Source organism: Streptomyces seoulensis, assembly GCF_004328625.1.
In the GTDB taxonomy this organism is placed as follows: domain Bacteria; phylum Actinomycetota; class Actinomycetes; order Streptomycetales; family Streptomycetaceae; genus Streptomyces; species Streptomyces seoulensis.
The window spans coordinates 3,787,524-4,241,400 of record NZ_CP032229.1; the positions used below are offsets into that span (position 1 = coordinate 3,787,524).

At 71.6% G+C, this 453,877-nt stretch carries 411 protein-coding genes, 2 tRNA genes, 3 pseudogenes and 2 riboswitches (2 of these 418 only partly in view); of the genes and pseudogenes, 243 read left to right on the plus strand and 173 right to left on the minus strand.

The features are described from left to right. A protein-coding gene (purH, locus tag D0Z67_RS17740) for a bifunctional phosphoribosylaminoimidazolecarboxamide formyltransferase/IMP cyclohydrolase (RefSeq protein WP_031180788.1) crosses the window boundary here: on the plus strand, positions 1–1,552 show its 3' portion. It extends 20 nt beyond the left edge of the window; the window shows 1,552 of its 1,572 coding nt (coding positions 21–1,572); its start codon lies beyond the left edge, outside the window; it ends in the stop codon at positions 1,550–1,552. Between the two features lie 79 nt (positions 1,553–1,631). On the opposite strand, the gene D0Z67_RS17745 is transcribed toward purH, so the two are convergent. Beyond that, entirely contained in the window at positions 1,632–2,240 is a 609-nt protein-coding gene (locus D0Z67_RS17745; RefSeq protein ID WP_031180787.1) for an RDD family protein, read from the minus strand. A 262-nt stretch (positions 2,241–2,502) separates the two neighbouring features. On the opposite strand from D0Z67_RS17745, the gene D0Z67_RS17750 reads away from it, so the two are divergent. The 4 genes from D0Z67_RS17750 to D0Z67_RS17765 all read left to right on the plus strand — a co-directional run bounded on the left by D0Z67_RS17750 (position 2,503) and on the right by D0Z67_RS17765 (position 6,301). Beyond that, positions 2,503–3,357, plus strand: coding sequence for a bifunctional methylenetetrahydrofolate dehydrogenase/methenyltetrahydrofolate cyclohydrolase (locus D0Z67_RS17750; protein ID WP_031180786.1), 855 nt, complete (start codon positions 2,503–2,505; stop codon positions 3,355–3,357). After that, the gene (locus D0Z67_RS17755; protein WP_031180785.1) at positions 3,347–3,811 is read left to right on the plus strand and encodes a DUF3017 domain-containing protein; all 465 of its coding nucleotides are present in this window, start codon (positions 3,347–3,349) and stop codon (positions 3,809–3,811) included. Before D0Z67_RS17750 ends, D0Z67_RS17755 begins: the two co-directional genes overlap by 11 nt. A 303-nt stretch (positions 3,812–4,114) precedes the next feature. Continuing rightward, on the plus strand, positions 4,115–5,002 hold the full coding sequence (locus D0Z67_RS17760; RefSeq protein WP_031180784.1) for an XRE family transcriptional regulator: 888 nt from the start codon (positions 4,115–4,117) through the stop codon (positions 5,000–5,002). A gap of 309 nt (positions 5,003–5,311) precedes the next feature. Then, a complete protein-coding gene (locus tag D0Z67_RS17765) occupies positions 5,312–6,301 on the plus strand; it encodes a malate dehydrogenase (protein WP_031180783.1) in 990 nt (329 codons plus the stop codon). Between the two features lie 66 nt (positions 6,302–6,367). Here the strand turns inward: D0Z67_RS17765 and D0Z67_RS17770 are convergent, their stop codons facing one another. Then, the gene (locus D0Z67_RS17770) at positions 6,368–7,054 is read right to left on the minus strand and encodes a siderophore-interacting protein (protein WP_031180782.1); all 687 of its coding nucleotides are present in this window, start codon (positions 7,052–7,054) and stop codon (positions 6,368–6,370) included. A gap of 48 nt (positions 7,055–7,102) precedes the next feature. Further along, positions 7,103–8,512, minus strand: coding sequence for an MFS transporter (locus D0Z67_RS17775; RefSeq protein WP_031180781.1), 1,410 nt, complete (start codon positions 8,510–8,512; stop codon positions 7,103–7,105). A gap of 96 nt (positions 8,513–8,608) precedes the next feature. On the opposite strand from D0Z67_RS17775, the gene D0Z67_RS17780 reads away from it, so the two are divergent. The 9 genes from D0Z67_RS17780 to D0Z67_RS17825 all read left to right on the plus strand — a co-directional run bounded on the left by D0Z67_RS17780 (position 8,609) and on the right by D0Z67_RS17825 (position 21,157). Beyond that, positions 8,609–9,550 (plus strand): LysR family transcriptional regulator, encoded by a 942-nt coding sequence (locus D0Z67_RS17780; RefSeq protein WP_037774801.1) that lies wholly within the window; start codon positions 8,609–8,611, stop codon positions 9,548–9,550. A gap of 80 nt (positions 9,551–9,630) precedes the next feature. Beyond that, entirely contained in the window at positions 9,631–11,370 is a 1,740-nt protein-coding gene (locus D0Z67_RS17785) for a hypothetical protein (protein ID WP_031180779.1), read from the plus strand. Continuing rightward, positions 11,367–11,714 (plus strand): hypothetical protein, encoded by a 348-nt coding sequence (locus D0Z67_RS17790; protein WP_031180778.1) that lies wholly within the window; start codon positions 11,367–11,369, stop codon positions 11,712–11,714. The genes D0Z67_RS17785 and D0Z67_RS17790 overlap by 4 nt, the downstream gene beginning before the upstream one ends. 1,420 nt (positions 11,715–13,134) lie before the next feature. Then, positions 13,135–13,779, plus strand: a complete 645-nt coding sequence (locus D0Z67_RS17800) for a hypothetical protein (RefSeq protein ID WP_037774798.1) — start codon at positions 13,135–13,137, stop codon at positions 13,777–13,779. Positions 13,780–14,001: 222 nt separating this feature from the next. Next, complete coding sequence (locus tag D0Z67_RS17805) at positions 14,002–15,522, plus strand: aldehyde dehydrogenase family protein (protein ID WP_031180776.1); 1,521 nt, start codon at positions 14,002–14,004, stop codon at positions 15,520–15,522. A 53-nt stretch (positions 15,523–15,575) separates the two neighbouring features. Beyond that, positions 15,576–17,108: a GMC family oxidoreductase gene (locus D0Z67_RS17810; protein WP_031180775.1), complete on the plus strand. Its 1,533-nt coding sequence runs from the start codon at positions 15,576–15,578 to the stop codon at positions 17,106–17,108. Next, on the plus strand, positions 17,105–18,247 hold the full coding sequence (locus tag D0Z67_RS17815) for a quaternary amine ABC transporter ATP-binding protein (RefSeq protein WP_031180774.1): 1,143 nt from the start codon (positions 17,105–17,107) through the stop codon (positions 18,245–18,247). The genes D0Z67_RS17810 and D0Z67_RS17815 overlap by 4 nt, the downstream gene beginning before the upstream one ends. Next, complete coding sequence (locus D0Z67_RS17820; RefSeq protein ID WP_031180773.1) at positions 18,247–20,193, plus strand: ABC transporter permease; 1,947 nt, start codon at positions 18,247–18,249, stop codon at positions 20,191–20,193. The genes D0Z67_RS17815 and D0Z67_RS17820 overlap by 1 nt, the downstream gene beginning before the upstream one ends. A 1-nt stretch (position 20,194) precedes the next feature. Beyond that, positions 20,195–21,157 carry an ABC transporter substrate-binding protein gene (locus tag D0Z67_RS17825; RefSeq protein WP_031180772.1) on the plus strand — a complete coding sequence of 321 codons (963 nt, stop codon included), beginning with the start codon at positions 20,195–20,197 and terminating at the stop codon, positions 21,155–21,157. A 60-nt stretch (positions 21,158–21,217) separates the two neighbouring features. Here D0Z67_RS17825 and D0Z67_RS17830 read toward each other — a convergent pair whose 3' ends face one another. Next, complete coding sequence (locus tag D0Z67_RS17830) at positions 21,218–21,718, minus strand: carboxymuconolactone decarboxylase family protein (RefSeq protein ID WP_031180771.1); 501 nt, start codon at positions 21,716–21,718, stop codon at positions 21,218–21,220. Between the two features lie 46 nt (positions 21,719–21,764). Here D0Z67_RS17830 and pdxR point away from each other — a divergent pair, with 46 nt between their 5' ends. Then, positions 21,765–23,159, plus strand: a complete 1,395-nt coding sequence (gene pdxR, locus D0Z67_RS17835) for a MocR-like pyridoxine biosynthesis transcription factor PdxR (RefSeq protein ID WP_031180770.1) — start codon at positions 21,765–21,767, stop codon at positions 23,157–23,159. Positions 23,160–23,181: 22 nt separating this feature from the next. Here the strand turns inward: pdxR and D0Z67_RS17840 are convergent, their stop codons facing one another. Beyond that, entirely contained in the window at positions 23,182–24,042 is an 861-nt protein-coding gene (locus D0Z67_RS17840) for a DMT family transporter (protein WP_037774795.1), read from the minus strand. 117 nt (positions 24,043–24,159) lie between these two features. On the opposite strand from D0Z67_RS17840, the gene D0Z67_RS17845 reads away from it, so the two are divergent. The 5 genes from D0Z67_RS17845 to D0Z67_RS17865 all read left to right on the plus strand — a co-directional run bounded on the left by D0Z67_RS17845 (position 24,160) and on the right by D0Z67_RS17865 (position 29,263). After that, positions 24,160–24,516: a hypothetical protein gene (locus D0Z67_RS17845; protein ID WP_031180768.1), complete on the plus strand. Its 357-nt coding sequence runs from the start codon at positions 24,160–24,162 to the stop codon at positions 24,514–24,516. Positions 24,517–24,534: 18 nt separating this feature from the next. Further along, on the plus strand, positions 24,535–25,722 hold the full coding sequence (locus D0Z67_RS17850) for a glutathionylspermidine synthase family protein (protein WP_031180767.1): 1,188 nt from the start codon (positions 24,535–24,537) through the stop codon (positions 25,720–25,722). Positions 25,723–25,758: 36 nt separating this feature from the next. Then, positions 25,759–25,844, plus strand: a riboswitch (ZMP/ZTP riboswitch). A gap of 38 nt (positions 25,845–25,882) precedes the next feature. Further along, on the plus strand, positions 25,883–27,340 hold the full coding sequence (locus tag D0Z67_RS17855) for a glycine hydroxymethyltransferase (protein WP_031180766.1): 1,458 nt from the start codon (positions 25,883–25,885) through the stop codon (positions 27,338–27,340). Positions 27,341–27,451: 111 nt separating this feature from the next. Continuing rightward, complete coding sequence (gene trpS, locus D0Z67_RS17860) at positions 27,452–28,480, plus strand: tryptophan--tRNA ligase (protein WP_382848434.1); 1,029 nt, start codon at positions 27,452–27,454, stop codon at positions 28,478–28,480. A gap of 204 nt (positions 28,481–28,684) precedes the next feature. Next, positions 28,685–29,263, plus strand: a complete 579-nt coding sequence (locus D0Z67_RS17865) for a 2'-5' RNA ligase family protein (RefSeq protein ID WP_031180764.1) — start codon at positions 28,685–28,687, stop codon at positions 29,261–29,263. Positions 29,264–29,269: 6 nt separating this feature from the next. Here D0Z67_RS17865 and D0Z67_RS17870 read toward each other — a convergent pair whose 3' ends face one another. Beyond that, on the minus strand, positions 29,270–30,025 hold the full coding sequence (locus tag D0Z67_RS17870; protein ID WP_031180763.1) for a decaprenylphospho-beta-D-erythro-pentofuranosid-2-ulose 2-reductase: 756 nt from the start codon (positions 30,023–30,025) through the stop codon (positions 29,270–29,272). A 148-nt stretch (positions 30,026–30,173) separates the two neighbouring features. On the opposite strand from D0Z67_RS17870, the gene D0Z67_RS17875 reads away from it, so the two are divergent. Further along, on the plus strand, positions 30,174–31,082 hold the full coding sequence (locus D0Z67_RS17875) for a YihY/virulence factor BrkB family protein (protein WP_031180762.1): 909 nt from the start codon (positions 30,174–30,176) through the stop codon (positions 31,080–31,082). Here the strand turns inward: D0Z67_RS17875 and D0Z67_RS17880 are convergent. Beyond that, a complete protein-coding gene (locus tag D0Z67_RS17880) occupies positions 31,030–32,316 on the minus strand; it encodes a D-alanyl-D-alanine carboxypeptidase family protein (RefSeq protein ID WP_244942369.1) in 1,287 nt (428 codons plus the stop codon). The two genes, D0Z67_RS17875 and D0Z67_RS17880, sit on opposite strands and share 53 nt — an antisense overlap. Before the next feature lie 91 nt (positions 32,317–32,407). Between D0Z67_RS17880 and D0Z67_RS17885 the strand changes: the two genes are divergently transcribed. Both D0Z67_RS17885 and D0Z67_RS17890 read left to right on the plus strand, forming a co-directional pair. Beyond that, the gene (locus tag D0Z67_RS17885; RefSeq protein ID WP_031180760.1) at positions 32,408–32,647 is read left to right on the plus strand and encodes an SCO4848 family membrane protein; all 240 of its coding nucleotides are present in this window, start codon (positions 32,408–32,410) and stop codon (positions 32,645–32,647) included. 12 nt (positions 32,648–32,659) lie between these two features. Then, the gene (locus D0Z67_RS17890; RefSeq protein WP_031180759.1) at positions 32,660–34,045 is read left to right on the plus strand and encodes a metallophosphoesterase; all 1,386 of its coding nucleotides are present in this window, start codon (positions 32,660–32,662) and stop codon (positions 34,043–34,045) included. Here the strand turns inward: D0Z67_RS17890 and D0Z67_RS17895 are convergent, their stop codons facing one another. The 6 genes from D0Z67_RS17895 to D0Z67_RS17920 form a co-directional block, all read right to left on the minus strand. Next, positions 34,046–34,879 carry a PIG-L family deacetylase gene (locus tag D0Z67_RS17895; RefSeq protein ID WP_031180758.1) on the minus strand — a complete coding sequence of 278 codons (834 nt, stop codon included), beginning with the start codon at positions 34,877–34,879 and terminating at the stop codon, positions 34,046–34,048. 115 nt (positions 34,880–34,994) lie between these two features. Beyond that, entirely contained in the window at positions 34,995–35,567 is a 573-nt protein-coding gene (locus D0Z67_RS17900) for an SMI1/KNR4 family protein (protein WP_031180757.1), read from the minus strand. A gap of 31 nt (positions 35,568–35,598) precedes the next feature. Next, complete coding sequence (locus D0Z67_RS17905; protein ID WP_031180756.1) at positions 35,599–36,378, minus strand: VOC family protein; 780 nt, start codon at positions 36,376–36,378, stop codon at positions 35,599–35,601. A 76-nt stretch (positions 36,379–36,454) separates the two neighbouring features. Beyond that, positions 36,455–37,180 carry a dienelactone hydrolase family protein gene (locus D0Z67_RS17910; protein ID WP_031180755.1) on the minus strand — a complete coding sequence of 242 codons (726 nt, stop codon included), beginning with the start codon at positions 37,178–37,180 and terminating at the stop codon, positions 36,455–36,457. 127 nt (positions 37,181–37,307) lie between these two features. Beyond that, on the minus strand, positions 37,308–37,514 hold the full coding sequence (locus D0Z67_RS17915) for a DUF397 domain-containing protein (protein ID WP_031180754.1): 207 nt from the start codon (positions 37,512–37,514) through the stop codon (positions 37,308–37,310). After that, complete coding sequence (locus D0Z67_RS17920; protein ID WP_031180753.1) at positions 37,511–38,338, minus strand: helix-turn-helix domain-containing protein; 828 nt, start codon at positions 38,336–38,338, stop codon at positions 37,511–37,513. The genes D0Z67_RS17915 and D0Z67_RS17920 overlap by 4 nt, the downstream gene beginning before the upstream one ends. A gap of 399 nt (positions 38,339–38,737) precedes the next feature. Here D0Z67_RS17920 and D0Z67_RS17930 point away from each other — a divergent pair, with 399 nt between their 5' ends. Next, positions 38,738–39,223, plus strand: a complete 486-nt coding sequence (locus tag D0Z67_RS17930; protein WP_051887623.1) for an NUDIX domain-containing protein — start codon at positions 38,738–38,740, stop codon at positions 39,221–39,223. Between the two features lie 74 nt (positions 39,224–39,297). Beyond that, positions 39,298–39,507 carry a hypothetical protein gene (locus D0Z67_RS17935; RefSeq protein ID WP_051887620.1) on the plus strand — a complete coding sequence of 70 codons (210 nt, stop codon included), beginning with the start codon at positions 39,298–39,300 and terminating at the stop codon, positions 39,505–39,507. A gap of 1 nt (position 39,508) precedes the next feature. Here D0Z67_RS17935 and D0Z67_RS17940 read toward each other — a convergent pair whose 3' ends face one another. The 11 genes from D0Z67_RS17940 to D0Z67_RS17990 form a co-directional block, all read right to left on the minus strand. Next, positions 39,509–40,006: a hemerythrin domain-containing protein gene (locus D0Z67_RS17940; protein ID WP_031180750.1), complete on the minus strand. Its 498-nt coding sequence runs from the start codon at positions 40,004–40,006 to the stop codon at positions 39,509–39,511. A gap of 94 nt (positions 40,007–40,100) precedes the next feature. Then, complete coding sequence (locus tag D0Z67_RS17945; protein ID WP_031180749.1) at positions 40,101–40,829, minus strand: TetR/AcrR family transcriptional regulator; 729 nt, start codon at positions 40,827–40,829, stop codon at positions 40,101–40,103. Between the two features lie 9 nt (positions 40,830–40,838). Beyond that, complete coding sequence (locus D0Z67_RS17950) at positions 40,839–41,351, minus strand: thiol-disulfide oxidoreductase DCC family protein (RefSeq protein ID WP_051887618.1); 513 nt, start codon at positions 41,349–41,351, stop codon at positions 40,839–40,841. Further along, the gene (locus D0Z67_RS17955; RefSeq protein WP_031180747.1) at positions 41,348–41,755 is read right to left on the minus strand and encodes a hypothetical protein; all 408 of its coding nucleotides are present in this window, start codon (positions 41,753–41,755) and stop codon (positions 41,348–41,350) included. The genes D0Z67_RS17950 and D0Z67_RS17955 overlap by 4 nt, the downstream gene beginning before the upstream one ends. A gap of 95 nt (positions 41,756–41,850) precedes the next feature. Continuing rightward, a complete protein-coding gene (locus D0Z67_RS17960) occupies positions 41,851–42,261 on the minus strand; it encodes a VOC family protein (RefSeq protein WP_031180746.1) in 411 nt (136 codons plus the stop codon). Positions 42,262–42,270: 9 nt separating this feature from the next. Then, positions 42,271–42,882 (minus strand): Uma2 family endonuclease, encoded by a 612-nt coding sequence (locus tag D0Z67_RS17965; protein ID WP_031180745.1) that lies wholly within the window; start codon positions 42,880–42,882, stop codon positions 42,271–42,273. A 147-nt stretch (positions 42,883–43,029) separates the two neighbouring features. Next, positions 43,030–43,791, minus strand: a complete 762-nt coding sequence (locus tag D0Z67_RS17970; RefSeq protein WP_031180744.1) for a succinate dehydrogenase iron-sulfur subunit — start codon at positions 43,789–43,791, stop codon at positions 43,030–43,032. Next, positions 43,791–45,545: a succinate dehydrogenase flavoprotein subunit gene (gene sdhA, locus D0Z67_RS17975; RefSeq protein WP_031180743.1), complete on the minus strand. Its 1,755-nt coding sequence runs from the start codon at positions 45,543–45,545 to the stop codon at positions 43,791–43,793. Before sdhA ends, D0Z67_RS17970 begins: the two co-directional genes overlap by 1 nt. Before the next feature lie 19 nt (positions 45,546–45,564). Next, a complete protein-coding gene (locus D0Z67_RS17980; RefSeq protein WP_030806556.1) occupies positions 45,565–46,038 on the minus strand; it encodes a succinate dehydrogenase hydrophobic membrane anchor subunit in 474 nt (157 codons plus the stop codon). Positions 46,039–46,043: 5 nt separating this feature from the next. Beyond that, positions 46,044–46,424: a succinate dehydrogenase, cytochrome b556 subunit gene (gene sdhC, locus D0Z67_RS17985; protein ID WP_037774792.1), complete on the minus strand. Its 381-nt coding sequence runs from the start codon at positions 46,422–46,424 to the stop codon at positions 46,044–46,046. 209 nt (positions 46,425–46,633) lie between these two features. After that, entirely contained in the window at positions 46,634–47,164 is a 531-nt protein-coding gene (locus tag D0Z67_RS17990) for a 2-oxo-4-hydroxy-4-carboxy-5-ureidoimidazoline decarboxylase (protein ID WP_031180741.1), read from the minus strand. Positions 47,165–47,408: 244 nt separating this feature from the next. On the opposite strand from D0Z67_RS17990, the gene D0Z67_RS17995 reads away from it, so the two are divergent. The 5 genes from D0Z67_RS17995 to D0Z67_RS18015 all read left to right on the plus strand — a co-directional run bounded on the left by D0Z67_RS17995 (position 47,409) and on the right by D0Z67_RS18015 (position 51,368). After that, a complete protein-coding gene (locus D0Z67_RS17995) occupies positions 47,409–48,983 on the plus strand; it encodes a beta-N-acetylhexosaminidase (RefSeq protein WP_031180740.1) in 1,575 nt (524 codons plus the stop codon). 107 nt (positions 48,984–49,090) lie between these two features. Next, positions 49,091–49,750, plus strand: a complete 660-nt coding sequence (locus D0Z67_RS18000; protein WP_051887616.1) for a DUF4328 domain-containing protein — start codon at positions 49,091–49,093, stop codon at positions 49,748–49,750. Between the two features lie 91 nt (positions 49,751–49,841). Then, complete coding sequence (locus D0Z67_RS18005; protein ID WP_031180738.1) at positions 49,842–50,354, plus strand: hypothetical protein; 513 nt, start codon at positions 49,842–49,844, stop codon at positions 50,352–50,354. 121 nt (positions 50,355–50,475) lie between these two features. Continuing rightward, positions 50,476–50,877: a DUF6278 family protein gene (locus D0Z67_RS18010; RefSeq protein WP_078873233.1), complete on the plus strand. Its 402-nt coding sequence runs from the start codon at positions 50,476–50,478 to the stop codon at positions 50,875–50,877. Between the two features lie 47 nt (positions 50,878–50,924). Then, the gene (locus D0Z67_RS18015) at positions 50,925–51,368 is read left to right on the plus strand and encodes an Rrf2 family transcriptional regulator (protein WP_031180736.1); all 444 of its coding nucleotides are present in this window, start codon (positions 50,925–50,927) and stop codon (positions 51,366–51,368) included. A gap of 6 nt (positions 51,369–51,374) precedes the next feature. Here D0Z67_RS18015 and D0Z67_RS18020 read toward each other — a convergent pair whose 3' ends face one another. Both D0Z67_RS18020 and D0Z67_RS18025 read right to left on the minus strand, forming a co-directional pair. Continuing rightward, entirely contained in the window at positions 51,375–52,118 is a 744-nt protein-coding gene (locus tag D0Z67_RS18020) for a glucose 1-dehydrogenase (protein ID WP_031180735.1), read from the minus strand. 107 nt (positions 52,119–52,225) lie between these two features. Next, complete coding sequence (locus tag D0Z67_RS18025; protein ID WP_031180734.1) at positions 52,226–53,056, minus strand: alpha/beta fold hydrolase; 831 nt, start codon at positions 53,054–53,056, stop codon at positions 52,226–52,228. A 452-nt stretch (positions 53,057–53,508) separates the two neighbouring features. Here D0Z67_RS18025 and D0Z67_RS18030 point away from each other — a divergent pair, with 452 nt between their 5' ends. Both D0Z67_RS18030 and D0Z67_RS18035 read left to right on the plus strand, forming a co-directional pair. After that, positions 53,509–54,171 (plus strand): RNA polymerase sigma factor, encoded by a 663-nt coding sequence (locus D0Z67_RS18030; protein ID WP_031180733.1) that lies wholly within the window; start codon positions 53,509–53,511, stop codon positions 54,169–54,171. Beyond that, a complete protein-coding gene (locus D0Z67_RS18035) occupies positions 54,171–55,208 on the plus strand; it encodes a hypothetical protein (RefSeq protein WP_051887614.1) in 1,038 nt (345 codons plus the stop codon). Before D0Z67_RS18030 ends, D0Z67_RS18035 begins: the two co-directional genes overlap by 1 nt. A gap of 100 nt (positions 55,209–55,308) precedes the next feature. Here D0Z67_RS18035 and D0Z67_RS18040 read toward each other — a convergent pair whose 3' ends face one another. After that, positions 55,309–56,097, minus strand: coding sequence for a L,D-transpeptidase family protein (locus tag D0Z67_RS18040; protein ID WP_031180731.1), 789 nt, complete (start codon positions 56,095–56,097; stop codon positions 55,309–55,311). Positions 56,098–56,246: 149 nt separating this feature from the next. On the opposite strand from D0Z67_RS18040, the gene leuE reads away from it, so the two are divergent. After that, on the plus strand, positions 56,247–56,900 hold the full coding sequence (gene leuE, locus D0Z67_RS18045) for a leucine efflux protein LeuE (protein ID WP_031180730.1): 654 nt from the start codon (positions 56,247–56,249) through the stop codon (positions 56,898–56,900). Here leuE and D0Z67_RS18050 read toward each other — a convergent pair. Then, positions 56,897–58,279 (minus strand): FAD-dependent monooxygenase, encoded by a 1,383-nt coding sequence (locus D0Z67_RS18050; protein WP_031180729.1) that lies wholly within the window; start codon positions 58,277–58,279, stop codon positions 56,897–56,899. The two genes, leuE and D0Z67_RS18050, sit on opposite strands and share 4 nt — an antisense overlap. 71 nt (positions 58,280–58,350) lie before the next feature. Between D0Z67_RS18050 and D0Z67_RS18055 the strand changes: the two genes are divergently transcribed. Beyond that, positions 58,351–59,001, plus strand: a complete 651-nt coding sequence (locus D0Z67_RS18055) for a TetR/AcrR family transcriptional regulator C-terminal domain-containing protein (protein ID WP_031180728.1) — start codon at positions 58,351–58,353, stop codon at positions 58,999–59,001. 2 nt (positions 59,002–59,003) lie between these two features. Here D0Z67_RS18055 and D0Z67_RS18060 read toward each other — a convergent pair whose 3' ends face one another. Genes D0Z67_RS18060 through D0Z67_RS18070 form a run of 3 tightly spaced genes read right to left on the minus strand, consistent with a single transcriptional unit; the run spans position 59,004 to position 62,464 of the window. Further along, positions 59,004–60,110, minus strand: a complete 1,107-nt coding sequence (locus D0Z67_RS18060; RefSeq protein WP_199812165.1) for an acyltransferase family protein — start codon at positions 60,108–60,110, stop codon at positions 59,004–59,006. A gap of 45 nt (positions 60,111–60,155) precedes the next feature. Beyond that, on the minus strand, positions 60,156–61,490 hold the full coding sequence (locus D0Z67_RS18065; RefSeq protein ID WP_031180726.1) for an alpha-2,8-polysialyltransferase family protein: 1,335 nt from the start codon (positions 61,488–61,490) through the stop codon (positions 60,156–60,158). Continuing rightward, a complete protein-coding gene (locus tag D0Z67_RS18070) occupies positions 61,487–62,464 on the minus strand; it encodes a glycosyltransferase family 2 protein (protein ID WP_031180725.1) in 978 nt (325 codons plus the stop codon). The genes D0Z67_RS18065 and D0Z67_RS18070 overlap by 4 nt, the downstream gene beginning before the upstream one ends. Positions 62,465–62,662: 198 nt before the next feature. Between D0Z67_RS18070 and D0Z67_RS18075 the strand changes: the two genes are divergently transcribed. From D0Z67_RS18075 to D0Z67_RS18090, 4 genes are read left to right on the plus strand one after another with little or no spacing between them, the layout of a single operon-like run. After that, a complete protein-coding gene (locus tag D0Z67_RS18075; protein ID WP_031180724.1) occupies positions 62,663–63,973 on the plus strand; it encodes a DUF6716 putative glycosyltransferase in 1,311 nt (436 codons plus the stop codon). 35 nt (positions 63,974–64,008) lie between these two features. Further along, positions 64,009–65,250, plus strand: a complete 1,242-nt coding sequence (locus tag D0Z67_RS18080) for an N-acylneuraminate cytidylyltransferase (RefSeq protein ID WP_031180723.1) — start codon at positions 64,009–64,011, stop codon at positions 65,248–65,250. Positions 65,251–65,262: 12 nt separating this feature from the next. Continuing rightward, positions 65,263–66,201 (plus strand): N-acetylneuraminate synthase family protein, encoded by a 939-nt coding sequence (locus D0Z67_RS18085; protein WP_031180722.1) that lies wholly within the window; start codon positions 65,263–65,265, stop codon positions 66,199–66,201. 47 nt (positions 66,202–66,248) lie between these two features. Further along, on the plus strand, positions 66,249–67,340 hold the full coding sequence (locus D0Z67_RS18090) for a hypothetical protein (protein WP_031180721.1): 1,092 nt from the start codon (positions 66,249–66,251) through the stop codon (positions 67,338–67,340). A 4-nt stretch (positions 67,341–67,344) separates the two neighbouring features. On the opposite strand, the gene D0Z67_RS18095 is transcribed toward D0Z67_RS18090, so the two are convergent. After that, positions 67,345–67,995: a class I SAM-dependent DNA methyltransferase gene (locus tag D0Z67_RS18095; RefSeq protein WP_031180720.1), complete on the minus strand. Its 651-nt coding sequence runs from the start codon at positions 67,993–67,995 to the stop codon at positions 67,345–67,347. A 233-nt stretch (positions 67,996–68,228) separates the two neighbouring features. Here D0Z67_RS18095 and D0Z67_RS18100 point away from each other — a divergent pair, with 233 nt between their 5' ends. From D0Z67_RS18100 to D0Z67_RS30205, 8 genes are all read left to right on the plus strand, one after another. Beyond that, positions 68,229–69,455 carry a M20 family metallopeptidase gene (locus tag D0Z67_RS18100; protein WP_031180719.1) on the plus strand — a complete coding sequence of 409 codons (1,227 nt, stop codon included), beginning with the start codon at positions 68,229–68,231 and terminating at the stop codon, positions 69,453–69,455. 295 nt (positions 69,456–69,750) lie between these two features. Continuing rightward, positions 69,751–70,806, plus strand: a complete 1,056-nt coding sequence (locus D0Z67_RS18105; protein WP_031180718.1) for a BMP family lipoprotein — start codon at positions 69,751–69,753, stop codon at positions 70,804–70,806. Between the two features lie 205 nt (positions 70,807–71,011). Beyond that, a complete protein-coding gene (locus D0Z67_RS18110) occupies positions 71,012–72,538 on the plus strand; it encodes an ABC transporter ATP-binding protein (protein WP_420824447.1) in 1,527 nt (508 codons plus the stop codon). Continuing rightward, complete coding sequence (locus D0Z67_RS18115; protein ID WP_031180716.1) at positions 72,535–73,662, plus strand: ABC transporter permease; 1,128 nt, start codon at positions 72,535–72,537, stop codon at positions 73,660–73,662. The genes D0Z67_RS18110 and D0Z67_RS18115 overlap by 4 nt, the downstream gene beginning before the upstream one ends. Continuing rightward, positions 73,662–74,951: an ABC transporter permease gene (locus tag D0Z67_RS18120; protein ID WP_031180715.1), complete on the plus strand. Its 1,290-nt coding sequence runs from the start codon at positions 73,662–73,664 to the stop codon at positions 74,949–74,951. The genes D0Z67_RS18115 and D0Z67_RS18120 overlap by 1 nt, the downstream gene beginning before the upstream one ends. Next, positions 74,948–75,361 (plus strand): cytidine deaminase, encoded by a 414-nt coding sequence (locus D0Z67_RS18125; RefSeq protein WP_031180714.1) that lies wholly within the window; start codon positions 74,948–74,950, stop codon positions 75,359–75,361. Before D0Z67_RS18120 ends, D0Z67_RS18125 begins: the two co-directional genes overlap by 4 nt. 72 nt (positions 75,362–75,433) lie before the next feature. Beyond that, positions 75,434–76,717, plus strand: coding sequence for a thymidine phosphorylase (locus D0Z67_RS18130; RefSeq protein WP_031180713.1), 1,284 nt, complete (start codon positions 75,434–75,436; stop codon positions 76,715–76,717). 135 nt (positions 76,718–76,852) lie between these two features. Beyond that, on the plus strand, positions 76,853–77,572 hold the full coding sequence (locus tag D0Z67_RS30205; RefSeq protein WP_031180712.1) for a hypothetical protein: 720 nt from the start codon (positions 76,853–76,855) through the stop codon (positions 77,570–77,572). 49 nt (positions 77,573–77,621) lie between these two features. Here D0Z67_RS30205 and D0Z67_RS18140 read toward each other — a convergent pair whose 3' ends face one another. Together D0Z67_RS18140 and D0Z67_RS18145 are read right to left on the minus strand one after the other, a co-directional pair. Next, a complete protein-coding gene (locus D0Z67_RS18140; protein ID WP_037774789.1) occupies positions 77,622–78,224 on the minus strand; it encodes a TetR/AcrR family transcriptional regulator in 603 nt (200 codons plus the stop codon). Positions 78,225–78,304: 80 nt separating this feature from the next. After that, positions 78,305–79,174, minus strand: coding sequence for a 3-hydroxyacyl-CoA dehydrogenase family protein (locus D0Z67_RS18145; protein WP_031180710.1), 870 nt, complete (start codon positions 79,172–79,174; stop codon positions 78,305–78,307). A gap of 232 nt (positions 79,175–79,406) precedes the next feature. On the opposite strand from D0Z67_RS18145, the gene D0Z67_RS18150 reads away from it, so the two are divergent. Further along, the gene (locus D0Z67_RS18150; protein ID WP_031180709.1) at positions 79,407–79,991 is read left to right on the plus strand and encodes a Uma2 family endonuclease; all 585 of its coding nucleotides are present in this window, start codon (positions 79,407–79,409) and stop codon (positions 79,989–79,991) included. 10 nt (positions 79,992–80,001) lie between these two features. Continuing rightward, on the plus strand, positions 80,002–80,382 hold the full coding sequence (locus D0Z67_RS18155; RefSeq protein ID WP_131589667.1) for an STAS domain-containing protein: 381 nt from the start codon (positions 80,002–80,004) through the stop codon (positions 80,380–80,382). Here D0Z67_RS18155 and D0Z67_RS18160 read toward each other — a convergent pair. Together D0Z67_RS18160 and D0Z67_RS18165 are read right to left on the minus strand one after the other, a co-directional pair. Continuing rightward, positions 80,266–81,279 (minus strand): sigma-70 family RNA polymerase sigma factor, encoded by a 1,014-nt coding sequence (locus D0Z67_RS18160; RefSeq protein WP_031180708.1) that lies wholly within the window; start codon positions 81,277–81,279, stop codon positions 80,266–80,268. The genes D0Z67_RS18155 and D0Z67_RS18160 overlap by 117 nt on opposite strands. 130 nt (positions 81,280–81,409) lie before the next feature. Continuing rightward, a complete protein-coding gene (locus tag D0Z67_RS18165; RefSeq protein WP_031180707.1) occupies positions 81,410–82,705 on the minus strand; it encodes an MFS transporter in 1,296 nt (431 codons plus the stop codon). A gap of 63 nt (positions 82,706–82,768) precedes the next feature. On the opposite strand from D0Z67_RS18165, the gene D0Z67_RS18170 reads away from it, so the two are divergent. After that, entirely contained in the window at positions 82,769–83,722 is a 954-nt protein-coding gene (locus tag D0Z67_RS18170; RefSeq protein ID WP_037774787.1) for a LysR family transcriptional regulator, read from the plus strand. 46 nt (positions 83,723–83,768) lie between these two features. Here the strand turns inward: D0Z67_RS18170 and D0Z67_RS18175 are convergent, their stop codons facing one another. After that, complete coding sequence (locus tag D0Z67_RS18175; RefSeq protein ID WP_107059556.1) at positions 83,769–84,530, minus strand: alpha/beta hydrolase; 762 nt, start codon at positions 84,528–84,530, stop codon at positions 83,769–83,771. A 465-nt stretch (positions 84,531–84,995) separates the two neighbouring features. Here D0Z67_RS18175 and D0Z67_RS18180 point away from each other — a divergent pair, with 465 nt between their 5' ends. Continuing rightward, positions 84,996–85,349: a hypothetical protein gene (locus D0Z67_RS18180; RefSeq protein ID WP_031180704.1), complete on the plus strand. Its 354-nt coding sequence runs from the start codon at positions 84,996–84,998 to the stop codon at positions 85,347–85,349. A gap of 127 nt (positions 85,350–85,476) precedes the next feature. Here D0Z67_RS18180 and D0Z67_RS18185 read toward each other — a convergent pair whose 3' ends face one another. The 5 genes and pseudogenes from D0Z67_RS18185 to afsQ1 all read right to left on the minus strand — a co-directional run bounded on the left by D0Z67_RS18185 (position 85,477) and on the right by afsQ1 (position 89,466). After that, positions 85,477–85,680 carry a PspC domain-containing protein gene (locus tag D0Z67_RS18185; RefSeq protein ID WP_031180703.1) on the minus strand — a complete coding sequence of 68 codons (204 nt, stop codon included), beginning with the start codon at positions 85,678–85,680 and terminating at the stop codon, positions 85,477–85,479. A gap of 374 nt (positions 85,681–86,054) precedes the next feature. Beyond that, positions 86,055–86,516, minus strand: a pseudogene (locus D0Z67_RS30210) (VanZ family protein); the annotation flags it as partial. Between the two features lie 96 nt (positions 86,517–86,612). Further along, positions 86,613–87,224, minus strand: coding sequence for a hypothetical protein (locus D0Z67_RS18195; protein ID WP_031180701.1), 612 nt, complete (start codon positions 87,222–87,224; stop codon positions 86,613–86,615). Then, complete coding sequence (locus D0Z67_RS18200) at positions 87,221–88,792, minus strand: sensor histidine kinase (RefSeq protein WP_031180700.1); 1,572 nt, start codon at positions 88,790–88,792, stop codon at positions 87,221–87,223. The genes D0Z67_RS18195 and D0Z67_RS18200 overlap by 4 nt, the downstream gene beginning before the upstream one ends. Continuing rightward, complete coding sequence (gene afsQ1, locus D0Z67_RS18205; protein ID WP_158707462.1) at positions 88,789–89,466, minus strand: two-component system response regulator AfsQ1; 678 nt, start codon at positions 89,464–89,466, stop codon at positions 88,789–88,791. Before afsQ1 ends, D0Z67_RS18200 begins: the two co-directional genes overlap by 4 nt. A 270-nt stretch (positions 89,467–89,736) precedes the next feature. Between afsQ1 and D0Z67_RS18210 the strand changes: the two genes are divergently transcribed. After that, positions 89,737–90,465, plus strand: coding sequence for a SigE family RNA polymerase sigma factor (locus D0Z67_RS18210; RefSeq protein ID WP_031180699.1), 729 nt, complete (start codon positions 89,737–89,739; stop codon positions 90,463–90,465). Positions 90,466–90,685: 220 nt separating this feature from the next. Here D0Z67_RS18210 and D0Z67_RS18215 read toward each other — a convergent pair whose 3' ends face one another. After that, positions 90,686–91,321 (minus strand): uridine kinase family protein, encoded by a 636-nt coding sequence (locus tag D0Z67_RS18215; protein WP_234312715.1) that lies wholly within the window; start codon positions 91,319–91,321, stop codon positions 90,686–90,688. A 127-nt stretch (positions 91,322–91,448) separates the two neighbouring features. Here D0Z67_RS18215 and D0Z67_RS18220 point away from each other — a divergent pair, with 127 nt between their 5' ends. Beyond that, entirely contained in the window at positions 91,449–91,871 is a 423-nt protein-coding gene (locus D0Z67_RS18220) for a hypothetical protein (RefSeq protein ID WP_031180697.1), read from the plus strand. 65 nt (positions 91,872–91,936) lie between these two features. On the opposite strand, the gene D0Z67_RS18225 is transcribed toward D0Z67_RS18220, so the two are convergent. From D0Z67_RS18225 to deoC, 3 genes are read right to left on the minus strand one after another with little or no spacing between them, the layout of a single operon-like run. Further along, entirely contained in the window at positions 91,937–92,827 is an 891-nt protein-coding gene (locus D0Z67_RS18225) for an aldehyde dehydrogenase family protein (protein WP_031180696.1), read from the minus strand. Then, positions 92,820–94,256, minus strand: coding sequence for an aldehyde dehydrogenase family protein (locus D0Z67_RS18230; protein ID WP_031180695.1), 1,437 nt, complete (start codon positions 94,254–94,256; stop codon positions 92,820–92,822). Before D0Z67_RS18230 ends, D0Z67_RS18225 begins: the two co-directional genes overlap by 8 nt. A 5-nt stretch (positions 94,257–94,261) precedes the next feature. Further along, on the minus strand, positions 94,262–95,260 hold the full coding sequence (gene deoC, locus D0Z67_RS18235; protein WP_031180694.1) for a deoxyribose-phosphate aldolase: 999 nt from the start codon (positions 95,258–95,260) through the stop codon (positions 94,262–94,264). Between the two features lie 148 nt (positions 95,261–95,408). Here deoC and D0Z67_RS18240 point away from each other — a divergent pair, with 148 nt between their 5' ends. From D0Z67_RS18240 to D0Z67_RS18255, 4 genes are all read left to right on the plus strand, one after another. Next, the gene (locus D0Z67_RS18240) at positions 95,409–96,101 is read left to right on the plus strand and encodes a PH domain-containing protein (RefSeq protein ID WP_031180693.1); all 693 of its coding nucleotides are present in this window, start codon (positions 95,409–95,411) and stop codon (positions 96,099–96,101) included. A gap of 119 nt (positions 96,102–96,220) precedes the next feature. After that, the gene (locus D0Z67_RS18245) at positions 96,221–96,841 is read left to right on the plus strand and encodes a type 1 periplasmic-binding domain-containing protein (protein ID WP_037774783.1); all 621 of its coding nucleotides are present in this window, start codon (positions 96,221–96,223) and stop codon (positions 96,839–96,841) included. Between the two features lie 220 nt (positions 96,842–97,061). Next, positions 97,062–107,672 carry a LamG-like jellyroll fold domain-containing protein gene (locus D0Z67_RS18250; protein ID WP_234312713.1) on the plus strand — a complete coding sequence of 3,537 codons (10,611 nt, stop codon included), beginning with the start codon at positions 97,062–97,064 and terminating at the stop codon, positions 107,670–107,672. 2 nt (positions 107,673–107,674) lie between these two features. Next, entirely contained in the window at positions 107,675–108,259 is a 585-nt protein-coding gene (locus tag D0Z67_RS18255) for a suppressor of fused domain protein (protein WP_031180690.1), read from the plus strand. A 142-nt stretch (positions 108,260–108,401) separates the two neighbouring features. On the opposite strand, the gene D0Z67_RS18260 is transcribed toward D0Z67_RS18255, so the two are convergent. The 3 genes from D0Z67_RS18260 to D0Z67_RS18270 all read right to left on the minus strand — a co-directional run bounded on the left by D0Z67_RS18260 (position 108,402) and on the right by D0Z67_RS18270 (position 112,119). Next, positions 108,402–109,541: a hypothetical protein gene (locus tag D0Z67_RS18260; protein WP_031180689.1), complete on the minus strand. Its 1,140-nt coding sequence runs from the start codon at positions 109,539–109,541 to the stop codon at positions 108,402–108,404. A gap of 78 nt (positions 109,542–109,619) precedes the next feature. After that, positions 109,620–111,251, minus strand: a complete 1,632-nt coding sequence (locus D0Z67_RS18265; RefSeq protein ID WP_031180688.1) for a phospho-sugar mutase — start codon at positions 111,249–111,251, stop codon at positions 109,620–109,622. A 43-nt stretch (positions 111,252–111,294) separates the two neighbouring features. After that, positions 111,295–112,119 carry a purine-nucleoside phosphorylase gene (locus D0Z67_RS18270; RefSeq protein ID WP_030806759.1) on the minus strand — a complete coding sequence of 275 codons (825 nt, stop codon included), beginning with the start codon at positions 112,117–112,119 and terminating at the stop codon, positions 111,295–111,297. A gap of 178 nt (positions 112,120–112,297) precedes the next feature. Here D0Z67_RS18270 and D0Z67_RS18275 point away from each other — a divergent pair, with 178 nt between their 5' ends. After that, positions 112,298–113,746, plus strand: coding sequence for an NAD(P)H-quinone dehydrogenase (locus tag D0Z67_RS18275; protein WP_031180687.1), 1,449 nt, complete (start codon positions 112,298–112,300; stop codon positions 113,744–113,746). 179 nt (positions 113,747–113,925) lie between these two features. Beyond that, a complete protein-coding gene (locus D0Z67_RS18280) occupies positions 113,926–114,831 on the plus strand; it encodes a DeoR/GlpR family DNA-binding transcription regulator (protein ID WP_031180686.1) in 906 nt (301 codons plus the stop codon). A gap of 177 nt (positions 114,832–115,008) precedes the next feature. On the opposite strand, the gene D0Z67_RS18285 is transcribed toward D0Z67_RS18280, so the two are convergent. Then, positions 115,009–116,781, minus strand: coding sequence for an acetyl/propionyl/methylcrotonyl-CoA carboxylase subunit alpha (locus D0Z67_RS18285; RefSeq protein WP_031180685.1), 1,773 nt, complete (start codon positions 116,779–116,781; stop codon positions 115,009–115,011). Positions 116,782–117,171: 390 nt separating this feature from the next. Here D0Z67_RS18285 and D0Z67_RS18290 point away from each other — a divergent pair, with 390 nt between their 5' ends. Then, entirely contained in the window at positions 117,172–117,702 is a 531-nt protein-coding gene (locus tag D0Z67_RS18290; RefSeq protein WP_234312710.1) for a hypothetical protein, read from the plus strand. Here D0Z67_RS18290 and D0Z67_RS18295 read toward each other — a convergent pair. Together D0Z67_RS18295 and mmpB are read right to left on the minus strand one after the other, a co-directional pair. Then, positions 117,674–118,288, minus strand: a complete 615-nt coding sequence (locus D0Z67_RS18295; protein ID WP_031180683.1) for a Maf family protein — start codon at positions 118,286–118,288, stop codon at positions 117,674–117,676. The two genes, D0Z67_RS18290 and D0Z67_RS18295, sit on opposite strands and share 29 nt — an antisense overlap. Positions 118,289–118,327: 39 nt before the next feature. Further along, positions 118,328–118,456 carry a morphogenic membrane protein MmpB gene (mmpB, locus tag D0Z67_RS30420; RefSeq protein ID WP_267974112.1) on the minus strand — a complete coding sequence of 43 codons (129 nt, stop codon included), beginning with the start codon at positions 118,454–118,456 and terminating at the stop codon, positions 118,328–118,330. 173 nt (positions 118,457–118,629) lie between these two features. Between mmpB and D0Z67_RS18300 the strand changes: the two genes are divergently transcribed. Then, positions 118,630–119,583: an IS481 family transposase gene (locus D0Z67_RS18300; protein ID WP_131589668.1), complete on the plus strand. Its 954-nt coding sequence runs from the start codon at positions 118,630–118,632 to the stop codon at positions 119,581–119,583. Here the strand turns inward: D0Z67_RS18300 and D0Z67_RS18305 are convergent. Both D0Z67_RS18305 and D0Z67_RS18310 read right to left on the minus strand, forming a co-directional pair. Further along, the gene (locus D0Z67_RS18305) at positions 119,580–119,786 is read right to left on the minus strand and encodes an acyl-CoA carboxylase subunit epsilon (RefSeq protein WP_031180904.1); all 207 of its coding nucleotides are present in this window, start codon (positions 119,784–119,786) and stop codon (positions 119,580–119,582) included. The genes D0Z67_RS18300 and D0Z67_RS18305 overlap by 4 nt on opposite strands. Positions 119,787–119,808: 22 nt before the next feature. Beyond that, positions 119,809–121,410, minus strand: coding sequence for an acyl-CoA carboxylase subunit beta (locus tag D0Z67_RS18310; protein WP_031180905.1), 1,602 nt, complete (start codon positions 121,408–121,410; stop codon positions 119,809–119,811). A 110-nt stretch (positions 121,411–121,520) separates the two neighbouring features. Here D0Z67_RS18310 and D0Z67_RS18315 point away from each other — a divergent pair, with 110 nt between their 5' ends. Together D0Z67_RS18315 and D0Z67_RS18320 are read left to right on the plus strand one after the other, a co-directional pair. Then, positions 121,521–122,381, plus strand: coding sequence for a biotin--[acetyl-CoA-carboxylase] ligase (locus D0Z67_RS18315; RefSeq protein WP_031180906.1), 861 nt, complete (start codon positions 121,521–121,523; stop codon positions 122,379–122,381). Between the two features lie 227 nt (positions 122,382–122,608). Continuing rightward, a complete protein-coding gene (locus D0Z67_RS18320; RefSeq protein WP_031180907.1) occupies positions 122,609–123,733 on the plus strand; it encodes an adenylate/guanylate cyclase domain-containing protein in 1,125 nt (374 codons plus the stop codon). 7 nt (positions 123,734–123,740) lie between these two features. On the opposite strand, the gene D0Z67_RS18325 is transcribed toward D0Z67_RS18320, so the two are convergent. Further along, entirely contained in the window at positions 123,741–124,307 is a 567-nt protein-coding gene (locus D0Z67_RS18325) for a hypothetical protein (protein ID WP_131589669.1), read from the minus strand. Positions 124,308–124,709: 402 nt separating this feature from the next. Between D0Z67_RS18325 and D0Z67_RS18330 the strand changes: the two genes are divergently transcribed. From D0Z67_RS18330 to hutH, 3 genes are all read left to right on the plus strand, one after another. Beyond that, the gene (locus tag D0Z67_RS18330; RefSeq protein WP_031180909.1) at positions 124,710–125,504 is read left to right on the plus strand and encodes an enoyl-CoA hydratase/isomerase family protein; all 795 of its coding nucleotides are present in this window, start codon (positions 124,710–124,712) and stop codon (positions 125,502–125,504) included. A 69-nt stretch (positions 125,505–125,573) separates the two neighbouring features. Then, complete coding sequence (locus D0Z67_RS18335; protein ID WP_031180910.1) at positions 125,574–126,728, plus strand: GGDEF domain-containing protein; 1,155 nt, start codon at positions 125,574–125,576, stop codon at positions 126,726–126,728. Positions 126,729–126,792: 64 nt separating this feature from the next. Further along, the gene (gene hutH / locus D0Z67_RS18340; RefSeq protein WP_031180911.1) at positions 126,793–128,331 is read left to right on the plus strand and encodes a histidine ammonia-lyase; all 1,539 of its coding nucleotides are present in this window, start codon (positions 126,793–126,795) and stop codon (positions 128,329–128,331) included. A 61-nt stretch (positions 128,332–128,392) separates the two neighbouring features. Here hutH and D0Z67_RS18345 read toward each other — a convergent pair whose 3' ends face one another. Further along, positions 128,393–128,743 (minus strand): hypothetical protein, encoded by a 351-nt coding sequence (locus tag D0Z67_RS18345; protein ID WP_031180912.1) that lies wholly within the window; start codon positions 128,741–128,743, stop codon positions 128,393–128,395. A gap of 109 nt (positions 128,744–128,852) precedes the next feature. Between D0Z67_RS18345 and D0Z67_RS18350 the strand changes: the two genes are divergently transcribed. Both D0Z67_RS18350 and D0Z67_RS18355 read left to right on the plus strand, forming a co-directional pair. Beyond that, positions 128,853–129,212 carry a hypothetical protein gene (locus D0Z67_RS18350; RefSeq protein ID WP_031180913.1) on the plus strand — a complete coding sequence of 120 codons (360 nt, stop codon included), beginning with the start codon at positions 128,853–128,855 and terminating at the stop codon, positions 129,210–129,212. Between the two features lie 224 nt (positions 129,213–129,436). Next, on the plus strand, positions 129,437–130,699 hold the full coding sequence (locus tag D0Z67_RS18355; protein ID WP_031180914.1) for a L,D-transpeptidase: 1,263 nt from the start codon (positions 129,437–129,439) through the stop codon (positions 130,697–130,699). 64 nt (positions 130,700–130,763) lie between these two features. Here D0Z67_RS18355 and D0Z67_RS18360 read toward each other — a convergent pair whose 3' ends face one another. Then, positions 130,764–131,651: a helix-turn-helix domain-containing protein gene (locus tag D0Z67_RS18360; protein ID WP_031180915.1), complete on the minus strand. Its 888-nt coding sequence runs from the start codon at positions 131,649–131,651 to the stop codon at positions 130,764–130,766. A gap of 180 nt (positions 131,652–131,831) precedes the next feature. On the opposite strand from D0Z67_RS18360, the gene D0Z67_RS18365 reads away from it, so the two are divergent. Further along, complete coding sequence (locus tag D0Z67_RS18365; protein ID WP_031180916.1) at positions 131,832–132,875, plus strand: NAD(P)-dependent alcohol dehydrogenase; 1,044 nt, start codon at positions 131,832–131,834, stop codon at positions 132,873–132,875. Positions 132,876–132,933: 58 nt separating this feature from the next. Here D0Z67_RS18365 and msrA read toward each other — a convergent pair whose 3' ends face one another. After that, positions 132,934–133,599 (minus strand): peptide-methionine (S)-S-oxide reductase MsrA, encoded by a 666-nt coding sequence (msrA, locus tag D0Z67_RS18370; protein ID WP_031180917.1) that lies wholly within the window; start codon positions 133,597–133,599, stop codon positions 132,934–132,936. A 107-nt stretch (positions 133,600–133,706) separates the two neighbouring features. Next, positions 133,707–134,825: a hypothetical protein gene (locus D0Z67_RS18375; RefSeq protein ID WP_031180918.1), complete on the minus strand. Its 1,119-nt coding sequence runs from the start codon at positions 134,823–134,825 to the stop codon at positions 133,707–133,709. A 129-nt stretch (positions 134,826–134,954) separates the two neighbouring features. On the opposite strand from D0Z67_RS18375, the gene D0Z67_RS18380 reads away from it, so the two are divergent. Beyond that, on the plus strand, positions 134,955–136,112 hold the full coding sequence (locus tag D0Z67_RS18380) for a cystathionine gamma-synthase (protein ID WP_031180919.1): 1,158 nt from the start codon (positions 134,955–134,957) through the stop codon (positions 136,110–136,112). Positions 136,113–136,126: 14 nt separating this feature from the next. Here D0Z67_RS18380 and D0Z67_RS29935 read toward each other — a convergent pair whose 3' ends face one another. The 3 genes from D0Z67_RS29935 to D0Z67_RS18395 all read right to left on the minus strand — a co-directional run bounded on the left by D0Z67_RS29935 (position 136,127) and on the right by D0Z67_RS18395 (position 137,449). Continuing rightward, positions 136,127–136,375 carry a hypothetical protein gene (locus tag D0Z67_RS29935; RefSeq protein ID WP_031180920.1) on the minus strand — a complete coding sequence of 83 codons (249 nt, stop codon included), beginning with the start codon at positions 136,373–136,375 and terminating at the stop codon, positions 136,127–136,129. After that, entirely contained in the window at positions 136,372–136,857 is a 486-nt protein-coding gene (locus D0Z67_RS29940) for a sigma factor-like helix-turn-helix DNA-binding protein (RefSeq protein WP_031180921.1), read from the minus strand. The genes D0Z67_RS29935 and D0Z67_RS29940 overlap by 4 nt, the downstream gene beginning before the upstream one ends. A 97-nt stretch (positions 136,858–136,954) precedes the next feature. Beyond that, on the minus strand, positions 136,955–137,449 hold the full coding sequence (locus tag D0Z67_RS18395; RefSeq protein ID WP_031180922.1) for a MarR family winged helix-turn-helix transcriptional regulator: 495 nt from the start codon (positions 137,447–137,449) through the stop codon (positions 136,955–136,957). 165 nt (positions 137,450–137,614) lie between these two features. On the opposite strand from D0Z67_RS18395, the gene ilvA reads away from it, so the two are divergent. The 3 genes from ilvA (at position 137,615) to D0Z67_RS18410 (ending at position 140,846) form a co-directional block, all read left to right on the plus strand. Beyond that, positions 137,615–138,844, plus strand: a complete 1,230-nt coding sequence (gene ilvA / locus D0Z67_RS18400; RefSeq protein WP_031180923.1) for a threonine ammonia-lyase — start codon at positions 137,615–137,617, stop codon at positions 138,842–138,844. A gap of 128 nt (positions 138,845–138,972) precedes the next feature. Next, a complete protein-coding gene (locus D0Z67_RS18405) occupies positions 138,973–139,992 on the plus strand; it encodes an ATP-binding cassette domain-containing protein (RefSeq protein WP_051887633.1) in 1,020 nt (339 codons plus the stop codon). Beyond that, positions 139,989–140,846 carry an ABC transporter permease gene (locus tag D0Z67_RS18410; protein ID WP_031180925.1) on the plus strand — a complete coding sequence of 286 codons (858 nt, stop codon included), beginning with the start codon at positions 139,989–139,991 and terminating at the stop codon, positions 140,844–140,846. The genes D0Z67_RS18405 and D0Z67_RS18410 overlap by 4 nt, the downstream gene beginning before the upstream one ends. 61 nt (positions 140,847–140,907) lie before the next feature. Here D0Z67_RS18410 and greA read toward each other — a convergent pair whose 3' ends face one another. Then, positions 140,908–141,408, minus strand: a complete 501-nt coding sequence (gene greA, locus D0Z67_RS18415; protein ID WP_031180926.1) for a transcription elongation factor GreA — start codon at positions 141,406–141,408, stop codon at positions 140,908–140,910. Positions 141,409–141,579: 171 nt separating this feature from the next. Continuing rightward, positions 141,580–141,978: a DUF4307 domain-containing protein gene (locus D0Z67_RS18420; RefSeq protein WP_031180927.1), complete on the minus strand. Its 399-nt coding sequence runs from the start codon at positions 141,976–141,978 to the stop codon at positions 141,580–141,582. Positions 141,979–142,135: 157 nt separating this feature from the next. Between D0Z67_RS18420 and mca the strand changes: the two genes are divergently transcribed. Together mca and D0Z67_RS18430 are read left to right on the plus strand one after the other, a co-directional pair. After that, entirely contained in the window at positions 142,136–143,017 is an 882-nt protein-coding gene (gene mca / locus D0Z67_RS18425) for a mycothiol conjugate amidase Mca (protein ID WP_078873245.1), read from the plus strand. Beyond that, positions 143,010–143,249, plus strand: coding sequence for a hypothetical protein (locus tag D0Z67_RS18430; protein WP_078873247.1), 240 nt, complete (start codon positions 143,010–143,012; stop codon positions 143,247–143,249). Before mca ends, D0Z67_RS18430 begins: the two co-directional genes overlap by 8 nt. A 76-nt stretch (positions 143,250–143,325) precedes the next feature. On the opposite strand, the gene D0Z67_RS18435 is transcribed toward D0Z67_RS18430, so the two are convergent. From D0Z67_RS18435 to D0Z67_RS29715, 4 genes are all read right to left on the minus strand, one after another. Beyond that, complete coding sequence (locus tag D0Z67_RS18435) at positions 143,326–146,529, minus strand: tetratricopeptide repeat protein (RefSeq protein ID WP_031180930.1); 3,204 nt, start codon at positions 146,527–146,529, stop codon at positions 143,326–143,328. A 73-nt stretch (positions 146,530–146,602) separates the two neighbouring features. Further along, positions 146,603–147,565: an NAD(P)/FAD-dependent oxidoreductase gene (locus D0Z67_RS18440; protein WP_031180931.1), complete on the minus strand. Its 963-nt coding sequence runs from the start codon at positions 147,563–147,565 to the stop codon at positions 146,603–146,605. A 200-nt stretch (positions 147,566–147,765) separates the two neighbouring features. Beyond that, positions 147,766–148,416 (minus strand): peroxiredoxin-like family protein, encoded by a 651-nt coding sequence (locus D0Z67_RS18445; RefSeq protein ID WP_031180932.1) that lies wholly within the window; start codon positions 148,414–148,416, stop codon positions 147,766–147,768. 145 nt (positions 148,417–148,561) lie between these two features. Continuing rightward, a complete protein-coding gene (locus tag D0Z67_RS29715; RefSeq protein WP_165507353.1) occupies positions 148,562–148,708 on the minus strand; it encodes a hypothetical protein in 147 nt (48 codons plus the stop codon). Positions 148,709–148,873: 165 nt separating this feature from the next. On the opposite strand from D0Z67_RS29715, the gene D0Z67_RS18450 reads away from it, so the two are divergent. Next, positions 148,874–149,461, plus strand: coding sequence for a TetR/AcrR family transcriptional regulator (locus tag D0Z67_RS18450; RefSeq protein ID WP_031180933.1), 588 nt, complete (start codon positions 148,874–148,876; stop codon positions 149,459–149,461). A 5-nt stretch (positions 149,462–149,466) separates the two neighbouring features. Here the strand turns inward: D0Z67_RS18450 and mctP (D0Z67_RS18455) are convergent, their stop codons facing one another. The 4 genes from mctP (D0Z67_RS18455) to D0Z67_RS18470 form a co-directional block, all read right to left on the minus strand. Next, positions 149,467–151,089: a monocarboxylate uptake permease MctP gene (gene mctP, locus D0Z67_RS18455; protein ID WP_244942370.1), complete on the minus strand. Its 1,623-nt coding sequence runs from the start codon at positions 151,087–151,089 to the stop codon at positions 149,467–149,469. Positions 151,090–151,176: 87 nt separating this feature from the next. Next, positions 151,177–152,529, minus strand: coding sequence for a cation:proton antiporter (locus D0Z67_RS18460; protein WP_051887635.1), 1,353 nt, complete (start codon positions 152,527–152,529; stop codon positions 151,177–151,179). Between the two features lie 13 nt (positions 152,530–152,542). After that, complete coding sequence (locus D0Z67_RS18465) at positions 152,543–154,195, minus strand: histidine phosphatase family protein (RefSeq protein WP_031180935.1); 1,653 nt, start codon at positions 154,193–154,195, stop codon at positions 152,543–152,545. Then, positions 154,195–156,189, minus strand: a complete 1,995-nt coding sequence (locus D0Z67_RS18470) for an FAD/NAD(P)-binding protein (RefSeq protein ID WP_131589670.1) — start codon at positions 156,187–156,189, stop codon at positions 154,195–154,197. The genes D0Z67_RS18465 and D0Z67_RS18470 overlap by 1 nt, the downstream gene beginning before the upstream one ends. 256 nt (positions 156,190–156,445) lie before the next feature. Here D0Z67_RS18470 and D0Z67_RS18475 point away from each other — a divergent pair, with 256 nt between their 5' ends. From D0Z67_RS18475 to D0Z67_RS18485, 3 genes are all read left to right on the plus strand, one after another. Further along, complete coding sequence (locus tag D0Z67_RS18475) at positions 156,446–157,867, plus strand: NB-ARC domain-containing protein (RefSeq protein ID WP_051887638.1); 1,422 nt, start codon at positions 156,446–156,448, stop codon at positions 157,865–157,867. Positions 157,868–157,923: 56 nt separating this feature from the next. After that, entirely contained in the window at positions 157,924–159,957 is a 2,034-nt protein-coding gene (locus D0Z67_RS18480) for a thioredoxin domain-containing protein (RefSeq protein WP_031180938.1), read from the plus strand. Between the two features lie 108 nt (positions 159,958–160,065). After that, positions 160,066–160,947 (plus strand): prohibitin family protein, encoded by an 882-nt coding sequence (locus tag D0Z67_RS18485; protein ID WP_234312726.1) that lies wholly within the window; start codon positions 160,066–160,068, stop codon positions 160,945–160,947. A gap of 7 nt (positions 160,948–160,954) precedes the next feature. Here the strand turns inward: D0Z67_RS18485 and D0Z67_RS18490 are convergent, their stop codons facing one another. Together D0Z67_RS18490 and trhA are read right to left on the minus strand one after the other, a co-directional pair. Then, positions 160,955–161,686 carry a Mut7-C RNAse domain-containing protein gene (locus D0Z67_RS18490; protein ID WP_031180940.1) on the minus strand — a complete coding sequence of 244 codons (732 nt, stop codon included), beginning with the start codon at positions 161,684–161,686 and terminating at the stop codon, positions 160,955–160,957. Between the two features lie 41 nt (positions 161,687–161,727). Next, positions 161,728–162,405: a PAQR family membrane homeostasis protein TrhA gene (trhA, locus tag D0Z67_RS18495; protein WP_031180941.1), complete on the minus strand. Its 678-nt coding sequence runs from the start codon at positions 162,403–162,405 to the stop codon at positions 161,728–161,730. 373 nt (positions 162,406–162,778) lie between these two features. Here trhA and D0Z67_RS18500 point away from each other — a divergent pair, with 373 nt between their 5' ends. Continuing rightward, positions 162,779–164,611: a phosphoenolpyruvate carboxykinase (GTP) gene (locus D0Z67_RS18500; protein WP_031180942.1), complete on the plus strand. Its 1,833-nt coding sequence runs from the start codon at positions 162,779–162,781 to the stop codon at positions 164,609–164,611. A 6-nt stretch (positions 164,612–164,617) separates the two neighbouring features. On the opposite strand, the gene D0Z67_RS18505 is transcribed toward D0Z67_RS18500, so the two are convergent. Beyond that, the gene (locus tag D0Z67_RS18505; RefSeq protein ID WP_031180943.1) at positions 164,618–165,031 is read right to left on the minus strand and encodes an SCO4983 family protein; all 414 of its coding nucleotides are present in this window, start codon (positions 165,029–165,031) and stop codon (positions 164,618–164,620) included. An 81-nt stretch (positions 165,032–165,112) separates the two neighbouring features. After that, positions 165,113–166,324, minus strand: coding sequence for a pyridoxal phosphate-dependent aminotransferase (locus D0Z67_RS18510; RefSeq protein WP_031180944.1), 1,212 nt, complete (start codon positions 166,322–166,324; stop codon positions 165,113–165,115). A 228-nt stretch (positions 166,325–166,552) separates the two neighbouring features. On the opposite strand from D0Z67_RS18510, the gene D0Z67_RS18515 reads away from it, so the two are divergent. Continuing rightward, on the plus strand, positions 166,553–167,377 hold the full coding sequence (locus tag D0Z67_RS18515) for a trypsin-like serine peptidase (RefSeq protein WP_031180945.1): 825 nt from the start codon (positions 166,553–166,555) through the stop codon (positions 167,375–167,377). Positions 167,378–167,389: 12 nt separating this feature from the next. Here the strand turns inward: D0Z67_RS18515 and D0Z67_RS18520 are convergent, their stop codons facing one another. Together D0Z67_RS18520 and D0Z67_RS18525 are read right to left on the minus strand one after the other, a co-directional pair. Continuing rightward, positions 167,390–169,000, minus strand: coding sequence for an N-acyl-D-amino-acid deacylase family protein (locus D0Z67_RS18520; RefSeq protein WP_031180946.1), 1,611 nt, complete (start codon positions 168,998–169,000; stop codon positions 167,390–167,392). A 12-nt stretch (positions 169,001–169,012) separates the two neighbouring features. Next, positions 169,013–170,290, minus strand: coding sequence for an alanine racemase (locus D0Z67_RS18525; protein WP_031180947.1), 1,278 nt, complete (start codon positions 170,288–170,290; stop codon positions 169,013–169,015). Positions 170,291–170,439: 149 nt separating this feature from the next. Here D0Z67_RS18525 and D0Z67_RS18530 point away from each other — a divergent pair, with 149 nt between their 5' ends. The 5 genes from D0Z67_RS18530 (at position 170,440) to D0Z67_RS18550 (ending at position 174,913) form a co-directional block, all read left to right on the plus strand. Next, positions 170,440–171,507 (plus strand): sugar kinase, encoded by a 1,068-nt coding sequence (locus tag D0Z67_RS18530; RefSeq protein ID WP_031180948.1) that lies wholly within the window; start codon positions 170,440–170,442, stop codon positions 171,505–171,507. Further along, positions 171,504–172,268, plus strand: a complete 765-nt coding sequence (locus tag D0Z67_RS18535; protein ID WP_031180949.1) for an IclR family transcriptional regulator — start codon at positions 171,504–171,506, stop codon at positions 172,266–172,268. The genes D0Z67_RS18530 and D0Z67_RS18535 overlap by 4 nt, the downstream gene beginning before the upstream one ends. Further along, the gene (locus D0Z67_RS18540; protein ID WP_031180950.1) at positions 172,265–172,675 is read left to right on the plus strand and encodes a RidA family protein; all 411 of its coding nucleotides are present in this window, start codon (positions 172,265–172,267) and stop codon (positions 172,673–172,675) included. Before D0Z67_RS18535 ends, D0Z67_RS18540 begins: the two co-directional genes overlap by 4 nt. A gap of 130 nt (positions 172,676–172,805) precedes the next feature. Next, complete coding sequence (locus D0Z67_RS18545; protein ID WP_031180951.1) at positions 172,806–174,281, plus strand: GntP family permease; 1,476 nt, start codon at positions 172,806–172,808, stop codon at positions 174,279–174,281. A gap of 101 nt (positions 174,282–174,382) precedes the next feature. Beyond that, positions 174,383–174,913, plus strand: coding sequence for a hypothetical protein (locus D0Z67_RS18550; protein WP_031180952.1), 531 nt, complete (start codon positions 174,383–174,385; stop codon positions 174,911–174,913). A 64-nt stretch (positions 174,914–174,977) separates the two neighbouring features. On the opposite strand, the gene D0Z67_RS18555 is transcribed toward D0Z67_RS18550, so the two are convergent. Next, positions 174,978–176,678, minus strand: coding sequence for a chitinase (locus tag D0Z67_RS18555; RefSeq protein ID WP_031180953.1), 1,701 nt, complete (start codon positions 176,676–176,678; stop codon positions 174,978–174,980). Positions 176,679–176,927: 249 nt separating this feature from the next. Between D0Z67_RS18555 and D0Z67_RS18560 the strand changes: the two genes are divergently transcribed. From D0Z67_RS18560 to D0Z67_RS18625, 14 genes are all read left to right on the plus strand, one after another. Further along, positions 176,928–177,857: a hypothetical protein gene (locus D0Z67_RS18560; RefSeq protein WP_051887641.1), complete on the plus strand. Its 930-nt coding sequence runs from the start codon at positions 176,928–176,930 to the stop codon at positions 177,855–177,857. A 61-nt stretch (positions 177,858–177,918) separates the two neighbouring features. Beyond that, on the plus strand, positions 177,919–178,629 hold the full coding sequence (gene cpaB / locus D0Z67_RS18565) for a Flp pilus assembly protein CpaB (RefSeq protein WP_031180955.1): 711 nt from the start codon (positions 177,919–177,921) through the stop codon (positions 178,627–178,629). A 12-nt stretch (positions 178,630–178,641) separates the two neighbouring features. Next, a complete protein-coding gene (locus D0Z67_RS18570) occupies positions 178,642–179,895 on the plus strand; it encodes a CpaE/TadZ family protein (protein WP_031180956.1) in 1,254 nt (417 codons plus the stop codon). Between the two features lie 2 nt (positions 179,896–179,897). Continuing rightward, positions 179,898–180,284, plus strand: a complete 387-nt coding sequence (locus D0Z67_RS18575; protein ID WP_031180957.1) for a TadE/TadG family type IV pilus assembly protein — start codon at positions 179,898–179,900, stop codon at positions 180,282–180,284. 1 nt (position 180,285) lies between these two features. After that, positions 180,286–180,639, plus strand: a complete 354-nt coding sequence (locus D0Z67_RS18580; RefSeq protein WP_031180958.1) for a TadE/TadG family type IV pilus assembly protein — start codon at positions 180,286–180,288, stop codon at positions 180,637–180,639. A 13-nt stretch (positions 180,640–180,652) separates the two neighbouring features. Beyond that, positions 180,653–181,990, plus strand: a complete 1,338-nt coding sequence (locus D0Z67_RS18585; RefSeq protein ID WP_031180959.1) for a TadA family conjugal transfer-associated ATPase — start codon at positions 180,653–180,655, stop codon at positions 181,988–181,990. Positions 181,991–181,994: 4 nt separating this feature from the next. Beyond that, positions 181,995–182,939 carry a type II secretion system F family protein gene (locus D0Z67_RS18590; RefSeq protein WP_031180960.1) on the plus strand — a complete coding sequence of 315 codons (945 nt, stop codon included), beginning with the start codon at positions 181,995–181,997 and terminating at the stop codon, positions 182,937–182,939. A 25-nt stretch (positions 182,940–182,964) separates the two neighbouring features. Further along, positions 182,965–183,852: a DUF5936 domain-containing protein gene (locus D0Z67_RS18595; protein WP_031180961.1), complete on the plus strand. Its 888-nt coding sequence runs from the start codon at positions 182,965–182,967 to the stop codon at positions 183,850–183,852. Between the two features lie 64 nt (positions 183,853–183,916). Further along, entirely contained in the window at positions 183,917–185,173 is a 1,257-nt protein-coding gene (locus tag D0Z67_RS18600) for a sensor histidine kinase (RefSeq protein WP_234312728.1), read from the plus strand. 21 nt (positions 185,174–185,194) lie between these two features. Continuing rightward, on the plus strand, positions 185,195–185,926 hold the full coding sequence (locus tag D0Z67_RS18605) for a response regulator transcription factor (RefSeq protein ID WP_031180963.1): 732 nt from the start codon (positions 185,195–185,197) through the stop codon (positions 185,924–185,926). 107 nt (positions 185,927–186,033) lie between these two features. Beyond that, positions 186,034–186,219, plus strand: a complete 186-nt coding sequence (locus tag D0Z67_RS18610; protein ID WP_031180964.1) for a membrane protein — start codon at positions 186,034–186,036, stop codon at positions 186,217–186,219. Next, on the plus strand, positions 186,219–186,800 hold the full coding sequence (locus D0Z67_RS18615) for a pilus assembly protein TadG-related protein (RefSeq protein ID WP_031180965.1): 582 nt from the start codon (positions 186,219–186,221) through the stop codon (positions 186,798–186,800). The genes D0Z67_RS18610 and D0Z67_RS18615 overlap by 1 nt, the downstream gene beginning before the upstream one ends. Positions 186,801–186,834: 34 nt before the next feature. Then, complete coding sequence (locus tag D0Z67_RS18620) at positions 186,835–187,419, plus strand: hypothetical protein (protein ID WP_031180966.1); 585 nt, start codon at positions 186,835–186,837, stop codon at positions 187,417–187,419. An 8-nt stretch (positions 187,420–187,427) separates the two neighbouring features. Beyond that, complete coding sequence (locus D0Z67_RS18625; RefSeq protein ID WP_031180967.1) at positions 187,428–188,045, plus strand: OmpA family protein; 618 nt, start codon at positions 187,428–187,430, stop codon at positions 188,043–188,045. Positions 188,046–188,051: 6 nt separating this feature from the next. Here the strand turns inward: D0Z67_RS18625 and D0Z67_RS18630 are convergent, their stop codons facing one another. Then, positions 188,052–188,408, minus strand: coding sequence for a DUF192 domain-containing protein (locus tag D0Z67_RS18630; protein ID WP_031180968.1), 357 nt, complete (start codon positions 188,406–188,408; stop codon positions 188,052–188,054). Between the two features lie 81 nt (positions 188,409–188,489). On the opposite strand from D0Z67_RS18630, the gene D0Z67_RS18635 reads away from it, so the two are divergent. The 6 genes from D0Z67_RS18635 (at position 188,490) to D0Z67_RS18665 (ending at position 195,281) form a co-directional block, all read left to right on the plus strand. Then, complete coding sequence (locus D0Z67_RS18635; protein ID WP_031180969.1) at positions 188,490–188,966, plus strand: GNAT family N-acetyltransferase; 477 nt, start codon at positions 188,490–188,492, stop codon at positions 188,964–188,966. A gap of 32 nt (positions 188,967–188,998) precedes the next feature. Then, positions 188,999–189,793, plus strand: a complete 795-nt coding sequence (locus D0Z67_RS18640; protein ID WP_037774985.1) for a methyltransferase domain-containing protein — start codon at positions 188,999–189,001, stop codon at positions 189,791–189,793. 396 nt (positions 189,794–190,189) lie between these two features. Beyond that, the gene (locus tag D0Z67_RS18645; protein WP_031180971.1) at positions 190,190–190,963 is read left to right on the plus strand and encodes an isoprenyl transferase; all 774 of its coding nucleotides are present in this window, start codon (positions 190,190–190,192) and stop codon (positions 190,961–190,963) included. Between the two features lie 371 nt (positions 190,964–191,334). After that, complete coding sequence (locus D0Z67_RS18655) at positions 191,335–192,660, plus strand: PhoH family protein (RefSeq protein WP_031180972.1); 1,326 nt, start codon at positions 191,335–191,337, stop codon at positions 192,658–192,660. 418 nt (positions 192,661–193,078) lie between these two features. Next, complete coding sequence (locus tag D0Z67_RS18660) at positions 193,079–193,777, plus strand: aggregation-promoting factor C-terminal-like domain-containing protein (RefSeq protein ID WP_031180973.1); 699 nt, start codon at positions 193,079–193,081, stop codon at positions 193,775–193,777. Positions 193,778–193,919: 142 nt separating this feature from the next. Then, positions 193,920–195,281 (plus strand): AI-2E family transporter, encoded by a 1,362-nt coding sequence (locus tag D0Z67_RS18665; protein WP_078873252.1) that lies wholly within the window; start codon positions 193,920–193,922, stop codon positions 195,279–195,281. Between the two features lie 21 nt (positions 195,282–195,302). Here the strand turns inward: D0Z67_RS18665 and D0Z67_RS18670 are convergent, their stop codons facing one another. Beyond that, the gene (locus tag D0Z67_RS18670; RefSeq protein ID WP_031180975.1) at positions 195,303–195,836 is read right to left on the minus strand and encodes an alkyl hydroperoxide reductase; all 534 of its coding nucleotides are present in this window, start codon (positions 195,834–195,836) and stop codon (positions 195,303–195,305) included. Positions 195,837–195,839: 3 nt separating this feature from the next. Further along, on the minus strand, positions 195,840–196,394 hold the full coding sequence (locus D0Z67_RS18675) for a peroxiredoxin (RefSeq protein ID WP_031180976.1): 555 nt from the start codon (positions 196,392–196,394) through the stop codon (positions 195,840–195,842). 135 nt (positions 196,395–196,529) lie between these two features. Here D0Z67_RS18675 and D0Z67_RS18680 point away from each other — a divergent pair, with 135 nt between their 5' ends. Then, positions 196,530–197,498: a hydrogen peroxide-inducible genes activator gene (locus D0Z67_RS18680; RefSeq protein ID WP_031180977.1), complete on the plus strand. Its 969-nt coding sequence runs from the start codon at positions 196,530–196,532 to the stop codon at positions 197,496–197,498. A 4-nt stretch (positions 197,499–197,502) separates the two neighbouring features. Here D0Z67_RS18680 and D0Z67_RS18685 read toward each other — a convergent pair whose 3' ends face one another. The 3 genes from D0Z67_RS18685 to D0Z67_RS18695 are packed head-to-tail and all read right to left on the minus strand — an operon-like array spanning position 197,503 to position 201,055. Then, a complete protein-coding gene (locus tag D0Z67_RS18685) occupies positions 197,503–199,848 on the minus strand; it encodes an ABC transporter permease (protein ID WP_031180978.1) in 2,346 nt (781 codons plus the stop codon). Next, positions 199,845–200,534 (minus strand): ABC transporter ATP-binding protein, encoded by a 690-nt coding sequence (locus D0Z67_RS18690; protein WP_031180979.1) that lies wholly within the window; start codon positions 200,532–200,534, stop codon positions 199,845–199,847. Before D0Z67_RS18690 ends, D0Z67_RS18685 begins: the two co-directional genes overlap by 4 nt. Then, positions 200,531–201,055: a PadR family transcriptional regulator gene (locus tag D0Z67_RS18695; RefSeq protein ID WP_031180980.1), complete on the minus strand. Its 525-nt coding sequence runs from the start codon at positions 201,053–201,055 to the stop codon at positions 200,531–200,533. Before D0Z67_RS18695 ends, D0Z67_RS18690 begins: the two co-directional genes overlap by 4 nt. Before the next feature lie 244 nt (positions 201,056–201,299). Here D0Z67_RS18695 and D0Z67_RS18700 point away from each other — a divergent pair, with 244 nt between their 5' ends. Continuing rightward, a complete protein-coding gene (locus tag D0Z67_RS18700; protein WP_031180981.1) occupies positions 201,300–203,660 on the plus strand; it encodes a transglycosylase domain-containing protein in 2,361 nt (786 codons plus the stop codon). 71 nt (positions 203,661–203,731) lie between these two features. Here D0Z67_RS18700 and D0Z67_RS18705 read toward each other — a convergent pair whose 3' ends face one another. The 5 genes from D0Z67_RS18705 to D0Z67_RS18725 all read right to left on the minus strand — a co-directional run bounded on the left by D0Z67_RS18705 (position 203,732) and on the right by D0Z67_RS18725 (position 210,832). Then, positions 203,732–205,810: an ATP-binding SpoIIE family protein phosphatase gene (locus D0Z67_RS18705; protein ID WP_031180982.1), complete on the minus strand. Its 2,079-nt coding sequence runs from the start codon at positions 205,808–205,810 to the stop codon at positions 203,732–203,734. Positions 205,811–206,105: 295 nt separating this feature from the next. Beyond that, a complete protein-coding gene (fomD, locus tag D0Z67_RS18710; RefSeq protein ID WP_031180983.1) occupies positions 206,106–206,798 on the minus strand; it encodes a cytidylyl-2-hydroxypropylphosphonate hydrolase in 693 nt (230 codons plus the stop codon). Positions 206,799–206,892: 94 nt separating this feature from the next. Continuing rightward, positions 206,893–208,281 (minus strand): class II fumarate hydratase, encoded by a 1,389-nt coding sequence (locus D0Z67_RS18715; protein ID WP_031180984.1) that lies wholly within the window; start codon positions 208,279–208,281, stop codon positions 206,893–206,895. Positions 208,282–208,336: 55 nt separating this feature from the next. Beyond that, a complete protein-coding gene (locus D0Z67_RS18720; RefSeq protein ID WP_031180985.1) occupies positions 208,337–209,116 on the minus strand; it encodes an SDR family NAD(P)-dependent oxidoreductase in 780 nt (259 codons plus the stop codon). Between the two features lie 45 nt (positions 209,117–209,161). After that, positions 209,162–210,832: a fumarate hydratase gene (locus D0Z67_RS18725; protein ID WP_031180986.1), complete on the minus strand. Its 1,671-nt coding sequence runs from the start codon at positions 210,830–210,832 to the stop codon at positions 209,162–209,164. Positions 210,833–211,010: 178 nt separating this feature from the next. Here D0Z67_RS18725 and D0Z67_RS18730 point away from each other — a divergent pair, with 178 nt between their 5' ends. Beyond that, on the plus strand, positions 211,011–211,718 hold the full coding sequence (locus tag D0Z67_RS18730; protein ID WP_031180987.1) for a DUF1707 SHOCT-like domain-containing protein: 708 nt from the start codon (positions 211,011–211,013) through the stop codon (positions 211,716–211,718). A gap of 116 nt (positions 211,719–211,834) precedes the next feature. Continuing rightward, positions 211,835–212,200, plus strand: coding sequence for a WhiB family transcriptional regulator (locus D0Z67_RS18735; RefSeq protein WP_078873256.1), 366 nt, complete (start codon positions 211,835–211,837; stop codon positions 212,198–212,200). Between the two features lie 46 nt (positions 212,201–212,246). On the opposite strand, the gene glpX is transcribed toward D0Z67_RS18735, so the two are convergent. Further along, on the minus strand, positions 212,247–213,278 hold the full coding sequence (gene glpX / locus D0Z67_RS18740; protein WP_031180989.1) for a class II fructose-bisphosphatase: 1,032 nt from the start codon (positions 213,276–213,278) through the stop codon (positions 212,247–212,249). 123 nt (positions 213,279–213,401) lie between these two features. Between glpX and D0Z67_RS18745 the strand changes: the two genes are divergently transcribed. Next, entirely contained in the window at positions 213,402–213,926 is a 525-nt protein-coding gene (locus D0Z67_RS18745; RefSeq protein WP_031180990.1) for a DUF4245 domain-containing protein, read from the plus strand. Between the two features lie 87 nt (positions 213,927–214,013). Here the strand turns inward: D0Z67_RS18745 and D0Z67_RS18750 are convergent, their stop codons facing one another. The 3 genes from D0Z67_RS18750 to xseA all read right to left on the minus strand — a co-directional run bounded on the left by D0Z67_RS18750 (position 214,014) and on the right by xseA (position 216,174). Further along, positions 214,014–214,604, minus strand: coding sequence for a malonic semialdehyde reductase (locus tag D0Z67_RS18750; RefSeq protein WP_031180991.1), 591 nt, complete (start codon positions 214,602–214,604; stop codon positions 214,014–214,016). A 115-nt stretch (positions 214,605–214,719) separates the two neighbouring features. Next, positions 214,720–214,944, minus strand: coding sequence for an exodeoxyribonuclease VII small subunit (locus D0Z67_RS18755; RefSeq protein ID WP_031180992.1), 225 nt, complete (start codon positions 214,942–214,944; stop codon positions 214,720–214,722). A 9-nt stretch (positions 214,945–214,953) separates the two neighbouring features. Continuing rightward, positions 214,954–216,174, minus strand: a complete 1,221-nt coding sequence (gene xseA / locus D0Z67_RS18760) for an exodeoxyribonuclease VII large subunit (RefSeq protein ID WP_031180993.1) — start codon at positions 216,172–216,174, stop codon at positions 214,954–214,956. A gap of 90 nt (positions 216,175–216,264) precedes the next feature. On the opposite strand from xseA, the gene D0Z67_RS18765 reads away from it, so the two are divergent. The 3 genes from D0Z67_RS18765 (at position 216,265) to D0Z67_RS18775 (ending at position 218,662) form a co-directional block, all read left to right on the plus strand. Then, the gene (locus tag D0Z67_RS18765) at positions 216,265–217,281 is read left to right on the plus strand and encodes a 4-hydroxy-3-methylbut-2-enyl diphosphate reductase (protein WP_107059564.1); all 1,017 of its coding nucleotides are present in this window, start codon (positions 216,265–216,267) and stop codon (positions 217,279–217,281) included. Between the two features lie 29 nt (positions 217,282–217,310). Next, positions 217,311–218,066, plus strand: a complete 756-nt coding sequence (gene ppgK, locus D0Z67_RS18770; RefSeq protein WP_031180995.1) for a polyphosphate--glucose phosphotransferase — start codon at positions 217,311–217,313, stop codon at positions 218,064–218,066. Between the two features lie 71 nt (positions 218,067–218,137). After that, complete coding sequence (locus tag D0Z67_RS18775) at positions 218,138–218,662, plus strand: hypothetical protein (RefSeq protein WP_051887643.1); 525 nt, start codon at positions 218,138–218,140, stop codon at positions 218,660–218,662. A gap of 24 nt (positions 218,663–218,686) precedes the next feature. Here D0Z67_RS18775 and D0Z67_RS18780 read toward each other — a convergent pair whose 3' ends face one another. Then, positions 218,687–219,262: a DUF6542 domain-containing protein gene (locus tag D0Z67_RS18780; RefSeq protein ID WP_031180997.1), complete on the minus strand. Its 576-nt coding sequence runs from the start codon at positions 219,260–219,262 to the stop codon at positions 218,687–218,689. A 193-nt stretch (positions 219,263–219,455) separates the two neighbouring features. Between D0Z67_RS18780 and ychF the strand changes: the two genes are divergently transcribed. The 10 genes from ychF (at position 219,456) to D0Z67_RS18830 (ending at position 236,205) form a co-directional block, all read left to right on the plus strand. Continuing rightward, positions 219,456–220,544, plus strand: a complete 1,089-nt coding sequence (gene ychF, locus D0Z67_RS18785; RefSeq protein WP_031180998.1) for a redox-regulated ATPase YchF — start codon at positions 219,456–219,458, stop codon at positions 220,542–220,544. A 414-nt stretch (positions 220,545–220,958) separates the two neighbouring features. After that, complete coding sequence (locus D0Z67_RS18790; protein WP_031180999.1) at positions 220,959–224,561, plus strand: type I restriction endonuclease subunit R; 3,603 nt, start codon at positions 220,959–220,961, stop codon at positions 224,559–224,561. A 63-nt stretch (positions 224,562–224,624) separates the two neighbouring features. After that, complete coding sequence (locus D0Z67_RS18795) at positions 224,625–226,142, plus strand: restriction endonuclease subunit S (RefSeq protein WP_078873258.1); 1,518 nt, start codon at positions 224,625–224,627, stop codon at positions 226,140–226,142. Beyond that, positions 226,139–227,782, plus strand: a complete 1,644-nt coding sequence (locus D0Z67_RS18800; RefSeq protein WP_031181001.1) for a type I restriction-modification system subunit M — start codon at positions 226,139–226,141, stop codon at positions 227,780–227,782. Before D0Z67_RS18795 ends, D0Z67_RS18800 begins: the two co-directional genes overlap by 4 nt. A 551-nt stretch (positions 227,783–228,333) precedes the next feature. Next, complete coding sequence (locus D0Z67_RS18805; protein WP_031181002.1) at positions 228,334–229,080, plus strand: hypothetical protein; 747 nt, start codon at positions 228,334–228,336, stop codon at positions 229,078–229,080. A 63-nt stretch (positions 229,081–229,143) separates the two neighbouring features. Further along, entirely contained in the window at positions 229,144–230,763 is a 1,620-nt protein-coding gene (locus D0Z67_RS18810; RefSeq protein WP_078873260.1) for an endonuclease NucS domain-containing protein, read from the plus strand. Between the two features lie 418 nt (positions 230,764–231,181). After that, complete coding sequence (locus D0Z67_RS18815) at positions 231,182–232,246, plus strand: tyrosine-type recombinase/integrase (protein WP_107059575.1); 1,065 nt, start codon at positions 231,182–231,184, stop codon at positions 232,244–232,246. Between the two features lie 64 nt (positions 232,247–232,310). Continuing rightward, the gene (locus D0Z67_RS18820) at positions 232,311–233,432 is read left to right on the plus strand and encodes a tyrosine-type recombinase/integrase (protein WP_031181005.1); all 1,122 of its coding nucleotides are present in this window, start codon (positions 232,311–232,313) and stop codon (positions 233,430–233,432) included. Then, positions 233,432–233,773 carry a helix-turn-helix domain-containing protein gene (locus D0Z67_RS18825; protein WP_031181006.1) on the plus strand — a complete coding sequence of 114 codons (342 nt, stop codon included), beginning with the start codon at positions 233,432–233,434 and terminating at the stop codon, positions 233,771–233,773. Before D0Z67_RS18820 ends, D0Z67_RS18825 begins: the two co-directional genes overlap by 1 nt. Continuing rightward, complete coding sequence (locus tag D0Z67_RS18830) at positions 233,770–236,205, plus strand: site-specific integrase (protein WP_031181007.1); 2,436 nt, start codon at positions 233,770–233,772, stop codon at positions 236,203–236,205. Before D0Z67_RS18825 ends, D0Z67_RS18830 begins: the two co-directional genes overlap by 4 nt. Here the strand turns inward: D0Z67_RS18830 and D0Z67_RS18835 are convergent. The 5 genes from D0Z67_RS18835 to D0Z67_RS18855 form a co-directional block, all read right to left on the minus strand. Then, the gene (locus tag D0Z67_RS18835; protein WP_031181008.1) at positions 236,156–236,725 is read right to left on the minus strand and encodes a GNAT family N-acetyltransferase; all 570 of its coding nucleotides are present in this window, start codon (positions 236,723–236,725) and stop codon (positions 236,156–236,158) included. The two genes, D0Z67_RS18830 and D0Z67_RS18835, sit on opposite strands and share 50 nt — an antisense overlap. A 458-nt stretch (positions 236,726–237,183) precedes the next feature. Further along, entirely contained in the window at positions 237,184–237,447 is a 264-nt protein-coding gene (locus D0Z67_RS18840) for a type II toxin-antitoxin system RelE family toxin (RefSeq protein WP_031181009.1), read from the minus strand. Next, positions 237,440–237,709 (minus strand): type II toxin-antitoxin system Phd/YefM family antitoxin, encoded by a 270-nt coding sequence (locus D0Z67_RS18845; RefSeq protein ID WP_031181010.1) that lies wholly within the window; start codon positions 237,707–237,709, stop codon positions 237,440–237,442. The genes D0Z67_RS18840 and D0Z67_RS18845 overlap by 8 nt, the downstream gene beginning before the upstream one ends. Positions 237,710–237,855: 146 nt before the next feature. Then, positions 237,856–238,152: a hypothetical protein gene (locus tag D0Z67_RS18850; protein ID WP_031181011.1), complete on the minus strand. Its 297-nt coding sequence runs from the start codon at positions 238,150–238,152 to the stop codon at positions 237,856–237,858. Beyond that, entirely contained in the window at positions 238,149–239,351 is a 1,203-nt protein-coding gene (locus D0Z67_RS18855) for a serpin family protein (protein WP_031181012.1), read from the minus strand. Before D0Z67_RS18855 ends, D0Z67_RS18850 begins: the two co-directional genes overlap by 4 nt. 175 nt (positions 239,352–239,526) lie before the next feature. Here D0Z67_RS18855 and D0Z67_RS18860 point away from each other — a divergent pair, with 175 nt between their 5' ends. The 6 genes from D0Z67_RS18860 (at position 239,527) to D0Z67_RS18885 (ending at position 246,016) form a co-directional block, all read left to right on the plus strand. Continuing rightward, entirely contained in the window at positions 239,527–240,618 is a 1,092-nt protein-coding gene (locus D0Z67_RS18860) for a DUF4190 domain-containing protein (protein WP_234312730.1), read from the plus strand. A gap of 158 nt (positions 240,619–240,776) precedes the next feature. After that, a complete protein-coding gene (locus D0Z67_RS18865; RefSeq protein ID WP_031181014.1) occupies positions 240,777–241,529 on the plus strand; it encodes a GntR family transcriptional regulator in 753 nt (250 codons plus the stop codon). 357 nt (positions 241,530–241,886) lie between these two features. Next, complete coding sequence (locus tag D0Z67_RS18870) at positions 241,887–242,078, plus strand: SPOR domain-containing protein (RefSeq protein WP_031181015.1); 192 nt, start codon at positions 241,887–241,889, stop codon at positions 242,076–242,078. 40 nt (positions 242,079–242,118) lie between these two features. Then, positions 242,119–242,529: a (deoxy)nucleoside triphosphate pyrophosphohydrolase gene (locus D0Z67_RS18875; RefSeq protein ID WP_031181016.1), complete on the plus strand. Its 411-nt coding sequence runs from the start codon at positions 242,119–242,121 to the stop codon at positions 242,527–242,529. Positions 242,530–242,682: 153 nt separating this feature from the next. After that, positions 242,683–243,111 (plus strand): ATP-binding protein, encoded by a 429-nt coding sequence (locus D0Z67_RS18880; protein ID WP_031181017.1) that lies wholly within the window; start codon positions 242,683–242,685, stop codon positions 243,109–243,111. Between the two features lie 322 nt (positions 243,112–243,433). Beyond that, a complete protein-coding gene (locus D0Z67_RS18885; RefSeq protein WP_031181018.1) occupies positions 243,434–246,016 on the plus strand; it encodes a SpoIIE family protein phosphatase in 2,583 nt (860 codons plus the stop codon). On the opposite strand, the gene D0Z67_RS18890 is transcribed toward D0Z67_RS18885, so the two are convergent. Continuing rightward, positions 246,003–247,394 (minus strand): hypothetical protein, encoded by a 1,392-nt coding sequence (locus tag D0Z67_RS18890; RefSeq protein ID WP_051887649.1) that lies wholly within the window; start codon positions 247,392–247,394, stop codon positions 246,003–246,005. The two genes, D0Z67_RS18885 and D0Z67_RS18890, sit on opposite strands and share 14 nt — an antisense overlap. Positions 247,395–247,589: 195 nt before the next feature. Here D0Z67_RS18890 and D0Z67_RS18895 point away from each other — a divergent pair, with 195 nt between their 5' ends. From D0Z67_RS18895 to D0Z67_RS18925, 7 genes are all read left to right on the plus strand, one after another. After that, positions 247,590–249,752: an ABC transporter family substrate-binding protein gene (locus D0Z67_RS18895; protein ID WP_031181020.1), complete on the plus strand. Its 2,163-nt coding sequence runs from the start codon at positions 247,590–247,592 to the stop codon at positions 249,750–249,752. A gap of 161 nt (positions 249,753–249,913) precedes the next feature. Then, positions 249,914–251,821 carry a translational GTPase TypA gene (gene typA, locus D0Z67_RS18900; RefSeq protein WP_031181021.1) on the plus strand — a complete coding sequence of 636 codons (1,908 nt, stop codon included), beginning with the start codon at positions 249,914–249,916 and terminating at the stop codon, positions 251,819–251,821. Positions 251,822–252,365: 544 nt separating this feature from the next. Then, complete coding sequence (locus D0Z67_RS18905) at positions 252,366–254,000, plus strand: peptide ABC transporter substrate-binding protein (RefSeq protein ID WP_031181022.1); 1,635 nt, start codon at positions 252,366–252,368, stop codon at positions 253,998–254,000. Positions 254,001–254,141: 141 nt separating this feature from the next. Further along, positions 254,142–255,071, plus strand: a complete 930-nt coding sequence (locus tag D0Z67_RS18910; RefSeq protein WP_031181023.1) for an ABC transporter permease — start codon at positions 254,142–254,144, stop codon at positions 255,069–255,071. Beyond that, a complete protein-coding gene (locus tag D0Z67_RS18915; RefSeq protein ID WP_031181024.1) occupies positions 255,064–256,005 on the plus strand; it encodes an ABC transporter permease in 942 nt (313 codons plus the stop codon). The genes D0Z67_RS18910 and D0Z67_RS18915 overlap by 8 nt, the downstream gene beginning before the upstream one ends. Before the next feature lie 11 nt (positions 256,006–256,016). Beyond that, complete coding sequence (locus D0Z67_RS18920) at positions 256,017–257,069, plus strand: ABC transporter ATP-binding protein (RefSeq protein ID WP_031181025.1); 1,053 nt, start codon at positions 256,017–256,019, stop codon at positions 257,067–257,069. After that, a complete protein-coding gene (locus tag D0Z67_RS18925; RefSeq protein WP_031181026.1) occupies positions 257,062–258,210 on the plus strand; it encodes an ABC transporter ATP-binding protein in 1,149 nt (382 codons plus the stop codon). Before D0Z67_RS18920 ends, D0Z67_RS18925 begins: the two co-directional genes overlap by 8 nt. A 118-nt stretch (positions 258,211–258,328) precedes the next feature. On the opposite strand, the gene D0Z67_RS18930 is transcribed toward D0Z67_RS18925, so the two are convergent. The 6 genes from D0Z67_RS18930 to D0Z67_RS18955 all read right to left on the minus strand — a co-directional run bounded on the left by D0Z67_RS18930 (position 258,329) and on the right by D0Z67_RS18955 (position 265,061). Further along, positions 258,329–259,321, minus strand: coding sequence for an ABC transporter ATP-binding protein (locus D0Z67_RS18930; RefSeq protein ID WP_031181027.1), 993 nt, complete (start codon positions 259,319–259,321; stop codon positions 258,329–258,331). After that, complete coding sequence (locus D0Z67_RS18935; RefSeq protein ID WP_031181028.1) at positions 259,318–260,316, minus strand: ABC transporter ATP-binding protein; 999 nt, start codon at positions 260,314–260,316, stop codon at positions 259,318–259,320. Before D0Z67_RS18935 ends, D0Z67_RS18930 begins: the two co-directional genes overlap by 4 nt. After that, positions 260,313–261,224: an ABC transporter permease gene (locus tag D0Z67_RS18940; protein ID WP_031181029.1), complete on the minus strand. Its 912-nt coding sequence runs from the start codon at positions 261,222–261,224 to the stop codon at positions 260,313–260,315. Before D0Z67_RS18940 ends, D0Z67_RS18935 begins: the two co-directional genes overlap by 4 nt. Then, positions 261,221–262,285: an ABC transporter permease gene (locus D0Z67_RS18945; protein WP_031181030.1), complete on the minus strand. Its 1,065-nt coding sequence runs from the start codon at positions 262,283–262,285 to the stop codon at positions 261,221–261,223. Before D0Z67_RS18945 ends, D0Z67_RS18940 begins: the two co-directional genes overlap by 4 nt. A 47-nt stretch (positions 262,286–262,332) precedes the next feature. After that, entirely contained in the window at positions 262,333–264,108 is a 1,776-nt protein-coding gene (locus D0Z67_RS18950; protein WP_420824440.1) for an ABC transporter substrate-binding protein, read from the minus strand. Positions 264,109–264,524: 416 nt separating this feature from the next. Further along, positions 264,525–265,061, minus strand: coding sequence for a hypothetical protein (locus D0Z67_RS18955; protein ID WP_031181032.1), 537 nt, complete (start codon positions 265,059–265,061; stop codon positions 264,525–264,527). Positions 265,062–265,343: 282 nt separating this feature from the next. On the opposite strand from D0Z67_RS18955, the gene D0Z67_RS18960 reads away from it, so the two are divergent. The 5 genes from D0Z67_RS18960 to D0Z67_RS18980 are packed head-to-tail and all read left to right on the plus strand — an operon-like array spanning position 265,344 to position 270,918. Next, a complete protein-coding gene (locus D0Z67_RS18960) occupies positions 265,344–266,966 on the plus strand; it encodes a peptide ABC transporter substrate-binding protein (RefSeq protein ID WP_031181033.1) in 1,623 nt (540 codons plus the stop codon). 4 nt (positions 266,967–266,970) lie between these two features. Next, on the plus strand, positions 266,971–267,894 hold the full coding sequence (locus D0Z67_RS18965) for an ABC transporter permease (RefSeq protein WP_031181034.1): 924 nt from the start codon (positions 266,971–266,973) through the stop codon (positions 267,892–267,894). Beyond that, entirely contained in the window at positions 267,887–268,870 is a 984-nt protein-coding gene (locus D0Z67_RS18970) for an ABC transporter permease (RefSeq protein WP_031181035.1), read from the plus strand. Before D0Z67_RS18965 ends, D0Z67_RS18970 begins: the two co-directional genes overlap by 8 nt. Before the next feature lie 7 nt (positions 268,871–268,877). Then, positions 268,878–269,861: an ABC transporter ATP-binding protein gene (locus tag D0Z67_RS18975; RefSeq protein WP_031181036.1), complete on the plus strand. Its 984-nt coding sequence runs from the start codon at positions 268,878–268,880 to the stop codon at positions 269,859–269,861. Beyond that, positions 269,845–270,918 (plus strand): ABC transporter ATP-binding protein, encoded by a 1,074-nt coding sequence (locus tag D0Z67_RS18980; protein WP_031181037.1) that lies wholly within the window; start codon positions 269,845–269,847, stop codon positions 270,916–270,918. The genes D0Z67_RS18975 and D0Z67_RS18980 overlap by 17 nt, the downstream gene beginning before the upstream one ends. Positions 270,919–271,019: 101 nt before the next feature. Here the strand turns inward: D0Z67_RS18980 and D0Z67_RS18985 are convergent, their stop codons facing one another. After that, positions 271,020–273,155: a S9 family peptidase gene (locus tag D0Z67_RS18985; protein WP_031181038.1), complete on the minus strand. Its 2,136-nt coding sequence runs from the start codon at positions 273,153–273,155 to the stop codon at positions 271,020–271,022. A 215-nt stretch (positions 273,156–273,370) separates the two neighbouring features. Between D0Z67_RS18985 and D0Z67_RS18990 the strand changes: the two genes are divergently transcribed. Next, the gene (locus tag D0Z67_RS18990; RefSeq protein WP_018544306.1) at positions 273,371–273,565 is read left to right on the plus strand and encodes a hypothetical protein; all 195 of its coding nucleotides are present in this window, start codon (positions 273,371–273,373) and stop codon (positions 273,563–273,565) included. A gap of 44 nt (positions 273,566–273,609) precedes the next feature. Here D0Z67_RS18990 and rho read toward each other — a convergent pair whose 3' ends face one another. Then, on the minus strand, positions 273,610–274,731 hold the full coding sequence (gene rho / locus D0Z67_RS18995; RefSeq protein WP_031181039.1) for a transcription termination factor Rho: 1,122 nt from the start codon (positions 274,729–274,731) through the stop codon (positions 273,610–273,612). A gap of 384 nt (positions 274,732–275,115) precedes the next feature. Between rho and D0Z67_RS19000 the strand changes: the two genes are divergently transcribed. The 5 genes from D0Z67_RS19000 to D0Z67_RS19020 all read left to right on the plus strand — a co-directional run bounded on the left by D0Z67_RS19000 (position 275,116) and on the right by D0Z67_RS19020 (position 280,479). Continuing rightward, on the plus strand, positions 275,116–275,628 hold the full coding sequence (locus D0Z67_RS19000; RefSeq protein WP_031181040.1) for a DinB family protein: 513 nt from the start codon (positions 275,116–275,118) through the stop codon (positions 275,626–275,628). A 327-nt stretch (positions 275,629–275,955) separates the two neighbouring features. Then, positions 275,956–276,780 (plus strand): helix-turn-helix domain-containing protein, encoded by an 825-nt coding sequence (locus tag D0Z67_RS19005; protein WP_031181041.1) that lies wholly within the window; start codon positions 275,956–275,958, stop codon positions 276,778–276,780. 80 nt (positions 276,781–276,860) lie between these two features. Then, on the plus strand, positions 276,861–277,703 hold the full coding sequence (gene mshB / locus D0Z67_RS19010; protein WP_031181042.1) for an N-acetyl-1-D-myo-inositol-2-amino-2-deoxy-alpha-D-glucopyranoside deacetylase: 843 nt from the start codon (positions 276,861–276,863) through the stop codon (positions 277,701–277,703). Continuing rightward, positions 277,700–278,104, plus strand: coding sequence for a DUF6113 family protein (locus D0Z67_RS19015; protein WP_031181043.1), 405 nt, complete (start codon positions 277,700–277,702; stop codon positions 278,102–278,104). The genes mshB and D0Z67_RS19015 overlap by 4 nt, the downstream gene beginning before the upstream one ends. 152 nt (positions 278,105–278,256) lie before the next feature. After that, positions 278,257–280,479: a membrane protein gene (locus tag D0Z67_RS19020; protein WP_031181044.1), complete on the plus strand. Its 2,223-nt coding sequence runs from the start codon at positions 278,257–278,259 to the stop codon at positions 280,477–280,479. A 71-nt stretch (positions 280,480–280,550) separates the two neighbouring features. On the opposite strand, the gene D0Z67_RS19025 is transcribed toward D0Z67_RS19020, so the two are convergent. Beyond that, entirely contained in the window at positions 280,551–280,883 is a 333-nt protein-coding gene (locus D0Z67_RS19025; RefSeq protein ID WP_037774921.1) for a hypothetical protein, read from the minus strand. A gap of 203 nt (positions 280,884–281,086) precedes the next feature. Here D0Z67_RS19025 and D0Z67_RS19030 point away from each other — a divergent pair, with 203 nt between their 5' ends. Genes D0Z67_RS19030 through D0Z67_RS19045 form a run of 4 tightly spaced genes read left to right on the plus strand, consistent with a single transcriptional unit; the run spans position 281,087 to position 284,578 of the window. After that, positions 281,087–282,022 (plus strand): ABC transporter ATP-binding protein, encoded by a 936-nt coding sequence (locus D0Z67_RS19030; protein ID WP_031181045.1) that lies wholly within the window; start codon positions 281,087–281,089, stop codon positions 282,020–282,022. After that, a complete protein-coding gene (locus tag D0Z67_RS19035; protein WP_031181046.1) occupies positions 282,019–282,777 on the plus strand; it encodes an ABC transporter permease in 759 nt (252 codons plus the stop codon). The genes D0Z67_RS19030 and D0Z67_RS19035 overlap by 4 nt, the downstream gene beginning before the upstream one ends. Before the next feature lie 5 nt (positions 282,778–282,782). Next, a complete protein-coding gene (locus D0Z67_RS19040) occupies positions 282,783–283,967 on the plus strand; it encodes a sensor histidine kinase (protein WP_037775001.1) in 1,185 nt (394 codons plus the stop codon). Next, positions 283,964–284,578: a response regulator transcription factor gene (locus D0Z67_RS19045; protein WP_031181048.1), complete on the plus strand. Its 615-nt coding sequence runs from the start codon at positions 283,964–283,966 to the stop codon at positions 284,576–284,578. Before D0Z67_RS19040 ends, D0Z67_RS19045 begins: the two co-directional genes overlap by 4 nt. Before the next feature lie 6 nt (positions 284,579–284,584). Here the strand turns inward: D0Z67_RS19045 and D0Z67_RS19050 are convergent, their stop codons facing one another. Both D0Z67_RS19050 and D0Z67_RS19055 read right to left on the minus strand, forming a co-directional pair. After that, positions 284,585–285,469: a transglutaminase family protein gene (locus D0Z67_RS19050; protein WP_031181049.1), complete on the minus strand. Its 885-nt coding sequence runs from the start codon at positions 285,467–285,469 to the stop codon at positions 284,585–284,587. Between the two features lie 9 nt (positions 285,470–285,478). Then, a complete protein-coding gene (locus D0Z67_RS19055; RefSeq protein ID WP_031181050.1) occupies positions 285,479–286,498 on the minus strand; it encodes a GNAT family N-acetyltransferase in 1,020 nt (339 codons plus the stop codon). Between the two features lie 140 nt (positions 286,499–286,638). On the opposite strand from D0Z67_RS19055, the gene fdxA reads away from it, so the two are divergent. Next, positions 286,639–286,959, plus strand: coding sequence for a ferredoxin (gene fdxA / locus D0Z67_RS19060; protein WP_018561461.1), 321 nt, complete (start codon positions 286,639–286,641; stop codon positions 286,957–286,959). A gap of 120 nt (positions 286,960–287,079) precedes the next feature. Next, positions 287,080–288,177, plus strand: a complete 1,098-nt coding sequence (locus tag D0Z67_RS19065; RefSeq protein ID WP_031181051.1) for a bifunctional succinyldiaminopimelate transaminase/glutamate-prephenate aminotransferase — start codon at positions 287,080–287,082, stop codon at positions 288,175–288,177. A gap of 62 nt (positions 288,178–288,239) precedes the next feature. On the opposite strand, the gene D0Z67_RS30580 is transcribed toward D0Z67_RS19065, so the two are convergent. Both D0Z67_RS30580 and D0Z67_RS19075 read right to left on the minus strand, forming a co-directional pair. After that, positions 288,240–288,527 (minus strand): ATP-binding protein, encoded by a 288-nt coding sequence (locus D0Z67_RS30580; RefSeq protein ID WP_381118783.1) that lies wholly within the window; start codon positions 288,525–288,527, stop codon positions 288,240–288,242. A 292-nt stretch (positions 288,528–288,819) separates the two neighbouring features. Further along, positions 288,820–289,818, minus strand: coding sequence for a VldE C-terminal domain-containing protein (locus D0Z67_RS19075; RefSeq protein WP_031181053.1), 999 nt, complete (start codon positions 289,816–289,818; stop codon positions 288,820–288,822). A gap of 97 nt (positions 289,819–289,915) precedes the next feature. Between D0Z67_RS19075 and dapE the strand changes: the two genes are divergently transcribed. Continuing rightward, a complete protein-coding gene (gene dapE, locus D0Z67_RS19080) occupies positions 289,916–290,995 on the plus strand; it encodes a succinyl-diaminopimelate desuccinylase (protein ID WP_031181054.1) in 1,080 nt (359 codons plus the stop codon). Positions 290,996–291,101: 106 nt separating this feature from the next. Next, the gene (locus D0Z67_RS19085; RefSeq protein WP_031181055.1) at positions 291,102–291,860 is read left to right on the plus strand and encodes an LOG family protein; all 759 of its coding nucleotides are present in this window, start codon (positions 291,102–291,104) and stop codon (positions 291,858–291,860) included. A gap of 52 nt (positions 291,861–291,912) precedes the next feature. On the opposite strand, the gene folP is transcribed toward D0Z67_RS19085, so the two are convergent. Continuing rightward, complete coding sequence (folP, locus tag D0Z67_RS19090; protein ID WP_031181056.1) at positions 291,913–292,773, minus strand: dihydropteroate synthase; 861 nt, start codon at positions 292,771–292,773, stop codon at positions 291,913–291,915. Positions 292,774–292,928: 155 nt separating this feature from the next. Between folP and D0Z67_RS19095 the strand changes: the two genes are divergently transcribed. Both D0Z67_RS19095 and D0Z67_RS19100 read left to right on the plus strand, forming a co-directional pair. After that, entirely contained in the window at positions 292,929–293,276 is a 348-nt protein-coding gene (locus D0Z67_RS19095; RefSeq protein WP_031181057.1) for a DivIVA domain-containing protein, read from the plus strand. Further along, positions 293,273–293,869, plus strand: coding sequence for a DNA-3-methyladenine glycosylase I (locus tag D0Z67_RS19100; RefSeq protein ID WP_031181058.1), 597 nt, complete (start codon positions 293,273–293,275; stop codon positions 293,867–293,869). The genes D0Z67_RS19095 and D0Z67_RS19100 overlap by 4 nt, the downstream gene beginning before the upstream one ends. 59 nt (positions 293,870–293,928) lie before the next feature. Here D0Z67_RS19100 and chcB read toward each other — a convergent pair whose 3' ends face one another. Continuing rightward, positions 293,929–294,735 carry a 2-cyclohexenylcarbonyl CoA isomerase gene (gene chcB / locus D0Z67_RS19105; protein ID WP_031181059.1) on the minus strand — a complete coding sequence of 269 codons (807 nt, stop codon included), beginning with the start codon at positions 294,733–294,735 and terminating at the stop codon, positions 293,929–293,931. Positions 294,736–295,107: 372 nt separating this feature from the next. Between chcB and D0Z67_RS19110 the strand changes: the two genes are divergently transcribed. Next, positions 295,108–295,275, plus strand: a complete 168-nt coding sequence (locus D0Z67_RS19110) for a DUF3117 domain-containing protein (RefSeq protein ID WP_018544333.1) — start codon at positions 295,108–295,110, stop codon at positions 295,273–295,275. A 92-nt stretch (positions 295,276–295,367) separates the two neighbouring features. Here the strand turns inward: D0Z67_RS19110 and D0Z67_RS19115 are convergent, their stop codons facing one another. Further along, positions 295,368–296,081, minus strand: a complete 714-nt coding sequence (locus D0Z67_RS19115) for an O-methyltransferase (RefSeq protein WP_107059565.1) — start codon at positions 296,079–296,081, stop codon at positions 295,368–295,370. A 229-nt stretch (positions 296,082–296,310) separates the two neighbouring features. Between D0Z67_RS19115 and sigE the strand changes: the two genes are divergently transcribed. The 5 genes from sigE (at position 296,311) to D0Z67_RS19140 (ending at position 301,008) form a co-directional block, all read left to right on the plus strand. Continuing rightward, positions 296,311–297,021 carry an RNA polymerase sigma factor SigE gene (gene sigE / locus D0Z67_RS19120; protein WP_078873266.1) on the plus strand — a complete coding sequence of 237 codons (711 nt, stop codon included), beginning with the start codon at positions 296,311–296,313 and terminating at the stop codon, positions 297,019–297,021. Beyond that, positions 297,018–297,905 (plus strand): anti-sigma factor family protein, encoded by an 888-nt coding sequence (locus D0Z67_RS19125; RefSeq protein ID WP_031181062.1) that lies wholly within the window; start codon positions 297,018–297,020, stop codon positions 297,903–297,905. Before sigE ends, D0Z67_RS19125 begins: the two co-directional genes overlap by 4 nt. A 69-nt stretch (positions 297,906–297,974) precedes the next feature. Next, positions 297,975–299,531, plus strand: a complete 1,557-nt coding sequence (locus D0Z67_RS19130) for a S1C family serine protease (protein WP_078873268.1) — start codon at positions 297,975–297,977, stop codon at positions 299,529–299,531. A gap of 84 nt (positions 299,532–299,615) precedes the next feature. Continuing rightward, positions 299,616–300,065 (plus strand): sec-independent translocase, encoded by a 450-nt coding sequence (locus D0Z67_RS19135; RefSeq protein WP_031181064.1) that lies wholly within the window; start codon positions 299,616–299,618, stop codon positions 300,063–300,065. A 271-nt stretch (positions 300,066–300,336) separates the two neighbouring features. Beyond that, positions 300,337–301,008 (plus strand): hypothetical protein, encoded by a 672-nt coding sequence (locus D0Z67_RS19140; protein WP_031181065.1) that lies wholly within the window; start codon positions 300,337–300,339, stop codon positions 301,006–301,008. A gap of 61 nt (positions 301,009–301,069) precedes the next feature. Here D0Z67_RS19140 and D0Z67_RS19145 read toward each other — a convergent pair whose 3' ends face one another. The 3 genes from D0Z67_RS19145 to D0Z67_RS19155 are packed head-to-tail and all read right to left on the minus strand — an operon-like array spanning position 301,070 to position 304,112. Then, on the minus strand, positions 301,070–302,203 hold the full coding sequence (locus tag D0Z67_RS19145) for an Mrp/NBP35 family ATP-binding protein (protein WP_031181066.1): 1,134 nt from the start codon (positions 302,201–302,203) through the stop codon (positions 301,070–301,072). Positions 302,204–302,245: 42 nt separating this feature from the next. Beyond that, positions 302,246–302,815 (minus strand): DUF1003 domain-containing protein, encoded by a 570-nt coding sequence (locus tag D0Z67_RS19150; RefSeq protein WP_031181067.1) that lies wholly within the window; start codon positions 302,813–302,815, stop codon positions 302,246–302,248. After that, positions 302,808–304,112, minus strand: a complete 1,305-nt coding sequence (locus tag D0Z67_RS19155; RefSeq protein ID WP_031181068.1) for a magnesium transporter MgtE N-terminal domain-containing protein — start codon at positions 304,110–304,112, stop codon at positions 302,808–302,810. The genes D0Z67_RS19150 and D0Z67_RS19155 overlap by 8 nt, the downstream gene beginning before the upstream one ends. A gap of 215 nt (positions 304,113–304,327) precedes the next feature. On the opposite strand from D0Z67_RS19155, the gene D0Z67_RS19160 reads away from it, so the two are divergent. After that, positions 304,328–305,065, plus strand: a complete 738-nt coding sequence (locus tag D0Z67_RS19160) for a hypothetical protein (protein ID WP_031181069.1) — start codon at positions 304,328–304,330, stop codon at positions 305,063–305,065. A gap of 12 nt (positions 305,066–305,077) precedes the next feature. Here D0Z67_RS19160 and D0Z67_RS19165 read toward each other — a convergent pair whose 3' ends face one another. Continuing rightward, positions 305,078–305,608: a hypothetical protein gene (locus tag D0Z67_RS19165; protein ID WP_031181070.1), complete on the minus strand. Its 531-nt coding sequence runs from the start codon at positions 305,606–305,608 to the stop codon at positions 305,078–305,080. A 23-nt stretch (positions 305,609–305,631) separates the two neighbouring features. Then, complete coding sequence (locus tag D0Z67_RS19170; protein WP_031181071.1) at positions 305,632–306,750, minus strand: magnesium and cobalt transport protein CorA; 1,119 nt, start codon at positions 306,748–306,750, stop codon at positions 305,632–305,634. Positions 306,751–307,209: 459 nt separating this feature from the next. Between D0Z67_RS19170 and D0Z67_RS19175 the strand changes: the two genes are divergently transcribed. From D0Z67_RS19175 to D0Z67_RS19190, 4 genes are all read left to right on the plus strand, one after another. Beyond that, positions 307,210–307,794 (plus strand): suppressor of fused domain protein, encoded by a 585-nt coding sequence (locus tag D0Z67_RS19175; protein WP_031181072.1) that lies wholly within the window; start codon positions 307,210–307,212, stop codon positions 307,792–307,794. Between the two features lie 117 nt (positions 307,795–307,911). Continuing rightward, positions 307,912–308,559: a DUF6758 family protein gene (locus D0Z67_RS19180; protein ID WP_031181073.1), complete on the plus strand. Its 648-nt coding sequence runs from the start codon at positions 307,912–307,914 to the stop codon at positions 308,557–308,559. 93 nt (positions 308,560–308,652) lie between these two features. Then, positions 308,653–309,510, plus strand: a complete 858-nt coding sequence (locus tag D0Z67_RS19185) for a PHP domain-containing protein (RefSeq protein ID WP_031181074.1) — start codon at positions 308,653–308,655, stop codon at positions 309,508–309,510. A gap of 128 nt (positions 309,511–309,638) precedes the next feature. Beyond that, on the plus strand, positions 309,639–310,244 hold the full coding sequence (locus D0Z67_RS19190) for a MarC family protein (RefSeq protein ID WP_031181075.1): 606 nt from the start codon (positions 309,639–309,641) through the stop codon (positions 310,242–310,244). 45 nt (positions 310,245–310,289) lie between these two features. Here the strand turns inward: D0Z67_RS19190 and D0Z67_RS29720 are convergent, their stop codons facing one another. Continuing rightward, positions 310,290–310,445 (minus strand): hypothetical protein, encoded by a 156-nt coding sequence (locus D0Z67_RS29720; protein ID WP_086693633.1) that lies wholly within the window; start codon positions 310,443–310,445, stop codon positions 310,290–310,292. A gap of 213 nt (positions 310,446–310,658) precedes the next feature. On the opposite strand from D0Z67_RS29720, the gene D0Z67_RS19195 reads away from it, so the two are divergent. Further along, positions 310,659–311,561: an NYN domain-containing protein gene (locus D0Z67_RS19195; RefSeq protein WP_107059567.1), complete on the plus strand. Its 903-nt coding sequence runs from the start codon at positions 310,659–310,661 to the stop codon at positions 311,559–311,561. Positions 311,562–311,616: 55 nt separating this feature from the next. Here D0Z67_RS19195 and D0Z67_RS19200 read toward each other — a convergent pair whose 3' ends face one another. After that, positions 311,617–313,950 (minus strand): DEAD/DEAH box helicase, encoded by a 2,334-nt coding sequence (locus D0Z67_RS19200; RefSeq protein WP_078873270.1) that lies wholly within the window; start codon positions 313,948–313,950, stop codon positions 311,617–311,619. A gap of 423 nt (positions 313,951–314,373) precedes the next feature. On the opposite strand from D0Z67_RS19200, the gene D0Z67_RS19205 reads away from it, so the two are divergent. Then, on the plus strand, positions 314,374–315,117 hold the full coding sequence (locus tag D0Z67_RS19205) for a ferritin-like fold-containing protein (protein WP_031181078.1): 744 nt from the start codon (positions 314,374–314,376) through the stop codon (positions 315,115–315,117). An 18-nt stretch (positions 315,118–315,135) separates the two neighbouring features. Here D0Z67_RS19205 and D0Z67_RS19210 read toward each other — a convergent pair whose 3' ends face one another. The 4 genes from D0Z67_RS19210 to D0Z67_RS19225 all read right to left on the minus strand — a co-directional run bounded on the left by D0Z67_RS19210 (position 315,136) and on the right by D0Z67_RS19225 (position 316,949). Further along, positions 315,136–315,405, minus strand: coding sequence for a hypothetical protein (locus D0Z67_RS19210; protein WP_031181079.1), 270 nt, complete (start codon positions 315,403–315,405; stop codon positions 315,136–315,138). A 169-nt stretch (positions 315,406–315,574) separates the two neighbouring features. Then, positions 315,575–315,802: a DUF3107 domain-containing protein gene (locus tag D0Z67_RS19215; RefSeq protein ID WP_030807269.1), complete on the minus strand. Its 228-nt coding sequence runs from the start codon at positions 315,800–315,802 to the stop codon at positions 315,575–315,577. A gap of 136 nt (positions 315,803–315,938) precedes the next feature. Then, positions 315,939–316,580, minus strand: a complete 642-nt coding sequence (locus D0Z67_RS19220; RefSeq protein ID WP_030807272.1) for a TetR/AcrR family transcriptional regulator — start codon at positions 316,578–316,580, stop codon at positions 315,939–315,941. A 144-nt stretch (positions 316,581–316,724) separates the two neighbouring features. Next, entirely contained in the window at positions 316,725–316,949 is a 225-nt protein-coding gene (locus D0Z67_RS19225; RefSeq protein WP_031181080.1) for a hypothetical protein, read from the minus strand. A 210-nt stretch (positions 316,950–317,159) separates the two neighbouring features. On the opposite strand from D0Z67_RS19225, the gene D0Z67_RS19230 reads away from it, so the two are divergent. The 14 genes and pseudogenes from D0Z67_RS19230 (at position 317,160) to D0Z67_RS19290 (ending at position 332,599) form a co-directional block, all read left to right on the plus strand. Continuing rightward, positions 317,160–318,140: an alpha/beta fold hydrolase gene (locus tag D0Z67_RS19230; RefSeq protein ID WP_051887651.1), complete on the plus strand. Its 981-nt coding sequence runs from the start codon at positions 317,160–317,162 to the stop codon at positions 318,138–318,140. Positions 318,141–318,148: 8 nt separating this feature from the next. Continuing rightward, the gene (locus D0Z67_RS19235) at positions 318,149–319,450 is read left to right on the plus strand and encodes a DUF3152 domain-containing protein (RefSeq protein ID WP_234312732.1); all 1,302 of its coding nucleotides are present in this window, start codon (positions 318,149–318,151) and stop codon (positions 319,448–319,450) included. Positions 319,451–319,519: 69 nt separating this feature from the next. Beyond that, positions 319,520–319,614: pseudogene (locus D0Z67_RS30495) on the plus strand (Ms4533A family Cys-rich leader peptide). A 184-nt stretch (positions 319,615–319,798) separates the two neighbouring features. After that, complete coding sequence (locus D0Z67_RS19240) at positions 319,799–321,511, plus strand: ABC transporter substrate-binding protein (protein ID WP_031181084.1); 1,713 nt, start codon at positions 319,799–319,801, stop codon at positions 321,509–321,511. A 4-nt stretch (positions 321,512–321,515) separates the two neighbouring features. Beyond that, a complete protein-coding gene (locus D0Z67_RS19245; RefSeq protein ID WP_031181085.1) occupies positions 321,516–322,511 on the plus strand; it encodes an ABC transporter permease in 996 nt (331 codons plus the stop codon). Next, positions 322,508–323,506 (plus strand): ABC transporter permease, encoded by a 999-nt coding sequence (locus D0Z67_RS19250; protein WP_031181086.1) that lies wholly within the window; start codon positions 322,508–322,510, stop codon positions 323,504–323,506. The genes D0Z67_RS19245 and D0Z67_RS19250 overlap by 4 nt, the downstream gene beginning before the upstream one ends. Further along, entirely contained in the window at positions 323,503–325,098 is a 1,596-nt protein-coding gene (locus D0Z67_RS19255; RefSeq protein WP_031181087.1) for a dipeptide ABC transporter ATP-binding protein, read from the plus strand. The genes D0Z67_RS19250 and D0Z67_RS19255 overlap by 4 nt, the downstream gene beginning before the upstream one ends. 202 nt (positions 325,099–325,300) lie before the next feature. Beyond that, positions 325,301–326,956, plus strand: a complete 1,656-nt coding sequence (locus D0Z67_RS19260) for a DUF3492 domain-containing protein (RefSeq protein ID WP_031181088.1) — start codon at positions 325,301–325,303, stop codon at positions 326,954–326,956. Between the two features lie 23 nt (positions 326,957–326,979). Then, on the plus strand, positions 326,980–328,107 hold the full coding sequence (locus D0Z67_RS19265) for a hypothetical protein (RefSeq protein ID WP_338058803.1): 1,128 nt from the start codon (positions 326,980–326,982) through the stop codon (positions 328,105–328,107). Positions 328,108–328,517: 410 nt separating this feature from the next. After that, positions 328,518–329,477, plus strand: a complete 960-nt coding sequence (locus D0Z67_RS19270; protein ID WP_031181090.1) for an NAD-dependent epimerase/dehydratase family protein — start codon at positions 328,518–328,520, stop codon at positions 329,475–329,477. After that, positions 329,465–330,205: a spherulation-specific family 4 protein gene (locus tag D0Z67_RS19275; protein ID WP_031181091.1), complete on the plus strand. Its 741-nt coding sequence runs from the start codon at positions 329,465–329,467 to the stop codon at positions 330,203–330,205. The genes D0Z67_RS19270 and D0Z67_RS19275 overlap by 13 nt, the downstream gene beginning before the upstream one ends. A 64-nt stretch (positions 330,206–330,269) precedes the next feature. Next, positions 330,270–331,448, plus strand: a complete 1,179-nt coding sequence (moeZ, locus tag D0Z67_RS19280) for an adenylyltransferase/sulfurtransferase MoeZ (RefSeq protein WP_031181092.1) — start codon at positions 330,270–330,272, stop codon at positions 331,446–331,448. A gap of 193 nt (positions 331,449–331,641) precedes the next feature. Beyond that, a pseudogene (locus D0Z67_RS30215) lies at positions 331,642–331,980 on the plus strand (hypothetical protein); the annotation flags it as partial. Between the two features lie 151 nt (positions 331,981–332,131). Next, on the plus strand, positions 332,132–332,599 hold the full coding sequence (locus tag D0Z67_RS19290; protein ID WP_131589671.1) for a hypothetical protein: 468 nt from the start codon (positions 332,132–332,134) through the stop codon (positions 332,597–332,599). 7 nt (positions 332,600–332,606) lie between these two features. Here the strand turns inward: D0Z67_RS19290 and D0Z67_RS19295 are convergent, their stop codons facing one another. Further along, positions 332,607–334,148, minus strand: a complete 1,542-nt coding sequence (locus D0Z67_RS19295; RefSeq protein ID WP_031181094.1) for an alpha/beta hydrolase — start codon at positions 334,146–334,148, stop codon at positions 332,607–332,609. Between the two features lie 94 nt (positions 334,149–334,242). Beyond that, the gene (locus D0Z67_RS19300; RefSeq protein ID WP_031181095.1) at positions 334,243–337,011 is read right to left on the minus strand and encodes a lysylphosphatidylglycerol synthase transmembrane domain-containing protein; all 2,769 of its coding nucleotides are present in this window, start codon (positions 337,009–337,011) and stop codon (positions 334,243–334,245) included. A gap of 184 nt (positions 337,012–337,195) precedes the next feature. Here D0Z67_RS19300 and D0Z67_RS19305 point away from each other — a divergent pair, with 184 nt between their 5' ends. The 5 genes from D0Z67_RS19305 to nudC all read left to right on the plus strand — a co-directional run bounded on the left by D0Z67_RS19305 (position 337,196) and on the right by nudC (position 347,122). Continuing rightward, a complete protein-coding gene (locus tag D0Z67_RS19305; protein WP_031181096.1) occupies positions 337,196–337,567 on the plus strand; it encodes an MGMT family protein in 372 nt (123 codons plus the stop codon). 157 nt (positions 337,568–337,724) lie between these two features. Then, entirely contained in the window at positions 337,725–341,072 is a 3,348-nt protein-coding gene (locus D0Z67_RS19310) for an ATP-dependent helicase (protein ID WP_078873278.1), read from the plus strand. A gap of 123 nt (positions 341,073–341,195) precedes the next feature. Further along, positions 341,196–344,609, plus strand: coding sequence for a UvrD-helicase domain-containing protein (locus D0Z67_RS19315; protein ID WP_031181098.1), 3,414 nt, complete (start codon positions 341,196–341,198; stop codon positions 344,607–344,609). Positions 344,610–344,619: 10 nt separating this feature from the next. Next, on the plus strand, positions 344,620–346,026 hold the full coding sequence (locus D0Z67_RS19320; protein ID WP_031181099.1) for a dipeptidase: 1,407 nt from the start codon (positions 344,620–344,622) through the stop codon (positions 346,024–346,026). 151 nt (positions 346,027–346,177) lie between these two features. After that, positions 346,178–347,122 carry an NAD(+) diphosphatase gene (gene nudC, locus D0Z67_RS19325; protein ID WP_031181100.1) on the plus strand — a complete coding sequence of 315 codons (945 nt, stop codon included), beginning with the start codon at positions 346,178–346,180 and terminating at the stop codon, positions 347,120–347,122. A 73-nt stretch (positions 347,123–347,195) separates the two neighbouring features. Here nudC and D0Z67_RS19330 read toward each other — a convergent pair whose 3' ends face one another. After that, positions 347,196–347,453 (minus strand): mycoredoxin, encoded by a 258-nt coding sequence (locus D0Z67_RS19330; RefSeq protein WP_031181101.1) that lies wholly within the window; start codon positions 347,451–347,453, stop codon positions 347,196–347,198. An 89-nt stretch (positions 347,454–347,542) separates the two neighbouring features. Here D0Z67_RS19330 and D0Z67_RS19335 point away from each other — a divergent pair, with 89 nt between their 5' ends. The 4 genes from D0Z67_RS19335 to D0Z67_RS19350 all read left to right on the plus strand — a co-directional run bounded on the left by D0Z67_RS19335 (position 347,543) and on the right by D0Z67_RS19350 (position 351,217). Beyond that, positions 347,543–349,876, plus strand: a complete 2,334-nt coding sequence (locus D0Z67_RS19335; protein ID WP_234312744.1) for an ATP-dependent DNA helicase UvrD2 — start codon at positions 347,543–347,545, stop codon at positions 349,874–349,876. A gap of 140 nt (positions 349,877–350,016) precedes the next feature. Then, positions 350,017–350,334, plus strand: a complete 318-nt coding sequence (locus D0Z67_RS19340) for a hypothetical protein (protein WP_031181103.1) — start codon at positions 350,017–350,019, stop codon at positions 350,332–350,334. Between the two features lie 176 nt (positions 350,335–350,510). Then, entirely contained in the window at positions 350,511–350,879 is a 369-nt protein-coding gene (locus D0Z67_RS19345) for a WhiB family transcriptional regulator (protein WP_030807350.1), read from the plus strand. A gap of 11 nt (positions 350,880–350,890) precedes the next feature. Continuing rightward, the gene (locus D0Z67_RS19350; RefSeq protein ID WP_031181104.1) at positions 350,891–351,217 is read left to right on the plus strand and encodes a hypothetical protein; all 327 of its coding nucleotides are present in this window, start codon (positions 350,891–350,893) and stop codon (positions 351,215–351,217) included. A 160-nt stretch (positions 351,218–351,377) separates the two neighbouring features. Here D0Z67_RS19350 and D0Z67_RS19355 read toward each other — a convergent pair whose 3' ends face one another. Both D0Z67_RS19355 and D0Z67_RS19360 read right to left on the minus strand, forming a co-directional pair. Continuing rightward, positions 351,378–352,805 (minus strand): ABC1 kinase family protein, encoded by a 1,428-nt coding sequence (locus tag D0Z67_RS19355; RefSeq protein WP_031181105.1) that lies wholly within the window; start codon positions 352,803–352,805, stop codon positions 351,378–351,380. Further along, entirely contained in the window at positions 352,798–354,060 is a 1,263-nt protein-coding gene (locus D0Z67_RS19360; protein WP_031181106.1) for a TOMM precursor leader peptide-binding protein, read from the minus strand. Before D0Z67_RS19360 ends, D0Z67_RS19355 begins: the two co-directional genes overlap by 8 nt. Before the next feature lie 172 nt (positions 354,061–354,232). Here D0Z67_RS19360 and D0Z67_RS19365 point away from each other — a divergent pair, with 172 nt between their 5' ends. The 4 genes from D0Z67_RS19365 to D0Z67_RS19380 all read left to right on the plus strand — a co-directional run bounded on the left by D0Z67_RS19365 (position 354,233) and on the right by D0Z67_RS19380 (position 358,137). Further along, positions 354,233–354,877, plus strand: coding sequence for a M48 metallopeptidase family protein (locus D0Z67_RS19365; protein WP_078873280.1), 645 nt, complete (start codon positions 354,233–354,235; stop codon positions 354,875–354,877). Positions 354,878–354,998: 121 nt separating this feature from the next. Then, complete coding sequence (locus D0Z67_RS19370; RefSeq protein WP_031181108.1) at positions 354,999–356,672, plus strand: TerD family protein; 1,674 nt, start codon at positions 354,999–355,001, stop codon at positions 356,670–356,672. A gap of 11 nt (positions 356,673–356,683) precedes the next feature. After that, positions 356,684–357,364 (plus strand): AIM24 family protein, encoded by a 681-nt coding sequence (locus D0Z67_RS19375; RefSeq protein WP_031181109.1) that lies wholly within the window; start codon positions 356,684–356,686, stop codon positions 357,362–357,364. Between the two features lie 17 nt (positions 357,365–357,381). Continuing rightward, on the plus strand, positions 357,382–358,137 hold the full coding sequence (locus D0Z67_RS19380; RefSeq protein ID WP_031181110.1) for an AIM24 family protein: 756 nt from the start codon (positions 357,382–357,384) through the stop codon (positions 358,135–358,137). Between the two features lie 85 nt (positions 358,138–358,222). Here D0Z67_RS19380 and D0Z67_RS19385 read toward each other — a convergent pair whose 3' ends face one another. Continuing rightward, a complete protein-coding gene (locus tag D0Z67_RS19385; RefSeq protein WP_031181111.1) occupies positions 358,223–358,744 on the minus strand; it encodes an NUDIX hydrolase in 522 nt (173 codons plus the stop codon). Beyond that, on the minus strand, positions 358,741–360,210 hold the full coding sequence (locus D0Z67_RS19390; protein WP_031181112.1) for a zinc-dependent metalloprotease: 1,470 nt from the start codon (positions 360,208–360,210) through the stop codon (positions 358,741–358,743). Before D0Z67_RS19390 ends, D0Z67_RS19385 begins: the two co-directional genes overlap by 4 nt. A gap of 191 nt (positions 360,211–360,401) precedes the next feature. Between D0Z67_RS19390 and D0Z67_RS19395 the strand changes: the two genes are divergently transcribed. From D0Z67_RS19395 to D0Z67_RS19405, 4 genes are all read left to right on the plus strand, one after another. Continuing rightward, positions 360,402–361,529: an SDR family oxidoreductase gene (locus D0Z67_RS19395; protein ID WP_031181113.1), complete on the plus strand. Its 1,128-nt coding sequence runs from the start codon at positions 360,402–360,404 to the stop codon at positions 361,527–361,529. Positions 361,530–361,605: 76 nt separating this feature from the next. Next, a complete protein-coding gene (locus D0Z67_RS19400; protein ID WP_031181114.1) occupies positions 361,606–362,067 on the plus strand; it encodes a molybdenum cofactor biosynthesis protein MoaE in 462 nt (153 codons plus the stop codon). 132 nt (positions 362,068–362,199) lie between these two features. After that, complete coding sequence (locus tag D0Z67_RS29725; protein WP_165425490.1) at positions 362,200–362,373, plus strand: hypothetical protein; 174 nt, start codon at positions 362,200–362,202, stop codon at positions 362,371–362,373. Between the two features lie 50 nt (positions 362,374–362,423). Further along, on the plus strand, positions 362,424–363,521 hold the full coding sequence (locus tag D0Z67_RS19405; protein ID WP_031181115.1) for a YlbL family protein: 1,098 nt from the start codon (positions 362,424–362,426) through the stop codon (positions 363,519–363,521). Positions 363,522–363,586: 65 nt separating this feature from the next. On the opposite strand, the gene D0Z67_RS19410 is transcribed toward D0Z67_RS19405, so the two are convergent. Then, a complete protein-coding gene (locus tag D0Z67_RS19410; RefSeq protein ID WP_078873282.1) occupies positions 363,587–364,135 on the minus strand; it encodes a PPA1309 family protein in 549 nt (182 codons plus the stop codon). Positions 364,136–364,292: 157 nt separating this feature from the next. Between D0Z67_RS19410 and D0Z67_RS19415 the strand changes: the two genes are divergently transcribed. From D0Z67_RS19415 to D0Z67_RS19430, 4 genes are all read left to right on the plus strand, one after another. After that, positions 364,293–367,169 carry a UPF0182 family membrane protein gene (locus tag D0Z67_RS19415; RefSeq protein WP_234312746.1) on the plus strand — a complete coding sequence of 959 codons (2,877 nt, stop codon included), beginning with the start codon at positions 364,293–364,295 and terminating at the stop codon, positions 367,167–367,169. A 43-nt stretch (positions 367,170–367,212) separates the two neighbouring features. Beyond that, positions 367,213–367,286 (plus strand) — tRNA-Met (locus D0Z67_RS19420). A 205-nt stretch (positions 367,287–367,491) separates the two neighbouring features. After that, positions 367,492–369,324, plus strand: a complete 1,833-nt coding sequence (locus D0Z67_RS19425) for a tetratricopeptide repeat protein (RefSeq protein WP_199812173.1) — start codon at positions 367,492–367,494, stop codon at positions 369,322–369,324. Positions 369,325–369,407: 83 nt separating this feature from the next. Further along, positions 369,408–369,481, plus strand: a tRNA-Met gene (locus tag D0Z67_RS19430). Positions 369,482–369,560: 79 nt separating this feature from the next. Here D0Z67_RS19430 and D0Z67_RS19435 read toward each other — a convergent pair. The 3 genes from D0Z67_RS19435 to hisN form a co-directional block, all read right to left on the minus strand. Then, complete coding sequence (locus D0Z67_RS19435) at positions 369,561–369,977, minus strand: Fur family transcriptional regulator (RefSeq protein WP_031181119.1); 417 nt, start codon at positions 369,975–369,977, stop codon at positions 369,561–369,563. A gap of 97 nt (positions 369,978–370,074) precedes the next feature. After that, a complete protein-coding gene (locus D0Z67_RS19440) occupies positions 370,075–370,452 on the minus strand; it encodes a CBS domain-containing protein (RefSeq protein WP_234312736.1) in 378 nt (125 codons plus the stop codon). Between the two features lie 198 nt (positions 370,453–370,650). Further along, positions 370,651–371,445 carry a histidinol-phosphatase gene (gene hisN / locus D0Z67_RS19445; RefSeq protein WP_031181121.1) on the minus strand — a complete coding sequence of 265 codons (795 nt, stop codon included), beginning with the start codon at positions 371,443–371,445 and terminating at the stop codon, positions 370,651–370,653. A 165-nt stretch (positions 371,446–371,610) separates the two neighbouring features. On the opposite strand from hisN, the gene D0Z67_RS19450 reads away from it, so the two are divergent. Further along, positions 371,611–372,219 carry a TetR/AcrR family transcriptional regulator gene (locus D0Z67_RS19450; RefSeq protein ID WP_031181122.1) on the plus strand — a complete coding sequence of 203 codons (609 nt, stop codon included), beginning with the start codon at positions 371,611–371,613 and terminating at the stop codon, positions 372,217–372,219. Positions 372,220–372,296: 77 nt separating this feature from the next. Here the strand turns inward: D0Z67_RS19450 and D0Z67_RS19455 are convergent, their stop codons facing one another. From D0Z67_RS19455 to D0Z67_RS19470, 4 genes are all read right to left on the minus strand, one after another. Further along, positions 372,297–372,620, minus strand: coding sequence for a DMT family transporter (locus D0Z67_RS19455; protein ID WP_031181123.1), 324 nt, complete (start codon positions 372,618–372,620; stop codon positions 372,297–372,299). 85 nt (positions 372,621–372,705) lie between these two features. Then, complete coding sequence (gene rsgA, locus D0Z67_RS19460; RefSeq protein ID WP_031181124.1) at positions 372,706–373,716, minus strand: ribosome small subunit-dependent GTPase A; 1,011 nt, start codon at positions 373,714–373,716, stop codon at positions 372,706–372,708. Between the two features lie 17 nt (positions 373,717–373,733). After that, positions 373,734–375,050, minus strand: coding sequence for a 3-phosphoshikimate 1-carboxyvinyltransferase (gene aroA, locus D0Z67_RS19465; protein ID WP_031181125.1), 1,317 nt, complete (start codon positions 375,048–375,050; stop codon positions 373,734–373,736). 61 nt (positions 375,051–375,111) lie between these two features. Continuing rightward, positions 375,112–375,834 carry a M50 family metallopeptidase gene (locus tag D0Z67_RS19470; protein WP_031181126.1) on the minus strand — a complete coding sequence of 241 codons (723 nt, stop codon included), beginning with the start codon at positions 375,832–375,834 and terminating at the stop codon, positions 375,112–375,114. Positions 375,835–375,884: 50 nt separating this feature from the next. Here D0Z67_RS19470 and D0Z67_RS19475 point away from each other — a divergent pair, with 50 nt between their 5' ends. The 10 genes from D0Z67_RS19475 (at position 375,885) to D0Z67_RS19520 (ending at position 385,863) form a co-directional block, all read left to right on the plus strand. Further along, positions 375,885–376,739, plus strand: a complete 855-nt coding sequence (locus D0Z67_RS19475; RefSeq protein WP_031181127.1) for an SOS response-associated peptidase — start codon at positions 375,885–375,887, stop codon at positions 376,737–376,739. 13 nt (positions 376,740–376,752) lie between these two features. Further along, the gene (locus D0Z67_RS19480; RefSeq protein ID WP_031181128.1) at positions 376,753–377,379 is read left to right on the plus strand and encodes an alpha/beta hydrolase family protein; all 627 of its coding nucleotides are present in this window, start codon (positions 376,753–376,755) and stop codon (positions 377,377–377,379) included. Between the two features lie 257 nt (positions 377,380–377,636). Further along, positions 377,637–378,332: an RNA polymerase sigma factor SigR gene (sigR, locus tag D0Z67_RS19485; protein ID WP_031181129.1), complete on the plus strand. Its 696-nt coding sequence runs from the start codon at positions 377,637–377,639 to the stop codon at positions 378,330–378,332. Beyond that, entirely contained in the window at positions 378,329–378,631 is a 303-nt protein-coding gene (rsrA, locus tag D0Z67_RS19490) for a mycothiol system anti-sigma-R factor (protein ID WP_030807430.1), read from the plus strand. The genes sigR and rsrA overlap by 4 nt, the downstream gene beginning before the upstream one ends. Before the next feature lie 107 nt (positions 378,632–378,738). Next, entirely contained in the window at positions 378,739–380,049 is a 1,311-nt protein-coding gene (locus D0Z67_RS19495) for an HD-GYP domain-containing protein (protein ID WP_031181130.1), read from the plus strand. Then, complete coding sequence (locus D0Z67_RS19500) at positions 380,046–381,287, plus strand: HD-GYP domain-containing protein (protein ID WP_031181131.1); 1,242 nt, start codon at positions 380,046–380,048, stop codon at positions 381,285–381,287. The genes D0Z67_RS19495 and D0Z67_RS19500 overlap by 4 nt, the downstream gene beginning before the upstream one ends. A 111-nt stretch (positions 381,288–381,398) precedes the next feature. Beyond that, positions 381,399–382,379 (plus strand): hypothetical protein, encoded by a 981-nt coding sequence (locus tag D0Z67_RS19505; RefSeq protein WP_031181132.1) that lies wholly within the window; start codon positions 381,399–381,401, stop codon positions 382,377–382,379. Between the two features lie 127 nt (positions 382,380–382,506). Beyond that, the gene (gene def, locus D0Z67_RS19510; protein ID WP_031181133.1) at positions 382,507–383,157 is read left to right on the plus strand and encodes a peptide deformylase; all 651 of its coding nucleotides are present in this window, start codon (positions 382,507–382,509) and stop codon (positions 383,155–383,157) included. A gap of 256 nt (positions 383,158–383,413) precedes the next feature. Next, positions 383,414–384,496, plus strand: a complete 1,083-nt coding sequence (cyc1, locus tag D0Z67_RS19515) for an epi-isozizaene synthase (RefSeq protein ID WP_031181134.1) — start codon at positions 383,414–383,416, stop codon at positions 384,494–384,496. Next, on the plus strand, positions 384,493–385,863 hold the full coding sequence (locus tag D0Z67_RS19520) for a bifunctional albaflavenone monooxygenase/terpene synthase (protein ID WP_031181135.1): 1,371 nt from the start codon (positions 384,493–384,495) through the stop codon (positions 385,861–385,863). The genes cyc1 and D0Z67_RS19520 overlap by 4 nt, the downstream gene beginning before the upstream one ends. A gap of 28 nt (positions 385,864–385,891) precedes the next feature. Here the strand turns inward: D0Z67_RS19520 and D0Z67_RS19525 are convergent, their stop codons facing one another. The 7 genes from D0Z67_RS19525 to D0Z67_RS19560 form a co-directional block, all read right to left on the minus strand. Beyond that, entirely contained in the window at positions 385,892–386,854 is a 963-nt protein-coding gene (locus D0Z67_RS19525; protein WP_031181136.1) for a GlxA family transcriptional regulator, read from the minus strand. A gap of 253 nt (positions 386,855–387,107) precedes the next feature. Beyond that, positions 387,108–388,121 carry a ribonucleotide-diphosphate reductase subunit beta gene (locus D0Z67_RS19535; protein ID WP_031181137.1) on the minus strand — a complete coding sequence of 338 codons (1,014 nt, stop codon included), beginning with the start codon at positions 388,119–388,121 and terminating at the stop codon, positions 387,108–387,110. Continuing rightward, entirely contained in the window at positions 388,121–390,502 is a 2,382-nt protein-coding gene (locus tag D0Z67_RS19540) for a ribonucleoside-diphosphate reductase subunit alpha (RefSeq protein ID WP_031181138.1), read from the minus strand. The genes D0Z67_RS19535 and D0Z67_RS19540 overlap by 1 nt, the downstream gene beginning before the upstream one ends. Positions 390,503–390,627: 125 nt before the next feature. After that, positions 390,628–390,753, minus strand: a riboswitch (cobalamin riboswitch). Positions 390,754–390,816: 63 nt separating this feature from the next. Continuing rightward, a complete protein-coding gene (locus tag D0Z67_RS19545; protein WP_031181139.1) occupies positions 390,817–391,323 on the minus strand; it encodes a GNAT family N-acetyltransferase in 507 nt (168 codons plus the stop codon). Between the two features lie 81 nt (positions 391,324–391,404). Beyond that, on the minus strand, positions 391,405–393,015 hold the full coding sequence (gene mctP / locus D0Z67_RS19550) for a monocarboxylate uptake permease MctP (protein ID WP_131589672.1): 1,611 nt from the start codon (positions 393,013–393,015) through the stop codon (positions 391,405–391,407). Further along, complete coding sequence (locus D0Z67_RS19555; protein ID WP_078873286.1) at positions 393,012–393,275, minus strand: DUF3311 domain-containing protein; 264 nt, start codon at positions 393,273–393,275, stop codon at positions 393,012–393,014. The genes mctP (D0Z67_RS19550) and D0Z67_RS19555 overlap by 4 nt, the downstream gene beginning before the upstream one ends. Before the next feature lie 142 nt (positions 393,276–393,417). Next, entirely contained in the window at positions 393,418–394,182 is a 765-nt protein-coding gene (locus D0Z67_RS19560) for a GntR family transcriptional regulator (protein ID WP_030807463.1), read from the minus strand. Positions 394,183–394,588: 406 nt separating this feature from the next. On the opposite strand from D0Z67_RS19560, the gene D0Z67_RS19565 reads away from it, so the two are divergent. From D0Z67_RS19565 to D0Z67_RS19580, 4 genes are all read left to right on the plus strand, one after another. Beyond that, positions 394,589–395,863 (plus strand): extracellular solute-binding protein, encoded by a 1,275-nt coding sequence (locus tag D0Z67_RS19565; RefSeq protein ID WP_031181142.1) that lies wholly within the window; start codon positions 394,589–394,591, stop codon positions 395,861–395,863. A gap of 85 nt (positions 395,864–395,948) precedes the next feature. Next, positions 395,949–396,938 carry a carbohydrate ABC transporter permease gene (locus D0Z67_RS19570; RefSeq protein ID WP_031181143.1) on the plus strand — a complete coding sequence of 330 codons (990 nt, stop codon included), beginning with the start codon at positions 395,949–395,951 and terminating at the stop codon, positions 396,936–396,938. Continuing rightward, positions 396,935–397,777, plus strand: coding sequence for a carbohydrate ABC transporter permease (locus tag D0Z67_RS19575; RefSeq protein WP_031181144.1), 843 nt, complete (start codon positions 396,935–396,937; stop codon positions 397,775–397,777). Before D0Z67_RS19570 ends, D0Z67_RS19575 begins: the two co-directional genes overlap by 4 nt. A gap of 9 nt (positions 397,778–397,786) precedes the next feature. Next, positions 397,787–399,268, plus strand: coding sequence for a glycoside hydrolase family 3 protein (locus tag D0Z67_RS19580; RefSeq protein WP_031181145.1), 1,482 nt, complete (start codon positions 397,787–397,789; stop codon positions 399,266–399,268). A 56-nt stretch (positions 399,269–399,324) separates the two neighbouring features. On the opposite strand, the gene nagB is transcribed toward D0Z67_RS19580, so the two are convergent. After that, positions 399,325–400,110 (minus strand): glucosamine-6-phosphate deaminase, encoded by a 786-nt coding sequence (nagB, locus tag D0Z67_RS19585; RefSeq protein ID WP_031181146.1) that lies wholly within the window; start codon positions 400,108–400,110, stop codon positions 399,325–399,327. Between the two features lie 485 nt (positions 400,111–400,595). Between nagB and D0Z67_RS19590 the strand changes: the two genes are divergently transcribed. Beyond that, positions 400,596–402,071 carry a sensor histidine kinase gene (locus D0Z67_RS19590; RefSeq protein ID WP_107059571.1) on the plus strand — a complete coding sequence of 492 codons (1,476 nt, stop codon included), beginning with the start codon at positions 400,596–400,598 and terminating at the stop codon, positions 402,069–402,071. A 244-nt stretch (positions 402,072–402,315) separates the two neighbouring features. Here D0Z67_RS19590 and D0Z67_RS19595 read toward each other — a convergent pair whose 3' ends face one another. After that, on the minus strand, positions 402,316–402,573 hold the full coding sequence (locus D0Z67_RS19595) for a WhiB family transcriptional regulator (protein WP_016639615.1): 258 nt from the start codon (positions 402,571–402,573) through the stop codon (positions 402,316–402,318). Between the two features lie 320 nt (positions 402,574–402,893). Beyond that, positions 402,894–403,862: a diacylglycerol/lipid kinase family protein gene (locus tag D0Z67_RS19600; protein WP_031181148.1), complete on the minus strand. Its 969-nt coding sequence runs from the start codon at positions 403,860–403,862 to the stop codon at positions 402,894–402,896. A gap of 124 nt (positions 403,863–403,986) precedes the next feature. On the opposite strand from D0Z67_RS19600, the gene D0Z67_RS19605 reads away from it, so the two are divergent. Beyond that, positions 403,987–404,478 carry a hypothetical protein gene (locus D0Z67_RS19605; protein WP_031181149.1) on the plus strand — a complete coding sequence of 164 codons (492 nt, stop codon included), beginning with the start codon at positions 403,987–403,989 and terminating at the stop codon, positions 404,476–404,478. A 26-nt stretch (positions 404,479–404,504) separates the two neighbouring features. On the opposite strand, the gene D0Z67_RS19610 is transcribed toward D0Z67_RS19605, so the two are convergent. The 3 genes from D0Z67_RS19610 to D0Z67_RS19620 all read right to left on the minus strand — a co-directional run bounded on the left by D0Z67_RS19610 (position 404,505) and on the right by D0Z67_RS19620 (position 406,552). Next, on the minus strand, positions 404,505–405,593 hold the full coding sequence (locus D0Z67_RS19610) for an RNA polymerase sigma factor SigF (protein WP_382847419.1): 1,089 nt from the start codon (positions 405,591–405,593) through the stop codon (positions 404,505–404,507). A gap of 17 nt (positions 405,594–405,610) precedes the next feature. Beyond that, positions 405,611–406,027, minus strand: a complete 417-nt coding sequence (locus D0Z67_RS19615) for an ATP-binding protein (protein ID WP_018544439.1) — start codon at positions 406,025–406,027, stop codon at positions 405,611–405,613. A gap of 264 nt (positions 406,028–406,291) precedes the next feature. Then, positions 406,292–406,552, minus strand: a complete 261-nt coding sequence (locus tag D0Z67_RS19620) for a UBP-type zinc finger domain-containing protein (RefSeq protein ID WP_031181152.1) — start codon at positions 406,550–406,552, stop codon at positions 406,292–406,294. A 61-nt stretch (positions 406,553–406,613) separates the two neighbouring features. Between D0Z67_RS19620 and D0Z67_RS19625 the strand changes: the two genes are divergently transcribed. Beyond that, positions 406,614–408,209, plus strand: a complete 1,596-nt coding sequence (locus tag D0Z67_RS19625) for a Na+/H+ antiporter (RefSeq protein WP_031181153.1) — start codon at positions 406,614–406,616, stop codon at positions 408,207–408,209. Here the strand turns inward: D0Z67_RS19625 and D0Z67_RS19630 are convergent. Both D0Z67_RS19630 and D0Z67_RS19635 read right to left on the minus strand, forming a co-directional pair. Next, positions 408,206–409,111 carry a 1-aminocyclopropane-1-carboxylate deaminase/D-cysteine desulfhydrase gene (locus D0Z67_RS19630; protein ID WP_031181154.1) on the minus strand — a complete coding sequence of 302 codons (906 nt, stop codon included), beginning with the start codon at positions 409,109–409,111 and terminating at the stop codon, positions 408,206–408,208. The two genes, D0Z67_RS19625 and D0Z67_RS19630, sit on opposite strands and share 4 nt — an antisense overlap. Before the next feature lie 29 nt (positions 409,112–409,140). Then, positions 409,141–409,734 (minus strand): N-acetylmuramoyl-L-alanine amidase, encoded by a 594-nt coding sequence (locus D0Z67_RS19635; protein ID WP_031181155.1) that lies wholly within the window; start codon positions 409,732–409,734, stop codon positions 409,141–409,143. 296 nt (positions 409,735–410,030) lie between these two features. On the opposite strand from D0Z67_RS19635, the gene D0Z67_RS19645 reads away from it, so the two are divergent. From D0Z67_RS19645 to D0Z67_RS19655, 3 genes are all read left to right on the plus strand, one after another. Continuing rightward, positions 410,031–411,437, plus strand: a complete 1,407-nt coding sequence (locus tag D0Z67_RS19645; protein ID WP_031181156.1) for a family 2B encapsulin nanocompartment shell protein — start codon at positions 410,031–410,033, stop codon at positions 411,435–411,437. Between the two features lie 76 nt (positions 411,438–411,513). Beyond that, entirely contained in the window at positions 411,514–412,635 is a 1,122-nt protein-coding gene (locus D0Z67_RS19650) for a family 2 encapsulin nanocompartment cargo protein polyprenyl transferase (RefSeq protein WP_031181157.1), read from the plus strand. A gap of 214 nt (positions 412,636–412,849) precedes the next feature. After that, the gene (locus tag D0Z67_RS19655) at positions 412,850–413,206 is read left to right on the plus strand and encodes a DUF952 domain-containing protein (protein ID WP_031181158.1); all 357 of its coding nucleotides are present in this window, start codon (positions 412,850–412,852) and stop codon (positions 413,204–413,206) included. Between the two features lie 10 nt (positions 413,207–413,216). On the opposite strand, the gene D0Z67_RS19660 is transcribed toward D0Z67_RS19655, so the two are convergent. Together D0Z67_RS19660 and sodN are read right to left on the minus strand one after the other, a co-directional pair. After that, a complete protein-coding gene (locus D0Z67_RS19660) occupies positions 413,217–414,260 on the minus strand; it encodes a YihY/virulence factor BrkB family protein (RefSeq protein ID WP_078873290.1) in 1,044 nt (347 codons plus the stop codon). Positions 414,261–414,429: 169 nt separating this feature from the next. Next, entirely contained in the window at positions 414,430–414,825 is a 396-nt protein-coding gene (sodN, locus tag D0Z67_RS19665; protein ID WP_031181160.1) for a superoxide dismutase, Ni, read from the minus strand. A 144-nt stretch (positions 414,826–414,969) separates the two neighbouring features. On the opposite strand from sodN, the gene sodX reads away from it, so the two are divergent. Beyond that, the gene (sodX, locus tag D0Z67_RS19670) at positions 414,970–415,401 is read left to right on the plus strand and encodes a nickel-type superoxide dismutase maturation protease (protein ID WP_031181161.1); all 432 of its coding nucleotides are present in this window, start codon (positions 414,970–414,972) and stop codon (positions 415,399–415,401) included. Here sodX and D0Z67_RS19675 read toward each other — a convergent pair. After that, complete coding sequence (locus D0Z67_RS19675) at positions 415,287–415,934, minus strand: CGNR zinc finger domain-containing protein (protein ID WP_031181162.1); 648 nt, start codon at positions 415,932–415,934, stop codon at positions 415,287–415,289. The two genes, sodX and D0Z67_RS19675, sit on opposite strands and share 115 nt — an antisense overlap. 47 nt (positions 415,935–415,981) lie before the next feature. Between D0Z67_RS19675 and D0Z67_RS19680 the strand changes: the two genes are divergently transcribed. Beyond that, positions 415,982–416,797, plus strand: coding sequence for a class I SAM-dependent methyltransferase (locus D0Z67_RS19680; RefSeq protein WP_078873292.1), 816 nt, complete (start codon positions 415,982–415,984; stop codon positions 416,795–416,797). A gap of 59 nt (positions 416,798–416,856) precedes the next feature. Here D0Z67_RS19680 and D0Z67_RS19685 read toward each other — a convergent pair whose 3' ends face one another. Genes D0Z67_RS19685 through D0Z67_RS19695 form a run of 3 tightly spaced genes read right to left on the minus strand, consistent with a single transcriptional unit; the run spans position 416,857 to position 419,577 of the window. Continuing rightward, positions 416,857–417,609: an amino acid ABC transporter ATP-binding protein gene (locus D0Z67_RS19685; protein ID WP_031181164.1), complete on the minus strand. Its 753-nt coding sequence runs from the start codon at positions 417,607–417,609 to the stop codon at positions 416,857–416,859. A 47-nt stretch (positions 417,610–417,656) separates the two neighbouring features. Further along, positions 417,657–418,592, minus strand: coding sequence for an amino acid ABC transporter permease (locus D0Z67_RS19690; RefSeq protein ID WP_031181165.1), 936 nt, complete (start codon positions 418,590–418,592; stop codon positions 417,657–417,659). Between the two features lie 37 nt (positions 418,593–418,629). Beyond that, positions 418,630–419,577, minus strand: coding sequence for an ABC transporter substrate-binding protein (locus D0Z67_RS19695; RefSeq protein ID WP_031181166.1), 948 nt, complete (start codon positions 419,575–419,577; stop codon positions 418,630–418,632). Positions 419,578–420,175: 598 nt separating this feature from the next. On the opposite strand from D0Z67_RS19695, the gene D0Z67_RS19700 reads away from it, so the two are divergent. From D0Z67_RS19700 to D0Z67_RS19715, 4 genes are all read left to right on the plus strand, one after another. Continuing rightward, positions 420,176–421,399 (plus strand): NAD(P)-dependent malic enzyme, encoded by a 1,224-nt coding sequence (locus D0Z67_RS19700; protein ID WP_031181167.1) that lies wholly within the window; start codon positions 420,176–420,178, stop codon positions 421,397–421,399. A 205-nt stretch (positions 421,400–421,604) separates the two neighbouring features. Beyond that, complete coding sequence (locus D0Z67_RS19705; protein ID WP_031181168.1) at positions 421,605–422,570, plus strand: zinc-binding dehydrogenase; 966 nt, start codon at positions 421,605–421,607, stop codon at positions 422,568–422,570. A 106-nt stretch (positions 422,571–422,676) separates the two neighbouring features. Then, the gene (locus D0Z67_RS19710) at positions 422,677–422,886 is read left to right on the plus strand and encodes a helix-turn-helix domain-containing protein (RefSeq protein ID WP_030807538.1); all 210 of its coding nucleotides are present in this window, start codon (positions 422,677–422,679) and stop codon (positions 422,884–422,886) included. Continuing rightward, complete coding sequence (locus D0Z67_RS19715) at positions 422,886–423,449, plus strand: Clp protease N-terminal domain-containing protein (RefSeq protein ID WP_031181169.1); 564 nt, start codon at positions 422,886–422,888, stop codon at positions 423,447–423,449. Before D0Z67_RS19710 ends, D0Z67_RS19715 begins: the two co-directional genes overlap by 1 nt. A gap of 25 nt (positions 423,450–423,474) precedes the next feature. Here the strand turns inward: D0Z67_RS19715 and D0Z67_RS19720 are convergent, their stop codons facing one another. The 3 genes from D0Z67_RS19720 to D0Z67_RS19730 form a co-directional block, all read right to left on the minus strand. Further along, positions 423,475–424,521, minus strand: a complete 1,047-nt coding sequence (locus D0Z67_RS19720) for a PadR family transcriptional regulator (protein ID WP_031181170.1) — start codon at positions 424,519–424,521, stop codon at positions 423,475–423,477. Between the two features lies 1 nt (position 424,522). Next, a complete protein-coding gene (locus D0Z67_RS19725; RefSeq protein ID WP_031181171.1) occupies positions 424,523–425,407 on the minus strand; it encodes a DUF4097 family beta strand repeat-containing protein in 885 nt (294 codons plus the stop codon). Between the two features lie 300 nt (positions 425,408–425,707). Then, a complete protein-coding gene (locus D0Z67_RS19730; protein WP_003992906.1) occupies positions 425,708–425,887 on the minus strand; it encodes a DUF6104 family protein in 180 nt (59 codons plus the stop codon). A gap of 227 nt (positions 425,888–426,114) precedes the next feature. On the opposite strand from D0Z67_RS19730, the gene D0Z67_RS30585 reads away from it, so the two are divergent. The 8 genes from D0Z67_RS30585 to fxsT all read left to right on the plus strand — a co-directional run bounded on the left by D0Z67_RS30585 (position 426,115) and on the right by fxsT (position 439,460). Beyond that, on the plus strand, positions 426,115–426,852 hold the full coding sequence (locus D0Z67_RS30585) for a CU044_2847 family protein (RefSeq protein ID WP_234312738.1): 738 nt from the start codon (positions 426,115–426,117) through the stop codon (positions 426,850–426,852). Between the two features lie 80 nt (positions 426,853–426,932). Then, a complete protein-coding gene (locus tag D0Z67_RS19740) occupies positions 426,933–428,948 on the plus strand; it encodes a VMAP-C domain-containing protein (protein WP_338058804.1) in 2,016 nt (671 codons plus the stop codon). A 100-nt stretch (positions 428,949–429,048) separates the two neighbouring features. Next, positions 429,049–430,089, plus strand: coding sequence for an AAA family ATPase (locus D0Z67_RS19745; RefSeq protein ID WP_031181174.1), 1,041 nt, complete (start codon positions 429,049–429,051; stop codon positions 430,087–430,089). 7 nt (positions 430,090–430,096) lie between these two features. Continuing rightward, on the plus strand, positions 430,097–433,387 hold the full coding sequence (locus D0Z67_RS19750) for an SAV_2336 N-terminal domain-related protein (RefSeq protein ID WP_031181175.1): 3,291 nt from the start codon (positions 430,097–430,099) through the stop codon (positions 433,385–433,387). A gap of 36 nt (positions 433,388–433,423) precedes the next feature. Next, positions 433,424–433,630 carry an FxSxx-COOH cyclophane-containing RiPP peptide gene (fxsA, locus tag D0Z67_RS19755; RefSeq protein WP_037774942.1) on the plus strand — a complete coding sequence of 69 codons (207 nt, stop codon included), beginning with the start codon at positions 433,424–433,426 and terminating at the stop codon, positions 433,628–433,630. A 155-nt stretch (positions 433,631–433,785) separates the two neighbouring features. Continuing rightward, positions 433,786–434,931 (plus strand): FxsB family cyclophane-forming radical SAM/SPASM peptide maturase, encoded by a 1,146-nt coding sequence (locus D0Z67_RS19760; RefSeq protein ID WP_051887655.1) that lies wholly within the window; start codon positions 433,786–433,788, stop codon positions 434,929–434,931. Then, a complete protein-coding gene (locus D0Z67_RS19765; RefSeq protein WP_031181177.1) occupies positions 434,928–436,325 on the plus strand; it encodes an aKG-HExxH-type peptide beta-hydroxylase in 1,398 nt (465 codons plus the stop codon). Before D0Z67_RS19760 ends, D0Z67_RS19765 begins: the two co-directional genes overlap by 4 nt. A gap of 129 nt (positions 436,326–436,454) precedes the next feature. Beyond that, complete coding sequence (gene fxsT / locus D0Z67_RS19770; RefSeq protein WP_031181178.1) at positions 436,455–439,460, plus strand: FxSxx-COOH system tetratricopeptide repeat protein; 3,006 nt, start codon at positions 436,455–436,457, stop codon at positions 439,458–439,460. An 82-nt stretch (positions 439,461–439,542) separates the two neighbouring features. On the opposite strand, the gene D0Z67_RS19775 is transcribed toward fxsT, so the two are convergent. The 4 genes from D0Z67_RS19775 to D0Z67_RS19795 form a co-directional block, all read right to left on the minus strand. Next, on the minus strand, positions 439,543–443,391 hold the full coding sequence (locus tag D0Z67_RS19775) for a multifunctional oxoglutarate decarboxylase/oxoglutarate dehydrogenase thiamine pyrophosphate-binding subunit/dihydrolipoyllysine-residue succinyltransferase subunit (protein WP_031181179.1): 3,849 nt from the start codon (positions 443,389–443,391) through the stop codon (positions 439,543–439,545). A gap of 314 nt (positions 443,392–443,705) precedes the next feature. Then, complete coding sequence (locus D0Z67_RS19785; protein WP_031181180.1) at positions 443,706–444,818, minus strand: HAMP domain-containing sensor histidine kinase; 1,113 nt, start codon at positions 444,816–444,818, stop codon at positions 443,706–443,708. Next, the gene (locus tag D0Z67_RS19790; RefSeq protein WP_031181181.1) at positions 444,815–445,555 is read right to left on the minus strand and encodes a response regulator transcription factor; all 741 of its coding nucleotides are present in this window, start codon (positions 445,553–445,555) and stop codon (positions 444,815–444,817) included. Before D0Z67_RS19790 ends, D0Z67_RS19785 begins: the two co-directional genes overlap by 4 nt. Before the next feature lie 108 nt (positions 445,556–445,663). Continuing rightward, positions 445,664–446,353, minus strand: a complete 690-nt coding sequence (locus tag D0Z67_RS19795; RefSeq protein ID WP_031181182.1) for a spermine/spermidine synthase domain-containing protein — start codon at positions 446,351–446,353, stop codon at positions 445,664–445,666. Positions 446,354–446,482: 129 nt separating this feature from the next. Here D0Z67_RS19795 and lon point away from each other — a divergent pair, with 129 nt between their 5' ends. Continuing rightward, on the plus strand, positions 446,483–448,912 hold the full coding sequence (gene lon, locus D0Z67_RS19800; RefSeq protein WP_051887656.1) for an endopeptidase La: 2,430 nt from the start codon (positions 446,483–446,485) through the stop codon (positions 448,910–448,912). Positions 448,913–448,969: 57 nt separating this feature from the next. Here lon and D0Z67_RS19805 read toward each other — a convergent pair whose 3' ends face one another. Beyond that, positions 448,970–449,797 carry a lysozyme gene (locus tag D0Z67_RS19805; RefSeq protein WP_031181184.1) on the minus strand — a complete coding sequence of 276 codons (828 nt, stop codon included), beginning with the start codon at positions 449,795–449,797 and terminating at the stop codon, positions 448,970–448,972. Positions 449,798–450,022: 225 nt separating this feature from the next. Between D0Z67_RS19805 and D0Z67_RS19810 the strand changes: the two genes are divergently transcribed. Further along, the gene (locus D0Z67_RS19810) at positions 450,023–450,514 is read left to right on the plus strand and encodes a MarR family winged helix-turn-helix transcriptional regulator (RefSeq protein WP_031181185.1); all 492 of its coding nucleotides are present in this window, start codon (positions 450,023–450,025) and stop codon (positions 450,512–450,514) included. Between the two features lie 20 nt (positions 450,515–450,534). On the opposite strand, the gene D0Z67_RS19815 is transcribed toward D0Z67_RS19810, so the two are convergent. Further along, positions 450,535–451,323, minus strand: a complete 789-nt coding sequence (locus D0Z67_RS19815) for a protein phosphatase 2C domain-containing protein (protein WP_031181186.1) — start codon at positions 451,321–451,323, stop codon at positions 450,535–450,537. A 381-nt stretch (positions 451,324–451,704) separates the two neighbouring features. Between D0Z67_RS19815 and D0Z67_RS19820 the strand changes: the two genes are divergently transcribed. After that, positions 451,705–453,877, plus strand: the 5' portion of a protein-coding gene (locus D0Z67_RS19820) for a sensor histidine kinase (RefSeq protein ID WP_031181187.1). 566 nt of this gene lie beyond the right edge of the window; only the first 2,173 of its 2,739 coding nucleotides appear in the window; its start codon is at positions 451,705–451,707; its stop codon lies beyond the right edge, outside the window.

The window sequence follows — 453,877 nt, forward strand, 5'->3', positions numbered from 1 at the left end:
CACCAAGCGGCCCATTCGCCGGGCGCTCGTCAGCGTCTACGACAAGACCGGCCTGGAAGACCTCGCGCGCGGGCTGCACGAGGCCGGGGTCGAGCTGGTCTCCACCGGCTCCACCGCCGCCCGTATCGCCGCCGCCGGCGTCCCCGTGACGAAGGTCGAGGAGCTGACCGGCTTCCCCGAGTGCCTGGACGGCCGGGTCAAGACCCTGCACCCCAAGGTGCACGCGGGCATCCTCGCCGACCTGCGCCTGGACAGCCACCGCGAGCAGCTCGCCGAGCTGGGCGTCACGCCGTTCGACCTCGTCGTGGTCAACCTCTACCCGTTCCGGGAGACCGTCGCCTCCGGCGCCTCGCCCGACGAGTGCGTGGAGCAGATCGACATCGGCGGCCCCTCGATGGTCCGCGCCGCCGCCAAGAACCACCCCTCGGTCGCCGTGGTGACCAGCCCCGAGCGGTACGCGGACGTGGCCGCCGCCGCGCAGGAGGGCGGGTTCGACCTCGCCGCCCGCAAGCGGCTGGCCGCCGAGGCGTTCCGGCACACCGCCGCCTACGACGTGGCGGTGGCCGACTGGTTCGCCGCCGAGTACGCCCCGGTCGACGACTCCCCGTTCCCCGACTTCCTCGGCGGCACCTGGGACCGCGCGCACACCCTGCGCTACGGCGAGAACCCGCACCAGCCGGCCGCGCTGTACCTGGAGCCGGGCGCCGAGGGTCTCGCGCAGGCGGAGCAGCTGCACGGCAAGGAGATGTCGTACAACAACTACACCGACACCGACGCCGCGCGCCGGGCCGCGTACGACCACGACGAGCCCTGTGTGGCGATCATCAAGCACGCCAACCCGTGCGGGATCGCGATCGGCGCGGACGTGGCCGAGGCGCACCGCAAGGCGCACGCCTGCGACCCGCTGTCCGCGTTCGGCGGGGTCATCGCGGTGAACCGGCCGGTCAGCAAGGAGCTGGCCGAGCAGGTCGCGGAGATCTTCACCGAGGTCATCGTGGCGCCGGACTACGAGGAGGGCGCGCTGGAGGCCCTGGCCCGGAAGAAGAACATCCGGGTGCTGAAGGCGCCGCAGGGTCCCGCCGCCACCGTCGAGATCAAGCCGGTCGACGGCGGGGTGCTGGTCCAGGAGGCCGACCGCCTCCAGGCCGACGGCGACGACCCGGCCAACTGGACGCTGGCCAGCGGTGACGCGCTCTCCCCGGCCGAGCTGGCCGAGCTGGCGTTCGCCTGGCGGGCGTGCCGCGCGGTGAAGTCCAACGCGATCCTGCTCGCCAAGGACGGCGCCTCCGTCGGCGTCGGCATGGGCCAGGTCAACCGGGTCGACTCCTGCAAGCTGGCGGTCGAGCGGGCGGGCGAGGAGCGGGCGCGGGGCGCCTTCGCGGCCTCCGACGCCTTCTTCCCCTTCCCCGACGGGCCGCAGATCCTGATCGACGCCGGGGTGCGCGCCATCGTGCAGCCGGGCGGCTCGATCCGGGACGAGCAGGTCGTGGAGGCCGCCAAGGAGGCGGGCGTGACCATGTACTTCACGGGCACGCGGCACTTCTTCCACTGAGCACGCGGCAACGCGAAGAAGCGGCCGCCCGCTCCCCATCCGTGAGGGGAGCGGGCGGCCGCCTGTCGTATACGCGCGCTTACTTGGTGCGGATGACGATCGCGCCGCAGATCTTGTCGGAGAAGGTCTGGCGCTTGGAGTCCCACGCCGGCCACAGGTAGCCGAGGTAGCAGGGCAGGCCGTCGATGAAGTGGGCGAGCTGGCGGACGAAGGCCATGCCACCGCCGAGCGGCTGACCGGTCTCCTCCTTCAGCGTGCGGGTGCCGACGACCTTCTTGCCGACGGTCTGGCCGGTCTTGCCCTCCTGGATCACCTGCCAGACGAACAGGCCGAGCATGACGAGGTAGCCGATGATCATCAGTATCGAGAGGCCGTTCTTCGCGCCCACGATCACCAGGATGTACGGCACCAGGTACAGCAGCGAGTCGACGATCCGGCTCAGGACGCGCATGCCCCAGTTCGCGTACTGCGGCTGCTGGTAGCCGTAGCCCGGCTGCTGCGGGTAGCCGTAACCGGCCTGCTGCGGGACCGGGGGCGCCTGCGGGTAGCCGTAACCGGGCTGCGGGGGCATGCCCTGCGGCGGCACGCCCTGCGGCGCCTGCGGGTAACCGGGCTGCTGCGGCTGCCCGTACCCCTGCTGGGGGTCCTGCGGCTGACCGTACGGGTTCTGGGGCGAGCCGAAACTCATGGCTGGATTCCTCCGTTGGTACTGCGGGAACGACGCGGACAGCACGGAGGAACGTCAAGATCTGAGCGGTTTGCCCCCCACCGGACCGCGATGTATGCGCCGTTCATGGTTGTGGAGCCGTCACGTGTTGTCCAGCCGCATTCGCGAGGTGTTGTGCAAGTGCAACATCAACGATCAACGGAGGACATCTGGGACGCGACGGTGGCGCAGCCCACGCGGACCGGATTGGAACCGGGGGGCCGTCATCCGCGAGGATGTACGCATGACCGCCCAGATTCTCGATGGCAAGGCCACCGCAGCCGCGATCAAGTCCGATCTGACCGCCCGCGTGGCGGCGCTGAAGGAGAAGGGAATCACGCCCGGCCTCGGTACCGTCCTGGTCGGTGAGGACCCCGGCAGCCAGAAGTACGTCGCGGGCAAGCACCGCGACTGCGCCCAGGTCGGCATCGCCTCCATCCAGCGCGAACTCCCCGCCACGGCGACGCAGGAGGAGATCGAGGCGGTCGTCCGCGAGCTGAACGAGGACCCCGACTGCACCGGCTACATCGTCCAGCTCCCGCTGCCCAAGGGCATCGACGAGAACCGCATCCTGGAGCTGATGGACCCGGAGAAGGACGCCGACGGCCTCCACCCGATGAACCTCGGCCGCCTGGTCCTCAACGAGCCCGCCCCGCTGCCCTGCACCCCCAACGGCGTGCTCACCCTGCTGCGCCGGTACGGCGTGGAGACCAAGGGCGCCGAGGTCGTGGTCGTCGGCCGCGGTGTGACCATCGGGCGCTCGATGCCGCTGCTGCTCACCCGGCGCAGCGAGAACGCCACCGTCACCCAGTGCCACACCGGCACCCGTGACCTGGCGTACCACCTCAAGCGGGCCGACATCGTCGTCTCCGCCGCCGGTTCCCCGCACCTGATCCGCGCCGAGGACATCAAGCCGGGCGCGGCCGTGCTGGACGTCGGTGTCTCGCGGAACGCCGAGGGCAAGATCGTCGGCGATGTCCACCCGGACGTCGCCGAGGTCGCCGGGTGGATCTCCCCGAACCCCGGCGGGGTCGGCCCGATGACCCGCGCCCAGCTCCTGGTCAACGTGGTGGAGGCGGCGGAGCGGCGTGCCGGCTGACGAGTCCGGGGAGCCGCAGGTGCGGGACGCGATCAGCGCTCCCGACGCGCAGGGGCGCACCAGGCGCATCACCCGCCGCTTCCCGCTGTTCACCAGGGACACCGCGCGCCCCGAGGGCGGCGGCCGGGCCGCGCCCAGTGACGCCCCGGCGCCGGCCCGGCAGTGGCCGGTGCTGGTCGTGCTCTCCGCCGTCGCGCTCGGCCTGCTGCTGGTCGCCTTCGACCTGACTCGCGCCGGGCTGCTGGTGATCGGCGCCGCCCTGCTGGCGGGCGCCGCGATGCGCTGGACGCTGCCCGGCGTCGGCATGCTCGCCGTCCGCTCCCGCTTCACGGACATCGTGACCTACGGGGTACTGGGCCTCGCCATCGTCCTGCTGGCCCTGATGGCCCAGCCCCAGCCCCTGCTGCAGATCCCGTTCCTCAAGGACACGTTGCACTTCACGGTGTCCAACTAGCGCTTCGCGCAAGGCCGGTGGCTCGCCCCCGCCCCCGATCAGGGGCGAGCCACCGGGACTTCACCCTGTCGGGCCGGGTGGCCGCCGGGCAATGTCCCGCCGTGCGCTGTGGCACGGAGGTGACCGTTCCGCCACGGTGTCCGCGCCCTGCCACAGCCGGTCAATTGACGCTACGGCAAGGGCAGTTCGCCGGATACATGCCGATCGACCCCCTCTCGCGGGCTACCGTGGAGCGGGGGCGGTGGCGTGACGCGGGGAGGCGTCGCGGTACCCGCCGGGGGTGGAACGAGGGGGGAGCGGGCCATGGCTCGTTGGAAGGCACTGCCGGAGGAACTCGACCCGCAGATCGTGGAGTTCACCCGTCAGATGCGAAGACTGGTGGACGAGGTCGGTCTGGGCGTCGCCACGCTGGCCGACCGCACCGGGTACAGCAGGACGTCCTGGGAGCGGTATCTGAACGGGCGGCTGCTCGCGCCCAAGGGGGCCGTCGGCGCCCTCGCCGAGGTCTGCGGGACCAGCCCGGTCCACCTCACCACGATGTGGGAGCTGGCCGAACGCGCCTGGAGCCGGGCGGAGTCGCGGCACGACCGCACGATGGAGCAGATCCGCATCACCCAGGCCCGCGCGGAGCTGGGCGACTTCGGCGGCGGTACGGGCACCACGACGGTCGACGCCCCACCGCAGAGCCCGTCTTCCGCCGAGCCCCCTGGGGGCAGGCGCCGCGTCCTGCTCTTCCTCGCGGGCGCCGTGGCCGTACTCGCCGTGCTCGGCACGGTCTTCCTGCTCACCGGCGGCGAGAGCACACCGGCCGCCGCCGGGCCGCCCTCGCCGTCCGCCACCGGCGCGCCCGGTCTGCCGCCCGGGGTCAAGTGCGTGGGCATCGGCTGCGCCGGCAAGGACGCCGAGGCCATGGGGTGCAGCGGCGACCTGGTGACCACCGCCCGGAGCGCCACCGTCGGCGCCGCCACCCTGGAGGTCCGCTACAGCAGGACGTGCGGCGCGGCCTGGGGCCGGATCACCGGCGCCGCACCGGGCGACCGGGTGCGCGTCACGGCGGACGGCGAGAGCGAGCGGGTCGAGGCCGTCGCCGGGGAGACGTACACGTACACACCGATGGTCGCCGTCGGCCGCGCGGGCGAGGCCGAAGCCTGCGTCACCCTGACGTCGGGGCGCACCGGGTGCGCCAAGTAGCCGGAGTTTTCGGCGCGGTCCGCATGGGACGCGGAAACGGGGGCACCCGAAGGAGTACCCCCCCACGGGAGTCCGGCAAGCCGGTACCCCCGACCGGCGGCCGCCTTCGTCCTCCTCTCCCGGACGGGCGGCCGCTGTCGTGTGCGGTGCCGGTCTCCCGTCGAGCCGGGCTGTGGGGCGGGCCACAGGGCCCCGGACGCCCGGCATGCCGGATGCGCGATAGCCTGACCGCTGATCTCTCTTGACGCCAAGAGATCGATCATCCGCACGGGGCAGGGACGCCCCACCGCCAGCCATACGGAGAACGCCATGACCCGCACTCCCGTGAACGTCACCGTCACCGGCGCGGCCGGCCAGATCGGTTACGCCCTCCTCTTCCGCATCGCCTCCGGGCAGCTCCTCGGCGCGGACGTGCCGGTCAACCTCCGCCTCCTGGAGATCACCCCCGCGCTCAAGGCCGCCGAGGGCACGGCCATGGAGCTGGACGACTGCGCGTTCCCGCTGCTGAACGGCATCACCATCACCGACGACCCGAACGTCGCCTTCGACGGCACCAACGTCGCCCTGCTGGTCGGCGCCCGCCCGCGCACCAAGGGCATGGAGCGCGGTGACCTCCTGGAGGCCAACGGCGGCATCTTCAAGCCGCAGGGCAAGGCCATCAACGACAACGCCGCGGACGACATCAAGGTCCTCGTCGTCGGCAACCCGGCCAACACCAACGCGCTCATCGCGCAGGCCGCCGCCCCGGACGTACCGGCCGAGCGCTTCACCGCGATGACCCGCCTCGACCACAACCGCGCGCTGACCCAGCTCGCGAAGAAGACGGGCACCCCGGTCTCCGAGATCAAGCGCCTGACGATCTGGGGCAACCACTCCGCGACCCAGTACCCGGACATCTTCCACGCCACGGTCGCGGGCAAGAACGCCGCCGAGGTCGTGGGCGACGAGCAGTGGCTGGCCGACGACTTCATCCCGACCGTCGCCAAGCGCGGTGCCGCGATCATCGAGGCCCGCGGTGCCTCGTCGGCCGCCTCCGCCGCCAACGCCGCCATCGACCACGTGTACACCTGGGTCAACGGCACCGCCGAGGGCGACTGGACCTCCATGGGTATCCCGTCGGACGGCTCCTACGGCGTCCCGGAGGGCCTGATCTCGTCCTTCCCCGTCACCACCAAGGACGGCAAGTACGAGATCGTCCAGGGCCTGGACATCAACGAGTTCTCCCGCGCCCGCATCGACGCCTCGGTGCAGGAGCTTGCGGAGGAGCGCGACGCGGTCCGCGGTCTCGGCCTCATCTGAGCCCCGCACCCTACGAGCGACGGGCCCCCTCCGGTCTTCCGGACGGGGCCCGTTCCCATGTGCGGACTACTCCAGGCCGCGCTTGCCCGGCGCCCAGAAGGGCTTGGTCAGCACCGAGCGCCGGTCCCAGCCCGCGTCCCGCAGCACATGCCGTACCGCCTGCACGGTCCGCGCCTCCCCGGCGACGTACGCGATCCCGCCCGGCGCCGGTGCCAGGCGGCCGACCGCCTCGGGCAGCGGGACGGTGCCGCGCAGCACCCAGTCCAGCCGTCCGGCGTGGGGCAGCGGGAGCCGGTCGTCCGCCGTGGCGGTCTCCACGCAGCCGGAGACCCGCGACCCGTCGGGCAGCGCGGCGAGCATCGCGCCGAAGGCGACGGACGCCGTCTCGTCGCCGACGAAGACATGGTGCGCGGCGTCCGGGCGCAGCGTGAAGGAGCCCTCCGGCTTGCCGAGGCGCACCTCGTCGCCCGCCTTCGCCTCGCGCGCCCAGCGGGCACCGGGTCCGTCGCCCTCGTGGTCCAGCACGCACAACTCCATTGCGCCGGACGGGTCGTAGCGCCACACCGAGTAGGTGCGCCGGGTGAGCGCGGAGCCCACCAGTACCCGGACCTGCTGGCCGGGGAGCACATCGAGCCCGGCCAGCGCCTCGCCCTCGATCCGCAGGCGCCGCATCCGCGCGGTGAACCGCTCCACGGAGCTCACGGTGGCCCGGAGCATCAGCAGATCGAGGACGGGATTCAGCAGCGCGGGCATGCACGGCTCCTAGAAGTGGACAACTCGGGCCAGAAGGACCGGAGTTGATTATCGGTGGGGGGTGGAGGGCGATGCTACGCGCTCCGGGACCGGGCCGGCCGACCGGAGGGTACGGTTCCGGCCGCCCCACCCCGCGATCACCAGGGCGGTCGCCGCCAGCACCACCAGCGCGACGATGCGCAGCGCCGGGCCCATCCCGGCCCCGAGCCCGGTGTGCGCGGAGAGCACGGTCCCGGTGACGGCGACGCCCAGCGCGGCGCCGGTCTCGCGGGCGGTGGTGCCGAGCCCGCTGCCGAGTCCGGCCTGGTGCGCGGGGAGTGAGGTGATCACGCCCACGGTCAGCGCCGGCATCGACAGGCCCGTACCGGCGGAGACCACCAGCAGCCAGCAGACGTACAGCGCGTACGGGGTGTGCGCGTCGGCGGTCGACGTGGCGAGCAGGCCCAGGCCGATCAGGGCGAGGCCGGTGCCGACGAGGGCGCGGGGGTGGGCCGCCCAGCGGCCGGCGAGCCGCTGGGACACGGCCATGCCGACGGGCATGGGCAGGATCGCCAGGCCGGTCAGGGCGGCGCCCATGCCCTTCGCCTCCTGGAGGTACTGGGAGTTGACGAAGAACAGGGCGAACAGGCCGAAGAAGCCGGTGGCCGTGCCCAGCGACGCGGCGCGCAGCCGGGCCGAGGCGAAGACGCGCGGGTCGAAGAGCGGGGCGGCCGAGCGCAGGGCGTGCGCGGTGAAGGCGCCGGTCAGCACGGCACCGGCGGCGAAGGCGCCGAGGATGCGCGCGGACGTCCAGCCGTAGGAGGGGCCCTCGATGATGCCGAACAGCACGGCGACCAGGCCCCCGGTGAGCAGCAGGGTGCCCAGCGGGTCGAGGCCGGTGCCCGGGGAGCGCCCGGTGCGCGGGGTGGTCGCGGCGACGGCGGCGGCGAGCAGCGCGGCCAGCGGCACCATGACCGCGAACAGGGCCCGCCAGGACAGGTACTGCCCGGCGAAGCCGCCCGCCAGGTTGCCGACCCCGCCCCCGAGGCCGAGCGACAGCGTCCAGGCGCCCATCGCGCGGGCCCGGGTCTCGGGCGTGGACAGCCGCATCAGGATCGAGAGCGTGGCCGGGGTGATCAGCGCGGCCCCGGCGCCGGAGACGGCCCGGCCCGCGATGAGCACGGCCGGGGTGCCGGCGAGGGCACCGGTGGCGGCGCCCGCGGCGAACAGGGCGAGGCCGGTGAGCAGGGCGCCCTTGCGGCCGTAGCGGTCGCCGAGGGCGCCGGCCGGGACGAGGAGTCCGGCGAAGGCGATGACGTAGGCGTCCACTATCCACAGCAGCTGGCTGTGCGAGGGGTGTGGGGAGGACGCCATGAACTGGGGGATCAGCAGGTTGATCGCGGCGACCATGCTCTGGGCGACCAGGACACAGGCGCACAGCACGAGCAGCGTCGAGCGTTTCAGGGCAGGCGGGGGCACGGCTCCTCCAGGAGCTGGACGGGGTGGTGGTGGGCTGTGGCTTCACCGTAGGGTCGGGTCCGACCTGCTTTCCAGTGCAACCTTCGCAAGGGATGATTGCGTGTGACGCAATCCGAAGACGCCTCGCCGCTCGCGGGCGTGGACCTCAACCTGCTGCTCGCGCTCGACGTGCTCCTGGAGGAGCAGAGCGTCCGGGGTGCCGCCCGGCGGCTGCATCTGTCGGAGCCCGCGATGAGCCGCACCCTCGGCCGCATCCGCAAGGCGCTCGGCGACCCCGTACTGGTGCGCGCCGGGCGGCAGATGGTGCCGACCCCGCACGCGCTGGCGGTACGGGCCGAGGTCGGCGCGGTGGTCGAGCGGGCCCGCGCGCTGTTCGCGCCCGGCCGGGACACCGACCCGTGCACGATGACCCGTACCTTCACGATCCTCGGCCACGACGCGACCGCCGCCGGTCTCGGCGCCCCGCTGCTGACCCGCACCGCCCGCGAGGCGCCAGGCATCCGGCTGCGGTTCCTCTCCGAGAGCCCGGTCGACGCCCCCTTCCTGCGCCAGGGCACCGCCGACCTGGAGATCGGCGTGGTCGACACCACGGCCCCAGAGGTACGGGTGGAGACGCTGTACGAGGACCGGATGCTCGGGGTCGTACGGGCCGGACACCCTTTGCTGGAAGGCGAGTTGACGCCGGAGCGGTTCGCCGGGGAGGCCGGGCATCTGAGCGTGTCCCGGCGGGGGCGGCTGCGCGGGCCGATCGACGACGCGCTGGCCGCGCTCGGGCTCGCGCGGCAGGTGGCCGGCAGCGTCGGGACCTACCCGGCCTCGCTGTTCGTGCTGCGGGACACCGACCTCGTAGGGATCGTCAACCGGGGGAGCCGGTCGCTGGCGGAGACGCTCGGTCTGGTCACCTTCGCCATCCCGCTCCCGCTGCCGCCCCTGGAGGTCGGCCTCGCCTGGCACCCCCGCCACGACGCCGACCCGGCCCACGCCTGGCTGCGTGCCACGGTGAAGGAGTTGATGACCGAGCGGATTCCGGTTTCCTGACCGCCCGTCACCCCTCTATGCTCGGCGCTCGTCGTCCACCTCCTGGCGGGCGAGGGACTTTCCATGCATCGGGGGATGGCATGAGCAGTGCTCAGGTGCCGCCGCAGGCGGAGCGGACGCCGGCCGAGAGGGCGCCGGTCCATCCCCCGCCCGTCCCGCCCCACACCAGCGAGGCCACCCGGCTGCTGTGCGCGGGCGCCTATCTGGACTCCGGCTACCGTGACCGCGTCATCGAGGAACTCCACCTCAACGAGCAGCGGATCGTGGCCCCTTCGTTCGGTTTCGACGCGGCGCGGGTGCTGGCGCACGCGCTGCGGGCCCGGCGGCAGGAGCTGCTCTGGGCGGGCGCGATCACCGGGCTGTGGCTGGTGGGCATGGTGCTCAGCGGCGGGCTGCTCGCGCTGTACCTGTGGCCCAGCATCTGGCTCGCGCTCGCCCCCTGGCTGCGCGGCCGCTCCGCGACCCCGCCGCTGTACCGGCTGGTCCTCGCCTTCCTGGCGCGGTGGTGGGGGCGGGCGTGGTTCGCCGCGCTGTTCGTGCTGACCGTACTCACCGCGTTCGGCGGCGGCCCCTCCCGCGAGCCGTCCTACGACCCGTACAGGGGGTACGGCGGGTACGGCGGGTACGGGAGTTACGGCGGTTCCGAGAGCCTCTCCGACTCGCTCACCCCGGTCGTGGAGCTGTGGCAGGCGTGGTCCACCCTCGTCGTGCTCGCGCTCATCGCGCTGTGCGTGCACCTGCAGCGGACCCAGTTCAGCCGGGCGCTGGCCGGCGAGCTGTCCCCGCAGCGCTTCCCGGACGTCGCCGCCGACCCCGCCGAGCAGACGCCGGGTCCCCGTCTGGCGCGGCTCGGGCAGCGCATCCGGCTGGAGCAGCACGCGCCGCTGGTCATGTACCACGAGGCCCGGCCGTTCTGCGGGGCCGGCGACGCGTACGACACCTGGGTGCTGGCCGTGGAGCTGAAGCCGGACGAGCTGGCGAAGGAACGGCAGCCGCTCAGCAACCGGGCGGTCCTGGAGAAGATCCGCCCCCGCCTGGAGCAGCTCCGCGTCCCGGCCGAGTACGCGGGGCCCGGTGTCCGGGACCGGCTGCGCTGGCTGGAGATCGACGAGTGCGTGTTCCTCCCGGTGGAGGGGCTGCGGAAGCGGGAGCAGGCGCCGTACACCGCCGAGGCGTTCGAGCAGCACCGGGCGCGGGCGGTGGAGGAGGGGGCCGAGAAGCGGCGGCACTTCCTGCGGGTACGGGTCGGCGGCTGGGAGGAGGAGCTGGTCGTCACCGTGTACGTCCGGGTCCACACCCAGGGCGGGATGCTGATGCTGGAGATCGCGCCGCATGTACTGACTCCGGTGCGCGAGGACTTCAAGGACGCCGACCGCGCGGCCCACCGGTTCCGGCACAACCACCAGCTCGGCAAGGCCGCCACCGCGCTCGTCCTGGTGCCGGGTTCCGCCGGGCGGGCGCTCGCCCAGCTGGGCCGGGGGATGGTGCTCGGCTGGCGGCTGCTGACCGGCGGGTACGCGAACGCGCTGCCCGACGGTCCCGCGCTCTCGGTGCGCGAGCTGGGGTCCACGCCCGTCGGCTCGCTCTTCCAGGAGATGGACGTGGTGCGGTATCTGCGCGGGGTGCAGGACCGGGTCGCCGACGGGGTGCGGTCCGCGCTCGCCGAATCCGGTTACCAGACCGGGGAGTTCGTCCAGAAGGTCGTCAACATCCGCAACGGGGACGTCCACATCGGCCGCGTCGAGGGCAGCACCTTCGCCGTCGGCAGCCACGCCAACGCCACGGGCGCGCCCGCGCCGCAGAAGGGAGCCGGGGCATGACCGGTCAGGAGCCGAACGTGCGCATCGGAGACGTGTCGGGGAGCACCTTCGCCATCGGCAGCCACGCCCACGCCGAGAGCCACCAGCACGGTACGGGTGCCCCGGCCGACCAGGAACTCCTGGAAGCGGTACGGGAGTTGCGTGCCGACCTCGCGCGGGTACGGGCCACCGAGCAGACCGCCGCGCTGGGCGAGGCGCTCGCCGACACCGAGGCGGAACTCACCCGTACCGGCCAGGCGACCCCCACCCGCCGCGAACGCCTGCGCGAACTCCTCGCCGACTCCCAGTCCCTCCTGACCGTCCTCGCCTCGGCCGGCACGGTCGCCGGCCTGCTCGGACTCTGACCGCGACACCACAAGGGGGGCCGCGATGAGCGGCGGAGAACAGCACTGGAACGAAGACACCCAACGCTGGGAGCCAGCCCCACCCACCAACCCACCCCCGCCGACGTGGCCTCCGGCCGGCTCCGGGAACACCCCGCCCCCCACCGGCGGGCAAACGGCCGACTCCCCGACTTCCGCCGACGCGCCTGCGGTACCGACAGCGGGCGGCCGCTCCGCGTCTGCCGGGGCTACGAGTGGCACCCAGTCGTCGGCCGAGCCGTCGCCGTCTCCCGGTGCGCGGTCACCGGAGGGGTCCCCGGCATCCGCTGCCCCCTCCGCCCCTGCGGGCAGCACCACGAGCGCCCAGCCCTCGGGCGAGCCGTCGGCGTCCGGGCAGACGGCGACGGGCACCCAGTCCTCGGCGGCTGCCGGTGCGCGCTCCCCGGCCGGGCCTTCGGCATCCGTCGGCCCGCCGACCGAGGCCGGACCGTCCGCCGGTCCTCCGGCCCCCGCCACCTCCTCGGCCTCCGCCGAGCCCCCGGCCCCCGCCACCCCCTCGGCCTCCGCCGAGCCCTCGGCGTCCGCCACCTCCTCGGCCTCCGCCACCTCCTCGGCCTCCGCCGAGCCCCCGGCGTCCGCCACCTCCTCGGCCTCCGCCGAGCCCCCGGCGTCCGCCACCCCCTCGGCTCCCTCCTGGCCGCCCGCAGACCGGCGGACGCCCCCTCACTCCTCCTGGCCGCCGGCCGGAGCTTCCTCGGACGGGGAACCGTCGGCCGCTGCCTGGCCCCCGGCCGACGCTTCCGCGCATGCGGAGCCGCCCACCGCTCCGTGGCCCCCGGCCGACGCTTCCGCGCACGCAGAGCCCCCGACCACCTCGTGGCTCCCGGCCGAGCCTCCCGCGCACGCGGAATCTCCGACCACCTCGCGGCCCCCGGCCGAGCCCTCCGCGCACGCGGAATCTCCGACGACCCCGTGGCTCCCGGCCGAGCCCTCCGCGCACGCAGAGCCCCCGACCACCTCGTGGCTCCCGGCCGAGCCCTCCGCGCACGCGGAATCTCCGACCACCCCGTGGCCCCCGGCCGAGCCCTCCGCGCACGCGGAATCTCCGACCACCCCGTGGCCCCCGGCCGAGCCCTCCGCGCACGCGGAATCCGCGACCACCTCGTGGCCCCCGGCCGACGCTTCCGCGCACGCACAGCCCCCGACCGCCCCCTGGCCCCCGGCCGATTCCTCCGCCGCCTGGCCGTCCGCCGGCGTCTCGTCCCCGGCCGCTGCCTGGCCCCCTGACGCCCAGACCGCCACCTGGCCCCCCACCACCCCGACCTCGGCCTTCCCCGCCGCCGCCCCCTGGCCCCCCGCCGACCCCGCACCGTCCCGCAGTGGGCCCAGTCGGCGGCTGCTCTGGTCTGTCATCGTCGGGGCGGCGGCGGCCGGGATCGCGGTGAGTCTGGTGCTGGCTCTGGTGGTCGGGAAGGACGACGGCGACGACCGGAGCCAGAAGGCGCAGGGGCACACCTCCGCTCCCGTGACCCGTAGCCCGAGCCCCCTCAGCAGTTCGCCCACCCCCTCCCCGTCGCCGAGCGCGCCCCCCGCCGGATACGAGCTGCGGGACGACGACGAGGGGTTCCGGGTGGCCGTGCCCGAAGGGTGGACGCGGGCGACCGTGCCGTCCGAGTACGGGATGGCCGTCGTGAACTTCCGCAGCCCCGACCGGGAACGCAGGCTCCAGGTGTACGAGGTGTCGGAGGCGAACCCGGAGGCGTCCTTCGACCTGTACCTCTCCGACCAGACCGCCAAGCCGCGCGGATTCGAGGAGCTGGCGCTGACCAAGCTGGACGACGGGGACTTCACCGGCTCCCGGCTGGAGTACCTCGCGGACACGATCCGGAACGAGCCCGAGGTCGGCACCTGGCACGTCTACGACGAACGTTTCGTCGCCGCCGACGGCAAGATCTACGCCCTCGCCGCGTACGGCCCGGACGCCGACGGCAGGAAGGACGAGCTGGACCTCCTCACCACCGCGCTCGCCTGGTTCTGCCCGCCGGGCATGAACTGCGACCCCTCCGGGAACGCGGCGCTGGACTGATCGAATCGACCCGGTTCGCGGGAGTGCGTACCGTCGTCGTGATCTACGCCACCCCCAGACGCCCGATTCCTCCGCCTTTCTCCAGTAATTTCCGTGACCCAGCACACTTTCGGCCATCGAATGCGCATGTGTTTCACCGGCCGAGGGCATGCGGTCATCCGCCCGGACGTGGCAGCTCTGTCACACAGGGCGTCTGAACAGGAACGGAAGGCAAAACCGATCATGGCGGACAGAACGGAACGAGCGGCCGAGGCCACCATCCACGCCGGTGGCGAGTGGCTGGAAGCGGACTCCGGTGCGACCCGCGAGATCCTCGACCCGGCGGACGGCAGGCCCTTCGCCGTCGTCGCCGAGGGCGGGACCGAGGACGTCGACCGGGCGGTGGCCGCCGCCCGCCGCGCGTTCGACGAGGGCCCCTGGCCGCACACCCCGGTCGCCGAGCGCGCCGCCCTGCTGCGCCGCGTCGCGGACCTGCTGGTCCGCGACCGCGAGGAGCTGGGCCTGCTGGAGAGCCGGGACGCGGGCAAGACCGTCGAGGAGGGCCGCGTCGACATCGACTGCGTCGCCGACGCCTTCCGCTACTTCGCGGACCTGGCCGCCGCCGAGACGCCCGGCCGGGTGGTCGACGCGGGCTCGCCCGACATCCACAGCGTCGTCGTGCACGAGCCGGTCGGTGTGTGCTCGCTGATCACCCCGTGGAACTATCCGCTGCTCCAGGCAAGCTGGAAGGTCGCCCCGGCGCTCGCCGCCGGCAACACCTTCGTGATCAAGCCCAGCGAGATCACCCCGATGACCACGATCGCGCTCATCGAGCTGCTGGTGGAGGCCGGACTCCCCGAGGGCGTCGCGGGCCTGGTCACCGGCCCCGGCCACACCGTCGGCGCCCGCATGGCCGACCACCCCGACGTCGACCTCGTCTCCTTCACCGGCGGCCTGGTCAGCGGCGTCAAGGTGGCCCAGGCCGCCGCGCCGAGCGTGAAGAAGGTCGCCCTGGAACTCGGCGGCAAGAACCCCAACGTGGTCTTCGCCGACGCCTGCGCCACCGAGGAGGGCTTCGACACCGCCGTCGACCAGGCCCTGAACGCCGCGTTCATCCACAGCGGCCAGGTCTGCTCGGCCGGCGGACGCCTCATCGTCGAGGAGTCCGTCCGGGACCGCTTCGTCGCCGAACTCGCGAGCCGCGCCCGGAAGATCAGGCTCGGCCGCGGCACCGTACCCGGCGTCGAGTGCGGACCGCTCGTCTCCGAGCAGCAGCGCGCCAAGACCGAGGACTTCGTCGCCTCCGCGCTCGCCGAGGGCGCGCGCCTGGTCTGCGGCGGCAAGCGCCCCGAGCCCACCGCCGACCGCCCCGAGTCCGGCTACTTCTACGAGCCGACCGTCCTCGACCACTGCCACCGCGAGATGCGCGTCGTGCGGGAGGAGGTCTTCGGACCCGTCCTCACCGTCGAGACCTTCCGCACCGAGGACGAGGCCGTCGCCCTCGCCAACGACACCGAGTACGGCCTCGCCGGCGCCGTCTGGACCGCCGACCCCGGCCGCGCCCGGCGCGTCGCCGCCCGGCTGCGGCACGGCACCGTGTGGATCAACGACTTCCACCCCTACCTGCCGCAGGCGGAGTGGGGCGGCTTCGGCAAGAGCGGCACCGGCCGCGAACTGGGCGCCGCCGGCCTCGCCGAGTACCGCGAGACCAAGCACGTGTACCAGAACCTCGCCCCGAGCCCGGTGCGCTGGTTCGCCGGCTGACCCCCTCAAGACCTCCGCGTACGACCTCCCTGCCCCCAGGAGTCAGACACCCCATGCCCGAACACACCCACGAGTACGACTACGTCGTCGTCGGCGGCGGCACGGCGGGCTCCGTCATCGCCTCCCGCCTGACCGAGAACCCGGACGTCTCCGTCGCCGTCATCGAGGGCGGCCCGAGCGACGTCGACCGCGACGACGTCCTCACCCTGCGCCGCTGGATGGGCCTGCTCGGCGGCGACCTCGACTACGACTACCCGACCACCGAGCAGCCGCGCGGCAACTCCCACATCCGGCACAGCCGGGCCCGTGTGCTCGGCGGCTGCTCCTCGCACAACACCCTGATCTCGTTCAAGCCGCTCCCCTCCGACTGGGACGAGTGGGAGCGGGCCGGGGCGACCGGCTGGGGCGCCGTGCCGATGGAGGCGTACTTCGCCCGGCTGAAGAACAACATCGTCTCGGTGGACGAGAAGGACCGCAACGCCATCGCGCGGGACTTCGTGGACGCCGCGCAGTCCACGCTCGGGGTGCCGCGCGTCGAGGGCTTCAACAAGAAGCCGTTCACCGACGGCGTCGGCTTCTTCGACCTCTCCTACCACCCCGAGAACAACAAGCGCTCCTCCGCGTCCGTCGCCTACCTCCACCCGGTGATGGACGAGCGCCCCAACCTCCACCTCTTCCTGGAGACCTGGGCCTACAAGCTGGAGCTGGACGGCACCCGCGCCGAAGGCGTCCACGTGCGCACCAAGGACGGGCGGGAGCTGCTGGTCAAGGCGCGCAACGAGGTGGTCCTCTGCGCCGGCGCCGTCGACACCCCGCGTCTGCTGCTGCACTCGGGCATCGGCCCCCGCGCCGACCTGGAGGCCCTCGGCATCCCGGTGGTGCTGGATCTGCCCGGCGTGGGCGAGAACCTGCTCGACCACCCGGAGTCGGTCATCGTCTGGGAGACCCACGGACCCATCCCGGAGAACTCCGCGATGGACTCCGACGCGGGCCTGTTCGTCCGCCGCGACCCCGAACACGCGGGCCCGGACCTGATGTTCCACTTCTACCAGATCCCGTTCACGGACAACCCGGAGCGACTGGGTTACGAGCGGCCCGAGTTCGGCGTCTCCATGACCCCGAACATCCCCAAGCCCAAGAGCCGCGGCCGTCTCTACCTGACCAGTGCCGACCCCGAGGTCAAGCCCGCGCTGGACTTCCGGTACTTCACCGACGAGGACGACTACGACGCCAGGACCCTGGTCGACGGCATCCGCATCGCCCGCGAGGTGGCCAGGTCGGAGCCGCTGGCCCACTGGCTCAAGCGCGAGGTCTGCCCCGGACCCGAGGTCCAGGGCGACGAGGAGCTGAGCGAGTACGCGCGCAAGGTCGCGCACACCGTGTACCACCCGGCCGGCACCTGCAAGATGGGCGCCGCCGACGACGAACTCGCCGTGGTGGACCCCGAGTTGCGTGTCCGGGGTCTGAACGGCATCCGCATAGCCGACGCGTCCGTCTTCCCGACGATGACCGCGGTGAACCCGATGATCGGAGTGCTCATGGTCGGGGAGAAGGCCGTCGAACTGATCGGTGGTGACGCGCGATGACGCTCACCGTTCCCACCCGTAAGCCGCCCACCTCCGCCGAAGGGTCCGACGCGCCGGTGTTCGCCGTCGAGGGCCTGTGGAAGGTGTTCGGCCCCAAGCCCGAGCGCGTCCCGGCCGACCCGGAGCTGGCCGCGCTCGGCCCCGCCGAGCTGCGCGCTGAGACCGGCTGCACGGCCGCCGTACGGGACGTGTCCTTCGAGGTCCGCAAGGGCGAGGTCTTCGTCGTCATGGGCCTGTCCGGCTCCGGCAAGTCCACCCTGGTGCGCTGTCTGACCCGGCTGATCGAGCCCACCGCGGGCACCATCGCCATCGACGGCGAGGACGTACGCGCCATGGACCGCGGCCGGCTGCGCGAACTGCGCCGGCACCGCGCCGCGATGGTCTTCCAGCACTTCGGCCTGCTGCCGCACCGCACGGTCCTCGACAACGTCGCCTACGGCCTGGAGATCCAGGGCATGGGCCGCGCCGAGCGCCGCGAGAAGGCCGCCGAGGTCATCGCCAAGGTCGGCCTGGAGGGCTTCGAGAAGCGCCGTCCGGGCCAGCTCTCCGGCGGTCAGCGCCAGCGCGTCGGCCTCGCCCGCGCCCTCGCCGTCGACCCCGAGGTGCTGCTCTTCGACGAGCCGTTCAGCGCGCTCGACCCGCTGATCCGGCGCGACATGCAGGACGAGGTCGCCCGCCTGCACAGCGAAGAGGGCCGCACCATGGTCTTCATCACCCACGACCTCACCGAGGCCCTCAAGCTCGGCGACCGCATCGCCCTGATGCGCGACGGCCGTGTGGTCCAGCTCGGCACCCCCGAGGAGATCGTCAACTCCCCGGCCGACGACTACGTCCGCGAGTTCGTCCGCGACGTGCCGCGCGAGCAGGTGGTCACCTGCCGTACCGCCATGCGCCCCGCCTCCCTGGAGGAGGCCGGCAGCGGCCCCGCCGTACGCCCCGAGGCCCCGGTCGCCGAGGCCATCGAGGCCGTCGCCCGCGCGGGCGAGCCGGCCCGTGTGATGGACGACGGCACCTGCATGGGCGTCGTGGACTCCGACGCCCTGCTCAACGTGGTCGCGGGTACCGGCACGGCCGCCCCCGCCGAGCGGGAGGCCGAGCCCACCCTCGTGCCCGCCGCCCCCGAGCGCGAGGCGGTCTGATGGCCACGCTCACCGTGCCCGGCGCCCGGCGCGCCCTGCCCGGCCTGCTCAGGTCCCGCCCGGCGGCCAAGCTGCTCACGCTCGCCGTCGCCGCCGTGATCCTCGTCCCCCTGCTCGACAGCCGGTGGGGCAGCGGCCACTGGCCGCACGCGCTGACCGTCAGCCTCACCGGCCCGCTCGGCGACGCCAGCGACTGGGTGATGAACAACCGGGACACCCACCCGGTCTTCCTGTACTTCTTCGGCCACATCAGCAACGCGGTCGTGCTCTGCGTACGCGGTGTCTACCTCGCCCTGCTCGCCATGGGCTGGGTCGGCGTCACCGTGCTCGGCGCCCTGGTCGCCTGGCGGGTGGCCGGAGTGAAGCTGGCCGCCGGCACCGCCGTGGCGTTCCTCGCCTGCGGTGCGCTCGGTATGTGGCTGCCCACCATGCAGACGCTCGCGCTCATGGTGGCCGCCGTGCTCGCGTCCGTCGCCGTCGGTGTCCTGCTCGGCCTCGCCGCCGGGCTCTCCGACCGGCTGGACCGCGCGCTGCGCCCGGTGCTGGACACCATGCAGGTGCTCCCGGCCTTCGCCTATCTGCTGCCCGTGGTGCTGGTCTTCGGCATCGGCGTCCCCGCCGCCGTCCTCGCCACCGTGGTCTACGCGGCCCCGCCGATGGCGCGGCTCACCGCGCTCGGCCTGCGCGGCGCCGACCCCGAGGTGCTGGAGGCCGTCCGCTCGCTCGGCGCCACCCCGCGCCAGCGGCTGCTGACCGCCCGGATCCCGCTGGCCCGCAAGGAACTGCTGCTCGGCCTCAACCAGACGATCATGATGGCGCTGTCCATGGCCGTCATCGCCTCCGTCATCGGCGCCGGCGGCCTCGGTGACCGCGTCTACCAGGCCCTCGGCTCCGTCGACGTCGGCGCGGCCCTCGCGGCCGGCATCCCGATCGTGCTGCTCGCCATCGTCCTGGACCGGGTGACCGGCGCCGCCGGGCGGGCCGCCGACGACACCGGCGAGTCCCGCCGCGCGCTGTGGCTGCTCGCGCTCGCCGGCACCGCCGTCGCGGCGGTCGTGGCCCGGCTGCTCGGCCGCGCCGAGTGGCCCTCCGGCGCCACCCTGAACATCGCGGAGCCGGTCAACCACGCCGTCAACTGGATGACCGCGCACCTCTACTCCGGCGTCCCCGTCATCGGGGGCACCGCCGACTGGGCCGCGCACTTCACCACCTGGATGCTGGACCCGCTGCGCGACGGCCTGCGCGCGCTGCCCTGGTGGTCGGTGCTGCTCATCGTCGCCGCGCTGGCCTGGCTGATCGGCACCTGGCGCACCGCGCTGACCGCCACCCTCGCCATGGCCGCGATCGGCGTGCTCGGGGTGTGGGACTCCTCCCTCGACACCCTCTCCCAGGTGCTGGCCGCCGTCGCCGTCACCCTGGTCCTCGGCATCGCCACCGGTATCGCGGCCGCCCGCAGCGACCGGGTCGACCGGATGCTGCGCCCGGTGCTGGACGTGTTCCAGACCATGCCGCAGTTCGTCTACCTGATCCCGGTCGTCGCGCTGTTCGGCGTGGGCCGCGCCCCCGCCGTCGTCGCCGCCGTGGTGTACGCCCTCCCGGCCGTCGTCCGGATCACCGCGCAGGGCCTGCGCCAGGTGGACCCGGCCGCGCTGGAGTCCGCCCGTTCGCTCGGTGCCACCGGCCGCCAGCAGCTCTGGCAGGTCCAGCTCCCGCTGGCCCGGCGCTCGCTGCTGCTCGCGGTGAACCAGGGCGTGGTCCTGGTCCTCGCCGTCGTCATCATCGGCGGTCTGGTCGGCGCGGGCGCGCTCGGCTACGACGTCGCCTTCGGCCTCGCCCAGGGTGACCTCGCCACCGGCCTGGTCGCCGGTGCCGCGATCGTCTGCCTCGGCCTGATGCTCGACCGGGTCACCCAGCCCACCGGCCGCCGTACGAAGAAGGGAGCGTGACATGCGACTCCGTACGACTCTCTCGGTGAGCGTCGCCGCCGCGTCCGCGCTCGCCCTGCTCACCGGCTGCGGCGCGGCCGACATGACCAAGCAGGCCAGCCCGTTCGCCAACGCGGGCGGCGCCAAGAGCATGACCCTGTCCGTGCAGTCCTGGGTGGGCGCGCAGTCCAACGTGGCGGTCGCCAAGTACCTGCTGGAACACGAGCTGGGCTACCGCGTCGACACCGTCCAGGTCGACGAGATCCCCGCCTGGGACGCGCTCAGCCAGGGCCGCGTCGACGCCCTGCTGGAGGACTGGAGCCACCCCGAGCAGGAGAAGCGGTACGTCCACGACAAGAAGACCGTCTCCTACGCGGGCGGGCTCGGCGTCACCGGGCACATCGGCTGGTTCGTGCCGACGTACTTCGCCAAGCAGCACCCGGACATCACGGACTGGAAGAACCTCAACAAGTACGCCTCCCAGTTCCGCACCGCCGAGTCCGGCGGCAAGGGCCAGATCATGGACGGCTCCCCGGCCTACGTCACCCATGACAAGGCCCTGGTGAAGAACCTGAAGCTGAACTACCAGGTCGTCTTCGCCGGGTCCGAGGCCGCGCAGATCACCCAGATCAAGCAGTTCGCCAAGGAGAAGAAGCCCTTCCTCAGCTACTGGTACACCCCCCAGTGGCTGTTCAAGAAGGTCCCCATGACGGAGGTGAAGCTCCCGCCCTACAAGGAGGGCTGCGACACCGACACCGCGAAGATCACCTGCGCCTACCCCAAGACCCCGCTCCGCAAGTTCCTCAACGCCGACTTCGCCCGCTCCGGCGGCCAGGCAGCCGCGTTCCTGAAAAAGTTCCAGTGGACGACGGAGGACCAGAACGAGGTCTCCCTCATGATCGCCGAACAGAAACTCAGCCCGGAGGACGCCGCGAAGAAGTGGGTCGACGCGCATCCGGAGAAGTGGAAGCGCTGGCTTCCCTGATCCGACGGCGTCCGGCAGCGAGGCGCGGCCCCCAGCGGGTCGCGCCTCGGCGCTGTCCGGCTACTGGTGCTGCCCCGGCGTGTAATGCCCCGGCACCATCCGCGTCGTCACCGCGAAGCGGTTCCAGGCGTTGATCACTGTGATCGCGGCGATGAGGTGTGTCAGTTCGGGCTCGTCGAACTGCTTGGCGGCGCGTTCGTAGACGTCGTCCGGGACGAAGCCGTCGGTGAGGACGGTGATCGCTTCGGTCAGTTCCAGGGCCGCCGCCTCCCGCTCGGTGTAGAAGTGGCGGGACTCGTCCCAGGCGCTGAGCTGGATGATCCGCTCCACGCTCTCCCCGGCGGCCAGCGCGTCCTTGGTGTGCATGTCGAGGCAGAAGGCGCAGTGGTTGAGCTGGGAGGCGCGGATCTTGACCAGCTCCAGCAGCGTGGGGTCGACCCCCTTACGGGCGGCGGTGTCCAGGCGGACCATCGCCTTGTAGACCTCCGGCGCGTGCGCGGTCCAGGACAGGCGGGCAGGGTGTTCGGGGGCGTACTCGGTGGTGTTCTCCGTGGTCTCCATGCGTCCAGGCTAGGAGCGAAGCAGCCCAGGAGTATGGTCCATTCCCATGGCGGATTCATGGGCCAATCTGGGCATCGACCTGCACCTCGAACGTGCCGGGAGCAGCGGTCTGCGCCGGGGTCTCACCGACGCCCTGCGGGACGCCGTACGCACCGGCCGGCTCGCCGCCGGCACCCGGCTGCCGTCCTCCCGCACCCTGGCGGCGGACCTCGGGCTCGCCCGCAACACCGTCGCCGAGGCGTACGCCGATCTGGTCGCCGAGGGCTGGCTCACCGCCCGCCAGGGCTCCGGCACCCGGGTCGCCGAACGGGCCGTACCCGTGGCCGGGGCGGCGGGCGCGCCCGTCCGGCGCCGGACGCCCGGCCGCCCCACGCACAGCCTCGTCCCCGGTACCCCCGACCTCGCCGCCTTCCCCCGCACCGAGTGGCTGAGGGCGGCCCGCCGCGCCCTGACCCGCGCCCCCAACGACGCGCTGGGCTACGGCGATCCACGCGGCCGCCCCGAACTGCGCACCGCCGTCGCCGAGTACCTCGCCCGCGTCCGGGGCGTCCGCGCCGACCCCCACTCGGTGCTGATCACCGCCGGTTTCGGGCACGCCCTGCGCCTCCTCGGCACCGTGCTGCGCGGCCGGGGCGCCCGCACGGTGGCCGTCGAGTCGTACGGCCTGTTCGTGCACCACGACCTGCTCGCCGCGTCGGACCTGACGACCACCGCCCTGCCGTACGACGAACTCGGCACCGACACAACGGGATTGACCGACGAGGGGGCCGTACTCCTCACCCCCGCCCACCAGTTCCCCATGGGCACCCCGCTGCATCCCGACCGGCGCGCGGCCGTCGTCGACTGGGCGCGGCGGACCGGCGGGCTGATCCTGGAGGACGACTACGACGGCGAGTTCCGCTACGACCGCCAGTCCGTCGGCGCCCTCCAGGGCCTCGACCCGGACCGGGTGGTCTACCTCGGCACCGCCAGCAAGTCCCTCGCCCCCGGACTCCGCCTCGGCTGGATGGTGGTCCCCCCGGCCCTGCTGGCCGAGCTGACCAAGGCCAAGGGGCACAGCGACACCGTCGGGGTGCTGGACCAGCTGACGCTTGCCGAGTTCATCGCCTCGGGCGCCTACGACCGCCATGTCCGCGCCGCCCGCCTGCGCTACCGGCGCCGGCGGGACCAACTGGCCGCCGCCGTGGCCGGCCGGGCGCCGGAGGTGACGGTCACCGGGATCGCGGCCGGACTGCACGCCGTGCTGCGGCTGCCGCCCGGCACCGAGCAGGCGGTCGTGCAGGCCGCCCACTGGCAGGGTCTCGCCCTGCACGGCCTCTCCTTCCACCGCCACCCCCGGGCCGTCGCCGAGCCGCTGGACGCGCTGGTGGTGGGGTACGGGACCCCGCCGGAGAGCGCGTGGGCGGACGCGCTGGAGGCGCTGTGCCGGGCCCTGCCGTGACCCTCTCCGGGGGAGGCACGGCTCAGCCCACGCCCGCGCCTTCCCGGTCGGTGGCCGGACCGCCACCCGCGGCCTCCGGCGCCTCCCCGAACCGCGCCAGCGCCAGCGCCCCCGCCACCGCCACGACGAACCCCAGCACCGCGAGCGGACCGAGCCCCGCCCGCGTGCGGTCGCCCAGCCAGAGCACGCCCACCGCCGCCGGACCCAGGGTCTCGCCGAGGACCATCCCGGCCGTGGCCGTGGTCACCGAGCCGCGTTGCAGCGCCGAGGTCAGCAGCAGGAAGGCCGCGCCGCCGCCGAGGAGGAGGGCGTAGAGGGAGGGGTCGGTCAGCAGGGCGTACGGGTGGAGGGAGTCGATCAGGCGTACCGCGACCTCCACCACCCCGAAGCCGAACCCCGCGCCGAGGCCGAGGAGCAGCGCGCGCGGCCGCCCCGAGAGCCGGCCGCCCACCGCGCCGAGCAGCAGTACGCCCGCCGCCGTCGCGAGCAGCGCGTACGGCAGCCAGGCCGGCCCGTGGCGGTCGCCCTCCGCGCCCGAGGCCAGGCCGAGCAGCGCGAGCCCCGCGCACACCACGCCGACCGCCGTCCACTCCGGCCCGCTCAGCCGTACCCGCAGCAGCCGCGCCGCGACCACCGCCGTCACCGCGAGGCTCGCGGCCAGCGCGGCGCCCACCGCGTAGATCGGCACCGAGCGCAGCGCGAGGATCTGGAACACGAAGCCGAGCCCGTCCAGGGCGAGCCCCACCGCGTACCGCCACTGCCGGACCGCCCGCAGCAGCAGTGCCGCCTCTCCGCCGCCCTGTCCTCCGGCCGCCCGCGCGGCCACCGCCTGAAACACCGTGGCGGTACCGAAGCAGACCGCCGCGCCGAGCGCGCACACCATTCCAAAAAGCACAAAGCGACTGTAGGCGAACAGGCGTACGCGGGGGCGCCCTGCCGGAAACTCACACCGGTCTCTAGGCTGACTGCCGAACGCACCACCGACGGGGGAGAAGAGAACATGGCCGACGCCCGCGCACAACTGCGCTCCACCACGGTCGTCCTGGGCGGCATGGGGCTGCTCGCCGCCGCACTGACCGCGTGCTCCTCGTCCGACCCGGACAAGCGCTGCGTGGACCGCGACAGCTACAACGTGGCCAAGGGCTACCACGTGGTCTCCGACAAGAACTGCAAGTCGGGCTCCAGCGGCGGGGCCTACTACTACGGCGGCAAGAAGAAGGGCTCCTGGGTCCGCAGCGGCTCCTTCACCGCGCCCCGCAAGTCCGGCGGCGGCTCCGGCCGCTCGGGCGGCGACAGTGACGGTCACAGCGTGCACCGGGGCGGCTTCGGCAGCGGCCACGGCAGCTCCGGCGGCTGACCGGGCCGGGCCGCACCCATGGAACGCCGTACGATCACGCCCCGCCCCGACTGGCAGCGCACCGTCGAGGAACAGGGAATCGTCTACCCGCTCACCCGCCACCCCGACGGCTCCCTGCGCCCCTACTGGGACGAGAGCGCGTACTACGTCTTCTCGCTGCCCGAGGTGGATGCGCTGGAGGAGACCGTCGGGGAGCTGCACGCCATGTGCCTGGCCGCCGCCGGGCATCTGGTGGAGCACGGCCGGATCGCCGACCTCGGCATCACCGACCCGCGCGTGGCCGCCGCCGTCACCGAGTCCTGGCACCGACGTGCCGAACTGCCGTCCGTGTACGGCAGGTTCGACCTGCACTACGACGGCACCGGCCCGGCGAAGATGCTGGAGTACAACGCGGACACCCCGACCTCCCTGGTGGAGGCCGCGTCCGCGCAGTGGTTCTGGATGGAGGAGCGCTTCCCCGGCGCCGACCAGTGGAACTCGCTGCACGAGCGGCTCGTCGACAGCTGGCGCGAGCAGGCCAAGCTCCTCCCGCCGGGCGCCCCCCTGCACTTCGCGCACTCCTCGGCCGACGAACTCGGCGAGGACCTGATGACGGTCGCCTACCTCAAGGAGACCGCCGAGCAGGCCGGGCTCGACACCGACTGGCTCTCCATGGAGGAGATCGGCTGGGACACCCTCTCCGGCCGCTTCGTGGACAACCGGCTGAAGTTCATCCGCGCGATCTTCAAGCTGTACCCGTGGGAATGGCTCACCACCGACGAGTTCGCCGGGCACGTCCTGGACACCCTGGACAACGGCGGCGGCACCGGCAGCACCCTGTGGATCGAGCCCGCCTGGAAGATGCTGCTCAGCAACAAGGCCCTGCTGGCCATCCTCTGGGAGCTCTACCCCGGCCACCCCAACCTCCTCCCGGCCTACCTCGACGGCCCCCGCGAGCTGGCCGCCACCACCGGCTACGCCGCCAAGCCGCTGCTCGGCCGCGAGGGCGAGGGCGTCACCCTGCACCCGCCGGGCAGTCCAGCCCCGCCGGCGCCCGAGGAGACCTGCTGCTACCAGGCGCTCGCCCCGCTCCCCGTCTTCGACGGCAACCACGTCGTCCTCGGCGCCTGGGTCGTCGGCGACGAGGCGGCCGGGCTCGGCATCCGCGAGTCCTCGGGGCTGATCACCGACTCCTACGCCCGCTTCCTGCCACACGTGATCCTGTAGACCCCGCGCACACCCTCACCCACGGCCGGTACGCTGGTCGTGGGCCGTGACTGGCGCGCTGGGATGGGATGGACCATCGGGGAGCGGCCCGGGAGTCAGTGCCGTGCGCCTGGGCCGAACCGAACGCGACGACACACCGACGCCCTGTCCGGAGGCCCCCATGCCCGAGAATTCCGCCCCGTCCGGCTCCGCCGAGACCACCGCCTACCGCGCCGCGCTCGACGTCATCCGCGCGGTCGAGCCCCGCGTGGCCGACGCGATCGGCCAGGAGGTCCACGACCAGCGCGAGATGCTCAAGCTGATCGCCTCCGAGAACTACGCCTCCCCGGCCACCCTGCTGGCGATGGGCAACTGGTTCAGCGACAAGTACGCCGAGGGCACCGTCGGCCGCCGCTTCTACGCCGGCTGCCGCAACGTCGACACCGTCGAGTCCCTCGCCGCCGAGCACGCCCGCGAACTCTTCGGCGCCCGGCACGCCTACGTCCAGCCGCACTCCGGCATCGACGCCAACCTGGTCGCCTTCTGGGCCGTCCTCGCCGACCGGGTGGAGGTGCCGTTCCTGGAGAAGACCGGCGCCCGCCAGATCAACGAGCTGTCCGAGGCCGACTGGGCCGAGCTGCGCCAGGCGTTCGGCAACCAGCGCATGCTCGGCATGTCCCTGGACGCGGGCGGCCACCTCACCCACGGCTTCCGCCCCAACATCAGCGGCAAGATGTTCGACCAGCGCTCCTACGGCACCGACCCGGCCACCGGCCTGATCGACTACGAGGCGCTGCGCGCCCAGGCCCGTGAGTTCCGCCCGCTGATCCTGGTCGCCGGGTACTCCGCGTACCCGCGCCTGGTGAACTTCCGGATCATGCGGGAGATCGCGGACGAGGTCGGCGCTACCCTCATGGTCGACATGGCGCACTTCGCCGGCCTGGTCGCGGGCAAGGTGCTCACCGGCGACTTCGATCCGGTGCCGCACGCCCAGATCGTCACCACCACCACCCACAAGTCGCTGCGCGGCCCGCGCGGCGGCATGGTCCTGTGCGACGACTCCCTCAAGGACCAGGTCGACCGGGGCTGCCCGATGGTGCTCGGCGGCCCGCTGCCGCACGTCATGGCCGCCAAGGCGGTCGCCCTGGCCGAGGCCCGGCAGCCCTCCTTCCAGGACTACGCCCAGCGGGTCGTCGACAACTCCCGCGCGCTCGCCGAGGGCCTGATGAAGCGCGGCGCCACCCTGGTCACCGGCGGCACCGACAACCACCTCAACCTGATCGACGTGGCCGCCTCCTACGGCCTCACCGGCCGCCAGGCCGAGGCCGCCCTGCTGGACTCCGGCATCGTCACCAACCGCAACGCCATCCCCGCCGACCCCAACGGCGCCTGGTACACCTCCGGCATCCGCATCGGCACCCCCGCGCTGACCACCCGCGGCCTCGGCACGGCCGAGATGGACGAGGTGGCGGCCCTGATCGACCGAGTCCTCACCACCACGGAACCGGGCACCACGAAGTCCGGCGCCCCGTCGAAGGCCCAGCACATCCTGGACACCAAGACGTCGGACGAGATCGCGAAGCGAGCAACAGACCTGGTGGCAGCCTTCCCGCTGTACCCGGAGATCGACCTGGGCTGAGCGCTCGCGGGGCGCGGGGAACTGCGCGACGAGCCACGACGGCGCCGCAGTCCCCCGCGCACCGCCACAGCCCCCCACCTAGGCGCCACACCCACCTCCGCCTCTGCGAGAATGGGCACCATGGCCCCCGCTGAAAAGAAGCCTCGCGTCCTCTCTGGAATCCAGCCCACCGCAGGCTCGTTCCACCTCGGCAACTACCTCGGTGCCGTCCGCCAGTGGGTGGCCCTCCAGGAGACGCACGACGCGTTCTACATGGTCGTCGACCTGCACGCGATCACGCTCCCGCAGGACCCGAAGGACCTCCGCGCCAACACCCGCCTCGCCGCGGCCCAGCTCCTCGCGGCCGGTCTTGACCCCGACCGCTGCACCCTCTTCGTGCAGAGCCACGTCCCCGAGCACGCCCAGCTCGCCTGGGTCATGAACTGCCTCACCGGCTTCGGCGAGGCGTCCCGCATGACCCAGTTCAAGGACAAGGCGGCCAAGCAGGGCGCCGACCGGGCCAGCGTCGGCCTCTTCACGTACCCGATCCTCCAGGTCGCGGACATCCTGCTGTACAACGCGGACGAGGTGCCGGTCGGCGAGGACCAGCGCCAGCACGTCGAGCTGACCCGTGACCTCGCGGACCGTTTCAACGGCCGGTTCGGCGAGACCTTCACCAGCCCGAGGCCGTACATCCTCAAGGAGACGGCGAAGATCTACGACCTCCAGGACCCGGCGGTCAAGATGAGCAAGTCGGCGTCCACGCCGAAGGGCCTCATCAACCTGCTGGACGACCCGAAGACGACGGCGAAGAAGGTGAAGAGCGCGGTCACCGACACCGACACGGTGATCCGCTTCGACCGGGAGAACAAGCCCGGCGTGAGCAACCTCCTCACCATCCACTCCACCCTCACCGGCACCCCGGTCGCGGACCTGGAGCAGGAGTACGAGGGCAAGATGTACGGCGCCCTCAAGACCGACCTCGCCGAGATCATGGTCGCCTTCGTCACCCCCTTCCGGGAGCGCACCCAGCAGTACCTGGAGGACACCGAGACGCTGGACTCGATCCTCGCCAAGGGCGCCGAGAAGGCCCGCGCGGTGGCCGCCGAGACCCTGGCACTGGCGTACGACCGGGTCGGTTTCCTGCCCGCGAAGCACTGACCGGCCCTGACCGGTGACCACCGGGCGTCCGGGGGCGCACAGCCGCTCCCGGACGTGCGACCCGCACGCGTGTCCGGTGGGGGAGAGCGCCGTACATCACTTCCGTTGCGCCTGCCCTGCGGACACCCGTGGCCGTACAGTCGATAGCCGAAGGCCGCACGCGGGGACGGCCCACAGAACAGAAACGCGACGACAGGAGACGACGTGGGGATCGTAACGATCGGCGTGTCGATCGCGGTCCCGGAGCCTCACGGCAGCCTGCTCCAGCAGCGGCGCGCGGGCTTCGGTGACCCCGCCGCGCTCAGCATCCCCACGCACATCACCCTGCTGCCGCCGACCGAGGTCGAGGAGGCGGACCTCGCCGCCATCGACGCCCACCTCGCCGAGGTCGCCACGGCCGGCCGCCCCTTCCCGATGCGCCTTTCCGGCACCGGCACCTTCCGCCCGCTCTCGCCCGTGGTCTACGTCCGGATCGAGCAGGGCGCCGAGGAGTGCACCGAACTCCAGCAGCGTGTGCGGGACGCCTCCGGGCCGGTGCCGCGCGAGCTGGCGTTCCCCTACCACCCGCACGTCACCGTGGCGCACGGCATCGAGGAGGCGGCGATGGACCGCGCCTTCGAGGAGCTGGCCGGGTTCGAGGCGGCCTGGCCGTGTGCCGGGTTCGCGCTGTACGAGCAGGGCGGGGACGGGGTGTGGCGCAAGCTGCGCGACTACCCCTTCGGCGCCAACGTCGTGCCCAGCCAGAGCGGTCCCGCCGAGCGCGACCCCATCGCCAGCCGCTGAGCCCTCTCAGACCGGCAGTCTGCGGAACAGCGCGCGCGGCGCGTGCCGCAGGAGCGACATCACCGGGCGCAGCGCGCCGGGCACCCACACCGTCTCCGAGCCCCGGCGCAGGCCGAGTTCGACGGCGGCGGCCACCTCCTCCGGGGTGGTGGAGAGCGGTCCGGGCGCCAGGTGCGCGGTCTTGCCGGTGCGCACGAAGCCGGGGCGTACCACCAGCACCCGCACGCCCGTCCCGTACAGCGCGTCGCCGAGGCCCTGCGCGAAGGTGTCCAGGCCGGCCTTGCTGGAGCCGTAGATGAAGTCCGAGCGGCGGGCGCGTTCGGCGGCCACCGAGGAGAGGACCACCAGCGAGCCGTGGCCCTGGTCCTGGAGGGCGCCGGCGGCGACCAGACCTGCGGAGACCGCGCCGGTGTAGTTGGTGGCGGCGACCCGGACCGCGCGCAGCGGCTCCCGCTCGTCCCGCGCCTGGTCCCCGAGCACCCCGAAGGCGAGCAGCACCATGTCGACGGTGCCCTCGGCGAACACCTTGCCGAGCACCGTCTCGTGGGACTCCGGGTCCAGCGCGTCGAAGGCGACGGTACGTACGTCGGCGCCGAGCGCGGCCAGCCGGCCGGCCGCGCGGTCGAGCGCCGGGCCGGGGCGCCCCGCGAGCCACACGGTGCGGGTGCGGCGGGCGATGAGGCGGCGCGCGGTGGCCAGCGCGATCTCCGAGGTGCCGCCGAGGACGAGCAGGGACTGGGGAGGACCGCAGACAGCAGACATGCGGGTGACCGTATCGTCCGCATATGGCGGAGTGTCCGCACGGCGGCGCCGGGCTCCCCGCAATGGGTGATTAGTGGGACGCGGCCCGGTCCGGCACCATCCGGGGTACGGGCACATGGAGTTCCCGCGAAAAGGGCAGAGGCGGATCATGGACTGGCTGAAAAAGCTGCCCGGCATCGGGCCGCTCGTGACCTGGTTGATGACCACGCACGCGTGGCGCTCGTACGCGCGTCTGGACCGGGTGAACTGGACCTGGCTGGCCGCGGCCATGACGTTCGTCAGTTTCATCGCCCTGTTCCCGCTGCTGACGGTCGCCGCGGCGGTCGCGGCGGCCACGCTCGACCCGGCCCGGCAGAAGACGGTCGAGAAGAACATCGCCGCCCAGTTCCCGGGGCTCGCCGACCAGCTCGACCTGAACGGGCTGGTGCAGAACGCGGGCACGGTCGGGCTGATCGCCGGTGCGGCCCTGCTGTTCACCGGTATCGGCTGGGTCGGCCAGATCCGGGACTGCCTGCGCGCGGTGTGGGAGCTGCCCGAGCGGGACGGCAACCCGATCGTGCTGAAGCTGAAGGACGCCGGGGTGCTGATCGGGCTCGGCGGCGCCCTGCTGGTGACGCTGGCCGCCTCCACGCTCGCCTCGGCCGCGATCGGCAGGCTGGCGTCGTCGATAGGGCTCGACGAGCACAGCTGGGGCACCGTGCTGCTGCGGATCGCCGCGTTCGCCGTCGCCGTCCTCGCCGACTTCCTGGTGCTGCTGTACGTACTGAGCCTGCTGCCCGGGGTCGAACCGCCGCGCCGCCGCCTGCTGGTGGCGGCCCTGCTCGGCGCGGTCGGCTTCGAACTCCTCAAGCTGCTGCTGAGCGGCTACATCCAGGGCGTAGCCGCGAAGAGCGTGTACGGCGCCTTCGGCGTGCCGGTCGCCCTGCTGCTGTGGATCAACTTCACCTCGAAGCTGATCCTTTACTGCGCCGCCTGGACGGCGACGCGCAGCGACGAGGGGAAGGTCACGGACGCTGCCGCCGACGCATCAGATCAGGCAGCGGCCAACGGCGGTTGACCAGGAAGACCGCACCGCCCAGCAGCACCAGCAGCCCGGTGGCGATGGCCAGCGCGGTGCCGGCGCCCCGGGAGCCGCCGCTCTGCGCGGTGTCGCCCTTCACCGGCTCGGACCCGGCGTTCGCGGTGCCCTGCGGGGCACCGGTGGCGTTGGCGCTGGGCGCGCCGCTCGGCCGCGCGCTCGGGGTGGCGTTCAGCGGCCGGACGAGCACGCCGACCGGCTTGACCTTGCCGGCCGCCTTGAAGCCCCAGTCGAAGAGCTGGGCGGTCTCCTTGTAGACCTCGTCGTGCTCGTGCTTCTCCGGGTTCATCACGGTGACCAGCAGCACCTTGCCGCCGCGCTCGGCGACCCCGGTGAAGGTGGCGCCCGCGTTGGTGGTGTTGCCGTTCTTCACCCCGGCGATGCCCGGATAGACGGAGGTGTCCGTGTCGCCGCTCAGCAGCCGGTTGGTGTTCTGGATCTCGAAGGTCTCGCGGGTGGGCTTGCCCTTGCCCTTGCTCGTGGTCGCGCCGGGGAACTTGGCGCGCACGGTGGAGCAGTACTCCCGGAAGTCCTTCTTCTGCAGCCCGGAGCGGGCGAACAGGGTGAGGTCGTACGCCGAGGAGTACTGCCGCGGGGCGTCGTAGCCGTCGGGGCTGACCACGTGGGTGTCGCCGGCCTGGAGGGCGTCGGCGTGGGCCTGCATGTCCTTGACGGTCTGCGGGACACCGCCGTTCATCGCGGAGAGCACATGGACGGCGTCGTTGCCGGAGCGCAGGAAGACACCGAGCCACAGGTCGTGGACGGTGTACGTCTCGTTCTCCTTTATCCCGACCATGCTGGACCCGGCGCCGATCCCGGCGAGGTCGGTGGGCACCACCTGATGGCGCTGGTCCCTCGGGAAGCGGGGCAGCACGGTGTCCGCGAACAGCATCTTCAGGGTGCTCGCCGGGGGGAGCCGCCAGTGCGCGTTGTGCGAGGCGAGGACGTCGCCGCTCTCGGCGTCGGTGACGATCCAGGAGCGCGCGGTCAGGCCCTTGGGCAGCACGGGCACGCCCGTCGCGAGGTTCACCTGTGTACCGGGCACGCCGAGACGGGCGCCGCCGACCTGCGACATGCGGGCCGGGGGAGCGGCGGTGGGACTGCCGGACGGCTTGGGTGCGGCGAAGGCTGACGGGGCGAGGCCGGAGACGGTCAGCAGTGCGGCGGATGTGATCAACAGGGATCGCTGAGCGATCTTCATTGGTGCGGACACGATCGAGAACGTACCTGCCACGGGCTGTGAAGTCCCGCCTCCCGCTCCACCCCGGCCAGGGAAGCGGATCGCGGGCGGCGATACTGGACTCATGAAGCTCAGCCGCCCGGTCTCCTGGTTCCTGCTCGCCTTCGGGGTGTGGAGCTGGGTCATCTGGATCACTTTCGTTAAGAACCTAGTTGCTGACGGCAGCGGTCTCGCCTTCGACGACGGGCACCCCACGGCCTACTTCTGGGTGCACCTGACGCTGGCGGTCGTGTCCTTCGTACTGGGGACGGTCGTCGGGGTCATCGGGTTGCGCGGACTGCGCGCACTGCGTCGGACGTCATAGGGGACTCGCCGGGTGGTCATCGTCTTCGCGCTCGTCGCCCTGGCCGTACTGGCCCTCGTGGCGGGCCTGCACTGGTACGTCTGGCGCCGCCTGGTCCGCGACACCACCCGCCCGCGCGGGGCCGCCCGCCGCGCGGGCACGGTGCTCTTCGTCGCGGCCCCGGTGCTGATGATCGCCGCTCTCGTCGCGGAACGCTCCGGCGCCCCCTTCTGGCTCCAACGGGCCCTGGCCTGGCCGGGGTTCCTGTGGATGGCCCTGGCGCTGTACCTGCTGCTGGCGACGCTCGCGACCGAGCCGGTACGGGTGTGGGCGGGCCGACGGGCGCGCCGGGCCACGCGGGAGGCGGTGTTCGCGGGGCTGGACGGTGTGCGGACGCCTCCGGCGGAGCGGGCTGCGGGGGAGGGTTTCGCGACCCCGGCGAAGTCGGTGCGGGCCGAGCAGGCGCCCGCGTCGCCGGCCGAGCCGTCCGTGAGGGCTGACGCGGCGTCCGCGGCCCCGAGGGAACCGTCCGCAGGAGCCGACGGCACATCGCCCGCCGAAGGGCCGCAGGCTACGGCGCTCGCCGCCTCCGCACTCTCCCGCCGCGTCTTCGTCTCCCGGGTCGCCGGGGGCACCGCTGCCGCCGTGGCGCTGGGGACGACCGGCTGGGGCACGTACGGGGTGCTGCGCGGCCCGCGCGTGAAGCGGCTGACGGTCCCGCTGGCCAAGCTCCCGCGCTCGGCGCACGGCTTCCGTATCGCGGTGGTGAGCGACATCCACCTGGGCCCGGTGCTGGGGCGCGACTTCGCCCGGACGGTGGTCGACACGATCAACTCGACCCAGCCGGACATGATCGCGGTCGTCGGTGATCTGGTGGACGGCAGCGTCAAGAACCTGGGCCCGGCGGCGGCACCGCTGGCGGGGCTGGAGTCCCGCCTCGGCACCTACTTCGTCACCGGGAACCACGAGTACTTCTCCGGCGCCGCCCAATGGCTGGACGAGGTCCGCACCCTGGGCATGCGCCCGCTGGAGAACGCCCGCACGGAGCTGCCCTACTTCGACCTGGCCGGGGTCAACGACCTCCAGGGCGAGAGCGAGGGCCACGGCCCGGACTTCCGGAAAGCCCTCGGCGACCGCGACCCCGCCCGCGCCTGCGTCCTCATGGCCCACCAGCCGGTCCAGGTCCACGAGGCCGTCCGCTACGACGTGGACCTCCAGCTCTCCGGCCACACCCACGGCGGCCAGCTCTGGCCCGGCAACCTGATCGCGAAGGCCGCCAACCCCACGGTCGCCGGCCTCGACCGCTACGGCGACACCCAGCTCTACGTCAGCCGGGGCGCGGGCGCCTGGGGCCCACCGACCCGGGTGTGGGCCCCGTCGGACATCACGGTGATCGAACTGGCCTCACGCGAGGCGTAGTCAGCGCAGCCCGGCGAAGAGGTCGTCCTCCGGGGTCGGGGCGCCCGTGGTGTCCCGGACGCGGAGGAAGGTCTCCGTGCCCATCATCTCGCCGAACCGCTCCTTGCCCATGCGCAGGAAGAAGATGTTCTCGCCCTGGCTGGCGTGGGCGGCGAGGGCGTCGTACTTCTGGTCGCTGTAGGGGGTGGTGTCGACCCAGGTGGTGATCTCGTCGTCCGGGAGGCCGATCTCGGCCAGGGCGGCGGCCTCGGCGGGGTCGGGCTCGGGCATGTCGCCCGCGAACTCGCGCATGACCTCGCCGAAGCGGGCCATCTGCGAGCGGGGGACGGTGGTCCAGTAGACCTTGGGGGTCAGGTCGGTCAGCTCCAGCGCGGCCATGGTGATGCGGTGGGCCTGGATGTGGTCGGGGTGACCATAGAAACCGTTCTCGTCATAGGTGACGACCACATCGGGGCGGTAGTGCCGCATCAGCTCCGCGAGGCGGGCCGCGCCTTCCTCCACCGGGGTCCGCCAGAAGGAGCCGGGGGCGTCGTTGCTCGCCCAGCCGGTCATCCCGGAGTCCGCGTAGTCCAGCATCTCCAGGTCGCTGATCTTCAGGACCTCGCAGCTGGCCTCCAGCTCCTCCCGCCGCATCCGGGCGACCGCCACCGGGTCGTGTCCGGCCTCGCCGGGCTTCACACCCCCCGGCCCGTCCCCGCACCCGCCGTCGGTACAGGTCACCAGCACCGTCCGGATGCCCTCCGCCGCGTACCGCGCGAGGACCCCTCCGGTACCGGTGGCCTCGTCATCGGGGTGGGCGTGCACTGCCATCAGCGTCAACGGCCGGTCAGTCATGAGGTCCTCCCGCGGGACACGTCTCGGTAGGAGGCCGCGGCGGACGCACCGCGGCCTCGGTGGCCACAACCGCGCCGACCGCGCCGCCTGTTCCCGACGCGCCCCGATCGCCTGCCTACACGTCCCCGAACCAGGAGCGGCCCTCGGCCCAGTGGCTCACCCACCCGGTGAATCCGGGTGTGCCCGGCATCAGGGAAGTGCCGAACGGTATCGCCCCGTTCTCGTCGATCATCCAGACGTGACCGCGCTGCGGCCCGGTGACGATCAGGGCCCAGTACATCCCGCAGCCGTCGGTGCCCAGCAGCAGGGAGCCGTGCTCGAACACGGAGTCCTGCCGGGCCTGAAGCTCCTGGGTCAGCCCGGCCTCCTCTTCCTCCTCCCAGAGCCACGCCTCCGCGAGCGGGAACGGCTCGGCGAGCAGACGCTCGGCGAAGTACGGGCTCCAGTCGGAAGGCGTCTCCGCGAGGGGCAGCAGACCGCGGTACGGCGGCCCCGCGCGCAGCCCGTCGCAGATCTCCGCCACGCACGTGCGGTACGGCTCCGGGAGCACGATGCCGTGCCGCGCCTCGAAGGACCGCACCGCCTCCCAGCCGGCCGGCGGCACCGCCCCGGGACGGGACGCGAGGATCTCGCGGAGGGCGGCCGCCTCGGCCGGGTCGCAGGTGTCCGTGTTCATGCCGGTCATCATGCGGCACGGCACCGGGCCCCGGAGCGGCGCCTCAGGAGCCGGCGGACTTGATCATCGCGAACGGCGCGCCCTGTGGGTCGGTGACCACCGACATGCGGCCCGCGGCCATGTCGAAGGGCGGGGCGAGGACGTTGCCGCCGCTGCGGACCAGGGCGTCCACCGTAAAGTCGACGTCGTCGACCGCGAAGTACGTCAGCCAGTTGGCCGGGGCGCCCGGGGGGTCGTTGGCGAGAAGGGTCGCGCCGCCGACCGTACGCTCACCCACGCGCAGCACCCAGTACGCGTCGTGGCCCTCCATCGGCAGGATCTCGATGCCGAACGCCTCGCCGTAGAAGGCGCGTGCGGCCTCGATGTCGCTGGTGTGCAGCTCGTTCCAGGTCAGGGCGCCCGGCTCGTTGACCACGCCCGCGCCGAAGAAGTCGCCGGGCTGCCACACCCCGAACACCGCGCCCTGCGGGTCGGCGGCGATCAGCATCCGGCCGAGGGTGCCGACGTCCATCGTGGGCGCCAGCAGGGTGCCGCCGGCGGCGACGATCTGGTCCTGGGTGGCGAGCGCGTCGGTGCTGGCGAGGTAGCTGGTCCACACGGTGGGCGGCTCCTGCATGCCCTCCGGCGCCATCGTCGGCCCGATCCCGGCCACGGGCATGCCCCGCAGCTCGCACACCGCGTACCCGCCGAACTCGGCCGGCCCCGGCGAGCCCTGCCAGCCGAACAGGTCCCGGTAGAAGTCCAGCGCGGCCTGCTGGTCCTGCGCCATCAGGTCGACCCAGCAGGGGGTGCCGGTCGCGTACGGGGTGGTCACTTCGGGCATCGCTCGCTCCCTGGTGCTATGTCGGGGTGGACACCCTTCCGTCCCGGTACGGAAAGCGTCCCTCCGACACGCCGGATCACTCCGTCACGGGCAGGCACTCGGTGAGCAGGGCGACCACGTCGTGCCAGGCGCGTCGCGCATGCCGTGGGTGGTGGCCGACACCGGGGACCGTGGGATGGCCGACGGGCGGGTGGTGGAAGGCGTGCAGGGCGCCGCCGTAGACCGTCAGGCGCCAGTCGACGCCCGCGGCCTGCATCTCGGCCGTGAACGCCTCCCGTTGGGCGGCCGACATGATCGGGTCCTCCGACCCGACCCCGGCCCACACCGGGCAGCGGATGCGTGCCGCCTCGCCCGGCCGGCCGGTGTTCAGTCCGTTGACGGTCCCGATCGCGCGCAGGTCGACACCGTCGCGCCCGAGCTCCAGCGCGATCATGCCGCCGGTGCCGTAGCCGACGGCGGCGATCCGGTCGGGGTCGACGCGAGGTTCGGCGGCCAGTACGTCGAGCGCAGCGTGACCGAGGGCCCGCATCCGCTCGGGGTCGGCGAGCAGCGGCATGCAGCGGGCCAGCATTTCCTCGGGATCGCCCAGATAACGCCCACCGTGGAGGTCGAAGGCCAGCGCCACGTAACCCAGTTCGGCGAGGGCATCGGCCCGGCGGCGCTCGACATCGCTGAGCCCCATGCCCTCCGGCCCGAGCAGCACGGCGGGCCCGCGGCCGGTACCGGCCGGGAGCGCGAGGTGCCCGCTCATCGTCAGACCGTCGGCCCGGTACTCGACCGTGCGGGTGTTAATCGGCAGCATGAGACCGGACGGTAGTGAGAGGTGGGCCCGGCCGGGCGGGGGTTCACCGCAGGCGGAACAGCGCGGGCCTACCCCGGCGAGTGGCCTCGCTGCCCCTTGTCGGGCGCAGCGAGGCGTTCGCACCGGTTCAGAGTGTCTCGAACTGACCGTTCTTCACGCCGGTCACAAAGGTGGAGAAGGCGGCGGCACGAAGTTCCAGGACGGAGCCCGCGCGGTGCTTGGAGTCGCGGACGGGGATGGTGCCGTGTGAGGGGAGCAGGTTGGTGGCGACCTCGACGCAGGCGCCGCCGTTGCTGCTGTAGGAGGACTTGAACCAGTTCGGGGTCTCGCTCACGGGGTGCCCTTTCGAAGGTCTTCGATCACGGCTACGGAAGCCGCCTGCGACAGCGCTTCGGCCTGAAGTTGATGGTAGGCCGTCAGCATCGAGACCACTGACGTGGTTTCGCGGACCAGGTGACCTCGCTGGGCTGACTCCGCGTAGGCGAGGTTGGTCCTGTCGGTCAGCGTCAGCAGGTGGACCGGCAGGTCGAACGCCCGCCGCTCACCGAGTTCGTACGGTGCCACTTGGAGCACCGTCGTGGGCAACTCGGCGAACTCAAGGAGCTTGGTGAGCTGCGCCCTCATGACTTGGTGACCGCCGACGATCCTCTTGAGGCAGCTCTCGTCGAGGACCACGAAGACCAGTGGAGCGGGGGTGCGCTCCAGCGCGGCCCGCCGTCCTGCGAGCAGCGTCAGGCGCTCCTCAGCCTGCTGTTCCGTGATTGCGCCCCGTTTTACGGCCCCCGTCGTGATGGCGGCGGCGTATTCCGGCGTCTGCAACAGACCCGGAATGATCCCCAGCTCGAAGAGCCTGATTTCCGCGGCTCGTTTCTCGTGTGGAACGTACTCCGGGAACCCTTCCAGCAGACCGGTGTTGCGTACTGCTCGCCCCTCGCGTTCGAACTGGTCACCGGTTCCGAACGCCTTGTCGACGCTCTGCGCGAAGTGGGGAGTTGGGGAGCGCCGACCAGTTTCGACGGCCGAGATGTGGGTGCCCGAATAGCCCATGCGTTCGGCGAGTTCGTCCTGGGTCCACCCCCGCTCGTCCCGCATGCTGCGTAAACGCTGGCCGAAGGCCGCTCCGGGCGACTTCTCGGGCTCCAGCTCTTTCCGGTTCAACCGTCATCACCTCAACTCTCCGTGCAGATTGCGTAAGTTGAAGACAGCAAAACTCTAGGTCGCTCTGATTCCCCTTGGTAGTGGATTCGCTACGGAGAGGAGTGATCAGTGTTGGACGAACCCCCTCAACCCCCGCCCATCGGAACCCTCTTGGTGGACGCGTACGAACGTGTGGGGGAGTTCCGGGGGGAATGGGCCGGCCTCTGGTCACTGCGCCCCGCCACCGGTGGGCGGGAATGGACAGTCCGTCCCGAGGAGGCCCGTTCGGCCACTCCCGGGGAGCGATTACGCGCCCTGACCGCCCGCGCGAACGCCCGCAGCAGGGGCGAGTACCTCTGAAGCCGCGCCGGACGTTCTACTGACCGAGAACCGCGATTCCGCGAAGCGAGAGGCTTGGTCATGAAGCGAGTTGTCGCCCGGCTCTGGCACGCCATGCGGGGGTCCGTGCAGTGGCGGGTCCTGTGGCTGGCGAACGCCAAGTTCATGGTGGGCGTGACCGGGGTGGTCCGTAACGACGCCGGACAGGTGCTCCTGCTGAAGCACCGGATGTGGCCCGAGAGCCGCCCGTGGGGACTGCCCACGGGGTTCGCGAAGAGGGGTGAGGAATTCCCCCTCACCGTCGTCCGTGAGGTCAAGGAGGAGACGGGGCTCGATGTGACGCCCGGCCGTCTCGTCCGTCTGACCAGCGGATACCGACTCCGCGTGGAGGTCGCCTACGAGGCCCTGCACACCGGAGGAACCCTGAAGATCGACGACTTCGAGATTTTGGAGGCCCGGTGGTTCGACCCGGACGAGTTGCCGCAGGGACTGCAGGACTCCCATCGCCAACTCATCACCCCAGAAGGCACTGCAACAAGCCCGGCCGCCCGCCCCGGGACGAGCTGATCCGGCACCTGAAGGCCACCGGTGAGGACCCCGCCGAGTTACCTCCGCATGAACTAACCGACGTCACCTGTGAGTTGGACGCCACCCACGACGGCCCCCACGCCGACCACCTCGGTGACGTCGACCGCCACACCCAGCTATGGGTCCAATGGGACGGCGGCCACTACGCGTTCGTCCAGCGGGCGCCCTGTGGGGCGCCCGCCGAGGACGGCGACGCGTGCACCCTCTTCGACGGGCACGAGCCCGGCCACTCCTGGGAGATGCGCGACCTCCCGCACGGCTGACTCAGTCCGAAGAGCCGACGACCTTGCGCAGGTTCTCGACCGAGCCCGGGTCGTTCTTGAGGCGGCGGTCGCGGTCTGCGACGAAGGCCACGCCCAGTTCCTCGCGGCGGGACATCGGCACGTTCTCGCGGGCGCCGTTGAGGATGGTGCGCTCCTCCTCGTCGGTGTGGTGGGTGATCGCCTCCACCAGCTCCTCCAGCTTGGAGTCCCACTCCTCGGAGCCGACCTCCTCGACCTCCAGCAGGTTCAGGAGCGCCTCGTTGCCCTCGTCGTGCTCGTGCTCGCCGTGCTCGACCTCTTCGTCGTCGATGTTCCGGTACCGCTTCAGCGCCGGGTAGACCTCCGCCTCCTCCGCCAGCGCGTGCGCCACCAGCAGACCGGCGAACTCCTGGAGCGCCCCGGCCCGGTCCGCCTCGACGCTGCGCATCTGCCGGAACAGGTCCTCCATACGGCGGTGGTCCTGAAGGATGAGTTCGACGACGTCCTGGGTCTCGGCCATGAGGGGCACCACTCTCGTGCGAAGTAGGCGAAGTATTCGGGCCCTCACCGTGTACCCCCGCCGTGCGCAGGGATGACTCGCCGTGCGGGCGGGATCAGGTTCGGCTTCGCGGCGCCGGGAGGGCCTTCGTCATGCCGGGCAGGAAGTCGTTGAAGAGTTCGTGGACCTCCAGGACCAGGGGGCGCAGGACGCGGAAGCGGGAGAGGGCGACACCGCGCGCGGTGAGGCGTGCGCCGCGCCGGGCCAGGCGGTAGCTGCGCTCGCGGTCCTCCGTACGGTCGAAGACCCAGTAGAGGACCAGGCCCATCTGGGAGAGCCACATCAACTCGGGCAGCGCGTCGCGCAGCTCGGGGGAGACCTTGGACTTGGAGCCCGCCAGCACCTCGCGGTGCACGCTGATCGCCTGCTCGCGGGCGTGCTCGCTCTCCGCCGAGAAGGGGCTCAGGGGGCTGTCCGGGTCGGCCGCGTTCTTGAAGAACTGCACGGCGAACTCGTGGTACGGCTCCGCGATGTCCAGCCACGCGGTGAGCACGCCGGCGAGCCGCGCCTCCAGGGCGGTCTCCGTCTCCAGCACCGACCGGGCCGCCACCTGGTGCTCGGCGGCGATCCGGTCGTAGAAGCCCTGGATCAGGTGCTCCTTGCCCGCGAAGTAGTAGTACGCGTTGCCGACCGAGACGCCGGCCTCCTTGGCGATGGCCCGCATCGTGGTCTTGTCGTAGCCGTTCTCCTGGAACAAGCGCATCGCGGTCTCGAGGATCAGCGCGCGGGTGTGTTCCGACTTGCTCTGGGTTCCGGCCTCGGGGCCGTCGTTCTTCGCGGGCACGTAGGGAGCCTAACGAGTGGGGCGGGTGCTGCCGGCGCAGGACGGGGGGTCGTACACCCAGCCCTGGTCGCGCACGTACTTCCAGCCGTCCGCGCGGCTGTACGTGCCCTGCCCGCCCCACTTGCCGCCGCGCTGCTTGCTCCACTGCGCGCCCCGGTACTTCGCCGCCGCCAGCACCGCGCCCCGCGCCAGCAGCGCGCCGGCCGGGGTGCTGAGCCGGTGGGCCAGCGGGCGGTGCTCGCGCAGGGCCCACAGCACCACGACCCAGGCCGCCGCACCCCGGTACACCTGGCCGGAGTCCCCGATCACGGTGACCTCCTCCAGCGTCTTCGCCGGGTCCACACCGGGGAAACGGGCCAGGGCCTCGTCCGAGCCGGCGGGCACCAGTTCCAGGGGGACCAGCTGGGACTGCCGTACGAGCCAGTCGCGCAGGTGGGCGCAGAGGCCGCACTCGGCGTCGTAGAGGACCGTCAGGCCCCGGACCGGGGCGCTCGTGACGCCCCGGTCCACGGTGCCGCTCACGCGCCGGCCGTCGGCGCGACCCAGCCCTGCGGGGCGACCGGCGGCTGCGTCTCGCGCTCCATCAGGCCGCGGCGGCGGATCTTGTTCAGCACGAAGACGTTGCCCAGGTGCATCACGCCGAGGACGAGCAGGACGACGCCGAGCTTGGCCGACAGGGCCTCGAAGATGCCGCGGGTGTCCTCGATCGTGCCGTCGTCGTTCAGGTAGAGCGCCACGAAACCGAGGTTGACCAGGTAGAAGCCGACCACCAGGAGGTGGTTGACGGCGTCCGCGAGCTTTTCGTCGCCGTGCAGCACGTCGGACAGGAAGATCCGGCCGTTGCGGCTGAGCGTACGGGCGACCCAGACGGTCAGGCCGATGCTGACGGCCAGGTAGATCACATAGGCGATGACGGTACGGTCCATGCCCCACCCCTTCTTGAACGCGTTCAAAACGCTGACAGGGATGACTGTAGACCTGTTTTTGAACGTGTTCAACCAAGCGGGGTGAGGTCTGGATCTCAAGCCCTGCGGGCGAGTTCGGGGCGCCTGGTGTAGTCGGTGAAGCCGAAGACGTTGCCCCACGGGTCGGCGAACTCCACGGTCCGCCCGGTCGCCGTCGACATCGCCTCGTCCACGGGCTCGATCCCGGCCGCCGCGAGCCGCCGCGCGGCCGCCCGCGCGTCCGGTACTTCCAGCCACAGCCGGGACGCGGGCCAGGAGGGCGGCCGCTGCCCGAGCCCCTCCTCGTGGCGCAGCAGAATCCCGGGCGTCTCCCCGCCCACCCTCAGCAGCGCGATCCCACCCTCGTCGAACCGGAACCCCACACTGAACCCGGCCCGCTCGTAAAACCCCACCGCCTCCCCGAGATCCCCCACGGGAAGCACCACATTGTCGAACCCCAGCAACTCGTGCGCTTCGTCGTCTGACATACCGTCAGGCTAGCGACGAGGGCGTCCCGCCTCGATGATCGCGGCCACGTCCAGGGTGACCTTCGCTCCGATGGAGTCGGGGAGGGTGACTTTCTCGCCGGGGGAGTGGATGCGGTGGGTCCCGTACGTTCCCTCGGCGGGCTCGGTGAGCACGTGGAGACGCTGGTGCTTACGGTCCACGACGACGTAGACGGGGACCTTGGCCTGGGCGTAGGCGCCGACCTTGGTCTTGAGGTCGTCCTTCCAGTTGCCGGAGGTCACTTCGAGGACGAGGCGGAAGCAGACCGGGTCGTAGGCGGTGCCTTCGATCAGGTGGTCGTCGATGTCACCGTCCACGACGGCGAGGTCCGGGATGGCGTAGTCCTCCCCTCCGGGGAGCCAGATCGAGACGTTCTGGACCACATCGGCTTCGCCGCCGAACAGGCCGGCCAGGAGGAACGGCTGCATGAGGCCGGTCAGGGCACGGGCGTGCGGGGCATCCGGGGACGGTGTCACGAGGAGGTGGCCTCCGATGATCTCGACGCGGTAGCCCGGATGGCGCTCCATGATCTCGGCGGCGATCGCCGTCAGCGAGAACGGCTCGTCGTCGGCGAAGGGCTGCTCTACGGATGCTGCGGACATCGCGATGCCTCCCAGGGGCTGGTCGAGACCGTCATCGTAGGCCGTACCGCCCCCCTGCGTCCCGATCGATCACCTTCACCCGAACGTGTCCGGCGACGGCGAAGGGCCCCGTTCCGGGGGTCGGAACGGGGCCCTTGCGGCGCAGGCTTAGAAGCGACGCGTGATCAGGGCGCGCTTCACTTCCTGGATCGCCTTCGTGACCTCGATGCCGCGCGGGCAGGCGTCCGTGCAGTTGAAGGTCGTGCGGCAGCGCCAGACGCCGTCGCGGTCGTTGAGGATCTCCAGGCGCTGCTCGCCCGCGTCGTCGCGCGAGTCGAAGATGAAGCGGTGGGCGTTCACGATCGCGGCCGGACCGAAGTACTGGCCGTCGTTCCAGAACACCGGGCACGACGAGGTGCACGCGGCGCACAGGATGCACTTCGTGGTGTCGTCGAACCGCTCACGGTCCTCGGCGGTCTGCAGCCGCTCACGGGTCGGCTCGTTGGTGTCGTTGGTGACCAGGAACGGCATGACGTCCCGGTACGCCTGGAAGAACGGCTCCATGTCGACCACGAGGTCCTTGAGCGCGGTCAGGCCCTTGATGGGCTCGACCGTGATCGGCTTCCCCGGGTTGACGTCCTTGATCAGCGTCTTGCAGGCCAGCCGGTTCTTGCCGTTGATCCGCATCGCGTCGGACCCGCAGATGCCGTGGGCGCAGGAACGCCGGAAGGTCAGCGTGCCGTCGAGGTCCCACTTGATCTTGTTGAGCCCGTCGAGGACGCGCTCCTTGGGGTCCATCTCCAGCTGGAAGTCTTCCCAGTGGGGCTCCGCCGCGACCTCCGGGTTGAACCGGCGGATGCGGAGGGTGACCGTGATGTAGGGGGACGCCGCGGAGTCCGCCTCCACCTTGTCCAGAACAGGGGTAGCCATCAGTACTTACGCTCCATCGGCTGGTAGCGGGTCTGGACGACCGGCTTGTAGTCGAGACGCACGGTCTCCGAGCCGTCGTCGCCCACCTCGCGGTACGCCATCGTGTGACGCATGAAGTTGACGTCGTCGCGGTTCGGGTAGTCCTCGCGGTAGTGACCGCCGCGGGACTCCTTGCGGGCCAGCGCGGAGACCGCCATGACCTCGGCCAGCTCCAGCAGGTTGCCCAGCTCGATGGCCTCCAGCAGGTCGGTGTTGAACCGCTTGCCCTTGTCCTGGATCGACACGTTGAGGTACCGCTCGCGCAGCTCGGCGATCTTCTCGACCGCCGTCTTGATCGTCTGCTCGGTGCGGAACACCATCACGTTGGCGTCCATGGTCTCCTGCAGCTCCCGGCGGATGTCGGCCACCCGCTCGGTGCCGGTGGCGTCCCGCAGCCGCTCGATCTGCGCGACGACCATCGCCTCGGGGTTCTCCGGCAGCTCGACGAAGTCCACGGTGTGGGCGTAGTCGGCGGCGGCGATGCCCGCGCGGCGGCCGAACACGTTGATGTCCAGCAGCGAGTTGGTGCCCAGGCGGTTGGCGCCGTGCACGGAGACACAGGCGACCTCGCCGGCCGCGTACAGACCCGGCACGACGGTGGTGTTGTCCGACAGGACCTCACCCTCGACGTTGGTCGGGATGCCGCCCATCGCGTAGTGCGCGGTGGGCTGGATCGGGATCGGGTCCGTGTACGGCTCGATGCCCAGGTAGGTGCGCGCGAACTCGGTGATGTCCGGGAGCTTCGCGTCCAGCTGCTCCGGCGGCAGGTGGGTGAGGTCGAGGTAGACGTGGTCGCCCTCGGGACCACAGCCCCGGCCCTCGCGGATCTCGGTGTAGATCGAGCGCGAGACGACGTCACGGGACGCGAGGTCCTTCATGACCGGCGCGTACTTCTCCATGAAGCGCTCGCCGTCCTTGTTGCGGAGGATGCCGCCCTCACCGCGGGCGCCCTCCGTCAGCAGGATGCCCATGCGCCAGATGCCGGTCGGGTGGAACTGGAAGAACTCCATGTCCTCCAGCGGGATGCCCCGGCGGAAGCACGCGGCCTGGCCGTCACCGGTCAGGGTGTGCGCGTTGGAGGTCACCTTGAAGAACTTGCCGGTGCCGCCGGACGCGTAGATCACGGACTTCGCCTGGAAGACGTGGATCTCGCCGGTGGCCAGCTCGTACGCCACCACGCCGGAGGACGTCTTGACGCCGTCGACCTCGGTGATGAGCTGGTCCAGCACGTAGAACTCGTTGAAGAACTCCACGCCCTCCTTGACGCAGTTCTGGTACAGCGTCTGGAGGATCATGTGGCCGGTGCGGTCGGCCGCGTAGCAGGACCGGCGGACCGGGGCCTCGCCGTGGTTGCGGGAGTGACCGCCGAAGCGGCGCTGGTCGATCGTCCCGCCCGGCGTCCGGTTGAACGGCAGGCCCATCTTCTCCAGGTCGAGGACCGCGTCGATGGCCTCCTTCGCCAGGATCTCGGCGGCGTCCTGGTCGACCAGGTAGTCACCGCCCTTGACCGTGTCGAAGGTGTGCCACTCCCAGTTGTCCTCCTCCACGTTGGCGAGCGCGGCGGCCATGCCGCCCTGCGCGGCGCCCGTGTGGGAGCGGGTGGGGTAGAGCTTGGTCAGCACGGCGGTGCGGCTGCGCTTCGTGGACTCGATGGCCGCGCGCATGCCCGCGCCACCGGCGCCGACGATGACGGTGTCGTACTTGTGGATCTTCATGATTCTCGCAGCCCCGTGCCTAGCGGATGTTCGGGTCGAAGGTGAAGATCACCAGCGTGCCCAGCAGGATGGTGAACACCGTGGCCGTGTAGAGCAGGCCCTTGAGCCACAGGCGGGTGTTCACGCGCTCCGCGTAGTCGTTGATGACCGTGCGCAGGCCGTTCGCGCCGTGCAGCATCGCCAGCCACAGCATCAGCAGGTCCCAGACCTGCCAGAACGGGGACGCCCAGCGGCCGGCCACGAAGGCGAAGCCGATCTTGGAGACGCCGCCGTCCAGCACGAGCTGGATCAGCAGGTGGCCGAGGACCAGCACGACCAGCACGATGCCGGACAGGCGCATGAAGAGCCAGGCGGCCATCTCGAAGTTGCCCCGCGTGGACTTCGGGGTCTTCTTGGTACGGGTGCGCGAGCGCGGGGCGTCCAGCGAGAGCGCGTAGGCGTCCTCGGCGGCGTCCGCGGAGGAGCCCGTCAGATTGATCTCAGAGGTGGACATCGGCGTCAGCTCCCGAACAGGACACGAGCGGCGTGGCCGAGGACCGGGTACAGGGCGCCGGCCATCAGGATGATCCAGACGCCGAGGACGCTCCACAGCATCTGCTTCTGGTAGCGCGGGCCCTTCGACCAGAAGTCGACGGCGATGACGCGCAGACCGTTGAGCGCGTGGAAGAGGATGGCGGCGACGAGGCCGTACTCCAGCAGCGCGACGATCGGGGTCTTGTACGTGGCTACGACCTTGTCGTAGTCCTCGGGGGAGACACGCACGAGAGCGGTGTCCAGCACGTGAACGAACAGGAAGAAGAAGATGAGGACGCCGGTGACTCGATGAGCCACCCAGGACCACATGCCTTCCCGGCCGCGGTACAACGTTCCAGCCGGCACGGAAGAACCCTCCGGATGCGGGGACTAGGGCCGCGCCGGCTTCGCTGTCGGTCGGGCCCGGCCGGGTACGGTCCACCGGCCCTCAGCATCGTATCCATGAGGTGCGGCGATACTGACGGGGGGCCTGTTTCGGGTGATCCGGACGCTTGTGGCCTCCCGGCTCGTGCGCATGCGCTCCGTTTGGTCCGCGATCCGCCCGGCTTGGCCCGCTATACCCCGGGCCGGGGCGCGTAGTGGCAGGTCGTACGGGTGGCGGTGGCGCCCAGGTGGGTGGTGAGCCGGTGCCGGGCCAGGCCGCGCAGCTCCTCGGCGGCGATCACCCGTTCGTCCTCGGGATCGTTCGCCAATCGTGACCGGATGCCCTCCAGGACCCGGTCCAGCGACTCCTGGGGAGAGGCCCCGCCCGGCGCGATCACGAAGACATGGCCGAAGCGGGCCTCGTAGGCGGCGTGCGCCGCGCTCAGGGCCGTGTGGGCGGCCGAGTAGGTGTCCTCGGGCAGCTCGGGCAGGGACTCGCCCGCCAGGGCGTCGGCGAGGTCGACGACCCGCAGGTCGTAGGCCGCCTCGTCCGCCGCGGCCAGCAGGGCGGCCAGGTCGGGGTAGGGGCGGTGCTCGGCGAGCCGGTGCGCCCAGCGGGCGTTGCGCAGACAGCGCAGGAGCAGCGCGCGGGCCTCCTCGGCCGGCGCCAGGTTGAAGGCGTCGAGCGGGGTCGGGAGATACGGCGAACGTTGCGCAGGCAGCTTGGGTCCTCATGGGAGGGGGCGACAGGAGGTGCCAGGGAACGGCAGGGGACCTGTGAAGGATGTGCCGACACGTTATCGAGAGTGGTCACTGTGTGTCCGGCTGATGCCCGAATTTCACTCGGACGGGAGAGTTTCGGAACGTCTCGGTGACGGGTGAACCGCGAATCGGTCGTACGTTGGGAAGGTGAGCCAGCACAGACATCGTGCTTCGGCACGACAGCTCAAGCGGAAGCGGGCCGTCATGGCCGCCGCGGTCGTCGGAACCGTGGTGACCGGGGTGGGCGTCGGAGTGTGGGCGTCATCCGGAGGGGGTGGTTCCGGTGGAGGCTCGGACGCGGGCGCGGTCGGCTCCTCCCGGCAGGCCGACCCGCCGACCCCCTCGCCCAGCCGCTCCTACCCCATGTCGAAGGCGCCGCAGACCATCCCGGCGGTACGCGAGCACACCGCGGCCCGCGGACCGGGCTGGAAGCCGCAGAGCGGCGGCCGGGTGGTGGTCACCGACCCGGGACTGGCCGACGAGGGCAAGCTCATAGCCGGTGAGCTGGGCCTCGCCTACGGCGGTGAGAAGAGCGACTCCAAGGCCGGCGACGTCCGCCTCGGCCTCGGCGGGAGCGGCAACCCGGAGTCGTACACCATGACCGTGCGCGACGGCCGGGTGGAGATCAAGGGGCCCGCCGACGCGGGCGTCTTCTACGGGACCCGGACCCTCAAGCAGGAGGTCCACGGCGGTGGCACCGCCCCCGAGGGCGTCGTCAAGGACGAGCCCGCCAAGCCCTCGCGCGGCTTCATGCTCGACATCGCGCGCAAGCCGTTCTCGGAGACCTGGATCGAGGACCGGATACGCGAGCTGGGCGATCTGAAGTACAACGAGCTGGGACTGCACTTCTCGGACGACCAGGCGTTCCGCATCCAGTCCACCAGCCACCCCGAGATCGTCTCCAAGGACCACCTCACCAAGGCGCAGGTCAAGAAGATCGTCGACCTGGCCGCCGCCCGGCACATCCAGATCGTGCCCGAGATCGACTCGCCGGGGCACCTGGGCGCCGTCATCGCCGCCCACCCCGACCTCCAGCTCCGCAACGTCGACGGCAAGGCGACGCGCGGCGCCATCGACATCTCCAAGCCCGAGTCCGCGAAGATCGTCGACGATCTGCTCGACGAGTACGCCGGCCTGTTCCCGGGCAGCAAGTGGAACCTCGGCGGCGACGAGTACCAGGCACTGGTCGTGCCCGACCCCGAGGCGTCCTACCCGCAGCTCGCCGCCGCCGCCCGCGACGCCTACGGCGCGAACGGCAACGTCGCCGACCTGACCACCGGCTGGCTCAACGGCCGCGCGGACACCGTCCGGGCCCACGACCGCACCATGCGGGCGTGGAACGACGGCTTCCTGCGCGACTCCTCGATCCAGCCCGCCAAGGACATCCAGGTCGCCTACTGGACCGGCAAGGAGATCGGCGCCCGGCCCCCGGTGGACTACCTGAGCGCGGGCCGCGAGGTCTACAACTACAACGACGAGTACCTGTACTACGTCCTCGGCGAGCCGAACGACTTCACCTATCCCACCGGCCGGCGGATCTACCAGGAGTGGACCCCGCGCGTGATCCGGGGCACGAGCGCGGTCCCGGCGCAGTACGACGGCCAGATCCTCGGCGGGTCCTTCGCCGTGTGGTGCGACTTCGCCAACGCGCAGACCGAGAGCCAGGTCGCCTCCGGCATCCGGATGCCGCTGCGGGCCACCGTGCAGAAGCTCTGGGACCCGGGGCAGCCGGCGCTGTCCTGGCCGCAGTTCAAGGAGCTGGCGAACAAGCTGGGCTGAGTGGACGGACATGGGCCGAGCACGTAAATTTCCGTGTTCGCTCGTGTGTACGCGGCTCTGGGGAGGGCCGCGTACGCCGTCTCAGCCGTACCGGGGGGAACACCTTCATGATCTGCGCCAGCTGCCACAGCACCGAGGCCGTCACCGGGGAGACGCGGTGCGCCCGCTGCGCGCCGGCCGTGCCCTTCGTGCCGCCGGGTCCGCCGCTGCGCTCGCCCGTCGGGCTGGGGCAGGCCACCGTGGTGATGCTGGGGCTGGTCGGCGCCGGTGACGCGATGGCGATCTGGGCCGATCTGGCGAGCCCGTCCCACCGGGTCGGAACGGTCCTCAACATCGCGCAGGGGGTCCTGCTGCTCGCCACGGCTGTCGTGTACCTGTGCTGGCTGTGGCGGGTGCGGGTCAACGCCGAAGTCTTCGACGCGAGTTCGCAGAGCAAGGCGCGGTGGCTGACGATCGGGGGCTGGTTCATCCCGTTTGTGAACTTCTGGTTCCCGCGCCGGATCGTCCTGGACGCGTGGGACGCCAGCGCGCCGCAGGGGCGGCCGAGCGGTCACGGCCCGGTCGACCTGTGGTGGACGGCGTGGGTGGCCGGGCTGGTCGCCGACAGGCTGCTGCGGGTGGAGTCCGGGGCGGAGACGCGGGCCGTGGTCGACGGCATCGGTCTCGTCGGGGCCGTGCTGGCCGCCCTGGTGGTCCTCCGGCTGACCCGGATGCAGAGCGAGAAGGCGGCCCAGGGGCCCTCGCTGCCCACCACCGCGCTTGGCTGAAATCCGGTGACTGTGACACTCCGGGCCCGTCGCACGCAGTAAGGGGAAATGCGGGCTCCGTACAGGCGGTGCCCAGGCGAGGGAGGCATCCATGAGCCTGGAGGAACTGATCGCGCAGGCCGACGCGCGGGGGCTGGCCGCGAGCGGGCTGGCTTGTTCGGATCGGTGCGTGTCCCTGCTCGTCGAGGACGACGAGTTGCTGCGGCCGTTGTGGGCGCATCTCGTGGACGGCTCGGACTGGTCCGAGAGCCTGGAGAAGGTGCGGGCGGCGGTGGGGGCGGTGGAGCCGGGCTCCGAGGCGGCCGGGGTGGCGCGGGAGATGCTGCTGTCGGCTCCGGCCGAGCGCGAGGGGGAGGCGCTGCGCGAGTGGGCCGAGGCGTGCTCGTCGGCCTCGCTGCGGGTGCACCGGCTGCTGGACCCCGCTCCTGGCTCCGCCGAGGACGCGCTGCCGCTGGTCGCGGCCGAGCTGGGGCGGCAGACGGTCGTCCTCCAACTCCTCGCCGAGCACGGCCCGCAGGGGCTGCGGCGGGCGCTGGACGTGTCGGGGGAGGGGCGCCGGGTGCTGCGCGCGGTGGTGTCGCGGAGGGCGCGTGCGCGGGCTTAAACCTCGACCCGGGGTGGGTTCTGTGTCCGTCCTGTCGGCGGGTTGGGGTGGTCCTGCGGTGGTTGGCGGAAGGGCGCCGAAATCCTGCAACGCGCGGCCGGTCAGGACCGCTGACCCCTATGTGACTACCCAGTACGCAACAACGCAGACGGACTACCGCCCCGCCGCCGCGGCACGCCCCGCGCGGTGGGCCGCGGACACGGTCGCCACCATGCGCGAGGGCGCCCGCCTCCGCCTCGACTACTCGGTCCAGAGCCTCTGGCGCCTGGACCGCGTCATCGAGGAACTCCGCCACGACCACCCCCCGTACGAGGCCGTCGCCCACGTCCTGCGCGGCTTCGGCGCGTACGCCGGCGAGGTCATCGCCCGCGAGACGGGCGCGGAATGGCACGCCACCGCCAGCACCCACTGGCTCCGCACCCCCGACGGCCGCCTCTGGGACCCGGTCTCGAAGGCCCGCCAGGCTTTCACCGGGGAGGGCTCCCTGCGGGGGCTGTACCGGGAGGCGACGGGGGAGCGCTGAGCAGGTGTAACGTGGTCGGTTACGACGGAGAAGGGCCGGCCGGGCTGATGAGTGCCAACAGCAGGATGAGTATCGCCGTGCACGTGCTGGTGTGGATGGCGCTGGACCGGCTCGACGAGGAGACGGTCGCGACGTCTCAGCGCATCGCCGAGAGCGTCAACACCAACCCCGTCGTGATCCGCCGCTGTCTGATGGAACTCCGCGAGGCCGGCATCGTCGACGGCAAGCGGGGCGCCAAGGCCGGCTGGACCCTGGCCCGCGAACCCGAGGCGATCACGTTGCGGGACGTGTACGGCGCGGTCGAGGGCAACGGGCTGTTCGCCCTGCACCGCACTCCGCCCAACGAAGCCTGCCCCGTCGGCTTCGGCATCCGGCCGGCGCTCGACTCCGTGTACGCCCGCCTGGACGACGCGGTACGGGACGAACTCGCCGCGATCTCGGTCGCGGACGTCCTCCGCGACGTCCAGGCGGAGCGGCGCCCCGCCGGCTGACCCCCGTCAGACCTGCCGCTGACCCCCGTCGACGAACAGCTCGACACCGGTGACGAACGTGCTCTGGTCGCTCGCGAGGAACAGCGCCACGTCCGCGACCTCCTCCGGCCGCCCCATGCGGCCCAGCGGAACCTGGCTCACGAAGCCCTCCCGCATCTTCGCGGCCGTCTCCGCGTCGGGCGCGAGGCCCGCGATCCCCGGGGTGTCGGTGGGCCCCGGAGCCAGCGTGTTGACACGGATCGCCCGGCCGCTCAGTTCGTTCGCCCAGGTACGGGAGAAGGAGCGGATGGCGGCCTTGGTGGCGGCGTAGACCCCGAACGCCTCCTCCCCGCGCGCCGTGCTCCCGGTGACGATCACCGAGGCGCCGTCGTTCAGCAGCGGAAGCGCCTTCTGGACGGTGAACACCGTGCCCTTGACGTTGATCCCGAAGGTCGAGTCGAAGTGCTCCTCCGTCAGGTCCTCCAGGGTGGCGAACTCCCCGCCGCCGGCGTTGGCGAACAGCACGTCGATGCGACGGCCGCTCTCCGCCACCGCCTCGTACAGGCGGTCGATGTCCGCCAGGTCCGAGACGTCGCCCCGGACCCCCGTGACGTTCTTGCCGATCTCGGCCACCGCGGCGTCGAGCGCCTCCTGGCGGCGGCCGGTGATGAAGACGTGCGCGCCCTCGTCGGCGAACCGCTTGGCGGTGGCCAGGCCGATCCCACTGTTGCCGCCGGTGACGACGGCTGTCTTTCCTTCGAGCTTTCCCACCGGAGCCTCCATTCGCCGCGGGCCGGCAGCGACACCGGCGCCTTGATGTAACAACTTACATTACATCCATACGTGAGGGTCGTGGCGGACGCCGGCCGCGCGGCCGGTCACTCCTCGATGAAGGCGAGGATCTCCGGGTTGAGGACGTCCGGGTGGACGGAGAGCATCCCGTGCGGCCAGCCCTCGTAGCTCTTGAGCGTCGCGTTCTTCAGCAGCTCGGCGGACTTCGGCGCGGAGTCCTCGTACGGCACCACCTGGTCGTCGGTTCCGTGCAGGACGAGCACGGGGGCGTCGATGCTTTCGAGGTCCTCGGTGAAGTCGGTCTCGGAGAACGCCTTGATGCATTCGTAGTGCGCGTTCGCCGCGCCCCTCATCCCCTGCCACCACCAGCGGTCGATGAGCCCCTGCGACACCTCGGCGCCGGGCCGGTTGTAGCCGTAGAACGGCCCGGAGGGGACGTCGATGTAGAACTGCGCGCGGTTGGCGGCGAGCGCCTCGCGCAGCCCGTCGAAGACCTCGATGGGGGTGCCGTCGGGGTTGCTGTCCTTCTTGACCATGACCGGGGGCACCGCGTTGGAGATGACCGCCTTGGACACCCGGCCCGGCTTGGCCCGCGCCACGTAGTGGACCACCTCGCCGCCCCCGGTGGAGTGCCCGATGTGCACCGCGTCCTTCAGGTCCAGCGCGTCGGTCAGGGCGGCCACGTCCGCCGCGTAGGTGTCCATCTCGTGCCCGGTCGACGGCTGGCTGGAGCGGCCGTGGCCGCGGCGGTCGTGGGCGATGACGCGGTAACCCTGGGACAGGAAGTACAGCAACTGGTTGTCCCAGTCCTCGTGGCTCAGGGGCCAGCCGTGGTGGAAGACGAGCGGCTGGGCGTCCCGGGGGCCCCAGTCGACGTAGAAGATGCTGGTGCCGTCAGGCGTGGTCACCGTGCCCATGACGGATACCTCCGGGTGATCGTCTGCGTGGTCTCTTCCCGGGCCCGCTCCGCGCCGACGCAGACGGGCTCACCCCTCGCGCATGCCCCCCCCGGGAACCTGCCGCCCCGCCTCTGCCACGCTACGCGCGCGCCGGTAGGGCCGCATGTCAGCGCTCGCGGGCCCGAGCGGCGTCCGCCGGGCGTGCCAACTCGGCCTGTGCGGCCTGGCGCTTCGGCGCCGTAGGGCAGAGCAACGGCCGGGGCCGCCACCCCCCACAGGAGAGACCCCGGCCGTTGCGTGGGGCGGACCGCGGGCGGTCCGTCACGTTGTTCTGCGTCATGACTGCGTCATGTGTCACACCCCGGGCGTGTCACGAGTCAGTTGCATCTTCCACAGACGTGGACGAGCAGCGGTTTCAGGCCGTAACGTGCCTTTCGCGCCGACCGAGTGACGGGCGTAAAGGGAGTGCGGTGCAGGGGGACGACGCGGAGTTGACGGCCGCGGTGCGCGCGGCCCAGGCGGGGGACGAGACCGCGTTCCGTACGGTGTACCGCGCGGTGCATCCACGGCTGCTCGGCTATGTACGCACGCTGGTGGGCGACCTGGACGCCGAGGACGTCACGTCCGAGGCGTGGCTCCAGATCGCCCGCGACCTCGACCGGTTCAGCGGTGACGCCGACCGGTTCCGGGGCTGGGCGGCGCGGATAGCCCGCAACCGCGCCCTGGACCACATACGGATGCGCGGCCGCCGCCCCCTGATAGGCGGCGACGAGACCGAACTGACCGGCCGGGCGGCCGAGTCGGACACCGCCGGTGAGGCCATCGAGGCCCTGACCACCGACGGCGCCCTCTCCCTCATCGCCCGCCTCCCGCAGGACCAGGCCGAGGCCGTCGTGCTGCGCGTGGTGGTCGGGCTCGACGCCAAGACCGCCGCCGAGACGCTCGGCAAGCGCGCGGGCGCCGTCCGTACCGCCGCGCACCGGGGCCTGAAGCGGCTGGCCGAACTCCTCGGCACCGAACCGGAATCGACGGGAGGGCTCGACGCGCTCCCGCCCCAGCGAACGCCGCGCGGTGGCGCGGTGCGGTCCGCGAGTGTGACGCATACGCGTACGCGGACGCAGAAGGACATGTGATGGCCGACGAGCACGACAAGTGGCTGGACGGTGAGACGTCGGAACGTCTGCTGCGCGGCGAGCCGTTGGAAGCCGTCGACGCCGGCGCCCGCGTCCCCGCCGAACGGCTCGCCGGACTCCTCGGCACCCTCGCCGCCCAGGGTGACCCCGCGATCGGTGAACTCCCCGGTGAGAAGGCCGCGTTGGCCGCCTTCCGGGAGGCCCGCGTCACCGTCCCCGAGGCGAGCGCGTCGTACGGCCACGGCGACGCCGGCCTCGTCCGGATCGGCGGCCCCGCCCCCCGTACCCGTACCCGGCGCTCGCGCTGGGGCCGGCCCGTCCGGTTCGGGCTGGCCGCCGCGCTGGCCGCCGGCACGCTGGGCGGGGTCGCGGTGGCCGCGGGCAGCGGGGTGCTGCCCGGACCGTTCCGGCACGACACCCCCCGCCCCGGCGCCTCCGTCTCCGCCGCCGAGACCCCGGCCCGGCCCAGCGGCCCGGCGTCCCCGACCCCCTCTCCGGGTACCTCGGGCACCCCGGACGTCACGCCCCGCGCACCGGCGCCCGGCGCCTCGGACGGCAGGGCCGGGAGCACCGGCGAGGCGACCGGCAGTCCCTCGTCCGGTGAGCCCTCGCGCCGCCCCGGCGCCCGCTGGTGGGCCGCCACCACGGCCTGCCGCGACCTGCGGGAGGGCCGGGAGCCGGAGACCGGGAACCGGCGCACCCTGGAGGGCCTCGCGGGCGGTCCGGCCCGGGTCAAGGTGTACTGCCGGGCCCTGCTCGCCGCCACCGAGGTGAACGGCCGCACCCACGATCACCGGAGTCCGGGCGGCAAGCCCGACGAAGACAAGGGCGGAGGCCGCCACGACGACGGAGATCAGGGGGACGACGACGGCCGCACCCCCCGCCCGCGCCTCCACCTCAACCTTCCGTCGACCCGCCAGATCCCCTCTGACCTGCGGCTTTGTCACTTCCGAAAATTTGTTTCGGAAAGGTGTGACGTTTCTGGAGGCGACGGCGCAGTACTGAGTGAGCCGACTGGTCATCGGCCGTCGCACTGAGCCGGGGTTCCCCCCGTACCCCAAGGCTCGTGCATCGGCGCGGGCGGGACACGTTCCCCCGGTCCCGCCCGCGCCCCCACTCCACCGGGAGAGACCCCGCTCAGCGGTGGACGACCACCCGGTCCCCGTTGCGCACCTGCGCGAACAGCGACGCGATCGCCCCCTCGTCCCGCACGTTGACGCATCCGTGCGAACCACCCGCGTACCCGTGCGCCGCGAAGTCGTAGGAGTAGTGGATCGCCTGGCCGCCGCTGAAGAACATGGCGTACGGCATGGGGGAGTCGTAGAGCGTCGACACATGGTGCCGGGACTTCCAGTAGATGCTGAAGACACCCTCGCGGGTGGGGGTGTACTGCGAGCCGAAGCGGACCGAGACCGTGGTGAGCGTGCGGCCGTCGATCATCCAGCGCAGGGTGCGGCTGGTCTTGCTCACGCACAGCACCCGCCCGGTCAGACAGCGCGGGTCGGGCGGGGCGGCGGGCTGGCCGCCCATCAGATACAGCTCCCACTGACCCGGCCGGTGCGTCATCGCCAGCAGCCGCCGCCAGGTGACGTTGTCCACGCGGCCGGTACGGGGCAGTCCGCGCTTGCCCTGGAAGCCGCCGACCGCCTGCTCGGTGAGGTCGTCGTACTCCCCGGTCGGCCCGTCGTTCAGCCACTGCACCTGCCGGAGGCGGGCCTGTAGCTCCCGCACGCCGCTTCCGGTGTCCCCGCGCGAGAACAGGGTCGCCCGAGTCGTGGTGTGCGGCTTGGCCGACGGCGTGTCGAAGTGGACCGGGTACTGCGGCTTCCCGTCGGCCCCCTCGGGCGGCGGCTTGCACCCTCCGAGCGCCACGGCGAGGGCGGCGGCCGAGGCGAACAGGGCGACGGTTCTCCCCGGAGTCCTCATGCCGGGGATGCTTCCCCCACGCGCCCGCCGCCGAACAACGCCGAGGCCACCCTGGGCGAGGTCTGCGGCACACCGCGCTCGGTGCGGGGGACGTATCAGTCACCGGACGCCCGCTGGACCACTGGTGGCCGCGTGCGACACTCGCTCCCATGTTCGGTGTCATCGATCTCCCCGCCTACCTGGCCGGGCTGCTGCTCATCATTCTGCTTCCGGGTCCCAACTCGCTGTACGTGCTGTCGGTGGCGGCGCGGAAGGGGGTCAGGCCGGGGTATACGGCGGCCGCCGGGGTGTGGTGCGGGGACACCGTGCTGATGACGTTGTCCGCGGCCGGGGTGGCCTCGCTGCTCCAGGCCAACGCGGTGCTGTTCAGGATCGTGAAGTACGCGGGGGCCGGCTATCTGACCTGGCTGGCGATCGGGATGCTGCGGGCCGCCTGGCAGATGTGGCGGACCCGGCGGGCGCCGGTGGTGGCGGAGGCCGCCGCCGAGGAAGGGCCGGTGGCCGAGCGGCCGTTCCGGCGGGCGCTGGTGGTCAGCCTGTTCAACCCGAAGGCGATCCTGTTCTTCGTGGCCTTCTTCGTCCAGTTCGTGGACCCGGCCTACGCCTACCCCGCGCTGTCCTTCGTCGTCCTCGGCGCCTTCGCCCAGGCCGCGAGCTTCCTCTACCTCACCGCACTGATCTTCAGCGGCACCAGGCTGGCCGCCGCGTTCCGCCGCCGCAGGCGGCTCTCGGCGACGGCCACCTCGGCGGCCGGGGTGCTCTTCCTCGGCTTCGCGGTGAAGCTGTCGCTGGCGGCCGGTTAGGCCAGGCCGACGCCGGCGAGGTAGGCGTCGAGCCCCTCGGCCGAGTCGCCCGCCCAGCCGACGTAGCCGTCCGGGCGGACCAGGAAGACGCCGGGGCCGTACGAGGGCGCGGCCGGCAGGGAGCGGACGCCGGGGAGTTCGGCGCCCAGGAGGGTCCAGTGCGGGCCCCGGAAGGCGTCGAAGAGGCGGACGCCGTCCACCGTGCCGTCGGGGGCGCGGTCGCCCGCGCGCGGCTCCGCCGGTTCCGGCCGGGTGTCCTCGCTGAGGGACGACTCCCGGTAGCCCAGACCGAGTTGGACCGTGGCCTTCCCCCGCTGGACCTCGCCCCGGTGCACCCCTGTGGAGAGGTCCAGCATGGCGGCGGCGTTGGCGCGGCGCTCCTCCTCGTAGGTGTCGAGCAGGGCGTCCGGGGCGCCGTCCCGCAGCACCGCGCCCAGCTTCCAGCCCAGGTTGTAGGCGTCCTGGACGCTGGTGTTCAGCCCCTGCCCGCCCGCCGGGGAGTGCACGTGGGCCGCGTCCCCGGCGAGGAACACCCGGCCCGCCCGGAACCGGTCGGCGAGCGCCGCGCGCGGCCGGAACTCCGAGGCCCAGCGCACCTCGGTGAGGTCGGCGGGGTCGAGATGCGTCCCCGCGCCGACCAGCTTGCGCAGGCCCTCCAGGGAGAGGTCGGGCGTCTCGCCCTCGGGTAGCCGCGCGGCCAGCTGGAAGTCCTCCGTACCGGCCAGCGGGCACAGCATCAGGCCGGTGCCGTCCTCGCCGGGGAAGGCGTGCCAGTACTCCCGGTCGAGACCGCGCACCCGGACGTCCGCGACCAGGAACGGGCTCGGGTCCACGCTCTCCCCGGTCATGCCGACGCCCACCGCGCGCCGGACCGCCGAGCGGCCGCCGTCGGCCGCGACCAGGTACCGGGCGCGGACCGTCGCGCCGTCCGCGAAGCGCGCGGTCACGCCCTCGGGGTCCTGGTCGAGGCCGGTCAGCTCGCGGCCGAAGGCGACGCGGCCGCCCAGCTCGGTCAGCCGGTCGTGCAGCACCTCCTGGGTGCGCCACTGGGCGACCATCAGCGGTTCGGTGTACGGGGCGCCCTCGGTGGCCTCCACCGGCTCGAACATCGGCCGTACGCCGAGCTGTTGGCCATCCCGCCAGATCATCCGGGGCGGGTACGGGCCACCGGCCGCGCGCATCGCGTCCAGCACGCCGAGGTCGTCGAAGACCTCCTGGGTGCGCGGCTGGACGCCCTTGCCGCGCGAGCCGGGGAACAGCGTTTCCGCCCGCTCCACCACCAGCGCCGCCACCCCGCGCCGGGCGAGGTCCACCCCGAGGGTCAGCCCGGTCGGACCGGCCCCCGCCACCAGCACATCCACATCCAGAGGGGCATTCATGGCAGATCTCCTTAACGCCGTTAAGTGCCGTTGCCCATGAGCGTCCCCTTAACGTTGTTAAGCTGTCAAGCGTGAGTACGGAACGACGCGCCCCCCTGGACCGCCGCAAGGTCGCCGACACCGCGCTGCGGCTGCTGAACGAGACCGGCCTGGACGGGCTGACCCTGCGCGCCATCGCCCGCGAGCTGGACGTCAAGGCACCCGCGCTGTACTGGCACTTCAAGGACAAGCAGGCGCTGCTCGACGAGATGGCGACCGAGATGTACCGCCGGATGATCTCCGGCGCCGTGCTCGACCCCGCCGACACCTGGCAGCAGCGACTGCTGGCGGCCTGCCGGGGCCTGCGTACCGCGCTCACCGGCTACCGCGACGGCGCCAAGGTCTTCAGCGGCTCCCGCTTCACCGGCACCGAGCACGCCCCGGCGATGGAGTCCCACCTGCGCGTCTTCACCGGCGCGGGCTTCACCCTGGCCCAGGCCGTGCAGGCGATGCGCACGGCGAACCTGTACACCATCGGCTTCGTCACCGAGGAACAGGGCGTACGCCCGCTGCCCGGCGAGCGGCGCGAGGGGTACGACGTGGCGGAACGGGCGCGCCGGCTGGCCGAGTTCCCGCTCGCGGCCGAGGTGGGGAAGCTGCTCTTCGACGGCTACGACGAGCAGTTCGAGGACGGCCTGAAGCTGATCGTCGCCGGGATCGAGGCCGCGTACGGCATCCGCTGAGGTCAGCTCTTGAGCGCCCGGCGCAGCCGGGGCCCCAGTGGCTTCTCCACGAACCGGTGCAGCAGCCACGCCAGCACCAGCATCCCCGCCACCGTCAGCCCCAGCGTCGGCCAGGCGCCGAGCCCCAGCCCCCGGTGCAGCACCCGTACCGCGAACCAGCCCAGATGCTCGTGGACCAGATAGAAGGGGTACGTCAGCGCGCCCGCCGTCACCAGCCACGGCCAGGACGCCCACCGGGTCCAGCCGAGCGCGACGGCCGCCACCGAGGCGAAGGCCAGCGTGACCACGGCGACGATCACCACCGGGTGCCGGGTGAAGTCACCGTGCGCCCCCGGATGCCACAGCCCCCGCACGGCCGCGCTCTGCCCGAGCAGCCAGGACATCGCCACCAGCCCCCACAGCAGCGGGCTGCTGCCGAAGCGGTGGACCAGGTACAGCGCGAGTCCGCCGACGAAGAACGGCGCGTACTCCGGCATGACGAGGGCGTCGGTGAGGGCGTTGCCCGCGGTGGTGGAGATCGCGGCGGCCAGCGTCCAGACGCAGGCGAACAGCACCACGCGCCGGTAGGTCGCCCCGCGCCACACCACGAACAGGGCGAACAGGGCGTAGAACCGGACCTCCACCCAGAGCGTCCAGCAGACGCCGAGTATCCGGTGGGCGCCCATCGGCTGCTGGAGCATGGTCAGGTTGACCAGGAACTCGTCCGCCCGCACCGGGTGCACCACCACCGGCAGCACGAAGGCCGCCCCGGTGACCAGCACCAGCGCCACCCAGTACGCGGGGTACAGCCGGGCCACCCGGGAGCGGAAGAAGTCGCCCAGGGTGCGGCCCCAGCCGCTCATGCAGATCACGAAACCGCTGATCACGAAGAAGAACTGCACGCCCAGACAGCCGTAGGGGGTGATCTGGGAGAGCCGGGGGAAGATCTCGGACGGGCTCTGGTGCCAGGACTCCGATATCGTCCCGCCGCGCCCGGTGTAGTGGTACATGCACACCATCAGCGCGGCCACGAGCCGGAGCCCGTCCAGAGCGAGCAGCCGCCCCCGCGCCCCGGTGGCGACCGGCTGGGAGAGGCCGGCGGGCGGGGCCATCGGCGAGGTGGCGGTCATCTGCACGGTCCTTGGCATCGAGTCGGTCGGTCGGAGGGGGGCGGTTCAGCCGCGCGCGGTCCGGCGCAGACCGCGCGCCCGGCGGGCCACCCGGCGGACGGTGGCGTTGCGCGGGATGAACGCGAGCTGCGCGGGAACCCCGCCGGGCAGCCCCAGCACGGTCAGCCGGCGGCGCTTGAAGTAGCGCAGGGTGGCCGGGTCCAGGTGCCGGGCGAGGAAGCCCTCCACCTCGGCGCGCAGCCGGGGCAGGATCTTCGGCTGCATGGCGAAGCCCACCGCCCTTACCAGTTCGCCCAGTTCGACGACCTCCATGCCGCGCCGCCCCTCGGTGACGGCCGCCCGGTCGCCCAGCTCCGGCAGCAGCGCGTCGACCACGGTGACCGGCACCCGGTTGCTGTTCTCGTACGGCGCGAGCCGCTCCAGCAGGGTGCCGGTGCCGACCCGCGCGACGGGCAGGCCGTACAGCGTGGCGGCGGTCAGCAGGGCGGTGGAGAAGCAGCCGACGACCAGGGCCGGGCGCATCCGCTGGTACAGCACCTCGGCCAGCACCGGGGTGTCCAGCACCGTGAGGTCCGCCCCGAGCCGCTCCGCCTCCTCCTCCAGGGTGCGGGCGTAGCGGGCCGGTGCGGTGGGGTGCGGCTTGAACACCACGCGGGTGTGGCCCAGTCGCACCGCGCCGCGCAGCATCCGGACGTGCAGCGCCTCCTCCTCGTCCGGAGTGAGGATGTCCAGCGCGGAGAGGTACTGGCCCAGCAGCAGCGCGGGTTCCTCGATCGCGGGCAACTCGTCCCCGGTGGAGGCGAGTTCCGCCAGCACCTTGGGGAAGGCGGGGCTCGGCACGATCTCGGCCGGGACCCCGAACTCGGTGAGCAGCAGCGGCTCCAGACCCGGTACGAGGTCCAGGTGGAGCAGCCGGTCCACCCGGGTGCCGACCAGCGGGTCGATCTTGTTGCGGGTGGGGCCGTAGCTCATCAGGCCGTCGGCGTAGACCGTGACCGGGGCCCCGGTGAAGATCTGCGTGAGCGCCAGCGACGGGTTGACCTGGATGGACTCCACCGCCAACTCAACCGGTTCGTCACCCAGTTGCCACTCGTGGCGGAAGTACCGCTGCCACAGCGGCATGTCGTCCACCCGGGGCAGCCAGCCGCCGGGGTGGAAGGGGTGGATGGTCTCGTTGTAGGAGAGCACGTCGTCGAACCGGTCGCGCAGCCGCTCGAAGCCGGGCATCTCGTCCAGCGGGGGCGTGGTCTCCGGGGTCGCCGCGTTGTTGCAGACCAGCAGCACGCGCCGGTCGGCGGGGGCGAAGCAGCCGGAGTCGAGGGCGGCGGCCAGCGTGGCCACGCCGTACAGCGTGGACGCCTGGAAGATCTGGGTGGTCACGCGGCGGCCCCGGCGGGGGAGGGGCGGCGGCGCAGCCGGCGCAGGCGGGTGGCGCGGGCGAGGTCCATCGAGTCCAGCGCCTCGTTCAGCACGTCCTGCGGCATGCGCCGGAGGGCGGCCGCGCTCAGGGATTTCAGTTTTCTCGCCACCGGGGGCTCGAACCTTTCGATGCTTCCCAGATGGTGGGAAATGATCGCGCAATAGGTGCGCACGGCCTTCGGCAGCAGTTCGCCCGCGTTCCGGTCGGCGGCCGTCTCCGCTATGACCTGGTCGAACGCGCGCAGGAAATCGAGCTGACGGACATCGCCGATCTGGGTCAGCGAGGAGGCGACCCCGCGCCGGTAGAAGACGCCGAGCAGTCCCACCACGGCGAACGACTCCGCCTCGCGGTGCAGCCGCCAGATCCACGGCCGGTCCTCCGCCGTGCGCAGCCCGTCCGTGAAGTGCAGCAGTCCCTTCTCCGCGAGCCGCCGGTGGTAGATCCCGGCCCAGGCGTACGCGTAGTCCACCGACGTCGACCGGTCCGCGGGCAGGATGGCCGCCCTCGGGTCCATGACGACCCCGCGCCGGCCGTGCGGCACCCGGTGCACGGACCGGGCCCGCGCGGTGCACTGGACATGGTCGGTGCGCAGGAAGTCGCACCCCAACTCGTCCATGTGCGCGACCAGTCGGTCGTAGTAACCGGGGGCGAGCCAGTCGTCGCCGTCGAGGAACGTCAGGTACTCGCCGCGCGCCCGGTCCAGACCGGTGTTGCGGGCCGTCGCCAGACCGCCGTTGCGCTCGTGCCGGACGACGACGGCGCCCGGCAGTTCGCGTTCGGCGCGCTCGAGGATGCCCGGTGTCCCGTCGCGGGAACAGTCGTCCACGAGAATGAACTCGTAATCGTCCCGCGCGTTCGCACGAAGACTCCTCAATGTGTCCGGCGCGTATTGCTGCACGTTGTAGAACGGCACGATGACCGAGAGCTTGACCACGCCGAGGACGTTAGGGCGGGGCCCGGCATTCAGGTCGACGCTCGAATTGATACCGGGTGAACGACGCGTGGCGAAGCCGTGAACCGGGTTTCCCCCAGGGCCGATCGGGCCCCGAATCCCCATTCGTCGATGTGCTGTTAACCGTTTGTTGAGTTCGGGTTGGGCCGGGGCTACGAATCGCTTCCTAGCGTCCTCGGTGTGCCAGCCAGTGCAACGAAGTCCCCGCGGATCGCCGTCCTCGCCGATTCCGACACCCGGTGGAAGTGGGGCGCGCTCACCGCGCGCCGTATCGCTCCCGCCGACGCCGGAGTCCGTCTCGACGGCTACCTCCTGCGGGGCCGGGCCACCCCGACACCCCGCCAGCTCGCGGAGACCGGCGCCGCCGCCGACTCGCTCCGCGAGGTCACCGGTGCGGAGTTCCTGCGCGCCATGACGGGGGAGTCCTACGACATCCTGGTCCTCGCGCTGGTCGGCGGCGGGGTGCAGGCCATGCTGCACGGCCTGAAGCACGCCTGGGGCACCGGCCCGCGCCCGGTGGTCGTCACCGGTTACGTCGGTGTCGTCTACGAGAAGCTCGCCGACGGCCTGCTGCTGAGGCACGGCGCCGACCTCGTCCTCGCCAACTCGGCCCAGGACGCGGACCGGTTCCGCGCGGTGTACGAGGGGGTCGGGGCGGACACCGGCGCGGTCACCGAGGTCGCGCTGCCGTTCCTCGGCGGCGAGGCGTACACGGGTGAACGGGCGCCCTGCACGGTGACGTTCGCCGCGCAGCCCTCCGTACCGGAGAACCGCAAGGACCGGACCTACCTGCTGGACCGGCTCATCGCCCACGCCCGGCTCCACCCCGAGCGCGAGGTGCTGCTCAAGCTGCGCTCCAAGCCCGGCGAACACACCACGCACATCGAGGAGCTGCCGTACCAGAAGCTGGTCCGGGGGAGAGAGCTGCCGGCCAACTTCCGGCTGGTGTACGGGCACATGGGCGAGGTGCTGGACCGGACCGACCTGCTGGTCACCGTCAGCTCCACAGCGGCCCTGGAGTCCCTGCACCGGCGCATTCCGACGGCCGTGCTGACCGACCTCGGGGTGCGGGAGGCGTTGGGCAACCACCACTTCCTGGGCTCCGGGTGCCTCACCTCCTGGGACCGGCTGGACGCCGGGCACCGGCCTGAGGCCGCCCCGGAGTGGCTGGCCCGGCAGGGGGTCGGCGCAGACGGCTCGTACGCGGGCGCCTTCGACGTGGCCCGCGACCGGATCGCCGCCCTGCTGGAGCGGTCCGGGGCGCTGCCGCCGCTGGAGCCCTACTACACACCCGAGACCGCGCCCGGCTATCTGCCCGGCGTCCTCGCCCGCCACCACCTCGGCCCCGACGGCGCCCCGCTGCCCGGCAGCCCCGCCACCCGCGCGGAGGCCGGACCCGTCCGGCAGATCGTGCGCCGGGCCGCCCGGGGCGCGTACCGGCACGGCGTCCAGCGGGTCGCCCCGGTGATCCGGCGGATGGGCGAGCTGTGAACACCGCACCTTATTCCTCTCAAGGAGCTGACCCCATGACCCACTGGCCCGCCGATCCGGGCGACCCGCCGCGCCGGGTGCTCGCCGTGATCCCGGCGCGCGGCGGCTCCAAGGGGGTGCCCGCCAAGAACCTCGCCCCCGTGGGCGGCGTCCCGCTGGTGGCCCGCGCGGTGCGCGCCTGCCTGGCCGCCCCCGCCGTCACCGACGTGGTCGTCTCCACCGACGACGCGGCCGTGGCCGCCGAGGCCCGCGCGGCCGGCGCCGAGGTCGTCACCCGGCCCGCCGCCATCGCCGGGGACACCGCCACCTCCGAGGCCGCCGTCCTGCACGCCCTGGACACCTTCGAGGAGCGCACCGGGGCAGCCGTCGGCGTGGTGCTGCTCGTGCAGTGCACCAGCCCCTTCCTGCTCGCCGAGGAGGTCGACCGGGTCGCCGGGGCGGTCGTCCGGGACGGCGCCGACACCGCCGTCACCGTCGCCCCCTTCCACGGCTTCGTCTGGCGCGACGACAACCCCGACCAGCCGGGTGGCTTCGGCGTCAACCACGACAAGGCCGTACGCCCCCGCCGCCAGGACCGCCCGCAGGACCTGCTGGAGACCGGCGCCGCCTACGCGATGGACGTCACCGGCTTCCGCGCCCACGGCCACCGCTTCTTCGGCCGCACCGAGCTGGTCCGCACCGACCCGGCCCGCGTGCTGGAGATCGACGACCCGCACGACCTGGCCCGCGCCCGCGCGCTCGCCCCGCTGCTCGACACCGTCCCGGCGGGCGCGCTGCCCACCCGTGACGACGTCGACGCCGTGATCCTCGACTTCGACGGCACCCAGACCGACGACCGGGTGCTGATCGACACCGACGGACGGGAGTTCGTCTCCGTGCACCGGGGCGACGGGCTCGGCATCGCCGCGCTGCGCCGCGCCGGGATGCCGGTGCTGATCCTGTCCACCGAGCAGAACCCCGTCGTCGCCGCCCGCGCCCGCAAGCTCCGGCTGCCGGTGCTGCACGGCATCGACCGCAAGGACCTCGCCCTCAAGCAGTGGTGCGAGGAGCAGGGCATCGCCCCCGAGCGGGTGCTCTACGCCGGCAACGACGTCAACGACCTGCCCTGCCTCGCCCTCGTCGGCTGGCCCGTCGCGGTCGCCGACGCCCATGACGCCGTACGCGGGGCCGCCCGAGCCGTCACCACCGTCCCCGGTGGCTACGGCGCGATCCGCGAGATCGCGGGCTGGCTCCTCGGCCCCTCCCTCGACACCTTCCCCACCTCCCCCAGCAAGTAAGGAAACACCCTGATGAGCAGCAACTCCCGCCTCCGCAGCTTCGGTTCTCGCGAGGCCGGCCCCGGCCGCCCGGTCTACGTCACCGGCGAGATCGGCATCAACCACAACGGTGAGCTGGAGAACGCCTTCAAGCTGATCGACGCCGCCGCCGAGGCCGGCTGCGACGCCGTGAAGTTCCAGAAGCGCACCCCGGAGATCTGCACCCCGCGCGACCAGTGGGACATCGAGCGCGACACCCCCTGGGGCCGGATGACCTACATCGACTACCGCCACCGCGTGGAGTTCGGCGAGGACGAGTACCGCCAGATCGACGAGTACTGCAAGGAGAAGGGGATCGACTGGTTCGCCTCCCCGTGGGACACCGAGGCCGTCGCCTTCCTGGAGAAGTTCGACGTGCCCGCCCACAAGGTGGCCTCCGCCTCCCTCACCGACGACGAGCTGCTGCGCGCCCTGCGCGCCACCGGCCGCACGGTGATCCTCTCCACCGGCATGTCCACCCCGAAGCAGATCCGCCACGCGGTCGAGGTGCTCGGCTCGGAGAACATCCTGCTCTGCCACGCCACCTCCACCTACCCGGCCAAGGCCGAGGAGCTGAACCTCCGCGTGATCAACACGCTGGAGAAGGAGTTCCCGAACGTCCCGATCGGCTACTCCGGCCACGAGACGGGCCTGCAGACCACGCTGGCCGCCGTCGCGCTCGGCGCGGTCTTCGTCGAGCGTCACATCACCCTGGACCGCGCCATGTGGGGCTCCGACCAGGCCGCCTCCGTCGAGCCGCAGGGCCTGATCCGCCTGGTCCGCGACATCCGCGCCATCGAGGCGTCCCTCGGCGACGGCGTCAAGAAGGTCTACGACTCCGAGCTGGGCCCGATGAAGAAGCTGCGCCGGGTCTCCGGCGTGGTCGCCGAGGCCGAGATCGCCGCCGCCGCGGGCGAGCCGGTCACGGTCTGACCCCTTCCTCGCCCGACCGCACAACGACGGGACGGTCACCACCCGCCATGAGCCCTCGCGCCGGACACCCCGGCCCCGCTGCCCGCACGCTCGCCTTCGTGGAGAGCCCGGTGCAACTGCTGAACGTACTGGAGTGGGCCCACGCGGGCGGGGTGCCCGCGCGCGAGGGGGCCGGGGCGGAGCTGACCCTCGTCGTGCTCGCCCCCACCGACCCCATGACCCGGGGCCAGCTGCGCCGCATGGCCGACCTCGCCCGGGACGAGGGGTACGAGGTGCGCTGGGAGGAGGCGCGGGGTGGCGCGAGTGCCCCGTTCCACACCGTCGGCGCGCTGGCCGGAGCGCTGAGGAGGGCCGGCCGGATCGTCATGGGCGACCCCTTCTCCCGCTACGTGCAGCTCCTGCTCACCATCACCCGGGCGCCCGAGCTGGTCGTGGTGGACGACGGCACCGCCACCATGGAGTTCGTCGCCCAGCTGGCCCGGGGCGAGCGCCTGGTGCGCTGGCACCGCAAGGGCGGCCCGCCCGGACCCCGGGACCTGCTCTTCGCCCCGGTCTCCGCCACCGCCCGGCGCCGGCTCACCCCGAGCGGCGGCCGGCGGGTGGAGGTCTTCTCCGCGATGCCGGTGACCGAGACCCCGGAAGGTGTCACGGTCACCGCCAACGAGTTCGCCTGGACCCGCGCCCGCTTCGGCCCGCCGCGCGTGACGAGGACCGCCGACCTGGTCGGCACCTCCCTGGTGGAGACCGGCGTGGTCGACGCCGACCGCTATGTCGCGGCCGTACAGTCCCTGGCCAAGGCGCACGGCGCCACCCGGTACTTCGCCCACCGCCGCGAGAGCACCCCCAAGCTGCACCGGCTGGCCACCGAGACCGGCCTGGAGGTCGTCCGCCCCGACCTCCCCCTGGAGCTGATCGCCCGCCGGGGCCCGATCGGCAGCACCGTGCTGAGCTTCCCCTCCACGGTCGTCCACACCCTCCCCCTCGCCCTCAAGGGCACCGGCGTCCGGGTGGCGGTCTGCGACATAGACCCCGCCTGGCTCACCGCCCACGCCTCCCCGCGCGCGCAAGGCTTCCTGTCCGGGGTGACGGGCACGGCCCGCGACACCCACCGGCTGACGACGGTGGTGCCGGGGACCTGAGGGCTCAGTTCCTCCGCGCCAGTACGAACCCCCGCGCCCGCGCCTCCTCGCCCTCCGGCTCGCGGACCACGGACGCGACCAGGGTCAGGCCCGCCTCCGTGAGGCCGGAGGCGATCGCGGCCGGGGAGCGCATCCAGTAGTCCAGGTCGATCTCGTGGCCGAAGCGTTCCGTCAGGTGCAGGTGGTCGGCCTCCCCGGTCTGGAAGGCCAGCAGGACGGGGGCGCCGGGGCGCAGTGTGCGGTGGAACTCGGCGAAGGCGCGGGGGAGCGCGTCGTCCGGGACGTGGATCGTGGAGTAGAGGGCCAGGATGCCGCCGAGGGTGGCGTCCGGGAGGTCCAGCGCGGTCATCGACCCGATGTGGAAGCGCAGGTGCGGATGGGCCTCGCGGGCCAGGGTCACCATCGCGGGGGAGAGGTCCACCCCGAACACCGGCACGCCCAGACCGTCCAGCAGCGCCGTGACGAACCCCGGCCCGCTGCCCAGGTCGGCCACCGGGGCCGGGCCGTGCTCCCTGGCCAGCTCGGCGAAAGCGCTGATCAGGGAGCGGTCCAGAGGGTGGGAGAGGCCCGAGGGGAACCGCTCGGCGTACTCCTTGGCGATCGCGTCGTAGGACGAGCGGGTGGTACGCAGGAAGCGCGCGGTGCTGTCGGTCACGCCGCCGCACCCTACCGGCGCCGCTCGGCCGCACGGGTCCGGTCCCTGGACAAACCGAGCGCCGGGGCGGCGAGCGTGGTATCCGTGGAGGGAGAAAGAAAGGTTTTACCCAACCCAGTCCACCGCCAAGCGTCCGCCGGTCAAGTTTTCCACCCCCCAACGGGCTGAACTTTTGTTGATCGAGGGTCAGTTGACCGTCCGGGCGTCCTACCCTTCAGAGGGTGAACCGATTGATGACCCGAGAGACCGTGGCCGAACTCCCCGGTGCTGTGCTCCCCGGCGCGCTCAGCGAGTCACTGCACGCCGAGCTCGTAGCCTTCCGCCGCGACCTGCACATGCACCCCGAGCTGGGCAACCAGGAGTTCCGCACCACCGCCGCCATCAAGGAGCGGCTGGAGCGGGCCGGGCTCAAGCCCCGCGTCCTGGTCACCGGAACCGGGCTCATCTGCGACATCGGGCACACCGAGGGCGAGCGCTCCGGCGTACCGCTGCTGGCCCTGCGGGCCGACATCGACGCGCTGCCCATCCCGGACACCAAGGACTGCGCGTACCGGTCCACCGTGCCCGACCGCGCCCACGCCTGCGGCCACGACGTGCACACCACCATCGTGCTCGGCGCCGGCCTGGTCCTCGCCGCGCTGCACGCGCAGGGCCTGCTGTCCCGCCCGGTGCGGCTGATCTTCCAGCCCGCCGAGGAGCAGCTCCCCGGCGGCGCCCTGACCGCCATCGCCGACGGCGCGCTCGAAGGCGTCGGCCGCATCCTGGCCCTGCACTGCGACCCCAAGGTGGAGTGCGGCCGGATCGGCCTGCGGCACGGCCCGATCACCAGCGCCTGCGACCGCCTCGACGTGGCGCTGGACGGCCCCGGCGGCCACACCGCCCGGCCGCACCTGACCACCGACCTGGTCACCGCCGCCGCCCGCGTCGCCACCGACGTGCCCGCGCTGATCGCCCGCCGCGTCGACACCCGCAGCGGACTCGCCCTGACCTGGGGCCGTATCGAGTCGGGCCACGCGCCCAACGTCATCCCGCAGCACGCCGAACTCTCCGGTACCGTCCGCTGCCTGGACCTGGACGCCTGGCGGGACGCGCCCGACATCGTGCACGCCGCCATCGACGAGGTCGCCACCCTGCACGGCGCCAAGTCGGAGATCACCTACGTGCGTGGGGTGCCCCCGGTGGTCAACGACCGGGAGACCGCCGAGCTGCTGCGCCGCGCGATGGTCGCCCGCCGCGGGCTGGACTCGGTGGAGAGCACCGAGCAGAGCCTCGGCGGCGAGGACTTCTCCTGGTACCTGGAGCACGTCCCCGGCGCCATGGCCCGCCTCGGCGTCCGCCGCCCCGGCGAGCGGACCGTACGCGATCTGCACCAGGGCGACTTCGACGCCGACGAGAACGCGATCACGGTCGGGGTGGAACTGTTCACCGCGGCCGCCCTGATGGAGTCGCCCGGGGTGTGACCGGCACCCCGCAGCACCCGGTACGGCCCCCGCGCGGCACGCGGGGGCCGTTCGCGCAACACATCCGCAGGCCATTCGTATCCGCCCCGAAACACGGCGGCCCGAGGGGCGGCAGATCGAGTTCAAGTGCCGTTTGCCTCGGTTCGATAACGGCTGCCCGAGAGGTGTTTTTCTGACATCTACGCGCGTTACGATGCCGCGAAGCCGACGCCGACGGGGCGTCTCGGCCGGGGCGTCGTCAGACGCTCCCACCAAGCGCCATGGTGGCGCTCAGGTCAGGTGAAGGAGCCTTCCCGTGCGCCGGGTAGCCAAGCTTTCCGCTGCGTGTATAGCCACCGCAGCTCTCGCCCTTTCTGCCACGGCCTGTGGCAGCACCTCCTCCGAGAACGACAAGTCGTCCGGTTCGTCCGGTGACGGCAAGGGTGTCAAGATCGGTCTCGCCTTCGACGTCGGCGGCCGTGGTGACCACTCCTTCAACGACTCCGCCGCGCGCGGCACCGACAAGGCTTCCAAGGAGTTCGGCGGCTCGGTCAAGGACCTGACCGCCAAGTCCAGCGACACCGAGGCCGACCGCGAGCAGCGCCTGTCCGACCTCGCCGACGCGGGCTACAACCCGATCGTCGCCGTCGGTTACGCCTACGCCACCTCCGTGGACAAGGTCGCCGCGAAGTACCCGAAGACCAGCTTCGGCATCGTCGACTCGGTCGTGAAGGCCAAGAACGCCGACAGCATCACCTTCACCGAGGAGCAGGGCTCGTACCTGGCCGGTGTCGCCGCGGCGCTGAAGACCAAGACCAAGCACGTCGGCTTCATCGGCGGCGTCGACGTCCCGCTGATCAAGAAGTTCCAGGCGGGCTACGTCCAGGGCGTCAAGGACACCAACCCGAAGATCAAGGTCGCCGTCCAGTACCTGAGCCACGGCTCGGACACCTCCGGCTTCGCCAGCCCCGACAAGGGCAAGGAAGCCGCGCAGGGCATGCTGGACAACGGTGCCGACATCGTCTACTCGGCGGCCGGCTCCTCCGGCAACGGCGCCATCGAGGCCGTCAACGGCAAGAAGGGCGCCTGGGCGATCGGCGTCGACTCGGACCAGTACAACATCCCGGGTCTGGCCAAGTACAAGAGCTCGATCCTGACCTCGGTCGTCAAGAACGTCGACGTCGGTGTCTACGACTTCATCAAGTCCGTCCACGACGGCAAGCCGCTGACCGGCAACAACGTCTACTCCCTGGCCAAGAACGGCGTTTCGCTGGCCACGAGCGGCGGCTTCATCAACGACATCCAGCCCAAGCTGGACGCCGCGAAGAAGAAGATCGTCGACGGCTCCGTCAAGGTCAAGACCACCCCGTGATCTGACCGGTCCTCAAGGACCACGGCTCGGCGTGGGGGCGCCTCCAAAGCGCCTCCCGCCGGGCCATAACAATGTGTCAACTCTACGCGTGTAGTACCGAGTTGCCGCGCTAGCGTCGCCGACGCCTGCCCTCCCTCCCCAACGCAGCCCCTTTCCCCGAGGAGAGTGCGCCATCAACGCGTCCAGCCCTCCCGCTGCCGTCGAACTGCGCGGCATCACCAAGCGTTTCCCCGGCGTCGTCGCCAACCGCGACATCGACATCACGGTCCGCACCGGCACGGTTCATGCCCTGTGCGGTGAGAACGGCGCCGGCAAGTCCACCCTGATGAAGATCCTCTACGGCATGCAGCAGCCGGACGAGGGCACCATCACCGTGGCCGGCGAACAGGTCGTCCTGCACAACCCCGGTGACGCCATCGCGCGCGGCATCGGCATGGTGCACCAGCACTTCATGCTCGCCGACAACCTCACCGTCCTGGAGAACGTCGTCCTCGGCGCCGAGAAGCTGTACGGCATCGGAGGCAAGGCGCGCGTCAAGATCAAGGAGATCTCCGACGCGTACGGCCTGAACGTCCGCCCCGACGTCCTGGTCGAGGCGCTGGGCGTCGCCGACCGCCAGCGCGTGGAGATCCTCAAGGTCCTCTACCGGGGCGCCAAGACCCTGATCCTGGACGAGCCGACGGCCGTCCTCGTGCCCCAGGAGGTCGAGGCCCTCTTCGACAACCTGCGGGAGCTGAAGGCCGAGGGCCTGACCGTCATCTTCATCTCGCACAAGCTGGGCGAGGTGCTGTCGGTCGCCGACGAGATCACCGTCATCCGGCGCGGCACCACCGTCGGCACCGCCGAGCCGAGCACCACCACGCCCCGGCAGCTCGCCGAGCTGATGGTCGGCAGCGAACTGCCCACGCCCGAGACCGAGGAGTCCACGGTCACGGACGTGCCCATGCTGGAGGTCTCCGGGCTGCACCTGGCCCAGAAGGACCTGGACGGCGTGGAGCGGATCATCCTCGGCGACGTCTCCCTCACCATCCACAAGGGCGAGGTCCTCGGCATCGCGGGCGTGGAGGGCAACGGCCAGTCCGAGCTGGTCGAGGCGATCATGGGCATGCGCATCCCGGACGCGGGCGTCGTGGTGCTCGACGGCGAGGACGTCTCCGCCGCGCCCACCCGCCGCCGCCGCGAGGCCGGCATCGGCTACGTCCCCGAGGACCGCCACCGCCACGGCCTGCTCCTGGAAGCGCCGCTGTGGGAGAACCGCATCCTCGGCCACGTCACCGAGCGCCCCAACTCCCGGCGCGGCCTGCTCGACCTGAAGGCCGCCCGCACGGACACCGAGCGGATCGTCGCCGACTACGACGTGCGCACGCCCGGCATCGACGTCACCGCGGCCTCGCTCTCCGGCGGCAACCAGCAGAAGCTGATCGTCGGCCGCGAGATGAGCCACAACCCCAAGCTGCTCATCGCCGCCCACCCCACCCGCGGTGTGGACGTCGGCGCGCAGGCGGCCATCTGGGACTACATCCGCGAGGCCCGCCGCGCGGGTCTGGCGGTGCTGCTGATCTCCGCCGACCTGGACGAGCTGATCGGCCTCTCCGACACCCTGCGGGTGATGTTCCGCGGCCGTCTGGTCGCCGACGCCGACCCCGCGACGATCACCCCCGAGGAGCTGGGCTCCGCCATGACCGGTGCCGCCTCCGGCCACCTGGAGCACACAGAGGACGCCGACCGATGAACAAGCTGACCTCACGGATCGACAAGGAGCGGCTGTTCCTCGGCATAGCCGCGCCGCTGCTCGCGATCGTCGCCGCGCTGCTGGTCACCACGCTGGTGATCCTCGCGACCGGCAAGAACCCGGGCGCCGCGTTCAGCGACATGGCGACCTACGGCTTCGCCAGCGACAGCCAGGTCTACATCCTGAACAAGGCGACGACGTACTACCTCGCGGGCGTCGCGGTGGCCATCGGCTTCCGGATGAACCTGTTCAACATCGGTGTCGACGGCCAGTACCGCCTCGCCGCGTTCGTGGCCGCCGCCGTCGGCGGCGTGCTCACCGTGCCGGGCTGGCTCGCCGTCCCGGTGATCATCCTGTGCGCCATGGGCACCGGCGCCCTGTGGGCGGCCATCGCGGGCGTCCTCAAGGTGACCCGGGGCGTCAGCGAGGTCATCGCGACCATCATGCTGAACTCGATCGCGACCGCGATCATCGGCTACCTCCTCCAGCCGGGCAAGCTCGGCCAGCTCGACGACGGCGGCACCCTGGTCTCCACCAAGCCGCTGCCCTCCTCGTCCTTCCTGCCGAACATCGACACGGGCCCGGCCGGCGTCCTCGACAGCCTCATCGTGCTCGCCGTGGTCGTCGGGGTGGCGTACTGGTTCATCCTGGGCCGCACCCGCTTCGGCTACGACCTGCGCACGGTGGGCCAGTCCGAGTCGGCCGCCGCCGCGAGCGGTGTCAGCGTCAAGAAGATGATCGCCACCAGCATGATCATCTCCGGTGCGGTGGCCGGTCTCATCGGCATGCCGACGCTGCTGAACGAGGGCCACCAGTACGACAACAGCTTCCCGGCGGGCATCGGCTTCACCGGCATCGCCATCGCGCTGCTGGGCCGTAACAACCCGGTGGGCATCGCGCTCGGCGCCCTGCTCTGGGGCTTCCTGGAGCGCACCACCAACCACCTGGAGTTCCAGGGCTACGACAAGGAGATCCTCGGCGTGATCCAGGGCGTCATCGTCCTGTGCGTCGTGATCGCCTACGAGGTCGTCCGCCGCTACGGCCTCAAGCGCCAGCAGCAGCGGGTCGGCGCCGAACTCGCCGCCCAGGCCGCCAAGCCGACCGAGATGCAGGAGGTGGCGTGATGACCGCCACGATGACGGACGCGCCGCCGCCCGCGGCGCCCAAGGCCCCGGGCAGCGCGGACAGGCGCACGGGCCGCTCCACCACCCGGATCTTCCTGGTCGTCGCCGGTGCCCTGCTGCTCATCGCCGTCGTGCGCCTGATCACCGGGGCCAACCAGCTCACCTCCGAGGGCCAGGTCAACGCCGCCCTCGGGCTCGCGGTGCCGATCGGCCTCGCCGGTCTGGCCGGTCTGTGGTCCGAGCGGGCCGGCGTGGTCAACATCGGCCTCGAAGGCATGATGATCCTCGGCACCTTCGGCGCGGGCTGGATCGGCTGGCAGTCCAGCCCCTGGCTCGGACTGCTGTGCGGCATCGGCTTCGGCGTCCTCGGCGGCCTCGTGCACGCGGTCGCCACGGTGACCTTCGGGGTCGACCACATCGTCTCCGGTGTGGCGATCAACCTGCTCGCGCTGGGCGCCACGCAGTACCTCGCCAAGCTCTTCTTCGCCGGCGGCAAGGCATCCGAGGCGGGCGGCAACCCCAAGCAGTCCCCGCCGGTCGACTCCCTCACCGACATCACCGTGCCCGGACTCTCCGGCGCGCTGCACTCGGTCGAGCAACACCACTGGTTCCTCATCTCCGACATCGCGGGCATTCTCGGCGGTATCGTCACCGACGTGTCCGTGGTGACGATCCTGGCCGCGCTGCTGTTCGCCGGAAGCTGGTGGGTGCTCTGGCGCACCCCGTTCGGCCTGCGACTGCGCTCCTGCGGCGAGAACCCGGTCGCCGCCGAGTCCCTCGGCGTCAACGTCTACCGCTACAAGTACGCCGCCGTCGCCATCTCCGGCGGTCTCGCCGGACTCGGCGGCGCCTTCCTCGCGCTGGTCACCTCGCACACCTACCTGGAGGGCCAGACCGGCGGCCGCGGCTACATCGGCCTCGCGGCGATGATCTTCGGCAACTGGCGGCCGGGCGGGCTGGCCATGGGCGCGGCCCTGTTCGGCTACTCCGACGCCCTCCAGCTCCGCAACGGCGGCGTCACCGTGCACGCGCTGCTGCTCCTGCTGGTCGTGCTGCTCGCCGCCCTCGCGGGCTGGAAGCTGTACCGCAAGGCCCTGTGGCAGGGCGTGGTCAGCGCGGTCATGGCCGTCCTGGTCCTGGCCTGGTACCTGTTCACCGACGAGGTCCCGAGCGACTTCGTGGGCGCCACGCCGTACGTCGTCACGCTGCTGGTGCTGTCGCTGTCCGCGCAGCGGCTGCGGATGCCGAAGGCGGACGGTATGCGGTACCGGAAGGGGCAGGGCAAGTGACCACCGCGTCCGGCTCGGCCGGCTCGTTCGACTGGGAGGCGCTGCGCGCCGAGGCCCGCGAGGCCATGGCCCACGCGTACGCCCCCTACTCGGGCTACCCGGTCGGCGTGGCGGCCCTGGTCGACGACGGCCGCACGGTCACCGGCTGCAACGTGGAGAACGCCTCGTACGGGCTCGGTCTGTGCGCCGAGTGCGGGCTCGTCTCGCACCTCCAGCGCACCGGCGGCGGCCGCCTGACACACTTCACCTGTGTGGACGGCACCGGCGCCCTCCTCGTGCCGTGCGGCCGCTGCCGCCAGCTCCTGTACGAGTTCGGCGGTCCCTCGCTGCTGCTGGACACCCCCGAGGGCGTCCTCCCGCTCTCCGAGATGCTTCCGCAGGCCTTCGGCCCGGACCATCTCACCAAGTAAGTCCGTGCGGCCCCTCTGCCCGCCTTTCGCGAGCAGGGGGGCCGTACACCTGCACCTCCCGGAAGGAACTCCCTGGCCATGGACGCCATCTCCGTCATCCGCACCAAGCGGGACCGCGCCGCACTGACCGACGAGCAGATCGACTGGGTCATCGACGCGTACACCCGCGGCGAGGTCGCCGACTACCAGATGGCCGCCCTCAACATGGCGATCCTGCTCAACGGGATGGACCGCCGGGAGATCTCCCGCTGGACCGCCGCGATGATCGCCTCCGGCGAGCGCATGGACTTCTCCTCGCTGTCCCGCCCGACCGCCGACAAGCACTCCACGGGCGGCGTCGGCGACAAGATCACCCTCCCGCTGGCGCCCCTCGTGGCCGCCTGCGGCGCGGCCGTCCCGCAGCTCTCCGGCCGCGGCCTCGGCCACACCGGCGGCACCCTGGACAAGCTGGAGTCCATCCCCGGCTGGCGCGCGCTGCTCTCCAACGAGGAGATGCTCTCCGTACTGGACGGCACCGGCGCGGTGATCTGCGCGGCGGGCGACGGCCTGGCCCCGGCCGACAAGAAGCTGTACGCGCTGCGCGACGTGACCGGCACGGTGGAGGCGATCCCGCTGATCGCCTCGTCCATCATGTCCAAGAAGATCGCCGAGGGCACCGGCTCCCTGGTCCTGGACGTGAAGGTCGGCTCCGGCGCCTTCATGAAGACCCTGGACGACGCCCGTGAGCTGGCCTCCACCATGGTGGGCCTCGGCACCGACCACGGCGTGAAGACGGTCGCGCTCCTCACCGACATGTCCACCCCGCTCGGCCTCACGGCGGGCAACGCCCTGGAGGTCCGCGAGTCCGTCGAGGTCCTCGCGGGCGGCGGCCCGGCGGACGTCGTCGAGCTGACCCTCGCCCTCGCCCGCGAGATGCTCGACGCGGCCGGCCTCAAGGACGCCGACCCCGCCAAGGCCCTCGCCGACGGCTCCGCCATGGACGTCTGGCGCCGCATGATCGCCGCCCAGGGCGGCGACCCGGACGCGGTTCTGCCCGTCGCCCGCGAACAGCACGTCGTCGTGGCCCCCACGTCGGGCGTCCTCACCCGCCTCGACGCCTACGACATCGGCATCGCCGCCTGGCGCCTCGGCGCGGGCCGCGCCCGCAAGGAGGACCCGGTCCAGGCGGGCGCGGGCGTGGAGCTCCACGCGAAGCCCGGCGACCCGGTGGTGGCGGGCCAGCCCCTGCTGACCCTGCACACGGACACGCCGGAGCGGTTCGGGTATGCGCTGGAGGCCACGGAGGGTTCCTTCGACATCGCCCCTGAGGGGACGGCGTTCTCGGCTTCGCCGGTGGTGCTGGGGCGGGTGGACTGAGCCGGAACACGACGTCAAGGGCCTGATCCTCACCGGGGATCGGGCCCTTCGCGCGTCTCTGGTCTAGCGCGGCGATCAACCAACTGGTTAGGTGAGAGGCCCAGTTGGGACGTAACGACCTATGGAGTCCAAGGTATGGCAACAGGTGCCTCCGACGAGCCGGACCCGGCAGCAGCCGCACCTGGGCAACGAGCCCTCGCCCTCCTGGACAAGGCACTCGATGCCCAGAGCCCGCTGGTGCGCAAGAACATGGCTCGGGCTCGCCAGCGGAACCCGCAGGCGACACCGGCACAGGTGATCCGCAATCTGGAGCGAATGTACGTCAGCGCCCTGGCTGGGACGGGTGCAGCGGTGGGAGGAACCGCGGCCGCGCCCGGAGTCGGCACGGGAGTCGCGCTGGCACTGTCGGCGGGCGAGGCTCTTTCGTCGCTTGAGCTGAGCACTCTGTTCGCGCTCTCGCTGGCCGAAGTCCACGGCATTCCCCTCGACGAGATCGAGCGCCGCCGGACGATCGTGATGGGAATCCTGCTCGGCGGGAAGAGCTCCGAGACGATCACCAAGGTCGCCCAGCGTACGGGGCAGCACTGGGGACGCCAGGTGGTCGCCAAGGTACCCGTCGAGACATTGCGTCAGATCAACAGCATCCTGGGGAAGAACTTCGTCACCAAGTACGGGACCAAGCAGGGAATCATCGTCCTCGGCCGCGTGGCACCGTTCGGTATCGGCGCGGTGATCGGCGGCGGAGCCAACGCCGCCCTCGCCACCTTGGCCGTACGGGCCGGCCGCCGCGCGTTCGGTCCCCCACCGGCGTCGTGGCCGACATACAGCACGGTGTCGGAGGGCTTGCTCGACTGATCCTCGGCGCGCGGAAGGGCGTCGCCACGAGCGGTCGCGGGTCAGCCGTTCACCCCGCGACAGGCTCCGTGAGCGCGCTGATGACATGCGGGGTCAGATGGTGGCCGTCGTAGTCGGGGCCGTTGGTCAGTTCCTGGGCGGTGAGGCCCTCGAAGAGGGCGGTGAGCAGGCGGGCCAGGTCTTCGAGGGGGATGGTGGGCCGGAGGCCGGCCCCGGTGAGGGCCTGGCCGAGGACCTCGGTCAGGCCCTGGTTCAGCCGGTTCTCGTGGACGGCGAGCTGCCGGGCCAGGTCGGGGTGCCGGGCCGCGTGCAGGGTGAACTCCATGGACACCAGGAACCACCGCCGCTCCTCCTCGGTGCGGCCGACCAGCCGGCTCTGGATGCCGACGACGGGGTTGTCACCCGGTTCCACCTGCGCGGCGGCCTCTCGCAGCTCGGTCAGCAGCTGGTCGGCGTGCGCGTCGTAGAGGGCGAGGAAGATCTCTTCCTTGTCGCGGTAGTTGGAGTAGAAGGCCCCGCGGGTCAGCCCGGCGCGCTCGACGATGTCGCTGATCGACGTGGTGTGGAAGCCCTTCTCCGTGAACAGCGCCCAGGCGCTCTCGGTCAGGGCGCTCCGGGTGATCGGGCGGCGCTTGGTGGGCGACTTCGGCATGGGGTGGGCCTCTCTGCGGTACCGGTCCGCCGGACCGGGTCGGCAGACCAGGCTATTCCGTCCCGGTCCGGGGACCGCGCTCAGTCGCGGGCGCCGTACGCGTAGAAGCCGCGTCCGGTCTTCACGCCCAGCTGCCCGGCGTCGACGTACCGCTTCAGCAGCTCGCGCGGGCCGGTGGGCAGGGCCGGGTTCTCGGCCGCGTAGTGGTTCTCGATGTCCAGGACGACGTCCAGGCCGACCTGGTCCATGGCGCGGAACGGGCCGCCCGCGGTGCCGGTGTTGATCGCCCACATCCGGTCGACGTCCTCCGGTGTGGACACGCCTTCGGCGACGACGGACAGCGCCTCGCGCTTGATGGCCGCCCAGATCCGGTTGAAGATGAAACCGGTGCTCTCGCGGTGCGCCTCGAAGGGGAAGACGCCGTAGCCGGGCAGCACCTCCAGCAGCAGGTCCAGGACGGCCCGGTCGGTGTGGCCGCTGGACATCAGGTCGACCGCGGCCTGCGCGGGCGGCATGTAGAAGTGCATGTTGACCACCCGCTCGGGCCTGCTGACGTGGTCGATGAACCGGCTGGTCGGGTACGACGAGGAGTTGCTGGCCAGGATGGCGTCCGGCTCGGCGAGCCGGTCGAGGTCGGCGAACACCTGCCGCTTCAGCTCCAGCCGCTCCGGTACGGCCTCGACGACCAGCCATGCGCCGGTGAGCGCCTCGGCCAGGTCGCTGGTGGCGGCCACGGAACCGGGCGCACCTCCCTCGACGCGGGCCGCGATGTCGGACACGTGCTGCTCGACGTAGGCGCACGCCTGCTTCCCGGCCTCGGCGGAGGGGTCGTAGATCCGCACCTCGCCGCCGCGAGTGGCGAACATCAGGGCGATACGGCGGCCGAGCGTGCCGGCGCCGAGGACGGTCACCGGGCGGGAGTCGAGGTCGGTGGGGAGGACGAAGGTCATGGCGGTACTTCCTGCCGTGCGGGGGGTGCGGGCCGCCGGGTTCCGACGACGAGCCATCGGATTCACTATGTATCCGATACACCTTGTATGCAAGCTGGGCCGCACTTCGCCGGCGGTGCGGGAACGTATCGCCTGATCAGGGGACTTCTTCGTTCGGGTGAACGGGATCGGTGGACCTCCGCCGGTCCCTTTCGTCATGCTGGGATCGGTGACGCACTGATTGGAGACCGCCATGAGCGCACTCACCCTGAGCCAGGACCCCGACCGGACCTGGGACGACCTCGTCCGGTTCTGGGTCGAGTCGGACTGGCCCGAGGGCAGCAGGGTGGAGATCATCGAGGGGATCGTCACCGTGTCGCCCACTCCCGAGAACCAGCACAATTCCGTTGTCGAGCTGGTTCAGAGCCGCCTGTACCGGGATATCCCGGACGGCTGGGGCATCTACCAGACGCAGTCACTCGCCGTACCGTCCCGGCTGGGCATGTTCATCCCGGACCTTGTGGTCGCCCCGCGAAGCGTGGTGAGGGCACCGGGCAACTTCATTCCCGCTGCCGCGGCCGACCTCGTCGTCGAAGTGACCTCGAAGTCCAATGCGCGTCACGACCGCGTCGGCAAGCCGGCCGCGTATGCCTCAGCAGGCATTCCCTGCTACCTGCTGATCGACCGCTGGGCGCAAGGAGGCCCGACCATCACGCTCTACGGCGAGCCGCAGAGGGACGTCTACCGCGTCCTGCACGCCGGTAAGTTCGGGGACGAGTTCCACCTGCCGGAGCCCTTCAACCTCAGGCTCGACACCAGTGAGTTCCCCGTGGACTGACCGCCGTGCGATGAGTTGTGGCGGCGCCCCCGGTCTACCCGACGTGGACCCCGACACCGCCCCCGTACTCGTGCTGCGTGGCCCCGTCACCCCGGATGAGGTGGTGGGGCTGTGTGATGTGGTGCGGGGGTTGGCCCCCCGCAGCGGGGTCGTGGTGTGTGACGTGGCCGGGCTGGGGTCGCCGGGGCTCGGGCAGGTCGAGTTGCTCGCCCGGCTGGAGCTGGCCGCTCGGCGTGGGGGCGGGCGGATACGGCTTCGGGACCCGGAGCCCGCGCTACGCGCCCTGCTCGGGCTTGTCGGGCTCGGGGTCCAGGTGGAGGGGGAGGTCGAAGAGGGGGAACCAGCGGGGGGTGTCGAGGAAGCAGTGGAAACCGGTGATGCGGCCCCCTGAGATCTCCAGGACCTGCACCGCCCAGGGCGTGAAGCCGCCGTTCTCCGGGTCCGGTTTGTAGTGGGCGAAACCCGGGAGGCCGTTGACCTGGACCGGGATCAGGCGGGAGTCCGCGCAGGAGGCGCCCATGGTGGACATGAAGCCGGTGATGTCGGCGGGGCCGAGCAGCCAGAGGTCGAACGGCGGCATCGTCATCACCGCGTCCTCGTGGAGCAGGGCGGTCAGCGCCGTCATGTCGTACCCCTCGAACGCCTTCACATAGCGCTCCAGAAGCTGTTTCTGCTCCTCGTCCAGCGGGTCGGAGACGGCCGCCTCGGCGCCGGTGTCCGCGCGTTCGGCGAGGGTGGCGCGGGCGCGCTGGAGGGCGCTGTTGACCGAGGCGACCGTGGTGCCGAGCAGCTCGGCCACCTCGCTGGCCCGCCAGGCCAGCACCTCGCGCAGGATCAGTACGACCCGCTGCTTGGGCGGCAGCTGCTGGAGCGCCGCCATGAACGCCAGCCGGATCGACTCGCGGGCCACCGCCGCCTCGGCGGGGTCGGTCACCTGGGGGAGCACGCGCGTGTCCGGCACCGGCTCCAGCCAGGTGTGGTCCGGGCGCGGGGAGAGCGCGGCCCGCGCCAGCGGGGTCGACTCCGTGAGGTCCATCGGGCGGGCCCGTTTGTTGCCCGCGGCCAGCATGTCCAGGCAGACGTTGGTGGCGATGCGGTACAGCCAGGAGCGCAGACTGGACCGGCCCTCGAACTTGTCGTAGCTCCGCCAGGCCCGTACCAGCGTGTCCTGGACCGCGTCCTCGGCCTCGAAGGACGAGCCGAGCATCCGGTAGCAGTACCCGGTCAGTTCGGTCCGGTGCTTCTCCAGTGCGACATCGAGATCCGCCGTCGCCGTGCCCTCAGTCATCGTCCACCCACCCCTGTGGCCGTCCCGTACGCGCGCCGTCGCGCCCCAGTACTCCGGAAGCTACCGCAGCCCACTGACAATGGCCCCCGGAGCGGGGAAACCCGCAGCTAGGGCGGGCGCGCGCACCGGGTCAGTGCGCCGGTACGGCCTCCCGGCGCGCGGCGGTACGGGCCGCGAGGGTGCCCAGCGCGGTGATGGCGACGACGCCCATCACGGCGAGCAGGCCGACGCCGACCGTGCCCGCCCAGCCGCCGGAGTGGAAGGCGAGCGCGCCGACGGTGCTGCCCGCGCTGGAGCCGATGTAGTACGACGACTGGTACAGGGCGGTCGCCTGGGCGCGGCCGTGCGTGGCCGTCTTGCCGACCGCCGAGGAGGCGACGGCGTGGCCCGCGAAGAAGCCGGCCGTGATCAGCACCAGGCCGAGCAGGACCAGCGGCAGGGACGGCACCAGCGACAGCAGCAGGCCCGCCGCCGTCGTACCGCCCGCCGTGTACAGCGCGCCCCGGCGGCCGAGGCGGCCCACCAGCCGGCCCGCCGACGACGCGGAGACCGTGCCGACCAGGTAGACCAGGAAGATCGAGCCGATGATGCCCTGCGGCAGGGAGAACGGCGCCTCGGTCAGCCGGTAGCCGATCACCGTGTAGACGCCGCCGAACACCGTCATGAACAGCGCGCCGATCGCGTAGAGGCGGCGCAGCAGCGGGGAGGAGAGGTGGTCGCGGACCGCGCGGGCCAGGACCCGGGGGCGCAGCGAGCCCGCCTCGAAGTGCTTCGGCGCGGGCAGCAGCAGCCGGAACGCCACCGCGCAGCCCACCGCGACCAGGCCGATCACGCCGACGGCGATCCGCCAGCCCCACTCCTGCGCGACCCAGCCGGTGATGACCCGGCCGCTCATGCCGCCCACGCTGTTGCCCGCGACGAACAGGCCGATCGCCGTGACCAGCGCCTTCGGCCGGACCTCCTCGGCCAGGTACGCCGTCGCGGAGGCGGGCAGCCCGGCCAGCGCGGCGCCCTGCACGGCCCGCAGCGCGACCAGCGCGCCGATGGACGGCGCGAACGGCACCAGCAGGCCGACGGCGACCGCGACCATCAGGGACGCCGTCATCACGGTCCGGCGGCCGAACCGCTCCGACAGCGCGCTCATCGGCAGCACGAACAGCGCCAGCCCGCCGGTCGCCGCCGCCACGGTCCAGCTCGCCTCGCCGGCCGCCACCCCGTAGTCGTCGGAGATCAGCGGGAGCAGGGCCTGGGTGGAGTACAGCAGCGCGAAGGTCGCCACGCCCGCGAGGAAGAGGGCGAAGCTCATCCGGCGGTAGCCGGGGCCGCCGGGCGTCAGCCGCGAGTCGGCCGGAGCGGGGGTCGGGGAGGTGGGGACGGGCGTGCGGGCGTCCAGGGTGACGGACGCCCCGGTACTGGCGGGAGACATGCCTCGAAACTAAGGACGCGGGCACTCATCCGTCCAATGCATGGAATCGCCATAATCGTTCCCATGGAGCATCAGCAGAGGTCACAGCCGCACCTGTCACCGTCCAGTGACACAGAAGACATGGCGCTGCTGCTCGCGCCCCGCCTCGCCTACTTCGCCGGGGTGGCCCGCACCGAGCACGTCACCCGGGCCGCGCACGAGATGAACGTCCCGCAGTCGACCCTCTCCCGGGCGATGGTCCGCCTGGAACAGGATCTCGGGGTGGACTTGTTCGCCCGGCACGGCCGCACCGTCTCGCTCACCCCGGCCGGGCGGACCTTCCTCGGCTCGGTGGAGCGGGCCCTCGCCGAGGTCGAGCGGGCCGCCGAGGAGGTGCGCGCGGACGCCGATCCGGCCACCGGCAAGGTCGCCTTCGGCTTCCTGCACACCATGGGCCCCGAGACCGTGCCCGGTCTGCTGCACGCCTTCCGCGCCGACCATCCCCGCATCCGCTTCAGCCTGGTGCAGAACTACGGCGAGGCCATGCTGGAGCGGCTCCGGGCGGGCGAGCTGGACCTCTGCCTCACCTCGCCGGTGCCGGACGCGCCCGATCTGGTCGCCCGGCGGCTGGACGAGCAGAAGCTCCGCCTGGTCGTCCCGGCCGACCACCGGCTGGCCGGCCGCCGCCGCATCCGGCTCGTGGAGGCGGCCGACGAGACCTTCGTGACCCTGGAGCCCGGCTACGGCCTGCGCCGCATCACCGACGACCTGTGCCGCGAGGCCGGGTTCCGGCCCCGGGTCGCCTTCGAGGGGGAGGAGACGGAGACGCTGCGCGGGCTGGTGGCCGCCGGGCTCGGGGTCGCCCTGCTGCCGCCGCCCACCGTGGCCCGGCCGGGCGTGGTGGAGCTGACGGTGACCGCGCCGAGGGCGGTCCGCGAGATCGGCGTCGCCTGGCTGGCCGACCGCCCGGACACCCCGCCGGTGGCCGCGTTCAAGAAGTTCCTGCTCTCCCGCAGGGGCAGCCTGCTCCCCTCCTGACCCCGGCTGCCTGCGCGAGGATTCCCGAATCCCCTTGCTGAACCGGCTACTTGCGCAGCGACTTGCCGAACCCCGACGCCAGCGGCATCCGCAGCCCTATCGGCGGCGGCGCCGCGAGCGCGTCCTCCACCGGGCGGGACAGCGGGAGCCCGAACAGGGCGCCCAGAGCGAAGTCCACGGTCAGCGCGAGCACTTCGTCCCGGTGCTGGTGCAGCCCGTGGCCGTCGGAGTGCACCTCGAACCGGCACACCTCCCGGTTCACCTTCTTCGCGCGGGCCGCCAGCCGGAACGACAGCTCCGGATCGCACCGTTCGTCGTTGGTGCCGTGCGCGATCAGCACCCGGCGCCCCACCAGCTGCTTGACCGGCTCGTCGGCGTCCGCGCCCTCCTCCGGCAGCCACGGGGCGATGGCCACCACGGAGTTGACCGCCTCGTGGCCCCCGGCGCCCAGCGCGGCCCGGCCGCCCATGTCCAGCCCGACCAGGCACACCGGCACGTCCCCGTACCGCCGCACCACCTCGTCCGCGGCCCAGCCGGCGTCCGCCGCGAGGTGGGCCTCGGTGCCGTTCCAGCCGCGGTAGCGGTAGTGGACCGGGTGGACGGCGAGCCCCTCCTCCCGGCCGCCCCGGGCCAGGCTGCGGGCCAGGGCGCGGACGAAGGTGCCGGGCAGGAACGGGGACGGACGGCGGGTGGAGACCTCGTCCCCGCCGGGGAGCACCAGCACCGCTCCGCTCACCGCGCCCGGCGCGGGGCCGACCGCCTTTCCCAGCCTGGCCGTCCGGACCGGCGTCGTCGCTTGCTGTCCCATGGCAGAACACTGTCAGAAGGCGCGGTGTACGAAACCCTTCCCGGCGGTCACCATTGCGTATCGACGCGCACGGGGTACGGATCGCGCCACTGTGTGAACGGCCGGAATACGAGCATCCTATCGAGGAGTCCGGCCGCACGCTCGATTTCCGGTGCCGGTTGTGAAGTCAATGCGATGAGATCACGGTTCATTCCTTTCGATGAACGGTCCACGGCGGCCGGGGACTTCAGCCGCCCCGGATGGGAAGGGCCGCCTCCCGAACGGCAGTTCTGGCACACCGCTGCCACCAGCGCGAATGCGGGAAAAGCGGGGCTGTATGACAAATCGCGCGCCCGGAGAATACGTACAGGCATTCACCGTCCGTCCGCATTTCGGTGATTGCGGTGGACGGTCCGTGGTGTTTACGGTCGTGGACCGCTCGGATCATTCGTGATCCATGTCTCCGCATTCAAGGACGCATTCACCATGAAGCAGTCTGCTGCCAAGACCCTCGGTGTCGCCGCCCTCGGTGCCGCTTTCGCCGCCGCCGGCGCGGGCGCGGCCGACGCGGCCCCGCTCGCCCCGGACGCGCTCCCCGTCGTGGGCTCCGTCGCCCACACGCTCCCGGCCGCGAACGTCACGCACGCGCTGCCCGGCGCCGTCGAGGCCGTCTCCCAGGGGCAGGGCGTGCTCGGCAACGGGCTGAACACCGCGCGCCCCGCCGTGCAGAAGATGCTCGCCAACGGCCCGACCGCCCCCGTCGCCGGACTCCTCGGCGGCCTGCCGGTACAGGGCCTGCCCACCCACGGCCTGGGCCTCAACGGCATCCCGCTCGGCTGACCCCCGTCCCCGCGCGCGACTCCCCACGCGCGAGGCCCACGAACGACGCCGCCGAGGCCGTCCGGTGCTCTCCGGGACGACCTCGGCGGCGTTTCGCGTACGCGGAATCCGGCCGGGCGGCGCTCGCTCACCAGGCGGTGGTGCGGGCCCTGTCCTCGGAGGGCAGCAGGATCCACAGGGCTATGTAGAGCAGGAACTGCGGGCCGGGCAGCAGGCAGGACACCACGAAGATGACCCGCATCGTCCCCGCCGACATCCCGAAGCGCCGGGCCAGTCCTGCGCACACGCCGCCGATCATGCGGCCGTTGGTGGGGCGGGCAAGGGCGGTCATGGCTGACTCCTCCGTCGTCGTCGGCCCGCGACCGGGCCGTCTGCCGGGGCGGGCCGAGTGCCACATCCCCGTCTGTCGTCGTATGCCCAACGGTACGGAGACGAAGCGGGAGAAGCATCACTCTAAGGGGCGATACCGACCCTGGGAATCGTCGGGGTCCGCCCCTGAGAAAGCTCCCCGCGCACGCTCACCGCACCACGGGCCGGACCCGCGACACCGGCCCCGCCGATCCGGTCGGCCCACCGCGCCTCCACGGCCGGATACCCCTCGCAACCCCCGGACACGCCCCCGGAGATGGACTCGGGGACGCCCCCGAGTCCGCCGCGCCCTCCCCGGTCCCCGTACCCCTCCTCCACCACGCCGCCCCGGCCCAGCCGGCGCCGCAGCCACGCCCGCCCCGCCGGAACCACCGTCAGGTGGGCCAGCAGCACGCCCGTGGTGTTCAGCAGCAGCACGTCCACGTCCACCACCCGCCCCGGCACCCCCGTCTGCAACAGGGCGATGCCCAGCGAGATCAGGGCGCCGGCGGCGGCCGTACGGAACAGGGAGGCCAGCGGAGACACGGTGAGCCTGCCGTCCGCCATCGGCAGCAGGACGCCCAGCGGGGCCAGCAGGGCCAGGCCCTCGCCGATGCGGAGGCCCGCCACGGGCCAGCCCAGCGCCAGGTCGGCGCGGAGCCCGGCCAGCGGGCGGAGGTTCGCGGGGCGTACCCACGGCACGTCCAGGGGCCGCAGCGTCAGCCAGGCGACGAGCGCGAGATGCGCGACGAGGAGGATTGCCCCGGTCACTCGGATGCGGTTCGCGGCGCTGCCGCCGATGGAGCCTTGACGCTGCACGTCCCCCAAGACGCCACGCCGCGCGCGATCGGTTCCGCTTCGGCACCCCCCGCCCCGGTGAGGCGTGCGCCACACGCATCCCGCCCGGGGCCCGCCTCAGTTCAACGCGACGGCGCCGGAAGGGGGTTGGACCCGGCCCGGGTGGTCACGCACGTCCTCCGTGCACTCGTACCGGCGCGGCGCGGCCGGGGCCGGACCCGCCAGGATCACCGAGCCGTCGCCCTCCGCCGCAGCCGAGTCGGAGAAGGTGCACACCACCTGCGCGAGCGCGGGGGAGCCCAGCCTGTCCGGCGGGGTGCTCAGCCGCAGCGCCTCCTCCGGCTCCTCGCGGCCCGGCCCGGTGACCGTGATGCCGCCCGGCACCCGGGTCTGGTAGCCCGCCGCGCGTTCCCCGGCGGAGGGCGCCGAGGCGAGCTGGTCCAGCAGGCCCTGCGCGACCATGACCCGGCGCCGCGCGTCCGGCGTGCCCTCCGGCACCCGCACCGCACGGTCCACGGTCACCAGTGAGGCCCCGCACAGCAGGAACACCTGCACCGGAACCCCCTCCGGCGACGCACTGGCCTGCCCGGACCCGGTCGGCGAACACGGCACCCGCGACGGCGCCCCGCCGAAGTCGGTCGGCACCTCCGTCGGCCGGATGCCGCACCCGGTGAGCAGCGCGCCCAGCAGCGGCAGCGCCAGCAGCCCTCGCACCTTCCGCCCGCTCACGTGGTCGCTCCCTGGCCGCCCTCGGCCGACGGGTCCTTCTCGTCCTCCTCCGTCAGGCGGGAGGCGTCGCGTGGCAGCCGGAGCGTGAACACCGCACCGCCGTCGGGGGAGTTGGCGGCCGTGATCTCACCGCCGTGGATGTGCGCGTTCTCCAGCGCGATGGAGAGGCCGAGGCCGCTGCCCTCCGAACGCGGCCGGGATGCGCTGGCCTTGTAGAAGCGGTCGAAGACGTGCGGCAGCACCTCCTCGGGGATGCCGGGACCGTGGTCGCGTACCGCGATCAGCAGGTCGTCGCCGTCGATGCGGACCGAGACGCGCACCGGGGAGCCGCCGTGCTTGAGGGCGTTGCCGATCAGGTTGGCGAGGATCACGTCCAGGCGGCGCGGGTCGAGCCGGGAGTGGATGCCGCGCTCGGCGTCCAGCTCGACCGCGTCCAGCCAGGCGCGGGCGTCGATGCAGGCGGTGATCTGGTCCGCGAGGTCGACGTCGTCCAGCACCAGCCGGGCGGTGCCCGCGTCGAAGCGGGTGACCTCCATCAGGTTCTCGACCAGGTCGTTCAGCCGCTTGGTCTCGCTGACCACCAGCCGTACCGCCGGCTCGATCATCGGATCGATGCCGCCGCCCTCGAACTCCAGCTCGTCCTCCAGCACTTCCGTCACCGCGGTGATGGCGGTCAGCGGGGTGCGCAGCTCGTGCGACATGTCGGCGACGAAGCGGCGGGAGGACTCGTCACGGGCGGCCATGTCCGCGACCCGCTTCTCCAGCGCCTCGGCCGCCTTGTTGAACGTCCTCGAAAGGTCGGCGAGTTCATCCGTGCCGGTGACCCGCAGCCGAGTGTCGAGCCGCCCCTCGCCCAGCCGCCGCGCGGCAACTCCCAGACGGTGTACGGGTTTCAGCACGGTCGTGGCGGCCGCCTGTGCGAGCAGCGCCGAACCGATCAGGGCGAGTCCGGTGGCGATCCCCAGCGACCAGGCAAGGGAGTTGAGATCCTTGGCCTCCGGCTCCAGCGACTTGGCCATGTAGCCCGTCGCACCGCCGTCGACCACCTTCGTCCCGGCCACCAGGAAGGGCGTCCCGCGCTCGGACACCCGCTGCCAGTACAGGTGGTAGGGCGACTTGTCGGAGCCGGTCGTCTTCTGCCGCCGGTCCACCGCCGCGCGCAGCGACGGGGGTACGTCCTTCAGCGAGAAGCCGCTCAGGCCGCCCGAACCGCCGTACACCGTCCGGCCGTCGGGGTCGCGGGCGACCAGCAGCACGCTGAAGCGCTGGCTGCTGCCCGCCATCTGCCCTGCGGCGCGCTGGAGTTCGTCCTGCGTGGGACGCGCGGGCAGCGCGCCCGCCCGGTTCTGCATCTCCTGCCGGAAGTCGCGCAGCACCGCGTCCTGGGCGCGGGTGAGCACCGCCTCCCGGTTGAGCCAGTACGCGATGCCCGACGCGGACACCGCCGCCGTCAGCGCGACCAGCCCGAAGACCAGCACCAGCCGCAGCCGCAGGCTGGTGAACCGCAGTCCGGCCAGCTTCCTCCCCCGTTCGGCCACCCAGTGGCCGAATCCCCCGCGCTCGCTCACTGAGGGGCGTCCAGGCGGTAGCCGACACCACGGACCGTACGGATCAGGGTCGGGGAGGACGGCACGTCCTCGACCTTCGCCCGCAACCGCTGCACACACGCGTCCACCAGGCGCGAGTCGCCCAGGTAGTCGTGTTCCCACACCAGCCGCAGCAACTGCTGCCGGGACAGCGCCTGCCCCGGCCGGCGGCTCAGCTCCAGCAGCAGCCGCAGCTCGGTCGGGGTGAGCTGGAGATCCTCGCCGTTCTTGGTCACCGTCATCGCGGACCGGTCGATGACCACGCTGCCGAAGGTCGCCGAGTCGCTGGACTCACGCTCCCCGCGCCGCAGCACGGCCCGGATACGGGCGTCCAGCACCCGGCCCTGGACCGGCTTGACCACGTAGTCGTCGGCGCCGGACTCCAGTCCGACCACCACGTCGATGTCGTCGTTCCGCGCGGTCAGCAGGATGATCGGCAGCTGGTCGGTGCGCCGGATACGGCGGCACACCTCGAACCCGTCGATGCCGGGCAGCATCACGTCCAGCACGATCAGGTCGGGGCGCTGCTCACGCAGCAGCTTCAGGCCGTCCTCGCCGCTCGCGGCGGTGGCGACCCGGTGCCCCTGGCGCGTCAGGGACAGCTCAAGGGCCGTACGGATGGCGTCGTCGTCCTCGATCAGCAACAGGGAAGGCACGGGCTCATTCTGGCCCATGCACCGCCCGTCGTACGACCCGTGCCACCCCGGGTTCTTCGACGGCGGACACGAGCCGGACACCGCGTACCAAACCGCCCTCTCCCAGCTCGCGCCCGCCGTGACCGGGTGCGACCCGCCCGCGACGGCCCCTGTGACAGGTCTGTGACAGTCGGCGGACACGGCCATGAAGGACGGTCGGCAAGCTTTTCGGCAGGCGGGAGAGCACCACCGGCCTGGGAGAGCACCGAAGTCCACGACGGGGAGCGCGAGATGAACACGCCGCACGGCATGAACACCAGCGCAGTGCTCACGCGTCTGCACGACGCACACCGGGGGACCGCTGCCGCAGGGGTACGGGGGTGCGCCCGCGGCACCGGACGTCAGCACACCGGTCACATGACGGTGGTCGACGCCCGCACGGGGGAGGGGCACGGGGGAAGCGCGCACAGGGAGGAACCGGGGGAGCGTCGCTCGCTGACGGAGGCGGAGTTCACCGCCTACGTCCAGGAGCGCCGCGCCTCCCTGTACGCGACCGCCTACCACCTGACCGGCGACCGGTTCGAGGCCGAGGACCTGCTGCAGAGCGCGCTGTTCTCGACCTACCGGGCCTGGGAGCGGATCAGTGACAAGGCCGCGGTCGGCGGGTACCTCCGCCGCACCATGACCAACCTGCACATCAGCGCGTGGCGCCGCCGCAAGCTGAACGAGTACCCGACCGAGGAGCTGCCGGAGACGCCCGCCGGCACGGACGCGATGCGCGGCACCGAGCTGCGCGCCGTCCTGTGGCAGGCGCTCGCCCGGCTGCCCGAGCTGCAGCGCACCATGCTGGTGCTGCGGTACTACGAGGGCCGTACCGACCCGGAGATCGCCGACATACTCGGCATCAGCGTCGGCACGGTGAAGTCCAGCATCTGGCGCTCGCTGCGGCGCCTGCGCGAGGACGAGGTCCTGAACTTCGGCCGGGACCACGAGGACGCCTTCGGCGAGCTGGTGGCCTGAAGGAGGGGTCCGTCGGGGGACGGGCCCACGGGGGAAACGGGGGGAACGAGCCGTCACGGCTCGGCCCGAGGGGAAACGGGGAATCGCGGGGGCCCACCGGGGGGAGGGTCCGCGCGAGAACCCGTAAGGGGAAACACGGGGGGGAAACGGGGGAAAACCCGGAGGCGGGGCTGGACGGCTGGGGGGCCGTACAGTCCCGCTTTCGCATGTCCGCGCCCGGTTACGCCGCCGTCTGCTGCCGCGCCTGCCGGCCCGCGGCGGCCGCCGCCATCCGGCTCAGCGCCTCGTCCCGGCCGCAGGCGTGGGCGCCCAGGGCCACCTGGCGGGACACGATCGAGCGTTCCGCGCGCAGCAGCCGCCAGCCCCGGCGCAGCAGGAACGGCACCGACTTGCGCCCCTCCTTCAGATCGCGCAGGAAGCGGCGCCGGAAGGTGGTGACCGGACCCCGGGTCAGACACAGCGCGTCCGCCAGCAGCCCGAGTTCCCGGCAGCGCTCGACGATCTCCGCCGCGAAGATGCCCTCGGCGATGAACAGCGGGGTACGGCCGATGCTCAGGGTGTCCTCGCCGGTACGGGCGCTCAGCGAGATGTCGTACACCGGCACCGGGGTCGCGCCGGACGCGCACAGGCGGGCGATGGCCGCGAGGGCCACGTCGGCGTCCCAGGACCGCGGATGGTCCCAGTCGATGTCCGAGCTTCCGTCCACCACCGGCAGGGTGGGGTCGTCGCCCTCCTTGTAGAAGTCGTCGAGGCGCAGCACGGGCAGCCCGGAGAGGGCGGCGACAAGTGACTTGCCCGAACCGGAGGGGCCGCACAACAGCACCACACGGGCGGGAGACGGGGGATGGATGCTCACGGAACACCAGTTTGACGCATGCCGACCACCCTGCCGACCCCGCGGGTCCACATTGGAGCGTGCGTCACATCTCAACTACCCTACGTGTCGACCGTATTACCCTGCGCACCAGAAGGCGGCACCACCGATGGCCCGACATTCCGCATCCCGGTCTTCCCGTCAGCCCGCCGCGCGGCGCGCGCTGATCGCGCTCGCGTCGGCCGGAGCCGCGTTGGCGGCGGGCGCGAGCGCGGCGCATGCCGAGGCGGCCGCGCCGGTGGTGGACGTGCCGCCGCTGCGCTCCGCCGACATCGGCGACATCAACCCGCAGTCCGGGGTGAACGCACTGACCACGTCCGTCGGTTACGCCACCGGCGCCATCGCGGGCCTCAAGCCCAACCCGCTGGCCGGCACCGGCACCGACCCGCTGAACAACGGCATCGGCACCACCATCGCCGACTTCAAGCCGCTCAACACCCTGGCGCTGACCGGTCCGATCGCCCAGGCGCCGTCCTTCGGCGCGGTCCCGGTGGTGGGGCAGGCCCTGGGGCTGCTCACGCCGAAGGGCTGACAAGAGCGAAGCCGCGCCGCCCCTTCGCGGTGAAGGGACGGCGCGGCTTTCGTGTGTCGCTCAGCTCAGTACGACGAGCCCGACGCGCCCAGCGCGCCCGTGGGGTGCCAGACCGTCTTGGTCTCCAGGAACGCCGTCAGGCGGTCGGTGCCGGGAGTCGCCGTGTAATCCACAGGCTGTGGACGGAGGACGCGCTTGAGGTTGTCCGCCGCCGCGATCTCCAGCTCCTTGGCCAGCTCGGCGTCCGCGCCCGCGAGGTCGATCGCGTTGACGTCCTGGTGCGCGGCGAGCGGGGCGCCCAGCTCGGCCGTGGCGCCGGACAGGATGTTGACGACACCGCCCGGCACGTCGGAGGTGGCCAGCACCTCGCCGAGCGACAGGGCGGGCAGCGGGGCCTTCGCCGAGGCGACGACGACCGCGGTGTTGCCGGTGGCGATCACCGGGGCCAGCACCGAGACCAGGCCCAGGAAGGACGAGTCCTGCGGGGCCAGCACCGCGACCACACCGGTCGGCTCGGGCGAGGAGAGGTTGAAGTACGGGCCCGCGACCGGGTTGGCGCCGCCCACGACCTGGGCGATCTTGTCCGTCCAGCCGGCGTACCAGACCCAGCGGTCGATCGCCGCGTCCACGACGGCGGCGGCCTTCGCCTTGGACAGCCCCTCGGCCTCGGCGACCTCGCGGACGAACTGCTCCTTGCGGCCCTCCAGCATCTCGGCCACCCGGTACAGCACCTGACCGCGGTTGTACGCGGTCGCGCCGGACCAGCCGCCGAACGCCTTGCGCGCGGCGACGACCGCGTCACGGGCGTCCTTGCGGCTCGACTGCGGCGCGTTCGCCAGCCAGTTGCCCTTGGAGTCGCTCACTTCGTACACCCGGCCGCTTTCGGAGCGGGGGAACTTGCCCCCGACGTACAGCTTGTAGGTCTTGAAGACGGAAAGTCGGGTGGCATCAGACATCGAGGTACGCCTCCAGGCCGTGGCGGCCGCCCTCGCGGCCGAAGCCCGACTCCTTGTAGCCGCCGAAGGGCGAGGTCGGGTCGAACTTGTTGAACGTGTTGGACCAGACGACCCCGGCGCGCAGCTTGTTCGCCACGGCCAGGATGCGGGAGCCCTTCTCGGTCCAGATGCCCGCCGACAGCCCGTACTGGGTGTTGTTGGCCTTGGCGACCGCCTCGTCCGGGGTACGGAAGGACAGGACCGAGAGCACCGGGCCGAAGATCTCGTCGCGGGCGATGGTGTGCGCCTGGGTGACGTTCGTGAACAGCGTCGGGGCGAACCAGTAGCCGGACGAAGGGATTTCACAGGCGGGGGACCAGCGCTCGGCGCCCTCCGCCTCGCCCTTGTCCGCCAGCTCGGTGATCCGGGCCAGCTGCTCGGCGGAGTTGATCGCGCCGATGTCGGTGTTCTTGTCCAGCGGGTCGCCGAGGCGCAGCGTGGACAGGCGGCGCTTGAGGGCGTCCAGCAGCTCGTCCTGGATCGACTCCTGGACCAGCAGCCGCGAGCCCGCGCAGCAGACCTGGCCCTGGTTGAAGAAGATGCCGGTGACGATGCCCTCGACGGCCTGGTCGATCGGGGCGTCGTCGAAGACGATGTTGGCGCCCTTGCCGCCCAGCTCCAGGGTGAGCTTCTTGCTCGTGCCCGCGACCGTGCGGGCGATCTCCTTGCCGACGGCCGTGGAGCCGGTGAAGGCGACCTTGTTCACGTCGGGGTGTCCGACCAGCGCCGCGCCCGCGTCGCCGTAGCCCGGCAGGATGTTGACGACACCCTTGGGCAGGCCCGCCTGGCGGCAGATGTCCGCGAAGAACAGGGCGGACAGCGGGGTGGTCTCGGCGGGCTTGAGGACGACCGTGTTGCCGGTGGCCAGCGCCGGGGCGATCTTCCACGCCAGCATCAGCAGGGGGAAGTTCCACGGGATGACCTGGCCGGCGACGCCCAGCGGGGCCGGGTCGGCGCCGAAGCCGGCGTGGTCGAGCTTGTCGGCCCAGCCCGCGTAGTAGAAGAAGTGCGCGGCGACCAGGGGGAGGTCCGCGTCGCGGGTCTCCTTGATCGGCTTGCCGTTGTCCAGCGTCTCCAGCACGGCCAGCTCGCGGCTGCGCTCCTGGATGATGCGGGCGATGCGGAACAGGTACTTGGCGCGCTCGGCGCCGGGCAGCGCCGACCAGGACGCGAACGCCTTGCGGGCGGCCTTGACCGCGCGGTCCACGTCCGCCTCGCCGGCCTGGGCGACCTCGGAGAGGACCTCCTCGGTGGCGGGGGAGACGGTCTTGAAGACCTTGCCGTCGGCGGAGTCGGTGAACTCGCCGTCGATGAACAGGCCGTAGGAGGGCGCGATGTCGACGACGGCGCGGGACTCAGGCGCCGGTGCGTACTCGAAGAGGGAACCCATGGTGATCAGTCCACCGTCACGTAGTCGGGGCCGGAGTAGCGGCCGGTGGCCAGCTTCTGACGCTGCATCAGCAGGTCGTTCAGCAGCGAGGAGGCGCCGAAGCGGAACCAGTGGTTGTCCAGCCAGTCCTGGCCCGCGGTCTCGTTGACCAGCACCAGGAACTTGACCGCGTCCTTGGTGGTGCGGATGCCGCCCGCGGGCTTCACGCCGACCTGGACGCCGGTCTGGGCGCGGAAGTCGCGCACCGCCTCCAGCATCAGCAGGGTGTTGGCGGGGGTGGCGTTGACGGCGACCTTGCCGGTGGACGTCTTGATGAAGTCCGCGCCCGCCATCATGCCCAGCCAGCTCGCGCGGCGGATGTTGTCGTACGTGGACAGCTCGCCGGTCTCGAAGATGACCTTCAGACGGGCGCTGGTCCCGCAGGCTTCCTTCACGGCGGTGATCTCGTCGTAGACCTTGAGGTAGTCGCCCGCGAGGAACGCGCCCCGGTCGATGACCATGTCGATCTCGTCCGCGCCCGCCGCGACCGCGTCCCGCACGTCGGCCAGCTTCACGCCGAGGGCGGCACGGCCGGCCGGGAAGGCGGTGGCGACCGAGGCGACCTTCACGCCGGAACCGGCGACGGCCTCCTTGGCGACGGCCACCATGTCGGGATAGACGCAGACGGCGGCGGTCGTCGGGGACGTCCGGTCCGTGGGGTCCGGATGGACCGCCTTGGCGCCGAGCGCCCGGACCTTGCCGGGGGTGTCCGCGCCTTCCAGCGTGGTCAGGTCGACCATCGAGATGGCGAGGTCGATGGCGTACGCCTTCGCGGTGGTCTTGATGGAACGGGTGCCGAGCGACGCGGCACGCGCCTCCAGACCGACCGCGTCGACGCCGGGCAGCCCGTGGAGAAAACGGCGCAGCGTGCTGTCGGACGCGGTGACGTCGGCGAAAGCCTTCGCGGGGGATGTGGTGGGGGTACCACCCTGTTCGAGCGGAGCCGAGAGCTTGGGGGAGGGCATGGTCACCAGCCGAGCATATCTACGCGCGTAGCGGCTGTATAGCCCCGGGGGCGGGGTTGTGGGGGGTCACACCGCCGCAGGTCACGGATGCGTTCCTCTCTCGGGCCGGGTAGTGGCTGTCGCGTCCCCTTCGTGCAGAATCGGGACCATGACGACCCCGGACCACCAGTCACCCGCGTCGGCGCCCGTGGTGCCCGCCGCCAGGGACCGGATCTACCGCTCGCCGATGGGACTCGTGGGCGGTGTGCTCCTGCTGGCCCTCGTCGTCTGGCTCGGCTGCGACGCGCTGTTCCGAGGCCACGGGCGGGTGCCGTGGCTGGCGCTGGCCGTGATGATCCTGGTCGTACCGCTGGTGACGGCGTTCACGCTGCGCCCGGCGGTCTTCGCCAACCAGGAACGCCTCCGGGTCCGCAACCCCTTCCGCGTGATCCTGCTGCCCTGGGGCGAGCTGGCCACCCTGCGCTCGGGTTACTCCAACGAGGCCCTGGCCACCTCCGGCACCAAGTTCCAGCTCTGGGCGATCCCGGTCTCGCTGCGCGCCCGCAAGCGCGCGGCCAACAAGCGGGCGAAGGCGGCGGCGCAGGCGGCCCGCGGGGGCAGCGGCCCCTTCGCCGGGCCCCGCTTCGGCATGTTCGGCGGCGACGCCTCCGTCCCCGACGTCTCGGCCGGCCGCGCCCGCGCCGAGACCGACAAGGTCATGGACGACCTCCGCGACCTCCACGAACGCCACGGCGAGGCGGAACACGCCCAGGGCGAGATCACCACCCGCTGGGCCTACGAGATCCTGGTCCCGGCCCTCGCGGGCGCCGTACTGCTGGCGATCCTGCTCGTCACGGGCTGACCCCGGCCACGGTCGGCGGCGGACGGAGCGACTCCGGCCGCCGCCGATTTCTGTGACGCGCTCTCTTCGCGCCTCCGCGCGCGTCCCACCGACATCCGAAGGACAGAGGAAAGACGGCAGTGAAGACCCGGCGCGGCTGGCGCGCGAACACGAAGGCGCCGGAGAACCGGTACAAGCTGAGCCTCCTGCGCGCGATGACGGCCGGGGCGCGGCTGTCGCGCGACCGGAGGGCATGGATCGCCGCAGGCGCCGTGCTGCTGGTCGTGGTGGCGGCGGGGGTGTGGGTCCACCTCGCCGGACGGCAGGACGGGCCGCCCGACACCCGCGCCCGCCAGTACAAGGAGTTCGACGCCTGCCTGCTGACCGGCGACAAGGGCATCGCGGAGGGCACCCGCGCGGCCTCGGCGTGGCAGGGCATGCAGCGGGCGTCGTCGGAGACGCGGGCCCGGATCAACTACGTGCCGGTGACGGGCGCGCAGTCGGTGACCAACACCCGGCCGTTCCTCAACAGTCTGATGCAGCGCCAGTGCGGTGTCCTGATAGCGGTAGGCGCCCCCCAGGCGCGGGTCGCCCAAGAGGCGGCGGCCCAGCATCCCGAGGTGCGGTTCGTCCTCGTCGACGGGGCGTCAACTGCCGGGACGGGCAAGGCCGGGAACGTCACCGTGGCCCAGCCGGACGAGTCGCTGCCGGGTGTGGTGGCCGACGTGATCGGGCGGGCCGTGGACGCCTCCGGGCAGTGACACACGGGGAGTTGTAGTAAAGATCAGTTAAAAGTGATGACCTTGTGTAGGTCAAATGATCGAAGGTGAGAAAAACTTACGAAGTTTTGCTGACTTCTTAAGTTAAGGCTCTCCCATGCGTGTTCGCTGGGTCCGTAGCCCTCGCTTGTTCCCGCCGGGCGGTTCCGGCAGACGTCGAGCGAGGGCTACGGCTCTTTCGGTACTTGTCTCCCTCTCCTTCATGCTCACCACCGAGACAGCGGCGGCCACCGGCGCCACCCTGCCGGCGCTGAGCATGCCCGAACTGTCCTTCGCCGGCCTGGCGAAGTGGGTCCACAGTTCCTCCCTCGACACTCCTGACCAGCAGGGCGGCACCGCGCGGGGCAAGAGCCACCACGCCTCGTCGGCGGCCACCAGCACCAACCACACGGCCGGACACGAGCCCGGCCGGGGCAAGGGTGAACTCGGCGCGTACCAGCGCCATGTGACCCAGCCCGAGAAGACCACCACCAAGGCCCTGGCGTCGGGGAAGAGCTTCAACCTCCGCACCAGCAAGCGGAACGCCAAGAAGTCCACCGCGACCTCGGACTACTTCGTCAACGCCGACGGCTCCACCACCGTGCGCCACTACGACGTACGGGCCAACTTCAAGTCGGCGGACGGCACCTGGAAGCCGATCGACACCAGCCTGAAGAAGAGCGACGACGGCCGGTTCGAGCAGACCGCCAACTCCGTCGACGTCGACTTCGCCCCGGACGCGGCCGACGACCGGCTGGCCTCTCTCGGCCTCGGCAACGGCCGTTCGGTCGCGTACTCCCTCCTCGGCGCCCGTGAGACCGAGGCGTCGAAGGACGAGAACGGCACCCTCCTCTACGCCGACGCCCTGCCCGGCACCGATGTGCAGCTCGCGCCGATCGCGGACGGCTTCAAGGAGAACCTCGTCCTGCGTTCCAAGGACGCGGACAACTCCTGGCTGTTCGCGCTGGACGCGAAGGGGCTGACCCCGCGCATCGGCAAGAACGGCGACGTCGAGTTCACCGGCGCCGACGGCAAGGTCGCCGCGACCGTCCCCCATGCCTACATGGAGGACTCGCGCATCGACCGCCGCTCCGGTGACGGCGCCCGCTCCCGCGAGGTCACCTACGAGCTGACCACCGTGGACGGTGAACCGGTGCTGCGGATGACCGCCGACCGGGCCTGGCTGGACGACCCCGAGCGGGTCTACCCCGTCACCGTCGACCCGACGACGGTCGTGAACGCCAGCCAGGCGACGTACGTCCAGAACGACTACAACTCCAACCGCTCGGCGGAGAACCAGATCAAGGTCGGTTCCTACGACGCGGGCACCACCAAGGCGAACTCCTTCCTCCAGTTCTCGTCGCTGGGTTCGACGATCGCCGGACGGCAGGTCTCCGCCGCGACGCTGAACGTCTGGGCGCTGTGGTCCGCCACCTGCACCCCCGAGGCGTTCTCGGTCTACCCGGTGACCCAGTCGTGGTCCCCGTCGACGACCACCACCTACCCGGGTCCGGCGTACGGCTCCGCCCTCGGCTCCACCACGCCCGCCCCCGGCGCCTCCTGCACCAACAGCACCGGCAGCACCGGTGTCGGTGTGAAGATGCCGGTGTCGCTGTCGACGTCCTGGTTCACCCAGGTCGCCGCGGGCGGCGTCAACTACGGCCTGGCGCTTGCCGCGCCGACCGGTGACGGACTGCACTGGAAGAAGTTCCACTCCGACGACTCGGCCACCTCCGGCTGGCGTCCGTCTCTCGACCTGACCTACGGGACCAACGTCGAGCCGCAGGTCAACGCTTCGTACCCGCCTGAGAACTTCCAGGCCAACACCCTCCAGCCGGAGCTGCTCGTCTACGCGAGCGATGCCGACAAGTCGCCCAACGCGGCGCTGTCGTACTCCTTCGAGGTGTACGACGCGGACTCCGGCAGCACCACGCCCGTCGTCACCTCCGGCGCCCTGACCAAGGGGAGCTGGAAGATCCCGGCGGGCAAGCTGAAGTGGTCGAAGAACTACGCCTGGTACGCGGGGGTGAGCGACGGGCTCGACGAGACGACCTACTCCAGCCGGTTCACCACCGCCGTCCCGCAGCCCCCCGTCACCTCGGGCCTGGCCCAGAACACCGACGGCCACGACTTCGACCCGAGTGACGCCAACTTCACCACCGACGACTCCGACGCGGACGTCGAGGTGGTCGGCCCCTCGCTGGAGATCGACCGCTCGTACAACAGCATCGATCCGCGGGTCGACGGTGCCTTCGGCGCCGGCTGGTCGACGGTCGCCGACATGAAGGCCGCCGAGGTCAAGAACCCGTCCGGCGCCGTCACCAGCGTGATCATCACCTACCCCGGTGGTGAGCAGGTCGCCTTCGGCCGCAACACCGACGGCTCCTTCCAGCCTCCGCTGGGCCGGTACGCGCGGCTCCAGCCGGTCACCGACGGCTACTCGCTGACGGACAAGGACTTCACCGAGTACGCCTTCACGCAGACCACCGCCAAGGCGGGCACGAAGGCGATATCCAGCATCAAGGACTACGCGGGCCGCACGGAGACGTTCAGCTACAACGCCTCCAAGCAGCTCACGAAGATCACCAACGATAAGTCGCAGCGCTCGCTCGGCCTGACCTGGATCACGCCGTCCGGCGCCACCACGGCGCACGTCGCCTCGGTCGCGACCGACGCGGCGGTCAAGGACGACTCGTCCACGGTCCAGACCTGGAACTACGGCTACAACGGCGACCAGCTCACCACGGTCTGCCCGCCGGCCACCCCCACCAAGTGCACCACCTACGGCTACGCCACCGGCAACCACTACCGCACCACGGTGCTGGACGCCGACCCGTACGCCTACTGGCGGCTCGGTGAGGCGTTGGGCGCCACCGTCGCGACGGACACGGTCGACAACAACCAGGGCCGCTACAACGGCCTCTACCACAACGTGACGCTGGGCGGCGCGTCCGTCCTCGCCGGTTCCACCCAGAAGACGGCCGGCTTCAACGGCACCACCTCCTACGTGGAGATGCCGAGCGCGCCGGGAGCCACGCCGTCGTACATGACGGTCTCGCTGTGGTTCAAGACGACCACCGCGGGAGGTGTCCTCTTCTACTACGGCGACAAGCCGCTGAGCGACTCCGACCCGGTCGCCAACACCAAGAAGAACACGCCCGCCGTGTACGTCGGCACCGACGGCAAGCTGCGCGGCTGCCTGGCCATGTCGCCGGGATGCATGTCGACGATCACGTCGGGCGCCTCGGTCACCGACGGCCAGTGGCACAACGCCGTGCTCACCGGCATGGCCACCAGCCAGACCCTGTACCTGGACGGTGTCTCGCAGGGCTCGCTGAGCGGCACCATCAACGACTGGGAGCAGCCCTACCTCTCCCTCGGCGCCGGTGTGAACACCGACGGCTGGCCCTCGATGAACCCGAACGACAAGCTCGGGCACTACACGGGCCAGATGGCCGAGGCCGCCGTCTACTCCGAGCCGCTCGACCCCTCGGTGATCACCGCGCAGTACCAGGCCGCCAAGCGGTCCGCCGGTCTGCTGAACAAGATCACCACGCCCGGCGGGAAGACCCAGGCGTCGGTCGTCTACGGCACCACCGACGACCTGGTCAAGCAGACCACGGACTCCGAGGGCGGCACCTGGAAGCTCAACCCGCCTGTCGTCACCGGCTCCTCGCAGGTCTACCGCTCGGCGGTGATGGGCTCGGTCCCGGCCGGTTACTGGCGACTCTCCGACACCCTCGGCGCGCAGCAGGCGGCCAACGAGGTGCACACCGGGTTCGGCACGTACAACACCGTCACGCAGGGCGTGGCCGGTCCGTTCGGCGCCGGTGACGTGACCGCGGCGTCCTTCGACGGCACGTCGTCGTACGCCGAGATCCCGTACGCCCCCTGGCACCGCTCGGGCGACCGCGCCGTGGAGCTGTGGTTCAAGACCAGTGCTCCCGGTGTGATCCTCTCCGACCAGGCCCAGGCGCCCGCCGGCACCCCGTCCGGGTCCTGGAGCCCGCTGCTGTACGTGGGCACCGACGGCAAGCTGCACGGCCACTGGTGGAGCGCCACCGGCTCGGGCGCCTTCGGCTCCACGGCCGCCGTCAACGACGACACCTGGCACCACGCGGTGCTGTCGGCCTCCGGCACCACCCAGACGATGTACCTGGACGGAGCCAAGCAGGCCGACTTCACCGGCGCGGTGGGCGACCAGAGCAACACGCGGTCGTTCGTCGGCGCGGGCTTCGCCAAGTCCTGGGAAGCCTCTCCCGGCGACCTGAGCTTCTTCACCGGCTCCATCGCCGAGGTCGCCACCTACGGCCGCCCGCTGACGGAGGACCAGGTCGAGCAGCACTGGTCGGCGTACAAGGCGTCGTCCGGGGTCGCCCCGGTGCGCACGGTCACGCTGACCGACCCGACCGACAAGACACTGAAGTACGTCTACGACGCGGAGATGGGCAACCGTCTGCTGGCCGCGATCGACACCGAAGGCAACCGGACGACCTACGGCTACGACACGGGCGGCTTCCTGCACACCGTGACCGACGCCAACGGCAACCGGAGCACCACGGGCTACGACGTGCGCGGCAACACGGTCTCGCAGACCAGTTGCCAGGACACGACGGCGGACAAGTGCGCCACCGAGTACTACACGTACTACCCGGACGCCACGACCGCCTTCCCGGCGATGGACCCGCGCAACGACCTGCTGCTCACCGAGCGGGACGGCCGTTCCTCGGGCCCCACCGACAACACCTACCTCACCAGCTACTCCTACGACACCGGCGGCAACCTGCTGTCGGTCACCAGCCCCCCGGTCCCCGGTAGTCCGGGCGGCCGTACCGCCAGCACCACGTACACCACGGCGTCCACCCCGGCCGCCGAGGGCGGCGGCGCCCTGGCACCGGCCGGCCTGACGGACACCGTCACCACGCCGGGTGGCAGGACGACGAAGTACACCTACTTCTCCACCGGCGACCTGGCCTCGGTCACCGACGCCAACGGCGCGAAGCTCACGTACACCTACGACAGGCTGGGCCGGCAGATCTCCCGCACGGAGACCTCGGACGCCCAGCCCTCCGGCCTCACCACGTCCCAGACGTACGACAAGAACGACCAGGTCCTCACCGAGACCGGCCCCGCGGTCACCAACCGCGTCACGGGTGCGGTGCACCAGGCGAAGACGACCACGGGCTTCGACGACGACGGCAACGTCACCTCGCAGACCGTCGCCGACGTCCGGGGCGGTGACGCCTCGCGTTCGACGTCGCTGACGTACGACGCCTACAACCGTCTCGCCTCGCGAACGGACCCCGGCGGCGGCACCACCTCGTTCGAGTACGACGTCTACGGCAACAAGGTGAAGGAGACCGACCCGCTGGGGACGGTCAACACCTACACCTTCGACGCCGAGGGACGCGCCCTCACCACCAGCCTGCTCGGCTATACCGGCGACCCGAACAACCCGTCGGCGCCGACCACGCTGGTCCAGGAGTCCCGCGCGTACGACCCGGCGGGCAGGCTCGCGTCGGTCACCGACGCGATGGGCTGGGTGACGGCGTACACCTACACCGACGACGGCCTCTCCGCCTCGGTCACCCGCAAGGACCCGGCGAACGGCAAGCAGTTCGTCGAGGAGGCCAACACCTACGACCCGGCCGGAAACCTGATCAAGCAGGTGACCAACGACGGCCGGACCACGTCCACCTTCGCGGTGGACGCGGCCGACCGCGTCGCCTCGTCCGTGCTCGACCCGACGGGCGTCAACCGCAGCACCAAGGTCTCCTACGACCCGGACGACAACGTCGTGACGGAGACCGAGACCGACCCGGCCACCGGTGACGTCGACCGGACGGACACCCGCTACGACGCGCTGGGCAATGTCACCGGCTACACGGAGCACGACGGCACCACCGCTCCCGTGGCCCGCTGGAAGCTGTCGGAGCCCAGTGGCCTCACCGCCCAGGACTCCTCCGGCGGCAACAACAAGGTGGCACTGGGCAGTTCGGTCACCCGCTCCACCGAGAAGGGCGGTTCCGCCGTCCTCAACGGCACCACCACGGCCTACGGGCAGGCGAACGGTCCGGCGGTCAACACCAGCGGTGACTTCACCGTCTCCGCCTGGGTCAAGCTCGGCAGCACCGCCGCCAACAGCACCTTCCTCGCCCAGGACGGCAAGCTCAACAGCGGTTTCCAGCTCTACTACTCCACGGTCTACGGCTGGACCTTCAACCGCCACTCCACGGACGCCGCCGGCGCCGCGACCGTCCGGACCAGCTCCGGCACCGCCGCGGTCAAGACCGGCACCTGGACCCACCTCACCGGTGTGTACGACCAGGCGTCCGCCTCGCTGAAGCTGTACGTCAACGGCGCCCAGTCGGGCACCACGACGTCCTTCACCTCACCCTGGGAGGCCACCGGCCCGCTCCAGATCGGCCGCCGCCTGTTCAACGGCACCTACGCCGAGAACGCGCAGGGCTCCATCGCCGACGCACAGGTCTACGGCGACGCGCTGAGCGCGTCCCAGGTGTCCGCCCTGGCGGGCGGCACGCTTCCGGCGGCCGGAAGTTCGGTGCACACCAACACCTGGAAGCTGGACCAGCGGGGTCTGCCGCTGTCCTCGACCGACGAGCTCGGCAACACCACGGACTACGCCTACGACGAGGCCGCTCAGCAGACCATGGTCACCGAGCCGGTCGTCAACGCCGAGAAGGACGGGGGCGCACCCAGTGCCCTGCGGCCGATCTCGATGACGGGCTACAACACCTTCGGCGAGGCCACCGAGACGTCCGACCCGCTGGGCAACGTCACGACCACGGCCTACGACGCCGAGGGCCAGGAGACCTCGACCAAGCTGCCGGACTACACCGCGCCGGGCGCCTCCACGCCGATCACGGCCACGTCCTGGAACGAGTACAACAAGCTCGGCCAGGTCACGGCGGAGGTCGACCCGCTGGGCAACCGTACGTCCTACACGTACACCCAGCTCGGCGACGTGGCCTCGGTCACCGAGCCGGGCGGCGGCAGGTCGACGATGGTCTACGACGCCAACGGTGACCTGTTGTCGTCGAACAGCCCGGGCGGTGCGCGCCAGGAGTCCACGTGGGACTACCTCGGCAATGAGCTGACCAGCACGGACATCGTCCGCCAGCCCACGCAGCGGGCGTACACGGCGATCAACGAGTACAACGCGCCGGGCGGTGACCTCTCCCGCCGGGTGAGCCCGACCGGTGTCTCGGCGTCGTACAAGTACAACGCCCTCGGCGAGACCACCGAGGTGACCGACGGGGCGGGCAACGTCTCGAAGTTCACCTACACCATGGACGGTGACGTCCTCACCGCGACGGACCCGGACAACACCAGCACCAAGAACACCTACGACGGCTTCGGCCAACTGACCGGCACCAGCGAACTGGACGCGGGCGGCGCGGTGCTGCGCACCAGCGGCTCCACCTACGACCGCGCCGGAAACCCGTTGTCGGTGACCGACTACCGGGGCCACACCACCACCTTCACCGTCGACCCGACGGGTCTGGTGACCGAGGCGGTGGAGCCGGTCTCCGCGACCGAGTCCATCACCACGTCCTTCGGCTACGACGTCGCGGGCAACCGCACCCGCTTCACCGACGGCCGGGGCAACCCGTTCATCACCACCTTCAACAAGTGGGGGCTGCCCGAGTCCGTCATCGAGCCGTCCACCCCGGACCAGCCCGCCGCGGCCGACCGCACCTACACCACGGTGTACGACGCGGGTGGCCGGGTGGCCGAGCAGCGGTCACCGGGCGGCGTGACCATCGCCAACGAGTACGACACGAAGAGCCGGCTGGTGAAGCAGACCGGTTCGGGTGCGGAGGCCGCGACGGCCGACCACACCTACGCGTACGACGCCGACGACCGCGTCACGGCCGTCGCCGGCGCCGGAGAGGACGACGACCACTTCACCTACGACGACCGGGGAGCGCTGCTCACGGCCTCCGGCCCGTCGGGCAGCTCGTCGTTCGCCTACAACGGCGACGGCGCGATGACGTCCCGCACGGACGCCTCGGGCACATCGTCCTACGGGTACGACACGGCGGGCCGGCTGAAGACGGTCGACGACGCGGTCACCGGCTCCAGGGCGACCTACACCTACAACGTCGACAACGCCGTCACGCAGATCGACTACGGCACCGGCAAGTCCAAGCGCGCGTTCAGCTACGACGCGCTGCAGCGCATCACCGGTGACAAGCTGACCTCGCCCAGCGGCAAGGTCCTGTCCTCCATCACCTACGGGTGGGACGACAACGACAACATCACGTCGAAGACGACCACCGGTGTCGCGGGCGCGTCCACCAACACGTTCGCGTACGACTGGTCGGACCGGCTGACGTCCTGGAACAACGGCACCACCACGGAGGTCTACGGCTACGACGCCTCGGGCAACCGCACGAGGGTCGGCGGCGACACGTACACCTACGACGCCCGCAACCGGCTCACCTCGGACGGCCACAGCACCTACGCGTACACCAAGCGCGGCACGCTGAGCTCGATCACGGACGAGTCCGGGACCCGGACCGATATGAAGGCGGACGCCTTCAACCGCGTCATCAACGAGGGCGACCGCACGTACACGTACGACGGTCTGGACCGCGTCCTGAAGGCCAGGGACGTGGGCGGCGCGGACGTCTTCTCCTTCCAGTACAGCGGTGACGGCAACGACGTCGCCTCCGACGGCTCGGCGACGTACAGCCGCAGTGCCGACGGTTCGCTGCTGGGCATCAAGTCGGGCACGTCGTCGGTGCTGGCGCTGACCGACATCCACGACGACCTGGTCGCGCAGTACACCGACTCCGGTGAGACGCTGAGCGGTTCGGCCAGTTACACGCCGTTCGGCAAGGTCTCCGCCTCGGCGGGGATGCTGGGCAACCTCGGTTACCAGTCCGGCTGGACCGACCCCGAGACCGCCCAGGTCAACATGGCCGCGCGCTGGTACTCGCCGCAGACCGGCCAGTTCAACAGCCGGGACACCGTCAGCAACGATCCGCTGCCGGACTCGGTGAACGCCAACGCGTACGCGTACGCCAACCAGAACCCGATGACGGGCGTCGACCCGACCGGGCACTGGTTCGGCTTCGTGAAGAAGGCGTTCCACAAGGTCGCCAAGAAGGTCAAGAGCAAGGCCAAGTCGGCCTGGAAGAAGACCAAGCACGCGGTCAAGACCGTCGCCAAGAAGGTCCGCAAGGCGGCCAAGCACATCAAGAAGGCCGTCAAGAAGGTCGTCCACAAGGTCCGCCGGGCGGCGCGCAAGGTCGTGCACTACGTCCACGACAGCGTCAAAAAGGTCAAGAGATACGTCAAACGCACCTATAAGAGCGTCAAACGCTATGCCCACAAGGTCGTCCAACACGTCAAACAGCGGGCCCGGCAGGTAGCCAAGGCGGTCAAGCACGTAGCCGCCAAGGCTGCCGACCTGGGCAAGAGAGCCATCAAGAAGGTCGGCCGGGGCGTCAAGGCAGCCGCCAAGGCGACGGGCAACTTCGTCAAGCAGCACGCCGCGACGATCGTGTCGGTCGCGGTGGGCGTGGCGGTCTTCACCGGCTGCACCGCTGCGACCTGGGGCGTCGGCGCGGTCGGCTGCGCGGCCCTCGCGGGCGCGGCGGCCAACGGCGTCGGCTACATGATGAGCGACGGCCCCAAGTCCGTCGGCGGTTTCCTCGGGTCGGTGGCCATCGGCGCCGCGACCGGTGCCCTCGGTGGTGCGGCCGGTGGTGCCGCCTCCGGCGCGGTGGGCCGACTGCTCGCCGGCGCCGGCGGCAAGGTTCTCAACGGCGCGGCCATGGGCGCGGCGGGCGGAGCCGCGGAAGGCGCGGTCGGCTACGGCGTCTCCTGCGCGTCCAGCGAGGAGGGCTGCAGCGCGAGCGGCGCGGCCAAGGCGTCGGCGGTCGGCGCGGTGACGGGCGGCATCTTCGGCGCCGCGGCGAGCAAGTTCGGCCGCAAGGGCTGCACGCCGCACAGCTTCACCGGCAGCACGGGCGTCCTCATGGCGAACGCCATGGTGAAGCCCATCTCCCAGGTCAAGCCCGGCGACTACGTCCTGACGGCCGAGCCCGGCAAGACGAAGAAGGAGAAGCACAAGGTCAAGTCGGTGATCGTCACCAAGACCGACCGTGACTACGTCGACGTCGCCGTCGCCACGAAGTCCGGTGTGAAGACGATCCACACAACGAAGCACCATCAGTTCTACGAGGTGACTCGAAACAGGTGGACCCAGGCCGGCGAACTCCAGGCGGGCTACGAGCTTCAGGACGGCGACGGCAGCCACTCCAAGATCACCAGGGTGGCGTCGTACACGTCCCAGGGTGTCACCTACGATCTGAGCATCGAGGGCCTGCACACGTACCAGGTGGCGGCCGGTGAAATTCAGGTCCTCGTGCACAACGACAGTGCAGCGGCTTGTCCGACCGGAGGTGCACGATTCGAGGTTGACTCCGAAGGGACAGTGACCGACAGCCAAGGCCCTGCCATGCCGACGAGGAAGTACAACAGGAAGCGTGACTACGGCGGGGCTCAGACTCGCGGTCCCGCCGGGCGAGCCGCCAGGAAGGCCGGTGCAGGCACACGTTGCCTGGATTGCGGAGAGGTGCAGGTGGAGGGAACTTCGACCCAGCCCGTACCTGAGCACGACCCGCCACTCGGCGAACACTACTATTTCCATGACGGGTGGAAGATGACGGACGCTGAGCGGCGTGAATACGCGAAAGCGGGTATCAATGGCACGCGATGCCGGGCCTGCCAGAGCAGTCAAGGGGGCAGGCTGTCGGGTGCGCTGACGAAGCTTGCGAACGCGTTCGGAATGAGGAAATGACCATGGAGTCATTGATTGGCAGCCGTCAGGGTGTGCTCGACCGGCATCTGCGCAGATTCTGGCCAGGAACTCAGCATGTGGACGGCCGGTGGAATGCCGGTCCCATCGATGAGGTGCTGCCGGATTTTCGGGTACGGTGCATTGAGCCGACGGATCCGTCCGAGCCCTGGGTCTACGTATCGATGGGTGCGTCGATCGTCGGAGAAGGCGCCCACGAGTTCGCTCTGCTCTCTCCGTACGCGTTTCAGCGGCACCTGGAAACGGTGACCATGGTTGCGCACTGGCAGGCAGTCGGGCGGAATGCGGATGTGGGCTCCGTGCTCGCCCTCGGATGGCCCTGGATGGAGGGAAGCGAGGCGGACCACCTGGTTGTCGCTCCCCTCCACGCTTACCCGTCGGGATACGACAGTTTCCTCGATGGGAATCAGGAGGTGGACATCCTGTGGCTGATCCCGATCTACGCCAATGAGGCCGCTTACGTGCGTAGGCGAGGTTTCGAGGCTCTTGAAGATAGATTTGAGAGAGCCGACGTCAACCTGTTGGATCCGCGTCGTGGCTCGGTTCTGGGTACCGCAGTTGTTTCCTGAGGCCCATTAAGCGAAGAGCCGTCTGAGTGCAGTCACAGAAGCCCCGCCGAAATACTTCGGCGGGGCTTCTGTCGAATATGCCTTCCTGGCCGGTGAACGGTGTGTCGCGTGGTGGCCGGAGGAAGTTCACGAGACCCGGCGTTCAGACCTTGTAGTAAAGGTCGAACTGCCGGTTGCTGCCCGAGTTGTTCGTGATGCCGAAGCACAGGCGGGGGGCGCCCGCGCCCGTGTAGATCGCCATGCCCTCCGGTTCGCGGGGGTCCGCCGCCGCGTCCGCCTCCGAGTGGGTGCTGGCGATGTAGCCCGTCGTGGGGTCGTTCGCCGTGCCGTTGAGGTCGAAGGACGTCGTGTGGACGGCCCACTTGTCGACGCCGGTCAGGGTGCTGGACGGGGTCGTGGTGCGGGGATCGCCGTCGAGCATGTAGACGTACTGGCCGTAGGACGTGAAGCCCTGGAAGGTGGCCGGGGTGGTGGGGTCCGGGGTGCCGTCGGCCTTGTACTTGTAGAGCGGCGGCTGCTGGATGCGGGCCAGGGGGGCCGGGAGGGTGCCGGTGCCGGCCGTGGCCGCCGCCGCGGCCAGGTCGTACGCCGCGAACCAGTGGTCGGAGCCCAGCGCGTAGCGGATCAGCAGGATGTTGTGGTCCGCGTCCACCGACGGCGTCATGGAGGTCGCCGCCGGGTCCGGTGAGCCGAAGCGCTGCACGGACGGGTGGCTGGTCCACAGCACCGTCTTGGTGGCGAAGGGGAAGCGGACGAACTCCTGCCCGTACCCGCTGCGCCCGGACCCCGCCTCGGTCCACACGTACGCCGGGTTCCCGCCGCTCGCCGGCTGGACGCCGAGGGAGACCCCGTGGCCGAAGCCCAGCAGGTACATGTACCCGTTGACCGCGCCGGTGGCGATGTCGTGCCGGGTCAGACAGAGGTCGCCCGACTCCGCGTGTTCGTCGCCACCGATGGACGCCGTCACCGCGACCTGGCTGCCCGAGCGGAGGTAGGCGATCTGACTCGCCCCGGCCACCTGGAGCGTGTAGAAGTGCCCGGCCGCCGAGTCGAAGGCGATGCCCTGGAGCGTGGTCGAACTGTCCTGGTTGGCGACACCGGCCAGCCAGCGGGTGGAACCGGCGGCGACGTCGATCAGCGCGGTCCCGCCCGGCACGCTCGCCGGATTGTCCACGGGCGCGGCCACCGCCGCCTGTGCGGGCAGCCCCAGCCCGGCGGCGGCACCGGCGGCGAGGCCGGTACCGCCACGGATCAGACTGCGGCGCGTCATGTTCATGGTCATGACGGGGACACTAGTGGTCGGGCCCGCCCCGGCCACCAGCCCCTTGTGCAGATCTTGACCTCGGAGGAAGCCCCCGAGTCAGATCCCCGCCGCCTCCGACAGGTCCCGCTTGATCGCCGTCAGCAGTTCGGTCGCCCGCGCACGGGCCGCCGGGAGGGCGGCGCGGTCGGCGACCGGGACCACGACCTCCAGGTAGCACTTCAGCTTGGGCTCGGTGCCGCTCGGGCGGACGATGACGCGGGCGCCGTCCAGGGTGTAGCGCAGGCCGTCTGTGGGCGGGAGGGTGGCCGTGCCCCGGGTGAGGTCCTCCGCCGAGGTGACCGGGAGGCCGGCCAGGGAGGTCGGCGGGTGCTCGCGCAGGCGGCGCATCGCGTCCGCGATCACCGACAGGTCCTCCACCCGTACCGAGAGCTGGTCCGTGGCGTGCAGACCGTGCTTCAGCGCGAGGTCGTCGAGGAGGTCGAGCAGGGTCCGGCCCGACTCCTTCAGCTGTGACGCCAGCTCGGTGATGAGCAGCGCGGCGGTGATGCCGTCCTTGTCCCGCACGCCCTCGGGGTCCACGCAGTAGCCGAGCGCCTCCTCGTACCCGTACCGCAGGCCGTCCACGCGGGCGATCCACTTGAAGCCCGTCAGGGTCTCCTCGTAGCCAAGACCGGCCTTCTCGGCGATCCGGCCCAGCAGGGAGGAGGAGACGATGGACTCCGCGAAGGTGCCGGTGACGCCCCGGCCCACCAGGTGCGCGGCGAGCAGCGCGCCCACCTCGTCACCGCGCAGCATCCGCCAGTCGCCGCCGTCGCGTACGGCCACCGCGCAGCGGTCCGCGTCCGGGTCGTTGGCGATCACGAGGTCCGGTTCGGTGGCGGTCGCCCGCTCGAAGGCGAGGTCCATCGCGCCGGGCTCCTCCGGGTTGGGGAAGGCCACGGTCGGGAAGTCCGGGTCGGGCTCGGCCTGTTCGGCCACCAGCACCGGCTCCGGGAACCCGGCCCGCGCGAACGCCGCGAGCAGCACGTCCTTGCCGACGCCGTGCATCGCCGTGTAGACGGTACGGGCCGTGCGGGCCGACCCCTCGGCGAGCACCGCGTCCGTACGCGCCAGATACGCGTGCGGCACCTCGTCGCCCAGCACCTCCCAGCCGGACTCCGGCCGGGGCACGTCGGCGAGCGCGCGCACCGCGTCGATCTCGGCGGCGATCTCCGCGTCGGCGGGCGGCACGATCTGGGAGCCGTCGCCGAGGTACACCTTGTAGCCGTTGTCGCGCGGCGGGTTGTGGCTGGCCGTGACCTCCACACCGGCGACCGCGCCCAGGTGCCGTATGGCGTAGGCGAGGACCGGGGTGGGCAGCGGGCGCGGCAGCACGGCGGCACGCAGTCCGGCGCCGGTGATCACGGCGGCGGTGTCCCGCGCGAAGTCGGCCGACTTGTGCCGGGCGTCGTAGCCGATGACCACCAGGCCGCCCGTCTCGCCCTTGGCCTTCAGATACGCGGCGAGTCCGGCGGCGGCGCGGATCACGACGGCGCGGTTCATCCGCATCGGGCCCGCGCCCAGCTCGCCGCGCAGCCCGGCGGTGCCGAACTGGAGCGTGCCGCTGAACCGCTCGGCCAGCTCCGCCGTGTCCCCGGCGTCGATGAGCTTCGCCAGCTCCTCGCGGGTCTCGGCGTCGGGGTCCTCGGCCAGCCATGCCTTGGCCCGTGCGATCACTTCGTCCTGCACCTCGGGTGAACCTCTCTCTCGATGTCTGCGCTGCCGTCCTCGGCTACAGCCGGTTCAGCACCTGTCCCAGCAGCTCGCCCATGCGCGCCGCCGAGTCGCGGCCCGCCTGGAGGACCTCCTCGTGGTTCAGCGGCTCGCCCGTCATGCCGGCGGCGAGGTTGGTGACCAGGGAGATGCCCAGCACCTCGGCGCCGGCCTCGCGCGCGGCGATGGCCTCCAGCACCGTGGACATGCCGACCAGGTCCGCGCCGATCACGCGGGCCATGCGGATCTCGGCCGGGGTCTCGTAGTGCGGGCCGGGGAACTGCGCGTAGACGCCCTCCTCCAGGGAGGGGTCGATCTCCTTGCACAGGGCGCGCAGGCGCGGCGAGTACAGGTCGGTGAGGTCGACGAAGTTGGCGCCGACGATCGGGGAGGTGGCCGTCAGGTTCAGGTGGTCGCTGATCAGCACCGGCTGGCCGGGGCGCATGCCCTCGCGCAGACCGCCGCAGCCGTTGGTCAGCACGATGGTCTTGCAGCCGGCGGCGACGGCGGTACGGACCCCGTGCGCGACGGCGGCGACGCCACGGCCCTCGTAGTAGTGGGTGCGGCCCAGGAAGACCAGGGCGCGCTTGTCACCGAAGGTGTACGAGCGGATCTTGCCGCCGTGCCCCTCGACGGCCGGCGGCGGGAAGCCGGGCAGCTCGGTCACCTGGAACTCGGCGTCGGGCTCGCCCAGGGCGTCCACGGCGGGAGCCCAGCCGGAGCCCATCACGAGGGCCACGTCGTGGGTCTCGGCGCCGGTGAGTTCGCGCAGGCGCGCGGCGGCGGCGTCGGCGGCGGCGTGCGGGTCGCCCTGGCGGTCGTCCGGAAGGAGAGATGCGTTCACGCGGATGAGGGTAGCCGGTGTTCTCCTACGCGCGTAGATGACAGAGCCCATGGGAATGCGATCGTTGTCATGCAGATTTCGACAAAGGCTGGGCAAAAGGGCTGCGCACCGGCCGTACGGCGTCCAGTGCGGTGCCAGTGAGGACCCGCCGCACCCGCTTCCCGCCGGGTGCGGGACAATGGGGTACGTGACTCGGATCGTGATCATCGGTGGCGGACCCGGCGGATACGAGGCGGCGCTGACGGCCGCCCAGCTCGGCGCGGAGGTGACCGTCGTGGACTGCGACGGTCTGGGCGGGGCGTCGGTGCTGACCGACTGCGTGCCGTCGAAGACCCTCATCGCCACGGCCGAGGTGATGACCACCTTCGACTCCTCCTACGAGGAGCTGGGCATCATCGTCGCCGACGACACCCCGCACATCGAGCAGGCGGCCCGGGTGGTCGGCGTCGACCTCGGCAAGGTCAACCGCCGGGTGAAGCGGCTCGCGCTCGCCCAGTCCCACGACATCACCGCCTCCGTCACCCGGGCCGGCGCCCGTGTCATGCGCGGCCGGGGCCGCCTTGAGGGCATGCAGGCCCTGGACGGCTCCCGCAAGGTCGTCGTCACCGCCGCCGACGGCACCGAGGAGACCCTCACCGCCGACGCCGTGCTCATCGCCACCGGCGGCCACCCGCGCGAGCTGCCCGACGCCCAGCCGGACGGCGAGCGCATCCTCAACTGGACCCAGGTCTACGACCTCACCGAGCTGCCCGAAGAGCTGATCGTGGTCGGCTCCGGCGTCACCGGTGCCGAGTTCGCCGGCGCCTACCAGGCGCTCGGCTCCAAGGTCACCCTGGTCTCCTCGCGCGACCGCGTGCTGCCCGGCGAGGACCCGGACGCCGCCGCCGTGCTGGAGGACGTCTTCCGCCGCCGGGGCATGAACGTGATGGCCCGCTCCCGCGCCCAGTCCGCCAAGCGGGTCGGCGACCGGGTCGAGGTCACCCTCGCCGACGGCCGTGTGATCACCGGTACGCACTGTCTGATGGCGGTCGGCGCGATCCCGAACAGCGCCGGGCTGGGCCTGGAGGAGGCAGGGGTCAAGCTGCGCGACTCCGGGCACATCTGGACCGACAAGGTCTCCCGCACCAGCGCCCCCGGCGTGTACGCGGCCGGTGACGTGACCGGTGTCTTCGCGCTGGCCTCCGTCGCGGCGATGCAGGGCCGGATCGCGGTCTACCACTTCCTCGGCGACGCGGTGGCCCCGCTCGACCTCAAGACGGTCTCCTCCAACGTCTTCACCGACCCCGAGATCGCCACCGTCGGCTACAGCCAGGCGGACGTGGACGCGGGCAAGATCGACGCGCGTGCGGTGAAGCTGCCGCTGCTGCGCAACCCGCGCGCCAAGATGCAGGGCATCCGGGACGGCTTCGTCAAGATCTTCTGCCGGCCCGGTACCGGGATCGTGGTCGGCGGTGTGGTCGTCGCGCCGCGCGCCTCGGAACTCATCCACCCCATCTCGATCGCCGTCGACAACAACCTGACGGTCGAGCAGATCGCCAAGGCGTTCACGGTCTACCCCTCGCTGTCCGGCTCGATCGCCGAGGTGGCCCGGCAGTTGCAGAGCCGCAAGTCGGGCGGGGCGGGCTGACCGGCGGGGCCTTCGTGGCCCATGCGGGCGGCATAGTCGGCCGGTAGGTCCCTATATCACTTCCAGGGTCCGGTTGCGAACAACTTCTGCTATTCGGCGCAAACTGCTGAAAGCAGACGGTCGTTGGGGTTACTGTCAGTTTCGTGTTCGCTGCAGAACGTCGTCAACTGATCCTCGAAATGGTGCGAGCGAACGGGGCCGTGTCGCTCCGTGAACTCGCCCGCGTCGTCCAGACCTCCGAAGTGACCGTACGGCGGGACGTGCGCGCGCTGGAGGCAGAAGGACTCCTCGACCGCCGGCATGGCGGTGCGGTACTGCCGGGTGGATTCACGCGAGAATCCGGCTTTCCGCAGAAATCCCATCTCGCGACCGCGGAGAAGACGGCCATCGCCGACGTCGCCGCCGGGCTGGTCGAAGAGGGCGAGGCCATCGTGGTCGGCGCCGGTACGACCACCCAGGAGCTGGCCCGCAGACTGGCCCGGGTACCGGGTCTGACCGTGGTCACCAACTCCCTGCTGGTGGCGCAGGCGCTGGCCCATGCCAACCGGGTGGAGGTCGTCATGACCGGCGGCACCCTGAGGGGCTCCAACTACGCCCTGGTGGGCTCCGGCGCCGAGCAGTCCCTCCAGGGGCTGCGCGTCTCCAAGGCGTTCCTCTCCGGGAGCGGCCTGACCGCCGAGCGCGGGCTGTCCACGTCCAACATGCTGTCGGCCTCCGTGGACCGGGCCCTGGTCCAGGCCGCCTCCGAGGTCGTGGTCCTCGCCGACCACACCAAGCTGGGCACGGACACCATGTTCCGTACGGTGCCCACCGAGGCGATCACCCGCCTGGTCACCGACGAGCCCCCGGCCCACGACGACCGCGCCGCCACCGAGCTCCAGGCCCTGGCCGACCAGGGCGTGCAGATCACGGTGGCCGGAGCGGCCGGCGCCCCGGCCCCGGAGCAGCCCCAGGCCCCCCGAGGCCAGCGCTCCTCCCAGCTCCCCGGCCCCCGCCGCGGCCAGGTCCCCGGCGCCCCCCTCCGCGGCGTCCTGGGCGACCAGCCCCCGGACCGCGCCCGAGTGGCGGACCTGCGCCGCAGGTAGCGCCTCGACGGGGCGTCACGGCCGTCGGGGTCACCGGTCACCCGTTCCCGGGTGAACCGTTCCTTCGGCCGCTCCTGGGCCGTGCCGTGCCGAGCGTGCGCTCCGAGGACGGCCGGACAAAGGCCGATGCCCGGCGGACCGTGTGCGGTCGCCGGGCATCGGGGTGATGACGTCGTGTCAGTCCTTGATCTCGCAGATCGGGGCGCCCGAGGTGATGGAGGCGCCGATTTCGGCGAGGAGTCCCTTCACCGTGCCGGCTCGGTGGGCGTTGAGGGGCTGTTCCATCTTCATGGCTTCCAGGACGACGATGAGGTCGCCTTCCTGGACGGTCTGGCCCTCTTCGACGGCCACCTTGACGATGGTGCCCTGCATCGGGGAGGCGAGGGTGTCGCCGGAGGCCACGGGGCCGGACTTCTTGGCCGCGCGGCGCTTGGGCTTGGCGCCCGCCGCGAGACCGGTACGGGCCAGGGACATGCCGAGCGACGAGGGGAGGGAGACCTCCAGGCGCTTGCCGCCGACCTCGACCACGACCGTCTCACGGCCCAGCTCCTCGTCCGCGTCCGCGTCGGCGGGGGCGGTGAAGGGCTTGATCTCGTTGACGAACTCGGTCTCGATCCAGCGGGTGTGGACCGTGAAGGGGTCCTTGGAGCCGGTCAGCTCCGGCGCGAAGGCCGCGTCCCGGACCACCACGCGGTGGAACGGGATGGCCGTGGCCATGCCCTCGACCTGGAACTCGTCCAGCGCCCGCGCGGCGCGCTCCAGCGCCTCCTTGCGGGTGCGGCCGGTCACGACCAGCTTGGCCAGCAGGGAGTCCCACGCCGGGCCGATGACCGAGCCGGACTCCACGCCCGCGTCCAGGCGGACACCGGGGCCGGCCGGGGGGTCGAAGCGGGTGACCGTACCGGGGGCGGGCAGGAAGCCCCGGCCCGGGTCCTCGCCGTTGATGCGGAACTCGAAGGAGTGCCCGCGCAGCTCGGGATCGCCGTAGCCCAGCTCCTCGCCGTCGGCGATGCGGAACATCTCGCGGACCAGGTCGATCCCGGCGACCTCCTCGGTCACGGGGTGCTCGACCTGGAGGCGGGTGTTGACCTCCAGGAAGGAGATCGTGCCGTCCTGGCCGACCAGGAACTCACAGGTTCCGGCGCCCTCGTAGCGGGCCTCCTTGAGGATGGCCTTGGACGCCCGGTACAGCTCCTCGACCTGGGCCTCGGAGAGGAACGGCGCCGGGGCCTCCTCCACCAGCTTCTGGTGGCGGCGCTGGAGCGAGCAGTCACGGGTGGAGACGACGACCACGTTGCCGTGCTTGTCGGCCAGGCACTGGGTCTCCACGTGCCGCGGACGGTCGAGGTAGCGCTCCACGAAGCACTCGCCCCGGCCGAAGGCGGCGACGGCCTCGCGCACCGCCGAGTCGTACAGCTCCGGCACCTCTTCCAGGGTGCGGGCGACCTTCAGACCGCGACCGCCACCGCCGAAGGCGGCCTTGATCGCGATCGGTAGGCCGTGCTCCTTGGCGAAGTCGACGACCTCGTCCGCGCCCGAGACCGGGTCCGGCGTACCGGCGACCAGCGGGGCACCCGCGCGCTGCGCGATGTGCCGGGCGGCGACCTTGTCACCGAGGTCCCGGATCGCCTGCGGCGGCGGGCCGATCCAGGTCAGTCCCGCGTCCAGCACGGCCTGGGCGAACTCGGCGTTCTCCGAGAGGAAGCCGTAGCCGGGGTGGATGGCGTCCGCGCCGGACTCCCGCGCGGCGTTCAGGACCTTGTCGATGTCCAGGTAGCTGGTGGCCGGGGTGTCACCGCCCAGAGCGAACGCCTCATCCGCGGCCCGGACGTGCAGAGCGTCCCGGTCCGGGTCGGCGTACACGGCCACGCTCGCGATGCCTGCGTCCCGGCAGGCCCGCGCCACACGGACAGCGATTTCGCCACGGTTGGCGATGAGCACCTTGCGCACGATTGAGGCTCCCTCCTTGAAACAAGCCGAGTTTAGGGACAGCCGACACGGCACATCGACCCGTCCCCAATGGTGAGCTTGCCCACACGGAGCGTGATGCGAGGCCCGCTCGACCCGCGAAAGCCCTTGTCGCACCTCGGTACGCAGGACTCCACCGGAAAACCCTAGCCCCGCCATGTGGTCAAGGTCTCTGTGAGAGCGTGCTGCGGGCCACGCGGTTTCTTTGTGGAGTCCCTACGAATGGCCCAATGATTCTTTGCCGCCGGCCGAGGTCTTGTCCCCTGTCGTACCCATGAGTAGCGTTCGCGCTGGACCGGCGTACTGCCGGTAACAGGCGATCCGCGCGGGGGCGGCGGCGAAGGTGGGGTGGGGCCGGTGGTGCGCAGACCGGTGGCTTGGATCGTGACGGTCGTCCTGCTGGCCGAGGCGGTCGGCGTCGCGGCGGTGAACTGGCTGCTCGGCGTGGTGGTGGGCAACCAGCGGATGTCCCTGGCCGGCCTCGACCCCGATGTGATGGCGACGTCCTCGAAGGTGGGAGCCGTGGTCTTCGGGCTCTACTTCGCCTTCTGCGCCCTGGTGGCCCTGCTGGTCGCGGTGCGCGACCGCGCCCCGGCCGGCCTAGGCCGGGTCCTGCTGATCAGCGCCGCCGTGGTGAACGGCCTGCTGGGAGCGGTCGCCTGGGGCCTGGTGGGCACCGGCGCGTTCCTGGCGATGATGGTGGTCCTCGCGCTGCTGGTGCTGCTGCTGGTGACGTACGACCGTCCGCGCGACACGGGCGCCCGCCCGGCGGGCACGCCCGGTGCCGGAGGCGCCCCGGAGGCCGCCCCCGAACCGGAGCCCACGTCCACCCCTACGGGTGACCCTCAGGGCCGTACGGCCGACACCCGGAACATCACTCGGACGGCGCCCACAACTCCGTGATCCCGACACCCAGTTCGCCGAGCAGCTTGCGGACCAGGGGGAGGCTGATGCCGATCACGTTGCCGTGGTCGCCCTCGATGCCCTCGATGAAGGGCGCCGAGCGGCCGTCCAGGGTGAAGGCCCCGGCGACGTGGAGGGGCTCGCCGGAGGCGACGTAGCGGGCGACCTCCTCGTCCGTGGGCTCGCCGAAGCGGACCACGGTGGAGGCGGTCGCGGAGACGTACCGCTTGGCGGCGGTGTCCCAGACGCAGTGCCCGGTCTGGAGGACCCCGGCGCGGCCGCGCATCGCCTTCCAGCGGGCGGTGGCTTCCTCGGCGTCGGCGGGCTTGCCGAGCGCCTGCCCGTCCAGCTCCAGCACCGAGTCGCAGCCGATCACCAGCGCGCCCTGCACCTCGGGCCGGGCGGCCACCACGGACGCCTTGGCCTCGGCGAGGGCGAGGGCCAGTTCGGCGGGGGTGGGGGCGGTGACGGCGTCCTCGTCGAAGCCGCTGACGATCACCTCGGGCGCCAGCCCGGCCTGCCGCAGCAGACCCAGCCGGGCGGGGGACTGGGAGGCGAGAACGAGGCGGCGGCGCTGGTCTGTCATGCGATCAGCCTAGCGCCGGACCCCGCCTCGCCCGAGCCCTCACCTCAGCCCGATGACGATCATCGCCAGCACCATGGCCAGGGCCATGAAGAGGCCGAGCCGCCTGAGCTTCTCCTCCATCCGGCGGAGTTCCTCGGGCGGCTCGTTCTCCGGGTCTGACCACAGCATGGCTCCAGCGTGCGGCGCGGCCCGGCCCGCGCGCCTGAGTACCCGTACTCAGGTTCCGGACACGACCTAGGTGTATTGATCATGAGCGTTGTTGACACGGCTGGGGTCTTGAACATGGCGAAGACCTCCGGTGTGGTGGGAGCTGTCTAGGAACTCACCGCACGGAGGTCTTCGTGCCCCACCGTAATGCCCGGCTGACCGTCTTCGGTAGGAGGCTGCTGGTCGAGCGTGTCCGCTCAGGCCGTCCGGTCGCTCATGTGGCCGCCGAGATGGGTATCTCCCGTGCCACCGCCCATAAGTGGATCCGCCGGTGGCGGACCGAGGGTGAGGCGGGACTGCAGGACCGCTCCAGCCGACCTCGCACGACGCCGCACCGGACCGCGTCCGCGGTGGAAGACCGCGTCTGCGACCTGCGGCAGAGCCGCAAGCTGGGCCCGGCCCGGATCGGCCCGATCGTGGGCCTTCCCGCCTCGACCGTGCACCGGATCCTGACCCGCCACCGCCTCAACCGGCTGGCCTGGATCGACCGGCCGACCGGCACCGTGATCCGCCGTTACGAGCGTGACCGGCCGGGCGAGCTGATCCACGTGGACGTGAAGAAGCTGGGCCGGATCCCCGACGGCGGCGGCCACAAGACCAACGGCCGCGAGGCCGGCCGCCCGATCCGCGGCATGGGCTTCGACTACGTCCACTCCGCCGTCGACGACCACTCCCGCCTGGCCTACAGCGAGATCCACCCCGACGAGAAAGTCGCGACCTGCGCGGGCTTCCTGACCCGCGCGGCCGCCTTCTTCCACGCCCAGGGCATCGACCGGATCGAGCGGGTCCTGACCGACAACGCCTGGGCCTACCGCAAGGGCCTGGCCTGGAAAAAGGTGCTCACCGAGATCGGTGCGGCCGGCAAGCTGACTCGCCCCTACCGGCCGCAGACCAACGGCAAGGTCGAACGCTTCAACCGCACCCTGCTCGACGAATGGGCCTACCAGCGGCCCTACACCACCAACACCGAACGCACCGACGCCCTGGCAGACTTCCTCCACACCTACAACCACCACCGCTGCCACACCGCACTCGGAGGCCACCCACCGATCAGCCGCGTCAACAACGCTGCGGGTCAATACACCTAGGGCCAGTAGGTCCGGGACCAGGACGCCGGCCCCGGCTGGGGCAGGCGCCGGGTGGCGATGCGGGCCGGGTCCGACCACGCGTCGCGCGGCCCCTTCGCGCCGGACGACGGCTCGGCCGCCGCCACGGCGCGGGCGCGGACCACCGCCAGGGCGGCGGCCAGCTCCTCCGGGGTCGGGTTGCCTCGTACGACCTTGATGTTCATGACGGCTCCCGTCGGCGCTGTCCTACAGGGGGATGTTGCCGTGCTTCTTCGGAGGGAGGGATTCCCGCTTGGTACGCAGCTGACGCAGCCCCCGGACGATGTGCGCGCGGGTGTCCGACGGCATGATCACCGCGTCCACGTAGCCGCGCTCGGCCGCCACGTACGGGTTGAGCAGCGCGTCCTCGTACTCCCGGACCAGCCGCGCCCGCGTCTCCTCACCCGTGCCCGCGCCCTCCGCCTCGGCGATGGTGCGACGGTGCAGGATGTTGACCGCGCCCTGCGCGCCCATCACCGCGATCTGCGCGGTCGGCCACGCCAGGTTGAGGTCGGCGCCCAGGTGCTTGGAGCCCATCACGTCGTACGCGCCGCCGAACGCCTTGCGGGTGATGACGGTGATCAGCGGGACGGTGGCCTCGGCGTAGGCGTAGATCAGCTTGGCGCCGCGCCGGATGATGCCGTCCAGCTCCTGGTCCACGCCGGGCAGGAAGCCGGGCACGTCCACGAAGGTCAGCACCGGGATGTTGAACGCGTCGCAGGTGCGCACGAACCGGGCGGCCTTCTCGGACGCCTTGATGTCCAGGCACCCCGCGAACTGCATCGGCTGGTTGGCGACCAGCCCCACCGGGTGCCCCTCGACCCGGCCGAACCCGGTGAGGATGTTCGGCGCGAACAGGGCCTGCGTCTCGAAGAACTCCCCGTCGTCCAGGACGTGTTCGAGCACGGTGTGCATGTCGTACGGCTGGTTGGCGCTGTCCGGCACGAGGACGTCCAGCTCGCGGTCCTCGTCGCTCAGGCCGAGGTCCGCCTCCTCCGGGTAGACCGGGGCCTCGCTGAGGTTGTTGGACGGCAGGTACGACAGCAGCTGCTTGACGTACTCGATCGCGTCCTTCTCGTCGCCCGCCATGTGGTGGGCCACACCGGAGTTGGTGTTGTGGGTGCGGGCGCCGCCCAGCTCCTCGAAGCCGACGTCCTCACCGGTGACCGTCTTGATCACGTCGGGGCCGGTGATGAACATGTGCGAGGTCTGGTCGACCATCACCGTGAAGTCGGTGATCGCCGGGGAGTACACCGCGCCGCCCGCGCACGGGCCGACGACCAGGCTGATCTGCGGGATCACCCCGGAGGCGTGGGTGTTGCGGCGGAAGATCTCGCCGTACGCGCCCAGCGAGGCGACACCCTCCTGGATGCGCGCGCCGCCGGAGTCGTTGATGCCGATGACCGGGCAGCCGGTCTTCAGCGCGAAGTCCATGACCTTGACGATCTTCTGGCCGTACACCTCGCCGAGGGCGCCGCCGAAGACGGTGAAGTCCTGGGAGAAGACGGCCACCGGGCGGCCGTCCACCGTGCCGTACCCGGTGACGACACCGTCGCCGTACGGGCGGTTCGACTCCAGGCCGAAGTTGGTGGAACGGTGCCGGGCGAATTCGTCCAGCTCGACGAACGAATCCTCGTCCAGGAGGAGTTCGATGCGTTCACGGGCCGTCAGTTTGCCCTTGGCGTGCTGCTTCTCCACCGCGCGTTCCGAACCGGCGTGCGTCGCCTCGTGGATGCGCCGCTGGAGATCCGCGAGCTTCCCGGCGGTCGTGTGGATGTCGGTGTCGTGACGCTCTTCCGGCTCGGACATCGGGATGCGGCTCCCTGCCTGCTCAAAAGGGGGGACGATTACTCATCCGTAGCGTAGTGCGGGGCCCGTCCCTCGGGAGTGCGGTCTTTCCCACACCTAGGGTTACTTGCATGACGCCGCACAATGCCTCAGGCCCCAGCCGCTGGTCCGACCTGGACCGTCCGCCGCTCAACGCGACCGCGCTGCGCCGCGGGCTCCTCCACGAGGGCGGGCTGTGGACCTCGGTGGACGTCGTCCAGCGCACCGGCTCCACCAACTCCGACCTCGTCGCCCGCGCGGCCTCCGGTGCGGCGGACGAGGGCGCGGTGCTGGTCGCCGAGGAGCAGACGGCCGGGCGCGGACGGCTGGACCGGCGCTGGACGGCCCCGCCGCGCTCGGGCCTGTTCTTCTCCGTCCTGCTGCGCCCCGCCGGGGTCCCGCTGGAGCGCTGGGGCTGGCTCCCGCTGCTCACCGGCGTCGCCGTGGCCACCGGTCTGTCCCGCGCGGCCGGGGTCGACACCGCCCTGAAGTGGCCCAACGACCTGCTGGTCACCGTCGGCGGCGAGGAGCGCAAGGCGGGCGGCATCCTGGCCGAGCGCGCCGGGGAGGACGGCGTGGTCGTCGGCGTCGGCCTCAACGTCACCCTGCGCGCCGACGAACTCCCCGTCCCGCAGGCGGGCTCGCTGGCACTGGCCGACGCGGTCTCCACCGACCGCGACACCCTGCTCCGCTCGGTGCTCCGCTCCCTGGACACCTGGTACGACCGCTGGCGCTCGGCCGACGGCGACCCCGTCACCAGCACCCTCCAGGAGACCTACGCGGCCGGCTGCGCCACCCTCGGCCGCCAGGTCCGCGCCGAGCTGCCCGGCGACCGCGCGCTCGTCGGCGAGGCGGTCGCGATCGACGGCGACGGACGACTGGTCATCGCCACGGCGGAGGGGACGCGGGAGGCCGTGGGGGCGGGGGACATCGTGCACCTGCGCCCCGCCTAGGCGCGGACAGGATCGGCAAAACAGGCGTTCCCGGGCGGGGAAAGTGGGCAGAGGGGCGTGGGGACACCGGCCCGCGCCACGGCCGTGCGCTGTGCGCGCCGGGCGGTGCTTCCGGGGGGTGAAGGGTGCGTCCGGGTGGGTGCTCCCGGCGGAGTGAGCTGGCGCACACCTGCCGTAGAGTTGAGGCCGGTCGGACCTGACCGCGGCAGATCGGAAGGGCAGCAGGCGTGAGCGTCGACGACACGGGCTCCGGCGCGGGCGCGGAGGGCCGGGTGGACCCCGATGCCCCCGACCCCGGCGACGACCCGCTCGCCCTCCGCCTCGAACAGCTCATCCTCGGCGCCGAGCGCCGCTACACCCCCTTCCAGGCCGCCCGCAGCGCCGGTGTCTCCATGGAGCTGGCGTCCCGTTTCTGGCGGGCGATGGGCTTCGCCGACATAGGCCAGGCGAAGGCGCTCACCGAGGCCGACGTGCTCGCGCTGCGGCGGCTCGCCGGTCTGGTCGAGGCGGGGCTGCTCAGCGAGGCCATGGCGGTGCAGGTGGCCCGTTCCACCGGGCAGACCACCGCCCGGTTGGCCGAATGGCAGATCGATTCCTTCCTGGAGGGCCTGACCGAGCCCCCCGAGCCGGGCATGACCCGCACCGAGGTCACCTACCCGATCATCGAGCTGCTCCTGCCCGAGCTGGAGGAGTTCCTCGTCTACGTCTGGCGCCGCCAGCTCGCCGCGTCCGCCGGGCGGGTGGTGCAGAACGTGGACGACGCGGAGATGGTCGACCGCCGGCTCGCCGTCGCCTTCGCCGACCTGGTGGGCTTCACCCGGCTCACCCGGCGGATGGAGGAGGAGGAACTGGGCGAGCTGGTCGAGGCGTTCGAGACCACCGCCGCCGACCTCGTGGCCGCGCGCGGCGGCCGGCTCATCAAGACCCTGGGCGACGAGGTCCTCTACGTCGCCGACGACGCGGCCACCGCCGCCGACATCGCCCTCCGTCTGGTCGAGACGCTCTCCAACGACGAGACGATGCCCGAGCTGCGGGTCGGCATGGCCTTCGGCACGGTCACCACGCGCATGGGCGACGTCTTCGGCACCACCGTGAACCTCGCCTCCCGGCTGACCTCGATCGCTCCCCGTGACGCCGTCCTCGTCGACAGCGCCTTCGCCGAGGAGCTCGTCCGCACGGGCGTGGCCCCCGTCTCGGAGGCCGAAGCGGCCCAGGCCGCCGCGACGGCCGAGAAGGAGGGCGAGACCCCGCCCGACTACCGCTTCGCCCTCCAGCCCATGTGGCAGCGCTCGGTACGCGGCCTGGGCATGGTCGAGCCGTGGCTGCTGGCCCGCCGCGGCGAGACGGGCTGAGGCACTCCTACCGGAGTTTCAGACACACGCCGAGTACGGGTACGCAGAGGCCCTTGCCGTCCGGCGGGGGTGTCGTCGCGCTCGCTGTCGGCGCGGGGGTCGGTGTCGGTGCGGGCGCCGGTGCGGTGGGGACGGGGGCTTCGGACGCGGCGGGGATCCGCTGTGCTTCGGCTCGCGGGGTCTCGGTGGGGCGCGCGGCGGGTGGCGCGGGGCTCGTCTCGGCGCCCGTGCTGTTGGGACTGCCGGGGTTGCTGCCGATGCTGCTGGGCGTGGCCCGCGTGGAGGGCGCGGCGGACGCCGGTGCCCTGGAGGCCGACGGGGTGGCGACGACGGTCGCGGAGACCCCGGCCGAGGGCTCGGCGGTGAGCGTGGACGGATGCCGGGATTCGGCCTCGGCGGTACCGGGCCCGGAATCGGGGGCGACCCGCACGAGACTCAGTACGCCCAGGGCGAGGGCGGCCGCCAGCCCGAGAAGCAGTACGACCCGGATTCGACCCCGCCTGTGCCGACCGTGCCGGAGGGCGGCCGGGGCCATGGTCTTCTCCGGCCGGTCGGCGGCGGGAGCGGGCGCCACCTGAGCGGGCGTCGGCCCCATCTGCTGCCGTGCCCGACTGATGGTCCTGGCACCCTTCACCCCCGTATCCGGCGCCTGCGGCCGGCCCACCCCCGTACGCACCCGGAACGACATCCCCGGGGTCGCTGTCGGGTCGGTGGGAATCCGTGCCGGTGACACCAGGGGAACCGATTCCGCAGAGAAGGGCGGCGGGGGCTGGGTCTTCCGTGGCATGCGCTCCGCTCCTTCCCGGCGCGCGCCGGGCGCGTCAGCCGTGGGGGACGTTAGGCGCTCATGTGGGTGGTGGGGGCGGAGTCGGCAGGGGGGTCACCCGAACGGGTGGGGGCGGGGCTTTTCCGGAGGGCCGGTCTGCTGGGATGATCGGCGGCACAGTCAGTTAACCCGCGTTAACCGGAGGGCGTCATGGGCGAGGAGCGGTACGGGGAGTTCGTGCTGGTGCGGAGGCACGGGCACGTGGCCGAACTGGTGCTGGACCGGCCGAAGGCCATGAACGCCGTGTCGACGGAGATGGCCCGTTCGCTCGCGGCGGCCTGCACGGCACTGGGTGCGGACCGGGACGCCCGGGTGGTCGTACTGACGTCCTCCAGCGAACGCGCGTTCTGCGTCGGCGCGGACCTGAAGGAGCGGAACTCGTTCAGCGACGCGGACCTCCTCCGGCAGCGCCCGGTCGCGCGCGGGGCCTACACCGGTGTGCTGGAGCTGCCGGTGCCGGTGATCGCGGCGGTGCACGGCTTCGCGCTGGGCGGCGGCTTCGAACTGGCCCTGGCCTGCGACCTGATCGTGGCGGACGCCACGGCCGTGGTCGGACTGCCCGAGGTCTCCGTGGGCGTGATCCCCGGTGGTGGCGGTACGCAGCTGCTGCCCCGGCGGGTCGGCGCGGCCCGCGCGGCCGAGCTGATCTTCACCGCGCGCCGGCTGGAGGCCCCGGAGGCGGCCGCCCTCGGCCTGGTCGACCAGCTCACCGAGGCCGGCCAGGACCGCGAGGAGGCGCTCGCGCTGGCCGCGAGGATCGCCAGGAACTCACCGGTCGGCCTGCGCTCCGCCAAGCGGGCCCTCCGGCTCGGTCAGGGTCTGGACCTGCGGGCCGGCCTGGAGGTCGAGGACGCGGCCTGGCGGGCCACCGCCTTCTCCGGCGACCGCGCCGAGGGCGTCGCCGCCTTCAATGAGAAGCGCACCCCCGAGTGGCCGGGCGAGTGAGCCCTCGGTGACCACCTGATCGCCCGCGCCGATGCCCCTGATGTGCCCATTCGTCCCTAACCTGGGGTGATGGGAGAGGATGATCGGCTCGCTGCCGTGGTGGGGCTGGCGCAGGGGATGGCGGCCGCGCACACCGCGCCGGAGTCCTGGCGGGCGGCCGCGCTCGGTGCCTGCCGGGCGCTGGCCGGGAACTTCGCCGCGCTCTCGGTGTGGGAGCGCGAGCGCGGCCGCCTGCGGGTCCTGGTGAACGTCGGCAAGCGCGCCGAGGACGAGCAGGAGTTCCCGGAGGCGGAGGCGTACCCGGTCCACCAGTTCCCGGAGATCACCGAGTTCCTGCACGAGCGCTGGGCCGGGGGCGGCGGCCCCAACGCCTGGGTGGAGACCGCCCAGGGCCCGGCCGCCGGCACCCCCGGCTACATCCACCAGCGGGTCGCCGCCCTGCGCCGCCGGGGCAGGGGCTGCTGCGTGGTCGCGCCCGTGGTGCTGCACGGCCGGGCCTGGGGCGAGCTGTACGTGGCCCGCGCGGCCGGGGCTCCGGTCTTCGACCGGGGCGACGCCGACTTCGCGACCGTACTGGCGGCGGTGGTCGCGGCCGGGCTCGCGCAGACCGAGCGGCTGGAGGAGGTCCGCCGCCTCGCCTTCACCGACGCCCTCACCGGGCTGGCCAACCGCCGCGCGGTGGACGTACGGCTCGACGAGGCGGTGGCGCAGCACCGGGTGGACGGGGCGGTGGTCAGCCTGGTGGTGTGCGATCTGAACGGGCTGAAGAAGGTCAACGACACCCAGGGGCACGAGGTCGGGGACCGGCTGCTGGAGCGGTTCGGGTCGGTGCTGTCGCTGTGCGGCGCGATGCTGCCGGGCGCGCTGGCGGCCCGGCTCGGCGGGGACGAGTTCTGTCTGCTGGCGCTCGGCCCGTCGGCCGAGGACGTGGTCGGGGCGGCCGTCGAGCTGTGCCGCCGGGCGGGCGCGCTGGAGCTGGGGGAGGGGGTGGCCTGCGGGGTGGCGTCCACCGGGCACGACATCGGCCCGGTGCACGACGCCCGACGGCTGTTCCGGCTGGCCGACGCCGCGCAGTACCGGGCCAAGGCCGAGCGGGCCGACCTGCCGGTGGTGGCCGGCCGGGAGGGCCCGGACGACCCGGTGGTCCGGCTGGCGGACGAGACGCCGCCGCCCGCGAAGAACGAGCGCCGCCGTTTCCGGGGCCGCCGCGCCCGGGACCGGTAAGGGGCGCGGACCCGATCCACTAGTGACACCGCCGCATTCAATGCGTACGCTCCTGAATATGGATATGCACTCTGTGGTGGTGGGGACCACCGGCGTCACCGCGCACGACGTCCTCGCCGTCGCGCGCGGCGGGGCCCGCGTGGAACTGTCGGAGGAGGCCGTGGCCGCGCTCGCCGCGGCCCGCGAGATCGTGGACGCGCTGGCCGCCAAACCCGATCCGGTCTACGGCGTCTCCACCGGCTTCGGCGCCCTTGCGACCCGGCACATCAGCCCCGAGCTGCGGGCGCAGCTCCAGCGCAACATCGTCCGCTCGCACGCCGCCGGCATGGGTCCGCGCGTCGAGCGCGAGGTCGTCCGGGCGCTGATGTTCCTGCGGCTGAAGACGGTCTGCTCCGGGCACACCGGCGTACGCCCCGAGGTCGCGCAGACCATGGCGGACGTGCTCAACGCCGGGATCACCCCGGTCGTGCACGAGTACGGCTCCCTCGGCTGCTCCGGCGACCTCGCCCCGCTCTCGCACTGCGCGCTGGCCCTGATGGGCGAGGGTGACGCCGAGGGCCCCGACGGGACCGTACGCCCGGCCGGTGAGCTGCTGCGCGAGGCCGGTATCGAGCCGGTCGAGCTGCGCGAGAAGGAGGGCCTGGCCCTCCTCAACGGCACCGACGGCATGCTCGGCATGCTGGTCATGGCCCTCGCGGACCTCGACTCCCTCTACAAGTCGGCCGACATCACCGCCGCCCTCAGCCTGGAGGGCCTGCTCGGCACGGACAAGGTCCTCGCGCCCGAGCTGCACGCCATCCGCCCGCACCCCGGCCAGGCCGCCTCGGCCGCCAACATGCTCGCGGTGCTCAAGGGCTCCCAGCTCACCGGGCACCACATGGACGACGCCCCCCGCGTCCAGGACGCCTACTCGGTCCGCTGCGCCCCGCAGGTCGCCGGCGCCGGCCGCGACACCCTGGCGCACGCCCGCCTGGTCGCCGAGCGCGAGCTGGCCGCCGCCGTCGACAACCCGGTGGTGCTGCCCGACGGCCGGGTGGAGTCCAACGGCAACTTCCACGGGGCGCCGGTCGCCTACGTCCTGGACTTCCTCGCCATCGCCGTCGCCGACCTCGGCTCCATCGCCGAGCGGCGCACCGACCGGCTGCTGGACAAGAACCGCAGCCACGGCCTGCCGCCGTTCCTCGCGGACGACGCGGGCGTGGACTCCGGCCTGATGATCGCCCAGTACACGCAGGCCGCGCTGGTCAGCGAGCTGAAGCGGCTCGCCGTACCGGCGTCCGCCGACTCCATCCCGTCCTCCGCGATGCAGGAGGACCACGTCTCCATGGGCTGGTCGGCCGCGCGCAAGCTGCGGACCGCCGTGGACAACCTGACGCGGGTGATCGCGGTCGAGCTGTACGCGGCCGCCCGTGCCGTCGAGCTGCGGGAGGGGCTGGAGCCCGCGCCCGCCTCGCGTGCGGTGATCGAGGCCGCGCGGGCCGCCGGGGTGGGCGGTCCGGGACCGGACCGGTTCCTGGCGCCCGACCTGGCCGCCGCCGACGCCTTCGTGCGCGGGGGCGGGCTCGTGGCGGCCGCCGAGACGGTCACCGGACCGCTGCGCTAGCCACCGCTCCAAGGGGCCTCACCTGCGGGTGGGGCCCCTTTTTTTTGTGTGTGTGCGGCTCTCAGATCTCCAGCCGCTCCCGGCGCACCGAATACACCACGAAGCCCGCGCCCACGGCGAGGAACAGGGTGCCGGAGACCACGTACGGCGTGGTGTCGAAGCTTCCCGTGTCCGCCAGCCGCGTCGGATCGGAGGCGGTCTGGCCGGCCAGACCGGACACCGTGGTGACCTGCTCGGTGATCCCCGAGTCCGGGTTCCCGGAGTCCGCCGGCCCGGAGACCGCCGTACCGGCGGTGCCGGCGCCCGTCGTGGGGCCGTCCTGCGAGGCGTTGGCGGACGGGACGAACCACAGGGCGCACAGCAGCGTGCCCGCGGCGGTGGCGGTCAGCAACGGACGGCGAGCGGATGCCACGGAATATCGATCCCCTTGTGACGCTGGCGAATTGGCCGTGTGGAGCGATGTTAGTGAAAATCGCGGGTCACAGGAAAGTCACGACAGGTTTCGGTTCTAGGCTCACCGCATGGACGCCGAAGAGACATCACGTTTTGTACGCCTTCGAGTGGAGCTGGTCCTCGAAGTGACCGACGACGACGAGCTGACCAAGGCCGCGCTGCGCCGGATCGCCACCGATCCGGAGCTTCCCGACACGGAGCGGGCGCACGCCGAGGGTGCTGTGACGGAAGACACCGCCGAGGCGCTGGCCTATCTCGTCGACCCGTTCGACCTGGTCAGCGAGGTGCCCGGGGTGGAGCTCGCGCAGGCTTCATGGTCCAGCGAGCACACCGAGTACGACGCGGATTCGCCCGAGTGGGACCTCGGCGAGGATGATGAGGACGACGACGAACCGGCCGACGACGCGGACGGCCGGAACGAGCGGTAGCCGGCGGCTTCGCCCGCGGGATTCGGGGCACGGATGACCCGGACGGCAACCGCCGTCCGGGTTTTCTCGTCTCACAAGTGGCGCACGGAGGCCCGCGCACCGCCCGTCCCCGGGACGGGACGTGGTGTTCCCCACAGAACCCCGCTCCGGGGAACGGGAAGGCGCGGCCGTGACGTTGAGAGAGTTCAACGGGGATTCTCGGGGTTCTGGCGGATTCGGCAACGATGGAGAAGCGTGTGATGACGGACAGTAAGCGGCGCAAGGGCCTGACGGTCGCGTCCGCACTGCTCGGTGGTGTGCTCGTGCTCACGGGCTGTTCCGGCGGCGGTGACGCCAGTGCGTCCGACGGCGGTGAGAGCTCGCAGGCGAAGGCCGACGAGGCGGCTGCGCAGAAGTCGTCCGAGGCTCAGATCACGATCACGCCGAAGGACGGCTCGAACAACGCCTCCATCAACAACTCGGCCGCGGTCAAGGTCGCCAAGGGCACCCTGACCGGCGTGAGCATGACCAGCGCGGACGGCAAGCCGGTCGAGGGCACGCTCTCCGCCGACAAGCTGAGCTGGAAGCCGACCACCCAGCTGGAGCGGTCGACCACCTACAAGCTCGCCGCCGAGGCCAAGGACTCCGACGGCCGGGTGGCCCACGAGAACGCGTCCTTCACCACGGTCTCGCCGTCCAACAGCTTCATAGGCAACTTCACCCCGGACAACGGCAGCACCGTCGGGGTGGGCATGCCCGTGTCGATCAACTTCGACAAGGCGATCACCGACAAGGCCGCCGTGCAGAAGGGGATCACCGTCTCCTCCTCCAGCGGTCAGGAGGTTGTCGGCCACTGGTTCAACGCCAACCGGATCGACTTCCGCCCGGAGACGTACTGGAAGGCCAACTCCACCGTCACGCTGAAGCTGGCGCTCGACGGGGTCGAGGGCGCCAACGGCGTCTACGGCGTCCAGCAGAAGACGGTCACCTTCCACGTCGGCCGCAACCAGGTGTCCTACATCGACGCCAGGACCAAGCAGATGAAGGTCACGCAGGACGGCAAGGTCGTCAAGCAGATACCGATCTCCGCCGGTTCCCCGGAGAACAAGACCTACGCCGGCACCATGGTCATGTCCGAGAAGTTCGAGCAGACCCGGATGAACGGCGCGACCGTCGGCTTCACCGACGACGACGGCAAGGGCGAGTACGACATCAAGGACGTGCCGCACGCCATCCGCCTCACCGGCTCCGGCACCTTCCTGCACGGCAACTACTGGGGCGCGAAGTCCATCTTCGGCAACGAGAACACCAGCCACGGCTGTGTGGGCCTCTCCGACACCAAGGGCGCCAAGGACCCGAACACCCCGGCCGCCTGGGTGTTCAACCACTCCCTCGTCGGTGACGTGGTGGTCATCAAGAACACCGGTGACAAGACCGTCGCCCCGGACAACGGCCTCAACGGCTGGAACATGGACTGGGCGCAGTGGAAGGCCGGTTCGGCCGTCTGACCGCTCGCTGGACCCCCTGAGCGCACACGTGCCGCCCCTCCTGGTGAGGGGCGGCACTTCTGTCTCAGAGCGTCGGTACCGCGGCAGCGCCCCAGCTGGCCAGCAGGCGCAGGGACTCGGCCGAGGCGGAGTCCGGTTCGGCGTGGTAGACGATCAGGTTGAGGTCCGCGTCGCCGGTCACCCGCAACCCCTCGAAGCCGAGGGCGAGTTCACCGACCAGCGGATGCCGCAGCCGCTTCACGCCGTAGAACTGCTCCTTCACGTCGTGGGTGGCCCACAGGCGGCGGAACTCCTCGCTCTTGACGGAGAGTTCGCCGACCAGCGCGGCCAGCCGGGCGTCGTCCGGGAAGCGTCCGGCGTCCATGCGCAGCCCGCAGACGATGTCGATCGCCTTCTGCTCCCAGTCGACGAACAGCTCGCGGTACTCCGGGCAGAGGAACACCAGCCGGGCCCAGGTGCGGTCCTCCGGCGCGAGCCCGCCCCAGTCGCCGAACAGCGCGGTCGCCATCCGGTTCCAGGCCAGGATCTCGGTGCGCCGCCCGGTGATGTACGCCGGGACCGCGTCCATCGAGGCCAGCAGGTGCTGGAGTGCGGTCCGCACCTGGGGGCGGCGGGCCGGCGGGCGCTTCTTGTGCGGGGCCGGCTTGGCCAGATGGGTCAGGTGCGCGTGCTCGGCGTCGGTCAGGCGCAGGGCGCGGGCGATGGAGTCCAGCACCTCCGCCGACACGTTCCGCCCGTTGCCCTGCTCCAGCCGCGTGTAGTACGCCACCGACACCCCGGCCAGCTGCGCCAGCTCCTCCCGGCGCAGCCCCGGCACCCGGCGGCGCCGGCCGAAGTCGGGCAGGCCCACGTCCTCCGGCTTGAGCCGGGCCCGGCGGCTGCGCAGGAACTCGCTCAGCTCGGCCCGCCGGTCCAGCGGACGGCTCACGGCCGCCTCGGGCTGTTCGTCCATGTGCTCAAGTATCGAGGGCGGCGACGGGACGTACGCCCCTCAGCCTGTCCCCGGCAGTGGTAGGCACAGCGGTCGTACGCAAAGGCGTGACCTGGGTGGGAGCGGAAGAAGGGGGCACGCTGGGGGAGTGCCCGGTCGAGAAGGTGGCCGGGCCACGGCGAAGCTTAGGAGAATCCCGGCATGACCACTGTTGCTGCGTACGCCGCGCCCGCCCCCAAGGCCCCCCTGGAGCGGACCACGATCGAGCGGCGGCCGGTCGGCGACCACGACGTCCTGATCGACATCAAGTTCGCGGGGATCTGCCACTCCGACATCCACCAGGCCCGCGACGGCTGGAGCGAGGGCATCTTCCCGATGGTCCCCGGCCACGAGATCGCCGGTGTGGTCACCGAGGTCGGCCCCGAGGTCACCAAGTTCTCGGTGGGCGACCGGGTGGGCGTCGGCTGCATGGTCGACTCCTGCCGCGAGTGCGACAACTGCAAGGCCGGACTGGAGCCGTACTGCACCGGCGGCGGCCCGGTCCTCACGTACAACGACAAGGACAAGGAGGGCGAGCCCACCTACGGCGGTTACTCCGAGCAGATCGTCGTCGGCGAGGACTTCGTCGTCCGCATCCCCGACGGGCTGGGCCTGGACGTGGCCGCGCCGCTGCTGTGCGCCGGCATCACCACGTACTCCCCGCTCAGGCACTGGGGCGTCGGCCCCGGCAAGAAGGTCGCCGTGGTCGGCCTCGGCGGGCTCGGCCACGTCGGCGTGAAGCTGGCGCACGCGATGGGCGCGGAGGTCACCGTCCTCTCGCAGTCCCTGCGCAAGAAGGACGACGGCCTGCGGCTCGGCGCCGACCACTACTACGCCACCAGCGACCCGGAGACCTTCGAGAAGCTGGCCGGCACCTTCGACGTCATCCTGAACACCGTCTCGGCCCCGCTGGACTTCGCGGCCTACATGTCCCTGCTGCGCCTGGACGGCGCCATGGTCAACGTCGGCCTCCCGGAGGAGCCGGTGCAGGTCACCCTCCAGTCCATCTTCGGCAACCGCCGCAACCTCACCACCTCCAACATCGGCGGCATCCCGGAGACCCAGGAGATGCTCGACTTCTGCGCGGAGCACGGGGTCGGTGCCGAGATCGAGCTGATCGGCGCGGGCGAGATCAACGACGCGTACGAGCGCGTGACCGCGAGCGACGTGCGGTACCGGTTCGTGATCGACGCGGCGACGATCTGACGCGCCAGGCATGAAGAAGGGCCGCCCGGCCGGAGCCGGGCGGCCCGTTCTTCCGCGCTCAGCCCTGCGCGGGGGCGACGCCGATCGGGCAGGAGACGCCCGTGCCGCCGATGCCGCAGTACCCGGCGGGGTTCTTGTCCAGGTACTGCTGGTGGTAGGGCTCGGCCGGGTAGAAGGGCCGGCCCTCGGCGGGGAGGATCTCCGTGGTGATCGTGCCGTGCCCGGAGCCGGTGAGCACCTTCTGGTACGCGGCACGCGACGCCTCGGCGGCGGCCGCCTGCTCCGGGGTGTGGGTGTAGATCGCGGAACGGTACTGCGTACCCACGTCGTTGCCCTGGCGGAAGCCCTGCGTCGGGTCGTGGGACTCCCAGAAGGTCTTGAGCAGCTGCTCGTAGGAGATGACCTTCGGGTCGTAGACCACGCGGACCGCCTCGGTGTGGCCGGTCAGGCCCGAGCACGCCTCCTCATAGGTGGGGTTCTCGGTGTAGCCGCCCTGGTAGCCCACGAGCGTGGTGTAGATCCCCGCGGGGAGCTGCCAGAACTTGCGCTCCGCGCCCCAGAAGCAGCCCAGCCCGAAGTCGGCGACCTCCAGGCCCTCGGGGTAAGGGCCGTCGAGCGGGTTGCCGAGGACGGTGTGCCGGGCGGGGACCTCGAAGGCGGGCACGTCCCGCCCCGCGAGCGCCTGCTCGGGGGTGGGCAGCTGCGGTGTGCGGCCGAACAGCATGGGGTCTCCCTGGTCGGTCTCGGTGCGGACGGGGTACCCGTGACAACGCCCGGGGCGCCCCCCGCATTCCGGCGCGGCACACTGCAACCCCAGGTGGGGCCCGGGGTTCAGCCCGGCAGGGTGGCTGGGTTGCCGCCGTTGGCCTCGTAGCCCGCTACCGCCAGGGCCCGGTAGACGGCGAACGTCTCGGCCGGGTCCTCGGAGAGGCTCCAGGGCAGGGCGCCGACGTGGCCGTCGACGTGCACCAGCTGGTCCATGGCTTCCGCCCAGCGCTCGGCCCGCACCAGGAAGAACACCAGCAGATGCCGTACGTGCGCGAGCATCGGGTCGTCGGGGCGTGCGGAGTGCACCGCGTGCAGCGCGCCGTGTATCGCCCTGACCACGACCTCGCTGCGGTAGAAGCCGGCGACCAGGTTCACCTCGGGCAGGTGCTCGAAGACCGCGAACAGCGGCAGCGCGGCCAGCAGCGAACCCCGGGGCGCGCGGGCGGCGGCGGCCTCGGCGAAGGCGTACGCCTCCTCGCGCGAGCCGTGCCACTTCTCGCAGGTGTAGTGCAGCGCGGCCAGGTGGGCGCCCATGTGGTGCGGGGCGACGCCCAGGATCTTCCCCCACAGCTCGTCGAACTCCGGGCGGGACCAGCCCAGGCCCCGCGCCACGGACAGCATCGTGAGGTGTGGCACCGGGTCACCGGGGGCGGCCAGCGCGGCCCGCTCGCACGCGTCCCGCGCCTCCTCCATGATGATCCGGAAGTCGTCCGTGCCCGGCACCGAGGTGCGCCACGCCTGCTGGGCGAGGAACTCGGCGTGCACCGCCGTGCCGCCCGCGTCCTTCGGCTGCTCGGCCCGCCACACCCGCAGCCACTGGCCGCCCGGCGTCTGATGCACCCCGCCCGGCCGCTCGCGCAGCTCCAGCGAGGCCGCCCCGGCGAACGCCTGCACCCGCTGCCAGCGCGTCTCGCCGTCGGCCTCCGTACCCGCGAGGAGCTGGGCGGCGGCGCGGTACTCACCGGTGCGGCCGACCAGGTCCAGCACGTCCACCAGGTCCTGGTCCGGGCCCGGCATCCGCACGTCCAGCTCCTCCTGGCGCAGGAAGCCGTACCGCTCGGGGTCGGCGGCGTCCGGGTGGCCCGGATGCACACGCTCGATCCCGCCGCGCCCGCGCCGGATCAGCGGGAGCAGCGCGAAGGCCAGCAGGGCCAGCGCCAGGAGCAGCCAGAGAGTCGCCATGCGTCAAGCGAACCAGATCCCGCCGACACTTGGCCAACCCCTCCCGCCGGCCTGTGGAAAACTCCGGCCGGCACCAGTTCCCCTCCGGTGTCCGCCATCATCCCCGCGAGCGCACTACGCTCGGTTCACATGAGCGACAGGCACATCAGCGAGCACTTCGAGACACTGGCGATCCACGCGGGCAACACCGCCGATCCCCTCACCGGCGCGGTCGTCCCGCCCATCTACCAGGTCTCGACCTACAAGCAGGACGGCGTGGGCGGGCTGCGCAACGGCTACGAGTACAGCCGCAGCGCCAACCCGACCAGGGCGGCGCTGGAGGAGAACCTCGCGGCGCTGGAGGGCGGCCGACGCGGCTTCGCGTTCGCCTCCGGCCTCGCCGCCGAGGACACCCTGCTGCGTACGCTGCTCAGCCCCGGCGACCACGTGGTCATCCCGAACGACGCCTACGGCGGCACCTTCCGGCTGTTCGCCAAGGTCGCCTCCCGCTGGGGCGTCGAGTGGTCCGTGGCCGACACCAGCGACCCGGCGGCCGTGCGCGCCGCGATGACCCCGCGCACCAAGGCCGTCTGGGTGGAGACCCCCTCCAACCCGCTGCTCGGCATCACCGACATCGCCGCCGTGGCCCAGGTCGCGCACGCCGGCGGGGCGAAGCTGGTCGTGGACAACACCTTCGCCACCCCCTACCTCCAGCAGCCGCTGGCGCTCGGCGCCGACGTCGTCGTGCACTCGCTGACCAAGTACATGGGCGGCCACTCCGACGTGGTCGGCGGTGCGCTGATCGTCGCCGACGAGGAGCTGGGCGAGGAGATCGGCTTCCACCAGAACTCGATGGGCGGCGTCGCCGGACCGTTCGACTCCTGGCTGGTGCTGCGCGGCACCAAGACCCTCGCGGTGCGCATGGACCGGCACAGCGAGAACGCCACCAAGGTCGCCGACATGCTGTCCCGGCACCCGCGCGTGAGCAGCGTGCTCTACCCGGGCCTGCCCGAGCACCCCGGCCACGAGGTCGCGGCCAAGCAGATGCGGGCGTTCGGCGGCATGATCTCGTTCCGCGTCAAGGACGGCGAGGAGGCGGCGGTCTCCGTGTGCGACCGCACCCAGATCTTCACCCTCGGCGAGTCCCTGGGCGGTGTCGAGTCCCTCATCGAGCACCCGGGCCGGATGACGCACGCCTCCGTCGCAGGTTCGCTGCTGGAGGTCCCCTCCGACCTGGTCCGTCTCTCCGTCGGCATCGAGAACGCGGACGACCTCGTCGAGGACCTCAAGCAGGCGCTCGACAAGTAGGCGCGCCCTCCGGCCTACCAGCCGGACACGGGCGGGGTCGTCAGCGACGGCGGCTCCGCCCACGGCCTGGTCAGCGCGGCCCAGGTGAGGAAGGCGGCCGCCGCCGCGCACAGCACCAGCCACAGCAGCCGCCGCCCGGCCCGCCGCAGCCGCAGCAGCCTGGCCCCCCGGCGCACCGCCTCGCCGGGCAGCTCCGGCGGCACGCCCACCGGCACCGCCTCCATCAGCCGCCGTACCGCGGCCTCGCGCTCGGGCCGGATCACGGCTGGAGCCGCCGCAGGAGTGGGCCGCCCGCGCGCGGGACGGGCCGGGGCGGCGGATGCAGCACGAGGGCCGTCGCCCGGTCGCAGAGGGCGCGCACCCGGTCGGTGGGCAGGCCCAGCAGGGCCGCCGTCTGCTCGTCGGCCAGCCCCTCGTACAGGCGCAGCACCAGCACCAGCCGTTCACGCGGGCTCAGCGCGGCGAGCGGGCCCTGCGGGCGGGAGCGGTGCCAGACCTCGTGCGCGTAGTGGGTCGCCAGGTGGCCTCGGGCGCGGTCGTAGGGGTCCTCACCGCGCGGGTGGTCCCAGTGGGCGTAGGTGTGGGCGAGCGCCCGGGTCAGCAGGCGCCGCGCGCGCGGGTTGGCGTCCGGCGCCTCCGCCGTGAGCAGCGTGGCGGTGTGCAGCAGCCGGCCCGCCGCGCCCGCGACGAACCCTCCGAACTCCTGTGCCCTGCGAGCGTCCCGCACGCCCCGCCGATCGCGCACCCCGCCTCCCCCGGAAGCCGTGGGACCCGGACACGCCGGACCCGGTCTCATATGAGGCCCGGAGTGCCCCGGGGGTCAAGAGTCCGGACCCACCCCCCTAGGAGCCCGCGGGCGGCTGCGGCTGGACCGTCATGCGCGCGGACAGCGCGGTGTTGAACCGGCTGAGCAGATCGCAGAAGCTTTCGCGCTCGGCCGGGGTCCACTCCTCGGTCAGCTCGGCCATCAACTGGCGCCGCGAGGACCGCACTTCCGCCAGCCGGGTGGCTCCGCGCGGGGACAGCTGGAGCACCACCGCGCGCCCGTCCTCGGGGTGCGAGGTGCGCTTGACCAGGCCCGAGTCCACCAGTGGGGCCACCTGCCGGGTGACCGTGGAGGAGTCGATGCCCATGCTCGCGGCGAGCGCCTTGACGCCCATCGGGCCCTCGTTGTCGAGGCGGTTGAGCAGCAGGTAGGCGGCGCGGTCCATGGAGTTGCGCACCTGCCCGACCCCGCCGAGCCGCGTCTGTTCGGCACGGCGCGCGAACACGGCCACCTCGTGCTGGAGGGTGTCGAGCAGACCGCTGTCACCGACGGTTGTCATGTCCATCGACATATCAGGTGTTGTGGGCATGGCCGGAGGCTCGCTTCATGAAGGGGCTGCTGGGTTGGGGGACAGGGTACGCGGCCCGGCGGCGGCCCGTACGGGCGCTGGGGAAACCGTTGCCCACCTGTTCGGGCACGGGCGCCGCGCACGCGCCCGAACTGCGAGACTTGAGGCATGAACTACCGCACGGCCCACCCCTTGCGCTCCGTGACCCTCGACGACGTGCGCGGGGCGCAGAAGATGCTCTCGGGGGTGGCCCGTACGACCGCCCTGGAGAGCAGCAGACACCTCTCCCGCACGGTGGGCGCGCCGGTGCACCTGAAGTGCGAGAACCTTCAGCGGACGGGCTCGTTCAAACTCCGCGGCGCCTATGTGCGCATCGCCGGGCTGCTGCCGGAGGAGCGGGCCGCCGGAGTGGTCGCCGCGAGCGCCGGCAACCACGCCCAGGGCGTCGCGCTCGCCTCCTCCCTGCTGGGCGTGCACTCCACCGTGTTCATGCCGCAGGGCGCCCCGCTGCCCAAGGTCAGCGCCACCCGCGAGTACGGCGCCGAGGTGCGGCTGCACGGCCAGGTCGTGGACGAGGCGCTCTCGGCGGCCGAGGAGTACGCGGCCAGGACGGGCGCGGTGTTCATCCACCCCTTCGACCACCCCGACATCATCGCGGGCCAGGGCACGGTCGGGCTGGAGATCCTGGAGCAGTGCCCGGAGGTCGGCACGATCCTCGTCGGCATGGGCGGCGGCGGCCTCGCGGCCGGGATCGCGGTGGCGGTGAAGTCGGTACGGCCCGACGTGCGGATCATCGGTGTGCAGGCCGAGGGCGCCGCCGCCTTCCCGCCCTCGCTGGCCGCCGGGCACCCGGTGACCGTGGGCAGCCCCGCGACCATGGCCGACGGGATCAAGGTCGGTACGCCCGGCGCGGTGCCGTTCGGCATCGTCCAGGAGCTGGTCGACGAGGTGCGCACGGTCAGCGAGGACCAGCTCTCGGCCGCGCTGCTGCTGTGCCTGGAGCGGGCCAAGCTGGTGGTGGAACCGGCGGCCGCCAGCCCGGTCGCCGCGCTGCTGGCCGACCCGGGCGGCTTCGCCGGGCCGGTGGTGTCGGTGCTGTCCGGCGGCAATGTCGACCCGGTGCTGATGCAGCGGGTGCTGCGGCACGGCATGGCCGCGCAGGGGCGCTACCTCGCGGTCCGGCTGCGGCTCACCGACCGCCCCGGCGCGCTGGCCACCCTGCTCGGCGTGCTCTCGGCGGCCGATGCCAACGTGCTCGACGTCAGCCACATCCGCACCGACCCGCGCCTCGGCCTCAGCGAGGCGGAGGTGGAACTCCACCTGGAGACCCAGGGCCCCACCCACCGCACCGAAGTCACCGACGCGCTGCGGGAGTCGGGGTACGTGATCATCGACTGAGCGGTGCCGGGCGGGGTGCCGTTCACTCGTTCGGGGAAGGAATCCGTAAACCCGTTGAGAGACGCGATACATCGCGTTACGGTGTGCCGGTCAGCTGCCGCCTGCACGACCGACGACGGGGAGAGAACATGCCGGGCGCCATCCATGCCGAGGGTCTGGTGAAGACCTTCGGGGACGTAAGGGCACTGGACGGCGTCGACCTCGACGTGCCCGAGGGGACGGTCCTGGGGCTGCTCGGGCCGAACGGCGCGGGCAAGACGACGACCGTCCGTTGTCTGACCACGCTGCTGCGCCCCGACAGCGGCCGTGCGGTCGTCGCGGGTGTGGACGTGCTCAAGCATCCCGACACCGTCCGCCGCTCCATCGGCCTGTCCGGCCAGTTCGCGGCGGTCGACGAGTATCTGACCGGCCGGGAGAACCTCCAGATGGTCGGCCGGCTCTACCAGATGCGCGGCAAGGCGGCGAAGGAGCGCGCGGCCGAGCTGCTGGAGCAGTTCCACCTCGCCGACGCCGCCGACCGCCCCGCCAAGACGTACTCCGGCGGCATGCGCCGCAGGCTCGACCTCGCCGCCGCCCTCGTGGTCTCGCCGCCCGTGATGTTCATGGACGAACCCACGACCGGCCTCGACCCGCGCAACCGCCAGCAGCTCTGGGAGGTCATCCAGCAGCTCGTCTCCGGCGGCACCACCCTGCTGCTGACCACGCAGTACCTGGAGGAGGCCGACCACCTCGCGCACGACATCGCCGTGGTCGACCACGGCCGGGTCATCGCCCAGGGCACCTCCGACCAGCTCAAGGCCCGCACCGGCGGGGAGCGCGTCGAGGTCGTGGTGCACGAGCGGGACCGGATCGCGTCCACCGCCGAGGTGCTGCGGGCCCTCGGCAAGGGCGAGACCACCATCGACCAGCACACCCGCAAGCTCACCGTCCCCGTCACCGGCGGCGCCAAGCTGCTGGCGGAGGTCATCCGGGAGCTGGACGGCCGGGGCATCGAGATAGACGACATCGCGCTGCGCCGCCCCACCCTCGACGACGTGTTCCTCTCCCTGACCGGACACACCGCCGAGGCCCGGCCGGGCACCGCCGAGGACACCGGGAACACCACCGACACCACCGACACCACCGACACCGAGGGGGCCGTGAAGTGAGTGCCGTCAGCGAGAGCGCGCGCACCGTGGCGCCCGCCAACCCCTTCAGCAGAGCCGTCCGCGACTCACTGATCGTGGCGCAGCGGAACCTCATCCGCATGGTCCGGATTCCCGAGGTGGTCATCTTCGGGCTGATCCAGCCGATCATGTTCGTGGTGCTGTTCACCTATGTCTTCGGCGGCTCCATGAAGATCGGCGGCAGCACCAGCGCCACCGCCTACACCAACTTCCTGATGGCCGGGATCTTCGCCCAGACCGTCACCTTCGCCACCGCGGGCGCCGGCGCGGGCATCGCCGACGACATGCACAAGGGCCTGGTGGACCGCTTCCGCTCGCTGCCCATGGCGCGTGGCGCGGTGCTGACCGGGCGCACCCTGGCCGATCTGGTGCAGACCGCGCTCACCCTGCTCGTGCTGGCCGGGGTCGCCCTGCTGGTCGGCTGGCGGGTGGGGTCCAACGGCGACACCAACGCCCTGAAGGTGCTCGCCGCCTTCGGCCTGCTGCTCCTGCTCGGGTACGCGTTCACCTGGATCGGCGCCCTCATCGGGCTCTCCGTCCGCACCCCGGAGGCGGCCACCTCCGGCGGCCTGGTCTGGCTGTTCCCGGTGACCTTCCTGTCCAACGCGTTCGTGGACACCGGCAACATGACCCCGTGGCTGCGGCACATCGCGGACTGGAACCCGTTCAGCGCCACCGTCGAGGCGGCCCGGGTGCTGTTCGCCAACCCCGGCGCCTCCACCTCCACCGCCTGGCCCATGCAGCACCCGGTCTGGGCGTCGCTGATCTACTCGATACTCATCGTGCTGGTCTTCCGCACCCTGGCGGTCCGCAAGTACCGCTCCGCCACCGCCTGACACGACAAGGCCCCCGGTGCCGCGAGGGCGCCGGGGGCCGGTCGGGAAAAAGGGGTCTGGGTCAGCCCGAGTACGGCTCGGCCTTCAGGATCTTCACCGTGGCCTTCTTGCCGTTCGGCAGCTCGTACTGCGCGTTCTCGCCGACCTTGTGGCCGATCACGCCCGAGCCGAGCGGGGACTGCGGCGAGTACGTCTCGACATCGGAGCTGGCGTACTCACGGGAGGCGAGCAGGAAGGTCATCGTGTCGTCCTCGTCGCCGTCGAAGGCGATCGTGACGACCATGCCCGGGGCGACGGTCCCGTCGTCGGAGGCAGGGGCCTCGCCCACCTGGGCGTTCTCCAGGAGCTGGGTGAGCTGGCGCACGCGCAGCTCCTGCTTGCCCTGCTCCTCCTTGGCCGCGTGGTACCCGCCGTTCTCGCGCAGGTCGCCCTCCTCGCGCGCAGCCGCGATCTTGGCCGCGATCTCCGTGCGCGCAGGACCAGTAAGGTACTCAAGCTCGTCCTTGAGCTTGTTGTACGCCTCCTGGGTCAGCCAGGTGACGTTCTCGCTGGTCTGGGTCACAGGGTGCTCCTCGTCGGTACTGGGGATACAAAGCATCGCCCTACCCAGAAGCATGTTCTCTCTTGGATGGGCGAAACCACGAGCCTAACAATTCAGGGGCGAAAGGGGGAGGACATAAGCCATCAGAATCGCATCCGCGCAGGTCACACCGTACGCATTCCGGGCAATGCCTCAGCCCGCGTGGCAGCCCAGCAGTTCGGCGGTGCCGCCCTTGGCGGTCGTACGGAGCGTGACGACCTTGTCGACCCGGGTGTCCGGCCCGGAGAAGCGGAAGTCGGCCCGGCCGACCTCGGTCCCGTCGGCCGACTGGGAGCGCAGCGTGCAGTAGCCGTCGACACCGGCGTCCCGGTGGACCTCCAGGTGCACCCGGACCGCGTGGTCACTGGCCTGGAAGGTGATGACCTGGGCGCTGATCTCGTTCTTGGCCACGTAGTGGTAGGCGAAGTAGCCGACCAGTGCGAGCAGGGCCGCGCCCAGTACCGCGCCGAGGATCTTGAGCCGGTGGTCGGCACGCTCGTCCGAGGAGCGGCCGTAGCGGCCCTCGGGCAGCCGCGTGCTCGCCGTAGCCATGATCGTCCTCTCCGCGGAATTATTCGCCCCCCGATTCGGTCACTATAGAAGCCTGCCGCCCGCCCTCCGATCGCCGCCCCAGGGACGACGTCCGCCAGGCACGGCACCCGTTGACTGCCCCACCGACCGCGGGGCGCCGACCAACAAGGAACGAGTCTTGACTGACCAGCTGCGACTGATGGCCGTCCACGCGCACCCCGACGACGAGTCGAGCAAGGGCGCGGCCACCATGGCGAAGTACGTGTCCGACGGGGTGGACGTGCTGGTGGTGACCTGCACCGGTGGAGAGCGCGGGTCCATCCTCAACCCCAAGCTCCAGGGCGACGCGTACATCGAGGAGCACATCCACGAGGTGCGCAAGAAGGAGATGGACGAGGCCCGCGAGATCCTCGGGGTCAAGCAGGAGTGGCTCGGCTTCGTCGACTCCGGCCTGCCCGAGGGCGACCCGCTGCCGCCGCTGCCCGAGGGCTGCTTCGCGCTGGAGGACGTCGAGAAGGCGGCCGGCGAGCTGGTCCGCAAGATCCGCGCGTTCCGCCCGCAGGTGATCACCACCTACGACGAGAACGGCGGCTACCCGCACCCCGACCACATCATGACCCATAAGATCTCGATGGTGGCGTTCGAGGGCGCGGCGGACACCGAGAAGTACCCGGAGGCCGAGTTCGGCCCCGCCTACCAGCCGCAGAAGCTGTACTACAACCAGGGCTTCAACCGCCCCCGCACCGAAGCCCTGCACCAGGCGATGCTCGACAGCGGGCTGGAGTCGCCGTACGCGGACTGGCTCAAGCGCTGGAAGGAGTTCGAGCGGGTCGAGCGCACGCTCACCACGCACGTTCCCTGCGCGGACTTCTTCGAGATCCGGGACAAGGCGCTGATCGCGCACGCCACCCAGATCGACCCCGACGGCGGCTGGTTCAAGGTCCCGATGGAGCTCCAGAAGAAGGTCTGGCCCACCGAGGAGTACGAGCTGGCGAAGTCCCTCGTGGACACCTCCCTCCCCGAGGACGACCTCTTCGCGGGCATCCGGGACAATGCCTGACATGAGCGCAAGCGTGAGCCTCGCAGTGACGCATCTCGTCCCCCTCGCCAAGGAGATCGACGAGAACAAGGTCACCCCCGGTGTCCTCGGCTTCATCGTGTTCGCGGTGATGGCCCTGGCCGTCTGGGGGCTGATGAAGTCGATGAGCAAGCACATGGGCAAGGTCGACTTCAAGGAGGCGCCCGCCGAGGGCGAGACCTCCGCCACGAAGACGGAGTCCCGGCAGGGCTGACCCCGCCGGGCGGAACCCACCGACGGGCGCGACCGGAACGACGGCCGCGCCCCGCCGGCGCCTCGCCCACCCCTTCTCACCCCTTCTCGGGGACCGGCACTCCCAGCACATCGCGGGCGTGCCGGGCCGGGGTCATGCGCAGCCGCCACGCCTGCCAGCCCGACTCCAGGCTCACGCCCCGCTCCAGCAGCAGGGCGTACGCCGGGGCGCAGTCGGTGAGCCGCTCGTCGCGTGCCGGATGCGCGGCCCGGACCAGTCGGGCCAGCTCCTCCTGCGCGACCGCCGTGCCCACCTCGGTGCCGCCCGGCGCCGCGTACGGCAGCAGCGTGCAGCGCAGGAACCGTGCCCAGTCCTCACCGCGCCGGTCGCCGTAGGCGGTGAACAGGGTCAGCGCCTCGTCGCACAGGGCCAGCGCCTGCTGGGTGCGCTCGTTGCCCGCGTCCACCACGGCCAGCTCCAGGCAGGTCCACGCCTCGCCGTGCGGCACCCCGACCCGCTGGAAGTCGGCGCGGGCGTCGACCAGCAGCTGGCGGGCGAAGCCGGAGTTGCGCAGCGAGCCGGTCTGCGCGGCGCGCTGGTCGCGGGTCACCCGGGCCGAGTGGTGCCGGGCGCAGGCCAGCCCGTACACGTCCCGCATCCGGGAGAACATCGTGCGCGAGCGCTCCAGCTCCCGCACCGCCCGGTCCAGGTCGCCGGTCTCCTCCAGCGCCTGCCCGAGGTGGTACAGCGTCCACGCCTCGCCGCGCGCGTCCTCGTTGTCCCGGTGCTTCCCGGCCGCCCGGCGCAGCCCCTCCTCGGCCGCCGCCGCGTCCCCGTCGACCAGCCGGGCCCGCGCGAGCTGGGTCAGCGCCCACGCCTCGCCGCGCGCGTCACGGGTGCGCCCGTACCGCTCCAGCGCGGCCCGCAGCTCGTCCTCCGCGCGAGGTACGTCGCCCATGCACAGGGCGAGCTGGCCGAGCTGGTAGTGCGCCCACGCCTCGCCGTGCACCGAGCCGCCCGCCCGGTGCAGCACCAGCGAGCGCCTCAACAGGTCCAGCGCCTCCGGCAGCCGGGCCCGGTCGCGCTGTACGGCGGCCAGCGCGTGCATCGTCCACGCGCGGTCGGTGGCGAGCTGCGGGGGAGCCTGGAGGTCCATCGCCTCCTGGAGCTTGGCCGCCGCCTCGGTCAGGTTGCCCTGGTGGTGCAGGGTGATGCCCAGTGAGCAGAGCGCACGGGCGGCGCCCGCGTCGTGGTGCGCCTCCCGGTACAGGTCCACCACCGAGGCCAGCGTGGTGCGGGCCTTGTCCAGCTCACCGATCTGCCGGGCCGCGATACCGGTACGCCACTGCACCGAGCGCATCAGCAGCCCCTCGTCCACGGCCTGCGCCAGCTCGTTGATCTCACCCAGCCGGTACAGGTCGCCTCGCAGCAGGCAGTAGTCGCACAGCGCGCCCAGCAGGTTCAGCACCGCGCCCTGGTCCACGCCCTCGGCCTGGCGCAGGGTGGCCGTGATGAAGCTGGTCTCGTCGTCCAGCCAGCGCAGCGCCTCCTCCAGCGAGACGAAGCCGTGCGAGCCGAACCGGTCCGAGCGCGTCGACATGTTGCCGTCGACCAGGCGCAGCACCGAGTCGGCCAGCTCCGCGTAGTTCACGATCAGCCGTTCCTGCGCGGCCGTGCGCTCGGCCTGCTCCTCCTCGTCCAGCAGCCGGGCCCCGGCGAAGGCGCGGACCAGATGGTGCAGCCGGTACCGGTCGCCGCGCACATGGTCCAGCAGCCCGGCGCGGGCCAGCGCGGCCAGATGCCGGCCCGCCTCCTCCTCGCCGGTGCCCAGCAGCGCGGCGGCCGCCGCCACGCCCAGCGAGGCCCGCCCGGCCAGCGCGAGCCGGCGCAGCAGCCGGCGGGCGGGCTCCGGCTGGTCGGAGTAGCGCAGCCACAGCGCCCGCTCCACCGGCTCGACCGGTCCGTACGCGGCCAGGTCCGCCGCCAGCCCGCTCGCCGACCGGGCGCCGAGCGCCGAGCCCGCGCAGCGCAGCGCCAGCGGCAGGCCGCCGCACAACTCCGCGATCCGCGCGGTGGATTCGGCGTCGTAAGGGTGGCCGGAGTCCTGCGCGGAGGCGGTCAGCAGCTCCTCGGCACCGGTCGCGTCCAGTGCCTTCACAGGCAGGTGGTGCACCCAGGCGGGCAGGTCGGCGTCGAGTTCCAGCGGGGTCCGGGAGGTGACCAGGACCAGGCTGTCGGAGCGCTCCGGGACCAGCGCGCGGACCTGGGCCGGGTCGGAGGCGTCGTCCAGCACGATCGTCACGGGCAGCCCGGCCAGGTGCTGGTGGTACAGCTCGCCGAGCCGTTTGAGCTGCTGTTCGGGGGAGGAGTGCTCGCGGAACAGCAGCTGCTCGCGGGGGGCGCCGAGCCGGTTCAGCAGATGCAGCAGGGCGTCGCGGGTGGGCAGCGGACGGGTCTCAACGCCGTCGCCGCGCAGGTCGACGACGACCGCGCCCCGGAAGTGGTCGCGCAGCTCGTGCGCCGCCCGTACGGCCAGCGTGGTGCGGCCCGCGCCGGGCTCGCCGTGCAGGACGACCACCGTCGGCCGGGTCTCCGACTCCGCGCGGGCGGCCCGCGCCCACTGTCCGATCCGCGCCAGCTCATCGGAACGGCCCGCGAACAGGTCCTCCGGTTCCGGGAGTTGACCGAAGGACTGTTCCAGTACGGTCCGGCGCCGGGCCGCCGCGCTCTTGTCGGCGCCGCGCAGCGCCGGGCCGGTCTTCTTGCCCTGCGCGGTGGAGGCGGCGAGCATCCGCTGCTGGTCCAGGAAGGGGCGGATGCCGCGCACCTCCAGCGCGGTCAGCCACTGCAGCCGCAGCTGCTCGGCGCCGCCGGGCTGGCTCGCCGCGCCCTTGCGGTGATGGGCGGCGGGCAGATGCGTACCGGCCACCTTCACCACCGTCGCGGCGGCGCCGACGACCCCCACGACGACGCCCGCGCCGAGCGCGGTGCCCGCACCGGTGCCGAGGGACAGGTCGGCGACGGCCGCGGCGACGGCCGCGACGGCGGCGACCAGCAGCGGGGTGCCGGCGCCCTCGCGGGCGTAGCGCCGGCCGAAGCTGAGCCGGTCCGCCTCGGACTCGTCGAGTGCGCGGGTGTACGCGGCGTACTCCTCGTCCGCCGCCCCGGCCATCCCGTCCAGCGCGGCGCGCGCCCGCGTGAGCAGCAGCTGCCCGTCGGTCCGCCCGCCCGACCGCCGCACCTCCTCCTCCACGGCCCGCACCACCAGCCGCTCGGCCTCACCCCGATGCCCGTCCCGCATACGTCCCCCTCTCCGCCAACTCCTTTGCGCACCAGTGTGCTTCGGGGGAGGGGGGAGCGCGAGGGGGCGTGGATCAGGTGTGCGCCGCCAGGGCGGAGTCGGTGTCGGCGAGCGCGAGGAGGGCGTTGATGTGGGCACCGGCCAGTGCCCCGGCCGCCGCGGCGGCGCCCACCTGCGCGGTCAGGTCGGTGGCGTTGCCCGCCACCCACACCCCGGGTACGTCCGTCGTCCCGGCCGCCCCGGAGGCGTAGCGGCGCCCCACCCCGTCGGGCAACTCCTCAAGGGGCAGGCCGAGTTCCGTAAGCCCCTCCGTACGAGCCTCCAGTCGGCTCGCCACCGCGAGCACGCGCCGTGCCACGACCTGACCGTCCGCGAGCCGTACCCCGCTCAGTGCGCCGGTCCCGTCGTCGACGACCTCGGTGACCGGGGTGTCGACCACCCGGATGCCCCGCGCGGCGAACCTGGCCCGGGTGTCCGCGTCGAGGTCGGTGGTTCCGGTGAAGTAGACCAGATCCTCGGTCAGTTGGCGGAACAGCAGTGCGTGATGGACGGAGGCGGGGCCGGTGGCGAGCACCCCGATGGGCTCGTCGCGCACCTCCCATCCGTGGCAGTACGGGCAGTGCACCACGCTGCCGCCCCAGTGCCGGGCCAGCCCGGGGACCTCGGGCAGTACGTCCCGCAGACCGGTGGCGACGAGCACGCGGCGGGCGGTGAGGCGCCGGCCGTCGGCGAGGGTGACGCCGAACCGGAGATCCCCCTCGGCGCCCGGCTCGACCGCGACGACCTCCCCGGACACCACGAGCCCCCCGTAGCCCCGTACCTGTTCCCTCCCTCTGCGGAGCAGCTCGTCCGGGGCCATCCCGTCCAGCACGAGGAAGCCGTGCATGGCCTTCGCGGGGGCGTTCCGGGGTGTCCCGCTGTCGATGACGACGACGGAGCGCCGCGAACGGGCCAGCATCAGCGCCCCGTTCAGCCCGGCGGCACCACCACCGATCACGACGACGTCGACCGTCTCCTCGGGCAGGGGGTCACTCATGTCCGGAGCCTTTCTCGTGGGCGGGGGTTTCCCACGAGGCTAGGCCGGACTTTGCTGTCGGGGCATGCGAACTTGCCGGGACGGCAAAGAGCGGCTGCGCGGGAGCAGCAGGTGAAGGCGGTGAGGGCGACGATCAGCCCCGCCGTCGTGGCCACGCTGTCGGCGAGCAGTCGGCCGGTGAGGACGAAGACGGGTGCCCCTCAGGCCAGTTCGTCGAGTGCCGTCAGGATGGCGGACGGTTCGGCGCGGGCCGTGTAGTCGGGGTCGACGAAGGACCAGCGGATCACGCCGGCGCGGTCGATGACGTAGGTCGCGGGGAGGGGGAGGGTGCGGGGGTGGCCGGCGTTGACGCGCTGGAGGTCGAAGCCGAGCTTGTCGTAGACGGCGGCGAGGTCGTCGGGGAGGTCGAAGGCGAGGCCGTACTGCTTGGCGGTGTCGGAACCGAGGTCGCTGAGGACGTCGAAGGCGAGGCCGTGCTTCTCCGCCAGGGAGAGGGACTCGTCCGGGATCTGTGGGGAGACGGCCACCAGGCGGGCGCCGCGCGCGGGGATCTCCTCGTGCCGCTGCTGGAGGGCGCGCAGGGCGATGTTGCAGTACGGGCACCAGGCGCCGCGGTAGAAGGTCAGGACGACCGGGCCCCTGGCGAGCAGGCCGTCCAGGGTGACGGTCTCTCCGGTCGCGGAGGGGAGGCTGAAGCGCGGGGCCTGCGCGCCGGTGGTCAGGGCGTGGCCGGCCTGCCCGGAGTCGGTGAGCTCCTGGCCGGCGCGCCGCATGATCTCCCGGACCTCGGCGGGGATCTGCTGCTGGCGGGCTTCGAAGAAGGTGCGCAGTTCCGCGTTCAGGGTGGTCATGGTGGTCGTTCCTCCCGGGGGACGGCTGGAGCGGGGCGGGGTCAATCTTGAAATGACTGTTCCAAGATAGGGGCATGCGTGGCCCCGCGCCAGCCGTGCGGAGGTGCCGGACGGTCAGAGGCTGCCGTGCGGAGGCGCCGGACGGTCAGAGGCTGGTGAACGGATGGTGGTCGGCCAGGGCCAGAGCCTTGACGAAGGCGGCGAAGTGCACCGCGCGGCGGGCGAGGAAGCGGCGGAGCCGGGGCGTGCGCGACCCGTACGCGGCCGCCCAGAGCGTTGGTATGCGATTCATCCGGGCATGGTCGCGACGCACCGGGCGCCCCCGGGTGGATCGTGGATGAACCTGGATGCCGCCGCGCAGGTGGCCCGGCCGTCCGGCGCGGTGCCACCGGTGTCTTTGCCGGATGTTGCACGCGGAGTATCTTGGAATTCCTATTTCAGGATGGCGAGGTGAAACATGCCGGACATCAAGCACTTCGACCCCGACGCCACCCTGGAGACCGTGGTGCGGCTGTTCTGGCGGCAGGGCGTGGCCTCGACCGGTATCCAGGACGTGGTGACCGCGACCGGCCTCAACCGGTCCAGCCTGTACGCCACGTTCGGCGGCAAGCAGGAGCTGTACCTCGCCGCCCTGCGCCGCTACCTGGAGCTGCGTTCGCAGCCGGTCTTCCGGCGCGTGGCCGAGGACGAGCGCGGTCTCCCGGCCGTCTCCGAGTTCTTCGCCGGCCTGATCGAGGCCCGCTGCTCGGGCGAGTACGCCCGGTGGGGCTGCATGGTCTCCAACGCGCACGCCGGGGCCGAGAACAGCGACCCGGAGGTGCGCGGCCTGCTGGACCAGCACCACCGTGAACTGCGCGAGGCGATGTACGCGGCGCTGACGACCGCCGAACGCCAGGGGCAGCTCGCCCCCGGCACCGACGCCGGCGCCGCCGCCGACCTGCTGGCCCTGCTCGCCTACGGCGTCAACCTCCGCTCCCGCGCGGGCGCCGACGCCGAGGTACTGCGGGGGACCGTGACGGCGGCCCTGGGGTCGATGGCGGCCTAGACGAATCAGCCGGGGTGGGGTGTGGACGACGGACCCGTGCCGAGTACGGGAGGCCGGTTGCCCCCGGTCTCCTTAAGGCTCCCGGTGTAGTCGCCCTCAGCGGTGGCATCGATGCCGTCGGGGGCCTTGAGGGCCTTGAGGGCGAAGGTGAGGATCACGGTGACGACGACGTTCAGCACGAAGGCCGTGAGGCCGAGGTAACCGGTCTCGCCGATGCCGGGGATCTCCTTGGCGGAGCCGCCGAAGTGTTTCTGGGTGGGGGAGGCGACGCCGTAGGCGGCGAGGGTGCCGTAGAGCATGCCGGCGGCCCAGCCGGCGAGCAGGGCCCAGCGGTGGAACCAGCGGGTGAAGAGGCCGCCGACCAGGGCGGGGAAGGTCTGGAGGATCCAGATCCCGCCCAGGAGCTGGAAGTTGATGGCGACGGTCTTGTCCATGGTGAGGACGAAGACGAGCGCGCCGACCTTGACCAGCAGGGAGACGAGCTTGGAGACCTTGGTCTCCTGCTCGGGCGTCGCGTCGGGCTTGATGAAGTCCTTGTAGATGTTGCGGGTGAAGAGGTTCGCGGCCGCGATCGACATGATCGCCGCCGGGACGAGCGCGCCGATCCCGATCGCGGCGAAGGCGACGCCCGCGAACCAGTCCGGGAACATGTCCTCGAACAACTGCGGGATCGCGAGCTGTCCGTTGGTGACCTTCACCCCGGCCGCGATCGCCATGAACCCCAGCAGCGCCAGCAGACCCAGCATGAAGGTGTAGAGGGGCATCACCGTCGTACTGCGCCGGATCACCTCGCGGCTGCGGGACGACAGGGTCGCGGTGATCGAGTGCGGATACATGAACATCGCCATCGCGGAGCCCAACGCCAGCGTGGCGTAAGTCCATTGAGCCGCCGGAGCCGGCAGCAGGCCGCCCGCACCGGCAGCGGTGTACTTCTCGCCCGCCGCTGCGAAGACGTGCCCGAACCCGCCCAGCTTGATCGGGATGTAGATGATCGCCACCGCGATGACGAGGTAGATCAGCGTGTCCTTCACGAACGCGATCATCGCGGGCGCCCGCAGCCCCGACGAGTAGGTGTACGCGGCCAGCACGCCGAAGGCGATCAGCAGCGGCAGGTCCTTCACGAACCAGTTGGCGTCCTCACCGCCGCCCACGCCCATCACGTCCAGCACCGCCTGGATTCCCACCAGTTGGAGCGCGATGTACGGCATCGTCGCCAGGATTCCCGTGAAGGCCACCGCCAGCGAAAGACCCTTCGAACCGAAGCGGCCCCGCACGAAGTCCGCCGTGGTGACGTACCCGTGGCGATGGCACACCGACCACAGCCGGGGCAGGAAGGTGAAGATCAGCGGATACACCAGGATCGTGTACGGCACCGCGAAGAACCCGGCCGCCCCGGTCGCGTAGACCGCAGCCGGGACGGCCACGAACGTATAGGCCGTGTAGACGTCGCCGCCGAGCAGGAACCACGTGATCCAGGTGCCGAACGACCGGCCGCCCAGACCCCATTCGTCGAGGCTGTGCGCGTTGTCGGCCCTGCGCCAGCGTGAGGCGAGGAAGCCCATGACCGTGACGGCCAGGAAGAAGAGGATGAAGACGGCGAGGGCGACGCCGTTCACGCCGTTCGGCATGGCTGCTCCGGTGCGGGGACGAGGGACTGCGGGCGGGTGGGCGCATGCGGGCCGGCCGGGCGCTCGCGCGTCCGGCCGGCCGACGGGTCAGACATGGACGGGCTCGGCCTCGTTCGGCGGCGGCCCGGAGGCGGCGGCGGGCTCGGGCGGGGACATCCCCTGTTCGAGCCGTTCCGGCAGCGCCCGGCGGTACAGCGGCATGGCGCCCGCGGTGGTGATGACGGCGACCAGGACCAGCATGGAGAAGACGTCCTGGGTGATCATCCCCTGGGCGAGACCGATGTTGATGAAGATGAGGATCATCAGGCCGCGGGCGTTCATCAGCCCGCCGACCGCCCAGGACTCGCGCCAGGTGAAGCCGACCCCGCGCATGGCGAGGGCGCAGCCCGCGTACTTGCCGACGAAGCCCGCCGCCAGGATCAGCAGGAACGGGCCGATCATGGCCCAGCCGGCGATGCCGCCGAGTTCCGTGTTGAGGCCGGAGAAGGCGAAGAAGATCGGCAGGAGCAGCACGCAGACGACGTCCATCATGCGGCTGTGCAGCGCCTCCCGGAAGGCGGGGTCGCGGGGCATCGCCAGGCCGGCGATGAAGCCGCCGAAGACGGAGTAGATGCCGATGTAGTCGGTGAACAGCCCCGCCAGCAGCACGATGGCCATCACGAGGTACATCTGGTCGAAGCCGAAGTGGCCGGTGCGCGCCACCCGGGCGCCCAGAGGCCGGAGCAGCCGGGCGACCACGGTGAGCATGACGACGGCGAACAGCGCCGTGAACCCCAGCGTGCGCAGGGCGTGTGCGGCGCCGGCGCCGCTGTGCATGGCCGACAGGACGGCCAGGAAGCACCAGGCGGCCGCGTCGTCGACCGAGGCCCCCAGCAGGGTCATCCGGCCCAACGGCGAGTTCTCCAGCCGCCGTTCGTAGAGGATGCGGGCCAGCATCGGGAACGCGGTGATCGACAGGGCGCCCCCGATGAAGAGCGTGAACTCGAACGTGGAGACGCCGGGGCGGCAGAGCCGGTCGTAGAGGAGGTACGCGGCTCCGGCGCCGAGCAGCAGGGACGGGAGGATGCCCGACAGGGCGAGGACGGCGGCGTTCCTGGTGTCCTTCCTGCCGTTGCCGCCGCCGTGGTCGAGTCCGGCGCCGACCAGGAACATGAAGACTGTCAGGCCGATGGTGCTCAGGACGTAGAGGACGGGTTTCACCTCGGGGGCGAAGACCGCCTTCTGCGCGGCGGGGAACAGGGCGCCGAACAGGGTGGGGCCGAGGAGGACGCCGGCCACCATCTCGCCGAGCACCCGGGGCTGCTTCACCAGCAGGGCGAGGCGGCCGCAGAGGGCCGACGCGGCGAGGATGACCACGATCGCGGGCAGGACGTGGAGGACGAGGTCGAGGTTCTTGTCGGTGGTCGCGGCCAGCTGGACCGCGTGGTGCGTGGAGTGCACGACGGCTCCCGTGTCAGGAACGGACGGGGACGGAGGGCCCGCGCGGGTCCTCGGAGGCCGGGCGGCCGCGCGCGGGCCGGTGCGCGGGCAGCTTCAGGACGGCGGGCCAGCGCGGGTCGTCGGGGGCGACGACGAGGAAGCGGGCGTACCAGCTGTCGAAGAACGACAGGACGAACATCGGCAGCAGGGTCCAGATGGCCACCTGCTCCAGCGGCCCGTTGCCGGTGAGCGCGGCGATGATGACCACCACGAACACGTTGGGGTAGGTCATGGCGGTGTAGTCGTCGAGCGTCTGGACGTGCCGGCGCCGCTTGAGCAGCGCGGCGATGAGGCGCAGTCCGACGGCGACCCCCAGCGCGGTCGGCGCGTAGGCGGTGAAGCCGTCCAGGTCGAGCCTGAGGCAGACCAGCACGATGAACGCGGTGAGCAGCAGCACCGCCACATAGCCGTTGCGCTCGCCGTACTTGGCCGTGCGGATGGGGGAGCGTTCCCGCATCCGCTTGACCAGGAGGTACACCGCCGTGACCATGCCGGTCGAGGTGGCCGCGCTGATGGCGAGCGCCGGGGCGAGGTGCCCGTGCAGGGTCAGGGCCAGTACGGCCGAGAACGACACGGTGGCGGCCAGCGAGGAGAGCAGCACCTGGGCGAACGTCGGCATGATCATCCCGCCGAGGCAGCGGCTGACCGTCATCGCCACCACCGAGCTGGGCGTGGCGAGGAACACGGCCGCGATCGCCGCCGTACTCGTACTGTCCGCGTGCGACCAGCGCACCAGGACCGCGAAGGCGATCGGCAGCGCGAGGTAGCGCAGGGCGACGGAGCGGAGGATGCCCCGGTCGGTGACGAACGTCCGGGCGTTCTCCAGCTCGATCCGGCACATGGTGATGACGCTGGCCAGCACCAGGAGCAGGAGCAGCACATACGGCGAGGTGGCCATCCGCAGCCCCGCCACGTTGGCGACCAGACCCGCCGCCAGGCCCGCGCAGAAGACCACGGGATGGTTGACGACGATCCAGTCGTAGACCATGTTCAGGGTCTTGTTCTCGTTCTTCACATAGCTGTGGATGCGATCGCCTTGCAGCATCTGGGAGTTGGGCAGCCGCAGGTCGTACGACTCGTCGGCCGGCCGGTCCAGGATGAACCGGCAGATCAGCTCGACGACGTACTTGTGCGAGACCACGCAGACCGTCTCGCCGCGCCGCAGCGCGGGCAGCAACTCCCCTTCGTAGAAGCCGTGCACGCGGTCCCGGAACTGCTGGAAGGTCTCGCCGCCGCGCAGGGTCGGGCTGTCGGCGTTCATGGCCCGCTCGTACTCGGCGATGCCGTGGCGGCGCTGGAGGATCGACTTGCTCTCCAGGGTGTAGCTGCCGAAGTCCCGTTCCATCAGGCGGTCGTCGACCACGGTCTCGGGGGAGGCGGCGCCCGGGGTGCCGATGCCGAAGACGGTGCCGGCGGTCTCGTAGGCGCGGGTCAGCGGGGAGACGTAGACCCGGTCGAAGTGCCGGCCGTGGTGGCCCTTGGCGACCTTCTCGGCCTGGATGCGGCCGAGGAGGGTCAGCGGTGCGTCGCGCTGGCCCGCGATGCGGTGGACGGAGTTGCAGGTCGATTCGCCGTGCCGGACCATGAACAACCGGCTCAGCAGCTCCTGTTGGCCGGTGCCGGTCATCACGCGCCCTTCTTCGGGGCGTACTTGACCTGGCCGCTGTACTGGGAGTCCCAGCCCGCCAGCTTGGTGATGTCGCACAGGCTGTGCACCGCGTGCTTCTCCACCAGCGTGGCCAGCAGGGCGACCGCCCGCCGGGCCTGCGGCGCGGTGAGCTCGAACTCGCGGGCCAGATCGGCACCGAAGTCCGCCAGGTCCTCGTCGAGGATCGCCCGGTACTTGCGGCGCTCGGTGCGGTCCTGGGCCGTGAGGTGGTTGAGGGCGTTGGGGAAGCCGCGTTCGTGGGCGTAGCCCTGGAGGCGTTCGCGCAGCCGGGTGGCCCGGGGCTCCTCGGTGGTGAGGTCGGCGGCGATCCAGTCGCTGCTGCGGATCAGGCAGTGGTGGATGCCGTCGGGGATGTCCATCTGCTCCTCGTCACTCGCGGACCTGAGGCGGCGCAGCACCTCCATCGCCGTGTCGAAGCACTGGTTGCGCAGGGTGCCGATGCTGAACACGAACGCCCCGAGCCGCCCGCGCCGGGAGGTCTCGTCGCCCTGACGCATCGGGCCGACGCCGAACAGGTCGGCCGCCGTGGTGCCGTCGGCGGCGATCAGCTCGCCGTGCGGGCCGACCTCGACGCCCCGGTGGGTGCTGGTCTGGGGGCGCGCGTAGCCGTGGCCGTTGACCAGGCCGTTCCACAGGGGGTGGTCGGGGCGCTCGTAGTCGGTCTTGTTGCCCAGGCAGTTGACGACCCGGTCGACGACGACGTCCGGGCGGCCGTCGAAGACCACCCGGATCTTCGTGCCGTCCTCGATCGGGCGCATGTCCTGGACGCCCGCGCTGAGCACGTCGACGGTCTTCGGGGCGCCGTTGTACCCGCGCATCCGGCTGCGCACGACCCCGCCGATCTCCTGCACGGTGCTGGTGCGGCTGGTGACGATCAGGCTCTTGTACCGGTCGAGCAGCATCCGTACGTCACCGGCGTCCATGCGGGAGACCAGCTCGATGACGTACGGCTCCCACGCCTTCATCACCCGCTCGGGGAAGACGGCTTCGAGGGGGCTGCCCGGCTCCACGCCGTGCTCCTCGCGCAGCCGGGCGTACTCCGCCCTGATCCCCTCCACCACCACCTCGGGGGTGAGTTCCCCGGCGTTCAGGAAGGCGGGGCGGGCGGCCTGCCAGATGTCGTGCTCGTGGTCGGCGGGGTAGGTGCCGTGCAGGTGGCCGCCGCGCGAGCAGATCAGGATCTGTCCCCGGTGCCCGGCGTGGACGAGGGAGACCACCGTGTCGAAGGCGGACAGCGCCGATCCGGTGACCAGGACGCTCTCCTCGGCGCCGACGGCCCGGAACCAGTCCTGGGCGCCGGGGGCGTAGGGGTCGGCGAGGAAGCGGGCGGAGTCCTTGACGCGGTGGTGGAAGGGCGCCTGCACGGGCGCGAGATGGCCGGTGGCGAGGACGACCTGGTCCGACGGCAGGTCGTGCACACCGCCCTGCGGTCCGGCGTCGGCGTACCTGACGGTGTAGCCGCCGTCCCGCCGCCGTACGTCGATGACCTCGCCGGTGAGTTCCCGCAGCGTCACCTCGGCGTGGGCGTCGGCGGCCGCGCCGCGCAGCCGTTCGGCCAGGTACTGGCGGAAGATCCGGCGCGGTACGACGCAGGCCACGCCGAAGGAGTGGTACTGCCACCGCCGGGGCCAGCCGGAGCGGTCCGCCTCCTCGTTGGCCCACTCCAGGAAGTCCTCCGGGCGCTCGCGGCGCAGGGTGATGCGGCCGGCCTGGATGTTGAGCATGTGCTCCCAGTTGGTGGACGCCCAGCCGAAGGCGACGCCGCCGTAGCGGTAACCCTCCTCCCGCTCGATCAGGCAGATCTCCAGCGGGGCGTCGGCGAAGTGGAGGAGCCGGATGGCGGTGAGCGTGCCGGAGAAACCGGCACCGACGACGGTTACGCGCCGGGTGCCCGGCGCCGCCCCGCGGTCCCGACCGGGCGGGTCCGGCATGGTGCTGTGCTGCGTTTCCACGATCTTGACTCCTTCGATGCGGGGAGTGGTGAGCGGAGACGGGCCTCAGCATCGGGACGGAATCCGGGGCTCCGGACGGATCGTGGATGATCCTGGACGCGCTGCGGGACGGGTGGCCGAGGGGCGGATATCGCTTGACACTCGCGGGCCCGTTCCGTCTAACTTGGAACAGACGTTCCAGGTTGAACGTGGCTCAGAGTCTTCACGGGGGAGGATGTTCGTGCCGCAGCTGTTTGATCCCACGAAAGCCCGCACGATGGACGAATTCATCGCGGAACTCAGGCTGTTGAAGGTGTGGGCTGACAACCCGTCCATCACCGAGATCACCCGGCGCGTCCACCGGGACTGGCGGCGCGCGGGACGCCCGCGCGGCGAGTGGCCGGCCCGTTCCACGGTGGGCAACTGCTTCCAGCGGGGCCGCCGCCGCCCCAACACCGACCTGCTGCTGGCCGTGGTCCAGGCGCTCGTCGGCCCGGACGAGGCCGTCGTCTCCCTCTGGCGGCAGTCGCTGCGCGCCGTGCTCGGCGAGGCGGAGGCCGCCGCCCGGGTGAGCGCCTACGACCGGCTGCCCGCGCGGCCCGCCGCGTTCGTCGGCCGCGCGGACCTGACGGCCTCGGCGGAGCGGGCGCTGGCCGTCGGCGGGGCGCCGCTGCTGCTGGAGGGCATGGCGGGCGCGGGCAAGACGGCGCTCGCCCTGCACCTCGCCCACCGGAGCCTCGCGGGGGAACATCCCGACACCCCGGTGCTGTTCGCGAACCTGCGCGGCTCGGCCGCCGGCGAACCGCCCGCCGATCCCGCCGCCGTGCTGGAGACCTTCCTGCGGCTGCTCGGCATCACCGGCGACCGCATCCCGTACGACCTCCGCGGGCGGACGGCGCTGTACCGCCAACTCCTCGTGGACACGCGGGCGCTGATCGTCCTGGACGACGTGGCGGACCGCGAGCAGTTACGCCCGCTGCTGCCGGGAGTTCCCGGCTGCCGCACCCTCGTCACCAGCCGGCGCGCCCTGCCCGGCCTCACCGGGGTCTCCCGCCTTCCCGTACCGCCGCTCGCCCCGGCGGACTCCGTCGTCCTGCTGCGCTCGGCGGCCGGGACCGAACGCGTCACCCCGGACGGCCCGGCCGTCCGGCAGATCACCGGACTGCTCGGCCACCACCCCCTCGCCCTGTCGGTCATAGGCCGCCACATGCGGGACCACCCCACCTGGGCGCTCAGCGACTACTACCGCGAGCCCCTGATCACCCTGGCCCTGGAGGACGGCGTACGCACCGCGCTGGCCGCCTCCGACGCCCGGCTGTCACACGGTGCGCGGCAGCTGCTCCGCCTGCTGGCGCTCCACCCGCCCGGGGAGGTGGACTGCGCGACGGCCGCCGTACTCGCGGGCGAACCGCCCGCCGCCGCCGAGACCCACCTCACCGCCCTGGCGGCGGAGCACCTCGTCGACCGCCCCGCTTCCGGCTCCGCCCGGCTCCACCCGCTCACCCACGCCTACGCCGAGGAACGCCTCTGCATCGACGTCCCCGCCACCCGCATCCGCCAGGCCCTCGTACGCCTCCTGAAACACGGCCACCACCGAGGCACCACCCCCCACCTCGACACCCGAACCCTCCGCGGCCTCCACCTCCCGGAGGCGGGCGTACTGCGACAGCTGCGGGAGGGGCGCGTGCTGGCGGCGTGAGGCGCCCGGCGGCACCCTCACCCCCTCCCCGCCCCCACCGTGCAACCATGGTCCCTATGAACCGGCTAGCCGACGTGACCTCGCCGTATCTGCTTCAGCACGCTGACAACCCGGTCGACTGGTACCCCTGGGGGCCGGAGGCGTTCGAGGAGGCTCGGCGGCGGGATGTGCCGATTCTGCTGAGCGTGGGGTACTCCGCGTGCCACTGGTGTCATGTCATGGCGCACGAGTCCTTCGAGGACCAGGCGACCGCCGACTACCTGAACGAGAACTTCGTCAGTGTGAAGGTGGACCGGGAGGAGCGGCCGGACGTCGACGCGGTGTACATGGAGGCGGTGCAGGCGGCGACCGGGCAGGGCGGGTGGCCGATGACCGTGTTCCTGACGCCGGAGGCCGAGCCCTTCTACTTCGGCACCTACTTCCCGCCCCGCCCGGCGCACGGCATGCCCTCCTTCGGGCAGGTGCTGGAAGGCGTGCACCAGGCGTGGGAGGGCCGGCGGGACGAGGTCACCGAGGTGGCCGGGAAGATCACCCGGGACCTCACCCAGCGGGAGATCGTCCAGCAGGCGGCCGGGACGCCCGGCGAGGAGGAGCTCGCGCAGGCCCTCCTCGGGCTCACCCGCGAGTACGACCCCCAGCGCGGCGGATTCGGCGGCGCGCCCAAGTTCCCGCCCTCCATGGCGCTGGAGTTCCTGCTGCGCCACCACGCCCGTACCGGCTCCGAGGGCGCCCTCCAGATGGCGGCCGACACCTGCGAGCGCATGGCCCGCGGCGGCATCTACGACCAGCTCGGCGGCGGCTTCGCCCGCTACTCCGTGGACCGCGACTGGGTCGTACCGCACTTCGAGAAGATGCTGTACGACAACGCGCTGCTCTGTCGGGTCTACGCCCACCTCTGGCGGGCCACCGGCTCCGACCTCGCCCGTCGTGTCGCGCTGGAGACCGCCGACTTCCTCGTCTCCGAACTCCGCACGGAGGAAGGCGGGTTCGCCTCCGCGCTGGACGCCGACAGCGACGACGGCACCGGTCAGCACGTCGAGGGGGCGTACTACGTCTGGACGCCCGAGAACCTGCGTGCCCTGCTCGGGGACGCGGACGGCGACCTCGCCGCCGAGTACTTCGGGGTGACCGACGAGGGCACCTTCGAGCACGGCCAGTCCGTGCTCCAACTGCCGCAGGCGGAGCGGGTGTTCGACGCCGAGAAGATCGCCTCTGTGAAGGAGCGGATGCTCGCCGAGCGGTCCCGGCGCCCCGCGCCCGGCCGGGACGACAAGGTCGTCGCCGCCTGGAACGGCCTCGCCATCGCCGCCCTCGCGGAGACCGGCGCCTACTTCGACCGCCCCGACCTGATCGAGGCAGCCGTCGCCGCCGCCGACCATCTCGTCCGGGTCCACCTCGACGAGCACGGCCACCTCACCCGGACCAGCCGCGACGGCCGGGCCGGCGCCAACTCCGGGGTGCTGGAGGACTACGCGGACGTCGCCGAGGGCTTCCTCGCGCTGGCCTCCGTCACCGGCGAGGGCGTCTGGCTGGACTTCGCCGGGCTCCTCCTCGACCAGGTGATGACCCGCTTCACCGACCCGGAGAGCGGCGCGCTGTACGACACCGCCTCCGACGCCGAGCAGCTCATCCGCCGCCCGCAGGACCCGACCGACAACGCCACCCCCTCCGGCTGGTCCGCCGCGGCCGCCGCCCTGCTGTCGTACGCCGCGCACACCGGCTCCGACGCGCACCGGACCGCCGCCGAGCAGGCCCTCGGCGTGGTCAAGGCGCTCGGGCCGCGGGTGCCCCGGTTCGTCGGCTGGGGCCTGGCCGCCGCCGAGGCGCAGCTCGACGGCCCCCGCGAGGTCGCCGTCGTCGGCCCGTCCCTCACCGACGGGCGCACCGCCGCCCTGCACCGCACCGCCCTCCTCACCGGCGCCCCCGGCGCGGTCGTCGCGGTGGGCACCCCGGACGGAGAGGAGTTCCCGCTCCTCGCCCACCGCCCCCTGGTGGACGGCGCCCCGGCCGCCTACGTCTGCCGGAACTTCACCTGCGAGGCCCCGGTGACCGACCCCGACGCGCTGCGCGCGGCGCTGGACGGCGGCTGAGCCAACCGGGCGTCCCGTACGGCTACTTCCCGTACACCCGCGCCCGCTACGATGCGCCACCCGCCACCCGGTCGGGGTGGCGCATCCTGTGGGGGGAAGCCCGTGTTCGTGCTGTCCGTAGTGCTGCTCATAGCGGCCGTCGCCGTGTTCCTCGTCGGGCGCGGCAGAGCCGAGGCCGGCTGGAGGATCGGGGCCGCTGTCGGCGCCCTGGGTGGGGTCCTGGCCGGCCTGTTCGCCTGTCTTCATGTGGTCAGGGCCTATGAGGTCGGCGTCCCGGTGACGTTCGGCCGGGTCGGCACCCCGCTGACCTCCGGCATGCATCTGAAGTCGCCGTTCACCGACGTCACCTCCTTCTCCACCCGGCCGGTCGACCTCGACCTGGGCGGCGAGGACCGGGTGGAGGTGCGCTCCTCGCAGGGCGGGGTGCTGTACGCCGACGTCACCATCAAGTGGGCCGTCGTCCCGCGCAGGGCGGTCGAGCTGTACCGGCTGGCGGGCAGCGAGGACGCCGTGCAGGAACGGCTGGTGCTGCCGGACAGCCGCGAGATCATCCGCAACGTCTTCGCCCGGCACACCAGCGAGGAGGGGTACGCCTCCGCGCGCGAGCGGATCAGCGCCGAGATCGAGACCCAGGTGAAGGAGCGGCTGGCACCGCGCGGGATCGACGTGACCACCGTCAACCTGCGCAATGTGCGGCCGTCGAAGCAGTTGCAGGGCCAGATCGACAAGAAGATCCAGCAGGAGCAGGCCACCGAACGCGCCGTCGAGGCCGCGCGGACCGCCAAGGCGGAGGCCGAGCGCAAGCGGATCGAGGCCGAGGGCACCGCCCGCGCCAACAAGATCCTGGAACGCTCCCTCAGCGACAAGGTCCTCTACAACCAGTGCCTGGACGCCTATCGCGAGGCCGCCAAGGCCCACCCGGTGTACGCCGTCCCCTGCGGCAGCGGCTCCGGCGGCACCCCGGTCATCGTGGACGGTACGAAGAATTAGCCACCCGCTAGGACAACGCCGCCCGGAACCGCACCGCCTCCGCCACGATCGCCTCCAACTGCTCGTGGTGCGCCCCCTTCCAGTACGCCCGCCCGCACTCCCCGCACGCCGCGAACACGTCGTACGTGTCCCGCGTGCCGGCCTGGAGCCGGTCGGCCACCTGGGCCTTGGTGGCCGGGCGCAGCGGGCCGTTGCAGGCGGTGCAGCGGGTCCAGGGGGCCAGCTCCGGGGCGAACCGTTCCAGCACGTCCCGGAGCTGCTGCTCGGGCCGGGTGCTGTACACGTACCCCCCGGCCCACAGCTCGCGGCGGCGCAGCAGGCCCCGGTCCCGGCTGAGCAGGACCCGGCGTTCGGCCGCCGAGCGCGCGGCGAGCGCCGGGTCGCCGATGTCGGTGGACTCGTAAGCCGTGTCCACGCCGAGCAGGCGCATCCGGCGGGCCAGCGTGCCCAGGTGCACGTCGAGCAGGAAGCGCAAGGGTGCGCCGGGTACCTGCTGGGGGCGGGGGACCGGGCCGACGTGGACGGACTCGCCGTCGGCCGGGACGTGGGAGCGGGGGACCTCGCGGCCGTCCACGGTGAGGGTGCCGGCCTCGGTCAGCGGGATGCCGAGGGACTCCACGACATGACCGAGGGAGGAGACGCCGTCGGTGCCGAGTTCGGCAGAGCCCGCCCGGTGCGCGTGCGGCACGAACAGGTGCAGGTCCGGGGCGACTTCGAGGTGGATCACGGGTCCGTTCACCCGTTCAGGATGGCACGCGCCCCGAGCCGTCCCGTAGGGCCTCAGGCGTGCTGGTAGGCCACCAGCGAGATGCCGACGTAGTGCACGATGAACGCGGCCAGCGTGAGCGAGTGGAAGACCTCGTGGAAGCCGAACCAGCGCGGTGACGGGTTCGGCTTCTTGATGCCGTAGACCACGCCCCCGGCGCTGTAGAGCAGGCCGCCGACGACCACCAGGACCAGGACGGCGATGCCGCCGGTGCGCATGAAGTCGGGCAGGAAGAAGACGGCGGCCCAGCCCATGGCGATGTAGCACGGGGTGTACAGCCAGCGGGGCGCGCCGACCCAGAAGACACGGAAGGCGATCCCCGCGAGGGCGGCCGCCCAGATGCCCCACAGCAGCCACTGCTTGCTGCCCGGCAGGAGCAGCAGGGTGAGCGGGGTGTAGGTGCCGGCGATGATCAGGAAGATGTTGGAGTGGTCCAGGCGGCGCAGGACGCGGTCGGCCCGGGGGCTCCAGTTGCCCCGGTGGTACAGCGCGCTGACACCGAAGAGCAGACACGCCGTCAGGGCGTAGATCCCGCAGGCGATACGGCCCCGGGTGGAGTCGGCGAGCGCGGTGAGGACCAGGCCGGCGATGAGTGCGGCCGGGAACATGCCCAGGTGCAGCCAGCCACGGAGCCGGGGCTTGACGGGCTCCGGCACGGAGAGCGTGGGAACGGACGCAGTCATGCACCGCATCGTACCTACGGAACCGTAAGTTACGGATCAGACCCCCTGGGTGGGTGGCCGACGTCACGCCCCGCCAAGATCCATCGTCTCACGCCCGCGGGGGCTGTCACGCGCAAAGAATTCGCCATGCGCGCGCCAGGCGGGCGTAAAGGGGTGCGCATGTCAGCAGGGCGGACGCGGGACGCGCCGTTTCGGGGGTACTCGCTCACCTGTGACGCCCTCTGGACATATGCGCACTCGCACCGGATGATCAAATGAGTGCGGTCGGCACCGGATGAGCGGTGACCCTGATCGGGGTCGCCGTCCGGCATCCGGGCCGCAGCCCCCACGGGGCCGAGAAAATCCCTCACCCAGGGCAACGAACCCTCACTTAGGAGCGATCGTGGCGCGCGACAACGCGGCTCCCACCGTCATCCCGACCACCCATCAGGAACTGATCTCGTGGGTAGACGAGATCGCCGAACTGACCCAGCCGGACAACGTGGTCTGGTGTGACGGCTCCGAGGCCGAGTACGAGCGCCTGTGCGAGGAGCTCGTCGCCAAGGGCACCTTCACCCGGCTCGACCCCGTCAAGCGTCCGCACTCGTACCACGCGGCCTCCGACCCGACCGACGTCGCGCGGGTCGAGGACCGGACCTTCATCTGCTCCGAGAAGGAGGCCGACGCGGGCCCGACCAACCACTGGAAGGACCCCGCCGAGATGCGGGAGGTCTTCCAGGGGTCCGGCGGCGAGGGCGGCCTGTTCCGGGGCTCGATGCGCGGGCGCACGATGTACGTCGTGCCCTTCTGCATGGGCCCGCTCGGCTCCCCGCTCTCCGCGCTCGGCGTGGAGATCACCGACTCCGCGTACGTCGCCGCCTCGATGCGCACCATGACCCGCATGGGCAGCGCCGTGCTGGAGGAGCTGGGCGCGGACGGCGCGTTCGTCAAGGCCGTGCACACCCTGGGCGCCCCGCTGGCGGCGGGCGAGCAGGACGTGCCGTGGCCGTGCAACTCCACCAAGTACATCTCGCACTTCCCCGAGTCCCGCGAGATCTGGTCCTACGGCTCCGGCTACGGCGGCAACGCGCTGCTGGGCAAGAAGTGCTACGCCCTGCGCATCGCCTCCGTCATGGCCCGCGACGAGGGCTGGCTGGCCGAGCACATGCTCATCCTCAAGCTCACGCCCCCGCACGGCGAGCCCAAGTACGTCGCCGCCGCCTTCCCCTCCGCCTGCGGCAAGACCAACCTCGCGATGCTGGAGCCCACCGTCTCCGGCTGGAGTGTGGAGACCATCGGCGACGACATCGCCTGGATGCGCTTCGGCGAGGACGGCCGGCTCTACGCGATCAACCCCGAGGCCGGTTTCTTCGGCGTCGCGCCCGGCACCGGTGAGCACACCAACGCCAACGCGATGAAGACCCTGTGGGGCAACGCGGTCTTCACCAACGTCGCCCTCACCGACGACGGCGACGTGTGGTGGGAGGGCATGACCGAGGAGAAGCCCGCCCACCTGACGGACTGGAAGGGCAACGACTGGACGCCCGACTCGGACACCCCGGCCGCCCACCCCAATGCCCGCTTCACGGTCCCCGCCGACCAGTGCCCGATCATCGCGCCCGAGTGGGAGGACCCGCGCGGGGTGCCGATCTCCGCGATCCTCTTCGGCGGCCGCCGGGCCAGCGCGGTCCCGCTGGTGACCGAGTCCTTCGACTGGAACCACGGCGTGTTCCTCGGCGCCAACGTGGCCAGCGAGAAGACCGCGGCCGCCGAGGGCAAGGTCGGCGAGCTGCGCCGCGACCCCTTCGCCATGCTGCCGTTCTGCGGCTACAACATGGGCGACTACATGGCCCACTGGATCGACGTGGCCAAGGACAAGGACCCGGCGAAGCTGCCCCGGATCTACTACGTCAACTGGTTCCGCAAGGACGGCGAGGGCCGGTTCGTGTGGCCGGGCTTCGGCGAGAACAGCCGCGTCCTGAAGTGGATCGTGGACCGCCTGGACGGCCGTGCCGAGGGCGTGGAGACCGCGATCGGCGTGCTGCCGGCCAAGGGCTCCCTGGACACCGCCGGGCTGGACCTCACCGAAGCCGAGCTGGACTTCCTGCTCACCGTCGATGAGGAGGTCTGGCGTGAGGAGGCGTCCCTGGTGCCCGAGCACCTGAACACCTTCGGCGATCACACGCCGAAGGAGCTGTGGGACCAGTACCGGGCGCTGGTCGAGCGCCTCGGCTGAGTACGGTCAGCGGGCCGCGCTGAGTTCCCTCGGCGCGGCCAGCGCCGCCGTGTGCGCGTCCATCCGCTCGGCGGCCAGGATCGCGGCCGCCGTGTCCGCGCGGGAGGCGGCGACGACCAGGGCGCGGCTCGCCAGGGTGTGCGCCCGGCGGTGCAGCGGCGCCGGATCGGCGGCCGCTCCCGGCACCGCCCGTACCGGGGCCCGGCCGCCGCGCAGCCGGGCCACCTCGGCGGAGAGCCGCTCGGCGGCCGTGTCCAGCTCGGGACCGGCGGCCGGGCCGCGCAGCTCGTCGGTGACGGCGAGCAGGGCGGCGAGGTGTCCGGCCAGCTGGATGTCCAGCTCCTCGTCGCGCGAGCGGTGCGGGAAGTCCGAGGCCGCCGGGGTGCTGTGGACCGACTTGGTGCGGATCGGTTCGTACATGGGACGGCCTCCTCTGCGACAGGAAGCCATCCTAGCTTGGATTGAGTCTAAAGTTGAGCCGAGTCGGACCCAGGGGCGTCGCTACGGCTGGCCGTAGCCGTCCAGGAAGGTGCCGATCCGGGTCACCGCGTCCGTCAGGTCGGCCACGTTGGGCAGGGTGACGACCCGGAAGTGGTCGGGTTCGGGCCAGTTGAAGCCGGTGCCCTGGACCACCATGATCTTCTCCTGGCGCAGCAGGTCCAGCACCAGCCGCCGGTCGTCCTTGACCTTGAAGACCTTCGGGTCCAGGCGCGGGAAGAGGTACAGGGCGCCCTTGGGGCGTACGCAGCTCACGCCGGGGATCTGCGTGAGCAGCTCGTACGCCGTGTCCATCTGCTCCTTCAGCCGGCCGCCCGGCAGCACCAGGTCGTTGATCGTCTGGCGGCCGCTGAGCGCGGCGACCACGCCGTGCTGGCCCGGCATGTTGGCGCACAGCCGCATGTTGGCCAGGATCGTCAGGCCCTCCAGGTAGGAGTCGGCGTGCGCGCGGGGGCCGGAGACGGCCATCCAGCCGACCCGGTACCCGGCCACCCGGTACGCCTTCGACATGCCGTTGAAGGTGAGGGTGAGCAGGTCGGGGGCGACCTTGGCGGTGGGGGTGTGGACCGCGCCGTCGTAGAGGATCTTGTCGTAGATCTCGTCGGAGCAGACCAGCAGGTTGTGCCGGCGGGCGATGTCGGTCAGGCCCTTGAGCATCGCCTCGTCGTAGACCGCGCCCGTGGGGTTGTTCGGGTTGATGATGACGAGGGCCTTGGTGCGGTCGGTGATCTTGCGCTCGATGTCGGCGAGGTCGGGCATCCAGTCGGCCTGCTCGTCGCACCGGTAGTGCACGGCGGTGCCGCCGGACAGCGAGACGGCCGCCGTCCACAGCGGGTAGTCCGGGGCGGGTACGAGGACCTCGTCGCCGTCGTCCAGCAGGGCCTGCATGGCCATCACGATCAGCTCGGAGACGCCGTTGCCGATGAAGACGTGCTCGACGTCGGTCTCGATGCCTAGGGTCTGGTTGTGCATGACCACCGCGCGGCGGGCGGCCAGCAGGCCCTTGGCGTCGCCGTAGCCGTGGGCCGTGGAGACGTTGCGGAGGATGTCCTCCAGGATCTCCGGGGGGCACTCGAAGCCGAAGGCGGCCGGGTTGCCGGTGTTGAGCTTCAGGATGCGGTGACCGGCCGCCTCCAGTCGCATCGCCTCCTCGAGCACCGGGCCCCGGATCTCGTAACAGACGTTGGCGAGCTTGGTCGACTGGATCACCTGCATGCCCGCGAGCTTACGGGCCGCCCGTGCCCGGTGGGCGGTGTTTTCCACCACGTGTTCCGGCGCCGGTTCCGCCATGGTTCGCGGCGGTTTCGCATGAGTGGCCAACTCCTTTGGCGCGCGCATGCGTTGACGCCCGAGCGGGAAGAGGCCCCTCGGGTCGGCACTCTTGTCCTCTCTCATCCCTCTCGTGACAATGTGCATGACAATTCACGACGAGGGGACCCCCACATGAACAAGCCTCTCCTGGCCGCGCTCTCCGCCGTGGCGCTCGCCGGGTTCGGCGCGACCCCGGCCCTGGCCGCGCCGCAGGCCAAGGCGGTGACCGTCGACTTCGCCGGGACCGTGTCGCTCAGCAACTGTTCCGGCTCCGTCGTCCGGCTGCCGAACTCGGCGGACAGCGACCCCGCGCTGGTGCTGAGCAACGGGCACTGCCTGGAGACGGGCTTCCCGCAGCCCGGCCAGGTCATCACCGGCCAGTCCTCCAGCCGCACTTTCGGCCTGCTGAACTCGGCCGGCACCAAGGTCGCCACGCTCCGCGCCAACCAGGTCGTGTACTCGACCATGACCGACACCGACGTCACCCTGTACCGGCTGACCACCAGCTACGCGGCGATCAAAAGCTCGTACGGGATCAACGCGCTGCCGCTGAGCGACACCCACCCGGTGGCCGGGAGCAGCATCAAGGTCGTCTCCGGCTACTGGAAGCGGATCTACTCCTGCAACGCGGACGGGTTCGTGTACCGGCTGAAGGAGGGCGGCTGGACCTGGAAGGACTCGCTGCGCTACACCGCCGCCTGCGACACCATCGGCGGCACCTCCGGCTCCCCGGTGATCGACACCGCCACCGGCAAGGTCGTCGCCGTCAACAACACGGGCAACGAGGACGGCCAGTCCTGCACCGAGAACAACCCGTGCGAGGTCGACCAGAACGGCAAGGTCACGGTCCGCCAGGGCATCAACTACGCCGAGCAGACCTACCAGATACCGGCCTGCTTCACGACCGGCAACAAGCTCAACCTCAGCGCGTCCGGCTGCACGCTGCCCAAGCCCTGACAGCCCCGACCGTCACACCGGGGTACGGCGCACCGACCGGCCCGCCAGCACGTCGGTGCGCCGCCCGTCCTCGATGACGAACCGCCCGTCCACCAGGACGTGCGGAATCCCCGTCGGCAGCGTCCTCGGCTCCGCGAAGGTGGAGCCGGCGGCGACGGTGGCCGGGTCGAACAGCACCAGGTCGGCGCGGTGGCCCTCGCGCACCAGGCCCCGGTCCGGCAGCCGCAGCCGGGCCGCGGGCCGCGAGGTCAGCCGGGCCACGCACTCCTCCAGCGACAGCACGCCCAGCTCGCGGACGTAGGTGCCGAGGTAGCGCGGGAAGGTGCCGTAGGCGCGCGGGTGCGGCTTGGTGCCCTGGAGGATGCCGTCCGAGCCGCCGGTGTGCGCACGGTGCCGCATGATCGCGCGGACGTTGTCCTCGTGGCCGACGTGCTGGAGGATCGTGGTGCCGAGCCGGTCCTCGACCAGCAGGTGCCGGACCGTCTCCCACGGCTCCTCGCCGCGCAGGGCGGCCGCCTCCTTCACCGTGCGGCCCACGTACGCGGCCAGCGCCGGGTTGGTCACGCCGGAGATCTCGATCGTCTCCCACTCCGCCGGTACGCCGTGGCAGCCGTCGGAGCCGGTGACCTCCAGATGGTGCCGGACGCGCTCGGCGGTCGCCGGGTCGGTGAGCCGGGCCATGATCTGCGCCGGGCCGCCCTCACTCGCCCAACTGGGCAGCAGGGCCGCGAGGGTGGTGGAGCCGGGGGTGTAGGGATACGTGTCCAGGGTGAGGTCGGCACCCGCGTCCAGGGCCGCGTCGAGCAGGGCGAGCAGCTCGGGGGCGCGGCCCTCGTTGACGCCGAAGTTCATGGTGGCGTGCGCCAGGTGCAGCGGGCAGCCCGCCTCCCGGGTGAGGGCCACCATCTCGGCGTACGCCTCCAGGGCGCCCGCGCCGTAGGAGCGGTGGTGCGGGCAGTAGTAGCCGCCGTAGGAGGCCACCACCCGGCACAGCTCGGTGAGTTCGGCGTCGTTCGCGTACATGCCGGGGGTGTAGGTGAGGCCGGAGGAGAGGCCGACCGCGCCCTGTTCCAGGCCCTCCGCGACCAGCTGCCGCATCCGGTCCAGCTCGGCCGGGGTCGCCGGGCGGTCGTCCCAGCCGACGACCAGCGCGCGCACCGTGCCCTGCGGGATGAGGTAGGCCGCGTTGACCGCGATGCCCCGGTCGAGGCGGTCCAGGTACTCGCCGACCGAGCGCCAGTCCATGTCGAGGTCGTCGCCGTAGCCGTTCCAGCCGGTGATGGCCCGGCGGACCTCCTCCAGGGTGCGGTCGTCGACGGGGGCGTACGACAGGCCGTCCTGGCCCAGGACTTCGAGGGTGACGCCCTGGGCGGCCTTGGCGCTGTGGTCGGGGTCGCGCAGCAGGGCCAGGTCGGAGTGGGCGTGCATGTCGATGAAGCCGGGGGAGAGGACCAGGCCCTCCGCGTCCAGCTCGCGCCGGGCGCGCGGGCGCTGACAGCCCGCCGCCGCGGCCTCCTTGACGATGGAGACGATCCGGCCGCGGTCGACGACCACATCGGCGCGGTAGGCGGGCGCGCCGCTGCCGTCGACCACGTCGGCGTCCCGGACGACGAGTTCTTCCATGACGCTGACCTCCTAGAAGAACGTACGGACGTACTCGACGACCGTGCCGTCCGCCTCGGCCACCGGGATGAGCTGCCACTTGTCGAAGCTGGTGCAGGGGTGGGACAGGCCGAAGCCGATCCAGTCGCCCACCATGACATCGGCCTCGGGTGTGGTGGCCAGCCACATGTGCTGGTCCGACAGGGCGGTCACCGTGATGCCGGTGGCCGGGCGTTCCGTACCGTCCCGGCGTACGACCTGCGCCTCGGGCTTGTCCAGGTCGTAGGCGGCGTCCCGCTTGCCCGCGTTGACGAACGCCTGGCCGGGCTCGGGGCGGGAGACCACCTGGGCCCACAGCCGGAACGCGGGCTCCAGCGCGCCCTCCTCGGGCACCCGGTTGAAGGGGGTGATGCGGCGGTAGTGGCCGTCGTCGTGGGAGACGTAGGCGCCGGAGCGGAGCAGCTTCAGCACCGGGCGGGACAGCTCGGGGACCTCGGCGAACACCTCGGCCACCGTGTCGAACCAGGCGCTGCCGCCCGCGCTCACCACGATCTCCTCCGCCTTGCCGAAAAGGCCCCCGGCGTCCAGGGCGGCGGCGAGCGCGGTGAGCCGGCGCAAATAGGCCGCGACGCGCTCGGGGTCGGCCTTCGGCACCTCGCCCTCGTAGCCCGCAACGCCGACCAGGCGCAGGGTGTCGGTGGCGGCCACGGCGGCGGCGATCTCCGCGCACTCCGCCTCGGTGCGGGCACCGGTACGGGCGCCCTCACCGGCCGCCAGCTCCACCACCACGTCCAGCGGGCGGGCGGTACCGGTCAGGGCCGCGTCCATCAGCTCGACGCCGCGCACGGAGTCGACGTAGGTGACGAGGCGGAAGTCCGGGTCGGCGGCCAGCTCGGCGGCGATGCGGCGCAGGGCCGCCGCGTCCACCAGCTCGTTGGCGAGGAAGATCCGCCGGACGCCGAACTCCCGCGCCACCCAGACCTGATGGGGCGCGGCGACCGTGATGCCCCAGGCGCCGTGCTCGATCTGCCGGGCGAACAACTGGGGCGCCATCGAGGTCTTGCCGTGCGGGGCGAAGGCGAGGCCGTGCCGGGCGGCGTAGGTCTCCATCAGCGCGAGGTTGTGCGCCAGGCGCTCGGCGGACAGCGCGAGCACGGGGGTGGCGAAACCGCCGGTGAACAGGTTGCGGCGCTCGGCGGCCAGCTCGCCCACGGTCAGCCCGGCGGCGTCCGGCGGCAGGCCCTTGAAACGGTGGTCGACCCGTTCCCCGGCGAGCTGTGCCAGGGCGTCGGAACCGGTCTCACGGGCCATACGAGCCTCCTGATCAGCGTCGTTGCACTGTCTGCAACGTCCATTGCGTATATCGCTCCATGCTGTCTAACATCTCGGCCAACACGGGGTCAACGAAGTCGTCACCCCGGACCGACCTTCCGGATCACCGACGAGGAGCCGAGACCATCGTGACCGCCGACGGACCGGCCAGCACCGCCCTCGACAGCGCGGATGCCGTGGATGTCGTCGCCCTGGGCGAGTCCATGGTCACCTTCCTCCCCGACCGCCCGGGCCGCCTCGCCGACGTGCCCGCCTTCCGGCGGGGCATCGGCGGCGCCGAGTCCAACGTGGTCTGCACCCTCGCCGCCGCCGGACACCCGGCCCGCTGGGTCAGCCGGGTCGGCGCCGACGGCTTCGGGCAGCACCTGGTCGAGCGGATCGGCTCCTACGGCGTCGACACCGGCGCGGTCCGCGTGGACCCGGCCCGCCCCACCGGGGTCTACTTCCGCACCGCCGCCGACCGGGCCACCGACGCCCACGAAGTCGCCTACTACCGCGCCGGATCGGCCGCCTCCGCGATGGCCGTCGACAACACCGACCTCGCCGCCCTGGACGCGGGCCGCGTGCTGCACCTGTCGGGGATCACCGCCGCGCTGTCGCCGGGGTGCCGGGAACTGCTGCACACCCTGACCGCGCCGCGCGAGGGGCGCCCGGTGGTGTCCTTCGACGTCAACCACCGACCCGGCCTGTGGCGCGAGGCCGACGACGCCCTGGTGCTGCTGGACCTGGCCCGGCGGGCCGACATCGTCTTCGTCGGCACCGACGAGGCCGAGGACGCCTGGGGCACGCGGGGCGGGGTCGAGGCGGTCCGGCGCCTGCTGCCCGAACCACGGGTGCTCGTCGTCAAGGAGGGCCCGCTCGGCGCGACGGCGTTCGCGCGCACGCCCGACGGTGAGCGGACGGTGCGCGTGCCCGCCCTCACCGTCGACGTGGTGGCCACCGTCGGCGCGGGCGACGCCTTCGCCGCCGGCTTCCTCTCCGCCACCCTGCGCGGGCTCCCCGTACGCGACCGGCTGCGGCACGGCCACCTGATGGCCGCCGCCGCCCTCACCGTCCCCGGCGACCTCGCCGACCCGCCCGCCCGCGGCCACGCCGACCGGCTGGCCGCCCTGGACGAGGCGGCGTGGGGGAGACTGCGACTCGGCCCCGGCTGGACCGGTGCCGATCAGGTCCCCGAAGGAACGAGCACCGCATGAGCCAGACCGTCGACCGCGCCCTGAGCATCCTCCCGCTGCTCGCGGAGGGCCCCGCCGACCTCGGCCAGGTCGCCGAGCGGCTCGGGGTGCACAAGTCCACCGCGCTGCGCTTGCTGCGCACCCTGCACGAACACGGCCTGGTCTACCGCCAGTCCGACCAGCGCTACCGGCTCGGCGCCCGCCTCTTCGCCCTCGCCCAGGAGGCGATGGAGAACCTCGACATCCGCGAGATCGCCCACCCCCACCTCGTCCGGCTCAACGAGGCGTGCGGGCACACCGTGCACCTCGCCGTGCACGAGGAGAACGAGGTGCTCTACATCGACAAGGTGGACAGCCGCTACCCGGTGCGCATGTACTCGCGCGTCGGCAAGCCGGTCGCCATCACGGTCGCCGCCGTCGCCAAGCTGCTGCTGGCCGACCTGCCCGAGGGCGAGCGGCGGGCGCTGGCGGAGAAGCTCGAATACCCCCTGTACACGGCCCGTTCCACCCCCAACGCAGCTGCGTTCCTGCGCGAGTTGGAGAAGGTGCGCGAACAGGGCTGGGCCACCGACCTCGGTGGCCACGAGGAGTCCATCAACTGTGTCGCGGCCCCCATCCGGGGCGCCGACGGCCGGGTGGTCGCCGCGATGTCGGTGTCCGCGCCGAACGTCGTCGTCACCGCCGACGAACTCCTCACCCTGCTCCCGCGGGTGCGCCGCACGGCGGACGCGATCAGCGGCGAGTACTCCGGACGAACCCCAGTGAAGGACCCCACCGCATGACCGACAAGACCGCCCTGACCCCCAAGACCCACACGGTGCCGCCCGCGAAGTTCTCGCACGGCGTCCGGAAGGGCAACATCCTCCAGGTCGCCGGCCAGGTCGGCTTCCTGCCCGCCGAGGAGGGCAAGGCCCCCACCCCGGCCGGTCCCACCCTGCGCGAGCAGACCCTCCAGACCCTCGCCAACGTCAAGGTGATCCTCGAAGAGGGCGGCGCGAGCTGGGACGACGTGATGATGATCCGCGTCTACCTCACCGACGTGGACCACTTCGCCGAGATGAACGACATCTACAACACCTACTTCGGCGAGCAGGGCCTCACCCAGCCCCCGGCCGCCCGCACCACGGTCTACGTCGGGCTGCCCGCCGGGCTCCTGATCGAGATCGACGCGCTCGCCGTCCTCGGCTGACCGCCTCCCCGAAGACCGCACCACCCGCACGACGTACACGGCACGGCATCCCCCGCGGATGCCGTGCCGCGCTCCACCCTGCCCGAAAGCCAGATGTACTTACCTCACTCACGCAGAGGACCGCCCTCTCATGCCCCTTCCGCTCGCCGCACCCGCGCCCGCCGCGCCACCCCACACCGGAGGACTGCTCCTCCTGCTGGACGGCACCCCCGGCCTGCTCACCGTCGCCGGCCTCGGCATCGCCCTGCTGCTCTTCCTGATCATCAAGGTCCGGCTCCAGCCGTTCGTCGCGCTGCTCACGGTGTCCATAACCGTCGGCCTGCTCGCCGGTCTCTCGGTGACCGAACTCTTCGGCACCGTCCAGCGCTCCGACGCCGTCTCCACCATCGAGTCCGGCATGGGCGGCATCCTCGGCCATGTCGCCATCATCATCGGCCTCGGCACCATGCTCGGCGCGATCCTGGAGGTCAGCGGCGGCGCCGAGGTCCTCGCGAGCCGCCTGCTGCGGCTGTTCGGCGAGAAGCGCGCACCGCTGGCGATGGGCCTGACCGGCCTGATCTTCGGCATCCCGGTCTTCTTCGACGTCGGCATCTTCGTCCTCGCGCCGCTGGTCTACGCGGCCGCCAAGCGGGGCGGCAAGTCGATCCTGCTGTACTGCCTGCCGCTGCTGGCGGGCCTGTCCATGACGCACGCCTTCCTGCCCCCGCACCCCGGCCCGGTGGCCGCGGCCGGACTGCTGCACGTCCAGCTCGGCTGGGTCGTCCTCATGGGCGTCATCTGCGGCATCCCGGCGGTGCTGGCCGCGTGGGCGTTCTCCGCGTGGGTCGGCCGGCGCATCTTCGTCCCCGTCCCGCAGGACATGGTCGAGGCGGCGGAGGAGGCCCGTGAGGCGGTCCTCGCCGAGCAGCGCGCCTCGGGCGTGGAGCCCGCCGAGAAGCCGGTCCCGCTGGGCACGGTCCTCGCCATCATCGGTACGCCGCTGATCCTGATCCTCGCCGCCACCTTCTCCTCGGTCGCGCTGGACCCGTCCACCGTGCGCTCGGTGATCGAGTTCTTCGGGCACCCCTTCGTCGCCCTCACCATCGCCCTGGTGCTCGCCTACTACCTGCTCGGTATCCGGCGCGGCTGGTCCCGCAAGTCCCTGGAGAACGTCTCCACCGCCTCCCTGAAGCCGGTCGGCAACATCCTGCTGGTGGTCGGCGCGGGCGGGGTCTTCGGCGCCGTCCTCAAGGCCAGCGGTGTCGCCCAGGCGCTCTCGGACACCTTCCACGGCGTGGGCCTGCCGGTGATCGTGCTGGCGTACCTGATCTCGCTGGTGCTGCGGGTCGCCCAGGGCTCGGCCACGGTCGCCATCGTGACGACGGCGGGCATCGTCGCCCCGCTGCTGACCGAGGGCCACCACTCCCAGGCGTTCACCGCGCTGGTCATCATGGCCATCTCGGCCGGCTCCATCTTCGCCTCGCACGTCAACGACGGCGGGTTCTGGATGGTCGCCAAGTACTTCGGCATCACCGAACGCGACACGCTCAAGACGTGGACGGTCCTCGAATCGGTCCTCTCCGTCGCCGGGTTCGCGGTCGCGGCGGTGGTGAGCCTGTTCGTCTGACGGCGCCTTGGCCGGATACGACGGGGGACGTACCGGTGGGATACCGGCGGGAATGGAGCGCCGGGTGGTTCCGGCACAGGGAAGTCGTCCATACTGCCGCCGTGGAGCAGCGCATAGGATCGAACAGCCAGCCCCTGAAGGGCGAGCCCGTCACGGGTGCCGGGTTCGACCCGGCCTTCATCCCCGGTCTGACGGGCCCCGCCACCCAGGGGGAAGCGGAGGACGCCGAGCCGACGGCCCCGGCGGCCGACCCGGCCGAGGCGGAAGGGAGTTCGGCGCCTGCCGACGCCGTTCCGGAGGCCGAGGAGGCCGTATCCGAGGAGGAGTCCTCGCAGGAGGAGTCCGCCGAGGACGGGCCCGTCTTCGAGGCCGCCGACCGCCGGGCGCGGATCGTCGCGGACCGCCGGGGCGTGCGCCTCGGACTGGACGCGGAGGAGTGCGAGTTCAGCTGGCCGGAGATCGCCGCCGTGGAGACGGAGACGGCCCGGTTCGGCAAGCGGTTCACCGTCACGGTGCACACCCCGGACCGCCGCTGGTACCCGATCGAGATCGAGGCCGACTCCCGCTCGCGGTTCGCGGAGTGGGACGCCTCGATGGACGCGGTACTGGACGCCTACTTCGAGTCGGAGTGAACAACGGCGGTGCCCCGGCCGCCCTTTCAGGGGAAGCCGGGGCACCGCCCGTTTTCCGGTACCGCTACGACATGCCGTGCACGTGCGGACCGACCGCGCCGATCCAGGCGTTGCCCGCCGTCGCGTCCCAGTTGGTCGACCAGGTCATCGCGCCGCGCAGGTCCGGGTAGGTCCGGGACGGCTTGAAGGAGCCGCAGCCGGTGCCCTTGGCCAGGCAGTCCAGCGCGTTGTTCACCACGCTCGGCGCGACATAGCCGCTGCCTGCGCCCCGGGTGGAGGCCGGCACACCGAGACCTACCTGCGAGGGCGCGAGCCCGCCCTCCAGCTGGATGCAGGCCAGCGCGGTCAGGAAGTCCACCGAGCCCTGGCTGTACACCTTGCCGTCGCAGCCCAGCATCGAACCGCTGTTGTAGTACTGCATGTTGACGACCGTGAGGATGTCCTTGACGTTCAGGGCCGTCTGGAAGTAGGAGCCGGACGTCGACTGCATGTCGATCGTCTGCGGCGCCATGGTGATGATCAGCGACGAGCCCGCCTTCGACGACAGCGACCGCAGCGCCTGCGTCATGTACGTCGGGTTGAGCCCGTTCTCCAGGTCGATGTCGACCCCGTCGAACCCGTAGGTCTGCATCAGCGAGTACACCGAGCCCGCGAAGTTGTTCGCCGAGGCGGTGTCGCTGACCGCGACCGTGCCGCGCTCGCCGCCGACGGAGACGATCACCTTCTTGCCCGCGGCCTGCTTGGCCTTGATGTCGGCCTTGAACTGGTCGACCGTGTAGCCGTTCAGCCCGGCCGAGTCCAGGCTGAAGCTCACCGCGCCCGGCGTGGAGGTGGCGTCCGCGAAGGCGACCGCGATGATGTCGTAGGCCGAGGGCACGTCGGAGATCTTCTGCACGGCCGCGCCGTTGTTGAAGTTCTGCCAGTACCCGGTCACCGCGTGCTTGGGCAGGTCGCCCTTGGGCACCGTGCCGCCGCCGGAGGTGGTGGTCGCGTTCACGGTGGCCGACTTCGCCGACTCACCGGCCGAGTTGGTCGCCGAGACCTGGAAGGAGTACGAGGTCGAGGCCGCGAGCCCGGTGACGGTGGCCGAGGTGCCGCTCACCGCGGTCACCTTGGTGCCGTCGCGGTAGACGTTGTAGCCGGTCGCGCCGGACACCGTGTTCCAGGCCAGGGAGACCGAGGACGAGGTGGTGCCGGACACCGCGAGACCACCGGGCGCAGCGGGCTTCGTCGGCGCCGGGTCACCGCCCCCGCCGCCGTCCGGGCCCTGTACCTGCACGTCGTCGGCGTAGTAGGCGGCCTGCCCGTACCAGCCGTGGGTGTACACGGTCACCGAGGTGGTGGCGGAGCCGGTGGTGAACGTCGTGGAGAGCTGCTTCCACGACGAGCTGTCCGGGGTCCAGGTCGACACGTCGGTGGTGCCGGTGCCGGTCGCCCCGAGGTAGGCGTACCCGCCCTGCACCCACGCGCTCAGCGTGTACGTGGAGTTGGGCTTGACCGCCACCGACTGGGTGCACTGGGCGTTGTCCTGCCCGGCCGGGGTGGCCTTCAGCGCGGCGGAGCCGCCGTGCACCGGGGAGGAGACGGTGCTCCCGCTGCCCGCCGAGCAGGTCCAGTTGGACAGGCCCGACTCGAAGCCGGCGTTCCTGGCGTTGTTGACGTCCGCCGCCGAGGCGGGAGCGGCGGCCAGCCCCGCCACGGCGAGGGCGAGGGCGGCGGTCACCGACCAGGCACGGGCCCGGCCGCGCCCGCCGCGCGCGGGCATGACAGATACGAGGTCCAACTGGAGCCTCCAGTGGGGGAGATCGCGGGGAAGAGGGGATGAGCACCTCTGTGCGCCCACGTTGGTCCAGACCAATTCCGCTGTCAAGGGGTGGCGTACGGATCGCCCCTGACCTCGCCGCGCAACCTGTCCCGTTTTGAAGCAAGTTGTGCCCGGAGAGTTCCCCACGAGCTACACAAACGCTGTTCTCCCGTGATCCAGGCGTGGATACAGTGCTCACGTAGTCACGCAATGAAGTCGTCATGGCCCGAGGGGAACCGTGCCGGTGGGCCGGAGGGTGTGAGAGCGGGGGAGCCGCGCGTGCCAACTGCCATCGCCGTGACCAGTGCCGACCTGGCACTGCCGGCGCAGGACGAGCGGACCATGCCCGCCGTCGTGCTGCGCGACCTCGACAGCCGCCCGCTGGACCAGACCCTCTTGGAAGTCCAGGGCGTGCTCGACCAGTTCGGCTATCTGGTGGTCCTGTGCTCCAAGGCCACCCCGGAGCCCGTGCTGCGCCGGCTGCACACCCTGCGCTCCCTGCTGGAGAGCGACCGTATCGCCGTGTTCCGGCCGGAGTTACCGCCGCTCGGCGTCGCGGTCCTGGCCCGGCAGTTACGCCAGCTCGCCACCTGCGACCTCAGCCCCGGTGTGCTCGCCTCCGCCGGCCGACTGCTCACCCACTACATCCACGCCGGCGCGGTACTCGGCTCGGTAGCCCGCCTCGACCACGTGCCGGTCGGGCTCAAGGCGCACGCCAAGTCCTGGGTGCCCGGCGCCCAGTTCGCCGTCGTCGCCCATCCCGAGCCCCAGCTCGTCAAGGCCGTGCAGGGCGCCACCCTCAAGGGCCCCGAGTTCAGCACCTGGATGCTGCTCGCGCGAGGGCAGCTGCAGTCCGACTGGATCACGGGCTTCGCCAAGGACTGGGGCGTGCACGGACTGCGCGAGACCCCGCTGCCCGCCGAGTCGCCCGCCTGGTGGGGCACCGGCCGGATGATCGAGTTCTGCGGCTATCTCGCCGACCTCTCCGTGCTCTATCAACTCGTCACCTCGGTGAGGCAGTCGAGCTGCCACTGGTGCGGACTCGACGTCATCGGCGACCGCTGCGTCTTCTGCTCCGCCTCCCCGCCCGAGCACCCCTCGCCGCCGCCGCGCGCCCTCCAGGGGCGTACGCCCGCCTGAACCGATACGGACCCCGCTCCCGTCCCGCACGACCGAGTCCCCCAATGAGGTTGCACGGTTCATGAACTCCCGTCAGCGCCGCGGCGTCATACTCCTGATCCTCTCCGTCCTGTGCGCCCTCGGCGCCTTCGCGGGCGTGCTGTCCGTCATCAGCGACGTGCGCTCCAAGGTCGGCCCCGAGGTCACCGCGTACCGGGTCAAGTCCGCGGTCCAGCCGTACACCGCGCTCGGCGCGGACCAGTTCGAGAAGGTACGGATGCCCAAACGGTGGCTGTCCGCCAACGCCGTCACCGACCTCGCCCAGCTGCGCGGCAAGATCGCCGTCACCACCCTGCGCGCGGGCTCCCTGCTCCAGACCGACATGGTCGTCGACCAGCCCGAACTCCGGCCGGGGCAGCAGGAGGTGGCCATCATGATCGACGCGGCCACGGGTGTCGCGGGAAAGATCACCCCCGGCGCGAAGGTCAACGTCTACGCCACCTTCGAGGGCAAGAAGGAGAGCGACCCCGACCAGTCGAAGATCATCGTCACGGACGCCCGGGTCCTCGACGTCGGCAAGATCACCGCGCTCGACCCCGACCGGGACCGCGACCAGCAGCGCCGGCCCACCGAGGCCGTCCCGATCACCTTCGCGCTGTCCGCCCTGGACGCCCAGCGCGTCACCTACGCCGAGTCCTTCGCCCAGCGGGTCCGGCTCGCCCTGGTCGCCCCCGGGGGCGAGTCCGCGATACCGGACCGCGAGCGCACCTATGAACTAGCGACGGACAAGTGAGAGGCGGCCCGCATGCCCACCAGGATTCTGCCGGCCGGCGCGGACCCGGACGCCGTACGGTCCCTCACCACCCTGCTCAGCCAGCTCCCCGACGCCGAGCCGGTCCCGCCGGTCACCGACTCCACCCGGCTGATCGACACCCTGGCGCGGCTCGCCGCCGAGTCGGTCGACGAGCTGCCCGAGGTCGTCGTCGTCCATGAACGCATCGGTCCCGTACCGGCGCTGGAGCTGATCCGGGAGATAGCGCTGCGCTTCCCGGCCGTCGGCGTCATCCTCGTCACCACCGACGCCGGGCCCGCCCTGTTCGCCGCCGCGATGGACGCGGGTGCCCGTGGCCTGGTCGGGCTGCCGCTGGCGTACGAGGACCTCGCCCACCGGGTGCAGGCCGTGGCCCAGTGGTCCAGCGGGGTGCGCCGCCACCTCGGGCACGGCGGAGCCGACGTGCTCAGCGGTCCCGGCGGCACGGTGATCACGGTCAGCGGGGCCAAGGGCGGCACCGGCGCCACCACGGCCGCGCTCCAGCTCGCCCTCGCCGCCCAGGCGTCGGGCCGCGCCACCGTGCTGGCCGACCTCGACCTCCAGACCGGTGACGTGGCGTCCTTCCTGGACATCCAGTTCCGCCGCTCGGTCGCCGACCTCGCCGCCATCGCCGACATCTCCCCGCGCGTCCTCGCCGACGCCGTCTACCGCCACGACACCGGGCTCGCCCTGCTGCTGGCGCCCGGCGAGGGCGAACGCGGCGAGGAGGTCACCGACCGCGCCGTCCGCCAGATCATCCACGCCCTGCGCGCCCGCTACGAGGTCGTCGTCCTGGACTGCGGCGCCCAGCTCACCGGGGCCACCGCCGCCGCCGTGGAGGGCGCCGACACCGCGCTGCTGGTCACCACGCCCGACGTGGTCTCGGTCCGCGCCGCCAAGCGGACCGTGCGGATGTGGGACCGGCTCCAGATCCGCAAGGCCGAGGAGACCACCGTGGTGGTCAACCGGTACACCCGGGTCACCGAGATCCAGCCCGCGCTGATCCAGCGCATCACCGGCACCGCGCTGGCCCGCACCACCGTGCCCGCCGCCTTCAAGGAACTCCAGGGCGTGGTGGACGCCGGCCGCGTGCACGAACTCGACGCCCGCAGCACCGTACGCCAGGCCCTGTGGGCCCTCGCCGGGGAACTGGGCCTCGCAAAGGCCGCCGACGGCCCCGCCCACCGGGGCGGCCGCCAGCGCGGCGGCGACCGGGGCGCCGTGGGCTTCCGGCGGCGGAAGGAGTAGGCATGAGGCGCCGCGGCAGGTTACGGGGAGACCGGGGGCAGGTCGCCGTCGAGTTCCTCGGCATGACCCCGACGATCGTGCTGACCCTGGTCCTGATGTGGCAGTGCGTGCTGGTCGGCTACGCCTTCACGCTGGCCGGGAACGCCGCCGACGAGGGGGTACGGGCCGCCACCGCCGCACCTCGGGGCGCCCGGCAGGGGGCCTGTTCGGACGCCGCGCTGAGAGACCTGTCCGGGGCGTGGCGGGACGGCGCGTCGGTGAGCTGTGGAGGCAACGGCTTCGTCACCGCCGACGTGAAGCTGAAGGTCCCCGTGCTCTTCCCCGGCTTCATCGACTTCCCGGTCACGGTGCCCGGCCACGCCGGTGCCGTCGAGGAGGTGAAGGACTGAGATGTGCCGCAGCCGTACGCGCCCCCGTGACCGGGGGCAAGTAGCCATCGAATACCTGGGGTTCGTCCCCGTCCTGCTGATCGTCGGGCTCGCCGGCATCCAGATCGGCGCCGTCGCCTACGCCGCCGAGCAGGCCGGTACCGCTGCGCGGGCCGGGGCGCGGGCCGCCTCGCTGGAGCAGGGCGCGCAAGGGGCGTGCGCCGCCGCCGTCAGCGGGGGGCTCAGCGTGTCCTGCGCGGAGGGCGGCGGTGGCGACTCGGTCACCGTCACCGCGACCGTCAAGATCCCCCAGATCGTGCCCGGCTGGAGCCTGGGCACCGCCGTCAAGTCCGCCACCATGCCGCTCGACCACTGAGGAGGGCCGCCCCATGAGCCTGCGGGCACGCATCAACTCCCCCGAGGAGCAGGGCAGCCGGGGCGAGGACGGACATCTGGTCGCCTCCTACCGGGCAAAGCTTCTGGAGGAGATCGACCTCGCGGAGATGAGTTCGCTGGCCGCCGCCGAGCGCCGGGCCCGGCTCGAACGCGTCCTCGGCCACATCATCAGCCGCGAGGGCCCGGTCCTCTCCACCGCCGAACGCGCCGGGCTCATCCGGCGTGTGGTGGACGAGGCGCTCGGCCTCGGCATCCTGGAACCCCTGCTGGAGGACGCCTCCGTCACCGAGATCATGGTCAACGGGCCCGACTCGATCTTCGTCGAGCGCGGCGGCCGGGTGGAACGGCTGGCGCTGCGCTTCGCCTCCGCCGACCAGCTCATGCAGACCATCGAACGCATCGTCTCCACCGTCAACCGCCGTGTGGACGAGTCCAATCCGATGGTCGACGCCCGGCTGCCCTCCGGCGAGCGCGTCAACGTCATCATCCCGCCGCTCTCCCTCAGCGGCCCCGTCCTCACCATCCGCCGCTTCCCGCGCTCCTACACCCTGAAGGAGCTGATCGGCTTCGGCTCGCTCGACGACCACATCCTCCTGCTGCTGGCCGGGCTGGTGCAGGCCAAGTTCAACGTGATCGTCTCCGGCGCCACCGGCACCGGCAAGACCACCCTGCTCAACTCCCTGTCCGGACTGATCCCGGCGCACGAGCGCATCATCACCATCGAGGACTCCGCCGAGCTCCAGCTCCAGCAGACCCATGTGGTCCGCCTGGAGTCCCGCCCGCCCAACGTCGAGGGCAGCGGCCAGGTCACCATCCGCGACCTCGTCCGCAACTCCCTGCGCATGCGGCCCGACCGCATCGTGGTCGGCGAGGTGCGCGGCGGGGAGTCGCTGGACATGCTCCAGGCCATGTCCACCGGCCACGACGGCTCGCTCGCCACCGTGCACGCCAACAGCGCCGAGGACGCCCTCACCCGGCTCCAGACCCTCGCCTCCATGTCCGACGTCGAGGTGCCCTTCGCCGCCCTGCACGACCAGATCAACAGCGCGGTGGACGTACTGGTCCAGCTCACCCGGTTCGCGGACGGCGCCCGCCGGATCACCGAGGTCGCCCTGCTGGACAGCCACGGTGGGGAGCCGTACCGGCTGGCGACCGTGGCCCGCTTCGACGCCCGCCCGATGACCGCCGACGGCCAGGTGCACGGCGCCTTCCAGTACTTCCCGCTGCCCCGGCGCACCGCCGACCGCCTCTACCTGGCCGGTCAGCCCGTGCCGCAGGCGTTCGGCGTGGCCCGCACCGAGGACCAGCTCGCCACCCGAGAGGCCAGGTAGGCCCATGGATCTTTCCGCCCTCGCGCAGCTCACCACCGGCATCACCCTGCTGACCTGCCTCCTCGCCGTCGCGGGCGTCCAGACCTACGCCTCCGGCCGGGCCCGGCGCGCGGCCCTGGAGGACCGGCTCGCACACGCCGACCAGGTGACGGAAGGCGGCCGCAAGCGGCACTTCCGCGGGCTGGACCGCAGGCTGCGCCGCACCGCGCTGGGCCGCGCGCTGCAACTGAGGCTCGCCGCCACCGGACTCGACCTCACCCCCGGCGAGTTCTTCGCCGGGATGCTCACCGCGGTCGCCGCCCTCTGGCTCGTCGGCCAGGCCACCCTCGCGCCCTTCTTCGGCCCGATCGCCGGACTCCTCGGCATCTGGGCGGCCGTGCAGTTCCTCAACTGGCAGCGACAGAAACGCATCGAGCGCTTCATCGGGCAACTCCCGGAACTCGCACGCATCCTGGCCAACGCCACCCAGGCCGGTCTCGCCCTGCGCACCGCCATCGGCATGGCCGCCGAGGAGCTGGAGGCCCCGGCCGGGGAGGAACTCTCACAAGTAGCCGACCAGTTGGCGATCGGCCACTCCATGGAGGACGCGCTCGGCGAACTCGCCGCCCGGCTGCCCTCCCGTGAACTCGTCGTGCTGGTCACGACCTTGGTGCTCTCCAACCGGGCCGGCGGCCAGGTCGTCTCCGCACTGCGCAACCTCACCGAGACGCTGGAGGAGCGCAAGGAGACCCGGCGCGAGATCCGTACCCAGCTCTCCCAGGTCACCATGACCTCGTACGCCGTGCCCGCCCTCGGCGTCGGCGCGCTCTTCCTGATGAACGGCGTCAAGGACGGCGCCCTGGAACGCCTGACCGGCTCCCCGGTCGGCCAGGGCTGCGTGATCGTCGCCTTCGCCCTGTACGCGGTCGGGTTCGTCCTCATCCGCCGCATGAGCCGGATCGACGTGTGAGGAGATGCAGGGGATGACGTACCGGATGGAACTCCCGCTCGCCCTGCTGGCGGCCCTCGGCGTCTGGGGCGCCTTCGCGGGCGTCCGCATGTACCGCGCCGAGACCAAGCTGCCCGACGACCTCGCCGTCGCCCTGGAGATCGGCGCCACCCGCACCGGCGCGGTCGGCTCCGTCATCGACCGCATGGGCATGCGGTACGCGCCCCTCGTGCTGCGCCTGATGGGCCCCAGGCTGGTCGCCCGCTACCGCCGCCGCATCGACCTCGCGGGCAACCCCGGCGGCCTCACCATCGACCGCTACGCCGCCCGCCGCGCGGTCTACGGCGTGCTCGGCACCCTCGGCTTCCTGGTCTTCCTCCTCCGGGGCCAGTGGTTCGTCGCCCTTCTCCTCCTCGCCTTCGGCGCCTTCTGGACCGAGGTCGGCATCTGGTCCGCGATCCGGGTCCGCCGGGACGTCATCGAGCGCACCCTGCCGGACTTCCTCGACGTCCTCGCCGTCGTCGTCAGCGCCGGCCTCGGCTTCCGCCAGGCCCTCGACCGCGTCTCCACCCGCTACGAGGGGCCCTGGGCCGACGAACTCCGCATCACACTGCGGCAGATGGACCTCGGCATGACCCGCCGCCAGGCGTTCACCGAACTCCGCCGCCGCAACGACTCCGAACAGGTCGCCATGTTCGTCACCGCCCTCCAGCAGGGCGAGGAACTCGGCGCCCCCATCGTCGACACCCTGGTCTCCCTGGCCAAGGACATGCGCCGCACCGACGCCCAGAACGCCCGCCGCAAGGCCGCCCGCGCGGTCCCCAAGGCCACGCTGATGATCACCACGTTCATGGTCCCGGCCACGATGCTCCTGCTGGGCGCGGGCCTGCTGCTGGGCTCCGGGGTGGACTTCGGGTCGTTGGCGGGGGAGTAGGGAAGGGAAGAAGCCTGGGGGGAGGTGGGGCATGGCGCGGAGCGGCACGGAAGAGAAGCCTCTGGTGACTGCCGCGACGGCGGGCGCCGAGGGGCGGCTCGGCGGCGGGCCCGCCGTACCCCCCGAGGGGCTTCAGGTGCGTGCGCTCCAAGCCGTCGGGCGGCAGGTGTTCGGGTTCCGGCTGGCGATGATCGTACTGGCCGCGCCCGCCGCGCTGCTCAACGCGGCGCCGGGGCTGGGAGCACGGCTGGTCGGGGCGGCCGTGGTGATCACGTTCATGGTGTCCTACGTGCTGTTCCGGGACTGGGGGCGGTTCGGGCCGCTGCTGCTGCGGCATCCGAGCCTGCTCGCCGCCGACACCCTCTTCGGGTCCCTGCTGCTGGTCTCCGCCGGCCCGGACACCACCCTCGCCTACGTCAGCGTCTGCACCCCGCTGCTGGCCGGGCTGCTCTACGGCTGGCGAGGTGCCGCCTTCTTCGCCTCGCTCCAGTCACTGATCCTGCTCCTCGTCCACGCCACCCTGGACGCCGGACGGCACACCGGCCTCGCGGAGACCCTGCTGCTGCCCGGCCTGTGCGTCATCACCGGCGCGATGGGCTCCACCCTGCGCAACCTGATGCTCCGGCTCGGCACCGCCACCCACGCCCTGACCGCCGTACGCGCCCGGCTGGCCGCCGCGGAGGCCGTGCAGTCCGAACGCGCCCGGCTCGCCCGGGAGATGCACGACTCCCTCGCCAAGACCCTGCACGGGGTGGCTCTCGCCTCCGACGCCCTCGCCGTCACCGCCTCGGCCGCCACCCCCGACCCCGCCCGGCTGCGCCAGGAGGCGGAACTGGTCGCCCGCTCGGCCCGCCGGGCGGCGGCGGAGTCGCGCGCGCTCCTCACCGACCTCCGCGAGGAGGCGCCGCAGGCACCGCTCTGGCCGCAACTCAATCTCCAAGCCGCCGAGTTCACCACCCGTACCGGCCTCCCCGTCATCTGCCACCGCACCGGCGACCCGCCACCATCCCTTCCCCCGGCCACCACCCGCGCCCTCCTCGCCCTCACCGCCGAGGCCCTCGACAACGCCCACCGCCACGCCAACGCCACCCGGGTCGTGCTGACATTCGGCGCCCAGGACGGCCACCTCCGCCTCTCGGTCCACGACGACGGCAAGGGCCTCCCTGCGGACGTCACCCTCCAAACCCTGCGCGCCGAGGGCCATTTCGGGCTGCTCGGCATGGTGGAGCGGGCCGCGTCCGTCGGGGCGCGCATCCGTACCGGCCGGGGCGAACACGCGTCCGGCACCGAGATCGTGGTCGAACTCCCCCTGCCCGACTGACCTCCGCGAAAGGAGACTCCGATGCCGTTCCCGCCCCCCACCGGCCCGCTGCGTCTCGTGGTCGCCGACGACAACCCCGTGGTCCGCGCCGGCCTCACCGCGCTGCTCTCCGGCCGCGAGGACACCACCGTGGTGGCCGAGGCGGCGGACGGCCGCGAGGCGTACGAGGCCGCGCTGCGGCACCGGCCGGACGTCGTCCTCCTCGACGTCCGGATGCCGGGTGTCGACGGAATCTCGGCATTGCCCCACCTGGTCCGGCTGGCGCCCGTCATGATGCTGACCTACAGCCATGAGAGCGGGACCGTGCGGGAGGCTTTGCGGCTGGGGGCGGGGGGATATCTGGTGCACGGGGAATTCGACACGGAACAGTTGGTGCGGGCGGTGCGGGATGTGTGCGAGGGGCGTCCGCATGTGACGCCGGGGGCGGTGCGCGCGCTGTTGCCTTCGGCGGTGGTGCCGGGTGCGAGTGCACACACGGGACCCGAACTTCCCGCTCCCGCTTGGCAAATGTCTGCAAAACCTCTTTCGCAACTGCAATCCCCTATGGGACAGTCATTCCGGTCGCGTTTTCAACTGAGTACCAGAGAGGCGGAGATCATGGACCTCGTCGCATCCGGCATGACGAACCATCAGATCGCCGCCACCTGCTTCATCAGCGAGAAGACCGTCAAGAACCACATCAACCACATCTTCGCCAAACTCCACACCACCAACAGAACCCAGGCGACGGCCAAGTGGTTAGGGGTGGCGTGAAATGCCCCCCACCCCCTGGGCCCAAACCTGGGCCCCCGGACCCTGGGCCCACCTCCTCCTACCGTCGTACGGTGCGCGGATCGGAGACATATCCGGAGGGGAACACCATGGGCGATCCGATTCTGAAGCTGCTGGTTGCCATGCAGCGCCGTACCAACGACAAAGGCCAGACCGCCGTCGAGTACCTGGGAATCATCGCGGTGGTGGTGGCGATCGTGCTGGCGGTGACGGGAACGAGTATCGGTTCGGCGATCCTCGACAAGATCATGACGCAGATCAACAAAATCGTGTGATGATCGCTCGCCGAAAAGGCGACGCCGGGCAGGTCTTCCCCATCTACATCACGGTGGTGGCGGGCCTGCTCTTTCTTGCCCTGGCCTATCTCGCGGTCGGTCAGGCCGCGGTCAACCGGAGCGGCGCCCAGACAGCCGCCGACGCCGCGGCCCTCGCCGCCGCGCAGGAGGCGCGTGACCAACTGGCCGACACCTGGGTGGACGACCTGCTCGACCCCACCAAGTGGGGTGACATCTTCGACGGCACCGCACCCGTCGACAACCCGTGCTGGCGGGCGGGTGAGCTGGCGGCGCAGAACGACGCGCAGCTCGACGGCTGCGACGGCGGCGCGCTGGAATACACCGCCGACGTCACGACCAACAAGACGGTCGGGCATTCCGTCGTGCCGGGCACGGACGGCCTCAAGGCCACCGCCTCCGCCACCGCCGTGATCAAGCCGCTCTGCACCTTCGACCTCGTCGGCGCCGGCCATGCGCTGCCCCAACTCGACTGCGACGGAATCCTCTGGGACCTCAAGCCGGACGGTGGCGGTGACCTGCCCGGCCCCGAAGACCTCTTTGACGTCCATCTGGCCGACTGACCAGTGAACGACCAGCGATGAAGGAAGCGGAGCGATGAATATCGGATTCAGTGCAAGGGCTCGAAGGGGGGCGGTCGCCCTGGCCATCGCGACGGGTCTTGCTGTAGGTGTGGTGAGTTGCGGGGGTGGCGGCGACGACAAGAAGCCCGAGTCCTCGGCCTCGGCCTCCGCATCCAAGAACAACGGTTCCGGGCCGAGCACCCAGGAAGGACAGTCGCAAGACCCGATCGCCGAACTGCGGGGTCAGGACGGCCTGCTGCTCCAGGTCACCTCTGCCGACCGCGATTCGGGCGGCTTCGTCACCGTCAACGGGGTACTGAAGAACGACGGCGCCAAATCGCTGGTCATTCCGTCCGGTCTCCGTGGTGACGAGACCGAGATCGTGCAGCACGGCACGTCCCTGGGCGGCGCGACCCTCGTGGACCCCAAGGGCAAGAAGCGCTACTACGTGCTGCGGGACACCGACGGCCGGCCGCTGACGACCACCGGGCTGACGACGATCCAGTCCGGCCAGACCATCCCGGTCTTCATCCAGTTCCCCGCCCCGCCCGAGGGCACCGCCGAGGTGACGCTCCAGTTGCCGACGTTCTCCAGTGCCCCTCTGAAAATCTCCGACTGAGGCCCCCCGTGACCCCCACCCGTCTCGCCCGCCTCCTAGCGGTCGCCGCGACCGCGGCCCTTCTTACGCCCATGGCGCCCGCCCACGCGGACGGTCCCAGTGAGCCGCCCGGTACGGAGCCGAGTGCCGCCGCGCCGGTGAAGGTGGACCCGACCGATCCGGATCTGAAGCTGCCGGAGGGCGCCACGCTCGCGGGAGCGAAGGTGCTGGACATCAAGTCGGTCGTCGAGGACCAGAGCGGCGAGGAACGCCGCGAGGACACCAACGCCGACGTCACCTTCGCCCTCCAGGCAGAAGTCCTCTTCGGCAAGGACAGCGCCAAGCTCGGCCCCGAGGCCCGCGCCCGCATCACCGCCATCGCCGAGGAGATCGAGAAGCAGAAGGCCACCCGCGTACGCGTCTTCGGCTTCACCGACAACCTCGGCTCCTCCGCCCACGGCGACGTCCTCTCCAAGCGCCGCGCCAACGCCGTACAGGCCGTACTCGACCAGGACCTCAACGCCCCCGACGTCACCTTCGAGGTACGCGGCTACGGCGAGCAGTACCCCATCGCCGACAACTCCACGGAGGCGGGCCGAAAGAAGAACCGCCGGGTGGAGGTCTCCTTCCCCCGCACCGCCCGGTAGCCGCGCCTACCCCACCGACACCGACACCCCCGCCACCAGCCCCCAGCCGGCCATCACCCCGGCCCCGGCCTCCAGTACGTGCCGGGACCGGAGCCGGGGCAGGCCCAGGCGGCCCGGGGGCATCGTGCGTACGGCCAGTACGCGCAGCGAGCGGTCCAGGTAGGCCACGTCGATGGCCATCCGCATCCCGAAGGTGTGCACACTCGCGGCCGGCGACAGCAGCAGCGCCCCCTCCACCGCGTCCCGCCCGAGCAGCCCTCTGGTCCGCGCCCGGTAGGACACCGCCCGCTCCAGCGGAACGGACAGATCACCGCCCGCCCGATGCACCGTCAGAGTCCCGTGCCCGTCCCGCCAGCGCGCCATCCCGCCCCACCTCCGCCGGGACCGTACCCACCGTCCACAGCGCCCACGCGATTGTCAGTGCCCCCTGTCAGACTCCGGACCATGACAGCCGAGCAAGAAGACGTACGCCTGCGTGGCGTGACCGAGGACGACCTCGAGATCTTCCTCGCCTTCGAACACGACCCGGAGGCCGTCCGCAGGTCCCGGTTCACCCCGCGCCCCAGGGACGCCTTCCTCACCCACTGGCGCACCCGCATCCTCCCCGACCCCGACTGCCTGGTCCGGACGGTCACCGTGGCCGGCGAGGTCGCGGGCAACGTCGTCTCCTGGACGCAGGACGGCAGACGCTTCGTCGGCTACTGGCTGGGCCGCCCCTACTGGCGCCGGGGCATAGGCACCCGCGCCCTCGGCCTCTTCCTCACCGAGGAACCCGTACGCCCGCTGTACGCCGACCCCGCCGCCGGCAACACGGCGTCCGTCGCCCTGCTGGAGCGGCACGGCTTCACGCGGGTGGGGGAGCCGGACGAGGAGGGCTTCGCGCTCCTGGTCCTCGACGGACCGGCCCCCAAAACCCCGTGACGCCGGGCCACCCGTTCCACAACCATGGCCCCATGAACAGGACTTTCGAGGAGCTGGTGGCCGAAGGCGCCGCCGTGCCCACCGACGGCTGGGACTTCTCCTGGTTCGCCGGCCGGGCCACGGAGGAGCGGCCGGAGTGGGGCTACGCCCGTTCGGCGGGGGAGCGGCTGGCGCGGGCGCGGGCCGCGCTCGACCTCCAGACCGGCGGCGGCGAGGTACTCGACTTCGCGCTGGGGCAGGCCGCCCCGGCCCGCCCCACCGTGCTCGCCGCCACCGAGGGCTGGCCCCCCAACGCGGCGCGGGCCACCACGCTGCTCGCCCCGCACGGAGCGGTGGTCGTCGCCTCCCAGGACACCGCGCCCCTGCCCTTCGCCGACGCCGCCTTCGACCTGGTGCTCAGCCGCCACCCCGTGGCTCCTCACTGGCCGGAGATCGCCCGGGTGCTGGAGCCGGGAGGCACCTACTTCGCCCAGCACGTCGGACCGGCCAGCGCCTTCGAGCTGGTCGAGTACTTCCTCGGGCCGCAGCCGGCGGAGGTGCGCGCGGGCCGGGACCCCGGGCGGGAGCGGGCAGGAGCCGAGGCGGCCGGGCTCGAGGTCGAGGAGCTGCGGACGGCGCGGCTGCGGATGGAGTTCCACGACATCGCCGCCGTCGTGCACTTCCTGCGCAAGGTGATCTGGATGGTGCCGGGCTTCACCGTCGAGGCGTACGAGGACCGGCTGCGGGCGCTTCATCAGGAGATCGGGGCGGGTGGCCCGTTCGTGGCGCACAGCACCCGCCAGCTGTTCGTGGCCCGGAAACCGGCCGCCGAAGGTGCCGTCGTTTAGTCGTCGCTTAGCGGAATGGTCAAGTCACCGTTCGTCGGCGGGGTCGTCCGTCGGAGGGACCCCGGAGCGGGTCCGTAGGGTTCGCTGAAGTGGCGTAAAAACCTGATGATCGTTCGCTGAGGGGACGGATCGCCTGGGAATCCGCCGTGAACCGGCCACGGGACACCCCTGAACCAAGAACTCCGCGCTCACCGCGCCGTCGCCGGGCGACTCCGCTGCGTAGTTGTGGCGCGCCGGGGCACGCTTCTTCCCTCACGAAGGGTTATGGTGGAAACCCCCCCTCGGGCCGGTCCGTCTCCCCCCCACGGACCGGCCCGTTTTTCTTGGGCGCGCGCGGCGCGGGTAGGCTCGGCGTCCGCGGGAACAGCGACCGCGGTGTTTTGGAGGGGCTCTCACGTGAACCTGCGCGACAAGCTGCGCGGCCTGCTGGTCAGGGTCTACGCACGCCGGGTGGAAGGTCACCTGGACCACGCGTCGGTGCCGGAGCACATCGGCGTCATCATGGACGGCAACCGCCGCTGGGCGAAGGCCGCGGGTTCCAGCACGGTCCACGGCCACCGGGCCGGCGCCGAGAAGATCGAGGAATTCCTCGGCTGGTGCGACGAGACCGATGTCAAGGTCGTCACCCTCTGGCTGCTCTCCACGGACAACTTCGACCGGCCGCAGGACGAGCTGGGACCCCTGCTGGACATCATCGACGGGGTCGTACGCACCCTCGCCGAGGACGGCCGCTGGCGGGTGCACCACGTCGGGACCCCCGACCTGCTGCCCGCAGGGATGCAGCAGACCCTCAAGCAGGCCGCCGAGAGCACCGCCCACGTCGACGGCATAGTGGTCAACGTGGCCATCGGCTACGGCGGCCGGCAGGAGATCGCCGACGCCGTGCGCGCCATGCTGGCCGACGCCCAGGACAAGGGCGTCACCCTGGGAGAACTCGCCGAGTCGGTCGACGTCGACATGATCGGCCGCCACCTCTACACCGGCGCCCAGCCCGACCCCGACCTGGTCATCCGCACCAGCGGCGAGCAGCGGCTCTCCGGGTTCATGCTCTGGCAGACCGCCCACTCGGAGTACTACTTCTGCGACGTCTTCTGGCCGGCCTTCCGCAAGGTCGACTTCCTGCGCGCCCTGCGCGACTACGCGGCCCGGCACCGCCGCTACGGCGGCTGACCGGCGCCCCGCGCCCGCACCACGACACCTCAGGCACCCCGTCGGCACCCGTCCGGCGGGGTGCCCCCGTGTACCCGGCCCCGCCCGGAAGTAACAAGGAGTTCACCGGCCTGCCGGTGGCCGCTTCTGCATGGTCGCGCGAGATCGAGGGCATAACGCTTTCAGGCCGACACCCGAACCACGGGCGTCGGACTCAGCGGGCGGCACGGGGTCGCCCGCCCGGGAGGTCCTTTGCACCAGCCCGACCGCGCCTCGCAGGCACGGCAGCAGTGGCGGAGGGCCGGTCTGCGGCCCGCCGCGCGCGGGGACCACAGACCGGTCCAGTTCCACCTCGTCGCTCCCCGACCTCATCCGAGGGGGTACGTCCTTCCGTGGTGACCAGCACAAAGCGCCACAAGCCCGACCGGCGCACCTATGTTCTCGACACCAGCGTCCTGCTGGCCGACCCCAACGCCGTGACCCGGTTCGAGGAGCACGAGGTAGTGCTCCCGATCGTCGTGGTCACCGAGCTGGAGGCCAAGCGGCACCATCCCGAACTCGGGTACTTCGCCCGCCAGGCCCTGCGCCTGCTGGACGACTACCGGGTGCGGTACGGCCGACTCGATGCCCCCATCCCGATCGGGGAACTCGGCGGGACCGTCCGTGTCGAGCTCAACCACTCGGACCCCAGCGTGCTGCCCAGCGGCTACCGCCTGGGGGACAACGACTCCCGCATCCTCGCGGTCGCCCGGAATCTCCAGGCCGAGGGGTTCGACGTCACCGTCGTGTCGAAGGACCTGCCGCTCAGGATCAAGGCGTCCTCGGTCGGTCTGCTGGCCGAGGAGTACCGCGCCGAACTCGCCATCACGGACTCCTCCGGCTGGACCGGCATGTCCGAGCTGACGCTCCCCGGTGAACAGGTGGACATCCTCTTCGAGGAAGGCCGCGTGTTCGTCCCCGAGGCGTCCGAGCTGCCCGTGCACACCGGACTGACCATCCAGTCCGAGCGCGGCAAGGCGCTCGGCCGGGTCACCCCGGACGGCAGCGTCCGGCTGGTGCGCGGCGACCGGGAGGCGTTCGGCATCAAGGGCCGCAGCGCCGAGCAGCGCATCGCGCTCGACCTGCTGCTCGATCCGGACGTCGGCATCCTCTCCATGGGCGGCCGCGCGGGCACCGGCAAGTCGGCGCTGGCGCTCTGCGCCGGCCTGGAGGCGGTCCTGGAGCGCCGTCAGCACCAGAAGGTGATGGTCTTCCGGCCGCTGTACGCGGTCGGCGGGCAGGAACTCGGCTATCTGCCGGGCAGCGAGTCGGAGAAGATGGGCCCCTGGGCCCAGGCGGTCTTCGACACGCTCTCGGCGGTCACCAGCCGGGAGGTCATCGAGGAGATCACGGCGCGCGGGATGCTGGAGGTCCTCCCGCTCACCCACATCCGCGGCCGCTCGCTGCACGACGCCTTCGTGATCGTGGACGAGGCGCAGTCGCTGGAGCGCAACGTGCTGCTGACGGTGCTCTCCCGGATCGGCGCCAACTCGCGGGTGGTGCTCACCCATGACGTGGCGCAGCGGGACAACCTGCGTGTCGGCCGCTACGACGGCGTGGTGGCCGTCGTGGAGAAGCTGAAGGGGCATCCGCTCTTCGCGCACGTCACGCTGAACCGGTCCGAAAGGTCCCAGATCGCGGCGCTGGTGACCGAAATGCTGGAGGACGGCCACATCTGACCCGTCCTCGGACAACCACAGACGCCGCCCGGCGAAGCCGAAGAGCTTAGCCGGGCGGCGTCTGCGTGCGCTGGTATTTCCTGAATTCCCTTGGGCCAAACGAGGTGTGAGCTTTCACACGCAACTCGGAATTGCCACTCGCCGCCGGGTTACGGCAGAGTCTCAGTCCTGTCAGGCCCCGCATACGACACACCTGTACCCCGAGGCACGTTCCAGCCCCCCGGCAGGCGCGATCCACGGAGCAAGTCGCCAACTCCATAGCGTCGTCGTATGCCGCCCGAGTATCACGCGGCGCTCCCCGTGCGGGAGTTCCCACCGGGCCCGTGTCTCCTGTGACCCTTCAGTTGGGAGGCCAGTGTCGGGGGCACGATTGCGTCCGCCACGGTCACCGAAGCGGGCGATGCTGGAAGGAAACCGTGTGAGCCGGATTTCGGTCCGGGGATTCGCAGTGGCCTCGGCCACCGCGGTCACCGCCGTAGGAAGCGTCGTCGGAGTTGCCTCGGGCAGCGTCGCGCAGAACAACGACGCCGAGCCGACGGCTGCCGACACCACGCTTCTCGCTGAGCTCCCCGCGGATCAGCAGGCGCAGGTTCAGACCGCGTCCCTGACGCAGCAGGCGGACGCGCAGGCCATCGCGGCCGACGCGAGCGCCAAGAAGGACGCGGAGGCAGCGGCCCGCAAGGCCGCCGCCGAGACGGCCATCGCCAAGAAGAAGGACGCCGAGAAGGCGGCCGAGCTGGCGAAGGAGCGTGCCGAGACCAAGGCCGCCGCCGCCAGCCGTGACGATGTCCGCGACGCCTCCAGCTTCGCCCCCCAGGGCAGCTACTCCGTCGGCCAGATCCAGGCCATGGCCCGTCAGATGGTGGGCGCCGGCCAGTTCCAGTGCTTCAGCAACATCGTCGACCACGAGTCGAGCTGGAACTACCGTGCCGTGAACGCCTCCTCCGGTGCCTACGGTCTCTTCCAGGCCCTGCCCGGCTCCAAGATGTCCTCCGTGGGCGCCGACTGGCAGACCAACCCGGCCACCCAGATCAAGTGGGGCCTCAACTACATGGACAGCCGCTACGGCAGCCCGTGCGAGGCGTGGACCTTCTGGCAGGCCAACCACTGGTACTAGGCCGCTTCCTGACACCGGCCGCGCGCAGCCCCTCCCCCTCACGGGGTGAGGGGCTTTCGCCATGTACGGTCGTCCTCGCAACGTTCCCCGACGCGACGAAGCGCGCCGGAGTGGGCCTGGGACGCGGGGGAAGGGTACGGACATGACGCGAATGCCAGGATGGCTCGGACGGCTCGGTGCCGGACTGACCGAGATGAGCGAGCGCCTGGACGAGCGCCGCGCCGAGGTCCAGAAAGAGCACGCCGGACCCGAGGGACCCCCCGAGGCGGTGGCCGTACCCGCGCCCCGCCCGGCGCCCCCCGTCCCGCGCCCCGACCCCGCGCACGCCGTGCCGTGGGGAGTCCGGGTCGCGGCCGAGGCGGGCTGGCGCCTGCTGGTGCTGGCCGGCACGGTCTGGGTGCTGATGCGGGTCATCAGCGCCGTCCAGCTCGTGGTGTTCGCCTTCGTGGTCGCCCTGCTGGTGACCGCGCTGCTCCAGCCGACCGTGGCCCGCCTGATGCGGTACGGCATGCCGCGCGGTCCGTCGACGGCGCTCACCGCCATATCGGGCTTCGTGATCATCGGGCTGCTCGGCTGGTTCGTGACCTGGCAGGTCATGGAGAACATCGACACCCTCTCCAGCCAGATCCAGAACGGCATCGACGATCTGCGCAACTGGCTGCTCAAGAGCCCGTTCCACGTCACCGACAAGCAGATCAACCAGATCGCCAAGAACCTCCGCGAGGCCGTCGGGGCCAACACCGACCAGATCACGTCCGCCGGTCTCGAGGGAGTCCAGGTCGTCGTCGAGGCGCTGACCGGCATCCTGCTGGTCTTCTTCTCCACGCTCTTCCTGCTCTACGACGGCAGGCGGATCTGGGAGTGGTTCCTGAAGCTGGTCCCCGCCGCCGCCCGTCCGGGCGTGGCCGGTGCCGGTCCGCGTGCCTGGGCCACCCTGACCGCGTATGTGCGGGGCACGGTGCTGGTGGCGCTGATCGACGCCATATTCATCGGGCTCGGGATCTACTTCCTCGATGTGCCGATGGCGGTGCCGCTGGCGGTCTTCATCTTCCTGTTCTCGTTCATCCCGCTGGTCGGCGCGGTCGCCTCCGGCGCGCTCGCCATCGTGGTCGCGCTGGTGACGCAGGGCGTGTTCACCGCGCTGATGACGCTGGTGGTGGTGCTCGCGGTCCAGCAGATCGAGGGCCACGTCCTCCAGCCGTTCATCCTGGGCCGCGCGGTCCGGGTGCACCCGCTCGCGGTGGTCCTCACGGTCGCGGCCGGCGGCATGGTGGCCGGCATCGGCGGCGCGGTGGTCGCCGTCCCGCTGGTGGCGGTGACGAACACGGTGGTGGGCTATCTGCGGAAGTACTCGGCGGAGCAGGACCGGCCGGTGACGGAGATAGGGGACCCGGCCGACGCGACGGCCGAGCCCGCGCCGCCGGCCGAAGAGGCGGAGCCGGCCCGGAGCACCGTCCCCGACGACGCCCGTGAAACCACCGAAGGCCCCGCTCAGCAGGTCTGAGCGGGGCCTTCGGGCGGGGTACTACTCGGCGAGGACGGCCTCGGCGTCAACGGTGACGCCGACCGCCTGGATCACCGAGGCGATCTTGAACGCCTCCTGGATCACCTCGCGCTCGACGCCGGCCTTGCGGAGCACCTGCTCGTGCGAGTCGAGGCACAGGCCGCAGCCGTTGATCGCGGAGACCGCGAAGGACCACAGCTCGAAGTCGACCTTGTCGACGCCGGGGTTGCCGATGACGTTCATCCGCAGCCCGGCGCGCAGGGTGCCGTACTCGTGGTCCGACAGCAGGTGCCGGGTGCGGTAGAAGACGTTGTTCATCGCCATGATGGCGGCGGCGGACTTGGCCGCCGTGTACGCCTCGGGCGAGAGGGCGGCCTTGGCCTCCGGCTCCAGCTCACGCAGCACGATGGGGGAGCGCGAGGCGATCGCGGTCGCCAGCACGGTGCCCCAGAGCTGCTGGGCCGGGAGGTCGGAGTTGCCGATGACCGAGCCCAGGTTGAGCTTCAGGTCCTTGGCGTAGTCCGGGACGCGGGACTTCAGCGAGTCGAGCGACATGGGTCACTCACCAGCCAGCAGCGCGACCGGGTCGAGGGTGTCCTCGCCCTTGCTCCAGTTGCACGGGCACAGCTCGTCCGTCTGGAGGGCGTCGAGGACCCGCAGGACCTCCTTGGGGTTACGGCCGACGGAGCCGGCGGTCACCATGGTGAACTGGATCTCGTTGTTCTGGTCGACGATGAAGACGGCGCGCTTGGCGAAGCCGTCCTCGCCCTCGATGCCCAGGTCGCGCATCAGCTCGTGCTTGGAGTCGGCCATCATCGGGAACGGCAGGTCGGTCAGGTCCGGGTGGTCCTTGCGCCAGGCGTGGTGGACGAACTCGGAGTCACCGGAGAAGCCGAGGATCTGCGCGTCACGGTCGGCGAACTCGTCGTTCAGCTTGCCGAAGGCGGCGATCTCGGTCGGGCACACGAAGGTGAAGTCCTTGGGCCACGCGAAAACGATCTTCCACTTGCCCTCGTAGGTCTTGTGGTCGATCGTCTCGAACTCCTTGCCCTTCTCCAGCGAGACGCAGGCGGTCAGTTCGAACTCGGGGAACTTGTCACCGACAGTGAGCACGTACTCTCCTTGCAGCGCGGGGACACCCCAGCTTGCGGGATGTCTCCCATGGGTTGGACTGCGCCGATGGTGGCACAGGGTGGATTGATTAGTGAAATAGCTACACTCGGTCCGGTTGATCGGAGGTGGCTATCAGTGACCATCAGTAGCGGCAAGCGGAAGCAGCCGACCCTGGCGCAGCTGCGCGCCTTCACCGCGGTCGCCGAGCATCTGCACTTCCGGGACGCGGCCGCCGCCATCGGGATGAGCCAGCCCGCGCTCTCCGGGGCGGTCGCCGCGCTGGAGGAGGCCCTCGGCGTGGCCCTGGTGGAGCGGACGACCCGCAAGGTGCTGCTCTCCTCGGCCGGCGAGCGGCTCGCGGTGCGGGCCAGGGCGGTGCTGGCCGAGATGGGCGCGCTGCTGGAGGAGGCCGAGGCGGTACGGGCGCCCTTCACCGGGGTGCTGCGGCTCGGCGCCATCCCGACCGTCGCCCCCTATCTGCTGCCGACCGTGCTGCGCCTGGTGCACGAGCGCTATCCGCAGCTCGACCTCCAGGTGCACGAGGAGCAGACCGCGGGCCTGCTGGAGGGCCTGCACTCCGGTCGGCTGGACCTGCTGCTGCTCGCGGTGCCGCTCGGTGTGCCCGGGGTGAGTGAACTCCCGCTGTTCGACGAGGACTTCGTGCTTGTCACCCCGCTCGGCCATGAACTCGGCCGGCGCAGCGGCATCCCGCGCGAGGCGCTGCGCGAGCTGAACCTGCTGCTGCTGGACGAGGGGCACTGCCTGCGCGACCAGGCGCTGGAGATCTGCCGGGAGGCCGGGCGGGAGATCCGGGGCGGGGGCGCGGCTCCGGTCACCACGACCGCCGCCGGACTCTCCACCCTGGTCCAGCTGGTCGCGGGTGGCCTCGGCTGCACCCTGCTGCCCCGTACCGCGACACGGCTGGAGGCGACCCGGGGCAGCAAGGTCCTCACCAGCTCGTTCGCCGGTCCGGCCCCGAGCCGCCGGATCGCCCTCGCCATGCGCACGGCCACGGCCCGCTCCGCCGAGTACGAGGAGCTGGCCGCGGCCCTGCGCGAGGCGATGAGCCCGCTGCCCGTACGGATCACGGGCGCGGCGGACTGACCGGCTACTCGGTGCGCAGCCCGTCGGGGCGGGTCATGCGGAGCAGCGGCGGCAGGGTGAGCAGCGTGACCGCGAGGACGACGCCCGCGCCGACGCCGGTCAGCGCCAGTACGTCGGACCAGACCACGGTCACCTTCGCCGCCGACATCCGCAGCAGCACCGCGCCCAGGCCGACGCCCACCACCGCGGCCAGCAGCAGGCCCAGCGTGATCGGGAGGGCCGACTGCCACAGCACCGACCAGCCGAGCGTGCGGCGCCGGGTGCCGAACGCGACCAGCGCCGAGAGCAGTCTGCGCCGCTCACGCAGCTGCTCCAGCTGGGAGACCAGCAGGCTCGCCCCGATCAGCACCAGCACGCAGGATGCGCCGATCAGCATGCCGGTGCGCAGCGAGGTGTACCGGGCGGACGTCTCGGTCGGCGTGACGGCCATGATCTCCGCGACCGGGTCAACCCGCGCGGCGGTGTTGCGCACGTACTCCTGCACGTCCGGCAGCGCCTGGTCCATCCGTACGAAGACCTCGCCGGACAGCGCCGGTTCGGCCGCCTTCGGCAGCGCGGCCGGGGTGACCAGCAGGCCGTTGGCGCGGGACATGAGCGAGTCTTTGCGCGCCGTGGCCCAGCGCAGGTGCTCCGGCACCGCGATCGGCACCGAGAGGCCGCTGATGTCGGCGTAGGCGGGGTCGATGTAGGCGTCGTGACCGGGACGCAGCACGGCTTCACGCGAGGTGCGGTCGAAGTCGGTGCCGTACTCCGGACTGGCCAGGGCGAAGGTGTCGCCGTCGCGGCAGGACGGCAGATGCGCCAGCTCGCGCAGTGAGGCGCAGTCGCCCACGACCACGTCGAGCGAGGCGTCCGCGTCCCGCGGCTTCTCGCCGAGCGAGGCGGTGGCCAGCCCGACCGAGGCCCGCACCCCCTTGGTCCGGGCGACCGCGGCGGCGGCCGGGCCGACGCGGCTGTCGTCGGAGAGGGCGATCTCCAACTGGGCGCGCGACGGGTCCTTCCCGGTGTTCTTCTCGTACTGCCCCTGCACGCCCGCGAAGAGCATCTGGAGCGCGATGGCACCGGCGACGGCGACCGCGACGCCGTTGACCGTGCGGGCCGCCGTGCCGCTGCTCAACTGGAGCCTGCGCACGGCCAGTTGCCAGGACAGCGGGCCCGGGTCGAGCCGGGCGACGGCGCGTTCCACCAGCCAGGGCAGCAGCGAGGTGACGCCGATCAGGAGCAGCAGGACACCGGCGACGACGAGGTACTGGTTGAAGTCGCCGTTCGAGTGGCCCTGGCCGATCATCGGGTAGAGCAGCGCCAGCCCGGCCAGCGGCAGCAGCAGTCGCCACCACAGCCGGCGCCGGGCGGGCACGGCGGTGCGCACCACGCCGAGCGGCTCGATGACCACCCCGCGCATGGCCAGCAGCGTCACCAGCACCGCGCACGCCGGGACCGCGAGCGCGACCAGCAGGACGAGCAGGGGAGAGGGGTCGAGGTAGGCGGGGTAGAAGCTCTCGCCCATGACCGTCACCGAGCCGGCGAGCTGCCGTCCGGCCAGGAACAGTCCGGCGCCGATGACCAGCCCGATCAGCGAGCCGGCCAGCGCCTCGCCCGCCGCGATCCGACGGGTGGTCCAGCCGTCGGCGCCCACGAGGCGCAGCGCGGCCAGCCTGCGGTCGCGCCGCTCGCCGCCGAAGCGCACGGCGGCGGCGATGAACACCGCGACCGGCATCAGCAGCACCACGAACACGACCAGCATCATCATCAGCAGCACCGGGTCGACCTCTTCGACGCCCGGCTGAGGGTCCCCGAACGCGCGCAGCCGTTCGACGCGGGCACCCCCGGTCTTCGGCTTCAGACCCTCGGCGCCGGCGTAGTACGCGAGTTCACGCGGGCCGAGCAGCCCCTTCGCGCCGACGGTCCCGGTGATCCGGTACGGCAGCCGCTCGCGCAGCAGCTTCGCGTCGGCAGAGGCGAGGAGTTCGCCCAGCGCGGGGGAGACCAGCATCTCGCCTCTGGCCGGGAAGCGGTCGACGCCCGGCGGCAGCGGGGCCTTCGGGCCCTCGGGTTCGAGGAGACGGCCGCGGATCGACTTGGTCCGCCACCAGGTGTCGGTGTCCGCCAGCAACAGGGTGTCGTCGCCCTTGGGGCGCGGATGCAGGGCGAACGTGTAATCGGTCCGGGCCTCCTCCACCACATGGCGGCCGGAGACGACACCAGGCAGTGCGGTGGTGAGCAGCAGCAACGCCACGCCCATACCGACGCCGACCGCGGTCAGCGCCGTACGGACCCACCCCTCGCGCCCCCCGGTCACGGCGAACCGGGCCCCCATCCCCAGGTCTCGCGCGTACTGCCGCAGGCTCATGCGATGCGCTCCATGTCCCGTGACCGGCCGTCGCGCACGACGATCTCGCGGTCGGACCAGGCCGCGACCCGGGCCTCGTGGGTGACGAGGACGACGGCCGCGTTGGTGGAGCGGGCGGCGTCGGTGAGCAGTTCCATCACGCGTTCGCCGTTGAGCGAGTCCAGCGCGCCGGTCGGCTCGTCGGCGAACAGCACCCGGGGCCCGGTGACCAGCGCCCGCGCCACCGCGACCCGCTGCCCCTGGCCGCCGGAGACCTGGCCGGGCCGCTTGCGCCGGAGGTCGTCCACCTCCAGGCGCTCCATCCAGGCGAGCGCGGCCCGCTCGGCCTCCTTGCGGCCGGTGCCGTTCAGCCGCAGCGGCAGCGCCACGTTCTCCACACAGGTCAGCTCGGGGACGAGCTGGCCGAACTGGAAGACGAAGCCGAACTCGCCGCGCCTGAGCGCGCTGCGCTCGCTGTCGCTCATGGTGGTCAGCTCGCGTCCGGCATAGGTGATCGAGCCGGAGTCGGGGCGCACGATGCCGGCGAGGCAGTGCAGCAGCGTGGACTTGCCGGAGCCTGAGGGGCCCATCACGGCGACGACCTCGCCGGGGTGGACGGAGAAGGCGGCGTCGTCGAGGGCCGCGGTGGGCCCGTAGGACTTGCGCAGCTCACGGGCGACGAGCAGGGAGCCGTCGGGCGAGGTCATGCGACCACCTCCGTGCGAAGTTTGTCGAGGCGTGCCGCGGTCAGTTCCAGCCATCTGAGGTCGGCCTCCAGATGGAACAGGGCGTGGTCGCAGATCAACTGGTCGGCCAGGTCGCCCTTGCGCTTGCGGTCGGTGAGGACGCGCATGGTGCGCAGGTGCTCGGCGCGCTGGGTGTCGAGGACGTCGGCGGCGTCGCGGTGGGTCAGCAGGGCGAGCACGACCTTGGTGTACAGGGTCGAGCGGAGGTATTCCTCCGGCTTCTCCGGGGCGGTGAGCCAGCGCTCGACGTCCGTGATGCCGGCGTCGGTGATGGCATACCGCTTCCGGTCGGGCCCTTCGCCCGCCTCGATGCCCTCGACCTCCACGAGGCCGTTCTTGAGCAGCCGGGACATGGTCGCGTAGACCTGCCCGTAGGCGAGCGGCCGGTCGTGGCCGAAGGTGTCGTCGAAGGCCCGCTTGAGGTCGTAACCGTGCCGGGGGCCGGACTCCAGGAGTCCTAGAAGGGTGTGACCGATGGACATGGCGAGCACTCTACACACGGTGTATACCCCCGGTGCATAGGGGTGCACGGAACGGTCAACTCCGTTTTTTCGGGCGTCCCCACGGGCAACCTTGGGCGCTTCCTGCCCGTCGGTTCCTTTGGGGTGGGTGCCGGTGGGTGCTCATTCTCACGTCCGTAAAAGAGTGGATCGGGCGCTCTTTGTCACATAGAGGGGTGTTAGCTTTCGGAGCTGACCCCGAGACGGAAGCGGAGCCAAGGGACCCATGGGACGAGCGGACGAGAGACGAGCGCGCCAGCGCGGCGGCCACCGCGCGGCACCCGGACGCCGTTCGGCAGCCCCGGCCTCCGAGCCCTCCGGCGGTCCCGGCGGCCCGGTCGGCAAGCCCGCCAAGGGCCGAATACGCCGGCTGTTCACCTGGAAGAAGATCCTCGGCACGTTCTTCGGCCTCTGCCTGCTGTGCATGGCCGGCTTCGCCGCGCTGTACATGTCGGTCGACGTGCCCGCGGGCAACGTGGCCGCCCAGCGGCAGAGCAACGTCTACAAGTACAGCGACGGCACGGTCCTCGCCCGCGACGGCGAGGTCAACCGCGAGATAGTCGACCTCTCCAAGGTGCCGCGCAAGGTCCAGCTGACCTTCGTCGCCGCCGAGAACAAGTCCTTCTACACCGACCCCGGCGTCGACCTGAAGGGCACCGCCCGCGGCCTGCTCAACACCCTTGCCGGACGCGGCAAGCAGGGTGGCTCGACCATCACCCAGCAGTACGTCAAGAACTACTACCTGAGCCAGGACCAGACCGTCTCCCGCAAGCTCAAGGAGATGGTCATCTCGCTGAAGGTGGAGCGCGAGAAGTCCAAGGACGAGATCCTCGCCGGGTACATCAACACCAGCTACTACGGCCGCGGCGCCTACGGCATCCAGGCCGCCGCCCAGGCGTACTACCACGTCGACGCCCAGGACCTCACGGTCCAGCAGGGCGCCTACCTCGCGGCCCTGCTCCAGGCCCCCAGCCAGTACGACTGGTCCACCGCGACGCCGACCGGCAAGCGGCTGGTCACCGACCGCTGGAACTACGTCCTGAACAACATGGTCAAGGAGCACTGGCTCGACCCGGGCAAGCGCGCCGCCCTGAAGTTCCCGGTGCCCAAGGCGCCCAAGGGCGCGCCCGGCATGGAGGGGCAGAAGGGCTATCTGGTCCAGCTGGCCAACACCCAGCTGCAGAACCAGATCATGAAGCAGCAGGGCATCTCCCGCTCGGAGGCCGAGGCCAAGGTCGAGGGCCAGGGCTGGACCATCACCCTGAACGTCGACCGCAAGAAGCAGGCGGCGCTGGAGAAGTCGGTCAAGAACCAGCTCACCAGCAAGCTGGAGCCCAAGCAGCGGCCCGTCGACGCCGACGTCCAGGCCGGCGCGGCCTCCGTAGATCCGAAGACCGGCCGGATCGTGGCCCTCTACGGCGGCCAGGACTATTACAGCCACTGGACCGACAACGCGTTCCGCCGCGACTACCAGCCCGCCTCCACCTTCAAGCCGGTCATCCTCGCGGCCGCGCTGGAGCACGAGGCCACCACCCAGAGCGGCACCCTGATCGGCGCCAACACCGTCTACGACGGCACCAGCCGCCGCCAGGTCCTCGACCACGGCTCCCGCGTCGGCTTCGCCCCGCCCAACGAGGACGACGCGAACTACGGCCCGATCAGCGTCCAGACGGCGATGAACAAGTCCGTCAACTCCGTGTTCGCGCAGATGGGCGTGGACGTCGGCATGGACAAGGTGATGGACACCGCCAAGCGGCTGGGCATGGACACCGAGGGCATGCAGGCGGTTCCCGCTCAGACCCTCGGCTCCATGGGCGCGAGCCCGCTGGAGATGGCGGGCATCTACGCCACCCTCGACAACCACGGCCGCAAGGTCACCCCGAGCATCATCAAGTCGGCCGAGCAGCAGGGCCGTACGGTCCAGCTGCCCAACCCGGTCGGCGAGCGGGTGCTCGACCGGACCACCGCCGACACGGTGACCTCCGTGCTCACCGGCGTCGTCGACGACGGCACCGCCCGCCAGTCCGTGGCGAACAGCGCACTGCGGACCGGGCAGCAGGTGGCCGGCAAGACCGGCACCTCGGACTGCGACCGCTCGGCCTGGTTCACCGGCTACACCCCCGATCTCGTCACCTCCGTCGGCCTGTTCGGCGAGGCGCACAAGGACGGCGGCACCGGCTGCGAGGGCGAGAAGGTCAAGAAGTTCGCCCATGTCTCGCTCAAGGGCACCATGGGCGGCGGCCGCGTCAACGGCGGTGGCCCGCCGGCCCAGATCTGGGCGGCCTACACCTTCGGGGTGACCCGGCAGGCCGACTTCGACCTCGACACCACCCAGGGTGCCGCCGTCGCCCCGACCCCGCCGCCGAGCCCCACCAAGACCCCGTCCCAGACGCCCTCGCAGACCCCGAGCAGCGAACCGCCCACCTCCGCGCCGCCGTCCGAGACACCCAGCGAGACGCCGAGCGACACCCCGTCCTCGACGCCTCCCACCCAGAGCCCGACCCAGACGCCGACCACCCAGCCGCCGTCCGGGGGCTTCACCCCGCGCAACCCGTTCGACCCGGGCCAGCGGGACGCCCAGCGGTAGGCGTGACACACGCGAAGGGCGCCCGGCACGATGCCGGGCGCCCTTCGCGTCGTACGGGACGGGGGCCGGGGTCAGCCCCCGTGCAGCTCGAACCAGACGACCTTGCCGACGCCCAGCCGGGTCGCGCCCCAGCGCCGGGCCAGCTTGTTGACCAGGTACAGGCCCCGGCCGCCCTCGTCGGTGGCGCGCGCCTGGCACAGCCGGGGGAGCTGCGGCACGTCGTCACCGACCTCGCAGCGCACCACGTCCGTGCGCAGCAGCCGCAGGGTCACCGGACGCGTGGTGTAGCGCACCGCGTTGGTGACCACCTCGCTGACCAGCAGCTCGACCGAGTCGGTGAGGTCCTCAAGGCCCCAGTCGGCCAGCGCCGTCCGGGCGAGGCGGCGGGCCTTGCCGGGGGCCGCGTCCTCCGCGTCCAGCGACCAGTACCGCACGTCGTCGGACGCGATCCCGTCGAAACGGGCCGCGAGCAGGGCGATGTCGTCGTCCCGGTCGCCGGGGCCGAGCATGTCCAGCACCTCGTCGCACAGCGCCTCCAGCGGCGGCGGGTGGTCCGGGCCGGTCAGCTGCGCGGTCGCGGTCAGCCGCTCCCGCAACTGCTCTATGCCGGTCCACACGTCCCGCAGCCGGGACTCCACCAGGCCGTCGGTGTACAGCAGCAGCGTGGCCCCGGCGGGCGCGTCCAGCTCGACCGCCTCGAAGTCCACCCCGCCCACGCCGATCGGCGCGCCCGGCGGCACCCGCAGCACCTCGGCGGTGCCGCCCAGGTGCAGCAGCACCGGCGGCGGATGACCGGCGTTGGCGATGGTGATGCGGTGCGCGACGGGGTCGTAGACCGCGTACATGCAGGTCGCCATGCGGTCGGTGCCCAGGCGCTGGGCCTGCTCGTCCAGGTGGTGCAGGACCTCCTGCGGGGGCAGGTCCAGGCCGGCCAGGGTCTGCGCGGTGGTGCGGAGCTGGCCCATGATCGCGGCCGAGGTCATGGAGTGACCCATCACGTCACCGACCACCAGAGCCACCCGGCTGCCGGGCAGCGGGATCGCGTCGTACCAGTCGCCGCCGACCCGTGCGGTCTCCGCCGCGGGCAGATACCGGGAGGCCAGTCGTACACCGGTCGGGTGGGGGAGGGTCTCGGGGAGCATGGTGCGCTGCAACTCGTCGGCGATGTACGCCTCGCGGCCGTAGAGCACCGCCTTGTCGATGCCAAGCGCGCTGTGCGTGGCGAGCTGCGCCGCCACCAGCAGGTCCTCCGCCTCGAAGGCCAGCCGGTCCGGGCGGCGCAGGAACACCGCCGCGCCGATCACCCGGCGCCTGCCGCGCAGCGGGGCGAGGATCGCCCGCTGGCCGGACGGGACGAGCGCCTCGCCGTCCTCGCCGAGCAGCTCGGGCAGCGCGGCGCGCGCGGCCGGGGTGTCCGCGAACACCGGGCGCACCCCGCGCAGCACCTCGTTCAGCGCGCCGCCGGGACGCACCTCGCACAGCTCGGCGGTGAGCGCGGCCGGGCCGGAGAGCGCGGCGAGCGCCGCCGCCTCGGCGTCAGGTTCCGGGAACGCGGGCGGCAGCAGCAGCCCCTCGGTCTCCCGCTCGTCCGGAATCCGGTCGGTGCGGCGCAGCCGCAGCACCACCGGACCGGTGGGCCGTTCGTCGCCGACCGGCAGCGGATCGCGCAGATAGACCAGGATCGCGTCGGAGAAGGTGGGCACGGTGGCGCGGCACAGACCCATGACGATCTCGTCCAGGTCGAGGCCGCGCGCGATGCGCCGGGTGGCCGCGCCGACGAACCGCAGCCGGTCGCCGTCACGGCGCATCGGCATCGGGCGTCCGGGCGGGCCACCGCGGCCGGTACGCCGCTCCTGGCCGCCCGGAGAGCGCTCCTGCTCGGCGCCCGGCTGGGCGGGAATGGACTCCGGCGCGGGCCTCGGACGGTGTTCCCCCACGCTGGACTTCGCGCGCGCGGGAGGTTCCCCCATGGGCTCGGCGGCGGCAGGCTGCGAGTGCTCAGGGCCGTTGACTGGGCGCTCCTTCTTCTTGTTCTTCCCCGTGCCCGCGCCGCCCCGGGTCTGGGCCGGTGCGCCCAGCAGCGCCCCGCGCACGGCGGGGTCGACGCCCGGCTGGGGGCGTCCGCAGGAGGAAGTGGGCTGCTCCGTCACGCGTGTCGAATCCGTCCGTCCGGGGCCGCGCGCAGGGCGCGCGGGAGATGCCGCCGAAGTCCCGATACCCGGATCACGTGCCCCAGGAACGGAATTCCCGCGTGGTCAGGGGTGGTTTCCGCCGAGCGGGTGAACCCCGCGCCGGCCGGGCCACCGCCCGCCTCGTACCCCTCGCTCACGTGCTGCCGCCCCTCGGTGACATATGGTCAGGCTCTGCGCAGACGCCGGTAGTTGTACCTCGGTGCCCTTGCGGAGGACGATCCTACGGTTGTGGTCCGGGGGCGCATCAAGGGTCTCATGAGGACACGTACGCGGGCGTACGGTCCCAGTCCTCCGGAAGCGCGGGCACCGACCAGGACGGATCGGGCCGCCAGTGCTGCCAGCCGTCGGTGTACGGGGAGCCCCACGCCTCGATCACCTCCACCGCTCGCCGGCCCGCCGACTTCACCCGCCCGGCGGTCTCCGCGTCCATCAGGCCGTCCCGCCGGGCCTGGGCGAACTCGTCCTCGTCCCGCCAGTGCCAGGTGCGGTCCGGGTGGACGGAGATGTCCAGGAAGTGGTCCTCGGAGTCGACCCCGCCGGCCCAACGGGCAAGCGGCTGCTCCAGGTTGACGTACCAGTTCTTGAAGCGCCAGCCCGGTTCCCAGAACAGCCACACCGACCAGGGCTCACCGGGCCGGGCCAGCTTCAGCACCCCGGTGCCGAACCAGCGGTCCCGCCGCACCACGCGCGGCTTGGTGTAGCGGGACTCCAGCGGCTCCAGATGGACCGGGGTGCCGTCGGCGAGGACCGGCTTGACGCACTCGGTGCCGGGGGCCAGCCATACGGCGAGCAGCTCGGCGTCGTCCCGGACGACGGTGACGGGACGCGCGATGTGGACCGCGTCGCCCGCGTTCTCCCGGTACCGCCACAGGATCGGGGTGCCGGGGGTCCAGTACGCCGCCGTCGGGGCCGCTTCCGCTCGTCTCACCGCTTCGTCGTCCGTCATGGACAGATATTAGGTGCCGGAAGCACCCGATGCTGCGGTGCGCGTCACCCTTCCGGACAGGTGGCGGGAAATCGGCGGTGACGTTCGCGGGACGTCACGGGCGCGTCATCCGCAGGACATCCAGCGCCTCGTCCAGCTGGCCGAGCGTCAGGTCGCCGCGCTCCACATAGCCGTCCTCCAGCACCACCTCGCGGATCGTCTTCCGTTCCGCGAGCGACTTCTTGGCGATCCGCGCGGCCTCCTCGTAACCCAGGTAGCGGTTGAGCGGGGTCACCACCGAGGGGGAGGACTCGGCGTACTCGCGGGCGCGCTCGCGGTCGGCGGTGATGCCGTCGATGGTCCGGTCGGCCAGCAGGCGGGAGGCGTTGGCCAGCAGCCGCACCGACTCCAGCACGTTCTTCGCCATGACCGGGAGCATCACGTTCAGCTCGAAGTTGCCCGCCGCGCCGGCCGTGGCGATGGTGGCGTCGTTGCCGATGACCTGCGCCGCGACCATCAGCACCGCCTCCGGGACGACCGGGTTGACCTTGCCCGGCATGATCGAGGAGCCGGGCTGGAGGTCGGGCAGGCGGATCTCGGCAAGGCCGGTGCGCGGTCCCGAGGACATCCAGCGCAGATCGTTGGCGATCTTCGTCAGGCCCACCGCGACGGTCCGCAGCTGGCCGCTGGTCTCCACGATCCCGTCGCGCGCGCCCTGCGCCTCGAAGTGGTCGCGGGCCTCGGTGAAGGGCAGCCCGGTCGCCCGCGCCACCTCCTCGATGACGGCCGCCGAGAAGCCGGGCGGGGTGTTGATCCCGGTGCCCACCGCCGTGCCGCCGAGCGGGAGTTCGGCCAGCCGGGGCAGCGAGGCACGCAGCCGCTCCACGCCGTACGTCACCTGCGCCGCGTAGCCGCCGAACTCCTGGCCCAGGGTCACGGGGGTCGCGTCCATCAGGTGCGTGCGCCCGGCCTTCACCACGTCCGCGAACTCCTCCGCCTTGCGGGTGAGGGCGGTGGCCAGGTGTTCCAGGGCCGGGATCAGGTCGTGGACCACGGCCGCGGTGGCCGCGATGTGGATCGAGGAGGGGAACACGTCGTTGGACGACTGGGAGGCGTTTACCTGGTCGTTGGGGTGCACGTCCCGGCCCAGCCGCTCGCCGGCGAGGGTGGCGATGACCTCGTTGGCGTTCATGTTGGAGGAGGTGCCGGAGCCGGTCTGGAAGACGTCCACCGGGAAGTGCGCGTCCCAGATGCCGTCCGCGACCTCGGCGGCCGCCCCCCGGATCGCGTCGGCCACGTCCCGGTCCAGCACGCCGAGGTCGGCGTTCACCTTCGCCGCCGCCCCCTTGATCCGGGCCAGCGCCTCGATGTGCGCCCGCTCCAGACGCTGCCCGGAGACGGGGAAGTTCTCGACGGCGCGCTGGGTCTGCGCGCGCCACTTGGCGTGGGCGGGGACACGGACCTCGCCCATGGAGTCGTGCTCGGTGCGGTACTCGTCGGTCATACCCGGTACAGCGAACGGGGTCGCCGCGATGTTCCTGGGCTGCGCCGGACGCGGCTCAGTGCACCGAGAAGCCGCCGTCCACGAAGAGGGACTGGCCGGTGACGTACCCCGAGGCGCGGCTCGCCAGGAAGACGGCGGCGCCCGCGAAGTCCTCGGCGAGGCCGTTGCGGCCCACCATCGTCCGCGCGGCCAGCGCCGCCACCTTCTCCGGGTCCGACGACAGCCGCGCGTTGAGCGGTGTCATCACGAAGCCCGGCACCAGCGTGTTGGCGGTGACACCGTGCGGCGACCACTCCTCGGCCTGGGAGCGCGCGAGCGACTCCAGCGCGCCCTTGGAGACGCCGTACGCCCCCGAACGGACGAAGGCGCGGTGCGCCTGCTGGGAGGAGATGTGGATGATCCGCCCGAAACCCCGCTCGGCCATGCCGGGCCCGAACCTCCGGCTGAGCAGGTGCGGCGCCTGGAGGTTCAGCGCGAGGGTGAGGTCCCAGTCCTCGTCGCTCAGCTCGCTGAAGGGCGGACGCAGGTTGACGCCGGCCGAGTTGACGAGGATGTCGGGCTCGCCGAACACCCCGGCCGCCTCCTCGGCGGCGGCCCGCACGCCGTCCCGCCTACTCAGGTCGGCGCTCACCCACCCGGCACGGCAGCCCAGTTCGGCGAGCTGGGCGCAGGTCGCCTCCAGCGCCTCCTTGCCGCGCGCGACGACCACCACCGAGGCCCCGGCCCGCGCCAGCGCCTCGGTGATCGCGCGCCCGATGCCGGAACTGCCCCCGGTCACCACGGCGACGCGGCCGTCCAGCGAGAACAACCCGGAGAGATAAGCCGCAGAAGTCATGCGGGCACCCTAGGGGGCCGCCGGAAACGGCCCCCAGGAGGGGGCTCAGGCCAGGCCGGGGCCCCGGACCGGGATCGAGGTGAACGTCGGCGCGGGCGCCGGGTCCTGGAAGAAGTCGTTGCCCTTGTCGTCGACCACGATGAAGGCCGGGAAGTCCTCGACCTCGATCTTCCAGACCGCCTCCATGCCCAGCTCCTCGTACTCCAGGACCTCGACCTTCTTGATGCAGTCCTGGGCGAGGCGCGCGGCGGGGCCGCCGATGGAGCCGAGGTAGAAGCCGCCGTGCGCGTCGCAGGCGTCGGTGACCTGCTTGCTGCGGTTGCCCTTGGCCAGCATCACCTTGGAGCCGCCGGCCGCCTGGAACTGCTCCACGTAGGAGTCCATCCGCCCGGCCGTGGTCGGGCCGAAGGAACCCGAGGCGTACCCCTCGGGGGTCTTGGCCGGACCGGCGTAGTACACCGGGTGGTCCTTGAGGTACTGCGGCATGTCCTCGCCCGCGTCCAGCCGCTCCTTGATCTTGGCGTGCGCGATGTCGCGGGCCACGACCAGCGGGCCGGTCAGCGAGAGGCGGGTCTTGACCGGGTACTTGGTCAGCTCCGCGAGGATCTCGTCCATCGGCTGGTTCAGGTCGATCTTGACGACGTCCCCGGCCTCGTCCAGATGCTCGTCGGTGGTCTCGGGGAGGAAGCGCGCCGGGTCCGTCTCCAACTGCTCCAGGAACACGCCCTCGGCGGTGATCTTGGCGACGGCCTGGCGGTCGGCCGAGCAGGAGACGGCGATGGCGACTGGGCAGGACGCGCCGTGCCGGGGCAGGCGCACCACGCGCACGTCGTGGCAGAAGTACTTGCCGCCGAACTGGGCGCCGATGCCGATCTTCTGCGTCAGCTCGAAGACCTTCTCCTCCAGCTCCTTGTCCCGGAAGCCGTGACCGAGCGCGGACCCCTCGGCCGGGATCTCGTCCAGGTAGTGCGCGGAGGCGTACTTCGCGGTCTTCAGCGCGAACTCGGCCGACGTACCGCCGACCACGATCGCCAGGTGGTACGGCGGGCAGGCGGCCGTGCCCAGCGAACGGATCTTCTCCTCCAGGAACTTCATCATGGAGGACTCGTTCAGGACGGCCTTCGTCTCCTGGTACAGGAAGGACTTGTTGGCCGAACCGCCGCCCTTGGCCATGAAGAGGAACTTGTAGGCGCCGCCGTCGGCCGCGTACAGCTCGATCTGCGCCGGGAGGTTGGAGCCGGTGTTCTTCTCCTCCCACATGGTGAGCGGAGCCATCTGCGAGTAGCGCAGGTTGAGGTTCAGGTAGGCGTCGTAGATGCCGCGGCTCAGCGCCGCCTCGTCGCCGCCCTCGGTCAGCACGTTCTGGCCGCGCTTGCCCATGACGATCGCGGTGCCGGTGTCCTGGCACATGGGCAGCACGCCGGCCGCCGCGATGTTCGCGTTCTTCAGCAGGTCCAGCGCGACGAACTTGTCGTTGCCGGACGCCTCCGGGTCGTCGATGATCCGGCGCAGCTGGGCGAGGTGGGCGGGGCGCAGGTAGTGCTGGATGTCGTGGATTGCCTCCTCGGCCAGCGCGCGCAGCGCCTCCGGCTCCACCTTGAGGAACGTCCGCCCGTCCGGCCCCTCGACGGTGGACACACCCTCGGAGGTCACCAGGCGGTACGGCGTGGTGTCCTCTCCCTGGGGGAGCAGATCGGTGTACGCGAACTCAGGCATCTCAGCCCATTCCTTCTTCGACGGACGGCGCCCGCCGACGCTGGCGAGCCTGTCCAGCGTAGAACCCGGCTCGGACAGCGCGCCGGTGAGGTAGGACTCACTTGCCTCCAGGAACATCCGGCGGCTGGTTGTCCACAGGGCCTAGTCGCGATCTATCGCGTTTCGGTACTCTGCTGTCGTGGACCTTCAGAAGCACGCCCAGCCCCCGGCCACCGCCCCGCGCCCGGCCGACCTGCGCGCCTCGGACGCCGACCGCGACCGGGTCGCCGACATCCTCCGTGACGCCCTGGCCGAGGGCCGGCTGACCGCCGAGGAGCACGCCGAGCGGGTGGAGGGGGTGCTGCACACCAAGACCGTCGGCGAGCTGGACGCCTTCATACGCGACCTGCCCGCCGCGCACGAACGCCCGGCGGCACCCGCGTACGCCGTGCCGCACCGCCCGCCGCCCGGCTCGCTCCCGGCCGACGCGGACACCAGCGTGGTCGCCGTGTTCAGCAGCGCCGTGCGCCGGGGCCGCTGGCGTGCGGGGCGCCGGGTGCACGCCTTCGCGGTGTTCGGCAGCGTGGAGATAGACCTCAGCGAGGCCGTCTTCGAGTACCAGCAGGTGGTGATCAAGGCGGTCTCGGTCTTCGGGGACGTCCAGATCCGCGTCCCGGAGAACGTGTCGCTGCGCGGCACCGGCGGCAGCGTGCTGGGCAACTTCGAGGTCAGCACGGTGGACTCGGTGCAGTCGGACGCGCCGGTGATCTACGTCGACGGCTGGTCGGTGCTGGGCAACGTGGAGGCGCGGCCCCGGCGCGGAAGGTTCGTGGCGGACATCCTCGACCGGGTCCAGGACAAGCTCGACAAGGCGGACCGGAAGCTGCGCCGGCACCTGGACCGCTGAGGTCCGAACAAGCCGTCGTACGCCGGTGGTTGGGAACGCAGTGCATAGGCGCGCGTACAACGGGTAGGGCTTGCTGCATCGTCTCTCGCTAGCGAATTCGTCGTCAGGAGTAGACCGTGCTGCAACCGCCGCATTCGTCCCCGCGGGTAGCCGCCGTTCCGGCCCAGCGGGGCCCGGCGCGAGACAGGGATCAGGACGCGCCCTGGCACACCGAGGCGGTGTGCCGCCGCGACGAGGCCGGTCTGTTCTTCGCCCCGTCCAAGGAGCCGACCGCCGCGCGGCTGTCCCGCGAGGAGGCGGCGAAGCGGGTGTGCGCCCGCTGCCCGGTGATGATCGAGTGCCGCGAGCACGCCCTGCTCCAGCCCGAGCCGTACGGCGTCTGGGGCGGTCTGACCGCGGCCGAGCGCCGGGTGGTCCTGGCCCGCAGGCGCAGGCGCGAGGTGGAGCTCAAGAAGGCGACGGCGGCGCGTATGGCCGGCTGAGCCGCGGGTTCTCGGGGGCGCGAGAACTCCCGCGCCCCCTCGACCCCTACTTCGCCCGGTCGAAGTCGACCGCGCTGTAGGCCCGCAGCTTGCTGAGCCGGTGCTCCGACTCGATCTTCCGCACGGTCCCCGACTTGGACCGCATCACGATGGAGTCGGTGGTCGCGGTCTCGGACCGGTACCGCACCCCCCGCATCAGCTCCCCGTCGGTGATCCCGGTGGCCACGAAGAACACGTTCTCCCCGCTCACCAGGTCGTCCGTGGTCAGCACCCGGTCGAGGTCGTGGCCGGCGGCGATCGCCCGCTCCCGCTCCTCGTCGTCCTTGGGCCAGAGCTTGCCCTGGATCGTGCCGCCCAGGCACTTCACCGCACAGGCCGAGATGATCCCCTCGGGCGTACCGCCGATGCCGAGCAGCAGGTCGATGCCGGTGCCCTCGCGCAGCGCCAGGATGGACCCCGCCACATCGCCGTCCGAGATCAGCTTGATCCGGGCGCCGGTGTCCCGGATCTCCTTGATGACGCCCTCGTGCCGGGGCCGGTCCAGGATGCAGACCGTGACGTCCTCGGGCGTGCGCCGCTTCGCCTTGGCGACCCGGCGGATGTTGACCGACACGGGCGCGTCGATGTCCACGAAGTCGGCCGCCTCGGGCCCGGTGACCAGCTTGTCCATGTAGAACACGGCGGACGGGTCGAACATGGCGCCCCGCTCGGCGGCGGCCAGCACGGCGATCGCGTTCGCCATGCCCTTCGCCGTCAGGGTGGTCCCGTCGATCGGGTCCACGGCGATGTCGACCTCGGGTCCCGTCCCGTCGCCGACCTGCTCCCCGTTGAAGAGCATCGGCGCCTCGTCCTTCTCGCCCTCGCCGATGACGACGACGCCGTTCATCGAGACGGTGGAGACGAGGGTCCGCATGGCGCGCACGGCGGCGCCGTCGGCGCCGTTCTTGTCGCCGCGGCCGACCCAGCGGCCCGCGGCCATGGCCGCTGCCTCGGTGACCCTGACCAGTTCCAGGGCGAGGTTGCGGTCGGGGGCCTCGGAGGGGACATCGAGTTCGGACGGCAGATGATGCTCGGTCATCGGAGCGCACCTTTCTGATACGACGACGGCCGGATGAGTATGAGGTGACTCTATCGCCGGGCTTACAAAATGAGCAGGGGGCCCCACGGATGAGCGCGGAGGGCACCTGAGACCATAGGAGGCGTGGCAGGTTCGAACGGCAAGCAGAAGACGGTCCGGGACATGATCCTTTCCCTGGCCCTCATCGGAATCGCGGCGGCGGTCATCTACGTCTTCGTCCCGCACGACGACCACCAGCCCGACCTTCCCCGGGTCGACTACTCGGTCGAGACGACCACGGCACGCCGGGCGGTGAGCTACCCGGTGGCGGCCCCCGAGGGGCTGCCGGACACCTGGAAGGCCACCTCCGTCCGCTTCCGTGGCGAGGAGTCCGACCGCTGGCACCTCGGCTTCCAGGACCCCGAGGGCCAGTACGTGCAGGTCGAGCAGTCCACCGAGAAGCGCGCCGCCTTCATCGAGCAGGCCACCCAGGGCTCCTCGGCGACGAAGAAGACCGTGAAGATCGACGGCCGCACCTGGACCCGGTACTCCGGCGGCCGCTACGACGCCCTCGTCCTGGAGGGCACCCCCGGCTCCACCACGGTGGTTTCCGGCACCGCCTCCTTCGACCGCCTGACCACCATGGCCTCGGCGCTCAAGATGGCCTAGCAAGCCCCCTCTCACCATGCGCGAAGGCCCCCGGAAGCGCATTCCGGGGGCCTTCGTGTGTGCCGTCGAGTGGCGGGATGATGCTGGTCAGACGGTCGTGATCACGTCGTCGTAGGACAGGCGCGGCCCGCGCGGGTGGGAGGCGTCGGCGGCCGGGCGGCCGATGTTGACGATCATCAGCGGGGCGTGGTCGTCGTCCAGGAACTCCTTGCGGACCCCCTCGGCGTCGAAGCCGGTCATCGGGCCCGCGGCCAGGCCGGCGGCGCGGACGCCGACGACGAAGTAGGCGGCCTGGAGCGCGGCGTTCAGCGCGGCGGAGCGCTCACGGACCGGGCGCTCGCCGAAGAAGGCGTCCTTGGCCTGCGGGAACGCCGGGAACAGGGTCGGCAGCTCCTCGTGGAACTCGTTGTCCGCGGAGAGGATCGCCACCAGCGGTGCGGCGGCCGTCTTGGGCTTGTTGCCGTCCGCCATCAGGGCCACCAGGCGCTCGCGGGCCTCGGGGGAGCGGACCAGGGTGATCCGCAGAGGGGTCTGGTTGAAGGCGGTGGGCCCGTACTTGACCAGGTCGTAGATCGCGCGGACCTGCTCGTCGGTCACCGGCTCGTCGGTGAAGGAGTTCGCGGTGCGGGCCTCGCGGAACAGCAGGTCCTGGGCGGCCGGGTCGAGAACGAGAGACATCTGTGACTTCCTGGGGTGCGCGTACGGTCCGTGGTGCGGGACCTGATGACGGACCCGACCCTACGCCAAAGAAGTTCAAGCTTTAACAAAGCCTCCCGGGCAGCCCCTGGTCGCCCTAGTCGCCCTCCTCTTCCTCCGCCTCCTCCGCGAGCGCCGCGTCCAGCCGCTCCCGCGCCCCCTCCAGCCAGCGCCGGCACACCTTGGCCAGCTCCTCGCCGCGCTCCCACAGCGCCAGCGACTCCTCCAGCGTCGAACCGCCCGCCTCCAGCCGCCGTACGACCTCGATCAACTCGTCCCGCGCCTGCTCGTACGAGAGCGTCTCGTCCACCTTGCTGCTCATCCGCCCACCCTATTCATCGCCGCCGACATCGACCCGTACGGCGAACTCGCCCGCCGCCACCCGGGCCCGCAGCGGCTCGCCCTCGGTCACCTCGGCCGGGTCGCGGACCACATGGCCGTCCTCCTTCTGCAGGACCGCGTAGCCCCGCCGGAGGGTGGCCGCGGGGGAGAGGGCGACCACGCGCGCGTGCGTGTGCGTCAGCTCCGACTCCGCCCGGTCCAGCAGATGACCGAGCGTGCGCCGGGCGCGGCCCAGCAGCGCCTCCACCTGCTCCTCCCGCTCGTCCAGCATCCGGTGCGGGCGCTCCATCACGGGCCGGGCCAGCGCATGCGCCAGCCCCCGCTCCTCCCGCTCCAGCAGGGAGTGCGCGCACCGCCGGCCCCGGTCGCGCAGCATCCGTACCCGCGCCAGCTCCTCGCCCACGTCCGGGACGACCTTCTTGGCCGCGTCGGTCGGGGTGGAGGCGCGCAGGTCGGCGACCAGGTCCAGCAGCGGGGTGTCGGGCTCGTGCCCGATCGCCGAGACCACCGGCGTACGGCAGGCCGCCACGGTGCGGATCAGCTCCTCGTCGGAGAACGGCAGCAGGTCCTCCACGCTGCCCCCGCCGCGCGCCACCACGATCACGTCCACGTCGTCCCGCGCGTCCAGCTCCTTGACCGCCTGGACCACCTGCGGCACCGCGTGCACCCCCTGCACCGGCACATTGCGCACCTCGAAGCGGACGGCGGGCCAGCGGTGCCGGGCGTTCTCCAGCACGTCCCGCTCCGCCGCCGAGGCCCGGCCGCACACCAGCCCGATGAGCTGCGGCAGGAACGGCAGCGGCTTCTTGCGGTCGGCCGCGAACAGCCCCTCCGCCGCCAGCGACTTCTTGAGCTGCTCCAGCCGCGCCAGCAGCTCGCCCACGCCCACCGGCCGTATCTCGGCGGCGCGCAGCGAGAGCTGGCCGCGCGGGGCGTACCACTCGGGCTTGGCGAGCACCACGACCCGCGCGCCCTCGCCGACCACGTCCGCGACCGCGTCGAACACCTGCCGGTAGCAGGTGACGCTGACCGAGATGTCGTGCGAGGGGTCGCGCAGGGTCAGGAACACCACCCCGGCGCCGGGCCGCCGCGACAACTGGGTGATCTGCCCCTCCACCCACACCGCGCCGAGCCGGTCGATCCAGCGTCCGATCAGCCGGGAGACCTCCCCGACCGGGAGCGGGACCTCGGGCGACGTGTTCACAGCCATGCGGCGAGGGTAACGGCCGCCGCCGACAACGGGGGTGCGCCGTGGACACCCCCGTGGGGGGATCTACGGGGCCGGGCACCCGGCCTTACGATGGGACGCATGACCGCTTCGCCTGGCCGCCGTGTCCTGCTCGCCGCCCCCCGTGGCTACTGCGCCGGTGTGGACCGCGCCGTGATCGCCGTCGAGAAGGCCCTCGAACAGTACGGGGCCCCGATCTACGTCCGGCACGAGATCGTCCACAACAAGTACGTCGTGCAGACCCTGGAGAAGAAGGGCGCGATCTTCGTCGAGCAGACGGAGGAGGTGCCGCCGGGCGAGATCGTGATGTTCTCCGCGCACGGTGTCGCCCCGACCGTGCACGAGGAGGCGAAGCGCGGCCGGCTCGCCACCATCGACGCCACCTGCCCGCTGGTCACCAAGGTCCACAAGGAAGCCGTCCGCTACGCAAAGGACGACTACGACATCCTGCTGATCGGGCACGAGGGGCACGAGGAGGTCATCGGCACCTCCGGTGAGGCCCCCGAGCACATCCAGCTCGTCGACGGCCCCGAGGACGTCGCCAAGGTCGAGGTCCGCGACCCGTCCAAGATCGTCTGGCTCTCGCAGACCACGCTGTCCGTGGACGAGACCATGGAGACCGTCGACGCCCTGAAGGCGAAGTTCCCCGGCCTGGTCTCCCCGCCCAGCGACGACATCTGCTACGCCACGCAGAACCGTCAGCTCGCGGTGAAGCAGATGGGCGCCGAGGCCGAGCTGGTCATCGTGGTCGGCTCGCGCAACTCCTCCAACTCGGTCCGGCTCGTCGAGGTCGCCAAGCTCGCCGGGTCCCGCGAGGCGTACCTGGTGGACTTCGCCGGCGAGATCGACGAAGCCTGGCTGGAGGGCGTCACCACGGTCGGCGTCACTTCCGGCGCCTCGGTGCCCGAGGTGCTGGTCGAGGAGGTCCTCGAGTGGCTGGCCCAGCGCGGCTACGGCGACGTGGAGCTGGTCAAGGCGGCCGAGGAGTCCATCACCTTCTCGCTGCCCAAGGAACTCCGGCGCGATCTGCGCGAGGAGGCCGCCGCCCTGGCGGCCGAGCGCGGCGGAACCGGTACGCCCGGGGCGTGACCGTCAGTCGTACGTCGTAACGTGGGGCCATGCAGATCTTCGGCGTGGACATCGGCGGGTCCGGCATCAAGGGTGCCCCGGTGGACCTGGACAAGGGCGATCTCGCCCAGGAGCGCTGCAAGGTGCTCACCCCCCATCCGGCGACCCCCGAGGGTGTCGCGGACGGCGTCAAGGAAGTGATCGACCACTTCGGCTGGACCGGCCCGGTCGGGCTGACCTTCCCCGGAGTGATCCAGGACGGCGCGACCATCCTCACCGCGGCGAACGTCGACAAGAGCTGGATCGGTACGGACGCCCGCACCCTCTTCAGCGAGAAGCTGGGCGGCCTGCCGGTCACCCTGGTCAACGACGCGGACGCGGCCGGTCTCGCCGAGATGCGGTTCGGCGCCGGGCGCGGACGGAAGGGCACGGTCATCGTGCTCACCTTCGGCACCGGCATCGGCAGCGCCGTCTTCACCGACGGCGTGCTGGTCGCCAACACCGAGCTGGGCCACGTCGAGCTGAACGGCCACGACGCGGAGAAGAAGGCGTCCAGCAAGGCCAAGGAGGACGGCGACCTCACCTGGGAGCACTGGGCACGCCGGGTCGAGAAGTACCTCGCGCACCTGGAGATGCTCTTCTCCCCCGAGCTGTTCATCATCGGCGGCGGGGTGAGCCGCAAGGCCGACAAGTTCCTCCCGCACATCAAGGGCATCAAGGCCGAGATCGTCCCGGCCCAGCTCCAGAACAACGCGGGCATCGTGGGCGCGGCGATGCGGGCGGAGGAGCGGGCCTCGGCGGAGTAGCGGGGCCGGGGCAGCTGCCGGGCGCCGGGATAGGCTGCCCCGTCCCACTCCGGCCGGAGGTCGTCTCAGTGATGTCCCCACGGGTGTTCGCCGTCGCCCCGCTGGCTCTGGCGCTGCTCGCCCTGTCCGGCTGCTCCTCGTGGGGCTGCACCGACACGAGGGCGGAGCGCGGTACGCCCGGTGCCAGGGTGCGGGTCGTGGACACGGACGGGCGGCCGCTCGGCGTCACCGCCGTGGTCGTCGACTGGCGCCTGGAGCCCCACCCGCAGGTGCCCACCGATGGTGACCAGGTCCACTTCCGCTTCCGCTTCGACGGCGCCGACGAGAACTCCGACCCCGCGGTGGACGTCTGCGCGGTCGACGAGAAGCGCGTGGCGGTGGGGTGTGACCTGGTCGAGTCGTCCCAGGCCTTCGGGCCGGCCGCCGATCCCCGCACCGGCGATGCCTGGCTCGCCGTCGAGCACCCGGAGCGGGTCGCCGGAGTGCTGTTCATCCCCAACGACCAGTCCTACGATCGACGCACCTGTGCGGTGGACGTCAAGGACGGCGGCGGAATGCACCCTCCGGAGAGCCCCAGCAGGGGGGACCAGCTGTAAGGGGCCTGTTGAGCTGCTGTGGCCCTACGGACGGCGCCGTCTGCTCCGCACCCAGCGCACCCGGCGTACCAGGACCATCACCCCGGCGATCAGTGTGCCGCCGTACAGCCAGCCCGCCTGGGTGGCGAGGCCGGTGAAGACGCCCATCAGGGAGCCGAGGAAGCCGGCGCTGCCGTCGGCGACCGGGAAGAGTCCGGCGCCGAAGGCGATGGGCAGGGCGACGGGGGCGGTCAGCAGGTCGCCGGGGCGCACCCAGAGCGCGGTGAGCACGCAGACGGGCAGGAAGAGCACGCCGTAGGCGATCAGGGACGAGCCGAACAGCAGGGCGTCCAGCGCGCCGAGCAGCAGCATCGCGGCGACGCAGAACAGGCCGCCGCCGAGCCCGGTGAGCCGCGGGTTCGGGAAGCGCCGTCCGGTCGGCGCGGAGGCCGGCCCGGCGGCGGCGCGTACGGGCTCGGGGCCGCGGCGGGCCGCGACGGGCACCCCGGCCGGGCCGCGCGCGGCGTCCGGACCGCGCCGGGCCTGGGGCGGAAGATGCGCGGGCGTGGGTGTGCCGCGTCGCGGCCCGTCTTTCGGAGGTCGCGTTCTGTGTTGCTCCACTGGACCAACTTAGGTCTGTTTATGTGCCGAATCGCCCATCAGACACGCCGAAGACATGTCCGCGGGGTCAGTCCGGCCGGACGGGGGACGCTCCCGCTAACAGCCCCGCGCGGACGCCGTAAACTGGTGGATCGGCCGGTGTCCCCTGGGGCCTGGCAGCCCTTGGCCCCACTCCTCTACGGGAAGTCGCAACGTGTCGCTCACGATCGGAATCGTCGGCCTGCCCAATGTCGGCAAGTCGACCCTGTTCAACGCCCTGACCAAGAACGACGTGCTGGCGGCCAACTACCCGTTCGCCACGATCGAGCCGAACGTCGGCGTGGTCGGCGTCCCCGACGGCCGCCTCGCGCAGCTCGCGTCGATCTTCTCGTCGGAGCGCATCCTCCCCGCGACGGTGGACTTCGTCGACATCGCGGGCATCGTGCGCGGCGCCTCCGAGGGTGAGGGCCTGGGCAACAAGTTCCTGGCGAACATCCGCGAGTCCGACGCGATCTGCCAGGTCATCCGTGCCTTCAAGGACGAGAACGTCGTGCACGTCGACGGCAAGGTCTCGCCGAAGGACGACATCGAGACGATCAACACCGAGCTGATCCTCGCCGACCTCCAGACCATCGAGAAGGTCCTGCCGCGCCTCCAGAAGGAGTCCCGGATCAAGAAGGACGTCGCGCCGAAGGTGAAGGCGGTCGAGGAGGCGAAGGAGATCCTGGAGCGGGGCGACACCCTGTCCTCGCAGGGCATCCTCCAGGGCTCGGAGCGGGCCGAGCTGCTGCACGACCTGCACCTGCTGACGACGAAGCCCTTCCTCTACGTCTTCAACGTGGACGAGGACGAGCTGACCGACGAGGACTTCAAGAACGCCCAGCGCGCCCTGGTCGCCCCGGCCGAGGCGATCTTCCTCAACGCCAAGCTGGAGGCGGACCTCGCGGAGCTGGACGAGGAGGACGCGATGGAGCTGCTGGAGTCCGTCGGCGCCGAGGAGCCCGGCCTCGCCACCCTCGCCCGCGTCGGCTTCAACACCCTCGGCCTCCAGACCTACCTCACGGCCGGCCCCAAGGAGTCCCGCGCCTGGACCATCCCCAAGGGCGCCACCGCCCCCGAGGCGGCCGGCGTCATCCACACCGACTTCCAGAAGGGCTTCATCAAGGCGGAGGTCATCTCCTTCGAGGACCTCGTCGAGACCGGCTCGGTCGCCGAGGCCCGCGCGAAGGGCAAGGCGCGCATGGAGGGCAAGGAGTATGTGATGCGGGACGGGGATGTGGTGGAGTTCCGGTTCAATGTTTAATTGAACATTCAATCAAATTCCCTGCACTGGAAAGGTGCGGGTCAAGAGGGGGCCATCAGTCCGAGATGGGCCCCTCTGGCGCCTCATTGCAGCCAAGTGGTGCGGTTTGGTGCTGGGTGCTGCCCCAGAGGGCCGGAAACGATCACCCCTCGGCACCTGTGGCCACCCCTGGGATGCTGTCCCGTGCTGACAATGCGATCTCGGTGCCTTCTCTGGAGGTAACTCGCGGCAGAGAGCGCAGGCTTGGCGCTCGAGGCGGGCGCGCCAGTCCGACCCTGCGCGGGCGGCAGGCGCGAGGCAGTGCTTCTTGGCTTGATCGGTTTATTCGCCAGAGCGGAGCCCTTGGTTGGGCATACGCTGAGAGGTCTTGTCACAGGTAGGGCCGGACGTGGCCTGGTCGAGGAGCGGCAGCGTATGAGTGGGCAGGCACGGCGTCGTGAGCAAGTTCCGGAGCAGCTGAAGGCAGCAGCCCGGAGGTCTCCCAACTTCGGGCGGCTCTACGCGATGCAGCCCCTGCTGGCGATCTACGGCGCACAGGCCGAGCAGTCCGTCTTCACCAACCCCAACGTCTCGTACGTCGCCTCCGGCCAGTTCGGCGAGGTGCTTGCCGAGGAGCTGGTGCAGCGGGCCGGCGTGCGAGTAGAGGGAACCCGGCAGATCGACCGGCTGGCCGGACTCCAGCGCGCTGGCCTGCTCCCCGGTCGAACTCGGGATGCCTTCGACACGCTACGCCGGGGGCGCAACGACGCCGCGCACAATCACCTCTTCGACACCAGTAAGGCCCTCAAGGCTGTCGAACTCTGCTTCCAGCTTGGCCAGTTCTTTTCCCGCGCGATCGACAACGTACGAGAGATCGATGCGTTCGTGCCGCCCCAGCTGCCCAGCGAGGTTGCGGGCGGATCTGCCGAGCTGACCGAGCTCCGCGAGGCGCTCGGTCGCTACCAGCGCACCCTCGCTGAGTCCCGAACCCGCCTCAGCGAGGTCGGTGACCGGCTGGAGGCCGAGCGGCGCGGTCGGGAGGAGGCCGAGAGGCTGACCGAGGCTGCTGAGCGGGCCCGTGCTGAGTCTGAGGCGGAGGTAGCCCGCCATCGAGACGAGATCGAGCGGCTCCGGTGCGCCCACCAGGACCATTACGACCAGGAGCGTCTCAAGCCCCGGCCGGTCAGCGTCAATGCGCGTGAGGCGATCGTCGCCCGCGCCCAGCGGCCCGAGCCGCTCAATGAGGTGCAGGCGCGTGTCCGGATCGACGAGATGCTCACCCGGGCTGGCTGGACGGTCCAGGACTACGGTTACCTCAATCCACTCGCCTCCCAGGGCGTCGCGGTCCGAGAGTTCAGCCTGGCCACCGGCCGTGCCGACTACGTGTTGTACGTCGACGGCGCGATCGTCGGTGTCATCGAGGCCAAGCGTGAGGGCACCCCCCTGGCCGGCGCCCTCGCGCAGAACGAGCGGTACGCGGGAGGTGTCCTCAAGGAACACTCCATGGCGGTCTGGCGCGAGAGGGAACCGTTCGCCTTTCGCTACGCCACCACTGGCGCCGAGACGCTCTTTCTCAACCTCCTCGACCCGCACGCGCGCTCCCGCTCGGTTTTCGCCTTCCACCGTCCGGAGACCTTCGCTGCCTGGATGAAGCGGGCCACCGAGCACCCGGACACCCCCACCTTCCGGGCCGCCCTGCGTACCGCGCTGCCGGCACTGGAGTCGCACGACCTGCGTACGGCGCAGGAAGAGGCGATCGTCGGCCTGGAGAGTTCACTTGCCCAGGACAAGCCGCGCGCACTGATCCAGATGGCCACCGGTGCCGGTAAGACCTATACAGCGGTCACCGAGTCGTACCGGCTGCTCAAGCATGCGCGTGCTCGCCGCATTCTCTTCCTCGTCGACCGCAACAACCTCGGCCGCCAGGCCAAGGCCGAGTTCGACCGCTACAAGACGCCGGACGAGAACCGCAAGTTCACCGATCTCTACAACGTCGACTCGCTTGGACGATCCGGTCTCCAGGAGACGTCCTCCGTCGTCGTCTCCACGATCCAGCGCATGTACGCGCTCCTCAAGGGCGAGCCGCTGGAGGACAGTGCTGAGGCGGAGGACCGCGAGGACACCTCTACTCTCGACGAGAACTACATGACCGACAGCCCGGTCACCGTTGAGTACAACCCTGCCGTCCCGATCGAGTCCTTCGACTTGATCGTCATCGACGAGTGCCACCGCTCCATCTATGGCCTGTGGCGCGGCGTCCTGGACTACTTCGACGCCCACCTGGTCGGCCTCACTGCCACCCCTACCCGGCAGACCAAGGGTTTCTTCGACGGCAACATGGTCTCCGAGTACACCTACGAACAAGCCGTCGCTGACGGCGTCAACGTCGACTTCGACGTGGTCACCATGGACTCCTCCATACGGGAGGACGGCGGCGCCAAGATCGATAAGGGGACGACGGTCCGTATCCGCGACCGCAAGACCCGCGCCCAGCGTTACGAGGAACTGGATGAGGACTTCGTGTACACGGTCGGCCAGATCGGCCGCACGGTGATCGCCGAGGACGAGATCCGGGCCGTCCTCACCGCGTACAAGAACAACTGGCAGCGCTGGTTCCCGGGCCGGACCGAACTGCCCAAGACGCTGGTCTTCGCGGCGAGCGATGACCACGCGGACGAAGTCCTCAAGCAGGTCAAGGAAGTCTTCGGGCGCGGAGACGCCTTCGCCAAGAAGATCACCTACCGCTCCCGGGACAAGGGCGACGACCCCGAGCAGCTCGTCAACGACCTGCGGAACTCGCCGTTGCTGCGGGTCGCCGTCACGGTCGACATGATCGCCACGGGTACGGACATCAAGGCCCTGGAGTGCGTGATCTTCTTGCGGGCCGTTCGCAGCCCTGTCCTCTTCGAACAGATGAAGGGACGCGGCGCCCGCACGATCGACGCCGACGACCTGAAGGCGGTCACCCCAGACCCGGCCGCCGACCTGGCTAAGGATCGTTTCGTCCTGGTCGACGCGGTGGGCGTCACCGCATCGCCGCTGGTCGACACCCGCCCGATGCTGCCGCCGGACAGCGGTAGTCTCAGCCTGACCAAGCTGATGGACAAGGCGGGCAGCCGCTCGCTGACGGCCGAGCAGGCCGAGACGCTTGGGCGCCGGCTGGCCCGGCTTGACCGCAAGCTCACGAAAGAAGAGCGGGAGCGGATTGAGCAGGCATCGGGTGGGGTGCCACTGGCGGACATCGTCCGGCAGATCACCGATGCGGTGGACGTCGACACTCAGGACCGGGCGTACCGGGAAGGCGGCGCGGACCGAGCACGGCGCCTGGTCCATAACTCGGTTGAGACCCTGACCACACACCCGGAACTGCGGAAGCTGATCATTGGCATCAAACAACAGCACGACCTCACCTACGACGCGACGACCGAGGTCACGCTGAAGGTTAATGAGGTCCCGAGGGAGGAGCGTGCAGTGAAGGAGCTGGCTGAATGGCGCCAGCTCCTGGAGAGCCGCAAGCACGACGAGGCGGCGGCGGAAGCAATCGCTCTCCAGGTGATCCTCGGTAGCGGCTCGCGGGTGCGGCCGCAGGAGGCGCGGGCCCACCTGAAGGAACTGATGGCGGCCATCAAGGCCACTAGGCGGAACTGGACCCCGAAGGTCATCTGGGACCACTACGAGCTGGTCGGCGAGGCGGCCGAGTCGCTGACGAAGTCGGCTGGCCTGGGTGACCTCATGAACCTGGTCCGCTACACGCTCGGCGCGGACAACCAGCTTCGCCCGTATCGTACGGTGGTCGAGGAGCGCTTCGAAGGCTGGCTGCTGAGGCAGAGCCAGGCGGGTGCGGAGTTCACTGATAACCAGCTGTGGTGGCTGCACCGGATCAAGGATGCGATCGTGGTCGACCTGGGTATGGAGCGCGAGGACTTCGGCCACATGCCGTTCTCCGAGAAGGGCGGAGGCCCAGGCTTTGCGAACGCCTTCGGCGGCAGGAACCAGGCCTTGGGACTGTTGGAAGAGCTGAATCGGGAATTGGCCTAGGTGCCATTTGAGGGACTGTGAGGGAAAGTGGCGCTTACCGTTAGCCCCGCTGAGATTGTGCTAATGGCGGAGAAAGGAGGCAAGCCGGGGCTACTTGCAAAGCATTCATCATGGGATCGCGTGAGATGCGGCGATGTTGTGGAGATCGTCAATGGATTTCCGTTTCGCTCAAGTGGATTCAACGTAGACCGTCGAGGCACTCCTGTCATCCGGATTCGCGATCTCCTTCCAGGTGCAACTAATACGTTCTTCGATGGGGATTTCGACCCTGCCTTTATGGTCTCGCGCGGAGATCTATTGGTGGGGATGGACGGCGATTTTAGAGTGGCGCGGTGGGAAGGTGAAGGGGCCCTTCTGAATCAGCGCGTCTGCAAGCTAGTGGTTCGAGAGGAAGAGCTCTTCGACGAGCGCTTCTTGATGTATGCTTTGCAGGGTTATTTGAAGGCGATTCAAGATCGCACGTCAGCCGTTACCGTGAAGCACCTTTCATCTCGTACGATTCAGGAAATCCCTCTTCCGCTCCCTCCTCTGGCCGAACAGCACCGGATTGTCGAGGCCCTCGAAGAGCAGCTCTCTCGACTCGACGCGGCAGAGGCGCAGATTTCTTCAGTGCTTCGGCGTAGCGCAGGACTGGAAAAGAAGTGGCTGGATGCCCTGGCGGTTGGCCGGAGCGTGAGGCGAACCGGAACGGAAGACCTCGATTCCCTGGAGGAATCAAAAACCGGACGCTTCGATGATGAGAATCTTGCTGAGCTTCCGCATGGGTGGAAGTGGCGTCGAGCGTCCGCTGTGTGCGAACAGATTGTGAGTGGCTCAACCCCAAAGCCTCACCTTATGTCGCCAGGTGGCGGAGATATCCCTTTCTTGAAGGTGTACAATATCTCGCGGCGTGGATCGGTTGACTTCTCTATCGATCCAACCTTCGTAGGGGTCGAGACGCATAATGGTCTACTTAAGCGCTCCAGGGTAATCCCTGGCGATGTTCTGACGAATATCGTCGGCCCCCCCCTGGGGAAGACGGCAATGGTTCCTGACGTATTCCCCGAGTGGAATATTAATCAGGCGATTGTGTCGTTCCGTGCCGGCCCTGATCTGACGCCGCGATGGCTAACTCTCGTTCTGTCGTCTCCTTACATTTTGGGCATGCTTAAGCGGACTTCGAAGGCCACGGCCGGTCAATTCAACATTGCGGTGTCGACGTGCCGCGATCTGCCAATCCCCTGCCCGCCGATTGATGAGCAAGAGAAGCTTAACGAGGCAGTAGAGCAGTGGTTGACTCTGAGTGAGAACGTGAGGGGCGCTGTCGCGAATTCGGGGGTTAGGGCCACGGGGTTGCGAACGGCCCTACTCAGGAGAGCATTCGCTGGCGGCCTGGTCCCGCAGGACCCCGCCGACGAGCCCGCCGCCACGCTCCTCGCCCGCATCGTCGCGAAGCGAGAGGCCGCCAAGCCCGTCCGCAAGGCGACCAAGCGGGCCGCTCGCCCGCGTAAGGCGACCGCTGCCGCAGCGGCTATGAAGGCCCCGCCCGCTCCAACCTCCGCCCCCACCAATTCCGTTCAGCAGGAGTTGTTCGACCAGTGACTGCGCATGCATCCGACACCACCGCTGAGAACACCGCGGACGACGCTGCCACGCCCTCCGCTGACAGCGTCCTTCTCACCGAGACGCCGAAGTCAAAGAAGGCCGCTGCGCAGACCAACACGTTGGTCGCAAAGCTCTGGACCTACTGCAACGTCCTGCGTGACAACGGCCTGTCCACTATTGAGTACGTTGAGCAGCTTTCGTACCTGCTCTTCCTGAAGATGGTCGACGAGATCGAGAACGACGAATGGGGTGGCCGTGACCTCAGTGCTCTTGTGCCTACCGACTACAATTGGCAGTCGCTTGTTAGCAAGCGTGGTGCAGAGCTCGAGGCGCACTACCGCGCCATCCTGGAGCATCTCGGCCGTAAGCCTCACACCACCATCGGCACGATCTTCGCTGATGCTCAGAACCGGATCACCAAGCCCGCGCTGCTCGAGAAGCTGGTAGTCGAGCTGATCGGCCGCGAGGAGTGGACGGTCACCGGCACTGACCTCAAGGGTGACGCCTATGAGGGCCTGCTCGCCAAAGGGGCCTCGGACACAAAGACGGGCGCTGGACAGTACTTCACGCCGCGCGCGCTCATCGACGCGATGGTGGACGTGACCCGGCCGGGCCCGGACGACACCATCACCGACCCCGCCTGCGGTACCGGAGGCTTCCTGATCGCTGCCCACGCGTACGTCACCCGGCACCACGTCCGGGACATGGATATCGACGCCCGCAAGGCGTACGACAGCGGGTCCAAGATTTGGGGCAACGAGCTGGTCACCGGTACAGCCCGCCTTGCCGCCATGAACATGCTCCTGCACGGCATTGGCAAGAGCGACGGCCCGAGTCTGATCGATGTCGGCGACGCGCTTGCTGAGAAGCCGAGCGGCCGGCATGCGAGTCTGGTCCTTGCCAACCCTCCGTTTGGTCGGAAGTCCGCGATCACTGTGATCGGTCAGGACGGCGAGCTGGAGAAGGAAGACATTCAGTACGACCGTGACGACTTCACGGCCACCACGACTAACAAGCAGCTCAACTTTCTTCAGCACATTATGTCGTTGACGGCAGTCAACGGCCGGGCCGCCGTCGTCCTCCCGGACAACGTCCTCTTCGAGGGCGGCGCGGGCGAGAAAGTCCGCCGCAAGCTCCTTGACGAGTTCGACCTGCACACGATCCTGCGCTTGCCTACCGGCATCTTCTACGCAGGCGGTGTCAAGGCCAATGTACTGTTCTTCGACAAGAAGCCCCCGCGTGCCGACGGCAAGCCGCACACCACCGTCACCTGGATCTACGACTTCCGCACCGGTCAGCACTTCACCATGAAGCAGCGCCCGCTGACCCGCGCCCACCTGGACGACTTCGTCGCCAGATACAAGGCAGGCGAGCCACTGACTGCCCGCGTCGCGGACGAGGACGAGAACGGCTGCTGGAAGCCTTACGCGTACGAGGACTTGATCGGGCGGGACAAGGTCAACCTCGACATCACGTGGATGAAGGACCCGGCCCTTGATGACGCGGACAGCGACCTAGAGCCGGAGGTCATCGCCGAAGAGATCGTACGCGATCTCCAGTCTGCCCTAGCGGAGTTTGCTGCCATCGCAAAGTCACTGGGCGCGGATGTGGACGTACCAGAGGCGGAAGAGGTCTAACGACGGCCGGAACGTTCGCCGTCAACCAGCCGGAGAGCTGCAACGCCAAGTGCCTTACGACTCTCCGGCGTTATCGTGCGATGGCTGTCGACTATTTGTCTTAGGTATGGCGATGCTGAAGCCTCTACGATGCGCCGGCCTCGATGCTGAAGCAGCGGCGGCAGGTGCCACGATGGGCAGTGGACCCTCTGGGCCACCCTTCCCGAGACAGCGCAAACGGCAACTTCTGCTACGTCTTTCTTGCGCTGGTAGTGAACTGGTGTGGGTCGCTCGGCGTACGGCCCTGCAGCAGCTGCGGTCGCCGGGCCGTGCCACGGAATCTTTGGCCGAGCCCTGTGGGTGAGCCTGACTGGACCCGTACGTACTGCGGAGCGCTCCAGAATCCTGCTGGAAGGGTGTGGAGGGCCAGATTTTGAGGCCGAACCGACTAGATCGAGCCACAACCGGCCATGATCCGTAAAGCCGCTTGACTGGCCTCTGCGCAGTGCAGGGAACATTAGGAGTCCACACCCCGAAGCTCCCGTCCTTCCACGCGCCGCACAGAGGTATGCATGGCCATCGCGCACCCCCAGACCCGTCAGTTCGAGTCGTTCGTCACGAACCTGTCGTACGCACGCCAGATGGTGCGAGCAGGGCAGGCACTAGAGGTGCTCAGTCCCAAGGGCATCGATACCGGCGATTTCTACCGGGCCGCCTGGGTGCAGTCCATCGCTGCCCTCGAACACTGGGTCCAAGAAGAGGTGTTACGCCGGGTCGCCGAGGAAGCTGCTAAGGACGACCCGGAAATGCCGCGGAAGCTCCGCGACTACCCGTTGCCGCTCTACTGCCTGGAGAGGGTGCAGCGGGGCGAATCGACCACCTCAGAGGTGGTCGCAGAGAGGGTGCGCCAGGACATCGCCCGGCAGACTTTGCAGAACCCGGACGCCATCGCGAAGGTGATGGCGCTCGTCACCAATGTCAAGGTGTGGCGGGAGGCGGCGAAGTGGGTCAACCGGTGGAGCCAGTACCGCACTTCATACGATGAGAAGCGGCTGCGCGGTAAGTACATCCTGTTGCTCCGCCGTCGAAACCAGATTGCACACGACGCGGACCTGATCGACGGCGACCTCAAGCAGCGCCGGCCGATCGGCGAGGCTGATGTCACGGATGCGCTGAACTGGATCGAGCGAATCGTGCTCGCGCTCGCGTACGCACTGGACGGAGAGGCTTCCAGCCCCTCTGGGCTTCCAGCTCCAGACCCGACTTCGGTCGAGGCTTCGGAAGCGACGGGTGGAGATCAGCTGCGCCAGACTGACTGATCGTTTTGAGCTCTGCGAACACGTCCTAGGATCCTTGTCAGTCCTCTGGCTTAGCCTTCGGCCATGCGACCGCCTCTTGAGAACGTTCTGCGCAATGCGCTCGTAAGGAACCTGGAGTTGATCGAGCCGGGGCTCCGTCCGGTTCAGCTCGGGGAGTACCCGCTCCCCAATGCCCATGGTACGAGGGGCAGCATCGACATCTTGGCTCGCGATCGCCATCAGATGTGGGTGGTCATAGAGCTGAAGCGGTCCCGGTCCAGTGCGCGACAGGCCCTGCACGAAGTCAACAAGTACACGGAGCTTCTCTGCCGGGAGAAGAACCTCGCGCCGGACCGTATCCGCGCCGTGATCGTGGCCATGCCGGATGACTGGGATGAGCTCCTGGTCGCTGTCAGTCACGCGGCACGTGACTGGAGCCATGATCTTCGCGGGTACCGGCTTCTCCTGGACGGTAGCGGTGCCCCTGCAGGGGCTGAGCGGGTGGAGCTACTGCGTCGAGCGTTCGAGCCTCGGGTTACCCCCATCCACAACCTGTTCTTCTTCACTTCGAAGGAACAGCGCGATCAGGGCTGGAAGATCATCAGTAAGGTTGCGGACGAGCTTGGGAAGCTTGACCTACTAGCGGCGGATCTGGACCGGGTGGCGGAGAAGCACTACATCCCTGCGCCTTTCGGCCTGTACCTTGCGGTAGGCCGGGTGGACGAGGAAATTGCCTCGGAAGAGCTCCTGGACGGTTACGACGGGCCAGAGCCTTTTGCCGTCGAGTGTCAGGCTGAGTACCTTGCCCTGTGCGCCATCTGCAATCGCCTTGCGCGCAGCGAGATGCGCGGCATGAACATGGAATCTGCTCAGCCAGGATTGCTTAAAAATCTTGCCGACAACCCCAACTGGGCCATACGAGGCTTCCGAGGTACCGGCGCTTACGACGATACTGCTGCCTTCGAGCAGCAGGACCTGTTCCGCTTCCTTACCGGGGACGAGCGAGGGGATAGCCAGGTCCTTTACACAGGTACCGCCAGCCCGCAAGTAGCGAACCGCTGGAAGGCGTTTCGGCAGGAGATTCGACAAAGCCTTGCCGGCAACCATGAGTGGGAGTCACTGGTGGAGAGCTGGCTAGACGAAGTGAGCCCAAAGGTCGGTGACGGAGACATCGGGCTGCACGTCTACAACCCGTGTGACCTCCTGCAAGTAATCATCCACGGCTGGCCCGACCGGATAGAGGAGCTTCTGCCGATGGTCATGGGTGAAGCTGTACCCCGGCACGGTCTGCGCAGTTCGGTGCGCGGTGCCCTTTGTTGGAACGGGCGAGGCATGTCGCTCCCTGATGCAGTACGGCTCGTGTATCGAGACCCCTTGTTCCTCATGAGCAACACGTACGCGGGGACGGTGTGGGAACGCGACCGCGAGCTCTTGGATCTCCTCGGGCTGCACTACGTACTCCTGGAAAGTATCGGCCCCGCCCGGTCTGAGGCATCTGAATCCGACGAGCACCGCATCTGGGTGCAGCACCAGCAGGGTGCTCGAGTCTATTCCTCGGCCTCGAATCCTCGCGAGTACAGACAGGCGTTTGCCAGCATCGCGGCTGATGGTGAGATCGTCTCAGTTGGGCAGTACATCGTCAGGCACTCCCGCGAGGCGGAGATCGTGGCCAGGGAGTACCGCGCTTTCGTCCATGCCATGTAGTAGAAGTCGATCGCAACCGAGAGTGACTTTGTGCCTTGGTGATGCGTCGCAAATATGGTGGTAGCCGAGAGACGTCTGTCGATTTCTGTGGCCGGTTGCTGTCGGCACCGCCTATGTGTCACCGGGCGGATTCGCTGAGAAGAGTGGATTGGTAGCGCGCTTCTTGCACGCATGTGAGGTGGTGGTCACCATCTCAAGAGCAGAGTCCGGCAGATCGGGGTGGCGGTTGGCGAGCGTCTTTCAGCGGTGCAAGCGGGATGCCCGAGACGGGAACTACCCCTGCTTGCGCCCAAGGTGCGGCCATGCGTGGACTGTGAGGTATCGGGAGTCGGGCGGCAGACGGGGGCGGCAGCGGGAGAAGTCGTTTCCGCGGAGGATCGGCCTGGACGGCGCGGACGCCTTTGCTGCCGCTGTGGAGATGGACAAGCAGACTCGCGTGCGCGTCGATCCTGCCCGCGGTGCTGTGACCTTGTCGGCCTGGGCCGAGGAGTGGCTTGAGCGACGAGTCATCGGTGAGGCGACCCGCTGTAACTACGAAGGGTTCGTTCGCAACCATCTCGTGCCGAGCCTTGGTCGTAAGCCGTTGGCAGGGTTGGCGCGGCGGGACTTTGAGAAGTTCGTCAAGGACATCTACCGAGGCGGTGCGGGGCTGGCTGCATCGACAGTGAACGACCGCATGGTCCTGGTGGCTGCCATCATGGAGGCGGCCCTTGTCGACAAGCGCATCACGGAGAACCCTGCCCGAGGCATCCGGATATCCCGTAGGGATGCTGTGACAGCGGACGAGGACGCAGTGCCGACGCCGACCGAGGTGGATCTGATCGCCGCGCACATCACGCCACAGTTCCGCCTCGCCGTCTACCTTCAGTCCGGCACAGGGCAGCGACCAAGCGAGGCCCTGGCCTTCTCCACCGAGTGCAGGCGGTCTGGCTTCGTCAGAGTCCGATGGCAGGTCAGCGCCAAGGCGCACCACGAGGACTGCATGGCACCCTTCGTCCCCCTCAAGCATCGACTGGATAAGGAGTACCGAGACATCCCAACCGCCCTGTTTGTCGAGCAGGAGATCGATGCTCATCTCCGCAGGTGGAAGCCGGTGCCTGTGGTTTTTACCGGGCAAAAGGGCAAACGGATGCGACTCGAGACCTTCTTTGCCCCGCGTCAGCCTGGCGCCGTGGTGATGCCGTCCATCGCGTCCTACGGCTACCAATTCAAGAAGGCATGCCTCCTGGCCGGCCTGGTCGATCTGGACGGCAAGGCCAAGTACACGCCTCGCAGCCTGCGGCACTTCTTCGCCTCCACCGCCCTGGCCAACGGTGTGCCGATCCACGAGGTGTCATGCTGGCTCGGGCACCGTTCGGTCAAGACGACGGTCGATATCTACGGGAACCCTCAGGAATTGCATCAGACGGGCGAGAAGTTGCAGGTCGCGAGGTCAGGGCAGGGTCCGACGAGGACTCTACCCTCCTGCAACTTGGCGGCTTGAGCTGGGAGTTTGGCGATCAGATCCCATCTGATGCAGGATTTGCCCTCTGAAGGGGAGGGTGAAAGTGGGTCTACAGCGACGCGCCGACCTGGCGGGGGCAGCTCACCTGGAACTGGTCTCCGGGGTGGCCCAGCTGCGTCCGCAGGACGCGATGGTCGAAGCCATGGTGCGGGGCTGGCGGGCCCAACAAGCCGCTCGCGGGCTCCGTGAGGACACGGTCACCGCCCGGGAACGGCTCGTACGGCGGTTTCTGGAGCACACCAACGAATATCCGTGGGCCTGGACGCCCGGCCACGTGGACGAGTGGTCACTGTGGCTGACCAGCGAGAAGCACCTCGCGCCGTCCACGATCCGCAGCTATCAGGGCAGCCTGCGCCTGTTCAGCGAGTTCTTGATCGACGGCCGCTACGGCTGGTCGATGGCCTGCGAGGACGCCTTCGGCACTCACCCCGTGGCCATCTGCCACGAGTGGAACACCATCGCCCACCTCAACGACTACGAGGGGCGCCCCGAGGCGAGGCCGTTCACCCGCGAGGAGATCCAACGCTTCCTCGACTACGCCGACGACCAGGTAGAACGGGCGGTACGGGCCAAGCGCAAGGGAGCCCTCGCCGCCTACCGCGATGCCACCCTCTTCAAGGGCATCTATGGGTGGGGTCTGCGCCGGACGGAGACATCGAAGCTGGATGTGGTCGACTTCGGGCGGAACGCGAAGGCACCGCAGTTCGGCCGGTACGGCACCCTCAACGTCCGCTACGGCAAAGCGAAGAAGGGGCAGCCGCCGCGCCGTCGGAACGTGTTGTCGGTGATGGATTGGGCGGTAGACGCGGTCGCCGACTACGTGGAGAACGTACGGCCGCGGTTCGGCTGCGAGGATCACCCCGCCTTGTGGGTGACCGAGCGGGGCGGCCGGGTCAAGCCGGCGGAGATCAACGCCCGGTTCGTCGCCTACCGCGACGCGCTGAAGCTCCCGAAGGCGCTGACTGTCCACTCCGCTCGCCACTCCTACGTAACCCACCTCACAGAGGACGGGGTTGACCGCCGGTTTCTCCAGCAGCAAGTCGGTCACGAGAATGACAGCTCCACCGCTATCTACACCCACGTCAGCGACGACTTCATGAACACCATGCTCCACAGGGCACTTGCGCCCGCGCTCGCCCCGTTCCCCGCAAACAAGGATCGCTGATGGCCGCGAAGCTCGACTACCACTGGCACTTGCGCAAGATCATGGCCGACCGAGGGCTCTTCTCCACCACCGACCTCATCCCGCTACTGGACAAACGGGGCATCACCCTGTCGTCCAGCCAGGTCTACCGGCTCGTCGTCGAGCGCCCCGAGCGGCTCAGCCTGAAGATCCTCATGGCCCTGCTCGACATCCTCAACTGCACCATGGACGACCTCATCGAGCCGACCGCCGCGGCGGGTGCCGGAACCGCTACCCGAACAAGGAAGGCTGTCGGTGCCGAGGCAGGCGTCGGTGACCTGCGACCCAAGCGAGCCCGCATCCGCGGTTTCGAGCGGCCGTGACCGCACCCGGACACCCCGAGCGGGCCGTCTCCGACCCGATCGGGCTCATTGCGGACCTGGTCGCGGCCATCGAGCATCAGCTGGAGCCGGACCGGATCCGTGCCGTGGTCGCGAGCGTCGCGGGCGGACGCTCGAAGTCACGCCTCCTCGCGGCACATCTCACTGAGCATCCTCGCGTGCTGAACGACGGTCGCTCGCCGGCGCCCAGGGCCGTCGGCGACCTGCTCATCGCCCTGCGTGAGGCCGGGGCCCAGACGGTCTCGCCGCCGTGTTGCGCCGAATGCGGCAGGCAGATACGAACGCTCCAGCGCCGCGGCCAGGACTGGTACTGCTGGAACTGCGGGCGGCCACAGCCCGAGCCGTGTGCTGCCTGCGGAAACACCCGCCGGGTCGCTTCACGCGACCGGACCGGGCGGCCCCGATGCGGCAAGTGCCCGGACGACGACGGACGCGACCCCATCGCAGTGATCGGCGCCCTGATCGCTGAACTGGATCCGCAGACCGAACGGGAGACGGTCTCCAACGCGGTCCGTCGATCGGCACCTCGTCCCTCCTACCAGCGGAAACTTGCCTGGGCCCTGGAATCCCACCCAGCTCTGCTGACCGGCGACGGCCACCTCGCACCCCACCGCGCGATCCTCAAGCTGATCGACCTGCTGCACGAGGCCGGCATCGCCGGGATCGTCCGGCCGTCCTGCCCCGGCTGCCACAGAGTCGTACGCATCGACAAGCCTCTGGACGGAAAGCGGGTCTGCCGCATGTGCATCTCCCACTCCCGCATCGAGGAGTGCTCGGGATGCGGAGCCCGCCGAGAGCCCGCCACCCGCGACGACCAAGGCCGGCCAATGTGTCCGAACTGCCTGGTCAGCGACCCGGCGAACCTGGAGACCTGCATCAACTGCGGCCGACGAAGGGTCGTGAACACCCGCACACCGGACGGCCCGCTCTGCCAAAGCTGCCCCTCCCTGCCCACCGCGACTTGCAGCATCTGCGACGCGGAGAAACCCTGCGGCACCTCCCGGACTACGGGTCGGCCATGGTGCCTGGACTGCCAGCGTCACTCCGCACCGTGCTCGGCCTGCGGCGGCGTCGAAGCAGTCGTCTCCGGCACTCTCGACCAGCCCCTTTGCCTGCGCTGCACCGCGACTGAGGTCTGGCACGCCTGCCCCACCTGCAGCGATCCCGATTACCCGCACCCCGGCCAGTGCGCTCGTTGTCTCATCAATCGGCGCCTCAACGACCTCCTGGGCCCTCCGTCCGATGCCCTCCACCCCGGTCTCGAAGCCCTGCGGAACAACATCGCCACCACCGAGCACCCACTCACCGCCAAGCGGTGGCTGAACAAGCCGTCCGTGTCTCCGGTCCTGGCCGACCTCGCGGCCGGCAGACGAGCCCTGACTCACGAGGCCCTCGACGAGCTGCCCGACAGCCCGCCCCTCGCCCACCTCCGCCAAGTCCTCGTCGGCGTCGGTGCCCTGCCCGAGCGGGACGAGTACATGGTCCGCCTCGAACGTTTCCTCACCGGCCTTCTCGCATCACAACAAGACCCCGAACAGCGCAAAGTCCTGCACCAGTACGCGATATGGCACCTGGTCCGTCGACTACGCCGACGCAGCAACGGCCGCCCCCTGACCCCGCAGCAGTTCACATCCGCGCGTCAACGCACCCACGCGGCCGTCGCCTTCCTCACCTGGCTTCAGGCTCACGACCTCGCCTTGGCGACGTGCCGACAGGCCAACCTCGACCAGTGGCTCACCGACGACTCCGCGACCTACCGCCACACAGCCGGGCACTTCGTCCGCTGGGCTCGCACCAACAAGCTCACCACCGTCCACGTCCCCGCTGTCCGCTGGCACGGCCCCACCCAACCACTCGATGACGAGCACCGGTGGAACGTCGCACGCCGACTCCTGCACGACGACACCGTCAAACCCGAAGACCGCCTCGCAGGACTGTTTCTCCTCCTCTACGCACAAGGGCCATCAGCGATCCACCGACTGACCATCGAAGACGTCGAGTTCGGCGCTCAAGAGGTACGTCTCCACCTCGGTAATGCACCCGTTCAGCTGCCCGAGCCCGTCGCCCAGCTGGCCCGCACCGTCGCCGCGAACCGCAAGGGGCACGCGACCATCGGCGCCCTGGCTCCGTCTCCATGGCTCTTCCCCGGCGGCCAGCCCGGACGCCCGATCAGCACCACACAGCTGACCCAGCGCCTGAACCAGCTCGGGATCCGGCCCAACCAGGCCCGCAGCACCGCGCTCTTCCAGCTCGCCACCGAGATCCCCGCCGCGATCCTCGCCCGCACCCTCGGCATCCACACCGACGTCGCCGTCGCCTGGCAACGACTCTCCGCTGGCGACTGGGCAACCTACGCCGCCGAAGTCAGCAAGCGGCCGGTGAGGACAGATCAGTCCCCAGCATCGAATACATGATCATGTCCCGACGCTCCTCACCCACCTGCTGCCAGCTGCGAAGCAGACCCTCACGCTGGAAGCCCACGCGCTCAGCCGTCCGCTGCGAGGCGGCATTCCACGGCTCGACATACAGCTGAAGACGAGGAATCTGCAGGTCACCGAGGGCCCAGGCGGTGACCGCTCGAAGGGCTTCCGCAGCAACCCCCTGGCCACGAGCCGAGCCGACCACCCAATAGCCCAGCGACGCGCGGCCCTCGTTCAACTCTCTCAGCCACAGGCCGACCGTCCCGAGCGATCGGCCGTCCGCAACCCGCACGATGACGAACGGATACCCACTGCCAGTGGACGCCCGCTCCCACTGCCGTTGAACGAAGGCTTCGCCCGCTTCCTGCGAGTACACCGACGGAACGGTCGTGATCAACGGGATGTAGTCGTCGCTCGACGCCTCCCGGACGAGAGGCAGATCACCGAGCTCCCAGGAGCGGAGCACGAAACTGTCGCCTGCAACCAGGCGCGGGACGTCCAAAGGGGCAACCATGATCACATCCTGCCGAGGTCCCCGCCGGGACGCACTCCCATTTCACCGCCGTGACCAAGGCATTCGGACAGTTCCAATACCCGACGTCACCATTACATCTGCTGCCCAGTGCGTGGGAACGCTGCCGGGAGATCTTGCAGCGCTCCATGCGGCCACTGCCCCCGGATGTGACGTCCCTGCCGTCAGAGGAGGCGAGCTCGGGCGTCGGCAACCGAGCTGTGTAGGCACACGAGGGCTGGCTGGTCTGCGTGGTGCTGGGATAGAACGCCCGTGCTGGGATGGTGCTGGGATGCCCACTGCTAGAACCGCGTTTCCGCAGGTGGGAGCTCTACACTACAGGTTCCGCTTCAACGTGTAGCCGTTCGCTTACTAAGCGTCAGGAATTGAGTCAAACGTACACGTCGGAAGGGGTTGGGCTCTGTCGAGCCCGACCCCTTCCGACGTGTAGTCAGCGGTGGTCAGGTGCTGTAAACGGTGGACCGGTGCCCCACGTGAACGACCCAGATCACCAGTTCTCCGTTGTCGATCGTGTAGACGACGCGGTAGTCGCCCACCCGTAGGCGCCGACGATCCGGCTCGGACACGAGTGCGGTGGTGTTGATACCGAGTGGGTCGCTTTCCAGCTCGGTCAGCTTGGCCAGGATGCGCAGCGCCGTCTCGCGCGGGATCTTTCGAAGCTCGGCCTGTGCCTCGGGGCGGAAGACGGTTCGGTACTCACTCACTGCGCGCCAGCGTCTCCCTCATGATGTCCTCGATCGGGATGCCGGGTGCGGAGCTGGCCATGCGCTCGTCGATGATCCGATTGATCTCGCGCTCTTCCCACTCCTGGTACTTGCGCAGCACCTCGATGGAGACGACAGCGGCGACTTCCTTGCCGCGGCGCGTGATCACCGTGGGTATGTCGTCGCGGTCGGCGCGCTCCACGACCTCCGCCAAATGCGCGCGCACGTCGCGGATGCTCTCTATGGGCAGCGGCTGTGTCATGCGCTCAAGCGTACCGAGTGTCCCATGTGTACACAACGGGAAGGGAGTGGCGGGTGGCTGGAGTGGCTGGGCAGGCCAGGAACCCCCAGCTCAGGGGCCAGATCTTCGGGTCTGGCCCCTTTCTGGTCTCTCCGGGTGGATCAGCCTCACGCGCGGGCCAGGACCCGGCACCTTCCGCACGCCTTTCGCAGGAGCAGCAACGCTCCGACGTTCAGGGCGCTTGCTGTCAGGTGGAAGGTCAGGGCGGGGAGGGTGGCGGTGGTGGGGCTCGGGGTGGAGGGGGGTGTGGACATCCACGCGATGGTCGTCGCGATGGACGACGGCATGGCGGTGAGGGTCCACAGGGCCGTGGCCGGGTACGCGACCGCGTCGAAGGGGAGGGACGCGGCGAGGCTCAGGGTGAGCAGCATTGCCGCGTACAGGGAGATCAGGTGCTTGGTCATGACGTGCTCGCAGGGCGGAGGTGCATCGCCGGGTAGGGAACGGGGCTCGCCACCCAGCCCGATGTGAGCAGGAGGCGGGGGGAGCGGGTGGTGGTGAGGAAGGCGAAGGGGCGGTCGTAGGTGAGGGTGAGGACCGTGGTGGTGTGGGAGGGGGGTAGGGGGGCGGAGCCCGGGGTGGCCGTCACCGCCGTCACCGCTCCCGCTCGGAAGCCCTTCGCGCTGAACTGGGCCACCGCCGACTGGCGGGCCGCGCCGATCGTCAGGGGGGCGTCCGCGATGCCGGGGAAGTGGGCTTGCGGGGTGGTCGGGAGGCCGAAGAGGGGTGGGTCGGCCAGGAGGTCGTGGTCGGCGCGGACCTCGTACGCCACCGTGCGCACCTCCAGGGCGATCGGCTCCGGGCTCGCGGACGGGCGTTGCTCCACGTACAGGCCAGGGCCCACGTGGCCCAGGGGGAGGCGGCCGCCCTCGGTGGCCGGGAGCGTGCGCTCGACCAGGCCCACGCCGGCCGTGATGACCTGACCCGGTGTCATGCCCTCCTCGCCGAGGACGAGGTGGACATCGATGCCGTTGTCCCCGGGGACGGTCAGCGCGGTGACATGGCCGGCCGGGGTCGCGGCCACGCCCACCCGGTCCGGCCGTACCGACCTGCGGAACAGGCCGAGCAGCGTACGGCCGCGCCACGGCCCGTGCTCCGGGCGCAGCGGCAGCTCGGTGAAGGGCTGGCGCCAGGTCGTGCGCAGGGCGAGGGCGCTGGCCAGCAGCAGTTGCGCGTCCCGGGTCAGCTTCAGCGGCATCCGCTCGACCAGGCCGCCGGTGCGCTCGGCCGCCCACGCGTCCAGGCGTTCCTGCGCGGTGAGCAGATCGTCCCCGAACGTGCCGTACGTGCCCGCCGGCAGCCCGGCGCGCCAGTCGTCCCGGAGTCGCAGCGACTGCTGGGTCCAGAGGCCGAGGGCCGCGTCCAGGCCGGTCACCGAGGCCATGTCGGTGAGGAGTTCGCGCGCCGCCGAGGCCGCCACCTCCGCCGGGACGCCCAGTGCCTCCGACAGCTCCGCCCGTGCCCGCCCGCCCGCGCCGTCCGCCAGGAAGGCCAGCAGCGGCCACACCCCGGCCGCCGAGAACACCGTCCCGTCGTCCGCCGCGACCGTCCGCGCCCACCGCACGGTGAGGGCGTTCACCGCCCGTATACCGGCGCCGCTCATCTGGTCCCCCACGCCCTGCCCGCCCCCATGTCCGTTCCGCGCGCCGTCCGTTCGGGGACCGAAACCGTTTTCCGGTCTTGTCCGGACCCGCTTACCATGCGCGCATTCGTACGGTAGCCCGCCCGAGCCTCCTCGTCCGCCCCGGCTGCCGCAACTCGTCCCGGAAACGGTACCGGTGTCCATATCCCCTGCCCGCGAACCCGGCGACCCCCAGGGCCCGCAGAGCCCTTACGGAAGCCCCAGCCCCTACTGGACACCCGCACCGCCCACCCCCACCAACCCCTTCGCCATCGCCTCCCTCGTCACCGGCATCCTCTGCTGCGTCCCCGGCGTCGGCCTGCTCCTCGGTGTCGTCGCCCTGCTCCAGATCCGCAAGCGGGGCCAGCGCGGCCTGGCCGCGGCCGTCGTCGGGAGCACGCTTTCCGGGATCGCCCTGGTGACCACGGTCCTGCTGCTCACCACCGGCGCCCCCGGCTGGATATGGCGGAACGTCAAGGACGGCGTGCGCGAGAGCGCGAACCTCTCGCTGGCCAAGGGCGACTGCTTCGACACCGACGACGGCCGGCTGAAGGACGCCGTCTACGGCGTGCGCACGGTGCCCTGCGCGGGCGCCCACGAGGGCGAGGTCTTCGGCACCTTCACCCTCGCGGACGGTCCCTACCCCGGCGAGAAGGCCGTACGGGACGCCGCCGAGCGCTGCGTGGACCAGCGGCAGTTCTACGCGATGGACGAGTGGGCCGTCCCCCAGTACGTCGACGCCGTCGATCTGTCGCCCTCCAGGGAGACCTGGGCCTTCGGCGACCGCACGGTCACCTGCGTGTTCAGCGGCGTCACCGGGCACGGCACCCTCACCGGCTCGCTCCGCGCCGACCAGACCACCCTGAACGCCCACCAGATCGCCTTCCTGGACGCCGCCCGGACCCTGAACGACGCCATGGGGACCGCCCCCGACGCCGTCGACGTCGAGGACGACCTGCCCGGCCACAAGGCGTGGGCCCGCCGCGTCTCCACCGTCCTGGCCGACGGGGCGCACGCCCTGCGCGCCCACGCGTGGCCCGCCACCGCCCGCGCGCCCCTGGCCGCGCTGACCGCGCGCATGGACAAGGCCCGTGCCCAATGGGACCAGGCGGCCCGCGCCGGGGACGCCGACGCGTTCTACCTGCCGTACGACGCCGGGCTCACCCTGATCGAGCCGCGCGCCGTCGTCCCCGCCCGCAAGGCCCTGAAGCTGGCGACCACCCCGCCCGGCGGCGGCGCCGAGGTGTGATCACGGCCCAGCGGGGGAGCCATGGCCGGAGAAGTCGCTGGACGCGGGTGTGCGCCGCCGCTCGTCATCACATCGAGTGATTCTCTGGCCTTTGCTTGCATGGCACAACCCACGGTTGCCACGCTGTTGCTGTCTGTACAACCTGATGGGAGCGGCCCGTGACATTCGGTGAGCAGCCGGCGTACCTGCGTGTGGCGGGTGATCTCCGCCAGAAGATCGTCGACGGTTCACTGCCGCCTCATACCCGCCTCCCGTCGCAGGCCCGCATCCGCGAGGAGTACGGCGTCTCGGACACGGTCGCGCTGGAGGCCCGCAAGGTGCTGATGGCCGAGGGGCTGGTCGAGGGGCGGTCCGGCTCGGGGACGTATGTGCGCGAGCGTCCGGTGCCGCGCAGTGTGGCGCGCTCGGGCTACCGCCCCCAGGGGGGCGCCACCCCCTTCCGGCAGGAGCAGGCCGACGCCACCGCGCGCGGCACCTGGGAGTCCAGCAGCGAGCGCGCCGAGGCCGGCGCCGGCGTCGCAGAGCGGCTCGGGATCAAGCCGGGCGAGCGCGTGATGCGTACCAAGTACCTGTTCCGGGACGCCGGGGAGCCGATGATGCTCTCCACCTCCTGGGAGCCGCTCGCCGTGACCGGCCGCACCCCGGTCATGCTGCCCGAGGAGGGCCCGTTGGGCGGGATGGGCGTGGTCGAGCGGATGCGCGCGATCGACGTGATCGTGGACAACGTCACCGAGGAGGTCGGCGCCCGCCCCGGCCTCGCGGAGGAACTCCTGCTGCTCGGTGGCGTTCCCGGCCATGTCGTCCTCGTCATCCAGCGCACCTACTACGCCTCGGGCCGCCCGGTGGAGACCGCCGACGTGGTCATCCCGGCCGACCGCTATCAGGTCGCGTACCACCTCTCCGTGCGGTAGCGGGCCCGAGTGAGGTAGCGCACAGGGGACGCGCTCCCCGAGGGCGTGCCCCGGCGTACGAATCCCGCGCCCCGCCTCGCCGCTCCGCGGTGAACCGGCCGTCGCCCCTGGTGGGCGGCGGTCGCGGTCGTTTCCGGGGGCACTGCCGGGGTGCGGCGCGTTCGATTCCGTGCGCCCCCCTGCGTTCTGGCCGGTTGCGTACCTCTTCGTGAAAAGCCGTATTCGCTGTGTGAAGGTTGGGCGTACGCTCGGGCATATGCGTATTGCGGTTTCCTCGGGCGGGACACCTTGGAGCCCCGGAGCGGAGAGCGGGTGGGGCGGGTGCTTAGGGGCACGGGAAGGGAAACGGTGGGGGCGATGAACGAGGGTGCGGTCATTCTGCCCTGGCTCGTCATACGGCAGGACGACAACGGCAATCGCTACCGGGTCGGCCGGTACGCGACGCGGGCGGAGGCCCAGAAGATCGCCGACAGTCTCGACGGCCACGGGCACAAGCAGCTCTACAGCGTGGAGCGCGTGAGCCAGCACGGCGAGAGCACGCGCAACTGACGAGGCCGGCCGGGCGCCGCGCTCCCGTAGGCTCCGGACCATGACCGAACGGATCGTGGTGGTGGGAGCCGCCCTGCTCGACGGGGACCGGCTGCTCGCCGCGCGGCGCAGCGCGCCCCCGGAGCTGGCCGGGCGCTGGGAGCTGCCCGGCGGCAAGGTCGAGCCCGGCGAGCGGCCCGATGACGCCCTCGTGCGCGAACTGCGCGAGGAACTCGGCATCGAGGCCGAGGCGGTCGAACGCGTGCCGGGGGAGTGGCCCCTGAAGAACCCTTACGTGCTGTGGGTGTGGACCGCCCGGCTCCGTCCGGGTTCCCCCGGACCCGAGGCCCTCCAGGACCACGACGAACTGCGCTGGCTCACCCCCGGTCACCTCTGGGACGTGCCCTGGCTCGACCAGGACGTCCCGGCCGTCCGCGAGATCGCCGCACGCCTCGGCGCGCAGGCGCGCTGACCGGCGTACGGGGTGTGTCGCCCGGCGTACGGGGCCGGACCCCGGCCGGGACCCGGCGGCTGTACGCCGTTCGTGCCACAGTGCCCCGGCCCGCGCGGTACTGGTCACTGGATACCGGGTATGTGGCCAGTAACCCCATGAAATCGGACATGGGTGGGCCCGCTTGCCTGGGAAGTGATCGGCGTGTTCGACACCGAGGGCGACTGCGCCGAGTGGACGTTCCCCTCGGAACCCGGCGCGGTGCGCGCGGCCCGTGCCGCTGTCCGGGGCCAGTTGGGCCGCTGGCATCTGGAGTCCCTGGCCGATCTGACGGCGCTGCTGGTCAGCGAGCTGGTGACCAACTCCCTGCGGCACGCGGACGGCCCGATCGGACTGCGCCTGGTGCGGCCGGCGGGGCTCGGCGGGGTGCTGCGGGTGGAGGTCTCCGACCAGGTGCCGGACCCGCCGCGCGAGCGGACCGCGCGGCCCGAGGACGAGAGCGGGCGCGGGGTGGCGCTCGTCGCCGGTTCCTCCGCCCGCTGGGGCACCCGGCCCGGCGGGAACGGCAAGACCGTCTGGTTCGAACTGGCCATCCCCGAATGATGCCCGCCCAGGCCCCACGACCCGGAGCGCGGGCGGGGGCATCAGGGGCACAGCGGGGTGAGCCGGGGGTGCGGAGGGGGTGCGCGCGCCCCCGCGTGGGTCGGCTCGTGCCCCGGTGCGCAAGCGCGTTGCCGGGCGCGTGGTTCGAGGCCGTGTTCGCTGGTTAGAAGACTGGAAGTGTTGTCGCGGCGCGGTCCGGAAGGCACCCGTACCGAGCTGTGATCGTGAACACCGTGTCGTGCGGCGCCGTAGTGCTGGATACTGCGGGCAGCCGCCCCCGGTGACCGGTGCCGGACGCGGTGAGCTGGAGGGGACGGTTCGCGTGAGCGAGATACCAGCGAAGGCCACGGAGTCCGAGGACCCGTCGGGCGGCGCGAGGAGCCGGGCCGCCGAGGAGGCGGCCCCCGCTGACATGTGGCAGAGCAGTCCGCCCGGCTCGATCTACGACTACATAAAGGTCGCGTCCTTCTCCCTCAGCCCCGGCGGGCTGATCGAGCAGTGGAGCCTGCGCGCCGAACAGCTCTTCGGCATCCCCGCCCACCGGGCCGTGGGCCTGGACCCGATCGAGGCGTTCGTCGATCCCGACCTGCGCAGTCGCGGCCAGCGGAAGATGGCCGAGATCCTGGACGGGCGGGAGTGGACCGGTGTGGTCCCCTTCCGGATGCCGGACGGCGAGGACGGCTCGCGCGGCGAGGAGGGCATGGCGGAGGTCTATGTCATGCCCACCCGTACCGCCGAGGGCGACAAGGCCGCCGTCTGCATCGTGGTGGACGTGCGGACCCTGCGCAGCATCGAGACCGACCTCGCCGCCTCGCAGGCGATATTCGGCCAATCTCCGTTCGGGTTCCTGCTGATCGACACCGATCTGCGGGTGCGCCGGGCCAACACCCGGTTCGCGTCGATCTTCGGCGGCACCCCGGACGACCACCGGGGTAAGAGCGTGCGCGACTATCTGCCGCGCGCCGAGGCCGACCGGGTCTCGGCCACCATGCGCCGGGTGCTGGAGTCCGGCGACTCCATCACGGACATGCACGTCACCGGGTTCGTGCCGGACTCCGACGAGCGCCGGCACTGGTCCATCAACCTCTACCGGGTGCACAGCGGCAGCGGGCGCCCCATCGGTGTGGCCTGGCTCGGCACCGACATCACCGCCCGGCGCGAGGCCGCCCGCGAGGCCGCCTCCGCGCGGCGCAACCTGGCCCTGCTGAACGAGGCCGGCGCCCGCATAGGGAATTCGCTCGACCTGGAGACGACCGCCCGCGAACTGCTCGACGTGGTCGTCCCCGGCTTCTGCGACCTGGCCACCGTCGACCTCTACCAGGCCCTGCTGACCGGCGACGAGGCGCCGCCCAAGCTGGCCGACGGCAGCGCGGAGCTGCGCCGGGTCGCCTTCGCCAGCGCCGTCTCCGACGCGCCCTTCGGCGGGTCGGGGGAGCGGGTGGAGCTGGGCGCGGTGCACCGCTTCCCGTTCAACTCCCCGTGCGCGGACGCCCTGCGCACCGCCCGGCCGCAGCGGGTGCCCGCCGAGGAGGGCGGGCTGGTGCAGTCCACGCTCGCCGTGCCGATGGTCGCGCACGACACCGTGGTGGGCATCGTGCAGTTCGCCCGCACCAAGGGCAGCGAGCCGTTCGGCGACCGGGACCGCGACCTCGCGGTGGAGCTGGCCGCGCGCGCCGCCGTCTGCATCGACAACGCCCGGCTCTACCGCCGCGAGCACGAACGCGCGCTGATACTCCAGCGGTCCCTGCTCCCGCCCGGCGACCCCGAGGCGTCCGGCCTGGACATCGCCTGCCGCTATCTGCCGGGCAACGCGGCCACCGAGGTCGGCGGCGACTGGTTCGACGTCATCGAACTCCCCGGCCACCGCACGGCGTTGGTGGTCGGCGACGTGATGGGACGCGGGCTGCGCGCGGCCGTGGCGATGGGCGAACTCCGTACGGCGGTACGCACCCTGGCCCTGCTCGACCTCGAACCGGCCGAGGTGCTCTCCGCGTTGGACGAGATCGCCCGGGGTCTCGGCACCCCCGGCGGGGTCCAGCAGGCCACCCGCGCGGCCCGCCAGCCGCGCGACGCCGACCTGTGCGAGGTCTACCTCGCCACCTGCGTGTACGCGGTCTACGACTCCGTCACCCGGCGCTGCACCTTCGCCAACGCGGGGCATCTCCCGCCGGTGCTGGTGGAGCCCGGCGAGGCCGCGCTGATGCTGGACGTGCCGCCCGGGATGCCGCTGGGCGTCGGCGGCGAGCCGTTCGAGGAAGTGGAGGTCGAGCTGCCCGAGGGCGCCCTGCTGGCCCTCTACACCGACGGCCTCGTGGAGTCCCGCGACCATCCGCTGGACGAAGGGCTCCAGGCGTTCGTGCAGGCGCTCACCGACCCCTCCCGACCGCTGGAGGACGTCTGCGACCACGTGCTGAACAGCCTCGACACCCGGCACGGTGAGGACGACATCGCGCTGCTCATGGCCCGCGTCCAGGGCCTGCCCACCGAGTCGGTCGGCGACTGGACGCTGCCCCGCGAGCCGCGCAGCGTGGGCCGGGCCCGCGAGTACGCGCGGGCGCAGCTGCTGAGCTGGGACCTGGAACCCCTGGTCGACACCACGGAACTCCTGGTCAGCGAGCTGGTGACCAACGCCCTGCGGTACGGCGAGGGCGAGATCAGGCTCCGGCTGCTGCTGGACCGCACCCTGGTCTGCGAGGTCTGGGACGCCGGTCTGGTCCAGCCCCGCAGGCGGCGCGCCCGGGACACCGACGAGGGCGGACGCGGCCTGCAACTCGTCGGCCTCCTCAGCGCCGCCTGGGGCTCCCGCCGCACCCCGCGCGGCAAGACGGTCTGGTTCGAACTCCCCCTGCCGGGCGCCGACAGCCCCCTGACCGACCCGGCGGAGGCCCTGCTCAGCCTGTTCTGAACCTTCCGGTGCCGGATTCCGGGAGGCCGTGGGTGCGTACGTCGCGTTCGGCCAGTTCCAGGGCGCGGTGGGCGAGGACGGCTGCCTCGACGGGGTGGGGGGCGGCGAGGGTGCGTACGGCGGCGGTGAGCAGGGAGCGGGGGTCGGCGCCCACCGCGCCCCGGTGCACCGCGACGAAGTCCTCCCCCTCGCCGAGGGCGGCCCGCGCCACGAGGTCGGCGGCGGTGTCCAGCACCCCGCTCCGGGCACCCGGCAGCCGCACCAGGGCGCGGGTGATCCGGCGCAGCGCGTCCAGCGGGTCGTACGGGCCCGCCGTCAGCTCCGTGCGCACGGCGGCCAGGGTGTCGTCGGCGCCCGACGGCACCGGTGTGCCCGTGGCCCGCGCCTCCGCCAGCACCGCCTCCGCGCCGGTCAGCGCGGCCGGGACCAGCGCCGCCGCCTCCCGCAGCCGGCGGGCGGTACGGTCCACGCCCGCGAGCAGAATCCCGGCCTGCGCCACCGCGCCCTCGGCGACCCGGAGTTGGCGTACCGCCTCTTCCTCCTCGCCCAAGTCGGCCGCGCGGCGGGACTCGTTCAGCCGGGCGGTGGCGAACACCAGCCGGTCCATGGCCTCTTCGACGCAACCGGCGACCCGCGCGCCGACCGAGGGGCCGTACCGTTCGCGCAGCTGCGACACCGTGGCCCGCGCGGCCGCCGCACGTGCCGTCAGCCGGCGGAACGCCCCCTCCGCCACCTCCAGCGCCGGGGCCAGCTCCGCCCGGCGCAGCCGGTCCAGCTCACCGGCCCGCGCGTCCAGCACCCGTCCCGCCTCCGCACACCGGCCGACGATCCCGGCCAGGGCCTGCCCCCGGTCGCCGGACTCGCCCTCCGCGTACCGGTGCCACAGGGCGAAGGCGGCGGAGAGCTCCGTGCGGGCGGCGTGGACCGCCCGGCGGAAGGGGGCGAGGGTGCGCTCGTCCAGGAGCGCGGCGGCGAAGGGCAGCTCCTCCTCGCTCGCCCGGACGCTGTCGTCCGCCTCGACCAGGGCCGCGCGGGCCCGGCGGTCGGACTCGGCCGGGGTGGGGGCGGCGGTCGCGGAGGGGACGGCCCCGGAGGCGCGGCGGCCCCGGCGTACGTAGCTGTACGCGGCCACCACCCCGGCGGTGCCGAGCACGGCGACCGGGAGGATCAGGTCGACGGCGGAGGACTCGTCGTCCCGGGGCGCGGCGGGAGCGGCCGTCGTGTGCGGAGGGGACGCGGTCGCCGGTTCCTGCGCCGCGAGCACCGGGATGGCCAGCCAGCCCGCGCCCGCGACCGCGCCGACGAGCGCGTGCGCGAGCCGTACGCGTATGTGCGCCGTGGCGTGCCGGGGGCGGCCCCGGACCAGGGATGACGTCACTTTGGGAGCGTATGGGTGGGTTCGCTGCCCCGCGAGCGGACGAGGTTGCGCCGCACGGGTGGGGTTGCCGCGCGGCGCGGTCGTGTCGCCCCGTTTCCCCCGGTGCGGTCGTTTTCAGTGGGTGCATAGATCTGATCAGCTCCATATACCGCCAAAAGTGATCAACACGCCCGCGGCTTTCCGGAGGTAGCAGAGATGTCCCACGACGGCGTCGGCTCACGCGCGGTCCTGCGCGCGACCGCCTTCCTCACCGCGGGCGCCCTCGCGGTGCCCCTCCTCGCCGGCTGCGGCTCGGACGACAAGGCCGGCCGCCCGCTGGCCGGACCGGACATCGCCCATGTCACCCGCGACAAGGTCGCCGAGGGCGGCACCGTGAAGTGGGCCATGGACGCGCTGCCGGAGACGCTCAACGCGTACCAGGCCGACGCCGACGCGGGCACCACCCGGGTCGCCCAGGCCACCCTCCCCTCGATGTTCCAGCTCGACGCGAACGGCCGCCCGGCGGTGAACCCCGCCTATCTGGAGTCCGCCAAGGTCATCGAGACCGAGCCCCGCCAGGTCGTGCTGTACAAGCTGAACCAGCAGGCGGTGTGGAGCGACGGCCGCGAGATCGGCGCCGCCGACTTCGTCGCCCAGTGGCGCGCCCTGTCCGGCAAGGACAGCGCCTACTGGACCGCCCGCAACGCCGGGTACGACCGCATCTCCAAGATCGAGCGCGGCGCCAGCGACCTCCAGGTCCGGGTCACCTTCTCCCGCCCGTACGCCGACTGGAAGTCGCTGTTCTCCCCGCTGTACCCGAAGGACGTCATGGGCACCCCGGACGCCTTCAACGACGGCGCCCGGCGCAAGCTCAAGACCACGGCGGGCCCCTTCCGGGTGGACAAGGTCGACACCGCCGGCAAGGACGTCGTCCTCACCCGCAACCCGCGCTGGTGGGGCCAGCCCGCCAAGCTCGACGAGATCGTGCTGCACACCGTCCCGCGCGACGAGCGGGCCACCGCGCTGGCCGACGGCAAGGTCGACGTCGCCGACGTGGACGCCTCCACGGCCGGCCGGATCACCGGTGCCGCGGGCGGCACCGGAAGCCCGCTGGTGGGCGGCGGCAAGACCTCCGCCAAGAAGCTCCGCTCCTGGGCGCTCGCCCACGGCCTGGAGGCGGAGAAGGTCGAGCACGCGGGCCAGAAGAAGCTGCGCAAGGCCATCACCCGGTACCTGGAGGAGCAGGACGGGCTCCGCTCCTACGAGGTGCGCAAGTCCCTGGAGCCCGCCTACACCCAGCTCGCCCTGAACGGCGCCGGTGGCCTGCTCGCGGACGAGCGGGTGCGCCGGGCCGTGGCCCGCGCGCTGGACCGCAAGGAGCTGGCCAGGCTGGTGCTGACCCCGCTCGGCCTGCCCGCCGAGCCGGTCGGCAGCCACCTGGCGCTGGAGGGCCAGCCCGCCTACGCCGACAACAGTGACGCCCTCGGCGGCCAGGACACCAAGGAGGCGCAGGCCCTGCTCTCCGACGCCGGATGGGTGCCGGGCGGCCCGGTCAAGGAGGAGAAGAAGGGGGACAAGGCCGCGGGGCCCGAGAGCAGCACCAAGGGCGACGACGACCAGTCCGAGGGCGGCAAGGACGGCGAGTACATCGTCGGCGAGGACGACAAGAACACCGACGGCAAGAACGAGCACGGGGACGGCAGCGGCCGGCACCTCGCCCAGGACGGCAAGCAGTACACCGGCCAGGGCGGTGCCCCCGGCGCCTACGCCCCCAAGGGCACGGCCGCCCCGGCGGGCGCGGTCAACGGGCCGCTCGCCAAGGACGGCCAGGCGCTCAACCTCCGCTTCGTGCTCCCCACCGGCGCCGGCTCGGAGACCCTGAACACCGTCGCCGGGCGGATCTCCGCGATGCTGGAGAAGGTCGGCATCCGCACCACGGTGATCAAGGTCCCGGACGAGAGCTACTTCAAGGACCACATCGCGGCCGGCGACTTCGACCTCGCCCTGTACTCCTGGCCCGCCTCCGCCTTCCCGGCCACCGACGCGCGCCCGATCTTCGCCAAGCCCGCGCCCGCCGCCGACGGCTCGGTGAACGTCGAGCAGAACTACACCCGCGTCGGCACCGACCAGGTGGACCAGCTCTTCGACCAGGCCGCCTCGACACTGGACGAGGACGAGTCCCGCGACCTCATCCGCAAGGCCGACACCCGCATCTGGGCGGCGGCCGGCTCCATCCCGCTCTACCAGCGCCCCCAGCTCGTCGGCGTACGGAAGACCCTGGTCAACACGGGTGCCTTCGGCTTCCAGGCGCCGGTCTACGAGGACATGGGCTTCCTGAAGAAGGGCGCGAAGGTCTCGCCGAGCCCGACCAAGAGCTGACCCGGAGACCGACCCGGAAATCGGGCCCCGTGGCCCTGCGGAGGCCGTCCCCCGCAGGGCCACGTACCATGGGGTGAGGCCGTGGCGTGTCCAGCCCGGCAGGTCCCGCGCAAGAGAATCCCGCGCAGGGCAGTCCGCACACTCCGGGAGTACGCCGCAATATGGCCACGCGCCACGACATCCGTAACGTCGCCATCGTCGCCCACGTCGACCATGGCAAGACCACCATCGTCGACGGCATGCTGAAGCAGGCCGGCGCGTTCGCCGCTCACCAGCTCGACTCCGTCGACGACCGGGTCATGGACTCCAATGACCTGGAGCGTGAGAAGGGCATCACGATCCTCGCCAAGAACACGGCGGTGAAGTATCACCCCAAGGACGGCGGCGAGCCGATCACCATCAACATCATCGACACCCCCGGCCACGCCGACTTCGGTGGCGAGGTCGAGCGCGGTCTGTCGATGGTCGACGGTGTCGTCCTCCTCGTCGACGCCTCCGAGGGCCCCCTTCCGCAGACCCGCTTCGTGCTGCGCAAGGCGCTCCAGCAGCGGCTGCCCGTCATCCTGTGCATCAACAAGACGGACCGCCCCGACTCGCGCATCGACGAGGTCGTCAACGAGACCTACGACCTCTTCCTCGACCTGGACGCGGACGAGGAGCAGATCGAGTTCCCGATCGTCTACGCCTGCGGCCGCGACGGCATCGCCTCGCTGACCAAGCCGGACGACGGCACGGTCCCGGCCGACAGCGACAGCCTGGAGCCGTTCTTCTCCACCATCCTGGAGCACATCCCGGCCCCCACGTACGAGGAGGACGCGCCGCTCCAGGCCCACGTCACCAACCTCGACGCGGACAACTTCCTCGGCCGTATCGCGCTGCTCCGCGTCGAGCAGGGCGAGCTGCGCAAGGGCCAGACCGTCGCGTGGATCAAGCGTGACGGCACGGTCGCCAACGTGCGCATCTCCGAGCTGATGATGACCGAGGCGCTCACCCGCAAGCCGGCCGAGGTGGCGGGCCCCGGTGACATCTGCGCCGTCGCCGGTATCCCGGACATCATGATCGGTGAGACCCTCGCCGACCCGGAGAACCCCGTCGCGCTCCCGCTGATCACGGTGGACGAGCCCGCGATCTCCATGACCATCGGCACCAACACCTCGCCGCTCGTCGGCCGTGGTGGCACGGGCAAGGGCGCGGACGCCAAGTCCGCCGTCAAGGACCGCAAGGTCACCGCCCGCCAGGTCAAGGACCGCCTCGACCGCGAGCTGATCGGTAACGTCTCCCTCCGCGTGCTCGACACCGAGCGCCCGGACGCCTGGGAGGTCCAGGGCCGTGGTGAGCTGGCGCTCGCCATCCTGGTCGAGCAGATGCGCCGCGAGGGCTTCGAGCTGACCATCGGCAAGCCGCAGGTCGTCACGCAGATGATCGACGGCAAGGTGCACGAGCCGGTCGAGCGCATGACGATCGACGTCCCCGAGGAGCACATGGGCGCGGTCACGCAGCTCATGGGCGTCCGCAAGGGCCGCATGGACAACATGTCCAACCACGGCTCCGGCTGGGTCCGCCTGGAGTTCGTCGTCCCGTCCCGCGGCCTCATCGGCTTCCGTACCGAGTTCCTGACCGGCACGCGCGGCACGGGCATCGCCCACTCCATCCACGAGGGCCACGAGCCGTGGTTCGGCACCCTGACGACCCGTAACAACGGCTCGCTCGTCGCCGACCGCTCCGGCGCCGTCACCGCGTTCGCGATGACGAACCTCCAGGAGCGCGGCGTGCTCTTCACCGACCCGGGCACCGAGGTGTACGAGGGCATGATCGTCGGCGAGAACTCGCGCTCCGACGACATGGACGTCAACATCACCAAGGAGAAGAAGCTCACGAACATGCGGTCGGCCTCGGCCGACTCGTTCGAGGCGATCGTCCCGCCGCGCAAGCTCTCCCTGGAGCAGTCCCTGGAGTTCTGCCGCGACGACGAGTGCGTCGAGGTGACCCCGGAGGCGATTCGCATCCGCAAGGTCGTCCTGGACCAGAAGGAGCGCGGCCGCTCCGCGAGCCGCGCCAAGCACAGCTGACGCGGAGGCTGTCCGCAGCCGACGTGAAGAAGAAGGGCCCGCCCGGCATCCGCCGGGCGGGCCCTTCTTCTTCCGGCCATTCCGTCAGGACCATGCAGGGTTTTCCCTATGAATGCGGATCAGGTTCACTCAGGGTTATGGCCGGGTCCCGCGCGGCGTTAAAGTGGCCGGAATCGGTGAGTCGTTGGGAGACTCCCGCGCCCCTTCGAGCGCAACCGGTTTTCTCTTGGTCTGTCCGCTATTCGGACTACTGCATCCGATAGTTGTGTAACAAGTCCGTTTCGCAGGGATCTTTCGCCCAGGCGTTTGTCCGGATTTTGGGAGAAGTAGACGGCAGGTGTGATCGAACCGAGACCTCGAAGGTGTGGTTCGCTCCGGCCTGCATGGCAGATAGTTAGGCGCGTAGATAGCTCGGGTCACGCGCTGTTGTTGAGGGCGCCGGCTCACGAGCGCGGGGGCACTTGAGCATTTCAGGCACCGGCAACGGTGGTGCGTCCAGTGCCCCTCCATGCGGTGAACCAATGGACTCATGAGGAGGAGCCCCATGCGTGGTGCCAAGAGCGCCAAGTGGGTTGCGATAGCGGCGATTGTGGCGCTGGGTGCGACGGCCTGCGGCGGTGGCGGGGACGACGGCTCGGGCGACGGCGGCTCGCGCGCGGTGAACGCGAAGGGCGTGTTCAGCTACCAGAGCAACGAGCCCCAGCACCCCATCCAGCCGGCGAACGTCATGGAGACCGGCGGTGGCCGTATCACCGACGCCCTCTTCAGTGGCCTGGTCGACTACAACGCGAAGTCGGGCAAGCTGGAGAACCTGGTCGCCGAGTCCATCAAGCAGGACGACGCCAGTCACTACACGATCAAGCTGAAGCAGGGCTGGACCTTCCACAACGGTGAGAAGGTCACCTCGCACTCCTTCGTGGACGCCTGGAACTGGGGCGCCAACTCGAAGAACGCCCAGCAGAACGCCTCCTGGTTCTCGGACATCAAGGGCTACGCCGACGTCCACCCGGACAAGGGCGACCCGAAGACCGACAAGATGTCCGGTCTGACCACCCCGGACGACTCGACCATCAAGGTCGCGCTGGCCGCCCCCGTTCCGTACTGGACCTACAAGCTGGGCTACAGCGCGTTCTATCCGCTGCCCAAGGTCTTCTACACGAACCCCAAGAAGTACGGCCAGGAGCCTGTCGGCAATGGCGCGTACAAGTTCGTCAAGTGGAACCACAACCAGGACTTCCTGGTGAACACGTACGCCGACTACGCGGGCCCCAAGCCCAAGAACGGCGGCATCGACTTCAAGTTCTACACGACCGCCGAGGCCGCCTACCAGGACGCCGTCTCCGACAACCTGGACGTGCTGGACCAGGTCGCGCCGAGCGCGATGTCCAAGTACCACCAGGACCTGGGCGACCGCGCGGTAGACGCCCCGCAGAACGCGATCCAGACCGTCGCCGTCGCCGAGTACGCGCCGACGATCAAGAACCTCAAGGACCGCGGGAAGTTCATCAAGGGCCTGTCCATGGCCATTGACCGGAACACCATCACCAAGACGGTGCTGGCCGGCTCGCGTGAGCCCGCCACGAGCTTCGTCCCGCCGGCTGTCGAGGGTTACAAGGCCAACGCCTGTGGCGAGGCCTGCGCGTACAACCCGAAGAAGGCCAAGCAGCTGATCCAGGAGGCGGGTGGCGCCAACGCGACCATCTCGATCCTGTACAACGCCGACGGCGGCCACAAGGAATGGGTGACGGCCGTGTGCGCCAACATCACCCAGAACACCGGCGTCAAGTGCGAGGGCGACTCGAAGGCCGACTTCAAGACGGCCCTGGACGTCCGCACCAAGAAGAAGGTCCAGAGCCTCTACCGCTCCGGCTGGGTGCAGGACTACCCGCTGAACGCCAACTTCCTCAAGGACCTGTACGGCAGCACTGCCGCCGGCAACGAGGGCGGCTACTCCAACAAGGAGTTCGACAAGCTGGCGGACAAGGCGGACAAGGCTTCTTCGCTGGACGAGTCGGTGAAGCTGTACCAGGATGCCGAGGCGTCCCTGTACAAGGACATGCCCGCCATCCCGCTGTGGTACTACAAGACGAACGCGGGTTACTCCAAGAACGTCACGCACGTCAGCTACGACACCTTCGGCAAGCCGGTCTTCGCGGACGTCGAGGTCTACAAGAAGTAAAGGCCGCAACGGTCGATTCACTGAGGTGCCCACGCAAGCCGCGGGCGCCCCACCGTTCGCAACCGGTGGCCGCCCCGCACCACCCCCCATCAGGAGAGCGCGGCAGGGGCGGCCACCAGAGCGGCTGACAATGGAGGCTCGATGGGGCGCTATGTCGCGCGGCGACTGCTCCAGATGATCCCGGTGTTCGTCGGGACCACTCTGCTCATCTTTTTGATGGTCTACTCCCTGCCCGGTGACCCTGTCCGGGCGCTGTGGGGCGACAGACCTGCCGATCCCCAGGCGATGGCGCGCCTGAAGCACGAGTACTGGCTCGACAGGCCGGTTCTTGAGCAGTACTGGCACTACATCAGCAATGTTTTCACGGGAGACTTCGGCACCAGCTTTGTGACGGGGCGCAAGGTCGTGGACGTCATGTCCGAGGTCTTCCCGGTGACGATCCGGCTCGCGCTGGTCGCCTTCACCATCGAGATCGTGGTCGGCCTGGTCCTGGGCCTGGTGTCCGGCCTGAACCGCGGCAAAATCTACGACAAGCTCGTCCTGGTGATCACGCTGCTGCTGGTCTCCATCCCGATCTTCGTGCTCGGCTTCATCGCCCAGACGGTCTTCGGCAACCAGCTCGGGTGGGTGACCCCGACGGTGCAGGACTCCAACGACATCACCCAGTTGATCCTGCCCGGCATCATCCTGGGTTCCCTGTCCTTCGCGTACGTGGCCCGGCTCAGCCGGACCTCCATCGCAGAGAACCTCCGGGCCGACTATGTGCGCACGGCCGTGGCCAAGGGTCTGCCGCGCCGCCGTGTCATCGGCGTCCACCTGCTGCGCAACTCGCTGATTCCCGTGGTCACGTTCCTCGGCACCGACCTGGGCGCCCTGATGGGTGGCGCCATCGTCACCGAGGGCATCTTCAACGTCCACGGCATCGGCAACACGCTGTACCGGTCCATCAACCAGTCCGACAACACGACGGTCGTCGGCATCGTGACCGTCCTTGTGATCGTCTACCTGGTCTCCAGCCTCGTCGTCGACCTGCTCTACGCCGTCCTGGACCCGAGGATCCGCTATGTCTGAGGCACTCACGACCGAGACGGCCCTGGAGGAAGAGGTCGCCGGCACGGCGGCCCCCAACCCCTCGCAGGACAGGCCGCGCAGCCTCTGGTCCGACGCGTGGCGGGACCTGCGCCGCAATCCGTTCTTCGTCATCTCGGCAGTACTCATCCTCCTGCTGATCGCGATCGCCGCCTTCCCAGGTGTGTTCACCTCGACCGACCCGAAGCACGCGGACCTCGTGCACCACTACCTGACCGGGCCCAACTGGAGCCACATCGGGCAGGCCGACTGGTTCGGCTACGACGGCCAGGGCCGCAGCGTGTACTCGCGGACGATGTACGGCGCCCGTGCGTCGATCATCGTCGGCATCTTCACCACGCTCGGTGTCGCGATTCTCGGCAGTGTGGTCGGTATGCTCGCCGGCTACTACGGAGGCTGGCTCGACGCGGTCCTGTCCCGGGTCACCGACGTGTTCTTCGGCATTCCGCTGCTGCTCGGCGCGATCGTCGTCCTGAACGCCTTCACACACCGCACGGTGTGGACAGTGGTGGCCGCGATGGTCTTCCTCGGCTGGACTCAGATCACCCGCGTCATGCGCGGCTCCGTGATCACCGTCAAGCAGCAGGACTTCGTGCAGGCCGCGCGGGCGCTCGGCGCCGGCACCGGCCGCATCCTGGTGCGGCACATCCTGCCGAACGCCGTCGCGCCGGTGATCGTGGTCTCCACCATCGCGCTCGGTGGTTACATCTCGCTGGAGGCGACCCTGTCCTTCCTGGGCATCGGTCTTCCGCCCAGCACGGTCTCCTGGGGCAACGACATCTCGTCCGCGCAGACGGTCATCCGTACCGCGCCGCACGTGCTGTTCTTCCCCAGCGCCATGCTGAGCCTCACCGTGCTCGCGTTCATCATGCTCGGCGACGCGGTCCGCGACGCCCTCGACCCGAAGCTGCGCTGAGGGAGGCGTACGTGACGATCATCCAAGATTCCGAATCCGACTTCGCCTCAGGCGAGGCGCACACCGGACCGCTACTCGAAGTACGCGACCTGCACGTCGAGTTCCACACCCGGGACGGGGTGGCCAAGGCCGTCAACGGTGTCAACTACAACGTGAGCGCGGGCGAGACGCTCGCCGTGCTCGGCGAGTCCGGCTCCGGCAAGTCCGTGACCGCACAGGCGATCATGGGCATCCTCGACATGCCGCCGGCGAGGATCCCGCGGGGAGAGATCCTCTTCCGCGGCCAGGACATGCTGAAGATGTCCGGTGAGGATCGACGCAAGATCCGGGGCCGCCGGATCGCCATGATCTTCCAGGACGCGCTCAGCTCCCTGAACCCGGTGCTGTCCGTCGGCTACCAGCTCGGTGAGATGTTCCGCGTCCACCGGGGCCTGTCCAAGAAGGACGCCAAGGCCAAGGCGATCGAGCTGATGGACCGGGTGAAGATCCCGGCCGCGGCGTCCCGGGTGGACGACTACCCGCACCAGTTCTCGGGCGGTATGCGCCAGCGCATCATGATCGCCATGGCGCTGGCCCTGGAGCCGGACTTGATCATCGCCGACGAGCCGACCACGGCTCTCGACGTGACAGTCCAGGCCCAGGTCATGGACCTGCTTGCGGAGTTGCAGCGCGAGTACAACATGGGTTTGATCCTGATCACCCACGACCTCGGTGTCGTTGCGGACGTCGCCGACAAGATCGCGGTGATGTACGCGGGCCGAATCGTGGAGGCCGCCCCGATCCACGAGCTGTACAAGCGCCCCGCGCACCCGTATACCCGGGGTCTGCTGGACTCGATCCCGCGTCTGGACCAGAAGGGCCAAGAGCTCTACGCGATCAAGGGCCTGCCGCCCAATCTGCTGCACATCCCCAGTGGTTGCGCCTTCAATCCCCGCTGCCCCAAGGCCCAGGACATCTGCCGCACGCAGAGCCCCGCCCTGCTGCCGGTCACAGAACAGGACGGCAGCGACGTGGTCGGCCGCGCCTCGGCGTGCCACTTCTGGAAGGAGACGATCCATGGCTGAGCTCAGCAAGAACGACGGGCGGCAGGACGCCACGCCGAACGTCTCCGAAGTCGAGGTTGTGGACGCGCACTCCGAGCAGGAGGCGGTCGCCGCCATCGAAACCCCCGTGGAGAGCGGCGAGCCGATCCTGCAGGTGCGCAACCTGGTGAAGCACTTCCCGCTCACCCAGGGCGTCCTCTTCAAGCGCCAGGTCGGTGCGGTCAAGGCTGTCGACGGCGTCTCCTTCGACCTGTACCAGGGCGAGACTCTGGGCATCGTGGGCGAGTCCGGCTGCGGCAAGTCGACGGTGGCCAAGCTCCTGATGACCCTGGAGCGGGCCACGGCGGGAGAGGTCTTCTACAAGGGCCAGGACATCACCAAGCTGTCCGGGCGCGCCCTGAAGGCCGTACGCCGCAACATCCAGATGGTGTTCCAGGACCCGTACACATCGCTCAACCCCCGCATGACGGTGGGCGACATCATCGGCGAGCCCTTCGACATCCATCCCGAGGTGGCCCCCAGGGGCGATCGGCGCCGCAAGGTGCAGGAACTGCTGGATGTCGTCGGTCTCAACCCCGAATACATCAACCGCTATCCGCACCAGTTCTCCGGCGGCCAGCGCCAGCGCATCGGCATCGCCCGCGGCCTTGCGCTCAACCCCGAGATCATCATCTGCGACGAGCCGGTGTCGGCCCTGGACGTCTCGGTGCAGGCCCAGGTCATCAACCTGATGGAGCGACTGCAGGACGAGTTCAACCTCTCCTACATCTTCATCGCGCACGACCTGTCGATCGTCCGGCACATCTCGGACCGCGTGGGCGTGATGTACCTCGGCAAGATGGCCGAGATCGGCACGGACGAGCAGATCTACGACCATCCGACGCACCCTTACACCCAGGCCCTGCTGTCGGCGGTCCCGGTGCCGGATCCGGAGGCCCGCGAGCGCCGCGAGCGGATCATCCTCACCGGTGACGTGCCCTCCCCGGCCAACCCGCCCTCGGGCTGCCGCTTCCGCACCCGTTGCTGGAAAGCCCAGGACAAGTGCGCCGATGAGGTGCCGCTGCTTGCCGTCCCCGAGCGCTTCAAGAGCGCCGACAGCCCGGCGGCCCACGAGTCCGCCTGCCACTTCGCCGAAGAGAAGGACGTGGTCCACGCAGTCTGATCCCTCCAACGGTCGGACCGGTTCCCGGCGCCCTCACTCACGAGGCGCCGGGAACCGTTTTTTCATGACACTGCCCGCGGCCACCTTGCCGGATCCCCCCGCCACCCCTCGCCAGCCGTCACCCGGACACCCGGGGCCGCGCCCAGTGGCAGGCCACCCCGGGTTCGGGACCCGCGCCGAGGACGGCGGGGTCCTCGGTGCGGCAGGCGCCCGCGACCCCCGCCCGGTCCGCCTCGCCGCTCGCCAGGACCGGGCAGCGTGCGCGGAAGCGGCAGCCGGTGGGGATGCGGGAGGGGTCCGGGGCTTCGCCGGTGAGGATCACCGGGTCGCCGGGGGCGTCCGGCAAGACGGACAACAGGGCCTGGGTGTACGGATGCTTGGGGGCGGTCAGCACCTCCTCGACCGGGCCCGTCTCCACGATCCGGCCGAGGTACATCACGGCCACCCGGTCGGCGATGTTCCATGCCAGGCCGAGGTCATGGGTGACGATCAGGGAGGCCAGTCCCAGTTCGGTGCGCAGTCTCAGCAGCAGCGCCAGGATCTCACCGCGCACCGACGCGTCCAGCGAGGCCACCGGCTCGTCGGCGACCAGGAGTTCGGGTTCCAGGACGAGCGCGCCGGCGATCACCACACGCTGGCGCTGGCCGCCGGAGAGTTCGTGCGGGTAGCGGAGGAAGAAGCGCTCGGGGGGCCGCAGTCCCGCCCGGGACAGAGCGGCGGCGACCGCGTCCCGTTCGTCGCCGTCCGTGCCGTGGATGCGCAGGCCCTCGGCCACCGCCTCGTAGACGGTGTGCCGAGGGTTCAGGGAGCCGCTGGGGTCCTGGAGCACGAGCTGTACCCGGCGCCGGTACGCCTTCAGGGCCCGGGAGGAGTGGTCGAGCTGCTTCCCGTCGAACCGGATGCTGCCCGAGGTCGGCCGGACCAGGCCCAGCAGCGACCGGGCCAGCGTCGTCTTGCCGCACCCGGACTCACCGACCAGGGCGACCGTCTCACCGGTGCGGATGTCGAGCTCGACCCCGTCCACGGCTCGCGCCACCGGGTCACCGTTGCGCCCCGGAAAGGACACATGCAGTCCCCGCGCGCTCAGCAGCGCCGGAGCGGGCGTCGTCATGTGGTGCTCCTCGTGTCCTCGGCCCCGGCCGCTCGGCCGGAGGCGGTCGCCGCCACGTGGACGCAGGCGGCCCGCCGCCCGTGGGACACGTCGCGCAGCGGCTGATCCCGGGTGGCGCACTCGTCCAGCACGACCGGGCAGCGCGGATGGAACGCGCAGCCGGCGGGCAGCGCGAACGGGTCGGGCGGATCACCGGGCAGACCCCGTGGGGCGAAGCGGGAGGCCGGGTCCCCGATGTGCGGGAACGCCATGGACAGAGCCTCGGCGTAGGGGTGCCTGGCGTCCTCGTGCACAACGCGGGCCGGCCCCTCTTCTACGACCCGCCCGGCGTACATCACCGCCAGCCGGTCACAGGTGTCCGCGAGTATGGCCAGGTCGTGACTGATCATCATCAGAGCGACGTCCTGATCGGTGACGAGCCGTTCGATCAGCCGCAGGATCTGCGCCTGAACCATCACGTCCAGAGCGGTGGTGGGCTCGTCGGCGATGACCAGCTGCGGGTCGCAGGCCAGGGCCATGGCAATCATGACGCGCTGCCGCTGGCCGCCGGAGAGTTCGTGCGGATACGCCGATGCCCGCGCGGCCGGCAGCCCGACCTGCTCCAGGAGCTCGCCGGTCCTCTTCCTGGCCGCCGCGGGGGTCGCCCGGCCGTGCAGCATGACCGGCTCGGCGATCTGCTCCCCGACCCGCTGCACGGGGTTGAGGGCGTGCATCGCGCCCTGGAAGACGATCGAGGCCCCGGCCCAGCGGACGGCCCGGACCCGGCCCCAGCGCATCGTCAGCACGTCCTCCCCGTCGAGGAGGATCTCACCGCTCACCCGTGTCCCGACAGGCAGCAGTCGCAGCACGGCGAGCGCCAGCGTCGACTTCCCGCAGCCCGACTCGCCGGCGATACCCAGCTTCTGGCCGGCCGCCACCGAGAGGTCCACGCCGCGTACGGCGGCGGCTCCGCCGGGGTAGGTGACGGTGAGGTCGCGTATGTCGAGGAGGGTCAACGGGAGGCCCCCAGCCTGGGGTTGAGCGCGGACTCCACGGCACGTCCGCACAGCGTGAACGACAGGGCGACCAGGGCGATCGCCACGCCGGGCGGCACCAGATACCACCAGTCGCCCGCACTCACCGCGCCCGCCTCGCGCGCGTCCTGGAGCAGCCCGCCCCACGAGACGACGGTGGGGTCGCCGAGGCCGAGGAAGGCGAGGGTCGCCTCGGAGAGGATGGAGGAGGAGACCATCAGCGTGGTCTGCGCCAGGATGAGGGGCATGACATTGGGCAGCACATGGCGGGTCATGACGTGCCAGTGGCCGCCCCCCAGCGCCTTGGCCCGCTCTATGTAGGGGCGTGACTCCACGGCCAGCGTCTGTGCCCGCACGAGCCGGGCGGTCGTCGGCCAGGAGGTGACGCCGATGGCGAGGATCACCGTCCCGAGGGAACGGGACATGACGGTGGCCAGCGCGATGGCGAGCACCAGGGTCGGCATCACCAGGAACCAGTCCGTGACACGCATCAGCACGGTCGCGTACACACCGCGGAAGTGACCGGCGGTGATGCCGACCACCGCGCCGATCGCCACCGACAGGACGGCCGCGAGGAGCCCCACGAGCAGCGACACCCGCGCGCCCCAGATCACCAGGGCCAGCAGATTGCGCCCGAACCGGTCGGTGCCCAGCGGGAATTGGCCGCTGGGCGCCTCCAGCGGGGCGCCCGGTGCGTCGGTGACGCTCGTGATGTCCGAGCCGACGATCAGCGGTGCCGCCAGCGCGGTCACCGCGAACAGGACGAGTGCGGCCAGCCCGGTGATACCGGCACGGTGGGCGCGGTACCGCTGCCAGAACCGCTTGGCGGAACGCCACCGCCGTCGGCGGGCGAGTGCCCGGGGGCCGGCCGGCGCGACCGAGGTACTCATCGGCCCACCCGGGGGTCGAACAGGGGGTAGACCAGATCGGCCAGTGTGTTCATGACGATGACCGCCGAGGCGAAGAAGAGGAACAGGCCCTGCACCAGCGGCAGGTCGGGGACGCTCAGGGCCTGGTAGAAGAGTCCGCCGAGCCCCGGCCAGGAGAACACGGTCTCGACCAGGATCACTCCGGCGACGGTTCGGCCGAGGTTCACGAAGACGAGGGTGACGGTCGGCAGCAGCGCGTTCGGCACGGCGTGCCGACGGCGCACCAGATCGTCCCGCAGGCCCTTGGCACGCGCGGTCGTCAGGTAGTCGCTGCCCATCTCGTCCAGCAGGGCCGAGCGGGTGACCAGCAGGGTCTGGCCGTACTCGACCGCGACGAGTGTGATCACCGGAAGGACGAGATGGTGCGCGATGTCGAAAACCCGCGCGAAGCCCCCCGTGCCGCCGGCCTCCATGCCGCCGGTGGGGAACAGACCTGGCACGGGGCCCAGGCCCACGGAGAACACGATGATCAGCAGCAGGCCGAGCCAGAAGGACGGGAGCGAGTACAGGGTCAGAGCCAGACCGGTGTTCACCCGGTCTCCCAGGCTGCCGTGCCGCCACGCCGAGCGCGTACCCAGGTACATGCCGAGCGCCGTGTAGAGCACGAACGCCGTACCCGTCAGCAGCAGGGTGTTCGGCAGGGCTTCGGTGATCTTGTCGATGACCGGCGTGCGGAACTGGTACGACGTGCCGAGATCGCCGGTGAGTGCCTTGCCGCAGTAGTCCGTGAACTGCTGCCACAGCGGCAGGTCGAGGCCGAACTGCTTCCGATAGGCGGCCAGTTGCTCCGCCGAGACGGGCCGGCCGCCGGTCATGGTCTTGACCGGGTCGCCCGGGATCAGACGGAAGAGGAAGAAGCCGGTGACGAGGACGGCGAGCAGGGAGACGATCGCGCCACCCAGCTTGCCGGCCCCGTACCGCACGTAGCCGGCCCCCACCCGGGGCCGTGGCCCGGGGGCCGCGGGCCCGGTGATGACCGGGCCCGCGGTGTCGGCCGGTGTCGGCTCGGTGTCAGCGGTCATGGCGCGCAGCCCACGGGCCGCCGGACGGAAATGGTCTGGTTCATGCGCTACTCACGGTCGTCGGCGGTGGTGCGGCGTCGCCGGGCGAGGAAGAACCCGGCACCCGCGAGGACCAGGACGCCGGCGGCGACGCCGACGATCACGCCGGTCGAGCTCTGGCCCCCGGACGAGCCGGACTGCGCGGGGACCGCCGACCACCAGCTCCAGTAGCCGTCCTGGCCATAGATGTTGCCCGCTGCCTTGGGCATCGTCTCGATCGACTTGATCCGGTCGGTGCGGTAGGCCTCCACGGCGTTCGGATACGCCATGACGTTCATGTAGCCCAGGTCGTACAGCCGTGACTCGGCCTGCTTCACGAGTGCCGCCCGCCGGGCCGGGTCGTACTCGGCGAGCTGCTTGGCGTAGAGGCCGTCAAAACCCTTGTCGCAGATGAAGTTGTCGGTGGCGCCCGTGTCCTTGGGGGTGGCGGGGAGCGCACCGCAGGTGTGGATGGACAGCACGTAGTCCGGATCCGGGTTGACCGACCAGCCGTCGAAGGCGAGATCGTACTTGCCGGCGAGCCAGGGGTCGGTGACATTGTCCAGGCAGTCGAGGGTCATGCCGATGCCGAGCTTGCCCCACCACTCCTTGAGGTACTGCCCGACCGCCTTGTCGTTCGGGTCGGTGGCATGGCACAGGACACGGTAGGTGAGCGGCTTGCCGTCCTTCCCGAGCCGTTTCCCGGCGCTGTCGGTCCGGTAGCCCGCCTGATCGAGGAGCCGGGCCGCCTTGGCCGGGTCGTAGGCGAGTTCCTGGCCGGCGGCGGGCTTCCAGAAGTAGCTCGAGAAGCGCGGCGGTATGTAGCCCTGGCCCTGGACCGCGTGCCCCTGGAAGACCTTGTCGACGATGGTCTTGCGGTCGACCGCGCTGAACAGGGCGTGGCGCACCCGCTCGTCCAGCAGGGACGGGTCGCCGTCGCCGAACTTCTGCCCGTTCTTCGACCGGGCGCCGGGGTTGACGGCCAGGGCGTAGAAGCGCCGGCCGGGGGCGTCGTTGACGCGGATGTTCTTCTCGCCCTCGAGGGAGGCCGCCTGGGCGGGAGTGAGGGAGGGGGAGCCCGCCACGAAGGAGACCTCACCCTTGCGCAGGGCGGCCACCGCCGCGTCCTGGTCCTTGTAGTACTTGAAAACCAGTTCGTCGAACTTCGGCGCTCCCCGCCAGAAGTTTTTGTTCGCCCTCAGCCGTACGTAGCTGTCGGCCTTGTAATCGGCGAGTATGAACGGTCCGTCGCCGACGACGGGGAAGTTCTTATCGTTGTTGAATTTGGAATAATCCTTGACCTTCTCCCATATGTGCTTGGGCACTATGGGCACGTCAAGGGCGGCCATCGTGGCTTGCGGCTTCTTCAGCTCGATGACCAGCTTGGTGGGGCTCGGCGCGGAGACCTTGCGGAAGTTGGTGACGAAGCTGCCGTTCGCGGTGGCGGCAGCCTCGTCCGTCATCAGCTTGTTGAAGGTCCACGCCGCGTCCTCGGCGGTCACCTGCTGTCCGTCCGACCACTTGGTGCCGGAGCGGATGGTGTACGTCCAGGTGAGCTTGTCGGTGGAAGGCTTCCAACTCGTGGCCAGGCCGGGGATCGGGCGGGCGTCCTCGGGGGCGTAGTCCGTCAGGTACTCGTAGGTCAGCCGCAGGAGGCTGGTGCTGACCAGGCGGACCGCCAGGAAGGGGCTGAGCGAGTCGACGCTCTGTGCGACGGCGACGGTGAGGACCTTGTCGGCGGGGGCGGCCTCCGCCGTCTGCGTCTTCGGGGCGAGCGGAGTGGCGAGGCCGGCGGTGAGCGCCATGGCGGCCGTCCCGGCGGCCACGAGCCGGCGGACAGGGGACCAGGGGCGTCTTTGCGCCGGCTGCTCCACTCCTTGCTGGTCGTGTGGGCTCATAGCTCGTGACCTCATGTCATCACTCGTACGAACAGCGCCTGTCGGACTGGCGATCGGACCGGTTCCAGGGGGCGGCGGTCGCGATGGATGAGCTTGTCTATCAGCGCTGATCTGCGCGCGTCAACGGCCCGGAGGACCGTCGTGGCCTGCGGAAAAACGTGCCGTCACCGACGCGGTGCCGGTTATTGGTCTAGTCCGGTGAAGCGATCCTGGTGAGGGCCTGACGGGTGGTGCGGCAGGCGTGGACCGCCTGGTGAGAGGGGTGGGCGAAAGCGCTGTGCCCCCACCGGATTCTCCGGCGGGGGCACAGCGTGACATCTGGATCATCCGTACTGGATGCCCCAGACGTTGTTGTTGCGCTTGGCCGGCGCGACGATGCCGGTCTTCTTCCAGATCTTGCTCTTCACGCACTGCTGCCGGCCGTTGGCCACCAGCCGGTACTTGGTGACGCTGAAGCCCTTGGCCTCGTGGCTCATCATCAGGCGGCCCTTGGACTTCCCGGGCTTCTTCTTGACCGTGGCGGAGTAGGTCCACGTGTCGGACTTGGACCAGGTCTTCCCGACCGAGACGCTGAAGGAGGTCGAGGCCTTGGCGAAGATGATCCCCGCCTCGGTGCCGAGCTGGGCGGTGCCCGTGGCGCTCCAGGTGCCGGTCTTGTTCTTGGCGTAGCTGATGGTCACGCCCGGCCGCGCCCAGTCGCTGTGGACGTTGGTCGGCTTCCAGACCGTGTGCTTGTCCGAGATCGTGTAGATCGGCGAGTCGTTGCAGACGATTCCGGCGGCAGCGGGTGACGCGGATATCGCCATCGCGCCGCCGCTGAGGAGCGCGGTGGACAGGACTGTGCTCAGGGCACGTCTCATGAAATGCCTTCCCCGTGGAGACATAAGGGCGTTGGTCGTTCCGCCCGTTTGTTCAGGACGCGTCAGATACTTCACGCAACTCACGTACCAGTAAACGCATTTGAGTGCTTCTTGAGGTTGTCGCAGCTATGTGGACCGACTGATTTCGCTTTGCGCCGCTCCTGGATCGGCCGAAAGGGTTGAGGAACGCCGCATATGGGTCCGTGCACATGCGCCGGGCGGAGTTCATGTCGATATTTGGCACCAGGAACAGCGTGCTGGAAATGGACGGCGGAGGTGGCCATGCGCGGATTCACGCACACCCGATGGCTGACCGGCGCCGCTGCGGTGGTGCTCATGGCCACCGGGTGCGGCGGGGGAGCGAGCGGGGCGGCGGACGGCGGGATGCTCACCTCCTCCTGGGGCGACCCGCAGAACCCGCTGGAGCCGGCCAACACCAACGAGGTGCAGGGCGGCAAGGTGCTCGACATGGTCTTCAGGGGCCTGAAGCGGTACGACCCGAGGACCGGCGAGGCCCAGAACATGCTGGCCCGGTCGATCGACACCACCGACTCCCGGCACTACACCGTCAGGCTCAGGGACGGCTGGACCTTCTCCAACGGCGAGAAGGTCACCGCCCGCTCCTTCACCGACGCCTGGAACTACGGCGCGAGCCTGAGGAACAAGCAGAAGAACGCCTACTTCTTCGGCTACATCGAGGGCTACGACCAGGTCCACCCCGAGATGGGCGGCCAGCACGCCGACACCCTCTCCGGGCTCAAGGTCGTCGACGACCACACCTTCACCGTCACCCTGAACCAGAAGTTCTCCGGCTTCCCCGACACCCTCGGCTACGCCGCCTTCGCCCCGCTGCCCCGCGCCTTCTTCACCGACCACGCCGGCTGGCTGAAGACCCCGGTCGGCAACGGCCCGTACGCCATCGAGTCCTACACCAAGGGCTCCCAGATGACCCTGCGGAAGTGGAACGGCTACCCCGGCGGGGACAAGGCGCTCAACGACGGGGTGATCCTCAAGGTCTACACCGACAGCAACACCGCCTACACCGACCTGATGGCCGGCAACCTCGACCTCGCCGACGACATCCCGGCCGCCCAGCTGAAGAACGTCAGGACCGACCTCGGCGACCGGTACATCAACACCCCGGCCGGCATCATCCAGACCCTCGCCTTCCCGTACTACGACCAGCGCTGGAACCGGCCCGGCATGGAGAAGGTCCGTACCGGGCTCTCCATGGCCATCAACCGGGACCAGATCACCAAGACCATCTTCCAGCGCACCCGTACCCCCGCCACCGACTGGACCTCACCCGTCCTCGGCGCCGACGGCGGCTTCAAGGCGGGCCTGTGCGGACGCGCCTGCACCTACGACCCGGCGGCGGCCAAGCGGCTGGTCCGGCAGGGCGGCGGCATCCCCGGGGGCTCCCTGCGGCTCACCTACAACGCGGACACCGGCTCGCACCGGGATTGGATCGACGCGGTCTGCAACTCCATCAACCACGCGCTCGGCGACGACAACGCCTGCGTCGGCAACCCGGTCGGCACCTTCGCCGACTTCCGCAACCAGATGGCCCAGCACAAGATGAGCGGCCCCTTCCGGGCGGGCTGGCAGATGGACTACCCCCTGATCCAGAACTTCCTCCAGCCGCTGTACTTCACCGGCGCCTCCTCCAACGACGGCCAGTGGACCAACTCCGAGTTCGACGAGCTGGTGGACCGCGCCAACGCCGAGACGGACCCGGCCAAGTCGGTCGCCACCTTCCAGCAGGCCGAGGAGGTCGTCCGGGACAACATGGCCGCCATCCCGCTCTGGTACCAGAACGGCAACGCGGGCTACTCCCAGCGCCTCACCGGCGTGGCGCTCAACCCGTTCAGCGTGCCGGTGTACAACGAGATCAAGGTGAGCTGAGCGCATGGGACGCTACGTCGTCCGGCGCCTGCTCCAGATGGTGCCGGTGTTCGTCGGAGCCACCCTGCTGATCTTCCTGATGGTCAACGTGATGGGCGACCCCATCGCGGGCCTGTGCGGGGAGCGGCAGTGCGACGCGGCCACCGCCGCGCAGCTCCGGAGCGAGTTCGGCCTCGACCAGCCGCTCTGGCAGCAGTACGCGACCTACATGGGCAACGTCTTCACCGGCGACTTCGGCACCGCCTTCAACGGACAGCCCGTCACCGAGCTGATGGCGGCCGCGTTCCCGGTCACCGTCCGGCTGACCATCGTCGCGATCCTCTTCGAGCTCGTCGTCGGCATCAGCCTCGGCGTGCTCACCGGACTGAGCCGGGGCCGGCCCGTCGACACCGGGGTGCTGCTGCTCACCCTCGTGGTGATCTCCGTGCCGACCTTCGTCACCGGCCTGGTGCTGCAGCTGCTGCTCGGCGTGGAGTGGGGGTGGATCAAACCCTCCGTCTCGCCACAGGCGCCGTTCGACGAGCTGATCGTGCCGGGGCTGGTGCTGGCCTCGGTCTCGCTGGCCTACGTCACCCGGCTGACCCGTACCTCGATCGCGGAGAACCGGCGCTCGGACTACGTCCGTACCGCCGTCGCCAAGGGGCTGCCCCGGCGCCGGGTCGTCGTACGGCACCTGCTGCGGACCTCGCTGATCCCGGTGGTCACCTTCATCGGCACCGACATCGGGGCGCTGATGGGCGGCGCGATCGTCACCGAACGGATCTTCAACATCCACGGCGTCGGCTTCCAGCTCTACCAGGGCATCCTCCGGCAGAACACCCAGACGGTGGTCGGCTTCGTGACCGTCCTGGTCCTGGTCTTCCTGGTCGCCAACCTGCTGGTCGACCTGCTCTACGCGGTACTCGACCCGAGGATTCGCTATGCCTGAGCCGTCGTCGTACGAGTCGCGGGGAGCCATCGCCGGGACCGGGATGGGCGGGACCATGGACCTGGCGGCCGGCGAGGCCGCCACGCTGGAGCGGGTGCCGGGCGGACCGGCGGGCGGCGGTCCGGACAGCAGGCCCCGCTCGCTCTGGTCCGACGCCTGGCGGGACCTCAGGCGCAACCCGGTCTTCCTGCTCTCCGCGCTCGTCATCCTCTTCCTGGTCTTCATCTCCCTCTGGCCGTCGGCCATCACCTCCGGCAACCCCCTCGACTGCGACCTCGCCAAGGCCCAGGACGGCTCCTCGCCGGGCCACCCCTTCGGCTTCGACGGGCAGGGCTGCGACGTCTACACCCGGACCGTCTACGGCGCCCGTACGTCGGTCACGGTGGGCGTGTGCGCCACGCTCGGGGTCGCGTTGCTGGGGTCGGTGCTCGGCGGGCTCGCCGGGTTCTTCGGCGGGGCCTGGGACGCGGTGCTGTCCCGGATCACCGACGTGTTCTTCGCCATCCCGGTCGTGCTCGGCGGCCTGGTGCTGCTGTCGGTGGTCACCAGCAACACCGTCTGGCCGGTGATCGGGTTCATGGTGCTGCTCGGCTGGCCGCAGATCTCCCGGATCGCCCGCGGCTCCGTCATCACCGCCCGGCAGAACGACTACGTCCAGGCGGCCCGCGCACTCGGCGCCTCGCCCGCCCGGCTGCTGCTGCGGCACATCGCGCCCAACGCGGTCGCCCCCGTCATCGTCGTGGCCACCATCGCGCTCGGCACCTACATCTCGCTGGAGGCCACCCTGTCCTACCTCGGCGTCGGCCTGAAGCCGCCCAGCGTCTCCTGGGGCATCGACATCTCCGCCGCCTCCCCCTACATCCGCAACGCCCCGCACGCCCTGCTCTGGCCCTCCGGGGCGCTGGCGATCACCGTCCTGGCCTTCATCATGCTCGGCGACGCGGTACGCGACGCCCTCGACCCGAAGCTGAGGTGACGGCGCCATGCTGCTCGAAGTACGCGACCTGCACGTGGAGTTCCGCACCCGCGACGGCGTCGCCAAGGCCGTCAACGGGGTGTCGTACGGGGTCGGCGCGGGCGAAACGCTCGCGGTGCTCGGGGAGTCCGGGTCCGGCAAGTCGGTGACCGCGCAGGCCGTGATGGGCATCCTCGACATGCCGCCCGGCCGGATCACCGGCGGCCAGATCCTCTTCCAGGGCCGCGACCTGCTCACCATGAAGGAGGAGGAGCGGCGGAAGATCCGGGGCGCCGGAATGGCGATGATCTTCCAGGACGCGCTGTCCGCCCTCAACCCGGTGCTCTCCGTCGGCGACCAGCTCGGCGAGATGTTCACGGTCCACCGGGGGATGTCCCGCAAGGACGCGCGCAAGCGGGCCGTCGAGCTGATGGACCGGGTGCGCATCCCGGGCGCGGCCCAGCGGGTGCGGGACTATCCGCACCAGTTCTCCGGCGGCATGCGCCAGCGGATCATGATCGCCATGGCGATCGCGCTGGAACCCGCGCTCGTCATCGCCGACGAACCCACCACCGCGCTCGACGTCACCGTCCAGGCCCAGGTGATGGACCTGCTCGCGGAGCTGCGCCGGGAGTACGACATGGGGCTGGTCCTCATCACCCACGACCTCGGCGTCGTCGCGGACGTGGCCGACCGGATCGCGGTGATGTACGCGGGCCGGATCGTGGAGTCGGCACCCGTGCACGACATCTACAAGGCACCGGCCCACCCCTACACGCGCGGCCTGCTCGAATCCATCCCCCGGCTCGACCACAAGGGCCGGGAGCTGTACGCCATCCAGGGTCTGCCGCCCAGCCTCACCCACGTCCCTGCCGGCTGCGCCTTCCACCCGCGCTGTGCGATGGCGCGGGACGTCTGCCGCACCGACGAGCCCCCGCTGTACCCGGCGGGGCCCGACCGGGTGAGCGCCTGCCACTTCTGGAGGGAGTGCCTCGATGGTCTCGACGGCTGAACCCGTGCTGGAGGCGCGCGGCCTGGTCAAGCACTATCCGCTGACCCGGGGCATCGTGCTGCGCAAGCAGATCGGCGCCGTGAAGGCCGTCGACGGCGTCGACTTCAGCCTCGGCCGGGGCGAGACCCTCGGCATCGTGGGCGAGTCGGGGTGCGGCAAGTCCACGGTGGCCAGGCTGCTCTGCCATCTGGAGCGGCCCACCGAGGGCGAGATCCGGTTCCGGGGCGAGGACATCACCGGTGCGTCCGGGCGACGGCTGAAGGAGGTGCGCCGGAACATCCAGATGGTGTTCCAGGACCCGTACACCTCGCTCAACCCCCGGATGACGGTGGGGGACATCGTCGGGGAGCCGTACGAGATCCACCCCGAGGCCGCGCCGAAGGGTGAACGGCGGCGCAAGGTGCAGGAGTTGCTGGAGGTGGTGGGGCTCGACCCGGAGTTCCTGAACCGGTATCCGCATCAGTTCTCCGGCGGTCAGCGGCAGCGGATCGGCATCGCACGGGCGCTGGCGCTGCGCCCCGAGGTGATCGTCGCGGACGAGCCGGTGTCCGCGCTGGACGTGTCGGTGCAGGCGCAGGTGATCAACCTGCTGGACCGGCTCCAGGCGGAGTTCGGGCTGTCCTACGTGTTCATCGCGCACGACCTGTCGATCGTCCGGCACATCTCGGACCGGGTCGCGGTGATGTACCTGGGCCGGATCGTGGAGACCGGCACGGACGCGGAGATCTACGAGCACCCCACCCACCCGTACACCCAGGCGCTGCTGTCGGCGGTGCCGGTGCCCGACCCGGAGGCGCGGGCGCACCGGGACCGGATCATCCTGAGCGGTGATGTGCCGTCCCCGACCGCGATCCCGTCCGGCTGCCGGTTCCGCACCCGGTGCTGGAAGGCGGAGGAGCGGTGTGCGCGGGAGGTGCCGGAGCTGGCGGTGCCGGAGGAGTTCCGTGCCGTGGGCGGGCCGGTCGCGCATCCGTCGGCGTGCCTGTTCGCGGCCGAGCGGCAGGTCGTGCCGGGGGCCATGGAGGATCACGGCGGGCACGGCAACGGGCCGGGATGACATGGCGTGATCCCGGCCCGTCTCACGGCACCCGCACGGCCGTACGCGATCAGCCTCGCGGGTGCTCATATCTGTGCGGCTTCGGCGAAGTTGCCGGTGCGTTAACGCTGTTCGGGCCGGCCCAGAGCGCGCTTGAGGAAGTCGACCTGGAGGAGGAGCAGGTTCTCCGCGACCTGTTCCTGCGGGGTCATGTGGGTGACGCCGGACAGCGGGAGCACCTCGTGCGGGCGGCCGGCGGCCAGCAGGGCGGAGGAGAGCCGGAGGGTGTGTGCGGCCACCACATTGTCGTCGGCGAGGCCATGGATGATCATCATGGGCCGGTGCGGCTCGGCCGGATCGGAGAGGCCCTCGTCGGTGATCAGGGAGCTGCGGGCGTAGCTCTCCGGGTCCGCGTCGGGGTCGCCCAGGTAGCGCTCGGTGTAGTGGGTGTCGTACAGCCGCCAGTCGGTGACCGGGGCGCCGACGACGCCCGCGTGGAAGACGTCCGGGCGGCGCAGGACGGCCAGCGCGGAGAGGTAACCGCCGTACGACCAGCCCCGGATGGCCACGCGGTCGAGGTCCAGCGGGTAGCGCTTGGCCAGGTCGTGCAGGGCGTCGATCTGGTCGTCGAGGGTGACCGTGAAGTCCTGGTGGATGGACTTCTCCCACTCGGGGGAGCGCCCGGGGGTGCCCCGGCCGTCCGCGACGATCACCGCGAAGCCCTGGTCGGCGAACCACTGCGAGGTCAGATGGGCGTTGTGGGCGGCGACGACCCGCTGGCCGTGCGGGCCGCCGTAGGGGTCGAGCAGGACGGGCAGGGGAGTGTCGCCGGGGTAGTCCGACGGCATAAGCACGGCGCACGGAATTCGCCGTGCGCCCCCCTCGGTCAGGGTCACGCGGGGGGACAAACCGGGGTCTTCGGCGTACGAGCGGACAGCGAGCGCCGATTTTCCGTCACGCAGCACCTGGACACGGGCGCCGGGACTGTCCAGGGTCGCGGAAATCAGCACGGTCACCTCGCCCGAGCGCACCGCCGAGTGCACGCCGGGCTCCTGCGACACGCGCTCCACGCCCGCCTCGCCGACCCGGTACACATGGATCTCGCCGGTCTCGGGGTCCTCGGCCGCCGCTCCCGCCGAGGCCGAGACCAGTACGCCGTCCGACGACACGTCCAGCACCGCGCGGATGTGCAACTCCGGTCCGGTCAGCGGGCGTTCGCCCACGGTGAGGACCCGCGCGCCGCCCTCGTCCGCGATGCGGACCAGCTGTCCGGAGGGGGTCCAGGCGGGCACCCCGGCGAAAAGATCAAGCCATGTTGGATCTTCGTCGGCGTGCAGGGTCCGGGTCTCGCCGGTGTCCGGGTCGAGGGTGAGGACGAGGGTGCCGCGCTGGTCCCGCGACTGCACCTGGAGAAGGGGCGCACCCGCCTGTGACCAGTGCACTCGCGTCAGATAGGGGTACCGCTCACGGTCCCAGCGGATCTCGGTGCGGGTGCCGTCCAGGCCGATGACGAACAGGGTCACCTCGGCGTTGGCGGTGCCGGCGGCCGGGTAGCGCACGTGGTGTGGCTCACGGTCGGGGTGTGACGTGTCCGCGATCCACCAGCGCCGCACCGGCGTGTCGTCCACCCGCGCCACCAGCAGCCGGTCCGACGCGGGGGACCACCAGAAGCCCCGCGTACGGTCCATCTCCTCGGCCGCGATGAACTCCGCCAGGCCGTAGGTCACTTCGTCGCTCTCGGGGGTGGCCAGCGCCCGGTCGTCGTCGCCCTCGGCACCGACCACGCGCAGCTCGCCCCCGGCGACGTACGCGACGCGGGTGCCGTCGGGGGCGGGGCGGGGGTCGATCACCGGGCCGGGGACGGGGAGTTCGCGAGCGGTGCCGGCGCGCAGCTCGGCCGTGAACAGCCGCCCGGACAAGGCGAAAGAGGCCAGTTCGGCGGCGGCGTCGGTGGCGTATCCGACGATGCCCGCGCCGCCCTCGCGGCTGCGTTCGCGGCGGGCGCGTTCCTCGGGGGACAGCTCCTCGTCGGCACCCGCGAGGAGGGCTCCGGGGTCGGCGGCGAGGCGTTCGGTGCCGTCCGAGGTGTCCAGTACCCACAGGGAGTTGGCGCGGTCCGTGCCGGAGCCGGAGCGCAGGAACGCGACACGGGAGCCGTCGGGGGCCACGGTGAACGCGCGCGGCGCGCCGAGCGAGAAGCGCTGCGTCCGGGCGTGTCGGCGGGGGAAGGAGTCGGTGCCGGCTGTCTGGGTCGTCATGGCCCGACCATATTGGCCATGCGCCCCCTTGTGCGGCCGTGCGCCGAGCGATGCGCGAGCACACATAGTTATGATCACTGTCGCTGCGTGGGTATGAACCTGGCGGCGTCCGCGTGGACTTGGCTTCCGGGCCGGTCCGCCGGGGCTGTACCGAAGTCACAACCCCCATAGTCCGAACCCCCCGTGTCCCTGGGATTCATTGGAGGTGAGCCGCCGTGGCACTCTCGATTTCGGCGGTGGTGCTGCTGGCGATCATCGTCTTCCTGCTGATCAAGAAGTCGGGACTGAAGGGGGGACACGCCGCCATCTGCATGCTCCTCGGCTTCTATCTCGCCTCCTCGACCATCGCACCCACGATCAGCGAGCTGACCACGAACGTCGCCAGCATGATCGGCAGCATCAAGTTCTGACGCGGGGCGGGGTGATGGCGTCCGCCGTCGCCCCTCCTGTGTGATCAGCTCGTCGGCAGCGTGGGCTGGACGCGGCGCAGGAACGTGGCGTTGTCCGGGGTCTCGCGCAGTCGTCCCAGCAGGGTCTCCAGGGACGCGTCCCCGTGTGCGCGCAGGGCGCGGCGCAGGCCCCTGGTGATGGCCAACTCTTCTCGGGTGAAGAGGAGTTCCTCGCGGCGGGTGCCGGTGCGGTCGATGTCCACGGGCGGGAAGACGCGGCGGGACGCCAGTTCGCGGTCCAGCCGGAGTTCCATGTTGCCGGTGCTCTTCAGCTCCTCGAAGAAGAAGCCGTCGGCGCGGGAGCCGGTGTCCACGAGCGCGGTCGCGAGGATCGTCAGCGAGCCGCCCTCCTCCGCCTGCCGTGCGGCGCCGAAGAACCGCTTGGGGCCCAGCAGCGCGCCCGCGTCCACGCCTCCGCTGAGGGTACGGCCGCCCGCCGCCGAGGCGTTGTTGTGCGCGCGGCAGAGGCGGGTCAGCGAGTCCAGCAGGATCACCACGTCCTCCCCGGCCTCCACCTGCCGCTTGGCCCGCTCCACGACGAGGTCCGCGAGCGCGATGTGGTCCTTGGCGGGGCGGTCGAAGGTGGAGGCGTACACCTCGCCGCGTACCGACCTGCGCATGTCGGTGACTTCCTCCGGGCGTTCGTCCAGCAGCAGCACCATCAGGCGGCACTCGGGGTGGTTGCCCGCGACGGCCGCGGCGAGCTGCTGGATGAGTACGGTCTTGCCGCTCTTCGGCGGCGCGACGATGAGGCCCCGCTGTCCCTTGCCCACGGGGGCGAGCAGGTCGGTCAGGCGGCCGGCCAGGCCGGAGGCGGGGTGCTCCAGGCGCATCCGCCGGTGGGGGTGGAGGGGGGTCAGGTCGCGGAAGTTCCTCCGCTGCCCTGCGGGGGCGTCGGCACTGGTCACCTCCGTGAGGGCCCGCTGGGGTCCGGCGACGCCCTCCACGAGGTCGCCCTTGCGGAGGCCGTGGCGCCGGATCAGCGACGCCGGGACCTGCGGGTCTCCCGGGGCGGGCAGGAGGCTCGCGGCGGCCCGCAGGTGGCCCTTGCCGTGCGCGTCGATGTCGAGGACGCCGGTGAGGGTGGTGTTCTGGGTTCTGATCGGGCGTTCGAGGGTGGTGGTCATGATGGGGTGTGTCCTTTCCGGACAGGTTCAGGAAGGGCCGCAGATCACGAAGACGCCTGCCTCCGGGCGACGGAAACGCACCACTGACGGAGCGAGAAAGCCCTGGTCACGGGGTGCTGAAGCGAAGAAGCCCGGCCTGGTCGAAGACCATCGGCACGAGGGCTGAGAGAGAAGTGCGACACCGGCGCCGGACATGGGGCGCGGGCATGCCGCTCATTGCACTGTACCGGGGTGGAGGGTCACGTCAAGGGGGAGACGGTACGGAGGGGTGTGCCGGGGCGCAACATCGTCTGTGCTGAACTGGGCCCGGTGCCGCACCAGTCGACGTTCGCCCTGTAGCGAGGCCCGCCGTCGGCGGCGTCCGGGGCTGGCGATAATCGGCCGATGAGCGCCATCGATCGTCCTATCCCGCCCCTGAACGCCGACGAGCGCACGACGCTGGAAAGCTGGCTCGACTTTCACCGCGCCACACTGGCCATGAAGTGCGAGGGGCTGGACGATGAGCAGGCCGCCGTCGCGTCCGTGCCGCCGTCCGGCTTCACGTTGACCGGCCTGGTCCAGCACATGGCGGAGGTGGAGCGGAACTGGTTCCGTCGCGTGTTCGCCGGCGAGCAGGCTCCGCGCATCTACGGCCCGCAGGCCGACTCGGACGGCCCCGACGGCGGCTTCGACCTTGCTGAGGGCGCCACCCTGAGCGACGCCCTCGCCACCTGGCACGCGGAGATCGCCCGCGCCCGCGAGCACTGCGCCGGCCGCGCTCTGACCGATACGGGCCGCTTCATGGAGCAGGACGTCAACCTCCGCTGGATCCACGTCCACATGATCGAGGAGTACGCCCGCCACAACGGCCACGCCGACCTGATCCGGGAACGCGTCGACGGCACCACCGGCGTGTAGCGCCGGATCATGCCGCCCTGCTCCTTGTGAGTGATCCGGCGCGTTCGCGGCTCGTGGCCGCACCGGAACCGGGGCCACCGTGCTCCGGTCGGACGGGTGGTCATTAAGACCTGGAAGACCGGGGGAAAGCACCCCACCAAACCCCACCCCTCCCGCCCACGGCGGCAGCCTCACTCGGGCGGGTGAACTTGACTGTTTCCGCTGGCAATTGGCACCCTCGGCGGCTCTAGGCTCAGCGGCAAGACAACAGCGGACATACGTCGGCCCCCGCCGGGAGTGGCTTCCCAGTGCGAGGGCCTGACCATCAAGGAAGAGAACCGCTTCCCGATGGGTAACCAGAACCCTAGCGCGCCCTCGCGCGTCCGGTCCCGTATTGCGGGACACGACCACCCGAACCGGGGTGGTCTCATCCACGACAACTCCCGCCACACCGCCCGCTTCACGGTGATCGGCAACCACCTCGCCCAGCACGCGGACCTCTCCCTGCTGGCGATCGGCCTCGGCACGCACATCCAGTCGCTGCCGCGAGGCGCCCGCATCGACATCAAGACCCTGGCCGCCCGCTTCCCCGAGGGCGTCACCCGTATCGCCGCCGCCCTGCGGGAGCTGGAGAAACACGGCTACCTGCGCCGCGAACGGCTGCGCATCCCCGGCGGCCGCATCGTCACGCGTACGGTCTCCTGCAACCAGCCGGGTCACAGCCGCGAGGCGAACGAACCCCGCCCGCGCCGCACCCCGACCCCACGCCCCAAGGCCCTCCCCGCCGTACCCACACCGGTCACCTCCGCCCTCCTCCACCCCGCCACCGACCTCCTCGCGGGCCTCCGCCGCCACGACAGCCGCCTGCTGCTCTCCGTCACCGACACGGCACACCTCGCCCCCGGTGTCGCCGCGTGGCTGGAGCGGGACGTCGCCCCGGCCGAGGTACGCCGCGCCCTGATCGACGGCCTGCCGACGGAGCCGCTGCACCGCCCGGCCGCCCTGCTCGCCCACCGCCTGACCAGGCACCTGCCACCCCCACCCCCGTTCAGGCCGCCCGCCCCGGAACCTCCGGTACGCCACCCCCTCCAGAACTGCGACGGCTGCAACCGGGCCTTCCGGGCCCCGGAGCCGGGCCGCTGCCGCGACTGCCGGAGGCACCCAGCCCACTGAGGCGTGGGAGACCGAGCTGCACGGTCCCCGATGGGACCGTCGGGAGTACCACGGGTGCCCCGCCTCGTACGCTGGACCCCATGACCGAACTGCCCGCCCGGCGTCTGCTGCTCGTGCATGCGCATCCTGATGACGAGTCGATCAACAATGGCGCGACCATGGCCAAGTACGTGGCCGAGGGGGCTCATGTGACTCTGGTGACCTGCACGCTGGGGGAGCGGGGGGAGGTGATCCCGGCGGAGCTGCGGCATCTGGAGGGGGCCGCGCTCGGGGCGTACCGGCGGGGCGAGCTGGACGCCGCCCTCACGGAGCTGGGGGTCGAGGACGTGCGGGTGCTCGGGTATCAGGACTCCGGGATGATGGGGCTGCCCGACAACGACGACCCCGCCGTCTTCTGGCAGGCCGGCCTCGATGAGGCCGCCGGGGCGCTCGCGGACGTGATGGTGGAGGTCCGGCCGCAGGTCGTCGTCGCGTACGACGACAACGGCGGGTACGGCCACCCCGACCACATCCAGGCCCACCGGATCGCGATGCGCGCCGTCGAGCTGGCCGAGGGCCGGGGGCACCGGGTGGACAAGGTCTACTGGAACCGCATGCCCCGCTCGGTCGTCGAGGACGCCTTCGCGCGGCTCGCCGAGGAGCTGCCCGGCCTGCCGTTCGGCAAGAGCGCCGACATCGCCGACCTGCCCGGTGTGGTCCCGGACGAGCGGATCACCACCGCCGTCGACGGCACCGCGTACGCCGCCGCCAAGGCCGCCGCGATGCGCGCCCACGCCACCCAGATCACCGTCGCGGGCGAGTACTTCGCGCTCTCCAACGACCTCGCCCAGCCGCTGTTCACCACCGAGTACTACGAACTGGTGCGGGGCAGCGCCGAACCCGGCGAGAGCGACCTCTTCGCCGGAGTGGAGGTGGCGTCATGAGCGCCTCGATGCTCGCCCAGCCGCTGCAACGCCCGTCGCTGGGCCGGATGGCCGCGCTGCTCGGGCTCGCCCTGCTCGGCGCGGTCGTCGGCGTCGCCGGGGCGCTGGTGCAGGCCGGCTGGTTCCCGCTCGGCCTGCTGCTCGCCCTCGCGGGCGCGGGCGGGCTGTTCCTCGGCGGCGGCTACGCGCTGCGCGGCCGCTCCGGCGCGGTCGCCCCGGTGCTCGGCTGGGTCGTCGCGGTCATCCTGCTCACCGCCAGCCGCCCGGAAGGTGACTTCCTGTTCGGCGCGGGTGGCGGCTCGTACGTCTTCCTGCTCGGAGGCATGGCCCTCGCTGTGATCTGCGCCACCTTGGCCCCCGGACGGCAACCCGACGGCGACGCCGACCGACTTGGCAAGTGACGTACCACTTCGCGGGGCCCTCGTGCGGGTCCAGTGCGGATTTCCCCGGCGGTCGTGGGATTCGCGCCAGAGGTGGCCAGTATGGTGGTGCGCGCCGCCGAGATGCCCGCTGAGGTCGTGACGGGCGGCGGAGCCAACCGGGAGAACCTGCCTTGAGTCGTGAAACTGACACTCCGTCCTCCGGGCCCAACGGGCGCGGCGGAGCCGCATACCCCTCCGGCACCCCGCCGTACGGGACCCCCATGGCTTCCGGCGACGGGACCGGCGCGGGAAGTCCGGACGCGCGTCCGGAGGACCGCAAGACCGAGACCACGCTGACCACGCGCATCCGGATCAACATCCCCGGATCGCGGCCGATCCCGCCGGTCGTCGTGCGCAAGACCGTCGACGGCGCCCCGGCCGGCGAGAGCGGCGGCGACGAGCCCGCCGCCGCGGCGCGGCCCGAACCCGCCGCGCCGCCCGCGCCCGAACCGGCCGCCGAGCCCGCCCCGCAGGCGGAGGAGAAGACCAGCGACTGGTTCGCTCCCCGCAAGGGCGGCGCCCCCAAGGGTGGTTCGGGCGGCGGCGGCACCAACGGCGCCGGAATGCCCGGCGGTTCCGCCGCCGGCACGAGCGCTCCGCGCCCCGGCGCCCCCGCGCTCGGCCCCGGCCCCTCCGCGCAGCGGCCCGCCACCCCCGCGCCCAACGCCCCCCGCCCCGGCGGCACCAACGGCTCCGGCATGTCCGGCGCCACCGGTGGCCCCGTCGCGCCGGGCCACGGCGGCGGCACCGGCTCGTTCGACGTGACCGAGGCGCTGGCCTCGGGCCCGCGCGGCGGCACCCGCCCCGGCGAGCCCGCCCGCGACGACCTGCCGTTCTTCTCCGACAACGGCGGTGCCCCCGCCGGTGGTCCGGGTGCCCCCGGCGCAGGCGGCCTCGGCGGGCCTGGAGGTCCCAGCGGCTTCAACGGCCCCGGCGGCCAGGGCTCCCCCGGCCCGAACGGCCCCGCGGGCCCGACCGGCGGCCCGGTCACCGGCGACGGCCCGCTGCCGACGCGTCCGGTACCGGGCAACGCGCCCGGCGCCCCCGGGATGCGCGGCATGGAGCCCGGCGAGCCCTTCGACGGCCCGCCCGCGTTCCGCGCCCCCGGCGGCGGCCCGCCCAAGAGCGCGCAGGGCCCCCAGGGTGGTCCGCAGGGTGCTCCGCAGCCCGGCAACCCCCTCAGCGACGACACCGCGATCCTCACCCCGCAGCAGCTCGCCGCCGCCCCGAACGCCCCCGGCCGCGCCCCGCACGGCACCGTCTCCGGGCACACCGTCACCAGCGGCATCCCGGTCTTCCCCGGCGACGAGGCCGACCCCTTCGGCCCCACCCCGGCCGCCGACCGCCCGGCGTACACGGCCCCCAAGCCGCCCGCGCCGCAGGCGAAGGCCGCGCCGCAGCCCAAGAAGAAGAAGGGCCGCAGCAAGCTGATGCTGCTGGTCGCCGGTGTGGTCGTCGTCGTGGGCGGTGCCTACGGCGCCGGTCTGCTGATGAACCGCACCGACGTGCCCAAGGGCACCACCGTGCTCGGTGTGGACATCGGCGGCGGCACCCGGGACAACGCGGTCAAGAAGCTGGACGACGCCTTCCGGGACCGGGTCGACAAGCCGCTCCAGCTCTCCGTGGGCGGCGGCAACGTGGCCCTGACCCCGGACAAGGCGGGCCTGCAGTTCGACTACCAGGCCACCGTCAGCAAGGCCGCCACCAGCGACTACAACCCGCTCTCCGTGATCGGCTCCCTCTTCGGGCAGAAGCGGGTCGTCCAGCCGGAGACCCCGGTGGACGAGGAGAAGCTCCAGGTCGCCCTCCAGCAGGCGGGCGGCGGTTCGGGCTCGGTCGTCGAGGGCGGCATCAAGTTCGAGTCCGGCAAGGCCGTCGCGGTCTACGGCAAGCCCGGCAAGGCCATCGACGCGGCCGGCTCCACCAAGGCCGTCGAGCAGGCGTACCGCACCCTGATCGAGACCGGCTCGGCCACCCCGGTCACCGTCCCCAGCACCACCCGGCAGCCCACGGTCCCGAACGCCGAGGTCGACCGCGAGATGAAGGCGTTCGCCGAGCCGGCGATGTCGAACCTCGTCACCGTCCAGACCGACGCGGCGCACAAGATCCCGTTCGGCCCCCGCTCGCTGCCGAAGATCCTCGGATTCAAGGCCGTGAACGGCAAGCTCGTCGACACCTACAACCTCGAGGCGCTCAAGGCGGCCTACGGCCAGACCTTCGACGGAGTGCAGGTCGAGACGGCCACCGGCAAGCGGGGCGTGCTCCCGCAGGACGTGGTGGGCGCCCTCCGCAAGGCCCTGCTGGGCAAGACCCCGGCCGAGCGGATCGGCGTGATCGACACCAAGCCGAACTGACACCGCGTGCCCATGAGGAGGAGCCCCCACCCGTCACCGGGCGGGGGCTCCTCCTCGTCCGCCGGTGTGCGTCAGGGGCGCGTGATGCAGTACAGGGCCACGTAACCCTTGATGCCCTGGTAGTTGATCGCGATCCAGAAGTAGCCGTTCTTGTAGCCGCAGGCCGTGAAGGTGCCGCCCTCGATGGCACCCCCGCAGTCGGCCCCCGCGCCCTTGGGGAAGAGCCCCAGAGCGGCGGAACTGGTCGTCGCGGACTTGCGAATCCGTACGCTCTCCGCGGCGTGACAGTTGATCGCCCGTACCTGGGCCGTGTCCGAGGGCGCCGCCTGCGCGGGTGCGGCGAAGACGAGCCCGGCGGCGGCGACCACGGTGGTGGCGGCCCCGGCAAGGAGCTTGCGCATCATGGGTTCTCCTCTGGGTGGCTGTGCCTGACGGGTGGAGCGGAACGGCGGCCAAGCTAGTGACCCGACCGTGCGCATGCCATCGAATTCGGGCGGATACGACGGGATCGCGCCACCCATTCCGCCGGCCGGCATGACATCTGTCATCCGGCACTCAGGACCGACGGCACTGCCGTCGCCGCCCCCCTTCCGGTCAGAGTGGGGGCATGACAACGACTGCGGTGGCGACCGCGACCGACGTGCCGGTGGTGGCCGGGTTCGAGCAGGTGAGCAAGGCGTACGGGAGTGTGCGGGCGGTGGACGGGCTGTCGCTCACGCTGCGGCCCGGGGAGACCGTCGCGCTGCTCGGGCCCAATGGCGCGGGCAAGTCCACCACGCTCGACCTGCTGCTCGGGCTGAAGCAGCCGGACGAGGGGCGGGTGACCGTGTTCGGGACCGGTCCGCGCGAGGCCATCGTCGCCGGGCGGGTCGGGGCGATGCTGCAGAGCGGTGGGCTTATGGAGGACGTGACGGTCGCCGAACTGGTCGGTCTGGCCTGCTCGTTGCACCCCCGTCCGCACCCCGTCTCCGACGTGCTGGCCCGCGCGGGCGTCACCCAGATCGCCGACCGCAAGGTCAACAAGCTCTCCGGCGGCCAGGCCCAGCGCGTCCGCTTCGCCCTGGCCACCGCCGGGGACAGCGACCTCATCGTGCTGGACGAGCCCACCACCGGGATGGACGTCTCCGCCCGGCAGGCGTTCTGGGCCACCATGCGCGAGCAGGCCGACCAGGGCCGTACCGTCCTCTTCGCCACGCACTACCTCGAAGAGGCCGACGCCATCGCGGACCGGGTGCTCGTGCTGCACCGGGGCCGCCTGCTGGCCGACGGCACCGCCGCCGAGATCAAGGCCCGCGCGGGCGCCCGCCGGGTCTCCTTCGACCTGACCGGCGCCGTCGACGAGACCGCGCTGGCCGCCCTGCCCGCGCTGACCTCGCTGGACGTCTCCGGGCAGACCGTCCGCATCCAGTCCTCCGACGCCGACGCCACCGTGCACGCCGTGTACGGGCTCGGTCTCTACCCCCGCAACCTGGAAGTCGCCGGCCTCGGCCTGGAGCAGGCTTTCGTCGCCATCACCGAGGCCGAGGAGGCCAAGCGCGCATGACCGGCATCCTCGCCTCACGGGCCCTGATCAAGCTGGAACTCGCCCGCGCCCTGCGCAACCGCAAGTTCCTGTTCTTCTCCGTGCTCTACCCCTCGATCATCTTCCTGATCTTCGCGGGCAGTTCGGGCACCGGCGAGAAGGTGGACGGCACCGGCCTGACCGTCGCCACCTACCTGATGGTCTCCATGGCCTCCTTCGGCGCGCTGACCGCCGTCCTGATGGGCAACAGCGAGCGCATCGCCAAGGAGCGGGAGAGCGGCTGGGTGCGCCAGCTCCGGCTGACCCCGCTGCCCGGCCACGGGTACGTCCTCGCCAAGACCGCCAGCGCGGCCGTGGTGAGCCTGCCGTCCATCGTGATGGTGTTCATCGTCGCCGCCGTCGTGAAGGACGTACGGCTCGACGCCTGGCAGTGGCTCGCCCTGACCGGCGTCATCTGGGCCGGCAGCCTCGTCTTCGCCGCGCTCGGCGTCGCCATCGGCTACCTCGCCTCCGGGGACGCGGTACGGCCCATCACGATGATCGTCTACTTCGCGCTCTCCCTCCTCGGCGGCCTGTGGATGCCCTCGGCAGGGTTCCCGCGCTGGCTCCAGGACATCGCCGAGTGGCTGCCGACGTACGCGTACGCTGCCCTGGGACGCGCGGTCGAGCAGAGCCAGGCCCCGCACGGGCGGGACGTCGCCGTCCTCGCCGTGTACTTCGTCCTCTTCGCGGGCGGCGCGGCCTGGCTGTACCGGAAGGACACGCTGAAGGCGTGAACGCGATGACGGAGGACCGGTGCGCCGGGACCGAGGCGGACACCCCCGTGGGGCGTCCGCCGCAGGGCCGGCGCGAGCTGTGGGTGAAGCTGCTGTGGATCGGCGTCTGGCTGGTCTTCCTCAGCTCACCCGTCCACGACCTGGTGAACGGCAACCACGGGACGGCGGCCACCTGGGCCGGAGCGGTGGGACTCACCGCGTTCGTCGGGGTCTACCTGGGGCTGGTCTTCCGCAACATGGGCCGGACCTTCTCCGGACCGGCCGTCGTCCTGCTCCTGGTGGTCCTCGGCATCCTCGCGCCGCTGCTCGCCTACACCCTGGGCAGCGCCTGGCTCGGCCTCTTCGTCTACCTCTCGGTGGCCTGCGGGGCGACCCTCCCGGCCAAGGCCACCTACTGGGCGATCCCGGCCTCGGCGGCCGTGATGTACCTCGTCGGACTGCACACCGACGAGGAGGAGGCGCGGGACCTGATCCTGCTGGTGGTGCTGATCGGCTTCGCCATGACGGGCGTACGGCAGCTGGTGCGCACCACCGTCGAGCTGCGCAAGGCGCGGGCCACCGTGGCGCAGCTCGCCGCGAACGAGGAGCGGCTGCGGCTCGCCCGTGACCTGCACGACCTGCTGGGGCACTCGCTGTCCCTGATCACGCTCAAGAGCGAGCTGGCGGGACGGATGCTGCCCGGCCGGCCCGAGGAGGCCGCCCAGCAGGTCGCGGACATCGAGCGGGTCAGCCGGCAGGCGCTGGTCGACGTACGGGAGGCCGTCACGGGGTACCGGCGGCCCCGGCTCGCCGCCGAACTCGCGGGCGCGCAGGTCGCGTTGACGGCCGCCGGGGTCATCGCCGAGATCCCGGCCGAGCCCGAGCTGGCCGGGCTGCCCGAGGAGGCCGAGGCCGCGCTGGCGTGGACCTTGCGGGAGGCCGTCACCAACGTGGTCCGGCACAGCGGGGCCGAGCGGTGCGCGGTCGAGCTGCTGCACCGGCACACCCTGGACGGGCCGGTGCTGGAGCTGTCCGTCGAGGACAACGGCTCCGGCGGCTCGGGCAAGGGGCCCGGCAACGGGCTCACCGGGCTCGTGGAGCGGCTCCAGGGGGCCGGGGGCACGCTGGAGGCGGGCCGGTCCGCCAAGGGGTTCCGGGTGGTCGCCCGCGTCCCGTCGGCCGCCGTGGCGGACGTAGTATCCGGGTCATGACGAGCACGATCAAGGTCCTCCTCGCCGAGGACCAGTCGATGGTCCGCGAGGCGCTCGCCGCGCTGCTCGGCCTTGAGGACGACATCGAGGTCGTCGCGCAGGTGGCGCGCGGGGACGAGGTGCTGGCCGCGGTGGGGGAGCACGGGGTGGACGTGGCCCTGCTCGACATCGAGATGCCCGGCTGCACCGGGATCGAGGCCGCCGCCCAGGTCCACCGGGCGCACCCCGGCGTGAAGCTCGTCGTCCTCACCACCTTCGGCCGCCCCGGCTACCTCCGCAGCGCCATGGAGGCGGGCGCCGACGCCTTCCTCGTCAAGGACGCCCCGGCCGCCCAACTCGCCGCCGCCGTACGCAAGGTGCTCACCGGCGAACGCGTCATCGACCCCACCCTGGCCGCCGCCGCCCTCGCCGAGGGCGCCAACCCCCTCACCGACCGCGAACGCGAGATCCTCCGCGCCGCCGCCGACGGCTCCACCAACGCCGAACTCGCCGCCGCCCTCCACCTCTCCCAGGGCACCGTCCGCAACTACCTCTCCACCGCCATCCAGAAACTCGCCGCCCGCAACAGGGCCGAGGCGGTCCGCATCGCCCGCGAGAAGGGCTGGCTCTGAGGCCGGTCAGTTGAGCAGGGCTCTTGCCGCGTGGGCCTGGGCGCGGGCCTTTTCCTCGGCTGTGGGGTCGACCACGGAGACCAGTTCCGCGTAGGCATCCAGCTCGGCCGCGCCCTCCGTGAAGGCGCCGCGCTGGACGAGGAGGCGGCCTCGGTCGTAGCGCAGGCGGGCCGGGCGGGAGGGGAGGAGCATGGCGAGCTCCACCGCCCAGAGGGCCACGTCGGAGCGTTCGGGGCGGGCGGTGGCCCAGGCGCGGATGTTGTTGAGGATGCGCTGGATGACCTGGAGCGGGGCCGCCGGGACCAGCATCGAGGGCTCCAGGGGCGCGCCCGTCGCCCCGGCCACCAGCAGCTCGGTGTCGGCGCCGCTGAGCACCCGGCCGCCTTCGAAGGGGTCCGCGAGGACCCGGTCTCCGGCCGTGCCGAAGCCGACCACGAAGTGCCCCGGCAGCGCGACCCCGTACACCGGGGCGCCCGCGCGCCGGGCGACCTCCATCCACACCACCGACAGCAGGATCGGCAGCCCGCGCCGCCGCCGCAGCACCGAGTGCAGCAGCGAGGACTCCAGCCGCTCGTACTCCCCGGCCGTGCCGCGGAACCCGTTGGTGCCGCCCAGCAGCCGGCCCACCGCGCGGGCCCAGGCCAGCGGCTCGCCCGGCCGGTACGGCAGCCGACCGGCGAGTTCGTCCAGCTCGATCTGGGCCGCGTCCATCCCGGCCTCGTCCAGCGTGCCGTCCGCCTCCGCGCCGATCATCAGGCACAGCGCGGACAGGTCGGGCCACTGCGACCGCGCCTCCTCCGCGAACCGCCGCCGCAGCTCCGCCGACCGCTCGGGCGGAGGCGGGTAGGGGGGCGGGAAAGCGGGGCGCCGGGCCGGTTCCTGGGGCTCCACGACGGCCTCCTACGACCGCCCGGAGCCGGCCGCGTCCGGCTCCCGGTAGTGGTGGTAGGCGTGATGCCGGGCGAAGCCGAGACCGTCGTACAGCCGCCGCGCGCCCTCGTTGTCCTCCTCGACCTGGAGCCAGGCCGCCGAGGCGCCCTCGTCCAGGGCGCGCCGGGCCAGCGCGGCCATCACGTCGGTGGCCAGCCCCTGGCGGCGCCGGGCCGGATCGACCTCGACCGCCGCGAACCCGGCCCAGCGGCCGTCCACCACGCACCGCCCGATCGCCGCCGGCGGCTCGCCGTCGGCGCCGGGCACACGGGCGAACCACACCGACGGTCCGCCGTGCAGCACCCGCAGGGCCACCTCGCTCACTCCCTCGCGCCCGTACCGCGCGAGCCAGGCCTCGTCCGCCTCGCGGGAGAGCAGCACGCCGGTGCCGCCGTCCCGGTCCGCGACCGGTGCCAGGGCGCCGGTCCACAGCTCCGCCGTGACCTCCCGCGTCCAGCCGCGCCGCGCCAGCTCCGCCGACAGCAGCTCCTGCGTGCCCTCGGCGCCGGTGGCGGTCTGGACGTAGGCGGGCAGTCCGCGCTCGCCGTACCAGCCTCTTACGGAAGTCAGGGCCGCGTCGAGCGGAAGCCCCGGCTCGCCGAGCGGCAGCACGCTGTTGGCCCGCCGGGTGAAGCCGCCCGCGGCCCGCAGCTCCCACGCGCCGAGCCGCTCGTCCTCCAGCGGAGGCCACGCCCGCGCCGCGATCCGCGCCAGCTCCTCGTACCCCGCCGACGGCCCCCGCCGACGCGCCGGGGCGGCCGGTACGACCTTGCCCGCGACCAGCGACGACGCCTCGGCCCTGATGACCCGGCCGTCCCGTCGTGTGATCATGAGCACGCCGTCGTCGTCCCAGGATGTGAGAACGCCTACCGTGTCGGTGAACTTCTCGCCCGCCGCACCCGATCCCGTCAACTGCCGTACGGATACCCTTTTGCCCACGTCTGCCGGTGTGATGAGGACCTTGAGCAGTCCTGTCACCGAGATTTCCACGGGTCGCTCCACCCCTCCTGTTCGGATCACGGTCCGGAACGGAGATACTAGGTGCGGGCATCGACGACGCCGCGCTCCCGCGCGCCAGGCGGCGGAGCCTGAGGAGGCCCGCCAGCGCCCTATCGAGGAGGAACGACAGCGTGACCTACGTCATCGCGCAGCCTTGTGTCGACGTCAAGGACAAGGCGTGCATCGAGGAGTGCCCGGTCGACTGCATCTACGAGGGCCAGCGGTCCTTGTACATCCACCCGGACGAATGCGTCGACTGTGGTGCCTGTGAGCCGGTCTGCCCGGTCGAGGCGATCTTCTACGAGGACGACACTCCGGAGGAGTGGAAGGACTACTACAAGGCGAACGTCGAGTTCTTCGACGAGCTGGGCTCCCCCGGCGGCGCCAGCAAGCTGGGTCTGATCGAGCGCGACCACCCCTTCATCGCCGCGCTGCCGCCCCAGGGCGAGTAACCGGTCGGCAAGGCCCCGCGGCCCGTATGGGCGCGCCGCCTCGGTCCCGTACGGCCTGGTGATCCCCCGGCCGTGCGGGACCGAGGCGTTTCGCGCCCCCAAGGAAAGAGAGCAAGCCCCGTGTCCGCAGTCTCCGACCGGCTCCCCGCCTTCCCCTGGGACAAGCTGGAGCCGTACAAGAGGACCGCCGCCGCGCACCCCGGCGGCATCGTCGACCTCTCCGTCGGCACCCCGGTCGACCCGGTTCCCGAGCTGATCCAGAAGGCGCTGGTCGACGCGGCCGACTCGCCGGGCTACCCGACGGTCTGGGGCACGCCCGCGCTGCGCGACGCGATCACCGGCTGGCTGGAGCGCCGCCTCGGCGCCCGGGACGTCACCCACCGGCACATGCTGCCGATCGTCGGCTCCAAGGAGCTCGTCGCCTGGCTGCCGACCCAGCTCGGGCTCGGCCCCGGCGACAAGGTCGCCTACCCGCGCCTGGCCTACCCGACCTACGAGGTCGGCGCCCGCCTCGCCCGCGCCGAGTACGAGGTCTACGACGACCCGCGCGAGCTGGACCCGACGAACCTCAAGCTGCTCTGGCTGAACTCGCCGTCCAACCCCACCGGCAAGGTCCTCTCCCAGGAGGAGCTGACCGGGATCGTGGCCTGGGCCCGCGAGCACGGCGTACTGATCGTCTCGGACGAGTGCTACCTGGAGCTCGGCTGGGAAACCGACCCGGTCTCGGTCCTGCACCCGGACGTCAACGGCGGCTCCTACGACGGCATCCTTGCCGTCCACTCCCTCTCCAAGCGGTCCAACCTGGCCGGTTACCGCGCGGCCTTCGTCGCGGGCGACCCGGCGGTGCTGATGCCGCTGCTGGAGATCCGCAAGCACGGCGGCATGATGACCTCCGCGCCGACCCAGGCCGCGGTGGTGGCCGCCCTCGGCGACGACGAGCACGTACGCCTCCAGCGCGAGCGCTACGCGGCCCGCCGCGACAGGCTCCGCGCGGCCCTTACGGCCCACGGCTTCCGCATCGACCACAGCGAGGCCAGCCTCTACCTCTGGGCCACCCGCGGCGACTCCTGCTGGACCACGGTCGCCGCCCTGGCCGACCTCGGCATCCTGGTGGCCCCGGGCGACTTCTACGGCGAGGCGGGCGAGAAGCACGTCCGCGTGGCGCTGACGGCGACGGACGAGCGTATCGACGCGGCGGTGGCCCGCCTGACGGCGTGAGTGCATGACGAAGGGGTCCAGGGAACTCCCTGGACCCCTTCGTCATGTTCGTCGTGCGACGACTAGCCGAGCGGCAGACCCTTCAGCGGGAGGCCGCCCAGCACGTTCCCCGCCGCCTTGCCCGCCGCAGGCGCCGGCACGGCCTTCTTGACGGCCTTGCTGTCCGCCAGCCCGCCCACGGTCTTGTCCACGTGCGTCGCGCCGTCCAGCTTGGTCAGCCCGCCGAGGTCCGGCACCGCCGGCTGGTTGGTGGCCGCACCGGCGGTACCCGCGGCGCCGACCCCGGCGGCCGCCCCCGCGGCGACGAGCAGCGCGGCACGGGCGATACGGCGGGTCAGGGGGAGGGACATGATGCTCCATTCGGCAGAAGAGAACGGTGTGGTGTCCGAGCCCGGACGCACTGACTACCGCTCGAACCCGCCGAAGGTTGCGGACGCCGAAGGTAAAGACTGGATAACGCATCGCATTATCAGGTGTGGATAAAAACGGGCAAAGACCGTCCCGAAGAGGTCCCGCAGAATCCTTCCAGCTCATGCGCCGCAAGGGCTGAGGACCACTCCCGCACCCCTGCCCCCGGACGCGCCCCCCGACAACCCCCGCAACCCGTACGGGTAAGCCCCCGCACAAGCGTCCAAGCCCCGCTCAGGACCCCGTGACGATCCGCACGGACGCCAGCGACGACTCCGCCCCGGCCGCCCCGGAGGACGGGGCCCTCACCGGATGCCAGTCCCCGCCGCCGTTGGACGCGGTCCACTCCCGCCCCTCGTACGTCACCCGAGTGATGCGCAGCGCCGAGGAGTTGGCGACCGCCCACTGTGCGAGCTGCCACCCCCGCTCCCGCTCGGTGCGCCCGTGGGTGTCCGTACGCGTGCCCTGCGGCACCGGCACGGTCACCGTCCGGCCGTGCGCGGTGGCGGTCACGCTGGGCGAGGGGGAGGGCGAGGGGACGGCCGTACCGCCCACCACCGCGCCGGTCTCCTGGAGCGCGTCCCGCCCGAAGTCCCGTACCAGCGCGGTCCGTACGGCGTCCGGGCGCGCCGCCTGGGCGGTGCGGGCGGTGCGGCCGTCGCAGGTCAGGGTGGCCGCCGAGCGGCCGGTGAGGGCGGCGGCCAGCAGCTTCGCGTCCGGCTCGTGCTTGGCGTACGCCTCCGGGAAGCCGCTGCGCTGCACCTTCTGCGCGGCGACGGTGAGCGGGAGTTCGGCGTAGCCGGGCACATGGGCGAGGTGCGCGTAGAAGATGCCCGCCGAGTACGCCGGGTCCATGATCTGCCGCTCGGTGCCCCAGCCCTGTGAGGGCCGCTGCTGGAACAGGCCGAGCGAATCCCGGTCTCCGTGGCCGATGTTGCGCAGCCCGGACTCCTGGAGCGCGGTGGCGAGCGCGATGGTCACGGCACGTTCGGGCATGCCGCGCCCGGTGCCGACGGCCGCGATGGTGGCCGCGTTCACGGCCTGTTCGGGCGTGAAGGCGTACGACACCGTCCTGTCCTGCACCGAGACCACGGTGCAGCCGCGCGCGGCACCGCCTCCGGTGACGTACTGGACGACGAGGTACGCGCCGACACCGGCGAGCACGAGCAGGGCCGCACCGATCCGGAGCACACGGCCGCGACGCTTGGGGCGAGAGGGGGACGGCTCTGACACGCGTACAAGGTACTGGAGCCCACGAGGGGTCCCGTCGCGGGCCCGCGCCCGGTGAGCACGGCGGGCCCCGTGCCCGGCGGGCGTTAGGGTCACCAGCATGGCCGACACCACCCTTGACCTCACGCTGGACGCCGCCGAGCTGACCGCCCGGCTCGTGGACATCCCGTCGGAGAGCGGCACGGAGAAGCCCCTCGCGGACGCGATCGAGGCCGCGCTGCGCGCTCTGCCCCACCTCACGGTGGAGCGCTTCGGCAACAACGTCCTCGCCCGCACCGATCTGGGCCGCGCCGAACGCGTCATCCTCGCCGGGCACATCGACACCGTGCCGATCGCGGAGAACGTCCCCTCCCGTCTCGACGGGGACGGCGTGCTGTGGGGCTGCGGCACCTGCGACATGAAGGCCGGCGTCGCGGTCCAGCTCCGGATCGCGGCCACCGTGCCGGAGCCCAACCGCGACCTGACCTTCGTCTTCTACGACAACGAGGAGGTCGCCGCCGAGCTGAACGGCCTCAAGCACCTCGCCGAGGCCCGCCCGGAGTGGCTCCGGGGCGACTTCGCGGTGCTTCTGGAGCCCTCCGACGGCGAGGTCGAGGGCGGCTGCCAGGGCACCCTCCGAGTGCTGCTGAGGACCAAGGGCGAGCGGGCCCACTCCGCGCGCGGCTGGATGGGCTCCAACGCCATCCACGCGGCCGCCCCGATCCTCTCCCGCCTCGCCTCCTACGAGCCCCGGTGGCCGGTGATCGACGGTCTGGAGTACCGCGAGGGCCTGAACGCGGTCCGTATCGGCGGGGGAGTGGCCGGCAACGTCATCCCGGACGAGTGCGTGGTCACCGTCAACTTCCGCTACGCCCCCGACCGCACCGAGGAGGAGGCGATCGCGCACGTGCGTGAGGTGTTCGCGGACTGCGGGGTCGAGGAGTTCGTGATCGACGACCACAGCGGCGCCGCCCTGCCCGGCCTGTCCCACCCGGCCGCCGCGGCCTTCATCGAGGCGGTCGGCGGCACCCCGATGCCCAAGTACGGCTGGACGGACGTCTCCCGCTTCGCCTCCCTCGGCATCCCGGCGGTCAACTACGGTCCCGGCAATCCGCACCTGGCGCACAAGCGGGACGAGCGGGTCGAGGTGGCCAAGGTCCTCGCCGGTGAGGAGCGGCTGCGCGCCTGGCTCACCGCGTGACGCCCGCACCACGCGGCGCCGCGTTCCGGACATGCTCACGTCCCCCCTCCGTAACGGTTGCGGATCTAGGCTGAGGACGAAATACCGGCAAGCGGAGGGAGCGCACATGGCTACCGGAAACCCCGAGGGGAAGAAGCGCCCACCGGACGAGCAGCGGCTCGGCCCGGTGCTCCGGCGGCGGGGCCAGGTGCAGGCCAGCACCACGGACCAGCGGCTGCTGGACGAGCGCGCCCCCACCGACTGGGTGCACACCGACCCCTGGCGGGTGCTGCGCATCCAGTCGGAGTTCATCGAGGGCTTCGGCACCCTCGCCGAGATCCCGCCCGCGATCAGCGTGTTCGGCTCGGCCCGGACCCCGGTCGACTCGCCGGAGTACGAGGCGGGTGTGCGGCTCGGGCGGGGTCTGGTCGAGGCCGGCTGGGCGGTGATCACCGGGGGCGGTCCCGGCGCCATGGAGGCGGCCAACAAGGGCGCGCTGGAGGCGGGCGGCCTCTCGATCGGCCTCGGCATCGAGCTGCCCTTCGAGCAGGGGCTCAACCAGTACGTCGACATCGGACTCAACTTCCGGTACTTCTTCGTCCGGAAAATGATGTTCGTGAAGTACGCGCAGGGCTTCGTCGTGCTGCCCGGCGGGCTCGGCACGCTGGACGAGCTGTTCGAGGCGCTCACCCTGGTGCAGACCCAGAAGGTGACCCGCTTCCCGATCGTGCTGTTCGGCAGCGAGTACTGGGGCGGCCTGATGGACTGGCTGCGGAACACGCTGGTCGCGCAGGGCAAGGCGGCGGAGAAGGACCTGATGCTGTTCCACGTGACGGACGACGTGGACGAGGCGGTCGCGCTGGTGTCCAAGGAAGCGGCGCGTTAGTACCGCCCCCCTGGGGCCGGCTCCGGGAGCCGCCCCCAGGGGGAGATCCCCGTCAGGCGAGGCCCCTGCGGGCCGTCGCGGGGGGCCGGTGGCCCGCGATCGACGCCACCATGTCCAGCACCTGCCGGGTCTCCGCGACCTCGTGCACCCGGTACACCTGCGCCCCGAGCCACGCCGAGACCGCCGTGGTCGCCAGCGTGCCGATGAGCCGCTCCTTGACCGGGCGGTCCAGCGTCTCCCCGACGAAGTCCTTGTTGGACAGCGACACCAGCACCGGCCAGCCCGTCGCCACCATCTCGTCCAGCCGGCGCGTGGCCTCCAGGCTGTGCCGGGTGTTCTTGTTGAAGTCGTGCCCCGGATCGATCAGCACCGACTCGCGCGGTACCCCCAGCGCCACCGCCCGCTCGGCCAGCCCCACGGTCACGTCGAGGACGTCGGCCATCACGTCGTCGTAGGCCACCCGGTGCGGCCGGGTACGGGGCTCCGCGCGACCGGCGTGCGTGCACACCAGGCCCACCCGATGGCGGGCCGCTACCTCCGCCAGGCCGGGGTCCACACCGCCCCACGCGTCGTTCAGCAGGTCCGCGCCCGCCTCGCACACCGCCTCGCCGACCTCGGCCCGCCAGGTGTCCACGCTGATGATCACGTCGGGGAAGCGGCGCCGGACCTCCGCCACGAAACCGACCGTGCGCCGGGCCTCCTCCTCGGCGGTGACCTCCTCGCCCGGCCCGGCCTTCACCCCGCCGATGTCGACGATGGCCGCGCCCTCGGCCACGGCGCGCTCCACACGCGCGAGGGCGGCGTCGTCGGCGAACGTCGCGCCCCGGTCGTAGAAGGAGTCCGGGGTCCGGTTGACGATCGCCATGATCACCGGTTCGTGTGCCCCGAATTCCCGCTTGCCCAGCCTGAGCATCCCCTGTGACCTCTCCTCGTGCCTCGGACGTCCGGCGCCTCGCGGCCCGGACTGTCAGCCTCGCATGGCACGATCGGACCCAGACACATCCGGCTTCCGGACGCGGGGTCCGAAGGGCCCGCCGTCCGGCACATCGAGCTTGGGGAACCCTGGCGATGCTGATGTTCTTGTTCCTGGTCCTCGCGCTGGCCGTCGTGGTCGGCGCGGTGACGCTCGCCGTGGTGGGCGGCGGCGAGAGCGCCCCGCTCCAGGACGCCGCGCCCGAGCGGCTCCAGGACCCGCTGCCCGCGGACCGCCCGCTGCACGGCACCGATGTGGAGAGCCTGCGCTTCCCGGTCGCCGCGCGCGGCTACCGCATGGCCGACGTGGACGACGCGCTCAGCCGCCTGGCCGCCGAACTCGGCGAGCGGGACGCCCGGATCGCCGACCTGCAGAGCGCCCTCGCCGGTGCCCGCGCGGTGCAGCCCCGCCCGGACGGGCCCGGCCCGGAGGACCTCCGATGAGCACCGGGGAGGCCCTCGCCGGGGCGGACGGCGCGCTGCGCTGCCCCTGGGCGCTGTCCACCGAGGACTATGTCGCCTACCACGACGACGAGTGGGGGCGCCCGGTGCACGGGGACGACGCCCTTTTCGAGCGGCTCAGCCTGGAGGCGTTCCAGTCCGGGCTGTCCTGGATCACGATCCTGCGGCGCCGGCCCACCTTCCGGCTCGCCTTCGCCGGCTTCCGGATCGAGAAGGTCGCCGCCTTCACCGAGGCGGACCGCGAGCGCCTCCTCGCCGACCCCGGCATCATCCGCAACCGCGCCAAGGTGGACGCCACGCTCGCCAACGCGCGCGTGCTGGCCGGCTGGTCCGAGGGCGAGCTGGACGAGCTGATCTGGTCCCACGCCCCCGACCCGGCGGCGCGTCCCGTGCCCAAGGTGCTGGGTGACGTGGCCGCGGTGACCCCCGAGTCCACCGCGCTGTCCAAGGCGCTGAAGAAGCGCGGCCTGAAGTTCGTCGGCCCCACCACGGCGTACGCCCTGATGCAGGCGTGCGGCCTGGTCGACGACCACCTCGAAGCCTGCGTCAGCCGGGGCGCGGCCACGCGCGGCTGAGACGCGGAACGGCCGGGGCGGGGGTAAATCAGCTTGCCCCGCCCGGCCGTTCAGGAGGATCAGCGGCCCACGTACTTGGGCTTCTCCTTCTGCACGAACGCCTGCACGGCGATGACGTGGTCCTCGGAGGCGCCCGCGCGGGTCTGGAGCTCGTCCTCCTTCTCCAGCGCCTCGTCCAGCGAGTGCGTCAGCCCGTACGCCACCGCCTCCTTGATCGCCGCGTAGGCGACCGTCGGGCCCTCGGCCAGGGCACGGGCCACCTTCTCCGCCTCGGCGCGCAGCTCGGCCGCCGGGACGACCCGGTTGGCGATGCCCAGCTCCAGCGCCTCCTGGGCGCCGATGGTGCGCGGGAAGAGCAGCAGGTCGGTGGCGCGGCTCGTGCCGATCACGCGGGGCAGCGTCCAGGAGATGCCGGAGTCCGCGCTGAGCGCCACGCCCGCGAACGAGGTGTTGAACGCGGCGGTGTCCGCCACCAGGCGGTAGTCCGCGAGCAGCGCGAAACCGAAGCCCGCGCCGGCCGCCACGCCGTTGACGGCGGCGATCACCGGCTTCTTCGCACCCGCCAGCGCCCGCGCGATCGGGTTGTAGTGCTCCTTGACCGTGCTCATCGTCTGGCCGCCGCCCCCGCCCTCCCGGTCGGCGGCGAGCAGCCCGATGTGCTCCTTGAGGTCCTGGCCCACACAGAACGCCCGGTCGCCCGCCGCGGTCAGCAGGATCGCCCGCACCGCGTCGTCCGCCGCCGCGGCCTCGACGGCCTCGCGCAGGGCGTTCTTGGTGGCGATGTTCAGCGCGTTCATCGCCTCGGGGCGGTTCAGCGTGATCGTGGCGAGCCCGTCGGTCACCTCGTGGAGCACGGTGTCGGCCATGGCGCGTCCCCTCCGTTTCGCGTGACGACGTACCGGCCGGTACGTCGTTGTCCGGGGACAGCATGGCGGAGATCCCGGCCCGGCAGTCGCACCGGACGTGTGACCTGCGTCTAACAAAACCGCCACAGAGGTGGCCGGGGAGTGTGCCGAGGGTGGCGCAGTATCGCAGGCACATCCCCGCTTTGAGTGGTTTTGCTCGCGCGCGTTGCCCAAGCGATGCGGACCGATGTTGGTCATCGGGTCCTGGGATGCGGGATAATGGCTGGGAAGCAATGTGTTCGATGCCGGTGTCGCGCGTCCCTCCTGGACCGCGGGTGCCCTCCGTGGGGTCGTCGGCAGACGATGAGCCTGGTTTCAGGAAGGGGTACGAGCATGGCGGCCATGAAGCCGCGGACGGGTGATGGCCCGCTCGAGGTGACCAAGGAGGGGCGGGGCATCGTCATGCGCGTTCCGCTCGAAGGCGGCGGTCGACTCGTCGTCGAGCTGACCCCCGACGAGGCAGAGGCGCTCGGCGACGCCCTCAAGAAGGTCGTCGTCTAGACGCGCTGCGATCTTTTCCTTCCGACTGCCCCGGCACCCGTCCAGGTGCCGGGGCAGTCGCGTGTTCCGTCCGGTGCGCCGGTGGAAGGGGCTCAGCGCTTGACGGCGCAGAGCAGGCCGTCGCCGACCGGGAGCAGCGAGGTCACCAGCTCCGGGCTCTCGCGCACCGTGCGCAGCAGCTCGCGCAGCCGGACCACCTCGGTGGGCTGCGGGCCGGCGTCGACCGTGCGGCCGCTGGCGAAGACGCCCTCGAAGACCACCAGCCCGCCCGGCCTCAGCAGGCGCAACGATTCAGCGAGGTAGTCCGAGTACTCCAGCCGGTCGCCGTCGCAGAAGACGAGGTCGTAGCCCGAGTCCGCGAGCCGGGGCAGCACGTCGAGGGCGGGGCCGGGGATGAACCGGGCGCGGTTGCTGGCGAAGCCGCAGGCGCGGAACGCCTGCCGGGCGAACTGCTGGTGCTCCGGCTCCGGATCGACGGTGGTCAGGACGCCGTCGGGGCGCATTCCGTGCAGCAGGTGGATTCCGGACACCCCGCAGCCGGTGCCGATCTCCGCGACGGCCTTGGCGTCCACGGAGGCGGCGAGCAGTCGCAGCGCGGCGCCCGTGCTGGGCGCCACCGAGCGCAGCCCCGCGTCGCGGGCACGGTCCCGGGCCCAGCGGAGTGCTTCGTCCTCGGCGACAAAGGCGTCGGCGAACGCCCAGCTCGTCTGCCGGTTGCCGGTAATGACCCTCTCCTGTCCCCGTGGTTGCCTCGGCGTGACTGTATCCGTTGCGCCGGGAACCCGCTGATGGGACCGAGCGTTCACAGGGGAGAGCCGACGCGCGGAGAGCGCGCCCGGCACGCGACGGGGGTGAGAGGTGACGGAGGGTGTGGATCGCATGCTGACGCGGGTGGCTGAGCCGGGTCGGCGCGTGTCAAATTTTCGTAAAACCGCTTATCCGGAGCTAACGGGCGAGGTGGCTATGGTAGGGGCTCCACTGGACACCACCAGAGCCGACAGGGGAGGTGCGGCCGCACCCGAGGACCGAGGGGGAGTGCTGCGGCGCTTTCTCGGGTCGGGCAGGCCGAAATCCGTGACCGACACCGCTGCTGACCACCACGCCGCCGGTCCCGCCGCAGGCGAGACCCAGACCGCGACCTTCGCCGCCGACGCGGACGGGCAGGCGTGGACTCCGCCCACCTGGGAGGAGATCGTCAGCACGCACAGCGGCCGCGTCTACCGCCTCGCCTACCGCCTCACGGGCAACCAGCACGACGCCGAGGACCTCACCCAGGAGGTCTTCGTCCGTGTCTTCCGCTCGCTGTCGACGTACTCGCCGGGCACCTTCGAGGGCTGGCTGCACCGCATCACCACCAACCTCTTCCTGGACATGGTCCGCCGCAAGCAGCGCATCCGCTTCGACGCCCTGGGCGACGACGCGGCCGAGCGCCTGCCCAGCCGCGAGCCGTCCCCGCAGCAGGTCTTCAACGACGCCCACTTCGACGCCGACGTCCAGCAGGCGCTGGACACCCTCGCGCCGGAGTTCCGCGCGGCCGTGGTGCTGTGCGACATCGAGGGGCTGTCGTACGAGGAGATCGCCGCGACCCTCGGGGTCAAGCTGGGCACCGTCCGCTCGCGTATCCACCGGGGGCGTTCGCAGCTCCGCAAGGCCCTCGCCCACCGTTCTCCCGAGGCCCGCAAGGCCGAGCGCCGTTCGTTCATGCCTCGGGTGCCCGCGCTGGGGGGAGGGGGCACGCCCGCGTGAGTGGAACCGGAACCGACCCCGCGGAGGCCCGCCTCGCGGAACAGCATCTGGGAGACCGCCTCTCCGCCCTGGTGGACGGGGAACTCGGTCATGAGTCGCGCGACCGCGTCCTCGCCCACCTGGCCACCTGCTGCCGATGCCGGGCCGAGGCCGACGCGCAGCGCCGGCTGAAGAACGTGTTCGCGGAGGCCGCCCCGCCGCCGCCCTCCGAGTCCTTCCTCGCCCGCCTCCAGGGCCTCCCCGGCGGCGACGCCGACGGGCCCGGCGAGCGGTTCGCCTTCAGCTACGTACCGGCCGACTCCGGGCACGCGCCCGAGCAGCGCGGCTTCCGTATCCACCCCGTCGCCGACCGGCCCTCATCGCGCGGGCTGCGGTTCGCGGCGGCGGCCGCCGGAGCGGTCTCCCTGGCGGCGGTGGCCCTCGGCGGAGTCACCACCGCCCTCCCGGGCGACCTCGCGGCCGACGCCCGCGGCGGTCCGGGCAACGGGAGCAACGTGGCGCCTTCGCGCTCGGCGGGCACGGGCACGGGTACGGGTACGGCGGCCGGTACGGGTACCGGTGCCCCTGAGACGCAGCGGCGCCGCTCCACCGCCCCGCTGCTCGCGCAGGGCGGAGGTGCGCTCAACCGCACCCCGGCCGCGCAGGTCTCCGCCACCGCGCCGCTGCTGCCGGGCATCCCGGCGCCGGTCGACGCCCGGGTCACGGACACCGCGCGGGACCTCGCCATGCCGGTGATGGCCGGCGCGGCCGCGGTCTCCCCGCTGATACGTCCGCTCGGCGAGACCACCCCGTTCTCCCTGGACTCCTGGCCCCTGGCGGCCCCCTCCGCCGGGACCACCGCGGCAGCCGCCCCGACCAACTCCCCCTCACCCTCGGCCCCCTGACCCCCCGATCCCTGGTTGAATCCTGTAAGGCCGTCTCCGTACGGCCTCCACACCGCGACTGGGGAGAGCATGAACGAGGGTCACCCGAAGCCGCCCGCACCCAGCGACGACTTCGAACTGGCCAAGCCGGCGCCTCCCGCCGGGCCCGACGGTTCCCCGGCGGACCGCGAGCCCGGCGATCCGGGGGCGTGGGACGAGCCCCGCGACACGGTCTCCGGCCGCCCCAAGCCCCTGCACGACCCCGACCCCTACGGGACCCCTCCCTACGGCGGGCCGGGCCCCTGGGCCCCCGCACCGCCCGTCCAGCACCCCATGGCGACCCCGGCGCAGGGCACGTCCGTCACGGCCCCGCACGACCCCGTACCCCCTGCCGAGCCCACCGTCCCGGCCCCCGCGCCCTCGCCGGAGGCCGCCCCCGGCCCGGCCCCCCGCCACGACCCCTGGAACCCCGCGTCCCCTTCCCACCAGGCCGCCCCCCTCCAGCACCCCGGCACCCCCGCGACCGCCCCCCAGCGGGAGTGGCCCGGATGGAAGAAGCTGATCGGCGTCCTCCTCGGCGTCACGCTGCTCGCCGCCGGCGTCGGCGGGTTCCTCGGGGCCTGGGTGCAGCGGGAGGGGACGACCACCGTGACGCTGCCGAAGGCCGGGGCCGTGCCCGAGGGGCGGGAGCGGGACAGCGTGGCCGGGATCGCCGCCCGCGCGCTGCCCGGGGTGGTGACCCTGCATGTGCGCGGCGGGGACGAGGGCGGGACCGGGACCGGGTTCGTGCTCGACGGGCAGGGACACATCCTCACCAACAACCACGTCGTGGCACCCGCGTCCGGCGGCGGCGACATCACCGTGACGTTCAGCAGCGGCGACACCGCCCGCGCGGAGGTCGTCGGCCGGGACACCGGCTACGACCTGGCCGTCGTCCGGGTGAAGGGCGTGCGCGGGCTCACCCCGCTGACCCTCGGCGACTCCGACGCCGTACGCGTGGGAGACCCCGTCGTCGCGATCGGCGCCCCCTTCGACCTGGCCGACACCGTCACCTCCGGCATCGTCAGCGCCAAGGACCGCCCGATCACGGCGGGCGGTGAGAAGGGCGACGGCACCGACGTCAGCTACGTCGACGCGCTCCAGACCGACGCCCCGATCAACCCCGGCAACTCCGGCGGCCCCCTCCTCGACGCCCACGCCCGCGTGATCGGCGTGAACTCCGCCATCCGCTCCGCCGACCGGGACTCCGACTCCGCCGAGAGCCGCTCCGGCTCGATCGGCCTCGGCTTCGCCATCCCGGCCAACCAGGCCCGGCGGGTCGCCGAGGAACTCATCGACACCGGGCACGCCACCCACCCGGTCATCGGCGTGACCCTCGACATGGACTACGCCGGTGACGGCGCCCGTATCGACACCGAGGGCGGCGCGGCCGGACCCGCCGTGCGGAAGGGCGGACCGGGTGACCGGGCGGGACTGAAGCCCGGCGACCTGATCAGCGGGGTCGACGGCCACCCCGTCCACTCGGGTGAGGAACTGATCGTCAAGATCCGCGCCCACCGCCCCGGCGACCGCCTCCGGCTCACCGTGAAAAGCCCCGGTACCGAGCACACCGTCACGCTGCGCCTCGGGGCGTCCGACCGGAACTGACGCAAGTCTCACCTCGGGGCGGTACCGGTCCGGCGGGTGTGCCGGGTACCGTGGGGCGACCGAGGACACGCAAGGAGCTTTCAGGTGTTCAATGACATAGGGCCGCTTGAGCTGGTCACGCTCATCGTCCTCGCCGTGCTCGTCTTCGGTCCGGACAAGCTCCCCAAGTTCATCCAGGACGTCACGCGCACGCTCCGGAAGATCCGGGAGTTCTCGGACAACGCCAAGAACGACATCCGCAGCGAGCTGGGCCCGGAGTTCAAGGACTTCGAGTTCGAGGACCTGAACCCGAAAGCGTTCCTGCGCAAGCAGCTCGACAACGACGAGCTGGGCCTGAAGGACATCCGCAGCACCTTCGACCTCAAGCGCGAGATGGCCGAGCTGACGGACTCCGTGAACGGCCACGACACCGCCTCCGCGCTGCCCGGCCCGGCCCCGACCTCCGCCGCCGCGTCCGGCGGCCGGGTCGACATGACGAAGAAGCCCGAGGCCCCGAAGGACGAGCGCCCGCCCTTCGACGCCGACGCCACCTGACACCGGGGCGGACTTCACCCGGTCGGCCCCGCGCCCCCCCGGACAGATCACGACACGCCACGAAACCCGCCCCACCGGGCGGGTTTCGTCGTGTGCACCAACGGGACATCCCGCGTTCGGCCGTCCCCGGGGCCCCGGGCGCCCGTCGCATTCCGGGCAGTCCTCAGCGGTGTGGATATGCTGCCGAGTTGTTGTGCGGACCGGGCGCGTACGCCCGAAGGGGGGCGGGCACCTGCCCCGGTCCGACGAGAACGAGGAGGCGTCCGGGCAGATGGAGACCACAAGTCGGGTAAGCGCGCAGACGCCGGCCACCGAGAGCGGCCGTCGCGGCCACCTCGGCGGCCGGACGGTCGACGGCTATCTGCGCGCGCCCTTCCCCTGGTACGGGCTCGACGAGGCGTTCACGGGCCACCGCTGGCTGCTCCAGGTCGGCCTGGCCGCCGACGGCGCGGTGGAGCACGGTTCGATCGGGCACGGCGACGAGCCCTCCGTACGCAACGAGCACAGCGCGAACTCCTCGGACGAGCCGCGGGAGAAGTTCGCCGTCGTCGTCACCGTGCCGGTCAACCCCTCCCGCCGCAGCGCGGACGGCACCGGGCTGCTGGAGGCCACCTCGGTCTCCTCGGCGGCCTGGCTGGCCGGGGTGGGCCTGCTGTCGGTCACCTGGCCCGGCCAGATGGACCACACCCTGCGCGACGACTGGCTGGACCAGCAGACCGAGACCGCCTGGGCACTGGCCGACGACCTCGACGGCTCGGAGTGGGCGAAGCTCTCCCTGCCGGTGGACGGCGTGGCCACGCCCTTCCACTACCGGGAGTCGGAGTTCGGCTGGGTGCTCGCCGGCGCCACCGAGGCGGGCGTCCACGTCGGCGCGTACGGCCGGGGCATGAGCGCCTACGGGCTCGGGTTCGCCGTCGTCAAGGACATCGGCGCGTACGCCTGACGACACGACGGGAGGGGGCGCCGGCGGAATCCGCCGGCGCCCCCTCCCGTCGTGTCCGGGCTCAGAACTTGTTGCGCGGGGTGATGCCCAGCGACAGTCCCGACAGGCCGCGCTGACGGCCGCCCAGCTTGCCCGCGATGGCACGCAGGGCCGAGCCGGCCGGGGAGTCGGGGTCGGTCAGCACGACCGGCTTGCCCTCATCGCCGCCCTCGCGCAGCCGCACGTCGATCGGGATGCTGCCGAGCACCGGCACCGTGGCGCCCGTCGTGCGGGTCAGGCCGTCCGCGACGAGCTGGCCGCCGCCGGTGCCGAAGATGTCCACCATCTCGTCGCAGTGCGGGCAGGGCAGGCCCGACATGTTCTCGACCACACCGACGATCTTCTGGTGGGTCTGCACCGCGATCGAGCCCGCGCGCTCGGCGACCTCGGCCGCGGCCTGCTGCGGGGTGGTGACGACCAGGATCTCCGCGTTCGGGACCAGCTGGGCCACCGAGATGGCGATGTCACCGGTGCCCGGGGGCAGGTCCAGCAGCAGCACGTCCAGGTCGCCCCAGTACACGTCCGCCAGGAACTGCTGGAGCGCCCGGTGCAGCATCGGACCGCGCCAGACGACCGGGGCGTTGCCCGGGGTGAACATGCCGATGGAGATGACCTTCACGCCGTTCGCCGACGGCGGCATGATCATGTTCTCGACCTGGGTGGGCTTGCCGTCCGCGCCCAGCATGCGCGGCACGCTGTGCCCGTAGATGTCGGCGTCCACCACGCCGACCTTCAGGCCGTCGGCGGCCAGCGCGGCCGCCAGGTTCACCGTCACCGAGGACTTGCCGACCCCGCCCTTGCCGGAGGCGACCGCGTAGACGCGGGTGAGGCTGCCGGGCTTGGCGAACGGGACCTCGCGCTCGGCCTGCCCGCCGCGCAGCGCGTTGGCCAGCTCCTTGCGCTGCTCGTCGCTCATCACGTCCAGCGTGACGTCCACCCGGGTGACGCCCTCGACACGGGAGACCGCGTCGGTGACCCGCTGGGTGATCGTCTCGCGCATGGGGCAGCCGGAGACCGTCAGGTACACCGTGACCGCGACCGCTCCGTCCGCGCCGATCTCCACCGATTTGACCATCCCGAGTTCGGTGATGGGTCGGTTGATCTCGGGGTCGTTCACCGTCGACAGCGCCTCGCGCACCGCGTCTTCCGTAGCCATAGGACGATGGTACGGCGCCCGTGGGGGCCGCTGGGTAGTGCCTCAGCGGTCGTCTGCGTCACGCACCGGCGGCCGGCTTGTCCGTTCCGTCTCCAGTTCGCGTACGAGGTCCTGCAGCTCGGACCTGATCCAGTCGCGGGTGGCGACCTCGCCGAGGCCCGCGCGCAGGGCGGCGATCTCGCGGGTCAGGTACTCGGTGTCCGCGATGGACCGCTCGTTCTGCTTGCGGTCCTGCTCCAGGTTGACCCGGTCGCGGTCGTCCTGCCGGTTCTGCGCGAGCAGGATCAGCGGGGCCGCGTAGGACGCCTGGAGGGACAGCATCAGGGTCAGGAAGATGAACGGGTAGGAGTCGAACCGCACCACGTCCGGCGCGGCGACGTTCCACACCACCCAGACGATGATGACGACGGTCATCCAGACGATGAAGCGTCCGGTGCCGAGGAACCGGGCGATCCGCTCCGACAGCCGGCCGAACGCCTCCGGGTCCCACTCCGGCAGCACCCGGCGGCGCGGCGGCCGGGGCTGGTCCAGTCGCGGCGTGCGCGGCCGGGTGGCCGTGGCGCCCGCGGGGGAACGGTCGCGGCCCTCGCGGGCGCCCTCGCGCTCAGCCATGCGTGCCCGCCTCGTGCCCGGCGCCGGTCTCCGGCAGCTCGTCCAGATGGAACTCCGTCTCGCGCCAGTCCTCGGGCAGCATGTGGTCCAGTACGTCGTCCACGGTCACCGCGCCCAGCAGCGACCCCGACTCGTCCACCACGGGGGCGGCGACCATGTCGTAGGTGGCGAAGAACCCGGCGATGACGGGCAGCGTGGCGTCCGGGGACAGCGGTTGCAGGTCGTCGTCGAGCTGCGAGCTGACCAGGGTGTACGGGGGGTCGCGCAGCAGCCGCTGGAAGTGCACGGTGCCCAGGTACTTGCCGGTGGGCGTCTCGTCCGGCGGGCGGCAGACGTACACCTGGGCGGCGAGGGCGGGGGAGAGGTCGGGGTTGCGGACCCGGGCGAGCGCGTCGGCGACCGTGGAGTCGGGGCGCAGCACGATCGGCTCGGTGGTCATCAGCCCGCCCGCGGTGTGCTCCTCGTACGACATCAGGCGCCGCATGTCGGCCGCGTCCTCGGGCTCCATCAGGCTGAGCAGGCGCTCCTTGTCGTCCTCCGGCAGCTCGCCCAGCAGGTCGGCGGCGTCGTCGGGGTCCATGGCCTCCAGGACGTCGGCGGCGCGCTCCTCCTTCAGCTTGCCGAGGATCTCGATCTGGTCGTCCTCCGGCAGCTCCTCCAGCACGTCCGCCAGCCGGTCGTCGTCGAGGGCCGCGGCCACCTCCGCGCGCCGCTTGGGGGAGAGGTGGTGCAGGACGTTGGCGAGGTCGGCCGGGCGCAATTGCTCGAAGGTGGCCAGCAGGTTCTCCGCGCCCTGACCGTGCTCCTCCAGGGAGAACCCGGTGACGGCCGACCACTCCACGGTCAGCGTCTCGCCCTTGGCCCGCCGGAAGGCGCCGCCCTTCTTCCCCTTGCGGACGTAGACCCGGTCCACCTCCCACTCGCGGCGGGCGGGCAGCTGCTGCACCGAGAGGTCGAGGACGGTGACCTCCTCGCCGGTCTCCACCAGCTTCACCCGCCGGTCCAGCAGCTCCCCGAAGACCAGGCGCTCGGTGGGCCGCTGCTCGAAGCGGCGGACGTTGACCACCCCGGTGGAGATGACCTGACCGGAGTCGATGCCGGTCACGCGGGTCATCGGCAGGAAGATGCGGCGCCGGGTGGACAGCTCCACGACCAGCCCGAGCACCCGGGGCGGACGGCGGCCGACGCGCAGCATGACGACGATGTCGCGGACCCGGCCGACCTGGTCGCCCGCCGGGTCGAAGACGGGGACCCCGGCGAGGTGCGACACGAAGATCCGGGGGACACCGGCTGCCATCTGTGCTTCCTTTGCCGTGCTCGGGACGCGGGGAGAACGCGAAGTGAATCGGTGCGGATTCGCTCTGATATGGCCACGCTTGTGCGCTTCAGGCTAGCCCGTACCGATCGGAAACGCCCCGGTGGGGGGTCCGGACGGACGGGCTCCGCTCGGGGCGCGTGCCCCCGGTACGCTGCCGTACGCCCATTCGGCACGGCAGAGAGGCAGCCCCACCTGTGACTGCGATTCCCCAGGCGCGTATCCGGAGAACCGCGCGGGTGGCCGCGCTGTGCGTGCTGGCCGCGTCGGCGCTGACGCTGCTGACGGGATGCGGCGAGGAGGACCCGGACGCCGGGACCAACGGGGTCGGGCGGCTGCCCGCGCGGAAGATCCAGACACAGAGCCGGGCGGCGGCCGACGCGGCACCGGCGGTGCACCTGGCCGGGACCGTCGTCACCGGCGGAGTCGCCTTCAAGCTGGACATGCGGCTGAAGTCCGGCGGCGGCAGCGGCTCGGTGACCTCCAAGGGCTCCACCTTCCAGCTGCTGCGCGTCGGCGACGAGCTGTACGTCAAGGCCGACGCCGCCTTCTGGAACCACGGCGGTGACACCTCCGCCGCGGGCAAGCTGGACGGCAAGTACGTGAAGGTCCCCCAGAAGGACCCGGCGTACCAGAAGTTCAGCGGCCTCACCGAGAAGGACGTCCTGCTGCCCGCGCTGCTCACCCTGCACGGCGAGCTGGCCACGGCCGGCCACCACACCCAGGCCGGCACCCGCACCATCCGGGTCACCGGCGACGGCGGCCCCGGCGGCACCCTCGACGTCTCCCTGGAGGGCAAGCCGTACCCGCTGCGCCTGGTGCGCGGCGGCGGCGCCGGCACGCTCACCTTCTCCGAGTGGGGCAAGGACTTCCCCGCCGCCGAGCCCGCCAAGAACGACACGGTCGACTACGGCGGCCAACTGCCGGGCTCCTAGGGTCTGTCGACCTCAGCCCCGCTTGCGTCGCCGGGCCAGGAGCCTCGGCAGCGCGGCCGGTACCGGCACGCGGGTGGTGGCCGGGGTGGGCAGCGGGGGCTCGGCCAGGCTGCCGGTGGGGGGCGGCTCCACCTGACCGGTGGGGACCAGGCGCAGCACCGTACAGTCACGCGCCCAGCGGGCCGGGATCTCCTCTGCGCCCGGGGCGTTGAGCCGCTTGCCCTTCAACTCCGCGACGGCGGCCTGCCATTCGGGCGAGGCCGGGTCCAGCCGGTGGACGCTCGCCCGCCAGGTGACGAGCCGGCCGCCCTTGTCCTTGCTGCGCACCGCGACCTCGGCCGCGCCGCCGTCGGTGAGAGCGGGCAGCGGCTGCTCGCCGGGACCGTCGCCGACCAGCAGGGCCGCGCCCTCGTGCCAGACGTGCCAGAGCGGGCGGGCGGCGGGCGCGTCGGCGCCCCGGACCCAGATCAGGCCGGACTTCTTGGTGGCCTCCTCGATGAGGGCCTGGTCGAAAAGGGCCTGGGCGGGCGGCTCACTGCTCATGCGCCCAGCCTATCCAGCGGCGCTCAGAGCCAGCCGTTGCGCTTCAGCGTGCGGTGGATGCCCAGACACAGAACGACCGTGACGCTCATGATCACCGGGTAGCCGTACTTCCAGTGCAGCTCGGGCATGTACTTGAAGTTCATGCCGTAGACCCCGCACACCATGGTGGGTACGGCGATGATCGCGGCCCAGGCGGTGATCTTGCGCATGTCCTCGTTCTGCGCGACGGACGCCTGCGCCAGGTTGGCCTGGAGGATCGAGTTCAGCAGTTCGTCGAAGCCCATGACCTGCTCGTGCACCCGGGCCACGTGGTCGGCGACGTCACGGAAGTACTTCTGGATGTCAGGGTCGACCAGCCGCATCGGCCGCTCGCTCAGCAGCTGCATCGGGCGCTGGAGCGGGGCGACCGCGCGCTTGAACTCCAGTACCTCGCGCTTGAGCTGGTAGATCCGGGCCGAGTCGACACCGCGCGAGACGCCGCCGTTGCGGCCGGGGGAGAAGACCTCCGTCTCCACCTCGTCGATGTCGTCCTGCACCGAGTCCGCGACCGCGATATAGCCGTCCACCACGTGGTCGGCGATGGCGTGCAGCACCGCCGAGGGGCCCTTGGCGAGCAGCTCGGGGTCCTCCTGGAGCCGGTGGCGCAGCGCCCGCAGCGAGCCCTGGCCGCCGTGCCGCACGGTGATGAAGAAGTCCCGGCCGGTGAAGCACATGACCTCACCGGTGTCGATGACCTCGCTGCTGGCGGTGAGCTGGTCGTGCTCGACGTAGTGGACGGTCTTGAACACGGTGAACAGGGAGTCGTCGTACCGCTCCAGCTTCGGCCGCTGATGGGCCTGGACGGCGTCCTCCACGGCCAGCGGGTGGAGTCCGAAGGCGCTCGCGATGCCGGCGAACTCGGCCTCGGTCGGCTCGTGCAGGCCGATCCACACGAAGCCGCCGTCCCGGCGCACCTCGCGCATCGCCTCCTGCGGGCTGAGGGTGCGTCCGCTCTCCAGCCGGGCGCCGTCGCGGTAGACGGCGCAGTCGACCACGGCCGAGGACGTGGTGGTGTCGGGCTCGAAGGGAGCGGCCGCCTCCTTGCGCGGGAGGGGGCGGCTGGACGGTCGGACCACGGCTCGCAGGTCGCGGATCATCGACATGGGCAGGCTCCTTCGCGGGCGGGCAACGAAAGTGCGCCTGCGACGGGTGGAACTACCCGGAATGGGGACGTTCGGACTGCATACGTTTGGCACGTCCACAAAGCGGGGAGCACCGCACCGTCGCGGTGGCGACTTCGCTACTGATGCAGGACTGAGTCAGATCAGGCAGATCAGGCAAAGCGAAACGAAGTGCTCTTCCGGACGGCGAAGCGAACGAAAAGGTGGCGGTCGGCCAGGAATGACATCAACAGCCGGAAGAGCGAGTGGTACTGCACGGTCGACTTCGATCCATGACAGCCCCACCTCCTCCGGCCGGTCCCTCGTAAGGGAGTCTCATCGGCGTCGGGGACTCGACGGCGAGCATGTGCACGCGGCCCCGAACCACCGGCTCAGCGTAGCAGCAGCCCATCGTGTCAAGGCGCAGCTTTGCCTGCCGCTGACGAGATCTATGCTCACCGCATGGTTGATGTTCTTCCTCTGGTCGAGGCGCGGCTGAACTCGGCGCTCGGTGAACCGGACGCGCGTGCCTCGGTCACCTTCCTCGGCGCCGACCGCATCGAGGTGCTGCGCTTCCAGGAGGGGGACGTGGTCCGCTACGCCACGCTCGGCATGTCGGCGCACCCCATGAGCGACCCCACGGCCATGGTCGCCGACCCCGTGGAGGGGCCGCGTGCCGAGCTGGTCCTCTCCGTCCGCGCCGGCGTCACCGACACCGGTCCGGTGCTCCGTCCGCTCGCCGTGCTCGCCGCGTCCCCGCAGGTCGAGGGGGTCGTCGTGGCACCCGGTGCCTCACTGGACGTGGGGGAACCGCTGTGGCCCGGGGCGCCCTTCACCTCGGTACTGGTGGGGGAGCCGGGCGGGCTGGTGGAGGACCTGGAGCTGGACGCCCCGCTGGACCCGGTGCGCTTCCTGCCGCTGCTGCCGATGACCCCGAACGAGGCCGCGTGGAAGCGGGTGCACGGCGCGGGGGCGCTCCAGGAGCGGTGGCTCACCCACGGCACGGATCTGCGCGACCCGAACCGCGCGTCCGTCCCGCTGGGGTGAGCAAGCTCACCAAGTGCCGTGCCGGAGCGCGGAGTTGACCGGACCCCGGAACCGGGCCGGGGCCGTACGGGTGATCGTCCTTGACGTGCGGCGGCCGGGGTAGGACCGTGGGGCCCTATGAGGGGCGAACCCAGTTGCCCGAGGTGTGGTGGCCGGGTCCGGGCTCCCGGTCTCTTCGCCGACACGTGGCAGTGCGACGCGCACGGCGCGGTGTATCCGCTGCAGCCCGTGATCCCGCCCGGCGTCGAGGCGCTCACCGCCGTGACGCAGCGCACCCGGGTCCCGTTGTGGATGCCGTGGCCGCTGCCGGTCGGCTGGCTGTTCACCGGCGTCGGCTACGCGGGTGACGCCCCCGGCGGCGGCCGGGCCACCGTCGTGGCCTGCTCCGGACCCGGCCCGCTCGGCGGTCCGGGCGAACTGATCCTCGTCGCCGAGGAACTGGGCGTCGGCCTCGGCGCGCGCTACGCGGGCCTGGACGGCCCAGACCCCGGCCCCTACCTGGACATGGAGAAGCCCCCGCAGGCCAAGGTGCTGGCGGCCGGCCGTCCCACCCCGCTCTGGCACGTCGACGGCGCCCCGGACGACCGCGCCGTCTTCGCCGGCGAGGCGCTCGGCGTCTGGCTGTGGGCGGTCACCTGGCCCGCGCAGTCCGGCCTGCTGATGTACGACGAGCTGGTGCTGACCGACCTGCGGGACGCGGGCCCCGAGGTGGATCTGGTGCCCTGCGGGGCGCTCTCGCCCCGGCTGATGCGGCCCGACCTGTAGGGGGCGCCTCCGGGGAGCGGGGGTGACAGGCATGCCGCGGGCGCGGCTATCCTTGGGTGTCCTCACCGTCCCCGCGAGCCGTCTGGAGCAGCCGTGCGCATCGACCTGCACTGCCACTCCGCCGCCTCCGACGGCACGGACACCCCGGCCGGGCTGATGCGCGCGGCCGCCGCTGCCGGACTGGACGTGGTCGCGCTGACCGACCACGACACCACCCGTGGGTACGCCGAAGCGCTGGCCGCGCTCCCCGAGGGGCTCACCCTCGTCACCGGCGCCGAACTCTCCTGCCGGATCGACGGCGTCTCCCTGCATCTGCTGGCCTACCTCTTCGACCCCGAGGAGCCCGCCCTGCTCGCCGAGCGCGAGCTGGTCCGGGACGACCGGGTGCCGCGCGCCCACGCGATGATCGCCAAGCTGAACGCGCTCGGCGTACCGGTCACCTGGGAGCAGGTCGAGCGGATCGCCGCCGGGGGCACGGTGGGCCGGCCGCACCTCGCGTCCGCGCTGGTGGAGCTGGGTGTCGTACCGACCGTGAGCGACGCGTTCACGCCCGCGTGGCTGGCCGACGGCGGGCGGGCCCACGTCGACAAGCACGAGACCGATCCGCTGGAGGCGATCCGGCTGGTGAAGGGCGCGGGCGGCGTGACCGTCCTCGCCCACCCGGCCGCCGCCAAGCGCGGGCACACGGTGCCGCCGGAGGCGATCGCCGCGATGGCCGCCGCCGGACTCGACGGGCTGGAAGCAGACCACGCCGAGCAGGACCAGGACACCCGCACCCGGCTGCGCGGCCTCGCCGGGGACCTGGACCTGCTGGTCACCGGCTCCTCGGACTACCACGGCACCCGCAAGACCATCGCACTCGGCGAGAACACCACCGACCCCGAGGTCTACGGCGAGATCATCCGCCGGGCGACCGGCGCCTTCCCCGTCCCGGGGACCGGCGGGGCCTGAGCCCTCCGCGTCACCCCGCTGCTTTTCCCCTCACCCGATCACCCGCACGTCCGCCGTGCGCGCCCGTCTCCTGCCCCCAGGGGGCTCGGGGCGCCGCGCGGCGGTGGCTTCATCATGCAAGGCACACGATGTTCGACCTCGCCGTCTTCGGCTCCCTGTTCCTGACCCTCTTCGTCATCATGGACCCGCCGGGGATCACCCCGATCTTCCTCGCCCTCACCGCCGGGCGGCCCGCCAAGGTCCAGAAGCGGATGGCCTTCCAGGCCGTCTGTGTGGCGGGCGGGGTCATCGCCGTGTTCGGCGTCCTCGGCCACCAGATCCTCGACTACCTGCACGTCTCGGTCCCCGCGCTGATGATCGCGGGTGGACTGCTGCTCCTGCTGATCGCGCTCGACCTGCTCACCGGCAAGACCGACGAGCCCAAGCAGACCAAGGACGTCAATGTCGCCCTGGTCCCGCTGGGCATGCCGCTGCTCGCCGGTCCCGGCGCGATCGTCTCGGTGATCCTGGCCGTGCAGAAGGCCGGAAGTGTCGCCACGCAGGTCTCGGTGTGGGCGGCGATCCTCGCCATCCATGTCGTGCTGTGGCTGGTGATGCGTTACTCGCTGCTGGTCATCAAGGTCATCAAGGACGGCGGTGTCGTCCTGGTGACCAGGCTCGCGGGCATGATGCTCTCCGCGATCGCCGTGCAGCAGATCATCAACGGGGTCACTCAGGTGATCCGGGGGAGCTGAGGCTCGGCCTCGGCTCCCCCGGAAGGCTTGAGTGCGTCGTGCGCCCTATGAGGCCGGGCAGCCTTCAGCGGGGCGGATCCACAGGCGCTGGCCGATGGCGGCCGCCTGCTGCACGATCCGGTTGACGGAGGCGGCGTCCACGACGGTGCTGTCCACGGTCGAGCCGTCGACCTCGTCGAGTCGCATGATTTCGAAGCGCATGAAGGCTTCTCCCTTCGTCTGGTCATCCTCCAGAGGAGAACTACTGGTGTGCGACGAGTTGTCGCGGTGTCACATGTCTAGACAACGAACTGCCCACCGCAAACATTCCCTACGCTAAGGAAATTTTTTCACGGGCTAATTACTGTCCGGTAAAAAGACCGCGCGACGGGACTGACGGGGACCGGTTGTGTTCGCAGCGTGACGGCCGGGACAATGGACCCGATGAACGAAGACCTGGCGGCTCTGGGTGCCCGCATCGACCACACCAACGAACTGCTCCAACGCATGCTCGTCGAGGTGGCGAAGACACCCTCCACCCACGCGATCTTCGTGGACGCGGGCTATCTCTACGCGGCAGCCGGCCGGCTGGTGGCCGGCACCGAGGACCGCCGCGCCTTCGACCTGGACGCCGAGGGCCTGATCGACGCGCTCATCGACAAGGCCCGCTCGATCTTCGCCGACAGCCGCCTGCTGCGCGTGTACTGGTACGACGGCGCCCGGCGCCGCATCCACACCGCCGAGCAGCAGTCGATCGCCGAGCTGCCCGACGTCAAGGTCCGCCTCGGCAACCTCAACGCGCACAACCAGCAGAAGGGCGTCGACTCCCTGATCCGCACCGACCTGGAGTCCCTCGCCCGCCACCGCGCCATCAGCGACGCGGCACTGCTCGGCGGCGACGAGGACCTCGTCTCGGCGGTCGAGGCGGCGCAGGGGTACGGGGCGCGGGTCCATCTGTGGGGCATCGAGGCGCCCGAGGGCCGCAACCAGGCCGAGCCGCTGCTGTGGGAGGTCGACAGCCAGCGCACCTTCGACCTGGAGTTCTGCAAGCCGTACGTCTCCCGCCGCACGGCCGCCGCCTACGAGGCCACGGGCAACCGGCCCACCCGCGAGGACGTGCGGTTCGTCGGCGCCCAGATCGCGGCGAAGTGGCTGGTCTCGCGGGGCCGGGACAGCCTGATGGAGCTTCTCCCCGGCCACCCGTACCTGCCCGGCTCGGTCGACCAGGACCTCCTGGTCGAGGCGGAGGGGCTGCTCCAGTACTCCCTGCGCGGCCAGGCCGACCTCCGCCGGTCCCTGCGGGACGGCTTCTGGGAGCACTTGCAGACGCAGTACTGACAAACAGTGAGGCCCGGTCCCCCTCGACGGGGGACCGGGCCTCACTGGCTGGTGCTTACGCCTCGGTGGGCTCCACGGCCGCGACCTTGCGGGTCCGGCGGCGCGGCTTGGCCTCCGGCTCCTCGGTCGCCTGCGCCGGGATGTCCGACGCGACGGCCTTGGCGGCGGCGGTCTTGCGGGTCCGGCGCGGCTTGGTCTCGGCGACCTCAGCGACCTCGGCCGTCTCGGCGGCCTTGGCAGCGGCGGTCTTCCGGGTGCGACGGGGCTTGACCTCGGCCTCGGGGGCCTCGACCGGCTCCGCGGCGACGGCCTTGGCGGCGGTCTTGCGGGTCCGGCGCGGCTTGGTCTCGGCGACCTCGGCGGCCTCCGCGACCTCGGTCGTCTCGACGGCCTTGGCGGCGGCGGTCTTGCGGGTCCGGCGCGGCTTGGTCTCGGCGACCTCGGCGACCTCGGCGGTCTCAGCCGTCTCGGCGGCCTTGGCGGCGGCGGTCTTCCGGGTGCGGCGCGGCTTGGTCTCGGCCTCGGGGGCCTCGACGGCGTCCACGACCGCCTCGGCGGCGACGGCCGCCTTGCGGGTGCGGCGCTTCGGCGCCTCGGCGACCGGCGCGTCCACGACGGCCTCGGGAGCGGCCTCCACGGCCTTGCGCGTACGGCGGCGCGGCGTCTTCGGGGCCTCGACGACGGCGGTCTCGGCGACCGCCTCCACGACCGGCGCCTCGACGACGGCCTCGGTCACGGCCGCCTCGGCACGCTTGCGGGTGCGGCGACGCGGCTCGGCGGGAGCCTCGGCCACGGCCTCCGGCGTCACCACGGTCTCGACCACGGCGGCGGGGGCGGCCGCCGCCTCGCCCGACGACGCGCCACGCGTACGGCGACGGCGGCGCGGGGTGCGGGCGGCCTGCGGCTCCTCGACGGACGTGGTCTCCGCCGGAGCGGCACCGGCCTCCACCGGGGCACCGCCGCGCATGCGACGGCGGCGGCGCGGAGTGCGCTCACCACGGTCCGACCGCTCCGAACGGTCCGAGCGCTCGGTGCGCTCCCGCTCCGGCGCGGCCTCGGGACGCCCGCCACGGCCGGGACGGCCACCGCGCGCGCCACGGCCGCCGGTCTCGCCGAGGTCCTCCACCATCTCCGCGTCCAGCCCGGCGCGCGTGCGCTCCGAGCGCGGCAGGACACCCTTGGTGCCGGCCGGGATGTTCAGGTCGGAGAAGAGGTGCGGGGACGTCGAGTACGTCTCCACCGGCTCGTTGAAGTCCAGCTCCAGCGCCTTGTTGATGAGCTGCCAGCGCGGGATGTCGTCCCAGTCGACGAACGTGACGGCCGTGCCCTTGTTGCCGGCGCGGCCGGTGCGGCCGACCCGGTGCAGGTAGGTCTTCTCGTCCTCGGGGGACTGGTAGTTGATGACGTGGGTCACGCCGCCGACGTCGATGCCGCGCGCGGCCACGTCGGTGCAGACCAGCACGTCCACCTTGCCGTTGCGGAAGGCGCGCAGCGCCTGCTCGCGCGCGCCCTGGCCGAGGTCGCCGTGGACCGCGCCGGACGCGAAGCCCCGGCGCTGGAGCTGCTCGGCGATGTCGGCGGCGGTGCGCTTGGTACGGCAGAAGATCATCGCCAGACCGCGGCCCTCGGCCTGCAGTATGCGCGCGATCATCTCCGGCTTGTCCATGGAGTGGCCGCGGTAGACGAACTGCTTGATGTTGGCGACCGTCGCGCCCTGGTCGTCCGGCGCGGTGGCGCGGATGTGCGTGGGGCGGGACATGTAGCGGCGGGCGAGACCGATGACCGCGCCCGGCATGGTGGCCGAGAACAGCATGGTCTGGCGCTTGGCCGGCAGCATGTTGACGATCTTCTCGACGTCGGGCAGGAAGCCCAGGTCGAGCATCTCGTCGGCCTCGTCCAGCACCAGGCACTTGACGTGGCTGAGGTCCAGCTTCTTCTGGCCCGCGAGGTCCAGCAGCCGGCCGGGGGTGCCGACGACCACGTCGACGCCCTTGTTCAGGGCCTCGACCTGCGGCTCGTAGGCACGGCCGCCGTAGATGGCGAGGACGCGCACGTTGCGCACCTTGCCGGCGGTCAGCAGGTCGTTGGTGACCTGGGTGCACAGCTCGCGGGTGGGCACGACGATGAGCGCCTGCGGCGCGCTGGTCAGCGCCTCCGGGGCGGCACGGCCGGCCTCGACGTCGGCGGGGACGATGACGCGCTCCAGCAGCGGCAGGCCGAAACCGAGGGTCTTGCCCGTGCCGGTCTTGGCCTGGCCGATGACGTCGCTGCCCGAGAGCGCGACCGGGAGCGTCAGCTCCTGGATCGGAAAGGGGTTGATGATGCCGACGGCTTCCAGCGCCTCGGCGGTCTCGGAAAGAATGCCGAGATCACGAAATGTCGTAGTCAGGGTTTTGCCTCTTCTTGTGTGCGCGGCACGAGGCGAGCGCGGGGATCATGTCTGACCGTGCCGGGCACGTCGGCCGCCGTACGGGCGAACCAACTGGGGCAAGCCGTAAGACACGGGACCTCTGCCGACGCTCTAGCGCTCGAACCGCTAAGGATGTCCCTCCGCTCGCCGTACGCGCGGTGCCGTACGGCCCAGGAGGGCTGTCAGGTCGGAGCCGATCGGGCCACCGACCGGGCATCCTCATACGTGCGCCAACTGCCAGAAGGCGCCGAACGCACCGAACAGCGTCGGAGCACTCAGCAGGCGCATTACCACCATACCCCGGATTGCCGCACACGCGATGGCCGAATTCGTCACGTAGTCGTGGTCACAGTGGTTGACCAGGGGGTTCCCGGAGGGGGCGAGCGGGCTATTGTGCGCCTCATGACTAGCTCTGACAAGCCTGAGACCCCCGAGAACGCGGGCGCCGCCACCGGCGTCGCCGCCCAGGACTGGGCGACGGCCGCGGCGGACCCGCAGTACCGCGCCGCCGTCGTGGACCTGCTCGGCGCGCTCGCGTACGGCGAGCTGGCCGCGTTCGAGCGGCTCGCGGAGGACGCCAAGCTGGCGCCGACCCTCTCGGACAAGGCGGAGCTGGCCAAGATGGCCTCGGCGGAGTTCCACCACTTCGAGCGGCTGCGCAACCGGCTGACCGGGATCGGTGCCGAGCCCACCGCGGCGATGGACCCCTTCGTCGCCGCGCTGGAGAGCTTCCACAAGCAGACGGCGCCCTCGGACTGGCTGGAGGGCCTGGTCAAGGCGTACGTCGGCGACTCGATCGCCAGTGACTTCTACCGCGAGGTCGCGGCCCGCCTCGACACCGACACCCGCGAGCTCGTCCTCGCCGTCCTCGACGACACCGGGCACGCGGAGTTCGCGGTGGAGAAGGTGCGCGCGGCCATCGACGCCGACCCCCGCGTGGGCGGGCGGCTCGCGCTGTGGGCGCGACGGCTGATGGGCGAGGCGCTGTCCCAGTCGCAGCGGGTCGTCGCGGACCGGGACGCGCTGTCCACCATGCTGGTCGGCGGGGTGGCCGACGGCTTCGATCTCGCGGAGGTCGGCCGGATGTTCACCCGGATCACCGAGGCGCACACCAAGCGGATGGCCGCGCTGGGCCTCGCGGCCTGACCCGCCGTCAGGAGGCGGCTACGCGGGCGCGGATCGCCGGCGCAGCCGCCCGGCCGGGCGCAGCAGCAGCGACAGGGACGCGGCGGACACGACGGCCGCGCCGAGCAGGGTGAGCAGGACCGGGGCCGGGCCCAGTGCGCTGTGCGTGACGAAGTCCCCGAAGAGCGCGCCCGCCACCGCGGTGGCGAAGACCAGCGGGCGGGTGGGCAGCCGGTGCGGCAGGCGGTGCGCCGCCGCGAAGGCGAGGACGAGTCCGAGCGCGGCCGAAGCGAGCACTTCGAGGATCATTCGAGGGGTCCCTCCCACGTCTGCGTGCTCATGCGGTCACCGTCCGGCATACCCGTGACCTGCGCGTTGCAATCCTCCCCCGTGCCCATCCTGTGCGCGAGCCGTGCGCGCCGGGCCAGCGAAAAGGGCCCGGTGGCGGGTGCCACCGGGCCCTTCACGGGTGTCGCGCCTACAGCGTGCCGAAACCGACCTTGCGCGCGGTCGGCGCGCCGATCTCGACGTACGCCAGACGGTCCGCGGGGACCACGACCTTGCGGCCGCGCTCGTCCTCCAGGCTCAGCAGCGGCGACTTCCCGGCCAGGGCGTCGGCCACGACGCGCTCGACCTCCTCGGCGCTCTGACCGCTCTCCAGAACGATCTCGCGGGGCGCGTGCTGCACGCCGATCTTGACCTCCACGGCTATGTCCCTCCGACGGTCAGTGATGTGCGCGTTGTGCCGCGCCGTACGCAGCACACATTAGCCCGGTGAGGGGACGCGCATGCTTCTGGCGGGAACGCCATCAGCGAACACGCCCCGCCGGCGCGCCGTCGTCTCAGTGGTGGTCGGTGCCGTGCAGCGGGAAACCGGCGATGCCGCGCCACGCCAGCGAGGCGAGCAACTGCACCGCCTGGTCGCGCGGCACGCTGCGGTCGCTGTGCAGCCAGGAACGCGCCACCACCTGGGCGAGTCCGCCGAGCCCGGAGGCCAGCAGCATCGACTCCGCGCGGGACAGACCGGTGTCCTCCGCGATGACCTCGCAGATCGCCTCGGCGCACTCGGTGGTCACCTTGTCGACGCGCTCGCGCACGGCCGGCTCGTTCGTCAGGTCCGACTCGAAGACCAGCCGGAAGGCGCCGCCGTCGTGCTCGATGTACGCGAAGTAGGCGTCCATGGTCGCCCGTACGCGCTGTTTGTTGTCGGTCGTCGAGGCGAGCGCGGCGCGCACGGCCTGGATCAGGGCCTCGCAGTGCTGGTCCAGCAGGGCCAGGTAGAGGTCGAGCTTGCCGGGGAAGTGCTGGTAGAGCACCGGCTTGCTGACTCCGGCGCGCTCGGCGATGTCGTCCATCGCGGCCGCGTGATAGCCCTGGGCGACGAAAACCTCCTGGGCAGCGCCCAGCAACTGGTTGCGCCGGGCTCGGCGCGGCAGACGGGTGCCGCGCGGGCGTGCTGCCTCTGTTTGCTCGATGGCTGTCACGCCGCCTCCCAATGTCGTCCTCGTGCGGTGTCGGCCGCGCGGCCATCGTACTTTTCGGTAACCCCGGTGTGCGCGGTGCGAGCGCAGAATTTCACGTACCGGACGGCGGCGAAAGCCGTGGCCCCGGCCGCGGTGCGCGTCCGGTCAGCGGTAGTCGTCCTCGTCGGTCCTGACCACGCGGGCCTGCTCGATGAGATCGCCCTCGCTGCCCCGGGCCGGGTCCACCTCGCTCAGCGGCTCGTCCCGCTCCTCGGTGAGGGGGGCGCGCTGCTCGGCGGCGTCGTGCTCGGCGGCCTCGACATCGACGATCCCGGCCCGGGTGTCCTCGCGGCTCTCGATCTCGTCCGGCTCGGTGGGGTCGTGGGCCATGACGGCCTCCCTTTCTTCCAGCGTCCGTCCGGAAGCCTCTTCCGGAACCTCTGGCTCGGGCGGGTACCCCGCGGCTGCGCTGTCATACGAGCCTAGGAGACCGCCCGGGGCGGCGCCACGCCGTCGGCGATACCGGTCCGGAGTCCGGGTACCGTCGCCTGTGAGGGCGAACACATGAGCTGCGGTGTGATCGTCTCGTAACATTGCCGCATGTCTTCGACCGAGTCACCTTCCGTGCCGGCCGCGAGTGTGCTCCCCCGGGTCGCACCCGTAAGGGTGGGCGAGGGCGAGCGGATGAGGTCGGTGCGGCTGCCGGGGGTCACCCTGACGGTCCGGTCCCGGCCGCCCGCACGGGAGGGTCTTGAGCCCGCGCTGTTCGTGCACGGGCTCGGCGGTTCCTCGCAGAACTGGTCCCTGCTGATGGCAGCGCTGGACGGGACCGTCGACTCCGAGGCCGTCGACCTGCCGGGCTTCGGGGACTCCCCGCCGCCGGACGACGGCGACTACTCCGTCACCGGGCACGCCCGCGCGGTCATCCGCCACCTGGACGCGGCCGGACGCGGCCCGGTGCACCTGCTGGGCAACTCGCTCGGCGGCGCGGTCTCCACCCGCGTGGCCGCCGTCCGCCCGGACCTGGTGCGCACCCTGACGCTCGTCTCGCCCGCCCTGCCGGAGCTGCGCGTCCAGCGCAGCGCGGTCCCCACCGCCCTGCTGGGCGTGCCCGGCGTGGCCGCGCTGTTCAACCGGTTCACCCGTGAGTGGACCGCCGAGCAGCGGGTGCGCGGGGTGACGGCCCTCTGTTACGGCGATCCCACGACCGTGACGCCGGAGGCGTTCGGGTACGCGGTGGAGGAGCTGGAACGGCGCCTGAGGCTGCCGTACTTCTGGGACGCGATGACCCGCTCCGCGCGCGGGATCGTGGACGCGTACACGCTGGGCGGGCAGCAGGGGCTGTGGAGGCAGGCCGAGCGGGTACTCGCGCCGACCCTGCTGGTCTACGGTGGCCGTGACCAACTCGTCGGCTTCCGTATGGCCGCCAAGGCCGCCCGCTCCTTCAGGGACTCCCGTCTGCTGTCCCTGCCGGACGCCGGGCACGTGGCGATGATGGAATACCCGGAGCTGGTGGCCAGGGCGTTCCGCGAACTTCTCGCGGAGAGCGCCGTACCGGGCGCCACGGACGCGGAGAACTGAGGGCAGGGGTGGGACGACACAGTCGCCGAGGACCGGCTCCCCAGGGGGACCCCTCGGCCATAGAGGGCACCGACCCGGTGGCCGGGGGCACCGAAGACGTCACCGGGACGGGTGACTTCGCCGTGCGCCCGCGTCCACGGGGCGGTGAGTCGTGGACCGCCGGACCCCAGGGCGCCTCCGGTGCGACCGTGAGCGGTGCCGGACGCCATGTCCCGCAGGGCCGGCGCGGCGACGAGCGGGCGCCGGACGCCTTCGGGGCCGCGCGGGGCGGTCACCCGGAACAGCGTGAAGTGGGCGGCGGCTGGGGCGAGTTCGAGAACCGTCGGGCCACCCCGGGGCCCTTCCCGAGGCAGCGGCGCGCGGAGCCCGCGGACGCGGGTACCGGCCCGCGCCGCGAGTACCTGGACGCCTTCGCCGAGGGCGCCGCTCCCCGGCCGCCCCGGCGGGCCGAGGTGCCGGAGCCGAGGACCGCGCCGGACGAGGGCGGGGAGCCTCCCGTATCCGAGCCCGCGGCGACCCGGCACGGCGGCAAGGGGCGCGCCTTCACCGGGGTCGCGGCCGCCGCCGTGACCACCGTGCTCGCGATCGTCGTCGCCGGACAGGTGGCCGACGGCCGCGCCCAGGGCGACTCGCGGTCCCAGGCCGCCGCCGGCGGGCTGCCGGCCGGCGCCCAGGCCGTGCCCTCCAGCGCGCCGAGCGCCGTCCCGCTGACGTACGCCCAGAAGATGGGCCGGCTCTATCCCCTGGCGGCGAAGCTCAAGGGTTCCGGCAGGTTCGACACCGTGCCCGGCTCGGCCAAGGCGCCCGGCAAGGGCCCGAAGATGACCTACCGGGTCGACGTCGAGCAGGGGCTCGGCCTGGACGGCGCGCTGTTCGCCGACGCCGTGCAGCGCACCCTGAACGACGACCGGAGCTGGGCGCACGGCGGGGAGCGCAGCTTCGAGCGGGTCTCCACCGGCAAGCCGGACTTCGTGATCACCCTGGCCAGCCCCGGCACGACCGCCGAGTGGTGTGCCAAGTCGGGCCTGGACACCACCGAGGACAACGTCTCCTGCGACTCGGCGGCCACCGAGCGCGTGATGATCAACGCGTACCGCTGGGCGCAGGGCAGCGTCACCTACGGGGACGCCGAGATCTACGCCTACCGCCAGATGCTGATCAACCACGAGGTCGGCCACCGGCTCGGACACGGGCACGTCACGTGCCAGAAGAACGGCTCGATCGCCCCGGTGATGCAGCAGCAGACCAAGTTCCTCGACCACGACGGAATCCACTGCCTGCCCAACGCCTGGCCGTATCCGAAGAGTTGAGGCGTGAGTGAACGGCGGCGCACTCATGTCACATTGACATGAGTCGCAAGTTCGTTCATATTTCTGCGCATGTGGTCCCGTCACTCCGCCCTCCGCAGCGCCGCCATCGAGCTGGCGCTCATCGGTGTGACCCCCTCTGCGTGGCCGACATCGACTGTCGCTGACGCCGCCTTCCTGGCGTCCGCGTCGATGCGTGCCCTTCTCACCCTGCCGCCCGTGAGCCTTCTCGCGGGATCTCTCGACGACTGACGCCGGGGCCGGCACCTGTCCGCAGGTGTCTCATTCCTCGTCCCCATGTCTCACCCCTCGGACAGTCCGGGGGGTTCCCCCGAGAGGTCGTCATTTCCGATGCATCAATCGTCCGTCATAGCGCGCCGCGTGGCAGCGGCATCCGTCGGCCTGGTCGTGGCAGCGGGCGCCGCCGCCTGCGGCCCTGAGGACAACGATGCCAAGGGCGCCGGTGGCGACTCCACGCCCCACAAGGGCGGCACCCTCACCGTGCTGAACGCCGAGGCCCAGACCGACTTCGACCCGGCCCGCCTCTACACCTCCGGCGGCGGCAACGTCCCCTCGCTGGTCTTCCGCACCCTCACCACGCGCAACCGCGAGAACGGCGCCGAGGGCGCCAAGGTGGTCCCCGACCTCGCCACCGACACCGGGCGCCCCAGCAAGGACGCGACCGTGTGGACGTACACCCTGAAGAAGGGGCTGGAGTACGAGGACGGCACCCCGATCACCTCGGCCGACATCAAGTACGGCATCGAGCGGTCCTTCGCGCCCGAACTCTCCGGTGGCGCGCCCTACTTGCGGGACTGGCTGAGCGGCGCCGCCGACTACCAGGGGCCGTACAAGGACAAGAAGGGTCTCTCCGCGATCGAGACGCCGGACGCGCGCACGATCGTCTTCCATCTGAACAAGCCCGAGGGCGAGTTCCCCTTCCTCGCCACCCAGACGCAGTTCGCGCCGGTGCCCAAGGCCAAGGACACCGGCACCAAGTACGAGCAGCACCCGGTCTCCTCCGGGCCGTACAAGGTGGTCAGGAACCAGAACGACGGCGAGCGCGTGCTGCTGGAGCGCAACCCGCACTGGAGCGGTGACGACGAGCGCAAGGCGTACCCGGACAAGGTCGACGTGCGCTCCGGGCTCGACTCCTCCGTCATCAACCAGCGGCTCGCCGCCTCCCAGGGCGCCGACAAGGCCGCCGTCACCACCGACACCAACCTCGGCCCGGCCGAACTCGCCCGGGTCAGCGGCGACAAGGGCCTCGCCGCCCGGGTGGGCACCGGCCACTTCGGCTACACGGACTACATCGCCTTCAACCCGAAGGTGAAGCCGTTCGACGACCCGAAGGTGCGCCAGGCGATCTCGTACGCCGTCGACCGCTCCTCGGTGATCAACGCGGCCGGCGGGTCCGCGCTCGCCGAGCCCGCAACCACCTTCCTGCCCGACCAGAAGTCCTTCGGGTACACCCCGCACGACCTGTTCCCGGCGGGCAAGTCCGGCAACGCGGCCAAGGCGAAGGAGCTGCTGAAGGAGGCCGGGCACCCGAACGGGCTGACCGTCACCCTCACGCATTCCAACAGCAAGGACTTCGAGACCAGCCCGGAGATCGCCACCGCCCTCCAGGACGCCCTGAAGAAGGCCGGGATCACGGTCAGGCTCCAGGGTCTTGAGGACAACGACTACCGGGACAAGATCCACAGCATCAAGACCGAGCCCGGCTTCTTCCTGGCGCACTGGGGCGCCGACTGGCCCTCCGGCGGTCCCTTCCTCGCCCCGATCTTCGACGGCCGCCAGATCGTCAAGGACGGCGCCAACTTCAACACCGGTCTGCTGGACGACAAGTCGGTCAACACCGAGATCGACGCCATCAACAAGCTGACCGACCTGAACGCGGCCGCCGCCCGCTGGGGCGCGCTGGACAAGAAGATCGCCGGCAACGCCCTGGTCGTCCCGCTGTTCCACCCCGTCTACAAGCGCCTGTACGGCTCGGACGTCAGGAACATCGTGATCAGCGACTGGACCGGCGTGCTGGACATCTCCCAGGTCGCGGTGAAGTGACCCGGTGAGCGAAGCACTTGTCGCCGTCGAGGCCGCCGGGGCGGAGATCACCGCCCCGGCGGCCTCGGGGGCCCGTCAGTTCTGGCGGCGGCTGCGCGCGCAGCGGGCCGCCCTGGTCGCCGCGGCCGTCGTCGCGCTCCTCGTCCTGGTCGCGCTCGCCGCGCCGCTCCTCACCTCCGTCGAGGGACAGGACGCCACCACGTACCACCCCGGCCTCGTCGACTCCGCGCGCGGCGGGGTGCCCATCGGGTCGCTCGGCGGGATCGGCGCCGAGCACTGGCTCGGCATCGAACCGCAGACCGGCCGCGACCTGTTCGCCCGGCTGGTGGAGGGCGCCCGCGTCTCGCTGGGCGTCGCCTTCGCGGCCACGCTCGTCCAGGTGCTCATCGGCGTCACCGTCGGTGTGGCCGCCGCCATGGGCAGCCGCTGGCTGGACCAGGTCCTCAGCCGGATCACCGACATCATCGTGGCGCTGCCGCTCATGATCATGGCGCTGGCGCTGCTGGCCGTCGTGCCCGCGAGCTTCCCCCGCCCGGTGCTGGTCGCCCTCGTCATCGGGCTGATCGCCTGGGGCAACGTCGCCAAGATCGTGCGCGCCCAGACGCTCACCCTCAAGGGGCTCGACCACGTGGCCGCCGCCCGGCTCAGCGGATGGGGCGCCGTGCGCGTGGCCCGCCGCGAGCTGCTGCCCGGCCTCGCCGCGCCCGTCATCACCTATGCCGCGCTGCTGGTGCCCACCAACATCTCCGCCGAGGCCGCCCTGTCCTTCCTCGGCGTCGGGGTGAAGCCGCCGACGCCCTCCTGGGGACAGATGATCACCGCGGCCGACGTCTGGTACCAGGCCGCGCCGCAGTACCTGCTGTTCCCGGCGGGCGCCCTGTTCACCACCGTGCTCGCCCTCACCGTCCTCGGTGACGGCGTCCGCACCGCACTCGACCCGCGCGCCGCCTCCCGGCTGCGCGTCGGCACCGGCCGCGCCCGGAAGGAGGACGCCGCGTGAACGGCTTCGGCGGATTCCTGCTGCGCCGCGCGGCGGGCACGTTCATCACCCTGCTCGCCGTCTCGGTCCTCGTCTACGTGGTCTTCTACGCCACCCCCGGCAACGTCGCCCAGATCACCTGCGGCCCGCGCTGCTCCCCGGAGCAGGTGCACCAGGTCGCGGCCCAGCTCCGGCTCGACGACCCGCTCTACCTGCGCTACTTCCACTTCCTCCAGGGGCTGTTCGCCGGCCAGGACTACTCCACCGGCACCTCGGTCGAGCACTGCGCGGCACCGTGCCTCGGGCTCTCCTACCAGAGCGACCAGCAGGTGCTCACGCTGCTGCTGGCCAAGCTGCCGGTCAGCCTCTCGCTGGTGGCCGGCGCGATGGTGCTCTGGCTGGTCATCGGGGTCGGCACCGGCGTCCTCTCCGCCTGGCGGCGCGGCCGGCTCTCCGAGCGGGTGCTCACCGTGCTGACCCTGGCCGGCTGGGCCACGCCCGTGTTCGTGCTCGGGCTGGTGCTGATGATCGTGGTCTGCGGCGAACTCCAGCTGCTGCCCTTCCCGCAGTACGTGCGCTTCGGCGACGACCCCGAGCAGTGGGCGTGGAACCTGCTGCTGCCCTGGCTGTCGCTGGCCCTGATCGAGGCGGCCGCGTTCGCCCGGCTGACCCGCTCGGCCATGCTGGAGACCCTCGCCGAGGACCACATCCGCACCTTCCGCGCCTACGGCGTCGGTGAGCGGGCCATCGTCGGACGGCACGCCCTGCGCGGCGCGCTCGCCCCCGTCATCGCGCTCAACGCCAACAACGTCGGCTCCGCCATCGGCGGCGCGGTCCTCACCGAGACGCTGTTCGGGCTGCCCGGCATCGGCCAGGAACTGGTGCACGCGGTCAAGGTCGTGGACCTCCCCGTGGTCGTCGGCATGGTCCTGGTCGTCGCCTTCTTCGTCGTCATCGCCAACGCCGTCGCGGACGTCCTGTACGCGCTGGCCGACCGCCGGGTGGTCCTCGCATGAGCCTGGTCGAAGTCACCGACCTCACCGTCGAGTTCGGCGCCCTGCGCGCCGTGGACGGACTCTCCTTCACGCTGGAGAAGGGGGCCGCGCTGGCCCTGGTGGGGGAGTCCGGCTCCGGGAAGTCCACCGTCGCCGGCGCCCTGCTGGGCCTGCACCGGGACACCGGGGCACGGGTCGGCGGCTCGGTCCTGGTGGCCGGCACCGACGTGGCCGCCGCCTCCGACGCCGAGCTGCGGGCGCTGCGCGGGGCCAGGGCCGCCATGGTCTTCCAGGACCCGCTGTCCTCCCTCGACCCGTACTACGCGGTGGGCGACCAGATCGCCGAGGTGTACCGCGTGCACACCCGGGCCTCCCGGCGGGCCGCACGCGCGCGTGCCGTCGAGGTGCTGGACCGGGTCGGGATCCCGGACGCCGTCCGCAGGGCCCGGTCCCGGCCGCACGAGTTCAGCGGAGGGATGCGCCAACGCGCGCTGATCGCCATGGCGTTGGCGTGCGAACCCGAGCTGCTCATCGCGGACGAGCCGACCACCGCGCTCGACGTCACCGTGCAGGCCCAGATCCTCGACCTGCTGCACGCCCTGCGCCAGGAGAACGGGCTCGGGCTGCTGCTCGTCACCCATGACGTGGGCGTCGCCGCCGAGAGCGCCGACGACGTGCTCGTCATGCGGCACGGCCGCGCGGTCGAACACGGCTCGCTGCGACAGGTGCTGGCCGCGCCGGAGCAGCCGTACACCCGTGAACTCCTCGCCGCCGTACCGCGCGTGGACGCACCGCGTGCCGCGTCGGCCGGGGAGGCGGGGGAGACGGTGCTCGAAGCGACCGGGCTGCGCAAGGAGTTCGGGCGCGGACGCGGGGCGTTCACCGCCGTGGACGACGTCTCGCTGACCCTGCGCCGGGGCGAGACCCTGGGCATCGTGGGGGAGAGCGGCAGCGGCAAGACCACCCTGGGCCGCATGCTGGTCGGTCTGCTGGAACCGACCTCCGGCACCCTCCGCCACGAGGGACGAGCGCACCACGGCGTCGACCCCGCCGTGCAGATGGTGTTCCAGGACCCGGCCTCCTCACTCAACCCCCGCCGCACGGTGGGCGATTCGATCGCCGACCCGCTGCGCGCCAAGGGGAAGCTGGACGACAGGGCCGTACGGGAGCGGGTGACCGGACTGCTGGAGCGGGTCGGTCTCGAAGCGGCCCACCACGACCGCTACCCGCACGAGTTCAGCGGCGGCCAGCGCCAGCGCATCGGCATCGCGCGGGCCCTCGCCGCCGACCCGCGCGTCATCGTCTGCGACGAACCGGTCTCCGCGCTCGACGTCACCACCCAGGCCCAAGTAGTCGCGCTACTGGACGAGTTGCGGCGGGAACTCGGGCTCGCGCTCGTCTTCGTCGCGCACGACCTCGCCGTGGTCCGGCAGGTCAGCGACCGGGTCGCCGTCATGCGCCGGGGACAGGTCGTCGAGACCGGCCCCGCCGACGAGGTCTACGAGAACCCGCGCGACCCGTACACCCGCCAACTGCTGGCCGCCGTACCGGCGCTGGACCCGGAGGTCGCCGCACGGCGGCGGGCGGCGAGGCGAGAGCCCGCTCCGGCGTGACGATTTGCGTGTGGACCGTCACCGCGCGATCTCTTAGCGTGTCGGAACGCGGCTCGCCCGCGAAAGTTACGACCGTTCACCCCTTTTGGTGGTGCGACGGACAACCGTCCGTCGCACCACCGCCCTCTCCGCATACGTTCGTCCCGCTGCGAGCCGCCGGGACGACGGCGGCTCCCACACACGGGAGATCGGGGGTGCACGCGTGCGCATCGGACTGCTTACCGAGGGTGGCTATCCGTATGTCGGCGGTGACACCGGGCTCTGGTGCGACCGGCTCGTGCGCGGGCTCGGGCAGCACGAGTTCGACGTCTACGCGCTCAAGAGCGGCCGGCAGCAGGAGGACGACGGCTGGGTGCCGATCCCGCCGCAGGTCAGGCGGGTGCGCACCGCCGGGTTGTGGACGGCCGGGGGCGACGGCGCCCCGCTGGGCCGCCGCGCCCGCAGGCGGTTCACCGAGCACTACGGCGAACTGCTGGGCGCGGTCTGCGGCTTGGGGGAGGACTCCGCCGCCGAACTGGCGGACCGTTTCGGCAACGCGCTGTACAACCTCGCCGAACTCGCCCGCGACAGCGGCACCCTGACCGGAGCCCTCCGCTCCGACCACTCCGTGACCGCCCTGGAGCGCGCCTGCCGCGCCCCCGGCGCGCCGCGCGCGGCGCACGAGGCGCGTGTCCCCGACCTGCTGGCCGTCACCGACCACCTCGCCCGCGCCCTCGGCCCCCTCTCCCTCGACTGGTACGGCGAAAACGCCCTCGCCGCCGTCGACCTCTGCCACGCCACCTCCGGCGGCCCCACCGCCCTGCCCGGCCTGCTCGCCCGGCACTTCGCCGGCGTGCCCCTGCTGGTCACCGAGTACGGCGTCCAGCTCCGCGCGCACTACCTCGCGCTCGGCCCGGACAGCGCCGCACCGGCCGTCCGCTCCCTCCTCGCCGCCTTCCACGGGCGGCTCGCCGCCGAGGTCTACCGGCGCGCCGAGATCCTCACCCCCGGCAGCAGCCACGCCCGGCGCTGGCAGGAGCGGTGCGGCGCCGACCGGGCCCGTATCCGCACCGTCCACCCGGGCATGGACGCCGACCGGTTCGCCGAGGTCGGCGAGGCGCCCGACCGCGCCGACGCCGGCACGCTGGTGTGGGTGGGCCGGATCGAGCCCGGCCGGGACCTCGTCTCGCTGCTGCACGCCTTCGCCGAGGTCCGCAAGGAGGAGCCGCACGCGCGGCTGCGCATCGTGGGCGTGCCGGTGGGGGCCGAGGGCGAGGCGTACCTCGCGCAGTGCCGGGCGCTGGCCGCCCAGCTCTTCCCGGACGAGGCCGAGGGGCTGCACGCCGTGGGGGACAACCCCGTGTCGTTCACCGAGGTGGGGGCGCCCGAGGCGCCGACGCTGCCCGACGCGTACGCCGCCGGGGCCGTGGTCGTGCTGTCCAGTGTGGTCGAGGGGTTCCCGGTCAGCCTGGCCGAGGCGATGTTCTGCGGCCGGGCCACGGTGTCCACCGACGTGGGCGCGGTGGTGGAGGTCATCGGGGGCACCGGGCTCGTCGTACCGCCGCGCAATCCGAGGGCGCTCGCGGAGGCGTGCGTGGCGCTGCTGCGCGACCCCGAGCGCCGGGCGCGGCTGGGGGCGGCGGCGCGGGCACGGGCGCTGGAGCTGTTCGGCGTCGAACAGAACATCACGGCATTTCACGGCATTTACCTGGAGATCATGTCGCACTGCCCGGTGCGCCGGGTCGCCGTGGACGAGGCCGGGGAGCCGCTGCCGTTCGCCGACCCGGCCGAGTCCCACGTGCCCGGCCACTGGACCGTCCCCACCCTGCTGCGGGGCTCGCCGGAGCCGGTACGGGCCGGGGCGGAGGGGGCGCGATGAAGGGCGTGGACAGAACGCGGGCGGTGGCCTCTTCCGGGGCCACCGAGGCAGCTCCCCGCCGGGGTGCCGTCGACCCCGTGAAGGCCCTGCTGCACCAGCACCGGGAGCTGTGCGAGCGGGCCGTGGACCCGCTGGAGATCGCGGCCGGGCTGGAGTCGCACGGCTTCACCGACCGCTCCGCCGCCCGCTACCGGCACCGGGACGTGTTCTCGCTCGCCGAGGAGCTGTACGCGCGCGTCCCCCGCGACGACGCCGACCCGGCCCCCGAGCCCGCCCCCGGCCCCGCCCCGCGCATCCGCGCCGGCTGGGTCATGCTCACCCTGCTCCCCGGCGCGGTCGCCTCCGGCGCCCTCGCGGGACTACGGCTCGGCCCCGGCACCGCCCGCCCCCTGATCGCCCTGGGCGGCCTCCTCGCGATGACCCTCGCCGTACGCGCCGCCCTCGGCCGGGGCCCCCTCGCGGCCCGCCCCGGCGCCGCCGCGCGGCCCTCCGCCCCCGTGTGGACCGCCTGCCTCCTCGGGTACGCCCTGCTCGGTGACGGTCTGCTGGACGCCGTGGTGAGCGGCGGCCCCGACGCGCTGCCCACCGGCGCCCCGGACGGCCCATGGCCCGCCGCCACCGCCCCCGTACTGGCCCTCGCGCTGGCCTGCGCCCCCGCCGCCTGGTGCGCCCACCTCCTGGACCTCGGGGCCCGCCGACGGCTCGCGGGCAGCCGGGGCCTGGAGGACTTCACCTCCGGCGCGCGCCCCCTGCTGCTCGGCGTCCTCGCGCTGTACCTGGCCGCCCTGACCGGCCTGCTCGCCCTCACCGGCGCCGTGCTGCACGAGGACCCGGCCTACCCGGGGGCCCTCACCCTGGGCGCCCTGCTGTTCCTCGCCCGCCTCCTCACCGTCCACCGGCACCGGCACGCGCCGGCCGTGATCCTGGGCGCGGCGGCGGTCGCCGAGGTGGCCGCTCCGGCGCTGGTGCTGAGTGGCCGGCTCCCCGGCTGCCACTTCCTCGCCGTACCGGTGACGACCCTGGTCGACCCCCTCGGCGCGGCCGCGATCCCCGCCCTGGGCTGCGGCTGCGCGGCCCTGGTCCTCCTGGCCCACTCCCTGCGCACCCTCACCCGAGCCTCGGCCCACGCGCCCCTGGGGGGCCCGGAGTGAGACACGCGTGCTCCGTGCGGCCCAGGGGCGCAGGCGCCGGTCACCCACCCCTGACAGGACCTGCCACGACCCCGCGCCCGGCCACCCCGGGCGCTCACCGGACGGCAGGCACCCCCGGCGACGGCCCACGCGGCCCCGCGCCCGTCCCCCGCCTTCGTCCGCACGGCCGTGCCGCCGGGCCCGTCGCCCACCTCCGGGCGCGGCCCGGCTGAGGGAGCCCGGCACCCCGGGATACCCCACCCACCCCGTCACGGCACCGGCGCCCCACCGCCGCCCCGCCCTCTCCCCCCTCATCCCTGAGACCTTCATCCCTGAGAAGGAGAACACCAGATGACCACCTCCCGACACGGAGTCACCGCAGTGGCCGGGTCCGTGGGAGCAGCCGCGGCGCACACCTCGGGGGCCGCCCTATGAGGGTCCTGATGATCGGAGCCAACGGGTACATCGGCCGCTTCGTCGCCGACCGTCTCCTCGCTGACCCCGCCGTGCAGCTCACCGCGCTCGGCCGGGGCGACGACGCCGACGTCCGCTTCGACCTCGCCACCGGCAGCCCCGGCGCGCTCACCCGGTTCCTGGACGCCGTGCACCCCGGCGTCGTCGTCAACTGCGCCGGTGCCACCCGGGGCGGCGCCCGCGACCTCACCCGGCACAACACCGTCGCCGTGGCCACCGTCTGCGAGGCGCTGCGGCGCAGCGGCTGCGGGGCCCGGCTGGTGCAGATCGGCTGCGGCTCCGAGTACGGGCCGAGCCAGCCCGGCTCCTCCACCGCCGAGGACGCCGTACCCCGGCCGGGCGGCCCCTACGGGGTCAGCAAGCTCGCCGCGACCGAACTGGTCCTCGGCTCCGGGCTGGACGCCGTGGTGCTGCGCGTCTTCTCGCCCGCCGGACCCGGCACCCCGGCGGGGTCGCCGCTGGGGAGACTCGCGGAGGCCATGCGCCGGGCCATGCAGGCGGGCGACGGCGAACTCAAGCTCGCCGGGCTGGGCGTCCAGCGCGACTTCGTCGACGTACGCGACGTCGCCCGCGCGGTGCACGCCGCCTCGCTGTCCGCCGCGCAGGGCGTGATCAACATCGGCTCCGGCCGTGCCGTACGGCTGCGCGACGCGGCCACCGTCCTCGCCCGGGTCGCCGGGTACGGCGGCGCGCTCAACGAACTCGACGCCCCGCCCGGCCCGTTGCGCGGGCAGATCGGGCATCCGCGCGGCGACCTGGACCACGCGGTGCCGGTCGCCTACCCCTACCCGGACGGCTGCGGGAGCTGGCAGCAGGCCGACGTACGCACCGCGCGCGACCGGCTCGGCTGGCGGCCCCGGATCAATCTGGAGGAGTCCCTCGCGGACATCTGGATGGAGGCGGCATGCCGCATCTGACCAGCGCGCCCGCCCTCACCGGCGTGCGCACCGCGATCGGCGTCCCCGACTACGCGCACCCGCTGACCGCGCCCACCCAGTGGGCCGAACTGGCGCGTCCCGGAACGCCGTTGGACTGGGTGGTGCTCAACGTCGCCGCCGGACCCGGCACCCGCCCCGACCCGCACTGCCTGGACGCGGCGGGCCGGCTCCGGGGCGGCGGGGTCCGCGTACTGGGCCACCTGGACCTCGCGCACGGGATGCGCCCCTTCTCCGACCTGGTCACCGACGCGCACCGCCACCTCGACTGGTACCGCGTCGACGGCTTCCTGCTGGAACGCTGTCCCGGAGACCGGGCCCAACTGTCCGAGGTCCGGCGGGTGCTCACCACGCTCCGCGCGCTCGCCGGGGACACCCACCTCGTGCTCGGCCACGGGGAGCACCCCTGTCCGGGGTACGCGGAGAACGCCGACCAGCTGGTCACCTTCCGGGGCTCCTGGGCCGACTACCGCTGGTCGCAGGTGGCCGAGTGGACGGCCGACTACCCGGAGAGCCGCTTCTGCCACTTCGTGCACAGCGTGCCGCGCGGTCATCTGGAGGAGGCGCTGCGCATCGCGCGCTGGCAGGGCGCCGGGACGGTCTACCTCACCGACCGCACGGACCAGGGCGGCCGGGCCAACCCCTGGGAGACCATGCCCGGCCACTGGGACGAATTCGTCTCGCGGGTCGGAACGGGTGTCTCGGAATGAAGAAGGCCGTGGCAGTGTTACGGGAAGAACAACCCGTAGTGATCGACCGACCAACGGAGTCCCCGTGTCGCTGCCACCCCTGGTCGAGCCCGCTTCCGAGCTCACCGTAGACGAGGTCCGCCGGTACTCCCGCCACCTGATCATCCCGGACGTGGGGATGGAAGGGCAGAAGCGGCTGAAGAACGCCAAGGTGCTCTGTGTGGGCGCCGGCGGCCTGGGTTCACCCGCGCTGATGTACCTCGCGGCGGCCGGTGTCGGCACGCTCGGCATCGTGGAGTTCGACGAGGTCGACGAGTCCAACCTGCAGCGGCAGATCATCCACAGCCAGGCCGACATCGGCCGCTCCAAGGCCGAGTCCGCGCGGGACACGGTCAAGGGCATCAACCCGTACGTGGACGTGATCCTGCACGAGGAACGGCTCGAGGCCGAGAACGTGATGGAGATCTTCGGCCAGTACGACCTGATCGTCGACGGCACGGACAACTTCGCCACGCGCTACCTGGTCAACGACGCGTGCGTGCTGCTGAACAAGCCCTACGTGTGGGGCTCGATCTACCGCTTCGACGGCCAGGCGTCCGTCTTCTGGTCCGAGCACGGCCCCTGCTACCGCTGCCTCTACCCGGAGCCCCCGCCGCCGGGCATGGTCCCCTCCTGCGCCGAGGGCGGCGTGCTCGGTGTGCTGTGCGCGTCGATCGGCTCGATCCAGGTCAACGAGGCGATCAAGCTGCTCGCGGGCATCGGTGACCCGCTGGTCGGCCGCCTGATGATCTACGACGCCCTGGAGATGCAGTACCGCCAGGTCAAGGTCCGCAAGGACCCCGACTGCGCGGTGTGCGGCGAGAACCCCACGGTCACCGAGCTGATCGACTACGAGGCGTTCTGCGGCGTCGTCTCCGAGGAGGCCCAGCAGGCCGCCGCCGGCTCCACGATCACTCCCAAGCAGCTCAAGGAGTGGATCGACGACGGCGAGAACATCGAGATCATCGACGTCCGCGAGCCGAACGAGTACGAGATCGTCTCCATCCCCGGCGCCAAGCTCATCCCCAAGAACGACTTCCTCATGGGCACCGCCCTGGAGTCCCTCCCGCACGACAAGCGCATCGTCCTGCACTGCAAGACGGGCGTCCGCAGCGCGGAGGTCCTCGCGGTCCTGAAGTCCGCGGGCTTCGCCGACGCGGTCCACGTGGGCGGCGGCGTCATCGGCTGGGTCAACCAGATCGAACCGAACAAGCCGGTGTACTGAGCCCTCCGGCCTTGAGGCCCACGGCCCCGGAACCACTCGGGGCCGTGGGCCTTCGCCGTGTGTTGACCTTCGAGTTGGTCGAAGGCCAGTGATGGCGCGGTGCCGAAATCCGAACTCATGCCGATCGGGGGCTTCGCCGAGCGCAGCGGGCTGACGCCCAGCGCCCTGCGCTTCCACGCCGACTCCGGGCTGCCTCGCCCACTATCTGGCCGACCTCCACGACGACCCCGCCCAGGCCCTGACCTGGGACATCCGGGCCCTGGACGCGGCCGACGCCCTCACCGAGCAGCGCGTCCAGGAGCACCACACGGACCTGCACGTCGCGGGCTTCCACCCCTCCCTCCACCTCAACCTCGCCGACAACTACCGACGCCTCGGCTCCTTCCAAGCGGCCACGGAGCACATCGACGCGGCCCGCGCACACGCCCCGAACCTCCCCGCCACTCCGTACGGCGCCCTCATCCGCGGAGCCGTCCAGGGCGTCGCCGACGCCATCACGGCCCGGGACCGCACCCGGCGGCCCTCGGCATGAGCGGCCGGACGCGGGGCCGGGCCGGGGCCCGCTGGGCAGGCGTCCGTTTGCGTCCGACCGGGGATGGGCAGCCCTGGACCCGGACTGTCGGGGGATGGGGGGCTTCGCGGTGGACGGTGAGGGTGCGTCGGTTGTCATTTCGGTGGCCGCTGTGGTCATCAGTGTGCTGTCGCTCTATGTGGCCCGGCTGAAGGACCGCAGGGACGCGCTGCTCAAGCTGCACGAGTCGCTGATCACTCCGGAACTGCAGCACGGCAGGCGGGCGGTGTTCCTGATGCAGGAGCGGGGGGTGGGGGTGGAGGAGCTGAGCGGGGAGGAGTACGCCGTCATCAACCGGGCGCTCGCGGCCTTCGACGTCGTCGGCCTCTACTGCCACAAGGGGTACGTGAACGAGAAGGACGTCCTCGAACTGTGGGCGGTGCCGCTGGTCCGGCTGAAGTACGCCGGCGCGGTGTTCCTGGCGTACCGGGACGGGCAGACGGCGGGGCTCCCCATCTGGCCGCGCTTCCGGAGCCTGGCCGATCGCGCGGAGGCGTATCTGCGGGCGCGCGGTGTCGACGTCGCCCCGCTGACCGGGCCCGTGCCGGGTGTGCCGGAGAGCCGTACCGAGCCGTCGTAGGCGGTCGTCAGCCGCAGACGGTGTTCGGCTCCGGGGTCTTGCCGGTCAGGAGGTAGTCGTTGACCGCCTTCTGGACGCACTTGTTCTTGCTGTCGTACGCGCCGTGTCCCTGGCCCTTGTAGGTGAGTTCGACGGCGACGCCCTTGCCGAGGGCGTCGACCATGGCGCGGGCGCCCTCGTAGGGGGTCGCGGGGTCGCCGGTGTTGCCGACGACGAGGATGGGGGCGGCGCCGGGGGCGTGCACGTCGGGGTGGTCGGCGGCGCCGGGGACGGCCCAGTCGGTGCAGCCGGCCATGCCCCAGGCGAGGTAGTCGCCGAAGACGGGGGAGGCCCCCCGGAAGTCGGGCAGCTTGGACTGGATGTAGGCCGCGGAGTAACGGGGCTTCTCGTCCGAGCAGTTGATGGCGAGGTTGGCCGGGGTGATGTTGCTGTAGTCGCCGTTCTCCGACCGCCCGTTCATCGAGTCGGACAGCAGCATCAGCACCCTGCCGTCCCCGTCGTACGCCTGCTCCAGACCCTCGGTGAGGTACTCCCAGAAGTCCTTGGAGTACAGCGACTGCGCGATGCCGTTGGTCGCCGCGGTCTGGGTCAACTGGCGGGGATAGATACCGGGGATGGGCTTCTTCTCCAGGTCCTTCAGCAGCTTGGCGATACGGTTCTTCACGTCGTCCGGGGTGTCCCCGACCGGGCAGTCCTCGACCTTGGACGTGCAGTCCTCGGCGAAGTTGTCCAGCGCGAGCTGGAACCCGCGCGCCTGGCTGAGGGCGCCCTCCTCCGGCGTCTGGGTGGGGTCCACCACCGCGTCGAACACGGCCCGCCCCACGTGCTTGGGGAACAAGTGCGCGTACACACCGCCGAGTTCGGTCCCGTACGAGATGCCGAAGTAGTGCAGCTTGGAGTCGCCCAGCACCTGCCGCATCAGGTCCATGTCGCGGGCCGCGTCCGTGGTACGCACATGGGGCAGGATCTTCGGGGACCGCTGCTCGCACGCGTTGTTGAACTTCTCGGTGCGGGCGATGAGTTGCTTCTGCTCGGCGGTGTTCTCCGGCGTCGCGTCCTGCTGGAAGAACGTGTCCAGCTGGGAGTCGCTCTCGCACAGCACCGGCGCGCTGCGCCCGACCCCGCGCGGGTCGAAGCTGACCAGGTCGTACCGGGTGCGCAGGGCCGCGTAGTCCTCGGCGAACGCGGGCAGCGTGGTGACACCGCTGCCGCCGGGCCCGCCGAAGTTGAACACCAGCGAGCCGATCCGGTCCTTCGCCGGGCCGTCCGCCTTGGCGCGGATCAGCGCGATGCCGATGGTGTCGCCCTTGGGCTTGGCCCAGTCCAGGGGCGCCAGCATGGTGGAGCACTGCCACTTCGCGCCGCCGGGCAGCGGCGACGGTGCCGGGCCGCCGCCCTCCGGCGCGGAGGGGGCGGGGCAGTCCTTCCACTGAAGCTTCTGCTTCGTCAGATCCCCGTGCCCCGAACCGCCGCAGCCGGCCAGCAGGGCGGCCATCAGCACGGCACTGGTCGTCAGGGCGGCGGCGCGCGGCCGGGAAGGGTTCGGCATACAGCCATCCTCACGGCGCGCCCGCCACTCCGCGCGGGGCACGGGCCGTAAGGAGTAAGGGGGCACCGGCCCCGGAGGGGCGGACCGGCGTGCCCTACAGGGCTCCCTTGCGGGTCAGGTGGTTGAACGCCAGCCACCCCGGCAGCACCGGCAGCCACAGCGTCAGCAACCGGAACAGCAGCACCGCCGGAGCCGCCACCTCCTTGGGCAGCCCGACCGCGATCAGACCCACGGTCAGCGTCGCCTCCACCGCCCCGACCCCGCCCGGCGTCGGCGCGGCCGAGCCGAGCGCGTTGCCCGCGAGGAAGACCACCGCGACGCTGGCGATGCTGAGGTGCACCGACTCGTCGCCGAACGCCCGGATCGACGCGTCCAGGCACATCACGAAGCACCCGGTGAGCAGCAGCATGCCGCCGATTCCGGTGACCAGCTTCTGCGGCCGCTGGAGCACGTCCAGCATGCGCGGCACCACCCCGGCGAACAGCGACCGTACGCGCGTGACGACGAACTTCCGCAGCAGCGGCACCGAGGTCACCACCAGCACCAGCACCGCGACCGTCAGCAGACCTGCGATGACCGTCCGGGACGGCGACAGCGACGGTGTCTTCTCGGTGCCGGTGAGATAGCCGAAGGACAGCAGCATCAGGATGTGGCAGCCCAGACCGAACAGCTGGGAGGCGCCCACACTCGCCACCGCGAGCCCCGGCCGCACCCCCTGCCGCTGGAGGAACCGCGTGTTCAGCGCGACACCGCCGACCGCCGCCGGAGCGACGATCTTCACGAAGGACCCGGCGACCTGCGCCGCCACCGTCCGCACGAACGGCACCCGCTCCGGCACGAACCCGAGCAGCGCCATCGCGGCGGCCACGTAACTGAGCGCGGAGAACGCCACGGCGGCCGCCACCCAGCCCCACTGGGCCTGCGCGAACAGCTTGCCGAACTCGATGTGGGTGAGCTGGGTGAGCAGGAAGTACCCGCCGATCGCACCCGCGATGAAGCTGATCAGGGTGCGCGGCCGGATGCGCTCCAGCCGGGCCGGCTCCACCGGCGCCTGCGGCCTGATCCGGAGCACCTGATGCCGAATCTGGGTGAGCAGGTCCTCCTCGCGGGCCTCGTCGATCGCCTCGTCGATGGCCCGCTTCTCCGCCCGCTGCTCGGCGCGGACGGTCTTCTTGTCGGGCTTCTCCGGCAGGGCCGCGCCCTCCTCGGAGGCCGCCTCCAGCCGGGCCTGCTTGGCCAGCCGGGACGACTCCAGCACCGCCTCCCGCTCCCGCTCCGCGCGCTCACGGTTCAGCTTGCGCAGGGTGGCGCGGGTGGAGCGGGTCAGCGCGATGGGCTGGAGCATCGGCAGGCAGTCGGCCACCGCGTCCGGGCCGAGTACGGCGACCGCCGTGGCCACGGCCCGCTCGGCGCCGACCCTGAGGCCGAGCGTGGTGAGCATCTGGGCCACGTCCATGCGCAGCAGCAGATCGCCCGCCGCGATCTCCCCGCCGCGCAGCTCGGCGAGGATCACCTTGCCGGAACGGTCCACCAGTACGGCGTCGCCCGCGAGCCTGCGGTGCGCGATGCGCCGGGACTGCAGCGCGCGCACCTGGTGCCAGATCTTGTGCAGCAGCTCGTCGGTGATCTCGTCGTCGGCCAGCGAGTCCAGCGTGCGGCCGCCGGTGTGCTCGTAGACGAGCATGACCGCGTCGGGGCCCAGCTCGGAGGTGGCGATCAGCTTGGGGGCGTTGGCACCGGCCGCGATGGCCGCGTACGCGAGGAGCGCCTCCTGCTCCAGGGCCTGTCTGAGGGACTGGAGGCTGGAGCGGGTGGCGAAGCCGCGCAGGGTGAGGTTGCGCCAGGCCCGGTAGAAGAAGCCCTGGGCCTGCTGCTCCCGGTCGACGACGGTCACGTCCAGCGGCGGGCCGTCCTCCAGGGTGACGAAGTAGCGCCGCCCCCGGTCGCCGTTCTCCGCCTCCGGGCCCTCCTCGCGGACCGCGCTGACCGGGTGGAAGCCGACGTGGCGCAGGCCCGCCATCAGGGTGCGGCCGGTGGGGCGGACGTTGGGGGAGCCGACGGCGTAGAGGGTGCCGTAGGCGATGGTCCAGCCGATGAGCACGGTCAGGATGATGGCGAACGGCGTGGTGTAGCCGGTGACCAGCATGGAGAACGCGTCCAGCAGCAGCACGATCCACAACACCGCGCGCCAGCGGGGTCTGCGGGACATGCCGACGGCCGTCATATAGGCGATGACGGGCGCGAGATAGCCGTGCACCGGGTCGGTCAGCGCGTGGATGTCGCCGGGCGCCGGCTGGGTGAGCGCCTCCTGGATGGAGTGGGGGGCGGCGCGGGCGACCCAGAGGTCCGTGGCGAGGGTGACGCCGTGTGCGAGGACGGCGGCGAGCACCCCGTCCGCGATCCGCAGCCCGTCGCGTTTGATCAGCCGCTCGATGGCGAAGGCCACCGGCACCAGCAGGATGGCGATGCTGGACGCCAGCCCCGCGATCTTGATCAGCAGGTCGGGCGCCTGGCCGGTGCCCTTGTTGATGTCCTGTTCGAGCCCCGAGGTGGTGCCGTGCGCGAACGCGGCGATGGCGAGCAGCAGGGCGATCGCCAGCACGCCCACCAGGAGCCGCATGAGGTCGGAGGGGCGGTGCACGCGCGCGGGGAGCAGCGGTTCGTCGCCCTCGACCTCCTCCAGGATGTCGTCTGAGGGGCGCCTGGGGGCGTACGCCCGCGCGGGGACGCCCGTCTCGCCGCCCTCACGCGCGCGTGGACCCGCGTCCGGGGAGGGGCCGTCGGTGGCTTCGCGGGAGGCGTCGGGGCGCGCGGACGCGCCGGAGGTGCCCTCCGCGTCGTCGTGCACACCCTGCTTGTTCATCGTCTCTTCTTGGTCTCGTATCACCAGTCACCGCCCGCACGATGGTGGCACGACTGAGGGGCGCGAGGGGGCATCAGGGTGCGGATGGGGGTGCGAAAAGTGCGTTTGGGCGGAGTGCGGGCCCGTCCGGACACCCCTGGCCGGCCTCGTCCCATTGTCGTAGGCGTACGGCAGGATGGGGTGGATGAGCGAGCAGAGCGCTGCCGGGGAGGGGCGCCCGGACGAACTTCCGGAGTACGCCGAGCGCGTGCTGGAGGTGGCCGAGCGGATTCCGCCGGGCCGGGTGATGACCTACGGCGACGTCGCGGAGTGGCTGGAGGAGGGCGGGCCGCGCCAGGTGGGCCGGGTGATGGCGCTGTACGGGGGCGCGGTGCCGTGGTGGCGCGTGGTGCGGGCCGACGGCGCGCTGCTGCCCGGCCATGAGCTGCGCGCCCTCGACCGGTACCGGGCCGAGGGCACCCCGCTGAAGCAGGCGTCGCGCAGCGCGGAGGGGCATCTGCCGCGTCTGGACATGAGACGGGCCCGCTGGGACGGGGCCCCGGCGGACCACAGCTGACGGCTTCCGGCAAGGGGCGCGGCGCGGGTCCGCTCGTACGGGGGACACCGGGCACGCCCCGGCATGACGTACGTTCGTGGGAGCGGGAGCCCTTGCGGCGCCCGCCTCCCTACGCCCCCAGGACCACCCCGCACCACCACCAGGACCGGCGAACCACGTGAGCACCACCTCCACCACCGGACGCCTGCCGCACCCCCAGGGTCGGCAGGCGCCTCGTGGTGCCTACCGGCTGCTCCGCACCCCGCCCGCCCGGACGCCGCCGCCCCGCCCGGACACCGCCCAGCGCGCGGTGATCGAGCACGACACCGGCCCGCTGCTCGTCCTCGCGGGACCCGGCACCGGCAAGACCACGACCCTGGTGGAGTCCGTCGCCGCGCGCGTGGCCCGGGGCGGCGACCCCGACCGCGTCCTGGTGCTGACCTACAGCCGCAAGGCCGCCGTGGAGCTGCGCGACCGGATGGCCCGGCGCATGGGGGCCGCCCGCGCGCCCCGCGCCACCACCTTCCACTCCTACTGCTACGCCCTGGTCCGCGCCCACCAGGACAGCGACCGCTTCGCCGAGCCGCTGCGGCTGCTCTCCGGCCCCGAGCAGGACGTCACCGTGCGCGAGCTGCTCGCCGGGCAGCCCGAGCTGGAGCGGCTCGGCCTGGACCATGTGAGCTGGCCCGACGACCTGCGCGCCTGCCTGACCACGCGCGGCTTCGCCGACGAGGTCCGCGCGGTCCTCGCGCGCAGCCGCGAGCTGGGGCTCGCGCCCGGCGCGCTGGACGCCTTCGCGCGCCGCATCGGGCGCCCCGACTGGCGCGCGGCGGCCGCCTTCCTCGCCGAGTACCTGGACGTGATCGACCTCCAGGGCGTCATCGACTACGCCGAACTCGTCCACCGCGCGGTGCTCCTCGCCCACCGCCCCGAGGTGGCCGAGCGCCTCGCCGCGTCCTACGACGCCGTGTACGTGGACGAGTACCAGGACACCGACCCCGCGCAGGTACGGCTGCTGCACGCGCTGGCCGGCGGCGGGCGCACCCTGGTCGCGCTCGGCGACCCCGACCAGTCGATCTACACCTTCCGGGGCGCCGACGTGAACGGCATCCTGGACTTCCCGGCCGCCTTCCCGCGCGCGGACGGCCGCCCCGCGCCCGTCGAGGTGCTGCGCACCTCCCGCCGCTCCGGGGCGGACCTGCTGGCCGCGACCCGCCGGATCACCCAGCGCATGCCGCTGTCCCAGCTCCCCGCCGAGAAGCTCCGCGTCCACCGCGAGCCCACGGCGGTCCGCGACGGCGGCCAGGTGGAGGTGTACACCTACCCGACCCCCGGCACCGAGCTGGACAACATCGCCGACATCGTCCGCCGCGCCCACCTGGAGGACGGCGTCCCGTGGAACGAGATGGCGATCCTCGTCCGCGCGGGCTCCCTCACCATCCCCACCCTGCGCCGCGCCCTCACGGCGGCCGGCGTCCCCCTGGACATCGACGGCGACGACCTGCCCCTGCGCCACGAACCGGCCGTCGCACCCCTGCTGACGGCACTGCGCGCGGTGGCCCTCGCGGAGGCGGGGTCCGCCGGGGAGGCCGACGAGACCGGGGAAACCGGCGAGGCCGGGGAAGCCGACGAGGCCGAGGTCCCGCAAACCCCCTGGCTGGACGCCGAGACCGCCATAACGCTCCTCTCCTCCCCCCTCGGCGGCATGGACGCCGCCGACCTGCGCAGGCTCGGCCGGGCCCTGCGCGAGGAGGAGCGCGCCGCCGGAGAGGCCCTGCCCGCCCCCTCCGACGTGCTCCTCGCACGGGCGCTCGCCGAGCCCGAGCGGCTCGTGGCGCACGACCCGGCGTACGCGCGCGGGGCGCAGCGGCTGGGCGCGCTGCTGCGCAAGGCACGCACGTGCCTGGCCGAGGGCGGCACCGCCGAGGAGGCGCTGTGGGCGCTGTGGAACGGCACGCCCTGGCCGAGCAGGCTGGAGCGGGCCGCCCGGCGCGGCGGAGCGGCGGGCCGCAACGCCGACCGCGACCTGGACGCCGTCTGCGCGCTGTTCGCCACCGCCGCCCGCGCGGAGGAGCGCACCGGCGGACGCGGCACCCTGAACTTCCTGGAGGAGATCGCCGCCGAGGACATCGCCGCCGACACCCTCACCCGCCGCGCGGTACGCCCCGACGCCGTACGCCTGATGACCGCGCACCGCTCCAAGGGCCTGGAGTGGCGGCTGGTCGTCGTCGCGGGCGTGCAGGAGGGGCTCTGGCCCGACCTGCGCCGCCGGGGCTCCCTGCTGGAGGCCGACCGGATCGGCCGGGACGGGCTCGCCGAGCCGCTGACCCCGGGCGCCCTGCTCGCGGAGGAACGCCGGCTGTTCTATGTGGCCGCCACGCGCGCGCGGGACCGTCTCGTCGTCACCGCCGTGAAGGCACCGGCCGACGACGGCGACCAGCCGTCCCGCTTCCTCAGCGAGCTGGGCGTCGAGCCCCGTGACGTCACCGGCCGCCCGCGCCGCCCGCTGGCGGTCGCCGCGCTCGTCGCCGAGCTGCGCGCCACCACCGTCGACCCGGACGTCTCGGAGGGCCTGCGGGACGCCGCCGCGCGCCGGCTGGCCCGGCTCGCCGCGCTCGCCGACGAGGACGGCCGCCCGCTGGTGCCCGCCGCCCACCCCGACCGCTGGTGGGGGATGTACGAGCCGACCGCGAGCAAGGTGCCGCTGCGCGACCGGGATCAGCCCGTGGTGCTCTCCGGCAGCGCGCTGGACCAGCTCGCCAACACCTGCGCCCTCCAGTGGTTCCTGGGCCGCGAGGTGAAGGCCGACGCGCCCGCCACGGCCGCCCAGGGCTTCGGCAACGTCGTCCACGTCCTGGCCGACGAGGTCGCCTCCGGCCGCACCCCCGCCGACCTGGACGTCCTGATGGAGCGCCTGGACTCGGTGTGGAACGCGCTCGCCTTCGACGCGCCCTGGAAGTCCGCCCAGGAGAAGGAGACCGCCCGCGCGGCGCTCGAACGCTTCCTGAACTGGCACGTCCTGGACCGCGCCACCCGCACGCCCATAGCCAGCGAGCGGGACTTCGACGTGACCCTGGAGGCCGGCGAGTACCAGGTCCGCATCCGGGGCCAGATGGACCGCGTCGAGACGGACGGCGACGGCCGGGCCTACGTGGTGGACTTCAAGACCGGCAAGAACGCGCCCACCGCCGCCGAGGTCGCCCGCCACCCCCAGCTCGCCGTCTACCAGCTCGCGGTGGCCGAGGGCGCGGTGGACGACGCCTTCGACGGCGCGCGCCCCGAACCCGGCGGCGCCGAACTCGTCCAGCTCCGCCAGGGCGCGGCCAAGAAGGACGGCGGCGAGACACAGCCCAAGGTGCAGGCCCAGCAGCCGCTGGAGGGGGAGTGGGTCGGCGACCTGTTGGCCACGGCGGCCGGCAAGGTGCTGGACGAGCGGTTCACCCCCACCACCGGCCAGCACTGCGCGCACTGCGCCTTCCGCGCCTCGTGCAGCGCCCGCCCCGAGGGACGGCACGTGGTGGAGTGACGTGCACGATGGCGTGACGTACGGCCATGGCGGCGTGATGTGCGGCACCGTGGTACCCCGCTGACCTGCGCTTTCCACAGGCTCGGCACCCGCTTGTCGGCGGTCGCCGCTAGCCTTCCCCGCATGCCCGCGCACCTCACCGACCCCGAGCAGCTCAAAGAGCTGCTCGGCATCCCGTTCACCCCGGAGCAGACGGCCTGCATCATCGCGCCGCCCGCCCCGCAGGTGATCGTGGCCGGAGCCGGCTCGGGCAAGACCACCGTGATGGCCGCCCGCGTGGTCTGGCTGGTCGGCACCGGCCAGGTCGCCCCCGAGCAGGTGCTCGGCCTGACCTTCACCAACAAGGCGGCCGGCGAACTCGCCGAACGCGTCCGCAAGGCGCTGATCAAGGCCGGGATCACCGACCCGGACGCGATCGACCCGGACAACCCGCCCGGCGAGCCCGTCATCTCGACCTACCACGCCTTCGCCGGGCGCCTGCTCACCGACCACGGCCTGCGCCTCGGCCTGGAGCCCAGCTCGCGGCTGCTCGCGGACGCCACCCGCTTCCAGCTCGCCGCCCGGGTGCTGCGCGAGGCGCCGGGCCCCTACCCGGCGCTGACCCGCTCCTTCGGCGACCTCGTCACCGACCTGCTCGCGCTCGACTCCGAGCTGTCCGAGCACCTGGTCGACCCCGAGGAACTGCGCGTCTGGGACGCCGACCTGCTGACCACCCTGGACGGGGTGAAACTCAGCAACGCCGACCTGCGCAAGGTCCCCGAGACGCTCGCCGCGCGCGCGGAACTCGCCGGGCTCGTCCAGCGCTACCGGGCCGCCAAACGCGCCCGCGACCTGCTCGACTTCGGCGACCAGATCGCCCTGTCGGCCCGCCTCGCCCGCATCCCCGAGGTGGGCCGCCTGCTGCGCGAGGAGTTCCGGGTCGTCCTGCTGGACGAGTACCAGGACACCTCCGTCGCCCAGCGCGTCCTGCTCGCGGGCCTCTTCGGGCACGGCACCGGCCACCCCGTCACCGCCGTGGGCGACCCCTGCCAGGCCATCTACGGCTGGCGCGGCGCGTCCGTGGCCAACCTGGACGACTTCCCCGAGCACTTCGCCCGCGCCGACGGCAGCCCCGCCACCCGGCAGGCACTCAGCGAGAACCGGCGCAGCGGCGGCCGCCTCCTCGGCCTCGCCAACGGCCTCGCCGAGCCCCTGCGCGCCATGCACGCGGGCGTGGAGGCGCTCCGCCCCGCCCCCGGCGCCGAGCGCGACGGCCTGGTCCGCTGCGCCCTGCTGCCCACCCACGCCGAGGAGATCGACTGGCTGGCCGACTCCGTCGCCCACCTGGTGCGCACCGGCACCCCGCCCGGCGAGATCGCCGTCCTGTGCCGCACCGCGACCGACTTCGCGGAGATCCAGGGCGCGCTGGTCGCCCGGGACGTGCCGGTGGAGGTCGTCGGGCTGTCCGGGCTGCTGCACCTGCCCGAGGTCGCGGACCTGGTCGCGGTCTGCGAGGTGCTCCAGGACCCCGGCGCCAACGCGGCCCTGGTCCGGCTGCTCACCGGCCCGCGCTGGCGTATCGGCCCGCGCGACCTGGCCCTGCTCGGCCGCCGCGCCCGGCTGCTCGTCGCCCACGCGCGCGTGGACGGCGCCGACGACCCCGACCGCAGGCTCGCCGAGGCCGTCGAGGGCGTCGACCCCTCCGAGGTCACCTCGCTCGCCGACGCCCTGGACACCTTCCTGGAGACCTCCTTCGGCACCGAGGGCTACGACGACGACCTGCCGTTCTCCCCGGACGCGCGGGTGCGCTTCGCCCGCCTCGCCGCCGAACTGCGCGACCTGCGCCGCAGCCTCTCCGACCCGCTGATGGACGTGCTGCACCGGGTGCTCGCCGTCACCGGCCTGGAGGTCGAGCTGTCGGCGTCCCCGCACGCGCTGGCCGCCCGCCGCCGCGAGACCCTGTCGAACTTCCTCGACGTGGCCGCCTCCTTCGCGGCCGGTGACGGCGAGGCCACCCTGCTCGCCTTCCTCGCCTTCCTGCGCACCGCCGCCCAGTACGAGAAGGGCCTCGACAACGCGCTGCCCGGCGGCGAGAACACCGTCAAGGTGCTCACCGCGCACAGGTCCAAGGGGCTGGAGTGGGACGTGGTGGCCGTCCCCGGCCTGGTCAAGGGCACCTTTCCCAGCGCCCAGGGGCGCGAGAAGTGGACCGCGCAGGCCAAGGTGCTCCCGCACGCCCTGCGCGGCGACACCGCCACCCTGCCCGACGTGGACTCCTGGGACGCCAAGGGCGTCAAGGGCTTCCACGAGGCCATGAAGGAGCACCAGCTCACCGAGGAACTCCGCCTCGGCTACGTCACCTTCACCCGCCCCCGCTCCCTCCTGCTCGGCTCCGGCCACTGGTGGGGCCCCAGCCAGAAGAAGCCGCGCGGCCCCTCCGACTTCCTGACGGCCCTGCACGACCACTGCGCCGCCGGGTACGGCGAGACCGAGGTGTGGGCGGACGCCCCCGAGGAGGGCGACGAGAACCCCGCCCTGCACACCGCCGACGCCGGCCAGGCATGGCCGCTGCCCCTGGACGCCGTCGCCCTCGACCGCCGGCGGCGCGCCGCCGCGACCGTCCGCGCCCACCTCCAGGCACCGCCCACCGCCGCCCCGGTCCCGTACGACGACCCCGAGTGGCCCACCGCGCCCCCGGACGACGAGGAGCCGTACGACGCGTTCGACGAGCCCGGCGACCGGGAGGCCCCGAGCGCCGGCCGCCCCGCGCTCCCCGTCCCGCACCAGGCGTCCGCCGCCGAGCCGCTCACCCCCGAGGAGGCCCGCGCGGTCGCCTCCTGGGACCGCGACCTCGACGCCCTCGCCGGGGAACTGATGCGCGCCCGGCGCGCCGTCATCGACGTACCGCTGCCCGCCGTCCTCACCGCCACCCAGATGCTCCGGCTGGCCGAGGACCCCGACGGGCTCGCGCAGGAGCTCGCGCGCCCCATGCCGCGCCCCCCGCAGCCGGCCGCGCGCCGGGGCACCCGCTTCCACGCCTGGGTCGAGTCCCGCTACGAGGAGCTGATGCTCCCCCTGCTGGAACCGGACGACCTGCCCGGCACCGACGCCGAGATCGCCGACGAGGCCGACCTCGAAGCCCTGAAGGAAGCCTTCGAGCGCACCGAGTACGCCCGGCGCACGCCGTACCGCGTCGAGGTCCCCGTACAGCTGACCCTCGCGGGCCGGGTGGTGCGCGGCCGGATCGACGCCGTCTACAAGGACGGCGAGGGCGCGGACGCCACCTACGAGATCCTCGACTGGAAGACCGGCCGCACGCGCGGCGCCGATCCGCTCCAGCTCGCCGTCTACCGGCTGGCCTGGGCCGAGCAGCAGGGCATCCCGCCCGAATCGGTCACGGCCGCGTTCCTGTACGTGCGCACCGGCGAGGTCGACCGTCCGGACCCGCTGCCCGGCCGGGAGCAGATGGCGCGACTGCTCGAAGGGGAACGAACCGGGGCACCGGGGACGCCCGGGTGTGACGAACCGCCCGCTGAGGATGTCCGCGCGGGCCGATAGGCTCGTGAGCATGAGCCCGACCCCGGACAGCGCCGTCCACGCGTACATCGAACGACACCGCGCCGCCTTTCTCGACGACCTCGCCGCCTGGCTGCGCATCCCGTCCGTGTCCGCCCAGCCGGAACACGCCCCCGATGTCCGCCGCAGCGCCGACTGGCTCGCCGCGAAACTCACCGAGACCGGCTTCCCCGTGGCCGAGGTCTGGCCCACCGCGGGCGCCCCGGCCGTCTACGCCGAATGGCCCTCGGACGACCCCGGGGCCCCCACCGTGCTGGTCTACGGCCACCACGACGTCCAGCCCGCCGCCCGCGAGGACGGCTGGGACACCGACCCCTTCGAGCCCGTCGTCCGTGGGAACCGGCTGTACGCGCGCGGTGCCGCCGACGACAAGGGCCAGGTGTTCTTCCACACACTCGGCGTCCGCGCCCACCTCGCCGCGACCGGCCGCACCACCCCGGCCGTCCACCTCAAGCTGCTGATCGAGGGCGAGGAGGAGTCCGGCTCGCCGAACTTCCGCGCCCTGGTCGAGGAGCACGCCGACCGGCTCGCCGCCGACGCCGTGATCGTCTCCGACACCGGCATGTGGTCCGAGGACACCCCCACGGTGTGCACCGGCATGCGCGGCCTCGCCGAGTGCGAGATCCGGCTGTACGGGCCCGACCAGGACATCCACTCCGGCTCCTTCGGCGGCGCCGTGCCCAACCCGGCCACCGCCGCCGCCCGCCTGGTCGCCGCCCTGCACGACGAGCACGGGCGCGTGGCCGTCCCCGGCTTCTACGACGGCATCGTGGAGCTGACCGCGCGCGAGCGGGAACTCTTCGCCGAGCTGCCCTTCGACGATGCCGAGTGGCTGCGCACCGCCAAGTCGCACGCGGCCGAGGGCGAGGCCGGGTACAGCACGCTGGAGCGCGTCTGGGCCCGCCCGACCGCCGAGGTCAACGGCATCGGCGGCGGCTACCAGGGCGCCGGCAGCAAGACGATCATCCCCTCCTCGGCCGTGGTGAAGCTGTCCTTCCGGCTGGTCGCCGGTCAGGACCTCGGCGCCGTCGAGAAGGCCGTGCAGGACTGGGCCGAGCGGCAGGCGCCCGCCGGAATCCGGCTGGAGATCGACTTCAGTCCGGGCACGCGCCCGTGCCTCACCCCGCTCGACCACCCCGCCCTGGAGTCCGTCGCCCGCGCGATGGGCCGCGCCTTCGGCAAGCCGGTGCGGTTCACCCGCGAAGGCGGCTCCGGCCCCGCCGCCGACCTCCAGGAGGTGCTCGGCGCCCCGGTGCTCTTCCTCGGCATCTCCGTCCCCTCCGACGGCTGGCACGCCCCGAACGAGAAGGTCGAGCTGGACCTGCTCCTCAAGGGCGTGGAGACCGGCGCCCACCTGTGGAGCGACCTCGCCGAGAACTGGCGCCCCGCACGCCGCTGAACAGCCGCCGTTCGGCAACGGCACCGCGCGCCGGGCACACTGGAAGGGCCGCCCGGCCCGGCCGCCCCCGCCCGGCCGCGGTGCCCCTGACCTCTGTCCCGCCGAACCGCCCGCCGAACCGACCGTTCCATTGGGGGAGTTGGAAGCACCCGTGACCACCCGGACCGACCACACCGCTGACCGACCCATCTCGCTCACCGCCCCGAGCGGCATCGACCGAGCCGCCCACCACCGGCTCGACGAAGCCTGGCTCGCGGCGGCGTGGAGCCACCCCACGACCCGCTGCTTCGTGGTCTCCGGCGGCCAGGTGCTCATCGACGAGACGCCCGACGGGCGCACCGAACTCGTCATGACCCCCTCCTTCGAGGCCCCCCTCACCGAGGCCCACCGCTACTTCCTGGGCGAGGACGAGGACGGCGTCAGCTACTTCGCGCTCCAGAAGGACTCGCTGCCCGGCCGCATCGACCAGTCCGCCCGCCCCGCCGGACTGCGCGAGGCGGGCCTGCTGCTCTCCCCGCGCGACGCCGGGCTGATGGTGCACGCGGTCGGCCTCGAGAACTGGCAGCGCACCCACCGCTTCTGCTCCCGCTGCGGCGAGCGCACCGTCATCGCCGCCGCCGGGCACATCCGGCGCTGCCCGGCCTGCGGTGCCGAGCACTACCCGCGCACCGACCCGGCGGTGATCATGGCGGTCACCGACGGCCAGGACCGCATCCTGCTCGGCCGCCAGGTGCACTGGCCCGAGGGCCGCTTCTCCACGCTGGCCGGGTTCGTCGAGCCCGGCGAGTCCATCGAGCAGTCGGTGCGCCGCGAAGTCTTCGAGGAGGCGGGCATCACGGTCGGCGAGGTCGAGTACGTCGCCAGCCAGCCCTGGCCGTTCCCGTCCAGCCTGATGCTGGGCTTCTTCGCGCACGCCACCTCCACCGAGATCGACGCCGACGGCGAGGAGATCGAGGAGGCCCGCTGGTTCTCCCGCGACGAGCTGGGCGCCGCCTTCGAGTCCGGCGAGGTGCTGCCGCCCTACGGCATCTCCATCGCCGCCCGGCTGATCGAGATGTGGTACGGCAAGCCGCTGCCGACCCGCAGCGCCTTCTAGACACTGCCCGGACGCGAGAAACCCCGGCCGCCCTCGTTCACGGGGGGCCGGGGTCTCTCACGCGTTCCGGGGGTCAGGCGCCGAGCGCCTGCTTCACCTGGGCGAGGCTCGGGTTGGTCATGACGACCTCGGAGCCACCGCCGGCGGGCACGACGCGCACGGTCGGCACCGTCTGGTTGCCGTCGTTGGCCTTCTCCACGAACGTGGCCGACTCCGGGTCGTGCTCGATGTTGATCTCGGTGAAGGGGATGCCCTCCCGGTCGAGCTGGCCCTTCAGCCGGCGGCAGTAACCGCACCACGTCGTGCTGTACATCGTCACAGTGCCCTGCATGTCTCGCGCTCCTCAGGCGGCCGGGGGGTACGTCCTACGTCGTGCACAGGGCCAACGCGGGAGACCCGGTGAGCATTCCCACGGCTGTGATGCCCGCCGCACCGGCCGCTGTGACACCCGCCGCATTAAAACGACTATCGGGGCCCGCCTGTGGACAACCGACGCGTCGGTCCCGGGCGACCTGGCAGCATGGCCATGTGACAGCAGCAACGCCCTCCCCTCTCTTCCCGCGGACCCCGGACTCGGCCGACGCGGTGCTCGAAGGGCTCGACCCCGAGCAGCGCGAGGTCGCCACCGCCCTGCACGGGCCGGTGTGCGTCCTGGCCGGAGCGGGCACGGGCAAGACCCGCGCGATCACCCACCGCATCGCGTACGGGGTGCGCTCTGGCCTGCTCCAGCCCTCCAGTGTGCTCGCCGTCACCTTCACCAACCGGGCCGCGGGCGAGATGCGCGGCCGGCTCCGCCAGCTCGGCGCCCAGGGCGTGCAGGCCCGCACCTTCCACTCCGCCGCGCTCCGCCAGCTCCAGTACTTCTGGCCGAAAGCGATCGGCGGCGGACTGCCCCGGCTGGTCGACCGCAAGATCCAGCTGGTCGCCGACGCGGCCGCCGCCTGCGGTCTCCGCCTGGACCGGGGCGAGCTGCGGGACGCCACCGCCGAGATCGAGTGGTGCAAGGTCACCCAGACCGTCCCCGCCGACTACCCGTACGCGGCCGTGAAGGCGGGCCGCGAGACCCCGCGCGACCCGGCCGAGATCTCCCACCTCTACGCGGCCTACGAGAGCCTCAAGAGCGACCGCTCCGTCATCGACTTCGAGGACGTGCTGCTGCTCACCGTCGCCGTCCTCCAGGACCGCCAGGACATCGCCGAGCAGGTACGCGCCCAGTACCAGCACTTCGTGGTGGACGAGTACCAGGACGTCAGCCCGCTCCAGCAGCGGCTGCTCGAACTCTGGCTCGGCGACCGCGACAGCCTGTGCGTGGTCGGCGACGCCAGCCAGACCATCTACTCGTTCACGGGTGCAACCCCCGACCATCTCCTCGACTTCCGGCTCCGCCACCCCGGGGCCACCGTGGTCAAGCTGGTCCGGGACTACCGCTCCACCCCCCAGGTGGTCCGCCTGGCCAACGGCCTGCTCGCCCAGGCCCACGGCCGCGCCGCCGACCACCGGCTGGAACTGGTCTCCCAGCGCACCCAGGGCCCCGAACCCGTCTACACCGAGTACACCGACGAGCCCGCCGAGGCCGAGGGCGCCGCCCGCCGCATCCGCGAGCTGATCGCCGCCGGGACCCCGGCCGCCGAGATCGCCGTCCTGTTCCGCACCAACTCGCAGTCCGAGACCTACGAACAGGCCCTCGCCGACGCCGGCGTCCCCTACCAGCTGCGCGGCGCCGAGCGCTTCTTCGACCGGCCCGAGGTGCGCAAGGCGGGCGTGGCCCTGCGCGCCGCCGCCCGCTTCGGCGGCAACGACTCCCTGCTGGACGAGGCGGTCGACCTGCCCTCCCAGGTCCGCGCCGTGCTCTCCGGCGAGGGCTGGAGCAGCGAACCCCCGGCCGGCTCCGGCGCCGTCCGCGAACGCTGGGAGTCGCTGGCCGCGCTGGTCGCCCTCGCCCACGACTTCGCCGCCGCCCATCCGGGGGCCACCCTGAGCGACCTGGTCGCGGAGCTGGACGAGCGGGCCACCGCCCAGCACGCCCCGACCGTCCAGGGCGTCACCCTCGCCTCGCTGCACGCCGCCAAGGGCCTGGAGTGGGACGCCGTCTTCCTGGTCGGTGTCGCCGAGGGCATGCTGCCGATCACCTACGCCAAGACCGACGAACAGATCGAGGAGGAGCGCCGCCTCCTCTACGTCGGCGTCACCCGCGCGCGCGAACGGCTCCACCTCTCCTGGTCGCTCGCCCGCTCGCCCGGCGGCCGGGCGGGCCGCAAGCCGAGCCGCTTCCTCGACGGACTGCGCCCCGGCTCCACCGCCACCGTCGGCCGCGCCGCGACCGGCACCGGCGGCGTCGAGCGCGGCACCCTCGGCGGCCTCCCGGCCGCGCCCCGGCGCGCCCAGCGCTCCCCGGCCCGCTGCCGGGTCTGCGGGCGCACCCTCACCGACGCCGGCGAGATGAAACTGATGCGCTGCGAGGACTGCCCCTCCGACATGGACGAGGGCCTGTACGAGCGGCTGCGGGAGTGGCGGGCGGTGGAGGCGGGGCTGAGCGGACAGCCGGACTTCTGCGTCTTCACCGACCGGACCCTGATGGCCATCGCCGAGAACCGTCCCGACTGCGCGGCCGAACTCTCCCGCATCCCCGGCGTCCTGGACCGCAAGCTGCGCCGCTACGGCACCGACGTACTGGCCATCTGCGCAGGCCAGGAGGCCGGAACCGACCCGGTGGAAGCGGCCGGGACGACTGATCGGAACTCGTCGCGAAAATAGTTTGCGCCCGCGCCAGGAATCCCCATAGGTTCTAGGCACGGAAACGGCGGCCTTCTCGAAGGCTGTGAATCCGTGCTGTACTTCTATATCCGTGGACCGATTCGCACCGGTCCCCAAGACGCCGAGAGGAGGCGAGCCCAGTGATCAGCATCGAGACCATCATCACCAGCCCGGTCAAAATGACCGATCGTCCGGCCGTCTCCCTGTGCATGCTCGGCGCGCCCTCCCAGGGCACCGGTCTGTCCGGCATCCGTGCCGACCGTCCGGCCTCCTCGCTGCTCTCCGGGGACCTCCCTGTCCGCGAGCGCAATGAGCGACCGACCAAGGCACTGGCAGCGGTAGAGGCACAGGCGCAGGGCGCCTATGCCTTCGCGGCGGCCGGTGCCGGATTCCGCACGACGCAGCACCACCAGATGTGGGCCTTCCGTGGGCCAGAACCCTGGAGTGATCCAGCCTGATCGACGATCAGGCAGGCGCCTTCAGGGCCGCGGAACCCCATCCGGGAACCGCGGCCCTTCTGTTTTCCCCGAACAGGGAGAACACCCCGAAGACGCCTCGGGACAACAAAAGAGAACCCGGTACCCAGCCGACACCCGGTCCACCGGCCGGAACGACCAGACGAGGAAAACACCCCGTGCAACTCGAAGCGCACGCCCCGTCAGTACCGCCTTCACAAGCGATCACTCAGCTCGGCTCCACGGAGGACCCCGCCTTGCTCCCCCTCACCGCGCTCACCGCGCTCGACGACGCCATCGAGAACCTCGGCGTGCCCGTCCCCTGCCGTTCCTACGACCCGGAGGTCTTCTTCGCCGAGTCGCCGGCCGATGTCGAGTACGCCAAGTCGCTCTGCCGCACCTGCCCGCTGGTCGAGGCGTGCCTCGCCGGGGCCAAGGAGCGCCGGGAGCCCTGGGGTGTCTGGGGTGGGGAGCTGTTCGTGCAGGGCGTCGTCGTCGCCCGGAAGCGGCCGCGTGGCCGTCCGCGCAAGAACCCGGTCACGGCATGAACATCGCGCGCATGAACACCGCAGGAACGATCGACCGTCCCCTCACGCACGACCCCAAGAAGCAGGCCCCGATGAAGCCGTCCACCAGCGAGCCCTCCGGCTCGGCGACCCCAGACCTCGATACCCGTGGCGTGACAGGCTCGCGCCAGACGAACAGGACCCGCGAAATGCATCTCATCCCAGAAGCCCTGGCTCGTGCGCATATGCACGAGCGCCTGCACGAGGCCCAGCGGGAGCGCCGGGCCATGAGCCTGGCCACCGCCCGGCGGATGCAGCGCCGGGCGGAGCGCGCCTCGCTGCGTGCCCGCCGCGCGCTCGCCGTCGCCGTCATGCAGTAGGCGCCGCCTTCGACGCGCACTGAGCGCACCCACCCACGGGGGCCGGTCCGACCGAACGGACCGGCCCCCGAGGCATGTCCGCCCCCGCCTGGCCGTCGCTTGCGCCGATCAGCGCCTTCCCCGGACCTGCGCCCCCGCCCGGCCTACGCCTCCGCCCGGCCTACGCCTCCGCGGCCGGCACCTCCGGCACGTCCCCCTCCGCTTCATCGGACTCCCGCGCCTCGGACTCCGGCGCCTCGGTCTCCAGCGACTCCGTGTCCGGGCCGAACCCCGGCAGCCACTCCTCCAGCTCCTCCCGGAGCCGTACCGTCGCGCCCAGCTGGCACAGCACACCGATGGTGCTCAGTGTGACGCGGTGGATCAGCAGATAGGACGGCGGCAGATTGAGCTGCTTGCCGAGCTGGTACGCGGGGGAGCGGGGGTCGGCGACCCGGGCCGCCTGGCCGCGCATCCACGACCGGGTGAAGGTGAAGGTGTCCACCTGCGCGGGCTCGATGATCGGCAGCAGGTAGTCCAGGACCGCGTCGGGGTCCAGATCCATGGACTCCTTGATGAACCCCTCCTCGCACAGCATCTCGTAGACCGGCTCGGCGTCCCCGTCCAGCGTCATCCGCAGCGCCACCCCGATGGTCGGGGGAAGCCCGCCGGGGAGCCGGTCCACCGTCCCGAAGTCCAGCACGCCGAGCCGCCAGCCGTCCTCACCGTCGGGGCCCGCCGGCAGCAGCCGGAAGTTGCCCGGATGCGGGTCGGCGTGCAGCAGGCCGGTGCGCGCCGGGCCGGAGAAGAGGAAGCGCGCCAGCAACTGCCCCGCCCGGTCCCGCTGCTCCTCGGTGCCACCGGAGATGACCTCCGACAACGGGACCCCGTCGATCCACTCGGTCACCAGCACCTGGTCGCACTGGTGCACCACCGCCGGGACCAGCACATCAGGGTCGTCCGCGAACTCCGCCGCGTGCGCGGCCTGCGCCTGCGCCTCCAGCCCGTAGTCCAGCTCCTCGGAGACCCGGTCCCTCAGCTCCGCGATCAGCGGCTTGATGTCCATGCCGGGGATCAGCGGGCCCAACAGACGGGCGAACCGGCTCAGTTGGCCGAGGTCGGAGAGCAGTGCCTCCCCGGCGCCCGGATACTGGACCTTGACCGCCACCTCCCGGCCGTCGTGCCACACCGCCCGGTGCACCTGGCCGATGGAAGCCGCCGCCGAGGGTTTGTCCTCGAACTCCAGGAACAGCTCCCGCCACTCCTCGCCCATCTGCTCCGTCAGCACGGCGTGCACCGTGCGGGTCGGCATCGGGGGCGCCGCCTCCTGGAGCTTGGTCAGCGCGGCACGGTAGGGCCCGGCGACCTCCTCGGGGAGCGCGGACTCGAAGACGGACAGGGCCTGCCCGAACTTCATCGCCCCGCCCTTCAGCTCGCCGAGGACCTTGAAGAGCTGCTCGGCCGTCCGCTGCTGAAGCTCCCGCCCCACCAGCTCGGCCGACTCGCCCACGATCCGCTTGCCCAGCCCCCAGGTGGCCCGGCCGGCGAAGCCGAGCGGGAGCGCGGCGAGCTTCGCGGTCCGGGTGACCGCCTTCCGGGGAAGATCAGACATGCGCCCTCCAAGTCCCTGTCGGCCGCGCCGCGCCGGTCTCGCGTCGCCGCTCGGCCGACGGCCGTTGCACCGCCATTGTCGCGCGCGGCAGTCCTCGCGTTGAGGAGTGCTCCCCCTCGGCTTTCTCCCCGGCCCGCGCCGGAGACCTTTCCCTCCTCCTCTCCTTCGCCCCGCAGCCGCATGCCGGATGCGGAGCGATCGGATGAGCGTCCCAGGTCAGAGCGGGTAGGGCTGCCTCCCATCGGGTGCCGGTGGCCGCCGGTTCGGCCCCGTCCAGGAAGCTCAGGGCGTGCGCCGCGGCGAGTCCCGCGACCGCCGTGGCGAGGGTCAGATCACATGCGCCCACCCGGCGTGCCCGGCCGGAACGCCACTGGGTGATCAGCCGGGGCCAGGCCGCGTCCTCGTCGGTGCGGTGCTGCTGGAGACAGCCCGCGCACCCGGTCCGGCCGGGCAGCACCAGCGGACCGACGACTCCGGTGCCCTCCACCACACCCGCGTAGAGATGGGGGGTACCGGAGATCATGAGCGGCTCGGCGAGGAACGGGTCCGGGGCGTGCACCGCCACCTCGTCGCGCGGGGCGAGGACCACCAGGGACAGGCCCGGCTCCGCCTCCGGGCCGGGGCCGGAGAGTCTGCCGTGGCGGGTCCGGCGCGGTGGGCGGTCCGGTGCCGCACGGCGCACCGCCGCCCGCGCCGCCTCGTCCCGCCGCTCGCCCACCGCCTCCACCGGCAGCCCGCCCGGCGCCACGTCCCACGGCTGCACCCGGCCCACGTCCCGCACATCGACCTCCCCGATCCCCGCCCCGGAGAGCAGCCCGGCCAGCACGGACCCCACCCGGCCCGCACCGAGCACCCGCACCCGCAGGGCCCGCCGGGCGGCGAGGCGGGTGAGCGCGCCGCCCGGCTCCGCCGTGGTCAGCGACAGCGAGGCGAGGTCGGGACGCAGCCGCTCCAGCGCCTCCCCTCTCTCCCGCAGCGCGGTCGCGGCCGGGGAGCAGTCCCGTGTGTCGTCCAGCAGCCCCGCCCGGCCCAGCCGGCTCACCAGCCGGTCGGCGTGGCCGTCGGGCAGGTCCATCCGCCTGGCCTCCTCCCGCAGCAGTCCCACGTCACGGGTGCCGTCGAGCAGCTCCAGGAAGCTGCCGGTGGCCAGGTCCACCGGGCCCAGAGTGATCGCGTGCGCGGGAGTCATCCCGAACTGCACGGTGCCGAGATCGCGCCAGCCGCGCCGCAGCGCCGGCTTCACCATCGGATGCATGACGGCCCCCGTCTCCCAGGTCTCGCGCACACCCCGGCCGGGCATGCGTCCTTCCGCCTCTCGTACGTCGGCCGAGCCGGTCGTGCTCGTTCCGACGACTGCCAGCATGGCCGGGCTCCGGAATCCGTGCCGAAAGTTGTCCACAGGCGCGGGGTGATCGTCGTACGGGCTGATGAAAAGGGGATTCCGCTGTCCACAGGCCCGGCCCGCTGTCCGCGCCGACGGGTACCTTCGAGACGTGCCCACCGAACCGACCGAACAGCAGCCGCCCGCCGCACACGGCCCCGTCGAGGTGAGGAGGAGCGACCGGCGCCGCCGGACCGTCTCCGCCTACCGCGAGGGCGACCGCACCATCGTGCTGATCCCCGCCCGCATGTCCAAGGCGGAGGAGCGGCGCTGGGTCACCGCCATGCTCGACCGGCTCGCCGCCAAGGAGGCCAGACGGAGCGTGCCCGGCGGAGACACCGAACTGGCCGAGCGGGCCGGGCGGCTCTCGGAGCGGTACTTCGAGGGCCGGGCGCGGCCCGGTTCGGTGCGCTGGGTGACCAACCAGAACACCCGCTGGGGCTCGTGCACCCCGGCGGAGGGCACCATCCGGCTTTCGCACCGGCTGCGGGGGATGCCCGAGTACGTGGTCGACTACGTGCTCTGTCACGAGCTGGCGCATCTGCTGGTGCCCGGTCACGGCCCGGACTTCTGGCGGCTGTTGGAGGCGTACCCGCGCACCGAGCGGGCGCGCGGCTATCTGGAGGGCGTGGCCGCCACCGCGCGGACGCCGGACGTGCCACCGGATCTGACGGACGACGAGGAGGTGTGAGGAGGTGTGAGGTGCGGGCCGCGGTTCTGTACCGGGTCTGTACCGGCTGAGGCCGATGTCGGTATTTGCGGTTAGCCTGACGCGACGCAACTGCTTTCGGGACGGGGGACGGACGTAACGCATGTCCAGGGAATTCCAACGCGGCCACAAGGCCCGGATCAGTGACCTCACCGCGGGTACGGATCTGTACGTGGGCGTGCAGATCTCCGCTCCCGGACTGACCTTCGACATCAGCTGCTTCGGCCTCGACGCCGACGAACGGCTCTCCGACGACCGGTACTTCGTCTTCTTCAACCAGCCGAAGTCGCCCGAGGAGTCCATCCAGCTGCTGGGTGCCCAGGCGGGCGACACCGAGTCGTTCCGGGTCACGCTGGACCGGATTCCGGCTGCCATCCACAAGCTGTCCTTCACCGCGACCATCGACGGCGACGGGCAGATGTCCCGGATCGCGCCCGGCTATCTGCGGATCGTGGCGGGTGGTGAGGAGGTCGCGCGGTACTCGTTCACGGGCGCCGAGTTCACCACCGAGCGCGCCGTGATGCTCGGCGACCTCTATCTCAAGGACGTCTGGCGGTTCGCCGCGGTCGGGCAGGGCTTCGACGGCGGTCTGGAGGCGCTGCTGAAGAACTTCGGCGGCGAGGTCGCCGAGGAGGAGCCGCCCGCCCCGGCCCAGCCGGAGGCAGCCGCGCCGTCCGCCGCCCCCGGCTTCGCCCCGCCCGCCTTCGCCGTCCCCGGCGGACCGGCCGCGCCCGCCGCGCCTTCCGCACCCCAGGCGTTCACCCCGCCCCCGGCGCCCCGGCCCGACGTGCACGGTGCGCCCACCCTGGTCGAACCCTTCACCCCGCCCACCGGCACCGTCCCGCCGCCCGGCCCGGCCCCCGCCGCGTTCGGCCACCCCGCCCCGCCGAGCGCACCCCTGCCACCGGGGTACGGACAGCCCCCGGCCGCATCCGCGCCGCCCGGCTACGGTCAGGCCCCGGGGCAGCCACCTTCGGCCCCCGCACCCCCCGGCTACAACTCCCCGCCCTCCCACGGCGGTCCGCCGGCCGCCCCCATGCCCCCCGGCTACGGCCAGGTTCCCGGTCAGGGCGGCACCCCCTCCTACGGCGTCCCGCAGGGCGCGCCCCAGGGAGCGGCCGGAGTGGGCGCCGCGCTCCAGAAGTTCAAGGAAGCGCCCACCGGGCAGCGCTGGACCCAGCAGAACCACAAGCTGATCCGCGTCGACCTCGGCGCCGGCGGCCAGCCGGTACTGGCCAGGCAGGGCAGCATGGTGCTGTACCAGGGCAAGGTCGACTTCAACTACAAGGGCGCCGGAATCACCGGCCGGCTGGTGGGCAACGCCACCGGCCAGGAGATGCAGTTGATGCGCTGCACCGGCCAGGGACAGGTGTTCCTCGCCGACGACTCCACCCACCTCCACCCCGTCGAGCTGCAGGGCGACGCGATATGCGTCTCCGCCGAGAACGTGCTCGCCTTCGACGAGAGCCTCCAGTACGAGGTCCGCCGCATCGAGGGCCACGGCATCCCCGGCGGCGCGCTGTTCACCATGCAGTTCCAGGGCACCGGCACGCTCGTCGTCAAGACGCACGGCACGCCCGTCGTGCTGCCGGTGACGCCGACCACCTTCGCCGACTGCCACGCGGTGGTCGCCTGGTCGGCCGCCTCACAGGTGATCGTCTCCAGCCAGGTCCGGATGCGCCGCAACGCCTACGCGGGCGACACGGGGGAGAGCGTGAACCTCCAGTTCCGGGGCGCGCCCGGCAACTTCATCGTCGTCCAGCCGTACGAGGTCTGAGGGAGCCCGTCATGAACCAGCCGCTCGCGGGCTTCGCCCCCGCACCCGTCACGGCCCGCATGGAGAACCACGGCAGCCACATGCTGAAGGTCGCCATGCAGACCGGCAACGACCTCCTCGCGCGCGTGGGCTCGATGGTCGCCTACGAGGGCTTCGTCCAGTACGAGCCCAACCCGCCCGCCGTCCGCCAGATCGCCCGCGACTGGATGACCGGCGAGGGCGCCCCGCTGATGAAGTGCTCCGGCGACGGCCTGCTCTACCTCGCGGACTACGGCGCCGACGTGGTCGTGATCAACCTGAACGGCGACGGCATCTCCGTCAACGCCACCAACCTGCTCGCCTTCGACGCGAGCCTCACCTGGGGTGTGGAGCGGGTGAAGGGGCTCGCCAAGTTCGCCGGGCAGGGGCTGTGGAACACCAAGATCTCCGGGCAGGGCTGGGTCGCGCTGACCTCGCGCGGCACCCCGATCGTGGTGGACTGCGGGGGCGGCGAGGACGAGACGTACGTCGACCCGGACGCGCTCGTGGCGTGGTCCCCGAACCTGAAGGTGAAGGGCAAGCGCAGCTTCAAGGCGCAGTCGCTGATCGGCCGGGGCAGCGGCGAGGCGTACCAGATGGCCTTCTCCGGGCAGGGCATCGTCGTCGTCCAGCCCAGCGAGGACAGCACCGACCGCCTCCGGTTCCGGGGCTGAGGGGGAGCACAGACACCATGCAGAGCCCGCTTTTCGCGCACAACGACTCGCAGACGCAGGAGCGTTGGAGCCTCCAGAACTCCCAGATGCTCCGCGTCACCCTGGAGGGCCACGACGACCTGCTGGCCCGCAAGGGCGCCATGGTCGCCTACCAGGGCATGGTCGAGTTCGACGCCGAGTACCGCAGCCAGGGCCAGCGCCGGGCGCGGTCCCACACCGGCGAGGGCCTGGACCTGATGCGCTGTCACGGCCAGGGCACCGTCTACCTCGCCAACCTCGCCCAGCACGTCCATCTGCTGGACGTGGAGCAGGAGGGGCTGACCGTGGACAGCTCGTACGTCCTCGCCATGGACTCCTCGCTGCACCACGAGGTCATCGCGGTGGACAGCCTCTACGGCATCTCCGGCTCCGGGAAGTACCAGCTCAACATCACCGGCCGGGGCAAGGTCGCCCTGATGACCTCCGGCACGCCGCTGCTGATGCGGGTCACCCCGGACCGGTACGTCAACTGCGACGCGGACGCGATCGTGGCCTGGTCCACCTCACTGCGAGTGCAGATGCAGGCCCAGACCCACTCGTCCGGGGTGTGGCGGCGGCGCGGCAGCACCGGCGAGGGCTGGGAGCTGAGCTTCATGGGCTCAGGCTTCGCCCTGGTCCAGCCCAGCGAGCTGCTCCCGCCCCAGCACGCGCAGATAGGCGGCGGAGTGGCGGCCCAGTTCGGCATGGGCCAGCAGGGCGCGCGCGGCCAGAACCAGGGCAACGTCTGGAGCTAGCCGGCGCGACACGAGCCAAGCACGACGAACGTAAGGGGCGCCCACAGTGGCGGGCGCCCCTCACACGCTCAAAGCCGGCGCACGCTCACAGCCGCGCCCGCGTAGCCTCCAGCAGCCGCACCACCGACTCGTCCGCCACGCCGGCGACCTCGTCGTAGTCGAACCACCGCAGGTCCAGCGACTCGTCGCTGATGGCCTGCTCGGCGCCGGGCGGGGCCAGCACCGCGTACTGCACGTCGAGGTGCCAGTGGCACGGGGCGGGGATCGGGTGGCGGTCCAGGCGGACCGGGCCGCCGGGCAACAGGGTCAGCCCGGCGATGCCGGACTCCTCCGTCGCCTCGCGCAGGGCCGCGCCCGCCATGGAGATGTCGCCCGGTTCGCAGTGCCCGCCCATCTGGAGCCACATCCGCAGCTTCTTGTGCAGGGTGAGCAGCACCCGGCCGTGCTCCGGGTCGATCACCAGGGCGCTGGCCGTGAGGTGGCCCGCGTCGCAGGACCGCCAGATGCCGTCCGGGTGGGCGGCCAGGTGGGCCTGGTAGGCGGTACGCAGCTCGGGCTGGTCCTCGTACCCCTTGAGCACGAGGACCGCGTCGTCGTACAGGCTCACTCGCTCTTGTCGCCCTTGCCCTCGTCACCCCGGTCGCCGTCGGCGTCGCCGGTGCGCTCGTCCTTCGTCAGGTCGGGCCTCCCCGCACCGCCGCCGGCCGCCTCGCCGAGCATCTTGTCCAGCTCGGAGAAGTCCATCTGCTCGCGGTGGACGAAGCCGTCCGGGTCGTCGAGGTCGGTGGCCGTCGGCAGCATGTCCGGGTGGTGCCACAGGTCGTCCCGGCCGTCGACCCCGCGCGCGTCGGTGAGCGAGGCCCACAGGCGGGAGGCGTCGCGCAGCCGGCGCGGACGCAGCTCCAGGCCGATCAGCGTGGCGAAGGTCTGCTCCGCCGGACCGCCGCTCGCGCGGCGGCGGCGCAGCGTCTCGCGCAGCGCGTCGGCGGAGGACAGACGCGGCTTGGCGGCCGCGTGGACCACCGCGTCCACCCAGCCCTCGACCAGCGCGAGCGCCGTCTCCAGCCGGGCCAGGGCCGCCTTCTGCTCGGGCGTGTCCTCGGGCTGGAACATGCCCTGCTGGAGCGCGTCCTGAAGCTGCTCGGGGTTCTGCGGGTCGAACTGGCCGACCACGTCCTCCAGCTTCGCGGTGTCGACCTTGATCCCGCGTGCGTACCCCTCGACCGCGCCGAACAGGTGCGAGCGCAGCCACGGCACATGGGCGAAGAGACGCTGGTGGGCCGCCTCGCGCAGGGCGAGGTAGAGCCGCACCTCCTCCATGGGGACGCCCAGGTCCTTGCCGAACGCCTCCATGTTGACCGGGAGCAGCGCGGCCTTGCCCGCCGGGCCCAGCGGCAGGCCGATGTCGCTGGAGCCGACGACCTCGCCCGCGAGCACGCCCACGGCCTGCCCGATCTGGGTGCCGAACATGGCGCCGCCCATCGAGCGCATCATGCCGATCAGCGGGCCCGCCATGGCCTGCATCTCCTCCGGCAGGACGTCGCCCATGGCCGCGCCGACCCGCTCGGCGACCGGGTCGACCAGTTCCTTCCAGGCCGGCAGCGTCGCCTCGACCCACTCCGCGCGCGACCAGGCCACGGAGGTGTTGGCGCCGGAGGGCAGCGAGGTCGCGTCGTCCAGCCACAGGTCGGCCAGGCGCACGGCCTCCTGGACCGCGGAGCGCTCGGACGGGCCGACGCTCGCGTCCTTGACGCCGTCCTGGGTGCCCTGGGCGACCGTCTGGCGGGCGATCTGCTTGGCCATGTCCCAGTTCACCGGCCCGCCCTCGTAGGAGAGCATCTGGCCGAGCTGCTGGAACGCCGCGCCCAGGTCATTGGGGTTCAGGGAGCCGAACATCGCGGCGAGCGGATTGTCGGCGCCGGGACCGAAGCCCCCGGCTCCCGGCAGACCGCCGAAACCGAACGGGTTGGCCGGTCCCTGCTCACCACCGCTCTGCTGGTCCTTCTTCTTGCCCTCGTCGCCGTCGTCCGGCTCCTCCGGCGGAAGGCCGAATCCGAATGGGGTGTCACTCACGGGGTTCCTCGGCTGGTAAGGCCACCGGTTCTCTCCGGCGGCGCGGCTGCCCGACTTCACCACCCAGCGTAGACACCCGGACCGGATAGGGCCTCGGTGCTTCGCCCACAGATGGGCTGCGGCAGGATGGATGCACCTGGTACGGGCGCGTCGTCCGCGCTCGTACTGAAGACAACCGCTGGAGACGCCCGGTGAGTTCCCCAGATCCGCAGGTTCGCGCAGCGCGAAACCCCTCATCTCCGCCCGCATCGCCCTCGCCCGCGGTGCGCGGGCCCGTCGTCGCGGTCACCGGCGCCGCCACCGGGATCGGCGCGCTGCTGACCGAGCGGCTCGCGGCGTCGGAGGAGATCCGGCAGGTCGTGGCCATCGACGAGCGGCGCGGGGAGTGCGCCGAGGCCGAGTGGCACATCCTCGACGTGCGGGACCCGGCCATCGCGGAGAAGCTGCGCGGCGCCGACGTCGTCGTGCACCTCGCGCTCGACCTGGATCTGGGCAGCGACGCGGCCGCCCGTACCGCCTACAACGTGCGCGGCACCCAGACCGTGCTCACCGCCGCGGCCGCCGCCGGGGTGCACCGGGTCGTGCTGTGCACCTCCGCCATGGTCTACGGCGCCCTGCCGGACAACGAGCTGCCGCTGTCGGAGGACGCCGAGCTGCGCGCCACCGCCGAGGCCACCGGCGTCGCCGACCTGCTGGAGATCGAGCGCCTGGCCCGCCGCGCGCCCCGCGCGCACCCCGGCCTGAACGTCACCGTCGTACGCCCCGCCCTGCTGGTCGGCGGCACGGACACCGCCCTGACCCGGTACTTCGAGTCGCCCCGGCTGCTCGTGGTCGCGGACTCCCGCCCCGCCTGGCAGTTCTGCCACGTCGACGACCTGTGCTCGGCGCTGGAGTACGCCGTGCTGGAGAAGGTCGACGGGGAACTCGCCGTCGGCTGCGACGGCTGGCTGGAGCAGGAGGAGGTCGAGGAGCTGAGCGGCATCCGGCGCATGGAGCTGCCCTCCGCGGTCGCCCTGGGCGCCGCCACCCGGCTGCACCGGATCGGGCTCACCCCGTCCCCTGCGGGCGACCTGGCGTACACGATGTACCCCTGGGTGGTCAGCGGGAGCCGGCTGCACGCGGCCGGGTGGCGGCCCGGCTGGACCAACGAGGACGTGCTCGCGGAGCTGCTGGCGGAGGTCTCCGGGCGGCACACCGTCGCCGGGCGCAGGCTCGGCCGTAAGGACGCCACGGCGGCCGGGGCGGCGGGCGCGACCGTGGCCCTGCTCGGCGCGGCGGCGGTCGTCCGCCGGGCCCGCAAGGCCCGGCGCCGCATCTGAGGCACCCCGCACCCCCACCCCCACCCGGCCGAGCGTCGCATTCCGCCTCCTCCGCGGTGTGCGGCACCATGGGGACATGGCACTCACGAACGAACACCCCGGTGAGCAGGCGGCTCCCAGCCCCATCAAGCTGATCGGCATCCGGGACACACCGCTCTCGGTGGACGAGGTGTTCGCCGCGCTCGGCGACGAGGCGGCGGGCGGGATCTCGCTGTTCGTGGGCACCGTGCGCAACCACGACGGCGGCGCGGACGTCGACGCCCTCGGCTACTCCTGCCACCCCTCCGCCGCCGACGAGATGCGGCGGGTCGCGGAGAAGGTCGTCGCGGAGTACCCGGTGCGCGCCCTGGCGGCCGTCCACCGGGTGGGTGACCTGGCCGTCGGCGACCTCGCCGTGGTCGTCGGCGTGTCGTGCCCGCACCGGGCCGAGGCGTTCGCGGCCTGCCGCAAGCTCATCGACGACATCAAGCACGAGGTGCCCGTCTGGAAGCACCAGCGCTTCTCCGACGGCACCGAGGAATGGGTCGGCGCCTGCTGACGGCGGTGACGCTCGGCTCATCGGGTGCTCCGGTTGCGTAACCACCCCCCGCGCGTAAGCGTTGTCCCTGTGAATGGTTAATCTGCTGATCACTCAGTTCGCAGCGGACACTCATGGGGTTGGGAGGTCGGCATGGCGGTGCTCGTCTGGTTGCTGATTCCGTTCATCGCCGCGGTCGCGGCCGGTCTGTGGGGAAGCTGGGCCAACCGGACCCGCAGAACCCGCGGGGACGGCCCCGAGCTCGACGGCTACGCGCGCTTCCGCGAGGCCATGGAGAAGTCCCACACGGGCGCTCCCGGCGCCTGACGGGGGTGCCCTGACGGGGCGCCGACACAGGTGTCCCGTACTGTCGTGCCATGCCACGCCGTACCGCGACGATGCTCGCGTCCACCCTGATGCTGATCGCGCTGCTCTGCGCGGGAGTGCTCATCCCCGTGCCGTACGCGGAGATGTCGCCGGGGCCGACCGTGAACACGCTCGGGGACCACGACGGTGAGCCGGTGCTCCAGGTCTCGGGTCACCGCACCTATCCGGCCGACGGTCACCTGAACATGACCACCGTCCGGGTGACCAGCGCGGACTTCCGGATGAACCTGGTCGAGGCGGTCTACGGCTGGCTGGCGCACGACACCAAGATCGTCCCGCACGACACGCTCTACCCGGACGGCAAGACCGAGGAGCAGTCCACCCAGGAGAACGCCGAGGAGTTCAGCCAGTCCCAGGAGAGCGCCAAGGTCGCCGCCCTGAAGGAGCTGCACATCCCGGTGACGTCCTGGGTGATCGTCTCCACGGTGATCAAGGACTCCCCGGCCGAGGGCCGGCTGCACGCGGGCGACGTGATCAAGGCCGTGGACGGTACGCAGGTCAAGCAGCCGTCCGACGTGGCCAAGCTGGTGACGAAGCACAAGCCGGGCCAGAAGGTCGTCTTCACCGTCGTCCCGGCCAAGGAGCAGGCGGCCGCCGAGAAGGCGCACCGGACGGCGACCAAGACCCAGGACGTGGCGATCACGACCACCGACTCCGACGACAAGGGCGCGCACCGGGCCATCGTCGGGATCTCCGCCGGGACCGACCACACCTTCCCGTTCACCATCGACATCAAGCTCGCCGACGTCGGCGGCCCCAGCGCCGGCCTGATGTTCTCGCTCGGCATCTACGACAAGCTCACCCCGGGAAACCTCACCGGCGGCAAGTTCGTCGCGGGCACCGGCACCATCGACGACGACGGCACGGTCGGCCCCATCGGCGGCATCGAGATGAAGACGGTCGGCGCGCGTGCCAAGGGGGCCCAGTACTTCCTGACCCCGGCCGACAACTGCGCCTCCGCGGCCAAGGACACGCCGGGCGGCCTCACCCTGGTCAAGGTGAAGAAGATCGGCGACGCCCTGGACGCCCTGAAGGACATCCGCGAGGGCCGCACCGCCGACCTGCCGAAGTGCACCACCAAGGGCTGAGAGGCCCCCGGACGCACCCGCCCACGCACGCGGAGACACCCCCGCGCGCGTAGGCGGTACGAAGATCACTCCGCGAACGTGGCCGCCAGCGCCTCCGCGAGACCCGGCACCAGATCGGGACCGGTCAGCACCTCGGTCGCGGAGTCCTTCTCCCGCAGCCTGATCGCCGACTCGCGGTTGCCGTCGCGCAGCACCGCCACCGTCATCCGCACCTCCTGCCGCTCCGGACGCGAGGCCACCCACTTGGCCAGCTCGGCGTCGCTCAGCCCCTGCGGGACCTGCGTGTCGACGGAGGAGGGGAGCATCAGGCGCTCCACGGTGAGCGCGCAGCCGACCACCGCGTCGGGCCAGGCGATGGTGGCGAGGAACTCGTCCAGCGCCTTGCCGGCCGGGACCTCGTCCTGCTCGATCGGGGTGAAGCCGGTGGCGCCGGTCTCCTCGTCCAGGCCCAGCTGGGCCGCGAGAGAGGGTTCCTGGGTGCGCAGACGCGCGGTGTCGACGAGGGCGAAGAGGCGGGCCGGCTGGTCCCAGCCGAGGCCGGACGCGTACTCGTCGATCTCGAGTACGGCCCGGGTGAGCGGGCTCGCCGCCATGGGAGTGTTGGACATGGTCACAATCCTGCCTCGTTCCTGGCCGAAATCGGGAACCGAGTAAACCGTGAGTAAGTTGCATAGGTGGGGGCCCGCGATCACAGGGGGCCACCAAGGGCCCGCGAACCCGAGGGTCTGACGGATCGACAGCGACTTCGAGGTGCGCACCTTGGCTTTCCAGATGCCGGACCGCGGCGGAGGCCCGACGGGGCCACGGATCAGGGCGGGCCGACCGTCCCGGCGGGTGAGGACCCTGCTCGTGACCCTGGGCGTCCTGGCCGCCCTCGGCATGGCGTTCACCATGTTCGCGGGCTTCTGGACGGACTGGCTCTGGTACCGGTCGGTGCACTACTCGTCGGTCTTCACCACCACCCTGTGGACGAAGATCGGGCTGTTCTTCGTCTTCGGTCTGCTGATGGCCCTCGCGGTGGGCTTCAACATCTGGCTCGCGCACCGGACGCGGCCCCCGCTGAGCGCCATGTCGATGGAGCAGCAGAGCCTCGACCGGTACCGGATGGGGATCGCGCCGTACAAGACCTGGCTGCTGCTCGCCGTCACCGCGCTGGTCGGCCTCATCGCCGGTGCCTCGGCGGCCGGCCAGTGGCGGGTCTGGCTGATGTGGGTCAACGGCGTGCCGTTCAACCAGAAGGACCCCCAGTTCCACCGGGACGTCTCCTTCTACGCCTTCGACCTGCCCTGGTACCGCTTCCTGCTGGCCTTCGGCTTCGCCACGGCGATCCTGTCGCTGATCGCCGCCGCGCTCACCCACTACCTGTACGGCGGACTGCGCGTCACCAGCCCCGGCTCGCGCGCCTCGGCCGCCGCGACCGGTCATCTCTCGGTGCTGCTCGGCGTCTTCGTCTCCCTCAAGGCCGTCGCCTACTGGCTCGACCGGTACGGACTCGCGGTGAAGTCCAGCGACTTCCGGGCGACCGGCAACTGGACGGGTCTGCGCTATGTGGACGCCAACGCCTATCTGCCCGCCAAGAACATCCTGTTCTTCATCGCCGTCATCTGCGCGCTGCTGTTCTTCGCCACCCTGTGGCGGCGCACCTGGCAGCTCCCCGTCATCGGCTTCGGCCTGATGGTGCTCTCCGCGGTCCTGATCGGCGGCCTCTACCCGGCCATCGTGCAGAAGTTCCAGGTCCAGCCCAACGAGCAGGCCAAGGAAGCCCCGTACGTCCAGAAGAACCTCAAGGCGACCCGCGAGGCGTACGGGATCGACCACACCCAGGTCAGCGAGTACTCCGGCAGGGCCGCGACGGACGACAAGACCAAGCTGCGCGACCAGGTCGGCCAGACCGCCAGCATCCGCATCATGGACCCGAACGTGGTCTCGCCCACCTTCCAGCAGCTCCAGCAGATCCGGAACTACTACGGCTTCCCGACCAACCTGGACGTCGACCGGTACCCCACCAAGGACGGCAAGGAACAGGACACCGTCCTCGGCCTGCGTGAGCTGAACCTCAACGGCATCCCGAAGAACAACTGGATCAACGACCACTTCCGCTACACCCACGGCTACGGCGTGGTCGCCGCCAAGGGCACCGAGTCCGACGACAAGGGCCGCCCGGTCTTCACCGAGAAGAACCTGCCCTCCAAGGGCGACCTCGGCGAGTACCAGCAGCAGGTGTACTACGGCGAGAAGACCACCACGTACTCCATCGTCGGCGGTCCCCAGAAGGAGATCGACTACTCCGACGACGCGGGCGAGAAGACCACCAGCTACCAGGGCAGGAGCGGCGTCAACCTGGACAGCCCGCTCAACCGGGCGGCGTACGCGGTGGCGTTCAACGAGCCGCAGATCCTCTACTCCGGTGCGATCGGCGACGGTTCGCGCATCCTGTACAACCGCACCCCCAAGGACCGCGTCGAGGCCGTCGCGCCCTGGCTGACCATCGACGGCGACGCCTACCCGGCCGTGGTCGACGGGCGCATCCAGTGGATCGTCGACGCCTACACGACCAGCAACGGCTACCCGTACGCCTCGCGCACCACGCTCGGGGACACCACGGCCGACTCGCTGACCGCGACCAACAACTCCCGTGCGGTGGTGGCCCAGCAGAACCAGGTCAACTACATCCGCAACTCCGTCAAGGCGACCGTCGACGCCTACACCGGTGACGTCAAGCTCTACCAGTGGGACTCCGCCGACCCGGTGCTCAAGACGTGGATGAAGGCGTTCCCGGACACGGTGAAGCCCCGCGCGGACATCAGCCCGGCCCTGATGGCGCATCTGCGGTACCCGCAGGACCTGTTCAAGGTCCAGCGCGAGCTGCTCACCCGCTACCACGTGACCAACGCGCAGACCTTCCTCAGCGGCAGCGAGGTGTGGCAGGTCCCGGACGACCCGTCCAACGACTCGCGCGACTCGGTCCCGCCGTACTACCTGAGCATGAAGATGCCGGACCAGAAGCAGCAGGTCTTCTCGCTGACGACGACCTTCACGCCGAACGGCCGGGACAACCTGAGCGCGTTCATGGCCGTCGACTCCGATCCGCGCGCCAGCGACTACGGCAAGATCAGAATCCTGAAGCTGCCGACCAGCACCACGGTCGACGGCCCCAAGCAGGTGCAGAGCCAGTTCAACTCCGAACCGTCCATCGCGGAGACGATCAGCCTGCTGAGCCGGGGCCACTCCCAGGTCGAGTACGGCAACCTGCTCACCGTCCCGCTGGACGGCGGCCTGCTGTACGCGGAGCCGGTGTACGTGCGCGGCGGCACGCTGAAGTACCCGCTGCTGCGCAAGGTGCTGGTGACCTACGAGGGCCGGACCGCCTTCGAGGACACCCTGGACCAGGCGCTGGACAAGGTCTTCGGGGTCAAGGGCTCCGAGCCGCCGGAGTCCGGCACCACCGAACCGCCGGCCTCCACCAACCCGACGGTCCGCCAGGCCCTGGAAGACGCCCAGAAGGCGTACGACGCGGGCCAGGAGGCGCTGAAGTCCGGTCCGGACTGGGACGCCTACGCCAAGGCGCAGAAGGACCTCCAGGACGCGCTGCGGCGGGCCGAGAACGCCCAGTCCTCGACGGACAAGCCCCGGACCAGCGGCGACTGACCGGAGCTGCCCCCGCGCCGTGCTAGAGTTGTACACACAACGGCGCGGGGTGGAGCAGCTCGGTAGCTCGCTGGGCTCATAACCCAGAGGTCGCAGGTTCAAATCCTGTCCCCGCTACTGAAAACGAAGGCCCGGATCTCATTGAGATCCGGGCCTTCGTGATGTGCGAACCCATGTCGCGCGCGTTTCATCGGCCGCGCCGCCGCCCGGAGTTGGGCCAACTGTGTTTGACTTGTCTCTCTGTGGGCATGTCGACAAAACGCTGAAGTGACCTCACGGGCTGCGGTACACCGGGTGTACCCAGGTTGCAGGTGGTGCGACGATGGACGTTATGGGGGACAAGGCAACTCTGTTCGAGACAGGGCGATTTGTGCAGCCTTCGGGTGAAGGACCGTCCCGCGACGTGGACGAGATGGGGGAGGACGCCGAGGAGGTGCGCCTCGGGATGGCGGCGCGCACCGGCGACGCCGAGGCCGCCAGCGTCCTCGGTGCCATGCTGCTGCGCCGCGGCGACCTCGACGCGGCCGAACCCCAGCTCCGTGCCGCCGCGTCCGCCGGTGACCGGCCCGCCGCCAACAACCTGGGCGTCCTGCTGCACCAGCGCGGGTACGCCGACGAGGCCGCCGACTGGTGGCGGATCGCCGCAGTCGCCGGCTCGGCCGCCGCCGCGCACGCGCTCGGCCGCCACCACCGCGAGCGCGGCGACGAACCCGCCGCCGAGTACTGGCTGCGCCAGTCCGCCGAGCAGGGCCATGTGCTCGGCGCCTACGCCCTCGCCGACCTGCTGGAGCACCGGGGCGACTCCCGCTCCGCGTACTGGATGCGCGCCGCCGCCGAGCGCGGCCACCGCGAGGCCGCCTACCGCCTCGCCCGCTCCCTGGACGGCGGCGACGCCGAGCCCGGCACGGGGCGCGAGGAGGAGCCCGGTGCGGCGAAGGCGTCCACCGAGGCCGAGCAGTGGTACCGGCAGGCCGCCGCGCGCGGCCACCGCCGGGCCGCGCTGCACCTCGGCGCCATCCTGGAGAAGCGCGGCGAGCTGAAGGAGGCCGGGCGCTGGTACCTCACCTCGGCCAAGGACGGCGAAGCGCGCGCCGCCTGCGCCCTCGGCTTCCTGCTGCGCGACGCCGGGGACACCGAGAGCGCGGCCGTGTGGTGGCTGCGCGCCGCCCAGGACGGCGACGGCAACGCGGCCAACGCGCTGGGCGCCCTGCACGCCGAGCGCGGCGAGACCCAGACCGCCGAGCGCTGGTACCGGGCCGCGCTGGACGCCGGGGACGACAACGGCGCCTACAACCTCGGGCTGCTCTGCGCCGAGCAGGGCCGCACCGCCCAGGCCGAGCAGTGGTACCGGCGCGCCGCCTACGCCGGGCACCGGGAGGCGGCGAACGCGCTGGCCATCCTGCTGCTGCGGGGCGGCGACACCAGCGGGGCCGAGCCCTGGTTCTCCAAGGCCGCCGAGGCCGGCAGCGTGGACGCCGCGTTCAACCTGGGCATCCTGCACGCCGGCCGCGACACCGCGGAGGACAGCGAGGCAGCGGTGCGCTGGTACGAGCGGGCGGCCGCCGCCGGGCACACCGAGGCCGCCCTCCAGGTCGGCATCGCCCGGCTGCGCGAGGGCGACGAGCAGACCGCCGAGCGCCACCTGCGGTGCGCGGCCGGCGGCGGCAGCGCGGAGGCCGCGTACCGGCTGGCCACCGTGCTGGACGCGCGCCGCCCGCCGGAGCCCGCGCACGAGCTGGGCGAGAACGTGCACGACAAGACCGAGTGCGAGGAGTGGTACGAGCGGGCGGCCGGCCAGGGCCACCGGCGCGCCCAGGTGCGGGTCGGCATGCTCGCGGCGGCGCGCGGTGACGTGGTCGAGGCGGCGCGCTGGTACCGGGCGGCCGCCGAGGCCGGCTCCCGCAACGGCGCCTTCAACCTGGGGCTGCTGCTGGCCCGCGAGGGCAGCGAGCCCGAGGCCGCCGTGTGGTGGACCCGGGCCGCCGACGCCGGACACGGCAGGGCCGCGCTGCGTCTGGCCCTGGTGTACGCGCGCCGGGGCGAGCTTGCCGAGGGGCAGCGCTGGGCGGCCCGCGCGATGGAGCTGGGCCCGAAGGAGGTCGGCGAGCGGGCGGCCCGGCTGGAGGGCGCGCTGCGCGAGGAACTGTCGGCCTGAGCTGCGGGAACGGCGTGCGCGGGACTTCGTGGGGAATCGATTTGCCTTCGCGGCCAGCGGTCCCGTAGTGTCGTGTTCACCGACGCGGGGTGGAGCAGCTCGGTAGCTCGCTGGGCTCATAACCCAGAGGTCGCAGGTTCAAATCCTGTCCCCGCTACTGAAGGCCGAGGGCCGGAATCCATATGGATTCCGGCCCTCGGTCGTGTGCGGGCTCCTGCCCGCCGGGGCGGGCGGGCTCAGGCGGACGCGCACTCCGGGCACAGGCCCCGGTAGGTCACCTCGACGTCCGAGACGGCGAAGCCGAAGCGCTCGGTGTCCGGGAGGTCGGTGAGCGGGTCGCCGGTGGGGTGCACGTCACGGATCGCGCCGCAGTGGGAGCAGACCAGGTGATGGTGCGGGCGGTGCGCGTTCGGGTCGTACCGCTTGGCGCGGTGGTCCGTGCTGACCTCCAGCACCTCGCCGAGCGAGACCAGCTCGCCCAGGGTGTTGTAGACGGTCGCGCGGGAGATCTCCGGCAGCTTCACCACGGCGCGCGCGTGGACCTCGTCGGCCGTGAGGTGGACGTGCTCGCCGTCCAGCACCTCGGCCACCACTCGGCGCTGCGAGGTCAGCCGCCATCCGCGTCCACGCAGCCGGTCCAGAAGGTCACTCATGGCAGCCAGCGTAACAGCAGGCCGACCAGATCCCGAACAGGTGTGATTTTGGAACCGGAGCAGGGTTGGACTCGGTCCAACCCGGCTCCGGGTGAGGTCAGAGGGCCGGTTCGGGGGCGCGGGCGGGGGCCCAGCAGCGGATGATGTCGCGGACCGAGACGATGCCTGCGGGCTCGCCCCGGTCCAGTACGACCAGGTGCCGGAAGCCGCCGTGGGTCATGGCGCTCGCGGCCTCGTGCAGGGTCCAGGCCGGGGCGGCGAAGACGACGGACGTGGTGGTGTGGGCCTGGGCGGACTCCGCGTCCGGGTCCTGGCCGAGGCCGACGGAGTTGAGGATGTCCCGCTCGGTGAGGATGCCGATGCCGCCCGCGTCCGGGTCGAGCACCACGGCGGCGCCGACCCGGCGGGCGGACATCAGGGCGGCGGCCTGGCGGAGGGTGTGGGCGGGGCCGATGGTCAGGACCACCGTGCTCATGGCGTCTTTGACGAGCGTGGGGGGTGATGCGGGGGCGGGAACGAGCATGGGCTTCAGCCACCTCCTGCGGAACCCGCGCCGCACAAGCACGGATTCACGAATTCACAAACGAGGGAAGCCTCAGAGTGACAGGTAAAAGGGAGGTCAACAAGGGGGCGCGCGTGGCCTGTGGAGGGCGCGCGGGCCTCGCGGGTGCGCTCAGTCGCCGAGACGCTCCAGCAGCGCCTCGTGCAGCAGGCCGTTGGAGGCCGCCGCGTTGCCGCTGTGCGGGCCCGGACGGCCGTCCAGGCCGGTGAAGGTGCCGCCCGCCTCGGTGACGATGATCGCGTTGGCCGCCATGTCCCACAGCGACAGCTCCGGCTCCGCGCACATGTCCACCGAGCCCTCCGCCACCATCATGTAGGGCCAGAAGTCGCCGTACGCGCGCGTGCGCCACACCTCGCGGGACAGCTCCAGGAAGCCGCCGAGCCGGCCGAGCTCCTCCCAGCCGGTGAGCGAGGAGTACGCGAAGGACGCGTCGGACAGCCCGCTCACCCCGGAGGCGTGGATACGGCTCGCCGAGGTCAGGCTGCGCCCGGTGAAGGCGCCGTGGTCCTTCGCGGCCCACCAGCGGCGGCCCAGCGCGGGCGCCGAGACCAGCCCCACCACCGGGTGGAACCCGCCCGGACCCGCCTCCATCAGCGAGATCAGGGTCGCCCACACGGGGACCCCGCGCACATAGTTCTTGGTGCCGTCGATCGGGTCGATCACCCAGCGGCGCGGGCCCGAGCCCTCGGCGCCGAACTCCTCGCCGAGCACCGAGTCACGGGGGCGGGCGCGCTGGAGGTGGTTGCGGATCAGCTCCTCGGCGGCCTTGTCCGCCTCGCTGACCGGGGTCATGTCCGGTTTCGTCTCGACCTTCAGGTCGAGGGCCTTGAAGCGCTCCATGGTCGTCGCGTCGGCGGCGTCGGCGAGGACATGGGCGAGGCGCAGATCGTCGAGATAGTCCGGCATGTGACGACCGTATCGGCCGGGGGTGTCCGGAAGCCACCAGGGGGGAGCGCGGGCGCGGCGTGCGGCGCGCAGGCCGAACCACGCCCCCGGAACGCCCCTGGACCCTTGACAGGGCCGGTGGGCGAGTCAAATCTAAGCGCCACAGCTCGCCCCAGGGAGGCGAAGATGCCCGCAGCCCGCGAATCGCTGCTGGACGCCGCAGGCAGAGCGCTCGCCCACCGGCCGTGGTCGACGGTACGGATGGTCGACGTGGCCGCGGCCGCCGGAGTGTCCCGGCAGACGCTCTACAACGAGTTCGGCAGCAAGGACGGCCTGGCCCGCGCCCTGATGCGGCGCGAGGCCGACGGCTACCTGGCCGGCGTCGAACGCGCCCTCACCGGCCACGCCGACCCTCGCGACCGGCTGGCCGCCACCGCCGAGTGGACCGCCACCGCCGCCCGCGGCAACGCGCTGGTACGGGCCATGCTCACCGGAAGCTGGACCGAACGGCTCCCCGAGCCCGCCCGCCCCGGCGTGCCCTCCACCTCCACCGTGCCCGCGCAGCGCCGGGCCGACGGGCCGCTGCCCGCGCCCGGAGACTTCCTGCGGATGGTGCGCGACCGGGCCGTGGCCGTCCTCGCCGCGCCCGGCACCCCCACGTCCGACACCGCGAAGCTGGCCTTCGCCTGCGAACTCGCCCTCCGCCTCGGCCTGTCCTGCGTGGCGGCACCGGCGGGCGACGGCGGCACGGCGGCACTCGTCCACCACGCCCTGCACCGCGACTTCGAGGGCTAGGGGGTGTCTTGTCGGTCAGGCCGGATGAGGGTGCGGTGCCAGACACCGCGAGCCAGGCGGGACTTTCCGGACACGGCCTAGTGCGCCGACCCCGACAACTGGAGCCCGATCACGCCGACGATCACCAGGGAGATGGAGACGATCTTCAGGACGGACACCAGGTCACCGAGGAAGACCATGCCGTAGATCGCCGTCCCGGCCGCGCCGATGCCGGTCCACACCGCGTAGGCGGGACCGACGTCGAGCTTCTTCAGAGCCAGGGTGAGCAGGCCGAAGCTGCCGAGGGCGAAGGAGGCGAAGGCGATGGTCGGCCAGAGCCGGGTGAACCCGTGGGACAGCTTCAGGCACACGGCGAACCCGGTCTCCAGAAGCCCGGCGACGATGACCAGCAGCCACGCCATGCGCTGTCCTCTCGTGGGGTCCGGATCTCCGGCTCGGTGCGATTATGCACTTACCGAACCCGCGCCCCGGCAAACCACACGCGCCTCAGTCGCCCTCCCGGCGCTCCCTGGTCGCCAGCAGCCGGCGCAGCGAGTAGAGGCGGGCCTGGCGGGCGTGGCCCTCGGCCACCCACGCGTCCAGCGCGCAGTCCGGCTCGTCGTGGCTGCACGCGCGCGGGCAGCCCTCCGTCCCCGGCACCAGGTCCGGGAAGGCGTTGATCACCCGCGAGGGGTCGATGTGCGCCAGCCCGAAGGACCGTACGCCCGGTGTGTCGACCACCCAGCCGGTGCCGTCGCCGAGCGGGAGCGCCAGCGCGGAGGTGGTGGTGTGCCGGCCCCGGCCGGTCACCGCGTTGACGTGTCCCGTCGTGCGCCGGAGGTCCTCCGGGACCAGGGCGTTGACCAGGGTGGTCTTGCCGACGCCGGAGTGACCGACGAACGCCGTTATCTTTCCGTCCAGTTGCTCGCGGACCCGGTCGGCCGCGTCGCCGTTCTCCAGCTCCTCGCGGCTGGTCACCACGTAGGGGATGTCCAGGTCGCCGTACAGCTCCAGGAGCTTGTCCGGGGAGGCCAGGTCCGACTTGGTCATCACCAGCAGGGGAGTGAGGCCGCCGTCGAAGGCCGCGACCAGGCAGCGGTCGATCAGCCGGGGGCGGGGCTCGGGGTCGGCGAGGGCGGTGACGATGGCGAGCTGGTCGGCGTTGGCCACCACGACCCGCTCATAGGGGTCGTCGTCGTCGGCGGTGCGGCGCAGCAGGGAGGAGCGCTCCCCGATGCGCACGATCCGCGCGAGGGTGTCCTTCTGGCCCGACAGGTCACCGACGATCGAGACCCGGTCACCCACCACGGCCGCCTTGCGGCCCAGCTCGCGGGCCTTCATCGCGGTGATGGTCCGCCCCTCGACCAGGCAGGTCAGCCGGCCCCGGTCGACGGTGAGGACCATGCCCTCCGCCGCGTCCTCGTGCTTGGGCCGGATGTTGGTCCGCGGGCGGTTGCCCTTGCGGTTGGGACGGGTACGGATGTCGTCCTCGTCGGTGTGCTTGCCGTAGCGGCGCATGATCTCGTCCCGCCCGTTCAGTTACCGAGCATCCCGGCCCACAGCTCGGGGAAGTCCGGGAGGGTCTTCGCCGTCGTCGCCACGTTCTCGATCTCCACTCCCGGCACCGCCAGGCCGATGATCGCGCCGGCCGTCGCCATCCGGTGGTCGTCGTAGGTGTGGAAGACACCGCCGTGCAGCGGGCGCGGCCGGATGTGCAGGCCGTCGGCGGTCTCGGTGACGTCACCGCCGAGTTCGTTGATCTCCTTGGTGAGCGCGGCCAGCCGGTCCGTCTCGTGCAGCCGCAGATGGGCCACGCCCCGCAGGGTGGAGGGGGAGTCGGCGAGGGCGGCGACCGCGGCGATGCCGGGGGTCAGCTCACCCACGTCGCCCAGGTCCACGTCGATGCCGTGCACCGCGCCGGAACCGGAGAACACCAGCCCGTACTCGGTCAGCTCGCAGGAGCCACCCATCTCGGTGAAGATCTCCCGCAGCCGGTCACCCGGCTGGGTGGTGCGCTCCGGCCAGTCCGGGATCGTCACCTTGCCGCCGGTGACCAGGGCGGCCGCCAGGAACGGCTGGGCGTTGGACAGGTCCGGCTCGACCGTGAGGTCCCGGCCCAGCAGCGCGCCCGGCGTCACCCGCCACACGTTCGGCTCGCCGCCCGACTCCGGGGTGTCGACCTGGGCGCCGACCGCGCGCAGCATGTCCACCGTCATCCGGATGTGGGGGAGCGAGGGCAGGGTCGCGCCGGTGTGGCGGACCTCCACGCCCTGGTTGAAACGCGGGGCGGACAGCAGCAGCGCCGAGACGAACTGGGACGACGAGGACGCGTCCACCGCCACCGGGCCGCCCTCCAGCGCCCCGCCGCCGTGCACGGTCAGGGGCAGCGCGCCCCGGCCGTCGTCGTCGATCCGGGCGCCCAGGACCCGGAGCGCGTCGATCACGCCGTGCAGCGGGCGCTCGTAGGAGCGGGGGTCGCCGTCGAAGCGGACCGGGCCGTCGGCCAGCGCGGCGACCGGCGGCAGGAAGCGCATGACCGTGCCCGCGTTGCCGACGTCCACCGTGGCCGGACCGCGCAGCCCCGTCGGCAGCACCCGCCACGCCTCGCCGGAGCCGTCCGGGCCGACGCCCTCCTCGATCTCCACGCCCATCGCGCGCAGCGCCCCGGCCATCAGCAGGGTGTCCCGCGACCGCAGCGGACGGCGCAGCCAGCCCGGCTCGGAGGCGAGGGCGGCCAGCACCAGGGCCCGGTTGGTGACCGATTTGGAACCGGGCACGTGGACCGTCGCGTCGACGGCCCCGGTCGCGTGCGGGGCGGGCCAGAGGGCGGTGTGAGCGGGGTTCACGGTCATGCGCCCCACTTTAGTGGCTGGGACCGCACCCAGATCTTGATCGAACCCGCCCGGCGGCGGCTCAGAGCCGCAGCAGCCACTGCCCGCCGCCGATCAGCGAGCACAGCGACACCGCGTGGAACAGGAACAGCCACAGCCCGGCCGGCACATGGGTCAGCCGGGACAGCTGGTCCGCGTCCGAGTCCCCGGCGCCGCCCCGCCTGCGCTTGGCCTGGAGTTCGAAGGGCGGACGCACCCCGCCCAGCAGCAGGAACCACACCACCGCGTACGCGAACGCCGCCTGCACCTGCGGTCCCGCCAGCCACGACACCAGCAGGAACGTCCCGCCGGTCAGCACCACGGTCAGCACCCCGTAGGCGTTGCGGATCATCACCAGCATCGCCAGCAGCAGGGCGGTCGCCACCCACAGCAGCAGGGTGATGCGCCCGGCGGCCAGCAGCGCGGCCCCGCCGAGCCCGAGCAGCGAGGGCGCGGTGTAGCCCGCGGCGGCCGTCAGGATCATGCCGAGCCCGTACGGCTTGCCCCGGCTCACCGTGAGGCCGCTGGTGTCGGAGTGCAGGCGTATCGCGGTCAGCTTGCGGCCGGTGACGAGCGCGATCAGCCCGTGGCCGCCCTCGTGCGCGATGGTGATCGCGTTCCGGGCCACCCGCCACACCGGGTGCGGGGCGACCACGGCGAGCGCGGCGGCCAGGGTCGCGAGGACCACCCACAGGTCGGGACCGGACTGGGTGCCGCTGAGCCGGTCCCAGAGGTCGGGCAGCGCGGTGGTCGTGTTGCTGTCCATGTCTGCGGGTGGCTCCCTGTCGTCGTACGGACTCTGGCACTGTGGCTGGTATGTGCGGACGGTATGCGGCCAGTCGTGGTCCAGAGGATCTCGCGGGAGTCTTCGGTGTCGAGTTGGGGGTCCCCTCCGCCCCGGCGGACGGGGGCGACCGTACCCCGGAACCCGAGGAGGCCCTCGCGCCGGACTGGAACGTGGCCCCGACCAAGGAGGTCTACGCGGTCCTGGACCGTCCGCTGAAAGACGCCGCCGACCGGCGTCCGGTTCGCCAGCTGCGCCGGCTGAAGTGGGGACTGGTGCCGTCCTGGGCCAGGACGCCCGAGGGCGCCGCCCGGATGATCAACGCCCGCGCGGAGACCGTGCACGAGAAGCCGGCTTACCGCCGCGCCTTCGCCGCCCGCCGCTGCATCCTGCCCGCCGACGGCTACTACGAGTGGGTCACCGGCGAGCAGGAGCGCGACCTGGAGGTGGAGGGCAGGAAGAAGCGGGCGCGCAAGCAGCCGTACTTCGTGACCCCCGCCGACGGCTCGGTGTTCGCCATGGCCGGGCTGTACGAGTTCTGGCGCGACCGCACCCTGCCCGACGACCATCCCGGCGCCTGGTGGGCGACCTGCTCGGTGATCACCACCGAGGCCGAACAGGGTCCGCTGGCCGTCGCCCCCGCCGAGGGCCCCGGCTCGCTCGCCGACATCCACCCCCGGATGCCCCTGATGCTGACCCCGGACCGCTGGGACGCCTGGCTGGACCCCGCCCGCACCGACCCCGAGGAGCTGCGGGAGCTGCTGGCCCCGCCGCCCGGCGGCCTGATGCGGGCCTACCCGGTGCCCACGGCCGTCAGCAACGTCCGCAACAACGGCCCGGAACTGCTGAAGGAGCTGGAGGGACCGGAGGAGGGCACACTCTTCTGACGTGACCTCCAGCATGATCGAGACCGTCGAGACCGACGCCGGGACCGCCCGCGTCACCTGGCACCACGCGCCCGAACCCCGCCTCGTCCTGGCCGTGAGCCATGGCGCCGGGGGCGGCATCGAGGCCCGCGACCTCCAGGCGCTCGCCGCCGCGCTGCCCGCGCACGGGGTGAGCGTCGCCCTGGTCGAACAGCCCTGGCGGGTGGCCGGGCGCAAGGTCGCCCCGGCGCCCAAGACGCTGGACACCGGCTGGCGGGGCCTGTGGCCCGCGCTCACCCGGCCCGGCCTGCCGGTGATCGCCGGCGGCCGCAGCGCGGGCGCCCGCGTCGCCTGCCGTACCGCCGCGGAACTGGGCGCCCACGCGGTGCTCGCCCTGAGTTTCCCGCTGCACCCTCCGGGCAAGCCGGAGAAGTCCCGCGCCGACGAGCTGCTCGGCGCCGGGGTGCCCACGCTCGTCGTCCAGGGCGGGAACGACCCCTTCGGCCGCCCCGGGGAGTTCCCCGAGGGCGGATTCGAACTCGTCGAGGTGCCCTTCGGCGACCACTCCTTCGCGGTGCCCAAGCGGGCCCCCGTGACCCAGGAGGCAGCGCTGCGGACCGTGACGGACGCCGTCACCAGGTGGGTCGCGTCACTCGGGTGACCCCCGGGAATGCCGGACGGGGCACCGCTGTTGTGGCGGACAGAAGTACTGGAGCCCCGAGGGGCGTCGTCGCGGGAGAGGAAGTCAGCCGCATGGGTTCGACCGCATGTCCGAGTCGCAGCAGCCGTACTGACCTGGACTGGACGGTGCTGCACGCGGCCAAGACCGCTCCGATTCGAGCGGCGGCGGGTACGGGTCGTGTTCTATCCTCCGAAACGAGTGGGGCCGGTCCCGGCCTCGCGCGGGAACTTGAGGAGGTGGGTCCGGTCACCGGTACCGACGCAGGGGCCGGCAGCGGCCAGGCGGAGCAGCCCGAGGGCCAGGGCGTGAACGCGGGTACGGGCGCCGAGAGCAGCACGGAGCGCAGCGCGCGCTTCGAGCGGGACGCGCTCGAATTCCTCGACCAGATGTATTCGGCCGCCCTGCGCATGACGCGCAACCCGGCCGACGCCGAGGACCTGGTGCAGGAGACGTATGCCAAGGCGTACGCCTCGTTCCACCAGTTCCGCGAAGGCACCAACCTCAAGGCGTGGCTGTACCGGATCCTCACCAACACCTTCATCAACTCGTACCGCAAGAAGCAGCGGGAACCGCAGCGCAGCGCGGCCGAGGAGATCGAGGACTGGCAGCTCGCGCGTGCCGAGTCGCACATGTCGACGGGGCTGCGCTCCGCCGAGTCCCAGGCGCTGGACCACCTGCCGGACTCGGACGTGAAGTCCGCGCTCCAGTCGATCCCCGAGGAGTTCCGCATCGCGGTCTACCTCGCGGACGTAGAGGGCTTTGCGTACAAGGAGATCGCGGACATCATGGGGACACCCATCGGTACGGTGATGTCCCGGCTGCACCGGGGCCGTCGCCAACTGCGCGGCATGCTGGAGGACTATGCGCGCGAGCGCGGCCTGGTCCCCGCGGGCGCCGGAGAGTCGAACGAAGCGAAAGGCTCGGGCTCATGAGCTGCGGAGAGCCGCACGAGACGGACTGCAGTGAGGTCCTCGACCACCTGTACGAGTTCCTCGACAGCGAGATGCCGGACGTCGACCGCGACAAGTTCCAGCACCACTTCGAGGAATGCCACCCGTGCCTGGAGAAGTACGGTCTGGAGCAGGCCGTCAAGAAGCTGGTCAAGCGGTGCTGCGGACACGACGACGTCCCCGCCGACCTGCGCGCCAAGGTCATGGGCCGGATCGAGCTGATCCGCTCCGGCGGCACCGTCCCCGAGCATGACGTGACCGCGGCCGCCCGCGAGAGCTGACCGCCGCTTCTGTCACCCGAACGTGCTAATCCCACCGGGCTAGCCCCCATCCTCCCCCTGCCCCGTCCTACGCTCCACCCGGACGGGGCACGGTCGGGGAGGGCGTCATGGAGGCGGTTCCGGCAAGAGCACGGGTCTGTGCGGCCGCTGCCGCCCTGCTCGCCGCCCTCTGCGCACTGCCCGCCCTCACCGGCCCCACGAACTGGGGCGCCCTCGGACTCCTCGCCGCGCTCTACGCGCTCTGCGACCAGGTCGTCCGGCGCCGGTTCGGCGGCACCTTCTACCCCGTGCTGCTCGCCGGGGCCTTCCTGCTGACCCCGGCCGCCGCCGCGCTCGTCCCGCTGCCCGCCGCCCTGCTCTCCCCGGTCGAGCACGCGCCGGCCCTCCCGCGCCGCGTCTGGCGCGCCGCCCGTCCCGCGCTCGCCGTCTGGGCCGCCGCCCAGACCCACCACGCGCTGGACGGCAGTGCCGCCGTCGCCCGCTCCGTCTTCCCGTACGCGCTGCTGCCCGCCGGGGCCGCGGTGGTCGCCTTCTGCCTGGTGCTCACCCTGCTCGACGGCGCCATGCACGCCGCCGCCGACCGGGTGCCGCCGCGCCGGGCCTGGCGCGGGCTGTTCACCCGCTCCCTCGCCCCCGTCGCCGTGCACGGCCTGGCCGGACTGATGACCGCCGTGCTGTGGCGCAGCCCCTACGGGCCGGTCGCCGCCCTGCTGGTGCTGCTGCCGATGGGCGTCTCCTGCTGGGTGTTCGCCCAGTACCACCGCGAACGCGCCGCCCACCAGGCCACCATCCGCGCCCTCGTCCAGGCCGTCGACATCAAGGACGGCTACACCCGCGGCCACAGCGAGCGCGTCGGCCGGGCGTCGGTGATGATCGCCCGCCAGCTCGGCCTGGACGACGAACGCGTGGAGGTGCTGCGCTTCGCGGGCATCCTGCACGACGTCGGCAAGCTCGGCGTCCCCACCCGGCTGCTGCGCAAGGACGGCCCGCTCACCTCCGAGGAACGCCGGATCATCGAACTCCACCCGGAGTACGGCCACGAGATGACCCGCGGCATCTCCTTCCTCGGGGAGGCCCGCGCGGCGATCCTGCACCACCACGAACGGCTCGACGGCAGCGGCTACCCCTACGGCCTCACCGGTACCCAGATCCCCGAGTGCGCCCGTGTGGTCGCCGTCGCCGACGCCTTCGACGCCATGACCTCCAACCGTTCCTACAGCCGGGCCCGCCCGGTCGAGGTCGCCGTCGCCGAGCTGGAGCGGTGCGCGGGCGCCCAGTTCGACCCCCGGATGGTCGGCGCGCTCGCCGCCGCCCTGCGCCGCCACGGCTGGCGCCCCGAGGTCACCGCCGACGAACCCGCCCCCGGCATGCCGCCTCGCCAGCGCACCCACGGCCGGACCACCGGGGCCCACCGGTGACGGCCCGCCTGACCGCCCGCCGGCTGATCCACGGCGCCGCCGCCCTCCTCGCCGCCATCGCGTTCGGCGCCACCCTGTGGTCCGGCGTCGACGACGGAGGCACCGCGCTCGCCTTCGGTGTCCTCATAGCCGTCGGCGAACTCACCCGCTGGAAGGGCGGCGGCTCCCGCCGCGCCGCACCGCTCGGCACCGCCGGCTCCCTCTCGTACGCCCTGCTCGGCGCCGAGGCCGGGCACCCCGCGCAGCACGACGCCGGTCAGATCCTCACCGTGGTGCTCGTCGCCACGCTGCTCGGTGGCGTGCCGCACATCTGGCGTGGAAGCAGCCCGACCCTGGACCATCTGGCCCGCCGGGTCCTCAAGGTGGGTTTCGCCGCCATCTGCTTCCAACCCCTGTACAGCCGTGGGGTGTTCGAGCACTGGGACGGCTCCGCCTACGCCCTGACGCTCGTCGCGCTGCTCGTCCTGACCGCGCTGTGCGACGCCGTACTGGCCGCCGCGCTCGCCCGCTCCCGCACCGGCTGGCCCTTCGGCCCGCTGCTGCGCGAGGAGCTGCGCGGGCTGCTCGGCATCGGGTCCGCCGTCTGCGCCACCGGCGCGGTGATGGCGCTCGCGGTCGCCGTCGCCGGACTCTGGGCGCTGCCGGTGTTCTGCCTCCCGCTGCTGCTCACCCAGTTGTCGTTGCGCCGGTACGCGGCCGTGCGCGCCACCTACCGGCAGACCATCACCTCGCTGGCCCGCGCCACCGAGATCGCCGGGTACACCCCGGCCGGGCACGCCCGCCGGGTCGCCGCCCTCAGCCTCGCGGTCGGCCGGGACCTCGGCCTCACCGGCACCGAGCTGACCGTGCTGGAGCACGCGGCGCTGATGCACGACATCGGCCAGCTCAGCCTGGTCGACCCGGTCCCCGCGGGTGCCACCGCCGCCCTGCCCGGCGCGGAGCAGCGCCGGATCGCCCTGCTCGGCGGGGCCGTGGTCCGGCAGACCGGGGTGGCCGCCGCCGTCGCCGTCGTCGTGGAGCGGCAGGCCGACCCCTACCGGGACCAGCCGGTCGCCGCCCGCATCGTCCGCGCGGTCAACGCCTACGAGGAGAAGTCCCGCGACGCCGGGGTGGAGGGCCCCCTGCGCGCACTGGAGGAACTGCGGCTGGCCACCGCCGGGGACTACGCCCCCGAGGTGGTGGAATCACTGGCGCGGGTCCTGTCCCGCGACTGTCTGACCCTGCCGGTTGCTGGGTAACCGATGGGTAATGAGCGCCTCTCCCGCGTGACGTGGTTGGATGCGAGGGAGAGGCAAGTCCGGGGGCACAAGCCAGCCCACTGAGCGGAACGGAACTGGCAGGCGGGAATCGTGAGGATCTTCGGCAAGGTACGGAACCGGCCCTCCGCGTCCTGGCGGCAGGCCACCGACCGGGCGTTCACGCTCATCGGCGACGGCCGCTACGAGGACGCGGGTGAACTGCTGACCCGCGCCGCCGATCTGGAGCCCTGGCTCGCCGAGTCCTGGTTCAACCTGGCCCTGCTGCACAAGTTCCGGCACGACTGGGAGCAGGCCCGCGCCGCCGGGCTGCGCGCGGTCGCCCTGCTGGACCGGGAGACCGGCGCGCCCGACTGGTGGAACGTCGGCATCGCCGCCACCGCGCTCCAGGACTGGCCGCTGGCCCGCCGCGCCTGGCAGGCGTACGGCCTGAAGGTGCCCGGCGGTGCCACCGCGCTGGGCGAGCCGCTCGGCATGGAGCTGGGCAGCGCGGCCGTACGGCTCTCCCCGGAGGGTGAGGCCGAGGTGGTCTGGGGACGCCGGCTGGACCCCGCGCGGATCGAGGTGCTGTCCATCCCGCTGCCGTCCTCGGGGCGGCGCTGGGGCGAGGTCGTGCTGCACGACGGCGTCCCGCACGGCGAGCGCACCACGTCCACCGGGCACTCCTATCCGGTCTTCGACGAGATCGAGCTGTGGGCGCCCTCGCCCGTGCCGACCTGGGTGGTGCTGCTGGAGGCGGCGACCGAGGCGGACCGGGACGCGCTGGAGCAGCTGGCAGCGGACGCCGGTTTCGCGGCGGAGGACTGGTCGTCCTCGGTGCGGTTGCTGTGCCGGATGTGCTCGGAGTCGCGGATGCCTTCCGACGAGGGGGAGGGTGTGCACCTCGATCCCCACGACCACAGTGAGCCGGGTCATCCCGGTCCGCTGGGACACCGGACGGACGGGCAGCTGTGGGTGCCGGAGCGGGAGTGTGGCGTGGCCGCCCCGCCTTCCCTCGTACGGGGGTTGCTGGACGGCTGGGTCGCCGACAGTCCGGACTCCCGGGACTGGCGGGATCTCGAAGAGGTCTGCTGAGCGGCTCTGCCGGGTGCGGGTCCGTCGTGGCTGGTCGCGCAGTTCCCCGCGCCCCTGACAGGGCGCTACCCGTACTCTGTATCAGCATTCACCCCCCAGTTTTTGTGCAGGAAGGCGTCACTCGGTCATGGCTCAGCAGGACACCGATCAGCAGCAGGCGGGCGTGCTCCCCGTCGATGACGAGGGCTATGTCGTCGACACGGAGGACTGCGAGGAGCGCGAGACCGGCTGGCGCGAGCGCGGGACCTCGCGGCCGATCACGGTCGTCGGGAACCCGGTGCTGCACAAGGAGTGCGCGGACGTCACCGAGTTCGGCCCCGAGCTGGAGGCACTGGTCGCGGACATGTTCGCCAGCCAGCGCACCGCCGAGGGCGTGGGCCTGGCCGCCAACCAGATCGGCGTGAGCCAGAAGGTCTTCGTCTACGACTGCCCGGACGACGACGGCGTGCGCCACACCGGTGTGGTCGTCAACCCCAAGCTGGTCGAACTCCCCGCCGCCGCCCGGCGCCTGGACGACAGCAACGAGGGCTGCCTCTCCGTGCCCACCGCGTACGCGCCGCTCGCGCGCCCCGACTACGCCGAGGTGACCGGGCAGGACGAGAAGGGCAACCCCGTCAAGGTACGCGGCACCGGCTACTTCGCCCGCTGCCTCCAGCACGAGACCGACCACCTGTACGGCTACCTGTACATCGACCGCCTGTCCAAGCGGGACCGCAAGGACGCCCTGCGGCAGATGGCCGAGAACGAACCGCGTTACGACGTGGTCGCCAACGACTGACGGGAGCGCGCGGAACCAGCGCCACCGCACCGAACAGCCACGACGCCCGGCCGGAGACCATTCCGGCCGGGCGTCGTGGCTGTTCGTTCATCTGTTCGCCGAAAGAATCCCGGCGACTTGGGGTAGTGAAAGGAGCAAATCCGTTCCCCAGACGGTCAGTTGTAGTGCTGAATAGGGGTGCGGGGATACGCAACGGCGCGCGCCCGGCACGGCAGGGAGGGGCGTGTTGCTCCTGGCGGTCGAGAGGGGACTGTTCGTGCATGCTTTCTCACGCGGCACCACATCGGCGACAGCGGTCGCGGTACCACCGTCCCTCGCGCTCCCGGTGATCGAGGACGCCTTTCCCCGGCGGCTGCACCCGTATTGGCCGAGGCTCCAGGAGAACACCCGGCGGTGGCTGCTGGAAAAACGGCTGATGCCCCCGGACAAGGTCCGCGAGTACGCCGACAACCTGTGCTACACGGACCTGATGGCCGGCTACTACCTGGGCGCCCCCGACGACGTCCTCCAGGCCATCGCCGACTACAGCGCGTGGTTCTTCGTCTGGGACGACCGGCACGACCGTGACATCGTGCACGGCCGGTCCGAGGACTGGCGGCGGCTGCGGCAGCGGCTCCATACGGCGCTCGACGCACCCGGGGACCATCTGCACCACCAGGACGCGCTGGTAGCCGCTTTCGCGGACAGCGTCCTGCGGCTCTACGCGTTCCTGCCGCCCACCTGGAACCAGCGGTTCGCCCGGCACTTCCACGAGGTGATCGAGGCGTACGACCGCGAGTTCGGCAACCGGGTCGCGGGCCGGGTGCCCGGCGTCGAGGAGTACCTCGCGCTCAGGCGGCTCACCTTCGCGCACTGGATATGGACCGACCTCCTGGAAGCGAGCGCCCGCTGCCAGCTCCCGGACGCGGTACGGAAGAACCCCGCCTTTCGGCGTGCGGCCCTGCTGAGCCAGGAATTCGCCGCCTGGTACAACGACCTCTGCTCGCTGCCCAAGGAGATAGCGGGCGACGAGGTGCACAATCTCGGAATCAGCCTCATCACCCATTCCGGGCTCACCCTCGAAGAAGCAGTCGCAGAACTCCGGCGGCGCATCGAGAACTGCATCGCCGAATTCATCGAGGCCGAGCGAGAGGCGATGGAATTCGCCCGGGAACTCGACGACGGCACCATGCGCGGAAAGGAACTGAGCGCCGCCGTGCGGACCTGCGTCGGCAATATGCGGAACTGGTTCAGCACCGTCTACTGGTTCCACCACGAGTCCGGCCGCTACATGGTCGACACCTGGGAGGACCGGTCCACACCCCCGTACGTCAACAACGAAGCGGCAGGTGAGAAATGACCGTCGACGCCATCGATCCCGGGACGCGGGAAGTGGCCGAACTCAAGGACCCGCCCCTCGCCGGGGGCGCCGTCCCGGTGCTCGGGCACGGCCTGAAACTGGCCCGCGACCCGCTCGCGTTCATGTCCCAGCTGCGCGACCACGGCGAGGTGGTGCGCCTGAGGCTCGGCCCCAAGACGGTGTACGCCGTCACCGCGCCGGCGCTCACCGGCGCACTCGCGCTGAGCCCCGACTACAAGATCGACGGACCGGTGTGGGAGTCGCTGGAGGGGCTCCTCGGCAAGCAGGGGGTGGCCACGGCCAACGGCCCGCTGCACCGGCGGCAGCGGCGCACCATCCAGCCCGCCTTCCGGCTCGCCGCGATCCCCGCCTACGGGCCGATCATGGAGGAGGAGGCGCACGCCCTCACCGAGCGCTGGCGGCCCGGCGTACCCGTCGACGCCACCTCCGAGTCGTTCCGGGTCGCGGTGCGCGTCGCGGCCCGCTGCCTGCTGCGCGGCCAGTACATGGACGAGCGCGCGGAGCGGCTCAGCACCGACCTCGGCGCCGTCTTCCGGGGCATGTACCGGCGCATGGTGCTGCCGCTGGGACCGCTGTACCGGCTGCCGTTCCCGTCCAACCGCGAATTCAACCGGGCACTGGCCGATCTGCATCTGCTGGTGGACGAGATCATCACCGAGCGGAGGGCGTCCGGTCAAAAGCCGGACGATTTGCTGACGGCTTTGCTGGAGGCGAAGGACGACAATGGCGACCCCATCAGCGAACAGGAGATCCACGACCAGGTCGTCGCCATACTCACGCCCGGAAGCGAGACAATCGCCTCCACGATCATGTGGCTGTTGCAGATCCTCGCGGACCATCCCGGGCACGCGGAGAAGGTGCGCGCGGAAGTTGAATCGGTAACCGGTGGTGCGCCGGTCGGATTCGAGCACGTACGCAGGCTGAGCCACACCAACAATGTCGTCGTCGAGGCCCTCCGACTGCGGCCCGCCGTATGGATATTGACGCGTCGCGCACTCACCGACACGGCACTCGGTGCCTATCGCATTCCGGCCGGGGCGGACATCATCTACAGCCCCTACGCGATTCAGCGCGACGCCCGTTCCTACGCCCGCCACCTCGACTTCGACCCCGACCGGTGGCTGCCGGAGCGGGCCGAGGAGGTGCCGAAGTACGCCATGGCGCCCTTCAGCGTCGGCAACCGCAAGTGTCCCAGCGACCACTTCTCGATGGCCCAACTGAGCCTGATCGTCGCGGCGATCTCGGCGAAGTACCGGTTCCGTCAGGTCGAGGACTCGGACGCCAGTACCCGTGTGGGCATCACCCTGCGCCCGCACCGGCTGCTGGTCGAACCCCGGGAGTGGTGAGGGGCGAAGCGCCCGGACCGGCGCGCGTTCAGGCGGCCTGCGGGCCCCGGAACGTGCGCCGGTAGGCGTTCGGGGTGGTGCCGAGCGCCCGGACGAACTGGTGGCGCAGCGCGGCCGCGTTGCCGAACCCGGCCCGCCAGGCGATCGAGTCCACCGTCTCGTCCGTCCCCTCCAGCAACCGCTGCGCCAGCAGCACCCGTTGGCGCAGAATCCAGCGGTAGGGGGTGGTGCCCGTCTCCTGCTGGAAGCGGCGGGCGAAGGTGCGCGGGGACATGTGGGCGCGGGCCGCGAGCTGCTCGACGGTGACCTCCCGGTCGAGGTGCTCCGCCATCCACACCAGCACCTCGCCCACCGTGTCGCAGGGGCCCTTGGGCAGCGGGCGCTCGATGTACTGGGCCTGGCCGCCGTCCCGGTGCGGGGGCACCACCATCCGGCGGGCGATCTTGTTGGCGACCTCGGGACCCTGCTCCTTGCGGACCAGATGCAGGCAGGCGTCGATACCGGCCGCCGTCCCGGCGGAGGTGATCACCGGGTCCTCGTCGACGTAGAGCACGTCCGGCTCGACCGTGACGCCCGGGTGGCGCCGGCTCAGCTCCTCGGCGTTGTGCCAGTGCACCGCGCACCGGCGGCCGTCCAGCAGCCCGGCCTCGGCCAGCACGAAAACTCCCGTGCACACGCTGAGCACCCGCGCGCCCCGGGCCACGGCCCGGCGCAGGGCGTCCAGCAGGGCAGGGGGATAGTCGCGGGAGGCGTAGGACTCGCCGGCCGGTACGGCGATCAGATCGGCCTCCTCCAGCCGCTCCAGACCGTGCGGGGTGGAGACGGTGAAGCCGCAGTGGGTGCGCAGGGTGGGACCCTCCGCCGAGACCACGGCGAAGTCGTACACCGGGAGTCCGTCCTCGCTGCGGTCGATGCCGAACACCTCGCACACCACCCCCAGCTCGAAGGGGTGCACCCCGTCCAGCAGGACCGCGACCACGTTCTTCAGCATGCTGCCAGTGTGCCTCGACGCTGGCAGGAATTCGAGGGCCTACGGCAGTCCTGCCAGTGTTGGACAGGAGCGTTCAGCGCGAGGCTGATGACATGAACGGAAACCAGATCGAAGGTCTCATCGGAATGGCCGCCACGCTCGGCATCCTGGTCCTCCTGGTCCTGCCCTCGGTGATCGGCATCGTGCGCGACCGGCGCGTCGACCGACAGCTCGGGCAGGCCCAGAAGGACCGAGGAAGGGAGACTCAGACTGCTCAGAAGTCCTCGTCCAGGTCCACGGTGCCCTCCACCGCGACCTGGTACGCCGACGGACGGCGCTCGAAGAAGTTCGTCAGCTCCTGAACACCCTGCAGCTCCATGAAGGAGAACGGGTTCTCCGAGCCGTACACCGGGGCGAAGCCGAGGCGCGTGAGGCGCTGGTCGGCGACGCACTCCAGGTACTGCCGCATCGACTCGGTGTTCATGCCGGGCAGGCCCTCACCGCACAGGTCGCGGCCGAACTGCAGCTCGGCCGCGACGGCCTCCCGGATCATGTCCGTGACCTGCTGCTCCAGCTGGTCGTCGAACAGCTCCGGCTCCTCCTTGCGGACGGTGTCGACCACGTCGAAGGCGAAGGACATGTGCATCGTCTCGTCGCGGAACACCCAGTTGGTGCCGGTGGCGAGGCCGTGCAGCAGACCCCGGCTGCGGAACCAGTAGACGTACGCGAAGGCGCCGTAGAAGAACAGACCCTCGATGCACGCGGCGAAGCAGATCAGGTTCAGCAGGAACTTGCGGCGGTCCGCCTTGGACTCCAGCCGGTCCAGCTTGTCGACCGAGTCGATCCACTTGAAGCAGAACTCGGCCTTCTCCCGGATGGAGGGGATGTTCTCCACCGCCGCGAACGCGTCCGCGCGGTCCTCCGGGTTGGGCAGGTAGGTGTCGAGCAGCGTCAGATAGAACTGGACGTGCACGGCCTCCTCGAACAGCTGCCGGCTCAGGTAGAGCCGCGCCTCGGGGGAGTTGATGTGCTTGTAGAGCGTCAGCACGAGGTTGTTGGCGACGATCGAGTCACCCGTGGCGAAGAACGCCACCAGACGGCCGATCAGGTGCTGCTCCTCGGGGGAGAGCTTCGCCAGGTCGGCGACGTCCGAGTGGAGGTCGACCTCCTCGACGGTCCAGGTGTTCTTGATCGCGTCCCGGTAGCGCTCGTAGAAGTCCGGGTAGCGCATGGGGCGGAGAGTCAGCTCGAAGCCCGGGTCGAGCAGGTTCTTGTTTTCGCTGGACATTACTGGCAGGCCTCGCAGGACTCGGGGTTCTCAAGGGAGCAGGCGACGGCGTCGGGGTCGGCCGCCTGCTGGACGGGGATGGTCTTGGTCTCCTGGGCACGGCCGGCCGCGCGGGCGATCCGGGTCGCCGGGCGCGAACGCAGGTAGTACGTGGTCTTCAGACCCGACTTCCAGGCGTAGGAGTACATCGAGGAGAGCTTGCCGATGGTCGGCGTCTCCAGGAACAGGTTCAGCGACTGCGCCTGGTCGAGGAACGGGGTACGGGCCGCGGCCATGTCGATCAGACCGCGCTGCGGGATCTCCCACGCCGTGCGGTACAGGTTCCGCACGTCCTCGGGAATCCACGCGAAGCCCTGCACCGAGCCGTTGGCCTCGCGCAGCTCCTCGCGGGTGCGGGCGTCCCACACGCCGAGGTTCTTCAGCTCCTGCACCAGATACGCGTTGACCTGGAGGAACTCGCCCGACAGCGTCTCGCGCTTGAACAGGTTGGACACCTGCGGCTCGATGCACTCGTACACGCCCGCGATGGAGGCGATGGTGGCCGTCGGCGCGATCGCCAGCAGCAGCGAGTTGCGCATGCCGGTCTCGGCGATCCGGGCGCGCAGCGCGTCCCAGCGCTCCGGCCAGGTCAGCTCGACGCCGTAGTGGTCGGGGTGCAGCACGCCCTGGGCGGTACGGGTCTGCTCCCACGCGGGGAGCGGGCCGTTGCGCTCGGCGAGGTCGGCGGACGCCTCGTAGGAGGCCAGCATGATGCGCTCGGCGATCCTCGTGGACAGCGCCTTCGCCTCGGGGGAGTCGAAGGGGATGCGCAGCTTGAAGAAGACGTCCTGGAGGCCCATCGCGCCGAGGCCTACCGGGCGCCACTTGGCGTTGGAACGGCCCGCCTGCTCGGTCGGGTAGAAGTTGATGTCCACGACCCGGTCGAGGAAGGTCACGGCCGTGCGGACCGTCTCGTCCAGCCGCTCCCAGTCGATGTCGCCGTCCGCCACGAAGGCGCCCAGGTTCACCGAGCCGAGGTTGCAGACCGCGGTCTCCCCGTCGTCGGTGACCTCAAGGATCTCCGTGCACAGGTTGGAGGAGTGGACCACGTTGCCCGGCAGCGCCGTCTGGTTGGCGGTGCGGTTGGCGGCGTCCTTGAACGTCATCCAGCCGTTGCCGGTCTGCGCGAGGGTGCGCATCATGCGGCCGTACAGCTCGCGGGCCGGCATGGACTTCTTCGCCAGGCCAGCCTGCTCGGCCTTGCGGTAGGCCGCGTCGAACTCCGGGCCCCACAGGTCGACCAGCTCGGGCACGTCGGCCGGCGAGAACAGCGACCACTGCTCGTCGGCGTTGACCCGGCGCATGAACTCGTCCGGGACCCAGTGCGCGAGGTTCAGGTTGTGCGTACGGCGCGCGTCCTCACCGGTGTTGTCGCGCAGCTCCAGGAACTCCTCGATGTCGGAGTGCCAGGTCTCCAGGTACACCGCCGCCGCGCCCTTGCGCCGGCCGCCCTGGTTCACCGCGGCCACCGAGGCGTCCAGCGTCTTCAGGAACGGCACGATGCCGTTGGAGTGCCCGTTGGTGCCCCGGATCAGCGAACCCCGGCTGCGGATGCGGGAGTACGAGAGGCCGATGCCGCCGGCGTGCTTGGAGAGGCGGGCGACCTGGTGGTAGCGGTCGTAGATCGAGTCCAGCTCGTCCAGCGGGGAGTCCAGCAGGTAGCAGGACGACATCTGGGGGTGCCGCGTACCGGAGTTGAACAGGGTGGGCGAGGAGGGCAGGTAGTCCAGGCGGCTCATCAGGCCGTACAGGGCGGCGACCTCGTCCACGGCGGGGGCGCTGTCGTTCTCCGCCAGGCCGCTGGCCACGCGCAGCATGAAGTGCTGGGGGGTCTCGATCACCTTGCGGGTGATCGGGTGGCGCAGCAGGTAGCGGCTGTGCAGGGTGCGCAGGCCGAAGTAGCCGAACCGGTCGTCGGCGCCGGTGTCGATCAGGGCGTCGAGGCGGGCGGCGTGCAGCGCCACGAAGTCGGCGGTGCGGTCGGCGACCAGGCCCTCGCGGTGGCCCACGGTCACCGACTCGGTGAACCGGGTCACGCCCTGCGAGGCGGCCTCGGCGCGGATGGAGAGCGTGAGCAGCCTGGCCGCCAGCCGGGAGTACGCGGGGTCCTCCGAGATCAGACCGGCGGCGGCCTCGGTGGCCAGCTCGCGCAGCTCCGCCTCGTCGGCACGCGCCGACCGGCCGCGCAGCGCGGCGGCCGCGACCCGGCCGGGGTCCGCGTCGGGAAGGTCGGCGGTCAGCTCGGTCAGGGTCCGCAGCAGCGCGGCGCCGGGGCCGTCGTTCTCCACAGGGGCCTCGGTCGCCGGGGTGGCTGAAGCCGGGTCGGCAGGCGCGATGGTCACGTGGGGCTCTCCCTCGCTGGGCACGGGGACCTGGCGGAGGGTATGAGGAGGCACGAGCGCACACGGCGTCGCGTCCACCGGCCCACTCCACGAGGCCCGGACGTCTTCGAGCACCCGGACCGGACGGCCGGGCGCCGCTGTCGACAGGTCCTCGGACTGACGCTGGCGTGCACGAAGCACGCAAGTACACCGTTGCGGGACAGTTCCGGATTCGCACCGGATTCCCCTGCGACGACAGCGAGCACGAGCATACATCTAGTGCCGGGCTGTCGTGTCACCCCCAGATGTTGTGTCTGTTGTGTGTCGCGGCGGCTTCAGAGGGTCAACTCGTAGGTGAGCAGGGCGAGGTCCAGCAGGTCCGGCAAGGGGTTCCAGTCGCGGTGTGGGGTGCGGTGGAAACCGAGGCGTTCGTAGATGCGGTGGGCGGCGTGCATGGTGGGCTGGGTGGAGAGGACGAGGCCGTGGCAGCCCGCGAGGGCCCGTGCCCGGTCCGCACAGGTCCGTACGAGCGCCTCCCCGGCTCCCTGGCCCCGGCCGGCGCGGGCGACCGCCAGCATCCGGATCTCGGCCTCGCCCGGGCCCGCGATGTCGGCCATGGGGCCGCCGGCCGGGACGAAGGTGACTCCGCCCAGCAGGACGTCCCCGCGCACGGCCACCAGGATCTCCGCGTGCGCCGCCCGCCGGGCCACGTCCCGCAGCTCACCCAGGTACGCGTCGTTCTCACCGAAGTCCAGCAGGCCGTCCTGGAGATACGCCTGCGCGGTGATCTCGCCCAGCGCGGTGTACTCGGCCGGGTCGGCGGGTCTGATGACGAGGTCCATGCCCGGCAGTGTGTACGACAACGGCCACGGGCCGCCGTCGCATTCGCGGGACGGCGGCCCGTGGCCGGAGGGCGGGGACGGCTAGTGGGTGCTGCCCGCCGTCGCCGGGGGGAGTTCGACCTCCACGCCGGGGTCGCCCGCGTCGGCCGTGTAGTCGGCGGGGCTGGTCTCGTCGATGCCGTCGGGGGCCTTGAGGGCCTTGAGGGCGAAGGTGAGGATCACGGTGACGACGACGTTCAGCACGAAGGCCGTGAGGCCGATGTAGCCGATCTCGCCGATGCCGGGGATCTCCTTGGCGGAGCCGCCGAAGTGTTTCTGGGTGGGGGAGGCGACGCCGTAGGCGGCGAGCGTGCCGTAGAGCATGCCGACCGCCCAGCCCGCCAGCAGCGCCCAGCGGTGGAACCAGCGGGTGAAGAGGCCGCCGACCAGGGCCGGGAAGGTCTGCAGGATCCAGATGCCGCCCAGCAGCTGGAAGTTGATCGCCACCGTCTTGTCCATGGTGAGGACGAAGACCAGCGCGCCCACCTTCACCAGCAGCGAGACCAGCTTGGAGACCTTGGTCTCCTGCTCGGGGGTGGCGTCGGGCTTGATGAAGTCCTTGTAGATGTTGCGGGTGAAGAGGTTCGCGGCAGCGATCGACATGATGGCCGCCGGGACGAGCGCGCCGATCCCGATGGCGGCGAAGGCGACGCCCGCGAACCAGTCCGGGAACATGTCCTCGAACAACTGCGGGATCGCGAGCTGTCCGTTGGTGACCTTCACCCCGGCCGCGATCGCCATGAACCCCAGCAGCGCCAGCAGACCCAGCATCAGGGAGTACAGCGGCAGGATCGTGGTGTTGCGCCGGATCACGTCGCGGCTCTTGGAGGAGAGCGTCGCGGTGATCGAGTGCGGGTACATGAACAGCGCGAGCGCCGATCCCAGCGCCAGCGTGGCGTACGTCCACTGGCCCGCCGGGGCCGGGACGATACCGCCCGCTCCGGCGGCCGTGTACTTCTCGCCCGCCTTGGCGAAGATCTCGTCGAACCCGCCCAGCTTGATCGGGATGTAGATGATCGCCACCGCGATGACGAGGTAGATCAGCGTGTCCTTCACGAACGCGATCATCGCCGGCGCCCGCAGACCCGAGGAGTACGTGTAGGCCGCGAGCACGCCGAAGGCGATCAGCAGCGGCAGGTCCTTCACGAACCAGTTGGTGTCCTCACCGCCGCCCACGCCCATCACGTCCAGCACTGCCTGGATTCCCACCAGTTGGAGCGCGATGTACGGCATCGTCGCCAGGATGCCGGTGACCGCCACCGCCAGCGAGAGCCCCTTGGAGCCGAACCGCCCGCGCACGAAGTCGGAGGTCGTGACGTACCCGTGCCGGTGCGAGACCGACCACAGCCGGGGCAGGAAGGTGAAGATCAGCGGGTACACCAGGATCGTGTACGGCACCGCGAAGAACCCGGAGGCACCGGCCGCGTAGATCGCCGCGGGCACCGCGACGAAGGTGTACGCCGTGTACAGGTCGCCGCCGAGCAGGAACCAGGTGATCCAGGTGCCGAACGACCGGCCGCCCAGGCCCCATTCGTCCAGCGAGTGCTCGTTCTCGGCCTTGCGCCAGCGCGAGGCGAGGAAGCCCAGGACCGTGACCGCGAGGAAGAAGAAGACGAAGACGCCGAGCGCCACGCCGTTGACGCCGTCCTTCACTTGGAGACACCCCCGCTCCGGGTCCCGCGGGAGCGCTGGTCACGCTGCCAGAGCTGGTACGCGGTCATGGTGAGCGAGGTGGAGACCAGCACCCAGAGCATCTGGTACCAGTAGAAGAACGGGATGCCGATGAAGGTCGGGTCCACCTTGGAGAACGAGCCCACCCACAGCATCGCCACGAACGGCGCCACGAGACACAGCCCGATGACCACTCGGACCGGTGTCACCACCGGTTGCCTCACCTCAGAATCTTCGGGCATGCCGGACTCCGTCCCCTCGTTGATCACTGCGTAATGCGCACGCAATCTAGGTGACGGCACGCCCGAGCGGAAGCCCTCGTCCGGGTATCGATATGGCGATGTGAGCTGGTGGGGCCGCGAGAAGCGGGATAAGCGGAACCTGTCAGTCCTGTGGACGCCGCAGGCGCGCCACGAACTTGTACCGGTCGCCCCGGTACACCGAGCGCACCCACTCCACCGGCCGGCCCTCCCGGTCCACCGAGTGCCGGGACAGCAGCAGCATCGGCAGGCCCACGTCGGTGCCGAGCAGGCTCGCCTCGCGCGGGGTGGCCAGCGAGGTCTCGATGGTCTCCTCGGCCTCGGCCAGATGGACGTCGTAGACCTCGGCGAGCGCGGTGTACAGCGAGGTGTACTTCACCAGCGAGCGGCGCAGCGCGGGGAAGCGCTTGGCGGAGAGGTGGGTGGTCTCTATGGCCATCGGCTCGGCGTTGGCCATGCGCAGCCGCTCGATGCGCAGCACCCGGCCCCCGGCGCTTATGTCCAGCAGCCCGGCCAGCCGGTCGTCGGCCGTGATGTAGCCGATGTCCAGCAGCTGCGAGGTGGGTTCGAGCCCCTGGGCCCGCATGTCCTCGGTGTAGGAGGTGAGTTGGAGCGCCTGGGCGACCTTGGGCTTGGCGACGAAGGTGCCCTTGCCCTGGATGCGCTCCAGCCGGCCCTCGACCACCAGTTCCTGGAGGGCCTGGCGGACGGTGGTGCGGGAGGTGTCGAACTCGGCGGCCAGCGTGCGCTCGGGCGGCACCGGCGTGCCCGGCGGAAGCGTCTCCGTCATCTCCTGGAGGTGCTTCTTCAGGCGGTAGTACTTGGGCACGCGCGCGGTACGGACGGTCGCGCCGGCCTCGTTCTCCGCCCTGCTGACGTCGGTGCTCATGGCTGCCTTCCCGGCTCCGGATGCCGATGGCGACCGACATCGCCTCGGTCACGGCTCACATCGTGGCACGGTCGCGCGCGGCCGGTTCACCCGCACGCTCCGTGATCTCCCTGTATACCGCTGCACCTTCGGTTGGTCTAGTCCACCCGTGCCCGGCGGGCCAGTGGTCCACCGGAACTGGTCCGTCCGAACTGTCGGTTGCGCAATGAAAGGTCCCTGCATATCTCGGTCGCGTCACGGACGCCCGGAGCCCACCTGAACACCCTTGACAGCCCTTTTGGTCTGGGCCAAGCTCCCGGTGCTGGTCTACACCATTGGTCCAGTCCCGGCTCCGAGGGCGGTACGACGCGCAAGTGTGACACCGCGGGGAGGCAGGGGGGTTGTGGGCATCCCTGAGGAGGATGGCGTGAAGCGCAGACTGATAGCCGCGATCGGCGTCGCGGGCATGATCGTCTCCATCGCCGCGTGCGGCAGCGACGACGGCAAGGGCAAGGGGGGCGACAACGACGCGCTGACCGTCTGGCTGACCGTCGACGCGCAGAACAACTGGCCGAACCTGGTCAAGGCCGCCGACGCCGCCGTGGTGAAGAAGCACCCGGGCCTGAAGATCAAGCACGAGTACTACGGCTGGCCGGACAAGAACACCAAGCTGGACGCCGTCCTCGCCACCGACAAGGCCCCCGACGTGGTCGAGATGGGCAACACCGAGATGCTCGGCTACATGGTGAAGGGCGCCTTCGCCCCCCTGGAGCCCGGCAAGTTCGAGGGCTCGGACGCCTGGCTCGACGGTCTGAAGGCGTCGGTCACCTACGACGGCAAGACCTACGGCGTGCCGTACTACGCCGGTGGCCGGGTCGCCAACTGGCGCAAGGACGTGGCCGCTTCGGTCGGCGTCAAGACCCCGCCGAAGACGTATGCCGAGCTGACCTCCGCGCTGGACAAGATCCAGAAGAAGGAGGGGAACAAGTTCAACGCCTGGTACCAGCCCACCCGTGACTGGTACGCGGCCATGTCCTTCGTCTACGACGCGGGCGGCGCCATCGCCAAGCAGGAGGGCGGCCAGTGGAAGGCGACCCTCTCCTCCCCGGAGTCGGTCAAGGGCCTGACCGCCTTCAGGCAGGTCGTCGACAAGTACATGCACGGCGACAAGACCAAGGACGAGTCCGACCGTTACCTCGTGTACGGCCAGGGCAAGTCGGCCATGATCTTCGGTGCGGCCTGGGAGGGCGCGACCTCCGCCGACCCGAAGAACGACAAGACCGGCAAGCTCAAGGACAACCTCGAGAACTTCGTGATGCCCGGTCCGTCCGGCAAGAACATGCCGGTGTTCCTGGGCGGTTCCGACCTCGCCGTGCCGGTGAAGTCCCACAACCAGGACATCGCCGCCGAGTGGATCAACGCCTTCACCGGTCCCGAGGGCCAGAAGGGTCTGATCGCCAAGGGCAACCTGCCCAACAACAAGACCGACCTCGCCACCCTGAAGAACGACCCGGCGACCGCCGTGCCGGCCACCGCGGCCGAGTCCAACTGGTTCGTGCCGATGGCGCCCGGCTGGGGCCAGGTGGAGAAGGCGCAGGTCCTGCAGACCATGCTGCAGCAGATCGGCACCGGCAAGAAGTCGGTCCAGGACGCGGCCAAGGAAGCGGACGCCGCGATCGACAAGGTCATCAACACCAAGTGACCCCGGTGCGCCGCGCGGGCCCCAGCGACCGCGCGGCGCCCGCCGTACCGCTCGCACAGGTTTCACGGGATCGCCGAGGAGCGCGATGAGTGCCGCAGACACGACCACGCCTGCAAAGGTGCCGCCGCCGCGGCAGGCACCCCCGCCCGGCCCGCCGCCCCGGCCCCGCCGCCCGGCCTCCGCCAAGGGCGGCACCGCCACTCCCTGGCTGCTGCTCGCGCCCTGTCTGCTGATCCTCGCCGGTGTCATGGGCTACCCCCTGGTCCGGCTGGTCACCCTGTCGTTCCAGAAGTTCGGCCAGTCCCAGCTCTGGGGCTTCCAGGAGCCGGAGTCGGTCGGCTTCGCCAACTTCTCCAAGGTGCTGAGCGACGGCGACTTCTGGCAGGTCGTGCTGCGCACCATCGGCTTCACCGTGGGCGCCGTCGTCTTCACGATGGTCCTCGGCATGCTGATCGCCCTGCTGCTCCAGCGGGTCTCCGGCTGGGTGAAGACGCTCATCAACATCGCGCTGGTGGCGAGCTGGGGCATGCCCGTCATCGTCGCCACCACCGTCTTCAAGTGGCTGTTCGACGCCGACTACGGCATCCTCAACGCCCTCGTCAGCAAGCTGCCCGGCGTCGACCTGATCGGCCACAACTGGTTCGCCAGCGGTCCCGAGGGGCTCGCGGTGATCATGCTGCTGGTGGTCTGGGGCGCGGTGCCCTTCGTGGTCATCACCCTCAGCGCCGGACTCACCCAGGTCCCCGCCGAACTGGAGGAGGCCGCCCGGCTGGACGGCGCCGGCTCCTGGGGCGTCTTCCGGTACGTCACGCTGCCGGTGCTCAAGCCGGTGATCGTCATGCTGACGACCCTCTCGGTCATCTGGGACATGGGTGTCTTCCCGCAGGTCTTCGTGATGCGCAACGGCCACCCCGAGGCCCAGTTCCAGCTCCTCACCACCTACTCCTACGACCGCGCCTTCGTGGTCAACGACTACGCCCAGGGCTCCGCCATCGCCCTCATCACCGTGGTGCTGCTGCTCGGCGTCGTCGCCGTCTACATGCGCCAGATGCTCAAGATCGGAGAGGTCGAGTGACCAGCACGGCTTCCCCCGCCCGCCGGACCTCCAAGGCCGGCTGGAACATCCTCGGCCTCCTCGTCTTCGCCACCGCGGGCTTCCCCGTCTACTGGATGCTCGACACCGCGATCAAGCCGGCCAAGGACGCCATCGACCCCGACCCGAGCCTGCTGCCCACCGGGTTCACCCTGGACAACTTCAGCCGGGCCTTCGACATCGCCGACTTCTGGGGGCCGGTCGGCCGCAGCCTCATCGTCTCGCTGTCCGTGGTCCTCATCGGCGTCGTCGTCGGCATGCTCGCCGCGCTCGCCATCTCCCGGTTCGCCTTCCGGGGCCGGAAGATCGTGATCGTCGGCATCCTCGCGGTGCAGATGGTCCCGCTCGTCGCCATGATCATTCCGGTCTTCCTGCTGCTGAACGACCTGCATCAGTACGACAAGCTCACCGGCCTGATCATCACCTATCTGACCTTCATCCTGCCGTTCACGGTGTGGACCCTGCGCGGCTTCATCGTCAACATCCCGCGCGAGCTGGAGGAGGCGGCCATGGTCGACGGCTGCTCCCGCACCGGCGCCTTCATCCGCGTGGTCTTCCCGCTGCTCGCCCCCGGCATGGTCGCCACCTCGGTCTACGGCTTCATCCAGGCGTGGAACGAGTACCTCTACGCCCTGATGCTGCTCAGCCAGGAGAACCAGACGGCCACCGTCTGGCTCGGCAACTTCACCACCAAGCACGGCACCGAGTACGCCCCGATGATGGCCGGCGCCACCATGATGGCCGTGCCGATCGTCGTGCTGTTCCTCCTCGTCCAGCGCAAGATGGCCGCGGGGCTGACCGCGGGCGCCGTGAAGGGATAACGCCACCCGATGACGACAATCGCCCGCGGTACGGACACCCTGACGCGCGACGCGCTCACCGTCCTCCAGCCCGGCTTCACCGGCACCACCGCCCCCGACTGGCTGCTGCGCCGGCTCGGCGAGGGCCTCGCCTCGGTCGGCCTGTTCGGCCGCAACATCGTCTCGCCCGAGCAACTGGCCGCGCTGACAGCCCAGTTGCGTACCGAGCGGCCCGACGTGCTGGTGGCCATCGACGAGGAGGGCGGCGACGTCACCCGGCTGGAGGCCCGTACCGGCTCCTCCTTCCCCGGCAACCACGCCCTCGGCGCGGTGGACGACGTGGAGCTGACCCACGCCGTCGCCCGCGAACTCGGCCGCCGGCTCGCCGCCTGCGGGGTGCACCTCAACTGGGCGCCCTCCGCCGACATCAACTCCAACCCCGACAACCCGGTCATCGGCGTCCGCTCCTTCGGCGCCGACACCAATCTGGTCGCCCGGCACACCGCCGCCTATGTCACCGGCCTCCAGTCCGCGGGCGTCGCGGCGTGCACCAAGCACTTCCCGGGCCACGGCGACACCGCCGTCGACTCCCACCACGCGCTGCCCCGCATCGACGTGGCCGCCGACGTGCTCCAGGACCGCGAACTCGCGCCCTTCCGCGCCGCCCTCGCGGCCGGCACCCGCGCGGTGATGAGCGCCCATATCCTGGTCCCCGCGCTGGACCCGGACCGCCCCGCGACCCTCTCCCGGCCGGTCCTCACCGACCTGCTGCGCGGCGAACTCGGCTACCAGGGGCTGATCGTCACCGACGGCATGGAGATGCGCGCCGTCTCCGGCACCTACGGCATCGAGCACGGCAGCGTCCTCGCCGTAGCGGCCGGCGCCGACGCCATCTGCGTGGGCGGCGGCCTCGCCGACGACGAGACGGTACGGCGGCTGCGCGACGCCCTGGTGGGCGCCGTGCGCTCCGGCGAACTCCCCGAGGAACGCCTCGCGGACGCGGCCCGCCGGGTGCGCGAACTGGCCGCCTGGACGGCGAACGGCACAACCGGGGACACCGCCCCCGACCCCGAGGCCGGACTGCGCGCCGCTCGCCGGGCCCTGACGGTGACCGGCGGCGAGGCGTTCACGCCGCTCACCGAGGCGCCCTATGTCGCCGCCTTCACCCCGGTCGCCAACATCGCGGTGGGCGACGAGACCCCCTGGGGCGTCGCCGCCGAGCTGTCCGCGCTGCTGCCGGGCACCCTCACCGGAAGCTTCACCGGCGACTCGGCCGGCCCCGACGCCCTCGCGGCGGCGGGGGAGCGCAGGCTGGTCGCGGTGGTCCGGGACGAACACCGGCACCCCTGGATGGCGAAGGCCCTGACCACGCTCCTGACCGCCCGCCCCGACACCGTGGTGGTCGAGATGGGCGTCCCCCAGTCCCCGCCCCGGGGCCACCTCCACCTCGCCACCCACGGCGCGGCCCGCGTCTGCGGCCGGGCCGCGGCGGAGGTCATCGCGGGGGTGTGAGAGTCCGCGCTCGGTCCCCGTGGTGCGCCCACGGGGACCGAGACGTTTCTACGGCTCTACAGGCCCTGCCACTCCGGCTTGTGGGCGTAGGTGTTGCGGAAGTAGTCCGCGAGCTTCAGCTTGGAGGCGGCGGCCTCGTCGGCGACCACCGTGGCGTGCGGGTGCAGCTGGAGGGCGGAGGCGGGGCAGATCGCCGCGACCGGGCCCTCGACGGTGGCCGCGACCGCGTCCGCCTTGCCCTCGCCGGTGGCGAGCAGCACCAGGTGCCGGGCCTCCAGGATGGTGCCGATGCCCTGGGTGATCACGTGATGCGGGACCTGGGCGATGTCGCCGTCGAAGAAGCGGGCGTTGTCGATCCGGGTCTGCTCGGTCAGCGTCTTGATCCGGGTGCGCGAGGCGAGCGAGGAGCACGGCTCGTTGAACCCGATGTGCCCGTCCGTGCCGATGCCGAGGAGCTGGAGGTCCACGCCCCCGGCCGCGGCGAGCGCCCGGTCGTACTCCTCGCACGCCGCCTGCACGTCGTCGGCGGTGCCGTCCGGGCCGGTGAACGCGTCCATGGGGATGCCGAGCGGCTCCAGCACCTCGCGGCGCAGCACCGAGCGGTAGGACTCGGGGTGGTCGGCGGGCAGCCCCACGTACTCGTCGAGCTGGGCGATCCTGGCCCGGTGGGTGTCCACCGCGCCCGCGCGCACCCTGGCCGCGAGGGCCTGGTAGACGGGCAGCGGGGTGGAGCCGGTGGCCACCCCGAGCAGGGCGTCGGGCTTGCGGCGGAGCAGCTGGGCCATGGATTCGGCTATCAGCTCGCCGCCCGCCGCGGCGTCCGGGACGATGACAACTTCCACGCTGGGCCTGCCGATCTGGAAGAGGGCCGACGGTCGCAGGGGACCGGGGGAGCGCTGGCTATGTGGTTTAGACCAATCTAGCAGAGCGGCCCCCGCCGTACGTGGCGGAAATCGCCAGGCCGACGACCCCCCACGCCCCCGTCGGCCGGGCTAGGCTGCCGGTACGGCGAGGCCCCGGCGCCCATGGGTTCGGGCCTCCTGGCCATGGACACGCCCGCGTGGTCTAGTCCAGAATGCGGGAGAGGCTCCACGCAGGACGACAAGCTGACAAGCCTCCGTCTTCCCCGCACAGGAAGGCGGATCGAGGAACCGGCGCTCTCTGCCCTGACTGCTCCGGCTCCTCGGCCTTCGGCCGACCGGGACCGCACACCCCACGGCCGATGATGCTCCGGGCTGCGGCGCGGAGAGGGCTGAGGGTCCCTCTCAGGCGCCGCGGCCCGCGGGTGTCTTTCCGGCCGGTGAGGCGCCCCCGGTACGCTCGCAGCGTGCCCTCCATGAACGAACTCGTCCGCCAGCACACCGCCCTCGGGGACACCGACCTCGAGTGGCTCCATCTGCTGGTCTCGGAGTGGCAGCTGCTCTCCGACCTCTCCTTCGCCGACCTCGTCCTGTGGGTCCCCACCAGTGACGGCACCCGGTACGTCTCGGTCGCCCAGATGCGCCCGAACACCGGCCCGACCTCCTACCAGGACGACATGGTCGGCCACCTCGTCCCGCGCGGACGCCGCCCCATGCTGGACGCGGCCCTGGACGAGGGCCGGATCGTCCGCGAGGGCGACCCGGAGTGGCGCGAAGAGGTCCCCGTACGGGTCGAGTCCATCCCGGTACGGCGTGAGGGCCGGGTCCTCGGGGTGATCGCCCGCAACACCAACCTGCTGACCGTGCGCACCCCGAGCCGGCTGGAACTCACCTACCTCCAGAGCGCCTCGGACCTCGCGCAGATGATCGCGGCCGGTTCCTTCCCGTTCCCCGACCAGCAGGTCGACATGGACGCCTCCCCGCGCGCGGGCGACGGCCTGATCCGGGTGGACGCCGACGGCATCGTCCAGTACGCCTCCCCGAACGCGCTCTCCGCCTACCACCGGCTCGGCCTCGCCGCCGACCTCGTCGGCCACCACCTCGGCCGCACCACCGCCGAACTCGCCCCGACCAGGGGCCCGGTGGACGAGGCGCTCGCCAAGGCGGCCAGCGGCTACGCGCCCCGCGAGTTCGAGATCGAGGCGCACGACGGGGTCATCCAGTTCCGGTCCATCCCGCTCAAGCCCAAGGGCACGCGCATCGGTTCCCTGGTGCTCTGCCGGGACGTCACCGAACTCCGGCGCCGCGAACGTGAGTTGATCACCAAGGACGCCACCATCCGGGAGATCCACCACCGGGTGAAGAACAACCTCCAGACGGTCGCCGCCCTGCTGCGGCTCCAGGCCCGCCGGATCGACTCCGAGCGCGGCCGGGAGGCGCTGGAGGAGGCCGTGCGCCGGGTCGGCTCCATCGCCATCGTGCACGAGACGCTGTCTCAGAACCTGGACGAGCGGGTGGAGTTCGACGACATCGCCGACCGGGTGCTGGCGATGGTCGCGGAGATCTCGCCGGGCAAGGTGACCGGCCGGCGCAGCGGCCGCTTCGGCTGGCTGGACGCCGAGGTCGCCACCCCGCTGTCGATGGTGCTGACCGAGGTGCTGCAGAACGCCCTGGAACACGGCTTCCGCGAGGGCGACACCGGCACGGTCGAGGTCTCGGCGGTGCGCGGCGGCACCACCAAGGAGGCCCGGCTCCTGGTCACCGTCCAGGACGACGGGGTCGGTCTGCCCGAGGGGTTCGACCCGCACACCGCGGGCAACCTCGGCCTCCAGATCGTGCGGACCCTGGTGGAGGGCGAGCTGGGCGGCACCTTCGACATGGTCCCGGCGCCGGAGCGCGGCACCCGGGTCGTCCTCGACATCCCGGTGCGCCCGCAGAAGTGACGCGCCGAGAGGCGGGCTCGGGCAAGCGAAAAGCCCCGGACCGGTGATGGTCCGAGGCTGGTGCTCGTTGCTGAGCTGCTCCGCCGGGGCGGAGCCCCCCTGGTCCGGCGGAGCCGGGACCCGGGGAAAGCATCGGGGGTACTGCGCGCTGCGGCTCGGGGCGGGAGAAGCGTGGTGCCCGGTACGGGAGTTACCCGTCGGGCCCACGCGCCGCCAAGCTCAGGCTGTCAGCAGGGGTGACTCGTCAGGCAGAAGCCTGGCGAGCACGGTTGCGGGCGGCGCGGCGCTTCATCGCGCGACGCTCGTCCTCGCTCAGACCACCCCAGACGCCGGAGTCCTGACCGGACTCGAGCGCCCACTGCAGGCACTGCTCCATGACGGGGCAGCGACGGCAGACGGCCTTGGCTTCCTCGATCTGCAGCAGCGCGGGACCGGTGTTGCCGATGGGGAAGAACAGCTCGGGGTCTTCCTCGCGGCAAACGGCGTTGTGACGCCAGTCCATGGCTGCTACCTCTCCTTGGTATTACATGCAGATTGCTTGTGAATGTGAACGCTTTCACGAGTCCCTCAACAAGTGAAGGGCCGATCACCGGGTCTCCCCGGCGTGGACCTGTGTTTTGAAGAGGGGTTCTGGCGACCACTGGAAGCCGGTCTTGCGGGCCGTCCCGATCGCCATGTAGAGACTCGCAAACCTCGGCGACGGATACAACCCCTTCCGGAAGATTTTTTTTGATTCCTCGGTGTCGACTAGGTCACAGCCGTACTTCCATGGGGTGGACGGTGGCCTAAACGTTCGAGTGAAAGGACTTTAGCCCGTTCCGCTCACACAATCACACGCAGTGCACGGCGAACGCCTGTGAACGTCACGCTCCTCCGCAGCCCCAGGTGGTCACCGTCCATCTGAAGGGGCAGGGGGACCTTCGAATGCAAGGTGAAGCGGTCCAGGTCGTGCAGCGAGACAGCGTGTCTTCCATGGGGTCCCCGCTCGGGGGACGAAGTGAGCAACTGGGTCGCATACCGGGCAACCGCGGCCGTGGAGAGCCGCTTCAGACCGAGTACGTCGACGCCTTTATCGAACGACGCCTTAGGCGATGTGTACATCGGGCGATTGCCGAGATACGTCCACGGCGACGTGTTCGAGACTATGGCGACGGCGAGATCCGACACCGGTTCCGCCCCCGGACGTTCCAGGGTGATCGTGCCGTGTCTGCGATTCGGTTCACCCATGAACTGCCTTGCCACTTGGCGGACATAGAGCGCGTGCGTCGACTTCTTGCCGCGCTCCCGTTCCCTTTCGACCCTGCCCACAACTCCGGCGTCGAAGCCGAGTCCGGCATTGAAAGTGAACCAGCGCTCCGGCACCGCCTCGTCCGCCGTGCCCGGGGTGCCCGAGGTGAGGCCGAGGCCCACCACGCGTTCCCGGCGCTCGCGCAGGGCGTCCAGCAGGGCGCCGGTCGCCTCGACGGGGTCGTTGGGCAGGCCGAGCGCGCGGGCGAAGACATTGGTCGAGCCGCCGGGGACCACCGCGAGACCGGGCAGCCGCTCGGGGTCGGGGCCGGCGTGCAGCAGGCCGTTGACCACCTCGTTCACGGTGCCGTCGCCGCCGAGGGCCACCACCATGTCGATGTCGTCACTCTCCGCAGCCGACCGCCCCAGATCACGCGCGTGACCCCGGTACTCGGTGTTGACGACCTCCAGCTTCATCTCGCTGGCGAGCGCGTGGATGAGTACGTCGCGTCTGCGGGCGCTTGTGGTGGTTGCCGCCGGATTGACCACGAGAAGTGCACGCATGCATGGCAGCGTACCTACTGGGGGGTATCCGGCCCAGGGAGAGCCGGAGATCCACGGACGAAGAGGGCGTGAGCCTCACCACGCACCCTCCGGGGCCCGTCGCACACGGGGCTACCCTTCTCGGGTGAGCAGTGAGCAGACCCCCGCGCAGACCCCCGCGCAGAGTGCAGTGCAGAGTTCCGTGCCGGAGAGCGGCACCGGCACCGCGCCGGCCGCCGGAGAGCGCCCGCGCCGGCTGACGTACGCCGCCGCGCTGGCCGCGCTGGAGGGGATCGCCCTCGTCGTGGCGGGCGGCTGGATTCTCGCGCTCGGTCTCGCCGGCAGTCCCGACGACCGTCAGCAGGCCGTCACCGGGGGGATCACCCTGCTGGTGCTCGCGCTGCTGCCGCTGCTCGCGGCGCGCGGGCTGTGGCAGGTGCGCCGCTGGAGCCGGGGCCCCGCCGTCATCACCCAGATCCTCGCGCTGCCGGTCGCCTACAACCTGCTCCAGGCCGAGAGCGTCGCCATCGGGGCGGGCATCGCCCTCGCGGTCGTCTCGGTGACGGCACTGGTGCTGCTGGTCAACCCGGCCACGACCCGCGCCCTCGGGATCACCGGGCCGGGCCGCGCCGAATAGCGCCAATAACGCCCCCTCGGGGGTCTCTACTCCTCCACCAGGAGCTTCTCCCGCAGCTGGGCCAGGGTGCGGGCCAGCAGCCGGGAGACGTGCATCTGCGAGATGCCGACCTCCTGCGCGATCTGCGACTGGGTCATGTTGCCGAAGAACCGCAGCAGCAGGATGCGCTTCTCACGCGGCGGGAGGTCCTCCAGCAGCGGCTTGAGCGACTCCCGGTACTCCACCCCCTCCAGCGCCTCGTCCTCCGCGCCGAGGGTGTCGGCGACCGCCGGGGACTCGTCGTCGGTGTCGGGGACGTCCAGCGACAGCGTCGAGTACGCGTTCGCCGACTCCAGCCCCTCCAGCACCTCCTCCTCGGAGATCGCCAGCTTCTGGGCCAGCTCGTGCACCGTGGGGGAGCGGCCGTGCAGCTGCGACAGCTCGGCCGTCGCCGTGGTCAGCGCGAGCCGCAGCTCCTGGAGCCGGCGCGGCACCCGGACCGCCCAGCCCTTGTCGCGGAAGTGCCGCTTGATCTCCCCGACGACCGTGGGAGTGGCGTACGTGGAGAACTCCACGCCCCGCTCCGGGTCGAACCGGTCCACCGACTTGATCAGGCCGATGGTGGCGACCTGGGTCAGGTCGTCCAGCGGCTCGCCCCGGTTGCGGAAGCGGCGCGCCAGATGCTCCACGAGCGGCAGATGCATCCGGACCAGCCGGTTGCGCAGCTCCGCGTACTCCGGGCTGCCGTCCTTCATGCCGCGCAGCTCCACGAAGAGCGCCCGCGCCCCGCTGCGGTCGTGCGGGTCGTGCCGTGCCGCCCGGACGGTCTCCGCGCCCGGCGCGGTGTCCCCGGCGTATCGCTCGTGCTCGCTCATCGTCCCGCCCGTAGCCCTTCCCCGAGCCCTCGCCTCCGCGCGGTCGGCGGGCTGTTCCCCGCCGCGCTCCCCCGGAGGCGCGCTCCGTGCGGCACCCTCGCCGCCGGCCCGCGCGGAGTCGTCCTCCGGGTGGGGCCGGGCCTGCTCGGGGATGCCGTCGACGCCGTCGGCCATGTGCCGGGGGCCGTCCTGGGGGACCGCCCGCAGGCTCTCGGCCTTATTGGCCGGCAGTTCTCGCGCGCCGCGCTCTTCGTCCCGCACCGGACCGTCCCCGTTCCTCACGCCGGGCCGGGGCCCGCGCCGCGCTGTTTGTAGAGACTGATCGACACGGTCCGGTCCTCGTCGACGGCGGAGGACACCTTGCCCGCCAGGGCCGACAGCACGGTCCAGGCGAACGTGTCGCGCGACGGGGCGTGGCCGTCGGTGGTCGGAGCAGACACCGTGACCTCCAGCGAGTCGTCGACGAGGCGGAAGACGCAGCTCAGTACCGAGCCCGGCACGGCCTGCTGGAGCAGGATCGCGCAAGCCTCGTCGACCGCGATGCGCAGGTCCTCGATCTCGTCCAGGGTGAAGTCCAAGCGGGCCGCCAGACCGGCCGTGGCCGTCCGCAGCACCGACAGGTAGGCACCCGCGGCCGGAAGCCGGACTTCCACGAAGTCCTGGTTCGCCGTGGGCTCGCCTGCGATCTGGGACACCCTCACCTCCATGGTGGTACAAGCTTCACGGGGCCGAGGGTCGCCCCCCGGGGTAACGCGTACGTGGTTCCGCGGTGACGCTATCGCGCCCGGAACGTTCCTGTCCCCGCGCCCCCGGCCCCCTGGCGTTACTCACAGTAAAGCTCCGTATACGCTCCGTGTCTAGGGGGTGGGGCGGATTCAAATGGGAAGAGCGCGCGCCGGGTTGACGTACCCAGGCATCGGGCGCCCGAACCACCCGGAACACCGCCGTGCCGTCCACTTTCACACGAGTACGTGGTCCACGAAACACCACCGCCAGTCGTCTCCGGGTTCGAACGTCCGCATCACCGGATGACCCGAGTCCGCGTGGTGCTTCGTGGCGTGCCGGTTCGGCGAGGAGTCGCAGCAGGCGACATGGCCACAGGTGAGGCAGAGCCGCAGCTGCACCGGGTCGGTCCCTTCCGCGAGACACTCCAGGCACGTCTCGCTCAGCGGGCCGGGTTCCGGAAGCGGCAGCGCGGCGACGTGCGTGCACTGTTTCATGATTGCCAGATTACGTCGGGAGCGCGGGGACCCGCGCGGAGAACGAGGATGGGCGAAGAACATGGACGTCATGCCGCTCCTGCTGCTGATCGCGGGGAGCGCGGCCGTCGCGGGCGCCGCCCGGCGCGGGCCGGTGCCCGCACCGCTGTTGCTGGTCGGTGTCGGCCTCGCCGCCTCCTATCTGCCGGGCGTGCCGGACTACACCCTCGACCCCGAGGTGGTCCTCCCGCTTCTGCTGCCCCCGCTGCTCTACACCTCGGCGAGCGACAGCTCCTACCTGGACCTGCGCGCCCAGGTGCGGCCGGTGGCGCTGCTGTCGGTGGGCTACGTCCTCTTCGCCACCGTCGCCGTCGGCTGGGTCGCGCATCTGATCGTGCCCGGTCTGCCGCTGACCGCCGCGCTGGTGCTGGGCGCGGTGGTGGCGCCGCCCGACGCGGTCGCGGCCACCGCGGTCGCCCGCCGGCTCGGGCTGCCGTCGCGGATCACCACGATCCTCCAGGGCGAGTCCCTGCTGAACGACGCCACCGCCATCACCGCGTACAAGGTGGCCCTCGCCGCCGCCATCGGGGAGGGCGCCACCTGGACGGGCGGGCTGGTCGAGTTTCTGATCGCGGCGGTCGGCGGTGTGGGCGTCGGGCTGGTGCTGATGGCGCCGCTGCACTGGCTGCGCACGCATCTGCGCGAGCCGCTGCTGCAGAACACCCTGTCGCTGCTGATCCCGTTCGTCGCCTACAGCGTCGCCGAGCAGTTCCACGCCTCCGGGGTGCTCGCGGTCGTGGTCGTCGCGCTCTACCTCGGGCACCGCGCGTGGGAGGTCGACTTCGCCACCCGGCTCCAGGAGGAGGCGGTGTGGAAGATGGTCGCCTTCATCCTGGAGTCCGCCGTCTTCGCGCTGATCGGGCTCCAGCTGCGCATCGTCGTCGAGGGACTGGGGGCGAACGAGGGCATGCGGGCGGTCCTGTACGCGGCTGTCCTCTTCGTGGTCGTCGTCCTGGCCCGGCTCGCCTGGGTCTACCCGGCCGCCTTCCTGCCCCGCCTGCTCTCCGCACGCATCCGGGAGCGTGAGGAGAACCCCACCTGGCGGGGCGCCCTGGTCACCGGCTGGGCCGGGATGCGCGGCGTGGTCTCGCTCGCCATCGCCTTCTCCATCCCGCTGACCGTGCACGGCGGGCACCCCTTCCCGCAGCGCAACCTGATCCTCTTCCTGACCTTCACCACCGTCATCGGCACCCTGGTCATCCAGGGCCTCAGCCTGCCCCCGCTGATCCGCGCCCTGCGCTTCCCCGGCCGCGACCCGCGCGCGGACACCCTCGCCGAGGCCAACGCCCAGGCCCAGGCGTCGCGCGCGGCCGAGAACCGGCTCGACGAACTCCTCACCGACGAGCGCAACACCCTGCCCGCGCCGCTGGCCGACCGGCTCCGCGCGGTCATGGAGCGCCGCCGGGACGCCGTCTGGGAGCGCCTCGGGCAGGCCAACCCGGTCACCGGCGAGTCCGTGGACGACACCTACCGCCGGCTGTCCCGCGAGATGATCAGCGCCGAGCGCGATGTCTTCGTACGCCTGCGCGATCACCGCTACATCGACGACGAGATGCTCCGGGCCCTGCTGCGCCGGCTCGACCTGGAGGAGGCCGCCGCGTACCGGGAAGTGGCCTAAAACGTACTGTCCGGGAAGGGGTGGCCGGTGATCACCGCGGCCACGGCGGTCCCGCGCGGGAAGGCGCCCTCCCCGGCCAGCGTGGTGAGCGCGAACAGCAGCTTGGCGACGTACAGCCGCTCCACGGGCACCCCGTGCCGCTCCTCGAAGTCGGCCGCGAAGGCGTCCAGCTCGGGGGTGGTCCGGGCGTAGCCGCCGAAGTGGAAGCGCTCCTCCAGGTGCCAGTCGCCGGTGCGGGCGCCGAAGGCCCGCTCCTGGAGCGCGCTCACCTCGGCCGCCAGGAAGCCGCCCTTGAGCACGGGCACGCCGATGGCGCGCTGTCCGGGGGCGAGCCCGGCGGCCAGTCCGGCGAGCGTGCCGCCGGTGCCGCAGGCCACCGCGACGACCTCCGCGCAGCCCGCCAGTTCCTCGCCCAGCGCCACGCAGCCGCGCACCGCTTCGGCGTTGCTGCCGCCCTCCGGGACGACGTACGCGCCCTCCGCGCGGGCCGCGCGCAGCAGGGCGGCCATGGTCTCCGGCTCGCTCTTGCGCCGGTAGGTGGCCCGGTCGGTGAAGTGCAGCCGCATGCCGTCGGCCGCGCACCTGGCCAGGGAGGGGTTCAGCGGGCGGCCGGCCAGTTCGTCGCCCCGGACCACGCCGATGGTGGGCAGTCCGAGCAGCCGGCCGGCGGCCGCGGTGGCGCGCAGATGGTTCGAGTACGCGCCACCGAAGGTGACCAGCGTCCGGCCCCGCGCCGCCTCGATGTTCGGCACGAGTTTGCGCCACTTGTTGCCGATCAGCTCCGGGTGGATCAGATCGTCCCGCTTCAGCAGCAGCCGCACGCCCTGTCGGGAGAAACGGTTGTCCCGTAGCTCGGCGAGGGGCGAGGGGAGTGCCGGGGCGAGGGGGTCGGCGCTGGTCATCCAGCCATTGTCGCCCCTGTGGGCGGGCCTCAGCCCTTCAGCTGGGCCTTGATCCGGGAGCGGAGCGAGGCCATGGTGAAGCCGCGCGGGTCGATCTTGCCGGGCTGCCATTCGAGGTGGCCGATGACCGAGCGTTCCGTCCAGCCGTGGTGGCGGCAGATCGCGGCGGCGGCCCGCACGATCGCCTCCATCTGGGCGTCGGGCCAGGGGTCCTTGCCGTCGCCGAGGTTCTCGCACTCGAAGCCGTAGAAGTACCGGTTGCCGTCGGTGTTGGACTCGTTGTCCGGCGGCAGGCCCTTCTCGGCGATGACCGCGCGCAGCACTTCGTCGTCACCGAGTCCGGCGTGGTTGGCGCGGCCGTAGCCGACCAGGTGGACCTTGCCGTCCTTGGTGATCACGCCATGGCAGAGCGGGCCGGGAAGCTCGTCATAGCCCTCGCGGCACATTTCCACGGTGCGGGCGCTGCCGCTGGTCACCGTGTGGTGGATCATGACGCCGTGCATCGGGCCCCAGGGGCCCTTGTGGTTGCGGTTGTGGGTCCGCCAGCTGCCGACCTCCACGACCTTGACGCCCTCGGCCTTCAGCGCGCTGAGAAAACCGCTTGCGGACATGGGTGGGGACATGGCCGCCTCCTTCGTGCTCTTCGGGAAGTTTTGGACGGACCGGCCGTCGCGACCCATCCGTCACGGTGCTTGTACCGACGTACGGGGGCGGGAATCACATCGTTCGCTCGCTGTGCGAGCCGATCCGGCCAATTCCGGGTCGGGGTCGACGGAGTCCCCCAGTCTGCCCAGTAGTCCGATGATCCATTCCCCTTCTTTCGGGTAATGGTGCGAGCACGTTCCGTGATGGAAAGCTCAGTCGTGAGACCGGTGCCAGGCGAGATTCGGCACGGGCAAACATGGGAGGGCAATTCCTTATGTCGGTAGGCGAAGAGGTCCGCACGGAACAGGGCAAGCCGCAGCAGTCCCTGGGCACGGCGGCCGCGCGGAACCTGGCCACCACCACCAAGTCCGCACCCCAGATGCAGGAGATCAGCTCCCGCTGGCTGCTGCGCAACCTGCCCTGGGTGGACGTCCAGGGCGGCGCGTACCGGGTGAACCGGAGGCTGACGTACACCGTGGGGGACGGTCGCATCACCTTCGTGAAGACCGGGGACCAGGTCGAGGTCATCCCGGCCGAGCTGGGCGAACTGCCCGCGCTGCGCTCGTACGAGGACGAAGAGGTACTGACCGAGCTGGCCCGGCGCTGCCGGCAGCGCGACATCGCGGCGGGCGAGGTGATCAGCTCCTTCGGCACCCGCACCGAGGAGGTGTACCTGCTCGCCCACGGCCGCGTGGAGAAGGTCGGCACGGGCCCGTACGGCGACGACGCGGTGCTCGAAGTCCTGGCCGACGGCGCCTACTTCGGCGAGGCGGCGCTGATCGACCCCGACGCCATCTGGGAGTACACCGCCCGCGCCGCCACCGCGTGCGTGGTGCTCGTGCTCAGCCGCTCCGACTTCGAGCAGGTCGCCGAGCGCTCCGACTCCCTGAGCGAACACGTCGGCCGGCTGCGCGCGCTCCCGGACCAGCGGACCAACAAGTACGGCGAGAAGGAGGTCGAGCTGGCGGCGGGCCACTCCGGCGAGCCCGACATCCCGCACACCTTCGTCGACTACGAGGCGCGTCCGCGCGAGTACGAACTCAGCATCGCCCAGACCGTGCTGCGCATCCACTCCCGCGTGGCCGACCTCTACAACCAGCCGATGAACCAGACCGAGCAGCAGCTGCGGCTCACGGTCGAGGCGCTGAAGGAGCGCCAGGAACACGAGCTGGTCAACAACCGCGAGTTCGGCCTCCTGAACAACTGCGAGTACGACCAGCGGCTCCAGCCGCACGACGGCGTCCCCGGCCCGGACGACCTGGACGAGCTGCTCAGCCGCCGCCGGGGCACCAAGTTCCTGCTCGCCCACCCGCGCGCCATCGCGGCGATTGGGCGCGAGCTGAACAAGCGCGGACTGGTCCCGGAGACCATCGACGTGGGCGGCAACCGCATCCCCACCTGGCGCGGGGTGCCGATCTACCCGTGCAACAAGATCCCGGTCAGCGAGGCCCGGACCACCTCGATCATCGCGCTGCGCACCGGCGAGGCCGAGCAGGGCGTGATCGGCCTGCGCCAGTCCGGCCTCCCGGACGAGATCGAGCCCAGCCTGTCGGTGCGCTTCATGGGCATCAACGAACAGGCCGTCATCAACTACCTGGTGACCGCCTACTACTCGGCCGCCGTCCTGGTGCCGGACGCGCTGGGCGTGCTGGAGAACGTGGAGATCGGCCGGTGGCGGTGACACGGCCGCCCGCTTCCCGTCCCGGCGGCCGGCGCCGGGGCGGGGGTCCCACCGTGCTCGTCGGCGAGGGAGGGCCATGAGCGAATCCATCGTGGAGACCGGGGAGTGCCCCGCGCCGGTCTCGTCGGACGGGGTGCCCCGGCCACGCCGGGCGGCGGACGACTCGCCGGGGCACGAGGCGGTCGTCCTGCTGGAGCGCACCCGGGGTGTCGTGGACCCCGAACTACGCGCCGCGGTCGAGTCGTTGCCGGGTCAGCTGCGCCGGGTCGCGCTCTACCACTTCGGCTGGAGCCACGCGGACGGCACCCCGGCCGCGGGCAACGCGGGCAAGGCGATCCGTCCGGCCCTCGTCCTCGCCGCGGCGTCCGCGCTGGGCGGCGCGGAGGCGCGGACGGCGGCCGTACGGGCCGCGGCGGCGGTCGAACTGGTCCACAACTTCACGCTGTTGCACGACGACGTGATGGACCGCGACACCACCCGCCGGCACCGGCCCACGGCCTGGACCGTGTTCGGCGACCCCGACGCGATCCTGGCCGGGGACGCCCTGCAAGCCCTGGCGCTGCGCCTGCTCGCCGACGATCCGCACCCGGCGTCCGGCCGGGCGGCGGCCCGGCTCGCGGAGTGCGTGATCGAACTGTGCGCCGGACAGCAGACCGACACCGCCCTGGAACAGCGCGCACCCGGCGAGGTCGGCCTCGACGAGGTGCTCGCCATGGCCGAGGCGAAGACCGGTGCCCTGCTCGGCTGCGCCTGCGCCCTGGGCGCGCTGTACGCGGGCGCGGAGGACGAGGTGGTGGCGGCGCTGGACACCTTCGGCCGGCAGGCCGGGCTGGCGTTCCAGCTCATCGACGATGTGATCGGCATATGGGGCGACCCCCGGCGTACCGGCAAGCCGGCCGGTGCCGACCTCGCCGTCCGCAAGAAGTCGTTGCCCGTGGTCGCCGCGCTGACCTCCGGTACCCCGGCGGGGACCGAACTGGCCGCGCTGTACGCCCGCCCGCACACGGCAGGGGACAGCGGCGACATCGCCCGTGCGACGGTCGCGGTGGAGCAGGCGGGCGGCCGGGACTGGGCCCAGGCGGAGGCGGCGGACCGGATGGCGCGCGCGGTCCAGGAACTGGCGCGGGCGGTCCCGGCTCCGGAGGCGGCGGGGGGTCTGCTGGCCCTGGCGGAGTTCGTGACCCGGCGCAGTAGCTGAGCGTCCTCACCGGGCCCCGCGCATCCCCACGGTGCGCGGGGCCCACCCGTTCTACCCTGGTCTCATGGACAGGGAAGCCCACGTCTGTCCCGCCTGTGGCGAGTCCGTCGACATGGTCGCCGGGCGCCGCAAGACGCTGGGCGCGTGGGTCCCGGTGTGGAGACCGGGACCGTGCCGCAACCCGGACTGCGCGTCGGCCCGTAGCGTGGCCTCCATGACCCAGCAGCCCGAGGCCCGGCAGCCCGAGATCCTCCACCTCACCGAACGCGCCCTCTGGGAGGCGGCCCGCGAGCAGGGCTCGTACGAGGTCTCCACCCGGGGCCGCACCCTGGAGGAGGTCGGCTACATTCACTTCTCCACCCGCGCCCAACTCCCGCGCGTGGCCGCCTTCCTGTACGGCGAGGAGCCCGGCCGGGACGACCTCGTGGTCCTGGTGGTCGACCCGGCCCTGCTGGACGCCCCGCTGAGGTACGAGCCGATGCCACCGGCGGGGGAGGAGTTCCCGCACGTGTACGGGGCGCTGCCGGTGTCGGCGGTGGTGGACGTGGAGCCGTGGAAGGCGGCCGAGTAGGCCCTTCGGGTCAGGACTCCAGGCGCCGGCGGTCCTCCTCGTCCCAGGTGCGGGTGTCGCGGGGCTCGACGTAGGGCTCCTCGTCGGCCGGGTGACCGCCGGCGATGGCGCGGTGGCGGCTCATCTCCGCGTCGAACTCCAGGCCGAGCAGGATCGCCAGGTTGGTGAGCCACAGCCACACCAGGAAGACGATCACGCCCGCGATGGCGCCGTAGGTCTTGTTGTAGGAGGAGAAGTTCGCGACGTACAGCGCGAAGGCGGCCGAGGCGACCAGCCAGACCAGCAGGGCGAGGAAGCTGCCCGGGGTGATCCAGCGGATGCTGCGGATCTTGGCGTTCGGGGTCGCCCAGAACAGGATCGCGATCATGAGCGTGACCAGGACGGCGAGCACGGGCCACTTGGCGATCGACCACACCGTCAGGAACGAGTCGCCGACGCCCAGCGTGGTGCCCACCCGGCGGGCCACGCTGCCGGTGAGGACGACGATCAGCGCGCTGATCACGGCGATGACCATGAGCACCACGGTCACCCCGAGCCGCACGGGCAGCAGCTTCCACACCGGGCGGCCCTCGGGCACGTCGTACACCGCGTTGGCGCTGCGGATGAAGGCGGCCACATAGCCGGAGGCCGACCACACCGCGAGCGCCAGGCCCACGACCGCCATGACCGAGCCGACGCCGCCCTTGCCCTGCATCTGCTGCACGGCGGCGCGCAGGACGTCGCGGGCGGGGCCGGGGGCCATCTGCTGGATGTTGTCCAGCACCTTCTGGGTCGTCGACCGGCCGACGAGCCCCAGCATCGAGACCAGCGCCAGCAGCGCCGGGAACAGCGCGAGGACGCCGTAGTAGGTCAGCGACGCCGCCCGGTCGACGAGGTCGTCCTTCTGGAACTCCTTCAGGGTGCCCTTGAGCACCGCACCCCACGAGTGCGCGGGCAGATCCGTCAGCGAGTCCGGCGCCCGCCGCTCCACCTGCTCCGTCGGCCCGACCCGCGTCTCCTGCCCGGCCGACGCGTCCTCGTCGCGCGCCCCGAATCCACTCAGCGATTTCTCCATGCCTGGCGGATGTCCCGAGAGCGGCGGCGTATGTCGGCGGGGTTCGTCTCAGCGGCCGGCACACCCGGGGCCACCAAAAAACCGCACCCGGCGCCTCAAATGCGCCGGGTGCGGTCGGGGACACTGCAAAATCAGACACGTTGCAGGCCGGAAGGGGTGACCCGGAGGATCAAGCCTTCTTCGTCTCCCAGAAGATCTTGTCGATCTGGGCGATGTAGTCCAGGGCCTTCTGGCCCGTCGCCGGGTCCGTGGAGGCCTTGGCGGCGGAGAGGGCCTTGACAGCCTCGTTGACGAGGGTGTGCAGCTCGGGGTAGCTCTCGAAGTGCGGCGGCTTGAAGTAGTCGCTCCAGAGCACGTCCAGGTGGTGCTTGGCCAGCTCGGCGCGCTGCTCCTTGATCACCGTGGCACGGATCTGGAAGTGCAGGTCGTCGTTGGCGGCCATCTTCTCCTGGATGGCCTTCACCGACTCCGCCTCGATGCGGGCCTGGGCGGGGTCGTACACACCGCAGGGCAGGTCGCAGTGGGCGCTGACCTTGACCTTGGGGGCAAACAGGCGGGAAAGCATGGAGCGTTCCTTCCTCGTGATCGTCTTCTCAGGTGGGACATTACTCCCTGAGGGACTGGTTTTCCCGAGTGCCCCCCAGGGCTTAGGACAAAAGTCCGGGGTCACACTGAGACTGTGGAGGAACGGACCGGGGAGGTGCCGGGGATGCCGGAGCTGTCGCAGGAGACCGAGCGGGGCAGGGCGCTCCCGCCCTTCGGGCTCGCCGAGGTCACGGGCCCCTCCATGGTGCCCACCCTTCACCACGGGGACCGTCTGCTGCTGCGGTACGGCGTCCCCGTCCGGCCGGGCCGGATCGTCGTCCTGCGCCATCCGTTCCAGCAGGATCTGCTGGTCGTCAAGCGTGCGGTGGAGCGGCGCGAGGGCGGCTGGTGGGTGCTTGGCGACAACCCGTACGCCGGCGGCGACAGCACCGACTACGGGGTGGTGCCCGAGGAGCTGATCCTCGGGCGGGCCGTGCTGCGCTACCGTCCGCCGGCCGGGCGCCGCTCGCCGCTGGCGCTCGTGCGCTGGGTGCTCTCCGCGGCCAGACCGCTGCTCTCGGACCGGTCGGCGGCCAGGCGCTTGCGGGCGCGGTAGGCGGCGACGTTGGCGCGGGTCGCGCAGCGGTCGGAGCAGTAGCGGCGGGAACGGTTGGTGGAGGTGTCCAGGTAGGCGTTCCGGCAGGGGGCCGCCTCGCACAGGCCCAGCCGGTCGACGCCGTACTCGGTCAGATGGAAGGCCAGGCCCATCGCGGCGATGGCCGCGTAGCCCGCGGTCGCGTTCGACGGGTGATCGGCCAGGTGCATGTGCCACAGCGGGCTTCCGTCGTCGTCGCGGACGTCGTGGCCGGAGATCTGCGGACTGACCGGGAACTCCAGGAGCAGGGAGTTCAGCATGTCCACGGCGAGCGTCTCGTCCCCCTCGTCCGCCGCCTCGAACACCGCGCGCAGCCTGCCGCGGACCGAACGGAAGCGGGTGACGTCGGCGTCGGTGGCGCGGCGGGCCGCGGACGCGTTCACGCCGAAGAGGTCGCGTACGGCCTCCACCGAGGTCAGGGAGTCCTTGCCCTGGCCCGGCTCCTCGCTGTTGACGAGGCGTACGGCGTAGTCCGAGTAATGGGCCAGTTCCACTTGTAGTCCTTACGGGGGCGCTCTATGGTCGTGTCTGCGGTCGGGTAATGGCCGGGCGCACTTCCAGGGTATTACGCGGGTGCGGAAGGGGACGGGGAAACGTGACCACCATAGGGACGGGAACGGACTGGGCCGCCTGGCAGGAGAGCTGGGACCGGCAGCAGGAGTGGTACATGCCCGACCGCGAGGAGCGGTTCCGGGTCATGCTCGACATGGTGGAGGCGTTCGCCGGTACCGCTCCGCGCGTGCTCGACCTCGCGTGCGGTACGGGCACGATCACCGCGCGGCTGCTGGCCCGGTTCCCGGAGGCGACCAGCACCGGGGTGGACCTCGATCCGGCCCTGCTCGCGATCGCGCGCGGCACCTTCGCGGGGGACGACCGGGTGGGGTTCGTCGAGGCCGACCTCAAGGACGCCGACTGGACCGCGGCGCTGCCGTACGACTCCTACGACGCGGTACTCACGGCCACGGCCCTCCACTGGCTGCACACCGGCCCGCTCACCGCGTTGTACGGGCAGCTCGCGGGGCTGGTGCGGGAGGGCGGGGTGTTCATGAACGCCGACCACATGACCGACGAGTCCACCCCCCGGATCAACGCCGCGGAACGCGCCCAGCGGCACGCGCAGATGGACCGCGCCAAGCGGGCCGGCGCCCTCGACTGGGCCGACTGGTGGCAGCTCGCCGCCCAGGACCCCGCCCTCGCCGCCCCCACGGCCCGCCGCTTCGAGATCTACGGCGAACACGCCGACGGCGACACCCCCTCCGCCACCTGGCACGCCTCCACCCTCCGCGACCAGGGCTTCGCCGAGGCGCGGGCGGTGTGGTGCTCACCTTCTGACACGTTGCTGCTGGCGTTGAGGTGACGCACGGCTGAGGGGCGGTACGGGCTGACCCGTACCGCCCCTCGGTGTATCCGCGACTGCTACAGCACCTTCGACAGGAACGACTGGGTGCGTTCGTGTTGGGGGTTGGTGAGGACGTCTCGGGGGTGGCCGGATTCGACGACGACTCCGCCGTCCATGAAGACCAGGCTGTCGCCGACCTCGCGGGCGAAGCCCATCTCGTGGGTGACGACGACCATGGTCATGCCGGACTCGGCGAGGTCGCGCATGACGTCGAGGACGTCACCGACCAGCTCCGGGTCGAGCGCCGAGGTGGGCTCGTCGAAGAGCATCAGCTTGGGCTCCATGGCGAGCGCACGGGCGATCGCCACGCGCTGCTGCTGGCCGCCGGAGAGCTGCGAGGGGTAGTTGCCGGCCTTGTCGCCGAGGCCCACCCGCTCCAGGAGCTGCATCGCCTGCTCCTGAGCCGCCCGCTTGGAGACGCCCTTGACCTGCACGGGTGCCTCGGCGACGTTCTCCGCGGCCGTCATGTGCGGGAAGAGGTTGAAGCGCTGGAAGACCATGCCGATGTCCCGGCGCTTCAGCGCGACCTCGCTGTCCCGCAGCTCGTACAGCTTGTCGCCCTTCTGGCGGTAGCCGACCAGCTCGCCGTCGACGTACAGGCGGCCCGCGTTGACCTTCTCCAGGTGGTTGATGCACCTGAGGAACGTCGACTTGCCGGAGCCGGAGGGGCCGATGAGGCAGAACACCTCGCCCGGCTTCACCTCCAGGTCGATGCCCTTGAGGACCTCCACCGCGCCGAAGGACTTGTGCACGCCCTCGGACTTCACCATCGGCACGGCCACCTTCGGCGGGGTGTCGTTCTTGCTCGGCTTGTCGCTCATGCCGCGCCTCCCTTCGGACGGCCCAGGGAGAACATGTTCGCCTTCACCTTCTGCCAGGGGGTGTCCGGCAGTTGTCGGCTGGAGCCTCGGGCGTAGTAGCGCTCGATGTAGTACTGGCCGACGCTCAGGATCGAGGTCATGATCAGGTACCAGGCGGCGGCGAGGAAGTACATCTCCACCGGTGCGCCGGAGTTCTGGCCGATGTCCTGGGCGTAGCGGAAGAGTTCGGGATACTGGACGGCCGCCACGAGCGAGGTCGTCTTCAGCATGTTGATCACTTCGTTGCCCGTGGGTGGCACGATCACGCGCATCGCCTGCGGGATCACGACCCGGCGCAGCGTCTTGGCGTGGCTCATGCCCAGCGCGTGGGACGCCTCGGTCTGGCCCTCGTCCACCGCGAGCAGACCGGCGCGGCAGATCTCCGCCATGTACGCGGCCTCGTTGAGGCCCAGGCCGAGCAGCGCCGTCAGCAGCGGCGTCATGAAGTCCGACCAGTAGTTCTTGTAGATCGGGCCCAGGTTGATGTACTCGAAGACGAGGCCCAGGTTGAACCACAGGAACAGCTGCACCAGCACCGGGGTGCCCCGGAAGAACCAGATGTAGAACCAGGCGATCGACGACGTCACCGGGTTCTTCGACAGCCGCATCACCGCGAGGACGATGCCGCCCACGATGCCGATCACCATCGACAGGACCGTCAGCAGCAGGGTCTTGCCGACGCCGGTCAGGATGCGGTCGTCGAAGAAGTAGTCGGGGATCGCATGCCAGTTGATCTTGCCCTGGCTGAAGGCGTACACGATCGCCGCGAGCAGCGCGATGGCGACGACGGCGGACACGTAGCGTCCGTAGTGCTTGACCGGGATGGCCTTGATGGCCTCCGGCGCGGCCGGGGGAGCGCCCTTGCCCCCGGCCGTCTTCTCGATGTCAGTCACAGGTATTGCCTCTCGGTGGCCGCTGAGGTTCCGCGGATCACTTGCCGCCGTTGATCGCGGCTTCCTTGACGGCGCCGTCCTGCGCGCCCCACTTCTGGAGGATCTTCGCGTACTCGCCGTTCTTGATGATCGCGTTCAGCGCGGCCTTGAGGGCGTCACGCAGCTGCGTGTCCTTCTTGGCGACGGCGATGCCGTACGGGGCCGCCTCGACCTGGTCGCCCACGACCTCGAAGTCCTTGCCGCCGCCCGAGGTCTTCACCGCGTAGGCGGCGACCGGGAAGTCGGAGGAGGCGGCGTCCACGCCGCCGGAGCGCAGCCGGGTCTGGGACTGCTGGTCGTCGTCGAACGGCTCGATGCTGATCTTCTTGCCGGCCGGACACTTCTTCGTCTCCTGCTTGGCCAGGTCCTCGGAGACCGTGCCGCGCTGGACGGCGAGCTTCTTGCCGCACAGGTCCGACCAGTCGGTGATGCCCTTGGTCTCGCCCTTGCGCGTGTAGATGGAGACGCCGGCCGTCAGGTAGTCGACGAAGTCGACGCCCTCGCCGACCTTCTTGCCCGTGTCGGGGTCGACGCCCTCCTGACGGTTCTTGTTGTCCGTCATCGCGGACATGGCCATGTTGAACCGGCCGGAGCGCAGACCGGTGAGCAGGCCGTCGAACGTGCCGTCCTCGAAACTGAACTTCACACCGAGCTGGTCGCCGAGGGCGGTGGCGAGGTCCGGGTCGATGCCGACTACCTTGCCGGAGGAGTCCTTGAACTCGACCGGGGCGTAGTGGATGTCGGAACCGACCTTGATCTCGCCCTTGCTCCGGAGGTCGGAGGGAAGCAGATCGGCGAGGGGCGCGGTGGAGGAGGCGCTGCCGGAGTCCTTGCCCTTGGTCTGGTCGCCGCAGCCGGTGAGGAGCAGGGTGCCGGCGACCGCGATCGCACCGGCCGCTGCGATCCGGGACCGTGCGGTCGTACGACGGGTGGAGCTTGCGGTCATCGTGGTTCCTCCGGCGGATGGGAAGAGAAGACGTACCGATGGGGTCGACGAGAACACACACCTTCGGGTGCCGCGACCTCGTGGGTTTACGGCATCCTGCCATTCGGACTACGCCATTCAGGGGCGTCACAATGTCAAAATCGGATAACGGGTGACCGAGAACCGCATCAGGTCGGTACATCCGCGCTCCATTCAGACCGGATGATCTGCGGAAATACGCTGTTCACACCGGAAGATCCGCAGTGGGTCTCACAATCCGGACGGCCGGTGTGCGGCGATTCGGGGGATTCGCGGGGCGGTTGAGGTTCCCCTGAGGTGCGCCCGCGGGCGCCGTGTGCGAGGGGTGCGGGGAGGACCGGGAGGGCTCGGGGGCATGCCGGGACGACATGTGACCTTGCGCCTAATGGACTCGTGGTCCGCCCCTCCGTCCGGTATGAAGGTTCTTTACACCCCTCATCCGGGGCTCAGGGCGCGTGTGCGGCGCGCCCGTCGCGTATGTGCTCGTACGTATCCGTCAATCGAGCCGTGCGCGGTGCCCGCCCACTCCTCACCCGGAGTGGTCGACCCTCAACCATGCATACCTAAGGGGTAAGACAAAGTGGCAGCGGAGATCGTCAATCCTCGCAGCGACAGCGGTGCCGGACCGGAGGGCGGGGCCGAGCCCCTGGACTCCTTCGACCCCGCTTTCGCGCTGCACCGCGGCGGCAAGATGGCCGTGCGGGCCACCGTGCCGATCCGGGACACGGAAGACCTTTCCCTCGCGTACACCCCCGGCGTCGCGCGCGTGTGCACCGCGATCGCGGAAACGCCGGAGCTGGTCAACGACTACACCTGGAAGTCCTCGGTCGTCGCCGTCGTCACCGACGGCACGGCCGTGCTCGGTCTCGGGGACATCGGTCCCGAGGCGTCCCTCCCCGTGATGGAGGGCAAGGCGATCCTGTTCAAGCAGTTCGGCGGGGTCGACGCGGTGCCGATCGCCCTCGACTGCACCGGCGTCGACGAGATCGTGGAGACCGTCGTCCGGCTCGCCCCCTCCTTCGGCGGGGTGAACCTGGAGGACATCTCCGCGCCGCGCTGCTTCGAGATCGAGCGGCGCCTCCAGGAGCGGCTGGACATCCCGGTCTTCCACGACGACCAGCACGGCACCGCCGTCGTCACGCTGGCCGCGCTGCGCAACGCGGCCCGGCTCAGCGGACGCGAGATCGGGCAGCTCCGGGTCGTCATCTCCGGGGCGGGGGCGGCCGGCGTCGCCATCGCCCGGATGCTGATCGAGGCCGGCATCGGGGACGTCGCGGTCGCGGACCGCAAGGGCGTCGTCTCCGCCGACCGGACCGACCTGACCGACGTCAAGCGGGAGTTGGCCTCCTTCACCAACAAGGCGAAGCTCACCGGCACGCTGGAGGACGCGCTGGCCGGCGCCGACGTGTTCGTCGGCGTCTCCGGTGGCACCGTCTCCGAGGAGGCGGTCGCCTCCATGGCGAAGGGCGCCTTCGTCTTCGCCATGGCCAACCCGAACCCCGAGGTGCACCCGGAGGTCGCGCACAAGTACGCGGCCGTCGTCGCCACCGGGCGCTCGGACTTCCCCAACCAGATCAACAACGTGCTCGCCTTCCCCGGCATCTTCGCCGGTGCGCTCCAGGTGCGGGCCTCCCGGATCACCGAGGGTATGAAGATCGCCGCCGCCGAGGCGCTCGCCGCCGTCGTCGGCGACGACCTCTCCGCCGACTACGTGATCCCCTCGCCGTTCGACGAGCGCGTCGCCCCTGCGGTCACGGCCGCCGTCGCGGCCGCGGCCCGAGCGGAGGGCGTCGCCCGGCGCTGAGCCTGCGCGCAGGCGGTCGACGGGATTCGACGGGAACGGCCTCGCCCCTTGGGGGCGGGGCCGTTCGTGCTGTCGGGGCTCGTCGTCGTTTTGCGCCGGGCCGGTGGGTCGTCGCCGGGTCCCCGTGAGGGGCTGCGCGCAAGAGGGGGTGTGTCACACCGTCGGATGGTTCCGTCCGGGCGGGGCGGAATCTATCGTCGACGGCATGTTCGCCGCCTATGCCACCCGGATCGACCGTGATCAGCCGCTCTCCGGCCTGGAGTTGGGGGAGCGTCCGGCCCCCGAGGCCCGGCCGGGCTGGAGCACCGTCGACGTCCGCGCCGCCTCCCTCAACCACCATGACCTCTGGTCCCTGCGGGGCGTCGGCCTGCCCGAGGAACGGCTGCCGATGATCCTCGGCTGTGACGCCGCCGGGATCGACGAGGACGGCAACGAGGTCGTCCTGCACTCCGTCATCGGCCAGAGCGGTCACGGGGTCGGCCCCCGCGAACCCCGCTCCATCCTCACCGAGCGCTACCAGGGCACCTTCGCCGAGCAGGTCGCCGTCCCCACCTGGAACGTGCTGCCCAAGCCGAAGGAACTCTCCTTCGCCGAGGCCGCCTGTCTGCCCACCGCCTGGCTGACCGCGTACCGGATGCTGTTCACCAACGCCGGGGTACGGCCCGGTGACTCGGTGCTGGTGCAGGGTGCGGGCGGAGGTGTCGCCACGGCCGCGATCGTGCTCGGCCGGGCGGCAGGGCTGCGGGTCTTCGCGACCAGCCGGGACGAGGCCAAGCGGAAGCGGGCGCTGGAACTGGGCGCCGTCGAGGCCCTGGAGCCGGGGGCGCGGCTGCCGCAGCGGGTGGACGCCGTCATCGAGACCGTGGGCGCCGCGACCTGGTCGCACTCCATCAAGTCCCTGCGTCCCGGCGGCACCGTGGTGATCTCCGGCGCCACCAGCGGCGACCGGCCCTCGCACGCCGAACTGACCCGGATCTTCTTCCTCGAACTCAAGGTCGTCGGCTCGACCATGGGCACCAAGGACGAGCTGGAGGACCTGCTCGCCTTCTGCGCCACGACCGGCGTACGTCCCGTCATCGACGAGATCCTCCCGCTGGACCGCGCCCGCGAGGGCTTCGAACGGCTGGAGTCCGGCGAGCAGTTCGGGAAGATCGTGCTCAGCAACTCCTGAACCGCTCGGCGGAGGAGGCGGGTCCGGTGTGCCGGGCCCGCCTTTTCGCGCACCTCCTTGTCAACGTGGGTTGACATTCCCGATCCTGTCAACCTAGGTTGACATCATGACGGATGCAACGGATCTCGCCCAGCGGGCCGGTGACCGCGATCCGCGGGTCGGGCTGCGGGCCGTGGCCGCACTGCGCAGGCTGCTGGAGCAGCTGGAGGCGGTGCAGGTGCGCGGGGCGCGCAATCAGGGCTGGTCGTGGCAGGAGATCGCCGCCGAGCTGGGTGTCAGCAGGCAGGCCGTGCACAAGAAATACGGGAGGCAGTGATGTTCGAACGCTTCACCAAGGACGCCCGTGACGTCGTCCAGGGCGCGGTCGCCCACGCGGAACGGGCGGGCGTACGGTCCATCGGCGCCGAACACCTGCTGCTCGCCCTCCTCGACCGTGAGGGCAGCCGGGCCTCTTTCGCCTTCGCCGCCCTCGGCCTCGCCGAACGCAAGGACTCCGTGCGCGAGGCGCTGGCCGAGACGCGGCGCCGGGCGGGGCTGACCCGCGCGGACACGGACGCCCTCGCCGGACTCGGCATCGACGTCACGGAGATCGTCGCCAGGGTCGAGGAGGCCCACGGCGCCGGTGCCCTGTCCGGCGACCGCCGGGACACGGGCGGCTGGCCGGGCCGCCGGACCTTCGAGCAGGACGCCAAGGACGTGCTGGAGGGGGCGCTGCGCGCCGCCGTCGGCCGCCGTGACCGGCGCATCGGCGACGAGCACCTCCTGCTCGCCCTCACCGTGCGGCCCGGGGTCCCCGCCGAGGTGCTCGCCGACCACGGCGTGACCCAGGAGTCGCTGCTGCGGGTCCTGTACGGCGAGGGGACCGCCCAGGCGGGCTGACCCGAGTCCACCTGCCGGGGGGGGCTCAGACCTTCGGGCCGTTGAGTATCGCTCCGATGTGGGCCGCCGCCGTCGACAGATGGCGGCGGACGTCCGCGAGCTGGGTCTCGGTGACGCCGTGGTCGCGGGCCGCGTCCCGGACGTCGTCCCGGAAGCGGTCCAGCAGGCGGTCCAGGTCGCGGGCCGGTTCGCCGGTGGGGGGCTCGTGGGTCCAGGCCGGCGTGTACTCCATCGGGAAGTCCGGCGGGGTCTCGGAGTACTCCGGGCCGGGCTCGGCCTTGGCGCCTCCGGCACCCGTCGTGCCGCTCCGCCGGGTGTGCTCCTTGCCGAAGTCGCCGAAGTTGCCGAACTCCCGCGCCAGTTCGGTCAGGCCCTCGCGGACCCCGGTCGGCCAGTCGCCCCGGGTGAAGTGGTCCTGCACCCGCTCCTGGACCCGGCCCGCCAGGCGCCGCATCTCCTCCTGGGCCTGGGCGTTGGCCCGCGACTGCGCCTCCTGGGCCTGGCGCCGGGCCGCTTGCGCCTCCTCGCGGGCGCGGCGGCTCTCGTCCTTGGCGCGCCGAGCCTGCTCCTTCCACTCCTGCTTGGCGCGGCGCATCTCCTCCTTGGCGGTCCGCCACGCCTCGGAGTCGCCCCGGGCGCCCGGCTCGTCGTGAGTGCCCGGACCGGTGCTGCCCGCCTTGCCGGAGCCGGTACGGGAGGCGGCCGCGCGCATCTCGCGCCGGAGGTCTCCCGCCGCGCCCCGGACGTCGGCCTTGATCTCGGCGGCGAGTTCCGCGACGGACTCGCCGATCTCCATCTCCAGGTCGGCCAGTTCACCGCTGCGGTCGGCCAGTTCGGCCCGGCCCGCGTCGGTGATCGAGTAGACCTTGCGGCCGCCCTCGGTGGTGTGGGTGACCAGGCCCTCGGCCTCCAGCTTGGCCAGGCGCGGGTAGACCGTGCCGGCCGAGGGGGCGTACAGGCCCTGGAAGCGCTCCTCCAGGAGCCGGATCACCTCGTAGCCGTGGCGCGGGGCCTCGTCGAGGAGCTTGAGGAGGTACAGGCGGAGGCGGCCGTGGGCGAAGACGGGGGGCATGTCAGAGCACCTTCTTGTCGGTCGTGCCGTCCGTGGGGGAGGCGGAGGCGGGGCCGGACTCCCAGGCGCTGTCGTCGTCCTCCTCGGCCGGGCGGCGCAGCAGGGCGATCGAGCCGGAGACGGTGGTGGCCCGGAGCTTGCCGCTGCCCGAGCCGAGGCGGCCGGTGATCTTGTGGGCGCCCCACTGGCCCTGGACGCGCAGGCCGTCGAAGGCGTTGGAGATCGAGCCGCTCGCGGTGTTCGCCTCCACGTCGGTGTCGCCCGGGTGCGGGAGCCGTATGGCGATCTCGCCGGAGACGCTGGTCAGCCGTACGTCGGTGGGGCCCTCCGGGTCCAGGTCGATGATCATGGAGCCGCTGACCGAGTCGGCGCGCACCGAGGGGCCCGTGCCCTCGACCACCGTCAGGTCGCCGGAGACCGACTTGAACCGCAGGTCGCCGCTGACGGCCTGGGCCTCCACGCTGCCCGAGACGGTGTCCGCGCGGACCGGGCCGGAGACGCCGACCAGGGTGGTGTCGCCGGTGACCCCCTTCACCACGGACGGACCCCGCACCCCGGAGACCACCGCGGCGGCGCCCACGACGCCCACCTCGACGTGGGTGCTCGCGGGGACGGCCAGCGTGACCACCGCGCTGCGGCGCCAGCCGTCACGGTCCAGCCACTTCAGGAAGCCCTTCCAGGGCAGGTCCTCGTACGCCACCGTCAGGGTGCCGTGCCGGTGCGTGACGATCAGGGGTGGGCCCTCGATGTCCGAGATCTCCAGCCGGGCGGAACTCTCCTCGGTGCCCACGACGTTCACCGTGCCGTTGACCACGCGGACGTGCAGCTCGGTCACGGGGGCGTCGAAGCTCAGCTTCTGGGGTTCGGCGACGGTCCACTCGGACACGGGTCCTCCTCGGGCGAGACGCAGACAGGCAGCGGACAGACAGCGGACAGGCAGCGGACAAGCGGGTGACAAGCGGGCGGAGCGGGGCGATGCGCGGTGGGCGAGCGCACCCACCCGTCACGCCATATCGCGTCTCCTGTCATTCACGATATATCGTGGCTGCCGGAAGTCAAGACACCCTTTCGGGGGACGTGGGCCCGGCGCTCTCCGGGCATGGCTGTGCGGACCCTGCCCCTTCGGGCGGGCCCGCAGGCAATGTGGGCGGCGGCGGCCGGCGCCCCCGGTGAGTGCCCCGAGCGGCTACTCGTCGTCCTCGTCGTCCAGCCGCGCCAGCCAGGTGGCCAGGCGCTCCACCGGGACCTCGAAGTCGGGGTTCAGGTCGACGAACGTACGCAGCTGCTCGGCGAGCCACTCGAAGGTGACCTCTTCCTCGCCGCGCCGCTTCTCCAGTTCTTCGATGCCTCGGTCGGTGAAGTACATGGATGACGCTCCGTCGGTTTCTGCAGGGGTAGGGCCGGTCCCGGGCGGGAAGAACCCTCACTCGCGGATGTGACCGCGAGGGGAGAGGGCGCCGCCTGTTCCGGCTGGGGAGCCGGGAGAGGACAGGAAAAGCATAGGCAGCCGCCGGGCGCGATGGGCAGTCGGTGCCGAGGGGGCGCCGGTCACGGCCGGCCACGGGGGACGAGCGGGGAGAGGACGGGGGTCCGATGGACGGGGACTCGACGCGGGTGGCGCGGATCGAGCTGCCGGACGGCACACCGGTGTGGGCGCGGATCTCGGGCGCCGGGGAGCCGGCGTACACCGAGGAGCTGTCGTACACCGACACCGGTTTCCACGAGCGGGTGGAGGCGAGCGTGGAGAGCCTGCACTCGCTGATCACCGGGGTCGCGCGCTCGCTCGCCGGCCCGCTGAGCGCGGTACGGCCCGACGAGGTCAGCGTGGAGTTCGGCATCGAGCTGACCGCGAAGGCCGGCAAGGTCGTCGGCCTCCTCGCGGACGGCGAGGCCAAGGCGGCGCTCACGGTCACCCTGACATGGAACGGCGGGCCGCCCGAGCCGGGGACCGCGCCGGGCGGAGGTGGTCCGGTGCCCCCCGGTGGAGCCGGGCCGGGAGCGGGGCCCACGGACACCGGGCCCAGGCCGGACGGCCCCCCGCCGGGAACCGGCCCCGCGCCCGCAGCGCCCGGAGCCGGGTCCGGGTCCGGGCCCGCGTCACGCGCGCCGAGCCCCGGCCCGCAGCTCGCCTGGGCACCGGATGCGGAGCCGGTACGCCGCGACCTCGCGCCCGTACGCCGTACCCCCGGGACGGAACCGTCGGCCGCCGACCCCGCTCGCACCCCCGCGCCGAGTGCTCACCCGGCACCCGCTCCCCCCGCATCCGCCCCCCAACCCTCCCCACCCCACCGACCCGAAGCGTTGTCCGGTGTGTGGGGGCATCCGGGATGAGCGCGGGGTACGGCGGGGGCGCACCGGAGGGGGACGGTGCTGCGGAGCTTGCGCTGCGTGACCTCGTTCTGGGGGCCACCGTGCGCATTCATCGCGCGGGGGCCGGGTATGCCCACGACGAGCCCGTCAGCTTCCTCGGCAGCGGTTTCTTCGTCGCGCCGAACTGGGTTCTGACCTGCGCACACGTGGTTCACGCCGGGGAGGGGGGCGAGGTCACCGTGGTGTACCGGAACAGCCCCTACGACGAGCCGCGCCCGGTGTCCGGACGAGTCGCCGCGATGCTCCCCGAGCAGACCGGGCGCCCGGTGCCGGGCAGCTGGCCCGCCCCCGACCTCGCCCTGGTCCGGTTGCGGGAACCGGTGGGCCACACCTGTGTGTACATCTCCGAGCGCCCCAACCCGCACTTCGGCGGCACCCAGGTGTTCTACGCGGGCTGGACCGCCCCCAGGGGCAGACTCCAGATCCTGGACGGCCGGCTCACCGTGCAGGGCACCATCAGTGCCTGGTCGCCCGAGGAACAGGTCCGGCTCGGGCAGAACGACCTGCCGTCCGGCGTCTCCGGCGGCCCGGTGGTCGATCCCGTGCGCGGGGAGGTCGTCGGCGTGCTCAAGTCCCGCGCGGACCACGGGGGCGGCGGCACCTCCATCGGCGTGGAGCGGCTGCGCACGCTGCGGCTGCCCGCCGAGGGCGAGGACGTCTACCAGTCCGTCTTCCACGCCCACGACCGCTACCACCGCGACCGCCAGCAGAGCGCCGACTCACCCGACCCCACCTGGGCCGACATCCAGGGCGAACTCGGCGCCCGCCCCGGCCGCACCCTCACCCCGCAGCAGCGCGGCGAGCTGCTCGGACTGCTCGCCGACCTGCCCCCGCCGGTCAGCACCCGAGGGCTGCTCGACGTCCTGCGGGCGCTGCCCGACTTCCGCGTACCGGCGCTGGTGCCCGCCCCGCGCGGCTGGCGGGACGGGCTCGGGCTGCTCTACGAACACGCCCGGCAGGACGGCGCCCTGAAGCTGGTCCTCGACTACGCGATGGGCGTGCTGTCCGCCGAACGCCCGTCCACACCCAGCGCGTTGGCCGCCGAGCGCGCCCTGTGGGAGTGGGTGCGGCACACCGCGACCGCCCTGGACAGTGGTTACCGGCACACCCTGGCCCAGCGGCGCACCGAGCTGCTCGGCCGGGCCCAAGTGGCGCACCGGCAGGCCGCGTCCAGGAGCACGGGCCGGGACACGGCGGTACGGGAACCGGTGCGCCCGCAGCTCACCGCGTACCCCGAGCCCTCCGTACTGCTGGTGGTGCTGCGCCGGGGCTGGGAGCCGGACCACTGCGACTGGTCGGTCTCCGTCGGCGGTGGCCCCGACCAGGAGCCGGCCCGGCTGTACGAGGGTGAACGCGCCCCGCTGGACGGCCTGGCCGCCCATGTGGCCGCGCCCCTCGCCGAGGCGTTCCGGCACTGCGACGAACCAGGGCGGCCCGCCACCCTGTACGCGGCCCTGCCGCACCTGCACCTCAGCCTGCCCGTGGACGACTGGCGGCTCGCGCCCGACGCCCTCCCGCTCGGCGCCGAACGCCCGGTCCTGGTCCGCTGCTCGGACCGCGACCAGCTCCCCGACGAGGCCCCGGCCTGGGAGGTGTACGAGGACCCGGACGCCGAACGCCGGGACCGCTGGCGGCGGTTGCGTCCGCGTACGGCGCACGCCGAGGTGCTGGACTGCGACGACGGCGTGCGCCGGCCCGTACCGGAGACGGCGGTGCTGCGCGGGCTCGGGCCGCAGAGCGTGCCGGTGCTGTGCCGTCCCGGCGATCCGCGCTCGGCGGACGGTCCGGCCGCGCTCGGCCGCGTGCTGCGGGCCGGGTTCGGGGTGGTGCTGTGGCGACGGCGGCCGGACGGCGTGTGCGGGGAGTTCCACCGGGGCGTGAAGACGGCCGTGGACGACGGCGAGGGCGCCCTGACCCTGCCCGGCGTGCTGCACCGGCTGCGCGAGCAGGTGTACGCCGGGCTCACCGAGGCGTACTGGGCGCACGGCACGACCCTGCTGTACGACGACCCGCACCGCCCCCTGCCCGGCACCGGAGACCTGCTGGAGGCCCCGTGATCCGGGGCCCCGGTTCCTCCCTGATCCCCTTACCAGGCGTCCGGCGGCTCGATACCGTGAGGGACGCCCCGCCCCCGGCGACGAGCGACGAGGACCGGACATGACCGAATCCAGCGAGTGGCTCATCTACCGAGGCGCCGGGGAACCCCACGACGGGATGAGCCGGCTGCCCCCGCCCCCGCCCTGGCGCGACTTCTCCGCGCGCGGCGCCGAGACCTCCGCCGAGCCGGGCGAGGACGGTGACGGCTCCCGCGACCGCAGGCTCGGCGCGCACCGGCACCTGGCCGAGCTGCACCGGCCCGGCGCCGAGGAACTGGACATGATCAACGCGGCGCTGTACCTGCGCCGCCCGCTGCTGGTCACCGGCAGCCCCGGCGCGGGCAAGAGCACCCTCGCGCACTCGGTGGCGTACGAACTGGGGCTCGGCGACGTGCTGCGCTGGTCCGTCGTCAGCCGCTCCACCCTCCAGGACGGGCTCTACCACTACGACGCCATCGCCCGCCTCCAGGACGTGCAGATCGCCGCGCAGGGCGGGTACGGCAGCGCGGCCGGGAGCCCCGGTTCCGTGGAGGCGATCGGCGGCTACATCCGGCTCGGCCCGCTCGGCACCGCCCTGCTGCCCTCGGACACCCCGCGCGTGCTGCTCATCGACGAACTCGACAAGAGCGACATCGACCTGCCCAACGACCTGCTGAACGTGCTGGAGGAGGGCGAGTTCGAGATACCCGAGCTGCGCCGCCTGGCCGACCGGCTGCCCGACGGCGAGGCCGAGGTGCTCACCGCCGACGGCACCAAGGTCCGGGTGCGCGACGGCCGGGTGCGCTGCACCTCGTTCCCCTTCGTGGTGCTCACCAGCAACGGCGAACGGGACTTCCCCGCACCGCTGATGCGCCGCTGCGTCCACCTGGAGCTGGGCCGCCCCGACCACAACCGGCTCGCTACCTTCGTCCGCGCCCACCTCGGGGACGAGGCCGCGCGGGCCGGTGACGATCTCATCGCCCGCTTCCTGGAGCGCTCGCACAGTGAACTCCTCGCCACCGACCAGCTGTTGAACGCCCTCTACCTCACCGACGCGGCCGCCCCGCCGAGCCGGGAGCGCCTGGCCGACCTGCTCATCCAGCGACTCGACCGCCCGAGGTGAGGAGCCGATGCCCGACGCACCGGCACGACACGGCCCCGACACCCCCGACCCGTTCGCCGAACTCGTGCTCCGGCTGCGAGGAGCCGGTCTCCAGCCGGACGTGGAGGGGCTGAGCGACGCCCTGTGGCTGGCCCGGTGGACGGGCGAACGCGAGCCGGCCGGTGAGGTCGAGCGCGCCCGCGAGGTGCCCCCGCCCCCGCCCGTGTCCCCACCCGAGCCCCAACTCCCGCCGCCGCCCAGGGAACCCGGGGTCCTGACGCCCGGACCCGACCGCAGCGTCCCGCTGTACCCGTCGCCCCGTGACGGCCAGGTCCGCGTAGGGCCCGGCACCCGGCTCACCGCACTCCCGGTCGGCGCCCCGGCCGCCCCCGTCCTGCCCTCCACCCTCGAACTCCAGCGCGCTCTGCGGCCCTTGCAGGCGTACCGCAGTGCCGCGCCCGCGCTCCGCCGTGAGCTGGACGAGACCGCGACCGCCGAACTCAGCGCCCAGGCAGGCGGGTTGATCCTCCCGGTGTACCGCGAGGTGCGGCGCGGGGACACCCGGCTGCAACTGGTGCTGGACGCCGCGCCCTCCATGCGGGTGTGGGACCGTCTCTTCGCCGAACTGGAAGAGGTGTTCGCACGCTTGGGGGCCTTCGGAGACATCCGGATCGCCCATCTGCACACCGGGCCCGACGGCGAGGCCACCGTCAGCGCCGGCGCCGATCCGCGCGGGGCGCCGCAGCACACCGCCGACCGCCTCAGCGACCCCACCGGGCGCCGGATCACCCTGCTGGTCAGCGACTGCGCGGGCCCGCTGTGGCGGTCCGGCGGCGCGCACCGGCTGCTGCACCGGCTGGCCCGGCTCGCCCCCGTCGCCGTGCTCCAGCCGCTCCCGCAGCGCCTGTGGAGCCGCACCCGGCTGCCGGTCACCTACGGCGAACTGACCCGTGGCGACACCCCCGGCGGCACCGCGCTGCGCGTCCGCACCCCCGACGGCGCGCCCCTCGTACCGCCGCCCGGTGTGCTGCCCGTGCCGGTGCTGCCGCCCGAACCCGTGGCGCTCGGGGCGTGGGCGCGGCTGCTCGCCGGGGCCGGTGCCGGGCCGGTGCCCGGCGCGGTGGGCTGGGTGCGGGCCGACCAGCCGCCCGTACCGCAGGCGCGCGCCGGGCGCAGGAAGACGCCCGTGGAGCGGGTCAGCCGGTTCCGCTCCGCCGCCTCACCGGCCGCCGGTCGCCTCGCCGTCTACCTCGCCGCCGCCCCGCTCTGCCTGCCGGTGATGCGGCTGGTGCAGCGCACCATGCTGCCCGGCTCCGGCCCCGCCGAACTCGCCGAGGTGCTGCTCGGCGGCCTCGTCCAGCGGGCGGGGGAGGACCACGGTCCGGACGCCGGACAGTGGTACGAGATGGAGCCGGAGGTGCGGGAGGCGCTGCTGTCCACGCTCGGCCGGGACGAGGCCCTGCTCGTCCTCAAGCACTGCTCGGAGTACATCGAGCAGCGCTTCGGCAAGGGCGGCGCCAACTTCCCGGCCCTCGCCCTCGCCCAGCTCGGCGGCGCCGCCCACCCGGCACGCGGGGACGAGAACCCGGCCGAGGCGGGCCTGTTCGGCGCGTATCCCGGTGACCACGGCGACGCCACCCTCGTCCCGCAGCCCTTCGCCGAGGTCGCCGCGCGGGTGCTGGAGCGGTTCATGCCGCTGCCGGAGCAGTTCCGGCTCTACGGCACCCGGCCCGGCACCGCCGCCGGACCCCGGCCCACGCATCCGGCGGTGGTCCGCGCCCGGACGCTGCTCGCCCGGTTCGACGCCGAGGGCATGGTGCAGGACGTGATCGACGCCGTACAGCTGCTGCGCGGGGCCACCGAGAACGAGCGGCCCGCCGGGGCCGACCCGGAGCTGTGGGCCGAGTACGCGCACGCCACGCTCCGGCTCTGGGAGGTGCAGGGCGGCTCCGCGCTGCTGGCCGAGGCGGAGGCCGCCGCCGAGCGGGCCGTGGCGCACCCGCACGCCCAGCGGGAGCGGGCCGCGCTGGCCCGGGTGCTGCGCGCGGCCGCCACCGACCGCAGACGGCGCGACGACCGGCCCGCCGCCCTTGACCTGCTGCGCCGCGCCGACCGGGAGTACGCCGTCGCCTGCGCCGCCCCCGACCTGGAGCCCGCGCAGGCGCTGAAGCTGACGCTGGAGCGGGTCGGGGCGCTGGAGGCGCAGTGGCGGCTCGGCGGGGACAGCGCGCTGCTCCAGGGCGCGGTCGGCATGCTGGAGGCGTTCGCCGACTTCTGGCCCGACCGGGGACACCGCCCGCCCGAACTGCCCCTCGCCCACGGCCGGCTCCTGCTGCGCCTGGCCGACGCCACCAGCGACCCCGTACAGGCGCGGGGTTACGCGGCCCAGGCAGCCGGCTCGCTCCGGGACGCGCTGGCCGCCGGTGTGGACGGGGGACGCGAACTCGTGCTCGTCCGGCTGGACTTGGTCGACGCCCTGCTCCGCTCCGGCGGTGACCTCGCCGAGGCCCAGGAACGCGTCGACGCCGCGCTCGCCGTGACCACCGGACGTGCCCTGCGCGCCCAACTCCGGGTCCGCGCCGGCCGGATCGGGGTCGCCCGGTACGCCGAGACCGGCGATCCCCGCGAACTCCGCGACGCGGCGCAGGAGTTCGCCCGCGCAGCCGCCGACACCTCCCGGGAGGCCCCCGGTTACCCCGACATCCTCGCCGAGTGGGGTGAGGTGCTGCTGCGCCGGGCCGACGCCGAGAGCGGGGAGCGGAGCTGGGAGGCGCTCACGCAGGCGATCCGCGTCCTGCGGGCCTGCCGGGGCGAGACCCACACCGGCAGCCCGCACACCGCGCACCGCCTGCTGATGCTGGGCCGCGCCCTGATCCGGCGCTACCGGCTTCAGGACGACCGGGTGGACCTGCGCGAGGCGGAGCACCTCTTCGGGCTGGCGGCGGCCGAGGCGGACGACCCGCTGCTGGCCGCGCGCTGCTCGCTGGAGCTGGGGCAGGCGCAGTACGAGGCGTACCGGAGCCTGGCCCGGCCGGCCCGGCTGGACGACGCGGTGGACGCCTTCCGGGCGGCGGCCGAGTCGGCGCGGGAGGCCGAGGCGGCGGCCGAGTCGGACCGCGACCGCCGGATCGCCGTCGAACTGGGCGCGCAGGCGCACCACTGGCGGGGTATGTCCTATGAGGCGGCCACCCGGCCGCGCGCGGCCCGCGAGGCGTACCGCGCGGCCCGCGCCGAATGGGCGCGGCTGCCCGAGGACAGCCTCGGCACCGGCGCCCCGACCGCCGAGGACACCGCCGGCCGGCTCGCCGGACTCGGCTGACCGGCATCCACCGAGGCACCACCACGGGAGGCAGCGATGACCAGCGCGGAGGACGGGACACCCGTACCGCAGGACGGGACACCCGTACCGGAGCACGGCGAGCCGCTGCCCGACCTGCTCACGCTCGACCTGGAGGAACTGCGCACCCTGGACCACCCCGTGCTGCGAGAGGTCCTGGACACCCTCACCGAACGGGCCGGAAGACCCGCCGAGATGCTCTGGGGCTTCAACAACTGCCTCTGATCCAGCTGCCCTTGGCCACCCGCACGCTCTTGGTCACCCGACGGCGGAAACCGGCAACTTACGCCCCCGTGCGTTTGGCCCCGGGCCGCGACCGGGAACGCACCCGCACACACGGGCGAACGAGCCGCGCCCGCATCGCGGTACGGGGGTACGGGATGTCCGGGACGAGCGCCGCCCCGACGCGGGCGCGACCGCGCCCCTTCCGCCAGTTCATCGTCAAGGCGCACGGCCGCTGCAACCTCGCCTGCCGCTACTGCTACCTCTACGAGGGCCCCGACCACACCTGGCGCGCCCGCCCGGCCGCCGCCCCCGCCGAGGTGCTCGACCGCACCGCCGACCGCATCGCCCGGCACGCCCGCGACCACGCCCTGACCGCGCTCTCCCTCGTCCTGCACGGCGGCGAACCCCTGCTGGCCGGCGCGGACACCCTGGCCCGCTTCACCGGGACCGTCCGCGCCCGCGTGCCCGACGGCTGCGCCGTGCACGCCACCGTGCAGACCAACGCCACCCTGCTCACCCACGACCGGGTGGCCGTCCTCGCCCGGCACGGCATCCGCATCGGCATCAGCCTCGACGGCGGCACCGCCGCCCTGAACCACCGCCGCGTCGACCACGCCGGACGCCCCTCCTGGCCCGCCGCCGCACGCGGCGCCGGCCTGGTCGCCGACCACTTCCCCGAGGCGTACGCGGGCGTCCTCACCGTCGTCGACCCCACCACCGACCCCGTCGACACCTACGAGTCCCTGCTCGCCCTCCGCCCGCCCGCGCTCGACCTGCTGCTGCCCCACGGCAACTGGTCGGCCCCGCCCCCGCACGGCGGCGCGTACGGCGACTGGCTGTGCCGCGTCTTCGATCGCTGGTGGTCCGCCGGGCGGCGCGAGACGCGGGTACGGCTCTTCGAGGAGTGCCTCGCCCTGCTGCTCGGCCTGCCCGCCGCCACCGAGTCCCTCGGGCTCGCCCCCTTCGACGCCGTCGTCGTCGAGACCGACGGCTCCATCGAACAGGTCGACTCGCTGAAGTCGGCCTACGACGGCGCCGCCGAGACCGGGCTCGACGTGTTCCGGCACGACTTCAACCAGGCCCTCGCCCACCCCGGCGTCGCCGCCCGGCAGACCGGGCTCGCGGGGCTGGCCGCGCGCTGCCGGGCCTGCCCGCTGGTCGCGGTCTGCGGGGGCGGCCACTACGCGCACCGGTACCGCGCCGGGAGCGGCTTCGACAACCCGTCGGTGTACTGCGCCGACCTCCAGCGCTTCATCCGGCACGTGGCGGCGCGGCTCGCCGAGGAAGGAGGCACCCCGTGACGGCACCCCTGGACCGCGCCCTCGCCGAACTCAGCCACACCGGCGGCGGCCCCGACACCCTCGCCCTCCTCGTCCGCGACCAGGACACCCGGCGCATGCTGCTGCTGCGCGCCGTCCTCGACGCCGCCGAGGGAGCCGGCCCCGCCGACTGCCCGCCCGCCGCCACGCGCCGGCTGCGCGAGGACTGGGCGCTGCTGACCGAGGCCGACCGCGCCGCCGACGGACCCCGCTCGCCCGCCCGGACCCGGCTCACCTACCCCTTCACCGGCCCCTGGGCCCGCCGCTGCCTGACCGCGCTCACCACGCCCGGGAGTGCAAGTGAACTCCCGCTGGAACTCGCCTACTTCAGCGCCCTCGCCGCGGCCGCCGCCGCCCGCGCGGGCCTGCCGTTCAGTACCGGACTCACCGCCCGCGACGGCCTGCTCTGCCTGCCCTCCCTCGGTGTCCTGCGCACCGGGCGGACCGGCTCCGCCGCCATCGAGGTGCGGCACAAGAACGGCCGCCTGACCCTGCGCAGACGCGGCGCCCCCGATGTGCACGTCCGCCTGGAGCAGGGCGTCGGCGCCTGGTCCGGCGCCCCCGCCTGGACCCCGGCCCACGCCCTGCCCGGACTGCTGCCCGGCGCCGCCCCCGTACCGCTGGACGACCTCGACCCGTACCGCACCCCGCCCCGCGACCCCGCGCGGTTCGCGTTCGGCGGGGCCGGCGGGCCCGACCACGCCGAGCGCAAGCGCTGGCTGCAGGCGTGGTCCGGTACCGCGCAGGCGCTGCGCACCGGCGGCGAACAGCGGCTCACCGAGACCATCGCCCTGCTGCGCTGCCTCGTCCCGCTCGCGCCGCCGCCCGGCTCGGACGGCCCGGGCAGCTCCAGCGGCACCCGGCGCGAGGCGTTCGGCGCGCTGCTCAGCACCACCCCCGCCACCCCGACCGCGCTGGCCGCGACCCTCGTCCACGAGATGCAGCACACCAAACTCGCCGCCCTCGGCGAACTCGTGGAACTGCACCGCGCCGGACCCGAGGCCCGCTACTTCGCCCCCTGGCGCCCCGACCCGCGCCCCTACGACGGCCTGCTGCACGGCACCTACGCCCATCTCGCGCTGGCCGGCCACTTCCAGCGCACCGCGCTCGCCGAACCCGCCCGCCGCGAGGCCGCCTGGGCCGAACACGCCCGCTACCACGCCCAGGTCTCCGCCGCCCTGCCCGCGCTCGTCGCCTCACCCGACCTCACCCCGGCCGGACGCCGGTTCGTCGACGGCATGGCCGCCGCCCACGAACTGCTCTCCGCCCGCCCCGCACCACGGGGGCACACGGCGCGCGCGCAGGCGTACGTCAAGGCGGTGCGCACCCTCTGGGCGCAGCGACAGCCCCCCACGCCGCCGATCCCGAACCGGTGAAATGCCGACTTCGCACCTTCCGCTGCGCGAAGATCGGCCCACCGAGGCGTTCGGTTCCGGCGGTCGCCGTACTCCCCAGGGCCGCGCCGAGGTTCTACGATTTCCTGTCTACGTGCTGGAGGCCGCCGCATGTCTGAGTCCCGTACGCCGGCACCGAGCGGGAACGGAACCGCGCGGCAGACCGTCACCATCAGCTTCGCCGGGTTCAACCGGGCCTGGGCCGCCTGGATCGGGGACCGGCTGGAGCGGCGCGGCCTCCGCGTGGTCTACCTGCGCTGGGACGCGCCCCCGGACCAGCCCCTCACCGGCCTGCTGCGCGACCTCACCCTCGCCGAGGGCCGCACCCTGATCGTGGTCAGCGAGTGGTACTTCCAGCTCGGCCCACGCACCCACGACGAGTGGAACGCGGCCCTGCGCGAGGTCGTCGGCGCCGACCCGGGCCGGTTCGCCGCCGTCTCCGTCACCAACGCCCCGCTGCCCTCCGCCGTCGCCGCGCTCGCCCCCGTCGACCTCACCAACATGGGCGCCGACGAGGCCGAACGCCGGCTCATGGACCGCCTCGACCTGCCCCACGACACCCGCCACGGCGACGACCCCGGCCGCCCCGCGCCCCGCTTCCCGGCCGCCATGCCCGACGTGTGGGGCGGGGTGCCGCGCCGCAACACCCGCTTCACCGGCCGCGAACCGCTGCTCAACGACGCCTACCACCTGCTCCAGGGCAGCGACCCCGGCGCGGGCGTCCTCACCCTGCACGGCATGTCCGGCGTCGGCAAGACCCAGCTCGCCGCCGAGTACGTCTACCGCTTCGGCTCCGAGTACGACGTGGTGTGGTGGGTCAACGCCGAGAAACGCGTCAGCTACCGCCGCCTCCTCGCCGAACTCGCCCCCAAACTCGGCCTGTCCACCGGCGCCGAGTACGGCGAACGGCTGCGCGCCGTCCGGGACGCGCTGCGCCGGGGCACCCCGTACTCCCGCTGGCTGCTGGTGCTGGACGGCGCCGACGAACCCGACCAGATCTGGGACCTCGTCCCCACCGGCCCCGGCCACGTCCTCATCACCTCCCGCAACCCCGAGTGGAGCGAGCACAACAGCAAGCTCCTCGAAGTCCCCGTCTACGGCCGGGACGAGTCGGTCGCCTTCATCCGGCGCCGCGCGCCCCGGCTCACCGAACCCGACGCCGACCAGCTCGCCCAGGCGCTGGAGGACCTGCCGCTGCTGCTCGACCAGACCGCGGGCTGGCTCAACGACTCCGACCTCTCGGTGGAGGAGTACATCGCCCTGCTGGACGGCGGGATCGACCAGGACGTGGTCAAGGTGTCCGCGGACTTCCCGCTCGCCTTCCAGACCGCCTGGTCGATACTGCTGAACAAGCTCCGCGAGACCGTCCCCGAGTCCGTCGACCTGCTCCGGCTGTGCACCTTCTTCGCCCCCGGCTTCATCCCGGTGCGGCTGCTGAAGGAGATGAACCACGACGACCTGCCCGAACAGCTCGCCGGGCTGCTGGACGACCCGCTGCTGTGGAACAGGGCCGTCAACCAGCTGCGCCAGTACTCCGTGGTCCGGCTGGAGTCCCACGAGGCCACGCTGGACGAGGCCGTCGCCTCCGGCGAGTCGGTCTACCTGCACCGGATGGTCCACCAGATCGTGCACAAGGACATGCCCGAGGCCGACCGGAAAGAGTTCATCGAGGTGGTCCGCCGCGCCCTCGCCGAGGCCGACCCCGGCCGCCCCACCGACACTCGCAACTGGGACGCCTACGCCGAGATCGTCCCGCACCTGAAATACGCCGACGTGCTGCGCAGCAAGGACCGCAGGGTGCAGGGGCTGGTGCTCAACTGCCTGCGGTACATGCTGTTCGCGGGGGAGTACACCGCGGGCGTCAACCTCGGTGGCCGCGCCCTCGCCACCTGGCGCGAACTGCTCGGCGAGTCCCACCCCCGGGTGTGGGAGGTGACCTACCACTACGCCAACCTGCTGCGCTCGGCCGGCCGCTTCCAGGAGACCGAGGCCATCGACCGGGCCGCCCGCGAGCAACTGCGCGCCGAACGCGGCGAACACGACCTCGACCACCTCAGGATGGCCGGCGGACTCGCCGCCGACCTGCGGGAACTCGGCCAGTACGACGCCGCCCTCGAACTCGACCAATGGCTCTACCCCACCTACCGCGAGCTGTTCGGCGAGCACGACTCGCGCACCCTCAACGCCCAGAACAACCTCGGCTTCACCCTGCGCCTCCTCGGCCGGTACGAGCAGGCCCGCGGCTTCGACACCCGCACCCTGGAGGCCCGCCGCCAGCTCCTCAAGGGCCGCCACCCCTGGACCCTGTTCTCCGAGGTCTCCTACGCCGTCGACCTGCGCCTGCTGGGCCGCTACGCCGAGGCCGAGTCCATCCAGGCCAAGAACGTCCGCGAGTACCGCATCGTCATGGGCCCGGACAACCAGAACACCCTGCGCGCCGAGCACAACCTCGCCCTGTGCCGGCTGCGCGGCGGGGACCGGGCCGGGGCGGGCGAACTGCTCACCCGCGTCCTGGAGGGGCTGGAGCGCAAGCTCGGGGACAGCCACACGCACACCCTGGCCGCCGCCGTCAGCCAGAGCTGCTTCGCCCGCGAGCACGGCGACATCGACCAGGCCCGCGAGGCCAGCGAATCCGTCCTCGCCCGCTACGAACTGCTGCTGCCCGAGGGCCACCCCTTCATCATCGGCGCCCGCGCCAACCACGCGCTGGTGCTCCGCAGCGTCGGCGAACGCGACCACGCCCACGTACTGATCGAGCAGAGCCTCGCCGACATGTCCGCCGCGCTGGGGGAGACCCACCCCTACGCGCTGGGCTGCGCCGTCAACGCGGCCGCGCTGCGCAACCTCGTCGGGGACACCGAGGCCGCCGCCGACCTCAGCCAGATCACCATCCTGCGCGCCACCGACACCCTCGGCCGCACCCACCCCCTCACCCTGACCGCACGCGTCGCCTACGCGGCCGACCTGCGCGCCCTGCGCGACCGCCAGCAGGCGGAGAAGGTCGAACAGGAGGCCCTCGCCGACCTCGCCGCCACCCTCGGCCCCCAGCACGTCCACACCATCTCCGCCCGCTCCCGCAACCGCCCGTACTGGGACTTCGAGCCGCAGGCCAGCTGAGGAAAGCCCAGGGCACGAAAAGGGCCCGGCCCCCGGATCAGATCCGGGGGCCGGGCCCTTTTCGTTGCTCAGCGAGCCGGGGTCACGCCTCGAAGACCTCGTTCACCAGCTGCTCCTGCTCCGCCTGGTGGCGCTTCGCGGAGCCCACCGCCGGGGAGGAGCCGTGCGCGCGCGAGATGCGGCGCAGGCGCTCGCCCGCCGGGACGTCGGCACCGACGGCCAGGTCCAGGTGGTCGATCAGGTTGAGCGCGATGAACGGCCACGCACCCTGGTTCGCCGGCTCCTCCTGCACCCACAGGTACTTCTCGGCGTTCGGGTACTTGTTGACCTCGGCCTGGACCTCGGCGCCGGGCAGCGGGTACAGCCGCTCGATGCGGATGATCGCCGTGTCCGTGGCACCGCGCTTCTGCCGGCCGGCCTCCAGGTCGTAGTAGACCTTGCCGGAGCAGAAGACGACCTTGCGGACGGCGGCCGGGTCGACCGTGTCGTCACCGATGACCGGACGGAACTCGCCGGAGGTGAACTCCTCCGCCTTGGAGGCCGCGGCCTTCAGACGCAGCATCGACTTCGGGGTGAAGACGATCAGCGGCTTGTGGTCCGGGTTGTGGACCTGCCAGCGCAGCAGGTGGAAGTAGTTCGCCGGCGAGGTCGGCATGGCGACCGTCATGTTGTTCTGCGCGCAGAGCTGGAGGAACCGCTCCGGACGGGCCGAGGAGTGGTCCGGGCCCTGGCCCTCGTAGCCGTGCGGCAGCAGCAGGACCACACCGGAGGTCTGGTTCCACTTCTGCTCGGCGGAGGAGATGAACTCGTCGACGACCGTCTGCGCGCCGTTGACGAAGTCGCCGAACTGCGCCTCCCACATCACCAGCGCGTCCGGGCGGGCCAGCGAGTAGCCGTACTCGAAGCCCATGGCCGCGTACTCGGAGAGCAGGGAGTTGTAGACGTTCAGCCGCGCCTGGTCCTCGGAGAGGTACTGGAGCGGGGTGTACTCCTCGCCGGTCTCCCGGTCGATGAGCACCGCGTGGCGCTGGCCGAAGGTGCCGCGCTGGGAGTCCTGGCCCGCCAGGCGGACCGGGGTGCCCTCCAGCAGCAGCGAACCGACGGCCAGGGTCTCGCCCATGCCCCAGTCGATCGTGCCGTCCTCCACCATCGCCGCACGGCGCTGGAGCTGCGGCTGGAGCCGCGGGTGGACGGTGATGTTGTCCGGGACGTTGACCTGGGACTCGGCGATCCGCTTGACGACCTCGGCGGAGATCGCGGTCGGGACCGCGGCCGGGAAGCCGTCCTTGGGCGGCTGGACCTCGCCCTGCGCCGGCTGCGAGGTGACCTCGCGGACCTCGGTGAAGACCTTCTCGAGCTGGCCCTGGTAGTCCTGGAGCGCCTGCTCGGCCTCCTCCAGGGTGATGTCACCGCGGCCGATCAGCGACTCGGTGTACAGCTTGCGCACCGAGCGCTTCTTGTCGATCAGGTCGTACATCAGCGGCTGGGTGAAGGCCGGGTTGTCCGACTCGTTGTGACCGCGGCGGCGGTAGCAGATGAGGTCGATCACCACGTCCTTGTTGAACGCCTGGCGGAACTCGAAGGCGAGCCGCGCGACGCGGACCACGGCCTCCGGGTCGTCACCGTTCACGTGGAAGATCGGGGCCTCGATCATGCGGGCCACGTCGGTCGCGTACATCGAGGAGCGCGAGGACTCCGGGGCGGCGGTGAAGCCGACCTGGTTGTTGATGACGATGTGGACCGTGCCGCCGGTGCGGTAGCCGCGCAGCTGCGACATGTTCAGGGTCTCGGCCACCACGCCCTGGCCCGCGAAGGCCGCGTCGCCGTGGATCGCCACCGGCAGCACGGTGAAGTCCGTGCCGCCCTTGTTGATGATGTCCTGCTTGGCGCGGGCGACGCCCTCCAGGACCGGGTCGACCGCCTCCAGGTGCGAGGGGTTGGCGACCAGGGAGACCGCGATCTGCTCGCCGTCAAGACCGGTGAAGGTGCCCTTGGCGCCCAGGTGGTACTTCACGTCGCCGGAGCCGTGCATCGACTTCGGGTCGAGGTTGCCCTCGAACTCCCGGAAGATCTGCGCGTACGACTTGCCGACGATGTTGGCGAGGATGTTCAGCCGGCCGCGGTGGGCCATGCCGATGACGACCTCGTCCAGGCGCGACTCGGCGGCCGAGTCGATGACCGCGTCCAGCAGCGGGATGACGGACTCGCCGCCCTCCAGGGAGAACCGCTTCTGGCCGACGTACTTGGTCTGCAGGAACGTCTCGAACGCCTCGGCGGCGTTCAGGCGGCGCAGGATGCGCAGCTGCTCCTCGCGCTCCGGCTTGGAGTGCGGGCGCTCGACGCGGTCCTGGATCCACTTGCGCTGCTTGGGGTCCTGGATGTGCATGAACTCGATGCCGGTGGTGCGGCAGTACGAGTCGCGCAGCACGCCGAGGATGTCGCGCAGCTTCATCATCGACTTGCCGGCGAAGCCGCCGACAGCGAACTCGCGCTCCAGGTCCCACAGGGTGAGCCCGTGCTCGGTGATGTCCAGGTCGGGGTGCTTGCGCTGCTGGTACTCCAGCGGGTCGGTGTCGGCCATGACGTGGCCGCGGACCCGGTAGGAGTGGATCAGCTCGAAGACGCGGGCGGCCTTGGTGACGTCGTCGTCGTGGCTGGCGTCGATGTCCTTGAGCCAGCGGACCGGCTCGTAGGGGATGCGCAGCGCCTCGAAGATGTCGTCGTAGAAGCCGTTCTCGCCGAGGAGAAGGTTGGCGACCTGGCGCAGGAACTCGCCGGAGGCGGCGCCCTGGATGACCCGGTGGTCGTAGGTCGACGTGAGCGTCATGACCTTGGAGACGCCGAGCTTGTTCAGGGTGTCCTGGCTGGTGCCCTGGAACTCCGCCGGGTAGTCCATGGAGCCGACGCCCATGATCACGGACTGGCCGGGCATCAGGCGCGGCACGGAGTGCACGGTGCCGAGGCCGCCGGGGTTGGTCAGGGAGACCGTGACACCGGTGAAGTCGTCCATCGTGAGCTTGCCCTCGCGGGCGCGGCGGACGATGTCCTCGTAGGCCTGCCAGAACTCGAAGAAGTTCAGCGTCTCGGCCTTCTTGATGGCCGCGACGACGAGCTGGCGGTCGCCGTTGGGCTTCACCAGGTCGATGGCCAGACCGAGGTTCACGTGCGGCGGCTTGACCAGGGTCGGCTTGCCGTCCTTCTCGCCGAACGAGTAGTTCATCGGCGGCATGGCCTTGATGGCCTGCACCATGGCGAACCCGATGAGGTGCGTGAAGGAGATCTTCCCGCCGCGGGCCCGCTTGAGGTGGTTGTTGATGACGATGCGGTTGTCGAACAGCAGCTTCACCGGGACCGCGCGGACCGAGGTGGCCGTCGGCAGCTCCAGCGAGGCGTTCATGTTCTTCACCACGGCGGCGGACGGACCGCGCAGCGTGACGTACTCCGGGCCCTCGGGGGCCTCGGCGGCGGGCGCGGCGGCGGCCTTCGGCTTGGCCGCGGGCGCCGGGGCCTGCTTCGCCGGAGCCGGAGCGGCCTGCGCGGCCGGGGCGGCCTTGGCCGCGGGTGCCTGCGCCGGGGCCTGGGCCGGCGTGGCCGGGGCCTGCGCGGGCTTGGCGGCCGGGGCCGACTGGGCCGGTGCCTGGGCCGGGGCGGGCGCGGCCGGAGCCGGTGCGGCCTGGGCCGGCGGAGCGGTGGGGGTGGTGCCCGCGGCCCCCGCGGCCGCGGTACCCGCCGGAGCCGAGGCGGCGGGCGCCCCCGGCTTGTAATCGGCGAAGAAGTCCCACCAGGCACGGTCTACCGAATTCGGGTCCTGGAGGTACTGCTGATAGATCTCGTCGACGAGCCACTCGTTCGGGCCGAACGCCGCGGCGGCGTTCTTCCCGGCTTGGTCGTCGGTGGAGACGTTCGAGTTACTGGGGGACTGTGGCGACACGGCGGTAACCGCCCTCTTCCGCTTCACAAGGTGATGGACAGCGGGAATAAAGGCTACGCCTCCCAGAGCGGGAAGGTCAGGTCGGGCCCGTTCATCGTCGTGCAAGTCACATCGGGAACCGCGTTTCGGGCCGCGAAATGGCGGGAAACAAGCGGGGTTCCGGATGCGGACGGGGAATCGCGGGCACGCCTGATCGGGGCCCTGAGCGTCCTCGCTCCGCGCATCGCGCCGGCCCGTGCCTGATCACACGTGTCCGCCTGGGCGAACGATTGTGATCTTGATCATCCGACTGAACCGCAAGGGGACCGGGTGCGTCAACTCGACGCCGATGCCGTCCCCGGAAGGGTGACGATGATCCGGCAGCCCCGCTCGGATTCGGCCACACCGATCCGGCCGCCGTGCAGATCGACCGCCCAGCGGGCGATGGCCAGCCCCAGACCGGTGCCGCCGTCGCTGCCCGGACCGTGCGGGCGGGTCACCTGGCCCCGGTTGAACCGCTCGAACACGCGGTGCCACTCCGAGCGGGGGATGCCCGGACCCTCGTCCAGCACTTCCAGCTCCAGCGACTCCGGGCGCGAGCCGCGCCGGGCCCGCACCGTCACCCGGCCGTGCGGGGGGCTGTGCTTGACCGCGTTGTCTATGAGGTTCGCCACGACCTGGTGGATGCGCTCGGGATCGGCGTGCGCGGTCAGCTCGGGCGGCGACACGTCCAGGTGCAGATGCACGTCGGTACGGGTGTGGCTGCCGGAGCCGGAGGCGATGCCGGCGCGCGCGGAGGCGACCATGTTGGCCTCCTTGAGCACCCCGGACAGATACGGCCACACCTCGAAGCGGCGGGCCTTCAGCGGGACCACGCCGTTGTCGAGGCGGGAGAGGTCGAGCAGGGTCTCCACCAGCCGGCCCAGCCGGTCGGTCTGGCGCAGCGCGGTGCGCATGGTCTCCGGGTCGGCCTCGGTGACGCCGTCGACGATGTTCTCCAGCACCGCGCGCAGGCCAGCGATGGGGGTGCGCAGCTCGTGCGAGACGTTCGCCACCAGCTCCTTGCGCTGGAGGTCCTGGGCCTCCAGCTCGTCCGCCATGACGTTGATCGTGACGGCGAGGTCGCCCAGCTCGTCGCGGCGCCCCTCGCTCACCCGGCGTGTGTAGTCACCGTGCGAGATGGAGCGGGCGACCGCGTTCATCTCGTCCAGCGGCGCGGTGAGCGAGTGGGCCACGAACTGGGTGATCAGCAGCGTGGCGATCATCGAGAAGACCGTGATGAAGCGCAGCTCGGTCTTGGTGTGCACCGCGATCATGGAGAGACCGGTGGTGATCAGCACCGAGATGACGACCAGCGCGCCCAGCTTGGTCTTGATCGAGAACGGGCGTACGCCGCCCCAGGGTTCGGCCCCGGAGCGCCGGCGCCCCGCTTCCCGTCCTCGGCTCACGGGGTCGGCGTCTCCAGCGCGTACCCGACCCCGTGCACCGTGCGGATGCGCTCGGCGCCGATCTTCCGGCGCAGGGCCTTGATGTGGCTGTCCACGGTCCGGGTGCCCGAGGCGTCCGCCCAGTCCCAGACCTCGGCGAGCAGCTGCTCGCGGGAGAGGACCGCGCGCGGGGTGTTGGCCAGGCACACCAGCAGGTCGAACTCGGTGGGCGTCAGGTGGACGTCGTCCGACTTCACGCGCACCCGGCGCTGGGCGTGGTCGATCTCCAGCTCGCCGAGGCGGAGTATCCCTGAGCGGGGCGTGGTCGCGGCGAGCGCGGCGCGCTCCATGCGGCGCAGCAGGACGTGCACCCGCGCGGCCAGTTCCCGCATGGAGAACGGCTTGGTCATGTAGTCGTCGGCGCCGACCCCGAGGCCGACCAGCATGTCGGTCTCGTCGTCGCGCGCGGTGAGCATCATGACCGGCACCGCGCGGGACGCCTGCACCCGGCGGCAGACCTCCAGGCCGTCGAAGCCGGGCAGCATGATGTCGAGGATCAGCAGGTCGGGCTGCCATGCCTCGGCCGTGTCGACCGCCGACGGACCGTCACCGGCGGTCTGCACGAGGAATCCCTCGGCGCGGAGCCGGGCCGCGATGGCGTCGACGATTGTGGGATCGTCCTCGACGACCAGTACCCGGCGCTGCGCGCCCTGTGACGTCGTCGCCGCACCGGTCTGGGAGGTGTGTGTCTGCTCCATCGCCCGCCCCTGTTGCTTTCCGGAATCCGTGGGGTGATCCCATGACTGCGATTGACGCTTGAATGATCCGCGTCACGCTGCACATTACGGGGACACGCCGGGCCGTCGCTATCCAGGTCGGACGGCGAGATGGACCACGTCGGGAACGCCACGGGCAACGGGGACCTCTTCGGTACGCACCTGTCGGAACCCGGCATTCCGCAAGGTTCCTTCAAATTCCGGAGAGGGCTGCGCGGACCATGTCGCAAGGACCCCGCCGGGCCTCAACACCCTTGCGCACGCGGCGAGTCCGCGTGGTGTGTAGAGCCCCTGGTTGCCCTCCGTGACGGTCCAGCCGGGTCCGTTGTCGATGTCGAGACATACCGCGTCGAACGTGTCGGATGTCTCATTGACGAAATGGACCAGATCCGCCTCCACGACGCGCGTGCGCGGGTCGGCCAGTGCCCCGGCGGAGATCTCGGCCAGCGGCCCGGCGCGGTGCCAGTCGATGACGGCGGGCTCGCGCTCGATGACGGTGATGCGTCCCCAGCGGGGGTCGGCGGCCGCGTGTGCCAGAGAGAAGCCGACGCCGAGCCCGCCGATCAGCACCTCCGGCGCCGGGCGGTCGTCCAGCGCGTCCCGCGCCGCGTCCACCAGTAGCCGCTCCGAGCGGCCGTCGGAGGTGTCCATCAGGAAGCACCCGTTGGCGATGATCTGGAGCAGCGCCCCGCTGCGGCGCAGCGCCACCTCCCCGTACGGTCCCTCGCGCCGGTCCAGGACAACCGGTTCCCCGGCGCTGCTGTCGTGCGTGCCAGTCATACGGCCATCCTGCCCCGGCGGGCGTGCGGGGGATTTCCGTTCGCCGAGAGCGAACGATGTTCGGGGAACATTCAACCGCTCAGGAGCATTGAGTCAGTGTTACTCAAGTTGACTGCCGAAGGGGAGATCATGGCTGCTGAGTCGGGTGAGTCCATGGAGTTCACAGTCGTCCTGCCCGTGCTGCCGCTCGACGGCGAGGTCGTGCTGCCCGGCATGGTCGTGCCGCTGGACCTGAGCGACACCGAGATCCGGGCCGCCGTGGAGGCCGCCCAGGCCGCCGCCCGGTCGGAGTCCGGCAAGCCCAGGGTGCTGCTGGTCCCGCGCATCGACGGCACCTACGCGAAGACCGGCGTGCTCGGCACCGTCGAGCAGGTCGGCAGGCTCGCCGACGGCGACCCCGGCGCCCTGGTCAAGGGCCGCCACCGGGTGCGCATCGGCGCGGGCACCACCGGCCCCGGCGCCGCCCTGTGGGTCGAGGGCACCCGGGTGGAGGAGACCGTGCCCGACCCCCTGCCCGGCCAGGTCACCGACCTGGTCAAGGAGTACAAGGCGCTGGCCACCACCTGGCTGCGCAAGCGCGGCGCCTGGCAGGTCGTGGACCGCGTCCAGGCCATCGACGACGTCTCCGCGCTCGCCGACAACTCCGGTTACTCGCCGTTCCTCACCACCGACCAGAAGACCGAGCTGCTGGAGACCACCGACCCGGTGGCCCGGCTGAAGCTCGCCGCCCAGCAGCTCCGCGACCACCTCGCCGAGCAGGACGTGGCGGAGACCATCGCCAAGGACGTCCAGGAGGGCGTCGACAAGCAGCAGCGCGAGTTCCTGCTGCGCCGCCAGCTCGAAGCGGTCCGCAAGGAGCTGCGCGAGCTGAAGGGCGACGGCCCGGACGCGGCCGAGGAGTCCGACGACTACCGCGCCCGCGTGGAGGCCGCCGACCTGCCCGAGCACGTCCGCGAGGCCGCGCTCAAGGAAGTGGAGAAGCTGGAGCGCTCCTCCGACCAGTCGCCCGAGGGCTCCTGGATCCGCACCTGGCTGGACACCGTCCTGGAGATGCCGTGGAACGAGCGGACCGAGGACGCGTACGACATCCAGGGCGCCAAGGAGATCCTGGACGCCGAGCACGCGGGCCTCGACGACGTGAAGGCGCGCATCACCGAGTACCTCGCGGTGCGCAAGCGGCGCGGTGAGCGCGGCCTCGGCGTGATCGGCGGACGGCGCGGCGGTGCGGTGCTGGCGCTGGTAGGGCCTCCCGGCGTCGGAAAGACGAGCCTCGGCGAATCAGTCGCGCACGCGATGGGCCGCAAGTTCGTCCGCGTCGCGCTCGGCGGTGTCCGGGACGAGGCGGAGATCCGGGGCCACCGGCGCACCTACGTCGGCGCGCTGCCCGGCCGTATCGTCCGCGCGGTCAAGGAGGCCGGGTCGATGAACCCGGTCGTGCTGCTCGACGAGATCGACAAGGTCGGCTCGGACTACCGGGGCGACCCGGCCGCCGCCCTGCTCGAAGTGCTGGACCCGGCGCAGAACCACACCTTCCGGGACCACTACCTGGAGGTCGAGCTCGACCTGTCCGACGTGGTCTTCCTCGCCACCGCCAACGTGCTGGAGGCGATCCCGGAGGCGCTGGCCGACCGGATGGAGATCGTCCGCCTCGACGGCTACACCGAGGACGAGAAGGTCGTCATCGCCCGCGACCACCTGCTCCCGCGCCAGCTGGAGCGGGCCGGTCTCACCGGCGACGAGGTCACGCTGGACGAGGGCGCGCTGCGCAAGCTCGCCGGGGAGTACACCCGTGAGGCGGGCGTGCGCACCCTGGAGCGGACCGTGGCCCGGCTGCTGCGCAAGGTCGCGGCCCAGCACGAACTGGGCGAGCGGGAACTGCCGTTCACCGTCCGCGAGGAGGACCTGCGCGGCCTGGTCGGGCGCCCGCACCACGTGCCCGAGTCCGCGCAGGACCCGGCCGAGCGCCGTACCGCCGTACCCGGGGTGGCGACCGGGCTCGCGGTCACCGGCGCCGGCGGCGACGTGCTCTACGTCGAGGCGTCGCTCGCCGACCCGGAGACGGGCGCGGCGGGGCTGACCCTGACCGGGCAGCTCGGTGACGTGATGAAGGAGTCGGCGCAGATCGCGCTGAGCTTCCTGCGCAGTCACGGCGCGGAGCTGGAGCTGCCGGTGGCCGACCTGAAGGACCGGGGAGCGCACATCCACTTCCCGGCGGGCGCGGTCCCCAAGGACGGCCCGAGCGCGGGCGTCACCATGACCACCGCGCTGGCCTCCCTGCTCTCCGGCCGGCTGGTCCGCACGGACGTGGCGATGACCGGTGAGGTCTCGCTGACCGGGCGGGTGCTGCCGATCGGCGGGGTGAAGCAGAAGCTGCTCGCCGCGCACCGCGCCGGGGTGACCACCGTGATCATCCCCAAGCGCAACGAGGCCGACCTGGACGACGTCCCGGCCGAGGTGCTGGAGAAGCTCGACGTGCACGCGGTGACCGACGTGCGCCAGGTGCTGGAGCTGGCCCTCGCGCCCGCCGCCACCGTGGCGCAGGCGCCGGTCGCGGCCTGAGCACGGCGAAGGCCCGAGTCCCCTCCCTGCGAGGGGGCTCGGGCCTTTCGCGCGTCCTTATCCGTTGGCCAGCGCCTGCACCCGGTCCAGGGCGCCGTTGAACTTGTCGTGGTCGCCGACCGTCGGGCCGGAGGAGGTGTACTGCCACATCGTCTGCACGCCCCAGCCGGCGGGCAGGGTGCCCGGCGCGGTGGCGTACCGGGCGATCCACAGCGGGTAGGTGGCGCCGAAGGCGGCGGTGTTGCCCGTGCACTGGGTCCACCAGCTCGTCGCCGTGTAGATCACCGCGTCCCGGCCGGTGCGCGCCCGGTAGGTGTTCAGGAAGTCCGCGATCCAGTTGGTCATCGCGGCCCCGGCCATGCCGTAGCAGGCGTCGCCGTACGGGTTCCACTCGATGTCCAGCACGCCGGGCAGCGTCCGCCCGTCCCGCGACCAGCCGCCGCCGTGGTCCACGAAGTAGTTGGCCTGCGCCGCACCACTCGTGGTGTCCGGGGTGGCGAAGTGGTACGCGCCCCGGATCATGCCCACGTTGTACGAGCCGTTGTACTGCTGGGCGAAGGACGGGTTGGTGTAGTACGTCCCCTCGGTGGCCTTGGTGTAGGCCCAGCGGACCCCGCTGTTCCACAGGGTGGCCCAGTCGACGTTGCCCTGGTGGCCGGAGACGTCGACGCCCTCGGTCTGGGCGGCCCGGGTGCCGGCCGGGGTGCCGGAGCGGCCGTCGTGGGAGAGGACGCCCATGCCTAGGTAGGCGTCGCCGCGGTGGGGCGCGGCCTGGGCGGGAGCGGCGAAGAGGACACCGAGGACGAGGCTGAGCGCGCCGAGCAGGGCCGTGACCAGGACGGCGGACGTGCGCGGGCGGGCGGGACCGGGTCTGTGCACGGGCATGGCGTGGCCTTTCGGGACGAGGTGGGGGACCGGAAATGACCGACGAGCCTGTTGCGCCGGGCCGCCGCGAGGGGCCCGCCCAAAAAGCTACGCACGTAGATGCGGGGGTGGGAAGGGGGTCCGGATGCCGCCGTTGGTCTACGCCTGCGAAATACTGGCGGAGCTGCGGCGATGACGGGGTCCGGCAGAAAATTTCAGACGGCGAAACCGGGCAGGGGTACTGAGGTGCACGAGGACGGGAACAACGGTACGGGCGCGGGCACCGCACCCGTGGCGCCGCGCTGTGTCGACCAGGAATTCCTGGCGCTGGAGCGTGAACTGACGGTGCTGCTGCGCCGGGCGCGCGCCAACCAGGGGGAGATGGCCCGCGAGGTCCACCCCGACCTGGAACCGGCCGCGTACGGGCTGCTGATCCGGCTCGACGAGCAGGGCGCCCAGCGGGCCACCGACCTGGCCGCCTACATCGGCGTCGGCAAGGCCACCATGTCCCGCCAGCTGCGCGCCCTGGAGGACCTCGGCCTGATCGCCCGCGAGCCCGATCCGGCCGACGGCCGCGCCTGGCTGGTCACCCTCACCGACGAGGGCCGGGGCCGGGTGGGCCAGGTCAGAGAGGCCCGCCGCGCCCGCTACGTCAGCCAGCTCGCCCACTGGGACCGCCGCGAGGTCGCCGAACTGGCGCGGCTGCTGCACGAGTTGAACGGCATCGCGGAGAAGTAGCCGACGCGGACGCGCGGGCCTCACAGCTCCACGTGGACGGCCGTGGCGTCGTCGTGCGTCTTGCTGCGGCCCAGGAACGTCCGCTCCTCGCGGTCGGCCAGCTCCAGCTCCCGCACCCGGTCCACCAGCGCCCGGGTGCCCTCCTTGGCGACCAGGTCGAACAGGGCCGTCCAGTCGCCCTCGTGGAACTTCTCCGTCCAGCGGGCCGCGCCGTCGGTCAGCGCGACCAGCGAGCGCACCCCGGCGCGCGGCACCGAGCCGGTGACCGCGTACCGGACCACCTCGGGGTCGGCGGCGGCCGTGAAGAAGCCGCCCTCCTTGTTGCGCAGCTCGGCGTCGACCCGTTCCGCGCTCGCCAGCGCCCCGCGCGGCAGCCGGGCCAGCCGGTCGTCCAGCACCGGGGTCACCGTGCCGTCCGGGGCGCGCAGCAGCAGCGCGGAGTCCGAGAGCACCAGGTACTCGACCGCCTCTTCCGACCAGCGGACCAGCATCACCGTCGCCTGGGGCGTACGCGGGTGAGAAAGGTCACAGGTGGTCAGATGGGCCTTCGATGTTTGGCTGATCGCCCGGCCGAGAATCTCCGTCAGCGTCAGATCTCGGTGGGAAACGGTCAGTTCGGTCAGCGCGCCGCCCAGCCGGGCGGTGAACCAGGGCACCGGGTGCGAGCAGCCCGGCGTGTACGGGGGCGGTGTCACCCCGTCCAGCAAGATCACGCAACCGCCCTGACCGCAGGCGGGTAGTCCGACCCCCGCGAAGTCCTCGTTGGGCCGGCCGGCGGTGCCGGGTTCCGAGACGAGATCAGTACGCACCCCGCCAGTCTGCACGAAGCCTTCACGAGGCGGGGCAATGGCCGGAGCGCGCACCCGGATCGACGGGACCGCCCAGCTCGGACGCCGGAATTGGCGGCAATTGGCATGGTCCGGGAACACGTGGCGGCGAATACTGCCAAAGCCTTCCCCCCGCGTCCAACCGGCCCGCCGTGCCGGGGTGTCCGGCGGGCCGTCGCGACTTGCCCGCCAACTCCCCTCCGATGTTCACTCCTTCGGGTGGCGGGTCAGGTGATGCGCGGCCACTGCCCACCGGCGCTGGGAGGGTCGGGAACCACGTACCGGGTGTACGCACCACTTGGCACCGAGACGACGGGGCGCCGCCCGGCCCTTCCGTAGACGAGTTCAGGATTGCGAGCACCGGTGCAGAAGAAGCGGCCTCGGCGCACAGGCAGGCAGACGGCCCCTCAGGGGACCGCCGAGCAGAACCCCGTGGGCGCTGGACGCCCCACCCATGTGCGCAACCGGCTGATCGTCGCTGTGGCCGTGGTGGCCGCCGCCATAGCCGCGGCAGGCGCTCCCGCCCTGCTCACCGCCTCCGGGGACCTCCATGAGTCCCAGAAGCTGGTGACGCTGGCGGACGAGACGCAGGACGCCCTCGCGCTCGCCCACTCACTGGCCGACGAGCGCGACGAGGTCACCTCCTACGTCGCCGCCGGACGCCCCAGGACCAAGGCGCCCTCCGAGCAGCGCGGCACCCGCGTCGACCGCCAGGTCGAGGACCTGCGCGCGGACACCGACCTGCCGTCCCGGCTGCGCACCGCGCTGGACGGCATCGCCACCGTCCGCCGCGCCGCCCTGACCGGCAAGACCGACGCGCTCAGCACCCACCAGGCGTACTCGGCCACCATCACCGAGCTGCACCGGCTCGCCGAGGAGCTGGCCGACCGCACGCCCCCGCGCGCCGGCTCCGGCGCCTACGCGCTGGCCGGGCTGGACACCGCCGTCCAGCAGTCCGCCACCGCGCGCGGCCTGCTGCTGGCCGCGCTGAGCGTGCCCTCCACCCCCAGCACCTCGATCAGCCCGGTCACCGGCCTGCCCGTCACCACCAACGGCAGCTCCGAGGCGGACACCAAGCGCCGCGACGCGCTCACCACCGCCGCCCAGCGCGCCCGGCTGCGGGCCGACGCCGGCCTCGCCACCTTCCGCGAGACCGCCCCCAAGGACGCCGTCACCTCCTACGACTCCACGGTCACCGGCCCCGAGGTCAACTCCGCCGACAAGTACCTGGACTTCCTCACCGCCCAGCCCACCTTCGGCGACCGGCAGCTCGCCGTCAGCGCCAAGAAGCTGGACGCCGCGCTCTCCGCCCGCGTCGACCTGATGCGCGGCGCCGAGTCCGCCCTGTACGAGCGGCAGGGGCAGAACCTCGCCTCCCTGCGGGACGACGACGTCACCGGCCTGGAGATCCGCATCGCGGCGCTCGGCGCCCTGATGCTCCTCGCTGTCGGTGTCGCCACCGCCATGGCCCGCACCCTGACCCGCCCGCTCTCCGTGCTGCGCCGGGGCTCGGCCCGCCTGGCCGGCGCCGAGGACCCCGCCGGGCAGGAGCCGATCGCCTTCACCGGGCGCAACGACGAGTTCGCCCAGGTCGTCCGCTCCGTGAACGCCCTGCACGCGCACGCCGTCGCCCTGCACGAGCGGGTCGCCACCCTGGAGTCCGACCGCAAGCACCTGGTCGGCCAGCGCCAGAAGATGGCCGACGCCCGCGAGGAGCTGCGCGCCGAGCTCAGCGACTCCAGCGCCCAGCTGGAGCGGCTGCGGGAGAGCATCGGCGGCACCTTCGTCAACCTCGCGCTGCGCACCCTCGGCCTGGTCGAGCGCCAGCTCTCCGTCATCGAGGGGCTGGAGGAGCGCGAGCAGGACCCGGAGCGCCTGGCCACCCTGTTCAAGCTGGACCACTTCGCCACCGTGATGCGGCGCCACAGCGAGAACCTCCTGGTCCTCTCCGGCACCGAGCACATCCAGCCCGCGCACGGCCCGGTCCCGCTGGTCGACGTGGTCCGCGCGGCCGTCAGCGAGATCGAGCGGTACGAGCGCGTCCGGATCGCCGCGCTGCCCCCGCACGCCCATGTGGCCGGCTTCGCCGCCGACGACCTCTCCCACCTGCTGGCCGAACTGATGGAGAACGCCAGCTCGTTCTCCCCGCCCGACCTGCCCGTGGAGGTCTCCGCCTGGCTGCTGGAGTCCGGCGAGGTCATGCTGTCGGTGCAGGACGAGGGCATCGGCATGGCCGCCGAGCGCATGGAGCGGCTCAACGGCCGCCTCACCGACTTCGACCCCGAGTCGCCGTACGAGCAGGAGGGCGAGGACGGTCTCGGCCTCGGCCTGTACGTCGTCGCCCGGCTCGCCCACCGGCACGGCATCCGGGTGCAGCTGCGCGAGCAGAAGCAGGGCGGGGTCGCGGCCGTGGTCGTGCTCCCGCAGTCGCTGCTCGCGGAGACCCCGGCCGGTGCGGTCCCGCACCACGCCACCCGTACCGACGCCACGCAGAGCTTCTCGCTGCCCGGCGCCGACGCCGAGGCCAACTCCAACG

Excerpts from the sequence above, each read along its gene's own strand:
- pdxR (WP_031180770.1), top strand. The coding sequence starts at position 21,765 with ATGGCGGATTCATGGGCCAATCTGGGCATCGACCTGCACCTCGAACGT.
- D0Z67_RS18295 (WP_031180683.1), bottom strand. The coding sequence starts at position 118,288 with ATGACAGACCAGCGCCGCCGCCTCGTTCTCGCCTCCCAGTCCCCCGCC.
- D0Z67_RS18255 (WP_031180690.1), top strand. The coding sequence starts at position 107,675 with ATGGAGTCATTGATTGGCAGCCGTCAGGGTGTGCTCGACCGGCATCTG.
- D0Z67_RS18910 (WP_031181023.1), top strand. The coding sequence starts at position 254,142 with ATGGGGCGCTATGTCGCGCGGCGACTGCTCCAGATGATCCCGGTGTTC.
- D0Z67_RS19705 (WP_031181168.1), top strand. The coding sequence starts at position 421,605 with ATGTTCGCCGCCTATGCCACCCGGATCGACCGTGATCAGCCGCTCTCC.
- D0Z67_RS18395 (WP_031180922.1), bottom strand. The coding sequence starts at position 137,449 with ATGTCGATGGACATGACAACCGTCGGTGACAGCGGTCTGCTCGACACC.
- D0Z67_RS19240 (WP_031181084.1), top strand. The coding sequence starts at position 319,799 with ATGCATCAATCGTCCGTCATAGCGCGCCGCGTGGCAGCGGCATCCGTC.
- D0Z67_RS19330 (WP_031181101.1), bottom strand. The coding sequence starts at position 347,453 with ATGCAGGGCACTGTGACGATGTACAGCACGACGTGGTGCGGTTACTGC.
- D0Z67_RS19790 (WP_031181181.1), bottom strand. The coding sequence starts at position 445,555 with ATGGAGCAGACACACACCTCCCAGACCGGTGCGGCGACGACGTCACAG.
- folP (WP_031181056.1), bottom strand. The coding sequence starts at position 292,773 with ATGCTCAGGCTGGGCAAGCGGGAATTCGGGGCACACGAACCGGTGATC.
- D0Z67_RS17745 (WP_031180787.1), bottom strand. The coding sequence starts at position 2,240 with ATGAGTTTCGGCTCGCCCCAGAACCCGTACGGTCAGCCGCAGGACCCC.
- D0Z67_RS18220 (WP_031180697.1), top strand. The coding sequence starts at position 91,449 with ATGGCCCGACATTCCGCATCCCGGTCTTCCCGTCAGCCCGCCGCGCGG.
- D0Z67_RS18725 (WP_031180986.1), bottom strand. The coding sequence starts at position 210,832 with ATGCCTGAGTTCGCGTACACCGATCTGCTCCCCCAGGGAGAGGACACC.
- D0Z67_RS19375 (WP_031181109.1), top strand. The coding sequence starts at position 356,684 with ATGAACCAGCCGCTCGCGGGCTTCGCCCCCGCACCCGTCACGGCCCGC.
- D0Z67_RS19495 (WP_031181130.1), top strand. The coding sequence starts at position 378,739 with ATGGAGGCGGTTCCGGCAAGAGCACGGGTCTGTGCGGCCGCTGCCGCC.
- D0Z67_RS18870 (WP_031181015.1), top strand. The coding sequence starts at position 241,887 with ATGAACGAGGGTGCGGTCATTCTGCCCTGGCTCGTCATACGGCAGGAC.
- D0Z67_RS19535 (WP_031181137.1), bottom strand. The coding sequence starts at position 388,121 with ATGTCCAGCGAAAACAAGAACCTGCTCGACCCGGGCTTCGAGCTGACT.
- D0Z67_RS18155 (WP_131589667.1), top strand. The coding sequence starts at position 80,002 with ATGAGTTGTGGCGGCGCCCCCGGTCTACCCGACGTGGACCCCGACACC.
- D0Z67_RS18430 (WP_078873247.1), top strand. The coding sequence starts at position 143,010 with ATGCCTGACATGAGCGCAAGCGTGAGCCTCGCAGTGACGCATCTCGTC.
- D0Z67_RS19600 (WP_031181148.1), bottom strand. The coding sequence starts at position 403,862 with ATGCGTGCACTTCTCGTGGTCAATCCGGCGGCAACCACCACAAGCGCC.
- D0Z67_RS19170 (WP_031181071.1), bottom strand. The coding sequence starts at position 306,750 with ATGTCGATGATCCGCGACCTGCGAGCCGTGGTCCGACCGTCCAGCCGC.
- D0Z67_RS18915 (WP_031181024.1), top strand. The coding sequence starts at position 255,064 with ATGTCTGAGGCACTCACGACCGAGACGGCCCTGGAGGAAGAGGTCGCC.
- D0Z67_RS19545 (WP_031181139.1), bottom strand. The coding sequence starts at position 391,323 with ATGGACCTCGTCATCAGACCCGCCGACCCGGCCGAGTACACCGCGCTG.
- D0Z67_RS18610 (WP_031180964.1), top strand. The coding sequence starts at position 186,034 with ATGGGCGATCCGATTCTGAAGCTGCTGGTTGCCATGCAGCGCCGTACC.
- D0Z67_RS17960 (WP_031180746.1), bottom strand. The coding sequence starts at position 42,261 with ATGTCAGACGACGAAGCGCACGAGTTGCTGGGGTTCGACAATGTGGTG.
- D0Z67_RS18250 (WP_234312713.1), top strand. The coding sequence starts at position 97,062 with ATGCTCACCACCGAGACAGCGGCGGCCACCGGCGCCACCCTGCCGGCG.
- D0Z67_RS18435 (WP_031180930.1), bottom strand. The coding sequence starts at position 146,529 with ATGCGGGACGGGCATCGGGGTGAGGCCGAGCGGCTGGTGGTGCGGGCC.
- D0Z67_RS18475 (WP_051887638.1), top strand. The coding sequence starts at position 156,446 with ATGGACGAATTCATCGCGGAACTCAGGCTGTTGAAGGTGTGGGCTGAC.
- D0Z67_RS19295 (WP_031181094.1), bottom strand. The coding sequence starts at position 334,148 with ATGCCGAACCCTTCCCGGCCGCGCGCCGCCGCCCTGACGACCAGTGCC.
- D0Z67_RS17965 (WP_031180745.1), bottom strand. The coding sequence starts at position 42,882 with ATGTCCGCAGCATCCGTAGAGCAGCCCTTCGCCGACGACGAGCCGTTC.
- D0Z67_RS19180 (WP_031181073.1), top strand. The coding sequence starts at position 307,912 with ATGAGGGGCGAACCCAGTTGCCCGAGGTGTGGTGGCCGGGTCCGGGCT.
- D0Z67_RS17980 (WP_030806556.1), bottom strand. The coding sequence starts at position 46,038 with ATGTCCACCTCTGAGATCAATCTGACGGGCTCCTCCGCGGACGCCGCC.
- D0Z67_RS18980 (WP_031181037.1), top strand. The coding sequence starts at position 269,845 with ATGGTCTCGACGGCTGAACCCGTGCTGGAGGCGCGCGGCCTGGTCAAG.
- D0Z67_RS19715 (WP_031181169.1), top strand. The coding sequence starts at position 422,886 with ATGTTCGAACGCTTCACCAAGGACGCCCGTGACGTCGTCCAGGGCGCG.
- D0Z67_RS18670 (WP_031180975.1), bottom strand. The coding sequence starts at position 195,836 with ATGTCGCTCGACTCGCTGAAGTCCCGCGTCCCGGACTACGCCAAGGAC.
- D0Z67_RS18015 (WP_031180736.1), top strand. The coding sequence starts at position 50,925 with ATGAGTGCCAACAGCAGGATGAGTATCGCCGTGCACGTGCTGGTGTGG.
- fxsA (WP_037774942.1), top strand. The coding sequence starts at position 433,424 with ATGACCAGCGCGGAGGACGGGACACCCGTACCGCAGGACGGGACACCC.
- D0Z67_RS19040 (WP_037775001.1), top strand. The coding sequence starts at position 282,783 with ATGACGGAGGACCGGTGCGCCGGGACCGAGGCGGACACCCCCGTGGGG.
- D0Z67_RS19230 (WP_051887651.1), top strand. The coding sequence starts at position 317,160 with ATGTCTTCGACCGAGTCACCTTCCGTGCCGGCCGCGAGTGTGCTCCCC.
- D0Z67_RS19205 (WP_031181078.1), top strand. The coding sequence starts at position 314,374 with ATGACTAGCTCTGACAAGCCTGAGACCCCCGAGAACGCGGGCGCCGCC.
- D0Z67_RS19660 (WP_078873290.1), bottom strand. The coding sequence starts at position 414,260 with ATGGAGAAATCGCTGAGTGGATTCGGGGCGCGCGACGAGGACGCGTCG.
- D0Z67_RS18090 (WP_031180721.1), top strand. The coding sequence starts at position 66,249 with ATGAGCCCTCGCGCCGGACACCCCGGCCCCGCTGCCCGCACGCTCGCC.
- D0Z67_RS19365 (WP_078873280.1), top strand. The coding sequence starts at position 354,233 with ATGAAAAGGGGATTCCGCTGTCCACAGGCCCGGCCCGCTGTCCGCGCC.
- D0Z67_RS19625 (WP_031181153.1), top strand. The coding sequence starts at position 406,614 with ATGGACGTCATGCCGCTCCTGCTGCTGATCGCGGGGAGCGCGGCCGTC.
- D0Z67_RS19555 (WP_078873286.1), bottom strand. The coding sequence starts at position 393,275 with ATGCCCGAAGATTCTGAGGTGAGGCAACCGGTGGTGACACCGGTCCGA.
- D0Z67_RS19475 (WP_031181127.1), top strand. The coding sequence starts at position 375,885 with ATGTGCGGACGGTATGCGGCCAGTCGTGGTCCAGAGGATCTCGCGGGA.
- mctP (WP_244942370.1), bottom strand. The coding sequence starts at position 151,089 with ATGCCGAACGGCGTGAACGGCGTCGCCCTCGCCGTCTTCATCCTCTTC.
- D0Z67_RS17765 (WP_031180783.1), top strand. The coding sequence starts at position 5,312 with ATGACCCGCACTCCCGTGAACGTCACCGTCACCGGCGCGGCCGGCCAG.
- D0Z67_RS18805 (WP_031181002.1), top strand. The coding sequence starts at position 228,334 with ATGGCCATCGCGCACCCCCAGACCCGTCAGTTCGAGTCGTTCGTCACG.
- D0Z67_RS18165 (WP_031180707.1), bottom strand. The coding sequence starts at position 82,705 with ATGTCTCCCGCCAGTACCGGGGCGTCCGTCACCCTGGACGCCCGCACG.
- D0Z67_RS18560 (WP_051887641.1), top strand. The coding sequence starts at position 176,928 with ATGAAGTCGTCATGGCCCGAGGGGAACCGTGCCGGTGGGCCGGAGGGT.
- D0Z67_RS18060 (WP_199812165.1), bottom strand. The coding sequence starts at position 60,110 with ATGACCGCCACCTCGCCGATGGCCCCGCCCGCCGGCCTCTCCCAGCCG.
- hutH (WP_031180911.1), top strand. The coding sequence starts at position 126,793 with ATGCACTCTGTGGTGGTGGGGACCACCGGCGTCACCGCGCACGACGTC.
- D0Z67_RS18965 (WP_031181034.1), top strand. The coding sequence starts at position 266,971 with ATGGGACGCTACGTCGTCCGGCGCCTGCTCCAGATGGTGCCGGTGTTC.
- D0Z67_RS18925 (WP_031181026.1), top strand. The coding sequence starts at position 257,062 with ATGGCTGAGCTCAGCAAGAACGACGGGCGGCAGGACGCCACGCCGAAC.
- rho (WP_031181039.1), bottom strand. The coding sequence starts at position 274,731 with ATGACCACCACCCTCGAACGCCCGATCAGAACCCAGAACACCACCCTC.
- D0Z67_RS19730 (WP_003992906.1), bottom strand. The coding sequence starts at position 425,887 with ATGTACTTCACCGACCGAGGCATCGAAGAACTGGAGAAGCGGCGCGGC.
- D0Z67_RS19685 (WP_031181164.1), bottom strand. The coding sequence starts at position 417,609 with ATGGTGAAGTCCGAGGGCGTGCACAAGTCCTTCGGCGCGGTGGAGGTC.
- D0Z67_RS19425 (WP_199812173.1), top strand. The coding sequence starts at position 367,492 with ATGGACGTTATGGGGGACAAGGCAACTCTGTTCGAGACAGGGCGATTT.
- D0Z67_RS18570 (WP_031180956.1), top strand. The coding sequence starts at position 178,642 with ATGCCCACCAGGATTCTGCCGGCCGGCGCGGACCCGGACGCCGTACGG.
- D0Z67_RS19035 (WP_031181046.1), top strand. The coding sequence starts at position 282,019 with ATGACCGGCATCCTCGCCTCACGGGCCCTGATCAAGCTGGAACTCGCC.
- D0Z67_RS18025 (WP_031180734.1), bottom strand. The coding sequence starts at position 53,056 with ATGGGCACGGTGACCACGCCTGACGGCACCAGCATCTTCTACGTCGAC.
- D0Z67_RS19175 (WP_031181072.1), top strand. The coding sequence starts at position 307,210 with ATGGTTGATGTTCTTCCTCTGGTCGAGGCGCGGCTGAACTCGGCGCTC.
- D0Z67_RS19645 (WP_031181156.1), top strand. The coding sequence starts at position 410,031 with ATGTCGGTAGGCGAAGAGGTCCGCACGGAACAGGGCAAGCCGCAGCAG.
- D0Z67_RS18620 (WP_031180966.1), top strand. The coding sequence starts at position 186,835 with ATGAATATCGGATTCAGTGCAAGGGCTCGAAGGGGGGCGGTCGCCCTG.
- D0Z67_RS19400 (WP_031181114.1), top strand. The coding sequence starts at position 361,606 with ATGGCACTCACGAACGAACACCCCGGTGAGCAGGCGGCTCCCAGCCCC.
- D0Z67_RS19450 (WP_031181122.1), top strand. The coding sequence starts at position 371,611 with ATGCCCGCAGCCCGCGAATCGCTGCTGGACGCCGCAGGCAGAGCGCTC.
- D0Z67_RS19795 (WP_031181182.1), bottom strand. The coding sequence starts at position 446,353 with ATGACTGGCACGCACGACAGCAGCGCCGGGGAACCGGTTGTCCTGGAC.
- D0Z67_RS19140 (WP_031181065.1), top strand. The coding sequence starts at position 300,337 with ATGGAGACCACAAGTCGGGTAAGCGCGCAGACGCCGGCCACCGAGAGC.
- D0Z67_RS17875 (WP_031180762.1), top strand. The coding sequence starts at position 30,174 with ATGGACTGGCTGAAAAAGCTGCCCGGCATCGGGCCGCTCGTGACCTGG.
- D0Z67_RS18150 (WP_031180709.1), top strand. The coding sequence starts at position 79,407 with ATGAGCGCACTCACCCTGAGCCAGGACCCCGACCGGACCTGGGACGAC.
- D0Z67_RS18330 (WP_031180909.1), top strand. The coding sequence starts at position 124,710 with ATGGGCGAGGAGCGGTACGGGGAGTTCGTGCTGGTGCGGAGGCACGGG.
- D0Z67_RS18590 (WP_031180960.1), top strand. The coding sequence starts at position 181,995 with ATGGATCTTTCCGCCCTCGCGCAGCTCACCACCGGCATCACCCTGCTG.
- D0Z67_RS19710 (WP_030807538.1), top strand. The coding sequence starts at position 422,677 with ATGACGGATGCAACGGATCTCGCCCAGCGGGCCGGTGACCGCGATCCG.
- D0Z67_RS18815 (WP_107059575.1), top strand. The coding sequence starts at position 231,182 with ATGGACAAGCAGACTCGCGTGCGCGTCGATCCTGCCCGCGGTGCTGTG.
- mshB (WP_031181042.1), top strand. The coding sequence starts at position 276,861 with ATGACCGAACTGCCCGCCCGGCGTCTGCTGCTCGTGCATGCGCATCCT.
- D0Z67_RS19680 (WP_078873292.1), top strand. The coding sequence starts at position 415,982 with ATGGCCGGGCGCACTTCCAGGGTATTACGCGGGTGCGGAAGGGGACGG.
- D0Z67_RS19095 (WP_031181057.1), top strand. The coding sequence starts at position 292,929 with ATGCTGATGTTCTTGTTCCTGGTCCTCGCGCTGGCCGTCGTGGTCGGC.
- D0Z67_RS17790 (WP_031180778.1), top strand. The coding sequence starts at position 11,367 with ATGACCGGTCAGGAGCCGAACGTGCGCATCGGAGACGTGTCGGGGAGC.
- D0Z67_RS18555 (WP_031180953.1), bottom strand. The coding sequence starts at position 176,678 with ATGCCCGCGCGCGGCGGGCGCGGCCGGGCCCGTGCCTGGTCGGTGACC.
- D0Z67_RS18790 (WP_031180999.1), top strand. The coding sequence starts at position 220,959 with ATGAGTGGGCAGGCACGGCGTCGTGAGCAAGTTCCGGAGCAGCTGAAG.
- D0Z67_RS19370 (WP_031181108.1), top strand. The coding sequence starts at position 354,999 with ATGTCCAGGGAATTCCAACGCGGCCACAAGGCCCGGATCAGTGACCTC.
- D0Z67_RS18585 (WP_031180959.1), top strand. The coding sequence starts at position 180,653 with ATGAGCCTGCGGGCACGCATCAACTCCCCCGAGGAGCAGGGCAGCCGG.
- D0Z67_RS19085 (WP_031181055.1), top strand. The coding sequence starts at position 291,102 with ATGGCTACCGGAAACCCCGAGGGGAAGAAGCGCCCACCGGACGAGCAG.
- D0Z67_RS18835 (WP_031181008.1), bottom strand. The coding sequence starts at position 236,725 with ATGGTTGCCCCTTTGGACGTCCCGCGCCTGGTTGCAGGCGACAGTTTC.
- D0Z67_RS18260 (WP_031180689.1), bottom strand. The coding sequence starts at position 109,541 with ATGACCATGAACATGACGCGCCGCAGTCTGATCCGTGGCGGTACCGGC.
- D0Z67_RS19620 (WP_031181152.1), bottom strand. The coding sequence starts at position 406,552 with ATGAAACAGTGCACGCACGTCGCCGCGCTGCCGCTTCCGGAACCCGGC.
- D0Z67_RS19635 (WP_031181155.1), bottom strand. The coding sequence starts at position 409,734 with ATGTCCCCACCCATGTCCGCAAGCGGTTTTCTCAGCGCGCTGAAGGCC.
- D0Z67_RS18175 (WP_107059556.1), bottom strand. The coding sequence starts at position 84,530 with ATGGGACAGCAAGCGACGACGCCGGTCCGGACGGCCAGGCTGGGAAAG.
- D0Z67_RS18335 (WP_031180910.1), top strand. The coding sequence starts at position 125,574 with ATGGGAGAGGATGATCGGCTCGCTGCCGTGGTGGGGCTGGCGCAGGGG.
- hisN (WP_031181121.1), bottom strand. The coding sequence starts at position 371,445 with ATGCCGGACTATCTCGACGATCTGCGCCTCGCCCATGTCCTCGCCGAC.
- D0Z67_RS18930 (WP_031181027.1), bottom strand. The coding sequence starts at position 259,321 with ATGACGACGCCCGCTCCGGCGCTGCTGAGCGCGCGGGGACTGCATGTG.
- D0Z67_RS18440 (WP_031180931.1), bottom strand. The coding sequence starts at position 147,565 with ATGAGTGACCCCCTGCCCGAGGAGACGGTCGACGTCGTCGTGATCGGT.
- D0Z67_RS18230 (WP_031180695.1), bottom strand. The coding sequence starts at position 94,256 with ATGGGTTCCCTCTTCGAGTACGCACCGGCGCCTGAGTCCCGCGCCGTC.
- D0Z67_RS18520 (WP_031180946.1), bottom strand. The coding sequence starts at position 169,000 with ATGGAAGAACTCGTCGTCCGGGACGCCGACGTGGTCGACGGCAGCGGC.
- D0Z67_RS19560 (WP_030807463.1), bottom strand. The coding sequence starts at position 394,182 with ATGAGCACCGACGTCAGCAGGGCGGAGAACGAGGCCGGCGCGACCGTC.
- D0Z67_RS18580 (WP_031180958.1), top strand. The coding sequence starts at position 180,286 with ATGTGCCGCAGCCGTACGCGCCCCCGTGACCGGGGGCAAGTAGCCATC.
- D0Z67_RS18810 (WP_078873260.1), top strand. The coding sequence starts at position 229,144 with ATGCGACCGCCTCTTGAGAACGTTCTGCGCAATGCGCTCGTAAGGAAC.
- D0Z67_RS18085 (WP_031180722.1), top strand. The coding sequence starts at position 65,263 with ATGAGCAGCAACTCCCGCCTCCGCAGCTTCGGTTCTCGCGAGGCCGGC.
- D0Z67_RS18690 (WP_031180979.1), bottom strand. The coding sequence starts at position 200,534 with ATGACCTCGCCCGACGGCTCCCTGCTCGTCGCCCGTGAGCTGCGCAAG.
- D0Z67_RS17970 (WP_031180744.1), bottom strand. The coding sequence starts at position 43,791 with ATGGCTACCCCTGTTCTGGACAAGGTGGAGGCGGACTCCGCGGCGTCC.
- D0Z67_RS18380 (WP_031180919.1), top strand. The coding sequence starts at position 134,955 with ATGAGCGACAGGCACATCAGCGAGCACTTCGAGACACTGGCGATCCAC.
- D0Z67_RS18535 (WP_031180949.1), top strand. The coding sequence starts at position 171,504 with ATGAGCCAGACCGTCGACCGCGCCCTGAGCATCCTCCCGCTGCTCGCG.
- D0Z67_RS18420 (WP_031180927.1), bottom strand. The coding sequence starts at position 141,978 with ATGGCTACGGCGAGCACGCGGCTGCCCGAGGGCCGCTACGGCCGCTCC.
- D0Z67_RS19480 (WP_031181128.1), top strand. The coding sequence starts at position 376,753 with ATGATCGAGACCGTCGAGACCGACGCCGGGACCGCCCGCGTCACCTGG.
- D0Z67_RS17930 (WP_051887623.1), top strand. The coding sequence starts at position 38,738 with ATGAAGCGAGTTGTCGCCCGGCTCTGGCACGCCATGCGGGGGTCCGTG.
- D0Z67_RS18160 (WP_031180708.1), bottom strand. The coding sequence starts at position 81,279 with ATGACTGAGGGCACGGCGACGGCGGATCTCGATGTCGCACTGGAGAAG.
- ilvA (WP_031180923.1), top strand. The coding sequence starts at position 137,615 with ATGAACTACCGCACGGCCCACCCCTTGCGCTCCGTGACCCTCGACGAC.
- D0Z67_RS19650 (WP_031181157.1), top strand. The coding sequence starts at position 411,514 with ATGAGCGAATCCATCGTGGAGACCGGGGAGTGCCCCGCGCCGGTCTCG.
- D0Z67_RS18080 (WP_031180723.1), top strand. The coding sequence starts at position 64,009 with ATGACCCACTGGCCCGCCGATCCGGGCGACCCGCCGCGCCGGGTGCTC.
- D0Z67_RS18465 (WP_031180935.1), bottom strand. The coding sequence starts at position 154,195 with ATGACCGGCACCGGCCAACAGGAGCTGCTGAGCCGGTTGTTCATGGTC.
- D0Z67_RS18960 (WP_031181033.1), top strand. The coding sequence starts at position 265,344 with ATGCGCGGATTCACGCACACCCGATGGCTGACCGGCGCCGCTGCGGTG.
- ppgK (WP_031180995.1), top strand. The coding sequence starts at position 217,311 with ATGCAGATCTTCGGCGTGGACATCGGCGGGTCCGGCATCAAGGGTGCC.
- D0Z67_RS19570 (WP_031181143.1), top strand. The coding sequence starts at position 395,949 with ATGAGTGCCGCAGACACGACCACGCCTGCAAAGGTGCCGCCGCCGCGG.
- D0Z67_RS19320 (WP_031181099.1), top strand. The coding sequence starts at position 344,620 with ATGAGCCCGACCCCGGACAGCGCCGTCCACGCGTACATCGAACGACAC.
- D0Z67_RS18615 (WP_031180965.1), top strand. The coding sequence starts at position 186,219 with ATGATCGCTCGCCGAAAAGGCGACGCCGGGCAGGTCTTCCCCATCTAC.
- D0Z67_RS18305 (WP_031180904.1), bottom strand. The coding sequence starts at position 119,786 with ATGAACATCAAGGTCGTACGAGGCAACCCGACCCCGGAGGAGCTGGCC.
- sodX (WP_031181161.1), top strand. The coding sequence starts at position 414,970 with ATGCCGGAGCTGTCGCAGGAGACCGAGCGGGGCAGGGCGCTCCCGCCC.
- D0Z67_RS17855 (WP_031180766.1), top strand. The coding sequence starts at position 25,883 with ATGCCCGAGAATTCCGCCCCGTCCGGCTCCGCCGAGACCACCGCCTAC.
- D0Z67_RS19350 (WP_031181104.1), top strand. The coding sequence starts at position 350,891 with ATGAACACCGCAGGAACGATCGACCGTCCCCTCACGCACGACCCCAAG.
- D0Z67_RS19440 (WP_234312736.1), bottom strand. The coding sequence starts at position 370,452 with ATGAGCACGGTGGTCCTGACCATCGGCCCCGCCCACACCCTCCGCCAG.
- D0Z67_RS17805 (WP_031180776.1), top strand. The coding sequence starts at position 14,002 with ATGGCGGACAGAACGGAACGAGCGGCCGAGGCCACCATCCACGCCGGT.
- deoC (WP_031180694.1), bottom strand. The coding sequence starts at position 95,260 with ATGCCCTCCCCCAAGCTCTCGGCTCCGCTCGAACAGGGTGGTACCCCC.
- trpS (WP_382848434.1), top strand. The coding sequence starts at position 27,452 with ATGGGCACCATGGCCCCCGCTGAAAAGAAGCCTCGCGTCCTCTCTGGA.
- D0Z67_RS19745 (WP_031181174.1), top strand. The coding sequence starts at position 429,049 with ATGACCGAATCCAGCGAGTGGCTCATCTACCGAGGCGCCGGGGAACCC.
- D0Z67_RS18750 (WP_031180991.1), bottom strand. The coding sequence starts at position 214,604 with ATGTCTCTCGTTCTCGACCCGGCCGCCCAGGACCTGCTGTTCCGCGAG.
- D0Z67_RS18845 (WP_031181010.1), bottom strand. The coding sequence starts at position 237,709 with ATGACACAGCCGCTGCCCATAGAGAGCATCCGCGACGTGCGCGCGCAT.
- D0Z67_RS18360 (WP_031180915.1), bottom strand. The coding sequence starts at position 131,651 with ATGGACGAACAGCCCGAGGCGGCCGTGAGCCGTCCGCTGGACCGGCGG.
- D0Z67_RS18120 (WP_031180715.1), top strand. The coding sequence starts at position 73,662 with ATGACCGCCACGATGACGGACGCGCCGCCGCCCGCGGCGCCCAAGGCC.
- D0Z67_RS18000 (WP_051887616.1), top strand. The coding sequence starts at position 49,091 with ATGATCTGCGCCAGCTGCCACAGCACCGAGGCCGTCACCGGGGAGACG.
- D0Z67_RS18970 (WP_031181035.1), top strand. The coding sequence starts at position 267,887 with ATGCCTGAGCCGTCGTCGTACGAGTCGCGGGGAGCCATCGCCGGGACC.
- D0Z67_RS18005 (WP_031180738.1), top strand. The coding sequence starts at position 49,842 with ATGAGCCTGGAGGAACTGATCGCGCAGGCCGACGCGCGGGGGCTGGCC.
- D0Z67_RS19655 (WP_031181158.1), top strand. The coding sequence starts at position 412,850 with ATGACCCAGCAGCCCGAGGCCCGGCAGCCCGAGATCCTCCACCTCACC.
- D0Z67_RS18685 (WP_031180978.1), bottom strand. The coding sequence starts at position 199,848 with ATGAGCCTGCGGCAGTACGCGCGAGACCTGGGGATGGGGGCCCGGTTC.
- trhA (WP_031180941.1), bottom strand. The coding sequence starts at position 162,405 with ATGCGGTGCATGACTGCGTCCGTTCCCACGCTCTCCGTGCCGGAGCCC.
- D0Z67_RS19150 (WP_031181067.1), bottom strand. The coding sequence starts at position 302,815 with ATGGCTGAGCGCGAGGGCGCCCGCGAGGGCCGCGACCGTTCCCCCGCG.
- D0Z67_RS19720 (WP_031181170.1), bottom strand. The coding sequence starts at position 424,521 with ATGCCCCCCGTCTTCGCCCACGGCCGCCTCCGCCTGTACCTCCTCAAG.
- D0Z67_RS18940 (WP_031181029.1), bottom strand. The coding sequence starts at position 261,224 with ATGAGTACCTCGGTCGCGCCGGCCGGCCCCCGGGCACTCGCCCGCCGA.
- def (WP_031181133.1), top strand. The coding sequence starts at position 382,507 with ATGGCTCAGCAGGACACCGATCAGCAGCAGGCGGGCGTGCTCCCCGTC.
- D0Z67_RS17845 (WP_031180768.1), top strand. The coding sequence starts at position 24,160 with ATGGCCGACGCCCGCGCACAACTGCGCTCCACCACGGTCGTCCTGGGC.
- D0Z67_RS18505 (WP_031180943.1), bottom strand. The coding sequence starts at position 165,031 with ATGTACGAACCGATCCGCACCAAGTCGGTCCACAGCACCCCGGCGGCC.
- D0Z67_RS17810 (WP_031180775.1), top strand. The coding sequence starts at position 15,576 with ATGCCCGAACACACCCACGAGTACGACTACGTCGTCGTCGGCGGCGGC.
- D0Z67_RS18315 (WP_031180906.1), top strand. The coding sequence starts at position 121,521 with ATGACGCCGCACAATGCCTCAGGCCCCAGCCGCTGGTCCGACCTGGAC.
- D0Z67_RS18955 (WP_031181032.1), bottom strand. The coding sequence starts at position 265,061 with ATGAGACGTGCCCTGAGCACAGTCCTGTCCACCGCGCTCCTCAGCGGC.
- D0Z67_RS19470 (WP_031181126.1), bottom strand. The coding sequence starts at position 375,834 with ATGGACAGCAACACGACCACCGCGCTGCCCGACCTCTGGGACCGGCTC.
- D0Z67_RS19225 (WP_031181080.1), bottom strand. The coding sequence starts at position 316,949 with ATGGCCCACGACCCCACCGAGCCGGACGAGATCGAGAGCCGCGAGGAC.
- D0Z67_RS18350 (WP_031180913.1), top strand. The coding sequence starts at position 128,853 with ATGGACGCCGAAGAGACATCACGTTTTGTACGCCTTCGAGTGGAGCTG.
- D0Z67_RS19025 (WP_037774921.1), bottom strand. The coding sequence starts at position 280,883 with ATGATGCGCAAGCTCCTTGCCGGGGCCGCCACCACCGTGGTCGCCGCC.
- D0Z67_RS18540 (WP_031180950.1), top strand. The coding sequence starts at position 172,265 with ATGACCGACAAGACCGCCCTGACCCCCAAGACCCACACGGTGCCGCCC.
- D0Z67_RS18040 (WP_031180731.1), bottom strand. The coding sequence starts at position 56,097 with ATGAGGACTCCGGGGAGAACCGTCGCCCTGTTCGCCTCGGCCGCCGCC.
- D0Z67_RS17905 (WP_031180756.1), bottom strand. The coding sequence starts at position 36,378 with ATGCCCGAAGTGACCACCCCGTACGCGACCGGCACCCCCTGCTGGGTC.
- D0Z67_RS18170 (WP_037774787.1), top strand. The coding sequence starts at position 82,769 with ATGGAGCATCAGCAGAGGTCACAGCCGCACCTGTCACCGTCCAGTGAC.
- D0Z67_RS17940 (WP_031180750.1), bottom strand. The coding sequence starts at position 40,006 with ATGGCCGAGACCCAGGACGTCGTCGAACTCATCCTTCAGGACCACCGC.
- xseA (WP_031180993.1), bottom strand. The coding sequence starts at position 216,174 with ATGGCTGTGAACACGTCGCCCGAGGTCCCGCTCCCGGTCGGGGAGGTC.
- D0Z67_RS18450 (WP_031180933.1), top strand. The coding sequence starts at position 148,874 with ATGCCGGACATCAAGCACTTCGACCCCGACGCCACCCTGGAGACCGTG.
- D0Z67_RS18700 (WP_031180981.1), top strand. The coding sequence starts at position 201,300 with ATGGGACGAGCGGACGAGAGACGAGCGCGCCAGCGCGGCGGCCACCGC.
- D0Z67_RS17995 (WP_031180740.1), top strand. The coding sequence starts at position 47,409 with ATGGCCGCCGCGGTCGTCGGAACCGTGGTGACCGGGGTGGGCGTCGGA.
- D0Z67_RS18905 (WP_031181022.1), top strand. The coding sequence starts at position 252,366 with ATGCGTGGTGCCAAGAGCGCCAAGTGGGTTGCGATAGCGGCGATTGTG.
- D0Z67_RS17885 (WP_031180760.1), top strand. The coding sequence starts at position 32,408 with ATGAAGCTCAGCCGCCCGGTCTCCTGGTTCCTGCTCGCCTTCGGGGTG.
- D0Z67_RS19360 (WP_031181106.1), bottom strand. The coding sequence starts at position 354,060 with ATGCATCCGATGGTGAAGCCGGCGCTGCGGCGCGGCTGGCGCGATCTC.
- D0Z67_RS19270 (WP_031181090.1), top strand. The coding sequence starts at position 328,518 with ATGAGGGTCCTGATGATCGGAGCCAACGGGTACATCGGCCGCTTCGTC.
- D0Z67_RS17840 (WP_037774795.1), bottom strand. The coding sequence starts at position 24,042 with ATGGTGTGCGCGCTCGGCGCGGCGGTCTGCTTCGGTACCGCCACGGTG.
- D0Z67_RS19045 (WP_031181048.1), top strand. The coding sequence starts at position 283,964 with ATGACGAGCACGATCAAGGTCCTCCTCGCCGAGGACCAGTCGATGGTC.
- D0Z67_RS18375 (WP_031180918.1), bottom strand. The coding sequence starts at position 134,825 with ATGGCGACTCTCTGGCTGCTCCTGGCGCTGGCCCTGCTGGCCTTCGCG.
- D0Z67_RS18525 (WP_031180947.1), bottom strand. The coding sequence starts at position 170,290 with ATGGCCCGTGAGACCGGTTCCGACGCCCTGGCACAGCTCGCCGGGGAA.
- D0Z67_RS19750 (WP_031181175.1), top strand. The coding sequence starts at position 430,097 with ATGCCCGACGCACCGGCACGACACGGCCCCGACACCCCCGACCCGTTC.
- D0Z67_RS19580 (WP_031181145.1), top strand. The coding sequence starts at position 397,787 with ATGACGACAATCGCCCGCGGTACGGACACCCTGACGCGCGACGCGCTC.
- typA (WP_031181021.1), top strand. The coding sequence starts at position 249,914 with ATGGCCACGCGCCACGACATCCGTAACGTCGCCATCGTCGCCCACGTC.
- D0Z67_RS17770 (WP_031180782.1), bottom strand. The coding sequence starts at position 7,054 with ATGCCCGCGCTGCTGAATCCCGTCCTCGATCTGCTGATGCTCCGGGCC.
- msrA (WP_031180917.1), bottom strand. The coding sequence starts at position 133,599 with ATGCTGTTCGGCCGCACACCGCAGCTGCCCACCCCCGAGCAGGCGCTC.
- fxsT (WP_031181178.1), top strand. The coding sequence starts at position 436,455 with ATGTCTGAGTCCCGTACGCCGGCACCGAGCGGGAACGGAACCGCGCGG.
- D0Z67_RS17910 (WP_031180755.1), bottom strand. The coding sequence starts at position 37,180 with ATGCTGCCGATTAACACCCGCACGGTCGAGTACCGGGCCGACGGTCTG.
- sdhA (WP_031180743.1), bottom strand. The coding sequence starts at position 45,545 with ATGAAGATCCACAAGTACGACACCGTCATCGTCGGCGCCGGTGGCGCG.
- D0Z67_RS18280 (WP_031180686.1), top strand. The coding sequence starts at position 113,926 with ATGGTGCGAGCGAACGGGGCCGTGTCGCTCCGTGAACTCGCCCGCGTC.
- D0Z67_RS18035 (WP_051887614.1), top strand. The coding sequence starts at position 54,171 with ATGGCCGACGAGCACGACAAGTGGCTGGACGGTGAGACGTCGGAACGT.
- lon (WP_051887656.1), top strand. The coding sequence starts at position 446,483 with ATGGCTGCTGAGTCGGGTGAGTCCATGGAGTTCACAGTCGTCCTGCCC.
- D0Z67_RS18850 (WP_031181011.1), bottom strand. The coding sequence starts at position 238,152 with ATGACCAAGCACCTGATCTCCCTGTACGCGGCAATGCTGCTCACCCTG.
- aroA (WP_031181125.1), bottom strand. The coding sequence starts at position 375,050 with ATGACCGTGAACCCCGCTCACACCGCCCTCTGGCCCGCCCCGCACGCG.
- D0Z67_RS18210 (WP_031180699.1), top strand. The coding sequence starts at position 89,737 with ATGAACACGCCGCACGGCATGAACACCAGCGCAGTGCTCACGCGTCTG.
- D0Z67_RS19315 (WP_031181098.1), top strand. The coding sequence starts at position 341,196 with ATGCCCGCGCACCTCACCGACCCCGAGCAGCTCAAAGAGCTGCTCGGC.
- D0Z67_RS18755 (WP_031180992.1), bottom strand. The coding sequence starts at position 214,944 with ATGAGCAGCAAGGTGGACGAGACGCTCTCGTACGAGCAGGCGCGGGAC.
- D0Z67_RS19305 (WP_031181096.1), top strand. The coding sequence starts at position 337,196 with ATGAGCGAGCAGAGCGCTGCCGGGGAGGGGCGCCCGGACGAACTTCCG.
- glpX (WP_031180989.1), bottom strand. The coding sequence starts at position 213,278 with ATGACCGAGCATCATCTGCCGTCCGAACTCGATGTCCCCTCCGAGGCC.
- D0Z67_RS18720 (WP_031180985.1), bottom strand. The coding sequence starts at position 209,116 with ATGACTTCTGCGGCTTATCTCTCCGGGTTGTTCTCGCTGGACGGCCGC.
- D0Z67_RS18875 (WP_031181016.1), top strand. The coding sequence starts at position 242,119 with ATGACCGAACGGATCGTGGTGGTGGGAGCCGCCCTGCTCGACGGGGAC.
- D0Z67_RS18855 (WP_031181012.1), bottom strand. The coding sequence starts at position 239,351 with ATGAGCGGCGCCGGTATACGGGCGGTGAACGCCCTCACCGTGCGGTGG.
- D0Z67_RS19195 (WP_107059567.1), top strand. The coding sequence starts at position 310,659 with ATGGACCCGATGAACGAAGACCTGGCGGCTCTGGGTGCCCGCATCGAC.
- D0Z67_RS18180 (WP_031180704.1), top strand. The coding sequence starts at position 84,996 with ATGAAGCAGTCTGCTGCCAAGACCCTCGGTGTCGCCGCCCTCGGTGCC.
- D0Z67_RS18480 (WP_031180938.1), top strand. The coding sequence starts at position 157,924 with ATGAACCGGCTAGCCGACGTGACCTCGCCGTATCTGCTTCAGCACGCT.
- D0Z67_RS18545 (WP_031180951.1), top strand. The coding sequence starts at position 172,806 with ATGCCCCTTCCGCTCGCCGCACCCGCGCCCGCCGCGCCACCCCACACC.
- D0Z67_RS19520 (WP_031181135.1), top strand. The coding sequence starts at position 384,493 with ATGACCGTCGACGCCATCGATCCCGGGACGCGGGAAGTGGCCGAACTC.
- D0Z67_RS19380 (WP_031181110.1), top strand. The coding sequence starts at position 357,382 with ATGCAGAGCCCGCTTTTCGCGCACAACGACTCGCAGACGCAGGAGCGT.
- D0Z67_RS19275 (WP_031181091.1), top strand. The coding sequence starts at position 329,465 with ATGCCGCATCTGACCAGCGCGCCCGCCCTCACCGGCGTGCGCACCGCG.
- D0Z67_RS17750 (WP_031180786.1), top strand. The coding sequence starts at position 2,503 with ATGACCGCCCAGATTCTCGATGGCAAGGCCACCGCAGCCGCGATCAAG.
- D0Z67_RS18275 (WP_031180687.1), top strand. The coding sequence starts at position 112,298 with ATGGGGTACGTGACTCGGATCGTGATCATCGGTGGCGGACCCGGCGGA.
- D0Z67_RS18795 (WP_078873258.1), top strand. The coding sequence starts at position 224,625 with ATGGCGGAGAAAGGAGGCAAGCCGGGGCTACTTGCAAAGCATTCATCA.
- D0Z67_RS18975 (WP_031181036.1), top strand. The coding sequence starts at position 268,878 with ATGCTGCTCGAAGTACGCGACCTGCACGTGGAGTTCCGCACCCGCGAC.
- D0Z67_RS18695 (WP_031180980.1), bottom strand. The coding sequence starts at position 201,055 with ATGTCCATCGGTCACACCCTTCTAGGACTCCTGGAGTCCGGCCCCCGG.
- D0Z67_RS17830 (WP_031180771.1), bottom strand. The coding sequence starts at position 21,718 with ATGGAGACCACGGAGAACACCACCGAGTACGCCCCCGAACACCCTGCC.
- D0Z67_RS19455 (WP_031181123.1), bottom strand. The coding sequence starts at position 372,620 with ATGGCGTGGCTGCTGGTCATCGTCGCCGGGCTTCTGGAGACCGGGTTC.
- chcB (WP_031181059.1), bottom strand. The coding sequence starts at position 294,735 with ATGGCCGACACCGTGCTCCACGAGGTGACCGACGGGCTCGCCACGATC.
- sodN (WP_031181160.1), bottom strand. The coding sequence starts at position 414,825 with ATGCTTTCCCGCCTGTTTGCCCCCAAGGTCAAGGTCAGCGCCCACTGC.
- D0Z67_RS17760 (WP_031180784.1), top strand. The coding sequence starts at position 4,115 with ATGGCTCGTTGGAAGGCACTGCCGGAGGAACTCGACCCGCAGATCGTG.
- D0Z67_RS19595 (WP_016639615.1), bottom strand. The coding sequence starts at position 402,573 with ATGGACTGGCGTCACAACGCCGTTTGCCGCGAGGAAGACCCCGAGCTG.
- D0Z67_RS18510 (WP_031180944.1), bottom strand. The coding sequence starts at position 166,324 with ATGCAGGTGATCCAGTCGACCAAGCTCGCCAACGTCTGTTACGAGATC.
- D0Z67_RS19210 (WP_031181079.1), bottom strand. The coding sequence starts at position 315,405 with ATGATCCTCGAAGTGCTCGCTTCGGCCGCGCTCGGACTCGTCCTCGCC.
- D0Z67_RS30580 (WP_381118783.1), bottom strand. The coding sequence starts at position 288,527 with ATGTCCCTCCCCCTGACCCGCCGTATCGCCCGTGCCGCGCTGCTCGTC.
- D0Z67_RS18595 (WP_031180961.1), top strand. The coding sequence starts at position 182,965 with ATGGAACTCCCGCTCGCCCTGCTGGCGGCCCTCGGCGTCTGGGGCGCC.
- D0Z67_RS18310 (WP_031180905.1), bottom strand. The coding sequence starts at position 121,410 with ATGTCCGAGCCGGAAGAGCGTCACGACACCGACATCCACACGACCGCC.
- D0Z67_RS19335 (WP_234312744.1), top strand. The coding sequence starts at position 347,543 with ATGCCCGCCGCACCGGCCGCTGTGACACCCGCCGCATTAAAACGACTA.
- D0Z67_RS18145 (WP_031180710.1), bottom strand. The coding sequence starts at position 79,174 with ATGACCTTCGTCCTCCCCACCGACCTCGACTCCCGCCCGGTGACCGTC.
- D0Z67_RS17900 (WP_031180757.1), bottom strand. The coding sequence starts at position 35,567 with ATGATGACCGGCATGAACACGGACACCTGCGACCCGGCCGAGGCGGCC.
- D0Z67_RS19805 (WP_031181184.1), bottom strand. The coding sequence starts at position 449,797 with ATGCCCGTGCACAGACCCGGTCCCGCCCGCCCGCGCACGTCCGCCGTC.
- D0Z67_RS19695 (WP_031181166.1), bottom strand. The coding sequence starts at position 419,577 with ATGACCGCAAGCTCCACCCGTCGTACGACCGCACGGTCCCGGATCGCA.
- D0Z67_RS18665 (WP_078873252.1), top strand. The coding sequence starts at position 193,920 with ATGACGCGAATGCCAGGATGGCTCGGACGGCTCGGTGCCGGACTGACC.
- D0Z67_RS18115 (WP_031180716.1), top strand. The coding sequence starts at position 72,535 with ATGAACAAGCTGACCTCACGGATCGACAAGGAGCGGCTGTTCCTCGGC.
- D0Z67_RS29720 (WP_086693633.1), bottom strand. The coding sequence starts at position 310,445 with ATGCGCTTCGAAATCATGCGACTCGACGAGGTCGACGGCTCGACCGTG.
- D0Z67_RS18515 (WP_031180945.1), top strand. The coding sequence starts at position 166,553 with ATGAACAAGCCTCTCCTGGCCGCGCTCTCCGCCGTGGCGCTCGCCGGG.
- D0Z67_RS18365 (WP_031180916.1), top strand. The coding sequence starts at position 131,832 with ATGACCACTGTTGCTGCGTACGCCGCGCCCGCCCCCAAGGCCCCCCTG.
- D0Z67_RS19005 (WP_031181041.1), top strand. The coding sequence starts at position 275,956 with ATGGGTAACCAGAACCCTAGCGCGCCCTCGCGCGTCCGGTCCCGTATT.
- leuE (WP_031180730.1), top strand. The coding sequence starts at position 56,247 with ATGTTCGGTGTCATCGATCTCCCCGCCTACCTGGCCGGGCTGCTGCTC.
- D0Z67_RS18185 (WP_031180703.1), bottom strand. The coding sequence starts at position 85,680 with ATGACCGCCCTTGCCCGCCCCACCAACGGCCGCATGATCGGCGGCGTG.
- D0Z67_RS18575 (WP_031180957.1), top strand. The coding sequence starts at position 179,898 with ATGAGGCGCCGCGGCAGGTTACGGGGAGACCGGGGGCAGGTCGCCGTC.
- D0Z67_RS18640 (WP_037774985.1), top strand. The coding sequence starts at position 188,999 with ATGAACAGGACTTTCGAGGAGCTGGTGGCCGAAGGCGCCGCCGTGCCC.
- D0Z67_RS29715 (WP_165507353.1), bottom strand. The coding sequence starts at position 148,708 with ATGAATCGCATACCAACGCTCTGGGCGGCCGCGTACGGGTCGCGCACG.
- D0Z67_RS17785 (WP_031180779.1), top strand. The coding sequence starts at position 9,631 with ATGAGCAGTGCTCAGGTGCCGCCGCAGGCGGAGCGGACGCCGGCCGAG.
- D0Z67_RS19155 (WP_031181068.1), bottom strand. The coding sequence starts at position 304,112 with ATGGCAGCCGGTGTCCCCCGGATCTTCGTGTCGCACCTCGCCGGGGTC.
- D0Z67_RS19355 (WP_031181105.1), bottom strand. The coding sequence starts at position 352,805 with ATGTCTGATCTTCCCCGGAAGGCGGTCACCCGGACCGCGAAGCTCGCC.
- D0Z67_RS18945 (WP_031181030.1), bottom strand. The coding sequence starts at position 262,285 with ATGACCGCTGACACCGAGCCGACACCGGCCGACACCGCGGGCCCGGTC.
- D0Z67_RS17850 (WP_031180767.1), top strand. The coding sequence starts at position 24,535 with ATGGAACGCCGTACGATCACGCCCCGCCCCGACTGGCAGCGCACCGTC.
- D0Z67_RS18605 (WP_031180963.1), top strand. The coding sequence starts at position 185,195 with ATGCCGTTCCCGCCCCCCACCGGCCCGCTGCGTCTCGTGGTCGCCGAC.
- D0Z67_RS29725 (WP_165425490.1), top strand. The coding sequence starts at position 362,200 with ATGGCGGTGCTCGTCTGGTTGCTGATTCCGTTCATCGCCGCGGTCGCG.
- D0Z67_RS18715 (WP_031180984.1), bottom strand. The coding sequence starts at position 208,281 with ATGACCGACGAGTACCGCACCGAGCACGACTCCATGGGCGAGGTCCGT.
- D0Z67_RS18140 (WP_037774789.1), bottom strand. The coding sequence starts at position 78,224 with ATGCCGAAGTCGCCCACCAAGCGCCGCCCGATCACCCGGAGCGCCCTG.
- rsrA (WP_030807430.1), top strand. The coding sequence starts at position 378,329 with ATGAGCTGCGGAGAGCCGCACGAGACGGACTGCAGTGAGGTCCTCGAC.
- D0Z67_RS18100 (WP_031180719.1), top strand. The coding sequence starts at position 68,229 with ATGACCCGAGAGACCGTGGCCGAACTCCCCGGTGCTGTGCTCCCCGGC.
- D0Z67_RS19145 (WP_031181066.1), bottom strand. The coding sequence starts at position 302,203 with ATGGCTACGGAAGACGCGGTGCGCGAGGCGCTGTCGACGGTGAACGAC.
- D0Z67_RS19405 (WP_031181115.1), top strand. The coding sequence starts at position 362,424 with ATGCCACGCCGTACCGCGACGATGCTCGCGTCCACCCTGATGCTGATC.
- D0Z67_RS19165 (WP_031181070.1), bottom strand. The coding sequence starts at position 305,608 with ATGAGCAGTGAGCCGCCCGCCCAGGCCCTTTTCGACCAGGCCCTCATC.
- D0Z67_RS30585 (WP_234312738.1), top strand. The coding sequence starts at position 426,115 with ATGGACGGGGACTCGACGCGGGTGGCGCGGATCGAGCTGCCGGACGGC.
- D0Z67_RS17955 (WP_031180747.1), bottom strand. The coding sequence starts at position 41,755 with ATGGACCGTACCGTCATCGCCTATGTGATCTACCTGGCCGTCAGCATC.
- D0Z67_RS19000 (WP_031181040.1), top strand. The coding sequence starts at position 275,116 with ATGAGCGCCATCGATCGTCCTATCCCGCCCCTGAACGCCGACGAGCGC.
- D0Z67_RS18405 (WP_051887633.1), top strand. The coding sequence starts at position 138,973 with ATGCCGGGCGCCATCCATGCCGAGGGTCTGGTGAAGACCTTCGGGGAC.
- rsgA (WP_031181124.1), bottom strand. The coding sequence starts at position 373,716 with ATGCGCCGCTACGGCAAGCACACCGACGAGGACGACATCCGTACCCGT.
- D0Z67_RS19255 (WP_031181087.1), top strand. The coding sequence starts at position 323,503 with ATGAGCCTGGTCGAAGTCACCGACCTCACCGTCGAGTTCGGCGCCCTG.
- D0Z67_RS19110 (WP_018544333.1), top strand. The coding sequence starts at position 295,108 with ATGGCGGCCATGAAGCCGCGGACGGGTGATGGCCCGCTCGAGGTGACC.
- D0Z67_RS19415 (WP_234312746.1), top strand. The coding sequence starts at position 364,293 with ATGCCGGACCGCGGCGGAGGCCCGACGGGGCCACGGATCAGGGCGGGC.
- D0Z67_RS18775 (WP_051887643.1), top strand. The coding sequence starts at position 218,138 with ATGTCCCCACGGGTGTTCGCCGTCGCCCCGCTGGCTCTGGCGCTGCTC.
- D0Z67_RS18355 (WP_031180914.1), top strand. The coding sequence starts at position 129,437 with ATGGAGAAGCGTGTGATGACGGACAGTAAGCGGCGCAAGGGCCTGACG.
- D0Z67_RS18050 (WP_031180729.1), bottom strand. The coding sequence starts at position 58,279 with ATGAATGCCCCTCTGGATGTGGATGTGCTGGTGGCGGGGGCCGGTCCG.
- D0Z67_RS18895 (WP_031181020.1), top strand. The coding sequence starts at position 247,590 with ATGTCCCACGACGGCGTCGGCTCACGCGCGGTCCTGCGCGCGACCGCC.
- D0Z67_RS17825 (WP_031180772.1), top strand. The coding sequence starts at position 20,195 with ATGCGACTCCGTACGACTCTCTCGGTGAGCGTCGCCGCCGCGTCCGCG.
- D0Z67_RS18950 (WP_420824440.1), bottom strand. The coding sequence starts at position 264,108 with ATGGCGCTCACCGCCGGCCTCGCCACTCCGCTCGCCCCGAAGACGCAG.
- D0Z67_RS19130 (WP_078873268.1), top strand. The coding sequence starts at position 297,975 with ATGAACGAGGGTCACCCGAAGCCGCCCGCACCCAGCGACGACTTCGAA.
- D0Z67_RS17895 (WP_031180758.1), bottom strand. The coding sequence starts at position 34,879 with ATGACTGACCGGCCGTTGACGCTGATGGCAGTGCACGCCCACCCCGAT.
- D0Z67_RS19015 (WP_031181043.1), top strand. The coding sequence starts at position 277,700 with ATGAGCGCCTCGATGCTCGCCCAGCCGCTGCAACGCCCGTCGCTGGGC.
- D0Z67_RS18445 (WP_031180932.1), bottom strand. The coding sequence starts at position 148,416 with ATGACCACCCTGAACGCGGAACTGCGCACCTTCTTCGAAGCCCGCCAG.
- D0Z67_RS19435 (WP_031181119.1), bottom strand. The coding sequence starts at position 369,977 with ATGAGTGACCTTCTGGACCGGCTGCGTGGACGCGGATGGCGGCTGACC.
- D0Z67_RS19300 (WP_031181095.1), bottom strand. The coding sequence starts at position 337,011 with ATGAACAAGCAGGGTGTGCACGACGACGCGGAGGGCACCTCCGGCGCG.
- D0Z67_RS17870 (WP_031180763.1), bottom strand. The coding sequence starts at position 30,025 with ATGTCTGCTGTCTGCGGTCCTCCCCAGTCCCTGCTCGTCCTCGGCGGC.
- D0Z67_RS19760 (WP_051887655.1), top strand. The coding sequence starts at position 433,786 with ATGTCCGGGACGAGCGCCGCCCCGACGCGGGCGCGACCGCGCCCCTTC.
- D0Z67_RS18630 (WP_031180968.1), bottom strand. The coding sequence starts at position 188,408 with ATGGCGCGCTGGCGGGACGGGCACGGGACTCTGACGGTGCATCGGGCG.
- D0Z67_RS19100 (WP_031181058.1), top strand. The coding sequence starts at position 293,273 with ATGAGCACCGGGGAGGCCCTCGCCGGGGCGGACGGCGCGCTGCGCTGC.
- D0Z67_RS18225 (WP_031180696.1), bottom strand. The coding sequence starts at position 92,827 with ATGTCTGATGCCACCCGACTTTCCGTCTTCAAGACCTACAAGCTGTAC.
- D0Z67_RS19525 (WP_031181136.1), bottom strand. The coding sequence starts at position 386,854 with ATGCTGAAGAACGTGGTCGCGGTCCTGCTGGACGGGGTGCACCCCTTC.
- D0Z67_RS19630 (WP_031181154.1), bottom strand. The coding sequence starts at position 409,111 with ATGACCAGCGCCGACCCCCTCGCCCCGGCACTCCCCTCGCCCCTCGCC.
- D0Z67_RS18765 (WP_107059564.1), top strand. The coding sequence starts at position 216,265 with ATGGGACGCATGACCGCTTCGCCTGGCCGCCGTGTCCTGCTCGCCGCC.
- D0Z67_RS18635 (WP_031180969.1), top strand. The coding sequence starts at position 188,490 with ATGACAGCCGAGCAAGAAGACGTACGCCTGCGTGGCGTGACCGAGGAC.
- fomD (WP_031180983.1), bottom strand. The coding sequence starts at position 206,798 with ATGACGGACGACGAAGCGGTGAGACGAGCGGAAGCGGCCCCGACGGCG.
- D0Z67_RS17820 (WP_031180773.1), top strand. The coding sequence starts at position 18,247 with ATGGCCACGCTCACCGTGCCCGGCGCCCGGCGCGCCCTGCCCGGCCTG.
- D0Z67_RS18825 (WP_031181006.1), top strand. The coding sequence starts at position 233,432 with ATGGCCGCGAAGCTCGACTACCACTGGCACTTGCGCAAGATCATGGCC.
- D0Z67_RS18985 (WP_031181038.1), bottom strand. The coding sequence starts at position 273,155 with ATGACGACCCAGACAGCCGGCACCGACTCCTTCCCCCGCCGACACGCC.
- dapE (WP_031181054.1), top strand. The coding sequence starts at position 289,916 with ATGGCCGACACCACCCTTGACCTCACGCTGGACGCCGCCGAGCTGACC.
- mmpB (WP_267974112.1), bottom strand. The coding sequence starts at position 118,456 with ATGCTGTGGTCAGACCCGGAGAACGAGCCGCCCGAGGAACTCCGCCGG.
- cpaB (WP_031180955.1), top strand. The coding sequence starts at position 177,919 with ATGAACTCCCGTCAGCGCCGCGGCGTCATACTCCTGATCCTCTCCGTC.
- D0Z67_RS19030 (WP_031181045.1), top strand. The coding sequence starts at position 281,087 with ATGACAACGACTGCGGTGGCGACCGCGACCGACGTGCCGGTGGTGGCC.
- D0Z67_RS30205 (WP_031180712.1), top strand. The coding sequence starts at position 76,853 with ATGGCAACAGGTGCCTCCGACGAGCCGGACCCGGCAGCAGCCGCACCT.
- D0Z67_RS19190 (WP_031181075.1), top strand. The coding sequence starts at position 309,639 with ATGTTCGACCTCGCCGTCTTCGGCTCCCTGTTCCTGACCCTCTTCGTC.
- D0Z67_RS18240 (WP_031180693.1), top strand. The coding sequence starts at position 95,409 with ATGACGACCCCGGACCACCAGTCACCCGCGTCGGCGCCCGTGGTGCCC.
- D0Z67_RS17815 (WP_031180774.1), top strand. The coding sequence starts at position 17,105 with ATGACGCTCACCGTTCCCACCCGTAAGCCGCCCACCTCCGCCGAAGGG.